Source organism: Carboxydocella thermautotrophica (genome assembly GCA_003054495.1).
Lineage (GTDB): Bacteria > Bacillota.
Window position 1 is genome coordinate 1,563,529 of sequence record CP028514.1, and the last position, 431,472, is coordinate 1,995,000.

The window sequence follows — 431,472 nt, forward strand, 5'->3', positions numbered from 1 at the left end:
GGGGAACGCTGTCATCCAGGCGGACGTAGTTGCGTCTCTGTACCCGATTTACTGATTCTGGAATGCTAATGGATAATATCGCTTGGGGAGCTGTGGCCCGGGAAATTACTTCAGATTTAAAGCTGTATATTGCCGACTGGTCAAAATACCGCACCAGAATTTGGCTTCCTACTCTTACGGGAACAGGTACTCCTTTACTAAAGGGCAAAGCGAGGATGATTCTGTCAGGTGCAATCTCTTCTACTCGGCTGCGGTAAACCCCGGAAAGATTTTCTTCCAGCAATTCTATTTCCACATTCTGGTTTACCGACAGCTGCGGTACTACCGCCACTCAAATCCCTCCCTCAACTGAAGAAACCAATAATTTTGTTAAAAAATGATTTAACTCCACCTGGCGGTTTTTGGGTATCCTGCCCCGTTAATAATTTATCGGCAATTCCTTTCATACAGGTACTGGCCAAGCAATTGGGGTATTTTAAAACAAAAGGTTCCTGATATTTTACCGCCTTGGATACATGGAGATCATCCCAGATAAAACCCAGTTGCTCCAAATTCAATTTCAAGAAACGCTGTGAAACCATGGTTAGTTTATTGGCTGTATTTTTGCCTTCCTCCATGTTTTCGACCCGGTTGACCACCAGACTAATGCGGGCATCCGGTTTCTTGCTATGCAAAGCCTTTATTAAACCATAAGCATCTGTAATACTGGTCGGCTCCGGTGTGCAGACCACAATTACTTCATCTGCCGCCTGCACAAAAGCCAGCACATTCCGGTTCAGACCGGCACCGGTATCGATAAGGAGTATGTCTGCCATACCCTCTAATTCCTGCAGGCTCTTAATAAAGGTATTGAGTTTTTTGCGGGATATATTAGCCAGTTCCTGAATTCCCGACCCTCCTGCAATGATCCCCAGTCCACCCGGGCCAGTTGTAATTATATCTCTAATATTCATCTCATCTTTAATGAGATTATAAAGGGTATATTTAGGAGTTACACCCAGGACTACATCCACATTGGCCAACCCCAAATCAGCATCGAAAACCAGTACCTTTTTACCTAATTTTGTTAAAGTAAGGGCCAGGTTAATGGTAAAATTGGTTTTACCGACCCCGCCTTTCCCTGACGTTACAGCAATAACCCTGGTTCGGTTAAAGCGCGGATCTTTTTCTCTCAGCTCAGCCTCAGCCTGTTTCTTTAAATTCAAAGCCAGTTGCCGTAGTTTTTCTGCCTGATCAGCCATGGCTTATCTCTCCTTTATCAGTTTACCAGCTAACCAGGTCGGGTCAGCTTCACTGATATCATCTGGTACTTCTTGTCCCGTTGTAACATAGACTAAAGGCTTCCTGGTTTTTTGCAGAACTGAGAGAATACCGCCAAAAGAAGAAGTTTCATCAATTTTGGTAAGAATAATTTTGTCAAACTCTATATCCCGGTAATTTTCAACAATCTCCAGCATATCTTTTCGTTTTGTCGGTGCACTCAGAACCAAATAGGTTTCATCGGGCTGGGCCGCAGCAATAAAGCTTTTGAGTTCCACCATTTTATCTTTGTTGCGGTGACTGCGCCCGGCCGTATCGATTAGCAGTAAATCTTTATCCTGATGTTTTTCGATGGCCTCTTTCATGTCCTTAGGCGAATAAACTACTTCCACAGGCAGCCCCATAATATCTCCATAGGTTTTTAGTTGCTCAACTGCTGCAACCCGATAAGTATCTGAAGTCAGTAACGCTACTGCAAAATTTTGCTTGATAGCAAAGTTAGCAGCAATTTTAGCAATCGTGGTAGTTTTACCAACCCCTGTTGGCCCAATGAAAGAGACAACCAGCGGTCTTTCTTTGTTTTTATTCTTTTTTACAGTAATAGGTTTACCTTTTTTAAAATATTTCTCCAGGACATGCAGTATCTTCTCCTCTTCTGTTTGACTCTCTTCCTCACTTGCTCTAAGCTGTTTAAAAATCTTTCTTAATATGTTTTCTTCAACTTCCTTGTCCTGAAGCAGGGCCCAGTATTTTTTCCCTTCTTCTGACAACTCGGCTGGGATTTTCTTTTCATCCACTATTTCTGCCATACGGTCAATTTTCTCTTTCAGTTCATGAATTTCCTGCTTCAATTCGACATTTATTTGTTTGTCCTGGATCTCAACAGGCTGTGACGGTACTGGAGGAGAGGAAATTTTTTCTTCAACCGCAGCGGTAACCTCTACCATCTGGCGGCCAAAGAGCCCGAAAAATCCACCCTCACGAAATTTGCGGGTATGGATGATCACAGCATCTCGCCCCATATCATTTCTGACTTTCAGCATCGCCTCATTAACTGTAGGTGCCACAAAGCGTTTTACTTTCATTTCAGATGGTCACCGTCCCAACCGCTTGAATTTGTACATTCCCTTCCAGTTCATTGTAGGAAAGGATGGGTAAATCCGGTAATACCCGTTCCACGATTCTGCGGATATAAATTCGCAATAAGGGCGGACAAAACAACACAGGCTGAATCCCCCGCTGCCATTGCTGATTAACAGCATTCTGTAAACTGGTGTAGAATTTCTGAGCCGACATCGGATCTAAAGCGATATAGGAACCATGTTCTGTCTGCTGTAGATTTTCTCTCAATTGCTGTTCCAGCTCCGGGGCCAGGGTCAGGACAGCTATTTGTCCGTCTCGTGCGAACTGTCTGGTAATCTGTCTTGATAAAGCTTGACGAACATATTCAGTCAGCACATCAATGTCTTTGGTGGCCCGGGCCTGGTCTGCCAGGGTTTCCAGAATGGTAACCAGATCGCGAATGGAGATTTTCTCCCTTAACAGGTTAGCCAGAACCTTCTGGATTTCACCCAGATTCAACAGGTCAGGCACCAGTTCCTCAACCACCGCCGGATTGGTTTCTTTCACATTATCCAGCAGTTTTTTCACATCCTGCCGGCCCAGAATCTCATGGGCATGAGACTTGATGATTTCCGTCAAATGAGTTGCCAGTACCGAGGATGGGTCTACAACAGTATAACCTTTTAGTTCCGCTTCTTCTTTCAGATGAGCAGGAATCCACTTGGCCGGTAAGCCAAAAGCCGGTTCAACCGTGTCTATTCCTGCTATATCATCCTCCGCCAGACCAGCATTCATTGCCAGATAGTGGTCGACCATCAATGTACCGGAAGCAACTTCTACTCCTTTGATTTTTATAACATAGCTGTTAGGTCTAAGCTGCATATTGTCCCGCATCCGAATGGGAGGCAAGACAATTCCCAGCTCCAGGGCACACTGACGGCGAATCATTACTACCCGGTCCAGCAAATCCCCACCCTGTGAGCTGTCTACCAGTGGAATCAAACTGTAGCCCAGCTCCAGTTCCATCAAATCCACCTGTAACAGGGAAAGCACATTTTCCGGCTTGCGGGCTTCTTCCGCTTCTTTAACTACTTCCTCTTCTACCGTCTCCTCACTGGTCTTTGCAGCCCGGTTTATTTGCCAGGCCAGTCCCCCCAGGATAGAGGCCAGTAATATCATCGGCAAAGGAGGCATGCCCAGCAAAGCCAGCAGCAGCAAGGCAGCCGCAGCTAAAGCCAGGGCCCGTGGACTATTAAACATTTGTCCGACCAGTTCCTGTCCCAGACTGGATTCCGAAGCAGCCCGTGTTACTGTGATACCTGTGGCCACTGAAATCAGCAATGCAGGAATTTGAGTAACCAGACCATCACCAACCGAAAGCACCGTATAAGTCCTCAGGACCTGGGTAATATCGCTGGCTCCATTTTGAACGAGCCCGATTATAAACCCACCGATGACATTGATTGCAGTAATAACCAGAGAGGCGATAGCATCTCCTTTTACGAACTTGGAAGCACCATCCATAGCCCCGTAGAAATCAGCTTCCCGCTGAATATTTTTCCTGCGCTCTTTCGCTTCCTGGTCATTGATTAAACCAGCGTTTAAATCAGCATCAATACTCATTTGCTTACCGGGCATCGCATCCAAAGTAAAGCGAGCAGCAACTTCCGATACCCGCTCTGCCCCTTTGGTAATGACCAGAAACTGAATTACCACCAGGATTAAGAAAATAATAAAACCAACTACCGCATTACCTCCAATAACAAACTCACCAAAGGTTCTGATTATCTCCCCCGCTTCCCCCCGGTTCCCCAGAATCAAGCGAGTAGAAGATACATTCAAAGAAAGCCGGTAGAGAGTCATAACCAGCAACAAAGTGGGAAAAGCGGAAAACTCCAGGGCATCTTTAATATACATTGTCACCAGCAAAATTACTAAAGACAAGCTGATATTAATGGTCAGCAATACGTCCAGAAGCCGCGGCGGCAGAGGGATAACCATCAACAAAATCATCATGATTACTGCTCCTGCTACCACTATATCGCTATTGCGAAAGCCTCTCGAAGCCGCTGTTTGTGGTGTTGCCACAACGCCACCTCCTTCGGGCTATATTTTCCCTTTTAGCTTGTAAACATAAGCCAGCACTTCAGCCACAGCTTGAAATAGTTCTGGCGGGATAAACTCACCGATTTCAACGCTTTTATATAAAGCTTGTGCCAGTGGCTTGTTTTCAACAGTAACAACCCCGTGTTCCCGGGCAATTTCTTTTATTCGTTTTGCTAACAAATCTGCACCCTTGGCTACTACCACAGGAGCAGGCATTTTGCCAGCCTGGTATTTGATAGCCACCGCAAAGTGGGTCGGGTTAGTTATAACCACATCAGCCCTGGGAACTTCTTGCATCATTCTTCTTTGAGCCAGAGCTCTCATTCTTTCTTTAATTTTAGCTTTAATTTGCGGGTTACCTTCCGTTTGTTTGTATTCCTCTTTAATTTCTTCCTTACTCATGCGCAAAGATTTGTTAAATTCCCAGCGCTGATAAGCATAATCAAATAATGCCAGCACCACCAGCATACCTGATGTGTATAACCCAATCTTAATAATCATATGGCCGATAAAAGCGAGACCAGTATTTAATTCAACGGTTTGCAGACCGGGAAAAAACATAATCTGATTTTTAATGATCCCATAGGCAACAAGAGCAACAATAGTTACCTTAAACAGAGATTTAATTAATTCCACCAGGGTTCTCTTGCTGAAAATCCGTTTAAAACCTTCAACGGGATCTATGCGCTCCCACTTCATCGTTAACCCTTCAGTAGTTAACAGAAAACCCGTTTGAATCAGATTAACCGCTACACCGGCGATGATTGCCCCCAGCAAAAGCGGTATGAGGATCTTGGCTCCAACGAGAATCCCCTGCCAGAGGAGAACTGGAATAGTGTTGGTTGTTAGTAAATGCTCTTTTAACTGCACACCGTAGATATTTCGAATAAATTCTCCCATAGTCTGGTAGGCAAAATTACTGGTCAAATACAAAATAGTAAAGGCACTTAGCAATACGAAGGCTGAACCAACTTCAGGGCTCCGGGGAACCTGACCTTTTCTGCGCGCTTCTTGCCGGCGTTTAGGGGTGGCCTCTTCGGTTTTTTCACCGGCAAAAAGCTGTAATTGCTGTAATTTTAGTTCCAGCATGTCCGTCCCCCTTATCCATGCATGAATGTGGCCAGCAAATCAAACCCCTGCCAGAAAACCTGATTTAAAATCTTTACATAGAGAGGCAGACTTAGCATCAAAAAAATCAAGCCAATAAAGATTTTCAATGGTAAGCCCACAACAAAAATATTCATTTGAGGTACAGTGCGAGCTAGAATCCCCAGCGCTATATCAACTACTAGTAGAACCCCCACTACCGGCAAAGCAATTTGTAACCCGGTAATTACTGTAAAAGGAAACCAGTTAAAAACCAGGGTACTAACCCCCATCTCCAGCCAGGGCTGGCCAGGTTTTAACAAGGTAAAACTCTTGATCAGTGTCATGACCAGTAAATGATGACTGTCAGTTAACAAAAAAATCAGTACTGCCAGCATGTTCTTAAAATTGCCAATCAATGGCATGGCCTGTCCAAAAGTTGGATCCACCAGGGTGGCCATGGATAAACCGATTTGCAGGTCTATCATCTCTCCTGCCAGACTGATGGCCGCAAAAACCAGATAGATCACAAATCCCAGCGCCAGACCAAAAGTGAATTCATTGAGAGCTAACCAGACAAACCCGTAAATATTAGTGAAGGCAGGTAGCTGCTGAGGTGGCAGGCTGATGGTAACTAAAGCAGCTAGAATAAGAGCAATAGCTATTCTCAGTTGTTGGGGAAGTACACGAGCACTGAAAACCGGTGCGATTACCATCAGTCCACCAATACGGAAAAAAGCCAGAAGAAAAACTGGCAATTTTTGCTCTATTAATAGTAATTCTTGCATAGCTCAACCCCTGTTAACCGATAAATTTATGCAAATTCCCCAGTAGATTACCGGCAAAACTCAATAAAACATTCATCATCCAGGGGCCAAAAATCAGCAGCACTGCCAGGACTGCCAGGATCTTGGGTACAAAAGCCAGGGTAGCCTCTTGAATTTGGGTGGTTGCCTGAAAGATACTAACCAGCAAACCCACCAGTAAGCTGCCCAGCAACACCGGCGCGGAAACCAAAACAATAGTAAATATTGCTTCTTTTCCCAGATAAATAATAAAGTCCTGGGTCATAGTTTTTCACCCTATCTAAAACTCAAAATTAATGACTGCACAACCAGATCCCAGCCATCTACCAGTACAAACAGCAATAACTTGAAAGGTAGTGAAATCATCATTGGAGGTAACATCATCATACCCATGGACATTAAGGCGGAAGCTACAATCATATCAATCACAATAAATGGGATAAAAAGGAGAAAACCCATTTCAAAAGCTGTTTTTAATTCACTAATAACAAAAGCAGGAATAATTACATAAGTGGGTATATCTCGATAAGTCCTGGGTTTCTCCAGTTTATGCAAGCGGATAAATAAGGCCAGGTCTTTTTCCCGGGTTTGCTTCAGCATAAATTCGCGTATAGGATCTATTGCCTTAGTTAAAGCTTCCTGCTGGGTAATTTTCCCTGCAAAATAAGGTTGTAAAGCATTTTTATTAACCTGATTAAAGGTAGGTGCCATAGTGAAAAATGTCAAAAAGAGAGCTAAACCTATGATCACCTGGTTCGGTGGCATTTGCTGAGTAGCCAGGGCCTGGCGCAAAAAACCCAAAACCACTACGATTCTGGTAAATGAGGTCATCAGGATTAGCAGCGCCGGCGCCAGAGACAGGATAGTTAATACCAGAAGAATTTGTAAACTGGAGCTCAAATCACCATTTTGACCGGTTGTCTCTACTCCTAATTTAATCCCTGGTATAATGGTCCCGGAAACAGCCAGCAGAGGGGTCATTAGCAAAGACATTTTACTGGTCGCCCCCTTTCCCGGCCAGATTGCGAATTTTTTCGATCTGCTTTTGTAACTGACTGGTAAAATCAACCAGCTGTCTGTCCAGCTGCTGGGGTGAATTTCCCTTAGCCGCCATCAGCTCCTCAATCAGTTCCTGGTCAGTTATTTCCGTCAGCAAATTCACACCACCAGAACCTGTTCCCAGCAAGTAAAAGCGACTGCCAACCTCGACGATAATTAAGGAATTGCTTACGGATAAATCGAGTTTGTCGACTACCCTTAATACCTGACTATCCAGCTGGCCAGGTAGGTTTACCCGGTAATAGCGATTTTTGACCCAGTAAACCGCTGCGCCAAGCAGGCCCAGAGTGATGACTACTTTTAAGAGATATGCACCTATACTGGGCAGCTCGGTCTGAGCCGCTGTCTTAACTGTTTCCTCACCAAGGGCGGGTGGCAAAGGTTGATCCTGGAAAGAGGTCGGGGCCGCACCAGCCAGTTGTCCCGGCAAGATTAGCAAGGCTGCAAAAATAATGCTAAATAGTTGTTTTTTCACCCCGAAACCCCCTTTGTTTTTTCTTTAAAGTAATGCTTTTTTTACAGCCTCAATTACCCGTTCAGGCTGGAAAGGTTTAACAACAAAATCCCGGGCTCCGGCCTGAATGGCATCAATTACCATCGGTTGTTGCCCCATGGCACTGCAAATAATAATTCTCGCTTTTGGATCGATTTTCCTGATCTCTTTCAAAGCTGTTAATCCATCCATATCCGGCATGGTTATATCCATGGTTACCAGATCTGGTTTCAATAGTTGATAAAGTTCTACTGCTTTGCGGCCATTTTCCGCTTCAGCCACTACATTATAGCCCGCCTTGGTCAAAATGTCCTTAATCATCATCCGCATAAAGGCAGCATCATCCACTACCAGAATTTTGGCGCTCATCATCTTCCCCCCAGCTTAATATTACGTTAACTTGCCAAATCGTTCCATCGGGCTGACAATATCTGTGATCCTGACGCCAAAGTTTTCATCAATAACTACTACCTCACCTTTGGCCACCAGTTTTCCATTAACCAGTACATCCACAGGCTCACCAGCTAGCTTATCCAGTTCCACCACTGACCCCGGTCCTAATGTTAAAATTTCTTTAATGGTTTTCCGTGATTTACCCAGTTCCACTGTTATCTGCAGGGGAACATCCATGATTAAATCCAGGTTTTGCGGCATTTCCGCTTTGGCTCCGCCTTTATCCAGGGGAGCGAATTCAACGGGTTGCACTGTGACTTTTTTCGTTTCACCTGCCATTGACTGAACCCCTCCATTTCCCCCTCTGCTTACCTGGTCCTGTATGGGTTGCTGGATAACCGGCGCCAGCTCTGGTTCCGGTATATAGGCAGGTGTTTCTGGAACAGGTGGCATCTCCCCTTTGTTGATATCACTCAGCATTTGTTCTACCAGCTTCCTTCCCAAATCGAGGGGAATCAGCTGAAGTAGATGGCTGTTAACCAAATTTCCAATTTGCATGGAGAATGTTATTAAAATCACAGGCGCTTGTTCATCCTGGCCAGTTACCAGTTTTTCACTGGCCAGATTGATGGTACGGGTTCGCGGTGGACCAATCTCAACCCGTCCGGCCAGAATCTGGGACATGGCTGTTGCTGCTGAACCCATCATCTGGTTCATCGCTTCGGCGACCGTAGATAGGTAAAATTCATCCAGCTCCTGAGGGGGATTAGAACCATCATTACCCATCATAAGATCAGCTATGATCAAGGCATCCTGATTCTGAATAACAAAAAGATTAGTTCCATGAAGTCCTGAAGTATAGTCTACTTCTACCAGAACGAAGGGCATAGGGTAGCGGTTTTCTAGCATTTGATAGGTAATTACTTCAACCTGTGGAGCTGTAATCTCGACCCTGGTATTGAGCAATGTAGAAAGAGCTGTGGCAGCCGCTCCCATCGCCATATTTCCCAGCTCACCCAGAGTGTCTTTTTCTATATCACTTAGTAAATAATCCAGGTTATCATGTCCGGCGGTCGCCTCTTGCTGAGAACTATCGTCCTGAAGAGTCGCAGAACGGAGGAGAGCATCGATTTCTTCTTGTGATAATACGCCGTTATTCATAGGCTATCTTCTCCTTCTTCAATAACTCGCACTATTCGAACCCCCAAACGGCTTCCTATAGTTCCAGGCAATCCTAAAAATTTAGGAGTCTGCCCTATATATAAACGTACTAGTTCATCGCTTTTTGTATCAAGCTTAATAATATCCCCAACTTCCACTTCAAGTAGTTCTTTTATCGAAATCGTCCCTTCTCCCAATCGCACAGAAATATTAACATTAATTTTTTGCAGTTTGTTTTTCAATTTCTGTAAATATTCTACATCTGTTTCTTTCCTGCTTGTACCATACCAAATATGCGCATTTAATCTTCCTATGATTGGTTCTAATGTTAAATAGGGAATACATATCGAAAGCATACCCGTTTGTTGCCCAATTCTTGCCTCAATCCCAATCAGTACAACCATTTCACTTGGTGAAACTATCTGAACAAACTGTGGATTACTTTCCTGACTCTCTAAAATGAAGTCAATTTTAAAGACATTACTCCATGCTTCTGAATAATAGCCAAGCAACGATGTTATTAATTTTTGTAAAACAACTTGTTCGATATCTGTTAAATTACGAGCTTTTTCTACGCTTTCTCCAGGGCCACCCAATAACCTATCCAGCATTACAAAGCCGATAGCAGGATTTATATCAAGTAAAACGTTACCATTTAACGGTTTGGAGGAAAGGACACTAACTATAGAAGGATTTTGTAATGAGTTTATTACTTCTTCATAAGTAATTTGTTCAACTGACACAACAGTTAGCTGGGTCGCTATACGTAAATACGCTGACAAATAAGTTCCAGCTAATCTACAAAAATTCTCATGAATTGCCTGGATTGTATGCAATTGTTCCTTTGAGAATTTTGAAGGGCGACGGAAATCATAAACTTTTACAGTTGATTTTTTATTCGATCCATATAATAAACTATCCTGTTCATTATGGGAAATACTTGCTAAAGGCTCTTTACCATCTTTTTTTTCTTCTTGTGTTAATGCAGCTAGCAAAGCATCAATTTCTGCTTGTGAAAGTATTTCACTCACACTACCAGCTCCCAAGCTTTATTTTTGTACAACAAAATCCGAGAAATATACATTTTTCACCATACCTGGGAGAGTTTTTTCATTAAGCGTCTTGGTAATTTCCTTGGCTAAATTAACCATGGAATCTGACTGGGTAACATCTTCCAGTGTTTTACTTCTTAAAATATTAATAATATCATTGCGAATAATCGCTTCCCTCGCTTTAGCTGTTGCCTCATTTTTTGCATTAGTTAATTCTATAGTAACTTTGGTTTTTAAATAGGGTGAAGCTTCGGGATCATTTAAATTAACTATAAATTCTCCAGCTTCAATAATCGGTCCTATTTCTGATGATTTGCTTTCAGTAGCTGCTGGTTGCTTGGTCAAACTCGGCAATAGACTTTTAATTAAAAAATAATTGGTTCCTACTACCGCTACAACGATAATAATTATTGCAATCCCAATGGTAAAATAGATTTTGTTGCTTTTGGTTTCATTGTTGGTCTCTGAAGCCAACCTTTACACCCCCATTTATCATTTAGGTTCTTTTTCTGATTCAGAAGAATGAAGAATGACTATATCAACCCTTCTATTTCTGCTGCGATTTTCTTCTGATGTATTAGGTACTATCGGCTTGTATTCACCATATCCTGCAGCAGATAATTTTTGGGGGGACAATCCATGTTTTTCAATCAAATAAATTAGTACCGTAGTAGCACGATCCGTTGATAATTGCCAGTTACTTGGATATTTACTATTTTTAATTGGTACGTTATCAGTATGTCCCTCAATTCTAATCGGATTATTTAGTTGTTTAAGTAATCCGGCCATCTGATCCAGAACCTTTATTGCCATTGGTGTTAAATTGGCTTTACCTGTGTCAAACATAACAGAATCTGCCAGGCTTATAACCAAGCCCCGTTCCTCGATATTCATAATCACTTTATTTTTAAATCCTAATTTAGCAGCATATTTCTCTATTTGTTCTTTTATTTTTTGAAACTCCTCATTTTCTTTTTTTCTGATTTCCATTTCCTGTTTTTTCTTTTTTAACAATTCCAAATCACTGCTACTTTGTTCTTCAGGTGCTGGTACCTGAACTGTCGAAGCTCCCCCTTGGTCAAGAACAACGCTACTACCGCCACTTGAACTATTAAATGCAATTGATAAAGAATGCGCCAATGCTTGATATTTTTTGGCATCAGTCTGCGACATGGAATACATAATAACAAAAAAGGCTAGTAATAAGGTAATCAAATCGGCATATGTTAGCAACCAGCGAAGCTCGCCGCTGCCACCATGCCCCCCTCCACCGCCCGAACTGGCAGTTTTTTGTTTGCGTGCCATATATTATTTCTCCCCTCCTTCAACAGGGAGCTGAGACCTAATTTTGGGAGATAAAAATGCCATTAGCTTTTCTTTTACAATCCTGGGGTTTTCACCTGCCTGAATGGAAAGTATTCCCTCTATCATTATTTCTCTGATAAGTTGTTCAGTGCTACTTTTACCTTTTAGTTTGTTTGCCAGCGGCAAAAAGATAACGTTTGCTGAAGACACCCCATAAAATGTTGCTATAAAAGCGGTGGCAATAGCCGGCCCTAGCCCGGCTACATCCGATAAGTTCCCCAAAACGTGAACCAGCCCCATAACAGTCCCAATAATCCCCATCGTCGGTGCAAAACCACCGGCAGTTTCAAAGATACTTGCGCTGCGATGATGTCTTTGTTCTAAAAAGGCCAATTCTGTTTCCAAAATATTTCTAACAAGTTCCGGGTCTGTACCGTCAACGATTAATTGTATTCCTTTACGTAAAAAATCATCGTCCATGCTACTTGTCTCATTTTCTAAAGCAAGTAAACCTTCTCTTCTGGCTCTTTCAGCAAAACTGACCAGGTTTTCAATAACACTGATCGGGTCAGTTTTTTGAGTAGTAAAAGCTATTTTTAATACCTTTCCGATTTCTTTTATATCTTCAAGGGAATAACAGATCAGGGTAGCCCCTATGGTGCCGCCAAAGACCAGTAAAGCCGCTGATTCGTTGATTAATGAATGTAGTTCCCCACCTTCTAAAATAACACTGATCAACAGCGAAGCAATCGCTAAAACCAGACCAATGATTGTCGCTAAGTCCACTATTTACACCTCACTTCTCTACCGGGAACATACCAATCTGGCGTTTATAGTGAATTACTTTTCCAATAATTTCATCTACACTTTCCTGCACAACAACTTTTTTGCCACTAACAAGGGATATCACCGTATCTGGGGTTTGTTCTATAAACTCTATTTGCTCGCAATTGACAACAAACTCTTTTCCATTTAAACGCGTGACCTTTATCATTTATGTCACCTTCTAATTAATCCAAGCAGCCGAGAGCGGCTGCTTGGATTATCAATTTAAACTACCTCTTTAGATTAACCAGTTCCTGTAACATTTCATCAGAAGTAGTTATAATCCGTGAATTGGCCTGGAACCCCCTCTGGGTCACAATCATATCAGTGAATTCCTGGCTCAAATCCACATTGGACATTTCCAGCGCCCCGGGGGTAATAGAACCCCGTCCACCTGTGCCAGCCGGGCCAATCTGGGCCAAACCGGAGTTGTTGGAACGTTTGAAAAGGTTTTCGCCCATTTTCATCAACCCGCCCGGATTATTGAAATTAGCAATAGCAATTACTGCCAGATCTTTGGTAAAACCGTTAGAGAATATACCGGTAACTGTCCCATTCTTGTCGATGGTAAAGCTCTGCAAAGTACCCGCCGGGTTCCCGTTCTGGTTAACAGCACTGGCTGTAAAAGGCGAAGTGTACTGAGTAAGGGACTTGAAATCAGGAATAATATTTACTGTCTTGGCCCCGGAAGGGGAAAAACTATAAGCTCTGGTCAAATTTATATTTTTCGGATCGATAATCAAGTTTGCCAGTCGGGTTTCATCAGCTTTTAACTGACCGCTCTGATCGAAAATAATATAGCCATATCTGGGATTAAGTTTATCGATTCCCAGGCTAGTTTGTACCTTTAACAAATCATCAACATATTCAGGACTATATGTTGTCGTGTACCATCTAGCGGTATCTACAGTACTACCGCCATATTCGATAGTTATCGTGTCTCCATCCTTAACCTTGATACTTCTGGTTGCGGCATTAGATGCGCCATTGGTAAAATTAAAATCACTTTGGAAAATACCTGTATCAGGACCTGTTTCTGTTAAAGTTATTGTAAAACCAGTAGGGTCACTATCCGAATAAATTTTTATTGTTATAGTTTCAGCTACTGAAGGATCAGTATTGGCAGCGGGATCTGTTACGGTAAGCGGATAAGGAACACCTAAATTATCAATATAATAATTATTGCCAAATACGGTGCCCGCTCCAGTATACGGTGCAGTTACATTCAAACTATAGTCTCCGGAAAATTTGGGGTTGCCAGCAGCTACCTGTTTATTTGCCTCCACTGCCGCATAAGCTGCTTCTAAAATAAATAGCTTTTGGGCTACATCCAATGAATCAAAATTAGCCGCGCCCCCCGTGAGATACGATACCTGGTCACGAATGGAAAAGGCTGGATTACCAGTATCCTGAACCAGATCAGAGAATTTTAAGTCCTTAGTAATCGGCTTGCCATCTATGGTAACATTAGGGTTTGCCAGAAAAGCTGCTCTCTGGGCCAGGTTTAATACCTGATATTGCGTTTCCAGCTTCGTGGTTGGTGTAGGAATAGGATCTCCAGGGCCTCCAGGTAATAACGAATCATAGGTGTCAAATTGACCGATAAAAGTTTGAATTATCGCATCGTTATTACCTAAGCTAACTGTATAACCCCAGGTGGTATTTCCATCAGCATCAACAGATAATTTTTCGAAGTTTGTCACTATAGTATGGGCATTGCCAACAGAATCATAAACCTCTACCTGTGTCTGATGAACAGTCCCAAGTTTGGCACTGGCATCCAGATTGTTGGCATAGGTCACTGCTTCGGTTGCCTGAGGTTTCATGGACTGACCGATGGGAATAGTGATATTAGTTAAGCTGGTATTAGTGACTATCTTGCCATAGGCATCAACTGTGGTCCAACCCATTACCTTCATCCCGTTGGAGGCAAAAATCAGATTGCCATCCTGGTCCAGGTCAAAAATCCCGGTTCTGGTATAGAGCTGATCCGCACCATCAGAAAGGATAAAGAAACCATCCCCCTGCAGGGCCAGGTCAGTGGTCTTGCCAGTAGACTGCAGGTTACCCTGGGTCTGAACATAATCGATGCTGGCCACCTGGACACCCAGACCTACCTGTTGAGCATTGACGCCACCGCGCCCCCCTTGAGGAGCAGAGGCACCTCGAATGGTTTGTACCAGCATTTCCTGAAAATTAACCCGTCCTCTTTTAAACCCAACCGTATTTATATTAGCAATATTATTACCGATCACATCCATTTTGGTTTGATGATTTCTCAAACCCGACACACCAGAGAATAATGAACGCATCATACGCAATCAAACCTCCTCTTTTTGTACCGCTTCAGTCAGTCCACGGCACCTGGGCCTCCTCACTGAGGTCCAGCCCGTTAATCCATAATTACAGCACAATCTATATTGGTAAAGACATTTTCCTTCATTGCTTCTTTGGTTACCGCTGTAATTACAGTCCTGTTTTTGATACTTACCACATAAGCCGTATTATCCAGCCAGATTAGCGCTTCCTTTGCTCCTTTTGCAGCAGCTTTGGCGACAGCATCTTCCAGTTTTTGCTGAGCCCTTTCACTGATGGTGCTGTTTCTGAGGCCCAATCGTTCTAAGGCATGGCCGGAAAACTTCAACTTTTGCTTGTTTACCGCTTGTTGCAGGATCCCCGCAAAATTAACGTTTTTGCTGATGCCATGCCCAGGCTGATTGACAGCAGGTTTTATACTCTGACCGGTAATTCCGCGTAACATCTCACTCATAGCTCTCTATCCCTCCCGGTCACAGGCTAACTTCCAAAATCTGTTCAATGCTTACAACTTGATCATTAACTGTCAGTTTTACCTGTCCATCTACCTTCTGAGCAGCAGTTACCAGCCCGGAAATAACTCTTTCCTGCCCTTTTTCATCAGTCAATTTGGCTTTAACCGTCTTGCCGAGCAGTTCAGTTCCTCGTAACAAGTTAACATTTAAGTTCAGGTTCTGCATTTGTTCCAGGCTGCTGAACTGGGCCAGTTGGGCAATAAAATCCTTATCTTCCATAGGGCGCAGCGGATCCTGATAGCGCAATTGAGTGGTCAGCAACTGTAGAAACGCATCTTTGCCCAGGTCTTTATTATTTGCTTTTGGTGCTACCCCACCCTGATTGGTAGTTTGCTGAACCTTACTGATAGTCATCTTTCTCACCTCCTTAAGCTCGATAATTAATCTGACTCAGTTTGATTTCAGCAGCAGTTTCGCTGTGCTCCAGCTCTTCCTGCAACCATGTACGAAGGGAACGTTTTGTGAACTGCTTGAACATACCCGAATTTCTCTCTCGCTGTTCCTGCTGAAACTGCTGAAATATCCCGTTCTGCAGGTCTGAAACAGTAAGTTGTCCCAGTTTCAGCCCCTGGTCAGCCAGGCTTTGTTTGAGATTAGCAAGATCTGCCTCAATAGTTTGACGCACGAAACTATCCAGAACCTTGATTTCCCCTTGCAAAACTCCGTTTTCCACTTTGAGGACAATTTCCAGCTTCCCTAGATGTTCAGGTTTTAATTGAATTTCAATGGTCGTTTTTTGCTGTTCCCGAACCACCTGGCTCTTCTGAACGATTTGTTCATTAATCTGTCTGGTCACTTGCTGTTTATCTGCCGGTGCTTGAACTGGCTCACTATCCCTGTGGAATTCCGGTAGAGAAAAATGCCTGGTTTGAGCAACTGGTTGATCTGAAGTTTCCCAATTCTCACTTGCCATTTCCTCGCCAGGTTCCCCTGGCTGAACTGAGGGCCCATTTTCCTTCACATAGATAAGCACTTTCTCTTTCAAACCTTCTTCTCCAGAATTTGCAACCAGCGTAGCCTTTAACATTTCCAGCTTTTCCTGTTGCGGAACCTGATGCTGTTCTTTTGCGATTTGCGGTAGATTTAAAACTTCATTAACCCGTACCATCCTGGGTTGTACCATTATGGGTTCCCGGGATCGCATTTCAGGTAGCTTAAATTGAAGCGATAAACCGGAATCTGCTTTCGATACGACTAATGCAGATTCTTGCTTCTGTGCTACCTGGCCAGTTAAAGCCTTAATTAGTTTCATAGATTGCATATCAGCTGGCTGCTCAAATTGTAGTGATAAACCGGAATCTTTTATTTGAGGTTTAAGGTCTGGCATATCTGCCTTGGGCATAACTGCTGGAGATTCTTGTTTTAGCACTATCAGATCAGCTAAAGGCTTAACTGGAAACTCATGAAACAATGATGTTTGTCCAGTTGAGGGCTCCTTGTCTTCGACAGGTATTGCTGTGTCTGCTAAAATCTGCCCTTGTCCTGGCAGTCTTACCCCTAAAACAGCAGGGGAGACAGTAGGCGGTTGCCTTACTGCATCTACTAATATTGGTCCCTGGCCCGGTTCTTGAACTTGAACTTGAACTTGAACCTGATCCAGTAGCTGCCCCTCTTGTTCAGTAATCATCTGGGATCGGGGCGCTAATGATGGTATGGAGAGCAGGTTAAAAAGTTCAAGAGGCAAATCCTTAGCTCTGTTAATGCCTTCACCTTCCTCTTTCTGTTTGACTGGCTCAGCCTGTTCCTGTTTGCTTTCCTGCACAGGAGCCAAAACAGAAAGCAGCAATGAGGTAAAATCCCCTGCTTTCCCATTTGCATTGCCTGCAGTCTCAATTTTCTTGAGTTCAGGAAACCCCAGCAGCAAGGCGGCTAAATTGACATTTTCCACTCGCTCACCTCCTCTCATTCAGCATTTTGGTATAACCAGCCGCCTGGTCAGGCGACATAGCCGCCAAAATTTTTGCCACCACATCGGCTTCCATAGCCGCCAGGATGTTGACAGTGAGGTTATTATCCAGCTTAACCAGTACCGCCGCTGCTTGCTGCGGTTTCATCTCAGTATAGTACGCAGCCAGCTGTTGGGCTTTTTTGTCATTATTCTCAAGCCGGCTTTGAACCAGTTCCTGTTGCATTTGTTCCATTTCAGCCTTTTGTTTATTGATTTGATCAGTTAAAAGGTTAGCTTGCTTTTCTGTTTCCGTCAATTTTTTCCTGAGCTGTTCATTCTCTTGTTTGAGTTTCTGGATTTCTTCTTCCAATAAGGCTTGCTGATTTTTAACAGTTTTAGTTGTAGCAGTTTTTTCAGTTTTCCGCCAGCTCCAAATCTGGTAATGGTCCAGGGCCCAGGCCGCTCCTGCAACAACCCCTGCTAACAGCAGGACAAATAAAATCCATTTTACTACCCTCATTCCTTTGCCCCCTTTAGCTATGTTCCTGGTACCAGTACCGGACGAGGGCCAATTCATCTAAAATAATCTGCTCTTCTTTTAATTGTTTTTGCCGATGTTCCTCCCATGCTTTGGCCCGGAGGTTTTCTAGCATTTTGCGATAGCGCATTTTCTCCTGCAGCATTGCCATTTCATCCTGATATGCTTTTTCAGCTTCTGCAACCTGAGTTTGTTGTCTTGAGATCTGTCTAGCCAATTTATCCAGATAAAACTGCATCTCAATAAGCTCCTGAACTGAGCAGCCCTTTAACATGTTTTCCTGTTGAGAATAAAGGGCAGTTTGCTTATCCTCCATGAGGGATTCCAGCGTTTCCTGTTCTTTTCTCAGCTGCCGCTCTGCCACCCTGGTTTTGTTTAACTGCTGTTCTTCCAGTTTCACAGCCAGATCTAACAGGGCTTGTAAACGAAACTTAAACTTCCTCATGGCCTACTTCCTCGCTCTGTCAGTTGCAGCAAGCGCTGCCAGGTCTCAGTAAAATCCCAGTTTTCCTCGGTATCCTGTTGCAAAAATCCTTTAATCTCCTCTAGATTGGCGATGACATAATCCAGTACCGGGTTGGTTCCATTTACATAGGCACCAATTTCAATTAAATCTCTGGCCTCCTGATAAGTGGCCAGAAAACTGCGGAATCTGGCCGCCGCCAGTCTTTGTTCTTTGCCGACTATTTCTGTCATTACCCGGCTGACACTATTGAGTACATCAATGGCAGGATAATGATTCTGCGCTGCCAGCTGACGCGATAAAACTATATGGCCATCTAGAATACCTCTTACCGCATCAGCAATAGGCTCATTATGGTCATCCCCATCAACGAGAACGGTGTAAAGACCGGTAATAGAACCCTTTTCACCGGTACCTGCTCTTTCCAGCAATTTAGGTAAGAGAGCAAAAACCGATGGTGTGTATCCTCTGGTTGCCGGCGGTTCCCCTACTGCCAATCCGATTTCCCGTTGTGCCATGGCAAAGCGGGTAATAGAGTCCATCATCAGCATTACATCATAACCCTGATCTCGAAAATATTCGGCTATAGCAGTAGCCACCATGGGAGCCTTCAGGCGAACCATAGCCGGTTGGTCAGAAGTGGCCACCACCACCACCGACCGTTTTAACCCTTCCTCCCCCAGGTCCCGTTCAATGAACTCCCTTACTTCCCTTCCCCGTTCCCCTACCAGAGCGATAACATTAATATCAGCCTTGGTGTTGCGGGCGATCATGCCCAGCAAGGTGGATTTACCCACCCCGCTACCAGCAAAGATACCGATCCGCTGCCCCTTTCCCAGAGTCAAAAGACCATCTATGGCTTTCACTCCAACAGCGATGGGTTCAGAAATGCGCCTCCTGGTCAAGGGGTTGGGGGGTGTATTATGAACAGGATAAACCATACTGCCTTTTATTTCCCCTTTGCCATCGATAGGCTGGCCCAAACCGTCCAGGATGCGGCCCTGCAACTCTGGTCCAACGGGAATTTCCAGATTGCGCCCCAGAGCCAGCACCTCGCATCCCGGTCCTATCCCGCTGGTATCAGCCAGGGGCATCAGTAATACTTTCTTTTCCTTAAACCCCACCGCTTCGGCAAGAATCCTCGGACCGCCATTTCTACTGCTAATAGCACATATCTCCCCCAGCTGCACCCCGGGCCCATTGGCTTCAATAGTAAGGCCAATTATCTGAGTAACCCTACCCTTAACCCGGATCAATTCGGTGTTTTCAATTGACTCCAGATAGCGCCATTTCTTCGCTGTCCAGCTCATCTTCCATCACACCTTTTAAGCTTTCAGCCAGCAGCTGCATTTGCTCTTCCAGAATCGCTTCCACCCGGCCATACTGAGTTTCCAGAATCACACTACCAGGCGACAAACTGGAATCCGGTTGAATCCTTAGCTTGCGAAGGGTAGGATGATTGGCGATTATCTCATCCAGCCAGCCACTGACTTGCTCTACAGCCTGAGGGGCCACATACAAAATTCCTTGCTCACTGTCCAGCACTTTTTCCACTACTGCTTCAACCTGCCCGCGGAGATAGTCTGGATTAATTTCCGGCAGCGCTTTCAAAATGCGGGCAGAAATGGCTAGTACTAGTTCTACCATCAATTCTTCAGCTTCCTTGAGAGCCCGTCTTTTGTTTTCCGTAGCCGCCCTAATAATAGCTGTTAAAGCAGAAATTTTTTCTTCCCATTGCGCTAATGCCTGTTTTTGTCCTTCCTGCAGTCCCTGTTGAAAAGCCTGGGTGCGCAGGTTTTCCCCTTCTTGACGGGCATTGGCCAGAATGGCTTCCGCTTCATCATGGGCTTCAGCGATTATTACCTGAGCCTGTTCTTTAGCCTGGTTGATTAAATCCGCCACCATTTCTTCTGTTTCTTTTAAGATGCTTTCCCGGACCTTTTCCAGCTCTTCCGCATCTGGTTTAAATATTTCAGGTCCAGTTTCTTCCCCGGTTTCATTCAGCTGCAAAATTCTGAGCCGATGAACCGGCAAAGGAGCCAGATTAGCCACATGAGCAGATTTGATGACTTTAGACAATGATCTCATCTCCTCCCCCACGTGCTATGATGATTTCGCCAGCTTCTTCTAGCTTGCGGATAATGTTAACAATTCGCTGCTGCGCATCCTCGACATCCCGCAGACGGACCGGGCCCATAAACTCGATGTCCTCTTTGAGCATCTCCGCTGCCCGCTTGGACATATTGCGACGAATTTTGTTACCAACTTCTTCGCTGGCACCTTTCAGGGCAAGAGCCAGATCCTTGCTGTCAACCTCCCGCAGAACTTGCTGGATTGCCCGGTCATCCAGTAACACAATATCCTCGAAGACAAACATGCGCATTTTGATTTCTTCTGCCAGTTCTGGATTCTGAATTTCCAGGCTTTCCATAATCACCTTTTCGGTAGAACGATCCACGCGGTTCAATATATCTACAATGCTCTGTAATCCGCCGGCAGTAGTGTAGTCCTGGGCAAAAACAGATGACATCTTGCGCTCCAGAACCTTTTCAATTTCCTTGATAACCTCCGGTGACGTACGATCCATTAACGCTATCCGTCTCGCTACATCCACCTGAATTTCCGGCGGCATAGCCGACAGGAGCTGAGCTGACTGATCCGGATTTAAGTAAGCCATCACCAGCGCAATAGTTTGAGGATGCTCACCCTGAATGAAGTTCAATAACTGGGATGGATCAGATTTGCGAATAAAGTCAAATGGTCTAACCTGAAGGTTTAAGGTCAGTTTTTGGATAATGTCAATGGCTTTTTGAGTGCCCAGGGCTCGCTCCAGGATTTCCCGGGCATAGTCGATACCACCCTGGTTAATATACTCTTTGGCTATACAAAGCTGATGAAATTCACGCAACACCTGTTCCGTATATTCCCGGCTGACCTTGCGCAAATTGGCAATTTCAAAGGTCAGTTTCTCCACTTCATCTTCCTTCATTTTTTTCAGCACCTGAGCTGAGAGCTCAGGACCAAGGGCTATTAGCAATATTGCTGCTTTCTGCTTTCCTGTTAGACCTTTGGCCAACTACATCACCTCTATTCCTCGGCCAACCAGGTGCGTAACAACCCGGCCACATTTTCCGGTTCTTTTTTGGCCAGTTGCTCAATTTCTTCCTGAATTTTTTCCAGTTCAGATTTTTCTTGGGTCTTTTCAATGCTGACGCCGGCCAGAAGCTGTTCCACCGAAACCGGCTCAGGCTGTATTCCGCCTTTAGGAGTTAACACCTTCTTAAGCATGAAAGCAAGCCAGATTAGAACTATCGCAATCCCCGCCCAGATTGCTATCTGTTTGTAAAGTTCCATTTTTTCAGCTTTTGTCAGCTCAGCTGCCAGAGCCTGTTGATCAGATGTATCGAAAGGAATGGCGGTGACTTTAATCATATCACCACGAGCAGTATCAACACCCAGGGCACTGGCAACAACATCCTGCACTGCTCCTACTTGATCCTCTTTTACCCTTTGCCCATCCACCATCACTGCTACTGACAGGCGCTTAATTGAGCCAGGCGCTACGACACGATGTTCTTGAGTACGGTCAATCTCATAGTTGCGGATTTTATTGCTCTTATTGCTTTCACTGCTGTTATTCTGCTGAGTTATTTGCTGATAACCGGGGATATTTGTGGTCGTTCCAGGAACTCCCTGCGGAATAGTACTGCTGCCCTTCTGGTTTTCTTCCTGAATCTGCTCTGACCGCGTTACTTTATCTCCCCAGTCCTCTTTGTTGATTTCAACCCGGTCAAAGTCCAGTTCAGCAGTCACTCTAACCACTGCCTTACCCTGTCCAAAAACCCGGTCCAGCATAGACTGGGCTGATTTTTCCATATCCTTTTCCAGCTGCTGTTTTAATTCCAGCTGGGATGCTGTTAGCTTCGAACTATTTTTCTCTTCACTGCCCAGATTAATATCATCACTTAAACTCTGCATATTGGAATCAACAATTGTTACATTTTCCGGCTTTAAACCTTTAACACTATTGGCTACCAGACGGATCAGGCCCACTACCTGCTCTTCTTTTAATTTCTGGTAGGGTTTCAGTTTCAGCATTACTGCCGCTCTAGCTTCCTGTTCGTTCTCCAGGGCAAACAAACTGTTCTGCGGCAATACAATATGAACCCGCGCCTGCTCAACCTCATTCATTCGCATGATAGTGCGGGTCAGTTCTCCTTCCAATGCCCGCTGGTATTTGGCCTGACGATCGGTATCTGTCTCCCCGAATTTAGGCTGGTCGAATAATTCAAAACCCACCACGCCACCAGTAGGTACACCATCACTGGCCAGTTTTAAGCGAATAGAAGCTTGCTGGTCAGCGGGTACCAGGATGGTCTTGCCATCCGCTGAAACCTGATATGGCACTTTCATCTCATCCAGTTTGGCTGTGATGGCACCAGCGTCGGCTGCTTCCAGGTTAGTAAAAAGGGGCTGATAATCAGGCTGCCGGTAAAAATACAAAATCGCCCCAATGGCTACAACAACAGTCACTGCCGCCGCCAGGGCCAGTATTTTCTGGGTTTGGTTGGCCTGTTGCCAGAATTGCATCAGTTTTTCCCTGACTTTGGCATATAACTCTTTCATATCCACCTTCCTCACTAACCTTTAACTTTTATACCTGCATGCGCATGATTTCCTGATAAGCCTCAATTACCTTATTGCGTATTTGTACCGTTAATTGCAAAGCCAGATTAGCTTTTTCCCCGATAATCATTACGGTGTGCAAATCAGGGGCCTGACCGGTCAAGAGTTGCATCCTGGCGGCATCGCTCTGTTTTTGCAACTCATCCACTTTGGCCAAATTGGCAGCCAGTATTTCACTAAAACTGGGACCCTCACTGTTAGTAACAGTTTTTGTTTTATCCAACCCCAGGGGTTGAGCCAATCCGCTGCTTTGGATTGCTTCGATTTTCATTCTTTCACCCCTTTTCCGCTAATTAACGGCCAATATCCAGAGCCTTGACCGCCATGGACTTAGCAGCATTCAAGGCGGTAACATTGGCTTCATAAGCTCTCGTAGCTGAAATCATGTCTACCATTTCCGTCACTACATTCACATTCGGCATTGTCACATACCCCTGGTTATCGGCATCCGGATGCTGGGGGTTGTAAACTCTGGGTAAAGGACTCTGGTCTTCTGCAACCTGAACTACCCTAACTCCCTTTCCCGCAGGAACAGGTTTTTGCTGCCCCAGAGCATTCTGTAAAGCCTGGGCAAAGGTAAGCTCATCGGCCCGCTCTGCAAAAACTACCATTTGCCGCCGATAAGGGCCTCCGTTCTGCGTTCTGGTAGTATTAACATTAGCCAGATTGTTGGAAATAACATCTAGCCGCAACCTCTGGGCCGTCAATCCTGAAGCACTGATTTCCAGACTGTCAAACCAGCTCATTAATTAGCGCCTCCCTTCGGAGATCACATATTTCAGCTTGGCAATTTCCGCTCCAATTTGTCTGGATAAAGCTTCATAATAAATGGTGTTTTTCGCCAGTTCAGCCATTTCCACATCAATATCTACATTGTTACCATCATTTCGGAGAGAAGTATCCTCCTGCCGGACAAGCTGAGGTTGAACAGCCACAATTGGGACAGAACCAATGGGCAAATGTTTAGCATCCGTTCTGACACCTGCAAGGGTAGTCTTTTCTCCCTGTCCTAACGCTGCAGCCAGAACCTCTTCAAAAACCACATCACTGCGTTTAAAACCAGGTGTGCTCACATTAGCAATGTTATTGCTTAAAACCTGATGCCGCAGGCTGGCTGCATCCAGACCCCGTTCTAAAAAATTGATTGTCGAAAGATTGAGAATGCGCTCGATCATCTCGCTATCCCTCCAAAAAATAAACCCGGCAGAGGCCAGGGCAAGAGAACCCTTTGGTAACCCGGCTGCCATACTCATCTGAGCTACAGGCCCGTGGCTTTGCGTCTTGGCCTTTCGACCAAGTTGCCCTGAGCAAAGGACAGGACTTTAGTCCCATATTATTGCTTTTTGTTTAACCATTTTCGTTTTTCTTCGTTTTTTGTCATCTTATGACGCATTATATATTCGCCGCAGCTGGCGAAATTCCTTTCTCTTATCAATAAAATATCAAGCTTTACCCCAAAAAATATAGTATTTGTTGCTGGAAAGACAAGAAAAAAAACCACCAATAAGGTGGTTTTTCATCATTTTCTAAAAATTAGTGTTTTAGCTTTTTTAGTTCTTCCAGCAGCCGATCATTTAATACCCGGATATAAGTGCCTTTCATTCCCAGGGATTTGGACTCAATCACACCTGCGCTTTCAAATTTTCGCAGAGCGTTTACAATTACCGAACGCGTAATTCCTACCCGGTCAGCAATTTTGCTGGCCACCAGCAATCCTTCTTCCCCGCCCAGTTCCTCAAAAATATGCTCAACTGCCTCCAGTTCCGAGAAGGACAGGGTAGCCAGAGCGATTTGAACAGCCGCTTTTTTCCTTGCTTCTTCTTCTACTCGCTCTGCTTTAGATCTGAGGATTTCCATTCCAATAACAGTCGCACCATATTCGGCCAGGATTAAATCGGCATTACTGAATTCAGTATTAAATTTAGCCAGGACCAGAGTGCCCAGGCGGTCACCGCCACCCAGTATGGGAACTACCGTTGTACGCTTCCCACTGAATATACAGGTATGCCCGCCTTCAAAAACACAGGTGTTGGCCCGCTGGTGAAAATCAGTACAAGTATCAGAAACTTTAAGCAGAGCCTCATTGTATGCCTCAGGAAACCGCTCTGCCTGTTCCACGATCTGAACCATGGTGTCACATTCGAATTTTTTCATAAACGCATGGCCCAGTACTTTTCCCCTTCTTCCCACAATGTAAACATTAGCATCTACACAATCACACAAAACTTTGGCCATTTCTTCAAAATCTACAGGGTTGCCCGCTGCCTTCTGTAAAAGTCGGTTGATCTTCCTCGTCTTCTCTAAAAGTATTTCCATCTCTTCCATTCCTGCTGTCCCTCCAAAGAATAGTGTTTATAAAATATATCGGCTCAAATCCCGATTTTGCACCACATCAGCCAGCTTTTTTCTGACATATTCGGCATCAATAGTAATATGTTTTTCCTCAGTTTCCGGAGCAGCAAAGGCAATATCTTCCAGAACTTTTTCCAAAATAGTGTGTAATCTTCGTGCCCCGATATTCTCTGTTTCTTCATTTACAGTATAAGCTATTTTCGCTATTTCAGCAAGGGCATTTTCAGAGAATTTAACTTCTATGCCTTCTGTAGCCAGCAAAGCTGTATATTGCTTGATTAATGAGTTCTGCGGCTCAATTAAAATTTGTAAAAAATCCTGTTCACTCAATGGTTCTAATTCAACCCGGATTGGAAATCTTCCTTGCAGTTCTGGAATCAAATCCGATGGTTTCGCAACATGAAAGGCACCAGCAGCAATGAAGAGCATGTGATCTGTTTTGATGGCCCCATATTTGGTCATGACGGTTGAACCTTCCACAATCGGCAATATATCCCGCTGAACCCCACCCCGCGACACATCTGGCCCACCAGTCTGTTCCCTGGCTGCAATCTTGTCAATTTCGTCCAGAAAAATTATTCCTGTTTCTTCTGCTCGCTCAATCGCTGCTGCAATCACTTCATCCATATCAATGAGTTTCTGTGCCTCTTCCTGCATCAATATTCTTCTCGCTTCCGCTACAGTTACTTTCCGTTTTCGCTTCTTCCTGGGCAGGAAGCCGCTTAGCATATCCTGAATATTCAAACCCATATCCTCAATGCTTCCCGAAAAAACTTCCACCACCGGGCGGTTAGTTTCTTCGATTTCGATTTCAATCAGCATATTATCCAGCTTGCCTGCTTTTAGTAACTGGCGCTGATGAACCCGCTGGAGTTCATCTTGTTCTGATACCTGTACCGGTTCCTGCTCTTCCTGATTGCTACCAAAAAACAATTCGAAAGGATTTTTGCGGTTCAAATTTTGCTGAGTTCGAGGGGCAATTATGTCCAGTAACCGCTCCTCAGCCAGTTCATAGGCGCGTTCTTCCACTTCCTGCATTTTTTCTTCTTTGACCATACGAATGGACGTTTCCACCAGATCCCTTACCATTGCCTCTACATCCCGGCCAACATAACCGATTTCCGTAAATTTCGTAACCTCCACTTTAACAAAAGGAGCATTCACCAGTTTGGCAATCCGACGAGCTATTTCGGTTTTACCCACTCCGGTTGGACCGATCATAATAATATTTTTAGGAAGCACTTCTTCCTGAAGTTCTCTGGGCAGCCTTTTCCGCCTGATCCGATTGCGCAGTGCTATGGCCACAGCTTTTTTAGCCTTATGCTGACCTACTATATATTTATCCAGTTCCTGTACTATCTGTTTAGGAGTCAGTTCCTGCACGGTCTTACCCCCCTATCCGCTTCACAGTAATATGCTCATTGGTATATACACAGAGAGAGGCAGCGATTTTTAAAGCCTCTTCTGCCATGCTATCTGCAGGCAGTGCGGAATGATGATACAAACCCTTCAGGGCTGCCATTGCATAGGCGCCTCCTGACCCAATAGCTATATATGGCTGATCAGGCTCAATCACTTCACCGTTCCCGGAGATTATCAGTATTTGTTGCAAATCAGCCACAATCATCATGGCTTCCAGTTTCATCAGGATTTTGTCTCGTCGCCATTCTTTGGCCAGCTCGACAGCAGCTCTGGTTAAATTTCCCCTAAATTCCTCCAGTTTGCTCTCAAACTTTTCAAAAAGGGTAAAGGCATCAGCTACCGAACCGGCGAAACCGGCCAGCACTTTACCACCATAAAGTTCCCGCACTTTGCAGGCCTGGTGTTTCATAATCATGGCATTGCCGAAAGTTACCTGCCCGTCACCGGCCATAGCAGTAATCCCTTGCTTACGGACAGCGGCTATCGTCGTTCCCTTTAACAAACCAATCACCCCCATCGGTAGCGGAACTGTTCCAAATCCGCAAGGGCCCGTTTGGCCAGTTCCAGATTTCTTTCTTTCTTGTTCTTTATCCTGGTTGCAAGGGCCGGAAAAAGGCCATAGGTTACGTTCATCGGTTGAAAATTATCCGGCCGGGCACTGGTAATATAATGAATCAATGCCCCATGGGCAGTGGTCCGGGGCCAGACCAGCGGTTCTTGTCCTATGGCCAAACGGGCCGCATTGGTACCGGCAATTAAGCCCGCTGCCGCTGATTCTACATATCCCTCGACCCCGGTAATCTGCCCGGCAAAAAACAAAGTCGTCCTTTTCCTGGTTTGCAGAGTAGGTAATAAAATTCTGGGGGAATTTATGTAAGTATTCCTATGCATTACACCATAACGGACAAATTCCGCCTTTTCCAGCCCGGGAATCAAGCGGAAAACCCTTTCCTGTTCCCCCCATTTCAAGTGAGTCTGGAAACCCACCAGGTTATAGAGGGTCCCTTCGGCATTATCCTGACGCAACTGTACCACTGCATAAGGCTGTTTACCGGTACGGGGATCAATAAGTCCTACAGGCTTCATGGGCCCAAAGAGCAATGTCTTTTCCCCCCGGGCTGCCAGCACTTCTACCGGCATACAGCCTTCAAAAAAAATCTGTTTTTCAAAATCCTTTACCGGTGCTTTCTCTGCTTCTACCAGCTCACGCCAGAATCTCAGATATTGTTGTTCGTCCAGTGGGCAGTTCAAATATTCATCCCCCTGCCCCTTGCCATAACGGGAAGCAGCAAACACCTTGCTGAAATCCAGGGATTCCCTGGTTACGATGGGGGCTGCGGCATCAAAAAAATACAAATAATCTTCCCCGGTAAACTTCAGAATAGCCTCTGCCAGGGCAGCAGAAGTCAGCGGCCCCGAAGCCAGAATCACAATCCCTTCCTCCGGAATTGCGGTTACTTCTTCCTGAATAACAGTGATCCGGGGGTGTTTATGAATGGTTTCCGTTATGTAACGGGAAAAGCCCTCCCGATCGACCGCCAGGGCCCCACCAGCCGGCACCTGATATTTTTCCGCCGCCTGCATTATGAGAGAGTTCTGCCGGCGCATCTCTTCTTTAAGCAAACCCACAGCATTTTCCAGAGCATTGCCTCTCAGAGAGTTACTACAAACCAGCTCAGCAAAATAACCGGTATGATGGGCCGGTGTCATTTTAGACGGCCGCATTTCCTTTAAAACCACATTTACACCTAGATTCGCCGCCTGCCAGGCGGCTTCACAACCAGCTAATCCCGCTCCAATAACCTGTATCGTAGCCACTTTCTTTCCTCCTAAGATACCTGGGCCTTAGTTTTGCATTTAATACACTCTGCTATTTTCTTGCTTTTTCTCACCATTAGCGCAGAGCACTGGGGACATTTCTCCGGTACCGGTTCGTTCCAAACCGTAAAATCACATTCCGGATAATTAACACAGCCAAAAAAGGTTCTTCCTTTTTTGCTCCGCCTTTTCACCAGCATACCACCACACTGAGGACACAATACCCCCGTTTCCTCCAGCAAGGGTTTGGTAAAACGGCACTCCGGAAAATTAGGACAGGCCAAAAATTTACCAAAACGCCCGGTTTTGATCACCAGATTAGCCTGACAATTAGGGCATTTTTCCTCAACCACCGGATCCGCTACCACAATTTTTTCAGCTTTTATTTCCGCCTGCTGCAATTCTTCTCGAAAAGGCTCATAAAAACTACGGACTACATCTACCCAGCGCTTTTCCCCTTCTTCAATTTTATCCAGATCCTCTTCCATTTTTGCAGTAAATTCCACATCAATAATATCCGGGAAAAACTGTTTTAATAACTCCACTACCATTTGTCCCAGTTCGGTAGGATAAAAATGTTTTTGTTCCCTGGTAACATAGCCCCGTTTCTGAATGGTTTCGATGGTCGGAGCATAGGTTGATGGACGTCCAATCCCTAGTTCCTCCAAAGTCTTAACCAGAGAAGCTTCTGTGTAACGGGGTGGTGGCTGGGTAAAATGCTGTTCCGGTTTCAGTTCTCTTAATTCCAGCCATTGCCCTTCAAATACAGGGGGAATCTGTTTTTCCTCTTCCTTCTCCTCATCCTGATAAATTTTCATAAATCCGGGGAAAATCACCACCGTACCGGTAATACGGAACAAATATGGTGATATGTCTACATCGATGCTGGTTGTTTCCAGCTGAGCTGGAGCCATCTGACTGGCCAGAAAACGATCCCAGATCAGCTTATATAGCCGGTACTGATCTCTGGTCAAAAACTGCTTGATATTTTCCGGCGATCTGCTCATCGAAGTAGGCCGAATAGCTTCATGGGCATTCTGAATTTTACCTTTGCTGGCGAATTGTCGCGGCTTTTCCGGTAGGTAAGCATTGCCAAATTCGGTTTTGATATAATCCGCCGCTTCTCGCTGTGCCTCTTCTGCAATCCTGACCGAATCGGTTCGGATATATGTGACTAAACCGACAGCTCCCTCTTTTCCCAGTTCAATCCCTTCATACAGCTGCTGAGCCAGCTGCATAGTCTTGCGGGTGGAAAAATTCAGCCTTTTGCTGGCCTCCTGCTGCAGTGTACTGGTAGTAAAGGGAGCAGGCGGTTGACGCAACCTGGCTTTCTTCTTCACTGCTGTTACCTGAACCTGCTGGATACTGGCCAGATCCGCCAGGATTTTTTCCATCTCTTCCCGATTTTTAATTTCCGCTTTCTGGTCACCGATTTGTACCAGCTTCCCTACCAGTTTATGAGTCTGCCCTGGTTCAGTAAAAATGGCTTCCAGGCTCCAGTACTCTTCCTGAACAAACTCGCGAATCTCTTCCTCGCGATCACAAATCAACCGCACCGCAACAGATTGCACCCGTCCGGCTGAAAGCCCTTTTTTGATCTTCTTCCAGAGAAATGGACTCAAGGAATAACCCACCAGACGGTCCAGTACGCGCCGGGCCTGCTGGGCATCAATGCGATGCCAGTCCAGCTGGCGTGGTTGTTTTACAGCCTTTTGAATGGCTGCTTTGGTAATTTCATTAAATTCAATTCTACACCTGGCTTCAGGAGGTAGTTCTAACAAGTTAGCCAGGTGCCAGGCAATGGCTTCCCCTTCCCGGTCCGGGTCAGTAGCCAGCAGAACTTGATCTACTTTTTTGCTCTCAGCTTTGAGGGATTTGATCAAATCCCCTTTACCCCTGATGGCGATATATTTAGGAGCAAAATCCTTTTCCACATCTATTCCCAGCTGACTTTTCGGCAAATCGCGTACATGTCCCATGGAAGCTGCTACTTTAAAACCTCTGCCCAAAAACTTGTTGATAGTTTTTGCTTTAGCTGGAGATTCAACGATCACCAGGGTTTTTGCCACAATCAACACCTCACGCCCAAAAATTGTTGCCAAAACGAATAACCTGTCCACGCAGTTCCATTCTGGTTAATTCCGCCATGACTATATCCAGATTCAGATTGAGTTCACGGGCCAAAGCTACCGCATCGGTAAAGCCCCGGTTAATTAAGGATAAAATTCTGGTCGGGAGTTCTGAATCTGCAGTATTTTCCTTTACCGGCGGTAAATCCAGATCCTCCAGGTCACAAAGCGGCATGGCTCCCTGTTTTATCAGGTTATTGGTTCCTTTAGAATATATACTGGTAATGGGTCCAGGGACCGCCCAGACTTCCCGTCCCAGTTCCAGGGCGTAATCTACAGTAATCAAGGTACCGCTGTTTTCTGCTGCCTCAACCACAATCAACTTCTGACCTAAACCAGCAATAATGCGGTTGCGCATGGGAAAATGCCAGGGTTTAGGCTCTGTTCCCGGCCAGAATTCGGACAATAAACAGCCCCTGTTTATAATTTTCTCCGCCAGGGACCGGTTTGCAGCTGGATATATGCGTCCCAGCCCATTGCCCAGGACCGCAATGGTCAGACCAGAACGCAGAGCTCCCTGGTGAGCAAAGCTGTCTATGCCATAGGCCAGCCCTGAAACCACTACATAGCCACGGGCGGCCAGCTGATTACTAACCTGCACTGCCACCTGTCGCCCGTATTCGGTACCTTTTCTGCTGCCGATCACGGAAATCATGGGTTTCTTTAAAACTTGCTTGTCCCCCTGGCCAAAAAGAAGAAGGGGCGGCTGATGCAATTCCCGCAAAGCCGCAGGATATTCCTCATCTTCATCAGTTACCCACCAGATCCCCTGCAGTTGTAGTTCTTCCATCAGGGTAGAAGGGTCACACTCCAACCGGAAGCTGATTTTTTGTCCCTGAGCATAGTAGTAATTGATGGCTTTGGCTGGTCCCAGCTGGTAGACCAGGGCCAGCTTCAATTGACGCCTATCCATCTCTTTTTGACTCCTCATTACCATAGAATTCCTGCAACTTCACTGCTTCCACTATAAATAAGATAGTTTGAAAAGTCAAGCAATCACAATAATCGCTTGCTGCTTCTGAAACCATCGCTGGTAAAAAGAACGCGTTTATTGTCGATAACTGTCTCCAGATGTACCGGTCGACCCCAGAGGAAACTGACATAATGCAAGGTTTTTTCCAGATATTTTGTATCCAGCTCAATTCCTTCATACCTGTGTAAGAGATACAGCTCATGCCGTTTGTTATAATCCCCATCTACCACTTCTATATAAGGAAATCCACAATTATTCAAGCTAAAGACCAGATTATCCCTGATTTGTTCCCATTTTTTCTCTGTTATCTGCCAGTTTTGCCCCACCTTTTGATAAAGATAAAGGTCCAGTTCCTCCACCAGCTCTTCATTTAAATAATTTCGCAAAAATGACTGATCATGATCCACTTCCCTGATCAGAAACAGCTCATCCCGGCCGTATTTTTTATCCAGATGTTCCCAGATGCGCCAGCCTACCAGGTAGGGATTGATATGATAGGGATTAGGCTGGCTGATGCCAGCATGGAGTTTAGCAAATTCAATAGCCTCATCTTCGGTTAGAGCCAATTCCCGCATAATCCGGACGTGCCAGAAAGTAGCCCAGCCTTCATTCATGATTTTAGTTTCCAACTGGGGCCAGAAATAGTACATTTCACTGCGAATCATAGCAATTATATCCCGTTGCCAGTCCGTTAAATCCAATGAGTTTTCCATAATGAATTTCAGCAAATCTTTTTCCGGCAGCTTCTTATTGTTTTCCTCCTCCTCTTCTTGGTCCTGTATTTCTCTGCTATCCAGTTGCCAGAGATCAGCATAGGACCCAGCAGGCTCTGGCTTTTTTTCTTTGACAGGCCTGCCGTCTTTCTCCTTAATCTGGTGTGGATTAATATGCTCCTGAATAGAGAGAACAGCATCAAGAAATTTCTCCACTTCCCGAAAACCATAATGAAATTCATAGTCGGCAATCCGCAGAGCATGCACAGCCATAATGTCCACCATTTGGCGATCTGTTCTGGCAAACCAGCGGTTATTTTTAAAAAAATCGCAATGGGCATAGACATGGGCTATTACCATTTTATTTTGCACTAAACTGTTTCCCTCTAACAAAAAAGCATAGCAGGGGTTAGAATTGATTACCAGTTCATAAATTCTGCTCAAGTTGTAATCGTAGGAAGTTTTCATCTTGTGAAATGCCTTGCCAAAACTCCAGTGGGAAAAGCGGGTAGGCATCCCATATGCTCCAAAAGTATAGATAATATCGGCAGGACAAATTTCAAAACGCATATCAAAAAAATCCAGACCAAAATCCAGGGCGATGGCTTCGATTTCGCTAATAGCTTTTTGCAGAGCTTTGATTTCCTGTTTATCTGCCACCGTTACCCCCCCTTTTGTGCCATATCAGCCTGGGGTCCAAAAAAAGCTTTCAGGGCTGGATAGACACCAGTTTTATCTTTTATGGTTACAGCTACAAAACGAGGATGGTTAATCCGCTTAAAAACAGAATATAGAGTGCTATGCCGGTAATAGGGCCCGACAATTTCTCCATAGCCAACCATATTACATTGTTCTGCCAGCTGATGTAACAACTTGACACACAATTCATTGTCTGAAGCCAGATTATCGCCATCCGAAAAATGAAAGGCATAAATATTATAATCCTGGGGACTATAGCGTTTTTCAATAATATCCAGGGCCAGTTTATACACCGAGGAACAGCGCGTACCCCCTGATTCGCCTTTAGTAAAAAATTCGTCTTCTGTAACCTCTTTAGCCTCAGTGTGGTGGGCTAAAAACACTATATTTACCGCTTTATATTTTGTACGCAAAAACTTCACCATCCAGAAAAAGAAACTGCGAGCAATGTATTTTTCAAAGGGCCCCATTGACCCGGAAGTATCCATCATAGCCAAGACTACTGCATTGGCGTGATACTCAAATTTTTCCACCCAGGTTTTAAATCGCAAGTCATCTTTGCTGATTTTGCCAATTCCTTTAATTCCCTTTAATGCATTGCGTTTCAAATTCTCCAGAAGTGTTCTTTTCTTATCCAGGTTGCCCGTAATACCCACTTTGCGGACATCATTGAAGTGATATTTCACATTCTCCAGCTCTGGTGCCGTTTTTTGTTCCAGATTGGGTAGTCCCAGATCTTCGAAAATCAATGCTGCCAGCTCATCTACCGTTACTTCTGCTTCATAATAATCAAACCCAGGCTGATCGCCGGCGCCCGGGCCTTTACCCGGTCCTTTGCCGGCTTTCACATCTGACCCCAAAACATCACCGACTTTACTGTCTCCTTTACCCTGGCCCACATGCTTTTGCTTGTTAAAATTATAGCGGAAACGATATTCATCCAGGGAGCGAATGGGAACTTTAATTATCTTTTTACCATCAGACATAATGATGCTTTCTTCACTAACAATATCTGCCAGATTGTTTTTTATAGCTTCCTTTACCTTCTCCTGATGTCTTTGTTGATCAAGGAACCCTTTGCGATGCAGTGACCAATCGTCCCGGGAGATAATCGATGTCATATTACCCCCTCCCGTTACCGGTTAAGTAAGCTTCCTACATATTTTAGCAATTCATTGGCACAGACCGGGCAATACCCGTGTTCATCAATGAGGCGCTTGGATACCTGGTTAATACGCTTTAGCTGTTCCGCATCGGGAGTACGGGTAGAGGTTGTAATTTTAACTACATCTTTCAAGTCGGCAAAGAGTTTTTTCTCAATAGCCTCTTTAAGGCGTTCATGACTGTTGTAATCAAAAGTTTTTCCCCGCCGGGCATAACTGGAAAGGCGAATCAGGATTTCCTCCCGAAAACTTTTCTTGGCATTTTCCGAAACCCCGATCTGTTCTTCAATGGAACGCATCAATTTCTCATCTGGATCTAGTTCTTCTTCAGTAATAGGATCTTTTAATTTTACTCCATTGCAATAGGCCTCTACATTATCAAGATAGTTCTGGAACAGGGTTCTGGCACTCTCTTCATAGGAATAGACAAAAGCCTTTTGCACTTCTTTTTTAGCGATCTCATCAAATTCCCGCCGGGCAATGGCAATGAAATTGATCAACCGCTCTTTTTCCTCCTTGGTAATGGATGGATGCTGATCCAGTCCATCTTTAAGAGCCCGCAGTACATCAAGAGCATTGATACAGGTTGTATCCTTGGTCACCAGCGCACTGGAAATTCGGTTAATTACATAACGCGGATCAACCCCGCTCATCCCTTCATCAGGATTCTCATTCAGCAGTTCAGTTACATCTTTTTGCTTGAATCCCTCTACATCTTCTCCATCATAAAGCTTCATTTTCTTGACCAGGTCCATTCCCTGTTTCTTGGATTCTTTCAGGCGGCTGAGCACAGAGAAAATAGAAGCTGCCCGTAAAGCATGGGGAGCAATGTGAATATGTTTCATATCACTGTTGCGAATTAATTTTTCGTAGATCTTGACCTCTTCTGAAACTTTCAGATTATAAGGTACCCTGATGACAATAATCCGGGACTGCAGAGCCTCATTTTTCTTATTGCTGATAAAAGCTTTATACTCAGCTTCGTTTGTGTGAGCTACTACAACTTCATCTGCCGAAATTAAAGCAAAGCGGCCGGCCTTGAAATTTCCTTCCTGTGATAGGCTCAACAGGTTCCAGAGGAATTTTTCGTCACATTTTAACATTTCCTGGAATTCCATGATCCCTCTGTTGGCAATGTTCAGCTCACCATCAAAGCGATAAGCCCGGGGATCAGACTCAGAACCATATTCAGTAATCGTAGAAAAGTCAATGGAGCCTGTTAGGTCAGCAATATCCTGGGATTTGGGGTCAGAAGGTGTGAAAGTACCTATGCCAATCCGGTTTTCCTCGGAAAAAATTACCCTTTCTACCGGCATCAATTCGATCTGTCCGTTGAATTCCGTTTGTAAACGCAAACGGCAAACAGGACAGAGGTTACCTTCGATATAAACCCCATATTCCCGCTCAAAGTCCGGGCGCAGTTCTTCCGGAATCAGGTGTAATGGCTCTTCATGCATGGGGCAACCTTTTATCCCGTATAACGCCCCTCTATCAGTGCGCGAATATTTTTCCAGGCCTTTTTTGAGCATGGTTACAATCGTTGATTTTCCCCCTGAGACAGGCCCCATTAAAAGCAAAATGCGCTTACGCACATCCAAGCGTCGCGCTGCTGAGTGAAAATATTCCTCTACCAGCTTCTCCAGGGTTTTTTCCAAACCAAAAATTTCTTCGGCAAAAAACTTGTATTTTTTTACCCCATTTTCCTCTTCAATGCCAGCATCTTTAATCATGTTATAGATTCTGGCATGGGAAAGCTGAGCAATATAAGGTCTTGCTTTGACTAGCTGCAAATAGTCTTTGAAGGTGCCTTCCCAGGCCAAAGCTTCCTGCTGCTGTCGATATAATTCCAGTTTTTGTAAAAAATCCATTGAGGTCGCCTCCTTTCCTCCCAAAACCCCCTGGGTGTTACATATATATGTAGAATTCTAAATCTACTTGACTTCTTTTTACTGATAGTTTATACTATCTTTCGCAGGCGGAAGTGGCTCAGTGGTAGAGCATCGCCTTGCCAAGGCGAGGGTCGCGGGTTCGAATCCCGTCTTCCGCTCCATTTTCTTAAATATGGCGGCGTGGCGAAGTGGTAACGCAGCGGTCTGCAAAACCGATATGCGTCGGTTCGATTCCGACCGCCGCCTCCAAATCCTGCCGAAGTGGCGGAACTGGCAGACGCACCAGACTCAAAATCTGGCGTGGTTACCCACGTGCGAGTTCGAGTCTCGCCTTCGGCACCAATAAGTCAAAAACCCCTGCAAAAGCAGGGGTTTCTCTTTTATGCAGAGATATTTTGCTGACTTAAATCAGATTGTAAATTATTATATCTATTTAATGCGATCGCCAAAAACAAGACTAAAATCAGGAAGATCCCGCTTAATTTTAGCGGCCAGTTATAGCCCAGTCCCTTCAATACTACCATGCCACCAAACGCAGCAATTGCCATGGCGCTATTGATAATTGGTTCGATCAAACCAAAAACTTTGCCCCTGAGCTCATTAGGTGTTATTTCCTGCATAAATGTTCGCATGCCCAGACCGCCAAAGGAATTGGATATTCCGACCAGAGCAGCTACAATCACTACAGTTGCCCAGTTGATCTGCCAGCCCAGCAGTATAAATGCTATCCCGCCCAGCAGGACACTAATTTGTACCAGTAATGGTCTAGGAACTCTCTGACCATATTTCCCCAGTAAAAAAGAGGTTAAAATCATCAGTCCGCCAGTGAGGGCAAGAGCGTAACTGTAGTAAACTTCAGCCAGTCCCAGTTCCTTGCGAATTATCAAGGGCTGGACAAAATTATAAAAACCACCGGCCAGGAAAAAGCCAAACACCACTGCAAACATGATTAAGTGCGGTGGTGATTTTTTTATTTCCCGCAGGCCCTGATAGGTTTGCTGAAAAGGCATAAGCAAAGAAAAATGAGCCGTTTTCTGCGAACGATAGTTAATGAAAGCCAGAAAAAGTGCTGATAAAAGAAAACTCAAAGCATCAAATAAAAAGGCCCATCGGTAGCCGATAGCAGCAACCATGACACCACCAATTAAAGTCCCCAGCAGCCAGACACTGTTTGCCGTAACACCATTAATGCTATTAGCAGCCAGCAGATTTTTTTCCTCAACCAGTTCAGGGATAATAGCATAATAGGCCGGGGTAAACAGGCACGATAAAATATTTAAGGCAAAAACTATCAATGTTAAGGCCCAGAGGGGAGGGGAAAAAAGCAACAAAAGAGTAAGGAAAAACCGGGATAAATCCGCAATGACCATCAATTTTTTCCGGTTGTGTTGATCAGCCATTGCCCCACCAAGCGGCCCAAAAAACAGAATGGCCAGGGTCTTGCTAAGGGTAATCCAGGCAAGGGCTTGTACGGAATTGGAATACCTGTCAATTACAAAAAGAGTTAAAGCGACATAGCTAATCCAGTCCCCCAGCGCTGATATCAGCTGACTTAACCATAAAAACCGAAAATTACGATTTTCAGATAAAAAAGCAGTAAAATTCATAAAATCTGCATCTCCCCGGTTATTACATTACGATTTACAAAACCATTATTTATTATATAATAGAAGGAATAAAATGTCAAAGAAAAAAATTCCTCCTTTTCACGGAGGAATTATCTCTTACTCGAGAATTTCGGAAAAATAGATGACTGTAACAGTTTCATCCTTTTCTACTGGACGTTTGTAAATCTCAGAAAGATACTTGATTACATCATCCAGAGAACGAATATCCGGACTTTCTCCTTTTAAATCATCTTCATTTAACTCTGAAAGTTTTTTGACAATTACTCTGTCCAGGACAGCAGTAAAAACTTTTTTGCGGGGTTCAAAGCGATTACCGGCAGTAATCCAAACGATATCACCTTCACTATATTTCTCTCTCTTGTCTCCCAGTCTGATGGTACAATTCTTCTTGCGACATAACAGATGACCATGGTAATTGGAAGAATAGAAATTCAACGCCCGCACCACTATCGCCTCCCTCTGCCAATCTTAACCCTTGCGGGGATAACTCAATTTTTGCAGTTGCTCCTGTACCTGCCCTAACTCCTGTACTAATTCCTGTCTCTGGTTACCATTCATTTTTTCCCATTCATCTGCCAGTTTTTCATATATATCAGTAAGTTTTTGCAATAATTCTTTTGTCTGCTCAATTGCTTTTTCCTGTTCTACCGTTAAGGCTTGATTGGTCAGAAGGCTCTGGCTCCAGGGATCAAATATATCCTGTTTAATGTGGGTTAGTACCGCTCTGGTTTGCAACAACTGGGTTAAAAGCCCGGGAGTAACCAGCTCTTTTTTTATCTCCACGCTAATATTACGGTTTTCATCCAAACGTTGATATTCCTGTTCCTCAGTATAAATAAAAGCTTCCAGTGCTCCCGTAGCTTTTCCGAGAATCCAGGCGGGCTGGTCAGAACTGCGTAACCGGTTGATATTGCCAGTTACAATGCTCAAGAGGCGATAATCCCTCTCCCAGGCAGCCCGCAATCCCTCTCTGGCATCAGCTGCTAACCAGTTCTGATCATTTCCGGAAATAGTACCACCTTTAGCGCAACCACTTAGAAGCAGGAACAACATCATTCCGGCCAAAATCCTTGAGCGAATTTGCATAATCTCAGCTCCAAATTGTTTTTTGTTTTTTATTCGACAAAAACAGCTTTTTTCCTGCTGAACCAGTCCAGTGCTTGCGCTTTTTTCCAACTCCCTAGACCCCAGGAAAGAGGTCCGGCAATCCGGGCCGATGCTCCAAGCAAAATAAATCCGGCCAGGGTTCCTTCAAGGAAAACAAGCTTCTGGTATTCTTTCCCCCTATCTTTTATAACCTCCCCCTCAGCCTCAGCTGGAGTCAAAGGTGAAAGTCCGCCGGTAATCAGCCGCAAACTGCCAAAATGAGCAGAATTGCCCGGTTGATAATCATCCCAGGCTGTTTTATGCCCGGCCATATTTCTGGCAGCAATTAAACCCTGTCTGGCTGCTACCGGCCAAAGGGCCAGGTTACGCAGTTTCCCGGTAACTTTTTCTTTGGCCAGGGTCACATCCCCGGCAGCATAGATATTTTCGTACTCTGTTTCCTGAAATTGGTTAACCGGTATGCCTTTTTCCCGGCCAAGGAAATCGCTATTGGGGTTAACTCCCTTACCGATAACCGCAAGTCCTGCTGGCAATGTTCTGCCCCTGGCCGTCTGCAGAGCGGTTAGGCCCTGTTCTGGACTGCCAGTGAAGGCAACCGGGTTGTCCCCGAAAATTAGCTCTATCCCGTGTTCAATCAAATGAGCTGCCAGGATTTCACCTGCTCTTTTATCCAGGCCCTGGGAAAAAGGATAACTGGAGGAAATAATCATGCTTACCTGTTTGTCCAGTTCCCGCAAAGCCCAGGCAGTTTTTAGGCCCACCAATCCCCCGCCAATGATAGCGCATTTCTGGGTTTGCTGTAATCTAGCTTTGATGATTTGTAGATGTTCCAATGTACGTAATGGGGTAACACCTTTGAGTTCGACGCCAGGCAAGTCAATAGCCACAGGGTCAGCCCCACTGGCAATCAATAGCTTTTGATACTGGATTTCCTTTCCTTGTTTATCAACTATCAGTCGCCGGTTAACATCAATAGCCTGTACTTTATAATCGGTAATTTGTTCAATCCCCTGTTCCTTTATGGCCGCAGCCGTTTTAATATAGATTTGTTCAGACTGGATTTTCTGAGCCAGAAAGTAGGTTAATAGCGGTTTACTATAAAATCCGCCCTCTGTCTCAGCAGTCAAGATAGTGATTTTCCGCCAGGGAACAAGCCTCCTCAATTCCTGGGCAGCAGTAATCCCGGCAATGCTGTTGCCGATAATAACGATCTCTCGCTGTAAACAGGCCATTGTCACTGCCTCCTATAAGCCCAGTCCCTTGCGTTTGGCCTGAATATGTTCATAAATAACCGTTGCAGCTTTTACAGGGTCGGATTCTACGAAAAACTTGCCTCCGAGAACCTCTTCTGCGCCACTGGTTAGGAAAGCAGTGACTTCCTGCCCCCCTAATATCGGAGGCATTACTCCTAAGTGAACCAGACATCCCATGGCTACAGCCCAGGTACCGATAGCCAGGGCCTTTTCATGCTGATGTTCCGGCGCCGAAGCGGCAACAGGCAATTGCTGAACAGTCACGCCCAGGTATTCTGCCAGAGCTGTCAGCACATCACCAATCCGGGAATTATCTACACAGGAGCCCATGTGCCAGACTGGCGGCAAGGGTTTATCCAGACCGGCTACCTGACCCAGGAGAGACAGGATCTTCTTCAAGCCCGGCCCAGCCCACTTTTCCGTAGCTTCACTATTGAGCAAACCAGCTTTGGCCAGGGCATTAGCTGAACAGCCCGTTGTCACAACCAGTACATCTTTGCTGATTAATTCTTTGACTAAATTTACGTGCAGGTAATCATGGGTAATCTTGACATTATTGCAACCAACAGTTGCCACTACCCCCTGGATATCGCCATTGCTAATCTCCTGAACCAGGGGCTTTAAGGGTTCTTGAGCATCTATTTTGCTGAGGATTGAAATAATAGTTTCTACACTGAAACCAGCCATGAGGGTAGTCTTTTCTCGGGTGGCATTGATTTTGGCAGGATCTCGCTTGCTATAAGCTGCAATAGCCAATTCTACTGCTTTTCTGGCCATTTCATCAGCTTGCTGATAGGACCATTCCAGGTGGGTTGCGCCATCCATTTTGACGATGGGGTTGGTAGTAATGAGGACTGTATGGTAGCATCTGGCCAGGGAAGCCAGAGATGGCATAATACATTGCACATCCACAATCATGGCATCAGTGAGTCCGGTGGCTATTGCCAGTTCCTGGGCCAGAAAATTAGTTGCCAGGGGAATGCCATGTCGCATCAAAATTTCATTGGCTGTACAGCAAATACCGCTGACTTGAATACTTTTGGCCCCTGCTTTCTGTGCTTCCGGTGTCAGCTTTCTGGCCCATTCTACTATTTTCTCGGAAAGCAAAGGTATATGTCCATGCATAACAATATTTACGTTTTCTTCAGTCAGGACACCAAGGTTAGCTTCACTGAAGACAGGCTGGGGTGTACCAAATAGTATATCCTGCAAATCAGTACCCAGTTTTAAACCTGCATAACCATCCACCAGACCCAGCTTGACAGTAGCCAGCAAAAGATTTGGCCAGGAAGCGTCCATACCCATGGTGGTCTGATGTAAGGCTTCGCGAATTTCCCGGTCAGCATTTCTGGGTATTACCCCCAGTTCCCGCCATTTAGCTACCCTTTCTTTGGGAGCATGGGCAACCAGCCAGTTCAATTCTCCACTGCCAAAACGTTGAAAATCTTCTCTGGCTTTGGCTACTAATTCTTTGCCAATATCTTTTATATCTTTGCCTTCAACAGCAATCCCCAGTTTGTGAGCCAGCCCTTTTAGCTTTTCAGCATCAGTGATCTTGTATGGTCCTTCTTCAGATAAGGCCTTTTCTAAAACTTCCAGGGTTTCATAGGCATGATCCACATGAGCTGCTGCCCCGGCAGTAACCTGTCTGAGCAAGTTCCTGGCAACCATAATATTGCCATCTGCTCCACAGATTCCTTTGTCTGGTTTCCCAAAAGGATTAATCCGGCAAGGGCCCTGGCCGCAGTGACGGCAGCACAAGCCTAGACTGCCGAAGCCACACTGGGGTTCCTGTTCCTGGTACCTCTGCCAGACATGTTCTACAGGACCCTGCCAGTTTTGTAATACTTGCTCCGCCCCGGTATCTATTGTAAATTTCTCCATATCTGTAGCCTCCCTCTCTAGATTAAATTTTTGGCATAATTTTTTCTTATTGCAGCAGCAAACTCTTCCCCTTCCTCATAAACAAGAGCCTGAGTAGGACATGCCTGAACACAGGCTGGCTTGCCTGTATCATGACAGAGGTCGCACTTAACTGCCTTCCCCTCAGCCTCTGTCAACATGACTCCGTAGGGACAGCTCATAATGCACATCCAGCAACTGACACAGCGTTCCCGTTTTAGTTGTACACTCCCATCCCCAGCGCGGTAGATAGCACCGGTCATACAGGCCAGTAAACAGGGCGCATCATCACAATGACGGCACTGTAAAGGCATGGCACCCTGGCTGGTTTTTTCCACCTGTACCCTGTTAACCGGTTTTTCCCCATTCAATATAGTAAGAAATAAATTTTTCTGCTGGCTATGGGCAACAGCACAGGCCAGTTCGCAGCTATGGCAGGACAGGCATTTCTCAGCTCTAACCATAACTTTTTTCATTTCTCCTTCACCTCCTTTTCTCTTTCTCTCGCCTAATTGGTAATTACTATATTTTATGTAAAATCCCTGCCGAATAAAAAAATTTTTTGGCGTTAAAATATTAGGGGTGATGGGAATGCGCAAAGCAATATTATATGTGTTAATTTTTCTTTTCTTTCCTTTTTCCCCAGCTATTGCCTCCAACCAAAATACCTGGTTATTAATCGATCTTAATAATCGTACTATTACAGCTCTGCAAGGTAACCAGCCCCTTGTTCAATTTCCGGTAGCCATAGGCAAAAAAAATTCGCCTACCCCGATCGGCAACTGGAAAGTAATACATAAATCTGCCAACTGGGGTAACGGTTTTGGCAGCAGGTTCCTGGGATTAGATGTTCCCTGGGGTAAATATGGCATTCATGGCACCAACAAGCCCTGGTCCATTGGTCAGCGGGCTTCAGCCGGTTGTATTAGAATGAAAAACCAGGATATTGAGCGTTTATATCCACTGGTAAAAACAGGTACACCAGTGGTCATTATCGGCAATCCTTTTGCTTCCTGGAGCTGGCGACCTCTTTTTCGGGACTTAAAAGGTGCTGATGTAGTCCTAGTTCAGGAACGCCTTTCTGCTCTGGGATTTTATCAAGGAAATGCTGACGGTATTTTTGGTTACAGTACCGAGCTTGCAGTGAAAAACTGGCAAAAAACAAGAAAAGTTGAAATTACCGGTCAAATCCATGCCACAGATTATCAGGCCTTAGGTTTTAGATAAGAGATTTAAATATCTTTTGCTGGCCTGATGGAAAGGCATCAATTCCAGAGCTTTTGCAAATGCTGTTTTTGCTTCCGCATTTTTTTTACCCTTATACAAAACCCGACCTAGATAATACCAGTTTATACCATTATCTTTTTCCAGCTCTACTGCTTTTCGTAACGGCTCTTCCGCTTCCTGCCAGCGTCCTGTACGCCATAGGGCCAAACCCCAGTTGCGCCAGTATATGCCCAGATTAGGGGCAAGCTCTACTGCCTGGCGATGGGCAGTTTCCGCTTGCTGTCCATACCCTAATTGCCATAACCATTTTGCCAGTTTGTCATATAAATGAGGTAAACGCGGATTAAGCCTGATTGCCTCTTTAACTTTGGCGACAGCTTCCCTGATTTCCCCTATACCCGCATAAGCTAATGCCAGCTGATACCAGCCAAATTCGATCTCCGGTTTTAAAGCAGTAACCCGAGTCAAAGGAGCAATAGCTTCCTCATATCTACCCAGGAGATTTAAACATTTTCCCAGCCAGAGCAAAGCCTTTATATGTGCTCCTTCTATAGCCAGCACCTTCTGAAAATAATTTACCGCTTCCGTCCAATTACCGGAATCGGCTTCCACTACTCCCAGGCGAAACAATGCCTGCAAATAATAAGGGTTTATTTTGATCGCCTTTTGCCAGTAGTTTTTAGCGAGATCCAGTTGCTGTTGTTGCCAGGCAATATAACCCAGACCATAATAGGCAAAATAAAGGTTGTCATCCAGTTTTAACGCAGTTTCATAAGCATGCTTGGCTTCTTCATAAATTTTCAGCCTGGTGCTAACATAACCCAGGCGCAAGAGGGTCCAGACATCCTTGGGGTTTTTGCTCAAAACAACCAGGTAGTTCTCCCTTTCCTCTTCCAGGGTCAACATATTGTCCCTCCTTTCCCTACCAAAAAATCTATGCTTGTTCACAGGTAAATATGCAAAATCGCCCTGCCAGCCGACAGGGCGATTTTTTCAAGCAAACTCGGGATAATAATGTCTGATTCGCAATTCCACACCCAGGGTTTCCGCAATTTTATGACAGGCCCCGATATCTACTGTTCCATCATCCACTACCGTCAAGATTACTCTGGGAAGATGTTTGCGGCATTCTGCTGCAAACTCCAGTAAAGCGGAATATGCCTCTTTACCATACACAGAATGGCATTTAGCCTGATACTTTTCCGCATTTTCCGCATTGAGGCTGATAGAAACCACATCTACCAACCCTACCAAATCCGGTACAATATTGCGCCGGTGAATAAGATTGGCCTGTCCATTGGTGTTAATGCGGATGGACTTCACCTGCTGTTGCCTTAGATAAGCTGCTACTTCCTTTACTACCTCCAGACGCACTAAAGGCTCACCATAGCCGCAAAATACCACCTCATCGAATTGCTTTAAATCAGCCGGCAAGTCAGCAATGATTTCCCTGGCCAAAGGTTCTCTTTCCAGCCATAAGCTTTTCTCCCCAGGTCCCTGAGTAGTATTGCGAATGCAAAAATCACAGCGATTGGTACAGGCATTGGTAATATTTAAATAAAGGCTGTTACCCAGCTGATAATTGGTAATCACCGGCATACCTCCTTCATTATTGCCAAGCAGTTATATATTCCTGTTCCATGCATAAATTTTTTAGCAGGGAGGTGAAAAGGATGGATGAAACTTTAAACTGGCGTGCAATCACTGTTGCCTCAATAATCTCTATTCTTTCCTTGTTGATATTTACAGTCGTGCTGGCTCTTGCCCTTAAGTTTACATCCCTTCCAGAAACGTATATTGACTATTTCGTAGTTCTTTTTCTAGCCGGTTCTGCCTTTTCTGGTAGCTGGTATCTCGGTAATAGGGTGGAACACCGTATATTATATCATACCTTGTTGCTAAGTGTATTTTTCATCCTGTTTTTACTGGCCATCGGTATAGTTTTTTACGGGTCCGCAATGACCATCTCTGCCTGGGTAGGCAACATAGCTGCCATTTTAGTCGGTTCTATTGCAGGCGCATTAACAGGTGCACGCTGATCAGCACTAATCCTGAAATCAAGTAAACCAGACCGAAAAGCACCCGGCTTTTTTTCTTTTGTTTTCTTTTCCCCATGCTAGCTCTGTTTTGCCTGACAAATGCTAATGCCATAATAAGCACCCCCTCACTCCATTGTATGGAGGAGGGGGTATTTTTTAAAACTCATTGGGCATTTGTTTGAGCTGAGCCAGGGTAAATACAGGTCCGTCAACACAAACAAATTTATGACCGATGTTACAACGCCCGCATTTTCCGATTCCGCATTTCATTTTTAATTCCAGGGTTGTTACTACCTGGTCCTCTGTATAGCCCATTTTTTCCAGGGCCTGTAACACGAATTTGATCATGATCGGAGGTCCGCAAGTAATTGCGATTTTGTTCTGGGGACTGGGATTAAGTTCTTCCAGATAAGCCGGCACAAAAGCCACCTTGCCGTCCCAGCCTTCTTCCGGCCGGTCGATAGTTACATAGACCTGACAATCCTTGGCTTTAGGCCAGCGATCGAAGAGATCATACTTAAAACAGAGGTCGGCTTTTGACCGTGCCCCATAAATAATTTCCACTTTACCATAGTCTTTTCTGTTTTCATCTGCCAGTACGAAATCAATCAGGGATCGCAAAGGCGCCAGCCCGATACCACCACCGATAAAAAGCAGGTCCTTCCCTTTCATCATTTCATAGGGGAAATGGTTTCCATAGGGACCCCTTACCCCGATTTTTGATCCTTCTTCTAACTGATGAATAACAGAAGTTAAGCGACCCACCTTTTTGATAGAAAATTCCAGAAATCCCTTTCTGGTAGGGGAGCTGGTAATGGAAATCGTGGCTTCCCCGGTTCCGATCACTGACAGCTGGGCTACCTGACCTGGCAAGTTACCAAAATTATCTAAAACCTGGGGATCATCAAAAACCACCTGAAAGGTTTTAACATCCGGTGTTTCATCAATAATTTTAGTTATGGTGGCTATATGGGGTTGCAAAGGATTTGCGCTCTTGCACATTCTTTATTTCACACCCTTTACATCGGAGATAATACGAGTAATGTCCATGTTAACCGGACACTTACTCAGGCATCGGCCACAGCCCACGCAACCCGGCAGATTATAACGATCATTATGGTATTTCAATTTATGCAGGAAACGGTTTCTGACCCGTTCCTTTTTCGTGGGTCGAGGGTTGTGCCCCCCAGCCATGCAGGTAAAATCAGCAAACATACAGGAATCCCAGCAGCGGAACCTTTCCCCTTCATAACCATGGGAAACATGGTCAACGATATCAAAACAATGACAGGTAGGGCAAACATAAGTACAGGCACCGCAGCCCAGACACTTAGGGGCAATCTCTTCCCAGTAGGGATGCTCAAACATCTCATCCAGCTTTTCCTTGACACCGGCAACATCTACAGGCCGTTGCTTGGCCAGAAGCTTTTCAGCTTTTTCGGCCTTTTTAGACTGGGCATCTGTACCGGCAGCTGTAAAAAGGGAAGACTGACTGTCCACCAGTTCGCGCCCCCGTTCAGTTAGAACTTCGACCAGGTAACCATCACCCAGCCAGGTCAGATGCAAATCTGCCCCTTCCCCGTTAACAGGGGAGTTGCCATAGGCAGCGCAAAAGCAATTGTGATTAACCTCTTCACAGCTGACACCGATAATAACTGTATTATCCCTTTTATCACGATAATAGACATCATTGAATTTTTCGCCGATGAAAACCGGATCCAGCAATTTCAAGCTCATAATATCACAGGGACGCATGCCGACAATTACTCTGGGCCCAATACCCGGTGCCTGCTCAATTTCCCAATCACCAGCGGCATTAAATTTAAACATGGTCTCGGTCTGGGGAAAGAAGAAATCCTTGGGAGGAACTACGGAATTGCTGCCCCGCAAAGTGATCTTCTGTTCATTTTGCCAGGGCTTAAATAATACTATCCCCTCTTCCTCCACAGGTGCAATTACCTGATACTTTTGCCCCAGCCCAGCCAGAAATTGGTCCAGTTTAGCTTCCGATAGAAACCTGTTTTCCATCAACAACCACCTCATATTAGTGGAATTCATCCGGATCAGCGGCCCGATAGGCCCCTAAAACCGGTGCAGTATCATCAATCCCGGGCGTGGGCACACTAAACAATTCTTTAATATCTTTTAAGACTTTACGGTTAAGTAAGCGCAATGGGATATCCATAGGACATACCCGGTCGCATTCACCGCAGTCCACACAACGACCTGCCACATGCATTGCCCTGGTCAGCTGGAACATGTGATTTTCCGATGCATTTACCCCTTTCCCCAGCCAGTTGGGTTCAGCCTGATCAAAACAACACTGACGACAGTTGCAAGCCGGACAAACATTACGGCAGGCATAGCAACGGATGCATTTTTCAAATTGCTTATCCCAGAAAGCAGCCTTTTCCGCCGGACTCATGGCCTCATATCGGGCAATTTCCTCATAGGCAGGAGTTTTACCTGCCGGAGGCTCGGGCCCGATAAATTTATGGCTAAGTACTGGCCTGGGAGTTTCACATTCCTTACACTTATCCATTAAGTAGTCAGTTTTTTTAAGGCTGAACTGGCCGCGATCGGTCACAAGTACTACTTCTTCCCCTTTTAGTTCAACCCGCTCCAATTTAGCCAGGGGATCGATCTGAGCCAGAACTTTTCTGCTATCCAGCTGTCCAGGACAGCTTACTCCGATTACCATCAAACGCTCAGCCGGAAACTGTTTATCCTGCAACAAGCGCACTATGGCTCTGGAGTCACAACCTTTGGCAATAATCCCGATTTTCCCTTCCCCAAGCTGATAATCCAGCAAATATTTAGCCAGATTATTGATGGCAAAGGGAGAAAAGGTAAGACGCTGAACCTGATCCGCCGACTTCACAAACAGCGGAGTGGTCCGGGTAGGATCAGAGCCATTCTCATAACCGATAACCAGTTTGACCTCGCCATCCGCAAGCAGACGAGCCACTTCTGCCCGCAGCTCTTCTACCAGTTTGATCATCTGTCATCCCTCATCTTCCTGTTGGGACCAAGAGCCCTGATCTGTTCAGACATTTCTTTAACGGTATCAGCCCACTTCTGCCCCTCTGAGCCGGAAATCCAGCGGGCTTTAAACCGCCCCGGCTCCAGTCCCACGTATTCTAACAATCTTTTCATAATCAAATAGCGTCGACGGGTAAAGTAATTGCCACTAGCATAGTGGCAGTCACCGGGATGTCAACCGGCTACCAGCACACCGTCAGCCCCGCGCTGAAAGGCTCGAATGACAAACTGGGGATTAACCCGACCAGAACAGGGTACCCGAACTACTCTAATCGTAGCAGGATACTGAAAACGGCTGACACCGGCTGAATCGGCACCGGCATAGCTACACCAGTTACAGGCAAAACCTACAATTTTGGGTTCCCAGTCCTGCTTATTTTCTAACGACATGCTGCATCCACCTCCGCCAAGAGCTGTTCATTGGAGAATCCTTTCAGGTTCAGTGCACCAGAACGACAAGCAACAGTACAAGCCCCACAGCCCTGGCATAGTCCGGAATTAACGGCAGCGATAACTCTTTCAACCATGCCATGGTGGCCTCTTTCAGTGATGGTACGCGCTTCAATGGCTTTATACGGACAAACCGGCTGGCACAACATACAACCCGAACAAAGGGCCGGATTGACTTCTGATACCCGCGGGTTGGTTGCCAGCTGGTCTTTGGCCAGCAGAGTGATAACCTTGGCCGCAGCTGCACTGGCCTGAGAAACGGTGTCAGGAACATCTTTGGGCCCCTGGCAGCAACCAGCCAGAAATACCCCGGCAGTATTGGTTTCTACTGGGCGCAGCTTGGGATGGGCTTCAGTAAAGAATCCATCTTTATCAGTGGAAAAGCCCACAATTTGTGCAATTTTATCAGAACCAGCCGAGGGAACCATCGCTGTGGCCAAAACCACCATATCTGCTTCTACTTCTACCTGTTTGCCCAGCAGGGTATCCTCCCCTCTAACTACCAGCTTGTCACCTTTTGGATAAATTTTCGATACCCGACCTCTCAGATACTGGGCTCCTGCTTGCACTGCTCGCTGATAAAACTCTTCATATGCCTTCCCCGGAGTCCTTACATCCATATAAAATACATAGGCTTCTGAATTAGGTATTTTTTCCAATACCTGCATGGCGTGTTTGGCTGTATACATACAGCAGGCTCTGGAACAATAGGACTTACCTTTGGTATCATCCCGGGAACCAACACACTTGATAAAAACCACTTTTTCCGGCACTTTGCCATCAGAGGGGCGCTTGATTTTTCCACCAGTAGGACCGGATGCATTGGCCAGGCGTTCAAAATGCAAACCGGTAATTACATCCGGATACTGGCCATAACCGTATTCCCCATAAGTCTGAGTCCAATCAAAGAGGTCAAAACCAGTAGCCATGACAATGGCACCAAATTTTTCGGTAAGGATCTGGTCCTGGTCGTCATACTTGATAGCCCCGGTAGGACATACCTTGGCACAGACGCCACACTTGTTTTCCTTCAGCTTGCGACAGCTGTTAGGATCTATCACCGGCTTATTGGGGACCGCCTGCGGGAAAGGTTTATAAATTGCCGGTCTTTTACCCAGTCCCAGGTTATATTCACTGCTAACTTTGGTAGGACATTTGGTTTCACAGAGGCCACAACCAGTACACTTTGTCATGTCAACATAACGGGCCTTCTGCCTGATTTTTACTTCAAAGTTGCCAATATAGCCGTTTACTTCTTCTACTTCAGCATAAGTCAATAATTTAATGTTAGGATGTTGCGCCGCAACAACCATCTTGGGTGTGCTTATTCAGGCAGAGCAGTCTAAGGTCGGAAAGGTCTTATCCAGCATGGCCATCTTCCCGCCAATGGTAGCTTCCCGTTCTACCAGATAAACTTCATAGCCAGCATCAGCAATATCAATTGCTGCCTGGATACCGGCAATTCCACCACCGATAACCAGGGCCCGTTTAGTAATACCTATGTAATCTTCCTTCAGGGGCTGCAGACGAACGGTCTTAGCCACTGCTTTCCTTACCAGATCAATGGCCTTAACAGTAGCTTTTTCCGGTTCCTGTGCATGTACCCAGGAACAATGTTCCCTCACATTGGCCATTTCCAGCAAATAAGGGTTTAACCCCGCTTTTTCCAGTGCCTTCTGGAAGGTTTGCTCATGCATCCGCGGGGAACAGGACGCCACTACCACTCTGTCCAGTTTATGTTCCTTAATAGCCCTGATAATCGCCTCTTGCCCCGGCTCAGAACAGCAATACTTGTTTTCTTCCACATGAGCAACAGTAGGCATTTTTTTGACTTCTTCAGCTACTCGACTGACATCAACCACAGCGGCGATGTTAGTTCCGCAATGGCATAAAAACACTCCAGTGCGTTTCATAGGCATCGCTCCTGATCATTAATTTTTAGAAAGAAACTAACAATGGCTGAGGATCAATAAAATGTTTGCGTAAAGGTATCTGGCTTTTGCTGACACCCAGTGCCAGTGCCATCAGTTCAGTTAGATAGAACACCGGTAAATTAAAACTGGTATTGTAATGTTTATTGATCTGGCTCTGTCTCATGTCCAGGTTGGGCTGGCAGAGAGGGCATGGTGTCACCAGACAGTTCGCCCCTGCTGCCTCAGCCGCCGCCAGAATGTCCTTACCCAGACGTAAAACCACTTCGGTATTGGTAAGTACCAGGGAACCGCCACAGCATTCAGTTTTGAAAGGCCAGTCCACAGTTTCTGCTCCCAGGGTGCGCAGAATATTGTCCATTAACATTGGGTTTTCCGGATCATCAACATGGGCGATCTTGGGCGGCTTGACCAAATAACAGCCATAATAACAGGCCACCTTTAAACCAACCAGAGGTTTAACAGCCGCTTTGCGAATCTGTTCCAGACCTATCTGGTTAAAAACATCAAGAATGGATAATACCTTGACCTTGCCCTGCCAGGGGCGCTGGATGAGCTTTTCTACCCTGGCCCTGGTTTCCGGTTGCTCCCGCATTTCATAATCAGCTGTCACTAACCGCTGGTAACAGGCTGCACAAGGTGCCACTACATCCTTGCCCTGTTCTTCTGCCAGAGCTAGATTGCGGGCCGGTACAGCTATACCGGCTAAATGATTGACACTATGGGCTGAGCTGGCCCCACAACAGTTCCAGTCGGGAATTTCGGTCAAGGACGCACCCAGCTTCTGGAAAACAACTCTGGTAGTCTGTTCATATTCAGCAGCTACTGAATGCAGGGAACAGCCTGGATAATATGCAAATTCCATTAGCTATGTCCCTCCGTTCTTTTAGCCTCGGCTATAATCCGGGCCACCTCTTTCGCACCTTTGATGCGGTGGGGCAACAAATTCAGCTTGCCTTTGCTGAACATCGGCCAGCCCAGATCAGCATCCTTAAATAAATTCCTGGTTTTAAGGTTCAGACCAATAACCAGGCCCAGCTCATATACTCGACCAAAGCGGCTGATGGAATCCAGGAACAAATTGTGGAATATAGCTTCTGCCTTGCTCCCTGCCAGCACTCCTTCTCGCTGAGCAATGATGCGCAGAGTATCCATGATTTTGGCCAAATCCACATCACGCGGGCAACGGGTAGTACAGGTGGAACAAGTAGCACACATCCAGATGGTCCGGGAAGACAATACCTCATCCTTCATACCTAATAGCACCATCCGAATGATACGGTTTGGACGTATGTCCATATCGGCCGCTACCGGACAGCCAGCCGAACATTTTCCACATTGATAACATTGACGCAGGTTTTCGCCACTTTCCTCCATAACCTGCCGGGCAAAATCTCGGTTGGCCGCTATTAAATCGGTGATATTTACCACATCCTCCATCGTCCACTCTCCTTTCATCAGATATGTGCGAAATTTCTGGTAATAACCAGGTCACCTCCCTACCACGGCAAGTGAAGAGTGGTGCTAATAGGCCAACACAACCATGCATGTTAAATTTATATTCAACGTTTTACCGCCAATTCCTGCCGATAAATAAAAATTTTCTGACTAATTCAGAAAAAAATAACAGCCTCCAATGAGGCTGTTATCAATTACTGAAACAGCTTGAGCAACAGATTTCGGAGAAACCCCGGCAAGGGGATGAATAACACGCGCATATTTTTCACCCCTTCGCAACAATCACTACTTTATACTATGCGCCAAGGGGGTTTTACAACACTAATATTTTGGAACTTTAATGTTACTGACCATTAAAAAAGACAAAACAACCATCACTACCGGATAAACATAGGGGTGCAAATAGTGTCCAGCCAGGATTAACAAGGCAACCAGACTGCCAGCAGCAGTAATTGGTACCCCGACAAAATATCCCGTTATATTTAAAATGTTAAACCGGGCCAGCCGGATCGCTCCACACAGAGAAAAAACAATGGCAATAATCATTCCAACACTGGACCAAACATATAAAACTTTGCTGTAAGCCAGTAAAGCCGGCGCTACCCCAAAACTCACCAGGTCACACAGAGAATCCAATTCTTTGCCGAAAGCCGAGGTAGCCTCCAGCCTGCGAGCCAACCGCCCATCCATGCCATCTAATACCATAGCACCTAAGATCATTATCGCTGCCAGCTGCCATTCCTTATTCTGGGTATAAATAAGAGATAGAACTCCCAGTAACAAATTGGCAAGGGTAAAAATACTGGGTATGGCCTTGGTTGTCTTATGCATTCTTTATCCTGGTTCAAAAAACTTGACTATTTTTATTTTCAATCAAGTCGGCCCCCAGACCAGGCTTTCGCCTCCTTTCCGAATACTTGCTTTGCCCCCGCGGGGCAGGGCGACAGGGGACCTCGGCCCGGGAGTTCCACCCGGACGGGAGTACTGCACCGGTTTATGCTGACCTCCCGGTGGGAGTATAACTCCGCCTCCCGCGTCCTGTTAGGACGCCTACCGGTTTCTCCGACACCGGCTAAACGGGGTCACCGTACGGACAGGGCCAATAACTTCAGGTCAGGCCAGACGGAGTTATACGCCTCCTGCTCACTCTGGGCAAGCCCGTTATGCACAGGAAGCCTCTCTTCCAGCCGCCTCAAGCAGGCCCTGACCCCACGGGTCATCCCTTTTCCTTCCCCAGGTCTATCAGGATTAACCTTCCGGGTCAGGTTTTGCTTGATTTGCGATACCAGTTGCCTGAGTTCTATAGTCACCCGTTCCCTGAACCCCATTGCCCGGCGTCCTGTAACCAGTGCCGCCGCGCAATGCACCGGAACGGCGTAACGTTTCATATACTTCCAGTAACCTATGGTTGAAGTATGCCGGGGTGATACTAATTTGAAAGGCACCCCTTCTTTTACCGCTCTCCGATACATTGCCCCTACCATTTTCGCAAATGGAAAATTAGAGGCCATGCGGTTAAACTTTTTATTAGTGTCCAGTCTGTCTTTGCCAAAGTTCAGGTTTTCTAAAACAATGGGTTTGCCTGAAAAGAAAGCTATATCTACCACTACTTTGGCTAAAACGCCTATCAGGTAGCTACGCCGGAAGCTGGAAGCATGGGTTAAGTCTGGTATTCTGATATAAAGAAAGCCGTTCGGGTAAGGGATAACCTGAAACTCTCCTTCATACTTGCCCAGGTTGCCGGGATAAGGAACACTGAAGCCCTCCGGCCACGGCTCCGGTTGGCCGGAAGCGCTAACGTTACACAGGGCTACCCCATCAGGGTTTGTGTCTATAGCCAGACAACCTTTAGCAAAGTCCGGTTCCTGCACCCTGACCAGTTCAAATGTCAAATGTACCAAATAGCGTCCTTCCAGGGTGCGGATCAGTTCTACCGCATAGGGTAACTTCATGGCCAGCCATATCTGCACCAGTTCCCGGTGTTTTTCCGGCAGCCACAACTTACCCTCAACCCTGGGGGCCTGGCTCATCCTGGGGCGACCAAGTTTATCTATGCCTGTCTGTTCAGAAAGGTGGGAGAGGGAAACCGCCAGGCGGAAGTCCTGTCCGTCATAAAATATCTTAATGTTGGGGTTGCCTCCCTTGCTCTCGTCTCCCCGGGAGTAGAGGCGATTCCTGCGGGCGTGCCGCCATTTTTCACGGGCGGCCCGGCCCTGGCAGACCTTTTCCCACAGCCTTCTACCCCCAAAGACTACCTCTGGTATTGTACCCTTCTCCTGGTAATCCTTCAGTTCAGCCAGCCTTTTTGCCAGTGAAACCACCCGCTTGTTCCGCCCCTTGACTGCCAGGCGGAGCTTTTCAATAACTTCTGAAGCAGCCCCCTTTTCCTCTGCCTTCGCCAGTTTCCTCATAGCCAGGCTGAGTTTCTTCCTGGCCCGGCCCAGTTTCTCTTCTGTTTCTTCATTTTCTAACTTCAGCAGTTCTGTTTGGGAGTCCAGCAGGGCCTGTGCTTTAAGTCTGGCATCATCCGCATAGCGGGAGTTCAGCCCGAAAAGTTCTTGTCCTGATTTCTTGATTTCATGGCGGGAAGCACCTTCCAGGAGCCGGTTAAAGGCCCACCGCATACAGGCACAGAAGAGACGCATCTCCGTAGTCAGCGGGTCTTCTTCGCCCCGGCTCCACTTTGAAGACCGGTGAGTCGGGTAAATCTCCGGAAAAAACTCCCCGCACACAGTTATGCTAAATTTGTTCTTCTCGTGTTTCTTTGGCATTCCTGATCAGCTCCCCGAAACCCTGCCGTACTTTGCTGCTTCTCCAATGGATAATAGTTCCATACTTTTAATGTAGCAAAACAGTTAAATACAATCAATTATAGTCTAGTTTTCTGAAGCTGCTGCATACCTCCCTACCGCTGTAATGCCCCCAACTACTTTATCCCCTGGTTTTACCAGTACTTCGCAACTGGCTGGAAAATAAATCTCTGTACAGGAGCCAAACTTGATCAGACCATAAATTTCCCCTTTTGCCACCTTATCACCGGTTTTAACCCAGCTGACAATGGTACGGGCAATTAGTCCGGAAATCTGCACTACTAGTACCCTGAAATTGTTATTTTCAATGCCGATGAAGTTCTTTTCATTGAGTTTGGCAGCTTCCGGCTTATAAGCTGGCAGCATCTGACCCTTTTCAAAAGCAGTATACGCAATAGTACCGGCAATGGGACAGCGATTGAGATGAACATTGAAAACTGAAAGAAAGATACTGACCCTGATGGCTTTTCCGTTGAGAAAACGCTTTTCATCCACTTCTTCTACAACCATAACTCGTCCATCAGCTGGTGATAAAATCAGCTCCGGATCGGTTGGAATCTGACGTTTGGGGTTGCGAAAGAAAAAAGCAGTGAAAAGAAACAGGGTCAAAGGCACCAGAGCGGCCCAGAAGGACCAGAGAGCAACTAACACTGTGATGATCCCCAAAAAAATCAGGTAGGGAAAAGCTTCCCTGGCAATCGGATACGGTTGTCGCATGTAACATATTACCCCCTGTTTGATTTTATGTTAAATATTGTAGCATTTTTCTTGCTTCCAGCCAAGTTTTTGCCTTTAAACCGATTTCCCGGGGATGGGCCCATTCAACATTTACCTCTGGCAAGCTGTTGAGAAATTCCCGGCCATAGCTTTTGTTTTTTAATCTGGGATCCAGAATTACTACCAGGCCCCAGTCCTCTGCCGTTCTAATGAGACGGCCAAACCCCTGTTTAAACTGAATGATAGCTCTGGGCAAAGATACTCTGGTAAAAGGATTTTTTCCGGCCTGGCGGCATAATTCCATTTTAGCCTGCACCGGAGGATAGGTGGGCACAGCAAAGGGCAGTTTCATAATTACCACCATTCGCAACAGGTCACCGGGGAGATCTACGCCCTCCCAGAAACTCTGGGTGCCAAAGAGAACTGCACCATCAATACTCTTAAACTCCTGAATCAAACGGCCTCGGCTGCCATCCCGGCCATGTAACAGCAATTTTCGCCCCATCTGTAACATAGGCTCTGCGATCAGATCAGCCACTGTATTCAAATGTTTATAAGAAGTGAAAAGGGCCAGTACTCTTTCCTCGGAATGGGATAACAACTGCAGTAACATGGCGGCCTGATATTCAGCCAGCCTGTCTTCTTCCCGCCCGGGATCAGGTCCTTCTGCTACACCCAGGAGCAGGGCCTGATTTCTATAATCAAAGGGACTGGATAAAACAATTTCCTTGTAATCAGAGGCTCTTAACCCGATGCTTTCGGCATAGTAGTGATTCTTTCCTGCTATGGAAAGGGTAGCGGAACAAAAAATCACTGATTTTTTTCGGCTCCAAAGCTGCTCCTGCAATATCGGCCCTACTTCCACAGGGACAGCACAGATATTGCCATCTTCAATCCAGTAAACCCAGTGGGAAAAAGGTTGTTGTAACCAAATTTCCAGAGTTTCAACCAGTTCCTGCCCCTGATTGACTCTTCCTCCCAATTCAGAAAGCAAACTCTCAGCGATAAGCCCCTCTTGATTCCAGGCCCTTGCCTGAGAGACCAGCTTGTTCAAGCTATCCACTAACATTTTCAGCTTCAATAAATAATTGTCTCCTACCACTTCCGGTAATCTTTCCCCGCTGGCAATGAATTCCCAAAACTCCTTTTCCCGGCTCTCCACTTCCTGGCTAAGGCTTTTTACTGGCAGGAGCTCCTCTTTAATTTCCCTTAATGGTAAGCTCTCCAGTACACCCAGAGGCCCCTGTCCACCAAAAGGCCGTCGCCAGAGGCCAGTCCGCCATCTCCTAAAGTCGATTTCACCCAGGCGAAGTCCTAGATGGCGCTGGGCTACTTCTTCCAGATTGTGGGCTTCATCAATGATTAAATAATCATATCCAGGCAAAACTTTGTCTTCCAGTTTCAAATCAGTACAGAGGAGTGAATGGTTTGTAACCAGCAGCTGGGCCTTCTGGGCTGCCAGCCGGTTGGTTTGCACCCAGCAGCATTTCTGCCAGGGACAGGCATTGCCCAGACAAATATCCCTTTCCGCCTTGAGTAAATCCCATTTGCTGCGGTCAGGACCATGTAACCTGAGTTCAGCCTCATCGCCGGTTTTAGTGATATGCAGCCACCAGGCCAGGCGGCCAGCCAAAGTCCAGGTTTCCTGATCCCAGCTCTCACTGCCATCTACCAGTTCCCACCAGCGTCGCCAGCATAAATAATTACTCCGGCCTTTAAGAGGCAATATTTTTAGTCCAGGAAAAATTTGTTGTAGAACTGGCCCATCCTTTTCCAGCAGCTGTTCCTGCAAAGCCAGGGTATTGGTACTGATCACTACTCTGGCTCCTTCTCTAATTGCTATCTTTGCCGCAGGTAATAGATAGGCCAGGGACTTGCCAGTACCGGTTCCTGCCTCTGCCACCAAATGTCGTTCATTGGCTAATGCCGCAAAAATAGCTTCAGCCAGTTCAATTTGCTGGGCTCTACTCTCCCACTGATTAAACACCCTGGCCAGGGGCCCACCTGTTGCAAAAATCTCTGCTATCGTCAACCCGGAATCGGTAACTGCGCTGTCAGCATACTGTAACCGCTGGCCCGCAGTTAACCATTCCATGGTGGGTGGCAGCTGAGCAAATCCGGCTTTTAGAGCTGCTTCAGCTGTCTCTCTGATCAGTTTGCCCAGGGACCAGGCTGGATTGGCCCATTTGGCTACCATGGTAAGCCAGGGTAGTGGTCGCTGTTCCACTTCCGCTTGCATTAAGAGAAAGAGTTGCCCGGCCAATTCCGCATCCCAGCGGGCCCGGTGCCTTTCTCCGGGTTTTAGCCCCAGAAAGCTGGCCACAGCAGCCAGGGAATAAGAAGACAAACCGGGATACAACAGGCGGGCCAATTGACAGGTATCAAAAAAATGGCCCGCATAAATACCGCGGGCACGCAGGAAGCCCAGATCAAACTCTACATTATGGCCAACCACAGGCAATTCCCCAATTTTATCCCGTACCAGATCCGCTATTTCCTCCCAGCACGGTGCCCGCTGCAAATCCTGCGAAGAAATACCGGTTAACCGGGTAATTTCCCTGGGAACAGGATGTTTAGCACAAACCAGAGTCTCCCAGCTCTCCACCAGTTCTCCTTCTTCAAACCGACAGATGCTGATCTCAATGATCTCATCAATCGCCGGTGAAACTCCTGTTGTTTCAATATCAATAGCAACAAAATTCTTAATCCCCAAAGCTTAAGTCCCCTTCCATTTCAAAACGGGTAATTGGCCTTCGGTACAAATATAGCAAGCCTCCGGTTCTATACCCTCAGCCCGTAAAACCGCTGTAACTGTGGCTTCATCCTCTAACCGGCATTTCAACGACAACCCGCAAGAAGCTGTGATAATACGGGGAGTGGGGATGATTAGTGCTGGTAAAGCTCGGGTATCAACAATATGCTCTGCGGCCAATGCCTGCTGGGCTGAGGAAAAAACCAAACAGCAAAAATTCTTTAGCTTTATTAACTCACGTATCATAAATAATCCCTCATTTCTGCCGTTCAGCCAGCAAAAACGGCAACTCCCCCCAAATTACTGGTCAGGAAGTAAAAAATAGCTATAATATGAATCAGGATAAGTCCTGTTATCACCTCATCTCCTCTCCCCTTTTCTCCGAACTGTATCCAGAGTGGGTACAGTTCTTTTTTGTTATATATTTATATATTATTCATCACCGAAAGAAATGCCAATGGCTTTAGCCGCCTGAACCAGGTCATGTTCAGGATTGACCCGCTTTAATACCCCGGTAGCTTCAGCCAGGGAAACAGTTACTATATCGGGAGTGCGCAAGGCTACCATTACCCCGTTCTCCCCTTCCAGCAGGGCTTCTACGGCTGCTGCCCCATAACGGGTACCAAGAATGCGGTCAAATGGAGTAGGACTGCCACCGCGCTGTAAATGGCCAAGCACTGTCACTCTGGTCTCCAGATTAATCCTGCGCTCCAGCTCATCGGCCAGCCGCTGGCCGATCCCTCCCAGGCGAATAGGATCACCGCTATCCTCAATTACTTTCTGCACTACCAGGTTTTCACCCAGTTTGGCTCCTTCTGCTACAACTATAATACTGAATTTCTTGCCCTGCTGGCAGCGTTCCTCGATTTTCTTAACCACATTTTCAATCTGGAACTCTATTTCTGGAATCAAAATTACATCAGCACCACCAGCTACCCCTGACTCCAGAGCGATCCAACCGGCATAACGGCCCATAACCTCCAGAATCATTACCCGGTGATGGGATTCAGCAGTAGTGTGGAGCTTGTCCAGCGCCTCGGTGGCCGTATGTAAAGCAGTATCAAAGCCGAAAGTAATGTCAGTAGCAGATAAATCATTATCTATAGTTTTCGGAACACCTACTACCCTTAAGCCTTTATTATGTAACTCCCTGGCAATAGACAAACTGCCGTCCCCACCAATAACCACCAGAGCATCAATTCCCGCTACCGCCAGATTGTCCAGGATAGTTTGGGACATATCCACATACTTTTTTTCGCCATTTACCAGCACAGGGTATTTAAAGGGGTTGTCCCGGTTGGTAGTGCCCAGTATCGTTCCCCCTTTGGGAAGAATACCGGACACAGCCGCCAGATTCAAAGGGCGAAACTGTTGTCTGATTAACCCCCCAAAACCATCCTCGATACCAACCACTTCCAGACCAGCCCGCAGAGCCGATTTGGTAACTGCCCTGATCACCGCATTTAAACCCGGGCAATCACCCCCACCTGTTAATACTCCGATTCGCTTTAACATAACCAGCCCTCCTTCAACCTGTTCCATTAATAATAGACAATAATTCGCCACATAATTCTTCAAACCTTCTTTTGTCCTGACGATCCAGGGCATCATCTATATAAATCCATAAAACTTCCAGATAAATTTCCGTAGCCAGGTCACGCAAAAGGAATTGGGGCACGGTCAGCACCTCCCTTTCGGGTTCTAATATATTCTATGCTGCCGTGCCTACCACTTGACTGAAAATACCCAGGGTTCCTGTCCCAAAAAATTATTCCCCAAACTAATTTCGACTTGCCGCTGGATAATATCAAGGGGCCCAAGGATAATTTGCCCTTTTACCTCCTGTTCGGGTTGTAACTCGAATTGATAATTGTTTTCGCTATGGTAAAGCTGGTAGATGATATTATTTCCTTGTCTAGCCTGAGGATTAGCCAGAGAGACCAGATGTTTTTGCAAGGAACGATTCTTGACCCTTAAGAATAAACGCGTTTCCTCCTCTGCTATTTCTATCCGCTCCAGCTCTACCTCTATCCCATGTCGCACCAGTATCTGCTTAACATCCAATTTGTATTTAGCTGGTGTCATGGCATTCCATAATTCAATTGGCTCAATTACACTGTTGACTATCAAGGGTATCTTTATTATTTCCCCATTGCGGGGATCAACAGTAGTAGTTGAGCCCAGATTGCCTACCAGTCTGACCAGAGGCAAACTCTCTTCTTTTTGCAGAAGGAGATGGGGATCCCCATTATACTGGACCAGGATTCTGGTAATAGCTCCTTTGCTATCTGAAACAGCCATTTGTAACAAGAGATAATCTTCTGTACGATTAACCAGCTTCTCCAGTCTACCTGTAATCTTAACTTTGCGTCCGGACCATTCTTCAACTTTATTATAAGCCTGATTTATATTTTCATTGGTAATTAAAGTAGTATCCAGACGGCTATCCTGTAATAATTCCCCTGTTGTACTGCTGCCGGATTGGGGGAACTTCCGGTCTATATACATTTGTAAACTGAACATCCAGCCGAAGATTAATGCCGTTAGGGCCACAATGACATAAAATTTCTTTTTATCATCCCGCCAGAAATTTAACCAGCGCTGATTGGCAAACCATTGCTGGGTCAAGCCCTGTCCACTTTCAAGGCGTTCACCCAGAGCAGTTTTTAAATCAGCCAGTAACTCCCGCCCGCTTTGATAGCGCTGCCTGGCTTCTTTGGCCAGGGCTTTGGCCAGCACTTTTTCCAGTTCTGCCGGTGCATCCTCCCGCCAGCGGGTTAACGGCGGGGGTTGCCCGTATAAAATATCCTGTCCTACTTCTCGCAAGTCTTTTCCATAAAAAGGAAAATGTCCGGTTATCAATTGATACAGGATAACTCCGACCGCAAACCAGTCAGAAGATTTATCCCCCCTTTCTCCTCTTACCTGTTCGGGTGCCATATAGAGGGGAGTGCCTATGCTTTTGCCAGGGCCCAGCTCCGCTAGGGCTGCCAGACCAAAATCAGTAACATGCACCAGTCCTTTTTCATCAATGAGAATATTATCCCCTTTGAGGTCTAGATGAATAACCCCTTCTCGATGAGCATAGTCCAGGGCATTACATATTTGTTCCAGAATATCATAGATTTCGCGCCAGCTAAATTGCCTTTGTTCCAGAGCCTCACTCAAGGTCAAACCCTGAACCAGGTCCATGACCAGGTAAAACTCGCCATCCTCTTCGTAATAATCATGGATGCGTACTATATTGGCGTGATTCAAACGGGCAGAAATCCGGGCAATCTGCTTCCACTGTTTATGTTTCTCTCCATCCTGGCCCGCATACAGCCGCTTTACTGCTACTTCCAGATCCAGCTTATTGTCAAAGGCGCGGAAAACCACCCCGGTAGCTCCCCGGCCTATCTCCTCCAGAATCTGATACCGGCTGCGAAAACTTTCTTTGGGCAAATCGTTCAGCACCGGATAAACCCCGGTTTGTTCCCGCTGATCCTGAGGCACCAGGATATCAGCTACCTCATGCATCTCCTCTAAAGTCATATATTCCTTATCAAAGCTCATAATATGGGAAACCAGGTCCTTTAACAACAAAACCCTGACCTTACCAACCCTTCCCCGGGAAGTGTAGTGAATCCCATTAATATTGGAATGTTCATGGGTAAAAACTACAATGGGTTCCATCTTAAAATTTTTTTGGACCTGGTATTGCTGATAGTAATGATGTTTTAAATAGTCCCGAACAACTTTGGTATACTGATTAACCTGAGCGGCAGGATTGCCTATCTTGATATATTCCTTCTTGCCATCATTTAATCGCTCCTGGGTCCAGTTGCCCATCAGGCCGCCGGTGATACGGCCATTCATGTTTTTACTCTCGATGACAAAGATCGCCGCCGGCGTAATCACAATATGGTCAATATCCACCACATTATCATTCATTGCCAGGCGCGGTGAGTTAATCACCAGAAAATATTCCGGAAGCTGTTCCGCCAGCTCTTTGGCTACTTTTTCTTCGCCATCAAGACCATAAAGTCCGGAGATACGGGATACTTCCTTCAATACTGTGGCCACTTTTTCACCTCCTTGTCAACAGACTTTAATAAAAAACCACAGGAAGGTAATCCTGTGGCCAAAAATCCACCAAAATTATTTGCCAATAGCCGTTAAAATATCACTCAATACCTTGTCAATGGGCTGGTCACCGTCGATTTGCCGCAGCAATCCCCTGACTTGATAAAAGTCAATTAATGGTTGAGTTTGAGCCTCGTAAACATCCAGACGATTGGCTACTGTTGCTTCATTATCATCATCCCGTTGATACAGTTCTCCACCACACTTGTCACAAATGCCTGGCCGGGCAGGAGGATTAAATACTACATGATAGCTGGCTCCACAAGCCCGGCAAATTCTACGACCGGTCAGGCGCTCCATCAGTTTCTCCCGGGGCACAGCTATATTAATGACTGCATCGATCTGCATATCCAATTCTTGTAATGTTTTTTCCAGTGCTTCTGCCTGGGCGATAGTCCGTGGAAAACCATCCAGTAAAAAGCCATGAGCACAATCTTCCTTGCTCAGTCTCTCTTTTACCATCCCGACCACTACTTCATCGGGAACCAGTTGACCGGCATCCATATATTCCTTGGCTTTTTTGCCCATTTCAGTGCCTTCCTTAATAGCAGCCCGGAACATATCACCGGTGGAAATGTGAGGTATCTCTAATTTCTTTACTAATACCTCGGCTTGAGTGCCCTTACCAGCACCCGGGGGCCCCATGATCAACAATCTCACCAAAAATCCCTCCCAACAAGCAAAATACTAAAAAAATTATAACACATAGGCCTGTTCTTGCAAAGGCCTGTTCAGGCGAAAACGCAACAACAGAGCCCGCAACATCTTTTTTCATTGCTACCTCCGTTTAACCAATTATTCCTGCGATAATAGGATAAGCATTTTGTAATACCCGCTGCGCATTAGCCAGATTTTTTTCGCGAATTTCCTGCTGCCGGGGAATAGGCTTTACCATGTCTTCCGGGTCCATCATCATTGCCGGTAAAGGTACTGGCGCTCCTCCCTGCCACTGTTCTAGCCAGCTGGCCGGTACAACTGGTAAACACAGCTGGTGACTCAAAGTTGCCCAGAGGAGTGTCCAGGCCCGGGGAACAACCCGCCAGATATCATAACCCCCTCCCCCTAAGGCCAGCCACCTTCCTCCGGAATATTGATGGGCATAGCCGTGAATTAACTCGGCATAGGCTCGTAATAGATGCATGTCCCCATGCAGATGGGTTAATGGATCCAGATAATGGGTATCACAGCCGTGCTGAGAAACAATTACATCCGGTTTAAACGCCTCTAAAAGAGGGGGTAACAGCAGCTGAAAACATTCCAGCATACTGGCAGTATCCGAAAAGGGTTCTAAAGGTAAATTGATACTATAGCCATATCCGGCTCCCTGACCCAGTTCGGTAATTTTCCCTGTACCAGGAAAGAGATATCTTCCCGTTTCATGCAATGAGATGGTTAAAACCTGGGGATTATCATAAAATGCCCATTGCACGCCATCACCATGGTGAGCATCAGTATCGATATAGACGACCCGCCAGCCTGCCTGACAAAATTTCTTGATTGCCAGCACAATATCATTAAAAACGCAAAAGCCGGAAGCCTGTTCCCGGTGGGCATGGTGTAATCCACCCGCATAGTTCAAAACATGCTCAGCGTTGCCGGCAAGAATCAATTCGGCTCCCTGTATCGATGCCCCCACCAGCAAGGCTGCTGCTTGCCCCATCCGGGGAAAAACCGGATTGTCTTCCGTACCCAGTCCCCATGCCTCGGGGCCCAGGGAACATTCCCCTTTTTCCCCCAGACTAAAAACCGCATTGACATAGGCAGGAGAATGGAAGAGTACCAGTTCTTCAAAAGTTGCACCTCGCGCTTCTAGCGCCTTCTCTGGCCATAGCCCCATGGCTTTAATCAGGGTTTCTGTTAATTCCAGCCGCAAAGGATTGAAGGGATGTTCATCACTAAGCTGATACCGCTGAAAATGCCGGCTATGGATTAAAAGACTTCTACCGCCCATAGCCGGTATCCTCCAGTCGCGGCGTTCTGACTATATATCCTGCTTGCTGTAAAGCAGCCATAATTTTGCGGGGATCGATGGTATTGACCCTGATTACCATCAAACGGTATTCCTCATGCCTGCGTTTGGGTAAAGTGACAACACTGACAATATTTACTCCCAGATTTTTGAAAATAATGGCGATGTCAGCCAGTACGCCTGGCCGATCTGGTATTTCCAAAATTAACTGGGAGCCGGGTTCGTGTACACCCAGCAATTCCGTTAATGCCCGCAAAATATCGCTTTGGGTCAAAAGCCCGACCAGGTACTTGCCATCGACCACTGGCAAGGAGCCGATCCTGAATTCATACATAATCCTGGCTGCCTCATCTATGGTATCATCAGGCGCGATAGTAATCACATTTTTGCTCATGATCTGCCCGATCCAAATTTGGCAGGTTTTTTCTTCGCTGTTTTCTTCCCAGAACGCCGGGCTGGCAGAACGCAAATCCCGATCAGAAACAATCCCTACCAGCCGCCCTTCGGAAATTACCGGCAAATGCCTGATGCGCAAATTTTTCATAATTTTCCAGGCTTCCGCCAGGGTAGTTTGAGGGTTAACAGTTACCACTGGTGAACGCATAATTCGGTAGACTTCCATCCTTCTCCCTCCCTGTCTTTATAACATCCAAAGATTCTGATAGAGGCTGCCTTCGAACTGGATGACTCTCTCCGCCGGTACTCGTTTGCCGATCCGTACCCGGAGCATATTGGCAGGATGGCTGGCTATTTCCGGCTCATCGGTATTTCGGAGCTGGAATCCCCCTTTCTCCATCACATGACTCAACATCTTCTTGTAGCCCCATAAATCCAGCCCTGTGCCTTTTAAGTCCCAGTGCCAGTGCAAATGCTGGGAAATCACGATATAATCTTCCCAGAAATCATCACAGAAAGTTTCCTGCAACAGTAAGCCAGCCAGCCCAAAACCCCGCCACTCCGGTGAAATTTCAATAGCCCCCAGTTCCAGGATAAAGCCGGCAAATTCCCCTTTACCCCAGCGCCCCTCCTCTTCAGCAGGATGAAAGGTTACATAGCCTACCAGTGTTTCGTCGGCAATACATCCATATACCCTGCCTTCCGGCATGGCCGCTATTTGCTGCAAAGCCCGGTGCTGTTCATGAGGCCGCCGAAAGGCAGTTAAGCCCGGATCAAACTGCAAACATGCCAGCACATCTTCCGTTAGCGGCCCTCCTACTGCCACTTCTCCCTTATCTGTCTGTACTCTCCGCATCCTTCTTACCTCCTCTTTTTTCTAACGAGTCAGCCAGGCAATGACCGCCACCACCAATGTCATGATCACGATTGCCAGCATGCAACCTCCCTGGCTGGCTCCTGTTTTTAACAAAATCCCCCGGGCTTCAGCTTCTCTGGTGATATAATGATTGAGTTTGAGTGGGCCCAGGACAGCCATGACCTGGCTATCCAGGAAATCCCGGTCACCGCCTTTGGCCAGTACGCTCTCGATTACAGCCTTTTCCCATTCTGCTGCTAGAGCCGTATCCTCCTTCAGGGTTTTCAAGATTAACTCTGCCACGGCTCGTCCCTGCGCTCCATAGACTTTGCGCCTTTCCTCCCGGCTCAATTGCTGTAAAGGTTTAATCCAAACAGGGTCACCGGCGTAAATCCTGTCATGTTCACAAAGCCAGTGCCAGATTTTTTCAGCCATCTTCCTTCTCCCCTATCTCTCCTAAAATCCAGGCAGATTGATAAAGGGAACAAACCAGTGCAGGGCACAGTACTCCTGGGGCTCTTTACCCTGCTCAAAAGCCAGCTCGGCAGTGCGTTCACAGGCTGGTCCTGCCTTTTGCCCTGAATCCAGACAAACTTTTTCCTTAACTATATTACCAGGAACGTTAAATTCCATCTCCCCTCGCAAGGCAGGGGAATTGACAATTTCAGCCCAGAGCGGTGCGGCCATTTTTCCTCCAGTCCCTACCCCTTTTCCTTTGAGATCATATCCCAGCCAAACTACAACGGTATATTTACTATTAAAGCCTGCAAACCAGGCATCACGGTTCTCCTGGGTGGTCCCGGTTTTGCCAGCAACCGCCTGATTCCGTATTATCTGGCTAATGCGGGCCGCTGTGCCCTGTGGTCCTGTAACCCCGCGCATCATGTCCAACAGTTGAAAAGCAAGTTCAGGTCCAAGCGCCTGCCAGCGCCTGGGCTGTCCCTGCCAGAGATTAGTACCAGTACCGGTAACTATCCTGGAAATATACCAGGGTTCTATATATTGCCCTTTACCAGGGAAAACCCGATAAGCCGCCGCCATTTCCCACGGAGTCACCTCACCACTGCCCAGGGCCAGGGATAACACCGGCGGTAGGGGTGAAGTAAAACCAAATTTTTTTGCTTCTTTAACCAGTTGCTCCGGGCCATACTGGGCCAGAATTTTAACAGGAATGATATTATCGGAGACCCAGACAGCTTCCGCCATAGTCAGCTCCCGGCCATGATAACCGGGCCTGCCATAATCCTGGGGCTGATAACCCTGGAAATTAACCGGTTCACATTTATAGAGGCTATTGGCCTGCATCCCTTGCTCCAGCGCCAGAGCATAGAGAAAAGGTTTAAAAGCTGAGCCAGGCTGCCGGCGGGCCAAGACCCGATTATATGAGCTCTGCCACCAGTCCCGGCCACCGGTCAGGGCCCGAACAGCCCCGCTATCATTCTCCAGCACTATCACCGCTACCTGCAGTCCGGGATATTTCTGCAAATATGTTTGTACCCTGTCATTAACCACCTGCTGAATCTCTGCATCCAGAGTCGTCTCGATTTTCAGTCCCCCTGCCAGCAAGGTTTCCTGGTCAACCTGCTTTTCCGCCTGTTGCTTGACCAGGTCCAGAAAGTAAGGAGCCAGGCTGGAAACAGCCCTTTGCTTTTTTCGGATTTGCAATGGTTGTTCCTCGGCCTGACGGGCCTGTTCAGGAGTGATGACTTTCATTTCCACCATTTGCTGCAGAACATAGCGCTGCCGCTTTTTGGTCGCTTCCAGGTTAGCCCAGGGATTTACGCGCGAAGGTGCTTTCAAAGTAGCGGCCAGCAAGGCGCTTTCAGCCAGGTTCAAATCTTTGGCCCTTTTGCCAAAGTAGGTTTGAGCTGCAGCTTCTATACCATAGGCTCCTTCGCCAAAATAAACGCTATTGAGATATAGCTCCAGGATCTCATCTTTGGTATATTGCTGTTCCAGCTGAATAACCCACCAGGCCTCCAGCAGCTTGCGCTTCCATGTTCTTTCCTGGCTCAAAAACAGGTTTTTTACCGTTTGCTGGGAGATGGTACTGCCCCCCTCCACTATCCGGCCAGCCCTCAAATTATGCCAGATAGCCCGGATTATACCAGCTGGATCCAGCCCCTGATGCAGATAAAAATCCCGGTCTTCAGCCGCTATTACTGCTTGCAGCACATAAGGGGATATGTCTTTCAGTTTAACCGGATAACGTTTTTGTTCATAAATTTGTCCGATCACTCTGCCCTTGTGATCAGTAATCAGAGTAGCCGCCGGCAGCTGGGGCTGTGGCAAACGGGGCAACCATTGATTTAAGGGTTTACAACCAGAGAGCAGAAAAAGAAAAAGGATAACCATGACCGCTAAACGCCATTTGCTTCTGGTCATCCGGTTATCCCTCCTTATCACTATTATTTATTCACAATTTCCGCTACAAAGGGCGGTAAGGCAAAGGCAGCCTGATGAACTTCCGGTGTATAATAACGGTTACTAAAGGGCAGGGTTTCAGGCCAGCTTGGTTTCAGTTCCGAATCACTGGCCATAGTAAAAGTCCAGAATCCTCCCACATAGCTAGGAATAGCTGTTAAATAAGGTTTAACATAGGTGAAATTCTCCCGCATAGCCTGCACCGCTCTCTGAAACGCCTGTGGATAAAAGAGGGGCGACTCCGTCTGGGCTACTACTGCTCCTCCAGGCTTTAAAGCCCGTTTGACCAGCTGATAGAACTTGCTGCCAAACAGTGGTTCAGCAGGTCCAATGGGGTCGGAAGAATCAACGATAATCAAATCAAAGGCAGCTTGCTGCTGCTCGACATATTTAATCCCATCCCCAATGGCCAGTTCAACCCGGGGATCGCTCAGGCAGGCAGCCGTTACCGGCAAATACTGCCGACAGGCATTGATTACATCTTCATCAATTTCAGCCAGTACCACCTTTTTAACCCCGGTGTGTTTCAGCACTTCGCGGACTGTACCGCCATCACCGCCACCGATGACCAGTACCGTTTCCACCTGCCGCAAACTGAACATGGGCACATGGGCAATCATTTCATGATAAATACATTCATCTTTTTCAGTGGTCTGAACAATCCCGTCCAGAACCAATGCTCTCCCTAAATCATAAAATTCAACAATTGCCAGATGTTGATAGGGAGTTTGTTTTTGATAAAATATTTCCTTTATTTTCCAACTCACGCTATAGCCCTCTGTATGTTGCTCTCTCAGCCACAGCTCCATTCCCAGTCCTCCTTAAGTAATTATTTGCCACATTTAATTATATCACAGAAGGCAAAAAGAGCAAGTTTAGAGCCCGCCGGTTAAGCGGGCTTGATCTGACCGGTTTCCCGATCCACCACCTGGCAGAATACTTCAACCAGAGCCGGATCAAAACAGGTACCAGCACAATTTTTGATTTCATCCCAGGCTGCTGCCGGTTGTAAGGGCTTTTTATAGGGACGTTCCGATACCATGGCATCATAGGAATCAGCAATAGCTATAATCCTTGCCCCCAGCGGTATTTCTTCACCCTTCAGCCCTTCCGGATAACCGGAGCCATCCCAGCGCTCATGGTGATATAAAACCAGCGGTGTTACCATCTGCAAATAGTCAATGGAAGCCAGAAAATTGGCTCCAAAGGCCGGATGATTACGGATGGAGTAAATTTCATCTTCATTCAAACTTCCCGGTTTATCCAGGATATGTTCTTCCACATTGATTTTGCCGATATCGTGGAGCAGGGCTCCATACTGCAGTCTCTCCAGTTCTTTTTCAGTAAAGCCCAGTTTTCTGGCCATAGCCACCGCATATTTGGTTACCCGCTCCGAATGGCCACAGGTGTTGACATCCTTGGCATCAATGAGAGCAACTAGGGTAGGGATATTTTCGGCCAGAGCGGTACCAGCCTTTTTGATTTTATTCTGTACCTCATCAATGGTGATAGATGAAAGGCACACCCGGTCGCGCCGTAAATGGCGGGCCCGAAACAGGGTCTGGTTGGCCCTGTATAATAAATTGTCCATATCCTCAGCGTCTTTTGGAAAAGTGGCAATCCCCAGGGAGACTGTTATCCTGAGCTTCTCGTCTTCAAAGGGGTAAGAGTGGTTTCGTACGGCAATGCGAATTTTTTCCCCCACATCCAGGGCATCGAAACTATCGGAACCGGGCAATAAAACGATAAACTCATCTTCCCCATATCGCCCTACCTTATCTTTACCTCGAATATTTTCCTGGATCAGTTCCCCCACAGTCTTTAAAATCTGCTGGGTTACCTCCTGACCATAGCCATCAACTATCGGCTGGAAACCATCAATACTAATCCGAATTATCGATAACTGCTCATGCTTTTGTCTGGCTTTTAATATCTCCTCGGCGAGAAACTGCTGAATATACCGATAACTATATACCCCGGTAATATGGTCAATTTTCATAATGGTAGTCAGTTTTTGATAGCTTTCCTGCAGTTTATGACGGCTTTCCATTATTTTACCGACAAACCAGCCAATAAGTGCCCAGATTGAGCCCTGCAAAATCCCCGTTTCCGGTTTGCTTAGTAATAAAGGCAAATCCCCTTCCTGGCTGATTCCCGTCACAATTACCGCCAGCCAGCCGGTTAAGGCGGTTAGCAACCCGAATCTGGCCCCAAACCGAATGGCATAGGTGGTAATCACCAGGTAAAACAGAGGCTGGAAATAGGCATTACCCTGTGAAGACAACATCAAGTAGCCAAACAGCACAATTTCACCAAAGATAATTAGATAACGGCTCCGTTGCAGAAGATTATGATTCCATGTAAAATAAATGAGGAAATTATAGGATATAACTAATAACATAGCCAGAATCAGGTTCCATGAAATTGAACTGGAGCCTATAAAAGCTACATAAGACAAAAAAGCGAATAAAAATACTCCGACCTTAAACTCGATTAATGTCTTGCCAAAGTTTTCATGTGCCACAATTTTTCCCTCCCGGAATGTATTTTTCGACACAATAACTAAATTTCCTCCAAAAAATACAATAAAAAGAGGCATTCTTCTTTAATTCAGGAAGAATGCCTCTTTCTTTTAAACTTCAATTAATTCATACTGCCTTGTGCCAAGGCCAATTTCTTCGCCATACCTTAGTTGTACTGACCAGTCCACTTTGGGATAGAGAGCGCGGAATTTATCCTCTACCTGTTTATCCCCCAGAACAGAAATCCGGTTGACAGGAGCCTGGTTAACCAGATCGACACAGGCTTGATCCAGAGCTACCGGGTCTTTAGAGGCCAGAATGCCCAGATCGGCTACCAGTGGAGCATCGGACCAGCCACAGCAATCACAATCAGGAGAAACGCTGGTAACAAAACTGATAAACCCGCATTTACCAACTTTATCCTTTAGTACTCCGTAGGTGTATTCCACCATTTTTTCCTGCAACATATCCGCTTCTGTCTTCCAGTTAATAGCAATAGCCTGAACCGGACAAACGGTTACACACTCACCACAGCCAATACACCTGGTTTCACTGATAAGAGCAGTCCCCTCCTCCCCGGCAAAGGCGATAGCATCAGCTGGACACCACTTGATACATCGCCCGCATTTAATGCATTTCTCCCGATTAACCCGGGGCAACAGGTCAGAATGCATATTCTGCTTGCCACTTCTGCTCCCCAGACCCATTCCGATATTTTTTATAGTGCCGCCAAAACCGGTAGCCTCATGTCCCTTAAAATGGCTGACAGCAATAAAGGCATCGGCATGTACCGCCGCAGCGCCGATTTTTACTTCCTGAAAGTGTTTGAGGTTAACTGGCACCTTAATATAGTCGTGTCCGGTCAAACCATCAGCAATAATCAGAGGTGCGCCCACTACGGCATAATCAAAGCCGTTTTCAATAGCAGTAATCAAATGGTCAACAGCATTGGCCCGGCTACCCCGGTAGAGGGTATTGGCATCTGTCAAAAACGGTTTCCCTCCGGCCAGTTTAACCTGTTCTACTACCTGCCGGATAAATTGCGGTCTTATGTACGCTGTATTGCCTTTTTCGCCGAAATGGACTTTGATGGCCACCAGATCTCCAGGACTGATGATTTCCTCAAAACCGGCTCTTTTGTACAGACGTACCAGTTTGGCTAACAAACTCTCTCCCCGTTTGGTACGCATTGACGTATAGTAAACCTTTGCTGCCATGTAACCAACCTCCTTCATGTATATTCTACATGAAAAGACCGTTAGAGCCAAGCTCTAACGGGCAAAAACATGATTGCCAATCATCGTAGATGTAGGCAAAGTTTTGATCCAGGTATCTGTGGCAATCTGAGGATTATAGAAATACAACGATCCTTCCGTAGGGTCATAACCGGCAAGCGCTTCCCGTACTGCCTCATAAGATTCCCTGTCAGCCGGCAAATTGATAGCCCCATCCTGGACCGGACTAAACTGGTAGGTTCCCCGGGTTTTTTGCAGAATAACTTCTTTCACGGTATCAGGAAACTGGTCATTTATTACCCGGTTTAAGACAACAGCAGCTACTGCCACTTTTCCCTGGAAAGACTCTCCTCTGGCCTCAGCATGCACCAGCCGGGCCAGCAGATCCATTTCACTTTCACTGATCCTGATTATCCTGCCTTTGTAGTAATAAACCCCGGCTGCCATTCTGCCAGATGCACGGGCCATCATTTTGCTACCCCTTGGTATAATTAATTTTTGTCCCGGGTAAATAATTTTGCTTTTTAAACCATTTGCTCTGATCAAATCCTGAACTGAAACATTATACTGACGCGCAATCCGCAACAGGTATTCTCCCGGACGCACCCGATGAATAGCGGGTACATTTCGGCTTAAGACAATGCTCCTGGAAACAATCGGCACCAGTCTGCCCTGACGAAAATCGACCTCCGCTGCCCGGGCCAGGGGAGCAAGCATAAGCAATCCAATCAGCACCAGGCAACATAATCGATATTTTTTTCCCTTACTCATCGACAAAAAAACCTCCTGTAAACTTTTTTAGTCTACAGGAGTTAAGTCTAACCAAAAACCAGAGTTTTTATACATTTTATTTTACTGCCGCTTCTCCAGCCGCTATTAAATCGTAGTACGCCTGTTCCGAACGGGCTTCTATATAAATCCGCAAGACCGGTTCTGTTCCGGATGGCCGGAATAAAACCCAGGAACCATCATCTAAATAGAGCTTTACCCCTTCCAGTAAAGATTGCTGCAGTACCTGTCTCTGCCCGAAAACCAGAGGCGGTTCATTCCGCAGTTTTTGCATTAACTGGTTTTTCCTATCATTTTCAATATGTAAGTCCAGGCGTCGAAAAGCATAATAACCATATTGTTCCTGCAAGAGTTGCCAGGCCTCCTCCGGCTTTTGTCCAGTGGCCCCTATTATTTGTAAGATCAGCAGATTGGCCAATATCCCATCCTTCTCCGGGATATGACCACCGATACTGAGGCCACCGCTTTCTTCCCCGGCTAATACCACAGGACGCCGTAACATCTCCTGGGCCAGATATTTAAATCCAACAGGGGTTTCAGTAGCCTTCCGTTCATACCTGCCCGCAATTTCATCCAGCAAATGGGTGGTCGCTACAGTACGGACCAGCCCCCCCTCTTTTTGCCCATTTTCCAGTAGATACTGGCTGATAATACTCAAGATCTGATTGGGGGCCAGATATTCACCATTAGATCCGATCACTCCGAAACGGTCTGCATCACCATCATTGGCCAGGCCCACTACCGCCTTTGCCTGAACTACTGTCTGAGTTAGAGTTTGCAGTCTAGAAGCTACCGGTTCCGGTAAACCTCCTCCAAAAAAGGCATCCCTGTAACCGTTGATTTCTATTACTTCTAACCCACAGCTTTGCAATTTTGCAGCCACTTTACCCGCCGCTGCCCCAAACATGGGGTCAAGGACGATCTTCCCTTTAATCCGGCAAATCTGGTTAAAATCAATGATTGTATCTATATGTTCCCAGTATTTGTCCCAGATATCAACGGAATGCACCAGTTCCGGTTTTGGCAGCTGATGATTTACACCACCGGCTATTACCTTGCCAATTTTTTCTTCCAGTTGAGCGGTAATCTCCGGACTGGCTGGCCCCGCATATTCCGGAATAAATTTAATCCCGTTATACTGGGGCGGGTTATGGCTGGCAGTCAACATAATTGCTCCGGCAGTATTCAAAGCCCGAATGGCATAAGCTGTAACCGGTGTCGGAGTGGGCCCCTGCAACCGGTAGACAGGAATGCCATTAGCCGTTAACACCGCCTGCACCTGATCAGCAAACTGTTCCGCCAGGAAACGGGTATCATGGCCTAATACTATCCCTTTCTGTGCTTTTTCCGTTTCCAGCAGATAGTCAGCAATACCCTGGGCGACAATGGCCACATTGGCAAAAGTAAAATCAGCAGCCATAATAGCCCGCCAGCCATCAGTCCCAAAACGAATGCTCATTTACATCCCTCCCAAACAATTCCTCTCCTAATTTATCTCTTTTTCCTCTCCTTTATGCGCCTGATTTGATACCTGATATCAAGATCCACCGCCAGCTTGACACCCTTACACATTTGCACTAGCCGGGAAGTAGTCCTTTCACCGATATATTTATCCAGTTCCGGCAAAGTAAAATTGGTAGTAACCACTGTCGGTAAATGATTGAGAAGGCGGTAATTAATAATAGAATATAGTTTATTCCGTACCCATTCGGAATAGTTATGGGCCCCCAGGTCATCCAAAATGAGAATCTCAGCTTGCTTGGCCTGAATCATGATTTTGCTTTCCCCGTTCTCATCATCATAGAAAGTGGCTTTAATATCATCCAGCAGCTCCGGCACAATTAGAAATACTACATTTTTGCCGTGCCTGATTAAGTCCCTGGCAATACAGGCTGCCAGCAGAGTTTTGCCACTTCCCACGGGACCATATATCACCAGGCCATCGCCAGCGCATCCCTGGACAACCTGGTTAACAAAATCGCGGGCACTACTAAGAGCCTGTTCAGCCAGCTGGCGATAGGCCAGTTTGCTACCAGGCTCAATCTTATCACTGCGATAAAAACTCAGGTCAAAATTTTCCCAGTCCGCTTCCGCTAAAAAGCGAAACAGGTGGTCCTGACGTTCTTTCTGGAAACCAGTACAATCACAGACCTTTCCAGTTGAATCATCCAGTAAAATGATGCCCCTATCCTGACAGAGTTCACATTTATACTTTATTTCTTTCGGTTGCTTGTTTTTATTAATATAGGCACCCAGTTCCCTTATCCTTTTCTGCAAAATCGAGCCCACAGGTTCCATTCCCGTCCCTCCTTAGGTCCAGACCTGTTCATATTTGCTATCTGGAGCCGGTTCAACCGGTTTTTCTTTGCGGATACGTTCTTTACCTCCCAGTTTTTGTCTGGCGATTTGTTCTTCAAACGCCTTGACTTTAGCCAGGCTATCCAGGCCGCGATTGCGCCAGTCAAGCAGGATTTTATCAATATATTTCAGGTTGCGAACCCCGCGTAAAATCCCGCGTTTTAATGCCTCTACCACCAGATCCTGTTCGTAGCCCTCGGTTATTACCCAATTGGCAATCTGATCCATTTCCATGGCCGAAAGGGGTCTACCAAATTCCTGTTCAAATAAACGTCCTAAGGCTACCAGATCCTGTTTCTGATCCTCCAGCAGTTTTTGCTTAATCGCTGCCAGTTCCTGTTTTCTTTCAATGGCCCAAATACTAACCAGGGCCTGATAAAGCGGCTCTAGAGAATATTCTTCTTCCAGTGCCTGCCTGGCAACAATAAATTTGGGTTTAATGCTCAGCAACTTTTTTTCGATCAACGTGGCCAGCGTCTGCTGAACGGTAGTCTCCGATAGCCCCGAAAGCTCAGACAGCTCCTGGGATGTCGGAAAAAAATTTTGCTGCTGTCGAAAATAAAGCAGCAAAGTAATTACCAGAAATTGCTCGGGAGTTATATCCAGTGGTCCTAAGCCTTTCAATAAAAGGGCAGGAATACTGATGTTGCCATTGCCAGTCAACTCCGCTGCAAAACTGGCGGTAATATTGATGTCCATTTACCCTCACCCTACCATAAAACTTTCGTTATAAATGTGGTTTTTTCCAGACCTAAATCAAGTTGATAGCTGGCCGCCAGCTTTTGTTTGTTTTTGTCATAACAAACCTTAATAATGGGGCGAGTGGCCACATTCTTCTCTACATTAACCACAATTCCAATTTCCCCACTGCTCAACTGCACTACCGTCCCCAGAGGATATACCGGAATAAACTGGATAAAAGCCTTTACTGCCCGGGCATCAAAATAAAGATTTCCGCCACCGTACAAAAATTCAATAGCTTCATGGGGTAAACAACGCATCTTACCCCCTAAAGGACCGGTATAGGTATCAAAAACATCGGCAACCATTATAATTCGAGAAAATAAGTCAATTTTTTCTCCTTTTAGATGCTGAGGATAACCGCTGCCATCCCAGCGTTCATGATGGTACAAAGCCACCCTGGCAATCGCTGGCGAAAACCCTTCTTCTCTAAGAATTTTATAGCCAATATTGGTATGCTCTGCACAGACTGGATTTGCATGTAAGGGATTTTCCAGATCTTGTTGTAACAGTTCCGGCTCCATCCTGGTGCGCCCAATATCATGAAGCAAGGCCGCTGTAACCATTTCTTCCATCATTTCAGGGGTCAGATGCATCCCTACCCCTACCAGGGCGGAAAAAACCGCCACATTGATGGAATGCTGTAAAGTAAAATCATCGATGGCTCTTAAATCAAGATAAAACTTACTGACTTTTTCATTCTTGATGACTTTTTCCAGGTAATAGCGCGCATTTTGATAGATCCCTTCTATATTTTCCCGCTCTTGATAAAGTCGTACCGGTATATATTTATCCAGCACCCCTTGTGCCATCTGTAAAACTTTATCAACCAGGACTTCTCCTGCTTCTGTGATCAATGTGCCCGGGGAGCAAATAGCCACCTGGGAGAGCGCCATATTCTGAAGCCGATTAATCAAACTTTCAGTTAATACCGTACCTTCAGCTACCAGAATCATACCATTGTCTCCTAGTATGCTTTCAGCCATGATCATTCCAGGCTGCAAGTCTCTGACTGCAATTTTTTCCATCGCTACGCTCCCCCTCTCCAACCTACTAAAACTAATTCGTCACCACTTGAATAAATTCCTGCCACTTTTCCCGCAAATTAAAAGACGAAGCACACAGGCTTCGTCTAACCAGCAATCTTGATGGCTGTAATCAGTTCTTTTTCAATAATTTCCACATCTAACAGGCACCGTTTGGTGATTTCCGGATCTTCTATGGTTTTTAGGATATCTTTGGTTTCATCCAGATAGTATTGTAAAATGCGCACCAGCAGATTGATCAGAGCAGCATCTTCACATTCAACCGCAAACCGTTCCCCTTCCACCGGGTTTTTCACGGCTGGATTTATAACTTCTTTGATTATTTTCTGCTCAGCCAGAATTTTTGCGATTTCTTCCTGATCATGAGTGGAATTAAGAATTTTATCGGAGTGCTGCAAGTAATGCCAGACGGCACTGGCCAGAATATACGGCAAATGTTCGCCACTCTTGCTGAAAATAATCCGCATGTTGTTTCCTCCTTATTCGCCCAAGTTAGGTACAGCAACCCCCTTTGTTTAGCTATATTATAAAAGATTACCCTGGAAAAAGCAAGGGACCCTCACCCTTTATCTTGCAGCCAGGTCAGTTAGCAACTGCCCTACAACCGCCCTGGCCTGTGCAATGCTGTCACTGATACTTTTCGGTCCCTGACAGGTGCCACAGACATAAATCCCTTTTTTCGAGCTCTGGTAATTTCCTGGCTCCAGATTGGCCAGAAAACCAAACCGGTTCTGTTCAATCCCCAGGGTTTGGGCCAGTTCAGTCAGCTCATTTTCAGGAGTAATAGCAGTAGATAATACAAGCAAATCAAATTGCTCGCTTTCTACTCTTCCGGACAGGGAATCAGTATAACGTACTGTCACCTTTTCATAAGGGAAGGAAAATACTTTAGCAGGAATGCCCCGGACCAGTTTAATCTGAGCTACTTCCTCAATTTCCTTCAAGTACTTGTCAAAACTGCGGCCAAAAGTTTGAATATCCATGTAAAAAACTGCGATCTCAGAATCTGGAAGCTCATGCTTGATCTTGCGGGCCAAACGCAGAGCATACATGCAGCAAACCTGAGAACAATATTCATTGCCTAAAGCCAGATCCCTGCTGCCTACGCATTGAACAAACCCGATTTTCTGCACTCCGGGATAGGCTTTGACAAACTTCCCTTCCCTGGCCAGAGCCTGTTCCAGCTCCAGAGCGGAAATCACACCCCGCTGCCAGCCTAAGCCCAGCTCACCCCGCTTTTCGGGAGCCAGAGGAGAGAATCCGGCTGCTACGATAATTCCGGCTACCTGGATTTCCACTTCCCCGGCCGGAGTCTTGAGTTGCACCTGGTAGTTGCCAGGTTGCCCCCCGCAGCGGCTGACACGGCTATGCAGATAGACCTTAATTCCTTCTTCAGCCTCCACTGCTGCTCTGACCTGCAAGACCAGACAGGCAGAACATTTAGCACAGTTGTTTGTCGCTTTGCAGGCATAGGTGGCCGCCTTACCGCCCAGGACCCCATCCTTTTCTACCAGATGAACGGTAAAACCATTTTTAGCTGCCGCCTGGGCAGCTGTCAGACCGGCAATACCGCTTCCTATCACCAGCAAGTTATTGTTACTCACTTTACTCCCTCCTTGCCGGCTCTAAATAGTCGGGCGCGGCAAAAGTCCTGCCCTCTCCACAATGGTCGGAATAATCTCTTCCCAGGCGACCGCCATAATGTGTACCCCGGCAATTCCCTTCATATTGCGTAAATACTTAATCTGCTCAACCACCAGATTAACAGCTTCTTCCTTTACATCCTCCGCCTTTTCCAGGCGCTGACAGATTTCCTCCGAAACCATCATCCCTGCCACATTTTTCTGCATATATCTGGCCGCCTTGGCAGACTTAATCGGCATTACGCCGGCCAGAATATAGGCCCTTTCATGTAATCCCCGTTCGCGTACCAGCTCCATCCAGCGCTCAAACCGTTCCATATCCAGAATACACTGGGTTTGGACAAAATCGGCACCGGCATTGATTTTTTTCTCCAGACGGGTTACCCGAAATTCAAAGGGGTCAGCAAAGGGGTTAGCTGCACAGCCAAGGAAGAACTTGGGAGGCTCGCTTTTCATCTGTTCCCCGCACTGGAAATAGCCTTTACGCATTCCATCCAGAGTCTGTAAAAGCTGAATGGAATCCAGATCCCAGACGTTCTTGGCCATGGGGTGATTACCAAAACGCTGATGGTCACCGGACAGACAAAGAATATTCTTTATCCCTAGAGCTGCCGCCCCCAGGGCGTCTGACTGCAATCCGATGCGGTTCCGATCCCGGCAGGTCATCTGGATAATGGGCTCAATTCCCATATCAACCAGGATTTTGCCGGCAGCTATAGAAGACATCCGTACGATCGCCGTCTGGTTATCTGTTAAATTGAAAGCATCAGCGGCATTGCGTAAGTGCTCTCCGTGTTTTTTGATTACATTGGCATCACAGCTTTTCGGTGGCCCAATCTCACCGGAAACCACAAACTCGCCCCTGCGTAACAGTTGTTCCAGTTTACTCCCCGCTTTCAAGGTACAGTTCCTCCCTTACCAGTTTTCTCGGCCCTCCGTCCCGGGCTGTAGTCCAGTCTTTCGGTGGCTGAATTTCCAGCAAGCGCTCCACCAGACCCAGGCGCTGTAAACGGTCATGGATAAGCTGCCAGCCACAATCAATATCTTTGGAGATTTCGCATTTACCGTTTTGTGAACCGCCACAGGGACCATTGAGCAGGTTTTTGGAACAACGGGCGATAGGACAAACTCCTCCGGTAATGCTGAGTACGCAATTGCCACAACCCAGACATCTTTCCGCCCATTCCCCTACTTTGAGGTTAATGCCCATAAACTTGGTATTCAGGGCCGGATGCACCCTTACCGCCGGGAATCGTTCTGCAACCCCCTGCACCCCTACACCACAGGCAGTGGAAAGGATAGCCTCAACTTCCGGTACCATTTCCCTGACCTGGTCTATAAATTCATAATCACATTGTCTTTCTACCGTAGCCTCTAAAACTTCTAAAGGTTGCCCGTTTTCCTGCCGGGCCAGGCGTAGCTGTTCTGCCAGTATACCTACTTCCTTTTCACCACCGGCCAGGCAGACAGTCACACAGCCCCGGCAACCCAGTAATAAAATCTTTTTATAATTGGAGACAGACTGTAAGATCTCTTCCAATGGTTTACGATCAGCTACTATCATTTATTTACCACCTTCCCCGGCTTATCCCCTAAGGCTGCCAAACGTTGAGCAAAAGCCAGTATTTCTTCCGCAAGTTGAGGGCCCATATTAGCTGCCAGATTGACAAAAGCCATTCTTTCCGCATTTACGCCCATAGAGGCCAGCATCTTGGCCACTCCCTGCCAGCGCTGTTCTGCCCGGTTATTACCCCGAAGGAACTTGCAGTTCTCTTTCTGGCAGGCCAGCACCATTACCCCATCAGCTGCTGCCAGGCTCTTATAGAGGTAAAGCACATCCAGCCTCCCTGAACAGGGTAGTTTGATAGCTTTGACCTTCAGTTGGGAGGACAAATTGGGTCGGGCCGACTGATAGGCCAGCCAACCGGAATTTTCACAGCAAAATGCAATTATCCTGGCCATCAGTTTACCGCCTCCTTTAACTGTCCCAGAATTTCCTGGTCCTCATAGCCTGGCATGGTAATGGCCTTACCTGGACATTCAGCCGCACAGATTCCACACCTTCTGCAGGCAATAGGATTCATATAAGCCACCGAACCATACAGGTTGTTATAGCTGGCATAATCATGTTTAATTTCAATGGCACCATGCGGGCAACAGCGATAACAGGTTAGGCAAACAACACACTTTGCCGCCTCTACTCTGGGATAGTTTGCTATTACTTCCACTTCAGCAGCAGGCAGCTTTTGCTGAATTTCCCCCGCAACCAGAGCCGCATCCATCAAAATCGCCTGGTAAGTGCTGGGAGCATGGGTATTTCCAACTACATATATACCTTCCCGGGAAGTGAACTGTGGACCAATATGAACATTATCTTCACCCCGGAAATCATAGGCATCCAGCCTAATACGGAAAATCTGTCCTAAAACCCTGGCATCCTCGTTGGGCACAATCTCTTCCGGAATAATCAGCCAGTCAGCCGCCACCTTGAAGCTATTCCCTGTAGTCTGCAGGAAGGGATCCTGATAGGCTACCTCGATCTTATCCCCCTGCTTAATAATTTGCACATCCTTTTCATAACGGTAAAAATTTACTCCCGCTGCCCTGGCCCGGCCAAATAACTCTTCCAGTCCTTCCTGGGCCACCTTCATGTTTTTGGTAAATACATGCACATCTTTGTGATAGGTCTCCCGCAAAAGAAGGGCATTTTTCAAGGTGGAAATATAGGGCATATAGAAATTTTCCGTAGTTTTGCCCAGGATGAAAACATATGTCTGCCCATTGACCTCTGTCTGTTTTATGGCCTTTTCCAGGCCCAGCAGCCCTAAAACCCGGTCATTCATTCCCAAACCACCATATTTGGCCGGGCAGAGTACCGTCTGGAGGCCAATGGCAATTACAACAGCCCCGGCATTAATGGCCTGCTGACCCTGCGGCCCGGAAATCAGTACCCGGAAGTTTCCTGCTACACCAAAACAGTCAACTACCTGGCTCTGCAGGAAAACAGTCACATCACTATCATCAAGTAATTGTTTTTTTAATTTTTCAACAATTTCAGCTGGTTTTTCCCTGGTTTCTACCAGTGAAGCCAGTTCGGCAAAAACCCCTCCCAGCTGATCGCTTTTTTCCACTAAAAATACCCGGTGGCCAAGGCGTCTAAGCGCAGCAGCAGTTTCCATGCCGGAAATGCCCCCGCCAATGATTACCACATCCTGATTAACCGCAATCTTTTCCCTCATCCCTCCGACACACCTCAATTCCTTCTAACCTCAAGTTGAACCATAGAGGTAGAGAGCTTCCCGGGGATGGGAAGCTCTCATCAACCACCCGCCTCTTAGCGCTGGCGGAATATTTTCAGGTAAGAATCACAGTAAATGGTCTGGTTCAACAGAATGCTGGCAGTAGCTGCTGCATCCACCAGGTCATTATCATTGGCATCCATGATGGCGGAATCCAGGCCGGCAGCCATGGCCATGACCAGGAAAGTACGGTTAATCAAGGGCCGGTTGGGGCTCTTCTGGGACACATTGGACAGGCCTATAGTAGTCCGCGGTGCGGGACTGGCGAGCATCTTGATTTGACGCAAGGTTTCCAGCACTTCCGGCACATGGTCCTGAGCCACATTCACCGGCAGAATGAGGGGGTCTATATAGAGGTCAGTCATAGGAATGCCATAAGCATCAGCATTGACCACCAGTTCTCCGGCAAGAGCGATTCGGGACTCAGCATCCTTGGGTACACCTTTTTCATTCATGGCCAAACAGATAATAGCTGCTTCAAACTGCTTGGCCAGCGGGAACAGGGCATCCATTTTCGCCTGTTCAGCGGTGGTTGAGTTGATCATGGCTTTGCCTTTGGCAGCCTTTAAGCCAGCCTCAATAGCCAGTACGGAAGTAGAGTCGATAGCAACCGGCAAATCAACCACACTCTGGGCAGTTTTTACCATCCAGGCCATGATTTCTGCCTGTTCTTCCTGACTGGCAATGGGTCCGGTGTTGATATCCAGCCAGTGGGCGCCCCCTTCGTACTGCTTGATGGCCCACATTTCAATGGGTTTGGGGTCCCGTTCAGCAACAGCCTGCCGAATATCCTTGAACAAACCATTAATTCTTTCACCGATAATTTCAAACATTCAGTAAACCTCCCTTTTTCTCCCGGCCCAAGGCCTTTCTTTTAGTATTGTGCACCCTTGCTGATAGCAGCAACATGGTCCTTAAACTGTTTCAGGGAATCAGGATGCCGCATGAGGAAGAGATGCCCCCCTGCCTGAAGCAGTGTGGTAGCGGTCATAACTTCCCACAGGATAGCCCGGGTATATTGTCCGCCCCAATCATAACCTTCAGGAGAACCTTCATCCTTGGCTTCCTTGGCCTTCCAGGATTCCTGACCAACAAAGCAGATGATGGGCATGGCCAGCATCTTGTCACCGGTCAGAGCACCCAAACGGGCCCGTTCCATAATGGAGTAAGCATATTCAATACCATAGCCCAGAGCACCGATCAATGGGTCTATAACAATCCGGTCAGAAGGCAGATTCATTTCTGTAATCAGAATGTTCAGCTGCTTGGCCAGGTTAATGTCCAGCGGAGATGAAGCAATTACAGAATGACCATTAACCAGGGCAGTAGCTACGATGGAATTGTAGTTTTCCTGAGTGGCGCAGCCAATCAGGCAGTTTTTGCCTTGCAGCACTTCCCCCACAGTGGGGAAAATTTCTGCGTCCTTTTCTTCAACCCCACAGCCCAGGACAATCAGGGGTACATCGATAGCATCTGCAACCGCCTTGGCAGTTCTGGCTACATCTTCAGCGCTGGCATTGCCTTTGTCAGGATGCGCGCTATCCAGGCGCAATGCCACCGCATCAGCACCAAATTCAACGGCCTTTTTCGCCCAGGCCACGGGATCAGACAGTACATCTCCCCAGGCGTTCTTCAGGATTTCCGGCCAATCTTCCGGATAGACATCAGATACTTCCAGTGCAACTACCGGAGCATTAGGAACTTGCCCTTCAAAAGTCAGATAGGGTAAGGTGGAGTCTCCACCAACTTTAACTGCTTTAGGCCCTTCGCCGATAGTGACTTCCGCGACTTTGGAAGTCCAGCGTTCTTTCAGGATGGTAACAGCCATTTCACCCGCTCCTTTCGGATTTATTTATGTTTCTGCTCAATAGAAGGGAATAAAGACAAATCAGTGTGTGGCAAAAATAGCGCCGAAACGAATTCATCCATAAAAGTATTACCCACACTTAATTCCAGATAAGTCATCTTAGCCGCAATCTCGTCGACTTTGGCTCGAGCCGCCTGGGAAGTAAGGGCCAGGCAGGCTCCTTTCAAGGAGCTATTGCCGATGAACCTGTACTTTTCTTCCGGTAAATCCGGCAGGAGGCCGATGGTAACCGCATCTTTTATGTTGAGATAGTTACCAAAGCCACCAGCGATCAGAATTCGATCTACCGCTTCTAATGGCAGATCTACCATTCCCAGCATTACCCGAATACCGGCAAAAATCGCTCCTTTAGAACGAATGAGGTTCTTTATATCTGCTTCCGAAATGGTTATATCTTGTTCTATCCCACTATCCTCTGCCCATGCTAAAACAAATTCCGGTCCTTCTTCTCCCTGTCTTACCCGCGGATGTTTTAGATTGGCAAACTTGCCAGTCCGGTCAATAATTCCGGCATCCCGCAGGCGGGCAATGCAGTCAATCAATCCTGAGCCGCAAATACCCACGGGCTTGCCATTGCCGATGGTCTTCAATTTTACCTTCCCGTCACTACCGATTTCGACCCGCTCGATTGCTCCGTACATTGCCCGCATACCAAACTTGATACCGCCTCCCTCAAAAGCCGGACCTGCGGAACAGGAACAGGCAATCAGCCAGTCCTCATTTCCCAGCACCATTTCGCCATTGGTACCGATATCAATCAGGAGGGTTAATTCCTGTTGTTCAGCCATGCCTGTGTACAGCACACCGGAAGTTATATCGCCACCGACATAACTGGCTATACTGGGCAATGCATGAACCCAGGCTTCCGGATCAACCAGTAAATCCAGCTCCTTGGCTCGGATAGGCGGTACAAAATTGATGGTGGGGATATAGGGTTCCAATCTGATATAATTGGGGTCAATGCCCAGCAATAAATGGGTCATGGTAGTGTTGCCAGCACATACGACCGCTTTGATTTCCGTAGGGCTTATGCCGTTTTTCCGGCACAATCCCTGTACCAGTTCATTAATCGTTGACCGAACTGCTTCTTTTAGCTCCTCCAGTCCGCCGTTGACTTCAACCGCATGCACAATTCGACTGATTACATCATCGCCGAACTTGGCCTGACGATTATACGTTCCTCTAACATCTAACCTCTCGCCGGTGATGAGGTTGATTAGCTGTACTACTACCGTGGTAGTACCAATGTCAACGGCAATTCCGTACAGAGGAGAATTATTCTGTCCCGGAGATATGTCAACCACTTCCGTTACCCCGGCTCCTAAAGCCAGAGTCACCGTTACCTCCCAATTCCCCTCCCGTAATGCCTGGGCTAATTGAGCCAGGGCTGACAAACGGATCTGGATGTTGCTATTTTCAGTCTGCTTGCGCAGTACTGTCAGCAGGCGGCTCCAGTCATCTGTATTGTCTGTCAAGCTTGGAGGTGAAAGCTTAACCGTTTGCCGCCAAATCAGCCCAGGTCCAGACCATCTTTTTTCATCTATTTCCTGCTCGGTCAGGGTACCAGCCCTTTTTTCATCAGATGTCAACACCTGATGTTCTGCCAGACGGCTTTCCAGAGGAATTTCAACAACTATGTTATCTTGAACTTTAGCCTGGCAGGCTAATACCCAACCCTCATTCAGTTTCTGTGGTGAGAGATTGGCTGTTGCCCCCCGTTCCACTTTACCGGACTGGACAATCACCGCACAACGACCACAGGTCCCCTGACCGCCACAGGTGCTTTTAATGGCCAGGCCTGCCTTCTGAGCGGCTTTCCAGATGGTAGTGCCCGCTTCGACTTGTACTTCAACGCCGTCAGGCAGAAAGTAGACACGATGCAGGTCCATGTTTTATTTCATCTCCTAATTCCAGCGCTGTTTCAAGAAAGAAGGTATACCGGAGGATTCCCGCGGACCGACGATAACTTCAAATCCGGACAATTCCGCCAGCTTACCGGAGAGAACGGCAACGTGCCCAGGAATGATAATCTTGTTATGGTTGATCTTGTCCTTAATGCCCAGGTTTTTCAGATCTTCGGCAATCTTTTCAGGTGAGTATTTGCCTGCCGCCCAGGCTGTCAACACGGAGATCCCATCTGTATCAATGGGTATTACATAAGCAGGTACCCGGGAAGCTTCCACATCACCGGCTACGCAGAAATAAGTAAGCGAGAAGTTAGTGGTGATGAAGACAGGAGCATCCGGACCAGGATTGCCAATTTCATAGATTTTAGCTTCTACCGCAATCGGCTTCTGCGGGTCAGTGTAAATGTTCAGCCGCAGAGTGATCAGCGGTAATACCACAGCCGGATCGGCACTGCTGATAACCACAATACCGGCATATTTTGCAATATATACTCCCGCATCGATGGCTTCCTGCAAGGGGTTCTCAGGATTGCTGGCAAAGGCAATCGCCGGATAGCCAAAAGGACGGAACTTTTCTTTCAGGGCCTTACGGCGGATCTGGGTCAGATCACCAAGAGCCTGAGCTACTTCCCTGGCGCCGGAGTCAATGACCAGTTCTTTCCATCCAAGAGCAGTTACCTTTTCTACCAGTTCAGCCAGTTCATTCAGGTTACTGCCTTTTACAGCCAACGGCACTTGATATTTCTTGGCCAGTTCAGTCATCGCTTCATAGTTTTCAGCAGTAGCAGCATAAACCAGGGGCTTGCCAGCTGCAGCTACTTCCAGGGCCTGGCCCATAGCATTAACGTCAGAAGAAATCAGAATCAGCGGATACTTGGTTGCGCCCTGAACGGCTTTAACAGCTTCTACGAATTTGCCGGCATCACCAGAGCGGTTCACTACAGCCACCAGATCCACTTCGTGAATCTGACCAACCCGGTCAAAGACCAGCTTGTTGATAGCATCCACTTTCGCTGCAATTTCTTCAGCACTCATGTCATCGTAGACTTCAATAGCAATGCCAGTGGGATGTTCGAACCGCTTATCATGACGGAACAGGACAGTTTCATTACCAATGGACAGTTCCTTTTCCCCGGTTCCGATTTTAACCAGAGCGATAGGAGGAGCAGAAGCTGCACCCAGGAATTCTTTAGCAGCATCACTTACATAGGGACATGCTTCCAGGGAAGCTTTACCAGCGGCCAGCTGCATAGCAAAGGCCAAACATGTCGGTTGCCCACATTCTTTACAATTCTTTTTAGGCAACTGTTTGTAAATCTCCAGACCGGTTAATGCCATTCTCTAAACCCCTTTCCAATCTTTATTTTAATGGAGTCAGGAGAGGTCTATCCCCCTCCCGACCCCAAACAATCTTTGACTTAGAACAGCGGATCCATGGTCAGGGCCGGATGGCCTTTTTCTTCCAGGAAGGGCAGGATTTCATCCGGGGTGGTACCCACTGTTTCGTCAGCGATCTTGTCAACAAAGTCTCGGCCCAGCCCCAGTTCTTCAGCCCTTTCAGCCAGCTGCTCTCTCATCTGTTCCTTCAATTCTTTGGGCATCCAAACAATCCGGGCCAATCCGCCATCTGCAGGAATGAATTTCTTGGAAAGCATATAGGACTTACCAATCCCCATGAAACCAGGCAACTGAGCGCCACCACCGCAGGTACCTGCCAGGGTGGAGAAGGTCATACCACAAGGAGTTTCCCCGGCATGCTCCCGGTTAACCACCATGATACCATTCAACTCAGGCACAATGGCCAGAATGGCTTCAAAGCAACCACAGGAAGTCATGGGGTATTCCATAATGGTATAGAAGTTAACATGCTCAATTGTGCGCTGGGAGTTGTTGAAAATAAACTCATCGAAAGACTTCCAGCGACCTTTAATCGGGTCTTCACACTCACCCTTGGGAATGGGCTGGTTAGCACCATGGGGGTTAATCTCATAGGCAGCCTTGGCATCCAGCCAGCTAACCGCACCACAGAGACCAACCCGTTCGGGAGCAACCACGCAAACGTGGGTAGGAGCAAAGGACTGACACAGAGTACAGCTGTAGAAGGTATCTACACCTTCGTCGGTCAGCTCCCGCAAGCGAGCATCCCGCTTGGCATATTTCTCCCGGGCCACTTCCCGCATTTCCACAACTTTTTCCTCATCAGTGATAATGGTTACCTGCACCCGGTCGACGATGGCCGGAAACTCGGACTTAAACTTGGCATAGAGGATTTCCCCGAAATGCTTCATACGGAAGCCTTTCTCATAAGCGCCCTTGCTGATCCGCAACCAGCACAGATCCCGCTGGGCCACGTGCCAGAGACCTTCACCATAGTTGATGAAGTAATGGATCCGTCTTTCCAGCACTGGCTCGAAGTCTTCCTGCATCTTGCGGCCAGCTACATCGACAATAATTCCGATAGGATAGGCCTTGCCTTCTTCCATCTGATCCACATCAGGTCCAATCAGTTCGATCTTATGGTCTTCCACATCATCCAGTGGCATCATCCGCACCAGTTCGAAGCCAGGCTTACGGCCACCGCCGAATTCCACATACATATCTTTCTTACGGATGGATTCCCCTTCGAAGGCAGGACCGATGGTGACCGGTACGGGAATATCCACGATTTTGAGCTTGATGCCCCGCAGTTCCATGGCCACCTGGACCATTTTCTTGTAATCCTTTTCAGTCACAAACCAGTCAGGCAGCTCTTCCTCCAGATCCTGGTCGGTGATGCAGGGGAAACCGAGGTCAATGGCACCAAAACCGGCAGCAATCCGCACCTGATCCAGTTCGCCCAGGAAGAGGACGAAAGCACGAACCCGGCGAGCCTGGTAGTCCAGCATTTCTTCCCGGCGGCCAGGTTTGATACCCCCGAAAGCCAGACCAGCGCGCAAGGCGAAGTTAACAGCATGAATAACCTGAGTGAAATCCCCCAGCGGGAAAGCAATATAATCGGTACCCAGTTTGATGCCGGCCTCAATACACTGTTCGATCACTTCATTGCACAGCATCAACATCATGCCTTTGGATTGCAGGTCCTTGATCATTGCAGCCAGCTCTTCTGTACTGCGGGCCTTACCGACAATAACTGCAACCCCGGGAATAGTAAAGTCAACCAGAGGTACACCGAATTTCCGCAAAATCCGGTCATTGAGGAAACCGGTGAAATAGTCACCCGCATAGGGATCATTGCCGTTAACATACTTAATAGCCTCAATTACTTCGGCAGCATAGAGGGTGGCTTCTCCGGCCAGTTTGGCATTTTCAAAAGTAAGAGCCTCTCTCAGGTACTGGTTTTCCACCCGGCTCAGAATGGGCGGCAGATCACCCAGTTTGGTCACTTCTTCCCCGCTCAGGGAGAGCATAACCGGCAATTTATAGGCCGTATCCGGATAGGCGATAGGCGCTTCCGGACCATACTCCTGCAGAGCTTTGTCCAGCAAAATTTTCGCATAGCCAAGAGCGATTATCGCTCCCTCATATGCATCTTTAAACAAAGTCTGTGACATCTTTCCTCCTCCTTACCTTCCAATATGGGCTGTTGAGATGTTACTTACCAGCCAGTTCAGCAGCCTGGGCCAAAGCCTTTTTGCGGATGCGCAGACGCCATGCCCGTTCTTCCAGTTTGTTCAGCATCTTTTCAGCAGCCTTTTCATAATCCTGTTCCAGAATCAGGTAGCCACCAAAGACATCTTCAGCGATATTGGTGACCACTCCATAGACCAGTTTGGAGCCTTCCACAGGAACCAGGGTACCGACATGAACAGGCATGCCCAGAGTTACACACCAGCTACCAATGGCAATGGCCTTCTCACTCATAGCCTCAGGCGCAGATGCCACCCAGGGAACTCTTGGTGTATCTACCCCCAGTTCATCCGCCATCAGCATCAACAAGTCGCTGGCCCGGCTATTATCAACACAGGAACCCATATGGAAAACCAAAGGAAGCTTTTCGCTGATCTTACCGGCATTGGCTTCATTCAAGCGATTCAGGAAAGCCTTCAGGCCAGGACCGGCAAATTCCTCAACCGCCTCACCGTTCAGCAGGCCATGTTTAGCAAAAGCTTGCGCTGAACAGCCTGTTGCCACTACGAACACATCATTGGCTACCATTTTCTTAATCACGCCAATGTGTTTTTCATCCTGCACACCTTTCAGGTTGTTACAACCGGCGAAAAGCGCCACACCCTTGATTTCACCATTCAAAATGGCATCAGTTAAGACACTGATCGGACGCTCGGGATTGATGGCAGCGAAAATCTCCAGTAATGCCTCCAGACTCCAGCCACCGACAACCTTGTTCTTGATTTGCGGGATATAGACCTTTTGACCATCTCTTTCTTTGTAGTTTTCAATGGCCAGACGGATAACCTTGCGGGCATTTTCCATGGCATCTTCTTCATTGAAATAAACATGATAGGCACCAGGAATCTTGGCGATATCGGAAGTAGTAATCAATTTGGTATGGAAGCATTCACAGACCGCCTGCAAGCCGGGCATAATACACTGAACATCTACTACCATGGCATCTAAGGCCCCGGTCATAATGGCCAGTTCCTGAGAGCCAAAGCTAGTAGCAATGGGCACACCCTGGCGCATCAGAACCTCGTTACCGGTACAGCAGATACCTACACAGTTGATGCCTTCAGCCCCGGCAGCTTTGGCTTCAGCTTCCATTTCCTTGGCAGCCCGGACAATCAGTTCACTCAAGAGGGGGTTGTGACCGTGAACAGCGATATTGACTTTGTTTTCCTTGATTACCCCCAGGTTAGCTTCAGTGACAGTGGGGACAGGAGTGCCGAAAATCACGTCAGACAGATCAGTACTGATATGCATGCCGGTATAGTCACCCATAGCAGCTTTCAGACCACCAAAGATAATGGATACAGGATCAGCATCCATACCCATGTGAGTCTGGCTTAACAGTTCTACGATAGCACTATTGATACCTGCAGGCATGGTCTTAGTTTCCCGCAGTTTCTTGACCCGGCCTTCGGTAACAGTTGTTTTAACCCAGGTGGCCTCACCGAAACCGCTGAGTCGCTGATAATCTTCCAGAGCTGCCAGAGCCACTTCCTTGGCCAGTTGCTCAGGGGTTTTCCCTTCGGTTTCGATACCGATTCTTGCGGCGATTTTCTTCAGTTTGTTGATATCCTTAATTTCATAGTCCTTGGTCTTGCCTTCAGCAACATGCAGTAATGCCATTGCAATATGCCGACCATGATCGGAGTGAGCAGATGCACCACCCGCTACTGCGCGTACCAGGTTACGAGCCACAATAGTATAGTCAGTAGCTCCACAAATACCCTTGTTGCCACCCTGTTTTTTGGGCATAATCCGACACGGGCCCTGGATACAAATCCGGCAACAAATACCATTACTGCCGAAACCACACTGAGGCGACTGGGCTTTGGCCCGATCAAAAGCGGTAAAAATGTTCAATTCACTAGCCCGGCTCAGCATCTGCAACACACCGGGGTCAATGGACTTTTTTTGTTCGCTCATTCCCTTCCAAACCTCCTTAATCGTTTGTTACAGGTTAAAACCATGCTAATTAAATATCCCTGTTCCCTACCTCCTCCTCCAGCCTTTTCTTAATCTCTTTTAAAGTTTTATAGATAATCCCTTGCGGGCTGATGGCAACCCCGTCTTCCATCGCAGTGTCCACAGCCTCGTCATCATAGGGAATAATACCTAACAATAAATCCTGAGGCAGTTTACTGCTTAAAAACTCTTTTTCCTTCTCAGTTCTGACTTTATTACCGATAAAATAAACCCGGTTAATTCCCAGATCTTCGGACATTTTCTTCACCTGCAGAGCAGTGCCGACACTGTTCAGGGAAGGTTCTACCACTACCAGCATGGCATCCACTCCACGGGCTGTGCCCCGGGATAAATGTTCTATACCGGCCCCCATATCCAGGATAACCACATCATTTCTGTCCAGCAACAGGGAATTAACAACAGAATTAAGAAAACTGTTTTCTTTACAATAACAGGCTTCACCGCCTTTTTTCAAGCCCCCCATCCGCAAAAAGTTAATATTGTCCTTTTTCAGGCAATACTCCTCCAGAATCTCATCCACATCTGGATTCAAGGTGAAAAAAGCGCCCCCGCCGGCGTTCTTGGCATCGATGATTTCCTTCAGTTCGATGACCGGCCGGTGTTCCTGAGCAACCTGGCGCTCAATGCCAACCCCCTGAGCCAAACAGGCATCAGGGTCAGCATCAATGGCAAAAACCCGGGGATGATCTTCAGCAAAAATCCTTACCAGCGTTGATGCAATCGTCGTTTTACCTACTCCGCCTTTTCCTGAGATGGCCAGCTTCATTCCATCACCCCCTATTTCAGAAAATTTCTAATAATATTAACTTAATTATTTCGTCGTTGTCAACAAAAATCCTGCTAGGTGTTGAAAAATAATCTTGAAATGTTGTTTCTGTTATACAAATGGTCAGGTCGGGTTATTAATAATTATATTTCGACACAAATTGTTAATTCCCTGCTAGTTCCCAAAAAATTCTGAAAATAAATACAAAAAGAAAAGATACCCGCACTTGCGGGCTAAAAAAGCAAATATCTTTTTCGGAGTATCCTGTATTCAATAATTAACAACAAAATAGAAAGAATAATCAGCGCTCCTGCTACACCGCGCCAGAACAGGATTTGCCTCAAATTTTTAGTTAATCTATTGTGCAGCTCCCGTTCCCTTTGTTGCCAATTGGCCTGCTGAGTGGCAATGTTTTTTATAGTAGTCTCGTTGTCTCTGATTACTTTTTCTTTTTCAGCCAGCATCTCATAAACCCGGGCCAGAGATTGTTGCCAGAGGGAAATTTCTTTCTGCCATAACCGCAGTTCACTGTTCTGTCCTAATGCCAGCGACGGTAACGGTGGACTTGACAGCCGTCGATTTACCCAGGCCTCCAGTACCTGATTGTAAATTTCTCCCGGTAATATTAAACTCTGGTCACGAGGCATAAGCCCAGGCCCTTTCCAGATTGACAGGTAATTGCTTGAGTCTTTAATATTTATTACTAACAGCGTTCCGGGCCAGACGCCAGCCTGGTAGATTGAGCCATAGAGATTCAGCAATTGCTTGTTTAATCTGCTCAAATATTGACTGCTGGCAACAAGTTGAACCTTCAAAAACTCCGGTTTTTCGGCTGCCCAGGAAACTTTAGCCCGGTTGAGGATTTCCTCAGACGCATCCTGAACAATCTTGTCATAAGCTTGAGTAGCCTCCTGGTTACTGTAAAGGGAATCGGCCAGATAAAGATATGCCTGCAGTTCAGCTGCGGGTTTCATATCTCGCACATTATCGGGATCAGGTATTTGCAGCCAAATACCTTCCCCGGCTAAAGCTCTAACCGCCGATAAATTGCTGATTTTTTTACTGTCACCGGTAATGTCAATGATGATTGTGTGTTGTAAACGTCTTTCTTCTGCCTGCCTTTTTTCCTCATCAGGCGGATTCGCCAGAACCGGTTGAGCCAAAGCCAGGTACAATAATAACAAAACAAATAATCCAGTTTTATTTCTGAGCATAGACTGGCCCCCTTTATCGTCCTACTTCGTTAACATATATATAAGCCAGTCCAGCTCAATATGACTACCAGTCCATTATTTAGCTCGTACCACTTCCACCATTTTCATAATGATGGGTCTGGGAACCTGATATAGTTGCCAGTTCTGGTCTTCAAAACTCTTTCTGACAAAGAGTGTTCCTGCACTCTTCCCACCTATTGCCACTACGATATGATCACCGTTGATTTTCAACTTGTTGCGGTTTTGGAGTTGCTGAACATCCATCAGAAAAGCGCCAAAAGAAGGTACAGCACTCTTGACCACATTAATATTGGGAGGCAAGCCGCCGCTGTTTTTCATAATCTCTTTGGCTTTAGCTGGATCTGTTACATCCCCTTCGGGTATGATAGCATTCTTGAACTGGCCAGCTTCCGCAAAATAGACAGCTTCTTCTAACAACTTCTTGACTTTAGGATAAAGGGGGTGGTCACTGCCCATAATGATATCATTGCCCTGATTGTAGAGTATGATTTGACCCATAGTAATTGCAGGCACTTTTTCCTCTTTAACCTGTTGCGGCTGCTTCAGCCCCAAAAAATAATAAAGGAGACCAATTCCGATTAGTATTATGACTACTACAACAGCTAATGTATATTTTCTTTTTTTCATTCCTATCACCTCCAAACAAAATTTCTACAAAAAAAATGATTTTCCTGCTTGACGAAGCAGCAAGAGTGCGTTATAATTTCAAATGTCTCACGGAGGAGTTCCCGAGTGGCCAAAGGGAGCAGACTGTAAATCTGCCGGCTGACGCCTTCGTAGGTTCGAATCCTACCTCCTCCACCATAAAATATAATTCGTGCGGACATGGCGGAATTGGCAGACGCGCTAGATTCAGGTTCTAGTGGGCTCACGCCCGTGGAGGTTCAAGTCCTCTTGTCCGCACCAAATCTGCAAACTAAATCCCCTAAGATGGGGATTTTTATTTTACCAGAGAAAAGGCCAGCGTCTACCCCCAAACGCTGGCCTCCAAATATTAAACTTCACCAATTAGAAACAAATAATCATTATAATAGGTAAGTACTTTTTGCTGCAGCTGGCTGTCACCTACCTGTTTGGCATGCCGCATCAGACGCGTCAGAATCCGTTCCAGGTCCGGATCCTGCAAGTCCAGATCAACCAGCTCACCCAGCTCCTTCTGAATTTTGCCTGCCAGTTTTTCTACCGTCATCTTTTGTTCCTCCCCTTTGATGTTTTTATCTGTGAAAAGCCAGTTTAAATACCGGCTTGATGGTCCCAACTACAGCATTATGAAAATTTTTAACTTCAACTTGCCAGTAGGAAGCCAGTTTATTTTTCTCGGTAGAAGTCAACCAGCCCAGCTGTTGTAAGGCCTCGATTAATATCGGCCCCAGGGCCCGCGGATTACCATCTGCGATTTTTAGCGCCAGGCCCTGGCCCTGGTCAACCAGGCCGACGCAATAGACCCCTTCATATCCCGATTTGGCCAGTAAACGCCCCCGGGTAACCTGCATCAAATCAGTACATATCCTGTCACTACCTGCGACATAGTAAGGAGAGGAGATCATTGCCCTTACTACTGTATCAGCCGCAGAAGTGCGATGAGACGAAACCAGTCGAGCATAAGCCATTGCCATACTTTTAAGGGGCAAATGAAAGACCGGCACCCCGCAGCCATCAACCCCAAGGCCAATATCTGTCACCGCCTGGTCCGTATAGTTACTTACCATATTAAGCATCTCTTGCTGAACGGGATGTTCAGGCAGCCAGTACCCCTGGGTATCCCAACCCTTACAACGAGCCAGGGCCAGCATGCCCAGGTGCTTGCCCGAACAGTTGGAGTGCCAGGGCTGGGGTTGTTCTCCCCGCTGCCGCATTTCTTGAGCTGTTGGCCGATGGGTTGGGTAATGTAAACCGCAATGCAGTTCTGTTACATCAGCCTGGATTTTGGCAGCCAACTGCTGAGCTACCCGGATATGCTCCGGCTCAGCATTATGACTGGCACAAAGCAAAGCTATTTCTGCCGGTTCCAGGTCAAAGGTTTGCACTGCGCCTGCTTCGATTACCGCCAGAGCCTGTATTGGCTTGGCTGCTGAACGCCAGAAAGTTTTATAGTCAGGGTTTCCGACAGCCGCAAGGATAGTTCCATTGTGGTCAGTAACTACAATATGGCCGGTATGAACACTCTCTTCAAGTCCGTTGCGCAAAACCTGAGCTAATATTTCCACTTTATTCATGACCTCCTTGCCATCTAACTTTATTATTTCGCTGTTTTCTGCTAAAATCCTACTTATAAACCTGTGAACAATTTCATTAAGTAAGCGGGAGGGATTATACTTGTATCCAACTCTAACCCTGGCCCCGGGCCGGCAAAAGCGCCTGTCTACCGGTCATCCCTGGGTCTATGCTACCGAAATTGCTTCGGTCGACCCCAGAATTGAGCCCGGCTCAATTGTCGATGTCGTAGATTTCCGTGGCCGTTTTATCGGCCGCGGTTATTACAATCCCCGTTCCCAGATTGCTGTCAGGCTGCTTACCCGCAAAGATGAAACTATCGACCGGGAATTTTTTCGACAAAAATTGCTGTATTGCCTGAAACACCGGCAAAAAGTAATGCCCGAGGCAACTTCCTACCGCCTGGTTTTTGGCGAAGCAGACTTCTTGCCCGGGCTTATCATTGACAAGTTTGAAGACTACCTGGTCATGCAGGTATTAACCCTGGGCATGGAAAAACAAAAGCAGCTCCTTACCGAATTACTGGTGGAACTGTTGCAGCCCAGGGCAATCTATGAACGCAATGACGTCAATGTTCGGGAGCTAGAAGGCCTGGCTCAAGTTAAAGGTGTCCTCTATGGAGAGTTTCAACCTGAAGTAATAATCAAAGAAAACGGTCTCTCCTTCCTGGTCGATATGGAAAATGGCCAAAAAACCGGCTATTTCCTGGATCAGAAGGAGAACCGGGCTGCCATTGCCCCTTATGTTAAAGACAGAACAGTGCTGGATTGTTTTTGTCACACTGGCTCCTTTACTGTTCATGCTGCCCACTATGGTGCCCGCTCCGTTCTGGCTCTGGATATATCGGAGCACGCCATTGAAACAGCCCGGAGAAATGCCTCCCTGAATGGATTAGAAAACAGCTGCAGTTTTCAAGTAGGCAATGCCTTTGATGTGCTGCGGGAAATGGACAGGGAAAAACGCCGCTTTGATGTTATAATTCTTGATCCCCCTGCTTTTACCAAAAGTAAGCAAACTCTGGAAGGCGCCGTTCGGGGCTACAAGGAAATTAACTTAAGGGCAATGAAATTATTACCACCTTCCGGTATTTTGATCACCTGCTCCTGTTCTTATCACATGCAGGAGGACTTATTTCTGGAAGTAATTGAAAGCGCTGCTCTTGATGTAGGACGGCAAGTGCGCCTGCTGGAGTTAAGGCGACAATCCAAAGATCACCCCATTTTGCTGGCTGCCAAAGAGACCTATTACTTGAAGTTCTTAATCCTAGAAATTCTTTAAAACAAACTCTTGACAATCCGGGGTTTTTGCGCTAATATAATCAATGTCAGTCGGGGCGTAGCTCAGTTTGGTAGAGCGCCATCTTGGGGTGGTGGAGGTCGCTGGTTCAAGTCCAGTCGCTCCGACCAGTTAAATGTGCGGACATGGCGGAATTGGCAGACGCGCTAGATTCAGGTTCTAGTGGGCTTACGCCCGTGGAGGTTCAAGTCCTCTTGTCCGCACCATTAATTGAAAGTAAAACCGGTTGGTTATACCAACCGGTTTTTATTCTTCCTTTTGCCAGTAAAGCTTGACTAGATCACCTGGCTGCAGGGCCTGGGAAAACTGGCTGATTTTATCATTTACCAGCAATATGGCTTTTGCTCCCGGCCAGGGGGGCTTGGGAACGAATCCTACCAGGTCCAGAGCGTGCACAACCAGCATCCCTTCCTGCCACTCTATTTCCCGGGCCTGTCCTTCCAGATCCACGATAATTGTTTCCCGGCGCACCTCATATTCAATCCAGTCTCCGGGCCTGATTTTTGCCTCCAGACCAGCAGGTTGCTTGTTAAGATATATTTCCCCTTTTCCGATCTCTATCTGCTGCCCTTGTAAAAATTGGGCTACAGTTAAATCCAGTCCTATTTCTACCGTAGCCAGATCAGGTATAAAGCTATCCCAGGTCACCGTCTGGCCGTTAATCTTTACTGTCCAGGGCCAGCGTACCTCCTGACCATTAAACCAGAACCGGCTATATTCTTCCCCCTCCCAAATCTCCTTGACGCGGACCCTGGCATCTGCCCCCGGTTGCCCCGGAGAATAATCGATCCTGTCCCCGGGCCTAACTCGCGCCGAATAATCCACCAGCTGGCCATTCAGCCAGATTTGACCTGGCTGACCGGCTTCCCCTTTGACCAGGCGCAATTGCCCGTTCAGGGTAAAACTCAAGGCCATTCCAGGTTTGCCTAAGATTTCCCGCAGGGGTACTCCAGCCTCCCGTAATACCTCCAGTACCTGGGGAGATTGCCAGCCAAACACATCGATATCCTGGCCATTAACAGAACAACGAAAGCGTTTGAGATTTTCCCCTGCTAAAGCTGTTAAACCGATCCCCAGAGGGGTAATCATATCGGGGCCATCAAAATCTTTCGGCCACTTGTTTACCCACTGCTGCAAAGCATCCTTGCCTTTGATGCCTACCCGGTTACTGCTGAGACCCAGCTCATCAGCCAGCAACGGCGCCAGGCCCGGAGTCAGGGCACCGCCCCCGACCAGCAGGACCGCCTGTACCCCTTTAGGGGCTATTGCTAAAATTTGTTGACCTATCTTCTGGGCCAGCTCTCGTACCCTGGGTTCCAGCAGTTTTATTATTTCACTGCTCTCAGCATGGTGTTTTTGGCCCAGGATATCAGTGTATTCCAGCTTATCTTTTTGATTCAGCCAGCGTTTAAGACGTTCTGCTTCATTAAAATCCAGTAGCAAGAGCTGGGCTAGAGCTTCGGTGATTTCATCTCCTGCCTCAGGAACCATCCCATATCCCTGGATTGCTCCTTGCTGGGTAACCGCTATGTCGGCAGTTCCGGCTCCGATATCCACTAAAGCAAGAGACAACTGCCGCATCGCAGGAGGTATTACAACCCGGGCAGCAGCTATAGGCTCCAGAGTCAGGCTATCCATACTCAATCCCGTCATATCCAGCACAGCCTGTAAGGAATCCACTACTTCCCGGGGCAAAAAGGTAGCAATCAGCTCGACTCCGATCCGGTTCCCTCTCTGACCGACAAGGTTGGCAATTGGCTGTCCAGATAAATAGTAATGTACTATGCTGTAACCAACACACTGATAATGCCAGTCCAGTCTGGTCCTGGTAACATTAGAACGAGCTTGCTGTAAGGCCTCTTCTTCCAGTTCACTGATATCTCCTGCCTGTACCGGCTTTCCCCAATCCCAGTCCTTTTCCAGCCGTACTCGCTCTGTACGCAAAGAACGTCCTGCTGCCGCTACGGCCACGCTCCTTATGGGACGCCGCGCTTTTTTGGCCAGCTGCCCGACCACATGCTTTACTGCCGCTGCTACAGCCGGTATATCATGAATCTGCCCGTCCAGCATGGCGCGATCAGGATGTTCCCAGCGCTGGCAGGTAACCACTTTCAAACCCTTTTCTTCTTGTTTCAGGATTAAACCAATTAATGTCCTGGTCCCTATATCCAGGACCACCTGATATTTCTCCTCTGCCACGCTCTCACAGCCTTTCCCATACACTCCCATTCAATATTATGCTGTTGGTAAGAAATAAAACGCCAGAGCCATCACTATGTAAGTAACCAGCAGCTGAACCCCCTCCAGCCAGTTAGATTTGCCATCCAGAGAAATTAAATTGACGATTGTAATCGATACTGCCAGTGCCGCCAGCTCAAAGGGTTGAAAAATCAGGTCCATGGGTCTGCCAAAAATCAGACTGGCAAACACCAGCACCGGGGCAACGAAGAGAGCAATCTGAATCGAGGAACCCACTGCAATCTCCAGGGCTGCATCCATTCGGTTTTTGCCAGCCATCAGCACTGCTGAAAAATGCTCAGCTGCATTGCCAACAATAGGAACCAGTATTACCCCGACAAAAAGCTCAGACCAGTGCCAGGTAGCAATAACCTCTTCCAAAGCGCTGACCAGAACCTCACTGGTGACAGCCACCAGCACAGTAGCTCCGGCCAAAATAGTAATGCTTTTTCTCAATGACCAGCAAGGTTCGTTCTCCTCTTCCACCTCACATACTGGCGCCAGGATTTCACGATGAGTAACCAGGGAGAAAAACAGAGCCGCCAAATAGACGAGAAAGAGGGCGACAGCTACACCAATGCTAAGCTGAACAGCCCTGTCGGAATGGGGTTGATGGGCTGAATACATAAACACAGCCGGAATAACCAGACCGGCAACGGCCAGAGCCAGCATGGTGGAATTCATACCAGCTGCCTGCTGGTTAAAAGATTGTTCCCGGTGTTTTATCCCACCATATAACAGGGCAAAACCCAGTACCAGCGACAGGTTGCCCAGTATAGAACCGGTGATGGATGCCTTTACCATTTCAAACAAGCCCTTTTTGATGGCAATCAGGGTGATAATCAGCTCAACGGCATTGCCAAAAGTGCCATTGAGGAAACCCCCGATCCGCGGTCCAGTGAAGTGGGCCAATTCCTCCGTAGCTTTACCCATCAGGGCGCTCAGAGGTAGGATGGCCAGGCAGGCAGTAAGCAACACCCAGCCGGCAGAAAAATGCCAGTATTCCAGTGCTATGGATACAGGTACAAATGCTAGCAGCCAGTAGAAAATATTCATTTCAACCCTCCTCGGAAAAAGGGCGGGTAGAAAGATCTATCCCGCCGCTTTCTGGTAGAAAAAGAGTGCCACTGATTTAAATCCTATTTCCTGGGCCTGAAAAATCTGTTCAGTACTGCCGATAAACAGAACTCCTCCCGGTTTGAGGGCATTATAAAACTTGCGATAGATGGTATTTTTGGCTTCCTCGGTAAAATAGATCACTACATTGCGACAAATAATCAAATCACACAAAATCTCATAGGGATCTTTCAGCAAATCATGTTTTTTAAATTTAACCCACTTCTTTAGTTCTGGTTTTACCAGGACCACTTCTCCATCCCGGTCAAAGTATTTTTTGAAGTAGGGTTCGGGAAGCCCTGCTACAGATTTTATGTTGTATCTTCCCTCCTGGGCCCGTTCCAGAATAGCACTATCGATATCAGAAGCGATAATCTGGTGCCGCCCCTGAGGTGCCAGCTCATTCAAAATCATAGCGACTGTGTAAGGTTCTTCTCCTGAAGAACAGCCGGCACTCCAAACTTTCAAATTCGGGGATCGCTGCAATAGCTCTGGTAAAATCTGTTTTTCCAGCTGCTGCCATTGAGCAGGGTTGCGGTAAAACTCCGAAACATTGATGGTCAAATGGTTCATGAATTTGTCCAGCTGGGCTTGATCCCCCCGCAAAACCTGCACATATTTCTCCAGGGAATCCACCCCAACCGTCCGCATCAAGCTCAGAATTCTACGCTCCATCTGGGGCCGCTTATACTGTAACAGGTCTACCCCGAAATAGCGGTTTATCTGTTTGGCAAACTCAATATACTGATCCACCTGCTCCTTCCCTCCACTTACTGCGCCTGTGGCCACTGAACTTTGACTCCCCGCTCCTGATGGCACCTGTCACAGAAATTCTCCTTGGTCTGCCCCAGTTTCTTGCTGTGACACTTCAGACAGTTTTTTTCCGGGTTACGGTTACGCATTACAGTTTCCCCGTGTTTGGCCAGCCAGTCTTCCCCATGGGGATTGCCTTTGGCATTGGCAAAAAAGGAAACCACCAGAACAGCCAGAATGGCCACCACAATCAGACCTGAGATCAGGTGACGGTATTTCTTCATTTTCTTACCCCCGCTTCCAGTGTTCTTTCACTATGCGGAATGATTCTGCGGCAGCGGCAATCGTCCGGTCGATGTCTTCCTCAGTATGAGCCAGAGAAACAAAAGCTGCCTCAAACTGGCTGGGTGCCAGGTAAACCCCGCGTTTTAACATCTCCTGGAAAAAGAGGGCAAAGGCTTGTGTATCTGAGGTGCTGGCCGACTGGAAGTCCACCACCGGCTGACTGGTAAAGAAGGTACATACCATGGAACCCACCCGATTCTGAGTCAATTCCAGCCCTGCTTCTTTTGCGGCTCGGGCCATTCCCTCTGCCAGTCTGGCACTCTTTCTTTCCAATTCCTCATATGCTACAGGGGTTAATTGTTCCAGAGTGGCTATCCCGGCAGCCATGGCCAGAGGGTTACCGGATAGCGTGCCTGCCTGATAGACAGGACCAGCGGGAGCAACCATGGACATAATTTCCTTTTTGCCACCATAAGCTCCTACCGGCAAGCCGCCACCAATGACTTTACCGAAACAGGTCAAATCAGGCTCAATGTTGAACAAGCCCTGGGCACAGTGATAATCCACCCTAAAACCGGTCATCACTTCATCAAAGATTAGCAGGGTTCCGTAACGCCGGGTCAGTTCCCGCACACCCTCCAGGTAACCAGGCTGAGGCGGTACCACCCCCATATTGCCAGGTACCGGTTCGATGATTACCGCCGCAATATCTTTGCCCTCCAGGGCAAAAATCTCCTCCAGCATGGCCAGGTCATTAAACCGGGCGGTAATGGTATTACTGGCAATATTGACTGGCACTCCAGGGCTGGTGGGTACTCCCAGGGTGAGAGCCCCGGAACCTGCCTTGATAAGAAGCGAATCCGCATGCCCGTGATAACAACCTTCAAATTTAACGATTTTATTGCGACCTGTGTAGGCCCGGGCCAACCGCAAAGCGCTCATAGTAGCTTCCGTACCGGAGTTAACCATCCGCACCATTTCCACAGATGGCACGCGCTCAATCACCATCCGGGCCAGACGGGTTTCCAGTTCCGTGGGAGCACCAAAGCTGGTGCCCAGATCAACCCATTTATGTAAAGCTTCAGTCACAGCCGGATGGCAATGTCCGAGAATCAACGGCCCCCAGGAACCCACATAATCAATATACTCATTGCCATCTACATCATAAATTTTTGACCCCTGTCCCCGGACAAAAAAGACAGGCTGACCTCCTACTGCTTTAAAAGCCCGGACAGGACTGTTTACTCCACCGGGAATATACTGCTGTGCCTCAGCAAACAATTCGAGCGAGCGGTTAAAACCCTTATGCACGATCCGATCCTCCCTTTCTATTGGCTGGCCTTAGATGGAGATAAGGGACAGGAGATTAACTCCCCTGTCCGCTTTTCCCACCTTCCCATTTTTTAGTAGCCTTTGCGCCCATGATAGAGACACCAGGGCTCCTCTGCCATGTAGTCCCCGTTATTGTAGAAAGCTGCCCGGGCCCGGCATCCGCCACAGATTTTCTTGTACTTGCACACACCACATCCACCGGAATAGTTGAGGGTACGCAATTCCTGCAGCACCGGATTTTCTGCCCAGATTTTGCTGAAGGGAATATCTCTTACATTCCCCATCGGAATATTCAGATAGGCACAGGGCTGCACATCTCCTTTGGGGGAAATGATACAGTAGGATGTTCCGGCCAGACAGCCTCGGCCAAAACGCAAATCCATGCCCATTTCCTTGGCAATGCGCATGAACTGTGGAGCACAGGTTGGCTTCAGTTCAATATCCACTTCCTGCTGTTTTTTCATGATCCGGGTTAGCAGAGCTTCATATTGTTCTGCCCGCAAAGATTCTTCTTCAATGTTAACAGCCCGGCCGGTAGGCACCAGGAAGAAGATATGGTGAGCCACCGCCCCCATTCCCACCGCCAGGTCAGTGATCTTTTCCACTTCATCATAGTTCCAGTCTACTACTGTGGTATGGATCTGGAACGGTAAGCCGGCATCCCGGCAATTTTTCATGCCCTTGAGAGCATCCCGCCAGGCGCCGGGATAGGCTCTGAATTTATCGTGCTTGTCTGCATCAATGCTGTCCAGAGAAATACCCACACCCATAGTGCCTACTTCTTTCAGGCGGCGGGCCACTTCCGGAGTTATCAGAGTACCGTTGGTACCAAACACCGGCCGCAGCCCCAGCTTAACGGCATGTTCCACCAGCTCGAAAATATCCGGCCGCATGAGAGGCTCGCCACCACTGAAAATCATTATCTTAAAGCCAGCTTTAGCTATTTCCTCCAGCAAAGCCTTGCCTTCTTCGGTGGACAATTCCTCTGAAGCTTTGGCTCCTGCATCCCGGTAGCAATGTTCACAATACATGTTGCATTGATTAGTAGTATTCCAGGAAATAATCATTAATAGCCCTCCTTCAACCACTTCGCTACATCCAGGGCATGATAGGTCAGGATTATATCAGCCCCGGCCCGTTTAAAGCCAAGCATCGTTTCCAGCACAATCCGTTTTTCATCTATCCAGCCCAGACGGGCCGCAGCCTTGATCATGGCATATTCACCGCTGACATTATAGGCTGCCACTGGTACCACCACTGCATCCTTGACCTGACGGATTATATCCATGTAAGCCAGAGCCGGCTTGACCATGACAATATCGGCTCCTTCTTCCAGATCAAGGGCAACCTCTTTTAATGCTTCCCGGCTATTGGCAGGATCCATCTGATAAGCCTTGCGATCTCCGAATTGCGGTGCCGATTCGGCTACCTCCCGAAAAGGGCCATAATAAGCAGAAGCATATTTAACCGCATAGGACATGATGGCAACATCCTGATAGCCATGGTGGTCCAGCATGGTGCGAATGGCTGCCACCCTGCCGTCCATCATATCCGACGGAGCCACGATGTCCGCCCCGGCCCGGGCATGGCTGAGAGCTGTGCGGGCCAGTAACTCCAGGGTAGGATCATTGGCCACTTCCTGGCCCTGAAGCAGGCCACAATGCCCATGGCTGGTATATTCACAGAGGCAAACATCGGTAATCACCAGCAGCTGCGGTACTGTCTTTTTGATTTCCCGCACAGCTCTTTGCACTGCCTCATCCTCGGCCCAGGCACTGCTGCCTGTTTCATCCTTGTAGGCGGGAATACCAAACAGGATAACTGCCGGGATCCCCAGTTCAGCTGCCTTCTGCGCTTCTTCCACTGCCAGATCCACTGAAAGCTGGGCTACCCCTGGCATGGATTCAATTTCCTTGCGAAAGCCCTGGCCCTGAGTAACAAAAAGAGGATAAACCAGGTCTTCGACCCGCAAATGATTTTCCCGCACCAGTCGCCGCATGGTTTCATTACGCCTTAGCCGCCGCGGGCGGTTAACCGGAAAACCCATATTCCTTCCCTCCGTCTCCATTATACCATACTTTCCACAATTGCTGTGACCAAACCGTCAATGGTGTATTCCCGGGCCTCCACGGTTATCGTCAGTCCCAGCTCCCTGGCGGTCTGGGAAGTAATAGGCCCTATGGAAGCCAGTTTAACAGTTTGCAACAGCTCCTGGTAATCTTCTCCTAGCAATTTAATAAAGTTCTTCACTGTTGATGAGCTGGTAAAGGTAACCCAGGAGATGGTCTTCTCCTGCAACAGACGCCGTAACAGGGCTTTATCCCCGGAACCAGCCACAGTCCGGTAGGCATCCACTTCTGTAACCTCAGCCCCCAGCTTGCGCAATTCTTCCGGTAACACCTTTCTGGCTATATCCGCCCGGGGCAATAGTACCCTTTTCCCGGCCAGGTCAGTTTGCTTCAGAACCTCAACAATGGCTTCAGCCCGGTATTCCTCCGGGATAAAGGAACAACGAATACCCCGCCTTTCAATCTCATCCCTGGTTTTAGGACCGATGGCGCAAATCTCGATACCAGCCAGTTCGCGTACATCCTTGCCCTGCTGCCAGAGACGGCGGAAAAAGCGCTCAACCCCATTCACACTGGTAAAAATGATATAGTTGTAACTCTGCAGCTCATTAATCGCCTGATCCAGGGGACCAAAATCCAGCGGGTCGGTAATTTCAATGGCAGGAAACTCCCAGACTTCGGCACCCAGTTCTTCCAGTTTGCTGGTCAGGCTGCTGGCCTGTTCTCTTGCTCGGGTCACCACAATCCGCTGACCGAAGAGGGGTTTAGCTTCATACCAGCGCAGCTTATCCCGCATTGTCACTACTTCTCCCACTACAATAGTAGCCGGATGTTTGACCCCAGCAGCCCTGGCCTTTTCCACGATATCAGCCAGGGTAGCCGTTACCGTTATTTGTTCCGGCCTGGTCCCCCAGCGAATGATGGCAACCGGGGTCTCTGGTGAACGGCCATGTTCAATGAGTTTCTCCACGATTAAGGGCAAGTTGGCCATACCCATCAATATTACCAGGGTACCTGCCCCGGTAGCTAAATGTTCCCATCTGATTTGACTGTTTCCCTTTTCCGGATCCTCATTGCCGGTAATAATAGCCAGACTGGCCGATAGTTCCCGATGAGTGACAGGTATCCCGGCGTAGGCCGGTACCGCAATAGCAGAAGTAATCCCTGGCACAATTTCAAAACCAATCCCATGCTCCACCAGGGCCTCGGCCTCCTCGCCCCCCCTTCCAAAAACGAAGGGGTCACCCCCCTTCAGGCGGGTGACAATTTTCCCTGCCAGGGCCTTTTCCACCAGTAAAGCATTGATTTCCTGCTGTCGAAAGGTATGCTTGTCCGGTTCCTTTCCGGCAAAGATCAGTTCAGCATCTTTACGGGCATAAGTCAGAAGTTTGGGACTGGCCAACCGGTCATAAACAATAACATCTGCCTTGCTGATACACTCCAGTCCCCGTAGAGTGATCAGTTTCGGATCTCCCGGGCCCGCACCGACCAGATAAACAAAACCTTTTTGCATCTAACTCAGCTCCCTTACCTCCGCCAGTATCCGATCAGCTCCTTCAGCCAGCATGAGCTCGGCCAGTCTTTCCCCCAGCTCTTCCGCCGCTTCAGGATTGCCATTTATCTGTTTTCTGATTAATTTCTGTCCATCCAGGGAAGCTACCACACCCTGTAAAATCAGCTGTTCACCCTGTAAAACGCCATAAGCTCCAATCGGAATTTGACAACCGCCTTCTAATTTGCGCAGGAAAGCCCTTTCTGCCAGGATAGCCTTAGCAGCAGCTCTGTCATTAAGCGGTCGTAACAGCTCTTTAATCTCTTCATCATTTTCCCTGATTTCAATCCCAATCGACCCCTGCCCTACCGCAGGCAGGCTGATCTCAAAAGGTATATACTGGGTGATACGTTCCTGCCAGCCCAGGCGTAAAACCCCGGCTGCTGCCAGGATCATACCATCCAGCTGCTGCTCCTCCATTTTGCGAAAGCGGGTAGCCAGATTGCCCCGCATATCCACTATTTGCAAATCAGGCCGGTAAGCCAGAAGCTGGGCCCGTCTTCTCAGGCTAGATGTAGCCACTTTTGCCCCCTGAGGAAGGGTGGCAAGGGTATAACCCTTAGGACTGATCAGCACATCGCCGGGGTTTTCCCGGACACAGATGGCTCCCAGGGCCAAACCGTCAGGCAAACGGGTCGGCAGGTCCTTCATGCTATGCACCGCCATGTCTATTTTCCCTGCCAGCATAGCAACTTCCAGTTCCTTGGTAAAAAGCCCTTTGTCACCGATTTTGGCCAGTGCCACATCCAGAATTTTATCTCCCTGGGTTTTCATGGGTACGATCTCCAGGCCCAGGTCGGGGTACAATTTTCTCAACTGGGTTACCACCCATTCCGTTTGCCACATGGCCAGGGCGCTGTCCCGGGTGCCAACCCTTACCGTTTTGCTCATACCAATTCCTCCACTTCTTCTGCTGCCATGGGTTTGCCTGGTTTTATTCTCTGTCCTTCTATCTGTAAATCAAACAGGTTTTGCAAAATTTCGGTATAGAGATGACCGTGACTGGTCTGGGCATAAGCTTTAAGATTAACAATTGGCCGATGTAAAATACTGTTAACGATGCTATGGGCCAGAGCCTGGATAATATTGCGCTCTCGTTCCGTTAAATCGCCCAGTTTATTAAACGCCTTTTCCAGCTCCCGTTGTTTGATTTCTTCCCCAAACTGTTTCAGAGCTACAATGGTTGGCACCACAAACTGGGTATTTAACCAGCTGAAAAACTCCTTGATTTCTTCATCCACTATTTTCTGGGCCTTGACGGCCTCTTTTTTCCGTTCCTGTAAATTGCGATCTACCACATTTTGCAAATCATCAATATCGAAGAGGGTTACTCCCTTAATGGTGGCCACTTCCGGATCGATGTCCCGAGGTACGGCGATATCAATCAAAAATATGGGCCGGTATTGTCTGGTTTGCATAACTTTTTGCACAATTTCCGGCAAAATAATGGCATGGCGGGCGGCGGTAGCACTGATTACAATATCAGCCTGAATCAGGCATTCCACTAATTGATCGAATTTCACTGCTTTACCGCCAAATTTCTCAGCCAGCTCCACTGCTTTATCATAAGAGCGGTTGGAAACCAGCACACTGGTAACTCCGTTGGCCACCAGGTGTTTTGCCGTCAGCTCACTCATTTTCCCGGCGCCAATGATCAGAATGGCCTTGCCTTCCAGGGTGCCAAACAGCTGGCGAGCCAGCTCTACTGCAGCATAGCTGATAGAAACAGCATTTTTGTCGATTTCCGTCTCGGTTCTTACCCGTTTGCCAACAGCAATAGCCTTATGAAACAGAGTGTTAATGATTTTATTGGTGCTTTCCGCCGCACTGGCAATTTGATAGGCCTGGCGCACCTGGCCTAGAATCTGGGTCTCACCTAGTATCATCGAATCCAGTCCGGATGCAACTCGAAACAGATGATGGACACAGTCATAGAGGGTATGAATATAGAGGAAGTTATCAATTTCACATTCTTCTTCATGCAAGCATTCCATCAGAAAAGTTTTTATGGATTTTAAACCCTGGGTCATATCTGTGCAAGCCGCATAAATCTCCGTACGGTTACAAGTGGATAGTAGTACACACCCATCAATGGCCGGATATTGTTTCAAGGTTTGCAAGGCCTCAGGCAATTGGCTTTCAGTAAAAGCCAGTTTTTCTCTGATTTCCACCGGAGCAGTCTTATGATTGAGGCCAACAGTCACCAAAAACATTTTTTATCCGCTCCTTTACCTTCTCCATTTCTCCCCGGACCAGATCCTCCCAGAATCCCTCCGCCAGTAAACCCTCCATAATCCTCTGGCGTTCCCCTGGGTCAGGAATTCTGGCAAGTAAAATTTGCCTGAGTTCACCGAGCAAATCATTGATCTCTCCATACTCAGGTCCTATAGATCGCGCCAGATGATCCCTTAATTTGCGGGCAAACACCGGACTCTGTCCTCCCGTGGAGACAGCCAGCTGCAAATGGCCCCGCCTCAGAACTGCCGGCAGATAGAAGTCCCCCCGTTCCGGGTCATCAACCACATTGACCCAGATCTTCCTTTGCTGGCACTCCCGGGCAATCCTGGCATTAACCGCAGCATCATCTGTGGCTGCATAGACCAGATGTGCCTGTTCCACATCATCGGGTTGAAAAAGGCGCCGGTACCACATTACGCGACCGGCGCCGGCCCATCCTTCAATTCTTTCTGTTACCTCAGGGCTGACTACCAGTACCCCTGCTCCTGCCTGGAGCAAGCCAGCTATTTTCCGTTCTGCCACCTGGCCTCCGCCAACTACCAGACATTTCTTGCCGTCCAGACGGAGAAAAATTGGATACAGCACCTCAGCCCCTCCTAAACTATCAGGGAATAAAAATTAATTCGTCATATTTCGTAAAAATCCTGCCTACATGCGATTTTTTACGCCCCGGAATAAGAATGCAAACCTGGCAACAGGATATTAACTCCGAAGTAGGTAAACAGCACAGTTAAAAAGCCAATAATCGCCATCCAGGCTGCCCGGCGCCCTTTCCAGCCATAGGTTAAACGGGCATGCAAATAAGCAGAGTAGACCAACCAGGTAATCAAGGACCAGGTTTCTTTAGGGTCCCAGCTCCAGTAGCGACCCCAGGCAAACTCTGCCCAGACTGCCCCGGTGATGATGACCAGGGACATCAAAGGAAAACCAAAGGCAATAAAGCGATAGGAAAGCTCATCCAGCAAAGCTGCCCTGGGCAACTCCCGGTTAAACCAGCTGGTGCTGCCCACAGCCTCCATTTTTTCTTTCCAGAGGTACATAATGGCCAAACCACAGGAAAAAGCAAAGGCACCATAGGCAATAATGGCAGTAGCCACATGGGCATGCAGCCAGTTGCTTTGCAGAGCAGGCATCAATTCTTTGCTGCCTTCAAAAGGCAAACCCAGCATCATGGTGGAAATCTCCAGCACAAAGGCTACGGGAACTACGAAAGCCCCGGCGATGCGCATATCGTACTTCCACTCAGCAAAGAGATAGATCAGCATTACACCAAAGGCAAAAGAAGAAGAATACTCATACATATTGGTAAAAGGTGGATGCCCGGTGGTTACCGTTCTCATGATCAGCCCGGCAAAATTAGAAAGTAGACCTGCAAAAGCAGTACCCGTTGCCACTTTACCAATAGTATCGTTTTTAGTCAATAAATATCCCAGGTAACACAGGGAGGAAATCAGATAAAAACCAATGGTTAGATAATATAAAGACAGCTCACTCACAGCTTATCCCCTTTCTTGCACTGCTGTCAGAATCTCATCCAGATCCTGCTCCAGCCCCAGTTTATTTTTGTCAACCTGAGCCCCGTACTCAGCAATGATAGTATTACCAGCCTGCTTTAGCACTACCCAGATTTTCCGGTGCTGCAACATAAAGGAAAGGAAAATCCCCACCACCATCAGTATACTACCTGCCCAAACAATAGGTACTCCGGGATCTCGCCGTACCGATAAGCCTGTCATATTAACGGTTTTGATTCCATTTGCTGTCACTTTATAATTTTCAACCTGAGCCGCCTGGCCGATATACTGATATGAATAGGCAATTTGCTGATTGTTTTTAAAGACTTGATACAGGACAGCCGGCTTACCATTAGGAGCTTGCGGGTTCTGGGGCTGATTGGGATCGAATTGCGGTACATACCCCTGGATATTGAGGTAAAGGTTGTTATCCAGTGGCAAGACCTCCCCTTCCAATCCCGTTACTTCCCGTTTCTGCCCCTTTTCATCCTCAATGGTAAAGTTCAGGGCGGGCAGACCAGCCTGGAAACTGCTTTGATAGAACTTAACGCCTTTCCATTTCAAAGGATCGTTAACTTCGATCCGTTTACGAAATACCTCTTTTCCGTTTTCAATCACAGAAAGATCACTATACCAGTCCTTGACCATACCCGGTGTGGATGTGCTCCCCTCTTCCCAGGCACGGTTAATGCGAATGGAGAAATTCTCCTCAGGATCAAAGTTTTTAATGTCTGGCAAGGACAACATACTGATGGTTTGGCCTTCCACACCGGCCAGATAAGTTTCAAAACCGGTAAAATTACCATAAATAGCTCCCAGGACAATCACTAAAAAGGAAAGGTGAGTAATAAAGCTACCCAGTACTCCAAAACGGCCACGGTCTGCTGCCAGTATCTTTTTACCCTCATTCTCATCGGCAAAAACCCGGTAGCCTTTCGCTGCCAGTGCTTCAACCCAGACTTTTTCCGTCTCAGCCAAACTGGCTTTATGACGTACGGTCCCTGCCAATTTTAAATTTTTAACAAAAGCTTCTGAAATTTTTGTATTGGGTTCCCCGAGAGCTTTTCTGATCAGTTTAATTCGTTCCAGGCTGCAGATCAGCAAATTCATGCTGAGTAACCCCAGTAAGCCCCGGTACCAGAAACTGTGGTAAATATCATAAACCGGCTGCCTGGTCTGTGGGTCCTGGGGAAGTAAGGTTCCTACCACTGATGCCACAGCCAGAATAAGAAGCACAAACAGAGCCAGCTTCATCGAGGAGAAAAAGCGCCAGACCTCCTCTATACCGCTGCGTTGTGCTGGTTTGGATTGTTCTTGCATGTCTCCCCATCCTTTCATTAAGTCTACTTCCGTATCAAATATTCTCCCCTCTTCCTAATAATCCTGTCGAAAAAAAATTGAAATTTTTGTGACTTGCTTCACACACGAAAAATATACCCAGCTTCAGCCGGGTATCAGGGTTTGGGTCTGTGGGGATTATGGCAGGCACAGCAATTGGAATCAAGGCCATGTCCCATTTGGGGCGCATCAAAAAAGAGCACAACACTGCCACTGCCATCATGGCAGGACTGACAGAGGCCGGCAATAGCCTGATTAATTATGAGCTTGCTTCCACCGGCTGCATGGGCAGAATGACACAAGGCACAGGGAGCAGTGGAAAAAAGGTAATTGCCGTGAGGGCTAACAAAAGGAGAGTTAATTGTAGTAAACACCCAGGAAGTGAAACCTGCTGCCAGACCAGAGGTACTCTTGATACCTGAGTTTATTACCACTTTATAGGATGTGTTAGCAGACCAGGGTTGAGCCGGGGTAAAATACATGGTGCGAGTTTTCTCATCCCAGGCATATTTGCCCGGTAATTTTACACCGGAAAAATTAACAGTTACATAGAAGTTGCTGGGTGTGATAGTTGCTGGATCCAGCCAATCATTCCAGACTACTTCTACCCGCTCATTTCTTTTTACCCCTGTCCCGGTTGGTTTTTTACTTGTGACCATTGGCGGCGAGCTGTTCGCCTGTGTAGTAACTGTTACTATTTCACCAGGGGGAGAGATTTGCCCCTGTACGACCTGCTGAACATAAAAATTATAAGTCGTAAGGGGCATTAAGTCTGTAACTGTCGTTCCAGTTGTAGTCACATTCTTGAGCCAGTTGAAGTAATTCCCCTCTTTTGCCATATAGACCTGATATAGAACATCATCCCCGGTTATTCCATTCCAGGACAACTCTACGGTATTTGGTCCGGTAGCGACAGCTGTTAGACCGGTTGGTGGCTCTGGTGTGCTACCCACCTGTACTGTATCCGGCTGGTTATCATATATATCTTCACTAACAGCCACAATCCTTTCCTCCCCAGCAGTCGTCTCCGGGAGTGGAGGCGGCGGTGGAGTCTCACCTGTACCTGCTGGATTGGTTTGCTCTGTGGCTCCTGAATCAGCCACAACCGGTTGGGACTCTGTGTTATCTTCAGCAACAGGATTACCTGCAGATGTCTCTGCTGTTTGGCTCGCTGGTTGCTCCACCTGTGGTTGTTCAGGCATTTCTGCTGGTAAACTCAATAACTCATCTGCCCAGGGTACCAGCCCGCTCCAGTTTACAGCAGTCAAAATTGTAGCCAGCATAAATATCAATAACCAGCGCCGCATTTTCCATCCCCCTGAGGATTGTGCTTTCTGTTGCAATTATACTCTTTCGGGGATGAGAAAATTGTCGCAAACAGTCAAAAATCTTTTATTTTTTTTCGACAAAAAAGAATCCGGTCTATATTCCGGATTCCAATAGCTCCAGCGCTTTTTGCATGGCAGCAGGCAAAAGCCCCTCCCTTTGCATATGGCGCCGTAAAAAGGAGTTATTGATCATAACCTGGAGAGAACGCAGCATATATTCCCGTTTAAACCTATCACGAATAGCTGGATAAGTTTCAATTCTTTCCAGATAATATTCTTTATAACATTTCAGGACAGCCTGAGCCAGCTCCTCTACTTCCATTTGCCTGGGCTTGATCACCGGCTCAACAAAATTATACTTACTGTAGTCCTGCTCAATAATAAATGGTTTCAATTCAGGATAAAGGTCAGCATAAGGCCAGGGTGCCAGCAATAAGAAGTGGGCGAAATCCGGATTGTAGTGCTTGGCTAATTCCAGAGTCTGGTCTATATGTTCCGGCGTTTCTTCCGGGGTTCCAAGCACAAAGGAACATTCGCTGATAATATTGGCCTCATTAAGTAACGCCAAAGCCTCTCTGCCCTGTTCACAGGTGATGGATTTTTTGAATTGATCCAGACTGGCCTGGTCGGTAGCCTCTACCCCTACATAGACATGGATAACCCCCGCTGCCCGGTATTTATCAAGAATATCCCGGTCCCGCAAAACATCGCTGACACAGGTCTCCAGCAGGAGATACATGCCCACCTGTCGTTCCAGCAGCAGATCCAGGATTTTTTCCCAGCGCTCCCGGTTACGGGTAGGATATTCATCAGAAAGCATCACCACATTGACCCCGTAGGTCTGTTTCAGATGCTCCAGTTCACTGACAAAGCTCTCTGCACTGCGTTCCCGGTAGCTCTGTTGCCAGAATTTTTGCTGAGAACAAAAGGCGCACTGATGGGGACAACCCCGGCTGGAATTGACCAGACCCAGACGGGAGCCGGGTAGAACATAAAAAGTATAGTCCTCCCACTCGACCAGATCCCAGGCCGGAATCAGCCGGTCCAGGTCAGGCAGAAAAGGTCTGGCTGGATTAACGATGATTTCTCCCCGCTGGTTGCGCCAGGCAATGCCTTTTACCTGAGCCAGTTTCTTTTCATCAGGCCAGCTGTCCAGCAATTCCGGCAGGGTCTCTTCTCCCTCTCCCCGCACTACTACGTCAACCCAGGGCCAGTCCTTCAACATTTCCTCGTACATAAAGTTAGCATGGATACCGCCAAACACTGTCAGAATCGATGGATCAACGGCTTTAGCCACTTGTAAAACCTGGCTGGCAGCTGGCGCTGAGGCTGTATAGGAGGTGGTCCCCACTACCCGGGGCCTTTCCTGTTCAATCCTGGCTTTAATCTGCGCCAGGTCATGCCCTTTAGTCATGGCATCATAGATAACCACTTCATGCCCGGCCGCCCTCAAATGCCCGGCCAGGTAAACTAGACCAAGGTTAGGCCAGGAACCAGCTGCTTCCACCACGCCGGCATGATAAGACGGAGTGATTAACAATACTTTCATTACCGCTCACCTCCTGCTGCTAGTGTAATAACTGCCAGTGGTAAATTAAACCTGCAGTCCATACTACCCCTAATATACCGTGTTTAATCAGCAATAAGCGTTTGCGCTCCCGCGCTACATCCCCGGTCCAGCCATAATAACGGAAACTGATACCGCGCAGGGCACCGGTGACCAGAATGAGCACTAGCGCTAGCCAAACCCAGGTGTTAAGCTCCCAGAAAAGAGCGTCCTGACCATAACTGGCCTTGATTTTCCCCAGCAGAAACAGCCCTGCCAGCCACAGCCCTGTTGCCGTATCATGGATAAAACTGTTGGTAACAATTAACCAGTCTTTCATCTTCTCACCTATTTCAAATGTTCATGAATGGATTGATAGATGTATGGGACGCCAAAATAGGCAAATATAATCAGAACAAATGCCCCTATCGCCAGCCAGGCCGCCTTTTCGCCACGCCAGCCATAAGTGAAGCGTAAATGCAGTACCAGTCCGTAAATCAACCAGCTAATCATCGCCCAGGTTTCTACAGGGTCCCAGGCCCAGTATCGGCCCCAGGACTGGTTGGCCCAGAGGGCCCCGGTAATCATCATGATAGCCAGCATTAAAAAGGCCAGGGCCAGGAAACGATAGGTTAGATCATCTACTTCAGCCACATTGTTGCCTTTCCGCTTGTGCAGCAAATAGTAGGCTCCTGTACCTGCCGCCAGCAAGGCACTGCCATAGGCCAGTTTAGCGAACAACACGTGCAGGTAGAGCCAGAAACTACGGTAGGTTAGAGGAATGCTTTCCATCTGGTCTGAATTTAAAACTGCCGCTCCCAAAGCCAGCATAGTAGCCGGCGCAACAAATAAAAGCAAAGTTCTAAAGCGGGGCTTATAATAGCAAAGCCAGAGGAAACCAGCCATGCCCGCCCAGGCATCAGCAGGAACTACTTCCGCAAAATCGACATACGGCCCATGACCGACCCGGTACCAGCGATAGAGTAAAGCCGCAGTGTGCGCAAGAAAACCGGCAGTGGCTAAGTACAAATCCAGCCTGCCCTGTTCTTTTTTCCAGATGATTTTTACAGCTGACATAAAAAGGGAGCCAGCATACAACAGTACAGCCAGCCAGTAGAAAATAACTTCGACTTTACTCACCCAGTACCTCTCCTTTTTGCATTACTTGCCGCAGTTCAGCCACTATCCCGCTCTGCCATTGTTTCCGTCTGGCTTTCAAAATCCAATTCCCTTTTTCTTCGTTCAGTACTATTTCCAGCGGCGGCCGGAATAACCAGAAGAACAAAGCGATTATACCTGCGGAACTACCAGCCACAATCCAGTACAGCCCCGGGTCTTTTACCAGCAAAAATGACGCCCAGTAACGCAAATCGATAAAAGCGACAGTTAGGCCTTGCGGTAAGGTTCTGGTTTCCCCCTGGTTTAATGGCAGACCATTGACTAACAGCTGCTGGTTTTTTTGATCATAAGCAAGGGAAAGGGCTTGTTCACCGGGCAGCTTTATTTCACCCTGCCCGCTTTCTTCCTTAATGGCAACATAGCCAGCCAGCAACACCTTGGAGCCTTCTTTCACTTCCAGGCCGGGAGCATAACCGCTCCGGGCCAGATAGAGAGTATAGCCATGCCATTGCAGATTCTCATTCACAGCTATTTTTTCCCGGGCCAGCACTTCTCCCTTGCTGGTTAGTCTGACCACATAGGCTGCCGGTTCAGTTGCATTAGCATCAAACTTATCCAGGCCCAGATATTCTGCCGGAAATTTAATGTCCGCCCAGGGGCCCTTTTTTATTTCTTCCAGCTGTTGTTGGCCGGTGAAGGCCTGTCCTTCAGTCAAGGAAACAGTAGCCTGAACGCGCAAAAGATAGGTGACTGCGCCGCCAATGATAATCAGGATGAGCGCCAGATGAAAAAGGGGAATGGCAAAAAGGCTAACAGGATGGCGCAGCCAGCCCTGGTTAACCTGTTTTAGCCCTGCTTTTTGCCACCAATTATCTGCTGGTTTTTGCTTCAACTTCACTGGCTGCCAGCGGCCACCAATGCCGCCGCGACACCATTGTTGATACGCCAGTGCAAACTGTTGCAAGAGTGAATAAAGTGCCACCAGGGCAAAAACTCCTACCCCCAGTTTAAAAGGCCAGGTAGCAGCAAAATGAGTTAATCCCAGCCGGTCAACCCAGACTGCCCAGCTTCCGTTGCTGGCCACCCATTTAGCGATACCATTGGCCCCGTAGATGTTTTCCTGAGGAACCAGAACTAGGATTAGGATAAAAACCAGCAAAATAAACCAGAGAGCAATGGTAAGTCGGCGGATGTTCATGGCACACCTCAACTCATATATTCTGAATGAACAGTATCATAAAGGTAAGGAACTGCAAACAATGTGATCAGTAAGATTAATAAAGAGAGCAAGTTCAGCAGGGCAGCCCGCCGCGGCTTGCCTCCAGTAAAGCGGTAATGCAAGTATAAACCATAAAGCAGCCAGGAAATCAGGGACCAGGTCTCAATGGGATCCCAGGCCCAGTAGTACCCCCAGGCCTGGTTGGCCCAGATAGCCCCGGCCACAATCATTACTCCCACCATTAAAAAAGCAAAGGCCGTCAGGCGATAACTATAGTAATCCAGCCAGTTTGGTTCTGGCACCCGCTGCAGCCAGCCGGACTTTGTGCTGCCTGTTTTCAACAAATAGATAGCAGCCAGGGCAGAACTGAGCAGCGCGCTACCATAGGCGAATTTGGCAAAAATGATATGAATGATTAGCCAGATAGTCTGAAAGGTAGCCGGGATCTGGCTGATTTCCCGGGACGAAAGCAGGGCCCAGCCAGAAAACACCAAGGTAAGTGGATAAACGAATAATGCTGCTGGCATTAGCCTGGGCAGGCGCCAGAGCAAGAGCATGAACAGAGCAGCTCCAACCCAGGCATCAGAGGAAACAATCTCGTAAGTTTGTAAATAGGGACCATGACCTGTGGCTAGCCAGCGCAGAATTATCGCTATCCCATGGGGAACAAGCGCCAGGACAAAGATTATATTGCAGGCCCGCTGTAAATTCTGCTTGGTCCACACGACTCCAATTGCTGCCAGCACAGTTGCAGCCGCATATAAAATAACTGCCAGCCAGAAAAGAGTGATTTCTGCTACTTCAATGTTCATTCTCTGTCCTCCTCAGGGGAAATGTGGACCAGGTATATAAATATATTACTTCCTTTTCCCCCTCATGTCCAATGCACGCAAAAGAAGCGGGCAACAGATAATGCCCTGCTAGAGCTCCTAAACCCAGCCAGAAGGCTATAAAAATCAGAACCATGCCATAATCTTTAATAATTTTCACCTGGAGATAATAGCGAAAATCACCTGTTTTAATTTTAAATTGCCCCAGGTCACCGGAACTGTGCAATGGTAAAACCAGGGACTGTCCTCCTGAACTGATTTTTACCAGCGGTTCACTGGGGTACATAAACTTGTCCGGTTTTCCCCAGTCTGCATCCTGCCCCCGGGGTAAAAATTCTATCTCTATTTCTCTCCCATCAGGCAATATCAGAGAGTCACGACTGAACTTCTGGTCTCCCCTGGTGATAGTGGCCAGGGAGACATAGCCGCTGAGCAGGAGCTGGTCTCCCTGGCTGAGTTCTAGATAGGGAGCAAAACCGAAATCCCAGACATTGAAATCATGGCCATAGTAGCTCACAGGGGGTACCTTGCTTAACTTTCCTGATTTGACTTGAACATCATTGTGCCAGAGCTTAAATTGCCCCTGGACATCCTGGGGCCAGCCCTGGGCTGGATAGTTAACATGAATTTGCTCCACTTCCAGTCGCCACTGTTCCGTATTCAGGCGACCATAGGGCCCCTGTTGCAAAAGGGAGAAGCTTTCCCTGGTCAAGGGTACCTGTTCCCCTGCCGTAACCGGAACCAGGCCTTCGATACGGCCCCAGGCACTCCAGAGATAACCAAGTCCTATTAATAAGAAGGAGAAATGAAAAAGAATGATAAAAGTCAACCCATAGAGGCGACGAGCCCAAACTACGGGACCTAAAGGCCGGAACCCCTGCCGGATCAGCCAGTCCCTGGCAGTTCCTTCTACCCATAACCGCTCCCGCCAGCGGTATTTCCTCTCGGTAATCCTTAATTTCCTGTACAAGCGCCATCGCTTACGTATCTGTGCTACCATGCAGGCTGCTGTGTTGATAAGCAGTAAAACCAGCAAAACTTGTAGAGGTGTGCTGCGAAAAAAACCGGTATCATACTGTCCGCTGGGCAGACCGCGGGCTACACCCAGGAAGATATACAGGCCCAGGGCAATGATTAAGATATAGGCCACTTTTTTGGATTTTAGTAATTGATAAATCAACATAACATCACCTTGTGAAGAGAAGGGCCCGGCTCAGAGGCTGGGCCCTTCTGTAATGAAATTAACTGCCACTGGTTCGGGAAGTTCTGGTGGTATGACTGCCACAGGTTCCCTGTAACAAGTAGCACCCGTTCTTAGAACCAATGTTAGATGGATAGTATTCGGCAATTGCCCGGCCGCGAATGAACTTGCCATACCCGTTCCAGGTAAAACCGTGCATATAGCCTTTAACACTCGGGTCACCATGGCATTCATAACAACCATTGCTGGTTTTGTGATCCCCTTTACTATGATTGGAGAACCGTGAACCAGTACTTGTAGTGTAACCATAGGATGTCGGCTTATGGCACAAGGTACAGTGCTTTACAATCAGCGGCGCACTGCTAACTGCAGTATCCGTACTGAGCTTCAGGTTATATGGATTGCTGACATCAGTACCAGTATGGGTATAGTGGCAATCAGAGCACAAAACTTTTCCCTGCCCAGCCGGAGGAGTCCGGTTCAGGATATTGAGACCATAAGTAGTAAGAGTGGTAGAGTTAACATAAGTATTGGTCCCTTTTACCCCGAACACACCGTGGTGCGAATCATGAGTGGTCTGGAAGCGACTGCGTACATCCGACCAGCCCGTGGGCAAGGTGGTCTTGCTGCCAAAAGTACTGTGACACTTGATACATACTTCATACTGGAAGTCAGCTACCTGTTTGAAGTTACCATTGACGTCAATCCCCGAAGCTTTCAGGTTGTCCCGAACGAAAGTGTCTTTTGTCTTCAGGATGTGCGTATTATGACAGTCTACACACTGTACTGTCTTGGAGTTATCATCATAGTTCATCTGAGCCGGGTCCTGGCCGGGCACATGGCGGGCAATGTAATTAGGATCTTTAACCGTATGCCCTACCGTGCCATCGAACTGACCAGCCACATTCTTGCTTGAGGGGCCTGTACCATCATGACAGGTGAAACACAGGTCTGAAGCTGGTTTCAAGGTCGAGCTCTGGTAACCTGAGCCATGGGGATCATGGCAGTTATAACAGGCACCTGCTGCATTACTGGCCTGGGTATAATTACCACCCTCTGTTCCGCCCGGCCATTTGGCATTGGCATTAGAGCCATGGGAGCTGACAGAGAACAGGCTCTGACCGGCTATCTTCACAGCCGGATCCACCAGTTCGGTATCTGGAATGGTGTTATCATTATTATTGGTACCACCTTTCCAGTAGACGGTCGGATAACCAGGAGCAGCAGCTTCGTACCAGTAAACCCCTGTTCCATAAACCTTTTTCACCAGGGCCACACTGTCATGGCAATTATAGCAGAGCTCGTTATTGTCCGGATTTTTCAACAACTGCTTCGGATAAGGATTGCCCGGATTGCTCGGGTCCTCCTTGCCATGAGGGCTGTGACAGTTCATACAGTTACCGGGAACAAACATGGCCGATTGCCCTGTGGCTGAATCATACCACTTAGCTTTGCTGGCATGTTCCGAGGCATTATAGGCTGCCTTACCCCGGAACCAGTAAGTTTGAGCAATCACTTCTGGCTTATCATGGCACCAGAAACAAACACTGTTCTTCAAACTATTACCATTGCTGTCTACAGCATCGGTATTCATGGGCAATTTCAACATGCTGCCATAATCGGTGCCATGGGGATCATGGCAGTTGGTGCATTCACTGGGTGCAGATTCGTTATCCCAGCGGACCAACAAGTTATTTTTATTGCCATGGGCAGTTTTGTTGTAAATGGTAAAACCATTCCAGGCACCAAAACTTACAGCAGCATGACATCCTTCACAGAGAGCATTGACACTGATAAAGGTATCAGCACCCACCGTAAAGCGATAGCTATCCAGGGTCGAAGCTCTGGTCACACTCACGCCATCTCCGCCATGCTCTGTCGGCACAAACTTACCGTGCGGAGTATGACAGTTAAAGCATTTACCAGCATAAGTCGCTTTATCGGCTGCACTATTGGGATCCCTGGTGCCCCCGGTTCCATAGCTATTCGGGAAAACTATGGGCGTTCCGGAAGGCGAATCTGTGGTCCGGCTGTGCGCCGACATTTCAAAGGTACGGCGACCGGAATATTTGTAATTGCTGGAGGCGTTGGTGTGACAATCAAAGCACAGTTCATTATCCTTGGCTTTCTTCAGCAAGCTGGGATACTGAGAACCATGGGGCACATGGCACTTGGTACAGTTACCATAGTAAATACTGCCATCACTAAAGGTGTCCACCGGTACATCCACGTTATGTTTGCTACTGTTATAAGATGTACCGATTACAGGCGCCCCAGGCGGTGAGCCGGTGCCGTCGTGACAGGTCATACACAGGGCTCGCTCCAGTGATGCCATGGGATCAACCAGAGTCAAAGCTGTTACCTTGGTACTGAAACTGGATTCGTTCCCCTCCAGGTCAAAGGCTGTAACGTAGTAACTATAACTGGTGGTACCTTTGAGATAGAGGTCCGTCCAGGTAGTACCGGTAGTGGAACCCACCTTCAAAGGTTGACTGAACCCGGGCACAATCCGGTAGATGTTATAGCCCACTACTCCATCAGCAGCGCTAGCCGGAGCCCAGGTTAACTCTACGGCCATACTGCCGGTGACAATATCCTTGATGGGAGTAGCATTAACCCCTGCCGGAGGAGGCGGAGCCACATTATCCACCGGCTCAGCAGCAGTTGTTGTCGTTACAGCAGCACCGGTTGAAGCATTGCCACTCAAATCAAAGGCACTGACACGATACCAGTACTGGGTATTTCCTTTTAAGCCGCTATCAGTAAAGCTCAAGTTTGCCGCATCCACCGAGCCTACCTTGATGTAGTTAGTCCCATCACTGCTGCGATAGATACTATAGCCAGCCACATCATCGGCAGGAGTGGACGCCGACCAGTTTACAACTACACTGTTGCTGCCAGGCTGCAAGCTGCTAATCGTCGGCGCTGAAGGCGGAGTAGTATCAACGGCATAATTCTTCAGCAGCTTGTATTCATTGACCAACGTGGTGCCGCCGGTGTTGCGTACCCGGATATACAAAGAATACCAGTCTCCGGCATTCAGGCCACTGGGCCAGGTCACCTGGAAGCGGATATAGTTACCGTTATAAGCTACGTTGCTGGCAGTCAAAGTGGCTGCTGTAGTTCCATCCATTCTGTATAGAGTTGCAGTAGTGGTGCCGATAGTACCATTGACATTGGCCGAAACTTCACCATAAACAACCTGCCCGGCCTGGAACTCCAGCTTTTCTGTCGTATAGCCACTATCTTCATATGTGCGATAATGTTCGGTAGTTGCTGCAATTTCCACCGCCTCATAAGCCCTAATTGTACCTGCTCCGCTTGAGACCTCAACCAGGAAATAGTAGAGACCCGGGGTCGAACGGGTAAAGGTCACCTCATAAGTGTAAGGTGCGCTAGTACTGGTCTGGCTCATAGTATAAGTTGCTAACTGCCCGCCAGTCTTACTGTAAACAATTACCCGCCGCGTAGTAGCATTATTAATGGTACTGGTAGTCACCTTAACCCGGATATTAGTGCCAGCCGGGAAAATATTGGTGCGACCGTTCTGATAGTCAAAGAATTCGACCACATTGCTACCCGACTTGTAAAGTCCATTGGTTACAGGTATAGTTGCAGTTGGTGTAGTGACCGAGGCAACATTGCTATAACCGGATTCATTACCAGTGCCGCCTAAATCCAGGGTTTTATCGATTGCCGTAACTTTATACCAGTAGGTTGTATTGGGCAAAATGCCATTATTCAAGCCCGGTGCATCCACAAAACTGGTAGTACCGCTAAAGCCAATGCGGCTAAAGTTAGTGCCATCTGTACTGCGATAGATATAATATCCTTTCACCCCGGAGGCGTCAGTACTGCGCGACCAGGTCAGACTGATCCGGGCACTATTCAGGGCTACCGCCTTCAAGTCAGCAGGCGCACTGGGAGCAGTTGTATCCGAAGTATAGGCTGGTGATACGTTCACGGTTGTATTCAGCCAGGTACTATTACCTGCTCTGTCAAAGGCCTTAATCTTATAAGTAAATGGTGGTGTGCCTCTTACTGCGCCATCATAGAAGGACACTGTACCAGTAGTGCTGGTGTTATTGATCACCCCAATAGCATTGGCATCGGTGAAATCATTACGGTAGATATAGTATCCAAAAATGTCACTGGAATCAGATGGAGTCCAGCTGACCTTCACCAGACTCTTGGCCAGCGCCTGGGCACTTAAACCGCTGGGAGCATTAGGTGGTGTTACATCACCACTGGCACCAGTGCGGTCTTTGATCAAATCCGCTTTCGGGTTATGGGAATGAGGTTTATGACAATTGGTCATACAGGTATTGGTATCAGGTGACAGCGCATCAGTTATTTTATGGTAGGACACAATCGTACTGGTTGTCGTCCTGCCACCTTGCCCGTCAGGCCAGGTGTTTTGAGTTCCATCCCACAAACCGGCTAACTGGTCTATATTGGGCGCTAAAGCGCTGGACCCGCCATGACATTTGTAACAATCCTTGTTGGACCCCACCGGCCGCGGGTCATGGGGGTTATGACAGGCCATACAGTTAGCGGTGCTTACTGCCGTATGCTCACTCAAAGTAATACCACTCTTGGGCCCTACCAGGGGCAATTCAGCAAGATCAATCTGGCCGCCAGGCAGATCGGGATCAACCCAGCGCACAAAATCCGCACTGGCATCCTGGTTATTGGGCAAATGGCAAACCGTACAAAAAGGACGGCGGCTGTCATTGCTGCCAATATTGCTGGGGAAAGTGCGTAACTGGTTGGTATCCCCATTAGTATAGATGGCTTCACTGACATCAGCATCCCGCAGGTACTTTGTATTGGAAGTTCCATGCGGGAAATGACAATCGGCACATTTCAGCTTCTTGGTTGGGTCGCTTTTTAGATAATGGCCATAAGCCTGATACAATGTCTTGATATTGCTAATCGTAGCCCCATTACCATCAGTATGCAGACCATCATGACATTGATAACACAGAGTATCGCCATTGGCCCACTTCAACAAAGGCTTATAATCAGAACCGTGAGGATTATGGCACTTGGTACAGTTATTGCCGAAACCACTGCCGTCACTGTAGGAGTGTTCCTGTTTCACGTAATCATGGGGCTTACCCGCATATTTCAGCATGTCAATCCGCGGCTGTGGTCCCGGTGCCCCGTTTGTATCATGGCAATTGAAGCACAGGGTCTTTTCATCTACCGCCTTGATATTATTGGAACGCGGATTATGCGGGTGAGCCAGGTGACATTTGGTCATACAATCATTGGTATCAGCTGTGTTGGGATCATAAATCTTATGACGGCTGATTTTCCCTGCACTCAAAGTTCCTTCTTGCCCCATCAATGCCTCGATATTATAGGCCTCACCCCGTTTGCCATGGCAGAGATAGCAATCGGCATTAGAGCCTGTAGCCGGCCAGGGCTTATGAGGATCATGACAGATATCGCATTTATCCGTTGATGTACTGCTATGAGAAGCAATGCTGGCCGGCAACGGTTTGATAGTGATTTTATAGCTGTTAGCCGGCTGGTCACTGGAAGTCACTTTGATAGTATTACCGGTATAGTAGACACGGCTGGGCTGGTCTGAAGTCGGGTGACAGACCAGGCAAAACTCCCTGACGTTAAAACTACTGCCGGTCTTATTGGTCGGCCAGGCCGTTCCGGCAAACTGCAAGGTACCGTATTTGTCCCGATCCCAGAGATACTTGGCGTTGGTCGTACCATGAGGGCTATGACATTCGGTACATAGCAGTTTTTTGGTAGAATCTACAGACTTGATAAAATGGCCGGCAGAAGTCTCAGCATAATAGAGCTTCCGAATATCCTGTTTGGCCGGATAACCATCATGGCAATCCAGACAGGCATTTACCTTACCAACATCAGTATCAGCATCAATCGCATGAGTATCGGTAGTATCAATATCCCGCCGCAGCAAACGCACGTTAGTCGAAGCATGGTGTTCATGGCAGACCAGACAGGGCTGATCCTTGCTTACCCCATCAGCAGTAGTGCCATATTTACTGTTGCTCCGGCTCAAGCTGGCATGGGGCTTGCCGGTAAAGTTGGCCTGATAATCCTCGGTAATATGCCTGGTAGTACCATGACAGGTAAAACACCAGTCGCGATACTCGGTTGTAGCAAAATTGGGCACACTGACCGGGTCCGGCGTAACCGCTGTCCCTGAGACAGGGTCGGTCCAGGCGACCGGGTTTTTCAAACCATAGGGGTTAGAACCCGTATGTTTGGTATGATCCGGTTCGTGGCAGGTATCACAGGATACCTTTTTGCCACTGGATGTACCCGCATAAATAATGGGATGGGATGAGTTTTTGTCAAATTCATTCTGGTCATGGCAGGCTGCACAGTTCAGAGCAGGACCTGCATAAGGATTACGCAAATATCCTTTTGGCGTATGGTTAGCTTTACAATTCAAATAACAGGCATAGCCGGTGGCATTGCCCTGGCTGTCGGTACCGGTAGCATAAAAGGCCAGACGGCCATTGGCCGGACTCACCGCATTGAGGAGATAAGACCAGTCAAAACTGATATTGACCGGGTTATTCAAATTCCAGTTAGAGTTATTTACTTTGGTTCCGTTCTTATAGGCATTGGTATTACTTAGATCAAAATACTGGTTACTACCTGTATGAGGATCATGACATGTCCGACAAGAGAGTTTATAACTATTCACGTGCCAGTGATAGTTGCGACCATTGCCATTGCCGAAACGGCTACCTACAATGGGGTTACTGCCATTATTCCAGTAATAACGGTAGTCATGGCATTTAAAACACAACTCATTACGGTTATGAGTTACTGCCGTCGGATAAGGTTTGTTAACAAAAGGTGCTGTAATCATAAATTGATATTTTGAGCCATGGGGTTCATGGCACATCATACAGCCATTCCAGGCCGCAAACTTCTGGTCATGGATTGAACCTGTAAAAGCATTACTGGAATTATAGATCTTGTTTTGCGAACTATATTGGTAATAATTAAAACCTTTACTAACATGACAGTTAATACAAAGATTGGCCTTATTCTCCCAGCGCAAAAGCGGGTAATTAGAGGAACCATGAGGTTTATGGCAATTCAGACAGGCGATCATGGTTCCGGTTGCAGATTCGCCAGTAATGGGCTCTCGCTCCACCATGGCGATCCCATCAGTCTGGGGGCTGCTGGTCGGTGCCACCGGATTCAGGTTAGCATCAACGCTGGCATATTGCATTAAACTATTGGGGTCATTGCCAATATTATGAACGGAATTAGCAAAAAAAGTCTGATGATCAATTCCAAAAGGCCTGGGTAGATCCGAAGGAGCTCCGTGACAGGTCCAGCAGACATCATTGCCACTATAATTAGGGCCTTTGAGCGTCCCGTTAACATTGCGCTGGGCTGCCAGCAAGCGAATGGAGCCGTTTTTCTTTCCCGTTACTGCACTGGTAGAGTCTGTGTTGCTGAAGTGGGGATTGTGACAATCCTGACAAAAGGTTTTGCCCTCCGGCACCTTATGGTGGGAGGTATTAACCTGAACATCAAACTGGCTTTTGACATCATAAATTGAAGCTGTACCGTCATGGCAGACATAACAGGTCTCAGCAACAGTGTCTTTCAAGACCAGCTGATAACCATGGGCTGAATGGGTAGAATGACACAGTTTGCAAAGGTCCTGCCGCCCCGGGTCAGTAAACTTGCCATGGGGCTGCAGAGTTGGTGTAGCGACAACCTTCACAGTAACTGCCTGTTGAGCATAAGCCAGATTGCCGGTACTATCGCGGCCTATCCCCTGCACATAAATAGTATAAACCCCTTGAGTAGCCGGGGGAATCAGTTTAACCTTAAATACTTCATCATGAAGTTTACGGTTACGGTCTCCGGGAGTTCCATTGCTACCATCATCCAATGTAACCCCCTGCTGATTAACCGGAGTAGAATTAGCAGGAAAATCAGTAACAAACATAAAAGGACTATACAAAGGCGCATTTTTGGCTGTATCCTGTTTGGCAACAGCCCAGGGGGTCAGATCAGATTGGCCATTATCACTCCAGGGAGTATCAGGATTAGCCACTTGCCACTGGTAAGTAGCAGGTACCTGGACGGCACCTGCTACAGTTCCGTTTAATCCGTAGCCCAATCCTGTGACCCGATAAGTAATCTCAAGCGCCTGACCAGCAGTAAGGCTGACTTCAGACACTGCTCCCTTACTTGTTCCGTTGACAGATACATCCAGGAGCGTCACAGTTCCCCCGCCCCTGGTATCATGACAGGAATTACAATAATTCTTCTCACTGGCGGTATCCAGTTTGCCATTCGGCCAGGCCCAGGCCCAGCTGATAAAGGCGAGCCAGCACCCGACGGTCAGGAGGAATATATTAAATTTTCCAGTAGACAAGACTGTTTTTTTCATTCCGTCCCCCTCCTTCTCCGCTCAGGTTTAGGGATTATCAGTTTTCTGATGGCAATCCTCACAGATCACCATACCAGGGGCGCGTTTTAAAGCGGTAGATAAACGCCCACTTCTGGTAATATTTTGTTCAACCACAGTAGTGCCATGAGCGCGATGACAGGTCAGGCAGACCACCAGATTGCCATTTTCATACGGATAATTTCCTCGCGGTGTCAAACCATTGTAACTGTTAGGAATATTTACGGCATGCATAACAAAATCTATGGAATTTGCATTCAAGTCATAGCCTGTTTGCTCGGTAAATTTGGCCAAACGATGTCCACTCCCGGCTTTCTGGTTAAAGTCACTGTGACAGGTACCACAGAAATATACAGTACCACTCACATATTTTGGTATTTCCTGATTGGTACCAGTATCGGTTACGGCGTAGCCAATAATAGCGTTAGTTTGTTCTCCACTACTTGACCCTACCAAGCTTTTTAACAACCGATAATTACCATTATCATGAGGGTTGTGACAACTAGTGCAATCCAGCTGCCTGGCCATGAAAAATGAGTCATAAATCATTTCCCCTGGTGCCTCCCCATGGGGGGTCCCGACATTGTGGACCGAAGTGGGTACCGCAGTGATAGCAGCACTGCCATTGTAATCGTAATATACCGCAGCATAAACCTCAGCAGTAGTATTGCTGGCAGGTGGCAGAGTACCAAAAGGCCCACTGGATGTAGGAGCAAGTACAGAACCTGGCAGGGTAACTGTGCCATTTAAGACATTATACTTACTCTGAGTGCCATCATGACAAACCAGACAGGTACGGGTTCCTGTTTTTTGTGTCAAAAGTTTGGGGCCTTCGGCTGCGTGGGTAACATGACAACTGGCACATGCCCCTAAGTTTTGATCATAGTAGTCATGGGGACTGGTATTAGGGGGAAATGCCTTCCCGATAGGAGACTCAATAGTAGTAGTACCATCCGTCGCTGTCACCTTGTAATAGTAATTGCGATAATTCTCCACTCCAGTATCCGCATATTGTGTTGCCGGACCAGTATACAAAGTAGTCCAGGTGGTCCCGTCGGCAGTCCGGCTCAAAGTGTAGCTGGTAGCCCCAGTTACACTGGTCCAGTAGACTGTTTCCTGGTTATTGCCTCCTACCATCCCGGTGAACCGGATTGTTGCTTCCGGGTCAATTGCCGCCCAGGCCTGAATAGTATGGAACAGAAGCAACAGGATTGTTATGGCCGTGATTGTACTATATTTAATTATCTTGACCATAACAACCCCTCCTTTTTCTATTTCAAGACTACAATCCGGTCATTTTCCCGGTCAGTTATATAAATTCTGCCTGTGCCATCAGTCGCTACCCCATTGGGAAAGCGAAAAGGATCTCCTTCCTTAAAGCCAGCAATCTGTCCGACCAGTTTAAAATTAGCATCCAAAACTATCACAGCCTGTTGCATCGTATCCACTACAATCCAGGCATTTCTTTCCCGGTCAAAGGTAATTCCCCGCGGTAGTACAAACCCTATTCCTTCCTTAATGGTCTTTACATGTTTACCGTTATCCGCATTGAAAACTTGCAAGCGTCCATTGTTGGAATCTGCCACTATCAGCAAGCTCTCATCTTCATTTAGGGCTATCCCGTTAGCATAGGATAAACCTCGCTCACCCGAACCTGGTTCTCCGATTCTTTTAACCACCCTGCCCTGTTCATCTAAAACCAGTACTTGCTGACTTAATAGATCTGATACATATAATAAACCTTTACTGTTTAATGCAAGGGCCACCGGACGAAGATTGTTTTTACTATCCCTGGGCCAGGACTCCAGGTATTTCCCTTCCTTATCAAGTACTACAATCCGATTATTATTCAAATCAGCAACAAAAATTTTACCAGCACCAGCAGCAACAGCTACTGGGTAATTAAATTTATCGGGGCCGTTACCAAAACTGCCAACGCTTTTTAACTTTTTTCCATTGCGATCAAACCAAACTAGCCTGTGTTTGGCAGAATCAGCAACAATAATTTTATTGCCATCAACCCCCACTCCCAGGGGTTTTAACAGTCCGGTTTGTTTATCATTGCCAAAGGCAAACAATCCCTGGGGCAATGAATGCACTGGCTGCGTAATCGATTCCAGTGGGTTTTGTTTAGTCAGGTAGAAATAAAAGAATATGCTCATGCTGATTATAATCAGCGTTAGTATGATGATCACTAGTTTATCACGGCTGATAGTTTTAGTCATAATTGCCACCTCGAGGATGTAATTTAGTTCACAATTTACCTTACTACATTATTCGACATAAACTTTACTTTTCCTGCCACAAAAACAAAAAAGCCGGATTAAACTCCGGCTTTTTTCAAGATCTGGTCCATTACTGTCGAACAGGCATGGGAGTGGGCCAGCATTCCATCTACTACCGTGGAACAACGGTGTCCTAACCCGAGAGCAAAATCCTTCACTGAGGTGACCTGTTCAGCACGCCCTATTATTTCAAATCCATTTGCAGTCAAATAGCCCAGATTATCAGTCTGTACAGCCAGTACAGTGGCCCGGTTGGTCAAATCATAGTGGCGGATTAGCCCGATCTCCCCTGGCGGTAAAGGCTGCCCGGTACGCAATCCAACCACAACTGTCCTGGTCCAGGGAGGAGTAATTTTTTGTCTTTCCACATTTGTCCGTCCCTGCAATACTTCCGCCAGGACATTGTCGATATAATTGGTACCACTTTCACTCATACCCAGGACATTCACACACATATATGCAGGCACGCTCAGGAATTCCTGACAGTTCTGATAAAACTCTTCTCTGGTCATAGCCCCAAAGGTGCCCTGATAACCACCCCCATCAAGAACCCTGGAACCAGCGGGCAGCTCCAGCCGCAGATTCAGCTGGCGCAAGTGGTTAAAGAAGAGGACAAAGCCCGATGTAGCACCCACCAGGGCTACAGGTTCTTGACCTTTTACCGCATCTTGCAAAAAGGTCAGTAACCCATCCACATCCAGCCCTTGCGTAGAAATAAAATAGCGACTGTCTTCCTTGCCATAATTTTTCACCAACTGGGCCAGACCAAAAGCCATCGCCATCCCTGGGGCCTGTTCCGGCGGTGGGATCAACATGGCCATGGTCATTTTATCCCGATCAGGAAAACAGTACTTTTTCGTCAGCAACGCATTAGCCTGGATGATATTGGCCAGACTGGACCGGTCCCGGAAAATTTTTCCCCGCAAATTGGGATCGGAAGTGCCACTGGTCAACAGGGCCAATTCACTCTTCTCTACCGGGATGCTGGCTACTACCGACTCCTTAAAAGCCTGGGTAGGAATCGCCGGAATCTGGCTCCAGTGGCTGATTTGACCAGGATATTTGCCCAATTGTTCACATAAGTTGCGGTAATAGTCGTTTGCCTCAAACTGGTAAGCGAAGATTTCCAGCGCCAGGGCATTAAACTCAGCCTCATTAGTTTCCTGCTCCCAGCTGCGGGCAATAAATGCCGCCACCTTCGCATCCAGCTCTTCAGCCCATTTTGTTAATTCCATCTTGCTCTCCCCCTTATTTTAATAGGTTAAATGCTCATGAGCAGTGGGATAAAACAGCGGAATGCCGAAAAAGGCAAAGAGGATTAAAAGTAAAGCCGCAATACTGAGCCAGGCTGCCCTGACTCCCCGCCATCCCCAGGAAAAACGAAGGTGCAAGGCTATGCCATAAACCAGCCAGGAAATGAGGGCCCAGGTTTCAATCGGATCCCAGCGCCAGTAAGCTCCCCAGGCCTTATAGGCCCAGATGGATCCGGAAAGAATCATAATTCCCAGCATAATAAAAGCAAACCCGGAAACGCTATAATTTAAACGATCCAATCTTTCCAGCTCCGCCGGATCCGCTGTTTTCCTTCGCCAGAGAAATGCCCCACCAAGTCCGGCAGCAATCAGGGCAGAACCGTATGATAGTTTAGCGAAAAAAATGTGTACTCCCAGCCAGAAAGTATAAAAAGTTCTGGGTATTTCCTCAATTTCTTTGGTCCCCATTGCGCCCAGGCCTATCATCAAAAACACCACTGGCCATAACCAGCCCACTATACTTCTCGCCGCCGGTACCAGCATCGAAAATAATTGAATTAATAGTGCAGCCCCCCAGGCATAAGAGGTATATACTTCATAAGTGCCCCAGTAAGGAAAATGCCCGGTTTGATACCAGCGCAACAACAATGCCGCCGTCTGAGGAACCAATCCCAGCCAGGCTACAACATAGCTCCATTGCCGCCAGTTTGGTTTGCTAAACCATGAGCCTGCTATTGTCAGTGAAGCTGCTACAACATAAAAGAAAACACTTACCCAGAGCAAAATCAGTTGTGTCTTGAGCACCAGCTCACCTCCTTCGATTTTTGCCAGTAAACCAGAGGCCCAATCCTGCCGTCGCTAACCAGGAACCAGCAAAGACAATTTTGGCTCCAGGATCATAAACTGTTTCTAAACCCACCCAGGCTCTGATCTCCCCTAACTCCAGCTGATAGGGACCTAAATTCCTTACCTGCCCGGGGCGAAGCTCTACTTCTTCTCCGGCTTTCACGATCAGCATGGGATTTATCAGTTTTTCCGAGTTTTTGTTTTTCTCATCTGGATAAAAGATCCCGCTCAATTTTAAATCAGGTAATATCTCTAATAGCTTAATTCTGTATCCCTGCTCATTTTCATCTGTTTTTTCTGCCGGCAATAAGAAAGCACCCACCAATTCACCATCTTTTTTTACTACCAGACCCGGGGCGTAACCCGTAGCGTAATGAAAGAAACGCCAATCTCCAATGATTAGTGGTTGCCCTTTTTCAATCCATACTGCTTCTTCTCCCCGTTCAGTCTTGACCATTACCAGGGAACTGGTGTAAGCCAGAGTTCCATCGGCTCGCCAGTGCCGCTTCTGTTCCAATAACTGTAGGTTCCATCCTGGCCACTGACGCTGCCAGCGACCGGTTTCCAGGACAGAAAAAGCAGTAGGTGTTAAAGCCTTTTCCTGGCCCTCCCCCAGTACCAGATAACCTTCTACTTTATAAGCAAAACTGAGTAGCGCCCCGCAAGTTACAAAAATTAATCCCCAGTGAAAAATCACAGACCCCCATATTGCTAACGGTGCTGACCACCGTAATTTTCGACTTTGAAACAAAGTACAGGCTAATAAATTAATCAGGAAAACCAGACCTAAAAATAAAAATACCGGATGCCGAAATAGTTGTGATTGATTAAGAACCATGGCCATTATGCTGTATCCTAACATTAAAAACATAACAACTGCTGCTAAAGAGACTGACCGCAAGAATCGCCCCAGTTTACTTATCATATTACACCTCAATGACGGAATTGAAATAAGGGCTGGTACCGGGCCTGGCTGGCCCGGTACCAGAAAGCCAATTAGTAACCCTTATGGTCTCCACACAAGGAGCTATTAGAACCACAATTGCTCTTGCTATAATTACCCGGCGCTGCATCAACAAACTTATACAATACTGCGCCACTGCTGTACGGCTTAGGATCGGTTGTCAGAACCATCAGATGCGGACGATTGACCCCATGGGGCACAGCACTGTGACACCAGGTACATTGCAAGTAGCCACCCTTCTTGTGATCTCCTAAATTATGCAGGTTCTTGGAACCGCCACCGGAACTGAAGCCGGTCTTGTAGGTACTGGAACCGCCGCCATAAGTACCATAATCATGGCACATATAGCAAAGCATGTTCTTATCATTGGAACCTGAGGTATAGGTCCAGGTCCGGGGCAGGATATTGGCATAAGCTGTAGTGCCTCCAGGAGTCGTAGGCCCGTGACAGGATTTACAGGTCAACTGACTGGTAGCAGTATAGCCGCCAATGTAGCCACCCCAACCGCTAGCTTTACTGGTTCCCAAAATGGCATGATAGGATGCCTGGGTCGTAGCAAATTCCGCCGCCTGACCGGTATGACATTTCAGACAGTCGTCGCTGGTGCTGACTGTCGGGAAGATTCCCGTCAGGTGCGGTGTCGTCAAATCAGTGTGTACCACATGGCAAGCAGTGCACTTAGTGTTCTTGCTGCTAATAGCTGTCCGCACATCGGTACGGGTACTGTTATGACAGGTAGCACAGGTGAAGCCGCGGTTCTGATGCTCCACGCTCAGTACATTGCTGTGACACTTGCTGCAATCCCACTGCGGAGAGTCAACAAAGGTACTGGTATGCACGGTGTTAACATCCGCATGGATGGTATGGCAGGCATCACAGTTAACTTTTCCCTGAGTAATAGCAGTCTGAACCTCGGTCCGGGTGCTCTGGTGACAGACCGCACAGGAGCCGGTGCCAGATGTACTGTTATCACTGGAAGGATTCCAGCTCAGATCAATCTGGGCTGAGTTGACAGCCGTAGCAGTCAGTCCGCCCGGTACGGTCGGAGGCTGGGTATCAGTGCTGCCAGTTACCGGCGCAACTGTAGTACTGGGTGTAGTGACAGAGCTTTCCGTACTTGTACCGCTGCTCAGCAAGAACCGCACTTCACTGATGGCCGCTTCTTTGTAAGTCCCATCACTGCCAGTCTTGATGCGGAACTTCATCCAGCCAAAATTCTGCATTGTGCTGGCTGCTGAAGTCACATCAATGACATAATCAGCATAGGTCCCTTTGGCGGCAGGATTGGTGATCTTGTAAGTTACGGCTGAGGTAGTGTTGATGCTCTTACCGTCACTCTTATAAGGATAGATCACGATGCTACCAGCACTATCAGTGCTCTTCCAGGAAGCCCGTACCTGTAGCTTTATAGCAGTGTAGTTCTTAGCATCTTCCAGTAACCGTACATATAGCCACTGGTCACTGTTGCTCCCTTCTTTTACCACCACATCAGAGGTGGAATAGAAGGTATCTTTATTATCGGTAATCCGGGTCAAGGCAGTGGGACTCAGTGACCTGATACCTGTATCGGATACACTGTCGCCATTATTGCCGCTAGCATATTCAGCAGCTCCCGGATTCTTGGTTATACCGGTAACCGGTGCCGGTTTAGTGGTAGCACTTACCACAGAGCTGAATCCTGAATAATTACCCGCAGCATCATAGGCCCGTACCCGGAAGTAATAGGTCGTGTTGGGACTCAGGCTGCCCACACTAAAGGTAGTACCAGTAGTAGTTCCCACCTTGACGAAGTTAACATTATCGCTACTGCGCTGCACTTCATAAGCAATACCACTGGATGTTTGCAGTGCCTTCAAGTGTTCCTCAGGCAGGTAATTCTTGTGGCAATCAGCGCAGTTCATGGGCGGATTGGCCACATAACTGGAGGTATGCAGTATCGTCCAGGACCCATGCACGGTGCCATGGCAGCTATCACAGGCGTAACCGGTCTTAGTTCCGGTATTCCTGCTCCAGTTGCTGGTAATCACCTGCTGCGCAGTGGCAAAGATCGGGCTTTGCGGATTGTCATGACAGGTATTACAGCCTTTGGACTTATGCAGCTCAGTTACCTTCAAGGTGCTATGACAGTTGGTGCAGCTGTAGCCATCCAGGCTGGTCAAGGCGCCATAACCACTGGCAGTATGACCTGGCGCCGGGCTGGTATGCCGTGCTGGTGCCTTAGTACCATCATGGCAGCTACTGCAGTAGGGTACATTGATGGCACCATCTTTGATTATCACACTGCCTTCAAAAGTCGGGTTGTGACAGGTAGCACAGGACAGGCCCCGATCCAGGTGCAGTTTTGCCAGCTCAGTAGAACCTGTAGCCTGGTCAGTTGTGTGACAGGCTTTACAGCTTACCTCTTCTTGAGCTTCGAAGCTGTTAACCGGATGCTTGTGCCCGGTACCACCGCTATGGCAAGCATCACAGCTGACATTGTTGTTAGCTATAGCCTGTTGCACTTCCGGTCTGCTGGAGCCGTGACAGGTATTGCAGGTAACTGTGCTGGTTGACTTGGCCTTATGCACTGCCAGTAAGTTATTGCCTGCAGTACCATGGCATTTCAGGCAATCTCCAGCTACGGGGTATTTGGCGGTATCTACGTTATGAGGTGTGGTATGCCGATCAACCATAGTCGCCTGGTGACAACCAGAACAATCAGTGTTCAAAGAAGTTACTATAGGTTTATAAGTTGTTCTGGTATGACAAACGTCACAGGAAACCGGTCCGACAGGAGGCTGTACATCATTGTGCAAGCTGATGAACTGCTTGTTATGACAGCTGCCACAATCCGGAGCATATTCCGGCAAGAAGGCCGGGAACTTGTTAACATGTCTGGGCACGTACTGTTCGCTCGGATGCGGTGCCTGAACGCTGGTACCATTATGGCAATCTGTACACTGTTTCAATTTCAGTTGCACCTGGCTGTTCACCGGACTGGTTGTGCCATGACAGGTATTACAGGTATAGGTACCGTTTAATGTAATAGTCGGTTTCAGGTGAGTATCCACCAGGCTGGTGGAGTGACACCAGGTACAATCAATAGGATAGGTAGAGATAGTGGTTATGTGCTTACTGCTGATATCACCATGGCACTCCGAACATTGATAGCCAGAAGTCCCTTTCAGCTGAGCTATGATGGGGGCAACTGTCGTATTGGTATGACAGGTTGCGCAATCCTTGTGAATAGTAACCGTCGATTCGGGACTGCTGTTAGCATCAAAACGCGCCTGGTGACTGGGATTTGCCGCCACAGTACCATTATGACACTCTGTACACAGGTAACCACTGGTACCCTTTAACTGGCTAATAGTGTTATTCGCATTTGTATTGCCATGACAGGTAGCACACTGACTGTGGAATGTTAGTGTAGAAAGAGCCTGACCATTGCTGTCAAACCTGGCCTGATGGTAAGGCTGAGGTGCCACAGTGCCATTGTGGCAATCCAGACAATAATAGGGATTCTTAGTCTTCAAAGCTGAAATGTTGTTGACTACCTGCTGGTTGCCATGACAGGTAGTGCAATCAGGATGGAAACTGGCTGTATTGTAAAGAGTTCCCCCTGCCTCCAGCAAGGCCTGATGGCGCGGTGCCATGCTACCAGTATGGCAGGCACTACAATTGTAACTGGTCTGACCAACCAGAACCTTAATCTGGGTTTTAACATTACTGTCAGTACTCAAGTGGCAGGTATTGCAGCTGGGGTGCATTTTCGGGGTTTCATAAGCTACCCCCGTCTGATCCAGGGTAGCTTTATGGGTAGCCGTCGGTGCCACTACCCCATCGTGACAGCTCCAGCACTGATAGCTACCAGCCTGTTTCAACCCACTGACTTTAGCCTGAGCTGCCGGGTTGGCGTGACAGGTGGCACAATCAGGGTGATACTGGGTGGTATCCAGAGTTGCTGCTCCAGCTTCAGGTTCTGCCTGATGTTTAGGAATAGAAGCTACACTGCCATTATGGCAGTCAGTGCACAGGTAGCTTCCTGCCGTAGCTTTTAGCTGCGGAATAATAGCTGTTACCTGAGCGTTACCATGACAGGTAGTGCAGCTGGGATGGAAACCAACAGTATCAAGAGACGCTCCACCGAAAGTTAAAGCAGCACTGTGCTTGGGTTGCATACTGCCACTATGGCACTCATTACAGGAATAGGCCGAAGCAGGATTGGTTGCTGCCAGGCTATTGATCTTGTCATTCACAGCGGGATTGCCATGACAGGTTGCACAAGCACTATGCATTGCCGGTAAGTCATATTCCTGGTTATTGCCGCTGAATACGGCCTTGTGCAACGGTGAACGGCTCCCGTTGTGGCAGACAAAACAACTGTAGTCCTGGTTGGATGTTGCCAGTGTTTTCACTGTGCCCGCCAAATCCGTCTGGCTATGACAGGTATTGCAATCACTATGCAACGCAGGTGTGTTGGTAACATTGTCGGCTGTATGAGCAGGTTGATGCTTCAGTGGCGGATTGACATGACAGTTAAAGCATTGTTTGGCAGCCAAATCTGCAACCGGATCAGTAGTAGCTTTAGCTGCATCTACTACTGTTTTTACATCGGTCCGTACTGAATCACCATGACAGTTGGCACAGTCATTGACTTTACCAGCGTGCTCCTGGTTGAGTTTATCCAGGTGACACTGACCACAGTTAAGGGAAATGGGTCCAGTCGAACCGTTTAGCTGATCGGGCAAGACTGTCTGATGCTTGGCATCAATATCGCCATGGCCAGTTAAACCCGTGCTGTGACAGTTATAGCATAGATCGCTGCCATCAGAACGTTTGCGAACCACATTGGGAAGATTGCCATGACAATTGGATGTCCAACAGGATAATGTCTTAAGACTGTAAGTCTTCCCATCAGCAGCATAATTATTCTGAGGCAAGTATTTGGTCAAACTATGGCTGATGTGAGTCACATTATTATGGCAGGCATCACAGGACACATTGCTGTGACAGCGCATGCAAGCACTAGTTGTTGCCTGAAGATTGTTACCAGCATGGACATTATGCAGATAGCTGGCACTGGATTGTAGAGCCAGTGTCCCGGTAAAGTAACCCACACCATCGACCAGCACCGTCGGCCAGCTGGCATGTGCCCCCGACATATGGCAGACAGCACAGTTACTGCCTTTGGTTAGCGGAGAAAGTTGAAAATTTTGTACCGTCGACTGATGGCAAAGGGCACAATCACTGCTGGACTGCGCTTCAGCCCGACCGGATAGAAAAACCATCGCAACCAGCAACATTAAACAAAGTACTATTCCTGGCAGCTTTCGTCTCAATGCTGAGACCACCATCCGTTCACCTCCTCTGCTAGTGATGTTATTCACATTCAAACCTTCTCACCTCCTTCTCAATATTTTTTATTCGACATGTGTTAATAAATTCCTGCAATTAAAAAGAAAATTCCGCCATTACTGGCGGAACAAAAATCTTATTGATAATCAAAACTGTGACAGTTACGGCAAAGTTTCTGGTTATCCGGTCTGACACGTCTAATACTGTAACCTGTATCATGACAGGCCGAATTGTTACAACTAAGAGGTACTAAGCTATAGCTAGCACCACTAGCTCTAAATTCGGCCCTGGCCCCAACCTGTCCATGCTGCTCATGATTGACAGTACTATGACAGCTTTTACAGGATGCCTGTGCATGACAGCGCATACATAGGGAAGTTGTTGCCGCCAGGTTATCACCGTTATGCCAGCGGTGGATTTCTGCCGCTGTAAGGTTTAAGGAGTTAGTAGTGGCAAAATTGCCTTCCGGAAGCATAACACTTACATTGCCATGGCCAACATAATGACAGATCTTGCAGGTTACACTTTTGTTAACCTGGCCCTCTGAAAATGCCTGGCCTGCTGGCTGATGGATTGTTGAGTGACAGGCAGAACAATCATTATTTCTTGTAGCAATAGCTGCCTGCACGGCGGGATTGCTACTTTGATGACAGCTCTCACAGGATAAATTGGTCTTGCCCAGGCTGGTCAGATTTTTAAGATGTTCTTCAGATATATCTGTTTTATGGCAAACTACACAGTCAGATCCTTGCTGATAGGTAATAACGTGGGTTCCGGAGAGGTTACCATGAACTGTATGACAGGCATCACATCTGGCATTACCAGCAAGAACTGCCTGGCGTACTGTCGCCTGGTTGGATTTATGACAGGTATCGCAGGTTTTGCCGGTATGCTGGGTTAGTAAATCATTACTGTGACATTCAGAACAATTCGAGCTGCTATAGCCCGACCAATCTGCGAGGTGATAGTTCTGGTACTGTTCAGCGTGTCCGCTATGACAGGCAGAACAGTTAACATTCCCACTGCTTACTACTTCAGCAACTGGGGCAGGAACGCTGGCTCCATGACAGAGGTTACAATCATAGGCCTGACCATTGCGGTCAGTTCGTGCCGCATGCTCACCTGTCAGAGTCGCCTGATGGCACTGGGTACAATTACTCCCGGCAACAAATACTTGATGGAGAGCATTAATATCTCCCTGTCCATTCATATCAAAGTTATGGCAGTTTAAGCATAGCTGGCTGCCATCAGCTCGAAGTCTTTTTACACTACCCAGTACGCCGTGGCAATTACTGTTGGTACAGTTTTCCTGCAGGACAAGAATAGATGTCCCATTAGCAACTCTTAGCTGTTGCCCCTGGTATTGAGTGGAACTGTGACTGCCGTGGGTCAGATCTATGTGACAGGCCTGACAGGCAACAGTGAAATGGCATTTTTGACAGCTACTGGTGGTTGCTGGTAAGTTATCGCCCCGGTGAACAGAGTGTAAAACTGCTGGTTGTGAATTTACACTGGCGGCCGACTGGAACCAGCCAGCACCCCCGGGATCAAGATAGCTGGTGTTGTGTCCCGCTTTATGACACTTATAACATACCGCCGCCTTGTTCATCGGCGCCTGCTCAAACATAACTGTCGGGTTGACATGCGGTGTATGACACCCTGTACACTGGGTATTGTTCAGGGCAATCGCCGTTTGAACTGTAGCACTGGTATTATCATGACAGGTGCTGCAGGTTATGCTATTTCCCTGCCTATCCTTTTTACCGATATGTTCACCTGTCAAATTAGCTTGGTGGCAATTGCCACAGTTTGTTGATACCCCGTCAAAATTGGTCAGATGATAACTGCTTACATCGGTGCCATGCAACGTATGACACGCATCACATCGGATATTATTTTGTTTTATTGCATCCTTTACTTCCTGTCGCTGAGAATTATGACAGGAGCTGCAAGTAAGTAAATTTCCATCTGTCCCACGGCGACGGGCGTGTTCATCCATTAAATTGTTAAGATGGCACTGACTGCAATCCTGTTGCGGAAAAGTGGCAGCAAAATTCAGTGTATGCTTGCCAGTTACATCACCATGTCCTGTACTAACGGTAATTGTGTGACAATTTAAACACAGGTCACTATTATCTCCCCTCTTCCTGACTACCGTGGGCAAATTCTGGTGACAGTTACTAGTCCAGCAACTCAGAGACACATTAGTATACGAGGTTTTGATGGCTGCAGGCTGGGTCAGCGCAGCATACCGGGTAGAGCTATGGTTGGCGTGGCCAACATTCTGGTGGCACATGGTACAGGATACGTTACCATGACATTTATTACAGGAAGAAGTAGTAGCTTGCAGGTTATCCCCCGCATGCAGCTGGTGCAGCTGTTGTGCGGAACTATAAACCGCATCCATGGTACTAAAATAGCCTGCATTAGGCACCAGCACAGTATTCCAGGTAGCATGGGCCCCGCTGTTGTGACAGCTCGCACACTCAGACGTGCGGCTCAACGGCGGTAAAGTAAAGTTGCTGATCGTTTGCCCATGACACAGACTGCAATCTTCGGCTGCATAAACAGGACTAACAATGCAGAAGAACAAAAAAAGCACAAACATTAAAGCCTTTCTGCTCATAGTACACCTCCTTTACAAAAACTCAGATAATTAATTCTATCATTTTTTATAAAATTCCTGCAAAACCTGTCAGTTTTTTACCGACAAAAATCGACACCTCCGCAAGTGGAGGTGTCGATTTTGCTGCTAGCAGCTCGATTTATGAAGGCTTGTTGTACTGAGCAGCACCATGGCAACTGTAGCAGACATCCCGCTCAGGCAGACGCAGCAGAACAGAGCTGGTGCTTTGGGCTTGACCATTATAGCTTGCATAACGCATAAACCCGTTGGAAGTAGTGGCAGAAGAACCATGAGCCCGGTGGCAGCTCAAGCAGTTCAGCTTGCCAGCAGAGTCAAGAGCAATTCCATCATCACTATCCAGACCAGGATTCCATTCGGGGTGGGTAGTTTGTGATACCAGTACACCCATGGCGTGACGATATTTGCCATTGACATCAGCAGTGTGACCAGAACCAGCTACACCTTCAGTATTAAAGACACCATGGCAGGCACCACACCAGGCGTTGATACCTGTACCATACTGGGTTACCCTGTTAGTACCGGTATTATTAGTTGTGTTGCTGATAGTCCATAGGCCCATGTAGGGGACATCCACACCCAACGGTGCCTTCTTCAGTAACCGCGGGTTTTTGCTGGTATAAGTTGTGTTATCATAGGTACCGCCAGCATGGGGGTTGTGGCAGGAGCCGCAACGGAAATTGTCAGCCAAAGTTCCGGAACCGCCGGGAATCTGGAATCCGTTGCCCACACCGGCAGGCATATTGGTGGAACCAGAGTCTTTTTCTACGTTATGCACAGAAGTAACAGCTTTATAGGTTCCAGAACCACCAAAATCGTAGGCCTGATCAAAACCTCCGGCCCAGGAAGGATTCCAGGTAGTGCCGTCCTCGGTTTGGATCTTACCATTTTTGACATCAAAACCGCTGATACCGGCATTACCATGGCAAACGAAACAAAATTCAGTCTGGTTGGTACCGCCCTTTAACAGTTTGGCTGCGGAAGCACCGTGGGTTACGTGACAGTCAGCACAGCCTTTGGAGTTCCCGGCAAAGTTACCGTGAGTTACCGGCCCTGAGTAGTTGATAGCAAATGCTACCGACGGCACCGTGAAGAGAGCGCAAAGAGCTGCCAGCACAAATAACATGCGCTTCTTCATAAGCGTTCACCTCCTATTAAATATTACTTTAGATAAGATATAATTAGCTTTCCAGCAGCCACCGTCTGCCGGAAACTTTTAAAACTACTTGAGGTCATAAACTACAACTCTGCTGTTGCCATACTCCACCACATAAAGTCTCAGATTATCATCTATAAAAACTGAATTTGGTAGCTCTAATGAATCCGGTTCTCCGGCAACCGTCTTGTCCTCTGCATAGCTAAATCGTTTTACTACAATCCCTTTTTCATCAGTTATCGCTACCATGTTACTTAAGGTTTCACAGGTATACATATAGCCCTTTTTATCAAATGCTAGCCCTCTGGGTATCGCATAGCCCCCTGTCCCATTTTCTTCTTTCCCCAGCAAAACTTTGATGGACTTGCCGTTTTCATCAATCACCTGAATGCGGTTATTGTTGGAGTCGGCAATCCAGATCTGTCCCTGGTCATCAACTTTGATACTCAGAGGATAATAAAACTCTCCCGGGTTTCCGCCCCGTTTGCCAATTTGTTTCAGGACTTTGCCTTCCGGTGACACGATATGAACAGTAGTTTTCGCACCAGTATCAAGAACATAGAATTTTCCATCATGGTAAGCAATGTTTACAGGAGATGTGGCATAATCAGATTTAAAATATCGTTTAAAATTACCATTCAGATCATAAACTACTATCTTCTTCAATGCAGGGTCAACTACATAAATTTCATTATCTACCGCAGTAATACCGATTGGGTCCTCCAGCTTGCCCTGACTGCCACTCTTTCCAAATTCCTTGATAAATTTACCATTATAATCGGTAATTATCACTCGTCCATTATCGGTATCGGTAATATAGATGCGATCATTCACAACCACCAGGTTATAGGGGTGATTTAAACGCTTGCTGTCAGGTCCGTAAATAGTGTAAAGATATTTAGGATTAGGTACAGTCGATGTTACATCTAAAACACTGGCTACCTTATCAATCGGGCTCTGTTTTTTTAAATAAAACCAGCCAAAGCCTACCACCGCTAGCAAAGACACAGCTAAAATGATATTAATTAAAGTGCTTAATTTAACTTTTTTCATGGTTACCCCTGAAACAGGGCCCACCTCCTGTTACTGCTGTTTAGCTAATTCCTGTTTCAATTGTAAGGCCTCCTGATAATCAGGGACGAATTTCAGTGCTTTTTCCACATCAGCCCTGGCCTTGGCAATTTCACCCATATCCTTGTATACGCGGGCCCGGGAAACCAGAACATCCGCCGCTCCGCTTTCCAGGCGCAAAGCAATCTCAAATGCCTTTAATGACTTCTCATATTCTTTTTTATCTGCGTACAGTAAAGCCAGATTATACTGGGCCAGAAAGTGCCACTTGTTTTTCTTAACTACCTTTTCTAGATAGCTAATAGCTTCGTCTTTTTTCCCTATTTCCTTATAAGCCAGCCCCAGATTAAAGAGTACAGCCAGATCATCTGGCTTTGCCAGCTTTTGGGCCTCTTGATATTCCCGCAAAGCCTTATCCTTTTCTCCTCGTCTCAAATACTGATACCCTAAAGCCAGATGGCCTCTGGGATCCTTGGGATCCTTTTTCACCACTTCCATAGCAGCCTTGAGCTGGATATCATCAACAGTAACCTGCTCGTACTGGTTCCAGAAGAATTTATAACCCACAAATAAGCCTGCACTAACGATAAGGACCAAGGATAACGCAAGGATCAAGAGCGCTTTCCCCAGAGATAGTTCTTTTTCCATGTCCATCGCTCCTATTTCTTTTTCGGTAAAATACGGTGAATAATGATATCCTGATTGCGTTTCTCACCATGACACTTCAAACATAACTGTGTTCGCGGCTCAAGAGTGAAATATTGATTGGGGGTACCATGGGGTCCATGACAACTGGTACAACGCATGCTGATACCGCGTATAGGATCCGTATATTTGGGCCCGACCGGATGGTTAATAGCGGCACGGGCTATTTTACCATGACAGGTTTTACACATATCCAACTGGTCTGCAAAAAGCAAGGGCCTGTATTGCGAACCATGCGGCTGATGGCAATTGATACAAAGCCCCTTACCAGCACGACCAACAGCTTTCTTGGCATGGGCCAGACTTTCAAAACCTTCGCGCAGCCAGCCATGGCAGTTATAACACAGCTCATTTCCCGGAGCTATGGTCATCCTTTTACCAGGCCCGGAGTGAGGATTGTGGCAGCTAAAACACTCAATCCTACCCGTATCAACCGGGTGATGAGAGGGCATACTAAAGTAGGATCGATACTTGCCATGACAGAGATAACACAACTGACTTCCTGGTTCTAAAACCAAACTCTTATTGTAAGACCCATGCGGTGTATGACAACCGGTACATTGTCCTTTGGCAAAGGGAGGATGCTGATAACCAACCTTTGTTTGTTCTGCCTTATCTACATGACAGCTGAAACACAGCTTTTCTTTCGGATATCTCAACATCTTCTCGCCACTGGTAGCATGAGGACCATGACAGCCTATGCAGTTTCCCTCAGCATAAGGCTTATGTTTAACTGGCATACTTCTTTCAGCCAGGCGGTCATAATGGCAGGAAAAACAGAGTTTATCTCCTGGTAACTTGGTTAGACCTTTGCCTGTCGAGGCATGAGGGGTATGGCAGTCGGTACAATACCCTTTCGCAAAAGGCGGGTGTTTACTGGGCAAACCCGCATACCTCATCGCAACAGTATGGCAGGATTGACATAATTGTTGCTCTGGTATTCTCAGTTGCCTGGGGTAGTCAGATGCATGAGGATCATGGCAATCTATACAGCGCCCTTTAGCAAAGGGAGGGTGCTTAACCGGCATTGCCATTTCGTTTTTCCGATCGAAATGACAGGTAGCGCACAGCTTATCAATCTCAACTACAAATTCTTTTTTACCACTACCTACGGTATGAGGGACATGACAGTCTGTGCACTGCCAGCGCACAAAAGGGGCATGTTGATATTTCTTGCGAAAATCAGCACTTTTATCGGAATGGCAGGTGCCACATACTTTGCGGTCACCTTCACCACTTTTTCCTGGTTCTTTTGCTCCATCAGTATTTAGCAAACCATCTATCTGAACCAATCCAGCCAGCTTTTCTATTCCATTCTGGAGAAGCTGTCGGCCGGTATCGGTAATTAACATGGTAACAACTAGAGCCACCGCTGTAATAATCGACACTATGTAACTCAGCCAGCGCCCCATGGAAATCGGCCCCTTTCCCCAACCAACCATCGGATTGTGATATTTATTACATTTTTCCTCATTTGTGGGCTGATCTCTGTTGCCAGCGGTGCCCTTCGCTTGTGTTTAATTTATCATTTCGACAAATATTGCAAAAATCCTTCCTTAGTCAGCCCTGCTTAAAAAATTTTATTAGATAAAGGGACAGCGTATTGCTGTCCCTTTTTAGGTTTTGCCACCATTGGTGTGACACCGGAAGCAGTTGGATGTATCGTGACACTCAAAACAGCGACCGGTACCAGTACCTTTTTCCTTCACATATTTAGGATGAATTTGACGCCAGTTAGACGGGTGTGAACTGGGCCCTTGCGGTTTACCGCTTTGTACCCCCCCGTTTTGATTGCTCCCACCTGTGAAAGTAGTTTGCCCTGGTAAAACCGTTGGTCCATGACATTTAGCACAATAAGTAGTGGTCGCTGTAGAATTGACTGCTGGTTTATTTTGATCATGACAGATGAAACAACCATCTTTATCCTTGCGAGCCGAATGTTTGTGGACTATCTTCCAGTCAGCAGTATGGCTTTGCGGCCATTTCCTGTGACAGGTATAACAGAAAACATTGCCCCGGACATAATCCCTGGTTGAGACTTTTGTGCCTTCCTGAGTTTGCAATGAGAATGAATGGCACTTATTACAGTAATCAATGTCCTTCATAGCCAGTCGGCCATGCTGATACCACCAGTCCTCCTGTTCATGGTTGGTAGGTATGGCAATAGTCTTATGACAGGCCTCACAACGAGTGGTAACATTCCGTTTGGTATGACATTCCAGACAGGTATTCATTTTGGGTTTGGCCAGCTTACCATCAGTCTGTTCTCTTGCTACTGTCTCATTCCAGGCCAGAAACTGAATCCTGGTAGTCACTTTCCGTTTGGCAATTTCCCCATGAGCTACACCGCTGTGGCAATCAACACAGTAAACCCCTTTGGCATCATGGCGATCATGGGGGATTATCAAGTCCCCGGAAACAGTGAACTGACGATTACCAGGCGAATGGCATTTCTTACAGGTAATATTGGGAATGGGATTTTCCATTTTAATCGGCCGTGGATAGGTACCGGTAAAGTGGAGGTAGACCTCTCTAACTGCACTGATTTTATGGATGAGCAGACTGGCCAACCCCGGCTCAATATGGCATTCGGTGCAACGAAATTGACGATGAGATGTTACTTGCCAGGTATAATACTCAGGTCTCATCTCATGACAGGATTGACAAAAATCCGGCTCCATCGTAATCTGGATAGCCCCTACTGTCGCAACCCCGATAAAAATCAGTAGTCCGCTGACCAGTATGAAAGCCTTTAACCGGTTTTCTGTCGTACTGAGGTCCAGCTTTAACCTCCACTTACCCATTATCGCCTATCCTCCTAATATTAGTGGCAACGGTCACAGGTAATGCGAGCCGGTGCCTGTGGTCCTTCTTTGCTGGTTTGACTGTGGCAGGCAAAACAATTGTTAATGCCTTTAGCTGCCACTTGAGTTTTGTGCATTTTCCTCCACGTAGCCTCTTTATGGCTGGCAGGGGCCTGGCTGTGACAATTCACACAGTATTCATTGCCCCAGGCATAGGCAACGGCCTTATTGGTGTGTACCACCTGTTTTACAGTCATCCCATAGTTATGGCAGGACTTACAAACATTAATATCTTTTTCAGCATCTTTACCATGCTGCGGCAACCATGCTGCTACCGGTGTATGATTATCCGGAGTCTTGATGGTAGCATGACAGGTTTCACACTTGATGGATTGCTTGTTCTTCACATGGCATGCAATACAGTCGTCCATGTCTGCTTTAGTGAATTCGCGAATAGTCTGCTGTTTTCCGTCGTCTAATGTCCATGCCGCCAGATCGCCTTTTTTCACAGCCGTTGGTGACCCTTCAGTAATCATACCCCTTTCGGAAATCTTGCCGTGAGCCACCCCTGCGTGACAATCCACACAGTAGACCTCTGTAATTTTGCTCTCAATATGTCTGGTATGAGGGATCTTTATATCCCCGGAAACAGTGAATTTACGAGTAGTGATAGAGTGACATTTCTCACAAACGAAATTCTCAATTTTGTGTGACATTTTAATCGGAGTAGGATAAGTATTGGTAGCGTATAAATATAATTCCTTCATCGCCCCGATCTTGTGCTTGATCAGGTTAAATACACCGGGCTCTATGTGACACTCCGTACAGCGGATATTGCTGTGGGAGGTCGCCTGCCAGGTTCGATACTCAGGCTTCATGATGTGACAGGTCTGGCAAAACTCAGGGTACATAGTCAGCTGAATTGCCGTAACTGTAGCCACACCAATGAAGATAAGCAGACCGCTGACCAGAATGAACAGTTTCAGCTTATCTTCTGTCTTGCTGAGATCGAACTGCAGCCATTTTGGCCTCAGACCCATGAAAACTCCCTCCTTGTTATGACATTCACATTCTTGCAGCAATGGACGACGAATATATTCGCCGTCCTTCTCTACAATTCCTCTTTTTTGTCAGGAAAATTTTTAGTAATTCCGCCGATTTATGAAATGAGCCAGCTTCTCCAGCAAATCACGGGTTGGATTGACCGGGAGTATGGCCAATTCGCGCAAACCTTTCTCCACAAAGCGTCGACTGATTTCCCTGGTTTTCTCAATGGCACCAGCTGCTGAGATCAGCTGGATGGCTTCCTTGATTTCCTTTTCCCCTTTTTCGCGCGCAGCCAGGATTTCAGCCAGCCGGGAATTTTCTCCGTAGTATCTAAGGGCAAAAATCATCGGCAAAGTCATAATCCCCTGACGAATATCTCCACCTATGGGTTTTCCCAGTTTTTTCTGGTCAGCAGTTAGATCAAGAATATCATCGGTAATTTGAAAGGCCATACCAATATAGTGGCCAAAACGACCCAGGGCCCGCACAATCGCTCGTTCCGCTCCTGCTGCCAGGGCCCCACAGCGGCAAGATGCCGCAATCAACAGGGCAGTCTTCCTTTCAATCCGGTAGAAATAGTCCTTGATAGTTTGCCTGATATCAAAAGCAGTGAGGATTTGCTGGATTTCGCCTTCGCACATCTTAACACTGGTGGTAGCCAAAATGCCACTTATTTCCCTGTTACCGATACTATGAATCAACTGCAAGGAACGGGCAAAAATATGATCGCCGGCATGCATGGACATCCTGTTGCCCCATTTGGCCCGCACAGTAGGTAGACCGCGTCTTGTGCTCGAGGCATCAATCACATCATCATGGACCAGAGAGGCCATATGTATAAGCTCTAAAGCCACTGCCAGCGGTATCATTTTCTTGAGATCATAATTGCTAAACTTGCCCGAAATCAGGGCAAAAGCAGGACGCAAACGTTTCCCTCCCGCTGCCAGCAAGTGGGAAGAAGCCTCCTCCAGGACAGGAATTGGCCCTTTTACTGCTTCCTGCAGCTCCTTCTCTACCAGTTGCAAATCACTACTGATTTCACCAAAAATATTCCAGGTATTCATTAAATAGTTGCATCCTTTCTTCTCGTCAACTGCTTGGACACATAGATATATATATTCAATCTCCATCAAAAAATTCCTGCTTAGAAAAAAGACTGTCAGCCTTAGCCGACAGTCTTATTGCTGTCTCCTTCCGATTTGGGCTCATCTTTTACCGCTTCGGTTATTTCCTTTTGCACTTCCCGGGAGGCCCGCTTAAACTCATTGATACTTTTCCCCAGAGCCCTACCTACATCCGGTAATTTACCCGGGCCAAAAATAATCAGTGCCAGCACCAGAATGACAATTAACTCCGGCATACCCAGACCGCCAATAAAACCAAACATGAGACTTATTCCTCCTTCTGGTTGACAAAGTTGAGGGCTATTGATTCAGCATCCAGCAACCAGGGATGGACATCCTGCTTGCCAGTGCGCAAATCCAGAACCTTTAAAGAATATCCGCACTTCCTACAGCTATCCAGTTGCCAGCCCGGCAGTTCCTCGGCCTTGCGGTAATACAAGGTCTCATGGTCGCGATTACCACAGGCCGGACAGGCAAGAGCAGGATAATCCCAGCGGGTAGTGCAACTGCCACAAACCAGCTGTCTGGCCCCACCTGGTCCGCTCAGTACTGCCAGCAAAGGGATACTGCCACAGAGAGGACAGTGGGCGATATTATTTTTAGTTTCCAATTCCTTTTTTAGCATTTCTTTTTGTTGTTTAAGGATTGGATAGAAAATCAAGGTTCGCACCCAGGCAGCCTCCGTTTGCCCGGGTTGATAGGCCCAGAGGCCATTTATATCCATGGTTAGGAATTCCTGAAATAACCGCTGCCAGTCCTCCTTTTTCTCCGGCTTCAGTTCCTGTAAAAATGCCTGCCATCCCAGTAAATACTGGCGCCAGTCATCAGCATCTGCTTGCCAGCGGCAATCGGCCAGCAAAAAAGGCTGTCCCTCCATACTTTCTGCCAGTTCTACCTGTAGACTGACCGGGGGCTGATTTTCTGCAAAAGCCAGAATTCGTTTAACTACCTGCACTAATTCCTGCATTAGACATCCCTAACCTTTCTTTATAATTATCGCATAAACAGAAGGAAAAAACAAGGGAGGGTAATACCCTCCCCGGCAGGGTTAGCCCCGCATTTTCCCCTTGATCTCCTGATACCACAGGGGGTAATGGCTTTTGGCAAATTCCGCATCCACATAACCGCTCAACATACCGTTGATAGCCTCGTTGGTCTTGGGATGAAAAAGAGCCAAATAGGCATGACCGATCATAGCTGTAAAGGTCAGGACAAAAGCCAGATCGTGAACGATCAGGGCCAGTTGCTGGGTTCCCTGGCTGAAGCCCTGGGGGAACCAGAGGATCAACCCGCTGATTGCCAGCAAAGTGCAACCTACCAGCTGCAGCAAGGAGTTAACCTTTTCACCGGCATTGAAGCGGCCCTGGGGCGGTACTTCGACATGAGCTCCAAAAAACTCTTTGACAAAGGCACCAAAGAAGGCGAAATCATTGGCACCCCAGCGAAAAACATGGCTCATCCATTCTTTGAAACCTGCCGGATTGGCAAACAGCGAGAGAATCGGCAGGACAATAAACCCTACTGCTGCAATCCGGTGCAGAAGCCGGGCCCCTTGCATGCCTCCGAATAGAGGTGCCAGGAAGTCCAGGACATCCATGTAAATCAACATGCCAGTAAAGGCAAGGAGCAGGAATGTCACTGTATGGGACCAGTGGGCAAACCGGGCCACCGCCCCGAAGCGTAAAACCTTTTCCCCGCTTTTAGGCGCCATGGCTTTTCCCTCCTTTATCTACAGAATGGCTATTCTCCCGAATCCGGGTGAGGAAGGCGCTGACCGCCACAGCTCCCAGGGCAGCCAGAGGCAGAGCTTTACCGATGGGCTGGATCACATCCTTCCAGGTGGTGAGAATGGCCGGAACCGATGGCTGTTTAGGCAAATCATAAAATTCCGGTGCTTTAGGCAGGAGATAGAAAACATTGGTCCCGCCCAGGAATTGCTCATCTAATCCATACAAGTTGGCTTCGGGATATAATTGCTTTACTTCTTCCAGCCGGGCTTTTGCCTTGCTGACCAGCTGGCTTCTTTCCCCGAACTGGACAGCTCCGGGCGAACAGGTTTTACTGCAAGCCGGGGTCAATCCTTCCGCTACCCGGTCAAAGCAAAGAGTGCACTTGCCCATTTTCTGCACTCCCTCATCCACTTTGGGAATACCGAAGGGACAATATTTAGCACAATAGCCGCAGCCAATGCATTTGTCGTAATCCCTGACCACCGCTCCGGTTTCGGTATGGCTGAGGGCATTTTCCGGGCAGGCCTTGATACAGGCCGCTTCTGTACAGTGCATACATTGCCTTTTGAAGAAAAACCATTGCACCTGGCCATTTTCTTCAACTTCCTTGAATTTAATCAAATTATAGGTATGAGGCGTGGTATCCGGCATGGATTGCAAACCTGAGTAATAGACCGTCTTCTCCCCCGGCAACTGATTCCAGCTTTTGCAGGCTGTTTGACAGCCCCGACAGCCGACACAAAGGGTCAGGTCGACAAACATGCTAAGTTTCTCTGCCATTCTACTCCGCCCTCCTTATATTGACCAAGAAGGCCTTGTATTCGGGAATCATGGTATTGCCATCCCCTACATGCGGGGTCAGCTTGTTGGCAATATCACCGGTAATCAGCCCCTGATAGCCAAAGTGCCAGGGCATCCCTACCTGATGGATTGTCTTGCCCATCACCGTCAGGGGGCGGAAACGTTTTGTGACCATAGCCCTTGCCTTGACCTGGCCGCGGCTGTTTTCCACGATTACCATATCCCCATCCTTGATCTTCAGTTCAGAGGCCAGAGCTTCCCCGATTTCCACCACCATCTCCGGTACCAGTTCCGCCTGCCATTCCAGGTTTCTGGTCATCTGACCGGCCTGCCAGTGCTCTGAGAAGCGATAGGTGGTAGCCACATAGGGATATTTGGCCGGATCGGATTGTTTATCCGGCTCCCAGACCTTGACAACCGGGTTCAGTTGTACCTTGGAGAATGGATTCTGAACCGGGCTCTCCCAGGGCTCATAGTGTTCCGGGAAAGGTCCTTCATTCATCTTATCCTTGGCGAAGAGCCAGGCCTTGCCGTCATCCTGCATGATAAAGGGATTGAGGAAGGCCGGATCATCGGGGCCAATTACCGCCTTGAAGTCAGGCACGTCATGGCCGACCCATTTCTTCTGCACAGCATCCCACCAGATGACAGCCTTGTCCGGATGCCAGGGCTTCCCGGTGGTGTCTGCTGAAGCCCGGTTGTACAGGATACGGCGGTTCAGCGGCCAGGCATAAGACCATCTGGGATAAATACCCAGACCACTGGGATCATCCTGTTCCCGGAGCTGAGCCAGGTTTTTTCCTTCTTCGGGGTAAATTCCTGAATAAATCCAGTTACCACAGAGGGTGGAGCCATCATCCATTAAGGAGAGGAAGTTTTTGACCTGCTTGCCTGTAGCAGTTTCCTGACCATTTATTTCGCGAGCAACCTTATCTACATCGCACTCATCACCATCACCAAAGTTCCAGTAGAGATACTTAATCGGTTCATCAGCAGGGTTGGTACTATCCTTGTATGTTTCCTTCAGCCGACGCGCCAATTGATGTATAATATCCAGATCAGCTCGCGACTCACCCAGAGGTTCGACCGCCTGCCAGCGCCACTGAGACCAGCGGCCGGAAGATGCAATGCTGCCCTCCTTTTCAAAGGAAGCAGCTGCCGGTAAAACAAAGACCTCAGTCTTGATCTCGGCCGGGTTAGCCCCTGCTTCTTTTGTCCAGAAGGTCATAGTTTCAGTCAGCCAGAGGTCGGCTGCGACCAGCCAATCCAGTTTCTCCAGAGCCTTTCTCTCTTTATTGGAATTTGGGCCACCTACAACCGGGTTCTGGCCCCAGCAGATAAGCCCTTTAAGTTTTCCTTTATACATGGCCTCAAAAAGTCCAATATGTGTATAGTTGGTCTTAGGATCACGCTTGGGCAAATACTGATAGGCAAACTCATTATCCGGGCGGGCAGCATCACCCCACATTGCTTTTAGGTAACTTACAAAAAACTTAGGCAGGTTCGTCAAAAATCCACCTTTAGGAGTTTCTTTTTCAATATATGCTGAAAGGGTAGCATGTTCAGGATCCGCTGTCGGCGTAGGTATATAGCCTGTGATTATGTTGTTTAATAAACCGAAATCAGTAGAGCCCTGCACGTTGGACTCACCCCGCAGAGCATTTACACCGCCACCAGGAATACCTATATTACCCAGTAAGAGCTGCAGAATAGCATAGGCCCGCACATTTTGTGAACCAACAGTATGCTGGGTACCACCCATTGCATATAGAATCGTGCCTGCTTTATCAGGTACACCGGTAGCCGCATAGGTTTTACAAATCTCTTCATAGAGCTCTTTCGGTGTACCGGTTACCTGGCATACGGTATCAATATCATAACGGGAATAATGCTTTTTCAGCAACTGGAAGACACAGCGCGGATCCTGTAAAGAGGGGTCACGCAAAGGCTTGCCTTCCGCATCAAGTTTATAGCCCCAGAGTTTTTTGTCATATTTTCTGTTTTTTTCATCATAGCCGCTGAACATACCATCATTGAAATCATAGGTGTCGGCTACAATGAAAGAAGCGTTGGTGTAATTGACTACATAGTCTTTGAAGTACAGGTTATTTTGCAGGATATAATTGATCATACCCCCGATAAAGGCAATGTCAGTACCAGAACGCATCGGTGCATAAATATCGGCTTTGGAAGAGGTACGGGTAAAACGCGGGTCAACGGAAATGATTTTGGCTCCGCGCTTCTCCTTGGCTTCCATCAGCCACTTGCTGGAGATAGGATGATTTTCAAAGGCATTGGAACCAATAATCAATGCACAATCGGTATTTTTTAAATCAATCCAGTGGTTGGTCATTGCTCCACGACCAAATGAAGGCGCCAGACCGGCGACCGTAGAGCTGTGTCAAATACGGGCCTGGTGTTCGAGATAGACTACGCCCAGCCCCCGCATCAATTTTTGAACCAGATAGCATTCTTCATTATCTAAAGCTGCACCACCTAAAGAGGCGATAGCTTCAGTCCGCATGACTTTGATGCCATCTTTTTCAACTTCAAAGGTCTTATCCCGGGTTTCTTTAATCCGCTTTGTAATTTCTGTCAACATCCAATCCCAATCTTTTTCTTCAAACTTATCGCTGCCCGGAGCCCGGTAGAGGGGTTTAGTCAAGCGCCGGGGATTGGGCTTACCTACTGCTAGATTACGGATCTGGAAAATGGATGCTCCCTTACTACAGGCACCGCCCCGGTTAACCGGATGGTCCGGGTCCCCGTCAATCAACAATAACTCCCCATTAGCAGTGTCCACGTGAGCGATCATCCCACAGCCCGCACTGCAAAACGGGCACAGGGTAGGTACTCGTTTGGCATCCTTGATTCGGAACTGTTTGGCCTGGGCCCTGGCAGGTGCAGTATCAATGCCAAGTACACCCGCTGCCGCCAGAGCACCACTAAGACCAGAGATTTTGAGAAAATCCCGTCTTGTTACGGCCATGCCTTCATCCCCTTTCTCATCTTAATTTTTTGAATTTTTGCTTTTCTATTATCCATCAGCTTCCGCGATAGGTCAATTTTTTGTAAGTAAAGTAAATTATGAAACTAATGTAATTTACAAAAATAGATCCTGTGGCCAGAAAAACCACAGGCTTATCCTTTTTCGAAAATCTGATATAACTTTACCGGTCTACCAATAGCTCCGTATTTTACTTCCACCTGAATTCTACCGTTTTTTTCCAGGTAATCCAGATAGCGTTTAACTGTTACCCTGGTCAGATTCACCCCTTCAGCTATTTCTTCCGCCGACAGGGCCTCTGTTTGCTGGGTCAAATAGGCCAGTATCTGCTTTAAGGTAGATTCGTTCAGACCCTTGGGTAAACTTTCTTCAACGCTGGCAAGACTGGCAGGGGTATCAACTTCGGCTGCCCCCTTTGAAGCCAGCTGAGGCTGCCCCTGCTGCTGACTGATCTGCTGGGTCAACTTCTGCAATTCCTCTACCATCTGGTTAAAAGCCTGAGCCAGTTGCCCGATCTCATTGGAGCTATCCACTTCCACCTTGACTGCCTGATGCCCGGAAGCTACTTCCATAGTTCCCGCTGTAATTTGCTGCAAGGGGCCGATAATAACCCGCTGGGTAAAAAACCAGCCCGCCAGTGCTACCAGCAAGGTTATACCAGCGCTGATGGAAATCACAGTAAAAATTGATTCTTTTAACAGCTGATCTGACAGTCGCTTGGAAATACCTACATAAAACATGCCAATGATGTTACCCTGACTATCCCGCAGGGGTTTATAAGCGGTCTGATAGTACTCGCCAACCACATTGGCTTCACCCAGGTACACCTGTCCATTCTTCAACACTGTGCGGGCCACCGCATCCGAAACTTTCGTTTTTAAAGCCCGCTGGCCATCCGGCCCCCGTACAGTAGTGGCCACTCTGGTATCACCCAGGAAAATGGTCACAGTATCCCCCGTTAGACTGGCAATATAATCTACCAGTTCCAGGTCGTTATTGATTTTATGCTCGCCTTTATATAACTCGCCATTTTTCACCTGCCAGGAACCCGGGTACATTAAATCGATAATAGCTTCCCCTGTGGCCAGGTCGCTTTTAGCTTTAGTTTCCGTGGCCAGAATGGCCCTTTCCTTCATATGAATGCTGATCACAACAGTTAATAAGAGCGACAGCAGGAGGATAGGTCCCAGAACTAATAGTAATAATTGTTGTTTCAGGGACTTCATCTTTTATCACTCCCTACAAACATCTACTTACAGTTATACAGGAAAAGCCCGTATTTTTCAATCAATAAATTTGACAATAAGCATTTTATTTAATATAATCTAATACGGTAAGGGAATGAATGAGGTCTGGTGGCCTCCCCGGCCTTCAAAGCCGCGTGTTTCGGGGTAGCCCCTCGAAAGGTGGGTTCGATTCCCACGCATTCCCGCCAGAACAGATTTGAAGCCTATAAATCCCAGCAGGATTTATAGGCTTTTATATTTTTACGAAAATGTGATGAAACTAACAGTTTTCTGTGACTGTTTTACTGTATGATGATAACTGGTCTTTGCTAAAATAAGCACAACAGGAAATTGAGGAGGAGTAAAAAATGGTTAAAAGAAAAATAGTAAAAATCAATGAAGACCTGTGCACTGGCTGTGGTAAATGCGTCAGCCCCTGTGCCGAAGGTGCCATAACTATCGTAAATGGCAAAGCCAAAGTCTTGCGGGAGGAACTCTGTGATGGCGCTGGCTATTGCCTGGCTGTTTGTCCCACCGGAGCTCTGACCATCGAAGAAAGGGAAACAGTGGAATTTGACCACCATGCTGTGGAAGAACACCGCAAACAAATTCTGGACCAGCTGGCAATCGTCAAGTGTGCCCGCTGCGGTGCCAGTGAAATGGAGCGCGTCCTTATCCCTTACCGGCATAAGCAGGACAGCCAGTGGGTCTGTGTCCGCTGTTTACCGGCCCTGATACATGGCTAAAAGTTTTCCCCCTATGATAGTAATTCAAATCTACCATAGGGGGAATTTTATTTCATTTTCCGTTCTCCAGGGTTCAGTTTCAGAAGCTTTTATTCGCTCCTGGTTGAAGGGGCTAGATGGGTTTCACGTAAAAAAGGAGTATAGTCTGTTTCCCGGTGGTAATTGGGAACTGGCCAGCCGAAACGGCGCCGTTGTTTGAGCCGAAAAGCAGCAGCATGTTTTTTAAGTTCAAAACCAATACCTGCAGTTACTTTTTTGGGCTCTAATAACTCAAGACTGATAGCCCCCTGTGTTCGTGCTAAACCGACTAATTCCTCTCCAGCAGAGGAACGTACCAAAATGGTCGACTTACCAGCCTCGGTTCCCGGTTTCATAGTCGGATCCCAGTAGTCACCAACAGCAACGTCCGCAAGTTCTGCAGCCCAGTCCGTGCACATTTCACACCGATCCCGCTTGTATGCAGGCATTAATATGTGGTACATGTAATGATGCCGATCAATAACTATTTCCTTACCATCAGCCAAACGAACCGTTAAATGGCCGGGCCAGTTACCGCCCCGGTAATTAAGACATTTAACATATTTTAAATCCTTAATACCACCCTGTTCAACCAGCAAATGCCTGGTCCCTTCAAAATAAAATTGAGAAGCGCAAAAAAGGCCAATCACAAGTTTAACAGCTTTTGCTATACTGTCCGGTTTACCGGAAAACTGCATCTTGCGAATTCCATGGATATGACAGGGACAGCCTACAATTGCAATTCGAGTATAACCGCGGGCTACTGCCTCATTCAGCAAACTGTTAATAGGTACCACCGCATATTTAGAACCCGCGGCAGCCAATACTTCTTCTTTTGTAGTTACCAACCTTGCTTCTGTCCGCAATGGGTTATCCTGTTGAAAGCCCGCTACAAGGGCACAGTCGATTACTCCTCTTTCCAGCGAAAATGCCAGCAGGGCACTAACCAGGCCTCCCCCGGTACCTTTTTCCCTAATTGTCGGGTCAGAGGCATAACCATAGTAACAGCCCGCATAAACGCCTAAATCATCTTTTCTTTCCGGCCTTACCCGGCCAAAAAATTTCTGTTCCAGTACCGGGATGGGAATATCGGCCCCCGGGCAGGCCTGAGTGCATATTCCACAAGCCTTACACTCACCTTTTAACTCAGGCAATAACTCCCCATCTTCTTCTGTAATTCCCAATACCCGCCAGGGACACAAACCTACACAAGTGCCGCAGGTGGTGCAAAGTCCCCGGTCAATTACATCCCTTTTGAGTTGTTCAAAAGATTTCATTATAAATTTTTCCTCCTTATTTTTCGGGCGGCAACAATTTTCTTTGATAATATTTAGAATAAACAGGCGCCAGGGGGTTATGGCAAGTAACTCGATCTTTTACAACCAAAGTGGAGACAGGGGCGGTTGAATATTTTGTAAAAATAGCATCGTGGCCAATACAAAGTCCGATTATTAAATTCAACTCCGTTCCGGCCTCACCTAATATTTTAGCTTGAGCTACCGGATTACAAGTAGCTTCATATCGTCCTTCAACAACATTAGGCATGCCAAATTCTTTTTTATTCATACCGCATACTTTGCACATAACTGAATCTACTTCAAAATAATTCTCCAAAATTTGAGAAATCATTTTAGCCTCATTGGAAAGACCGACACAAAAGGCCAATCCTATATGCTTGATACCTACTTCCTGGCAAAACAAAATAACTTCTTCCAAACGGGTCTTCTTCATGTAATGTTCGGCTTCAATTTTTGCTGCAGCAGTCCACATCTTTCTTACTAATTCGTCCTCATACTCCGGAACCGGGATTCTTTCCTTGGTACAAACCTTCCCCTGGAAATAACAATCATTTTTTGAACAATCGGCGCATTTCACTTTGCATTGCTCCTTTTCTCTATTTTACTTATCCAACCAGCGCAAAATACTGTGAAGTGTAACCTGACGGTTTACATCGGCAATAGAAGCTGTCAAAGGTATTTCTTTTGGGCAAACCCGGACACAGTTCTGGGCATTACCGCATTCAGCTATACCGCCTTCACCCATCAGGGATTCAAGGCGTTGGCCTTTACTCATTGCTCCGGTGGGATGAGCATTAAAAAGGCGAACCTGAGCAATGGGTGCAGGACCGATAAACTTCGATTTGGGGTTGACATTGGGACACGCTTCCATGCAACACCCACAAGTCATGCAACGGGACAATGGATATATCTTCTCCTGTACTTCCTGGGACACCTTGGGTCCAGGACCCAAATCATATGTCCCGTCAATATCAATCCAGGCCTTGACCTTTTTCAGGTTTTCAAACATAATGCTGCGATCTACCATCAAATCCCTGATAACGGGGAACTTGGTTAATGGTTCAAGCACAATAGGCTGTGTTAGCTGGTCAATCAACGCCGAACAGGCCTGACGGGGTTTGCCATTGATAATCATGGTACATGCTCCGCAGACTTCTTCCAGACAATTACATTCCCAAACTACAGCCGTTGTTTTCTGTCCCTGGGCATTAACCGGATTTCTTTGAATTTCCATTAATACGGAAACCACGTTGGCTCCCGTCCGGTAAGGCACTTTAAATTCTTCCCAGCGTGGACGATCCTGGGGGCTATCTTGTCGTTTAATTTTTAGATGAATTGTCTTCGACATTCATAGTAGCCTCCTTTTCCACATCATAACGCCGTGGTCTTGGTTTAATGTATTTAAGGTCAACTTCCTCATAACTAAAAACAGGGCCTTCCGGAGTATACCTGGCCATAGTTGTTTTCAGCCAATTAGCGTCATCCCGGTCCGGAAACTCCGGTTTATAATGGGCACCCCGACTTTCATTCCGGTTAAGAGCACCAATAGTAATTACCCGGGCCAGTTGTAGCATGTTCCACAGCTGTCTGGTAAATTGGACGGCCTGGTTAGCCCAGCGACTGGTATCGTTAATATTAATTTTCTGCCAGCGTTCCTGAAGCTCTACCAGTTTTTCATCAGTCTTCTTTAGTTTATCATTATATCGGACAATGGTAACATTTTCATTCATTATTTCACCCATTTCCCGGTGCAAGGCGAAGGGGTTTTCTGTTCCGTTCATCTTATAAATTCTTTCCTGGAAATCAATTTGACGTTTTAACTCGCGTTCTATAACCTTGCTGCTGACAGTTTCGGCAGATTTGCCAATATTTTTTACATATTCAACAGCTTTCGGCCCTGCAATCATTCCACCGTATATGGCAGAAATCAAAGAGTTAGCCCCTAACCGGTTGGCGCCATGATATTGATATTCACATTCCCCGCAAGCAAAGAGGCCTGGAATATTGGTCATCTGGTTATAGTCCACCCAAAGTCCGCCCATCGAATAATGAACAGAGGGGAAAATCTTCATCGGTACCTTTCTAGGATCTTCTCCCATAAACTTTTCATAAATTTCCACGACACCACCAAGTTTGCGGTCAATTTCTTTGGCTGGAAGGTGGGAAATATCCAGGTAAACCATATTCTCCCCGTTAATGCCAAGCTTTAACTCGTAACAAACTTTATGGATAGCCCTTGCGGCAATATCTCTTGGCACCAAATTCTTATAGGCGGGATACCATTCTTCAAGAAAATACCAGGGCTTGCCATCTTTGTAAACCCAGATCCGGCCGCCTTCGCCCCTAATAGATTCAGACATCAGGCGGCGCTTATCTTCTCCAGGGATACCCGTCGGGTGAATCTGAATAAATTCCCCGTTGGCATAAATTGCTCCCTGCTGGTAAACAGCACTCGCCGCCGAACCGGTATTAATGGTAGAATTGGTGGTACGGCCGAAAATCATTCCCGGGCCACCGGTGGCAAGAATCACCGCGTCTGCCTTGACTGCATGGATTTCCATAGATTTCATTTCCTGTACTACAAGACCACGGCAGATTCCCTCATCATCAATAATTGCCGATAACATTTCCCAGCCTTCATACCGTTTGATTAAACCATCGTCTTCATAACGCCGTGTCTGCTCATCAAGGGCATAAAGAAGCTGTTGACCGGTGGTTGCACCAGCAAAAACTGTTCTGGAGTACTTTGCCCCCCCGAGCCGGCGAACATCAAGGTGCCCTTCCGGGGTACGGTTGAAAGGCACTCCCATCCGGTCCATCAGGTATATTATACCGGGTGCAGCATCACACATCCCTTTCACCGGAGTTTGGTTGGCTAAAAAGTCGCCACCGTAAATAGTATCATCAAAATGTTCCCAGGTAGAATCCCCTTCACCCTTGGTATTAACAGCAGCGTTAATTCCTCCTTGGGCACAGGCAGAATGGGAGCGCTTGGCTGGAACTAGAGAGAACAAATCAACATGCATACCTGCCTCAGCTATTTTAATAGCGGCCATCAAACCGGCTAATCCACCGCCAACAACCACGATTTTTCCTTTACTCATATCTGTTTACCTCCAATCCTATCTCGTAAAGGCTACCAATACGTTGATACCAATTATGTTGAGTACCAGGAAAAGCAGCCCCGTAACATAAGTGGTCACTTGCTGCGCCCTTGGGCCAACTGTAATACCCCAGGTGATGAGGAATGTCCATAACCCGTTGGCAAAATGAAAAACAGCTGCAATTAAACCGACAATATAAAAAGCAAAAATTCCTGGATTACTGAGAGAAGCGCTTATAGCCTCAAAACTGACCTCGGTATCGTAAAGAGCTTTTGCCAAACGCAAGACATATACATGCCAAACCAAAAAAACTAAAGTTACGATAGCCGTTACACGTTGCAAGTAAAACATCCAGTTACGGAAATAGCTATAAGATAAGATATTATTCTTGGCAACATAAACTATATACAAACCATAGAATGCGTGAAAGGCAATGGGTAAGCCGATAAACAATATTTCAATAAAAGTGAGATAAGGCAAGGTTTGAAAGAATTCAACTTTTTCGTTAAAAGCTTTGGCACCTTTAAGTGCAAATGAATTGGTAAAAAGATGTTCCAGCAGAAATAATCCGATAGGTATTAAACCTGAGAGAGAATGAATCCGGCGAAGAAAAAAGCTGTTTGTGCTCATATCTAATAAACTCCCTCCTTTCAATTAGTAAAAAATAAAGCGATATTTTGTATGTTCTCCATTTTTAATGCCTTTTGTAAAAGCCTTTCTGCTTCTTCTGGTTTTAGTCTGATACCCGCCAGTTCCCGGAATTTCACAGATAATTCCTCAGCAGTTACCGGATTTTCCGGATCACCTTTCGGGAAGTTGGTCCGCTCTGTATAGACTCGATTATCTGAACAGTAAATTTCTACTATAGCAGGCCACTGTTCCGGGTATAAAGCTTCTATTTCCGGATCTTGAACCAGCTCAACCCTGGACATCAGCTCGCGGATCTCTTTGTCTTCCAGAGCTGCCTCGTTAAACTCGGCGAGTCCGGCCTTCCGCTTTTTTAATCCAAGGGCAACACAAAAGGGAAGGCTAAACTTGGCTGCATAAAGAGAATTGGGCTGATAATTTCCAGTAATATCCAAAGCAATCCCATAAGTTTTAACAACTATTTTTTCAACCTGGCCGGGAGTTAAATCAAACTGCTTGGCTAATGCGATAACCAAATCTAATCCCGGATGGGTATGCCGGCAAGAGGCATGAATCTTGAAAGAATTCTCCAGAATTTTATAACTCTGGCCCAGGCCGTCAGTAATTTTATTTAAATCGTATTCCCTGGCTGTTGCTTTACAGAAACCTTTCTCACCTTCTAAAATTTTGCTCGCACCAGTAAACCCCCGGGCTGCCAGCAAAGCTGCCAGAAGACCGTTCATGGCTGCTTTTCCCGGGTGAAGATGTTTACTCATGGCACCGTCCGCCAGGAACTCCCACAGCCCAGCAGCCTGAGTGCCTGCATTGCCAAGGGCATGAACCATCTGGTCCCGATTCAAGCCTAAAATTTTTCCCGCTGCTGCCGCAGCGCCAAAAGTTCCACAAGTACCGGTATTATGCCAATAATAGTAATGGGAGGGAGTAACCGCCTCGCCAATTCTGATACCGACTTCATAGCCAGCCACAATAGCAGTTATCAGTTCTTCACCAGATGCCCCGATTTTCTCAGCCGCTGCCAGGGCTGCCGGAATTATTGCAGCGGCAGCATGTAAAATTGATGCCTTGTGAACATCATCCAGCTCTACGATATGCGAAACCGCCCCGTTGACCAGAGCAGCGTTAAGACAAGAAGATTTCCGCAAGGACGGAATTAATGTCGCCTGGGGGTTTCCCCCAATATCCTCAGCTACAGCATAAACCATTTGTCCCGCTTCTTTTCCGGCACCGGCCAGGGCAGACCCCAGCCAGTCCAGAAAAGATAACCTGGTAATTTCAATAACTTCGTCAGGCAAATCGGTATATTTGAGGTTACAGATATAATCAGCCAGCTTTTGCGAAATCATTACAGCAAGCCTCCCTTAACCCAGCAACTTTTTTAAGGTCGGAATCATATCATCAAATTTTTCAAGCACATATGCACCGGCCTCTTTGAGTTTAGCCATTTTTGTTGAGGGTTTCCCTGTTCCGCCGGAAATCATCGCTCCAGCATGGCCAAAGACCGTCCCTTCAGGCATGGACTCGGTAAACCTGCCAGAAATATAAGAAATTAATGGTTTGGTAAAGCCTCCTGACTTAATAAATTCAGCCGCCTCTTCCTCAAAGCTGGTACCCGGTTCGGAATAAGTTACCACCGCTTTTGTTTCAGGGTCTTTCTCAAACAGGGCAAGCAGATCTTTAATAGAGCTACCGATCAAGGCGTCTCCACCGATGCTTATGGCAGTGCTAACCCCATAGCCGGCTCTTTTGACCATCCAGGACGTCTCGGCTGTCATACCTCCGCTCCGAGATATTACCCCTACCGGGCCCGGAACAAAACACCTTTCTACATTGTCCCCGCCAATGGCTCCCAGTTTTACCCTTTCCCCGGGACTGATCATACCCACGGAATTGGGCCCTACAATCCTAACACCCCGTTGCTGAGCTATATTTAAAAATTTAATGGCATCCTTTTGTGGCACGTTTTCTGTAGCAATCAAGATTAACTTAATTCCATTAGCTATTGCTTCCATCACAGCGTCAAAGACAAAGGCCGGTGGCACATAAACGAGAGAGGTGTCCAGTTCATGCTCACGACAGGCAGCTTTTAATGTATCGTAAACAGGTACACCTTCAACATCCTGCCCCCCCTTCCCAGGGGTAATGCCAGCAACAATTTTTGTTCCGTAAGCTAAGGTATGCTTAGTGACCATGGTAGCTTCCCGCCCGGTAATACCTTGAATAACTATTTTCGAATTGCGGTCAATTAAAATTGCCATTAGATTGTCCCTCCCAAATACTGATTTTGTTTCATCGGGTCGTATATTCTCTATTCACCGTAGGTTTCTTTCATGCGCTGTACCATTTTGGCAGCAGCTTCTGTAATAGTAACATCATCACCGTAATATTCAATACCGGCATTGACAAACAGTTCCTTGGCTACAGCATCGTTAACCCCTGCCTCCCGGACAACAACCGGGAACTTTGATGGATCAATGTTTAAGTCTTTAAGAGCCCTGATAATCCCTTTGGCCATTATGTCAACCTGAGTGTTGTTGGTAATGTTATGAGCAACAAAAAGCCCTTTAACACCAGGTTTCGATAAAATACCCCTGGTCAGTCCGTACACCTTTTCCTCTGTCGGGTTTCCACCAACTTCAGAATAGTTAGCCGGTTTGCCGCCAAAAGAAACCAAAGCGTCAAAACTTAACAAACTGCCGCCACCACCACCGCACATAAAACCTATATCTCCACCATCCATTTCGGTATAACGGGCAGTGCCGCGATAAGGATCTGCTTCATTAACCGCAATCATTTGCTTCTCCAATTCTGTGAGCGGTCGCCAGGCTCTTTCACTGCCAATCTGCACTATGTCTTTAAGTTCAGGATGACGGTACATAGCTGAATCATCAACACTCATAACTGAAGCAGCAGCAACAATGTCCTCATCGGTTGTTACCACCAATGGGTTAATTTCTAAAAGATAGGCATCAGTACTATCAAATAAACGGTAAAGTTTAGATAAAACTCCGGTTGCTTTAGTCAAAAGCTTGCCCTTAACACCTAATTCACTCCATATTTCCTTGGCTTCATAATCACAAAAGCCAAGAATCGGGTCTACATGATAGGTAATAATTTTTTCCGGCCACTTGCGGCTTAGTTCTTCTACATCGATACCACCACAAGTACTGGCAATAATCACAGGCGCTTTTTTGCTCTTGTCAATAGTAATTGAAACAAACCATTCCTCGGCAATAGAAATCTTTTCTTCCACCAAAACTCTTTCAACGGGGAAACTGGCCACTTTCATCCGCAACAGTTCAGCCGCTAAATGGGATGCTTCATCAGGAGTATCAGCAAATTTTATTGCACCTGCTTTTCCTCTTTTGCCGATAGGTACTAAAGCTTTTAAAACTACCGGTTTGCCAAAACGTTTAGCAATTTCCCGGGCTTCCTCAGGGCTTGCCGCTACATCGTTTTGCGGAGCCGGAATACCAAACTGCCGTATTAGTTGTTTACTGTGATTTTCCGTAATTCTTCCCATACTAAACCCTCCTTAAAATTTAAGAAATAATTACATTCCTAATGCTTCAGCTATAGCCAATAATTTTTTTGCACGCATGGCCACAGGGTAGTCAATAAATTTACCGTCCACCTGAATCGCAGCCAATCCTTGTTTTTCGGCTTCTTCAAAAGCAACAACAATTTTTCTTGCCTGGGCTATTTCATCAGGGGTGGGTGAGAAAACTTTATTTACTGGTTCTATCTGTCCTGGGTGAATGACTAATTTACTCTGGAATCCCATACTTCTAACCAACCGGCACTCTTCCACCAGTCCATCTATGTCCTTAATTTCTGGATAGACTGTATCGATAGGTGCTTCAATACCAGCAACCCTGGAAGCAATCACCAACTGTGAGCGGGCATAAAAGAAAGCATTGCCATCTTTGCTCCAGGTTGTTCCAATATCGAGACTAAAATCAATCGCCCCAAAAGCAAGCCGCGAAATCCTTGGTGAAGCAGATGCAATTTCCGCCGCCCGATAGACACCAGCTGCACTTTCAATTAGAGGGATGAGGTCTATTTGTCCCGGAGGGAGCCCTCTTTTTTTCTCACCTTCAGTTATCAGCCAATCAACCATACGAATGTCTTCAGCGGATTCAGCCTTGGGTAGCATAATACCGTCCAACCGCGAGCAGATAACTGCTTCTAAATCATCAAAGAAAAAATTAGTGGAAATGGAATTAACCCTAACATAAGCCTTACAACCCCTGGGTTTTAACAAAGTTTCCTGGACCACCTTGCGTGCTTGCTCCTTTTCACTGATTGCTACTGCATCCTCCAGATCGAGGATAACGGCATCAGCTCCTAATGTCAGTACCTTGTCTGATTTTTTGGAATCACTGCCAGGAGCAAACATAAACGTACGCAACGGTTTCATTAAATATCGCCTCCTTTCATAATCAGAATTTTATTAATTTTTTCATTTTTATTAAAAAGCAAAAACCATGCCAGCATTTTGGCATGGTTTTTTCGCCTATTTTGATATTCGCCGTTTATTTACTGAACAATAAACTTGACATTTGTTTAAATTTTAAACGACGGCAAAACCTTTAAAATTCTTTTAACTTCTTCCAAAGAGTGGTACGACTTATACCAAGTTTTTGAGCCAAAAGAGTCCTGTTTCCATTCATTTTTGCATCAAGCTTTCTAATGATTTCTAACTCCATTTCTTCCAATGTTCCCTCCCGAACTGTAATTGTGTCACCTTGCCAGCAGTTAACCTCTGACCTGTCAGGCTGTTGAAAGGTTTCCTTAAAATAGCACTCCAATTCCTTAGAGGCCTGGTTATTTTGTTCCAGAATAACATAACGCTCGATGATGTTCTCCAATTCCCTCACATTTCCCGGCCAAGAATAACTTAACATCAATTCCTTTAAATATGAAGGGATTGATGTTACTTTTTTATCAAATTTCCTATTAAATTTATTTAAAAAGTGGTTAATCAATACCGGGATGTCCTCTTTTCTTTCCCTCAGCGGCGGAATTTTCAAATTAAGGACGTTCAGACGGAAATATAAATCCGATCGGAATTCTCCATTTTGAACCGCCCGGTTTAAATCTTCGTTTGCCGCTGAGATAACCCGCACATCGACGGGGATAATCCGATCTCCGCCAACCCGCCTAACTTCCTTTTCCTGCAATACTCTTAGAAGCCTAGCCTGCAAGTTCAACGATATCTTTCCTATTTCATCAAGAAATATAGTTCCACCATGAGCCAACTCAAACAACCCCGGCTTACCGCCTTTTCTTGCCCCGGTAAAAGCCCCTTCTTCATAACCAAAAAGTTCACTTTCCAAAAGGTTTTCCGGCAAGGCTGCACAATTTATAGCAACAAAAGGCCCCTTCCGTCTGTCACTGATAGCATGCATACTATGGGCAAATAGTTCTTTACCAGTACCGCTCTCACCAATAATCAATACAGTAGAGTCAGTCCGACCGAACTGTTTGGCCCGTTCAATTGTTTTTTCCATGATACTACTGCAGTAAACAATATCGTCAAAATTAAACCTGGAGATCAGACCTTTATTGTAGAGTTCTTTCCTGATGCGTTGTTCCAGCCTCTGCACCCTGGTAACATCCTGAAAAGTAATAACCATGCCAATATTCTGCCCTTCTACCATAATTGGCACCCGGTTAAAGACAATCTGGGCATCACCAAGACGCAGCACCTTCTCCGTTTCTTCTGTACCGTCCATTAAAAGAGGGGCCGGCAAAAGTGTTGATACAAGAGTATCTGCCGACCGGCTTAACACTTTTTCCCTGGGCAATCCCAGGATTTTTTCCGCTGCTGGATTAAAGACCGTTATCTCTCTTTCCTGATTCAATGCTACTATTCCATCAAAAGCATGATCAATAATAGTCTTAAGCCACTGTGTCTGTTCGAGGTCCTTTTGGCGCAACTCGATTATTTCCAAAGCCCTTTGGAAAGCACGGACTACGGCCCGTCGACTTGTATAAACCAAGACACCATGCATGCCAGCCTTTTGTGCTAACTGTACCCCTGTGTTACCTCCGCCTACTACTACCTCTACTCCTGATTTCTTGGCAGCAATAATTTGTTCCTGTAGTTCCTTTATATTACTGTAGATAAATTGCCGGATCGGGCAGCCTATTATTTCTTCCATACCAGCCAGAAAGTCCGATTCAAGCCGCGCGTGGTCATATGTGAAAAAACCAATATGGTGACTCACCTTTCTTGCTTTCCAAAAAGCCTGTAAAATATCAAAATCGGTAGCATCTGCATTGATCACCGGGATACTAAAATTCTTTTTTAGTGTTTCGGCCGTACCCCCCCGGCTGATAATGACTTCTATCTTATGCTGGTTAAGGACTTCCTGGAGTTTTTGCACAGCTTCTTCCAAAACCGCTTCTACAACAATAGCAGGCGTAGCCATCTCTTCCGAGACTCGTCTGAAAAGGGTGGTAAGCTCCGGATAAGACGAAGTCACTGCAATCTTAGGCTTCATCAAATCCCCCCCTCGAACCATTTGTTTTACACAACAGTTTTTCCTCAATTAGAGTGTATGCTGCCGGGATAAGTAGAGGGGTAAGGATAGTAGAGGTTAGCAAGCCGCCCACCAGCACAATCCCCATCGATGAACGCATCTCCGCTCCTTCGGCTACAGCCAGGGCCGTAGGCAGCATACCGAAAATCATGGTCATAGAGGTCATAAAAATGGGACGCAAGCGGGTTGTACCCGCTTCCAGCAGAGCTTCCCGTAAAGAAAGCCCCCGGGCCCGCAGCGTATTGGTGTAGTCGATTAAAAGAGTACCGTTTTTTGCCGCCAGCCCATCCAGCATGATTAGGCCAATAAGTGAGAGGATATTCAAGGAATTGCCGGTTATAGCCAGTGCCGCCAGAGCGCCAATTAGCCCCGCCGGCAATGATAACATACGAATGAAAGGAGTAAGATAGGATTCATAAAGCACCACCAGAATCATGTATACAAACATTATGGACAACAATAACGCCTGAATCAGATCCTGGAAGGATTCTTCCATATCCTTCTGTTCTCCATAAAAACTGATGTGGTAACCTGGCGGCAGAACTAACTGGTCCAGCTGCCGCTGGATATCTCCAGTTACATCCCCCAGTTTTCTCCCCTGATAGTTGGCCGAAACGGTAATCAAGCGCTGACGGTCCTTATGGTAAATTACCGGGGGTGCCGTCCTTTCCTGCAAATCAGCTACCTGTGCCAGGGTGACCAGATCTCCTGTCAAAGTCTGAACTTTAATAGCAGCCAGCTGTTCCCTATCCTGCACCTGCTCCCGGCGGGCCTGTAAACGGACATCGGTTTCCTTGCCCTGCTGGCGCAAAACCCCGGCTATCTGGCCATCTACTGCTGTGCGCAGGGTCGTCCCGGCTTCATAGGCTGTTACCCCCAGCAGAGCCGCCCGTTCCCGCTGTAAAATCAGCTGCCATTCTGGCTTACCTTCCTTTTTCCAGCTGCTCATCACATCCACGGTTCCCGGAGTCTGGCGCACAATCCTTTCCACCTGGCTGGCCAGTTTCTCCAGGGTCTGAAAGTCCGGGCCTGTCACTTCGATTTGAATGGGCAATCCTCCCCGGCCCCCTACTATTCCCGGATCACTGACTACCAGTTTTATCCCAGGAAAATCCGGAGCCCAGGTGCGAACTTCGTCCATAATTTCCCAGACGGTGCGCTGGCGTTCTTTTTTGTCCACTAGCAGCACGTCTACACTGCCTAAGTTTACAGCAGAGCTGATACCGTATTTTTGGCCGGTATTTCGACCAATGGTAGCCAGATAGCTTTTCAGTTCCGGCAGTTGCCTGACCCTGGCCTCCAGTTTTTTGACAGCAGCATCAGTGGCTCGCAGGGAGGCCCCTTCCGGCAATTCCAGAGTGATGGTAAAACGATTCTGATCTGTCCGGGCAATAAACTCTGTTCCAATAAAGCCAAGTGGAATCAGGGCTACTGCCCCACCTACCAGCAATAACACCACCAGGATGGTAAGGCCCCGGTGGTCAAGGGTCCAGAGCAAGGCCCGGCGATAAGCAACCACAACCCAGGCTCCCAGCCGCTCCAGATAGCGCCAGAAACTGCCCTGGGCTTCTTTACCGCCACTGGCAAAGAGCCTGCTGGCCAGCGCAGGCGTCAGAGTAAAGGATACCAGCAAGGAAAAGAGAGTAGCAAAGACTACTGTTAAACCAAACTCCCGGAAAAACTGCCCTACCATGCCTTTCATAAAAGCCATGGGACCAAAGACAACCACATCTGATAAAGTGATAGCTACTGCCGCCAGGCCAATTTCCATCCTGCCATCCAGAGCTGCCTGAAACCCGGATTTTCTCTGTTTCAAATGGCGATGAATGTTTTCCAGAACTACAATTGAATCATCGACCAGAATCCCCACTGAAAGGGATAGACCCATCAGAGAGAGCAGGTTTAGACTGAATCCGGCCCATTTCATAGCCATAAAGGTGGAAATGATTGAAACAGGAATGGCCAGCAGAGCGATTAGCAGTGAACGCCATTCGCGCAGGAAAAAGAACAGCACCAACCCGGTCATCAATACTCCTTCTACCAGGTTCCGCTGGGTATCTTTTAAAGAGGCATTGGTAAAGGTGGAATCATCTTTGACAACTGAGAGTTTAACCCCTGGTGGCAAGAGGCGCTCCAAATCCTGCAGGCGGCTGGTTACCTGTTCAGCAGTAGCCACCAGATTGGCGCTGCTTTGCTTCTGGATAATCAGGGCCACAGCCTCCTGTCCGTTCAGGCGGCTATAATCCCGGTTTTCCTTGTTGGCCATTTTCACCTCAGCCACTTTATCCAGAGTCAAACCCGGCAAAAGGGGTAAATGGCGGATATCATCAAGATCGGTAAATTGCCCCACCAGGCGGACACCATACTCCCTCTCCCCCTGGGCAATCTGTCCCGAAGGTACATTCAGATTTTCTGCTGCCAGTTTGCGGGCCAGCTGGTTTAAGGTCAGGCCATATTGTTCCAGTTTGAGCAAATCCACATTGATCTGCACTTCCTGTTTTTGCCCACCGACAATATCCACTTGAGCCACGCCCTGGATGTTCTGCAGCGCATCCTTGAGTTTTTCGTCGGCAAGACGATACAACTCATTGGCAGGAAAAGGGCCGGTCAGCGCCAGAGTCATAAAGGGCTGATTGTTAAAATCAAATTTTTTCACTACCGGTTTTTGCGCATCTTTAGGCAGTTTGTTGATTATCCCGTCAATGGCTTTCTGTGCATCCTGAGCGGCAGTATCAGCATTGGTACTCATGGTAAACTCCAGTACCGTCATGGCAATGCCTTCCCCGGCGGTGGAATTGATGCGCTTCAGCCCCGCCAGGGGAGCAACCGCTTCCCCAATAGGATCAACAATGGTTTGCTCGATTTCAGCAGCTCCCGCTCCCGGATAAATAGTCAGGATAGTAACATAGGGCAGATTGGCTACCGGAAACAGGTCCACTCCCAGCCCGCGGTAACCGATAATCCCCAGCACTGCCAGCAGGGCAAATAGGACAGACAGGGCCCTGGTTTTTTCCAGTGCCCAGCGGGTAATATTCATCTCTCTCCCCTCCCGGATGTTAGGCCAGTGGTTGTGGTTGCTCCCCTAACACACTATGCAGCATGGATAACAAAAAAGTTTCCCGGGCAATAGCGGCAAAAGCCAGACGAAGGTCCTCTACCTCTTGCCAGGGGGCCGTTGCCAGTTCAGGAATATGTTCCTTCAATTCGTAAATAATCCCGATACTGGCATGCTGAATTAAATAGGCGGTTTCATATTGAGCCTGAACCTCTGCTGCCCAGTGAACAGCTTCGTACAAATGTCTTTCCAGTTCCAGCAAACTGGCCACTGCCAGGTCTTTGAAAACCAGCTCTCCCCGGTTTAACAGGCGCGCTGCCAGGAATAAGTCCACTCCCAGTCCGGCGGCCTGTTTCAGCTGATCCAGTAACAGCATATTATATTGTTCTTGCCATTCCTGAACCAGTTCATTGGTCAAAAGCAACCGGGCAAAGGCGATTTGCACTTTTTCCTGTAATACGGGAAGCATAGAGTTAAAAAATTTCTCCCGTTCCTCCCGGTAAAGGCCGGGCCCCTCCTGAACATCGTGAACAATTTCCTGCAATGCTGAACTCAGATCAAAATGATTCATCAGCTTCTCCTCCCGCCCCTATTTTAGCACAGGGAAGGACGGTAGAAAAGCAAGACCCGGTACAAAAATACCGGGTCTTTCGACTAAAACCAATCTTCACCGATTTCCTGGGCCAATTCTTCTCGCAAAGGCATTAGAATCCGCTGCCATTCTTTTCTTTGTTCAGGAGTAAGCTCAATGATTTTAGTACCCTGCGCCCGACGTATTCTTTCCAGATCCTCCAGATTTTGTTTAAACGCTTCCTGTCGTTCCCAGATAGTGACTTCCTGCAAAGTATCCAGGAGCAGCTGTCTGATTTTTTGATCCAGAGCTTCCCACTGGCTCTTGTTAACAACTACGGCATAACCCACATAACCGTGATTACTCAAGGTTATATATTTCTGCAACTGGTAAAATTTTTTGGAATAAAGATTGGAAGGGGGATTTTCACTGCCTTCCACCTGTCCCTTCTCCAGGGCCGAGTAAACGTCACTGAAAGCCATAGCAACGGGATTGGCCCCCAGACGCCGGAATTGTTTTGCCAGCATGGGGCTGTTCATGATCCGGAAATTCAAATCCCGGAAATCGCTGACTTTTACCAGCGGCCGATTGGCTGCCATTACCTTGAAACCATTATCCCAGTAAGCTAGCACCAGCAGATTTCGGGCAAAGAGAGATTGTTTCAGTTTTTCACCTACCGGCCCATCCAGCAAACGGTGAACAGCATCGATATCTTCATAATAAAAAGGCAAGTCCAGCAATTGCCAGACCGGACTGAATTCCGTCAGTTTACTGGTGGCAGGAGCAATAATCTGGACATAACCCTTCTGCACAGCCGCCAGCTCCTCCCCATCCTTATACAAAGTGGAATTGGGGAAAACCTGGATTTCCACTCTGCCCCGGCTGCGCTCCTGCACCAGCTGGGCCCAGCGCCGGGCCGCCCGACCCTTGGGGGTATTATCCCCTACGACATGAGAAAATTTAAGAATAACTTTTTCCTGACTGCTTACCTGCTCAAAATCTCTGGCCGGAGTTTGACATCCTCCGGCCAGAAAAGCAAGCACTAATATTACCAGCAATAACTTGCGCATCCGGCCTCTCTCCTTTGTTATTGTAATTCGAGGCCAGCTGCCAAAATCCTTCTTAATCTGCCATCAACACTCGTGGAATATAGAGGGAAATATCGGGCCAAACCATAAGCAATATCATTACAGCAATCATCAATACGATAAAGGGCACAACCCCTTTGACCACTTCCTCCAGCCGTTCTCTGGCCATATTGCTGACCACGAAGAGGTTAAGACCCACCGGGGGAGTAATCATAGCCAGCTCCATGTTTACAGTCATAACAATGGCGAACTGAATTAGGTCAATTCCAAGATGTTCAATCATAGGTAGCAGGATAGGCAAAGTAATGAGAGTAATGGATACCGCTTCCAGGAAGGTGCCCATGATAAAGAACATCAAGTTCGTAACCAGGAAGAAAGTGAATTTATTCAGATTGGCAGTTTTGATCCAGTCACCCACCAGATTAGGCACCTGGGCATCGGTAATATATAAGCTGAAGACCATCGCCGCAGCAATTACCAGATAAATCATGGAAATAGTATTGGTTGCGTCCCGTAATGCCGGGCGGATGTCTTTCCAGCTTAGTTCACGATAGACAAACACCGAAACGATAATGGTATAAAAGACTGATAATACCGCTGCCTCAGTAGGCGTAACAATACCGGAGTAGATGCTGCCCAGAATAAATACCGGCAAAAACGCCCCGGGCAATGCTTTGAAAGTAGCCCGCCATCTTTCCGCCATCGTAGCCTTTTCGCCACGGCCAAAACCATTCTTTTTAGCATAAAAGATAGCACTGATAATCAGGACCAGGGCCATGAACAGGCCTGGTAACAGACCGCCCATGAACAGCTTGCCGATGGACTCTTCCACAGTGATCCCGTAGATGATCAATGTCACACTGGGAGGAATGAGAATACCCAGGGTACCGGAAGCGGCAATCAGACCCATGGCATAGCGTTTGGGATAACCGCCTTCAATCATAGCCGGCAACATCAGGGAGCCGATGGCTGCCGCAGTTGCAGGGGAAGAGCCGGAAATAGCGGCGAAAATGGCACAGGCCAGAATGGTAACTACCGAGAGACCGCCGGGCAGATGGCCGATCCAGGCCCTCAATGCAGCAATTAAATATTTGGCAATACCGCCGCGGGACATTAGCACCCCTGCCATCACGAAAGCGGGAATGGCAATCAGGGGCGGTGCCAGCAAAGCGGAGAACATCCGCTGTACAATCATATACAACGAAAACTTGCCACCCAGGAAAAGGATAATACTGGCCGCTGTACCAAGACTGACGGCAATGGGCACATTCAAAAGAAAGAGGATAATAAACAGACTAAATAGCAGAATGGTAGTTGTCATTACTGTCATGGCCCCTGCCTCCTTCCTCAGCCGCTGCCCAATCCCGGCCGCCATTTTTGAAAACATCGTGAATTTTGTCCAGATAACGAATAGCCAGCATGATACCGCTGAGCGGCAGGACCAGGGAGACAATCCAGAGGGGAGTCTGACTATCCGCAGAGCCCTGGCCCAGCAGTTTATAAGTCATTACCAGTTTGGTGCCAAACACGGTTATAGCCCCGGCAAAAGCCAGCCCCACCAGATGTGCGAAAATGGTGACCACTCGCTTTACCCCTAATGGCAAAAGACGGTACAGCATATCCACCTTAATATGATGATCATCCCGCAGGGCCACAGCAAAACCGATCATTGCCCCCCAGACAATCAGATAAACCGAATATTCATCTAAAATGGATTCCGGTTTACCGGTTACATAACGCAAAACGACATTGACCATAACCAGGGTCAGACCCAAGAAGATTAATCCACCGGACAGATAATCCTCTATTGCTTCATACAAGGCAATGAATCTCTTCATAAACTTTTCCATCAGCCTCGCCTCCCTTCTCCGGAAAAAAGGGCACACCCTGCGGATGTGCCCCTGCAAGACAAATTATTGAGCATTCCGGGCGGCATCCATGATTTCCTTGCCGATTTTGCTTTCATATTCCCTGTAGACAGGTTCCATTGCTTTCACAAATTCTGCCCGGTCGGCTTCAGTCAGTTCATAAATTTCCACTTTACCGCTCTGTTTGATTTTTTCGAAACTTTCCTTATTCTGTTTATCGGAGAGCTCAGTGGCCAGTTTTGTTGCTTCATCCATGGCTTCTTTAACCTTAGAACGCAGATCTTCGGGAATGCTGTCCCAGAAGGACTTATTAACCAGCACCACATAATCTATGCGACCATGGCCAGAGACAGTCAGATACTTCTGAACTTCAATGTATTTCTGGGTATCAATATTATTGAAGGTATTTTCCTGACCATCCACAGTACCATTCTGCAGAGCCGGATAAACTTCACCGAAGGGAATGGTCTGGGAACCAGCCCCCAGGGCTTTAAACTGGGCATCCAGCACCCCGCCGGATTGGGTCCGGAACTTCAGCCCCTTGAAGTCTTCCGGTCGCTTCAGAGGACGCTTGGAGTTGGTAAAATGCTTGGCACCATTGGGCCACCAGGCCAAACCGAGAATGCCTTTGTCTTCCAGACTGGTCAGCAATTTTTGTCCTACCGGTCCATTGTAGAAGTTTAAGGCAGCCTGATCGTTCTTGAAGATAAAAGGCATATCAACAATCTGGTATGCCGGATTTAAACCCACCAGTTTGGTTGCAGAAGGAGCGATCATTTGCACATTGTTGGCCACCAGGGCTTCCAGCTCTTCCTTGTCACCATAGAGCTGGGAAGAAGGATATACTTCTACCTTGACTTTGCCGCCGGTTTTCTGTTCCACCAGCTCCTTGAATTTGAGAGCAGCCTGCCCTTTGGGAGTGGTTTCCTTTACCACATGGGAAAATTTGATAACAATGGGCTCATCCTTTTTCTGTTCCCCCTGGCTGCTCTTTTCACCCCCGGAGCCACAGCCGGCCAGACCGAAAGCCAGTAGACCTGAGAGGGCAAGCGCAGCAGCCTTACGCCAGAAATTTTTCATCCCTGTTACCTCCTTGTAAATTTTTTGATAATTTTTAATTTTACTTGTATTCTATCTAATATGTCTTTAAATGAGAACCTTTTGTTCATATTGATTATTTTGTTCATTTTGGTCAAAAAAAGGAGTTCACCGCAAAAAATAGCGGTGAACCGGTCTGCCCACTGAACCATATTGAATCTCTTTTTGTATCAATTCCTCTTTCTCCAAATATTCCAGGTAGCGTCTTGCAGTCACCCGGGCCACCCCCACCAGTTCCGCTACCTCTTCAGCCGTCAGAGGAATGGCTTTTTGTCTGAGACAGGTAAGCACTTGTTCCAGGGTAAATAAGTTCAAGCCTTTCGGCAGCTCAGTATGCTTGAGCTTTTCCTGAACAATCACCGGCACTGCCAGCTGATCGATATCCTTCTGGTCCACCTGCTCCTTGCTGATCAGCTGTTTGCGTCGCTCCAGATAGGTTTCCAGGGCCTGTTTCAGCCGCTCAAATTTAAAAGGCTTAATTAAATAATCCACTACCCCGAAGCGCAACATCTGCTGAACTGTCTCACTATCCTGGGCCGCGGTAATGGCTATGACGTCCACCGGTAAGGCTGCACTGCGGATCTGCTGAATTACCTGGATACCATTCGTATCCGGCAGATAGATATCCAGAATCACCAGGTCGGGGTGCAGGTACCGGATTTCCTCCACTGCCCTGCTCCCCTGCCGCAATGCCCCTATCACCTGAAAGCCGGGAATCATATTGATAAAGCTCTGGTTCACCTCTACCACCATGGGGTCATCTTCAATCAGCAATACGCGCAGAGGTTGCACCATCCATTACCCCCTCATAACTGAATTTAACCAGAAAAAGGGTTCCCTGCTGGGGCCGTGAGCGCAAAATAATTTTACCTCCGGCGTTTTCCGCCTGCTGTTTGATTAAATACAGGCCCAGCCCTCTCCCCTCTGGCCGTTTGGTAGAATACCCCAGCTGAAAATAGCGGTCAAAATCCACATCAACCAGACCCGGGCCCCCATCGGCCACCCAGAGTATCAATTCCTTTTGATCCTGTTTGATCCCGCATTTCACCCAGCGCTTTTCCTGCTGGCAGGGTAATACTGCTTCCATAGCGTTTTCCAGCAGGTTCCCCATAATCAGCACGATGTCACTGGCAGTCAAATTGGCTGGCAGGGTCTTTAACTCTGATTTTCGGTCCAGTTCAAACCGGATATTCAGTTCCTTGGCCCGACCCATTTTGCCCAGCAACAGCCCGGCAATAGCCGGATCTTTGACCTGTCGCGTAAGAAAAGCTGTGATTTCCTGTTGCTGTTCCGTAATGCGGAAGATATAATCCAGCGCCTCCTGATAACGATGAAGCTGGATTAACCCGGCGATGGTATGGAGCTTATTCAGGTTTTCGTGGTTCTGCACCCGCAGGGCCTCGACAAACTTTTTCACCCCGGTTAATTCTTCCGCCAGCCGCCTTACTTCCGACTTATCCCGAAACACCGCTACCGCCCCGATGATTTTCTCCCGCCAGCGGATGGGCAAGCGATTGGAAACAATGATCTTGCGGTTAAATACCAGTTCCTGATTGAATTGACTGCTGCCGGTGCTGATCACTTCCGGCAGTGCGGTATTGGGGATAACCTCATTTATTGGACGTCCCAGCAATTCTTCCTCTGCTATGCCCAGAATTTGTCGGGCCGCAGGATTAATCAAGGTAATGCGATTTTCCCGGTCGATAGCGATAATTCCTTCATTAATAGCCGCCAGGATCGCCTCCCTTTCTTCCATCAAAGCGGCGATTTCCTCCGGTTCCAGGCCAAAAATGGCCTGCTTGACATGAGCAGCCAGATAAAAAGCACCAATAGCACCAGCGAACAGGGCGAGGATCATCGTCAGATATATACTGCTTTTCCACTCCAGCAGCACTTCCCCCAGGGAAGGGGTCAAAATCCCCACCACTACTACTCCCACCTGGGCAATGCCCCGTTCATCCTTAATCGGGACAAAGGCACGCACAGCTTCCCCGTTGACTCCCACTGCCAGAGAAGTATATTCATTATCGGCAAAGGCCGGTCCCTCATCTCCACCGGCAAAAATCGTGCCGATCCGATTGGCCACCGGATGGGATAAGCGCTTTTTGTTCATATCCAGTACCACAATATAATCTACATTGGTAGCCAGCCGAATCCGTTCCACATAAGGCTGAATAATTTTTTCTGCCCCCGGACGCCCGACATTTTGCTGAATCAAAGGAGATTGGGCCACGGTGCGGCCAATGGCCAGGGCCCGCCGCCCCAGTTCAGAACGAAAATCCTGAACTGATTGCCAGCTCACTACCACCGCCACAATGGTTACCGAAAACATGACGATCAGAAAAGCCAGCAGGGTCATTTTGGTCCGCAAGCGTATAGTCATTCCGGAAAACCTCCCTCATCCCCGCTGCTGCTATACTTCGACATTTTTAACAGCTTCCCTGCCCGAACAAGCGAAAATGTGATAAAAGTCATTGCTATTTCCAAACAGATTAGTTAAAATGGTATTTGTTATAAAAAGTACAATCCGCAGAAGGGAGAGGAAGAAATTGTCACAGCAATTCTGGCGTCGCCTGAGTCAGGCCTTTTTTGTTCTTGCCAGCCTCTGGATCGGCTATCAATTCTATCAGTTTTATCTCTACCTGGAAGGGACTGGGCCTGCTGCCAGCCGTCCCCCCGGAGTAGAAGGCTATCTGCCCATTGCCGCCCTGGTGGGGCTAAAATACTGGCTAACTACTGGTAACTGGGACCCGGTTCACCCTGCCGGCCTGACTTTGCTCCTCTTTTTCCTGGCTATTTCCTGGCTGTTACATAAAGCCTTTTGCAGTTGGATTTGCCCGATCGGCAGTTTATTCGAGAGCGTGAGCTGGCTGGGTCGGAAACTGGGCCTGCCCGGCCATAAACAGCCCTGGCCCCGCCGTCACCTGGTATTGAAAATCCTGGACTGGTTGTTGCGCAGTATCAAGTATATCTTGATGATCTTTTTCCTGTATTACATTCTCCTGGGCATGAGTGGTGAAGAACTGGCCGCCTATCTGCAAACACCCTATATGGCTCTGGCTGATGTAGCCATGTTGCAGTTTTTCCTCAGCCCGGGTACCGTTTTTTTGACGGTGGTAGGTATCTTTCTGCTGGGCAGCCTGTTCGGCACCAATCTCTGGTGTCGCTATCTCTGCCCCTATGGCGCCCTCATGGGACTTATGGGCAGCCTGGGCCTGAGCCGGATCCAGCGGGATAGCAATAGCTGCATTAACTGTCAGGCCTGTAACCGGGCCTGCCCCAACTGGCTGCCAGTGGCTGAATCCCGGCGGGTACACAGCCCCGATTGCCATCTCTGTCTGCAGTGTGTCAGCGCCTGCCCGGTTCCAGGCACCTTAAAGCCCGGTTTCTGGTCCCGCTTTACCGGCAAGGAGGCAATGACTGTCGCAGTACTGGTTCTAGGACTGTTCCTGCTGGTTTACGTTGTAGCCCGGTTGACCGGCCACTGGGATAATGGCCTCTCCATCGATTTTTACCGGCAAATGCGGGCCTTTTATACCGGCCACCCCTGATCAGTTTCCAGCACCGGTATAGCGCCTGATGCCCCGATTCCAGATCAGCACCCCGATTAGGAAAACTACCAGGCCGACCAGCGGAGTTAAAATCCCGCCGGTCAGGCCTTCTTTTTTGCCCAGCAGCAAGGCTGCCGGAAAATAGCCGGTAAAGGCAAAGGGCAATATAAAGGTGAGGATGAAACGGACAATTCCCCGATATACAGTGACAGGATAACGGCCATAAACCGAGATATTATACATAGTGGGCATCAGGGCGATATTGCCTTCAAACCAGAAGGCCAGACTGGCCAGTGCTATGAAGATGCCACCATAGACCAACGTTCCTCCTGTAACCGTCAAAATCAGCACGGGAAAATGCCACCAGCTCCAGTCCAGCCCAGCGGTTTTGGCACCATAAAGCAAAACGAGAAAGCCGCTGACCAGGCTGAGGGCTGATTCCAGTTCAATCTGTTCCAGCATTACCTGAAACAGGGAAGGGGCTGGACGAACCAGGACCCGGTCCAGTTCCCCCTGAAGAATATAGCGACGGGGAACTTCAAAGAAATTGCTGAAAAAAACATTGAACAGAGCATAGGGTAAGAGAAAAAAACCATAGAGAAACAGCATTTCCCCTTCATTCCAACCATTGAGCCTGGGAATCTGGCGAAAAATGACCAGAATCAGCACCAGACTCATAATCTGACTCATAAGATCAGCGAAAAACTGGGCAAAAAAATCTCCCCGGTATGCCAGCAGTTTCTTCAGGTACTGTTTGCTGTATCCGCTAAAAAGCCGCCAGTAATGCATGTTATCCCCCCTGTATCATTAGCCCTTTCAGAGCCCGCTGCCAGAGCAGCCGGGAAATGAAAGCCAGCACCAGAAACCAGAGGACCTGTTCCGCCAGGACCTGCCAGCCTGCAGCCGGACTGATTTTCCCCAGCCAGATCAAGGTGGGCAAATAACTGATAGAACGAAAGGGCAAAAAATCGATGATTTGCTGGGCCCAGGCAGGATAAAAGCTGATCGGAACTAACAGTCCGGAGAGCAAATCCACCAGCACTCGCTTCATCCGCTGAATGCCCGTATTATTATAGGTATAAAAAGTCAGGTAACCGGTAAGCAAATTGAGCTGGGCATTGACCAGAAAACTGCCTAAAGCCGCTAACAAAAACATCCCCCAGGCTGTCAGACTGGACGGTAATTTAAAGGGATAAAAGAGATACATCACTAAGCCGCTAGGAAGAGTAAAGACCAGAAGACGAAAAAGGGCTTCTCCCAGAGCCCGGGCCAGCTTGACCGCCCCGTAATCATAAGGCCGCAACAATTCCAGCACAATCCGCCCTTCTCGCACTTCCAGGGCGATTTCCCTTTCCAGATTATTGAAATAAAAAGAGCGCACTACCCAGGCTACGATTACGTAACTTAGCATTTCCGAATGAGTAAAACCAGCCAGGGGCCGCCTGGCAGCATAGATAGCATCCCAGAGGAAAAAATAGCCACCAATCTGCACCAGGTAGTTGAGCACACCGGTCAGGTTGGAAACCCGGTAAGCCAGCTGTTTCATGAATTCCATGCGGATCAGAGTCAGATATATTCTCATAAGGCCAGGCCTCCCTGGCGATAAATATCGGCGACAATTTCCTCAATAGGTGTCTCCTCAATTTTGATATCCAGTACCGGTAACCGGTTCAGGATAGGCTGCAGGATAGCAGCTGTTGTCACCTCTTGTTCCACAAAAGAGCCATTCCAGATCCGCCCCTCATCCTGAGCCTGCCATCTCACCGGCAGGTGGCCGCAGATCTCCTGCCAGACAATTGGCGCCACCGGTTGTTCCAGTTCAATCCGCAACTGGCGCTCCCGGCCAAATTGCTGGCGCAGGTTGTCCAGATTACCATCATAAATTTTTCTGCCCTGGTCAATAATCACTACCCGCTGACAGAGAGCTTCGATATCCCCCAGGTCATGGGTAGTAAGAAAAATGGTCGTACCGTCTTCCCGGTTTACTTCCTGGAGAAAGCGCCGGATTTCATTTTTGGCTACCACATCCAGACCGATAGTAGGTTCATCCAGGAATATCAAGGGCGGACGGTGAATAAGGGCGGCTGCCAGCTCACTGCGCATGCGCTGACCCAGGCTCAATTTGCGTACCGGAGTATGCAGAAAAGATGATAGAGACAGGCGATCAGCAAAATCGGCAATCCGCTTCTCCAGCAAAGAATCAGGAACCCGGTAGAGCTGACCCAGCAAGCGCAGCGACTCAATCACCGCCAGATCCCACCAGAGCTGGCTGCGCTGGCCAAACACCACCCCGATCTGCCGTACATACCTTTCCCTCTCCTGGTAGGGCGTAAACCCATTGACCAGAAGCCGCCCCGAGCTGGGTACCAGGACCCCGGTCAGCATTTTGATGGTGGTAGATTTACCGGCTCCATTAGCGCCGATAAAACCGATAATCTCCCCCCGCTTCACTTGCAGGTTCAGGTTATCCACAGCCCTGAGGATACGGTAGTCCCGCTGGAACAAATCCAGTACTGCTCCCCATAAACCCTCCCGGCGTTTAAACAAACGAAATTCTTTGGTTAAGTTCACAGTTTCGATGATATAGTCCATCTCCTTTTCTCCTCCTTCGCCTCCCTCATTATAACATAAAATTAGAGCCCCAGGCGTTAAGCCTGCGGCTCTAAATGAAATTGACTTACTGCTTCCTCCATTTCCCTGGTCATTTCCACCAGCTGCTCACTGGCGGTAGAAATTTCCGCAGTCAAACCCTGCAGTTGTTCACTAAGGGCTGACATCTCCTGGGCACTGGCGCTGTTTTCACCAGCCATTTCCGTAATTTTAACCATTACTGTTTCAATAGTCCTGGCCGCAGCACTAATTTCTTCTGCCTGAGCAGCCGATTCCTTAATGGCCCTGGTCAGCTCTTTGACAGCAGCAACAGCACCTTTACCAGCCTGATTAATGTTTTCCGATTCGCCAGCAATCCGTTCCACCTGATTAAACGTACTGTTCATTTGCTGAACTATGGTTTCCAGCGCCTGTCCGGTGCGCTCAGCCAGGCTGATGCCAGTTTCCACTTCTGACTCCCCTTGTACCATACCGTCAACCGCACGCTGGATGCCCGCCTGAATATCGTGGACCAGCTGGCTGATTTCCCGGGCCGCTCCTGCCGACTTTTCGGCCAGCTTTCTCACCTCATCAGCCACCACGGCAAAACCTTTGCCATGTTCGCCGGCCCGGGCTGCCTCAATAGCAGCATTTAAGGCTAGCAAATTAGTCTGTTCGGCAATGTCCACAATCACCTGGATTATCCCATCAATCTGATTGGAAGCAGCCCCCAGGCGTTTAACCTGTTCCGCAGCATAACTGACGGACTGGCGCACTTTGGCCATCCCGGCAACAGTTTCAGCCACTACTTGTCTGCTGTCACTGGCCACCTGCTGCGTCTGGGTGGCCTGATTAGCCAGCTCCTGGTTTTCTTCACTGATTTTACGAATCCCGGCAGCGGTAACAGCTACCATTTTTCTTACTTCTTCTGCCTGTTCACTTTGTTCTTCCAGCAAAGCCGCAATCTGGTTCACGCTTTCAACCAGATTCTCCACTGCACTCAGGGCCTGCTGGCTTTCTCCTACCTGGACATGGGCTTTCTGGTCAACAACCGTTATGGCAGCTGCCAGCTGACCATTGGCTTCCGCCCCATTCTCAGCCCCTGCTGCCATTTGCCGGGCAAAGTGGGTCAGATCAACGGCTTTCATTTTCATGCCTTCTACCAGAGTATACAAATGTTCTACCATTTGATTAAAGCTGCGCTCCAGCTGACCAAATTCATCCTTTCGGCCCAAATTCAATCTGGTATAAAGCTGTCCACTGGCTACCAGCTGCATTCCTGATTGCAGTTCTTTAATGGGCTTTAACAAATGGCGCTGTAAGACAAAACCCAATACCAGCGCACCTACTAGAGATAGAGCTCCTAAACCGATGGTCCGCCAGCGGAAAGCTGCAGCCAGCTGGTCATAATAGGCATTGGGCACACCCACATAAAGTATGCCGATAACTTTCCCTTCCGGGTTTTTGATCGGCTCGTAGATAGTCTGGTACATGCGGCCGACTACTTCTGCCTCACCAAGAAAGGTTTTCTGTTCTACCAGCACTTCCTGGCGAACTTTTTCAGAAACTTTTGTACCCACCGCCCGGCTGCCATCAGGCCTGCGAACATTAGTAGCTACCCGAACATCGCCCTGAAAGATGGTAACGGTATCGCCTGTTTTCTGGCCGATTAAATCCACAGCAGAATAATCATCATTGATCCGGTACTCGCCTTTGTAAAGCTGACCATCGCGAACCTGCCAGGGCCCGGGATATTTGTAATTCAGGATAATTTTACTCATTTCCAGGTCGCTTCGAAGTTTTTGTCTGGCAGCTGCCAGCAACTGGTCTTTGGCAGCTGCTGCAGTATAAAAAGCTAACAATAGCACTGCAAAAAAAGTTAATCCAACTAGTGCTGCATAAAGTTTTCTGGCATAACTCACTCCGCTTCCCCTTTCTTTTTGTTTTTTAGAATTATTTCTACATTTTATGATTAAATCCTGCACAATTTTTGTTTTTTTGACAAAATTTCAACAAAAAACAAGGGATGCCTGTTACAGCATCCCTTGTTTCCTCTCTATATATTTATCCCTTTTACTTACCTTCCCCTAGCTTTCTCCTTCTTTCCAGTTCCCGCAGCTCTACCCGGCGGATTTTGCCGCTGATGGTCTTGGGCAGTGAAGTGACGAACTCGATTTCCCGCGGATATTTATATGGTGCAGTTACATTTTTGACATGTTCCTGCAGCTCCTTGACCAGGGCATCTGACGGCTGATAACCAGGAGCCAGAATGACAAAGGCCTTGACGATTTCTCCCCGCAGTTCATCGGGGCTGGCCACTACCGCTGCTTCGGCCACAGCCGGATGTTCAACCAGAGCGGACTCCACCTCAAAGGGTCCAATCCGGTAACCAGCGGAGAGAATGACATCATCCGCCCGGCCCACAAACCAGAAATAGCCATCCTCATCTTTATAGGCCCGGTCACCGGTAATATACCAGTCGCCCCGCTCGGTGGCTCTGGTGCGTTCCGGGTCTTTCCAGTATTCTTTAAACAATCCCACCGGCCGTTCCGGTTTAATCCTGACAGCAATATCCCCTTCCTGACCGGGGGGCAGTTCATTGCCATCTTCATCGATAACGGAAATATAGAAACCGGGAGCCGGTTTGCCCATGGAACCGAACCGGGGTTCAATGCAGGGCCAGGTGGCTACCATGATCACCGATTCCGTCTGGCCATAGCCATCGCGAATTATGCAACCGGTTGCTTCTTTCCAGACCTCGATGACTTCCGGGTTAAGGGGTTCACCGGCGCCGACACAATGGCGCAGGTGGGGGAATTTATAAGACTTCAGGTCTTCCAGCACCATGACCCGGTAGGCGGTCGGCGGTCCACAGAGAGTGGTAATGGGGTAAGTGGCCAGAAGTTCCAAAGTTTTCTTGGGATCGAATTTCCCGGTGGAATGATGGATGAAAATGGCAGCACCGCAGTTCCAGGGCCCGAAGATAGAGCTCCAGGCTGCTTTAGCCCAGCCGGTATCGGAGAGGTTCCAGTGCAAATCTCCAGGCTTCAGATCCAGCCAGTATTTCCCGGTGACAATATGGCCAATGGGATAGCTGGCATGGGTATGCACAGTCATCTTGGGATAACCGGTGGTACCGGAGGTAAAGAAGATAATAGCCGGGTCATCCGAACGAGTGTTGGCAGTTTCAAATACAGTGGGCTCATTGGCAATCAATTCACCATAATCCAGCCAGCCCTCGGCCTTGCCGCCCACCATAATGCAATGCTTCAAGGTCGGGCATTCATTGCGGATAGCATCCACTTTGGGGGCATTTTCAGCATCAGTTATGATGGCTACCCCTTCGGAAGCTTCAAAACGGTATTTCAGGTCTTTGGGAGTCAACTGGCTCGTCCCGGGAATATAAACAGCCCCAATGCGCATAATTGCCAGAATGCTTTCCCACCATTCCGGCAGCCGGGGTAAGAGCAGGAACACCATGTCCCCTTGCTTGATGCCCAGCTTGCTGAGAGCATTGGCCAGCTGCTGGGACCGTTCGGAAAAGTACTTGAAGGTATACTTGGCTTCATTGCCGTAGTCATCCACCCACCACATGGCCAGTTTGTCCGGATCCTGGGCCCACTTGTCCACTACATCCCGGGCGAAGTTGAAATACTCCGGCACCTGATGCTTGAACTCAGCATAGACCTTATCATAGTCCTCCATATTGGGTTTGCGCAAATCTTCCATCCCTTCTCTACCCCCTTGTCTTCTTTGTATTTTCAGCATAAACAAAAATAGACCAGCCGACAACATCGGCTGGTAAAAAGTAGATTTTCTACCCTGAATGGTGATTTGTTGTCTGTGAACAGCCATTCAGGAAGTTATTGTACATTTACACTGGATTTGTAGACTCCGGCAGTACCGCTATTCTGGCAGTAGACAATATTATGCGGGTTTGTCCCTACTTTGCTCAAGGCAAAAGCTGGCCAGGGATGACCGCAATCCACCAGCTGGGTGGGACCGGTAGGAGCGGTAACTGTTCTGATATCCGAACCATAGATTTTACCGCTACTAGCAGACCAGACTACCAGCTGGTTGGTCACCAGTTCCGCCTTGCCGATAGCAAAAGCGGTAGGAGCAGCACCACCAGGATAGCTGTTTTTAATGACTGGATATTTGGCGCCGCCGCTGATGGCATAGAGCTGCAAATCATAGCCACTGCTACTGTATAAAACATAATTGGGACTGATATCATGCAAGCGCTTGGCTCCGGATACATCCGTCTTGGTAGAATTACTGATATTATGCAATTTGATGAAATTGGTACCACCATTTAAAGTCTCATAAGCCACATGCGTAGTAGTTATACGGGCACGGGCCAAATAGGCCGCACTGGAATCTATGGTTGTTTCTGCCCCATTGGGCAAGGTTTTCATGTAAATAATCGCCCGGGAGTAACTGATTCGGCCATCAGTCCCCACCGTCTCTGTCCATTCTGACCAAACCGCCTTGCCACCAGCTACATCAGGAAAGGCTTTTTTCGTAGTGAGCCGGGAGGGGACTAAATCTGTAATGGTTTTAGTGGTTAAATCCAGGCAGAAGATTTTACTCAGTCCATTGTAAATGGTTGTGAAAACCAGATAGTTGCCATCTAGCGCCACCTCAACAATTTCTCCCACATTGGCTTTGGTAACCAGTTTTTCCACCGAAGAGTCACTGAGTTTAATCCGGGCCAGATCGCCACCACCGTCAATAAAATAGGCATAAGTCCCATCTACCTGCAGGGTCATGGCCTCCGGCACAGCCTGCATGGGGATCGGTGAAAGCAAAGCTGAACTATTGAGATTGACGGCTGCATCCCCTGGCATTAGCAAGAATATCGAGGATAGTGCAAGTGCTAACAAGGTCAAGCCGGCAGCGGCTTTAACCATTTTTTTCATTCTCTGTCCCCCTTTGTGCAATATGTTACTATTCCTTTTCGCCACAAAATTACAGATTCCTGCAAATTACATTAAAAAAATAGAAGTTTGTTCATTTTTAGCGAACAAACTTCTACTACTATAAGTAAAATTAGCGTAATCCCGACTGTATGATGATTTCAGGCACCACTTCTTCCCAGGCCACCGCCATAATATGCACTCCTCTTACTCCCGGAATCTGGCGCAGTGCCTGAATTTGTTCCACCACAACCCGCACCGCTTCCTGTTTGGGATTTTCAGCCTGTTTCAAGCGCTGGATGAGCGCATCCGGCACAATCATGCCGGAAACATTTTTTTGCATGTATTCCGCCATGCGCACCGATTTAACCGGTGTTACTCCCGCCAGGATAAAAGCCTGTTCATGTAAACCCCGTTGCCGTACCAGTTGCATAAAGCGGTCAAAGCGCTCCAGGTCAAAAATACACTGGGTCTGGATAAAACGGGCACCGGCCCGGATTTTCTTTTCCAGTCTCAGTACCCGGTACTCAAAGGGATCGGCAAAGGGATTGGCAACAGCACCGACAAAAAACTGCGGCGGTTCGCCATGTAACGGTTCACCATTGAAGAATTTGCCCTCCCGCAGGCGTTGCAAACCGCGAATGAACTGGATGGAATCAATATCATAGACATTGGCCGCAGTGGGATGATTGCCAAAAGTCTGATGGTCACCGGACAGGCAAAGAACGTTTTTCAGCCCCAGGGACCAGGCCCCCAGCAAATCGGACTGCAGGGCAATGCGGTTCCGGTCCCTCACAGTCATCTGTACAACTCCTTCTACTCCGGCAGCCTGAACGTGAAAAGCCCCGGCAATGGATGAGAGACGGCAAATGGCAGTCTGGTTGTCAGTAACATTGAGGGCATCCACATAAGGAGCCAGCAGTTCAGCATGATGGCGGATAGTGCTGGCATCCGCTCCTTTCGGGGGCCCGACTTCTGCGGTAACCACGAACCTGCCAGTTTCCAGCAACTGTTGGAGACGGCTCATAGGCTCACCTCCTCCCGGATCAGCCGCCGTGGACCTCCATCCCGGGCCAGGCGCCAGTCCTTTTCCTCCTCTATTTCCAGTAACTGCTCCAGCCGGCCCAGGGCCGTCATACGGTCGATAATGAGCTGCCAGGCACAGGGATTGTCTTTAACTTCACAGCGGCCATTCTGACTGCCACCACAGGGACCATTGAGAATGCGTTTGGCACAGCGGGCGATGGGACATATGCCACCGGTGCGGTGGAGCAGACATTGCCCGCAAAGGCCGCAGCGTTCCTCCCAGTGGCCATGGGCCACCGCACCCCCGGCAAATTTAGTATCCACCCCGGGTATAACCCAGTGGTGGGGAAATTTTTCTGCCAGAAACTGTACTCCTACCCCACAGGCCAGGGAGATGATTACCTCCACATCCTGAGCCAGGTTTTCCAGTTCCTCCAGGTACTCCCACTCACACTGGCGAATGCAGGTATGTTCTTTTATCTTCAGCGAACGTCCCTCCCCCGCTGCCAGAATTTGCAGGGAGGTGGCCAGAATCCCTGCTTCCCGGGCCCCTCCGGCCAGACAGACAGTTACACACTCGGCACAGCCCACTATCAATACCTTTTCCACTCCTGCCAGTAGCTGATAAAGCTGGCGATAGGGTTTGGGTTCAGCGACAATCATCCCCAGCTACCTCCCTTCTATTGAGCGGATTGGGTCCTAAAGCGAGAATCCGCTCTGTCATTTCCTCCACAATCTCTTTGAAGCGAGGGCCCATAGAGCCGGAGAGATTGAACATTTCTAACCGTTCCCGGCCCAGTCCCAGTTCATCCAGGATTTTTTTCGCCGCTTCCACCCTTTTACGGGCTCGCAGGTTGCCTTTCAGAAAATGGCAATCTCCCTCCAGACAGCCGGCTACAAAAACCCCATCGGCTCCCTGCAGAAATGCCTCCAGGATTACCCGCACATCTACCCGGCCGGAACAGGGCTGTTCCACCAGCCTTACTGCAGGGGGATATTGCAGACGCATGGTACCTGCCAGGTCGGCGGCAGCATAAGCACAGTAATAGCAACAAAAGGCGATGATTTTGGGCTCAAAATCCTTCATCCTACCTACCCCCTTTGCTGGTGTACGCCAGAGCCCTGACTTTGGCCGCCAGATAATCCTGATGGTAATGGGCCAGCTCCAGGGCCTGACCGGGACATTCACCCACACAGGTACCACAGCCATGGCACTGGACAGGATTGATTTCCGCCACCATATCGGCATTGATGTGCGGGACCCCGTAAGGACAGACCCGGACACAGGTAAGGCAGGCTGCACACTGCTCAGGTCTAGCCATAAAGGCCACTACTCCACCAGCTAGCAAGTGGCGGCGGGAAAGAATGGTAGCTGCCCGGGCCGCCGCCCCCGCCCCCTGGGCAATGGCTTCTGCCAGCAGTTTGGGCGCATGAGCCGCACCAGCCAGATAAAAACCAGCGGAAGGAAAATCCAGGGGGCCCAGCTTGGCATGGGTTTCCACCAGCAGACCCTGTTCATTGCGATGCACCTTGAGCAAGGAAGCAAGTTGACCCAGATCCGCCGGGGGCCGGGCCCCTGTTGCCAGCACCACCCCTTCCTGCCGGAGATTGAGCCGGGGCCAATTTTCTTCGTAGCGGAAAAAGCGGATTTTTTCCTGGCGAGCCTGGCGGTATTCTTCTTCCAGGAAACCATAGCTGCGCATCTCCCGGAAATGGATGTGAACCTGCAGCCGGGGCCAGCGGCTTTTGAGCTGGCGGGCCAACCGCAGCCCCTGCAGACAACAGGTGCGAGAACAGAAGGATACCGGACCTAAGGGCTGGGAGGCACAGAGGACAATGCTGATCCGCTCAAAAGCAGGTTGCCAGTCAGGTTCTTTTTCCAGCAGTTGGGTCACCTGCCTGAGGCTTAACCAGCCCTCGCCCAGGTTGGCCGTCAAATCCGGATCAGGTTCTGCTTCCTCCAATCCTGTTGCCACAACCACCGCTCCGTGTTCCACCACTACCGGTCCGGCAGGCGTCTCAATGCGGGAGCGGAAATGGCCCTGATGGCCTCCGATCTCGGTCAGATGCGACCGGGTATAGATACTGATCAGGGCATGAGACTGAACCCGCTGCCTCAGGTCAGCAATAACGCTTTCATCCCCGGGGTAACCAGCCAGGCCACCCAGTTCCTCCTTTTTTTCTACCAGGTGAACAGGAAAGCCCATTTCCGCCAGGTTATAGGCGGCTGCCATTCCGGCCGGTCCTCCCCCGATTATCAAAGCCTGATTCACTACTGGTACTGGATGCAGTTGCAGAGGACGATGCAGGGCCACTTTGGCAACAGCCATTTTCACCAGGTCAATGGCTTTGGCCGTGGCCGCTTCCGGTTCCAGCCGGTGCACCCAGGAACACTGATCGCGGATATTGGCCATTTCAAACAGGAACTGATTGAGACCTGCTTCCTTTAGTGCTTCCCGGAACAGCGGCTGGTGGGTGCGGATCGTACAAGAAGCCACTACTATCCGGTTCAGCTGGTGTTCATGGATGCGGTTAATAATCTGTTTCAGAGAATCCTGGGAACAGGAATATAGGAATTCCTCCGCCCAGACCACACCTGGCAAACGGGCAGCAGCCTCTACCACCCGGGGCACATTTATCACAGCAGCGATATTGATCCCACAGCGGCAGATAAACACCCCGATGCGCGCTTCCTCCTGACTAACATCCCGTTCCGGGGGATAGGTTTTGGGCTGGACCAGAGTATGACGTCCCGGGGCCAGCAGAGCGGCGATTCTGGCTGCAGCAGCACTGGCACTGGCTACTGTCTCAGGAATATCCCGCGGTCCCTGGAAAGCTCCTGCCACAAAAACCCCGGACCGGCTGGTCGCCACCGGGTCTTCCGGTGGGGTCCAGGCAAAGCCGTACTGGTTGAGCTCAATCCCGGCCGCCCGGGCCAGTTCCTTTGCCCCTGCCGGTGGCTCTACCCCTACGGCCAGCACCACCAGGTCAAATTCCTCTTCTGCTGCCTGACCCTCCCGGCTAAACTGGACCAGCAGTTTTTTTCTTACAGGGTCATATTTTACTCCTGCCACCATAGAGCGAATAAAGCGCACTCCCTGCTCCCGGGCCGACTGGACATAGCGGTCAAAATTTTTGCCATAGGCCCTCAGGTCCAGATAAAAAATGGTGGGCTCGATTTCCGGGTCATGTTCACGGGCAATGATGGCTTCCTTAACCGAATACATACAGCAGATGGATGAACACCAGGAGTTACCCCGACAGGCATCCCGGGACCCTACACACTGGATAAAAGCGATTTTACGGGGAGTCTGCCCGTCACTGGGCCTGACCACATGGCCCTGACTGGGTCCGGTGGAACTGAGAATGCGTTCAAATTCCAGGGATGTAACCACATCAGGGTAAATCCCATAGCCCAGCTCCCCGTAACGGCGAGCATCAAACAAACTGAAACCGGGAGCCAGCAAAACCGCTCCAATGGCTATTTCCCTTTCTTCTGCCTGCTGGTCATGGGCGATGGCCTGTTTCTTACAGGCGCTCTCACAGAGACGGCATTCACAACAGCCGCCACAATTCAAGCAACGGGCAGCCTCCTGGCGGGCCAGTTCCTCACTGTATTGCTGTACCACTTCCGCAAAGGTCTGCCGTCGTTCCAGCGGATGCAATTTACTGGCCGCTACCCGGCGCTGCCGCTGCACCCGGGCCAGCTCTTCCGGGGTCCAGCGGGCTTCGGGCAGGAAGCGGCGCTCCCGGCCCTGGTAGAGATCCAGGCCGTTCAGGTAACGATCAATCGATTCCGCCGCTTCCCGGCCGGCAGCACAGGCTTCCACCAGAGTTTTGGGTCCAGTCACAGCATCGCCGCCGGCAAAAACGCCAGGCAGACTGGTGGCCAGGGTGACAGGGTCCACTTCGATAAGACGGCCCCGGGTTTTAAGACCGGGATGTTCCCCCAGGAAGGATTTTTCCGGCGCCTGGCTGACAGCGATAATCACTGCATCTACCGCCAGTTCCTCCTCCGAACCGGGAATACCCCGGGGCTGCCGCCGCCCGTCCGGTCCAGGAGGCCCCAGCTGGTTTTTCTGGATTTTAATCGCCTGAACCCGCTCTTGACCCAGGAAGGCTAATGGGGAAGTCAGGAAACGGAATTCCACCCCTTCCTCCCGGGCTTCCACCACTTCTTCCGGTAAAGCAGTCATTTCCTCTTCCGTGCGCCGGTATATAACAGTCACTTCTTCTGCCCCCAGGCGCAAGGCAGTACGAGCAGCATCCATAGCGGTGTTGCCGCCGCCGATCACCGCCACTTTGCGCCCCAGGACAGGTCTTTCCCCTAATGCTACCTGGCGGAGAAAGCTGACCCCGTGATAGATACCATCCAGTTCTTCCCCGGGCAATCCCAGAGTCTGAGGCTCATGGGCACCGATGCCCAGAAACACCGCCTGGAATCCTTCTTTTTCCAGGAGACTGGTGATAGTTCTTTCCCCACCGATGGGACTATTAACCCGAATTTCTACCCCCAGCCGCTGAACTAGCTCGATTTCCTTCTGCACCAGAGCTTTGGGCAAGCGATATTCGGGGATACCAACCTGCATCATACCTCCGGCTACCGGCAAGGCCTCAAAAACCGTAACCTGATAACCCCGTCGGGCCAGGTGATAGGCACAGGAAAGACCTGCTGGTCCAGACCCCACCACCGCTACTCGTTCCTGCCGCCTGATAGCCGGACGTATATCTTCATCCCTGAGTTCTTCCAGCACCTTGACCCCAATAAAGCGTTTGATCCGACTAATGGCCACCGGTTCCTCTACCTGCCCCCGCTGGCAAACCTGTTCACAGGGATGGTGACAGACGGTACCGCAGATGATGGGAAAAGGAATAGCCTCACGAATAATATCCCAGGCCTCCCGCCAGCGCCCCTGGGCCGCCAGGGCAACATAGGCGTGAACATTGATTCCGGCTGGACAGGCCAGACGACAGGGACTGGTCCCCCGCTTGCTGATCAAATATTTATTAGGCACTGCCTGGGGAAAAGCTTTATGCACAGCTTTGCGCCGGTTCAGGCCCTGGTTAAACTCAGCGGGCAGTTCCACCGGACAGACCTGTTCACATTCCCCGCAGGCAGTGCATTCTTCCTCTTTTACATAGCGGGGCCGCACCCTCAGCCGGGCTGTGAACTGACCTGGCTCTCCCTTTAACTCCAGTAAATCGGTGCAGGTAGAGAGGCGAATATTGGGATGATTCAGAGTGTCAGTCATTTTGGGACCTAACAAACACATCGCGCAATCATTGGTGGGAAAAGTTTTATCCAGCTGGGCCATGGTTCCCCCCAGACTGGGGCCGATGGTGACCAGATGAACCAGATGCCCGCTTTCCGCCAAATCCAGGGCGGCAGTCATCCCCGCTGGTCCGCCCCCTACCACCAGAGCTGCTCCTATCACTTGTTCCGGTTTCATCTGCTCACCCCCAGTGCTGCCACAATCAATTCTGTAAAATAGCGAACCGGCAGCTTTTTGCTGCCCCCTTGCCGCCAGGCCAGATTGGCATAACAGAGGGGACAGGCAGTAACTATTTCCGCAGCTCCGGCCTGTCGCGCAGCCTCCACAATCTTTTTAACCAGTTCGGAAACAACCTGGCCATGGGGCACGGCCATGCTGCCCCCACAACAAGCGGTTTTGTAGGACCAGAGCACAGGTTCTGCTCCCAAAGCCAGCAACAGTTGATCAAGCCGCCGGGGCTGTTCAGGATCATCAAAGGCGATTTCCGCTGGTCGTACTAACAGGCAACCATAATAAGGCGCAATTTTGCGCCCGGATAGCTGTCCCCGGGCCCGTTTCTCTATTTCCTGTAAAAGCCCGGCTTCAGTCATCAGTTCCAGCAGATGCCGGATCTTCAGGTCCGGTCCGGCCTGACGGGCCAGCACGTTGTAACAGGCAGCACAAGGGACCAGCACTTCTCCCAGCCCCGCCTTGCGAGCCTGCTTTAAATTGCGCTGAGCCAGGGCCTCCCCTACCGGTGGCAACCAGGCATGGCCCGGGGTCGCTCCACAGCAATTCCAGTCCGGTACTTCCCTGACCTCAATCCCCAGCAGAGCCAGGGCCTTGCGGGCAGTATCTTCATAAAGCTGGGCTGTGGAATGCAGGGAACAACCGGGAAAATATCCGTAAACCATTCTATGCCCTCCCTTCCCGCTGCAGCAAAGCCGCTACCTCAGATCGCCCCTGAATGGGCTGGGGCAGAAGACGTAAATTGCCCTGCCTTAGCAACTGCCAGCCCAGAGCCAGGTCCGCCAGCCAGCGGCCGGTCCGCCATTTATACCCCAGTATCATACCCAGTTCATAGACCCGGCCCCAGCGGGCCACACTGGCTAGAAAACTCTGGTAAAAAGCCGGCAATGGGGATGGGGTTACCATTTTCTGCAGCCAGGCTTTCTGTTTCAAACTAGCGGTAACTTCCCCCGCATCGATTCCGTTTGGACAGCGGGCAGCACAGGTACCGCAGTGCAAACACAGCCAGAGGCGATTGGACTGTAGGGCCTCTCCTTCTCGTCCCAGCAACAACAGTTCCACCAGCCGGGCAGGTCCGATGTCCGTCCAGGGAGCTACCGGACACCCGGCGGTACACTTCTGACACTGGTAACAGCCATCAACTGGCAACATACCGGTCACCTCCTCGTGTTGCTTTAATTACATGCAAGGGACACTCCAATTCCTCCCCCTTCCCGGTAAAATGTCAATACCGCCTGCTCAAGAACAAAAAAAGACAGGTAAACGGTTAAAACCATTTACCTGTTAAATGTCTTCTTATCTGTCGCGCAACAGTCCCAGCTGTTCCAGTCTGCGATACAAAGTGCTGCGGGCAACTCCCAGTTCCCGGGCCGCCCGGGCCAGATTACCCTGACAGCGCTTGATGGTATTGAGAATGGTTTCTTCATCCAGGGAACGCCGCATGGTTTTGCTATTTACCGGCTCCAGCCGAAGGGATTTGCCCTCCATGAGAAATTCCGGTCCTAGCTCCGCCGGGGTCAACCAGGGCCCCTGCGCTACATTGACTGCCCGTTCGATTACATTTTCCAGCTCCCGCACATTCCCCGGCCAGGAATACCGCACCAGCAGCTCTTCGGCCCGGGGATGAAAGCCCCTGATCTGCTTACCCAGCCGCTCAGTCATCTGTTGCAGGAAAAATCTAGCCAGAGGCATGATATCATCCGGGCGCTGGCGCAAGGGCACCATCTGGATGGTCAGGACATTCAAACGGTAGTAGAGGTCAAGGCGAAAACGCCCTTTTTCCACTTCCTCCCGCAAATTCTTGTTGGTAGCCGCAATCACCCGTACATCCACCGGAATAACCTGCTGGCCCCCGATACGCATCACTGTCCGTTCCTGCAAGACTCTGAGCAAATGGGCCTGCATTTCCAGGGGCATTTCCCCGATTTCGTCCAGAAATACTGTCCCGCCATCAGCCAGCTCGAATTTACCGGGGTTACCACCCCGTTTGGCCCCGGTGAAGGCTCCTTCCGCATAGCCGAACAGCTCAGAACCGATCAGTTCCCGCGGCAGGGCGGCACAGTTGATAGCGATGAACGGTCCGCTGGCCCTGGGCCCGGCATTGTGAATAGCCTGAGCAAAAACCTCCTTGCCGGTACCGCTTTCCCCCAGCAAGAGCACGGTGGAATTGCTGCGGGCCGCCTGGCGAGCTAGCTCCACTGTCCGCAGAAAAGCCGGGTTAGTACCGATCAGGTCATTAAAACTGAAGCGGGCCCGGGCTCCCACCATTTTAGATACCAGCTGTCTTACTTTCTGGATTTCCCTGACCACCACTACCATCCCCACCAGCCGTTGCTGGCTGTTATAAATAGGCCGGCAGGAGACAGTACAGTGAATCTGCCCCCGCCAGCTTTCCTGTTGCCACTCCTCCTCGGAAATTTCCTCCGCCCGGGTCAGGGCCCGGCTGACAGGGTTACCTTCCCCCAGGATTTCGTCGATTCTCTGCCCAATGGCCCCCTCGCTGTTTAACCGCAAAATCCGGGCCGCCGCCTGATTCAAACGGGTTACCCGGCCTTGCTCATCCAGAGCCAGTAATCCTTCTGAGATAGCCTCCATAATGGCGCTCTGATAACGATTTAACACCGTCATTCTCTCCAGCGCCCGATTGATTTTTAACTGCCCTTCAATAGCCTGGGTAGCGGCTACTACCATCCCTAGCGTGTGGCTATGCACCTTTTCAAAGCTGCCCGTCATGCTGATAGCGCCCAGAGGTTGGCCAGCCAGGCCCATAATGGGAGCGGCAGAACAGGTCCAGGGATGCAGGCCCTCAAGATAGTGTTCGGCAGCAAAAACCTGAATAGGCCGAAGTAAGCGCAAAGCCAGCCCGGTGGCATTGGTGCCGCTCACCCCTTCCGCCAGGCAGGCACCAGGCACGAGACGACATTCACGAGCCAAACGCAGGGTTTCCGGGTCCCCAACGCTTTCCAGCAAATAGCCCTCTTCATCCACCAGGGATACGATAAACCCGGAGCCCTGGACAAAAGAGTAGAGAGATTTTAAATAGGGAGTAGCCAGATTGATTAACTCTTCCCTTTCCCGCCGCCGGCTGAACAATTCTTCCTTGCCCAGCACCAGCGGTACTTTTTTTAGCTCCGATTTGATCCCGGCCTGGCGGGAACGCCGCCAGGACTCGGCTATTTCCGGCCTCAGGTGCTCCTGGTTTATTCCAGCCCGGCCCTGACGCTGAAATTCCAGCCAGGCCTGATACAAATGGTCAGAGAGCAGATGTACCATCCCGCACTCCCCCTCTTGTTCCTGTCTGCACAAAAACAGAACCGGCCCTGTTCGGACCGGTTTGCCCATTCCACCCTATGCGCCTTTTTCTCCACCAAACCTGTTGCATAAGCGTCCGCCCCTTTTTCCCCTTTGCTTTCAATGTACCTTTTTTTCAGCAAAATTGAAACAGCCGGGCGGCCAATGGTCAAAATCAGCAGTTAAAGGTCATGATAAATCGGTTTCGCAGAGGGGACAGCGGTCATCCCACTCAGACCAGCACTGGTTGCACATAATCAAACCACAATCACACAGTTTTACATCCAGAGCTGTCTTTTTCTCCTGGCAGGCTCGGCAGAAATAGACGGCCGTAACCGAAGTTACAATCGCCCCCCGCCGCACCTCCTTTAACTCCATTTTCTGCACCAGGCGCAATTGGGGCTTTTCCGGGCCAGGCAGCACTTCCGGCATCCCTTCGGGATAGCGAATTTTATCCACCGCCATCTTCCATTCCTCCTTTCCGCCGCTCCTGCTTTCGGCTGCTTTTGACTATTATCCTAGCAAGAGCAATGCCCGCTGCGGGCCTTATCGGCGAAAAGAAGTTTTTCGTCCCTCAATGGTTATTCAGGCAGTTTAATTGTTATGCGGCCTCTTCCCAGTGTCCCAGCATCTGTTGCATACTGTCTTATCCCGCCAGCAGCAAGGCACATACTTCAGGCACCTTCTCCCAGTAGTTTACAGCCTTATTTAGTTTGGCGGCGTATTTCTCCTGATTCCAGCCTTCTTTGCGGTAAAAATAGCGATTGGCCAGGCGCCAGAATTTCTGGGGAAAAGTGAGAAAAGCAGCGATCACCGTCTTTTCCTCAGCTGACAGGGGGCGTATCTCCTCATAAGCGGCCAGAATGGCTTCTGCCTTTTCCCTCTGCCAGCCCTGGCGCTTCATAGCCCGTTGCAACAACCGGGCCACATCGGCTGCTGGTAAGTCCTGGCGACAATAATCGAAATCGATTAAATAAGCATGCCCATCCGGATGAATAATGAAATTACGGGCCGCCACATCCCGATGGATAAAAGCCTGAGCTCTTTCAGCTTCACTAGCCACCACCTGGTACTGGCTGCTGTTGAGTACTTCCAGAGCCTGCCTGGCCAGTTGCAAACCCCGGGGCAAAGCCTGCAAAAATCCCCGTTCAAAGGAATTGAGTTTTCCCTTCATGGCCAGCAGTTTTTGAAAAGCCTGCAACTCCTCAATCCTTTCCTCATATTTTTCCGGCCAGGCCCAGTACATGGTTTTGGGCCGGCTGCCCGGCGGTGGTGTCAGCCCATGAGCCACCTGATGCAAAGCCGCCAGGGTCCGGGCTGCCTGCAAGCAATCCTGCCGGCGGCGAAAATCACAGCCCCTACCCTGAACCCAGCCCGTGGCCAGCCAGCTCTCTCCCCCCTCCTGCCAGATTGCTTCGCCCTGCCCTGTCAGTACCAGGGGAGCAAACCAGGGAAACTGCTTTTGTTTTAAATACTGAAGGGCAGCTGTAATAAACGCCAGTCGTTCCGGACTGGTAGTAGGTCGTTTTAAAGCAAATTCCCCTTGCCGGGACAGCACTTTCCAGACTGTATCATTGATTCGTCGAAACCTGGCTTTTTCCCAACCGTAAGCCTCTGCTATTCTTTTCATAAAAAAATTCCCCCTTTGGCACAGTTTATGCCCGGGGGAAGAAAGGAGTTATTTTTTCTTTTTTCTTTTTGCTTTCGCCTTTTTCTTCTTTTTCGCCTGTTCAGCCAGTTTTTTCTGGGCCTCGGCCTTGAGCCGTTCCTGCTCGGCCAGGTATATCCGCCAGTCTGGCAGTTTCCCCTGCAGAATAGCTCCCGTCGGCGTGAGAGGTACCTTGAGGGCCAGGACCTGGCCCTCAAGGTCTGCCCCATAGACTACATCCCCCATTGCTGCCGGTGCCGCCAGCATAAAGGCATCCCCTGTCTTGTACTGCCAGCTGAGGCGGCCATTCTGAGCATCGATCCCAATTAAGCCACCATAGAAGGTGTTCCAGACCAGCTGACCACCCACCAGAACGGGTCGGGTATCATAGATGGTCTTGCCGCTATTAAATTGCCATAATTCCTTGCCGGTCAGAGGATGATAAGCATACAAGCGGCCACTGACAGCATTAACAAATACCGCCTGTCCCTGTACCAGCGGTGCACCATAGCCTCCTGCCAGTTTGGCCTTCCAGGCCAGTTTGCCGTCCAGCTGGTCCAGAGCAAAGAGGGAATAGCCGCCCTGGCGTTTGTCCGCAGGGGCAACGGCATAGACCAGCCCATACCCTACCGCCATCGGTGCGGTAGCCGGAGCATAATAAAATCCGCTATTGATCAGGGTCTTCCAGAGAAGCTTGCCGCTATCGGCCGCCAGGGCATATACGTAACCATCGTTACTACCTACAAAAAGACGGTTACCAGCCAGCACCGGCTGGGCCCGTAGACCCCCGCCGGTTTTATAGTTCCAGACAATCCCACCATTTTCAGGAGCCAGTGCCACTACCTGCCCGGTAGCCAGGGCACAGATCAGGTACTTGCCGCTCCATATCGGTGTAGCCAGGGAACCCGCCGGTAACTTAACCTGCCAGAGCACCTGGCCTTCGTCATTAACAGCGGCAGCCCAGCCATCCACTGCCACAGCCATGGCTCCCTCAGGGAAAAGCACTGCTCCTCCCACCAGAGCCTCCCCTTCCGGGCTCACCTGGTATGACCAGAGACGGTTACCGGTGAAGCGGTCCAGAGCCGTCAGCTGCCCATCACTGGAAGTAACCAGCAGTTGTTTGTTCCAGGGCAGTGGAGCAGACTGGACACTGCCCTTTACTTCAGCCTGCCAGAGCAGAGCCGGTTGACCGGTAACCTGGAAGGTTTGATTGAGATGGTAGACCTGGCCGCCGGAAAAAACCAGGCGAACTGTAGCCAGATGCTGACCAGGGGTAGTAATCTGCCAGTTCAGCTGCCAGCTGCCATCAGGCCGGGGAGCGAGTTTCTGCCAGTTGCCAGACCGGTCTACCCGGGCTTCAATACGCTCAGGACGTTCTTCCCCGGATAAGCGCAGGCTGATTCCCGTAGCCGCAGCCTGCACTTCCGCTCCTTGCAGGTTAACAGTTTCGCGAGCTGAAACTTCCGCCAGCTTTTTCAGCCAGGGGAAACCGATCTGCTTATGCCAGAGGGTCAATTTCCCCTCTTTGATTTGAACCAGGGCATAGCCACCATCCACAATGGCTTTCACCATAAAAAAGGGACGACCATTGCGGTTCCACTGCAGGTGGCTGTGGCCATGTCCGGCAAAATAGGCCAGAACATTATAGCCTTGCAGTATTTCCAGTACCTGATCCTCATTATCGATAAAGCGGTTACTAAAAGCCAGCGGATGATGGCTGAAAACCAGCACCGGCGTACCAGGAGCCAGCCGGGCCAGGTCAGCTTGCAACCAGCTGAGCTGGGGTCCATCGATATGGCCATGGGTAGCACCAGGGATAGCTGAATCCAGGATAATAAAATGGTAGCCCTTATAATCAAAGGAATAATAGCTTTTGCCTCCCTGCCCGAACAGCCGGGCCCAAACGGGTTTGGTTTGATCACTCCAGCGGCTGTCATGGTTGCCCAGGGCGTTGTACAAAGGCACCTTTAGAGGGCTGACCGCCTGGCGATAAGCATTGATTTCCCAGGCCAGTCCTTTTTCCGTCATATCACCCATGTGAATGACAAAATCCAGGGCCACAGGATTCTGGTTGAGTTCAGTTACTGCCAGCCTGGTTCGGGCCAGGCCTGTACTAAAACCCACATGGGAATCGGTAATTACAGCAAAGGTTAAGTCCGCAGCCGGATCCAGGTAGCCCTGGTAGACTGCCGCAGCCACAGTTTCGGAAGCCCGGGCCAGCCCAGGCCAGCACCAGGCCAGAACCAGGCTCAAGAGGAATATTAACTTACGCATAACTCCAGTCCCCTTTAAAAACAAATTTAATGTAAATAAAGTTTTATTCTATCTAGCTCTTTTTCTAAAAGAAATCGGCGAAAGGCTGTACTTTCCTGTAAAGCTGCCAGCAAACCCGCTTCCAGTTTACGGTCTCCTGGCCCTTTCCCGGGTCCTTTTTGCAGAATCAGCTCTTCCTCTTCTACTTCTAATATTTGCAGAAAATGACGGGCCTGTAATACCTGCAGACCAAGAAAAACAGTTTCCACCGTTTCCCCCAGCCTGGCTGCCGCCTCTTCCAGGTTAATCCGCCCCAGAAAGGGAGGCAAAAGGGCCAGGTTATGTTTCAAGAGTGCCAGCAAATTCTGGAGGAAATCATCAGCCCTGCCCAAATCTGCTCTGCCAAAAGCCAGTACCAGCCGCCGGGCCCCGGTCAAGGCCAGCATTTCCCGCAGCTGGCGTTCCGATGGCGGTGGTTTCAACAAAACCAGGGTTTCTGCCCTGACTGGCGGAGTATACCCTTCACCCCACTGATAATACCAGCTCTCCTGCCAGAGCGGCAGTTGCCGCCCTTCCTCCCTCCAGTTGCGCCAGTCCTCAATAACCAGATTGAGGGCTGGCTGTGGTCCCGGCAGGGTGCGAGCCAGAAAATCCAGGCAAATCAGCTGCGTACTTTCCTTCTGCCAGACTGGCTGCACCAGCAAATCCCCCCGGGTTCCCGGCACAATTTGTTCTGCCCGTTCCGCCGCCAGCCACCAGTTCAACGTTTGTCCTATTCCCTGCTGTCTGATGGTAAGCTTCAAATGGCGTTGAGCCAGGACCTGGGTCGAAACTATCTCCACCCCTTCCAGTAGAAATACAGGAGGGGGATTGCCTGGTCCAAAAGGCTTCAATTCCTGCCATTCCCGGGCCAGTTCCGGGCTTAACTCGGTCAGATTGAAAGGTAGATCATACAGCAGGGTTGTAGTGGTCGGCAGATTTTGCTGCTGTTGCATCAAAACCGATTTGAGAGTGGTGGTAAAAGCTTCCCAGTTCAGGCGAGGCAGGGAAAATCCGGCTGCTTCCGCATGACCGCCATATTTCTGCAAATGAACTTCAGCCTGTTGCAAAGCCTCCCGGCAATGGTAACCTGCCGGTGCCCGGGCAGAACCGGTCAGGGTTTCCCCATCTTCCTTCAATCCTGCCAGCAATACCGGCACCCGATATTTTTCGCAGAGGCGCCCGGCCACTATTCCCAGTACGCCATGATGCCAGTGCGGCTGCCAGAGCAGAATGGGTTCACCCGGTTGCCAGCCCCTCAGGCGCAATAATTCTTCCGCTTCCTGCCCCATTTCATCCCCGATGGCTTTGCGTTGCCGGTTCAGCAATTCCAGCCTGCGGGCAATTTCATCTAACCTGGTTTCATCACGGCCAATCAACAATTCTACCGCCAGGCGAGCATGGTCCAACCGCCCGGCGGCATTGAGCCTGGGTGCCAGTTGAAAAGCTATCAGCTCTTCATCAATCTCCTCCTGCCGGTAACGGGCCAGCAGCAGGCCCAAACCGGGATAAACCTGATCGGATTGCAACAGCTGTAAACCCCGTTTCACCAGTGTACGGTTATCCCCCAGCAAAGGTACCACATCAGCGACCAACCCCAGGGCTACCAGCTGTTCCAGTTCTCTTTCCTGACCCGCTCTCCCGGCCAGCTGATAGAGCTGACGCACCAGATAATAGGCTACACCGACACCGGAAAGCCAGGCAGCCGGATGGGCGGGTTGATCCAGCAGGTGAGGATTGATCACCGCCTCTGCCGCCGGCAGCCGTTCCGGTGGCAGGTGGTGATCAGTAATCACCACCTTGAGCCCTAGCTCTCTGGCTCGCCGTACTTCTTCTTCATTGCTCACTCCGCAGTCACAGGTGAGCACCAGCTGGATCCCGGCAGCCGCTGCCTGTTCCAGCCGCTCCTTATTTAATCCATATCCTTCCTCAAACCGGTCAGGTACGTGGTACTCCACCTTTGCCCCCAGAGCTTGCAGGGCCCGGTACAGAACAGCGGTAGCAGTGACTCCATCCACATCATAGTCCCCATAGACCAGGATAGGTTGCCCCATTTCGATGGCCTGCCAGACCAGGCGGGCGCCGGTTTCCAGCTGGGGTAAATCCAGCGGAGAACTCAACTCCGCTTCTGGCGGCAATTCAGTCCAGCCCCGCTGCCAGAGGAGCTGGGCCAGATAAGGTTTGCTGCCTGCCAGTTCCTGCAGTTCAACCGGCATCGGCCGGAGGTTACGCAACTGAAATCTGACCTCTCTCACCAGCTTTCCCCCTCAACCAGTTGCCAGCTTAAATCCTCCAGCCCCAGTTCCCTGGCTGGATCCAGCTCTTCAGTAATCTGACCCTGACAGAGAGGGCGGTATTCACAACTGCGACAAACCTCCTCCACGCCTACAGGCGGATAATCGGCAGCAGCAATTGTTGCCTGGATTTCCGCCAGCACCTGACTTAAACGTTCTTCTGCCTCGGCCAGAAACTTTTCCTTTCCCGGTATGACTACCCGCTGGGCCGGATAGCGGGGATTCCAGTAGACCAGGCTAACCTCGGCATCAGGGGGCAAACCCAGATAGTTGCGACCACAGCGAGCGGCTACCAGCAGGTAGAGGCGGGTTTGCCAGCGTTCTGTCAGCAGTTTCTCTTGCAGAGGAGCAGCCTGAGTCTTCCAGTCATAAATTAGCAGGCGGCCATCGGGAATTTGCACCAGCAAATCATATTTAACCAGCAAAGAACCCCAGGGACTTTGCCAGCGCAATTCCTGTTCGGGATAATAGCTGTACCCGTCCTGGCGGGACCAGGTTGCTGCCAGGGCAGCCAGCCACTGGTTCAGGTTGCTTTCCCCCACCGGCGGTACCTGTCCGGTCAGGTAATATTGCTGGGCCAGGCGATGGAAAGTTAACCCCCGTTCCAGCTCCCGCAGGCTTTCTTCATTTTTTCCCCATACCGTGGGCCAGTAGAGAGCATCCACATAGCGATAGCGAAAACGGCGCCGGCAGGTGAGAAAGGTTTCCAGGGCTGCCTGACTGAAGGTCAGCTGCTGAAATAACTGTTTCTTATTTCTATTCATATATTTTCCCTCCTGCCACCCGTACGAAGTTTGCCATCTCTTTCCAGAAAGTCGGAGCTTCTGAATCTCTCGGTTTTCCATTTTTATCCTGATACTCCCGCGCCCTGGTAATGATCAGACGTTTTTTGGCCCTGGTTATGGCTACGTAAAATAAGCGCAGTTTTTCTCTAATCTCCTCCAGTTTGGCCTCTTCAAGGGGATTACCGGTAATTGCCATTCCCTGCAGTTGTTTCAAATAGGCTTTTGCTTCTGCATTCAGATTGATAATTCTGCCAGGAAGTTTATATTCACTGCGACTGTAATGATGCAGTTTCCCCGTATAGGGATAGGCATTGGTAGCGATGACAAAGACAATATCCCATTCCAGCCCTTTGGCTTTATGACAGGTACAAATAGTTACACTCTTTTCATCAATGCTATCCATCATTTCTTCTACTTTGAGGGCAAATTTCTTGAGGGCAGGCTCGAGAACAGGCAAATTGCTGGCTATTTCTTTTAAACGCCACTCCGGGTAAAGCTGTAACTGGTAGCGGATGTTGCCCGCCAGGTTATGGGCGAGGGCCAGTTCCTCCTTTTTCAGCTCCAGGTCCTCGGCCAGATAGAGCACCAGCTGGTCAGGTACCAGGCGCAGGGAAGCCTCCAGCCAGTCCCGCACCTGTCTTAACCCCTGCTGCAGCACCGTATAGGCCTCCTGGCTCTGCAGGGCATCCAGCAATTCCAGGGTCTGTTGCTGCCCGGGTGGATAAAGCAATTCTTCCGGCCGGTAACCCTGTAAAAAGGTTAACAGGGTCTCCCTGTCCCCGGGTTCCAGTTCCAGGGCGAAAAAGTCCTGCCAGAGCTCGATCCAGGCTTTCAAGTCATCGGGAGAACCCAGATATTTTAGCCCCCGCACCAGGCCATACATGGCCCGTTTTAAATCACTGCCCAGATCTTCTCCCACAATCCGGGCCGCAATCCCCTCCTGGGCCAGCGTCTCGGCCATTTTGGCCCCGATTTCCCGGGTGGGCACTAGAACAGCGATACTCTCACCGGGATAAGTCTTCTGAGCCAGGGCGATATATCTGGTCACCCCCTGGTATTCTTCCTCCCCATTCCGGTAGGTACACATGACTACCGGAAAACCGCCCACTACCGGATTGGGCCTGCTGTCCCCCGCCGGAGCCGGTTGAATAAACTGGGCCTCCAGGGCATTGCGACAGGCCGCAACCGGGTATTCCTCTGTTACCCAGCGCACCAGCCAGTTGGCGGTATCAATCACCTGCTGGCAGCTGCGACTGGCATAAAGCAGATCGACTTTCTGAACCAGGGGGTCACGGCAGTAGGCCCGGTACAGTTCCGGCTCCGCTGCAGTGAAGGTGCCCATAATGGCCTGGTTGGAATCTCCTACCCGAACCAGATTGCCATGGGAAGAGGACAGTAAACGCAGGATTTCTTCCTGCAAAGGGTTGGAATCCTGGGCTTCGTCCTCGAAGATGTACGTCCATTTTTGACTGAGCCGCTGGCGAAGCTGCTGATCCAGGCGCAACAAATCCCGGGCCTTGAGGATCATATCATCAAAATCAATCCCCCCTTCCCGGCTGAGCTGGCGCTGGTAAACCAGATAGACTTCCAGCAACCAGCCCAGGGGGTTATCCGGTGGCAACGTCCCGATCCAGTCTGCTGCCTGCGGTTCCTGCACTCCTCGTCCTTTCAAGGTCGAAATGCCGGCCAGGAGAAAATCGGCGACTTGCTCACGCCATTTCTCCAGTTGCCGGAGGTCAGGCTGATTACCCAGGGGGCCTTCCCAGCGCTGCCGCTGTTTGCGCATCCAGTCATTGATAATCCCTTTAAGGATATGTTTCCTCTGCTCCTCGTCTATAATATTGAAATCTTTATTAACCAGAACTACCTCGGTTTTTTCCTGCAAGATCTGCACTGCCAGGGAATGAAGGGTCCTGACCTCGAATTTGCGCTTGCCTTCGATGCCCTTTTCGGCCAGAATCCTGCTGATTCTCTGCCGGAAGTTGCTAACAGCGGAATTCATCGCCGTCACGATCAGGATTTTGCCCTGGCCAACGGCCCCGGTGGCGATCAGATCTGCCGCCAGATGGGCCAGGACATGAGTTTTTCCCGCTCCTGGCACCGCCGGAACCGCCAGCCGTCCTCCCCGGTAGGCCATGACCAGATCCTGGCCCGGCCGCCAGTTAATTGCCATCAGCACCACCCCCTGTCTGAGCCAAACTGAGGACAAAGTCCAGGAAGGGCCCTTCCTGCTCTATCCCCTGGGAGTTGTAAATACTAATTCCCAGATAAAGATGGTGGCAGCGGCTGAACAGGGCCCAGGCCATCCGGTTGGCCTGTTCTTTGCGCCAGTTCTGGTCAGTATCGTCCTGCCAGATATCCTCTGCTTCCCGATCCCTGGCCAGCAGCCAGGAGTTGACCAGCTCCTTGGCCGGTCCCTGCCACCAGGCAGGCGCAGTCACATCCAGCAAAAAGACATGCTCAGCTGTGAACCCCCGGTCCAGAAAGGAGCTGACGGTACCCAGCAAAAGCCCCTGGCCTCTCTCCACCCAGGGCGCCAGTTCCAGAACTTCCTGGGCCAGGGTCCCTTTGAGAATCATCTGAATAAAGGCCTGGTCGGGCTGGGTTTCATCCCCATAGGCCTGGGCCAGGGCCCGGGGTAAGCGCAGGGCAGCCGCCAGCAACCGCCGCACACTCAGCAGATCCTCCTCCTGTAAAGGCAGAGGAGCCAGAATCTCACCAAAGGCCCGTTGCAGGAAATGGGCAATGGTCCCCGGCTCCTGCCGATAGGAACGCAACCACTCCTGCAATCTCTCCCATCTCTCGCTGAGAGCAAAACCGAGACGGCGCCGCAGCTGGTCCTGATCCAGATCCAGCTCTTCCACCCCGTTTCTGACCAGCTCCCGGGCCAGTAAACGGGCCCGCAGGGGGTCACATTGAAGAATCAGGGCCAGGGAGTGGGCCAGATCATCCTCGGCAACGGCCAAATGCCAGCGGGGATGGGCCAGAACCGCCAGGGTGAGCAGGGCCCGGACCAGAGGCTGGTCCAGTAACCGCCAGCCAGTGGCAAACTTGCGTACCGGTATGCCCTGGCGCTGGGCCCAGTTCTCGATGGCCGTTTCCAGAATGGCATCTGACACCGGAAGAAGCAGGGCTATCTGATCCCATTCTACCCCTCGAGCCCGCAGCTCCAGGATCCGGGCAGCAATCAATTCCAGCAGCTCAGGCCGCCAGCTGGCCTCTATTTCCTGGATTTGCGGGAGGGTTGGCCTCCCACCTATTTGCCGGCAATTCGCCCCTGCCATTTCCTGCAGGCGGGCCCAGGCCAGCTCCGGCGCCCCTCCCCGGATACGCCCCAAACCGCCTTCCGGGTTGATGGTAACCAGCCATTGCTCTGCTTTCAACAGCAATTGCAGCACCAGATCCAGAGCAGTGGGCACCAGTTCTTCGGCATCATCTATGATCAAACCCCGATAACGTCGCAATAGTTCCTGCCGATAGTTCGGCTCAGGGAGCAGATAGCGGTGATATAGTTCCACCGCCAGGGAATAGTCGATCATCCCGCCCGCCAGACACTGCTGGCGAAATTCCTGCCCTACCGCCAGGGCGGCTTTCAGTTCCTCCTGCCGGTCTACTGCTGCCGGCCAGCCTGTCAGCAAACGTTGCAAGGCCTCCTCTTCCTCCAGGCCATTAACAGCAATGAGATTCAGTAAATCCAGCACCTGTACTGCTAGCTGAGCAGTGGTAGCCACGACTTTCAGCAGTTTACCCTGGGCCTTGGCTCTGTCCACCAGTCTGGTAACCAGATAGTGGGCAGTTTCTGCGGAAAGAAAAAGGGGATCATCCCCTTTTAACGCTGGCTGCCTGGCTTTTAACTGCCACCAGTAAAGGGCAATTTCCCGCTGGATAAAACCAAAATAAGTATAGATTTCCAGATTACCCGCCTGAGGCAAAATCAATTGCTGTCGCCACCAGCTCACCCGCCGGGCGGAAGCCAGCAAAACCAGAATCCGCTCAGTGCGCATGCCTTCCTCCAGCCACTGGCGGTAAACCCGTAAGCACTCTGCTGTCTTACCGGCGCCATAAGGTCCTGATAATAGCTCTTTCAACCTGTTCTCCCCTTTAATACAAACTTATGTTCTATACTATTCGTCCTTTAAACTGGAAATCCTGCCGGTTATGGAAAAATTTTTAGTCAAGGAAACGGCGAACCGCCTTGCCATTGAGATAATCGCATTTTTTTCCCTGCCAGGTATCCAGGGCCTCCAGTCTCTCTTCGATCATCTGCTTGATTTTCCACCAGCTGGTATTCCAGTTGCAGAAATACATTTCGCCCTGGGGCCCCTTGCCTACGAGGCGCTGGATTACCGTCTCCGGCCGCAAATATTCGAGGAAAGCCACAACCCGATCCACATACTCCGGCAAAGAGATCAGGTTTATTTCCCCTCGTTCAAAGCGGCGCCCCAGCTCTGTTCCTTTCACTATATAGAGGGAATGGAGTTTGACATAGTCGATCTCCAGCGCGGAGAGAATTTTGGCATTTTCAATGACATCCACCAGGTCATCTCCAGGCAGATTGAGAATAATGTGGGTGCAAACCTCAAATCCCCGCCGTTTGAGCCTCCAGACGGCATCGATGTACTCCGCCAGGGTATGACCCCGGTTAATCTCCCGCAGAGTGTGATAATTGACGGTTTGCAAGCCCAGTTCCACATTGATATTCAGCCCCTGCTCCTGCCACTGGCTCAGGACATCCAGATAGGCTTCATTGATACAGTCCGGGCGGGTGGATATAGAAAGGCCTACTATATCCGGCTGGGTGGCTGCAGCCTCCATGTAATTGCAAAACAGTTCCAATGGTAAATAGGTATTGGTAAATGCCTGAAAATAGACGATAAACTTATGGGCATTAAAACGGCGGCGGAAAAATGCCTGGTTGGTTTTGATCTGATCTTCCACCGCCAGGGAACTGGGCAGGCATTCAAACCCCGCCCCGGCTTCATCGCAAAAAATACAGCCACCTCGCCCGACCGTACCATCCCGATTGGGACAGGTTCCTGGTAAGTTGACTGGCAGTTTGTATACTTTTTCTCCGAATTTGGCCTGTAGATGCCGGGAGTAATTGCGATAGCGTTCCATCCTGTTTACCTTCCTTGTCTCAGTTCTTGCTAATATTATAGCAGATAATCAGCCGTTCGCACGTCTATGACAGCTGTTGAGCTGTTTTTTCTACCATTTAGCCGGATTTTTTCCGACAACAGCAGGAAGAAAAACAAGAAAGGAGAAATAGATATTCTATAGATATACAGATAGGGGGTAAGAAGGTATGGAACCAAAAGATTTAAGCAAAGAACAGGCCCTGGCGTTGCTGGAGGATTTCGCCAAGCGCTGGCTGGCCCATGATGGCCTCTGGTTTCTGGCCGTGGAAAAGCGCTACGGCCTGGAAAAGGCCATTGAACTGGATGAGGAGGCCTGGGCTACTTTTACGGTACTGGAGGCCAAACGGGTCAAGGAGTTTCTGGGACTGCCGGATAATGGCGGCCTGGAGGCCCTGAAAACCGCTTTGAAATTCCGGCTCTATGGTTTCCTCAATGAACAGGAGATTATCGAGGAGGGACCTAAGCGCATTGTCTATCGCATGAAAACCTGCCGGGTGCAGGCAGCCCGCAAGCGCAAAGGCCTGCCTGATTTCCCCTGCAAGCCGGTGGGAATCACCGAGTACAGCGGTTTTGCCAGAACCATCGACCCCAGAATCAAGACCCGCTGTATCGCCTGTCCTCCCGATGAACATCCGGAAGAATTTTATTGTGCCTGGGAATTTACACTGGAGGAGTAAGACAATCCCCCTGATAACGTACGTTATCAGGGGGATTTTTCAACGCACTATACCAGCTGCCGCAAAACCGGAGAATCTCCTCTCCACTCAGCTGCATTCCAGGTTTTAATACAACGGCCACGCAAACTGTTTAACCCCAGTCCGGGTGAGGCACACCAAAAACGGCAGCTTCCAGAACCTGCGGCAGCTGGGCCAGTACATCCTCCACTTCTTTAGGTCTGTTCTGATGTATTAACACCATAAATGATTTCAATAAGCCTCATTACCGTCGGGGGATTAAACCAGTGCATGCCAATAAAGCGGTCAGAACGATGAGATGCGGCAGCCAGTGCAGTGATACTGAGCTGGGATGTGTTGGAGGCAAAGATAGTGGGTTCTGGCAGGAGGGAGTGCAGTTGCAGTATTGGCCTTTGAAAAGACGAAAAATCCCCTTCAATACCATAATAAAAACACCTCTCCGTTTCCGAAGAGGTGTCTGTCCTTACTCGGCAGCAACAACTTCCTTGTTTTTGTAGAAACCGCATTCGGGGCAAACCCGATGAGGCATTTTCAGGGATTTGCACTGAGGGCAAACGGACATGCCAGGTCCGTCAATTTTCAACCACTGTGCTCTGCGATTGCGAGTGCGAGCCTTGGATTTCTTATTCTGTTGTACACCCATTGTCTACACCTCCTTCAAAAGCTTTTGCAGCACCGCCAAGCGGGGATCAATTTCCCCCCGGGGACACTGGCATTCACCTTCATTCAGGTTTTGGCCACACTTTGGACAAAGCCCCTTGCAACTTTCCTGGCAAAGACCGGAAATGGGCAAGTCCAGCACCATGGCGGCCTTAACTTCGGTATCAAGAAAAACTGCCTTGCCGGTAAAAATCGTGAATTTATCCCGATCTTCCTGCCCGGCCGGGCCCTCGGCAACTTCATGTAAGGGCAGGTATTCCACTTCCAGCGGTACTTCCAGAGGGAAGGTGTATGGTTCCAGGCAACGCCCGCACTGGCGCCTGATTTCCGTGCGGATTTCCCCTTTAACCTGGATAAGACGCCCTACTTTGGCCGCAGTCCCGCTGACAGAAACCGGCTTTACGAACTCCAGTTTTTCTTGTCCAAACTCCAGCGGCACCCATTGTTCCTCAAAAGCGAAAGCAATGGCCTGCCCTGGAGCCTTCAAAAGTTGGCTGACATCAATTTCCATCGGTTTTCACCTCAATAAATAGCCAACGTTAATTATACAGGCCAGAGGGGCCTTTGTCAATCAATTATTTTCCTGCCAGTACGGCCACTGTATCCCGGGCGATCATCAGCTCTTCATTGGTGGGTACAACCAGTACCTTGACCCGGGCAGAAGGCGCTGAGATATCGGCTTCCTGACCTCTCACCTGGTTCTTTTCGGCATCAATAGCAATCCCCAGGGCCTCCAGGTCACGACAAACCATTTCCCGAACCACCGAGGAGTTTTCCCCCAGCCCGGCGGTAAAGACAATAGCATCGACGCCATTGAGCACCGCCAGATAGGCACCGATATATTTCTTGACATCATAGCAGAAGATTTCCAGAGCCAGCCGGGCCCGTTCATGGCCCCGGGCAGCAGCTGCCTCCAGATCGCGGAAATCACTGCTCACCCCGGAAATGCCCAGTACCCCGGATTTCTTATTGAGAATACCGGTCACCTGCTCAGCAGACAGGTTTTCCTTTTCCATGATATATGACACAATCGCCGGGTCGATATCTCCGCTGCGGGTACCCATGGTCAGGCCTTCCAGAGGAGTAAAGCCCATGGAGGTAGCCACTGATTTCCCCCCATCGATAGCAGTGATGGAAGCTCCATTGCCCAGGTGGCAGGTAATCAGTTTCAGCTGGTCTAAAGGCTTACCCAGCAACTGAGCGGCCCGCTGGGCCACATAACGGTGGGAAGTACCATGGAAGCCATAGCGGCGGATGCGATATTTTTCATAATACTCATAGGGCAAAGAGTAGATATAGGCTTTAGGTGGCATGGTCTGGTGAAAAGCCGTATCAAAGACGGCCACCTGGGGTACCCCGGGCAATAGGGCCTGACAGGCCTTAATCCCGATGATATTGGGTGGATTGTGAAGGGGAGCCAGTTCCACGCATTCCTCAATAGCTTTTAAAACCTCAGCATCTATGACAGTAGAGGCTGAAAACTTTTCCCCACCATGTACTACCCGGTGGCCTACGGCCTTGATTTCCCCCAATCCCCGTACCTGTTCCAGCACCAGACTGATAGCTGCCTGGTGGTCAGGGATATTCTGTTCAATTACAGTTTTATCCTCACCAACGCGGTGAGTCAAACAGCTGCCCTCCAGGCCGATCCGTTCTACCAGCCCTTTGGCCAGCACAGTTTCCTTTGCCATGTCAAATAACTGGTATTTCAAAGAAGAACTGCCGCAATTAATAACCAGTACATTCATTTAATGGTGCGCCTCCCTTGCTTGAGCCTGTACTGCAGTGATTGCTACAACATTGACGATATCATCCACACTGCAACCCCGGGAGAGGTCATTGACAGGAGCTGCCATACCCTGAAGTACGGGGCCAATAGCTTCTGCTCCCCCTAACCGCTGAGCCAGCTTGTACCCGATGTTGCCGGATTGCAGGTCCGGGAAAATCAGGACATTGACATGTCCGGCCACTTCACTGCCCGGGGCTTTGTATTGCCCTACTGCTGGTACCAGTGCAGCATCAGCCTGCAATTCCCCATCCACCTTTAAGTCAGGATAACGTTCCCGGGCAATATCCGTGGCCCGCTGCACCTTGGAAACCAGCTGGTGTTCCGCACTGCCTTTAGTAGAGAAGGAAAGCATGCCCACCCGGGGCTCAATACCGGCAAGATTGCGCGCAGTCTGGGCTGAAGCATAGGCGATTTCAGCCAGCTGCTCTGCCGTGGGGTCAGGATTAACAGCACAGTCGGCAAAAACCAGCACTCCGCCTTCACCATATTGTTCATTGGGTACAATCATGATAAAGGCCCCGGACACTACGGAAATACCGGGTGCAGTCTTGATAATCTGCAGGGCAGGACGCAACACATCTCCGGTGGTGCTCAGAGAGCCGGCCACCATGCCATCGGCATCTCCCATTTTTACCATCATGGCACCAAAATAAAGGGGATTGCGCAGCAAATGGTCAGCGGCATCACGGGTCAGGCCCTTCTCCTTGCGCAAATTCCAGAGGGCCTCCACATATTCCTCCCGGCGAGGGAATTTAAAGATATCCACGATTTCAGCTCCGGTCAGGTCTACCCCCAGCTCCCGACCATTGCCCAAAATCTCCTCCCTCTTCCCCAGTAAAACGGGATGGGCCAATCCTTCCCGCAAAATGATTTCCGTTGCCCGTAACACCCGTTCATCACTCGTTTCCGGTAGGACAATCTGTTGTTTCTTCTGTCGTGCCTTGTTCCAGATTTTTTCCATCAATTTTACTGCCATATGTATGCCCCCTTTGCTAGCCTACCAAAAAAATATTATACTACAAAGTAAGGAGATTTTGTAGCCGTAGCTTTTATTTTTAAGGAGGATATTATGCACGTCGTGGGGCTAATTACCGAATATAATCCCTTTCATAATGGCCATGCCTGGCATCTGCATGAAGCCAAACGTTTATCCGCCGCTGATTTCGTCCTGTGTGTCATGTCCGGTTCTTTTGTGCAGCGAGGGGAACCGGCTGTACTGGATAAATGGACCCGGGCCCAGATGGCCATCGCTGCCGGTGCCGATGTGGTACTGGAATTACCGGTAGCCTTTGTACTGCGTTCTGCCGGTACTTTTGCCAGAGGGGCTGTCCAGGTTTTAGCTGCAACCGGGGTAATCACTCATCTTTGTTTCGGCTCGGAAAGCGGCCAGCTGCAGCCCTTACAGGAAGTGGCTGATCTTCTGGATGAGGGCTGGTGGGAAAAGGATGTCGGAGAATTAATCCGTCAGGGCCACAGCTTTCCCAAAGCCCGCTATCTGGCTATGAAACAGCCGGAAGCCCTGGCTACTCCCAACAACATTCTGGGCGTGGAGTACCTGCGGGCCATCAAGAAAATGAATCTGGACTGGGAAGTATTTACCATACCCCGGCGTCAGGCCCATTACCATGATGAAGAACTGCCTGCTGCTACCGAAAGGGAAACCATTGCTTCTGCCACAGCTGTACGCAAAGCCTGGCAGGAAAAGGGAACAGCCCCCCTCGCGTATTTGCCCGTGCCTACCTGGCCTTACCTGCAAGAGGCTGTTGAGCAAGGCCGGGGTCCAGTATTCATGGACAGGCTCTGGCCTTTTCTCTGCTGGCAGCTGCGTCAGGATGGAGCAGAAAGCCGTTTGCTGGCTACCGTTGATGGAGAAAGGGCCCTGGTCAACCGGATCTTCAATGCCGTCACTGTAGCGGGCAGCTGGCAGGAACTGGTACAACTGACCAAAACCAAAGCCTATACCTGGACCCGGATTCAAAGGGTATTATGCCAGTTTTTGCTGAATTTTACCCGGGAAGAGGCAAATAACTGGGATGAAACCGGCCCAGCCTACCTCAGGCTGCTGGCCTATTCCCAGCGGGGGCGGCAATTGTTAAAGCAAATAAAAAAGGCCGGGAGCCTGCCCCTGGTTACTCGTACCACTCCCTGGCGTTACCACCGGCAAATGCGCCTGGATAGTCTGGCTACTGATTTGCACTCTCTCCTCTGGCCCCAGCCCTTGCCCCGCCCTGGTCTGGACTGGCGGCGCTGGCCCACCGGGCCAACAGGTTCCTGATGCCGGGCAGAGCCTGACGGGCTGTTTCTTCTCCCAAACGGATTAATTCTTCATAACAGTGAAAATCCCAGGAACCGATGTGTCCCAGTTGCGGTGTAATTAGCAAATCCGCTTCTTGTGGCAGGGTCTGACAAATCTGGCGCTCCAGAATCTCAATGCTCTGAATCGCCACTTCCCATAATTTCTCCGCCCGGTTATCAGCCAGGCCAAAGCGCACATCCACCCCGATAACCAGGTCTGCTCCCAGCTGACGAGCCATGCGAGCCGGCACCCGGGCGGTCAAGGCCCCATCCACCAGCCGACGCCCCTGCCAGTTTACCGGCTGGAAGACCACTGGTACAGCCGCTGAAGCCCGCAGAGCCAGGGCCAGTTCCCCCTCCTGAATAATGTACGGTTCCCCCTGATCCAAATCGGTTGCTACTACCGCCAGCGGTATCCGGGTCTGGGCAAAACTGCGCCCGCCGGTAAGCACTTTGAGAGCCTGATAAAAATTTTCCCCTTTATATAGCCCCAGCCCCCCCAATCCCAGATCCCGCCAGTTCAACTTACTGAGGGGGCCCACCAGATTAGCCAGCCAGCGGGGGCTGATGCCAGAGGCATAGAGGCCCCCGATAATCGCACCCATGGAAGTACCGACCAGTAAATCCAGAGGTAATCTTTCCTCTTCCCAGACCTTCAAAACCCCGATATGGGCCAATCCCCGGGCTGAGCCAGCCCCCAGGGCCAGAGCTAGCCGTGGCCGCCTCTCCTGCATGGCCTCACCCCCTGGTCTGATTTCTCCGCCTCTGCCATATATTTATTCATGGAAAGGCAGGGGATAGGAATTGAACAGGGAAAAACAAAAACTGCATCAGGGCTATTTCATCCTGATTTGTTCTCTCTTGCTAGTTGTTTCCCTGGCTATCAGCCCCAAAGTTGCTTTTCAAGGGGCCTTGCGTGGCACCAGAGCCTGGTTTGAAATCGTTCTTCCGGCTCTCCTGCCCTTTTTTATCGGTTCAGCCTTACTGGAACGTTATGGTCTCACCCACTGCCTGGGGGTATTGCTGGAGCCGGTAATGCGCCCCCTCTTTAATCTGCCCGGTGCCGCCGCTTTCGTCCTGGCCGTAGGCTATACTTCCGGTTATCCCATTGGTGCTGTTATCACAGCCAGTGAAATCAAAGCAGGGCGACTGACGCCGGCAGAAGGCCAGCGCTTGCTGGCCTTTACCAATAACGCCTCGCCCTTGTTCATGCTGGGAGCAGTAGCCGTTGGCATGCTGGGCCAGCCAGCCCTGGGCTGGACCCTGGCTGCCGGCCATTATGCGGCCAATCTGACCCTGGGTATCCTGTTAGCCTGGCGCAGCCGCCAGCATTCATCCCGGCCGCCACTTAAGGCCGGAAATCACAAAATCTGGGCAGCAGCTTTGCAAGAATTACGCCAAAAACTGCTGGCCAATGAGCGCCCCCTGGGCAGCCATCTGGCCGAAGCTGTAGGAGAAGCATGCAATAAACTGCTGGCTATCGGCGGGTTTATCATTGTTTTTGCTACCATCAGCCAGCTGCTGCTTCATTTTGGCCTGCTGGGAGCCCTGGCCCGTCTACTGGATTGGCCTTTTCAACTCCTGGGCCTGCCCGAGGGAATTGGTTTGGCTCTCGGCACTGGTTTGCTGGAAATCACCCTGGGCTGTCAGCAGGCCAGTATCAGCGACCTGCCCTTGCAGGCTAAAGTCCTTACCATCGCCGCTATTTTGGCCTGGAGCGGTTTTTCCGTCATTGCCCAGGTGGCCAGCTTTATCAGTTCCACTTCATTGCGCTTGCTGCCTTTTATCAAAGCACGACTGGTTCATATCTTACTGGCCATACCTTATACCTATTTTTTTTATCAGCTGGGCTGGAGTATACCAGCCGCAGCCTGGCCCCTACCTCAGGCTGCTAATGCCTCCTGGCTGGGGCTTTTGGTTTATTCCGGTCAATTATTTCTTTTCACCCTGCTGGTGCTGACTCTGCTGGCCATTATCAGCAGCTTACTGCACCGGCTAAAATCCTAACCCATCTGATTAGCCCGGTTCTTTTGCTGCAAATCCCGTAACTGCTCCTGGCCGGTCCTCAATTCATCCAGTACGTGACTCAAATTGCTTTCCAGCTTGAGCAAAATATCCAGGGCATAATCAGTAGCCCCTTCCCGAATCTGCCGGGCCATTTCTTCCGCCTGCCTGATGATATCTTCAGCATGGGCTTGGGCCTCTTTGACCACTTCACTTTCATGGGCCAGTTTGCTTTTCTCATCATGGGCCTGGTCGATAATTCTTTTCGCTTGCTGTTCCGCATCTTGCAGAATCCGCTGATATTCCCTGGTAATCATCCGGGCCTGCTTCAACTCGTCCGGTAAAAGCACCCGGATCCGGTCCAGGATTTCGATAAGATCACCGGCATCCAGCAAGACCTTATTGCTAATGGGTACACGAAAAGCTTCATTCACCATTTCTTCCAGGTTATCCAGTAAATCCAGTACTTCCACTCGCTGCTCCCCTCCAATGGGTAAATTTAGCCCTTGAGCTGGGCCAGTTTTTCCTTGATTTTAATTTCGACAACCTCGGGGACAAATCCTTTAATGCAACCACCATAATTTGCAATTTCTTTAATTAAACTGGAACTGATAAAGGAATATTCCGCCCGCGCCATCATAAAAAAGGTCTCCACGGAAGGCTTGAGCTTGCGGTTGGTTACCGCCATTTGTAATTCATTTTCAAAATCGGAAATCGCCCGCAAGCCGCGGATAATTACCCGCGCCTTCTGGGAAACAACATAGTCTACTGTCAAACCAGTAAAGCTGTCTACCCTGACATTAGGATAGGGCCGCAAAACTTCCCGTAATAATTCAACTCGTTCTTCCATTGAAAAAAGAGGTTTCTTAGCAGAATTAACCGAAACAGCGACTATCACCTGATCAAACACATCTGCCGCCCTTTCGATAATATCCAGATGGCCATTGGTGATAGGATCAAAACTACCCGGGTAAACAGCTATTTTCACTCTGCCTTCTCCTCCTCAATATAGAAATTCAAGGCCGCTTCCCCATATTTTTCCCGCCGTTTCAGCCGGTAACCTGCTATCTCTTCAATAGCCGGCTCCCGTGACCTGGTCTCTACTATAATCCAGCCCTCCTGCTGAAGCAGCCGGTATTGCGAAAGCAATGGCAACACTCGGGACAAATGTCCTTGTTCATAGGGCGGATCGAGAAAGATAAAATCAAATTTTCTCCCTTCCCGTCCCAAACGGGGAATGGCGCGATAGACATCATCCTTTAATACCTCTGCCCTTTCCTCCAGGCCGGTGCTGGACAAGTTGTCCCTGATGCAGGCCAGGGCTTTCGGGTCCTTTTCCACCAGCACTGCCCGGGTCGCTCCCCGGCTGAGGGCTTCAATCGCCAGGGCCCCGGTACCGGCAAACAGGTCAAGACAGGTACTATCCCAGATTCGGTTCCCGATAATATTGAACAGAGCTTCTCTGACCCGGTCCAGAGTCGGCCGGGTGGAAATACCCCTGGGAGCTTTCAGTTTTCGACCTCTGGCCTGTCCAGCTATTACCCGCAATTTTTTCACCTCATTTGCATTATAGCATAGAAAAAATTTTTTTCCAGATGTATAAACCTTTTCCCTGCAGGTAATAAATATAAATGAACCAGTCAACACTCTCCCTACAAGCTCTTTCTCCGGTTTCTCCTCTCCCAATGTTACCCGCAAGGGTAACAAATTGGGCCACACCGCAAGGTAGTGGCCTTCTTTTTTTATCTAGGATAGAGATGCAGTTGTCCTCTGGTATCCAGCAAGGCGAAAAAGATTTGCTGTGGCTGCTGGTACCCCTGTTTTTGCAGCTCTCCAACCAGCCAGTTTTCCGACAGACCAATCTGTCCCAGATTATGTTTTTGTACAATCCCATCTTTGATTAAGGGGATAGGTAATCCCTCATAACTCGTAGCTAAACTCAGATCAGCAGGAGTAACCGGACGATTCTGGCTTTTGGGGATTACACTTAGCTTTCCGGAAGTCTCCAGTACCGCGAATTCCACTTCCGCCGGTGAGGTAAAACCCTTTTCCCGTAACTGAGCCATTAAATCATCCAGGCTATAGCGCAAGCGTTTCATTTCCTCAATTACCGGCTGGCCATTAGCCACAACAATGGAAGGCTGTCCATCCATCAGTTTACGAAAGACCGGAAATTTTAACGCCAAATAGGAAGTGATAATTTCCAGCAAAACCACTACCAGAATAGGCACCAGGCTGGGCAACAGGGGTTTCTGGTAATACTCCATGGGAATAGCCGCCAGTTCTGCCAGCACAATAAAAACCACAATATCAAAAGTGGATAACTGTCCTACTTCTCTTTTTCCCATTAACCTTACCATGACCAGAATGAAAATATAAACAAAAATTGCCCGCAACACCACGTTTGCCATATATTTCCCTCCAAAAAATTATGTATAATTGCGAAAATTGCCGGGTACATTAAAGGCAGAAATTTGGAGAGGAAGATAATTCATGGCGCGACCGGAATTGCTTAAGCATTTTTCCATCAATCTCGATCTGGCTCTCGAAGCCCATGAAGCGATTCGGGGCCAGGTACAACGGGAAATTCCCGGTGTCGCAATGGAAAAACTGCAAAAACCTCATGCCACCGTAACCATCGTTACAGTCCTGGATGCCCAGGGAGAGCAATTAATGGGTAAACCGCCAGGTAAATATATTACCATCGAAGCACCAGATATCCGGGAAGGTAACCGGTTAGTACAGGCCGAAATCGCCCGGGTTTTTGCCGACCAGCTTAAATCCCTGCTATCCCTGGGGCCAGATGCCACCGTTCTTCTGGTCGGACTGGGCAACTGGAAGGCTACCCCGGATGCGCTGGGGCCCAGAGTAATCAATTCCGTCCTGGTAACCCGCCACCTTTTTCATTATGCCCCCCAGGAACTGGCCGGAGGGATGCGCCCGGTTTGCGCTCTGGCCCCGGGCGTCCTTGGTATAACCGGCATTGAAACCGCTGAAATCATCCGTGGGGTAGTGGACAGAGTCAAGCCCAATGCTGTTATCTGCATTGATGCCCTGGCCGCTGGCAGTGCCATGCGCATCGGCACTACTATCCAGCTAGCTGACACCGGTATAAGTCCCGGTTCCGGCCTGGGTCATAAACGACAGGGTTTAAATCAAGAGACTCTGGGGGTTCCTGTGATTGCCATTGGCATCCCCACCGTTTGTCATGCTGCTGTTATTGCCGGCGAGGCTATCGATAAATTACTGGAGCAGTTCCAGACCAGCCCAACCCTATATCAAATATACAAGAATCTCAATCCGGCTATGATTCAACAAATTATTAATGAAGTGCTGCACCCTTTCGCCGGCAATCTGGTTATGACTCCCAAGGATATTGATGATTTAATTTCCGAATGTGCCAGGATAGTCGCAGGTGGTCTGAATTTGGCCCTCCACCCCGGTATTCCCGAACAGGAAGCCTTCAGCTACCTGCACTAGCCATAGATGGAGAAAGGCGGGACCAAACCCGCCTTCTCCGCCACCCTTATTGCTGGGGAGTAGTGGTGCCAGCTTGCCCGGCCAGAGCTTGTTCAGCCAGCTGCACCATTTTCTTGGTCATCCATCCACCGATGCTGCCACACTCCCGTGAGGTCATATTTTCATAGCCAACAGTCTGGATTTTTTCCGCTAAACCGATTTCATTAGCGATTTCATATTTGAACTGTTCCAAAGCCCTTTTGGCACCGGGAACCGCAGTTTTGTTCCGATTTCTGGCCATGATGCCTCAACCTCCTTCGTTACTGTTGTACACGACCAGCCAAAGCCTGTTCAGCCAGTTGTACCATTTTCTTGGTCATCCATCCACCGATGCTGCCACATTCACGGGAGGTCATGTTTTCATAACCAACAGTCTGAATCTTGCCGGCTAAGCCGATTTCATTGGCCACTTCCATTTTGAACTGCTCCAGGGCCCGTTTGGCGCCGGGAACAGCCGGTTGATTGGTATTGCGTCCGCCTGGCATCTTTATCACCTCCTTTGCTGTTGGTGTTCATAGTATCCATCAAATTCAGTCACCCTATACGCAACAGTTATTGGCGCGGCTGTTTACCTGTTTCCTCTTTTGTAAAAGGAATGTTGCCAATGCCAGTGATGCCCAGTTCAGAAGCTACTTCATACTGAAATTTTTTCAGCTCCGGAGTCAGAGGAAATTCCTTTTTATTTTTTTTCGCCATCATCCTCACCTCCTCTCGAGGGTGTAAAAAGCCAGGAGAAAAATCTCCTGGCTGGTGCGACTGGACTTACTGTTTTGGTTGGGCCAGACTCCGTTCCGCCATTTCAATGGCTTTGTGCACCATCATGCCACATTGCCGCGAGGTAACGCCACCGAAACCTTCCCGCTGGACGATGTCCGCCACCCCTAATTCTCTGGCAATTTCCCACTTCAACTGCTCGGACATGATACTGCGCCGTCTGCCCATGGCCACTACCTCCTTCACCATCGCACCATTTATAGTTTGCGTGATTTGCTTAAAACTAACCAGGCAATTTTTGCCAAAAACAAAAGCGGGCTAACCCGCTTTTAATACTCCTCATTGGAAAAATAGCCGACCCAACCGGCCAGCAAAGTTTGGCCTCAAACATCGCATTTATTTTCAGGATTGCGAAAGACACTGTTGCCACACTGGGGACATTTGACTGCTGCTTCGGCATTATCCGGTTGTACAGGTTTTACCATCTTCATTTCACCTCCTGCCATAGTTTGCGGCAGGAAGGCGAAAAAAATACTCTTATCTCAGCAGCCACTTAATAATTAGCATATGCTACCACAATTGCACGAAGAAGGAAGCATGGAAATCAACCGGAACAGCAGTCTACAACATCAATTACAACGTGGTCATGGCTGATCACGTACAAGTTTTTCTCTCCGCTCCTCCCAAAATAGCCCCGGCGGTAATCGCCAAAGAGGTGACTCCTGTGGCACCTGCGGAGAGAGTACGATAGTTATAGCTTCCTACCACCCCCTATAAAAACATACCTGCTTTATCACTTTTTGTCACACTGTAAACAAAAACACAGCGATTATTCATCGCTGTAACGAACCAAAAACCGGGAGTATTTTTCCTTACACTCCTGAAGACATTTAACCTCTAGTTTTTGATAGGCCCGGCGGACTATAGTTTTCACTGTGTTTTTGCTAATTCTCAGCTTCCTAGCCACTGCTTCATAACTATATCCAGCAACCAGGTACTCCAAAACAACCTTTTCCCGCCCGGACAGTTCCAAATACTTCAGCCTCTCCTTGTCTGCCGCAACATGAGTCTCCCGGTCAACTTCCCTGGAAATTATTTTTGCCAACATTTCAACTAAAGGAATCATCTTTATTAAATCGGTTTCAATATGCGCAGAAATGTCCAAAAAACCCATTATTCCATGATAACTGCTATAAATCGGAACAGCAACACAGTACCAGGATTTTAAGAAATCACAATAATGCTGTTCTCCTCTAACTACTACCGTTTTTAGTTCTTGCATGGCCAAGCAGATGGCATTGGTTCCGGCACTTTCACAACTAAAAGATGTACCTCTCCTTATTCCAAGTTCAGCACACATTTTTAACACTTCCGGACTACAGGTAAGCTCCAGGACATACCCTTCCTTATCACAGAGCAGGAATAATACATTTTTATCCAGCAAACTGGCATAACTTTCCTGCAGCAGCGGAGCCGCGATCTCTAATAAAATCTTGTTCTGCTTTATTCTAACTAATGTTTTTTGTTTACTCAAACAAATCCTGGGTCTGTCCTGGTCCGGTTTAATGCCAAGTTGTTTGGATTTTTGCCATGATTCATTGATCCGCACTGAATCAAAAAATAAGACACTGGTATCCTGGTGGAGAAAATCAAGTTGTTTCCATTTATCAAACAAAAAGATTCCCCCCTCTTAATCTCCCCCATTCCTATGTCTATATTTTATCATGTGAAACTTTTCCTGAGAAGAAAAAACGGGCCAGCCCCCTGCTTGTCTACGACCGGTGAGCCTGGGAAGGGGCAGGCGGTTAAAACTGTTGACAGTGCTGCCCTATTTAAAACTCGGGAGTAATCGTTACCGAATGAGGCAACTCTTATACGCCATTACCACAAAATCTCCCAACAGATACTTGTGGAAAAATCCTTACAAAAATAACGAATTTCCTCTTGCAAAAAACAATTCTAATTTTGTGATACAGGAGGAATAGTAGTTGATGAATTTATTTTCTTCCAGATTGATTTGATTACAACTTTATACAATAGGTTACCGAAGATTACATAGAATATTATAGTTGCAGTTAAACAGAAATAACATAAATTCCCAGCCCAAAAAAATTGAGCGAACTGTAGAAAAGATGCAAAGCTAGCACATAACATCGTAGTTAAAAGTGTCAGATATTTTAGGCTTGAAAAACGCATTGAAAAATGATTCAAAACCGCAAGGGTGACAGAAGCAACAACTCCTATCAACGCTATAATTACACCATCTATTGGCAGAAAGAATATTTGGTTACATGAAGAACAGCCTTTAACAGTATATTTGACCCAAGCCGTATAACTAAGTAAAACTGCGTTAATTAACGATAAACAAGTTGTTGTATTTATCTTCCACACCTTTTCCCTTCCCCATTTCTTAATATAGCATTTTTATTAATCTATTAACGTTTTCTATGCGGAAATGCGCTTCGGGGGTCTCCTATCCAATCTCCTATAACCTTCCATATACCTTTATATTTACTAGCTTTTTTTTCTTTTAAGTAAAAAGGATACCATAAAAAAGTTGTTGAAAAAATCAAATAATATACTATCATTGAAATAAATCCAAAGGCTCCATTATTTGTATAGCTTTTAATAATAAAGTTAATTGTAAGTCCCAAAGTAATATTTAAAACTATAAGAGCACCATACCTGTTCCTAAAAAGAGTTCCAATTTCTAGCCAAATTCCCTTATAGCGCTGCGGTTGTTTGTCACGTAAATAAAATGGATATAAAAGAAAAAATGCATAAACTAAAAGAACTATAATATTTATAAGTAGCCACCAAGAATTCATAGATTTTAACCTCTTTCAACTAATTTAAGAATATGGTTGAAGCCACTCGGCTTCAACCATATTAACCCTCTATTTACAATAACCTATATCTTGGCACAAAGATGGACAAGTAATGTAACTTCCTACTCCACCACAAATAATACTATAGACAACTCCACAAATTATCGGACAGGTGAAGTTTCCAAATGGTGAACAGGCAATCATACATGCGAAATAACTAGTTAACCCACAACCACCGTTCCAGAGGGTATTACATATTCCAAGACAGATGTCACAACTAGTCCATGCCGCGTTTATTTCTTTTTGAGAACCAGTTTTATCTTTTTTATCATACGGAATAAAAGGCCCTTCTTTCCAATTAATTTTAGGTTGATTATTAATAATTTCTATTTTAGAGGTATTATAGATTTTTCCATTTTTAATGTCGTAAACATCTATTGTTTTTGTACCATTTACGTTTTGAAGAACACCTGCACCTACTTTCACTTTACCATTAAAATCTGCGTAAACAAGTTGAATATCTTTAGATCCTTTAATTGTTAATATTAATACATTCCCTTGTTTTTTGGAGTATACATAGTTCGCTGCTCTTTTCTCTGATACCTCATAGCTGCCGCCTGTTAACTTATCCAGTAAAATACGTACATCCTGTTTTTTTAACGCCTCTTCAGCCAAGCTTTCTAGCTCTTTCCCTGTAATTTCCGTGTAGTCTAAAGAACTATTCTTTTTTAAAAAGTCAGCAGTTACATACCCAGCCATTGCCGGCGTTGCTAGCAAAATTAAGGATAGAATAACCGCAATAAACATACTTATCCTTTTATCAACCTTTAATAACATAAATTTTACCTCCTAACTTAGTATACTTTAGTTGTCATCAGGTAGACTTTTATAAATCTATTAAAGTTTTTTAAACGAAATAGTCAGCACCATCGGATGACAATGCGATAAAAGTAAGAGCTTCCTACCACCCCCATAAACACATACCTGTTACCCTCACTCTTCTGTATATGAATATATCCCATTTTGATTAATTATGGTATCACCCCGTTTGTCACCTTTTTGTCACCTTTTTTGTCACCCCATAAACATTACGCAGTGACCCTCAAAAGAAAAAACGGGCCAGTAGCCCGTCGTTAAAAATACTACCCGATTTGTGCCAAATCCAGACCATCGGCAAAAGTAGCTTTCAATTCCTCCTTCAGCAGCCGGTGTTCCGGTCGGGCCAGTTTCGGATCTTCTTCCACAATCCGGAATGCCAGCTGGCGCGCTCCTTCCAGCAGGGGCAAATCCTTGACCAGGTCGGCCACCTTCAGTTCCGGCAGCCCTGACTGACGGGTACCGAAGAATTCCCCTGGGCCCCGCAGTTTCAAATCCTCCTCCGCCAGCACAAAACCGTCATTGGTCTGTTCCATGATGCGCAGGCGGGCCCGCCCTTCAGCCGATTGGGTATCGGAAATCAGGAAACAATAGGACTGATATTCTCCCCGCCCCACCCGGCCCCGCAGCTGGTGGAGCTGGGCCAGGCCAAAGCGTTCGGCATCAATCACCACCATGATAGTAGCATTGGGCACATTCACCCCCACCTCAATCACGGTAGTGGAAACCAGGATTTGCAGGCGGTTCTGGCGGAATTCCTCCATTACCCCTTCCTTTTCCTCCTGTTTCATGCGGCCATGCAGCAGCCCGACCCGGAACTGGGGAAAAATCTGTTCCTGCCACTCCTGGGCCAGTTTGGTAGCCGCCTCCAGATCCATTTTTTCCGATTCCTCTACCAGCGGACAGACTACATAGGCCTGGCGCCCTTGCTCTAACTGTTCTCGGATAAAAGCATAAAGCTTGTCCAGCCGGCTGCGATTGAGCCAGTGGGTTTTCACCGGCTTGCGCCCCGGCGGCAGTTCATCGATGACGGAGACATCCAGGTCCCCGTACAGAGTCAGGGCCAGGGTGCGGGGAATGGGGGTGGCTGTCATCACCAGCAAGTCAGGATGGTTGCCTTTTTCCCGCAAGAGGGCTCGCTGACGCACTCCGAAGCGGTGCTGTTCATCCACTACCGCCAGGCCCAGGCGGGCAAAAACCACATCCTCCTGTAACAGGGCATGGGTGCCGATGACAATGGCCAGATGGCCGGAAGCCAGGTCAGCCAGCAGTTGCCGCCGTTCCTTTTTGCTTTTGCTGCTGGTCAAAAGGCCAACCGGCAAGCCCAGGGGTCGGAACAGCTCCTGCAAATTCCAGTAGTGCTGTTCGGCCAGAATCTCGGTGGGAGCCATCAATGCCCCCTGATAGCCAGAGGCCACTGTTTTCAACAGGGCCAGGGCAGCCACGATGGTTTTCCCGGAGCCCACATCCCCCTGCACCAGCCGGGTCATGGGCCGGGGTGCGGCCATATCCCGGTAGATTTCCCCCAGTACCCTTTCCTGGGCTCTGGTTAACTGAAAGGGCAGGCGCTGGCGAAATTCAATTTCCAGCGGCAAGGGTACCGGACTATGAGCTATACCTTTGGGAGCGGTTTTTTCCGTGCCTTTCAACAGAGCCAGAGCCAGCTGCAGGAGAAAAAGCTCATCAAAAGCCAGACGCCGCCGGGCCAGCTCCCTGCTGGTCCAGGACTGGGGAAAATGGATTTCCTGTAAAGCCTGGGGCCGGGGCAGGAGGCTGTGTTGCTGACAGTACTGCCCTGGCAAAAATTCGGGGGCGATCTCATCCACCTGGTCCAGCAAGCGGTAAATTACGGTGCGGAAAAAGCGGGAATTGAGCTGGCCACTGCCAGGATAGACCGGCACAATCCGGCCGGTGTGAATCAAGTCCTGGCGGTCCACAATCTCGAATTCCTCCACATTGATCTGGGGAATGCCATAGGCCCGATCGGTTTTGCCCGCCACCACCAGTTCTGTGCCCGCCTTCAGCTGTTCTTTCAGATAACGCTGATTGAACCAGACAGCATAGACCTGGCTCTCTTCCACCCTGAGCAGAGCTTTTAAGATCACCAGCCCCCGGCGCGGACGCAGCTCCTGGACATTGACCACCGTCCCCAGCACCGTTTCCTTTTCCCCGTGTACCAGCTGGGAGGGGTGTTTGAACTGACTGCGGTCCTGGTAATCCCGGGGCAGGTGAAAGAGCAGATCCCGCAGGGTATTGATACCCATGGCCTGCAAGGCAGTAGCTCTCTTAGGGCCGATATTTTTCACATATTGCAACTGGGCCGGCAGGCCCTGGCTTTTTTCGGCAGTGCGGGCCGGTGGTGCTTCTGTCTTTTCCTTCGCCTCCAGCTGTGTTTCCAGCTGGGGTTGGGACTGGGCCCTCCGGGGCGCCGGCCTGCTTACCGGCAAATTGACCAGCCAGTGCCAGAGCTTTTCCAGCTTCTCCTCCCGCTTGCTGCGACTCACCTGGCCATAATCGGCAAAAAGCCGGATGAAGTCGGCAGTTTCTGCCCTGCCTCCACCACCCGGCTTACCCGCCAGTTTTTCCAGCTGCTGTATGACAAAACGGTCAAAGCCGCCAAACACAGCCCCATTATTGCAACCCAGGCGCTTTTCCGCCTGGATGGCTTTTAACAAGAGGGTTTTGCTGTCCATTGCCTTTCACCTCAAACCGACTCCTCCACCGGGAAAAAGGCGATGCCCACTGCGCCTGGACCGGCATAGGTGCCGATAACTGTTCCGACCTCATTGATCATAATCACATCAAAACACTGAAATTCCTGGACAATGCGCTGATGCAGTTTCATCACACTTTCAAAATCATTGGCATGGAGGAGGGCACAGCGCATAGGCCGTCCCTGCAGACGCTCCCGGACCAGTTCCACAATCCGGTCAATGGCCTTATTCCAGCCCCGTACTTTGTCAATGGGGGTAACCACTCCATCCTGCATGGTAAGGATGGGCTTGATATTGAGCAGGCTGCCGACAAAGGCCTCGGCCTTGCCAATGCGCCCGCCCTTGAAGATATAATCCAGGGTATTGAGTACAAAATAAAGACGGCTTTCCTGTTTCAGCCTCTCCACCAGGGCGATAATTTCCTCTTTACTGCGCCCTTCCCGGGCTGCCCGGGCCGCCTCAACCACTATGATGCCAAGGCCAATGCTGAGGCTTTCCGAATCGATTACCGTAATATCTGCCCCTTCCGTCATTTCCGCTCCCAGGCGGGCACTTTGCACCGTGCCGCTGGTCTTCTGGCTGAGATGGATGGAAATGACCTGGGTGCCCTCAGCCGCCAGTTCCCTGTATACTTCAGCAAACTCCAGTGGTGAAGGCTGGGAAGTGGTAGGCAGGTTTTGCAAATGGGGCAAACGCTGATAAAACTCTTTGGAATTCAGGGTTACGCCATCCAGATAGGTTTCCCCATCCAGAAAAACTTTTAAAGGCACTATCTTGATGCCATATTCCTGCACCACCTCGGCCGGAATATCGGCAGTGCTATCAGTCACAATCCTGACTTTTCCCATCTATTCCACCCCAAACACATAAGCATAAACGGGTTGGTCTCCCTGGTGCAGCTCAATTTCCAGCTGCGGATAGGCCGCCTGCAGGCGAGTCAGCATTTCTTGCTGTTCCTCAGGCCCAACCCCTTCCCCGGCAAAAAAGGTCAATAAAGAATGATCTTCCGTTACTATGTGGGCCAGCATGTTCAAAAACACTTCTTCCCGGGTCTTGCCCACCACCTGTACTTTGTCATCAATTAACCCCAGTATGTCGCCGGCCTTGATGGCCAGACCATCGATCTGACTATCCCGGACGGCATAGGTAATTTCCCCGGAAACCACCTGACCCAGGGCTGCCGTCATTGCCTCCACATTGGCCGCCAGGTCTGCACCCGGATCAAACTGCATTAAAGCTGCCAGCCCCTGCGGAATAGTACGGCTGGGGATAACTACTACCTGCTTGCTGGTCAGCTGCCCTACCTGTTCAGCCGCCATGATCACATTCCCGTTATTGGGCAGGATCAGGACAGTGCGGGCCGGAACCGCTTCTACTGCAGCCAGCAGATCTGCGGTACTGGGATTATTAGTCTGTCCGCCGGCCACCACCTGGTCAACCCCCAGGCTGGTGAAAACCCGGGTTAAGCCGGCTCCCGTTGCCACGGCCACCAGTCCCAGCTCCTTTTCTTCTTTAACAGGAGCGGCAGCTGGCTTGCTGGCTTCCTGCTGTTGCTTCTCCAGATACTGGTCTAACATGTTGGAGATTTTAATATTATGTAAGCTGCCGTATTGTACCGCAATTTCCAGGGCCTGACCAGGATGGTTGGTGTGGACATGGATTTTGGCTAGATCAGCCTCGCCCACCACCAGCAGGGAATCTCCCAGGGGGTCCAGTTTCCCCCGTAACAGGGCCAGAGGCAAATCCTGGCCTTTCAGAATAAATTCCGTACAATAGTGGTATTTGATATCCCCCAGGTCAGCTGGTAACTCATCTACTACTTCCACCATTTGAGGAGTGGCCTGGGCTTGCGCCGGTTTGGTCAGTACCCATTGTACATCCTGGTCCTGGAAGGATGCCAGCATGGCCCGCAAAAGGATAACCAGCCCCTGGCCACCGGCATCCACTACCCCTACCTGCCGCAAAATGGGCAGCAATTCCGGTGTCCGCTGTAATCCTTCTTCAGCAGCTACCACTGCTGCTTGCCATACTTCAATAGCGGAGCTAGCCTTGCGGACAGCCTTTTCCGCCCCCTGAGCCGCTTCGCGAATCACAGTCAGTATCGTGCCTTCAACCGGCTTTAGTACCCCTTTGTAAGCCGTATCGGCAGCGCCGCGGAAAGCAGCAGCCACCTCTTTCGGCCCCATTTCCTGTACCTGGTTCAGCTTCAAGGCAAATCCCCGCAAAATCTGGGAGAGGATCACGCCCGAGTTGCCGCGGGCTCCCATCAAAGAGCCCCGGGCCATAGCCTGGGCCACGGCGGGAATGGTATCCTCCCGAACCCGGGCCAGTTCCGCTACCGCTCCCTGCCAGGTCAGAGCCATATTGGTCCCGGTATCACCATCAGGAACGGGAAAAACATTTAATGCATCCACTTGCTCCCGCTGAGCCTGTAATACTTCACCTGCGGTTACAAAAGCCTTTCTCAGCTGACTGCCATCGATAGTCCTAGACACACCTGTTCCTCCTGCTCTAAATTAACTTTCCTGCAAACGTACTCCCTGGACTGTAACATTTACCTGGGCTACCCGCAGCCCGGTGGTGTTTTCCACCAGATACTTGACCCTTTCCTGAATATTATGGGCAACCTCGGAAATCTTTACCCCATACTGGACGATAATGTAGAGGTCAATGGATACTTCCTGTTCATCAGTGCGGGTGACATACACGCCCTTGTGAGCCTGGTCGCCGCGAAAAAGTTCGGCCAGGCCGTCAGTTATCTTGCGAGAAGCCATCCCAACCAGTCCATAACATTCCATGGCTGCATTGCCAGCTATAACAGCAATCACATCTTCACTGATCTGAATTTTTCCCAGCATATAAAAACCTCCTCCAGCACATCTTTTAATATTATAACCGCTAATTAATCACAAAAAAAGGGCCCACCTGCATGCGGGTCACCTGCTGCTTAATTACTGCTAACAATCTGGTTCAGTTCAGCCAGCAGTTTTTCTAAATCAACACCATGCATCTTCGCCCCGGCCGCAATGGATTCTGCAGTAGCACCCATACATTCAAGACAGTGCATTCCATACTTTTTAAAAATCTCTCTGGTTTGCGGATAGCGGGCTATCGTCTCAAAAATGGACATATCTCTGGTAATCACGGGACATCCCCCCTTAAAATTATATATTCAACGCAGCTTGCACATTTTCCTGCTTGCCAACTAAGAATGTTTCTGTTAGAATATAGAAGTGATTTTTGCGAGCGGTTGGCTGTAAAGGAGGTGGGTTGTAAAATGGCAAAGTGTGCAGTTTGCGGTAAAGGTCAAGTGGTAGGCATCCAGCTCAGCCACTCTCACATCCGGACCAAGCGGACCTGGTCTCCCAACCTGCAGCGGGTAAAAGCTCTGGTCAATGGCACTCCCAGGCGGATCATGGTTTGCACCCGGTGCCTGCGTTCCGGCAAGGTCCAGCGGGCCATCTAATTTAGCAAAAAAACCAGCAATAGCGCTGGTTTTTTTATTTTTCCTCCCTTTTATTCAATTCAAACATCAGCTGCTCCAGCTCTGCCTTGCTGAAATGATACTTTTCATTGCAAAAATGGCAGCGCAATTCTGCCCCACCCTCGGCAGCCATTTCTGCTAGCTCTTTCCAGCCCAGCGCAAGCAAAATGCCACTCATTCTTTCTCTGGAACAGCGGCAGGCAAAGCGCACTTCCTTGCGTTCCAGGATCTGAAAATCAAAGCCCTGTAAAGCCTGTTGCAACAAGTCCTCCGCCCTTGCTCCTTCGGCTACCTGGGAGGAAACCGGTGGGAGCTGGGCCAAATTGGCCTCCAGAGCGTTGATAACCTCCTCGGTCGCACCAGGCATCAGCTGCAGGAGAAAACCACCAGCAGCCTGCACATGGCCCTCTGGAGCCACCAGTACCCCCAGCGCCACGACAGAGGGGATCTGTTCCGATTTGGCAAAATAATGGGTCAGATCCTCGGCAATCTCCCCTGATACCAGAGGGGAAGTCCCGGTATAGGGCTCTTTCAGGCCCAGGTCACGGGTAATGTAGAGCTGGCCCTGTCCCACCGCCCGGCCTACATCCAGTTTTCCGGGACCTTTGGGCGGTAAATCCACATGAGGCTCCTGGACATAGCCCCGCAAATTGCCTTCAGCATCTGCCTGAGTAATAATCCCACCAATGGGGCCATCACCAAAAATACGCAAGGTGACGGTTTCCTCATTTTTCAAAGTCGCTCCCAGCAACGCCACTGCCATCAGACAGCGGCCCAGAGCCGCAGTAGCAGTAGGCCAGGTATCATGCCTTTGTCGTGCTTCTTCCACAGCCCGGGTTGCCGTCAGGGCCAGGGCCCGGATTTGCCCCCCGGCAGCTATCCCCCGGATCAACTCATTTTGCATCTTTTTTCCGCCTTTCTACCAGTTAATTTCCTTTATCACTGCACCATTCTGAAGATTAAGCAGCTGAATGCCCCGTTCAGTCACTACCGCCAGGGTCGGAGGCCAATCCTCTTTAGGCAAAGTAGGACTGCCCGGATTTAACAAAAAGGTCCCTTCCTGTTCCAGCAGTACAGGCACATGGGTATGGCCGCTGATCACCACCCGGGCTTTCTGCTGTTTAGCCAGCTTAATCAGACCAGCGGGGCCATCATATTGATGCCCATGGGTTATAACCAGTAAACCAAAGGAAGTATGTACCTGGGTCAAAGGAGGGAGCTGGCGAGCCAGCATCATTTCATCCACTTCGGCATCACAATTGCCCCGTACTGCCAGCCAGGGCCGGGTTAAGCTGTTAAGGGCCTCCGCCAGCGCCGGCGGATTGTATCCGGCTGTAATCGGGTTACGGGGGCCAGGAGCCAGGATATCCCCGGCATGTAAAATCAAATCACAATCGGCCAGTACCTGCTGCCAGGCCTGTTGCCAGACCTGAGAATTGCCATGAGTATCAGAAATCACTCCTATCCGCATGCCAATCACCTCACCGCCTATTTTACTGCCCCTTCGCTATCAGGTCAAGTAAAAGGAAAACGGGCCATGCGGCCCGCTCAATCCAGTTCTTTATTTGCGCAATTCCATACCAGCTCCGGCTTTGGTAGCCTGGGAAGCGATCATGTCACTATTGCCGCTATTGACCAGTTTATGCCAGGTACCTGCCGGTACATAGATAATGGAACCAGCGGCAACAGCGATTTTCTCTTCCCCATTGCCATTATCCAGATAAAACTCCCCTTCGCCCTGGAAGACAAAGAAAACCTGGTCGCCTTCCGGATGGCGATGGTAATCCAGCACCTGGCCGGGTTTGAAGTAGTAAGTGTCAACCCCCAGCATGCCGCCGCTGAAGTTGGCGATTTTATTCATAGCTTCTGCTTTAAAAGCGGGATTTTGAATGACATTTACGTGTTGACTCATAATTTATACCTCCTCATCGATTTCAGTATTAGTTTTGCCTTGCTACTGTTAACAATATACCATGTTAATTTTTGTTTGTCAATAATAATTATTATTATCCTTTAATAAAATCAGCCATCTCTTTACAAAATAGCTTCTGAGGAGGGTCGCTTATGCGCAGTTTATGGAAAGGGGCCGTTAGCTTCGGCCTGGTTAATATCCCGGTCAAAATGTATGTAGCCACCGAAAAAAAGGATATCCGCTTCAATTATCTGCATCAACCCTGTCATACACCGGTACAGTACCGGAAATATTGCCCCACCTGTCAACGGGAAGTGGAGGCAGAGGAAATAGTGCGCGGTTACGAATACAATAAAGGCCAGTATGTCATCATCTCAGAAGAGGATCTGGAAAATATACCGGCCCCAACGGCCAGAGCCATTGAAATCCTGGATTTCGTTGAGCTCAGACAGATTGATCCTATCTATTATGACAAGACCTATTATCTGGCTCCAGCCGAAGGAGGGCAAAAGCCCTATGCCCTGCTGAAAGCAGCCATGGAAAAGACCGGCAAAATCGCCATCGCCAAAGTCACCATCCGCAGCAAGGAGGCCCTGGCAGCAGTGCGCTGTCATCAGGAATGTCTGGTGCTGGAAACCATGTTCTATCCCGATGAAATTCGCTCTCCCCGCTATATACCGGAACTGGAATTTCAGGCCCAGTTGCAGGAAAAAGAACTGGAAATGGCGGTTACCCTGATCAATAACCTGGCCGCCCCCTTTGACCCGGAAAAATACACCGACCGCTACCGGGAAGCTCTGCGCCAGGCAATCGCAGCCAAAATCGCCGGCCAGGACGTAGTCGCTGTCCCGGCTGCTCAGCCGGCAAAAGTAGTAGATTTGCTGGAGGCCTTAAAAGCCAGTCTGGAACTGACCAAACCCCAGGCCAAAGCAGCCGGGGGTGAAGGCTGATGCCCCTCTTTTACCCACCCATGCTGGGAACCCTCTGGCGGGAAGAATGGCCGACAAACTGGTATTATGAAGTCAAATGGGATGGCATCCGGGCCCTGCTCTATCTGGAAGAAGGAGGCTGGCGACTTTTAAGCCGCCGTGGCCAGTTGCTCAACCACGCTTTCCCGGCCCTGGAAGACCTGCGTTCAGCTTTTTCCTTTCTGCCAGTGGTTTTAGATGGTGAACTGGTAGCCTTTGACCAGCAGGGCCGTCTCTCCTTTTCCGCCATCTTAAAGCAAATGCAGGGAAAACAAACCCTGCCCTGGTACTACTGGGTATTTGATTGCCTGCACCTGGGGGAGCCGTTGCTGCATCTTCCCCTGCGGGAGCGCAAGGAAAAACTGGCCCGTTCTTTCCCTCATCATCCTCTGGCTGGACCGGTGCAGTGGTATCAAGGAGAACAGGCCCGCCTGCTGTGGCAAAAAGTAAAGGAGCTGGAACTGGAAGGAATGATGGCAAAAGACCCTGAAAGTCCCTACCTGCCAGGAAAACGCAGTCAGCACTGGCTCAAAATCAAGCGGGAACAGCGGCTTGAACTCTCGATCCTCGGTTTTACCCGGGAAAACCGTCCGGTCAGCTCTCTGCTGGTAGGAGAAATCAGCCCTGCAGGAGAGAAAAAAGTCAGGGGTAAAGTTAATTGCTCCCTACCCGCTCCCCGTTATCAGGCGCTGGTACAGCTGCTAAGAGCGCTAACCCTGGAGCAGGAAGGCAATATTTTCTGGGTACAGCCCCTGTTAATTGCTGAAGTCGCCTATTTGGAGTTAACGGCAGAAAACCAGCTGCGCCATCCCCGTTTGCTGGGAATTAGAAAACAGGAGGAGAAAAAATGAACCTCCAGCTTACTAATCTGGATAAACCCTTTTGGCCGGAAGGCATTACCAAGGGAGATTTGCTGGCCTATTATCAGGCTATGGCCTCTGCCCTGCTTCCCCTGCTGTGCCAGCGTCCCCTGGTCCTGAAACGTTACCCTGATGGCATTGAGGGTGAATATTTTTATCAAAAACAGGCTCCACCTCACACTCCGCCAGATTTTCCCCGGGTCCACTGGCATGGCATCGATTATCTCTATGTAAAAACTGTTGAACACCTGCTATGGATCATCAATACCGGTGCCATTGAGATCCATGCCTGGCCTTCCCGGGTACCCCGGCTGGACCAGCCCGATATCCTCCTCTTTGACCTGGATCCCGCCCCAGGAGTCCCCTTTTCCCAGGTCTGTCAGGCTGCCCTGCTGGTCAAGGCTGCGCTGGAAAAGCTGGGTCTGGTGGGATTTGTTAAAACTTCCGGTTCCCGGGGCTTGCACATTTTTGTGCCCATTCAACCGGGACCAGCGAGTGGTCAATTGCGGCGGGCCCTGGCCCTGCTCTGCCAGACCCTGGTTCAGGTCTGGCCGACCGGTCTTACTACCGAATTCAGTAAAAGCAAGCGCCAGGGCAAAGTCTATCTGGATTACCTGCAAAATACCACCGGCAAATCCACTGCCTGGGTCTACAGTGTGCGCCCATTGCCGGGCGCACCCCTCTCCTGGCCGGTCAGCTGGGATGAAGTCGAGGCAGGCAATTTAAACCCGCAGCAATTTACCTTGCATAATTACCTTCAGTACATTCCTCAGGCCCGGCAGCTCTGGGGGGATTTTTTTCAACAGGCCCGGTCGGCCGCAGGTTTACTGGCTTTACTATCTTGACACGAAGGCCTGGTTTCCCGTAAGATATATTTAGACAGTTATCTAAATATCTAAATGGAGGTGGGGCTATGTCCTTATCCCTCACATTTAAGGCCCTTTCCGATCCCACCCGGCGCAAAATCCTGGAATTGCTGCGGCAGGGTGATCTGACCGCCGGCGCCATCGCAGAACACTTCCAGATCAGCAAGCCCAGCATCTCCCACCATTTAAACCTGTTAAAACAGGCGGGACTGGTGGTGGATGAACGCCAGGGGCAAAATATCCTCTATTCCCTCAATACCTCAGTGCTGGAAGATGTCCTGAGCTGGTTTCTGGAAATGAAAGGAGTGCATGAAGATGAGAAGAAAATGGATTGAAATCGCCATCTGGAGTCTCCTGCTGGGGCAGCTGGCCCTGAGTGTTTACCTCTATCCCCGTTTGCCTGATCCCCTGCCTACCCACTGGAATATGCAGGGAGAAGTAGATGGCTACATGAGTAAACCTCTGGGAGTCAGTTTCCCGCTGGCCCTCAACCTGGGCATCTATCTGCTGCTGGTCTCCCTGCCCGCCCTGGACCCCAAGGCCAAAATCGAGAAGTTCCGGCAGGTGCTGGACCTGTTCAGACTTTTTACCCACGGATTGTTAACGGTTATTTTTATCATCGCCTTGCTCAACAGTCTGGGCTATGCCATCCCGGTGGATAAAACGGTACCGGCCCTTATCTCCCTGCTGTTCGTTCTGCTCGGCAATTATCTGGGTAAATTACGCCCCAATTATTTTATCGGCATCCGCACCCCCTGGACCCTGGAAAATGAACAAGTCTGGCAAAAAACCCACCGCGTCAGCGGTCCCGTCTGGATGGGGGCCGGACTGGTGGGTCTGATCGGTTCCTTCCGGGGAGGAGCCATTGCCTTTGGTTTTTTCTTTGGCGCGTTAATGGCTGCTACAGCCTTTTCCCTCTGGTATAGCTGGAAGGTCTATCAGGACCTTAAAGGGTCTGACAAACATTAGCTTTATCTTCCCACTCCAGGGAAGTTAATAAGCGCAGTTCAAACATTTTCAGCAAAAAGCGCACCCTTAATGCCGGGCCCATAATAGCATGCCAGCGATTGCCGGCGAAAGGCAGGAAGGTGACATCCAGGGGATCATCATCATTTTCAAAATAGGCCTCCACCTGTTGCCAGGCAGGAAGCAAGTTTTCATCCAGGATTTCCACCTGGAAAATGATTTCACCGGGATTTTTCTCTTCAGTCAATTTGATCTTGTTCTGGTCAAAGCAATACTTCAGCATTCTCTTTCCTCCCGCTGTTTTTTATCTTTTATTATAACACAAAACCCGTCTTCAGTAGCAGGAATTCCCTTCTGCTCTGTCGAAAATTTTAGCTACCCAGCGGTGAGGAGGATTTTCTGTGTGGCTAAAATTTTTTCAGGTAGTGCGGGAACTGCAAATCCATCGCCATATCAATAAACTCAAACCAGAGGAAATCAAGGAAATGCAGCTGATTCATCTGGGTTATCTCTCCGGCCGTCCCCAGCTGATTACCAGAAAAAACTGGCTGAGCCGGGTGACCTTTGTGGAATTTCCGCTGGCCCTTGAGTGTCAGGCCCAGCCAGGACTCTTCTTTGGTTTTTATCGCCTTTTCAGCAGTCAGGCCAGAGATATCTTGCAGGCCAAACTGGGGGACCAGTTTTATGTGCGCAGCATTGCCGTCAATGACCCGGAATTGCGCTGGTATTATGTGCTGGAGTTAGTGCCAGCCGATAAGCTGACCGATTTCCCCTTGCGCTACAAAGAATACCTTCTACCTCATAAGTTAAACTGTCTGAGATAGAGGTGGTAATTTATACGATGAGCCATTACCCTTCCTCAGGATGTACAAAATGCTAGTTTACTCGTTATAACTCTTTCTTTTATGGTAGACAAACAATCAAATGTTCAGACTATTGGCTGGAATCTGGAATACGGACTTACACCTATTGAGCCTTTTGCAAAAATCTAAAACTAAGTGTTCCACGAAATAATCATCATTCAACACCAGTACTTCATCGGCTATCTTGATAGTTGAAAGACGATGTGCGATCACAATAACAGTAGATGTTTGCTTTAAATCAAGGATGGCTTGGTGAATATCCTTTTCTGTTTTTTGATCAATAAATGAAGTAGGTTCGTCAAGAATCACTACACGGTGTTTCATTAAAAAAGAACGAGCTAAAGCAATACGTTGGGCTTCACCAGCAGAGAGATAGAATCCTCCTTCCCCTACCTTAGTCTGAAAATTATTGGGTAGACTCATGATGAAATCATATATACAAGCTTTTCGACAAGCCTCTATTACTTCCTCTTCCGTGGCAGAATCTGATCCGTAAAGTATGTTATCCCAAATTGTCCCGCTAAATAAGAACTCTCCTTGAATTAAATAACCAATATTATTACGCAAAGATTTTAAAGTCACTTCACGAATATCTGTATTATCAATGATTATACTACCCTCAAGCGGATCGAACATTCGAATAAGTAATCTAGCCAATGTGCTTTTCCCAACCCCGTTCCGTCCGACTATAGCTGTTATACTTCTAGGCTTAAAAACTGCAGTTACTCCCTTTAATATCAAATTATTTGAACTATAACCAAATGTTACATTATTAAAAATTACTTCTCCATTGTTAACAACTAATGTTTTTGCGTTTGGTAGTTCAGAAACTATGGGCTTCAAATTGTAGTATTCCAAAAATCTATGTAAGCTAGCTCGAACATCTTGAAACGAAAAAACTATTGTTGTTAAAGCCTCGAGGTTAGGAAACAACATGCCAGCAATCATCATAAAAGCCGTCAGCGTTCCAAGAGTAATCTGCCCTTCTAAAACAAGCCCTCCTCCGTACCAAAGAATTCCAAAAGACCATAAGTTGTTTAGTACACTAATAAGGAGTTGGGAAACACGAGTACGCATATTAAGAGCATTATTAAAAAATGATTCAATAGTCTCACTATCCCCGAAGATCCGATAATTCATCTCGCCGCTTGTACTATCCATAATATAATGGGCAGGGCTTGTTATCAGCTTCGAAAAAAGGTCATTACGCATATTAATCTTGGCTTGTTCAAATGAGTTAGCCAAGAAGTAATCAGATATTACACGTGTTAAAGACATGACTAGTACTATAACACTACACAAAATTATAAAGTTAAACAGTAAATCTTGTCTCTTTTGCACGAACACTACATCAATCAGGTATCAGATAAGGTAGGGTGTAGCGAGTGATACCAGCGAAAACATCGTCGCAGTCACAAATCCCAAGACTATGGTATACCATTGACCGACCAGGTAAGTCTTCACTATGTGGCATAATATTCTTAAATCTCTCCACATCATTCTATCCCTCGTAGACCTAAAATTATTTCCTTTTAGCGTGAATTAGCAGATTATACAGGTCTTCAACACCTGGATGTTGTATAACATATATACAATCTTTAGTTGTCACAACAACCATTTTCAAAGATCCAATATGCCGGAAGACAACCGCATCTTTACCATTACGTAACCTGTACCAGCCAGTAGCCAGGCCGGATACTGCGAATCCGTTTTTTCGATAAACTGGTTGCCAGGAACTATTACTATCTTCTAAAGAGATGGTGGCCGTAGCTAAATCTATAGTCGATAACACTGGAGGCGATTTAATTATTAAGTAATTATTCTTTAAAACCCATCCGCTACCAGCATACTGACGAGTCGGAATCAGTATCAGCAGCGTCAATAATATAATAAAGACGGTGATAACCTGTAGGTACTGATTACGTCCGAATTTTTTTCGACCTAAAAATAAAAATATGGCAATTCCTCCTACCGGAAGCCCAATAAATAAGAACAAGAAACGTATATCTAAAGGTAATATTATTGATTTTAAGACTGAATAATAATCAACCTGGTACTGCATGAATGATCTCCTTTTCCTCTTAATTAATATTAATTAATCTTAAATAATGCTTTGCAGCTTCTACAAAACCGTTTGGGTCTTGGGGTGATAAGTAATATGTTTGTTGTTTTGTCTTTATACGAACCATCTGATCAAAGCGGGTTGAATAAACCTTTACTTTCTCCCCATTCATTTCGCAAAAAGTTCCATAATAGCTAAAAATCCCTCCATTCCCGATAACCCTTGACAGTTGAGCCTTGGGAATAATTTTAATCTCTTCTATTTCTTTGCTCGGAATCAAAATTGACCCACTAGTTTTTTTTATTTCAATCCCATCCGGAGAAATCGTGTATCCTCTCGGTCCAAGAACATAGATAATTACGTAAATAACGACTGCTCCAAAATAGACAAGATTGAATACCATATCTTCAGCTTCCCCGGTTGACCAAATTATTAGATAGATGAAAGGTAAGGGGATAACTGAAAGCAAAGTTGAGATGAGTAATTCTTTGCTCCAGGGCGCCATATTAAAATACAATCCTCAATCCCTTCCTTTCCTTTGTTCCCGTTATAAAATATTACTAAAATAATGCGCATGCAAAAGTAGCACCCATACCAAGTATATTATGGTTTTAAACTCCTTTAAGACTTTAAATTGTATTTTTTGTAACGTTACTGACCAGATTATATTTAATTACTTAAAAAGATTCCTCAAAAATTATCTGCACGATATATATATATGTCTCAAATATACTTTCTTTCCGTTCAGCCAACGATAACAATCGGCTCTTGTATTGATTGCCTAATAAATAACAAATTTCACAATCACGACACTCCAACTCACCAATCCCTAGTTCTTTAATAATTACTTTCGGACCATGTACATGTAACCACCAGTAAAGGACATTCCGTTGCATCCCATCAATCATTTCAGATAAAGTCATATCTTCATTTAACTTACCTAATGTGATCAACGATTGAGCCTCAGTATTTAGTATATGTCCGCAACAAAAAGTAATTTCTCCGGTTGGTAAAATAACAATAACCCTGCCCGCATCTCGACAGCCCTTGCCTTTTTTTTCCTCAGTATCCAGGTAAAATGCACCTTTAGGCAGTCTTCTCCTTGCCCGTCCCAAGGGGAAAAGAAAGTCCTCCAAGTATTTTACTTCTCCTGAAATACCGGCTTTTTTTATTACTTGTCGCAAATAGCTAGTCCTTATCTTTGCTGTTGGGTGAATCACAGCACCAATCAACACTTCTATCCCTAATTCTTTAGCAGCTCGAACAATATTTATTATATTCTTTCAAAGTTATTTTTTCATCGGTTTTAAATGCTATATTAGATTTTTATTCCATCCCTGTGTGCCCCCTACTATTTTATTACTTACTAATTTGCTAATTCTACTTTTTGCTTTTCTTTCCTTCTATAAAAACAAAAAATTTTCCAATTATTTCTGCGTTTTTCGACAAAAATTGATAAATTATCTGCCGTATATATACCGGAAACACAACCGATCGAATAGAAGGAGTGTTTAACCTCCGACCTATCACACCACCTAGCATGGGTACGCATTAAGCGGTTCCAAAAAGGTTAACGAAGTTCCAAATAACGAACAAGCAAACTTTTCAGCCCTCACGCTTCCTCAATAGGAAGTGTTAAAGCCTCACGCTGGAAACCCTTGCCTTTGGCTAACGGTAAACGCTCACCAGCCCTCGTTGCAGACTTTCACCTGAAGATGAAGCCCATGCCGGGCGCACCAAAAAAGACCAGCGCCAGAAGCGCCGGTCCCTTTTTATTTTACTGGAACAGCTCAGTACTGAGATAACGTTCACCGGTATCGGGAGCCACCACAACCACTCTTTTGCCTGCCCCCAGTTCTTTCGCTACCTTCAGGGCAGCCCAGACGGCAGCACCAGAGGAAATACCTACCAGAATCCCCTCTTTGCGGGCCAGGTTACGGGCAGTTTCCATCGCATCTTCATTGGTCACCTGAATGACCTGGTCATAAATCTTTGTATTCAGCACGTCAGGCACGAATCCAGCGCCAATGCCCTGGATTTTGTGAGGTCCGGGATTGCCGCCACTCAACACCGGGCTGGCAGCAGGTTCCACAGCTACTATTTTGACACCGGGGATTTTTTCTTTCAAAACCTCACCAACCCCGGTTATGGTACCGCCGGTGCCGACCCCGCCGACAAAGGCATCCAGCTGACCGCCGGTCTGCTCCAGAATTTCCAGCGCGGTAGTCTTGCGATGGATTTCCGGGTTGGCCGGGTTTTTAAATTGCTGGGGCAGGAAATAATCGGGATTCTGGGCCAGCAGTTCTTCCGCCCGGCGCACGGCCCCTTTCATTCCCTCACTGCCAGGGGTGAGAATCAGCTCGGCACCATAGGCTTTCAACAAATTGCGCCGCTCTATGCTCATGGTTTCCGGCATCACCAGGATCAGCTTATAACCCTTGGAAGCTGCCACCATGGCCAGACCAATACCGGTATTGCCACTGGTGGGCTCTACGATGGTAGCTCCCGGCTTCAGAATACCGGCTTGTTCAGCAGCTTCGATCATGGACAGAGCAATCCGGTCTTTAACACTGCTGCCCGGGTTGAATGACTCCAGTTTTACATAAACCTCAGCCATATTCTCATCTACCAGTTTGTTCAACCGCACCAGGGGGGTTTGGCCGATCAATTCAGCAATATTGTTGGCTACACGCATGCAAATTACCTCCTCTTTATTCCGAGTATTTCGCTCTGTTTTTATGCTTATCTAAAGCATAACAGACATTATTATTTTTGTCAATAAAAATCGAAAAAACCCATTGGGCATTTTTTGCTCAATGGGTTCTGCTCAGTTTAGGCAAGTACAGGGTTGCGACAGCACCCCCGGTAGGCCGATTGCCCAGCTCGATCCGGCCCCCGTGGGTTTCAGCTATTTGTTTGGAAACCACCAGTCCCAGGCCCATTCCTTCTTCCTTGGTAGTAAAAAAGGGCTCAAAGACTTTGTTTAAAACCTCAGGAGGCAACCCCGGGCCATCATCCATCACCAGTACAGCCCATTCCTGCTCCCGGCTCTCCACTTCGACTACCACTTTGCCACGGCTACCACAGGCATCCACCGCGTTTTTGATAAAATTGACCAGCACCTGCTTGATTTGTTCCCGGTCAGCCCGCACATAGGCCTGACCATATGTAACCCCTTCTAAGGCAACCCCTTTCAGGTTGGCTTCACTGACCATTACCGCCAGAGTTTCCCGCACCAGGTTGATCAGATCCACATCCCGAAAATTGGGGGCACTGGGTTTGGTGAGCAAGAGAATTTCGCTCACCAAACCCTTGATGCGCCGTAATTCTTCATTGACCAGGGCTGCATACTCCCGGGCCTTCCCTTCCGGCAGCAGCGGATTTAGCAGCTGCATGAAACCCATCACCGTCGTCAGGGGGTTACGGATTTCATGGGCCAGCCCGGCAGCCAGCTGCCCGACAACCGCCAGTTTTTCCTGGCGGATGAGTTTATCCTGCATCTCCCGTTCCCTGGTCACATCCCTGACCATCATGATTAGTCCCAGGAAACGGTTTTTGCTGTCCCGGAGCGGGGTCATAAAAACATCCAGCAAGCGTTGATTGACTTTGATATTCCTCTTTTCATAAGCTTCTTTATTTCCGGAACGGAATTCCTCCATTAATTCTAAAACCTGAGCCTGGAACAGCGGTGAATGACATTCCACCACATTCTGCCCGATGAAGTGTTCAGGATTAACAGCAAAAATATCCGCTGCTGCTTGATTAATCTGTACACAACAGGCATCAGGATCGAGAATCATAATCCCATCAACCAGACTGTTAAACAAAGGGCTTTTGCCGATCTTGATTAGCTCTTTCCCTTTCCCCGCACTCATACAAACCTCCCAAACTCCACTCTTTATAATTGTTTTATAACTGCGGCACAGCGGGGACAAAGGTCTGGATGTTCTGCATCCTGGCCTGTTTCGGTGCTATAAATCCAGCATCTTTCGCACTTGCTTCCAGCTGCGGCAGTGACTTCTACCTCCAGTTCCCCGGTACCGCTGGCCAGTTCCACCTGGGAGACGATGAAAATGGGGGCCAGCTGCTCCAGGTATTGTTGTAACAGTTCCAGCTCTGCGCCACTGGCAGTCAGCTTCACCCGGGCATCCAGAGAATGCCCGATCACCTTCTGCTGTCGGGCCACTTCCAGGGCCTTGGTTACTTTTTCCCGTACTTCCAGCAGTTTCTCCCAGCGTTCTGCCAGTGCCTCATCCAGGTAGCGCTGCTCCACCCCGGGCATGTCGGTCAGCTGAACACTCCGGGGTCTTTCCCCCGGCAGGTAGCGCCAGATTTCCTCAGTGGTAAAGGCCAGTACCGGTGCCAGCAGGCGCACCAGGGCATCAATGATGTAGTACATCACCGTCTGAGCCGCCCGCCGTTCCCGGGATGCAGGCAGGGAAACATACAGCCGGTCCTTGGAAATATCGAAATAGATGGCACTTAAGTCCACAGCACAGAAGTTGTGAATAGCATGGTAGACAATATGGAATTCATAGTTTTCATAGCCGGCCCGTACCCGTTCGATTAACCGCTGCAATCGGTAGAGGGCCCATTTGTCCAGCTCCGGCATCTCGTAATAATCCACCAGATCGGTAGCCGGATTGAAATCATAAAGGTTGCCCAGTAAATAGCGGCAGGTATTGCGGATCTTTTTGTAAGCCTCGGCAATCTGCTTCAGAATATTGGGGCTGGCCGCTACATCGGAACGATAATCAGCAGAAGCCACCCAGAGCCGCAGGATATCCGCCCCCATCTGGTTGATGACCTCCAGGGGATCAACCCCGTTACCCAGGGACTTGGACATCTTTCTGCCTTTTTCATCCACCAGGAAGCCGTGGGTCAGCACTGCCCTGTAAGGTGCCTGCCCGCGGGTGGCCACTGCAGTCAGCAGGGAGGAGTTGAACCAGCCCCGGTGCTGGTCACTACCCTCCAGATAGAGGTCAGCGGGCCAGCTCAGTTCCGGCCAGTATTCGGGCTGATCGCAAACCGCCGCATGGCTGGAGCCACTGTCAAACCAGACATCCATGATATCAGTTTCCTTGCGGAAGCGGTCATGGCCACACCTGGGGCAGGTTAGACCGGGAGGCACCAGCTCGGCAGTTTCCCGGGCAAACCAGATGTCGGAACCATGTTCTTTGAACAGGTTTTTAATATGCTTGATGGTCTGGTCATTGATGATTTCCTGACCGCATTGTTCACAGTAGAAAATGGGAATAGGCACGCCCCAGAGGCGTTGCCGGGAAATACACCAGTCTCCCCGCTCTGCCACCATGTTGTAGATACGGTCACGGCCCCAGGCCGGGATCCATTGCACCTCGTCAATGGCCTTTAAGGCCTGCTGACGAAAACCATCGATGGAAGCAAACCATTGCTCGGTAGCCCGGAAGACAATGGGATTTTTACAGCGCCAGCAATGGGGGTACTGGTGAGAAATCCTGCCGCTTTTCAGCAAATAGCCATGTTCATCCAGCCACTGGATTACCTTCAGGTTCCCGTCATTGATATGCAGCCCGGCAAAAGGTCCAGCTTCCTGGGTGAAATAGCCGCTGTCATCCACCGGGTTAACAACTGGCAAGCCATATTTCTGACCCACTTCAAAGTCCTCCGCCCCGTGGCCTGGTGCAGTATGGACCGCACCGGTACCGGCTTCCAGAGTGACATGGTCACCGAGGATGAGGGGACTCTCCCGATCCATGAAAGGATGGCGGCAAACTACTCCTTCCAGTTCCTGGCCTTTGAACCGGGCCGCAATCCCCTGTTCCGTCAGGCCGGTAGCTTCCAGGAACTGTTTTAGCAATTCCCGGGCCACCAGCAACTGCCCTTTTTCCGTTTGCACCAGCACATAATCGAAATCCGGATGCAGACAAATGGCCAGGTTGGCGGGCAGGGTCCAGGGGGTTGTGGTCCAGATTACCACCCCGGCCTCCTGCGGCAGTTTCCCTTTGCCATCCTGGACCGGAAAGCGGACATAAATGGAATGGGAGGTCTTGTCTTTGTATTCCACCTCCGCTTCCGCCAGGGCGGTTTCGCAGCTGGCACACCAGTACACCGGCTTCAGACCTTTGTAAATATAGCCCCGTTTGGCCATTTCCCCGAAAATCTCAATCTGTTTGGCCTCAAAATGCGGCATCAGGGTAAGATAGGGGTTTTCCCAGTCTCCCCTCACCCCCAGGCGTTTAAACTGTTCTTTTTGTATACCGGCATATTTTCTGGCATATTCCGCACAGCGCTGGCGGAATTCCACCGGGCTTACCGCCTTGCGGTTAAGACCCAGGTCCTTGATCGCCCGCTGTTCAATGGGCAGGCCATGGGTATCCCAGCCCGGTACATAGGGGGCATCATAGCCGGTCATGGATTTATACTTGACGATAATATCCTTTAATACTTTGTTCAGGGTATGGCCCAGATGAATATCCCCATTGGCATAAGGCGGGCCATCATGCAGGATAAACTTGGGCCGGCCCTGGTTTTTCTGTTGTACCTGCCGGTAGATATCCATTTCTTCCCAGAACCTGAGAATTTCCGGCTCCCGTTGCGGCAAATTGCCCCGCATGGGAAAATCGGTTTTGATCATATTGAGAGTTTTGCTGTAATCCATTGCCTTTCCTCCTAAACTGAAAATGTTTACCGCAAAAAATATACTCCCGCCCCCTATGGGACGGGAGTTATACCCGTGGTACCACCCAACTTGCCGGCATAAACCGGCCACTCCTTGTGCAGGTAACGGTTGCACCGGGCCAGCCTACTCCGCCTGTAAGCCTTTCAGCCGCCAGCTCCCGGGGGATCCGCCGTACTGCCCGGGCTCCGGCTTCCACCCTCCCGGAGTCGCTGTTCCCTGCCTCCCTACGGCCTGTCCCGTTCATCGCCATTAGACAAATAGCTCATTTTGTCAATTATTGTATACTTTTCGTACGGTTTTTGTCAAGGGCTATCTTTTCATGCCAGAAAATACTATAATATTGAATAAGCGTTCATTCAGTTATGGGAGGTAGAGAGCATGGCCGAAAAAACCTTAATTCTGGAGTATCTGGACAATCTGGCCCTGATTACCCTCAATCGTCCTGCTGCCCTCAATACCATTAATCTGGATCTGCTGCAGGAAATGGAAGAAATCCAGCAGAAACTGGCTCAGGACCCCAACCTGCGGGCCGTAGTGGTGCAGGCGGCCGGTCCCCATTTTTCTGCCGGTATCGATCTCAGCCTGCTGGCTCAGGTGGATGCCAGCTTTGTGCTGCAGCAGGTCCAGAGATTACAGCAGATTTTTCAGCGCTGGCAGCAATTAACCGTTCCTGTCATTGCCGCCATTCAGGGAGTCTGTTTTGGTTCCGGCCTGGAGCTGGTTCTGGCCTGTGACCTCCGGATCGCAGCCGCTAATGCCCGTTTTGCCTTGCCGGAAGTGCGTTTTGGTCTTGCCCCTGACCTGGGGGGCACCAGTCGCCTGACCAAACTGGTCGGGGCCGGTCAGGCCAAACGCCTGCTGCTCACCTGTGAGGAAATCGATGCCCAGGAAGCTAAAACCATCGGTTTGGTGGAAAAGGTGGTACCCGAAGCAGAGCTGGAAAAGGCTGCTCTGGGCTGGGCGCAAGCTATCGCTTCCTTCCCGCCGGCCGGGCTACGCTTTGCCAAACAGGGCGTGCAGGTGGCCCAGGAAGCCAGTCTCGCTGCGGCCCTTCTGTTCGAGCAGGCCCAATCCGTATATTGTTGTGGTACCCAGGAACAAAAAGAAGCCATCGCCGCCTTTTTCCGCAAACAGAAGTAACCCGGTCCGCGCCGGGTTTTCCTTTTCTTAGCGGACAAAACCGGTAATCCTTTCCCGGTGTTCCGTTTCCGAATCAGGTACCAGCTCCTTGAGCTCCAGCACCGGACTGAGGCAACAATCCTTATCCCCCAGTTCGGCCAGAATCTCTTCCCTCCGGCGCCGGGCAAAATACTGGCTCACTTCCTCATAGACCGGTTGTCCCGGCAAGGCCGGGGCAAATTGCTGGGACAGCCAGTGTTCTTTGCCGGTGGCCCGGCAAAAATTGGCCCAGAATTTTTCTTCCAGGGCAGCCAGCACCACATATCCGTCCAGACAGCGGTAGAGGTTATAACAGACTATGCCTCCGGCTACCACACCCTGGCCGGGTAAGGGGTAACGGCCTTTGTCCTGGCCATAAAAGGCACCGGTAACATTGGCCCAGCTCTGGACCACCTCGGCAATACCAATAGTATGGCGTCCCCCCTGTCCGCTCACTGCCTGCTTGTAAAGGGCTGCGGCAGCCACTGCAAACAATGCCATGCCCCCGGCCAGATCGCCCAGCAATAACCCGGGAATGGCCCGTTCCTGTTTGCCGGTACTGCCGATGCTTCCTCCTACCGCCTGGTAGTTGAGGTCATGGCCTGCATCTTTAGCCCAGGGGGAATCCGGCTGATAGCCCCCTATAGTGATGTAAGCCAGGCGCGGATTTAACGTTTGCAGAAAATCATAACCCAGGCCCAGTCGTTCCATTACCCCGGGCCGAAAACTTTCAATCAACAAATCAGCCTCTTTCACCAGCTGCAGGAACTCCTCCCGGTCCACTGCATGTTTCAAATCCAGATAACGGATTTCCTTGCAGCTGTTGAGCAGGCGGTAAATATAGGCATCCTCCCCTTCCCGTTCAGGAAAGAGGCTTTTCAGATAATCTCCCTTGCCTTTGTCTTCAATTTTCACCACCCGGGCCCCAAACTGGGCCAGCAAGAAAGTGCCATATGGTCCCGGCAGCAGCCGGGTCAGGTCTACAATCAGCGGTTGATTCACAAAAAACATTGGCTGCATACCTGGTTCAAAAAACTTGACTGTTTTTATTTTTAGCCAAGTTGGCCCCCAGACCAGGATTTCGCCTCCTTCCGAATACTTGATTTGCCCCCGCGGGGCAGGGCGACAGGGGACCTCGGCCCGGGAGTTCCACCCGGACGGGAGTACTGCACCGGTTTATGCTGACCTCCCGGTGGGAGTATAACTCCGCCTCCCGCGTCCTGTTAGGACGCCTACCGGTTTCTCCGATACCGGCTAAACGGGGTCACCGTACGGACAGGGCCAATAACTTCAGGTCAGGCCAGACGGAGTTATACGCCTCCTGTTCACACGGAGCAAGCCCGTTATGCACAGAAAGCCTCTCCTCCAGCCGCCTCAAGCAGGCCCTGACCCCACGGGTCATCCCTTTTCCTTCCTCAGGTCTATCAGGATTAACCTTCCGGGTCAGGTTTTGCTTGATTTGCGATACCAGTTGCCTGAGTTCTTCAGTCACCCGTTCCCTGAGGCCCATTGCCCGGCGTCCTGTAACCAGGGCCGCCGCGCAATGCACCGGAACGGCGTAACGTTTCATATACTTCCAGTAACCTATGGTGGACGTGTGCCGGGGTGATACTAACTTGAAAGGCACCCCTTCTTTTACCGCTCTCCGATACATTGCTCCTACCATTTTCGCAAATGGAAAATTGGAAGCCATTCGGTTAAACTTTTTATTAGTGTCCAGCCTGTCTTTGCTAAAGTTCAGATTTTCTAAAACAATTGGTTTACCTAATAAGAAAGCTATATCTACCACTACTCTGGCTAAAACGCCTATCAGGTAGCTGCGTCGGAAGCTGGAAGCATGGGCTAAGTCTGGTATTCTGATATAAAGAAAACCATTCGGGTAAGGGATAACCTGAAACTCTCCTTCGTACTTGCCCAGGTTGCCGGGATAAGGAATATTAAAACCCTCCGGCCACGGCTCCGGCTGGCCGGAAGCGCTAATGTTACACAGGGCTACCCCATCAGGGTTTGTGTCTATAGCCAGACAACCTTTAGCAAAGTCCGGTTCCTGCACCCTGACCACTTCAAATGTCAAATGTACCAAGTAGCGTCCTTCCAGGGTGCGGATCAGTTCTACCGCATAGGGTAACTTCATGGTCAGCCATATCTGCACCAGTTCCCGGTGTTTTTCCGGCAGCCACAACTTACCCTCAACCCTCGGAGCGCAGCTCATCCTGGGGCGACCAAGTTTATCCGTGCCTGTCTGTTGGGAAAGGTGAGAGAGGGAAACCGCCAGGCGGAAGTCCTGTCCGTCATAAAATATCTTAATGTTGGGGTTGCCTCCCTTGCTCTCATCTCCCCGGGAGTAGAGGCGGTTTTTGCGGGCTGCCCGCCACTCTTCCCGCGTGGCCCGGCCCTGGCAGACCTTTTCCCACAGTTTCTTGCCGCCAAAGACTACCTTCGGTATCGTGCCCTTCTCCCGGTGGGCTTCAAGCTCAGCCAGCTTCTTTTTCAGAGAAGTAACCCTGTTGTTCCGCCCCTTGACCGCCAGGCGGAGCTTTTCAATAACTTCTGAAGCAGCCCCCTTTTCCTCTGCCTTCGCCAGCTTTCTCATAGCCAGGCTGAGCTTCTTTCTGGCCCGGCCCAGTTTCTTTTCTGTTTCTTCATTTTCTAACTTCAGCAGTTCTGTTTGGGAGTCCAGCAGGGCCTGTGCTTTAAGTCTGGCATCATCCGCATAGCGGGAGTTCAGCCCGAAAAGTTCTTGTCCTGACTTCTTGATTTCATGGCGGGAAACACCTTCCAGGAGCCGGTTAAAGGCCCACCGCATACAGGCACAGAAGAGACGCATCTCCGTAGTCAGCGGGTCTTCTTCGCCCCGGCTCCATTTCGAAGACCGGTGAGCCGGGTAAATCTCCGGAAAAAACTCCCCGCACACAGTTATGCTAAATTTGTTCTTCTCGTGTTTCTCTGGCATTCCTGATCAGCTCCCCGAAACCCTGCCGGACTTTGCTGCTTTACCAATGGATAATAGTTCCATACCTTTAATGTAGCAAAACAGTTAAATACAATCAATTATAGTCTAGTTTTCTGAAGCTGCTGCATACCTCCCCAAAATAAGTAACGGCAGAAATGCCCGATTCCTGCCGCTTCTCTTTCTATGGATTATTCTTGTTTAGTCTCTGTTGCAAAGTAGGTTCCCTTTTCCAGCAAGTCCAGATAAGCCTGTAACATGGCTTTCAGTTCCGTACGCAGCTTATGATTGAGTTTCAGCAGTTCTTCCTGCTCCTGCAAGATATATTTTACCCGCTCTTTGGCCTGACTGATCAGCTGGCTGGCATCCTTTTCTGCCGCCGCCCGGATAGCTGTAGCTTCTGTTTCCGCTGCCCGGCGCAGGTCATCGGCAGTGCGGCGAGCCAGCACCAGGGCCTCCTTGATATCATCCTCCAGGCGCTTGTAATGGCTGAGGGATAATTCTCTGGAGGCCAGCTGTTCTTTCAGCTCCAGGTTTTCCTTATAGATCTTCTCATAGTCAGCCAGCAACTCGGCTACATATTTGTCCACCGCTTCCGGACTATAACCCCGAAAACCCCGTTCAAAATCGGGGTTTTTGTAATCCAGGGGCGTTTTGACCTGTGCCATCGCTCATCCTCCTCTGCCGGTTTTGCTCCAGATTTCCACTTTGAACAATAATCTTCCTTTTTTGCTGCTGCCTTTCTGTTCTTTAACCAGAACCCGGCCAAACCCCTGTACAGATAACCAGTCACCCGGACGAATTTCCGCATCCGGCTTGAGACATTCTCTCCAGTTTAAGCGTACCAGTCCGCTTTCTATCCATTGTACAGCCTGCTGGCGGCCAACTCCCACACTCTGGGCCAGCAGGGCATCCATACGCGGGGAAGCCAGACTGACCAGCCTTTCCTCTCCCTGTGGCCGCTGGATCAGGGGCGGTTCTGCTTCTGGCAGCAGTTCGATGGGTACAGGTCCTACCCTTGTCCACTGACTCTGGATGGCAGAGACAATTTCTTGAGCCACAGCCACCCAGATTCCCGTTTCGGTACAGAGAATGTCACCCACCAGTTCGCGCTTAATGCCACTGGCCAGTAAGGAGCCGAGAATATCCCGGTGACCGGGCTGAAAGAACTGGAAGCGGCCCTGCACCCGCAAAACTGTAACACCCGGCTGGTCGAAGTCAAATTCGGCCCAGGCCGCCGGGAACAAAAGCAAGCGACAGCGTTCCGGCTCCCCGGCAAAACCGCCCTGACAGCGATAGGCAACCGTCTGCCGCCATGATTCCAGCATACTCCGGGCTAACGCCTGCTGGCCAGGGTCGAGAAAAAAAGTGAAACCGGGCATTTCTCTGGTCTCCACCTGGACCAGCAGGTCCCAGAGCCTCTCCACCAGAGCCTTGTCCTCCGCTTTCCCTGCCTGGCGTAGCCAGTAATCTCGCATCAATATCCCCCCAGCAAGCGGTAGAGTAAAGATACCACTCCGCGCCGGATCAGATCGAGGACAAAGATAGCGACGATGGGTGAAACATCAACCATTCCAATAGGTGGAATCAACCGTCGAAAGAGCTCCAGATAGGGTTCTGTCATATCCCGCAAGAAACGAACTGCAGGATTATAACGGTTAACCGGAAACCAGGACAAGAGGATATGGATGATCAACATCCAGTAATAAACCATAAAAAGGGTATTAATCAGGTTGATCAGCAAGCTACTACCTCCCTATTTTTGCCCGGCACTCATTTCCTGGGCCCGCCGGGTGGCCGCCATCACCGCATTCATCAAGGTTACCCTGAGACCACCTTCTTCCAGGGCGTAAATACCGGCGGTGGTGGTGCCCCCGGGAGTAGTAACCATGTCCTTCAGGCGACCGGGATGCTCTCCTGTTTCCAGCACCATTTTGGCCGCCCCCAGCATGGTCTGGGCCGCCAGGGTCATGGCGATATCCCGCTGGATGCCCACCCGCACCCCGGCATCGGCCAGAGCCTCCAGCATAATGTAGACATAAGCGGGCCCGGAACCGGATAAACCGGTAACGGCATCCATCAGATTTTCCTTGACGGTAACAGCTGTGCCAACAGCACCAAAAATAGCGGCTGCCATAGTTTCATGGGCTGTAGTAGCATATTTGCCCAGACACATAGCCGTAGCCCCGGCCCCTACCAGACAGGGAGTGTTGGGCATGGCCCTGATTACCGGCACGCCGGGCAGAAAAGTTTCAATCAGAGTAGTGGTAATTCCAGCAGCAATAGAGATTATCAGTTTATCTCCATTGACCCTTTCCCGAATCTCCTCCAGCACTTCTTCCATGGCCTGCGGTTTTACCGCCAGCACCAGGATATCGGCGGCAGCAGCGGCTTCGCCATTATCAGCACAGGCATGGATGCCCATTTTTTCCTGCCAGGCCAGCAGTCGCTCCCGGTGGATGTCGGCGGCATAAATCTGGTCAGGGGTAACCAGTCCGGCTTTCAGCAAACCATTGATCAAGGCCGAACCCATGGCCCCGGCACCAATAAAACCGATACGCTTATCCGTTAAAGCCATCTTACTTCACCCAGGTAAAAATGCCTCGATCCCGCTGCTCATCCCGGCTGTCCAGCATGGAGGAAATGTCCACTCCATTGGGAACGAAAAGATAAATACCGGTGCCAACCTTTTGCAGACTGCCACCCAGAGCATAAACTGTGCCGGAAACAAAATCTACAATGCGCTGGGCCACACTGGGATCGGTTTTTTCCAGGTTTACCACTACACTGCGACGGTTTTTCAGATTATCGGCAATGGACTGGACTTCATCAAAGGCGCGCGGTTCAATTACTACCACTTTCATGCCTTTTTGCTGCGGCAGGGCTACCACAGGCGCCTTTTTGCCCCGACGAAACTGCTCTTCCCGTTCTTCCATGAACTCATCCTGTTCTTCCAGCAGTTCTTCTTCCTCATCGGCCAGACCGATCATACCCATTACCTTATCCATAATTTTTGCCATTTTAGTTTACCTCCTTGCACCAAATATATCACTACCAATGCGTACCAGGGTAGCCCCTTCTTCAATGGCCACCTGATAATCATTGGACATACCCATGGATAAATGTTTTAGTCCCAGCTCCCGGGCCAATTCCCGCAACTGACGAAAATAAGGGCGGGCCTGTTCAGCGTCAGCCACAAAAGGCGCCATAGTCATCAGCCCTTCAATCTGTAAACCCGGCAGTTCCTGGACTTCCCGGTAAAAAACCGGGACATCGCCAGGAGCCAGGCCATGTTTGGTTTCTTCTCCCGATACATTCACCTGAATCAGGGCTTTTAGGATCAGCCCCCGAGCACTAGCCCGCTTGCTGATCTCCCGGGCCAGTTCCCAGCGGTCCAGAGAGTGCAACAGATGAATGCGGTCGATAATATATTTTACTTTATTGGTTTGGAGCGTGCCAATCAAATGCCAGCGCAGTCCAGGAGGCAATTCCGGCTGCTTGGCCAGCAGTTCCTGTACCCGGTTTTCCCCCAGGTCAGTCACCCCGGCAGCCAGAGCTGCCTGAATCCCCTCCGGTGGCACAGTCTTGGACACCGCCACCAGGGTGATCTCCTCCGGCCGCCGGCCAGCCCGCAAGGCTGCTGTCCTGATTTCCTCCCTGACTCTGGCCAGATTCACTGCAATCTCAGCCCAGCTATCAGCCATACTTCTCACCTCATCACCCTTTGCCCATCGGTGACCAGGGCCGGTGTGACCACCACCCGCGCACCTGGGCCCAGCAAGGGCGCTTTGTTTTCCGGTGCTATTTCCTCCACAGCCGCCATTTCCCCTACCTGGCCGTTGACTTTCACCGGCCTGAAATAGGCGATTTCTTTGTAGACCACATACAGACCCTTTTTCCCCCCTGTCTCGGTCAGGGCAGAGGCAGGGACCAGATAGCCGCGGTAGGTCCTTTCCACCAGTTCCAAATTGTTCCGGCGCTCATGGGCCAGATCCCCCACCTCATTGAGAGCGGTCAGGATTACCCAGGTCTCACCACCGCGTTGTTTCAGCTTTTTCACCAGCAGGCTGGTATCCTTACCTCTCAGTTTAAGCACTGTTTTTCCCGCCTGCCAGTGTACTGTTGAGTTGAGATGGAGCAAAAAAGCCGGGTTCTGCAGATTGTCGAGGAGCTTTACCCCCTGGACCGGGGGTTTTTCTTTGCCCAGTTCCTGTTGTAAAGCCTGCCAGAGCTGGTCCGGTTCAACGGTATCGATCAGCTCAGGCAGGAGAACGCTTTCCAGCCCATCCACATGATAGCAAACCTGGCCGGGCTCAGGAGCAACTACCCGTTCGTCCCAGCGACCAGCAGCACCATCCAGTTGCCCCTGTTGCAAGCGAGCGATCACTTCTCCCCGGCGTACCCGCTGCCCCTCGGGAACCACTGGCTCCAGTTTAGCCCCGGCTGGAACGGGTAAAATCTTCTCCCGGCGGATGGTCCAGGCCTCAGCCTGTTCCACCTCTTCTAGTTTCCCCCATTGTACCGGCTGAATATCTATAACCCTGGCCACAATCCGGTTGGCCATAAAGCGAATTCCCCACCAGAGGACAGACGCCCCGATCAGCAGCAAGACAATACTGGCTAACACGAACAACCTGTACTCTTTCTTTCTCCGCTTTTGCTTGTTCATTCTTTCACCTCGTTCGTGTCTTAACTAAGTTATATTCTACAAAAACCAGCCACTTCCTGCTTGCTTCAGGAATAAACCGGGAGTGTAAAGGAAAAAACCGAGCCTTTGCCCAGTTCTGACTTGACTTCAATAGTCTGGCCATACCGTTCCAGAATGTGTTTGACAATGGACAGGCCCAGGCCTGTCCCGCCCAGATCCCGGGAACGGGCCTTGTCCACCCGGTAAAAGCGCTCGAACAGCCGCGGTAAAGACTCAGGGGGAATGCCGATACCGGTATCGGCTACCTCCACCCGGATCTGATTGGCTTCCGCCCAGACTCTGACGGAAACAGATCCCGCCGGTGTATATTTAATGGCATTATCAATCAGGTTCAACAGCACCTGTTCCAGCAAATCCCCGGACATAGCCGCCGGCGGCAAAGGCTGCTGAATCTCCTGGAGCAAACCCAGACCCTTGTTTTCTGCCAGGGGTTGTAAAATTTCCACCACTTTCTGCACCTTTTCCGCCACATCCACCGGCTGGCGTACCACTTCCGCCCTCGGTGCCTCAATCCGGCTCAGGCTGAGCAAGTCATCGATCAGACGCTGTAGCCGTTCTGCTTCTGACTGGATGATGGTAAGGAAACGTTCTGTCAGCACCCGGTCTTCCATGGCCCCATCCAGCAAAGTCTCTACAAAACCTCGAATGGAGGTCAGTGGGGTACGCAATTCGTGGGAAACATTGGCCACAAACTCGGTGCGCAATTGTTCCAGTTTGCGCAATTCGGTGATATCCTGCATCAGCACTACCGCCCCCTGATGGTGGGCATCCTGGCCCAGGGGCGCAGCGGTAAGGCGCAGAAAGATTTCCTTCTCGCCAGCCAGGCGAATTTCGGATTTTTGCACCTCTTTCAGTCGAACGGTTTTGCGGATCAGCTCTTCCACTTCCGGATGGCGCACCAGGCTCAGCACCGTTCGGCCGGAGACATCCTTGGCCTCTACTCCGAACATCTTGCAGGCCGCCCGGTTGATCAGCATGATCCGCCCCAGGCGATCAACCGCGATCAGCCCTTCCGCCATGGAAGCCAGAATGGTTTGCAGGCGCTGTTTTTCCCATTCCGCCAGCTCGATCTGCTGCTGTAACCGTTCACTCATACGGTTAAAAGCCACCGCCAGATAGGCCAGTTCATCATCGCCCCGCACCGGCAAACGGTAATTTAAATCCCCTTTGGCCAGCGCCATTGCCCCTTCCGCCAGCTCCTGAACCGGCTTGGTAAAGCGCACGGCCAGCAGGTAACTGCCTCCAGCTGCCAGCACCAGGGTACCCAGCAGAGCTTCAAACAAAAGGCGACGCAGGTAGGTCACTTCTGCCTGCAAATCCGCTTTTTCCTGCCAGTGGGCCTGGCGGGCCAGCCGGGCCTCCCAGCGACTGACCAGCACCTGATCTACCAGAATAAAAGCACCGGTTAAGACTACCAGGGATAAAATAATAATCTTCCAGTGAAATTTTCTCTTCACTGCTCCAACTCCCTCATGCGGTAGCCAGCCCCACGTACTGTTTCCAGATAGCGGGGATTGGCCGGGTCAGCTTCTATTTTCATGCGCAAATGGCGGATATGCACATCCACAGTGCGAGTATCACCGGCATAGTCATAGCCCCAGATTTTCTCCAGCAGATAATCCCTGGAAAACACCCGGCCCGGATGGGTCATCAGGAGCTGTAACAGCTCACACTCCTTGGGGGTCAGGCTCTGCTTCCTGCCCCGTACTTCCACCTGGTATTTTTCGGGAAACAACATGATTTCCCCTTCCCCATAGCTGATCCCTTTTTCTCCCGTTTCCTTGCCTTCTTCGGCCGGACTTAGCCGCCGCAAGCGAGCCTTGATACGGGCCAGCAGTTCCCGGGGACTGAAGGGCTTGGTCATATAGTCATCAGCCCCCAGCTCCAAACCCAGCACTTTGTCGGTTTCCTCACCCCGGGCCGTCAGCATGATAATCGGTATATTGCGGGTAGCCGGGTCATCATGCAGACGGCGGCAAACTTCTAGGCCGTCAATTACCGGTAACATCAGGTCCAGAATCACCAGATCCGGTTTTTCATTACGGGCCAGTTTCAGGGCCTCCTGCCCATCTCTGGCCACCAGCACCTGGTAACCCCATTTTTCCAGATTGAACTGTACCAGTTCTACGATCAGCGGGTCATCATCAACCAGCAAAATGGTGGCCATAATCTACCTCCCCATTTTATTTCAGCATTATCAAGGCTCCCATCCTGCCCGTTTTGCCCCCGGACTTGCGATGGGAGAAAAACAAATCCGAATGGCAGGCAGTACAATAGCGGCTTTGCCAGACATTTTCCGGCTTGATCCCGGCCTGCAGCAAAAGCTGGCGGTTGGTCTCTCCCAGATCCAGCTGCCAGTGGCCTTCCCGTCCCGGGGTAAGCCCTCCGACCCCCAGAGCCTCGATCTTGAGGGCCACCCGTTCATCCACTTCATAACAGCAGGGTCCGATATGAGGACCGATCGCAACCCAGATTTGCTCCGGAGCAAGTTCCAGTTGCTGACATAACTCCCGCACTACCAGGGGGCCAATCTGCTGCACCGTTCCCTGCCAGCCGGCATGGGCCATAGCGACTACTCCGCCTTCCGGAGCCAGAAAATACAAAGGCACACAATCAGCATAAAAAGTGATCAGGGGCAAGCCCCGTTCCGTTGTGGCCAGGGCATCCGCTGCCTGCAGACTTTCATCCCAGCTAAATGCCCCCTGGCCACGGCGGGCAGCTCCAGCCCAAACCAGATGGCAGCCGTGAACCTGCCGTACACTGACCAGGGCATCGGCTTCCAGTCCCAAACTCTGGGCAAAGCGTTTACGGTTGACAATCACCCGCCCGCTTTCATCTCCTACATGCAGCCCCAGATTCAAGGTATTGTACGGTGGCTTGCTTGTCCCCCCGATGCGCGTTGAAAAAGCCACCAGTGCCCACGGTTCCCAGTCCGGTAAGGCCAGATGGACAACTCCCCCTTTATCGCGTAGCTGAAAAGGTTCCAAAGGCTGTCCCCTCCTCTCGTGCAAAAAACCGCCCTAAGGGCTGGTTATTCGTAATTATAGGCGATTTGCTCCAATTCTACCAGTATAACATCAATGCCGATCTTGTTGATATTTTCCCAGGGGATCACTATATCCTCCTGGCGCCCGAACATGCGAAACATGCGCCCACCTTCCGGGTTCAGTACCAGGGCCCGAATGGTGCCATTTTCCACATCAATATCGATATCCTTGATGGGGCCCAAACGCCGCCCGTCCACCACATTGATGACTTCCCGCAGCCGTAAGTCCGACACCTTGAGCACGGCTTTCACCTCCTGTCTACCTACATTATATGTAGACGAGGCTGAAAGTGTGTCAGCTTACTGCCAGTTCCTGTCCCTCATTTTCTTCTTCCACAGTATAGCGGGAGACATTGAGGATAATCCCGGCAGCAATCAGTTTAAACAATAGAGAAGACCCGCCATAGCTGATAAAAGGCAGGGTTACCCCTACTACCGGGAAAACATCCAGCACCATGGCCAGATTGACCAGAGCCTCTACCAGCAATACCGCCCCCATGCCCGTAACCAGCAAGCGGCCGAAGGTATCTGGAGCTTTCTTGCTGATTTCATAGACCCGGTAAAGGACAATGGCAAACAGAGTAAAGACGATTATACCCCCGATAAAGCCCATCTCCTCGGCCAGTACGGCGAAAATAAAGTCATTGTGCTGTTCGGGTAACCAGAGATACTTGGACTTGCCGTCCCCTAATCCCACGCCCAGCAGCCCACCGGAGCCGATGGCCAGCAAAGCCTGGGCCTGCTGAAAACCGTAACCAAGAGGATCCTGAAAGGGGTCGAGAAAAACAGTAAACCGTTTCAGCCGGTAGCCAACCGTGGTTACAGCCAGTACCGCTACCGGTACCAGCACTGCCGCCAGAGCTCCAATCCAGGCCCAGGGGATACCAGCAGCAAACAATACCACCGCTGCAATCAGACAAATAACCCCTGCGGAACCGGCATCTCCTTCCAGCCCCACCAGGACAAGGATAAGTACTACTTGTATAATTGCGGGCACATAGCTGATTTTGCGTTTTTTACCCCGTTTCACCAAACGTTCTTCCCGCTCAAAATAGGCAGCCAGCATAATTACCAGAGAGAGCTTGGCCATCTCCGATGGCTGGAGGGAAAAACCACCCGCTCCCAGCCAGGCCTTGTTACCATTGCGAGATTCTCCCGCAATCAGAACCAGCACCAGTAAAATGATGGTGGCAGAAAAAATGATTTTTTTCCAGCCGATCAACTTGCGATAATCCTGCCGCAGTATGGCAAACATTAAGACCAGTCCAATACCAGCCGCTACACTCTGGCGATAAAAAAAGGCCAGGGGATTGCCAAACTCGCCGGGATTCCCGTTTTTGGGCAACATCGCTTCAATGGAACTGGCACTGAAGACCATCAATAGACCGATAGTCAGCAGCACCAGGATAGCCCCAAGCAGCATCAAGTCCGCTCCATGTCGCTTCCTTTTACCCATAATAGTACGACCTCCGTTTCCCTAAAAGGTATTCAACACCGGCGGCCGTTTTTCCTGCTAAAAAAACCGCCTGTCCGGAACATCTCTGTTCCGCAGGCGGTTTGTGTTCAAGTTCCGACGTGTTTGCGCATATGGTTTAAGGCAGCTTTTTCCAGCCGGGAGACCTGGGCCTGGGAAATCCCGATTTCCTCTGCCACCTCCATCTGGGTTTTACCGTGAAAAAAGCGCAAGGTGAGAATCTGTTTTTCCCTTTCTCCCAGGCGGGCCAGGGCCTCTTTGACGGAGATGTTTTCCAGCCAGCCAACATCCTGGTTTTTCTCATCCTTAATCTGGTCCATGACGAAAATGGGATCTCCCCCATCATGGTAGATTGGTTCAAAGAGAGAAATGGGTTCCTGGATGGCATCCAGAGCAAATACCACTTCTTCCCGGGGTAATTTCAACTCCTCGGCGATTTCATTAACCGAGGGCTCCCGGTTCAGTTTGTTGACCAGGTTGTCCCGCACCTGCAGGGCCCGATAGGCGATATCCCGCAGGGAGCGGCTGACGCGAATGGGGTTGTTGTCCCGCAGGTAGCGGCGAATCTCCCCGATAATCATAGGGACGGCATAGGTGGAAAACTTGACATTCTGACTTAAGTCGAAGTTGTCGATGGCTTTCATCAAGCCAATACAGCCGACCTGGAAAAGGTCGTCCACATATTCGCCGCGGTTAACAAAACGCTGAATTACACTGAGGACCAGCCGCAAGTTGCCTTCAATCAGTTTTTCCCTGGCAGCCTGATCGCCTTGCTGCATGGCGGCAAACAGCTGCCGCATCTGTTCATTGGTCAGCACCGGCAGCTTGGCGGTATTGACACCGCAGATTTCCACCTTATTGATCAGCATTGGCTCCACCCCGTCCTTGTAGTTTCAGTTACATTATTGACGGAATGGAGCCTGCTTATACTGAATTTTGTTGGCCTGCTCAGGCTTCTTGAGTGATTTCGATTATTTCTAATGCCAGACCATCTTTATTAGCGTTTTGTAAATACATACCAAGTTAAGGCAGATAAGAATGCGAGCAGAGCAGATAACTTAAACAATGTAAATAGCCCAAAAGCTGTGTAGATAATTCCCCCGCTATAACTGCCGGCAGCAGCACCTAATGACCAGGCAATCGCAGTAAAAATAGTTTGAGCTGAGGCTTTTACTTCTTGAGAGGTAGTTTCATTTAATAGTTGAATAGCAGATAAGTAGAAAAGCCCGAAACTAAGACCCTGGCTCAGCTGTAGTAATAGTATCAGCCAGAGGTATGGAAAATAGGCATAGACAAACCAGCGCACTGCGTAGATGATACCGGCGATGGTGAGGATTTGATATAAATTTAAAGATTTGCGCAGGACATTAAACAAATAAAAGACAGGGATCTCGCTGCTGGCAGCCAAGGCCCAGGCTAATCCGACCATTGTTGTAGTAGCCCCAAGGCTGGAAAAATAGATACTGAAAAAGGTATTATAGGCACTAAAAGGCATTTGGATTATGAAAGCATAAACGACTAGCAAGATAAAAAATGGATTTTTTATAAGCTGAAAAATTTCTGAAATGTTTTGTTTTATAGGCACAACTGGAGTTTTAGGTAAAGAAAAACTAAGAATCCAGACAATAAAAAAAAGAATACTGCTGAGAGGGAAAATAAACTTAATATTGGATTTAGTTAGAAATGCTGATGTAATCAGTACTATCACAGCAAAGCCCAGCGAACCCCATAAGCGATATTTACCGAATTCCCGGGAACGTTGATTATCACTTAGCATTAGAGTATCAGTAAGTGGCATAGACGCTGTTTGTACCATTGTGTATAATAGCATTGTCAGCATCCACCAAATTTTATTGTTATATAAAGGGACTAATAAAATAAAAACACCTGAAGAAAACAATAATACTTGGATTATGAATTTAAGCCGCTGGGTTTTATCAGCAATGATTCCCCAAAATGGTTGCATAAATAAGCCAACAAAAGGCCCTAAAGCAGAAATTAGACCGATAAAATTTCCGTTGGCACCTGCTTCCTTAAAATATAAAGGTAAGTAGGGAATTTGCAGCGCAATAATCGCATAAAGCAAAAAGTAATATAATTTGTTAAGAGATGACTGGTACTGCATAGTAACCTCCGGTTGCTAGTATGTACTCAGGTTATTATAACAAGAATTTTGCGGGAAATAAATAAGGGTTGCTGAACAGATTTTTAAGACAATAAAATAAAGGAAGGGCTTGCTCCCTTCCTTTCAATTTATTTTTTATCCGGCACCTTAAAGAAGAACCTGATAAGCGGCCCTTCTTTAATCGGCTCATGCATCATAATATATCCGTGTTTCACAGCCTCTTCCGGAACTGAACGGAAAGATTGAGGACAGTCGGCCAGCACTTCCAGGGTCTGCCCTGGCTGGAGCTTACTGAGGGTTTCCAGGCTGTAGATCAACGGATAAGGACAAGGTTCACCCCGTAAATCAAGTACAAAATCAACCTCTAAGGAACGATCTCCCACAGTCTTCTCCTCCCCTATTTGCTCTCTGCCACAGCTGTATTGATTTCAACTGGCAAATGAATTTCCGATTTATATTTGCGGCGCTTCTCCATCCAGGTAGCCCAAACGTAGATCAGCGCTAAGAAAAGATAGGTTGCGGCTAAAGCCCCTGCCGGACCGAGAATTTTCACCAGGTCCACCTTCGGATAGGGTGCTACCAGAGAGGTGAAAATACCTTTATCCCAGCCTATCGCCAGCAAAGTAGCACCGATGATGTTCCCTATACCTACTACCCAAAAATTTAATTGCCCCTCCATAGCCCGATACATCCAGCCGGTCTCACACCCACCGGCAATGACAATGCCAAAGCCAAATAGCAGTCCACCGAGAACTGCCCCAGCTCCCGCCCACATCACCTTGGCCGGAGTTCCGTGAACAATAAAATAAATAGTACCCAAAGACTGGATAGCCATCCCTACAATAATCGCCCTGGTTATCGTCGTTCTTCCCACCAGCCACAAGTCACGAAAAGCAGAGGTGAAGCAGATTTGGCCCCGTTCGATCACAGCTCCAAAGGCCAGACCAAATAATCCTGCCAGGGCCAGCTTCCCGTTACCATTCTGCCAGGCCAGTACAGCCAAAACAATGGCCACTGCCGCTAACAAAAAACCCAATACCGGCTGATGACTGTTATATTTTTTTGCCATTTGTACTGTTCCACCTGGCAAAATCACCGGTTTACCCAAAAAGAAAGGCATCAAAGTTATTTTAAGACCAAGATAGGTACCGGCTATGGTCGCCAGAGTAAAGAGCCAGGTATGTAAAGAAAACTGCGGTATTCCCGTAAACATGGCTGCCAGATTGCAACCCATAGCTAATCTAGTGCCGAAGCCAGCAATTATACCGCCTAACAATCCCTGCACCAGCCGGCGTCTTTGCACCGGCACCCGTATCTTGAAATTACCTCCCAGGAGGGCAGCAATCAGGGCGCCGGCAAACATGCCGAAGACCACCCAGCCATCAACCCGGTCCCATGGCATTCCTTTGAGCTTAATAATTTTAAAATAACTCATTTCCCCGGTGTCATAACCGAATAACTGAAGCAGATGACCGCCCCAGCGGGTGAATTCCCCTGTTACCGCCCAAACTGTTTGCAGTGTACCAAAATAGAGCGCACTTAAGATACCCAGCACTCCAACTGCTATCATTGGACTCCAGTGTTCCTGCACTGCCTTCCGGTAAACCCTGGACCAAAAAGTACCCATAATCCTCCCCCTTTCTCTCAATTTCGGTCTAATTGTAACATAACCATATTTTATCTGTCTAATAAATTATATTTATTATAAATGGGGATCGATAAGAAATTTTTATCACTCAATAATTTAATAGAAAAAGCAGGCCCGTTGGTGCCACGGAAACCTGCAGACTCAACTTAGTCTAATATAACTCCGATTACAGCAGCACTGAGGATGGAAATAAACACCGAAGAAACAGCACCTAAAATAACAGCACGGGTACCAATTTTAGCCATTGCTTTGAAGGAGAGATCGAGACCTAACCCCGCCATAGCCGCAGTCATAATCCAGTTATCAAAAGTTATAAGCCCGGCGACAACATTTTGTGGCAGTCCGGCGAATGAGTTAATCAGCACCATAACAAAAAAGAGGATAGCAAACCACGGGATAGTAATTTTGCTCTTCTGTGGAGGGATAACAGGATTTTTGTCCTCTTCTGTTACATTGTCGTTCCACGGGATAAAAGTCAGGATAAGGGTAAGTGGAATAATAAAGAGCACCCTGATCATTTTTACGGTAGAGGCCATGGCTTTGAATTGACCGCTGGCCACAACGCTTGCTGCCGCTACCTGTGCAACCTCATGTATCGAGCTTCCTGCCCACAATGCGTAAAACAGATCAGGTATGTTTAAAAGACCATGCAGGGCCGGATAAAGAAACATGAATATAGTGCCGAACAGTGTCACTGCACCAATAGCAAATGCAGTGTCTTCCTCCTCGGATTTAATTACGGCATCAACTGCTGCTACCGCCGCTGCGCCGCAGATAGATACACCGCTACCGAGCAACAGGGCACGCTTAAGCGGAACATCCATGATGCGGCCAAGCCATAAAGTGAAAAGGATAGCTGAAGTAGTAGCAATCAGGATAGATATAAGGGCGGAGGGGCCTACCTCTAAGACCTGTGATATACTGAGTCTGAAACCAAGAAAAATAATAGCAAGTCTTAAGATTTTTTTAGCACTGAAACTTATACCCTTTTGTGTGCTTGTTGGCAAAGAAATGACGTTCTTTATAGTCATACCTATAATTATTGCGATAATGAGCGAGCTTAATGGTAGGACCTCTGAAAAAAGCCTTGTCGACTGAAGCTTTATTGCTATGAAAGTAACTGCAGTTACAAGTAAAAAGCCTGGTAGATGTTCGGCAATCCAGACTGTTGCATCTTTGATTCGCTCATTAATCCCGGTCTTTACCTGATCTTTAGTATTTTCCATTTAATATCTCCTCCTATCCTTCAGTTTGTTTCCATAAGCTATTATACTCTTGACTTATATAAACGTAAAATATTAAAATAAAATGAAAAAGATATGTAAATACATATAGATTGAGGTGTGAACATGACTCTGCGACATTTACGAATATTCCTCGCAGTGTGCGAAACAGGCAGTATGACGGCCGCAGCAAAACAGCTACATATGACCCAACCACCAGTTAGCCAGGCCATTGTAGAACTGGAACGGTACTATGGTATAAAGCTTTTTGAACGGATTGGCCGTAAGATTTATCTTACGAAGGCTGGAGAGGAGCTCTACTCTTACGCCTCGCACATATTAAGCCTATCAAATGAAGCTGAAAAACGGTTATCAGATCTGTCAAAAGGCGGCATTTTGCGCGTAGGTGCCAGCAAAACCATAGGCTCAGCAATCCTGCCCTTTCTCATCAGGGAATTTTCCGCTGCTCATCCAACTGTTCAGATAAATGCTGTAATTGATAATACGGCCACCATTATAAACATGCTGTATGTGGCCAAGCTTGACATCGGACTGGTAGAGGGCATAGGCAACTGGCCAGACATAGTTAAGATACCAGTTTATGAAGATGAGCTTGTGCTTGTCTGCCCACCAATGCATGAATGGGCGAAAGCAGGGAGCATTGACACTGCACAGCTTGAAGATCAGAGCTTTATTGTACGAGAGGAGGGCAGCGGCACTCGTGAAGTATTCGAAGCCGCCATGAAATCCCACGGAATAAAATGGAAAGCAGTTGGAGTGTTTAACAGTGTCGAAGCTATAATCAATGCTGTTCATTGTGGTTTTGGACTATCCTTCATGTCCCGGCTTGCGGTACAGAATGCGGTAGCAACCGGTAAAGTTTCAGTTGTAAAGGTTGTCGGATTAAATATTAAGCGTAAATTCAACCTTGTTTATCATAAAAACAAATTTTTTAACACAGCAATTAATGAGTTTAAAACTTACTGTTTCAGGTTTTGCAAACAGACATAAAAATTGAGCCCCTGAATGCTTCAGGGGCTAGACTTTTATAAGGCTTTGACTATTTCCACTCTAGTATCCAATTGACTGGCTCCGCCGCCTATAGGATCGGACAGACAAGCGTTTTTCAATGTGACATCCACCAGTTGAACTGCATTGGCAGCAAAACCAGTACCTCTTCCTAAGGCAAAACCGGTATCATTATCTCCTGCCACCCATTGGGTATGGCCATAGGGCTGCACAACTTTGGTCTTTTTACCGTCTATTTGTACCGAGGATGCGCCATAGGCGAAATGGCCGTAATTATAACTGCATCCTACAACGCCGGGTTTAATGCCATTAGTTACCAGCACCTTGCCTTTCGCTTCAAAATCTGGAGATTTAATTATAATGGAATCTCCGGTATTAAGCCCGCGTTTCCTGGCATCAACCGGATTCATCCATACATAATTTTCTGCCTCGATCTCCCGCAGCCAGGCATCGCTGATATTGCGATGAGTACCGATATGTCTTGCTTTCCAGTTAATGAAAATTAGGGGATAATCCTTAATATCTACCTTTTTGCAATTGTAGTAAGTGATTTCTTCAATTCTGGGCAAGCCGTCAAAGGGTTTACCGGTATATGGGTGTTTCCCTTTGGCTACTTTTTCGGAGTAAAAATTAACCTCAGAAGCTAATTTATACTTAAGGTACGGACCATCATATTCATTGCCCTGTTTTTCAAATCTTCCCCCTCTATTTAGAACATAGACAACCCTGCGCCACTCTTCCGGCTTAACCGCTCTTTTCCATGCCTGAAGATCGAAGAACTTTCCTAAAGCTTTTTGTCTTGACTTTTCAAAGATTAACAGTTCTTTGTCATCAGCTTCCGGTACAGGTTCTTTTCCATCATAAGCAATGTTGGCCACCAGTTTCAGATAAAAGTCCTCGGCCCGATCCAGTGAACTGCCATCCGGGAAAGCTCCGGGACCAACTCCCGGCAACTTCAGTTCCTTGGCCAGATCAATGAAGAAGTCTTCCATCTGCCGGGCTTCAGGATAAACCCGGGTTACCGGCTGCTGAATATGGGTTTCTTTCAACGGGAAATTGGGATAGATTGTTTCAAAACCCCAGCGTTCCAGGTAAGTTAAATCAGGTAAAATATAATCAGCATAAGTTCCTGTTTCACTGATGACCACATCGGATACCACCAGAAGGGGTATAGCTTTCTGATCTTTTAAAATCTCCTTGTGGGCCATGCCAACCGGTACTGATAACAAGGGGGAAATCCGGTGAATAAACAGGGCCTTGATGGGATAAGGATAACCTTCAGCAGCGCTGGGTAAAGCCTCTTGAATATTATTGCCGGAATACTGGAACCAGGGACGTTTAGCCGGATAGCCATCCCGCTCAAAGAGAGTAGTCTTTTCATAGACAACCTTATTGCGTACCAGCGGAATACCCCAGGCTTTATTGGCTTTGGGCACTTTCATTAGATCATACCTGCCCTCTAAAGGCTTAAACTTGGCCCCGGTGCTCATGCTGCCCCCTTTCCAGTCATAATTGCCGATCAAGTGGTTAAGGCAGTTAATTGCCCGCAAATTATAGAAACCATTAACATGCATTGCCGGGCCCCGATAAGAGGTAATGGCAGCTTTTTTACCATGGGAAGTGAACTCCCGGGCCAGTTCGATAATCTGCTGCGGTTCGATTTCACAGATCCTGGCATATTCCTCAATGGTATGTTCCATAACCCGTTCCTTAAACAGGGTAAATACCGACTTGACCTGGATACCGTTAATAACCGTATCCACTTCTAATTGTCCTTCTGTAGCCTGATCATGGGGTACGGGTTTCCCATTCTGAATTACCACAAACTGTTCTTCCGTTCCGATCCCGAGGTCACTGGCCCGGAGTTTGGGCTTGCCTTTGGCGCTGAGATTGACCAAATAGGTTGCATCTGACCAGGTCGGTTCCCCGTCAGCATTTGCTGCTGCCTGGTTGGGATTGGTCAAATACCTGAGATCATAACGCCCGTTTTCAATAATCCAGCGGGCCATTCCCAGCGCTAAAGCCGCGTCGGTTCCTGGTTTTATGGGCACCCAGATATGTGCCTTCTCAGCAATCCGGCTCAATCTCGGGTCCACCACTGCCAGCTTCATCCCTCTTTTGAGAGCATTCATGAATTTGGGCGCCAGCCAGGTCGGTCCCTTGTTGGCTACCAGCGGGTCAGTTCCCCAGACAATGACAAACTCAGCATTGTCCACATCAGCATACATACGCTTTTTCGGTTTATCAGTATTAAAGGACTGTACATTCCCGATTACACCATTGACACCACAAATACCGCCATGGTCAAGGCTGTTAATGCTGCCAATAGTCTGGCTCCAGTATCTGTCCTTGAAGAACTCCCGCCGGTCCCCGAAAAAGCCTACAATCTGGTTAGCCCTGGGTCCCAAATCCGGATGTTTGGTATCGATCAGTACATCCTTGTATTTCGCATCAAATTCCTCCTGGGACAGCTCCCCTTTCTTCACCTTTTCCCAATCAGACATAACCTCTTCTTGGGGGACAAAGGCCCAGATGCTTTTCAACCCCGGAGTTCCCAAATCGGGGCTGCCATAAACAATTTCCTTCAGCGCCTGTTCCCAGCTAATACTCTGCCATTGCCCGCTTCCCCTGGGCCCAACCCTTTTCAGCGGCTTTTGCACTCTTAACGCATCATATGCAGTCTGGATACCAGCCTGGCCCTTGAGACAGGTCCGTCCACCCCGAAAGCCTCGTCCCTCCCTGGCCAAATCACCATTGCCTTTGGCCGCTTTATCCACAGGAGTCTTGTAAGGTATCTGACCAAAAGGTTGCATATTGAGTGGACTATATGGGTTGCCGGCTAACTTTCTGATGTAAGAAGTAGGACCGTTGCCTTGAGCAGGAGTTATCACAGCTTTCAGAGTACAATGGGTATTACACTGTTCACAGGTTGTATAGATGACATCCTCAGCGCCATAATTCAGGGTCTCTTTTCCCGTTCCATGGGGATCATCCAGGAACCAGTTTTCAACCATTGACTGCTCAGACCCCAGGGCAGCAGGAGCCACCATTCCTACTCCCGCCAGGACTGCACCAGTTTTAATAAAACTTCTTCTGCTAATTTTAATAGACTTCTTTAGTTGCGCCATATAGTTTTCCCTCCTTAATATCTTCGATGTCTTCTATTGCATCAATCGGTAAAGCCTTGATTGCTACCGAGTATAAAAAGAGACCGAAAGCTATAATTCCAATACTGCTGACCCATTCGATTAAAGTCGGATAGTAATAGCCCCAGGGCAATCCGTGTAAAACAGGTACAATTAAAGCAGGGACTACAATGTTAAACCGCACACCCAGAATACCTATCACTACCAGAACAGCTCCCACGGTAATGGCCTTAACTGATTCTTTTAGCTTGCTGTTAAAGAAAATGAATAACGGAACAACTACTCCCAAAAACATTTGTATCCACCAGAATGACCAGGAAAAAGGACTCTCGAAGATAGTTTCAATAGTAGCCAGTTCCGCATGTTCCAGCCCATAGGCGCCAACAAAGAATTCATAGAATTCCAGACCTACATCCACAAGCAGGAACAGGCTTAAAAGTCCGGCCAGAGATTTGACCATATCCTTATCGACTTCACGACCCATTACCTTGGTCCGGATTACATAAAAGGCCAGCAACAGAGCGGTACCGGAAACCAGAGCAGAGACAACAAAGATTACCGGGAAAAGGCCGCTATTCCAGAAAGCCCGGGCTTTGGCCACTGCAAACAGCGTTCCTGTACCACCGTGAACTCCGAATATAGCGATGGGAATCCCGATTGAGCCTAAAATTTTCAACCATCTATGATCCCGTTGTTTCGATTCTTCGCTCAGGTCAGTACTGCCAAAGGTAAGGAAGCGAGCCAGAGACGCTTGCCACCCTGTGCCTTGAGCAACCCGAATCAGATCCTGGCGCATGGAGAAGTAAAGTTCAGCAGTTAATAAGCCAACATAGATTACATAAAAACGAACTTCCCAGGCCAGCACACTGGTAAAATTCCAGTAACGGAGAGTATGCCAGAACCGTTCCATCCTCCCCAAATCCAGTAAGATAAAGCACATGGCCAAAACCATACTGAGAATGGCCACCAGCAAGGCATCCCGACCAATTTTTTCATACTGTTCCATCTTGAAAACGAAGATCATGGTAGACAGGAGAAAAGAACCGGCACTTAAACCCACAAAAAAGATATAGAAAGCTACCCAGGCTCCCCAGGGTGTAGCACTGGTCAAATTGGTAACGGCCAATCCGGCGTTAATTCTTTCGATAATCGCCCAGCCGCCGAGCGCCATTAACAAAACAAGTACCCCATACCAGGCTTTAGTCAACTGTTCGCTGCTTTTCACCGTACTCACATCCTCCTCTTATTATTGAACATTATTTCAAGTAGATGACCCTGGGCTTAGTTCCCATTTCTTCCTGCAGAACAAAAGCCCTTGGACTTGCTGCCAATTTTGAGACCACACTTTCCGGATCATTGAGATCGCCAAAATAACGGGCATCTCCCAGGCAAACCTCAACACAGGCCGGTTCTTCTCCGCGCTGTAAACGGTGATAACAGAACATGCATTTACGAACATTCCCTATCGGAGACTTGCCTTTTTCCCGCTTACCTCTGTCAATACCGTATTCGGGGGCCTGTACCTCGTTACATCCAACCATCTCCTGGCTATAATCCAGCCCGAAGTCAAAATACCTGGCTCCATAAGGACAGTTTATAATACAGTAGCGGCAGCCGATACAGCGATCATAGTCAATGGCGGTGATCCCGTTTTCCAGTTTATAGGTTGCTTTGACCGGGCAAACCTGGACACAGGCGGGCCGGTCACACTGCATACAGGGCCTGGGCACATGAACCTTGCTGACATTGGGATAAGTTCCCCGTTCCTCCTCAATAACTACATTGTAGGTTACTCCAGGCGGAGTGCGGTTTTCTGCTTTACAGGCCACTGTGCAAGTATCACAACCAATACATTTCTGCAAATCGATTACCATCGCCCATTTTTTTTCAGTGCTCACTGCTTATTCTCCTTTCTATTCACTAAGTAAAATGTTGCCATTATAACCCCTGGTCCCTGTCTTGCTGATGAGCTCTCTGAAAACCCTGGGCGTAACAGTAGGAACGTGGATCATTTTACCGCAATGCTTGCATATAAAACTGATTCTGCCTGTAATACTGTTACGCCTTTTGTTCAGAGTCTTTGTCGTAATGTGTGTGTAACCGCATTTGCAAACTAGATTCATTCTACTCCTCCCCTTTTTAGAATTTAAGTAAAAGCTTTTTAGCTTTTGACCGGTGTAAAAATTCAGGTTCACATTCCTGCCAAAACCTTTTTTGATGTATTTTCCTGAGCGGAAAACTGGTTGCAGCAACCACCTTGCCCAGGTCCACCTTATCCCCCTGGCTTACCGCCTGCTGCGGGCAATAGTCTGCACAAGCCCCGCAATTTAGACATAAGGCTGGAGTATGCCGCAACTCCTTTTCTTCATCATCATCATTTATCTGCAAGGCACCAGTAGGACAAATTTGTGTACAAACCTGACAGCCTGTACAGCGCTCATCCACTTCTATCTGGGCAAAAGGCCAATTACCGCCTGATAGCATAAGCTGTGATCCAGGCTTTAAACTTTGACCTGTGCTGTTCAGGAGAAACTCCCTGGCAGCAGGCAGCAACTTTTTGCCTTTGCGGGCTCTTTTATCTTCCCAGCCAGAATAGGTTAAAGTTACTATCCGGTCTTTGAGAAAAGAGAAGAATTCCCGTTTCGTCAAAACTTCTTCTTCCTCTCCATTATCAACAAGCAAGACTCCCTCTTTTCCCAGCCTGGAAGCCATCGCTTGCACCCGAATCAGTCTCTCTTCAATCAATGCCCCTGCTTGCCTGTTACAAGAAGCACATTTTTCGGCAGCAAAAACCAATCGGATCCGGTTACAGTTTAAAACCAGGCCTATCAGTAAAGTTTCAGACAAATAACCTAAACAGGGAAGATTAATAACCCCTAGCAATGGATTCTGTTCACAGGTAAAGGCAATCTTCCGCTTTTCCCTGGCCCGACCAATCAATTGATGATAAGAATGCTGGTCCAGCATAAGGGCTTCTGTCGGACAGGTTCCGGCACAAAGGCCACAAGTATCACATTTTTCCTTATCAATTCTGAACCCATTACTAATCTCTATCGCCTGTGACGGACAGACTTTAACACAGTTATCACAAATATTAGCAGCAGTCCGTACCCTGAGGCATTTATCGGGTTCAAGCTGCAGCTCCATTTTTTTCACCTCCCCCGAGTGCTCCAGTTTTGTCTGCCTTCATTTACGCGCCGCTAACATAAGAGCAAAAACCATACCAGCCTAAAAAGGCCTGAAAATAGGCCTTTCATAAAAAAATCCATGACATTTTGTCATTCCGGTGTGACAAAATGTCATGGATGAAATTATTTCTTTAATTGATATTCTTCAATTTTGCGATAAAGATTACGGACACTGATTCCCAGTAGTTCTGCCGCTTTGGTTTTATTCCATTGAACTGCCTCTAAAACCTGTTTAATATATCTCTTTTCCATTTCCTCAAGGGTACATAGCTTCGGTTCATCTTCCCTGGCAAAACAGCCAAAAAGGTCCTCCTTCTGAATTTTAGCACCGGTGCTGAGCAGTATGCCGCGTTCCAGAATATTAAACAGCTCCCGGACATTCCCCGGATAGTCATAACTCATGAGTGCCTCCAGGGCATCGGAAGCAAGTTGTTTAGGTGCTCCATTACCAGCTTTTTGCAAAAAATACTCTGCCAGCAAGGGAATATCTTCTTTTCGCTCCCGCAGAGGCGGAACCCGAATCTTAATGACATTCAGCCGGTAATATAAGTCTTCCCGGAAATTACCTTTAACCACTTCTTCTTCCAAATTCCGGTTGGTAGCCGCTATCACCCGAACATCCACTTTACGCAAACGCACGTCACCAACTCTCCGGAACTCACCAGTTTCCAAAAACCGCAACAGTTTTACCTGTAATCCTAATTCCATTTCCCCAATTTCATCTAAAAAAAGGGTTCCGCGGTGAGCACTTTCAATTAAACCTTTTTTTGTAGTTAATGCTCCTGTAAAAGCCCCTTTTTCATGACCGAAGAGCTCGCTTTCCAACAGTTGGGCCGGCAGAGCTCCGGAATTGACAGCTACTAATGGTTGTTGGGCTCTGCTGCTCCAGTGGTGGATAGCATTAACAATCAGTTCCTTGCCGGTACCGCTTTCTCCCTCAATCAGTACCGGTGAATCGGAAGCAGCCACCTTTTTAGCCAACTCCAGCACTCTGGTAATGGCCTGGCTTTTACCTACAATTACTTTGGAACTCCTGTCCCTCCGCAAGACTTCTTTCATCCCCAAATTTTCTTCCAGTAACTGTTTTTTCTCATAAGCTTTTTGGAGAGTGATTTCCAGTTCCGCCAGGTTGCAGGGCTTGGTTAAATAATCATAAGCACCCATCTTCATCGCCTCAATAGCAGACTCTATGGTCCCGTGCCCCGTAAGGATAATCACCTGGAGATTCTCTTCTATTTGTCTGGCCTGTTGCAGCAGTTCTATTCCATCCATCCCCGGCAGTTTGATATCAAAAATTGCTACCTGAAAGGTTTCCTCTTTTAAAAAATGCAGAGCCTCTTCGCCCGTCGCTGCCCCCTTGACCCAATAACCTTTTCTGCTCAAACGTTGAATCAACAAATCCCGGAAATTTTCTTCATCATCAACTATTAAAACTTTAATCTGTTCCCTCATGTTCATCACCTTCTTTCCAGCCAGTCATATTATCAATTGGTAATATCACAGTAACCGTTGTTCCTCTGCCCAATTCACTGCTAATTTGAATGTCTCCCTTCATTTCTTTGACAATACCGTAACAAATGGACAGTCCCAGGCCAGTACCTTTACCCAGTGGTTTTGTTGTATAAAAAGGATCAAAAACTTTCTTCAGCTCCTCCCTGGCAATACCGGTTCCGGTGTCAATAATTTTAACTACTATGCTTTTTTGTCCTTTTTCCGTAATCAGTTTAAGCCGTCCTCCCGTTGTTTCCATAGCATCCAGAGCATTGCAGATAAGATTGAGTAAAACCTGTTGCAGCTGGGAAAGGTCCCCTTTAACTACAGGCAAATTTACAGCCAATTTTTTATCTATTTGGATACCAAGTTGCTTAATCCGGTGATTAACCAGGGCCAAAGTATCTTCCAGCAATTCGTTAAGATTTATATCCATCATATGACCGGCAGGTTGTCTGGCAAAATTCAATAAGCTTCCTGTAATTTTTTTGCCCCTTTCGGTCTGTTTACATATTACCTGTAAGTATTTTGCCAATTCACCAGAACGGTAAAGTTCCTCAATATCTTCTTGATCGATCCGCTCTAACAGGTCCTCAGCATAAGCGGAAACCGTAGCTAAGGGATTATTGACTTCATGGGCTACCCCCGCAGCCAATAAACCCAAAGCCGCCATTTTTTCCGTCTGAATAAGTTCAGCAGATTTGCTCTTGATCTGTTGAGTCATAAAGTTAAAAGCATCTACCAACTGACCGATTTCATCATCTGTAGTTTTGGGCAAGACCAGGTTCAATTCGCCTGCAGCCACCCGTTTAGCTCCTTGTTCCAGGGTCTCAATGGGTTTAGTAAAACGCAAAGCAAAAAGAATACTGATGATAACAACCAGCACTACCACCAGAATTGTCCCGATCAGAAACTTGACACTCAAGGCAGCAACAGGGCGATAAGCCTCACGGACCGGTATTTCCACCACTGCCGCCCAGCCTAACTGTTTAATGGGAGCATAAACCCCTAATACTTCCTCCCCGGTAAATGAGACATATCTTAACGGTATCCTGCCTGCATTCTCTTTCCCCTCCATAAACTGGCGAACAGCAAGGCTGGAGCTTACCGGAGTTTGTCTTAAAACTTGACTGAAATCTTCATGGGCAATCAATTTTCCATCTCGGTTAACTACAAAAATAGCACCTTTCTGGTTACCATATCTGGTAATAATTCTGTTCATAATTGACCTTAAATTAACCTGAACATAAAAACCACCTTTAATTTCCCAGGTTAACCTATTTTTAATGGGGATAATCAAGCTTACCATAGTTCGCTGGTCAGCAGTAAGATAATGTTTAACCATGCCTTTTTGGGTCAACAGTTTCGGGTCCACTTGTGACAACTTTTGAGGAGTAATTACTTCCCGCTTGGAAACCCGCATGACCTCAATTCCCCGGGAATTCAACAGACTTAGATCCTCGACAGCCGGTATATCCCGTAAAAAAATATACAGGAATTTTTCCTGGCTTTCCCGGTCCTGTTGCAAAAGGGTTTCCCCGTAAATATTACCAGCTGTAGATATCTTATCTTCGATTCCAGTAATTAACTGACCTAGATCTGTGGCTATTCCTTTTACGAGGTCAGTATTCCGTTGCTGGATGGACATCAACAAATCCTGTTCGGCAGTCCGAACATTGAGATAACCCAATGATGCCAGCGGTAGAATAGACATTGTAATGCCAAAGGCTAAAACCTTTACTTTTATGCGATTCCAGATTTTCATTCCTGATCGCCTCAGTTTCTTATTTTATAATTATTCTGGCAAAATTTAATCCAGTTTCATTTAGTTTAAGTCCCAGTCTCTCCACTGTGCGCAGATTTACCACCAATTCCAGATTATCCGGTGTTTCCACAGGTATCTGTTTCGGCTGCTGTCCCTGTAAAACTTTAGCTACTATTCTGGCTCCCTGGTATCCCTGATTATACATAGAAACGCCGTAAGCGGCGAAATAACCCCGGTCCGCTTCCTGTTCAATGATGCCCATAACCGGAATCTTGTTTTGCCAGGAAAAGGCAAGCAAGTCCTGGGTTAAAGTTTCAATCAAAAAACTTGACAAAGGAAGAATAGCATCATAGTTCTGCACCGATTGCCGATTTAGTTTTGTTTTAAAGTCTGTTCTGGAACTTACCGCTATGGTTTTTATTACTATCCCTAAATCTTTAGCCGTATTTTGAACTATTTTCAAACTGGTATAACCGGGAGGAACGTTAGGATCGTAGATAACAATAACTTTCTGCACATAAGGTAACAGTTTCTTTAATAATTCCAATCTTTTCCCGGCCAGCTCAGCATGATAATTATCCACACCGGTAATTTGTGCTCCCGGGTCAATAAAGCTTTTTACTATACCTCGTTGTACCGTAGAAGCAGCTCCAATAAAAACAATGGGAATGTTCTGATTCTCAGCTGCTATTTTCAGGGCATCAGCTTCCACACCCCCGGTTGCTACCAGCACATCCGGCTTCTCATGTACTAACTTCCGGGCCAAAGGCAAGAGCTGTTCCCGCTCACCCTGAGCATTTAAAATTATATAGGTAACGTCTTTTCCCTCGGTAATTCCCAGGTCAGCTAAACCTTGCTTAAAGCCAACGATTTTTTCCGCTTTAGCATTGCTGGCAGCCAGGATACCGACAGACCATTTGGTCGGCTCAGTTTTTGAAGCAATTTGACAGCCCAAAATAACAATAATTCCTGTTAGCAACATCAAAATATAAATAGCCTTTTTTCCCATTTTATACACCTCAATCTAAGAAATTCCATTTTTTAAATAGCGCTGACTGCCCTTATTGTTTCCAGAAAAAGATTTTCTACATTATTATTAAAAATCCTTTAAAATCAGTGATTCAATATAACTTTGACTAATATCAGCTAAAAGATTACAATATAACTTAAGAATTCCGGAAAGGAGTGATCGTAATGTCCGCAGAAACAGTTAAGCTGACCAAACTGGCTGCCTGCGCCGGCTGAGCGGCCAAGCTCAGTCCTCAGGACCTGGCGCAGGTACTGCGCCATTTACCGCAAATAAATGACCCCAATGTCCTGGTTGGCACCAATACCGCCGATGATGCCGCTGTTTATCGTATCAATGAGGAGCTGGCGATAGTCCAGACTGTCGACTTTTTCACACCCGTAGTGGATGACCCCTATACTTTCGGTCTGATTGCCGCAGCCAATTCCCTCAGTGACATCTATGCCATGGGCGGTCAGCCTCTCTTTGCCCTGAATGTGGTAGGCTTCCCGGAAAAAAGGTTGCCTATGGAAGTCCTGGGCGATATCCTGCGCGGCGGTGCAGATAAAGCCGCTGAAGCAGGTATTAGCATTGTAGGCGGCCACACTGTTTCGGACCAGGAGCCCAAATACGGTCTGGTTGTCACCGGGATAATTCATCCCGACCGGACTGTTACCAATGCCGGCGCCCGACCAGGAGATGTTCTCTATCTCACCAAACCCCTCGGCCTTGGTATTATCACCACTGCCCACAAGCGGGATCTGGTTCCTCCCCCCATCCTCGCTGAAGCCGTAGAAGTGATGGGGACTTTGAATAAGGCTGCCGCAGACGCAATGGTGAAAGTAGGAGTCCACGCCTGTACTGACATCACCGGCTTCGGTTTCCTCGGCCACCTCTTTGAAATGATGGCAGGCAGTGGCACAGGAGCCGAAATCGAAGTCAGCCAGGTTCCAGTTTTGGAAGCTGCCTGGGCTTTTGCCAGCCAGGGAGTAGTACCGGGTGGCACCCGTAAAAATCTGGCCTACTTGCAGGATAATTTACAGCTGGATGGAGATTTCAGCGAAGATACCCTGCTGGTGCTGGCCGATGCTCAGACTTCGGGCGGACTGCTCATCGCTGTAGCCCCGGAAAAAGCTGAACAGCTGGAGCAGGAACTGGCTGCCGCCGGAGTAGCCACAATCGCTCGTATTGGCGAGGTAATAGAAGCAGAAGCGGGAACCATCATTTTGCGGTAAAAAAAGGAGGGGCTTTCGCCCTTCCTTTTACATTAACTCCAGTAGCAGCTGGTTTTCCCGTAACCATTGCTTTTGTTCCTTATAATCAGGCATTATTTCCCCCACGCGTGCCCAGAACTGACGGGAATGATTCATAAATTCTATATGTACCAGCTCATGCACCACCACATAGTCAATTACCCGTAAAGGTGCCATAATGAGGCGCCAGGTAAAATTCAGGTTACCTCCGGAACTGCAGGAACCCCAGCGTTTCCTGGCCCCGGTTATTTTAATAGAATTAAATTTTATTCCTGTCAGCTGTGAATAATACTCAGCCCTTGCTGGCAGAAGCTTTTTGGACTGTTCTTTATACCACTGTTTTAGCAACTCAGCGGCTCGTTCCTGCTGGTCTTGCGGAAAATAGAGCTTATAATCGTGCAAAAAGATATTCTCACAGCTATCTGTGATCGAGAAAATGTATTTTTCCCCCAGATACCAGAGCTCATCCCCTGTTTTAAATTGCAATGGTTGATAAAGTTTTTGCTTCAGTTCAATTTCCTGCAGTTTTTCTCTTATCCATTTTTCTTTGTTCTGTACCAGATCTTTAATAATCTTTAATGGCAGCCTTTTAGGTGCCCTAATGATAAGGCTACTATCTGGCGCTATTTCAACAGCGATAGTTTTCCGATTAGAGCGTATAATTTTCTTGATTTCTATCTGCATTGTCTACTCTCCCCCATTAAGTTGAATCCATTATAACAAAAAAGGAGTAAACCGCCAATTATCGGGGCTACTCCTTAACAAGTTTTTCCATCAATCAGTTTTCCATCTTCTGAAAAGCCTTCATCACCGGAATCAGACGCCTTAAAAACAGTATGTTTATGCTGAGAAAAATTGCAGGGGGTGAATTTCACCCCCCTGAGCTTTTATACACGAACAGGCCGATACAAATACCATACATAACCCACAACCAGTATAGTGGTCAGGGCTAGTGCCGCCAGGCGCATTCCCGGCACAGCAATAGTTTGCCAGATACCAAGATAACCGAAGAGAATAAATATTCCAGCTGAAACCAGCTTGATCAATCGCTCCGGTAATTGCTTGCCCAGTACTACCCCGACCAGAATCCCGATAATATTGGAAATCATCATGCCGGTAGTGGTGCCCAACCAAACTCCTAACAAGTTCTGGTATTTCGCAGCCAGGGCCACTGTGGCCAGCTGGGTTTTATCCCCCATTTCGGCAATAAAAAAAGCAATGGTCACCGTCCAGAAAGGGCTGAAATATTCCTTTTCCGCCTCCCCTTCCAGCGTATCACCACGAATGGTCCAGAGGCCAAAGATGACGAAAGAAATAGCTGCGGCCAGCTGGATATAGTGCATGGGAATAAAACGGGTCAGATATTCACCGGCTGCTACCGCCAGTAAATGATTGAGCAAAGTGGCTACCAGCACTCCAGCCAGAACGATACGGGCTCTATATTTAGTGGCAAAGGCCATGCCCAGCAACTGGGTTTTATCCCCCATTTCTGCCAGCACAACAAAGATAGTAGCTGCAATAAATGCCGTCATATTTCATCCTCCTGACTTATGATTCGGCTCCAGCGCCGGTAATCCTTCAATTTCCAGGCTCCCCCTCCGGCCAGTTCCGGCAGCCCGCAAACAGGTTGCTGGCAGGTTAAGCAAGCTCCATCACAGGCTACCGGTTCAAAGTGCTGCCCACGGCGGATATAGATTGGAATATCGATGCCTTCGCAATTACGGGTAGTGGCAAACTCCCGATTTAACCCCTGGCCATCAGGCCGATATTCCATACAGAGAGCGAAACTGAGGCCATGCTTCAAGGCCGCTTTTTTTACCCTGTTGAAAAGTTCCCGACGATAGCCCAGATCAGCGTGCCAGCTGGCACCAATTCGCTCATTATAGAGGCGAGCCCAGTATTGGGCCAAATCGGGCCAGGACAGCTCTATCCATTGCCAAATCCGGTTTTTCAAGGCCAAAGGAATGTCCAGGCAGGAAGCTACCAGGTGACTGGCACCAGCAGCTCTGGCTACCTGACAGAGCTCCTCTATCATTTCCTGGTCATCAGTAAGGCCCGGTAAAATTGGGTCCAGCCGTACTACCGCAAATAGCCCTGCTTCCCGAATTCGTCGCAGATTGTCCAGTAAAACTGGCACCGGTGCTCCACCGGGTACCAGTTTGCGCCGTAAATCCTCATCCGGGGTGAGGAGAGAAACCTGGCCAAAACAATGCTGTTGCTTACTCATCCAGGCCAGGGATTCATCGGTAACCTGGTTTTTGGTAATGAATTCAATCGGTAGATTGCGCTCTACAAAAACCCGGATGATTTTCTCCGATAGTTTATACACCCGATTCAGGGGCTGAAAAGGATCAGTTACCGGGGAAAGGTAACCACAGGCAGCCACCTGCAAGGAGTCCAGCTGCCTGGCCACTATCCGGTCGAAATCCTGGCAAACCGTGACCACCCGTTGTGTAGCATAAAGGTGGAAGTAGCCCCAGAAACTATGGGCATAACAATAAGGACAATCATGAGTACAGCCATTATAGGGATTAATCAACATTCGCTCGGCTGTACATTCCCTTTTCCCCGGCCACCATCCATGTAAGTCTTTTTTGCTGTCTACCAGGATATGGGGTACAGGAGCAGGGATGACAGGATATTCATATTCAGCCTTGCCTTTTTTCATTCTGATGTATGCCATTGTCTTTCACCATAAAAAATTCCGGGTACCCTTATTGTACCCGGGGTCAGTATTTTTAGCAAGTTTTATGGTCAGCTGCCTGTTCTAATACTTTCCGCAGCTTAGCGCTTGTAACTATCGTAACATAAAGACAAAAAAGACAACCCAGCCAGGTTGCCTCTTAAACAAACTCCACACCCTTTTCCGTAAACGCCCCAATCCTGGCCAGCGCCTCCACCCGGATGCCAGCCTCGCGCAGCTCCTTGCCCCCGGGCTGGAAGGCCTTCTCCACCACAACTCCCACTCCCACCAGGGATGCCCCGGCCTGCTCCACCAGGGACACCAGCGCTTTCGCTGCCGCCCCTTGAGCCAGAAAATCATCGATAATCAGCACCCTGTCCTCAGCGGTCAGATAGCGCCGGGAAACGCAGACCGACACCTGCTCCTGTTTGGTGAAGGAAAAGGCCTCCGCCGCATAAACCTCCTCCACCAGGGTACTGGGCTGCTTCTTCTTGGCAAACAGCACCGGCACCCCTAGCTCCAGGCCGACCATCACGGCCACGGCAATGCCGGAAGCCTCCACCGTCAGGATCTTGGTCACCCCATCCGGGCGAAAGCGCCGGGCAAACTCCCGCCCCAGCTCCAGCAGCAACTGCGGATCCAGCTGATGATTGAGAAAGGAATCCACCTTCAGGATATTGTTGCCGATCAGTAAACCATCCTCCCGAATCCTCTGTTTCAATAGCTCCACGTCCACGTCATCCTTCCATCAGCGTTCTTCCCGGTGATAGGGCAATCCCAGGGCCCCCGGTGTAGCCACCCGCCTGGTTTTCGTCTCCCGGGTGACCAGAATCAACACCAGGATAGTTAATAAATAGGGCAACATCTTGAGAAAAAAGGGCGACACTGCAATATTCAGGGTCTGCAGCCGGAATCCCAGCGCATCCACACCGCCGAAAAGATAAGCTCCCAGCATAGCCTTGAAGGGGTCCCACATAGCGAAGATCACCAGCGCCACTGCAATCCAGCCCCGGCCGGCGGTCATGTTTTCCAGCCAGCTGGGAGCATAGGCCAGGGAAATATAGGCCCCGCCTGCTCCCGCCAGCATTCCGCCCCCGATAACCGCCAGATAGCGGGTAAGGGAAACACTGATCCCGGCCGCATCAGCCGCAGCGGGATTTTCCCCTACTGCCCGCAGCTGTAGTCCCCAGCGAGTCCGGTACAGGAGCCAGGCCATTAAGGGTACCAGGCCAAAACTGAGATAAATCAGGGGATCGTGGTTGAAGAAGATTGGTCCCAGCCAGGGCAGCTGACTCAGGCCAGGCACAGGCACGGGTTGAAAAGTCTGCCTGAGAGGAATCCCCACCAGAGTTTTGCCCAGATAGCTGCTTAGACCAGTGCCGAAGATGGTAAGGGCCAGGCCGCTGACTACCTGGTTCGCCTTCAGAGTAACCGTGAGGAAAGCATGGACCAGGGCCCCTGCTCCTCCGGCCAGCAGGGCTGCGCCAAAGCCCAGCCAGAGGTTGTCGGTATGCAGGGCTACAGTAAAACCGCTCACAGCCCCCAGCAACATCATCCCTTCTACCCCCAGATTCAGGACCCCGGCCCGTTCCGCCAGAATCTCCCCCAGGGCAGCCAGGAGAATAGGGGTGCCGGCGGTAATAGCTGTGGCCAGGATAGCGATCACTACACTCTGGTCGGTCATGCTTTTTTGCCTCCTATCCGCAGGCGGTAGTTAATAAAAATTTCCCCGCCCAGCACAAAGAAAAGAATCAAGCCCTGCAGCATATAGACACTGGCAGCAGGTAGGCCCAGGGTTTGCAGGGCATAGCCCCCTGAGAGCAAACCCCCGAACAGAAAGGCCACCAGCAGAATGGCAAAGGGATGCAAGCGGGCCAGCCAGGCGATAATTATGGCCGAATAGCCATAGCCCGGCGATAGGCCCTGTTGCAAGCGCTGGGTTATGCCAGCCACTTCCGCCATGCCGGCAATACCGGCCAGGGCCCCGCTGAAAAACATTGTCAACAGAATAGTTTTTGTTATACTCATTCCGGCATAACGGGCTGCTGCCCGGCTTTCCCCTACTACCTTCAACTGGAAACCCCAGGTAGTATAGCGGAAAATCAGGTAGATAAACACTGCGGCCAGCAAAGCCAGCAGAAAACCGGCATGAATCCTGGTATTCCCCAAAGTGGGCAGAGTCGCCCCCGGGCCAAAGGTGGCAGTCAGGGGGAAGTTAAAGCCTTTAGGGTCTTTCCAGGGCCCAAAGACCAGATAATCCACCCAGAGGATGGCCACATAATTGAGCATCAGAGTGGTGATGGTTTCATTCACCTGCCAGAGAGCTTTCGGAATAGCGGGCAAGAGGGCCCAGAGGCCTCCGGCCAGCCAGGCTAAAACCAGCATGGCCGGCAGCAGTTGCCAGCGGGAACCATCAGGAAAATTGAGCGCCACCCAGGTAGCCGCCATGGCTCCCATGTAAAACTGCCCTTCCGCACCGATATTCCACAATTGCATCCGAAAGGCCAGGGAAACCCCCAGGGCGCACAGAGCCAGCGGGATGGCCTTGACTGTAGTCTCCGCCAGACCGAAGGCTGAACCAAAAGCCCCGCCCAGCATGGCCTGGTAAACCTCCAGGGGAGATTTCCCCGCCAGAGCGATAAAGCAGGCCCCTGCCAGTAGAGCGAGCAGAATCGCCACCGCTGGTACTAAAAAAAAGGCTCCAGGCATTGGTGTCAGTCGTTTCTCCAGAGTAATCAGGCGCACCCGCTCTTCACCATCTTTCCTGCCATCATTAAGCCGATTTCTTCAATCCGGGCCTCCCGCACCGGTACCAGACCGGTGATTTCCCCTTCATGCAATACCGCCAGGCGGTCAGCCAGCTGGAACAATTCTTCCAGTTCCTCACTGATCAGAACCACCCCACACCCCTGGCGCCGGGCCTGTAAAAGCAAAGTCCGCACTGCCATGGTGGCAGCAATATCCAGCCCGCGGACAGGATAAACAGCCACAATCAGCCGGGGCTGGGAGGAAATCTCCCGGGCCAGCAGCAGTTTCTGCAAATTTCCTCCGGACATAGTTTTGACCGGAGTAGTCAGGTCGGAGATTTTTACTTCAAATTCCTGAACCAGTCGACGGGCATATTCTGACAGGCGCTGCCAGTTGATCAGGGGTCCACGGGTAAATTCCTGGTCACGGTAATGTTTGAGCAATATGTTTTCCCGCACATCCAGATTGGGTACCAGACCGGTGCCCAGCCGGTCTTCGGGAATATAGGCCACCCCGGCGGCAATGCGCTCCCGGGGCCCACTTGTCCCCATCTCCTGCCCGGCCAGATAGAGTTGACCGGATTTGAGTGGCCTTAATCCAGCAATTACCTCTGCCAGTTCCCGCTGGCCATTGCCGGCCACACCGGCGATCCCCAGGATCTCCCCGGCCCGTACCGTTAAACTCACTTGCTTCAAGGCCGGTTGCCCCCGGTCACCCAGGGCAGTGACCGCCTTTAGTTCCAGCAATACCGGACCCGGTACCGCTCCTGCGGGCATTTCCGGTATGTCCGGTTCCTTGCCCACCATCAATCGGGCCAGGCCTTGCTCTGTGGCCTCTGCTCCCGGCAGTGTAGCAATAGACCTGCCTCCCCGCATTACCGTAATGGTATCAGCGTGTTCCAGCACCTCTTGCATCTTGTGGGTAATGACAATAATCCCTTTCCCGGCCGCAGCCATCCGCCGCAAAATACGATAAAGCTCCTGGGCCTCCTGGGGTGTCAGCACCGCTGTCGGCTCGTCCAGAATCAGAATATCCGCCCCCCGGAACAACAGCTTGACAATTTCCACCCGCTGTTGTTCCCCTATGGACAATTGCCAGACTTTGGCCTGTGGGTGAATGAGCAGGCCGTATTCAGCTGCAAACTGGCTCAACTTCGCCTCAATTTCCTTCAGATTCAGGCCAAAACCCCGGCCAGGCAAACCAAGGGCTACATTTTCCGTTACTGTAAAAGGAGCCACCAGCTTGAAATGCTGATGGACCATACCTATACCCGCCCGGATGGCATCCCGGGGAGAGCGGAAGTTGACTTTCTGGCCGCGAATCCAGATCTCCCCCTGGTCGGCCCGGTACAGGCCGGTGAGAATGCTCATCAGGGTACTCTTTCCCGCTCCGTTTTCTCCCAGCAGGGCGTGGATTTCCCCTGCTTTCAAAGTGAAGTTCACATGGTCATTGGCCTTTACCCCTGGAAAAGCCTTGCAGATTCCTTTCATCTCCACCAGAGTTTCCATAAAAAAAGCCCCTCCCAGGCGACAGGAGGGGTAAAGACCCGCAGGCCTTCACCCCTTAACTTGCTTATTGTTTGGGAATGGTACCTTCTACCCCTTCTACAAACCAGTCAAAAGAAAGCATTTGCTCATCAGTCATCTTGCTGCCAGCCGGTACTCGTACCTGGCCATTCTGATCCTTGATGGGGCCAGTGAAAACATCCCAGCTACCAGAAAGAATTTCCTGCTTTTTCTTCTCCACCAGATCCTTTACCTCGGCAGGAACCATAGGACCGTAAGGAGCCAGATTGACAATCCCATCACTCATGGGACCCCAGTATTGTTCACTCTTCCATTTGCCTTCCATTACAGCCTTAACAGTATTGACATAATAGGGGCCCCAGTTCCAGACGGCACTGGTCAGCACCGCCTTGGGTGCATAGGCAGACATATCACTATTGTAACCAATACTGTATACGCCTTTTTCCTGAGCAGCCTGTTGCGGTCCGGGAGTATCCTGATGCTGGGCAATCACATCGGCACCTGCATCCAGCAAGCTCTTGGCCGCATCCTTTTCCTTGGCAGGATCATACCAGGTATTGGTCCAGACCACTTTCACCTTAGCATTGGGGTTAACGCTTCTTACCCCCAGGGTAAAGGCATTGATGCCGCGAATTACTTCCGGAATGGGGAAGGCTGCCACATAACCGATAGTATTGCTTTTGGTCATTTTACCGGCCACTATGCCGGTCAGGTAGCGAGCCTGATACATCCGGCCAAAATAGGTACCCATATTGGGTGCGGTCTTGTAACCGGAACAATGCAGGAATACCACATCAGGATATTTTTGCGCCACCTTCAGCATGGCATCCATGTAGCCAAAGCTGGTAGCAAAAATGATTTTATTGCCTTTCTCAGCCAGCTCAGTGATGACCCGTTCAGCATCGGCCCCTTCCGGCACCGATTCAATATAGGTAGTTTCGACATTAGGCAATTGCTGTTCCAAATACTTGCGTCCCTGGTCATGGGCATAAGTCCAGCCGGCATCCCCTACCGGTCCAACATAGATAAAGGCCACTTTCAGCTTGTCCCCTGCCGGTTTGTTTTCCCCGGCTTTTTGCTCCTGTTTACTGCTGCTACCACAGCCCGTGAGGTTAAATAAGAGCATACTGGCCAGCATCAGGAGAGCGATCATTTTGCGCCACATTCCTCGTTTCCCCTTTCCCTCAGTATTATCCAGGAAATGGCTCATCTCCCCACCGTCAAAAAACAAATCACCCGGTGCCCGAGGTTCCCAAAAAGGTGAGTGAAACCCAGCGCACCGGGTGGTTTCCCGCCGCCTAGCGCTCACTACCAGCAGGAAAAAGATAGACTTTCCCCTCTGGTAATGTGTTCCACTCGTAGTCGGGCAATTTACGGTTGCCCGGTAGAGACTTTTGAGCCATATCCTCAAAATTATACGAGTGACTATTCAGTTAAAGCTTTACTAAAAAATTACCATATTTTTTCCTAATATTCAAGGGTTTTTTTAAAAAAATGTTCACCTTTTTCCCCGATATAGATTCCGGCAAGCATCAATATAGTACCCAGCCATTGCCGGAGCCCAACCGGTTCCCCGAGAAAAAACCGGGATACCAGCAGCACCACCGGCAACTCCACTGCCCCCAGTATTCCCGCCAGTCCCCCGCCAATCACCGGCACTCCATAGGCAAAGCAAACAGTAGGCAGCAAAGCCCCAAACAGGCCCATTAACCCGCCATACAACAACAGGTCCCCCACTTTTCCCCCTCCATCCCCTGTCAGAAACAAACTAAAAAAAATCGATGTAGTTATGGTTGCACCTGTACTAATCCAGGCGCTGCGGGCCCAGGGGGAAACCGAGGTTGCTACCCGTCCGGCGGCAGACAGATAACCAGTATAAGTTAGAGCTGATAAAAAACCCAGCATTACTCCCAGCCAGTGGAATTGCGGGCTGCTCCCGCCCTCAAGCCCGGCCGCCAGCACAGTACCAGGTACTAATAAAAACAGGGCCAACCAGCGACTGGGGCCCGGTTTTTCTCGAGTTAACAACCACTCCAATCCAACCCCTATCCAGGTAAACTGAAAAAGCAGGATGATACCCAGCGAGGCTGGCAACATAGCCAGGGCCCAGTAATAAAAAGCACCGGTTAGACCCGGCAGGGCCCCGGTTAGCAACAATTGTAGGATTTGCCTGCGGTCAGGTTTGCTTTGCCCTCTAGCTGCAATAAAAGCGATCGACCAGAGCAGGATCGCTCCAATCAAATTTTGAGTCAAAGTCAGGGGGCCAGTGCCAACACCGCTGGCATAGGCCTGTTTGGCAAAACCCGGCAAAAGGCCATAGCTGGCCCCTCCCAGTAGTGCCAGCATACTGGCTTGTAGCTTGGTCATGGCGATTCCTCCATAATTTTATTTACGTCATTATAACATACCTCAGATTACTGAACCAAACTGACCCAATTTGCGAATATACTTTTCTAATCTGTATATAATAACATTTGAACATAGGCAAAGGAGGCTAAATTATGAGTTGTTCCAGCATTAAACATCGCTTCGAGCAATTAAAAAACCACGGCACCTGTTCATTAAGTAACAGGTAACCGTGGTTTTATGTTTTTAAATACGTTTTAAGTGGCCTAGTAAAATGGAACCTAATAAGACCAGCAAAACTGCTCCCGAAATAATGTAGGCAACTATTGATGAAGAAGTAAAACTATTTTTGCCAGTAACCTTACTGATTTCATATGCTCTGGTTTTGTTACCAGTGCCTGTAGATGCAGGGGAAACCTTTTGCGGGTTGCTGGTTGATGTAATCGTATCAACTGTCTGTGTACGAGAGGCAGATACATCTGTCCGACTTGTATCCGGGCCAAAGGAGCTAACTGAAACTACCTGAGCAATCGGCATAGAAACTTTTTCTACTGGTATACGCAGGGTATTTGAATCAGAAGCGGGTTGTACTGGTGTTAACTCTTGCTCATCTGATTTATCCAGACTCTGACTCTGAACCTGAGGTAGAGGGAACAACCGTTCAATCTCCTCCTGGGTTAAAAGTGCCTGATGAGTCGCATTACTGATAATTTGATTAAGCTCCCGTAACAGGGATGAATCAACATATTGCGTAACCCATCTTAACATATCCCGGTTTCCACAACTGTTTTCTGAACAGCTAACACCGTGCTGAATAATTGCTCGGGCCCAGGTATTGGCCACTTGCTTTAGTGTTGTTTCATCAGCATGCCAAAATCCTTTCTGGGCAGCAGTCAGCAAAGTGCCGGTGAGATCAATCAAACCATAGCCTCGATTACCAGTGGCAAGCCAGTCATCTACCCCTATACCATATTTATCATTAAGATAAATATCAACTACTTCCTGCCAGTTCCAATCCTTTACAATATTCGGATTGGTTACCTGCCATCCCCACAAATGAGCAAGAAATTTCTCAGAGATAGTCCTTACCCCGCTGTAACCTTCATTCATCATGCTCTTAATCCATTCCGGATTATAATATCTTGTTCTCAGTTCTTGTAACATAAATGCCTGTAAAGTTAGGGTCTGCGGTTTACTGGGATTGGCATAATAAAGCACATTTAAATCCGGGATTACACCATTCACTCTCTCAATCGCCATCGACAGGCCACCGAAATAGTCAAAGTAATCATCATTATCCAGTACACCGTATAAATTGGTGCTTCTGCTGTGATAGGCTAAATTCACTCCCGCCAGAAGTTCCTTTAACAAATCCACATTGGTATTTCCCCAACCGCGTTCGGAATAGGAATGGCCCATGCGGTTGAGGTATAAATCTGCCAATTGACTTCTATCATCCCATGTCCACGACTGTTCGATAGCATGATTGACACCAGCACCATAATCGCCTACAGGGGGGCCAAAGATCCTGGTTATAGCTAATTCAGCGGCATCGTTTTGTTCAATACCTTGGTCGATCATTTTTTTTGTTATTTCAAGCCAGTGTTTAGCAATATAATTCTGATTAAGTGGGTCGTTTCCTTTAAAATCTTTATATTTGGCATCAACCAAGGGTTGCAATACATAGTCAAGACTTCCCTTTAAATCAGGATAACTCTCAACGATTGTATTATAGGATGCAGCTAAGGCAACCCTGTAAGCTCGATCCATGTTAATCTCAACTCTGGAGAACAGATCTCTAAACAAACCGCTGGTGGTCACCACCACATCAATCCTGGGTCGGTTCAGCACCGTTAAAGGAGTAGCTTTCACACTGGCTACCGTGCCGCCGGACCAGACCGGTTCCACCCCTAACATTCTCAAAACAAATGACACCATTGCCCCGTCGTCCCTGGCAGTTTCCACACACCACACTACCGCAGCAATTTTTTCAGGATAGGGATTTACCCTTGCTAGTTCCGTGTCAGCAAGTTTTTTCCCCAGTGCCCAGGCAATTGGGGTTGGAATTTGGTTTTCAGAAATCCCATAAAAGTTTCTGCCAGTCGGCAGTGAACCTGGATTTCTGATGGGGTCATTTCCAGATGATGGAGTAATATATCTGCCAGATAGTCCTTCTATAAGGGAGTTTAATTCCCAGGTAAAACTCAACTTGATCTTGTCAGCATAATCCTTGGCCAAATTTAAGCTGTTTTGCAATTGAGCCTGTAACTGGGGATCAGCAGTCAACTCCCCTACCAGTTCTGCCACAGGTTTTTCTTCTGTAATTGTTTGCAAAACCAGGTTATAGGCTTTATTATCCAGTTCTTCTGCCTGGACTAAAGTCAGGTTTTCATAATCCCAACCCATAACCTGGGCCAAAAGTTTGATTAAAGAAGGGTTTCCTGAATTGCCGTCCACTGTAACCATGGAAAGAGCCAGTAATGCAATTTTATCATTTTCCCAGGGCTTGCCAAAAGTATGCAATCCATAAGGCATTAAAGTTTGCTGTAAATTATACAGGTAATCGCTAACCACTTCTACTAGTTCATCATCTGGCAATGTATCAGAATCAATATTAAGGTCCTGGTCTAACCTGGTTTCCTTCACTTTCGACCTGATAGATAAAATATATTGTTCCTTCATGGGGTTTCCTTCAGCTGTTTTTTCATAATCACTGATCAGGTTTTTTAACTCAAGTAAACCTCCATAAAGGTTAGTCGCCATCATTGGCGGTGTTATGTGGGTGAGAATTACCGATAAACCTCTTCTCTTAGCCTGTAGCCCTTCTCCAACCCCATCAACAATATAAATATACAGACTGGGAGTTTCTGCTATCATGATATCTGAATAATCAAATTCGGATAGAGCCACCTGCTTTCTGGGTAACCACTCAAATGTAGCATGTCTACCCAGATGCACCTGAGCATCAGCTTTAAACTCCCGATTTACCCAGGCATACCAGGCCAAATAATTATGCGGTGGAGGAACTACAGTGCTATGATAAAACTTGCTCGCATCTGCTTCCCATCCCCGTTGTGGCTCAGGGCCAACAAAAATATTACCAAACCGCATACCGGGAATTACCAAATACTTTTTGCCTTGGCGTTCAACTGTCATAATATTTCCAGGCGGTTCTCCCCAACCTGTAAGGCCAGGCAAAGCCAAATTGAGGAATTCATTTTTTGCCGCTGCAAATGTTGACCAGGCCGTTTCATCTCCGCTAACAACCGCTCTAAGAGCTTCTGCCATTTGCCTGACCAACTCAGATGCCTGCTGGTCCTTTTCAGGATAAGTGTTGAGAAGACTGACCATCTCCGTTTCCCATTTGTTTATGCTTTTAAGGGTTAATTCTTTATTCGCATTCTTTGTAACCGCGAGTTTAACGAATTCCTCAATATATCCGCTCGGTCCTTCAACCACTTCCTTTTTCACCATGTCAGGCAAATTGTTAAACCAAGCTAAGTATTCATCCGCATCCCATAAAATTGCGTTATCAGCCAGTTTTTCCAATTCCCCTGGTGCCCAGTTGGCAACATTTAAACCCTGCTTTATCATCATTTCAATTAGTTGATCGGCATTGTCCGGTATCTGTCCCACCTGGTAACCTTCCTGTTGAAGTTTCTGTAAAATTTGAATGATACTTTCAGGAGCATTAAGATAACTTGCCCCTATGTTGTTTTTCCCTGGTGGATAGTTATAATAAACTAAAGCCACTTTTTTCTCGGCATTATCCAAATGTTTTAGCTTAATCCAATTGCTCACCCGGTTAACAAGCTTTTCGATACGTTCATTGATCGGGCAATACCTTGTCAACATCGCACCCGTAACCAGGTCTTTTTCCTTTTCTGTGGTTGCAATTAAAATAGGTTCGATTATCCCTTGAATTTCCGGCATGCCAATCTGGTAATAAGTATCACTCCAGGATAGCCCTTCACTGGACACTAACCAATCAGCTTCCGTACTTTTCGTAGTAGTAATAGCCCGAAAGACTGGAACATCGAGATTATCCAGAAATTGATTGGTCTGACTAAGAAAACCGGCTCCCAGGGAAAAACTAAAACAACTTATCAAGGCATCTATTTTCGCTGGATAGGCCTGAGGATTTTTTTCATAATCAGTGGTCGAAGGTGCATCAGTGAAAAATTTGACCATAGCTGAATAGATGTTTTGCGGCTGTCCCTGTACTGACCCGGAATATGCCCCGACTACCGGTATTACATTATATCCCTTGGCTACAAACCTTTGAATTAATTCCTCAAAATGATCCATATTCCCAGCCAATGCCGGACTGGTCATTTCTACAATTCCAATAGTGGGTTGCTCAGGATTAAAGGGATAGGTATTCAAGTACGTCGCCATATCTGTATATATTTTCTTGTCCCGATAGAGAAATTCATTAGGAATAACTTGATATGGTCCGGGATCCCATTCGGTTTTCCAAAGATTAGGCCAGATTTCGTTATTAGCCTCTATATATTTTTTTAACACGCTTTTATACATATTAAGATAGTTATTTGTACCTTTAGCAGCTTGATATAAACTAAGATCAATCCAATCACCAATTGCTGGATATTGCGTTTTCCAATTTATTAATTTGGTTAGATCAGCATTTTTTAAATCAGTGATTATTTTGTCAATATCTGTATCGGGAACTTCAGAGAATAAAGGTTGTCCATTAATTTGGCTTGCTTTTACAAGTGTAGAACCTGCCTCAAGCATGATAAAATACTTATTAGGTTTGTTTTTGACAATTTCAGGATAAGCTTCAATTACATTGATAATTTTCTGATCAGAACTTACAGTACCAATCCAATGACAAATCACAATATCAGCATTTTCGATTAGATTTTTTAGTTCCTCATTGTTCATCTCATTTATCTGATCTGTATTACGCACATCAAAGTTTACCATTCCTGGATATACAGGATTGATTTGTTGCATCAACAAATGAGCTGCATCATTGGTCATTTTGGTACTGTTGGAAGAATGAATTACTAATACCCTTATTGGTTTAACCTGTACTGCAGGTGACTGTTCAGTTTCCTCTGCCATAGCAGTTTTTAGGGCTAGCTGGAAATTGCCAAAGAAATAAATAAAAATCAAAATATAGGCCAAAAAACGATTAAATTTTTTTTGTTTCATAATAACTCTATCACCCTTTCATTTGAGTTTTCAATAAAAAAGGCCATGAAGACCTCCCCGAATTTTCGGGCAAGACCTTCATGGCCTTACATCCTCACAATGAGAAAAAACCACGGAATCCACTCTTTTCCCAAGAGCCAGACCTCCGTGGTCTAATCCTTCAACCTGGATCTTCAAAATGATACCTTCATGATATCTGAATTTATTATACAATAAAATTATAGAAAATGCAATAATTTTTTTTTTTACATTATCGAGCTAAATATCCCTTAATAAAGATACCAACCAGTACCAGGGTTCCTATAATAGCAAAAACCGTTACTCCTGTTGGAATACTAACTGATGAGGCTTTCTTTTGTTGCGGCACCTTAAGTTCATAAGCCCGACCTTTAGGTTGATTGGACTTTGCTGTTTTTCCTGCTTCATTGTTTGCTTCAATATTGTCTTGCTCCTTGCTTACCTCCATGTTTCCAGCCTGACTTTTGGTTGCTACCATGATTTGCCTGGAATCACTTGCAGGGCTAACCTGAGTTATCCTGCCATAATCTGGCCTAATATCTTGATTAACTTTAACTTGGGTAACAGGAAAAAATGGTTCAGAGGCGTTTTCAGCCAGCTGGATTGTTACAGGTGTAGTGATGCTTTCAGCTACAGGATTCTGATCGTCCTGATTCTCAGCTTTTACAATACTTCTGTCTGGTATTTTGACTAAACGGTCTGTAGCCTGCTCAAAAACAGTCTGGAATTTTTGGAGTATATCTTCAGGCAAAGTAGAATAGTTAGCCAGCCATTCATTGAATACTAAATTGGCACAGGTATGGTGGCAACATACCACCCCATATTTAACGGCTTGTTGAATGTAAATATCAGCTAACTGACTCAATACCCGGGAATCAGCTTGCCACATCTGACGCCGGGCCGCTTCAAGGCTCCAGCCGATAATTGACTGTAACGCATATGGATCCAGCTGATTGCGAATATTTTCATCCAGTACAAAGTTTTGGGCTACCGCCTGCCAGGCCCAGTCACTGGCTCCATCCAAAGTTGCATCCACACCGAAAAGATTTGCCAGTTGATCACTGATTTCCTGAGAACCAGCATAGCCTTCTTTCAGCATACCTTCAATCCATTTCGGGTTTAAGAGCCTGGTACGCAGTTCCGTACCGACAAACTCAATCAGGCTTTCAATTCTAGGCCCAACAGCGCTGCGGGTATTGGCAATATAGGTTTCTACCCCTTTACCGGAAGCGGCTTCTGCCGCCAGCTTCAGCCCACCCAGATACTGGTAAACATCATCATTATCCAGGACTCCCCAGAGGGAATCCCGTACCTGGGTGACTACATCCACTCCAGTCAGCAATTGGGTAAAAGCCGAGCTTGCACCTTGACCATACAGATTCCTGCCATAGGCAAAGGCCATCCTGTTCATATATACATCGACCAGATCCTGCTTGTTATCCCAGGCACTGGTGCTTTTCACCATTTCTGACACACCTGTGCCATAAGTTCCCGGTGCATCCCCAAAGATACGCGCCGCAGCCAGACCATCAGCATCTGCAGCAGACAAACCTTCAGCCTGCAATTGTTCCTTCATACTTACATAATGTTTACGAACATGATTATCCTCAGCGCTCTCATCCAACAAGGCTATTTGCCGGAAGGCATCATCCAGCACTCCCACCGTATGAGCAAAAGTATCCCGGAAAAGGCCAGAAATAGTTACTACCACATCAATCCGCGGACGCCCTAGTTGCTCCAATGGTGTAACCTTAACCGAAGTAACTCGACCCGCCTTGTCCCATACCGGTTCAACCCCAATCAGGCGGAAAATCATGGCAACAGTTTCACCCTGAGTCCGCATGGTTTCGATGGCCCAAAGCACCACCCCAACCGAATCAGGGTAACGCCCTTTCTCAGCCAGGTATTTGGCTAATAATTGATCAGCAGCTTTTTTGCCAACTTCCCAGGCAGCCTTATCGGGAATCATGCGGGGATCAAGGGTAACTAGATTGCGACCGGTCGGCATCACATCCGGTACTCTTACCGGGTCTCTGGCCAACCCGGGCTCAATATACTCTCCGTTCAATGCCCGCAGCAAGTTCACTATCTCGTTTTCGGTCTGTTGTAAATCAACCCTATACTCATCAGCAAATTCCTGGCGATTGGCTTCATCATAGCTGACAATCGAGTCAACCATCAAATCCAGCATTTCCCCTTCTGGGGCTTGTCCAAATGTATGCAACCCATAGGGCATCAGTTCAAGGGTAAGTTGTTCCAAATAGGCTTGTAATTTTTCTACTACTTGAGCAAAATTTTCATTATTATTTAAATCCAATCCCAGATCCTGATCAAGATTATTGGTTTTGCTCAATTCAATTATTTGTTGCTGTAAAGCGGCCATCCTCCCGCTGTCCCCTTTACTGGCCGCCTCCTGGTAGTCGGCAATCAACTGTTGCAGCTCAGCCAGGTCGCCGTACAATTGCGGTTTAATCATGGGAGGTGTTAAATGCCCAATAGTAACGGCATACCCCCGCCGTTTGGCCTGGGTAGCTTCCCCGGGGTTATTAACGATATAAGGGTAGATATTCGGGATATTTCCCAGCAAGATATCGGGCCAATCATCCTGGCCCAGACCCACACTGCGGCCAGGCAACCACTCCAGAGTTCCATGGGTACCTAAATGGATGATTGCATCAGCTTGATATTCTTTTTGCAACCAGAAATAGTAGGCCAAATATTGATGGGTAGGAGGCAAGGAAGGTGAATGAGCAATCTTTTCCGGTTCATCCCCCCAACCACGCATCGGTTGAGGCCCGATAAAAATGTTGCCCAGCATGGCACCGGGAATAACCAGTTGATCATCCAGTGTCATGATTTTTCCTGGCGGGGGCCCCCATTCCTTCTCTACTTGCTCCCTCAGTTCCGCCGGAAGTTCCTGATACCATTCCAGATATTTGTCTAACGGAATAGTCAGTGCCCCATTATTAACCATGGTTTTCAATTCTCCAGGGGCCCAACTGCCGATATTTCTTCCCTGCCGAAAAATCAAATCCTGCAGAGCATCAGTGTCCAGGTTTCCATCAACAGTATAATCATGTCCCTGTAATGCTTTCAGAATAGTTGAAAGGCTGGAGAAAACGTTAAGATAAGCGGCTCCAATCCCGTCCTTCCCTCCATCATGATTATAATAAATGATAGCTATTTTTTTCTCACTGTTTGGCTTTTTTCTCAAATTAATCCAGCTCATTACCCTGCCTGTAACCCGTTCGATTCCCGAAACCAAAGGCATGTTTTTAACGATTTTAGCTCCTGTATCTTCATCGATATTTACTAATGTTTTTCCACCCATCAAAATAGGTTCAATTCTCCCATCCAGTTCCGGATAAGCAATCTGCCACCACACAGCATCGCTGATTCCCGCTGGATTTTGCTCCCAGTTGGTTAAATCATCAGCAGCAACTGGTGCCATTACAGGTACATTCATGCGCTTGAATAAATCAATCCCTGCCTGGGAATTGCCATAAACAAAATTAAAACCCATAGCTGCGATAAAGAAATCAATACGTGCTTGCTCGTTTTCCATCAAGAAATCCCGAACAGCTTGTTGCTTGTTACTGTCTGTAAACACTAGGATAACGTTAACTCCTTTGGCTTCCAGGGAACGTAGCAAAGCTTCATAAAGGCTGATATCATTTCCTTTAAAATAACTGTTAAAAGTCATGATCCCTACCCAGGGAGCATTCTCTTTATATTTGCCCTGTTTTTTATACCAAAAGGCGTAATCAGCAAAAGTAGTAAATGTGCCCTGAGGAGAGGGGCCCTGATAGACATCTTCGTATACATCTTCATAAACATTTTCATAGACTGCTCTTTCTACACTTCCCAGGGCATCAGGATGATAAATAAACCTGGCTTCCGCCGGCAAGGGATCTATAGCTTCATTGACAGGAACATTACAGTAATTTTTAAGTAAATTTAATAAATAACGACGCATGTTTTCCGGTCCGCCATTATCAAAATAAGGTTTTAAAACCGTATCCTGTGAACTATCTATCCTATCTACGCTGGAAAAAACATTGCTGCGGATAGAGACAATTTTCGTGGTTTGAGGAACGTCAGGCAGGAAATTGATAACCGTTTGATAACTGCTGGAACCGATCATATCCATCAACAATAGATTGGCTGCCTGCACTTCCTGTTTTAGTTTATCTACCGTTTCCGAATTAACCAGATCAGAACCGCTAAAGATCTTTAACTCAAAATTATATCCTTGATCATGTAATTTTTTATAAGCATCTACAATGCCTGGTATGGAGTTATCAACATTAGAAAGAATCACGATTTTGCCGTGAGAAATGGCTTCACCACGATCAATAAACAAATTCCACGGCAATAATCCTGTTAACATTACCATTAACAGAAAAATAGCTACTAAGCGCAATCTCATTATTTTTATTCCCCCCCATCTGATTCACTCTCAATCATAATCAATTTACCGGTTTTCGGATCCCGATAGACAGTACCCATTTCCTGGTAGCCAGAACCTCCCCCGTTCTGAATTTGCGGTAAATCTTTTAACTCCTGACCCTGTTTTACGTTCACTATTCGTTGGATGGCCTGAAGCATTTTCTGTCTCTCTTGCGGGGATGCCTTGCTAAAAAGCACATTTTGTAAATTCCAGGAAAGGACCAGGGCCACCATTAAACCGCAGGCAAAAACCAACATTACATCCAGAAGATTGGCTACTCCGCCCATAGGATCAATGTCTTCTTCCGAAAGCCGTGAAATTCTTGTTCTCTTCCTTCTCATCTTCCTCACCTCCCAAACAATAATCCAAAAACAGTTCTAAATCGTTCAAATCCTTTTCATACCACCTTCTCCTGATTTTAGAAATCATAAAAGCTATTCCCCCTGCGGCAATACCTACAACAGTGGTATCAAAGGCTACAATTACCGCTTGAGCTAAATCATTAAGATTCCCTTCACCTAAAGCAGCCAGCCCTGGTCCTAAAGGTATCAAGGTGCCCATTAATCCTAAAATAGGTCCTAATTTAGCAATTAAATCTGTTTTTTCTAGAGTTTTCAGAAATTTATTTTCCTGAGTGTCCAGCAATTCTCTGGCTAACAGTTGTTTTGATTCATAAACAAGCTGATTGCTGATTAACTTTTCAAAAACTTGTTGTAGATGAGGTGGAAACTGACTATCTTTAATGAATTGTTGTATAGATTGTTTCATCCAATAATTGATATTTACTTTGTTCTGTAATACTTCCAAAAAATTAACTTTTCGACTGTTTTTGCGCTCCCTTACCTCAGCGGTGAAACTGCCCAACTCCATAAAAGCCATAACTAAAATAACAATTAGGGCGATGATGCAGGGTATTAAAAAACTCTGGGAAAGAACATGTAAAATCCTACTTAAATATTCCGAACCGGGAATAGCCATAACCTAAAACACCTTCCTTATCATTATTTTCTAGAATTCTGATATTGCCAGTATCCAACCCAGCTAAAACCGACAAAAATCAATACGGCAATCAATAACAATTGTGGTGAAGGAACTTTAATTGGACTCATCGCCATGGTCATTGCCTGAACAAAATTAGGAATAACAAAGGCAAATGCCAGGGTAATTAAGCCTGAAAAGAATAATAACTGGTTAAAAACAACCAGAAGACGATATTGAGCTCGACTGACAATTTTTCTGACTCCAAGGGCAGATAAAAAAGTGAGGACACTAAACGACAAGGCAACTTTTTGACCCAAAACTACAGCACTAATACCCAAAACCGGAACTATAGCTATAACCGTAAAAGCAAGAGCGGCCATGCAGGCCGGACAGGGCAGAAAAGCCCACAAGTACCTGAACCGCCTTCTTTGAGTTTCCAGCTCACTATCCAAACCAAGATAAATTAAGAGGATTCCGGCCATAAGCGCTCCTACAAAGGTATATTGGTCCAAAAAATGAGCTAACACTAGCTGATGAGCAGCAAAAATATGCACTAATAAGAAAAGACCGCCACCAAAACAGGCTGCAAGCAAAGCCAGATATCCATAACTCAGCCAGGATGTTCCCAAAATAATGCCTGTTTTAACACTGAGAAACAAAAGAGCTAGCCACAGCCCTTTAGCAAGCAGCATCTTCCAATCACCTCCTGTCGATAGATTTGCATATAACAAAAGCCCTGACCTACAAGACAAGTCAGGGCAAAGCAATAACATCCAGGCATAATAGTCCCGGATATTTATTTCTTCCCTATCTCTCGTAGGTAAGAATATATTAGGAGAACAGGCAGGTCTCCTGGCTTCGGTTCCTCAAAGTTCCACGCCTTCCCGGTTTCCTACCAGTGGCATTTTGTGAAACTTCTCCCCGTTACAGTGGCGGGACCGCACCGGATTTACACCGGTTTCCCTTTTAAGCTTTGCCTTCCTGGCAAAGCACCTGTTCCCTGTACAATATTTAATTTTGATTATTTTCCTTTAACCAGGTAATCACATCAGCGATTAAATGAGGTAACGGTTCATGTTTGATTCCTACCAGTTGAATATTGCTTCTCAGTAAAGGCAAAACCAGTTTGCGTGCTCTAGCAGAAGCCACAGCCTCTGCTATCTTTGGAGTCACTTCTCCCATTAAAGCACTGGGTATTAGCAAACTAAGGGAAGTAATTATCAAATCAACTTTATCCATATTCATTACAATAGCATTCTCACCAGTTGCTCCATCATCGGCACCAGCTTTTAACATCTGAGCTGTTGCTTCCGCATTTGTGCCAAAAACCCAGATCTCTAAAGAATCCTTAAATTCCTTTCTGATTTTCTCTGTTATAACCTTGCCAATTCCTCCCCCTTGCCCATCCAGAACCGCAATTCGCTTAATCCGGGTTATAGAACAACACCCCCCTTGAAAAATAAAAAAGGCCACAGGAAGACTACCTTAAATAAAGCAGGTAGACCTCCGTGGTCCTAATTCCTTATCCGTATGAAAAACCGGTAAAAACTTTGATACCTTCATGGTATCATCCTTCCATTTAGAATTATAGAATATTAGTTAAAAATTTGCAAGACTATTCTATAATTATTTAATAAAAAAAGGAGGCGGATTGCTCCGCCATAATTTATATTATATCGCCTGGGTAGACGATAATGGGATAGCAAAATTAAAAGCCCTCTGCCGGAACAGCAGAGGACTTATGGCCAGAAAAAATGCCTTACTCCCCCTCTACCTGTCCGCGCAGGTGCAGGTCACCAACGGAATGAGCAGGTCTCCTGGCTTAAGATCATCGCTCCCTCTGCCTTCCCGGGCTTTGTACCCAGTGGCTAGGTTGAGGTCGCTCCCTTTCACAGTGGCGGGACCGCGTCAGATTCGCACTGACTTCCCTTTTCAGTTCCGTTAAAAACGGAACCACTCATTCCTGCTATTCATTTAATATTAGCATAACACCAATTTTTCTGAATTGCAAGCCTAATTGTAACCATCCGGGGTCATTTCAGCCATTGGCGGACTTTTTGCTTTCATTGTCGGTGCTATCCCGGGAATAATCAGTGTTATACTGGGTTTGAAACTGCGGGAGGCCAAAAAATACGCTGATCATTTGGTCATGATTGGTCTCGCTTTTTTATTCGGAATCTTTGCCGGTGCTGCTTCAATGAATATGATGAAGCCAAACACCTTCTAATATTAACAGGGAGGGCAAATTTTTGCTCTCTCCCTGTCATGTATTGCAAATTTACCAGCCACGATTATACTCCCCGGCACAGGGAATGCAGACAAACTGACCATCTTTTACCCTGAGTCGGGCTTCCATCACTGATTCCCCGCACTCCGCACAGGTCCAGGACTTATAGATTCGGGCCCGCTCCGGAAATTCCAGTGGAATTTTTTGCACAGTACAAAAATCATCTTCCTGTAGCTCCAGTATAAACCGGATTCTTCCCTCCCGGTTAAGCCCCAGCTTTTCCAGTTCCTGACGCCAGCCGACGCTCTTTACCACTATTCTGATTGCTTCCCTGTTTTTCCTATTCCCTATTGTATACACCTGTTTGCCATAATCCCGGTAAAGCAAATTTCCTTTACCCAGAGTACAGCCCGTTAATACCTGAATAGCATCCACCCCACAGGCATCATTTTCCACAATCGCTACCAGCTCCTCATCCTGAGCTCGCTCTACCCCCAGCTCTTTAAGGGCGATTTGCGCTACCCGGTAGCCCACTGCCAGGCCAGGACATTCATGGCCGTGAAACTCTACACATCTTTCCCAGGGCGTTCTCGTTCTGTCCATAACAGCTTCCCTCCATTCTGTAGAAAAATTATATACCTGTAGCTAAAATTTAGCAATAAGATGGATAGGTGGGCAGGTTTTGTCGGCATTATGTCCATTATTTTCGGCACCATTTCGGCCATCGGCGGTCTCTTTGCCTTTGCTGTGAGTGCGATTAAAAAAATACGCCGACCAGATTATAGCTTCCGGTGGCGATCAGACTCAGATGAACCTGTTGTTTATGAGCCTTACAATTTCCTTATCTTCACCGCACTGATTTTCAACTCCGGAATCTTGCAGACCGGATCAAAAGCTGCATTGGTCAGGACATTGGTTGGCGTCTCCTGATAGTGGAAAGTGAGAAATACCATGCCCGGTGGCACCAGATCGGTTACCTGCACCCGGGTTTCCACCCTACCGCGCCGGGAAGTCACTTCCACCCGGTCTCCATCCTTGATGCCAAAACGGTCTGCATCCTGTGGATGAATCTGCATCAGCTCCTCAGGCCGGATCAGATCCAGCCGGGTGCGCCGGGTCATGGAACCGGTATGGAACTGGTAGAGATTGCGGCCGGTATTGAGCAGAAGCGGATACTCAGCATCGGGTTCCTCTGCGGCCGGAATATGCTCAACGGCATGGAAGCGGCCTTTGCCGCGGGCGAATTTTTCCGCATGCAAGTAAGGAGTGCCGGGATGGCCGGGAGTAGGACAGGGCCACTGGATGCCACCTTTCTCCAGACGGGCATAGGTGATACCGCCATAGAGGGGATTGACCAGGGCGATTTCCTCCATAATCTGCTCCGGGCCCCTGGGATAATGCCAGTCATGGCCCAGCCGCCGGGCCAGCTCCAGGATAATCTGCCAGTCCGGCCGGGCTTCCCCGGGAGGAGTGATGGCCTGGCGCACCCGCTGAATGCGCCGTTCGGTATTGGTGAAGGTGCCATCTTTTTCAGCAAAAGTTACGGCAGGCAAAACCACATGGGCCAGCCGGGCCGTTTCCGTCAGGAAAATATCCTGCACCAGCAAAAACTCCAGGTTTTCCATGGCCTTGCGTACATGGTTGACATCTGGGTCAGCCAGCATGGGGTTCTCACCCATGATATACATGGCTGCAATCTCGCCCCTTGCAGCGGCATTCATCATCTCTGTCAGGGTCAGGCCCGGAGTAGACGGCAGCTCAGTGCGCCAGATGGTTTCAAACTTCTGCCGGTTTCCCTCCGCTTCCACCAGCTGGTAACCGGGATAGTAGTTGGGCAGGGCCCCCATGTCGCAGGCACCCTGAACATTGTTTTGCCCCCGCAAGGGATAAACCCCGGTGCCGGGCCGGCCCACATTGCCGGTGAGGATGGCCAGGTTGGCGACAGCCAGTACATTCTGGGTACCGGAAGTATGCTGGGTGATGCCCATGGCATAGATGATGCAGGCCCGTTCCGCCTGGCCATAAAGGCGGGCAGCAGCCCGGATTTGTTCCGCCGGCACGCCGGTGATTTTCTCTACCCGTTCCAGCGGATATTCCTCCACTTTGCGCCGGAATTCCTCAAAGCCTTCACTGCGCTCAGCTACAAAGGCCTGATCCCAGAGGTTTTCCTGCAATATTACATGCGCCAGGCCGTTAAGCAGGGCGATATCCGTACCGGGCCGGTGTCTGAGCCAGAGGTCAGCATAGCGGACCAGCTCGATGCGCCGCGGGTCGGCCACAATCAATTTGGCCCCTCGCTTCACTGCTTGCTTGATGCGGTAACCGGTAACGGGATGGGCCTCAGTGGTGTTGGCCCCGATCAAAAGCATAACCTGGGTTTCCAGTAAGTCATGTATGGAGTTGGTCATAGCGCCACTGCCAAATGCTGTTGCCAGACCGGCAACGGTAGAGCTGTGTCAAAGGCGGGCGCAATGGTCGATGTGATTGGTATTCAGCGCCGTGCGCATCAGTTTCTGGAAAAGGTAATTTTCCTCATTGGTACATTTAGCTGAAGCCAGCCCGGCGATAGCCTGGCCGCCCCGCCGCTGCAAAATGTCCCGCAGGCGACTGGCAGCAAAGTCCAGGGCTTCCTCCCAGCTTACCGGTACCAGTTCCCCGTTTTTGCGCAGCAAAGGCCGCGTCAGGCGGTCTGGTGAGTGGACATAATCCCAGCCAAACTGGCCTTTAGCGCAGAGATGGCCCTGGTTGGGCCCGGCTTTGTCCCCTGTTACTCCCACAATCCGGTTATCCCTGACTTTCAAAAATAACTGGCAACCGACTCCACAATAGGAACAGGTAGTCTGAACTTTGCGGATTTCCCAGTGACGACCCTGCCAGAGGGAGGATTTTTCCACCAGAGCCGCTACGGGGCAAACGTTGACACACATGCCACAGGCAGTGCAGGTGGTTTCCTGTAATGGGTCATCATAGGCAGATGTAACCTTGGTCTGAATGCCCCGGCCCATGAAATCATAGACATGGGCACCATTGACCTCAGCGCAGATGGCAACGCATTTGCCGCATTTAATACAGCGACCATAATCTCGGATGAAAAAGGGATTGGTGTCATCAATAGGAAAGACCTGTTTTTCCCCGTCCTTATAGGGAGTATCCTCCACCTGATAGCGATAACAGTAATCCTGCAAACGGCAGTCACCATTGCGGGGACAGGTCAGACAGCGCAAATCATGGTTGGCAATGAGCAGGCGCAGAATTTCCCGGCGCGCCTCTACTACCCGCTCCGATTCGGTTTGAATTTCCATCCCTTCTTCTACCGGAGTGGCGCAGGCGGCCAGCAGTTTGCGGGCCCCTTTTACTTCCACCACACAAAGGCGGCAACCGCCGAAAATAGGCAACCCCTCTTCATAGCAGAGAGTGGGGATAAAAATGCCATTGTTCTGGGCTGCCTTGAGTATGGTCCATTCTTTCGGTACCGTATATTCCTGGCCATTGATTTTCAGACGTATCTGATTCATGGCTTCACCTCCTTAAGCCTGGGCCTGTAATTTGGCGGCCCGTTGCCGCATGCGCACCAGGGGCTTACAGACTCCGGCCGGACAATCCTGCCGGCGCACATGCAGTTCATATTCCTCCCGGAAATAGCGGAGAGTGCTGAGAACGGGATTGGGCGCCGATTGTCCCAAACCGCAAAGGGAAGAATCGATAATGTTGCGGCTTAAGCTTTCGATCCGCTCCAGATCCCCTTCCTGTCCTTTGCCTTCCACCAGTCGCTGCAGGATTTCCAGCAAACGGGTGGTCCCTTCCCGGCAGGGAGTGCATTTTCCACATGATTCCATGCGGGTAAAAGACAGGAAGAAACGGGCCAGTTCCACCATGCAGGTGGTTTCATCCATCACTACCAGACCGCCGGAGCCCATCATCGCCCCGGCCGCCAGTAAAGAATCATAATCAATAGGCAGGTTCAGATGTTCTTCGGTCAGACATCCGCCGGAAGGCCCTCCGATTTGTACGGCTTTGAATTTCTTGCCACCGCGGATGCCACCACCAATATCGAAGATGATTTCCCGCAGGGTAATGCCCATGGGCACCTCCACCAGACCAGTATTGTTAACCTTGCCGGTGAGGGCAAAAACTTTGGTGCCCTTGCTTTTTTCTGTGCCAATGGCAGCATAGCGGGCCGCTCCCTGGTTGATAATCAAGGGGACATTGGCAAATGTCTCCACATTATTGACATTGGTGGGTTTGCCCCAGAGACCGCTCACGGCGGGAAAGGGCGGACGGGGCCGGGGCATGCCCCGATTGCCCTGGATGGATTCAATCAGGGCTGTTTCTTCCCCGCAAACAAAGGCACCGGCACCCTGTTTGATTTTAATGCGGAAATTGAAACCTTTGCCCAGGATATTTTCCCCCAGATAACCTTTAGCTTCAGCCTGTTGCAGGGCAATCCCCAAACGTTTGACAGCCAGGGGATATTCGGCCCGGATATATATGTACCCCTCGTCAGCCCCAATGGCATAACCGGCAATCAACATGCCTTCAATAACAGCATGAGGGTCCCCTTCACAGATGCTGCGGTCCATAAAGGCCCCTGGGTCTCCTTCATCAGCATTGCAAACCACATATTTTTTGGTGCCAGGAGCATTCCGGGTAATCTCCCACTTGGTTCCGGTAGGAAAACCGCCCCCACCCCGGCCTCTGAGGCCAGAAGCTTTGATTTCGGCAATTACCTCTTCGGGGGCCATAGTAAGAGCTTTAGCCAGAGCCTGGTAACCCCCACTGGCCAGATAATCTTCGATATTTTCCGGATCGATCAGCCCACAGCGGGCCAATACCAATCGTTGCTGTTTCTGGTAAAAAGGTACCTCATGGCGGGTTTTAACCTTCTCTCCCGTTTCCGGTACGGTATAAAGCAACTCTTCAGCCACCCGCCCTGCCTGCAGGGCAGCTGCTAAGTCTGGCGCCTGCTGGGGCTTGACCTGGCAATAGAAAATATCATCGGGTTCGATTAAAACCAGGGGGCCCTGTTCGCAAAAGCCGTGACAGCCCGTGAATTTCAACTGAAACTTATCCGCCAGCCCCCGGGCGATGAGTTCCCGTTTCAGAGCCGCAAACAGCAGCCGGGAACGGGAGGAAACGCATCCCGTTCCGCCACAGATCAAAATGGTTTTCTTCACTGCTCCATTCCCTCCTGTTGCCGGTATTGGGCCAGCACTTCCGTTACTTTTTCCGGAGTCATCTTACCGTGGGTATCATCATTGACAGTGATAACCGGGGCCAGGCCACAGGCCCCAATACAGGCCACTGACTCCAGGGTGAATTGCAAATCCGGCGTGGTTTCTCCCGGTTTAATGCCCAGCTCCTTTTCCAGGGCCGCCAGCACCGCCGGCGCCCCCCGCACATGGCAGGCCGTGCCCATACAAATGCGAATGATATTTTTGCCCCGGGGTTCCAGATGAAACTGAGAGTAAAAGGTCGCTACCCCCAGCACCTTGGCCAGGGACAGGCCCAGCCCGGTTGCGATTTGTTCCAGCACCTCCCGGGGCAAATACCCCACCTGATCCTGAGCTTCCTGCAAAAGGGGGATTAGCCCCCCATCACTGCCCCGGTACTTTTCGATCAGCCTGGAGATGTCTTCCTGTGGGATCGGTATTGCCAAACTCGCTCCCTCCTCGACTATACTCGCTTGTACAGATAAACAAACCAGTAGGCCAGTCCGACAAAAACGGCTCCGCCAATAATATTCCCAATGGTAACAGGAATAATGTTCTTCCAGAACATCGTTGCCCAGGTCAAGCTGGCCAGGTCCCCCGGGGCCCCGGCCACCTGCCAGGCAGATTGTACCGCCGGTACATGTTTGACCAGCCAGGCAAAAGGCAGGAAATACATATTGGCGATACTGTGTTCAAAGCCGGAGGCGACAAAGGCGGTAATGGGAAAGATGATGGCCAGCAGTTTGTCGGACAGGGTGCGGCCCGCATAGGTCAACCAGACGGCCAGAACCACCAGCATATTGGCCAGGGTACCCCGGATCACCTGGGTGAGAAAATCATATTTCAGCTTGCCAAAGGCGATTTTCAGGGACTCCACCGCAAAGAAATGGTCCTTCACCGCATATTGCTGGGAATAATATACCAGCAGAGCTACCCCAAAGGCACCGATGAAATTGCCGATATAGACCAGCACCCAGTTGCGCAACAGGTCCCTGAGGGTGATTTTGCGGGTCATATAGGCGATGACCAGGAGGGTATTACCGGTGAACAGCTCCGCTCCCGTGATCACCACCAGAATCAGGCCCAGGGAAAAGGCCAGACCGCCCAGTAACCGGGAAATACTATATCCTGTTTCCGCCTGAAACACCGCCATGGTATAAAATTCCCCGGCCAGAGCGATAAAGGCTCCGGCCAGAATCCCCAGCATCACCGTACTGCGCAGGCTGTTTTTGGCTTTTTTCACCCCGATACTCTCCGCCTTCTCGGTAACCGCATCAGGGGTGAGGATATCCACACTCAATTTGGGATGGTCAGCCATGAACTCCCTCCTCTCGTTCTTTGTTCTCGCTTAGTTTGTCTGATTTTGGTCTGTTGTATTAGTGAAGTAAAGTGTCAGAATATCGGGAAACTAAGCGAAATTTGGCGGAAAGTATTGGTTGATTTTTTTTCCTGGTAATCTATAATTTGCTTAGGGCGCCCTGAAAAACAGTGAAAGGGGGATAAATATGTGAAAAAAATATTTATCCTTTGTTTATTAGCAATTTTAACGTTTGGATTTAGTATACCTGTTCTTGCTGAATCACAAATCGTTGATGAAACTATGATTAACAATCAGGCAGATTCGTTAACACCTGCCCAAATCGAACAGCTAAATAAAGAAGAAGCCAAAAAGTATCAACAGGTACTTAAATATATTGAACAGCAAGCCAAAAATTTAAAAGCCCAAACCAGCATTACTCCTCAATGGACATATCCAGTTTCAAAAATTTTAAATGTCCCTTATCATAAACAACTTTACAGTACCTGGTGTGGCCCTGCTTCAGCCTTACAGATTATTGATTATAATGGTAAATATAGCAGTGTATCAGGTAGTACTGAATATCAAAAACAGCAAACACTAGCAGATCAAATAGGTACAAATGATAACGGCTCAAACACTGTAAATATAAGAAATGTTCTTAATAACTATCTGAGTTCCATCCACAGCTGGACAGTAAAAAGAATTGACAGCAGTAGCGGTGCTTACGATACCCTTTGGAATATAATAGACTACAACATCTTTAACGCAAAGCAACCCGTACTGTTATTGGTACAAACAAAATATCTGCCATATTATAACGGCCATGTTTCACAACATTATGTTGTTGTAGATGCTCTGACCAAATATATCGATGATGGCACCGGACAGCCGGTAAAAAGCATTTCAACTGTAAGAATCGTTGATCCCAATCCTAACTCCAGTTATACCGGCTATCATACAGTAACTTTCAATGACCTATATAATGCGGCAATAGGATATTTTGACAGTGGAAGCCAGTATTATAATGTTTGTTATTAATTGAAGATAGACAAGTTCGTACACACGGCAATTAGCAAAATCTATTGCCGTGTGTAATTCATTTTTTTATATATGGATGAGGAGAGGATAGAACAATGAAAAGATTATTCCTTTTTCTCCTGTTATTAACCATGATTTCCGGTTGCCAGCAAAACCCTCAGTCCACAAAACCTGACAGGGAAATTAACCAGCTCAAATCAGATATAACCTATCTCGAAGAACAGGTCCGGATTTTACAGGATGAATTGAAAAAAGCCAAAGAAGATATTATCACCCTGGCAACTGTTGATATTGATGGCAAAACCCCTCGAGATGTAGTCCTGCAGTATTTGCAAGCCGCTAAACGTAGAGACTGGAAAGCTATGTACAAAGTTTATCAGGTGCCGGATGATATGTCGTATACTGAATTTAAACAGTCCATGGATAGAGTTAACTATGTAAAATTGCTTGAATTTCAAGTGGGAAATTTTGAAGTTCTTTCAGGTAATCATGCCATTGTTTATGTTACTTATACTGATAAGTTTAGCGATGGACGGATTGTCAAAGAAGTGAATGAACCCTGGAGCTGCGTTAGAGTTAACGGCAGATGGATGGTCAGATGGCTACCCCGGCAATAAAAAACCCTCCCGCCTGAGCAGGAAGGTCATCTCTCATAGATAAATTTCTCTGTCACTCCATCCGGCAAATTTCCCGTTTCATCTTCTTGATAATCTTCTTTTCCAGCCGGGAAATGTAGGACTGGGATATCCCCAGCAGATCAGCCACTTCCTTCTGGGTCATTTCCCGCCCGTTTTCCAGACCAAAACGCAGTTCCATGATTTTGCGCTCCCGTCCGCTGAGCTTCTCCAGAGCCAGCTGCAAGAGGCGGCGGTCCACCTCATCTTCCAGCTGCTTATAAATACTGTCATTTTCCGTACCCAGCACATCGGAAAGCAATAATTCATTGCCATCCCAGTCCACATTCAGGGGTTCATCAAAGGAAACCTCAATCCGGGTTTTATTGTTGCGGCGCAGATACATCAGGATTTCGTTTTCAATGCAGCGGGAAGCATAGGTAGCCAGCTTGATTTTCTTTTCCGGCACAAAGGTATTGACCGCCTTGATCAAGCCGATATTGCCAATGGACACCAGATCCTCAATTCCGATACCGGTATTTTCAAACTTGCGGGCAATATAGACTACCAGGCGCAAATTGCGTTCAATCAAAATCTCCTTGACGGATTGGTCTCCTGCCTCCAGGCGTTCAATCAAATAGGCTTCTTCTTCAGGGGCTAAAGGCGGCGGCAGAGTTTCGCTGCTGCCAATATAATGGACGGGCCGCAACAAGCCCAGGCGTTTTAACCAGGGTAAAATCCATAAATACAATCTCCATTTCAGTTTGCGCCACCAGCTCACGCTAAATCCCCTCCTCTATTCTCTCTGGTAATAAAGCTTGATAGTGCTCGCCCAGACTCCCTTCATAAATCGCTACCAGCAAACGCTGACTGCGCACCGTCCTGTCTGCGCTTTCTATTTCCACCCAGTCGGGTTTAAAAGCCGGCAAAAGGCCCTGCTGGTGCCCCAGGCCCTGAAAAGGCACCCAGCGCCAGCGGGTTTCCCAGCCGGGCTGGTCCAGGCGCTCAGGCAAAAGCTGCTTGACTGCCTCTTTTTCCACCACCAGCACCGGCCAGCCGCTTAAGGGCTCCACCAGGTGATTGCCGCTGTCCAGCCAGCCCTGACAGGCCACCACCTGCTCTCCCACCGCCACTCGTACCAGCCGCTGATAGGCCCGCCGGGCAGCCTGACGCAAGGTGAGCAAAGGCTGGCAAAGGCCCCAGAGCCAGCCCAGCACCGCCATCAGGGGTAAGGCCCAGGCCAGGGCGCTGAATATCGGCCACAAACGGTCTGTAAAGGCCGTCCCCTGCCTTTCTGCCCAGAAAAGCAGGCCCAGTACCCCGCCCCCCAGGGCAAAGGAGACCAGATAAAAATGGATCAACTGTCCCAGCAACTGCCGCCAGGAAGACCAGGGATACCAGACCACCGTTACCATGAGCAGGGAGAGCCCGAACTTCTCCAGGACTACCAGCCAGGGCGACTGACTGAAGAAGGCATAAGCTAAACTGGCCAGGGCCCCCAGCCCCGCCCCCAGCCAGGCCCGCCAGCGAGCCGGATAGGGGCGGTAAAGCCGTCCACACAGCCAGATAATCAACCAGTTAAGACTGAGGTTAAGCAGGAAAATATCCTCAGCGTAGAGGGTGCCCATCGGCTGCACCTCCCGTTCCATCCTGATTATACAACAGAAGCTGGTCAGAAATTTGTCTAAATCGGGCAGGCAAAAAAGAAAACTCCTGTCTAATACAGACAGGAGTTTGTCGAAATCCTGGTAAGTTTAGCGGCGGTTACGCAGGAAAGGCGGGATGACAATATTGTCATCACTGGGTGCCACGGTACGGCCATAAAGCTTGTCCTGCTGACCAGGCCGCTGGAAGGGATTGCTGCCCTGGCTGACCCGCTCTGTAACCTGATCAAAGCCAGTGGCGATAACGGTTACCCGTACTTCATCCTTGAGGTTATCATCGATAACGGCACCGAAGATGATATTGGCATCAGGATCAGCGGCATTGGTGATGGTTTCTGCCGCTTCATAGACTTCCAGAATGCCCAGCTTGCTGTCCCCGGTGATATTGATCAGCACCCCTTTAGCGCCATCAATGGAGGTTTCCAGCAAGGGGCTGGAAATAGCCATCCGGGCCGCTTCCGCTGCCCGCTTCTCCCCGGTGGCGGTGCCGATACCCATCAGGGCAGACCCGGTTTCGAACATGATGGTTTTCACATCCGCAAAATCCAGGTTGATTAAACCGGGCACAGCAATAACGTCGGTGATGCCCTGAACCCCCTGGCGCAGCACATCATCGGCCAGACGGAAGGCATCAATGAAGGAAGTGTTCTTGTCAGCGATTTGCAGCAAACGGTCATTGGGGATGGTGATCAGGGTATCCACCCGGGCCTTGAGATTGGCCACCCCCCGTTCCGCCTGGGTCATGCGCTTGCGGCCCTCAAAGCTGAAAGGCTTGGTCACTACACCCACAGTCAGAGCGCCCAGCTCCTTGGCCACCTCAGCCACTACCGGCGCAGCTCCGGTACCGGTACCGCCGCCCATGCCGGCAGTAACAAATACCATATCTGCTCCCTTAAGGGCTTCCACCAGGGCATCCCGGCTTTCTTCCGCCGCTCTCTCCCCGATATCGGGATTGGCCCCGGCACCCAGACCTTTGGTCAGCTTGGCGCCAATCTGGATTTTGTGACTGGCCTGGGAAAGATATAAGGCCTGTGCATCCGTATTCACAGCTATAAACTCCACACCTTTGAGGCCGGAGGCTATCATGCGGTTAACAGCGTTATTTCCACCGCCACCCACGCCGATTACTTTTATGTTGCAGAACTGATTCAGGTCCAGATCGAATTCCAGCATTTACCTAACCTCCCTTAAAAAGTCCCTGTAATAAGATTCAACGCGGAAGGCGGTTTTCCTTTTTTTTTAATAGGGATTTTTTCTAATTTTTTATGAGATAACGGCGGATTATGGCCAGGTTCTGGAACAGGCGTACCCCGAAGGCAAAAATTGCCGCCATGTAGAGGTCAACCCCCAGCCTTTCCCCCAGGTAGGCCAGCAAACCGGCCATCAGGGTATTGGTAAAAAATCCACTGATAAAGATTTTAGTATCAAATTTCCCTTCCATGCCTGCGCGGATACCGCCAAAAACGGAATCAAGGGCAGCCAGCACCGCCACTGACAGATAACGGGCATAGGTTACCGGCAAAGCCAGGGGAGAACTTAAACCGATCACTAATCCTATAATCAGACCCAGGATGGGCAACCACATTTTCCTGTCCTCCTTTATTCCACCGTCTTATAGGTGGGATAGCCCTGATGGCTAACATCCACATACAATAGTTTTTTATCTTTGACCTCTTTCCATACCTGCAAAAAGAGATTTATCTTCTGTTGCCCTCTCTCTCCGTCGCCCAGCCGTACTTCAATGCCATCCACCGTATACAGTTTCAGATTGTTTTCATCCCGCACATCGATTTCCGATGTTGAGAGGTACAATTCCCGGGGCAAAATCTTGAGCAGCGCCAGGCCACTGCTGATTCCCGGCTGGTTTAGCTTCAGTCCCGGGTGAGGCTGTTTTAGCTGGATACCGGTCAAAAGAGGCAAATTTTTTTCCTGGAGGGAGTCCACTGCCTGCAGTAATACCCCCTCTTCATCGATCAGCCAGAAGCGCCCCTGGTAAGGCACCAGCCCCAGACCCTGGCGTTCCTGGACGGCAATGATAATCCGGGAGGGTAAGTCCCGTTTTACCTCCACTCCCTTTAACAGGGGGTGCATGGCCAGTTTACGCGCCGCTTCCCCGGTATTGACCTTGAAGATATTTTCGCCGGGGTTGATCCCACTCATCTTGCGCAGGGAATCCTGCTCCAGGACATTATTCCCCTGCACAACAATACTGTTAATATTAAACAAAGATGATTGCAAAAAAACATAAAAAGCTGTCACCAGCAAAGCCAGAAAAAACAAACTCTGCCACAGTCGCCAGCGCCGCCTGGGCCGACCATAACGAGCCACCTTCCGCTGCAAGCCTCTCACCTCCCCGGTTCTTTTTTTATTATACTGCATTTTAATGTCTGCGGCGAGAGGGCCTGTCCAGGAAAAAACCAAAAAAAGCAGCCTTAGCTGCCTGTAATCCGGCGCATCTGCGCCCCTACCTGACAATACTTCTCTACGAAGGCCTCATAACCCCGCTCCAGGTGCTGAATATTTTCCACAATGGTCTTTCCTTCTGCTGCCAGCCCGGCCAGAGCCAGGGCGGCAGCTGCTCTCAGGTCGGTAGCACTCACTTCTGCCCCGGTCAGTTTGGCTACTCCTTTAATAAAGGCCGTGCCATTTTCCGTTTTGATATTGGCGCCCAGCCGGTTGAGCTCCGGTACTTGATTAAAGCGGGCTTCAAAAATATTTTCTGTAATCAAACTGATGCCAGGGACCAGGGTCAAGAGAGCCATAAACTGGGCCTGCATATCAGTGGGAAAGCCGGGATAGGGCTGGGTGCGAATATCCACCGCCTTCAACTGCCAGTCGTGCGGGAAAACGGTAATATAATCATCCCCGATTTCCAGCTTAACCCCCATTTCCATCAGTTTGGCGGTCACCGCTTCCACGTGCTCGGGTATAATGTTTTTCACCGTTAACTGGCCGTTGGTAATCACTCCCGCCACCAGATGGGTTCCCGCTTCAATGCGATCAGGAATAATACTGTGACTGGTTCCCTTCAGTTTTTTTACTCCCTCAATCTTGATTACATCTGTCCCGGCACCGCGGATGCGAGCTCCCATTTTGTTGAGCAAATTCTGCAAATCCACGATTTCCGGTTCCTTGGCAGCATTGCGGATTACCGTTGTACCGGCCGCCAGGGTAGCCGCCATCATAATGTTTTCCGTCGCACCCACACTGGCCACATCCAGGTGAATAACCGTTCCCTGCAAGGGCAGAGGGCCATGGGCCTTGATATACCCTCCCGAAATGGCAATATCCTGGCAACCCAGGGCCCGAAATCCCTTGATATGCTGATCCATCTGCCGTGACCCGATACTGCAACCGCCGGGCATGGATAGATGAGCCATGCCGCAACGCGCTAGCAATGGACCCAGTAGAAGGTTGGAGGCCCGGATTTTGCGCACCAGTTCATTGGGCACTTCCCGGCTGGCATCCAGATTCCGGCCACTGATTGCCCACCGTCCGTCCTCCAGCTCCCTGATCGTCCCTCCCACCTGCTGGATTACTTCCAGCATTGCCTCCACATCTTTGATGCGGGGCAGATTGTCAAACACCACTTCTTCTTCGGTAAGCAATGCTGCTGCTAGCAGCGGCAAAGCCGCATTCTTGGCAGCACTGACAGTGATGGTACCTTGCAATGGGCGCCCACCCACAATTTCCAGTTTAGCCTGATTAGCCATGCTGTCACCCCACAATCTGCACTTCCGGTTCCAGCTTGATGCCGTGGACCTGGGCCACCCTCGCCTGAACCCGCTCCATCAGGCGCAAGGCCTCGCTTGCCGTACCTCCTCCTAAATTGACAAAAAAATTGGCATGCACCGGGGAGACCTGGATTTGGCCTTCCTGCCAGCCTTTGCAACCGGCGCTTTCAATCAACCGACCGGCACTCCCCCCGGGGGGATTTTTGAACACACTGCCACAGCTGGGTAAGTTCAGGGGCTGATGCTGTTGCCGCCAGGCCAGCAGTTCCTGGGCCCGCTGCTGTAACTGAACCGGGTCAGCAGGTGTCAAACGGAAACTGGCTTCGATTACCACTCCTGGCCGCGCTGCCTTGAGCCGGGAGCTGCGGTAGCCATAATCCAGTTCCTGGCTGGACCAGACTTCCTCTTCTCCCTGCCAGTTCAGGATGGTGACCTTCTCCACCACCTCGGCCATCTGGCCGCCATGGGCGCCGGCATTCATCAGTACAGCCCCGCCCACAGTGGCCGGTATGCCCCCGGCCCATTCCAGTCCGGCCAGACCGGCCGCCATGGTTTTCCGGGCCAGTACCGGCAACAATACCCCTGCCTGGGCCCTGATTTTTTCCCCGCTCAGTTCCAGCTGCTGCAGTTTGCTCAGTTTGAGGGCAACTCCCGGCCAGCCGCTATCCCTGACCAGCAGATTGGAGCCATTGCCCAGCACCAGCAGAGGAATTTGCTTCTCCTGGCAATAACGGAGCAAAGCCGCCACCTGATCCGGCCTTTCCGGCAGGACCAGGGCCCGGGCTGGTCCTCCCAGCTTCCAGGTGGTATGGCGGCTGAGCGGCTCCTGCCAGCGGATTTCCCCGAAATCTCCTTCTAGCCGGAAGCTACTTCTGTCCACAGCTGCCGCCCCTCTTTCTCTGCTTCCAGTAAAATTTGTGCCAGCTCTTCTCCCACCTGCCGGATATTACCCGCTCCCATGGTCAAGACCAGATCACCGGGCTTAAGAATTTGCAACAGCTTCTCCTTTAATTGAGGCAAAGTGGGACAATACAGGGTCCGGGCCCGCACCTCGGCAGGCATAGCGGCAATTATCCCTTCTGTGCTTACCCCCGGGATGGGGTCTTCCCCCGCACTATAAATGTCTGTCAGTAACACCAGGTCAGCCTCAGCGAAAGAATGGGCAAATTCCTCACCCAAAAATTTGGTCCGGGTGTAGCGGTGGGGCTGGAAACAGGCCACCAGCCGCCGGGGTCCAGCCTGACGTGCCGCTTTCAGGGTAGCCTGCACTTCGGTGGGATGATGGGCATAATCATCCACCACCCAGATACCCAGATGCCGGCCCAGGGTTTCAAACCGACGCATTACACCCTGGAACTGAGCCAACCCATCAGCGATCGCCGGAAAAGCCAGGCCAAAATGCCGGCCCAGGGCTACTGCCGCCAGGGCATTGACTGCATTATGGCGCCCGGGAACAGCCAGGCGCAGCTGCCCCAGTTTTTGCCCACCCTCGTAGACGGTCGCCACCTGCCAGGCTCCTTCCCGCACCGGCTCCTCTACCCGGTAATCAGCAGTAGCAGCAAAACCGTAAGTTAGTTTAGGCCCCTTATGTTCAGCCGCCAGGCTGGCGGTGAGGGGATTGTCGATGCCCAGGACTGCCAGGCCATCGCCAGGCAAACGGTTCAGATAGGTGCGAAAAGCGGTGATGATTTTGCTCAAATCCCCGTAATAGTCCAGGTGGTCTGCCTCGATATTGGTTACCACGCCGTACTTGATGGGCAGTTTGAGGAAGGAACCATCGCTTTCATCCGCCTCGGCCACCAGATAACGGCCCTGACCCAGACGGGCATTGCCGCCGATGGTGCGGAAGGTACCACCTACCACCACCGTGGGATCCAGCCCGGCCTGTAACAACATGTTGGCTACCATGCCGGTGGTAGTGGTCTTGCCATGAGCCCCGGCAATGCCAATTCCTTCCTGTTGCTGCATAAACCAGGCCAGCAAATCGGAGCGATGCCAGATAGGCAGGCCTATTTGCTGAGCCCGCACCAGCTCGGGGTTTTCCGGCCTGATAGCGGTAGAAACCACCACCAGTTCTGCCCCCTCCACCAGTTCCGCCCGATGACCGATACTGACCCGGGCACCCATTCGCTCCAATTTGGCTGTTACCTGGCTGGCCTTCACATCCGAACCGCTCACCTGATGGCCACGGCCCAGCAGCAGTTCCGCCAGGCCGCTCATACCTGAACCACCTATACCGATAAAATGGACCCGGCCCTTGATTTCTTTCACTGTGCTTCAACCCCTTTCCGGAAGCGCATAGCATTCTATGAATTTTGCCTATAATGTGTGACCGGGCTTGTCCGGTCCACTGCCAAAAAATTAACGGGCTTTTTCCAGTAAAAACTCCATCAGATCCGCTAAAGCCTGCGGTCTCCCCAGCTGGCGGGCAGCTGCCGCCATTTCCTGCAAACGCCGGGGCTGTTGCAATAATTCCGTCAGCAAACTTACCAGCCGCTGGCCATTCAGTTCCCGGTCCAGCAGCATGCGGGCCGCTCCCGCCTGGACCAGGGCCCTGGCGTTGTATTCCTGATGGTTTTCCGCTGCATAGGGATAGGGCACCAGAATAGCAGGCAGGCCACGCACAGTAATTTCCGCCAGTGTAGTAGCCCCGGCCCGGCAGAGAATCAGGTCGGCAGCCGCCAGGGCATGGGCCATCTGGTGTTCGTAGGGTTTAATGTAAATATTGCCCTTTTTATAGTTTTCTATACCTAAAACGGAAATTGATTCCATGGTTTCAGCAAAAGTAAGCTCACCGGTTATATGGACTATATCCAGAGGAGGCAACTGGTTGAGCGCGCGGTAGACCCCCAGCATGGCCCGGTTGATACTGCGCGCTCCCCGGCTACCCCCGGTAACCAGCAGGACCGGGCGTTTGCCCTCCAGCCCCAGATAGGCCAGCCCTTCCTCCCGGCTTACCCGGCTGATTTCCGGCCGCACCGGCAAACCGGTTACCCGGTACTCCACCCCGGCCGGAAAACGGGCAGCTGCCTCCGGGAAAGTCAGGGCTACTCCCGCCACCCGCCGGGCCAGCAAACGATTGGCCAGACCGGGAAAGGCATTTTGTTCATGTAAAAGAGCAGGAATTCCGGCCAGGGTAGCCAGGGCCACCACAGGAAAGGAGACATAACCCCCGGTGCCGAGCACCACCTGGGGCCGAAATTCCCTCAGAATTCGCCGCCCCTGTTTTAATCCCCGCAGCAGGCGGGGAGTAAAAGTCAGCAATTCCCGGTTGATAGTGCGCGGCAGTCCCTGTACCTCCACCGTCAGGAATGGAATACCCGTGGGCGGCACCAGTCGGGCTTCCAGGCCCCTGCTGGTGCCCACATAAAGCACCGAGCCGCTGCCAAACCGCTCCTGCCAGGCCCGGGCCACCGCCAGGGCTGGATATATGTGCCCCCCGGTTCCACCACCGGTCACCAGTAGACGCATAGTTTCACCTTCTTTATGTCAATGGTCAAGGGTATAGCGGGAAATATTGAGCAAAAGTCCAATCCCGGCCATTGAGAACACCAGGGAGGTGCCACCAAAACTGATAAACGGCAAAGTAATACCCGTTACCGGCAGAGAACCGGTTACCACCCCGATATTGACCACTGCCTGCAAGCCTACCATTGAAGTCAGACCGGCAGCCAGCAAACTGGCATAGGCATCCGGGGCGGTAATAGCCACCCTTAGCCCTCGCCAGACCAGGATCATAAACAGAAAGATGACCAGGGCCCCGCCCAGAAAACCCAGCTCTTCCCCGATAATAGCAAAAATGAAGTCAGTATGCTGTTCCGGCAAATAGAAATATTTTTGCAAACTCTGCCCCAGCCCCTTGCCAAAAAAGCCACCGGAACCAATGGCATAAAGGGACTGGATAATATGATAACCACTGCCCATGGGATCAGCTTCCGGATCCAGAAAGGCCAGAAAACGCCGCATGCGGTAGGGCTCCAGGACAATGGCCAGCGCCACCGCCGCCAGCCCGCTTAACGCCAGCCCGACTAGCTGTTTATAGGGCACTCCGGCCGCATACAGCATAATATAGACTGTACCCGCCAGCGCCACAGCTGTCCCCAGGTCAGGCTGCAGCAAAATCAGGCCACAGACCAGCCCCAGTACCCCCAGCAAAGGTAATGTGCCCCTGGTAAAGGAATGAAGCTGTTGCCGGGCTGCAGCCAGATAATGGGCAGAAAACAGCACCATACATAACTTGATGGTTTCCGAAGGCTGGAAACTCATAAACCCCAGATTGATCCAGCGCTGTGCTCCATTGACCGTCTTACCCACTCCCGGCAAGAGGACCAGAAGCAGCAGGACAATGGCCAGAAACAGGGCCGGCATAGTAAAACGTCGCCAGCGCCAGTAATCCACATTTTGCATGACCAGGAGGGTAATGGTGCCCAGACAGGCCCAGAGGAGCTGTTTTTTAAAGAAGAAAAAGACATCCCCTTCATAACGGTAATAACTGGTTACGGAGCTGGAACTGAAAACCATAACCAGACCAAACACCAGCAGGGACATTACGGCCAGAAAAAGCAGAAAATCGGGCGCCCTTCTCCTGGTATACACGGGTCATTACCTCCTTAAACTGTGAACCAGCTGTTTAAAGAGTTCCCCCCGTTCTTCATAATTGTTGAACATATCCCAACTAGCACAAGCCGGGGATAAAAGGACTACATCGCCAGGCCGGGCGGCGGCGGCAGCCAGATGCACCGCTTCAGCAAAGGTGCTGGCCCGGTAAATGGGACTGACCCCTGCCTCAATGGCTGCTGCTTCAATGGCAGGAGCAGCCTGCCCTACCAGCACCAGCGCCCGGCATTTTTCCTTGATTTTGCGGGCAAACAGACCGAAGTCACTGCCCTTGTTTTTGCCACCAGCAATGAGGACAATCGGCTGCTCATAAGCCTCCAGGGCCTTAATGGCCGCATCAGGATTGGTGCCTTTGGAATCATTAATATACCTTACTCCCTGGATTTCCGCCACAAATTCCAGGCGATGAGGAACTCCAGGGAAAGTTTTCAGGGTCCGGGCCAGATCCGCAGCCTCTATTCCCAGGGCCCAGCCTGCACCCACAGCTGCCAGGGCGTTTTCCAGGTTATGGGCTCCCGGAATGGCAATTTCACTGGCCGGACAGATCACAGTAGTCTGTCCGCCGCTTTTCACCACTACCTGCCCCTCCTCACAGCAGACCCCTTCTTCCAGTCTATGCGTGCGGCTGAAAAATATAACCCGGGCCCGGGTTTGAGCCGCCATTGCCCGTACCCATTCATCATCATAATTAAGGACTGCGAAATCTTCCGGCTGCTGATTGGCCAGGATTTTGGCCTTGGCAGCCGCATAATTTTCCATCGTCCCATGGCGGTCCAGATGGTCAGGGGTGACATTGAGGATCACCGCTACTCTGGGCCGGAATTCCACTGTAGTTTCAGCCTGAAAACTGCTGACTTCCACTACATAGACCCCATAATCGCCTCTGGTTTCCGCAATCAGGGGCTGCCCGATATTCCCCGCCACACAGGGCTTTAACCCGGCCTGGCGGGTCATGGCACCAATCAGGGATGTGGTGGTGGTTTTGCCATTGGTGCCGGTAATAGCTACCAGCGGCTGGTTAATGTAGCGGGAAGCCAGCTCAATCTCACTGAAAACCGGTATGCCTTCTGCCATCGCCTCTGCCACAGGTGGAACGGTCAGGGGCACTCCCGGGCTGGGTACCACCAGGTCATACTCCTGTCGGCTTACCCGGGGATAGCTACCAGCCACTACCCTGACGCCTGCCTGTTCCAGTTCAGCAGCCTTCTCCCCCAGTTCCTCCCGGCTCTTGGCATCACAGACGGTCACTCGCGCCCCTGCTTCCCGGGCAAAGCGGGCAACTGCTACCCCACTTTTGGCCATCCCTACTACCAGTATATTTTTATCCAGTAAATCCATGTCTAATCCTCCTTATCCTACCATGCCGGCCAGCCAGAGCAACAGGCCAATAGCACAGGCAATGGCGGCAGCGCTCCAGAAGGTCCGTACTACCCGGCTTTCCGGCCAGCCTCCCAGCTCAAAGTGATGGTGCAAAGGACTCATACGGAAAACCCGTTTACCCGTAGTTTTAAAAGATATTACCTGGATGATGACGGACAGGGTTTCAGCAGCATAAACCGCTCCCAGTACCGGTAACAATAGTTCCGTCCTGGTCACCACTGCCAGTGCGGTTAGCGCTCCCCCCAGAGCCAGGGAACCAGTATCCCCCATAAACACCTGTGCTGGATGCCGGTTATAGCGCAAAAAGCCCAAACAGGCTCCCGCCAGGGCTGCCGCAAACAGGGCTGCCGCTGGCTGGCCCTGACCCGCTCCAATTACCGCATAGGTAAGGGCAACGATAGTAGTAACCCCGGCTGCCAGTCCATCCAGTCCGTCAGTCAGGTTGACAGCATTGGTGGTGCCCACCGCCACCAGCCAGATAAAAAGGGCAAAGAGAGGAAAGGATAGGTCCAGCGGTTGGCCCAGCACCGGCAGCATGATGCGGGGTCCGTGGTCAAGACCATAAGCTGCCATCCAGGCCAGAGCCAGGGCCAGCAGAGTCTGCGCCAGCATCTTCTGTTTGGCCTTGAGGCCCAGGTTGCGTTTCATCACAACTTTTATGTAATCATCAACAAAACCGATCAAGCCATAGCCGATAGTAAACAAGAGCAACACCAGCGTCTCCAACTGCCAGGGCAAGAGCAAGGGGGTTACCACCAGCAGGCTGACCAGCATCATCAACCCACCCATGGTGGGAGTGCCAGCCTTGGCCTGGTGGGCTTTGGGCCCATCCTCCCGGATATACTGACCGAATTTGAGCCGGCGCAACCAGGGCAAAAAAACAGGCCCCAGAACCAGGGTAAAAAGTGCCGACAAAGCAAAAACCAGTGCAATTTTAACCATTGGCCATAGTCTCCTCCTGCTCCAGTTCTCCGATAATCTTCTCCAATCCCATGCCACGGGAGGCTTTAAACAATATAGTCACTCCCGGCCGGAGCCAGGGCTTTAACAGCCCGGCTGCTCCTTCCCGTCCCGGCAAGGCCCTGATTCGGTCTGCGGCCAGCCCTGCCCTGGCCGCTTCCTCGGCAATCCAGCGGGCCCGGGGGCCAATGGTGAGGAGAAAAGCCAGTCCCATCCTGCCGGCTTCCCGCCCCAGCTGGCGATGAGCCTCTTCCTCGATCGGCCCCAGTTCCAGCATGTCTCCCAGGACAGCCACCTTTTCCCCCGGCTGCCGGGCCAGGATGGCCAGCGCCACCGCCATGGACTGGGGATTGGCATTATAAGCATCATTTCTAATCACCGCACCCTTGATTTCTTTCTTTTCCAGGCGCATACCGGAGAGACGAGCCTGAGCCAGAGCTGCCCCGCTGCGGGTCACATCGCCCCCCAGAGCCCAGACTGCGGCCAGGGCGGCCAGGGCGTTATTGACCATTGCCTCCCCGGGCAGGGGCAAAGTCAGGTCCAGCGGCCCCACTGGTGTTAACACCTGAAAGCGGCTGCTTTCCGCCTCCAGCTGCAGGGAGGTCAACCGAAAATGACAATCTTCCCCCCGTCCATACCAGATCACGTCCCCCTGCCATTCCTGGCCCAGCCGGCGCAAGTAAGGGTCATCCCCCCAGAGAATGGCCCGACCGCCGGCCTTGAGCCCGTAGAGCAATTCCCCTTTGGCCCGGGCGATAGCCTCCCGGCTGCCCAGCAGTTCGATATGGGCATCCCCGATATTGGTGATTATGCCCAGATCGGGCCGGGCGATGTCAGCCAGGGTTGCGATCTGACCCGGCCCCCGCATGCCCATTTCTGTAACCAGAATCTCTTCCTGGCCCGTAAGACTCAAAATAGTCAGGGGAAGTCCGATTTCGTTATTGAGATTGCCCTGAGTCCCCCGAACCGACCAGCTGGATCCCAGAGCCTGTACCAGCAGATCTTTGGTAGAAGTTTTGCCCACACTGCCGGTGACAGCCACCACTTTCCCGCCCCAGCGCTGGCGAACATAAGCTGCCAGCTGCTGCAGTGCCACCAGGGTATCCTTCACCAGAATCAAGGGCAAGTCCAGGGCCTCTGCCGGCAGGCGGCTGACAATAGCCGCCTCCGCTCCTGCTGACGCTACCTGGGGTAAAAAGCTATGGGCATCATGCTTTTCCCCTACCAGAGCGATGAAGAGCTGTCCCGGCTGGACTCGCCGGCTGTCAGTAACCACCTCGCTGATGACCGTTTCCGGCTGACCGCCCTTTAGTTCTCCCTGGACAGCATTGGCGATTTCCGCCAGAGTCAATGGCAACATGCTCCTCACCCTTTCCGCTGCCATTCTTCCCGCACAACCTGGCGGTCATCAAAAGGCAGCACCTGCTGACCGATAATCTGGTAAGTCTCATGGCCTTTACCGGCTATCAGCACCAGATCGCCAGGCTGGGCCAGTTCCAGGGCCCGGCGAATTCCTGCCCGCCGATCCACAATCTTTTCATAAGGCACATTCCCTCCGGCTTCCCGCACTCCCGGCTCAATCTCATCCAGAATGGCCGCCGGATCCTCGGTGCGGGGGTTATCTGAGGTTATGATCACATAATCACTGTAACGGGCGGCAATGGCACCCATTTTCGGCCGCTTGCCCCGGTCGCGGTCCCCGCCACAGCCAAACACGGTAATCAGCCTCCCCTGTCCGGCCGGTACCAGCTGGCGGGCAGTCCGGCAAACATTATCCAGTCCATCAGGCGTATGGGCATAATCCACGATCACGGTAAAGGGCTGACCGGCCTCCACCTTTTCAAAACGACCGGCCACCCCGGGGACAGCGGCCAGAGCCTGCTTGATTAAGTCCAGTTCATAACCCAGAGCCAGTCCAGCACCAAGAGCAGCCAGGGCATTATAAACATTGAAATCCCCTGTCAGCTGCAACTGGATTTCCGCCTCCCCTCTGGGGGTAACAACCTGGAAACTGACGCCACTGGCAGTAATGCGAGGATGCAGGGCCCTGACCATAGCCCCTTTCTGTCGGCCATAGGTCCAGACCTCCAGACCCTCCCTTTCCGCCAGCTGGCGGAAATAGTCCCCCTGGGCATCATCCAGGTTAATGACCGCAATGCGGCAACGCTCCTTTTTAAACAATAACGCCTTGGCCGCCCGGTAATTTTCCAGAGTGCCGTGGTAATCCAGATGGTCCTGGGTTAGGTTGGTAAAAATCCCCACAGCAAAGTAACATTCATCCACCCGGCCCAGGTCCAGACCATGGGAGGATACTTCCATCACCACATGGCTGGCCCCCCGCTCCACCATGTGTTTCAGGTTCGCCTGCAATTCCAGGGGCAGGGGAGTGGTATTTTCAGCAGGCAAAATCTCCTCCCCCAGACGGTTGTAAATGGTACCCATCAGGCCCACTTTGTGCCCGGCCTTGCGCAGAATTGCTTCCACCAGATGGGTAGTGGTAGTCTTGCCATTGGTACCGGTTACCCCGATCAAGGTCAGCTTGCTGGCTGGATAGCCGTAAAAGCGGGCAGCCAGCGGAGCCAGGGCCCGACGGCTGTCTGGCACTTCAATCCAGGTAACATTTTCCGGCCAGTCTGCCGGTTTCTTCTCCCCTACCACTGCCACCGCTCCGGCAGCCAGAGCCTGAGGAATAAAAGCATGGCCATCCACCCGAAAACCCGGGATTGCCACAAAGAGAAAGCCCGGTTCCACCCGGCGGGAGTCGTGGGCAATCCCCTTTATTTCTACTGCCAGCGATCCTATCACCTGGCTGGTCTTCAGTCCTTGAAGCAGTTCACTTAGAATCACGCTGAATGCCTCCTTATCCGGTCTTGGCAAAGCTTTCCTTAATATATTATGTATTATTCACTATAAAATAAAATTATAAACTAAAGAGCCGGCGGCAGCAACTCTGTCCACCGGCTCGCTTTTTAATCCTTGAGTTCAGAATCAGGCAAGGTTCCGGCCGTTGGCTGGGTCGGATTGTTCCCTCCACTTCCTCCTTCTGCCGGAGGGCGGAATTTCACCCTGACCACCGTTCCAGCCACCACCTTTTCCCCGGGAGCTATGCTTTGCTCATAGGCCACCCCGCTGCCTTCCGCCTCCAGCCTCAATCCGGTCAAAGCCAGCAAGGTAGCGGCATCCCGCAGGGTTTTGCCACTAACATCCGGTACTGTCACCCTGGTACCCGCAGGCACTTCACCCCGCCGGGTGGAGAGAAGGATTTCCGTGCCCTGGGTGACCACAGCTCCTGCCAGAGGGAACTGGCGCTGTACCACGCCCTGTTCCCCTTCCACCAGCACCTTGAGTCCGGCCTTTTCCGCCAGCTGCCTGGCCTCCGCTACCGGCAGGTTGACCAGGGAAGGCACTTCCACTGCCTTGAGCTTTTCGCCTGGCTGTTCCGGCCGGGATTGCCGGGGTATCAGTTTGGGATCAGGTTTAACCCCGGCATCCAGCTGGGGCATTACCCCCAGATACTTCAGAGTGTCACCCATCACCGCCCCGAATACAGGAGCAGCGATGACCCCACCATAATATTCTCCGCCCTGGGGTTCATCGATCACCACCAGAGCTGCTACCCGGGGATTATCCGCCGGGGCAAAACCGACAAAGGAAGCCACATACTTGCCAGCCACATATCCCCCTCCAGGCCCGGCTTTCTGGGCTGTACCCGTTTTTCCGGCCGCCCGGTAGCCTTCCAGATAGGCTTTTTGCCCGGTACCACGGGCCACCACATGTTCCAGGATCCCTCGCAGTTCCCGGGCCGTAGTGGTGGAAATCACCTGCCGCACCGGCTGGGGTGCAAAGGTCCTGACCACATTGCCTTTTATATCCCGGATTTCCTTAACAACCTGGGGTTTCATCAGCATCCCATCATTGGCCACCGCAGCCACTGCGGTAATCAGCTGAATGGGTGTAACAGCATTGGACTGGCCGATGGCCATGGTAGCCAGATCAAGCTGGGTCGCTTTTTTCGGATTGACCAGAATCCCTTCCCCTTCCCCCGGCAGGGAAATGCCGGTGGGCATGCCAAAACCGAAAGCCCGCACGTAGCGACTGAATTTTTCCACTCCCAGCCGCAAAGCCACCTCAATAAAACCCGGGTTACAGGAATTCTGGGCCACTTCCACAAAGCTCTGGCTGCCGTGGCCTCCGGCTTTCCAGCATTTAATCTTTTTTCCCAGCACTTCTTTAAAACCGGGATCATAAAAACGGTCCTGGGGCCGCACTACCCCTTCCTCCAGAGCAGCTGCGGCAGTGATGACCTTGAAAGTAGAACCAGGCTCGTAGGCATCTGCTACGGCAAAATTCTTGGACCACAGTTCATGGGGGAACTTGAAATACTGGTTAGGGTCATAGGTTGGCCGCACCCCCATGGCCAGGATTTCCCCGGTTTTGACATCCATTACTATTATGGCAGCATGAGCGGGTTTGTGCTTTTCCATCACCTTATCCAGTTCCCGTTCCACGAAATGCTGGATAGTCTCATCAATGGTCAGCACCACACTGTTGCCTTCTACCGAGGGATAATAACGGTGGGTAGCCTGGGGAATGGGCCGACCTGCTGCATCATATTCCACCACAATTTTTCCCGGTATTCCCCGTAACTCTTTCTCCAGGGCCGCCTCTATCCCGCCACCGCCGATATTGCCGCGAAACTGAACAAACCCCAGCAAATGAGCAGCAAAACTGCCATTGGGGTAATAACGCAACGGTTCCTCATACAGGGAAATCCCGGGCAGGTTTTTTTCCCGGATTTTCCTGGCTTTCTGGCTGTCGATCTTGTTGGCTATCCAGACAAAACTGGCCTTCTTGCTTAATAATTTAATCAGTTTTTCTTTGTCCATTTCCAGAATGGGAGCTAGTTCCTCTGCCACCGCCACCGGATCTTTAATCTGGCTTGGAGTCGCTCCAACCGAATCGGCACTGACACTGATGGCCAGCTCTTTACCATTACGGTCATAGATTACACCGCGCTTGGGTTCCAGCTGCACTTCCCGCAACCTGTTTTCCAGCGCCTTATTAGTCAGTTCATCGCCGCGGATGAACTGCAACCAGGCCAGCCGCAACAGCAGCAAAATCAAAATAAGGCCGATACCGGCCATTAAGATGGAAATCCGCCTCCGCATGATAATACCGGTGGCATACACCACGCCCCACTCCTTCGCCGATTAATTGATTCTGGCTTCAGCGGTTCCTTTCTTGATCTGGGCAAAAAATTCCGTTAAAGACTGCTGAATGGTCTGGGCAGCAGAAACCACCGGGGACTTTTTCTCTTTTACAGGTGCGGTATGTACCGATTCCGCCTGGACTGGTGCTGTTACCGCTACCATCTGCGTCCCATCAGGTCTGACCATCCCCAGTTTGGTGGTAGCAATTGCCTCAATCCGCTGCAAAGACTTGAGCTGGTCTACCTGCATCTGCAGTTGCTGATTTTCCGCTTCTGCCAGCGCCAGCTGTTTCTGCAACTGGTCCAGCCGGTAGCCGGCCTGAGCCAGCATGGCATAACGATAAGCGGCCACTAATCCTAAAATAAACCCCACCATGACCACCGTCAAGAGCAAAGCGACATTTTCTTTCTTTCTTTTTCTGGCAACCGGTCTTTTTGCGGGCCGTTGTCTGGTCGCCTGCTCGGCATAATGGAAATCCACCCTCTCCTTCGCTACCAACAATTTATTCAACCTCCTGTCCCTCTATGACTTAAATTTTTTCCGCCACCCTTAATCTGGCACTGCGGGCCCGCGGGTTCTCTGCCACTTCCTCCGCCGAAGGCTCAATTGCTTTTCCGATCAGCTTGACTTCCGGCTGTTTTCCACAAACACATACCGGCAACTCCGGCGGACAAACACAGGTCCGGGCCAATTCGGCCAGGGTTTGTTTGGCTATTCTATCCTCCAGGGAGTGAAAGGTGATCACCGCCACCCTGCCCCCGGATTTCAACATCCGCACCGCCTGCAACAGGGCAGAGCGGAAATTTTCCAGTTCATTATTGACAGCTATCCGCAAAGCCTGAAAAGTCCGTTTGGCGGGATGGGGCCCCCCGGTCCTGGCTTTGACCGGAATGGCTCTTTTGATCAGTTCCACTAGCTGTCCGGTAGTTTCTAACGGCCGGTTCGTGCGTTCCCGCACAATCAGGGCGGCAATTTTATTGGCCCAGCGTTCCTCTCCATATTCTCTGATGATCCGGGCGATTTCCACCTCCGGCCACTCGTTCAGTAAATCACGAGCGCTGATTGGCTGCGTCGGGTCCATGCGCATATCCAGCACGGCATCATGCTGGTAGGAAAACCCTCTTTCCGGCGTATCCAGCTGATAGGATGACACTCCCAGGTCAAAGAGGATGCCATCCACACCTGTATAGCCCAGCTCCTGCAGTTTCTCCTCCAATTTCACGAAATTGGACTGAACCAGGGTTACCCTTTCACCGAATTCTTTCAGCCTTTCCCCTGCTGCCCGGATGGCCGCCGGATCCTGGTCAAAGGCCACCAGTTTGCCATCGGGCCCGGTTCTGAGCAGTATCTCCTGGCTGTGGCCGCCTCCTCCCAGGGTACAGTCCACATAGACACCCCCTGGTCGCAGGTTCAGGGCCGCCATGCATTCTTCCAGTAACACTGACTTGTGTCGAAACTCCACTGCTGTCAGCTCCTTTGTCCCTAAATTCCCAAATCCAGGTCTACGATTTTTTCAGCAATTTCACTGTAGGAAGCCTCGGCTTCCTGACTGTATTTTTCCCACAGTTCCTTGCTCCATATCTCCACCCGGCTGGAAACCCCCAGGAATACCACATCCTTATCCAGTTTGGCATATTCCCTCAGGTTAGCCGGCAACAGGATCCTCCCCTGCTTGTCCACTTCACATTCAGTAGCCCCGGAAAAGAAAAAACGGACAAAGGCCCTGGCATCAGCCCGGGTGAAAGGTAAGGCTTTCAGCTTTTGTTCTAAGACCTGCCATTCGTTCATGGGGTAAAGAAAAAGGCAATTGTCCATGCCTTTGGTGGCGACAAAGCGATCTCCCAGGCCAGTCCTGAGTTTGGCGGGAATAATCAACCGGCCTTTGGGATCGATGGTATGATGATATTCCCCCATGAACATCCACTTTCACCCCACTTCGCCACCACAACTAACCACTTCTCACCACTTTACTCCACTATATTCTCTATTTATCGCTTTTTTCCTGCTGCTGGCTGAAAAAAAAGTCCCAAAAACTTTTAATCACTGCTACATAAAACAGCGGGTTCCATGCTTTTAGACCGCATAGAACCCGCTGTCCTCAATTAATGTTTTTCTTCTTTACTTCCCTTTTTGCAAAAATTCGCCGATGGCTTTATCCCGTTGACTGATGTGTTCCCGCAACCAGTCCACCACCCGGCGCTGTACCGCAAGAACCACCATGGTAGAAGGACCTTCCCGGTTAAACTGCTCTTTCAGTTTGGCAAAATCCTGAATAAAGGCCTGATGCTGGGCCAGGTGTTCATTAAAAGCGGGATAGTTGTGGCTCTGCATCAGTTTTTCTTCAGCGGTAAAGTGCACCACCACATAGTCTTCGAGAAACTTCAGGATATTGCCCACTTCTTCCTTACCCTTCCCCTGGGACATGGCGGTTAACAGGTTATCAATGCGGCGAAACAGTTCCTGATGTTGCCGGTCAATTTCCGCTACTCCTACCGCCAGGGCTGGCGTCCAGTTTACTGCCATTGTCTTCACTCCCCCCGGTTTTATTAATAATGATTACCATTCGACAGAATTCGTGAATTTCCTCTTTATCTATAGAGGCTGCAAAAAAATTTTTCTTGACTTGAAGAAGGCGATTTCCCGATATCCTACCGCTTTCAACAGGTCTATCGCCTTATCCCAGTTATATCCTACCTGCTCCGGCTTGTGGGCATCGGAACCAAAGGTGACCGGCACGCCAGCCCGGGCGCAGCGGGCCAGAAAATCGGCATCCGGAAACTGTTCCCTGGCCGGTACCCGCCAGCCGGCTGTATTGATTTCCACTGCCACCTGGCATTGGGCCAGGATTGCCACAGTCTCATCATAGAGGCGATACAACTGGCTGGGCCGGGGTGGATCAAACTTCTTAATCAAATCAGCATGGCCGATGATATCGAAAACCCCGGCCAGGGCCGATTCCTGGATCAGGCGATAATATTCTTCCCAGTATTGTTCCGGATCCCGCCGGTTATATTCCTCCAGTTGCCGGGGATCATCAAAGCCCCAGTCATCCAGGAAGTGTACCGAGCCGATGATATAGTCCCAGTCATAACCGGCCAGAGCTTGCAGGAGCCGGGGTTTACAGCCCGGCAGGTAGTCAGCTTCTATGCCAAGGCGGATGGAGATACCTGGATATTTTTGTTGCAATTGCTTAACCTCTGCCACATAGCCGGGTAACTGGGCAAAGGTCATGGCGATTTCCGGGTCCCGTTTGGCTTCCGGCAACCAGTACATGGGCAGATGATCAGCAAAGCCTATTTCCGCAAAACCACGGGCCAGGGCTGCCTCTACATATTCTTCCATCCTGCCGCTGGCATGGCCGCAGCGGGCGGTGTGAATGTGATAATCAACCTTCATGTTCTTCTCCCTCCAGACGGGCCAGCAAAGTGGGCAAAGCCCGCAAGGTATTGACCGGCATGATGTGGATACCCGGCACCAGGGTTCTGAGCTCGCGGATGAGCTCAACGGTTATGGCCAGCCCCTCCGCCAGAGGATCTGTTGCTTTTTCCAGGGCGCGGATCATAGCCGGGGGCACCTGAATGCCGGGAATGTTGGCATTCATAAAATGCGCCATCCGGGCGGAACGCAGTGGTATCACCCCGGCCAGGATGGGGACGCCCAATTCCCCCGCCTCTTGCAGGAAATCCGCCAGGATGCCGGGGTCATAGATGGCCTGGGTCTGGACAAAGGCTGCCCCGGCCCGGATTTTTTTCTGCAGTTTCCAGATCTGCATTTCCCTGAGTTCCGGTGCCGGGTTGACCACCGCCCCCAGAAACAAATCCGGTACTCCCTGCAAGGGTTCACCGTTTAAGGCAAAACCCCGGCGCAAATTGTCAGCAGCAGCCAGCAATTGGACCGAATCCAGGTCAAAAACCGGTTTGGCGCCAGGACAGTCCCCCACCAGCGTATGGTCCCCGGTTAGCAGCAAAAAATTGCGCACACCCAGAGCTGCTGCCCCCAGGATTTCCGACTGCAGAGCCAAACGGTTGCGATCCCGGCAGGTAAACTGGCAAATAGGTTCCAGGCCAGCCTGAAGCAAAAGAGCGGCCATTGCTACCGGGCTCATGCGCATGACCGCTCGCTGGTTATCGGTGATATTATAAGCTGTAACTTTCTCTTTGATAGCAAGGGCCAGCTCCAGCACTTCCTGAAAAGCAATCCCCCGGGGCGGGGGCAACTCAACCGTTAATACCTGACGCCCCTGAGCCAGTTTTTGCTGCAACAAGGCTACCTCTCCTTATCCGTAGAATTTCAAATTGATGCCCGCATTCGCTGGCAGAGCAACTGCAGCGGTTTTGGCTTTTTGAAAGATCAGGGCCCAGCCGCAGCGGCGGCTGCCCACCTCGCACTGGCCGCCCGGCCTGGTGCCCCCACAGGGCCCGCTGTTCAAGCCTTTGGCACAGGCTCGCACCGGACAAATGTCAAAGGTCTGCTGCTTGAGACAGGTCTGGCAAAGCTGACAGGATTTAGCGGGCTGCGGCATTGCTCTGGCCCCCCCTTTTCTTTTCCTTGCCCCAGGTAGCCAGGCTGATCAACACCGGAGTATCATCCCGACCACAGGCACAGGGGGAAGTGGACCAGATACCTTTGAGCTGGCTGACATATCGGACCAGGGGCCAGGCCTGCAGGCGCAGGCTGGTCAGCAGCAGTCGGTTGCCAGGAGACTGCTGGGCCAGAACATGTTCATGCAACCAGTGGATACTGCCCTTTTCACAGGTAATGGCTGCCGGGAAGGGCAACCAGGCTGGCTGCACCAGAGCCGTTACCTCCCCGTTGCTGATTTGCCGCGCCTCCTGGATGGCCTCCGCCAGGCCCCCTTCTTCCCCTTCCAGCCAGACCAGCAACAGCCGTTTCAGGGGCAGCCCATAGAGGTAAGGCAGTTGCTCCTTTCCCATGATCAGCACGGTGGGTTCCTTGCCCACCAGGGTGGAGGCCAGAGCCCGGGCTTCAATCAACACCGGTAAGGCTCCCAGCCGTTCCAGGGCCGGAACGGCCCAGTCCAGCAGGCCCGGCAGGGGCGGGCAGATTACCACCTTATCCCCTTTGCCGATACCGGCAAATTGAAAGAGAGTCTGGTAGGCCTCAATCCCCTGTTCCTTGTCCTTGCTGGTATAGGGCACCAGCCGGCGGCCACCCCGGCCATCGGTAACGGTGATCAACCCATTCCAGTATTCTTCTTCAGTCAGCTGAATTCCTTCCGGCCAATCATCTATTTCCACCTGGGGCCAGCGGCCAAATACCTGCCAGTCGGTCAGGTCCTTGGGATGGAGTTGCCAGCGATCCCAGAGCTGCCGGTACCAGGCACTGCGGCTGTAAGCATACCAGCAGGTTTCTCTGGCCAGCAACTGTTGCAGCCCCTGAATTTTTTGCCATTGGTTCTGTTTTCTCATCGTCTGCACCCCTTTCCCGAAAACAAAAAATCCTCTCCTGCAGATAAGCAGAAGAGGACATAAATAGCCTTCTTCCTCTTATCTGTCAGGTAAACACCTGCAGGAATTGGCACATTTCCCATCCGTCGTCCCCAACGCATGGGCTGTTGCCGGGTTTCATCGGGCCAGTCCCTCCACCTCTCTGGATAAGAGTACGAATTCCTATGAAATTGTTTACAAAGCTATTTTATGCAGATCAGGGGAAAATGTCAACTGTTTTAGAAAATTTTTTCCGCCAGCTCAGCTGTTATATGGTAAACCTTTTCCGCTGCTGCCACAGACAGGGTTCCTGTGCCACAGCTGGGAGTCAGCCAGCTCCGGGGCAGCACCAGTTCCCGGTCCAGTCCTCGCTGTTCCAGGGCTGCCAGCACTTCCTGCCAGCGGGCCAGCAGGGACTCTGCGGTCTCAGTCTCAATCCGGGGAGAAGTGGGTACCAGTCCCCAGGCCACTTCCCCACCTCGCTGGAAATAGGCCTGCAAAGCCGGTATATGTACCAGCAAGGAGGTAAGATATTCATAGGCATCAAAGAAGAGAATATCCAGCGGGCATTCCATCACCATGGACCAGTCCGTACCGGCACAGCAATGCAGACCGGTTCTTCCGCCCTCGGCCTTGATGGCAGTCATAACCGTGGTCAAATCCTCCTTGATGCCTTCCCGGGTCAGGGTAATGTGGGTGGATAGCCCTAGAGCATAGATACCTGGATCATCCACCGAGACTATTACCGGCAACCCCGTTTCTTCCCGCAAAAAACGGGTCTGCCAGCGGGCTCCCATTTCACAGGCCTTCAGGATCACGTCCCGCAACTGCTCATCATAGTAAGCCGCCCGGCCATCGGGTTGCAAGAGCTGAAAGCCGATGGTAATGGGGCCACTCAGTTGGCCTTTTACTCCCTGGGCCTGCCAGTTGCCAGCCTGAATGGAACGGACCAGGGCGTAAAGGCCGCTGGCACTTGCTTCCGGCAGGGCAAAAGCGGCCAGAGCCCTGCTCTCCCCATCCTGAGCTGCCAGGTAAAGTTCGTAGAAATCCGCCAGACGCAGGGCAAAATCTTCCCCGTCGGTAGCAAAAACCAGTTTTGTACCTCTTTTTTCTACCAGACCCAGCTGGATGAGCGGGGAAACATACTGGGGTACAAACTCCTCCTGCCAGCCCCGGGCGGGAAATTGCGGCCAGTGCGGCCAGTCTCCCATATATTTTTGGATTAATGCCAGTCCTGCTTCAATCTCCTGATGGGGCAAACTGCCGATTCCTGTTACTTTTACTGCCATAACTACCGTCCCTCCTTAAAAAGTCCCACTTGCAGAAAAAAACCCAGGGCCATACTAACTGAAATCACCCAGGCCGGGTGGATTTTAAGCCAGAGCAGGGCCAGCAGGGAAGCAGCCGCAATTATCCAGGTGAACTGGTCGGGAAAGGCATTGGCTCCCATTTCCCAGGCTGTCTGAATCAGCAGCACAACCACCACGGGCCGTACCGCCTTCAACATCCCTGCAATCCCCGGGTGATGGCGATAACGCCAGAAAAAAGCCCCCAGGGCCACCACCGCTACGGCAGTGGGCACCACTACGCCAGCCAGAGCAACAACCGCCCCCCACCAGCCGGCCATTTTATAACCTACATAAGCTGCCATCTTGGTGGCAATAGGTCCGGGCAGGGCATTGGCCATGGCCAGCATATCAGTGAATTCCTCTTTGCTCATCCAGTGGTAATTTTCCACCACTTCCTGCTGGGCCAGCGGAATGGCTGCCGGGCCACCACCATAGCCGAAAATGCCTACTTTAAAAAAAGCCAGAAACAATTGCCAGATTGTCAGCATAATTTGCCCTCCCCCAGGCACTTGCCTGCAAAGCTGTGATATTTTTGCCAGAATCCGATGCCATCCATGCTCAGTGCAGAAGCGATGGCTTCCCAGAGATTGGCCCCCGGACTGAGGCCAGGTGCCAGACAGGGGTAAAGATAGTATAAACGCCCGGCAAAAGGCGTTAAATCCCGGGGCCTGACAGTGCTGGCCAGGATCCGGGCCTGCGGCCAGTGTCCGGCTCCCTTTTGCAGCAAATGGCTATCCCCGGCCAGCCAGTCAAAAGTCCGCGGGCCCAGGGGCCGCCAGCGTCGCTGCCCTTCCTGCTGTTGCCGCTGGGGATAAAGATAACGCAAGGGCAGCCGCCTTAAACCAGGCATGGTCAGCCGGGCCAGCACCTGAAAACCCTTGAGACCGGGAAAAAGCAGAGGCAAACCCAGGGCCAGCCAGGCATCCCCCAGCCAGAGGTCTGCCCCGCTGGTCAGCAGAGCCTGAGCCAGCCAGGGGCGGTCCAGGGCAGAAGCCAGCAGCACTCTGCTCCCCCGCCATTTTTCAGCCTGGCTCAGAATCAACTGCTGGTCCCAGCTCGCTTTAAAATCACTGCCATCATAAAGCGGCGTCTGTCTGACCTGACGGGCCAGAAATTGTCCTTCCGGCAGGGGCCAGCTCCGGCCTGGCAACTGGTAGGCCAGGTTCACTCCCCCCAGGGCCAGGGCAGTTACCTGTCCATCCAGCTCCCTGAGCCAGGCAGCGGCCCGCTGAATATCTCCCCCTGCTCCCCGGCGTTCCACCTGTAAGAACTCATCACCAATCCGGCCCTGCCAGCAAAAATCCCCGGCAGGACTACCCAGACTGATGCTGACCACTTTTTTCATGCTAATCTCACCGGCAGCCATTGCCGAAAAGCGATCCCGTCTTCGTCCACCGGGCAGAGAGCAGCTGCGATATGCACACCAGCTCCAGCCGCGCTACTTAATGCTGCGGCAAAAGCCGGGTCGGTGGCGTGATTGGGGACAAAAGTGAGAGCATCATCCCTCTGGATGATAAACAGCACCCCGGTCCAGTACCCCTGTCGACTCAGTTCAGCCAGATGCTGGAGATGCCGGGTTCCCCGGGTCGTCGGAGCATCGGGAAAGCGTCCCTCTCCCTCTACTACCAGAGTAACTGACTTGACCTCCAGAAACCCCTGCCCCTCTTTTCCCTGCCAGCCCAGGTCAAAACGGCTTTCACCAGCCGTTACCTCCCGGCGCAGTTTCTGGATGGAGGGCAAGGGGCCTGGCCAGAGTCCCTGCCCCAGGAGTGCTTCTGCCAGCTGATTGGGTACCCTGGCATCCACGCAGACCCAGCGCCCCTGGTACGCCACCAGCAGCAGGTCTCCGACGGTTACTCCCTGCCGCTCAGGCCGGGGTAGCCAGCGCACCTCCGCACCTGGTACCAGCAGTTCCCGCAACCGGCCGGAATTGGGCAAATGCAGTCGCAAACTGGCTGCTGTTGCAGTAGCTATTTCCACAGCAAAGCGGTTTAAGCGGCGGATAAACCGGCCTGTAGCCAGTTTTTCCGACCAGAATACAGTTACAGCCATTTTTTCCACTCCGTTTTGTTATAAAAGAAAAGAGGCCTTTCGCCTCTTTCCCGCCGCTTGCTTTTAATTAAGCCTTTTCAACGGCTTCATTGAGATCCCGCATCAGTTTTTCCACGTCTATGCCATGAGCAAGAGCACCCTGTTCGATATTTTCGAAACGCGCCGCAGCGCAGCCAAAACAACCCATGCCATGAGCTTGAAATACGGGGATAGTTTGCGGATATTTGGCAACTACTTCACCAATGCCCATTTCTTTAGTGATTTTCATTTGAACCATGCCTCCTTTCAAGAAAAATTCTACCATAGGCAGACTCAGAATGCAATGCCATAACGGAAGAGATAGCCACCTTTATAGGCAGGGAGCAACAATCTTTCCTGGCGGGTCAGAGTCAGACGCACTCCCGCTGCCTCCAGGTCTTTCCACAGCCCGTAGGTAGTTTTAATATAGCTTTCCAGCCGGTCAGGGGGACCAATAGCCATAATCTCATAGGGCACCCCCTCCCGCCGGTTCACCGGTACCTTGTTGATCAGCAGGTTTTGTCCGGCCTCATGAACAGCGGTAGTGCCCACAATTCGCTGGCCATTGACGGCAATAGCCTCTGCTCCGGCAAAACGGAGTATATTGATAAAATCCTGCAAATCCCCGGAATAGATAATGGTAGTTGCCCCCTGCCGATCATCAATCTGAATCACTATCCCCGGGCCTTCCACTGCCTTTTCCCCTGCCAGCATCCGCGCTTTTTCGGTTGCATCCATCATTTCCCGGGTCCGGGCACTCACCACCGCTCCCCGTTCAAAATCGCTGATGCGTTTTTTCAGTTTCTTTACTTCCTTAACCAATTCCCGGTGTCTGGTCTGAGCTTTTTCCAGCAGCTGCAGCATCGAACGATAGCGCACCTGGGATTTGGCCTCCATTTCCCTCACTTCCCGGGCGGTGCGGATTTCCACTCCCAGCAAAATCCCCAGACAGAGGGCCACCAGTGCCACCCGGGCCCAGATTTCCGTTCTCATCCTTATTCCCCCTCTCTCACCGGCCGGGCGTACTTGAAATCCACCTTCTTCTGATAGGGCGGCAGCCGGATTTCCTTTTCCTCCCGCACATCCAGGCCGATGCCATAATCCCGCTGCAAGTTGGTCAGCAATGGCAGGGCATCAATATCCAGGGAAGTGCGCAAGGCCCGGGGATCACCGATAGCCTGAATCACATAGGGCGGAGCAACATTTTCACCATTGATAAAAATAGTGGTACCACCGCAGAAGATTTCACTGGTGCTGATCAGTCTCTGGCCATTAATGGCCACCCCCTCTGCCCCGCCTGTCCAGAAGGCATTGACCACTGAACGCAAAAAGGATTCATGGATATAATAATTATTGGGATCAATCCCCGCTTCCCTGGGCAGCTGGCTGTCTGACAGCACCACCGTCATACCGGGCCCCTTCAGTCCGGTCAGGCCAGCTCGTAGCTCCGCTTCCTGTTTTTCCCGCATCAGGGCTTCATTGATGTTTTTCGCTTGCTCAAATTGTCGAATCCGTTGCTGTAAATCAGCACTCTCCCTCTGCAGGGCATAGTTGTCCTGTTCCACCTGAACCAGGGTTGTTAGAATGGATTCACTGCGCAGTTTGGAGGGTTCTACTCCTGTGGCTTTTTGTACAGTGCGAAACTGGGTCATAGCCAGATAACCGACAATCACCAGGGCCACAGTAATCCAGCGCTGATAATCCGTTACTTGTTTGCGCATGTTTCCAACCACCTCAGCTGTTATTATGACCGGGAAGGGCAAGAAAAAAACAGGCCTGCGCCTGTTTTTAACTGGATAATCCATTTTGCAGGGCCAGCAAAACCAGCTGGGTCCGGTTTTTGGCCCGTAATTTTTGTTTGATATTGCGGATATGATTGCGCACTGTTTTTTCGGAAATGATGAGAAAACCAGCGATTTCCTTATCGGTATAGCCTTTAGCCAGCAGGGACAGGACTTCAATCTCGCGGCGACTGAGACTGCTCAGGCCAGTGCCCAGCAGGGTAGTTGGCAATAACAGGGAAAGCTGTTCAAATTCCTGCAATAGCTTGCAGGTGAATTCGGGATAACGGACCCCCTCTCCTGCCAGCGCTTTCTGCAAAGCCTTTTCGCCCAGGTTCTCGCCTTCAATATAGATAACCTGCTGCTCTCCCCCAAAAAAGATGACAATATAGGTAATCTGTGGTTGCATTTCCCGCAGTAACCTTACTGATTTGAGCATATTTAAACCAGGCAAATCCACATTGAGCAAGAGCAGGTCGGGCTTTTTCTCGCGGATAACCACAGCCAGTTGAGGCAAGTCCCGCACCACCGCCAGCAAGGTCCAGCCGGTCTCTGGATGCCGCTGTTTTCCATCCCAGTGGCTGCTCAAGGGTTCAGCACAGATCAGGGTGCGTACAGCCAATTTTTTCTCCCTCCTCCCGGGGGTGGGTCTAACTCATTTTATGACTGTCCCCGGGAAAGGGTGTTGCGCAAAATGCCCAGATAGTAGTTTTCATAACAAGTTACAATCTCTTTTTCCCTGAAACGGTTCAGAGCCTGCTGGCGGGCTGCTTCAGCCATCCGACGATGTTCTTCCTCATTCTGCAGGAGGGCTATGGCCCGCCGGGCCATGGCTTCCACCGCCCCCACCGGTTCGATGATGCCAGTCACTCCATCTGTAACCACTTCCGGCAGCCCACCGGTGTTTGTGGTCACCACCGGCACTTCACAGGCCATGGCCTCCAGCGCCGCCAGGCCAAAACTCTCCTTGGCAGAAGGCAGTAAAAAGAGGTCACTGATGGATAATAGCGGTACAACAAATTCCTGCTTGCCCAGAAAATGCACCCGCTCCAGAACGCCCAGCTCCTGGGCCAGGTACTGGGCGGCACTCCGTTCCGGCCCATCCCCGATCAGCAACAACCGGGAGGGTACCTGCCGGTTGACCAGGGCAAAAATCCGCAGCACATCAGGAATGCGCTTGACTTCACGGAAATTGGAGATATGGCAAAGGATCTTCTCGTCAGGCCGGGCATAAAAAGCCCGCCGGGCCGGACAGAACTGACGCCGGTAGATTTCCGGGTCAACGAAGTTGTATATCACCTCAATGGGCTGCTGATAGCCAAAAACTCCCGCAGCCTCCTCGGCCAGGGCCCTGGATACAGCGGTTACCCCATCACTGGCCTGCAGGGAAAAGCGCACCACTTCATAAAGCTGCGGTTCCTGTCCCACCACTGTAATATCTGTCCCATGCAAGGTAGTGACCAAAGGCAAATTCCGCTCCTGAGCCAGCATGGCTTTGGCCAAATAGGCACTAACAGCATGAGGAATGGCATAATGGGCATGTACCAGATCCAGACCCTTCGTTCTGGCCACTTCATAAATGGTGCCGGCCAGGGCCAGATCATACGGGGGGAATTTGAACACCGGATAATCTACCGCTGTAACTTCATGCAAGAAAAGATTTTGATGAAAACTGCGCAAACGAAAGGGTCGCTCATAACTGATAATATGCACCTCATGCCCCCGTTCAGCCAGGGCTTCTGCCAGTTCGGTAGCTACTACACCACTTCCACCATATGACGGATAACAAACAATGCCAATCTTCATTCCTTACCTCCATATTTCCAGCGGATCTGTCAGGACCAGGGGATTTTTAACCAGAAATCCTTCCCCGAATTCAGCACCAATTTTTGCCCCCCAGAAGCGACAGCGGGTCTCGATCAAATAGGGAAAATGTCCATTTAATCTGGTCGGCAGCCAGCGATTTTCCCGAAAAAACTGGGAACGATGAGCCAGTACCGCTTCCCGTTTGGTTTCATACTCCTCACTGATATCTATGATAAATGATGGATCCGTTTCCCGGTTGATGAAATAGTAAACTATTTCCCGGGGCCGGTAAGGCTCCAGTTCCGGCAGCACCTTGCGCAATCCAGCCTCGAAATGGGCCCGTTCGGCCAGCTGGCTGGCTGCCCGGTGATCAGGATGGCGATCTTCCCAGTAAGGCACCAGCAACAGGCGGGGCCTGACTTGCCGTATGAGGCGCACCAGGGCCGCTACCTGTTCCGGGTCCAGCGCCAGCCCTCCGTCCGGTAACTGCAAATTGATCCGCCAGGTGGCTCCCAGGATTTCTGCTGCCCTCCGGCTTTCTTCCCGTCTTTCCTCCACTGTTCCATTAGTTCCCTGCTCCCCACGGGTCAAATCGGCAATGCCGAATTTTATCCCTTCTTTGCCCCAGCGGGCCATTAGCCCACCAGAGCCGATTTCCGCATCATCCGGATGAGGTCCTACTACCAGAGCCTCTACCTCTACTAAAGCTGCTTCCCTATCCCTGGTATAGATGATATCCATCTTCACTGCCTCCCAGTTCCAGATAGTAGTGTTGCCCCCAATCAAGAGGTGCATGCAGTAAATGATGCAGCCAGCCTTTACCCCAGCGGCTCAAAAACCAGGTCAGATTCAACACCCGTTCCTGCCTTTTTCCTCCCGGCCAGAGGGTCTGGCGGGCCGCTAGCAAAGCATCTATCTGCTGACGGTATTGCCGCCGCAACTTCTGCTCCACTTTGCCTTTTAAATAATCCAGCTGATAAGAAATATAATTCCAGTTCCTGGCCTGCAGTAGTTCCAGTTCTGGCTCCAATTGAGCCAGATGGGTGAAAAGCTCAGCATGTTCTTTCTGCCAGCGCTCCCGCAAATCTGCCAGTAACTGTTCATGATTCCACCCTGCCCGACTGGCCAGGCGAAGGTCAATTTCCTGCTGCTCCAGTTCAGCCAGCTCTGGCAGGGACAGCTGCCACTGGTTCAGTACCTTCTTCTGCTCGGGTTCCACCAGTGTCACACTCCAGCGGGGCAATAAAATGGGCATGGTCTGGCCAAACAGGTGATAGACCTCCCGCAACTGAGCGTAGTAGGCCAGCTCTCCCGGTCCTGCTACATAGGCTACTGTTGGCAGCAGCCGGTCCTGGGCCAGCGGTCGGGTAGCCACACTGCAGCTGAGGCGCACCGGTTCCTGGACAGCCAGCTCCAGGCCGAAGGTCAATTCCTGTAGCGTCAGGGCAATCCTCTCGTCATTCTGCAGATAGAACAAGCCGGTCCGGTCTGGAGCCATTGCTAGAGCCGGTTGCCAGCCGGCAGCAGCCAGCTGCTCTCCCGCCTGACAGATTAAGGCGGGAATCTCTGCCCCTTTGGCCAGGGTCTCCTGCCAGAAGGGTTGTAAAGCCTGGCGCAGTTCCGGCAACATGGGGTCTACGATCACCAGACCCTGCTCTCCCAGCAAGCGAGCCAGCAGGCGCGCAACCCAGCCAGCAGGTGACCCCGCCCCCTTGAGAGCCGCTGCCAGCCATTCCCCCGTTTCCGTCCGTCCTGTTCCTTCCGGCAAACAGCGAATCATCTCCCAGATGGTCTGTTCCATCGCCATCGTCATAGCCAGCAGCCCCGCCGGCTTGCGTCCAGCTCCGGGCGGATCGGGCCAGCGCCACTGCCGCCCGGGCCAGTAACAGTGATTGATTTCCAGCCAGTCATGGTCCTCACTGGCCAGCCAGAAAACAGGGATTACCTTACTCTGTTCCCGCTCAGCCAGCTCCCGGGCTGCTTTGAGTACAGCCAGTGCCTTGTAAATGGTATAAAGGGGACCGGTAGCCAGTCCAGCCTGCTGGCCGGTAACTATGGCCACCGTACCCCGTTCCGCCAGGGAGCGAGCATTTTCTACCGCTTTTTCTCCGGCTCCCAGTTCCCGTTGAAAGCGGGCCAGAGGCTCACTAACCACCGTCCCCAGCCGATAACTGTCAATCACCCGTTTCAACTGCTGCCGCCAGTGCTGGGGCTGGCGCCAGTCCAGGTCAAACCTCCAGGCCAGGCTAGCAAAATCATGTATGTAATGCTCAGCAATGGTTCTTTTCTTCATCCAAAGCCCTCTTTTCCAACTGATGTTATAATCAAATTTTAGCACCGGGGCCAGAAAAAAACAAACCGAAAGCTTTAGCTTCCGGTTTTCATCTGTTTTTCCCAGTCCATATCCAGGCCCACTGCTTCTCCAATGATCTTCTGAATATCAAACATCAGCCGGCTAAAAGCATATTCTGCCTGAAAAAATTCCGCAATATCCCGGTTAGCCGCCAGCAGGTTAAAGAGATTCTGGAGCTGGCTCAATTCCTCCTCAATTTTTTGCCCCTGTAACTGCCTGGCCTGGATTTCCAGCTGTTTCTGGCGAAAATCTACAATCCGCTGCCAGGTTTCCTTATCTTTTTCCAGTTTTTCTTTAATTTTAGTATAGCTCAAAAATTCAGGAGATGCTTTTAATGCCCGGGCCAGCTCATAGGCCTTGTCATAGACATTGACCATGGCAATAACCTCCTTCCGCATATATCTTAGCATATGCTCAGAGGTAGCGTAAAGCCTCTGCCGGGTCCAATTTTGCCCCTTGCCGGGCTGGCCAGTAACCAGCCGCCAGGCCCAGGAAGATAGCACCTGCCAGCATCATTAAAGCTAGCTGTGGGTACCAGGCAGTAAGTTCCAGTCCTGCCACCAACCTGGGCAAGACCAATCTGGCTGCCAGGATGCCCAGCCAGTAGCCTGCCACAGCGCCCAGGGAACACAAAAGCGCCGCTTCCAGCAAGAAGATGCGGATAATATGCTGTTGACGGTACCCGATGGCCCGCAATATACCGATTTCCCTGGTCCGCTCTTTAACTGAGGCCAACTGGTTGGCTATTACCATCATTCCAGCCACCAATACTACCAGCAGGGTTATCAGCAGGCCAAATTTTTTCACCCGCTCCAGCAGTTCCAGCCGGGCTGTCTCCACCTGCCGCAGCAAGCGCACTTCTGTATCCGGCAATAGGGACGCCAGCCTCGAACGCAGCTCCTCCTGTTCTGCCATACTGGTCTCTTGATTGCGAAAAGCCAGTACCTCTACAAAACTCAAGGCTCCAGTCTGTCCGGCGACTGCCTGCAGGTCAGAAATGTTCATGAAGAGCAGCCCGTCCTCCTCCTGACCAGTAGCAGCCAGAATCCCGGTAAGTGTCACCCACCGGTCTTTCACCTTAAGGCGCTGACCTATTTGCCAGTTTCTGGCCCTGGCCAATTCTGCACCGGCTGCAGCTTCACCGGCAGCCCGGGGCCACTGACCCTGGATCTGCCAGTAATTGCGGATCTGGCGTTCTTCCTGCCATTTTAACCCTACTACCAGATTGTTCTCTCCCTCCACCGGCAATGAGGCTAAGAACTTGGGAGCAATAACTTCCAGCTCTTTTTGTTTACCTAAAACCGACAACAACGAGAGGGGTAAGTGCTTTACCTCATAGGTTACTTCTGCCCCCACCGGCATCCCGCCATAGGTATAGTTCCACTCCTCCTGTCTGGGAACAATCACCAGCCGGGTCCCATTGCCCCGCAGTTGGCGGCTGAGGTCCGTTTCCATCATCCAGGTTATGGCCAGCAGGGCTACAACTGTAGCTACTCCAAGAGCCAGCCCCAGCAGGATGAGCAGGGTTTTACGAAATCGGCGGCGCAAATTATTGAGCGCAATATCCCAGAGATTCATGCTTTATCACCTTTTCCACCAGGCCATCACGGATCAGCAGCGCCCGGTGCATATATTTCAATGTCTCTAAGTTGTGGGTGACCATAATAATGGTCTGCCCTTCCCGATTCAATGCCTGAAACAGTTCCATTATTTCCTGTCCGGTTTTGCTATCCAGGGCCCCGGTAGGTTCATCAGCAAAAATAATCGGCGGCTGGTTGACTATAGCCCTGGCGATGGCCACCCGTTCCTGTTCACCACCGGACAGCTGATTGGGCAAACGATTCAGTTTATTTCCCAGTCCTACTTTTTCCAGCACCAGTGCGGCCATATCCCGTTGCTCCCCTTTGGGCCGGCCGCTGATGGCCAGAGGCAACATAACATTTTCCAGGGCGGTCAGATAAGGCAACAGCTGAAACTGCTGGAACACAAAACCAACATATTCGCTGCGAAAATCGGCCAGCTGCTCCTGGTCCAGGCTGTAAACATCGATACCATCTATTTCTAGCTTCCCCGATGTAGGTGGGTTCAATCCCCCTAAAATGCTGAGCAAAGTACTTTTCCCTGAGCCGGAAGGCCCAATGATGCCCAGGAATTCTCCGGCTTCCACATTGAAACTGGCCTCCGCCATGGCTATAACCTTATCCTCACCGCTACTATACTCTTTACGCAATTTTTCCGCCTTGATTAAAGCCATCTCTTTCACCCCTTATAAATACCGCAAAGCTGTGACCGGATCCAGTCGAGAACCCTGCCAGGCCGGCCAAAAAGCTGCTAGCAGCCCTAACAGCAGGGCACCGCCCATACTGATTACAGCCACCAGCGGGTCCCAGGGAACCGGAACTTCCATCCCGGCCACCAGAGGGGCACCCAGACTAGCCAGCAAAGTGCCACTGCCAAAGCCAGCCACGCCAGCCGCCAGCCCCAGTACCGCTGCTTCGGTGCAAATAATTGTTATGATATGGCTGCGCCGGTACCCGATGGCCCGTAAAATCCCGATTTCTCTGGTTCTCTCCTTCACTGCTCCAGACATAGTCAACAAGACCATAACTGCTCCCAGGAACAGAATCAACCCGGCCAGAGCCAACGCAAAAAGGGCAAACCGTTCCACAATGGCCTTGCGGGCCTCCACTGCGGCTTTTACCGCCATTACTCTGGTGCCTGGCAATTTTTCCGTCAATTGTCGTACGATATCGTCAATGGGACAGGTATTACAAAGAGCTGCCAGTTCCAGGAAAGTAACCTTTTTTTCTTTGCCGGTCAGCTTCTGCATGGTAGTCAGATCCAGCCAGAGGGCCCGGTCTTCTTCCCCACCAGTAGGCTCAATTACCCCTTTGATGCGGAGAGTCTGTCCTTTTACCTGCAGGGTTTGGCCCACATCCAGTTGCCAGCGTTCAGCGACCGCTGCTCCCAGCAAAACCTCATCAGCTTGCAGCTCAATCACCGGAAATTTAGGGGCATATTGTACGGGCTGACCTGCAGGGCTAATTCGGATTTGCCACCATTTCTTTAGCCGCAGCTCCGCCGGAAAGCGCACTCCTATGCCCAGCACCCGTCCGCGTTCACTGTTCAACACGCCCAGCAGCTTGGGGGCCACCACAGCAATGCTTTCCCGGTTTTTAATAGTACGCACCTGTTCAGCCATCGTTTCCGGCACTAAATTTTCCTTCACTACCGCCCCCGGCAAGCTCACCCCACCATAGCTGAAACTTTGCCTGTTTTCCGCTGGCAATATCAGGATATTGGCCCCAATCTGGTCAAACTTGTCCCCGATCTCCGTCCGCATGGAAGTAGTGAGCAAATATAGCCCTACAACGGTGCTTACACTTAGGACCAGGCTTAAAAGCAAAAAGAAAGTGCGCCCCTTCTGGCGACGCAGATTATTGAGCGCAATGGTTAACAGTCCCATAAGCTGAGCCTCCTGTAGCTCTACTGAATTTCGCTGACCTGTCCGCCACGCCAGGCATAACTCTTTATTTTAGCCCCGTTCTTGAAAATATCCACCTGAATATGACAGCCAAAATCCTGCACCCGGGCATCTACCTGGCTGTTATCCCCGGTCTGCTGGCGATAAAAACTTAAAGCCTGCTGCTTGATCTTCTCCAGGTCCGCAGCGCCCAGCCGGGTTCCGCCACCACCGCAGCCCCCACTGCCACAGCCACCACCGCTAACAACAGCACTGCCGCTGCCACCACAACAGCCGCCGCCTCCCGCCGCAGGATAGGCCAGTTGCTGGTAACCATAGTTGTCGGATTGGAATTGGGCAGGGTAGAAGTTGTTAATTGCATTATCTTTCAGGTTATACCAGATTTTGACCCCTAACAAAATCGCTCCTGTACTGACCAGAAAGATGATCCAGTAAAAAATCCGCCAGCGTTTTTCGGCATCCTGGTCTACATCTTCCACCAAAATGATCCTGTCTTCCATGAACAAACCCCTCCTTTATACCCGCGGTTGCCAGGCCCGCAGTTCTTTTTCATCAAAGACCATCTTGCCATCCTTAACTTCATACTTTACCTCATCGGGAGGATAGGTCAGGCAGCCACCACTAACCCCTTTCAGATCTTCCAGGGTCCAGCGGGTACCACAGACATTGCAGACCAATTCATTTCCTTCAATATGGAAGCTGGTTCCAGAACAGGGTTCGCAGAAAGATACTGCTCCTACAACCCGGCCAGACGGAGCCACATAGGCAGTAATAGGCAAGGAATTGAAAGTGGTGCCATTGGGCAAAGTCACTTTCTGGTTAGGGATTTCAAACTTTACGATCTTGTTGTTTTTTACCAGCTCCAGATCAAGATAGATTTTCCCGTCCTTGAATTCCGGTTGAACCACAGTTTGTTCTATTTTCTGCGCAGCGTCATAAGTCACCTGGGTACCAACATTATAGGTTCCCACATTAGCCTTATCTGTAGCTGCCGTCTGACTGGACGTCTTTAGCGCCACCGCTCCCCCTACAATAGCCAGGGACAGAACAACCGCTGCCGGCAGCAGCCAGCTATTCTTTTTCTTACCCTGTAATACCATGGACTTTTTGTCTACTCTTTTTGCCATTTTGGTCTCCTCCTTTTACATCGCGTAGTATATTGTCTTGTTAAAAAGGTGGCCTCTTAGCAAAAAAAGATCAGAAGGCCACCTGCCATCATCCAGATAGTGCCAAGGGCCAGTAACCCCCAGCCCGCATGTCCAGGTAGTTGTTCCTCTTCCAGCAAAGCCTCTATTCTTTGCTGCAGTTTGCCTTTGCCTCCCAAACGCGCAAGGGGCAAAAAGTTATCCAGGGCGAGACGCCAGCCACTTAAAGGCGTGTTCAATCTTCTGGTTTTTAACAGGGCCTGGGCCAGGGCCAGGGGATTAGCCCCCAGGTTGCCCGCTTTCCCATCAGCCAGTTGCTCTTTAAGCTGTTCCCAGTGACGAAAAACCAAGGGGGATAGGCCGGTAAACAACAACAAATCCCGCAATAACACCAGCAGCCAGGTACGGCGGTTATCACCCCTCTGACAGTGGGCGATTTCATGGGCCAGCACCGCTGTCAGCTCTTCCTCATCCAGTTCGACCACCAGCGGGCGGGAGAGGATAAGCACCGGCTGCCAGAATCCGCTGATAAACGCCTGTCCCAGGGGCAAATCGGTCAGTATCACAGCTGGAGGTTTAATGCCAGCTGTGTTTGCCAGATAATTGACTTTACTGAGAATCCCCCGGTAGTCTTCCTGCAAATAACCATAGCGGTTAATCAGGCGACGGGTTAGGATCAAAGCAGCTCCTGCTTTTACAACCCCGACCACCAGCGCTACCAGAAATAGCGGCGTCAATATCACCGCCAGGGCCGTCCCGGCCTGACAAAGCCAGCTCTGTAGCCGCCCAGGCCAACCAGCTATTCCCTCCGGGCCCGCTACCAGGACACAGCTGCGATTGAGCTGAAAAAACATGCTGATGCCGTAAATCACAAACGGTAGCAAGAGAGGGGTTAACCACAGCCTTTCCAGCCAGACTCTGCCCAGTTTTTTATCACTAAGCCGGTGCCAGAAAAGCACCACCGGCACTGTGATCGGCAAGCCAAAGGCAGCATAGATGAGCAAAGGATGCAGCTTAGACAAACTATTTGCCTCCTTTAGCTCGTCGCTCCCGAATCAGCTGTTCCAGCTGGGCCAGCTTTTCTTCATCCTCGTCCTGGATTTTCTCCACCAGGTGGGAGAGAACGGGCTGGGCAAAATCGGCCAGCAAACCATCTAGCACCAGGGAAACTACTTTTGTTGTAAATTCCTCGCGGGAATATACGGGAGAGTAGAGATAATAATTGGACTCCTGGGTCTTTTGCAGCAGTTCCTTCTCAGCCAGCCGACTCATAATGGTCATGACGGTGGTGTAGGCGATAGAACGGCGCTCCCGCAGTTCTTCATATACTTCCCGTACTGTAACCGGACGGTCATGCTGCCAGACAATCTCCATGATTTCTGCTTCTAATTCCCCCAGTACTTTGCTCAAGCCAGTTTTATGAGGTTTGAACTCTATTCCCAGTTTGCGCCAGAACATTTTCTCACCTACCTCCTTGGCTTTCTATAGAAATTATACTTCCTCGCATTACTACAAGCAATAGTATAAATGTGAACATTTTGTGGCGGTTTTCACCGCCACATATCGCAGGGTCTATTTGACTTGAAAGCGACTGGTAATGCTTTGCAAGCGATCAGCCAGTGATGACAGCATACCTGCTGATGCAGCCACTTCCTGGGAAGAGGCGGTCTGTTCCTCGGCAGCAACCGCCACCTGCTGGGCACTGGCCGCTGTCTGTTCGGATATGCTGGCAATGTTTTCGATAGCCTGCACAGCCACATCGCCGCCTTCCGCCATCTGGTCAGTAGCCTGAGTCACAGAGGCAATCTGGTTATTGACCTTATTGATAGCCTCGATAATATTTCGGAAAGCCAGGACTGCGTTCTGGGCGATGGCCGTGCCCTGCTCTACTTCCTGCCGGCGCTCTTCCATGCCCTGCACTGCCTTTACCGTTTCACCCTGAATTTCTTTAATCAGGCCCGAAATCTGGGTGGTGGCTTCAGCGGATTGTTCTGCCAGCTTGCGCACCTCATCTGCCACTACAGCAAAACCGCGGCCATGTTCACCGGCCCGGGCTGCCTCAATGGCAGCATTTAAAGCCAGTAAATTGGTCTGCTTGGCAATACCGGTAATCACATCTACGATCTTGCCGATCTCCTGACTTCTGTTGCCCAGAGAGCTAATCTGGTTAGCAAATTCAGCAACTGACTGATTGATATGGGCCATTTTTTCCATTACCTGCTCAATGGCTTTTTCCCCGGCCTGGGCACTTTCATCCATCTCCCGGGCCGCAGACAAAACGCCATGGGCATTGGCCGCAATTTGCTGGGCCAGTTTGGACATTTCACTGATAATATTGGCTGTATCCTCCACGCTCTTGGCCTGACTTTCTGTCCCCTGGGCCACCTGATTGATGGTAGAGGCAATCTGCTCGGTAGTACGACTGGATTCTTCCGCCGCTGAAGATAATTGCTGGGCTGAGCCCGCCAGCTGGTGGGCAGTTTCATTCACTTCCTGGAAGGCCTGGCTCAGGCGCAACAGCATGCTGTTGAAATTATCCGCCAGATCCCCCAGTTCATCCTTGGTGGTAACAGGGACCCGCACTGTCAAATCCCCCTGCTCCGCCCGGGACATAGCCTGCTGTATGGCCTGCACCGGTCGGCTGAAATGACGGGCGACATACCAGGCCAGGACATTGGCCATCAGCTGGCCAAACAGGAGGGCCCAAATGAAATTCCAGATTAAACCATTCAATTTGGCATCATAGTCCCGGTGGTCACTGCCGATAAAAAACATACCGATAGTGCGACCATTTTCATCTTGCAAAGGAAAGTAGGCTGTCTGCAGTTTTTTGCCCAGTACGTCAGCTTCCCCTTGAAATTCCTTGCCAGCCAGCACCTGTCGGGCTATCTCCGGTGCGGCCTGGGTGGAAATTATGCGCCGACCGAACTCATCCCGGATTGTAGTGGCAACTCTGGTATCCCCCAGGAAGAAGGTAACCAGACACTCGGTTTTATCCCGCAAATCATCAACTAGCCGGTCATTGTAGGAGATCTGAATATTCCCCTTGTACAGGAGGCCATTTTCCACCCGCCAGGGCCCTGGATATAACACATCTAGGTAAGCCAGTGCCATCCTGCCATTATGTCGCAATCGCTCCTGAACAACAGCTGCCAGCTCCTGTTTTTCCTGATAAACCGCATAGATACCCATGGAAACCGCTGTGATGAAAACGGCAAACATCAAGACAACAGCCAGTTTCCAGCGAAAATTCAAGCGCAAACGCCAGAGCTTCATCTCCCACACTTCCCTTCGCTTGTTCAGGTTTTAACAGTTGACACATTCGACATTTATCCCTGAAATCCTGCTTTTTGTTGACAGAAAAAAACAACAGCCCACTACCTCTCACTGTAGTGGGCTGCCTTTCTCTTAGGGCTCTACGATGGTCTTCAGTTTCTGCTTGCCATCCACAAACTCGATGATAAAGGCACTCTTGATGGGATTGTGCTTATCATCAAAGGTGATAGTACCGGAAATGCCCTTGAAATCCTTGGTGGCTTCCAGAGCATCGCGAATAGCTTTGGGATCAGCGCTGCCAGCCCGCTTGATAGCATCTGCTACCAGGTAAGCGGCGTCATAGGCCATCGCACCGATGGCATCAGGCAACTCGCCATACTTCTTCTGATAGGCTTCTACATACTTTTTAGACAATTCGTTCTGGCTTTCGATAGAATAGTGGTTAGTGAAGAAAGTATTGTTCAGCGCCTTGGCCCCAGCTACTTCAACCAGAGTCGGGGAATCCCAGGCATCCCCACCGACGATGGGCAGGTTCAGGCCCAGCTCCCGGGCTTGTTTGATGAAGAGAGCGGATTCGTTATAGTAACCAGGGAGATAGATAATATCAGGATTCATTTGCTTGATTTTGGTCAGGATAGCCCGGAAGTCAGTATCCTTGGCCAGATAGGCTTCTTTGCCCAGAATCTTACCGCCTTTTTCGATAAAGTTCTTCTCAAATTCAGCAGCCAGATCCTTACTGTAGTCGGTACTGTTATCCACCACAATTACCGCAGTCTTGGCCTTCAGAGTGTCAATGGCAAAAGCAGCACCAACTTTACCCTGGAAGGGGTTAATCATACAGGTCCGGAAAACATAGGGATGGGTCTTGCCATCTTTGTCCACTGTTACGCCAGAAGCGGTAGCACTGGAAGGTACCAGGGGAATGCCAAACTGATCACAGATCGGCGCAGCAGCAATCGCATTGGAGCTGGCTGCCGGCCCGATAATGGCCACCACTTTGTCCTGAGTGATAAGCTTGGTGGTAACATTGGCGGATTCGGAAGGTTCACTCTTGTTATCCCCTTCCACCAGGCGAATCTTTTTGCCCAGTACGCCGCCGGCAGCATTGATTTCTTCAATAGCCAGCCGGATGTTTTTAACTGAACCCTGACCGTAGGAGGCAGCATTACCGGTCATCTCAAAGTTGGTACCGATTAAAATCTCGCCGCCACCGGCCTGGTTATCTCCACTCTGCTTTTGCTCCCCTTCCTTGCCAGCCTGGGTGCCGCAACCGGACAGCCCGCTAGCCAGCAAAGCTCCCGCTAACACCAGACTCCACAACTTTTTTCCCTTCATACCCTGAAAATACCTCCTTTGTCTTGTAACAATTGTTTTGTTAGAGCATCTTTTATACAACACTATATTCTACATGTCTTCTAATTTCCCTGCTAAATAGACAGAAAAAACAAAAAAATTCTGAAGGCCGATTCATTTGCCTTCAGAATTATCAACAGGCTTCTTTTCAACAACTACAAAAAAACTTCTGACGCTGGTAAAGGTTGATCAATTTGTCCAGCTTACAGCTCTGGTGGTAAACCAGGGGGTGCTGGGTGCTACCCCATTCCAGCCAGAGCTCCTCCAGTTTGCTTCGCTCCCGATCAATCATTTCCAGCAACAGCTCTAAGAATTGTTTTCTCATACCGCTCGCCTCCTTCTAATTCAATTATAGCAGGAAGGCACAACAACAACTGTCGATTTGTGTCAGCAATGGAAAGTTCTAATATTCCGAATCATCGTAATAATAGCGGGAAAATCTGCGTTGCTGACGTCTCTTTTTTCTGGCCAGGGCCAGCAAATAACCTCCGACCAGCACCATCCCTCCTGAACCAAAAAACCACCACTTATATTCACTCCAGACCTGGCCCGTGCTGGTAACAAAACTGGCCCATTTCTTTTTGGCTACTCCTGATTCCGCCACCACTTCCGCCCTGGCCTGCGGTTTATCCCCCAGGAGCAGCACCATTTCCCCCAGCTTCTGGCCTTTTTCTACCGGTGCCTGCACATTATCCAGCAGGTGGGCTGCTCGGCTCCAGCTGGGTAAAGGCTGGTCTTTGGGAACCGTCACATAAAGGTCCTCTTTCAGTACGGCAACCGCTTTCTTCGCTCCTTCACTAACTGGCACTTCTCCCACTTTTTCACCGGCTTTAGCTGCCAGTACAGTTTTGAAATTGTTAAAACCATAATCCAGAAGTGTGGTACAATCGGTCCAGATATTTCTGCCTTCACTGCCCAGGACAACTGCGATAAATTCCTCCCCATCCCTTTGGGCAGAGGCGACCAGGCACTGACGAGCGGCTACAGTATATCCGGTTTTAATGCCATTAGCTCCTGGATAGCGCCAGAGCAGTTTATTGTGATTAATTAACTGCGTCAAAGCCGCCGGATCCTGTCTTTTAATATTAAAAGTCTTGCTGGCCACAATTTCCCGAAAATGGGGATTCTGCATGGCAGCATAGGCGATTAATCCCAGGTCCTTAGGGGTAGTATAATGATCCGGATTGGGCAAACCATTGGGATTGGCAAAATGGGAATTGACAGCCCCTGCCTGACGGGCCCGTTCATTCATCATTTGGGCAAAATTCTCTATCGAGCCACCAATATGTTCAGCCACCGCCGCTGCAGCATCATTGGCGGAATTCAGCATTACAGCATAGAGCAGATCCCGTAAACTAATCTGCTCTCCTTCCTGCAGCCAAATGGCACTGCCTTCCTGTTGCATCGCCCTGCGGCTGACTGTAACAATATCATCTAGATTGCCCTTTTCCAGGGCCAACAGAGTAGTCAGGATTTTGGTGGTACTGGCTGGATAGAGCTTCTGATCCGGGTTTTTACTCCAGATTATTTCTCCCGTTCTGCCATTAATCAGCACCGCGCCTTTACCGACAATCAAAGGTTCCCTGGCAGCCCAGGCTTTGGCGGGCAAAACTGCCTGTCCCACCAGTACAGTTAGAATAAGCCAGACAAACCATTTTCTCAGCAATGATTTCACTCCCCTGCACTCACATCATCCCCTGTAAGTATACCAAAAAAAATAGCCCTTGTTAACCAAGGGCCAGGAGAAAAGTTAGAGGTTGTGTTGGGAGGTTGTGAAGTTGTTCGTATATATTATACCACTTTTTCAGAGCCTGTCTGTCAAATTGTTTACATCAAGGTATATCCTCCAGTACAACCTCGCTCTCTACCCCCAGCGTTACTTTTTCTCGCCAGAAACCCATAAAAACTGGCCTGTATTCCCCTTCCAGGCGACAGCTCAGCCGGGGCGGGCCTTCCGGTTCTATCTCCAGCCTGGTCAGTTTAACATCAGTAAAAACCCAGCCCTCGCGCTCGGCATTGGCAGTCAAAAGCCGCTGAAAATTTGCTTCTGCCTGAACAGGGTCTACCTTGATGGTTCCTTCTTCCTGGATTGCATTCATTATTATGGAAGTGGTCAATGCTCCTTCCCCTGCTTTATCAGCGATATGCTGGAGCTGGTTACTGGCAATATACAACATAGAAATATCCGTAACCCAGCCCAGTAACAGCAGTAAAACTGGCAGTAATAGCACCAGCCAGCCTGTATTGGTCCCTTTTTCCTCAACGAAAAACATGTTCACTGATTCCCACCGTTTCCGCCTTGAGCGGGATAGTTATTTCCAGTACATCCTCGATAGCAAACAAGCGCAAGGGATAATCATAGTGCAGGCGCAGAAAAATCTCCTCCTGAAACTGAACCGGCTGCCAGCTGGCTTCTATTCTCACCTGGTCGGGATCGATCCCTCTCAAGTTGAGCTGTTGTCTGACCTTTTCCTCAATCTCCTCTGTCATTCCCCCTTCTACCGCCATTGCTCTGATGCCATAATCCACAACCGAAACCAGGGAATTGTCCACCCCCATGAGGATTCCGCCTTCAAGGATGGCAAACAATAAAAACAGCAGTACTGGCAAGACCAGGACTAGCTCCACATAAGCACTACCCCTCTGCCCTAACGGGGACGGGTGGCGGCAAATTTGTCGATGATGGCCTGAAATTGCTGCACAATTTCCTGGCCAAAAGCGGATAGCACTCCTATCCCAAAAATCACCACCAGGGCCAGATATAAAGCATTTTGCACGAAATCCCCGCGTTCGCAAAGCAGTTTTTGCCACTTCCTGTTCACTCCCTACGCCTCCTTTATCTCAGTTAAGCTGTCGTATTCGTAAAATCAGTTGTACTGTCGGCACTCCAATTAAGATAAACAAATTAGCAAAGAGGATAGCTCCCAGCAAGGCCAGGTACACCGGTTTTTTCTTCAGCTCTCCCCGCAGTTGTTGCCAGCGTATTTTGCGCTGATAACCGGATAACTGGCCAACAGCTGCCCTTATATCTATTCCTCCGCGCATTTCCTGCAGCAACAGGGAAACCAGTACCTGTGCCGGGGCGGTATTTACCCTGGTACCAAATCTGGTTAAGGCCGTTTCCAGCCCTTCCAAATCAGCCTCCTGTTCCAGCTGTTGCAGGTAAGGTAAGAGGGCAGGGCCAGCAAAGCGCTTCCAGTAGGATAAAGTCTGGGCACAGCTAAACCCCGCTCCCAGCAAAACCCTGACCCCATCAATTAAATTGGGCATTTCCCGTTGTAGTTGTTGCCGCTGGCGCAAATAAACACGGCGCTTTTTTATAAGAGGCCAGTGAATGAGCAATATCCCCATCCCCGTCCAGTAAATCAGTATGGAAACTTTATGTTTAAATATGGCCAGTAAGATACCGGTAAAAACCACTAACAACCCCAGTCCGGCAGTTCTTTTTATTTCCCGCAGCAAGGCAGGTTGCAGTTCTCCGCCCAGCCAGTTTAATCTCTGCTTATACCAGTACAGCAAATATTTTTCCATCAATCTGGTAGTCAAATCCTTTTCCTCTGAGGGCAGAAACCCTATGCGCTGGATCAGCTCCAGGCGTTTTTGCTCCCTGGAGTTATAGCTTGTCAGGATTTTTTTTAATATGGTTTTAACCAGCCAGCCGCTGGCCAAAGCCAGCAAAGCAATTAGCAGCTTTATCACCGTGCCATATCCTCCCATTCCTGCGGGGAAACCACCCTGTCTACCAGATAAGCCGCCAGCGCAGTTATAAAAAGCACCAGGGAAAGAGCTCCCTTGCCCAGGGCAGTATCCATTAATAAATAGATGAATTCAGGCTGCAATAGATAAAAGGTCAACAAAAAGCCAGGTACCAGTAAGATTAAAAGCCAGGCCTGGGCGATATAACCTTTTAGTTCCGCCATACCCTCTTCCCTTAAAAGCTGTCGTTCCTGTAAGGACTCTGGCACCTGTAACATGATGTCTTTGATGTTTCCCCCTGTCTGTTCTGCCAGGCTAATAATGCGGCAGAAGAAACGAACATCATCATGGGGAATGCGTTCCTCCAATCGGGCCATAGCTTCATTTGTGGACAAGCCGGCCAGTTCCCAGTCAGCCAGCAATTCTTGCAAGACTGACTTCAGCGGTTCAGGAGCTGTTTGGGCAGTCTGCACAAAAGCATGATAGACATTATTACAAACTCCATATAAAGAAGCCAGCTGGTAAAGGCAAGCTACCATCTGTTCTACCAGCCGTTGTTGCTGGCGAATCAACTGTTTACGATAAAAGAAATAGGGCAATGCTCCACCACAAAAAATCAGAAGAATAACAATGAAATTGCTTCCACTCAAAAAACCAACGCCAGCTCCCAGCAGTACCCCACCCAGCACCAGAACTACCTGTTTGGGAAGCTTCCTGTAAAGGGTGGCAATTAACTCAAGTTCATTTTCACGAAAAGCCCACCAGACCAGCAAACAAGCCGAAACGGCCAAAAACAGCTCAGCTGCTAGCAGCATAAAATCTGTCCTCCTCGAAGTAAAAGACATCCTCCAGCCAGGGTTCCCCCTGCTGGTAGCCCCTGACAGCAGTTATTGCCAGCATCACCCTTTTACCATTACTCAATCTCTTCATGGTAACGATATAATCAAGGGTTTGACAGACCAAACGCATCACCAGTTCTGGATTCAAATCCATACTGTTACGCAATATCATCAATACCAGCCGCTGAATTGCCTGCAAGGCATTATTGGCATGCAAAGTGCCCATACTGCCTTCATGGCCGGTATTCATCGCTTCCAGCAGTTCCAGGGCCTCTTTGCCTCGCACTTCCCCGACAATCAAGCGGTCAGGCCGCATGCGCAATGCATTGAGTAAGAGATCATAAAGAGTAATCGGGAACTCCTTGCTTTTTCTGGCTTCCAGGCTGACTACATGGGGATGAAGCTGCTTCAGCTTCAGCTCATCCACATCTTCAATGGTAACCAGCCGTTCATGGGATGGAATATAGGCACAGATGGAACGCAGAGTGCTGGTCTTGCCCGAGCTGGTACCGCCGACCAACAGGATATTGGCCCGGTTATTTACTGCTTCTCGTAGAAAATCCAGCATTTCCCGACTGCAAGTCCCCAGCTCCAGCAAATTCTCCGGGGTATAAAAGCGCACCGGAAACTTTCTGATGGTAACACAGGTTCCGTGCACAGCAATGGGGCTCAAAACCGCATTTAAGCGACTGCCATCAGCCAAACGAGCATCTACATAGGGATTGGCCAGGTCCAGGCTTCTTCCCACCGGAGCCAGAATTTTACGCACTACATTGATTAGCTGTTCTTCTGAAGCAAACTGCCGACTGGTTTTCTGAATCTGACCATTTATTTCAATATAGATTTCCTGATAGTTATTAACCATGATTTCATTGATATCGGGATTGGCCAGCAAGTCATCCAGCGGTCCATAACCGCAAATTTCCTGGATACAATACTGTTTGATTTTTTCCAGATCGGGGAGTAAATAGCCTGTCTCTCCAGTCAAATAGTCCTGGATGATCTGGGCAACAGCCTGTTTTTTCTCCCGGTCAGTCAGTGAAAGTCCTACCAGCTGGCTGTGATTTTTTAGCAAATAATCCTTTACCTCATTCAGTAAACGGTTATATCCCGTTAATTCTCCTTCGGTATCAGCTTTTTCCAGCCTGGCCTTGGCCAGCTCGGTAAGGAGATCAACGATGGCCATAATCTACCACCTCTTCCTGCTGGCTGAGGCTGATAGGCTGGAAAGAGAGTCCTGAGATTTTCCTCCCAGCTCGCCTCCTTTTCCTTCAGTTTAAACCAGGGATGCTCACCGGCCAGCAAGTGCTCAAATATTTCACTGCCCAGGTCAGGAAAGAGCTTGCCCCAGCGACCGGGCAATATTTCCATCATGGTTGAAAGTGCCGGTTTAACAGCGGCATTGATTCCGTTAGGCCAGTAGTAGATTTTCCCACTATCCATATTCAACCTCTGCCATAATTGCAAGTAGCGTTTGATGGCCAGCAACTGACAATAGTCCTGATTCACCGGAATAATAACTTCACTGGCTTCCTGTAATGCGATATATGTACTTACCAGTTTTAAGTCACTGGCAGTGTCAATTATGATGACATCAAAACAGCTTTTCATTCTGTTGATAAAAGAGCGAAACTGTTCCGGTTCAAACTGGCTGTAACTTTCAGGTCGGCAATAGATCGTCCCGCTGTAGATAATAAGGTTAGGCCAGAGGGGATGGGGCTGCCCCAGAGCCTGAATCCGGCTTTCTTCTCCCGAGCGAATAGCTTTGTGCAAGGGAAACTGTTTGTTTTCCACCCCCAGCCAGTAGGGAGCACACAGATTATTTAAATCCCCATCCAGAAACCCCACATTCAGTCCTTTTTGCGCCAGTGCCAATGCTACCCCGCTGGCCAGAAAGGTTTTCCCTGTACCGGGTTTGGGATTCCAGAAAACCAGAATTTTTTGCTTGTAGACCAGTTTTGGTGCTGGCATCATTTCAGTAACTTTTGGGGCTTCTTCCCCGGGTTCTTCCACCAGTTGCTCCAGCAGCTGCTCCGCCGAGACGGTATCCTGCCAGCTCCTGGGATTAGCAATCAAATCCAGTAAATCCTTCTTTTTAAAGACACCAGGCAGAATATCGTAAATGCCCATTTTTAGCAGGTCATCAGAAGTAACAGGGTTATTTTCATCGGTAATGATATAGATCAGGCGCAGATCCGGATATTCCAGCCGGATCCTCTTACTGGTACGCAGATGAGGATCCAGCTCATCTGCTATAATCACCAGATCTGGCCCGGTTAGCTTGATTTGCTCCAGCACATCTTCGGCAAATAAGGCCAACCCAACCAGTTCCCAGTCTTTTCTTTCCGTAATCACCGGAGCCAGAATATCATCACCGGTAGCCAGCATGATGCGCAAACTTCATCCCTCCCTCACTCCAGGCGGGTACTGCCAGCCAGCACCAGTTCACCCAGGACCTCATAACGCAAAACCTCAGCTACCCGTTTCTGTTCTATTGCCAAAAGCACTGCACCAGGCATGAGGCGCCCACCCTTATCCAGCACGTCTTTTTGTCTCTGCTCAAAGTCCCGCCCCTGATCATCCAGCACCCCCAGTACGGTAATGCCACTGAGCAACGGCTGACTGTACACCAGCCCACTGTTTTTATCCTGCCAGCGCACAAAAATATCCACCTTATCCCCTTTATGTAATCTCCCGCCCAGAGAATTGGTGAGAGTGGCCTTGATCGCAACCACCCTTTGATCCGGTCCGACCTGAAGCTCGCCCTGCCCTGACTTGACGGCGGTTTCACTGATCTGCTGACCGGCCAGAAGAGGGTAAGCAGCTCTCTTTCCTACCAGTGCGCCAGGATTGCGGATCACACCGGGGATGACCCCTTTTCGGGGTATTTCTTCCACTTTCACCGAATCAGCACTAAAGAGCTCACCGGATTTTATATTCCTGGTAGCTACCACGGCAGTTTCCGGCTGAATCATACTATTAACGTATTTTTGCAATAACAAAAAGCTCACAAGAGCAAATAATATAGCCAGCACCAAACTCAGATTCTTTTTTAGAAAACTTTTCTCCACCACCATGTCACCTGTTTCCTTCCCACATTTTCAAATATGGATAGGGGTTGGTAGCCTGTCCATCAATATAAATGCCAAAGTGAAGATGGGGCGGAAACCGCCCGGTCGTTCCCACCGGTCCATAACCGGAGTTGCCTGCATACCCCAGAATTTCTCCTTTGCTTACCCTTTTCCCCGGATAAATCCCTGCAGCATAGGAAGAAAGATGGGCATAGTAATAATAGATTCCATCTTCTCCGCGTAAGCCGATACGCCAGCCACCATAAGTATTCCAGCCCAGCTTTTCGATTAGACCATCGGTAACGGCAATTAATGGAGTGCCCCAGAGAGCAAAAATATCAGTGCCCTCATGCTGGCGCTCACCACCAAAACTGCGAGGTGCCCCCCAGGAATCGCTGTAGTTATAGCTACCCAGCACAGGAAAAACATATTTGCCCAGTAGCTGCCCCTTACCCACCTCCTCCCACTGTATCTGTTCCCTGACAGTAGGAAATTCCAGTTTCACTGTTACCCCATTGGCCTCAAGCAGTATCCAGAAAATACAGATATAAACCCCTAAAAACATAAGCAACCCCAGGATCAGAACCAGCAGGAAAAAGCCCAGCCAGCGTTGCTGGCTACCGAGAACAGTAAATTTCATGTTCATATTCACTGGCCACCACATTAATTCCATACTTTTGCATACCATCAGTCATAGCTACCCGCACCAGGGCCTCCCCCCGCCCTGCTTGCTGGATGAATTCCCGCTCAAAATCGGTCAGGCAAAACTGTTGACTGACCTGGTCAAGGGCAGCTTCATGCTGGCGCAGGAGAATTTGCACGGCAGAATTAAGGGCAACCGCTCTGCCCTCCTCGCTAAGCAAAAACTCATCCACATTCTGACTGATGGTAAGTAAACCGGCATTATACTTGCGGCACTGCCTGGCAAAGCGGGCCATAATGCTGGCGGTATCCCGATATTTCAAAAGTAAATGGGCCTCATCCAGTACCAGCCTGATCTTTCTCTGGTCCCGCTGGCGTTTCATTTTACCCCAGCAATAGCCAGCGATTACATAAGCAGCCACTGCCTTCACTTCCTCCTGGTCCAGACCCTTCAGGACAAAACAGACCAGAGGGTTTTTGAGATTAAGGTCAGTATGGCAGTTAAAGAGATTTACAGCTCCATAAACCCAGCGATAGAGTCCCTGACACAGGATGCGGGCTTCCGGATCTTCCATTTCAGCCAGCTGCTGATAAACATCAGTCAACAGGGGTTGGCGTCTTTTCTTGCCAACGATAACTATCTCTTCTTGTCCAATAGCTGCCCCCCGGTTCAGGGGCATAGTGCTGCGGGCCTGATAGGCTCTGATGAGGGCTTGCTCCAGTAATCCTCTTTGAACCGGACCAAGTTCCCCCAGCATTAAGCTGAACAGGCCCAGCAACCACTCAATCTTTTCGGCCAGCCCATTGCCTTCACTATCTCCCCAGAGCTCCAGGGGATTGATCCCCGCTCCCTGTTGCAGATCCAGTCTGACCAGTTCTCCCCCCAGTTCAGAGATCAAGGTGCCGTATTCATCTTCCGGGTCGATAACAATCAGGTCATTGCCATACCAGAAATGTTCCCGGGTGATCAGGGTTTTGGTCAAATAAGTTTTGCCGGCACCGCTCATGGCCATAATGGTTATATTGGCATTGGTCAGGGCAAAAGTGTCTATGGCCACCAGCTTACCGGTTTTGGCTTCAATGCCCAGCACCACTCCGGTATAACCGGTACCTACGGGAACATGCAGGGGATTGATGGCTGCCAGTGCCTCTGATGTGAAAGTATGCTGATATTGCAATAGATCCAGGCCAAGGGGCAGGACGGATAGCCAGGCTTCCGGTGCCTGCCAGATAGCCCGCCGGCTGATGATACCGGCACTGCCCAGTTCGGCTTCCACATCCCGCAGGCTGCTTTTTACTTCTTCTTCCGTCTCCCCCTGAACAGCCACATACCAGGAGAGCTGATACATCTTCTGTTCCCCGCGCACCAGACTATGACGCAACTCCTCAGCATCCTGGAAAACCACGGCCTCTTCTGGATCCAGTAAATAGTTCTTGCGGCGGGCATTTTCCAGGGTTGAACCCGCATTCACCTGCTGACGGGCCAGTTTTTTCATGGTGGTCAGCCGATCCAGCGGGACAAGGTGCAGACTGTGCCAGCAAGGTCCAGACCAGCGGAAAAGCCGTTGTAACCAGCCGATGGGCACTTCGTAAGGAAAAGCTAGACAATAAAGGTGCGCCTGATAATAACCATTAATCACCATGGTGCCAGCCAGCTGGTTGTGGCGCGCTGCTGCCGAAGGTAACAGCAGGCGCAACGGAAGAGGATCCTGCTGGGTTTCAGGTCTGGATTTCCGGGTTAAGTCAATGGTTTCTTCAGTTTTATCCATGGTTTTTCCTTTTTGCCATCTGCTAAAAATTTTTGCCACTCTATTTCCTGCCTTTCTGCCAGACCCGGATTAAGGCAACGGTAAAGAAAATCAAAAATTTCGATAGTATTCAGCCGTCTTATCCCGATCCCTTCTTTCCGGGCCAGTTGCTGAACCAGCCGACAGCGTTCATCCAATTCCTCCCGGGCCTGCTGCAAGGCCCCTTCCCTTACCTGGACCGCATCCCAGCCCAGAATCAGATAGATTTTTTTCTCTGCTACCTGTTTTTGCTGAACAGCCTGATAGAGCCAGCGCGCATAGGCTTTTAGCAATTTGATCCTCGATTCCATGAACTCCCGGGCCAGGAGCTGGTTCAATTTCTCCTCCAGGCTGGAAAGATCCACCGGCACGGGACGAACCAGAATTTGTAACGGAAAGTTCAAGCCGTCCATCAAACGGGCAAAAGCCAGGTCAAATTGATGGCACTTTTCCCAATCATAAAGACCCAGGCTGGGAGGTTGAACTTCCAGAATAGCCCGATATCTATCCCTGGATAAAATTACAAGCTCATCCTCTACCCTGGTTATACCCAGCAATTGTTTAATACTTGCCGGCATATTTTTCCCCTTCCCCCCAAACTGCTGGACGCATTTTATCAATCAGAAATAGCAAGGCTATTTTATATAGCGGCCAGCCCCGGGGCTTCCAGAAAACCAGTACCCCGCAGACAAGCATAATCAGAAAAATACTCAATACAAGAACCAGAATGTTTTTGACCAGATAGGTCAGGGCGATAATCAGCAAAATCCCGGCAAAACTCAGGATAACATCAAACCAGGAAATATAGTGGGTACCGTTGGACCAGACTTTGTCCGGATGATTCATGTTGCGCGGAATTTTATAGGTGTAATGCCTGTTCATGCTCAACCTCATCCTTATCCTTGATAGTGCTGGCTACCAGCTTGCGCAGCCAGAAGGGTGTTGCTGCCAGGAAGAGAAACAGGGTTATCCCCAGCAGTGTCTGGGAAATAGCCTGAGGCGAGCGAAATATAACTGTACCAAAGGCCGTTAAAATTAACAGCTGCAGAGGCTGACTGAAAACCCAGGTTAACAGTTCTTTTAACCAATTCCAGAAAAAGTGCTGGGTTTGCGGCCAAATCCAGAGCAAAGCCGCCACCGGTGCCAGCAAAGTGAGCAAATTGATCATGGCCAGGCGCAAAATAATCACAACTGCAGCGAATGTACTGCCAATAGCATAAAGAACCAGCAAAACCAGGTTGATGTTAACCCCTTCCTGTACCTTCAGCCCGGGCAGGAGCTGCTGCAGGGCCCCACCGACAGCATTCAGATTAAATAATCCCTGACACAGGGCACCATTTAGCCGTAAAACCATTTCCACCAGAGCCACAATACCATTGGCCAGCAGCAGGCCAAATAAAAGGCGCGGAATCAATTCTTTCAAAGACCTTTTCGCTGCCATAACCTGTAATCCCGCCTGCCAGAGCAGGCCCGCCCCGTAAAGAGTTAGGACAAATACAGCCAGTAAATTGACGATTAGCAAATAGCTTGTCCACCATTGCTGTAACCAGCCATTGTCCGAGAAGACATACTGCTGATAGCTTAAATAGCTCTGGATAAAAGCTACGATCTGATGGTTAGCTTCGAGCAGGATAGCTGAAAGGATGTAGGAGGTAAGTAAGGTAGCTTCTTGCGGTGTGAGGCCCTGATCTGATGAGATTTTGCTGATGATTTGGTCGATCACTGCACCGGTCACTGCCTCCCCAACAACAGGGGCAGCTGCGCTAATAACTTTTGCTAACCCACCGGCTGCAGGATTTGCCTGCGATTTACTGGCTATGCTCAATAGTATAAAGATGAAACAGAGACCAGTAAACAACAATTTCCATTTTCGCCTCATCTGGCCCATGCCGGTCACCTATTTCACAGCATTATATACAATTCCGACCATGACCCGGCTGGACACAACCAGCAATAACCCCAGCATTACGACAATCACGCTGGTCTTGCATTTTCGCAAATTCTCCGGACTCCAGCCACCCATGGTCAGTTTGATTCCGGTTACCCCCAGTCCCAGAATGGCTCCGAAAGCCCCGAGATACATCAGGATATCGGATAGACTGCTGACTTTTTCCCAGATATCCTGGATTTCCCCTGTCAGCATTTCAGCTTTTTTACTTTTAGCTGCCCAGGCGATACCATTTAGCGACAAAAGCTGCAGGAATGCGACATATTTCACTATTTCCCGCCAGAAAAAAGAGCGCCTTTTCGACATATTTAACCATCCTTTGTTGAAATTTCTTTTTCCTCCTCTTTTTGCCTGCCAGGCAATAACTATAATAACATGTCAGAATCTTTTTGACAATACTCTGGTTTGTTCAATTTTCAAACAAAAATACCGGGGTTTACCCGGTATGCTAGCCAAACAACTCCTGTAATGCCTGTTTTTTGCGCACAATCACCTCATCAATGCGTTCTAGATAAGCAATGGGGTCTTTCGGATTATAGGTATTGACTAAAGTGTAATCAGGTCTTACCCACTTTGAACCTGCCCCTGCGCCCAGGCCCAGGATTGTTTGTCTTTCCTCAATCATCTGGATGTTATAAAGACAGGCTTTACCCGGTACTGCAAAACCCACATTTTCCAGGGCACCTACCATTTGTTTTTGCCGGTAGAGATAATAGGGTTCTAACCCCTCTTCTTCAGCATAGCGGTAAACCCGGGCCAGCAACGCTTCCGCCTCTTCGGCCGAAGCCAGTTCCAGGCTCTGCCCCTGCCGTTTTGCCTCTGCCAGCAAGCTGGCTCTTTTTAAGGCCAGGGTATGGACTGTCAGATTTTCAGGGGCCAGCTCCCTGATGCTGGCCAGGGTAGCTTCCAGCTCCTCCCGCCCCTCGCCCGGTAGGCCGATAATCAGATCCATGTTCAAAACCGGAAAGCCCATTTGCCGGGCCAGCCGGACACATTCCACCACCTGTTCAGGAGTATGGGCCCGGCCGATTTTCTGCAGGGTTGCCTCATTCATGGTCTGCGGATTGATACTGATGCGGTTAACCCCGGCTGCCCGCAACAACTGCAATTTTTCTCTATTGATAGTATCAGGCCGACCTGCTTCCACAGTGAATTCCTCTGTCCCCGGTTGCAAAAGAGCTTGCTCGATGCCGGTCATCAACTGCCTGAGCTCCCGGGCATCCAGCGAAGTGGGCGTACCCCCGCCGACATAAATGGATTCCACCGTAAGCCCCAGCTCTCTGACCTGTTCTCCTAGTGCCGCCATCTCTTTCAATAAGGCCGCTAATACTGGTTCCGTCCACTTCTGCCAGCGCGCCAGGGGATAAGAAGGAAAGGAGCAATAAAGGCATTTTGTAGGACAAAAAGGAATACCTATGTAAATCCCGATCCGCTTCTGTTCCCGCTCCTGTCTTGCCAGTAGGGGACGCTGGCTCAGTGCAACTTGCAACAACAGCCCTGCCTTTTCTGCTGTCAGGCCATAACCGGTTTGCAACAAATCCCGAATTTCCCCGGGTTGATAACCGGCTGCCAGCATCCGATGTACGATTTTGGTGGGCCTGATTCCAGTCAGTACCCCCCAGGGCAGCTTGCCCGCTTCAGCGAAAGGCAACAGGGCCTCAAGGAGTGCCAGACGGCAAATCCGCCGCAGGCCGTTATAATCTTCTTCTGCCCGGTGCAGCTCGCGCTCCAGCCAGACCAGTTCTGATTGTCCCTCCTGGCAGATTTCCGTTTGTACCCTTATCTGTTGCCCTTCCCGCTCAAAGCTGAGATAGAGACACAGATCTGCCCCGGCAGGCCCAGGCAATAGTTCCACTTCCCCATAAATTGCTCTTAACAGATCTAGCACTACTTCTGCGTTGATGGGTTCCTGTCCTTGCCAGTAAATTTTCATCCCCATTGTTCCTCCTTGAATAAAGGCCGTAAAACAGCCAGAGCAGTTTCAGCCATTAAGCGGTAACCCTCCCGTCCGGGATGAACCCCATCGGGCAAGAGAGCGATACCGCCCTGTCTTTGAAAGGCAGCAAAGAAGTCAATCAGGATAATACCTTCCTCCGTGCAAAAATCCCGCTGCCAGGCCAGCAATTCCTGCAAGCGGGCACTGATTTCTGCCTCTTCTACCGGTAAGGGCAAACCTACCAGGGGTATAATATTATGCCGGCGCAAACCATCAATTATCTGCATAAAGGCCTGACAGCTTCTCTGGAAACGGTAGTGCAGCTGGTAAACATCATTGGTTCCTCCCAGTACCAGACAATGACTGGGCTGATATCCCAGCACATCCTTTTCCAGACGTCTGGCCATATCAGTAAGCGTATCTCCACAAATCCCTCTGTTTTCAATCTGTATCCCCAGTTCCTCCGCCACCCGGGCCACCCAGGACTCCCGGGGGCTATAGGGAAAGCCATAGGTCAGGGAATCGCCCAGTGCTACCCACATCCTTAAATCACCTCATGTTTTATCATACCATCCTGCATAGAAAAAAACCACGGGTAAAAACTATTGTAGAGCAATCCAGGAAAGGAGTGGGTTTATGACAGATACCAGAATCAGCTACCACGACTCGGTAGAGGAAATGGTGCAAAAAATCCGTGAAGACAACCTCACCACTGTTTTCGACCGCTATCAGGCCATGGAAAAAATCCGCTGCAAATTCTGTCTGCAAGGCCTGAGCTGCACCCTCTGCACTCAGGGACCCTGCCGTATTAGTGAGCAAGCCGGGATTACCCGGGGTGTCTGTGGTATCGATGGTGATGGTATGGCCATGCGCAATATGCTTCTGCGCAATATCATGGGTGCCGCTACCTACGGACACCATGCCTACTGGGCTTTCAAAACCCTGAAAGCCACAGCTGAAGGCAAGACCCCCTTTACCATCACCGACCAGAACAAACTGCGCTGGTTCTGTGAAACTGTTGGCATCAATACCAACCAGGACATAAACGCCATGGCTGCCCAGCTGGCTGATTTCCTCCTGGCTGAACAGCACAAAGACCATGATAGCCCCAGCATCATGGTAGAAAAATTCGCACCCAGCAAACGCAAAGAGGTCTGGAAAAAAATGGCCATCTATCCCGCTGGTGTAGTTTACGAAATTCAGGATGCCGTAGCCAGCTGTTTAACCAATGTCGACGGGGATTATGTTTCTCTGGCCAAAAAAGCACTGCGGCTGGGAATAGCCACCATCTACACCGCTCAGATCGGTCTGGAAATGGTCCAGGATATCCTGTATGGCACTCCTATGCCCCATGAAGTCAATGTGGACCTGGGCATTATGGATGGCGACTATGTCAATATCGTTTTCAATGGCCATCAGCCCTGGATCGGTGCCGCTACCCTGCAGTTGGCCCGCAGTGCCGATATCCAGAACAAGGCCAAAGCCGCCGGCGCCAGGGGTTTACGGATTGTCGGTTCTATCGAAACCGGCCAGGAATTGATTCAGCGTTTCCCGGTCGATGATGTATTTGTGGGCTTGATGGGCAACTGGCTGGCCATTGAACCATTACTGGCCACCGGTACTGTTGATGCCTTCGTCATGGAAGAAAACTGTTCACCTCCGCACCTGGGTGAATATGCAGAAAAATATCAGTTCACTCTGATCAGTGTCAATACCATCGTGCGTTTGCCCGGTCTCCACCATGCCCTGGATTATAAACCCATCGAAGCGACCAATATCGCCAACCGCGTCATAGATCTGGCCATCGAAAACTTCAAGGCTCGAAAAAACAGGGGGATTACTGCCAGGGTACCGCTAAAAACTCAGAAAGCCATTGCCGGTTTCTCCACTGAGGCCGTGCTGCAGGCCCTGGGCAACTCCCTGGATCCCCTGGTGGATGTAATCAAGGCCAACAAACTCAAAGGTGTTGTCGCTCTGGTCAACTGTACCACCTTGCGCAATGGACCCCATGATACCACTACCGTAGGTCTTACTAAAGAACTGATCAAGCGGGACATCCTGGTAGTAGCAGGCGGTTGCGGTGTACACGGTCTGGAAGTAGCAGGCCTCTGCAATCTAGATGCCATCAGCCAGGCAGGTCAGGGGCTGCAGGAAGTATGTAACCTGCTGAAGATTCCTCCGGTTTTACCCTTTGGCACCTGTACCGATACCGGCCGTATCTCCATGCTGGTAACAGCCCTGGCCGAACATCTGCAGGTGGATGTACCGCAACTTCCCATCGCCGTTACCGCACCAGAATGGATGGAGCAAAAGGCCACCATCGACGGCTTCTTTGCCGTAGCCTATGGTACCATCACGCACCTGTCACCCACGCCCTTTATTACCGGCGCACCCCGTTTGGTCCAGCTGCTGACCCAGGATGTGGAACAGCTGACCGGTGGCAAGGTTATACTAGGCGATGACCCGGTTCAGGTAGCCAGTGAGATCGAGCAGCATATCAATAACAAACGACAGGGCTTAGGACTGCCGGTATAACAGGCAACCGCCCCGCGGCCCAGAAGCCGGGGGCGGTTTTATTATTCGGCCAGCATTTTTAGCAGTTCTTCAAGATTATTAACCGGCGGCCGGCAGGCCTGCTTGTGACACACCATGTAAGTCAAAGGCTTGTCCTCGGGTTTAATAGTAATCACCAGTTCCGGCCGAAAACGCCGGGAAAGCTGGTAAATCAAGGTCTTAATTTCCGCTTCTTCCGGTCGCCCACTTATGGTAACTTCCAGGGGAGTTTGTTCTTCCAGCCAGCAAACCTGCAGGAAAAAGGTAGCAGCCATCGGCACCCTGTTAACAGCTGGAGCAAAAGCCTGCAGCTGTTTATCCAGCAGATCGCGCCATCTTTCCTGACCGGTTATGGCCCAGAGACGCCAGAAGTTATAAGCCATTACGGAGTTGCCCGCCGGCAGGGCATGATCATACACTTCTTTGGGTCTCAGAAATAACTCTTCACTATCGTGGCCGTAAAAGAAACAGCCGCCACTGGTATTATCCCAGAACAAATCCACTGTTTCCTCAGCCAGCTTTTCCGCCTTTTGCAAGTATTCGGACTTGAGAGTGGTAAGATAAAGTTCCAGTAGCCCCCAGGTCAGAAAGGCATAATCATCAAGATAAGCAGGATACTGCGCCTCTCCTTCCCGGTAGCGGGCTAATAGCCGACCATCTTCCCGGAAAAGATGGCGATAGATAAATTGGACTGCCTTAGCCGCAGCTCCAGTCCATTCCTCTTTTTGCCATACCCTGCCGGCAAAAGCTAAGGCAGCTATCATCAACCCATTCCAGGCCGTCAGGATTTTATCGTCTTTATAAGGAGGGATGCGCTGTAGCCGATGTCGGTACAATCTTTCTTTCTCCTGTTCAAACCCATCGACCCATCCGCTTTTGATTAAATTAGGGATGTTTTTACCTTCAAAATTGCCTTTAACCGTAATGTCATAGGCCTGACAAAAGGCTTGTCCCCGCCCTTCCCCCAGGATTTTTATGACCTCTCCCGGTTGCCAGACATAGTATTTGCCTTCTTCCCCCTCCGAATCAGCATCCTGAGCGGAATAAAATCCCCCTTCAGGATGGGTCATCTCCCGCAAGATATAAGTAATTATTTCGGTAACAATCCGGGCATAACGGGGATTATTGGTACACTGGTAGGCTTCTGAATAAAGATAAATCAGAAGGGCATTATCATAAAGCATTTTTTCAAAATGGGGTACTAACCAGTAACGGTCTGTGGAATAACGGCTAAACCCATATCCGATATGGTCATAAATTCCCCCTAAATACATGGCTTCCAGGGTCTTTTCTACCATCGCCAGGGCTTTCTCCTCACCCATTAGCCGCCAGTAACGCAACAAAAAACCGGCTATATGAGGAGTGGGAAATTTGGGCGGAGGCCCGAATCCCCCATACTCCGGGTCAAAGGAGCGAGCAAAATGTTGAAAGGCGGTCTCAAAGACATCCGGCTCGATAGTTTCCGGAGAAAGAAGGGGCTGCTCCTCTTGTAAAGACTGTACTATTCTCTCCCCTGCCGCCAGTAACTGCTCCCGTTCCTTTTGCCACAGCTGTGCGATGCGCTGCAGAATCTCCACCAGCCCCGGCATCCCATAACGACGCTGTTTGGGAAAATAGGTGCCAGCAAAAAAAGGTTTCTTATCAGGAGTCATTATGATCGTTAAAGGCCAGCCGCCCTGACCGGTCATCACCTGACAGACAGTCATATACACCTGATCTATATCCGGTCGTTCCTCTCTGTCCACCTTAACTGAGACAAAATATCGGTTAAGGATAGCCGCCACTTCTTCATCTTCAAAACTTTCCCGCTCCATGACATGACACCAGTGGCAGGTCGAATATCCAATGGATAGGAAAATGGGTTTATCTTCCTGTTTGGCTTTAGCAAAGGCTTCTTCACCCCAGGGATACCAGTCAACTGGATTATGGGCATGCTGGAGAAGATAGGGGGATTTGGCGCTAATTAACCTGTTTGCCAAAGGTATTACCTCCCATTTATTGCTTGCATTATTAAAACAGAATATAATTTAATTAAAGTAGAGATTAGATTTAGAGCTTAATTGTTAGTATAGTTGAAGTTCTGAGACAATATGCATTATTAGTGCTTATCCAGCTTATAAAACCAGGAGAGCGGAGGGATGTTGAAAATGAAAATGTTGATTAAAAAGCGGTATGTCTTCTTGCTGCTATTGCTTTTATTACCTCTCACTTTTGCTTTCAGCGGACAGCAAAATTATCTTCCCGCCAGAGTTCTTTCTGTTTCCGATGGCGACACTATCCATGTTTCATTGAATGGCAAAAATGAACGCGTAAGAATGATAGGAGTCAATACTCCGGAAATTGCCCATCCCGAACTGGGAATTAAGGAACAGCCCTACGGCCAGGCTGCCAAAAACTATACCAGCAAGGCCCTGCAGGGGCGCAAAGTTTTCCTGGAATTTGACGTGGAAAAGCGGGACAAATACGGTCGCCTGCTGGCCTATGTCTGGCTGGAAAAACCCTTTTCCAACCAGGAAACAGAAGCTAGAAAAAAGATGTTTAATGCTATTCTGCTTCAGAATGGCTATGCCCAGGTCATGACTATTCCACCCAATGTTAAGTATGCTGATTTTTTTGTGAAACTGCAACGGGAAGCTAGAAACCAGGGTAAAGGGCTCTGGGGTATCCCCGTAGTCAATAAGGTATCCTCTGCGGCTGTAAACACTAAAACCTATCTGGGCAATTCCAATACCAGAAAGTTTCATTTCCCCAGCTGTCAATGGGCGCAAAAAATCAGCCCTGCCCACCGCGTTTGGTTTAATAGCAGGGAACAAGCAGTAAAGGCAGGATATGCTCCCTGTAAAGTTTGTAAGCCGTAAAAAATAACTCGCCCGCTAATGATATGGAGGGTAGAAAAATATGATTAAACCCCCAAAATTACAAGCTGGAGATAAGGTAGCAGCAATAACCCTTTCATGGGGTGGTCCTGGAGTGTATAGACATAGATATGAAGCTGGTAAAAAGCAGTTTGAGGAAACTTTTAAGGTGAAAGAAAAAATTAACAAACCCTGCACATTTGCCCAGGAAAATCATATATATCTAATAGGCCAAAGCCTAAAATACTCCAAGGAGGTTCGAGAGTGAACAAAGGAATTCTACGGCGTCTTTTCCCGGGTGGGAACACTTGTCAGGGCTTCTATTCTCTCTATCATCACATGATTGAACCCGATGCTACCCGCATTTTCGTTATCAAGGGTGGCCCCGGGGTCGATAAGTCCACCTTCATGCGCCGTATCGGTGAAACCATGTTAGAACAGGGGTATGAAGTGGAATTTCACTGTTGTTCTTCCGATAATAATTCCCTGGATGGCGTAGTCATTCCCGCCCTGCGCATCGCTCTCCTCGATGGCACCGCTCCCCACAGGGTCGTGTTTACCCAAGAAACAGCGGACAAGCCTTCGAAGTAGTGGTTTTTAAATAAGGTTTACGGCGCATTCTCATTACCGGATCTTTCAGCCGTCGGCTAAAAGATGTCGCTTTTCCCCCGCCGGACGGTCGCTGCGTAGGCGCGACGGTCCGGCGGCCTTTTCTCACGCCGCCCAAATAGCTTTCCAATTCCTCTTGTCTCTATAATCTCTATTGTCTTTTTCAAGGAAGGAGAAAGGTAATAGGTATTTTCACCAACAACATATATGCTGCCTTCACCTCTCTGCACTCCTATGCTCACCTTTTTTCCTTCCCATTCAAAATTAATAAAATGCGAAGGAGTAGTCATCCCTTCTTGATTAGGCGAAACAATAACCTGCTGTAGATTTTCTACTATCTGTTGCACAAACTCTTTGTGACTGCTGTTATCAAGAACGTAAGTAGAGTTTGTTTCAATGCTTTCAATTGTGACTTTCGTAGTGTTTTGTAAACCTAATTTATCTGAGAGATTAACCGTGGCTGCTTGAAGTTGTTGGTTGGATGGAATTTGAGGAAGTTCAATGTAGGAGTCGGGAATAGCTGGGACGTGAGCAACAAAAGGTTTCTGTATGCCGTCCGAACTAGCTACTCCTTCAAAAACATAAATGGGTTGCAGATATTTTTGTTCAGCAGGTAGGCCATATTGGTAGTATGCCAAGTAAACCTCCCTTACAATTCCCTTAGAAGCGTCACCTTCAATTGAGATTGAAGCTTTCCCAGCCTGAAGTTCTTCAAAAGCTTGTTGTATGGACTTGAGGGGGAATACGCGGTACGGTTTCCAATGCCTTAATGAATTATGGATTCCGAGAACCTCACCCTTATCTCCAATAAATACAGACAGCCGGTTTACCCCAAGTATATCCATGTCGTTAATTTTTCGGGTAAAGTTCACCATCATAGTTTTCGGAACCTCGGGACCAGGAATACCATCCTTCCCTATTCTAGCTACCTTTTCATAAGTGACCGATTCAAGATACAAGTCTTGGGAGTAAATGCCTAGCTGTTTCAGATAATTAATAGCGATTTCAACTCCCTCATCTTTAGTCGGTAAATCTGGATTATTGCCATTATCAATAAATAGCTTGTTATACTTGCCGAATGCAAATGTTCCACTTTTGGGGTATACAACCAGCAACCGCTTATTGTTGTCCTCCACGCCGAAATTGCCTTCCTTTGTAGTTTTAACGGGACCTACTAAGCCGAACTTTGAGGCCAACTTTTTGACCTCCTCTTGGGTCGTCCATTTTGATTCGGCTTTATAAACCATTAATTGCTTAGGCAGACCCGAGGGGACAACTCCCATCTCGAAGGTCATATTTGGAACAGGAGCACCCATGATAGCCAATTGAATGGGTGGCAGCTTCTCTTCTTTAAGCGTAGTTAGGTTCAGAAAGCTAAAGGCAAGTAGCAAACCTACCAAAGGCAGACTGAGAAATATCAACTTATAAAATCTCATTGTTTTGCCTCCTTGGATAAGAATAAGACTTATTTTTAAACAATTGAACAACTAGGGGGTATATACAGTCTGGTCCCCACTTTTCTGCTATAGCGACTTTGTCGGCTAGCGAGTGATTACTCTAACCCTCAGATCTCTAAGAATAGCTAGCTCTAGCTCCTTTTCTGCCAAGAGCCTTTTTAGCCGGTCATTTTCGGTGCTGACTGCTTTAAGCCTTTTTTCGAGTTCTTCTAGGCGTTGTTTCTCAGCTTTTAGGGAGAGGTTTTAGAGAGCCGTTCTTGCGCTTCTTTTTAATCCACGTATAGATAGTGTTCTCGGAGATTTGGTGACGCCTGGCGACCAGGGCTACGTTGCCGACCTCCCGGCATTCAGCCAAGATTTGCTCTTTGAATTCCTCGGTGTACTGTCTCATTGACCCTACCCCCCTAAGGCGATTATAGCTTCTACACGGAGATTTTCCAAATTGCTTAGGGGGCTAAATAATATGTCAACATGGTGGTAAGCCATATTACCAACTTGCAGGTAAGGCACCATCCTTACATAACAGCAAAGAATTATCCCAGCAAGGCAATATCTCGCGAGGCAGTAAGGAAGCATCCCAGCATATCAGCAAATAGTTTCTTCGCCAAACACCATCCCCACATATCAACACGGGCTCTCCTGCTCTGCGGGATAACGGCATGAGCGATGGGCCTGTTTCTCTCACACCGCCCGACCACCAGAAGCGGCGCGAGAATTTGCCGGCATGCCCGGTACTATTTGCCTAAAAAAGTTGAGCGAGCAGCCTCCGCCATAGGCTGCTCGCTCCGTAGGATAAACCCGTAAAAACGCTTGCTGCTTTTATTTTATGCCAATAAAGGGCCTTTTTGCAACCTTTTTAACGCCGCCCGGCGGCGCGAGATTAGTATCAAGATGGTTTCTAGATTTATCTATCTTTTTCTAGAACGTTTCTAGAAACGGAGTTGCTATGTTAACCATAATGATAACCCCTACGCCCGAATTCCCGCTGATAGAACTCATAGAGTTCTTCAGTGGAACTAAATTCAGGAATAGGCCCTACCAAATGAGAGCGCACTTTTTTGTTATATTCTTCAAGTGTAAGAGCCTTAAACTCTATGAGCCCGAAGTCTTTGAGCCCTTCCTCAAAAGTGTCTTCCACGCTATGCCAGATAAAACCGTCCTTAGTCTCCTTCACAAGTTTCCCAAAGAATTGGTGCCCGCGGTTGGTGTCGTGAAAGCCAACCCAGTCATCATGAACTTCAACCCCAATGGCCAGCATTAAGGGAGGCCGTAATCCAAATGAACTGTCTTTTACGAGATATAACACCTTATCGCTAATCATTCATATCAACTCCTGCGCTCGCTTGGCGGTCTCACTATGCCAAAAACATCTGTTTCTTGTCACGCCGCTCTTTTTGGGCGGCGCGAGATTTTCTTCGCGCCGCTGCATCGCTCACGCCGCTGGACTTAATTTTACGAGCGGCGTGAACTCATTTTGTTTTAATGCGTCACTTGCCCGGTTTAAGGTCAATCGGGTTACCTTTCTCATCAACAGGTTGCCCTTCGACTTTTAGGAGTTTGCCATTTTCATCTCGCAACTGCATCTATTCCCACTAGTGCTACCCGTTTCTATCCAGGACGAGGTAAGTTTTGTAAACCTTCTTAGGTCCAACTACTACTCCAGACCCACCGAGGTTGTGACCACTCTTTTGACAGGATAGTCACCATGTTTTTGATATACTGGTTCTTTATGTAAATGTCATTTGTCTGGGTTGTCATCCACCAGTTCTAGCACAGCTTCTACCTCGGCAGTAACCTTGATTTTATCTGGAGGAATAACGTTTTCTGGCCTTTCAGCTTGATAAGGGGAGCTTTCACGTAGAATATAGTACCTGCTATCATCCGAACGGCAATTACCAGAAACGCGAATAACTGGGCCTACCTTTACTCCAAGTCCTGCAGCAATAGCCTTGGCTCTTTCTACCGCGTTTTGGGCTGCATTCGTTAGTGCTTCTTGTTCCAAAGCCGATTTGTCCTCGTATGTAAAATTAAAGTAGTCAATGTTTTTTACTCCGGCTTTAACGGCCGCATCAATAATTCGCGTAACCAGGGACAGGTCGCTGGTCTTAACCAGAAGAGCATTGGAAGCCTGGTAACCTTTGAAAACACGCGAGTTTTTTTCCCACTGATAATGAGGGAATAATGAGTAATTTCTAGTCTCGATGTCTTTGTTCGGTATTCCGAGGGACAGCAATTCTCCCAACAGTTTCTGGGTTACACCAGCCACCAGTTCCTGAGCTTGATTGGCTTCCGGTTGGATAAAGGTGATATTGAGCCCGACTTCAGCAATATTGGGCTTGGCAGAAGCTTCTCCGTAACCGGATACAACTATTTTCCTAAGCATAAGCACACCTCCCCAGCATGCGAAGTACTTTCAGCAGTCACCCCTGGGAACACCAGGGGTTCTTTACCATATATATCCAATGGACTATATAATAAGCTTCAACGACGGGTGAGACTATCACCCGTTACTGCTGCCCACAGCAATAATATCTTGCAACATACCCCGGTGTATCTCATCATCCCGTTTGATAATGTAGTGGATGGAATTCAGTTTTTCAAAGAGTTCGCGGGCGGCTTGCTCTTTAGCTACCACATTGGAGTGCGCGGTTTGTTCTGCCTTTTTACCTCAACCACTGCCCAACCATTATTTTTGAGTTTAAGTATAAAGTCTGGGTAATAACGTCTCCAGCGTCCTTCCTGCTCATCGTAATACTCTAGTAAAACTCAAAAGCGTCCACCTGCGGTGGGCGCAAAAAGCCAACCTCCCGGATGTGGCGCAAGATGTTCTGGGTCTCGGAGGATACCTTTTTAAAAAAGTCCCTCTCGTAAAATCGCTCGTTCTCTTCCTGCCGCAAGCGTTTCCCAACAAATTCAGCACTGGAGTAGCCCCGGCATTGCTCAAAAGCCTGCCACAGTTGGTCAAGAAAAGAAATTGCGCTCATCATACCACCTCAACCTTCGCTTGCCGGGTAAGCAGCATAAAATCGTGTTTAGTGACACGTCCTGTGCCTTGCACAAACCAGGCCCAGCGTTTTGAAGGGTCACGCCCTTGGAAAGCATCCAGTTTCGCCCTTAGCTCGGCGCTTAAAACAACGGGATTTTCGGTATAGATGCTGACGGAATCCACCTCGAAGACGTAAGAATACTTCTCGGGATGCTTTACCAACGGGTGATGTTTTTGCATGGGGGGTAATTTTACCCTGGCGTGGGCTACCACGCCCGTCGCGGTGGCATAAAAACAAATCCAGTCGCCCGGCTTAACTTTCCGCCCCAGGGATTTTTCGCTGACGGCGTAAATTCCTGCGCCAAGGAGTTTTTTTATACGTTCTTCTGCGGTTTGAGTGTCATCGGACGCTACCGGAGAGCGAGGTAATACTGAACGTCAACACCTTCGGGCTCCGATTAAGGTTCATTAGGAGTTTCTTCCTGCGGCTGTTGTATGCCTTCGCCGGCAGTGCGGATTTCTTTCGCTACCAGGCCGGCCATCAGTTCAATCAGGGAATCCACTATAGGCCCCGTTGGCCGGAGAACAGTTAAAACAGCCTCGTGTTCCATTTCGTAATCGGCTAAGAGTTCAGCCAGGGTAAGCAGTTTATCAACGGTAATAACCCGTAACTGGTGGGTGCGCTTCTCAGCAATGATGGAGTTTTCCAGTTGCTTCAGTTCAGCATCACTGCGCCCTACTACATAAAGGCCCAAAGCGTGGTCCCAGTCGGGTATCTTTTGTTCGGATATAAGCCGGTCTATGTAACCGAGGAGAGTAGCCGTTTTTATGGCATAAACATCGGTTGTTTTCACTTCTACGACGATATAAAGGCCGGAAGGGGACTTCCACACGCCGTCAAACCCGATTTCCGCCTGGACGCCCTTATATCTGCCAAAGGTTACGTCAAAGCCCAGCAGGCGGCCCAAGTGGTTCACCAGGTCTTGTAAGGCCCGGTTGTATTGCTCCCCGGAACTACGCAGGCACTCTTCCACGTAATCGCGTACAGCGCCAACGCTGGTCAAATTTTGGGACAAGAAACGGCGGAAGCGTTCTCTTGGCGTTTTCTCGCCTGGAGCGTCATCAAGGTCGCCAACCAGTTCTAACACCTGTTCCAGTGGCATCATCTTGCTCCCACCTCCAAGACCTCAAAATACTCCTCCGACAGCACGTCCACAATCTTAACTGCAATTTTCTACCCGAGTGCGGAGGGGACCTGTATCCATATTTTGCAGTAACCCAGACTAAAGGACTAAATTTGGACTCAAACTATAGAATTAGTCAAACTCGCCGGTTTTTCGGGTAATATCACATAACCACCTTCAAACACACGCCTCATCTCTTTTTCGGTCAAAGCCCGTGGCCAGCCGTGAAAAATAACAACGCCGTTTATTTGATTGGCTCCATTTCGGTCTGAGCCTATCCAAAGCCTGCTTTCTGCAGGCACTTTCTGCCAGCGTCGTCGGATCGTCTGTAATTTTCCATCCAGCATAAAAGTAAATCCCTGGACTATGTCCCAGGTTACAATGCATAGGAAGGCATCGCTGTCATCTATGTATCGACGAAACGTAAGCACTATAGGACTCTCGTATACCTCTATACGCATCTTCAACTGGAAGCGTGCTGGTTCATACCAAATACTGAATACCCCGGGGAAATCGAGAACGACGAAGGGGCAGCCAGCATGCTGGATAGTCTTGCTGGTCCATTGTGGATCCACTCCTATAGCGAATGTTCCTACAGTTATACTAATTGCAATTCTCGGAAGTTGTTCTTCGCGAAAGGGGCTGGTCAATATCCCTGGGAAGACCCGCGGACTGCGATAGCCCGCTAACCGTTTTTTTGCCGACGAGGATAGGAAATGCTTCCAATCCAAAGTTACCAAGTAATCTGCACAACCGGCTTCAGCTCCAGCTAAAACGTGACGATCATTCGGGTCGGCTATTGTAGTATACTTTTCTATATCCTTGTCTGAAACTTCGACCACTTCTAGATGGCGCGCTAACTCATCGAATTTCCTTTGGAGTCCTGGATGATGTTCTAGTTTCCGGTTGCATTCGCAAAGAACTCTTTGTGAAACGACGCCCAACATCTTACCTTCTTTGCATCGCCGCAATAGTATGGCTGAATCAGAATGCTCATGACAAACAGCGGTTAACAAAACGCTTGAATCCAGAAAAACCCTCTCTCTTGTACGTTCAGCAACATTACTCCTGGGTTTTTCTCTTTCTTCTATCATCTTACCGCCACCTCGATTGTTTCACGGACAAATCAGCCATTTTTCAAAGGGTCGTTTGCTGAGCGGATCCCATCTACAGAACTACCAAAAGCAATGCTGGCGAGATGGATCGGCTATGTTCCTGGGGCCGAAGTCAGCCACCACCAGCGCGAGGGCCTTGCGGACAGCTTCGGGGGCATAGGCGTAAACTTCTTCCTCGCCGACGGGGGTTTTGGTGTCAGGGTGAGTTCCTTCGCAGATTAAGGCCAGCGGTTCCAGCCTGGCCACATCCTCCATAAACGCCTTCGTATAGGCGGCGCGACCGCCGTGGAGGCGCAGGTCGCCGGTATAGATAATCCATCCTTCGGAGGTTTTGATGCCGAAGGCCCCGGCCCCCGGAATGGGGTGGTCTACGGCCAGTGCTTTACTATAAGGTTGCCAATTCGTACTTCCTGGGACTGGTAGGGTTCTAACGCACGGCAGTTCAGGACCCTGTAGGAGCCGGGCTGGGACCAAAAAGTATTGACCGTCGGGCTGACACCGCAGACGTCCGTGACGATGTAGCGCCGCTGTTCATAAGGCACTTTCTTGTTCGGTATTCCGAGGGACAGCAATTCTGCCAACAGTTTCTGGGTTACACCAGCCACCAGTTCCTGAGCTTGATTAGCTTCCGGATATGCCACTCTTCAGCCAGTCGTTCGAAGTGTCATTATCGGAAACAACGATGAACTATTATCTCCCTCTGTTTTGCCCTCAAGCAGGCACTTGAGAAATCCCTCAGGGCCTCCTGAGCCCAGTTTGTAAGCACCCGATATTCGCATGGAGGCATGGTAAGAAGGAGTGAATCCGGCGCCAAGTACGCGCTTCTCGCCCAGTATTGTCCAGCATAGTGCAAGCTTCTCGCGTGCAAGAAACTCCGTCAGCCTGTCAAGTCGCATCAGGAGGGCGCTCGGACCGTCCTCGTGCGCTGTTGGGTCGAAAGCTGTTAGCCGCCCCGATGCGTCAACGAAGTCAGCGCCCTTCCCTGTCCACCGCAGTCCGAGACCAGCCACCAGGTCGATAGCTGGAAGTCGAAGCGTATAGCTCTCGTCAACCGAGCAGTCGAAGTCGCCGATTTCCCGTAGATACTCGAATGACGCTACCTTTACCTTCACAGGACAATCCTCACGCGGCTGAGTCCACCCTTCGTCGCCATAGTATGGTTGCTGAAAATAGCGGAACGCTGGCGACCACCCGTACTCCCCAAGAAACATCCGATAGACCTCAGGTGGCTCCGGCATCCAGCGCCCCCAGAAGTCTACGTCCTCAGCCCACTCCATGAAGGCCTCAACGTCTTCTCTCCGGATAAGATAGCCAGTGCATATATACCAGAGTTCCCTCCGTTCAATGTCGGTAGGTTCGCGATCTGCAGGAGGTTTCTGTTGCCAACTGAAGTACCCCTGCAAGTTCACCCACCGTGAGCCGTCTTCCGGGCTCTCAACAATCAAAAGTTCCTGTACCGGCGGAAGGTCGTCGTAGAATTTGACCCATTCGAGAGGATTTTCAGGAGTGTCCCAGTTGTCGTATGTGACTGGTCCCCACCAGGCTGGCGAATGCCCGACCCAGGATGTCCCGCCAGGAGTCGATCGGAGCGTGCACGACGGATCGATATCACGCAAATGTTCCTGCCATGGGCCTTCGTAGGTTTTGTCGCCTCCATTTTCGTGGTACTGTTCGCGGTACTGAAAGTGATCAGCCACAAATGCCATGATCTCGTGATAAGCAATCCACTGGTACTTTTTCCCAATCCGTTCTGCCTTACGGGCTTCACGGCCTCGGTAGCCGATAACGAACCGATCAAAGTAACCAAAGCGTTCTGTGGTCCAACCGAGATCAAACACGCGCCAAAGGACATATCGCTGGATCAGGCGTAAATCGAAGCGTGGCGGATCAGTCGCGCGTTCCTTTGCTTCGAGAATCTCTATAAGTCGTTGGACATGTTCTTTAGTAAGTGCTGCCTTTAAATTATCGAACGCAGTCTCTCGTTTATGCTGGAGCGTCTGAATCTGTGGGGGGAGGCTTGCCTCGCATTCCTCACTACCGAATCGTTCCGTGAATGTTTTTAAAGTTGACCACAGCATGGCCTCTTCAAGCACCTTGTCTACGGAGTCAAACGCCTTCCAAGCTTTCTTCTCCTCTTCGGAAAACTCAGCGATAAGTACAGCCAAACGCTCGTCCGGAGGTTGCCAGGCAGGCTCATCGAGCCTGAGAGAAAGCCAGTTAGTTGAAACTGTGTTTGTACCGATAACATACCATGCGAAGTCGTCGTCCATCACCGAGCTGCCGATTCGGTTACGCGCCCACTCGAGGTCACCACTATCATGTGATCCGCGAGACCAATCCGGCAGGAGGGGCTTGATTTCCTCCTCCGTAGGAATGGCTGGCCATATGCTTCTATACGGCGGACGAATACGCCCAACTTCGACATCAATCTTTGCTCCCAGGTTAAGCGCGCGTTCGACTACTCCACGTGCATAGTCACGAAGGAGGACGTGGGGCGGCGGGGCACCGTTCGCGAACACCCGGTTGTACACGCACACCGCTAGAGCGCCGACTTGTTCCGGGTCGTGACTCTTCATCGCCGTCCCGTACGCGACAGCATAGACCCGTTCAGCTACATAGGGGTCATCGACGTCTGCAAACCGTTCAACGAGCCTGATTACTGCATCCAGACGACCGGTCAAAAGACTCACGAGCGCCTTTGTTGCCCGGTCGCGGAGAAAGCGGTTTGAAGTCGTCAGCATCCAGGCCAGCGTAGTCGCACACAGGTCAATCACTTCATCGTCAAGAGTGTCATTAGAGGTGACAGTTGATGCCCAGTCAACAAGCCGGTCCACTGCTCCCTGAGATCCCCAGCTGTAATGTAGGTAGATACTCCACCATTCGTCTCGGTCTGGCATCGAGTCCCGGCGCAGCTGCTGATCGAGAAAATTGGCGTTGAAAGGGTGCTCTGCCAGAATGGCAACGGTAAGGAGAACGTCGAGGGTTTCGTGTAGATCGTGTTCTGTCCTAATTAGGTCGTTCAAGATTTTGCCCGTAGTATCGGAAAATGCTTTAGGATCACGCCAGATAAGGCTCTGTCGAAAAGCCTCACCGATATTCCACCGATCCTTGAGTACCGGAGCAAGCTCTAAGAGTTCTTGCCCCGTGCGTTCGGCAATTTGGACGCAAAGCGCCTCAAGTAACCCAGGGGAGACGTAATGCTTTGAGTCGTACAAGAATCCTAACGGAGCATGTTGTGCAAAGGCGGCCTCAGGGGCTTGTACGTCCAAATGCTTGTCGAGCAAAAATTTGGCGATCAAATGATCTGCGAGACGCTCGTAGGCAATAAAGACAATTTCTTCCTGCCCTACATCCTTGTGCGTTAGGACATCCTCAACCAGGACTCCCTCAGCAACTAACCCACGGTAGAGTGAACGCTCAAAACTGCGTCCTGGCAGAAACGCGTTCACCAATTCCTCAGCTTGTGTTAACGGGAGCCAGTGCTCTCCTGTCTTTACAAGCGCTTCTGCAAATTTATTGAGGGCTTGGCGCACAAGTGGACGTTTGGGGTGGAAGCCAAGCTCACGCGCCAGTTGACTGTTAATTGCGTCGAGAAATAGCTTAAACGTGGCCGTAATGCCACGAAATCCCCGCGGAAGACGTCGTTCGCCTCTTGCCTGGAGACCCCGACAGAGTGTTTTGAGGAAGAGTGGGTTGCGAAATTCAGGGCTAAGAAGAGGCGTGGAGGGCAGTTCGAGACCGTAGTAAGTAAAGAAAATTTTCGCCGCATCGTACTCGTGCTCTACAAATCCTTGGTGTCTTACGGGCACCGCGCGGTTGCGAACTTCTTCGGGAATGATAACCTCCTCGAAAGAGGAGCGCACGGCTAGGACTACCCCGATCCAAGGCGAGCGCTCAAAGTAAGCCAAAAATGCCGACAGATGGGTTGGCCAGATGCGCCGCCCTGCGGCTTCATTAAGGGCATCAATCATCACGAGCGCTCGGCAACCTGCCGCTTGTGCTGCTGCCTCTAGAGCACCAACAAACTCCTCTGCAGATAGGTTCCGTAGATCAAGCTGTTGGAGCGCCTGGGTCCACGGCTCTTCATCGTTAACAAAACGCTGCCCCATCAGGAGAACAGTAGGTCGACTTTCTTCGATGCGTTTCTTCGCAATGTCGCAAAGAAGGTGTGTCTTGCCGGTGCCTGCGTCTCCGGTAAGCAGCAAAAGAGTGCTGGACGCAACATGCTCGGCATGCCTAAGAGATTCACGTAGCTCCCGCAGCTCTCTTTGTAAAGTCCAGAGCCGGTATTGCAGGGTCCGGAACGGATTCTCTCGGTAAGCCGACCTCGTTTTGCTCTTGTCGGAATTGCCTTCCTGGGAATCGAAAACTTGCTCATGCCTAACCAAAATTTGTTCGAAGTCCTCAGCAACTTTGACGATCTGATCGGCCTGAGAGGTAATCTCACGGAGAGGCAATTTGCCCACAGGCTCCGGCTCGATTTCGCCCAACTTGACGAGGAGTTGCTCAGTGAGCGTTGTGATTTGGGAAACTGAAGCTATGATATCAGACGCTTCTTCTGCGGCTGACGCGTCTGGGGAGTTCATGTATCTAAAAGAACGAAGCTCCTTACGGAGCCCCCGTGCACGTGCCTTGAGATGATCAAAAAAACGCTCAGTGCGTCCAAAGGCATCGAACTCGAATGCAATCGGTAAATCGACATGAATTTCTGGTGTGTAGCGGGGCCCCGCTGTTTTTAATGCCTCGTCTAAACGAGCTTCAAACCATGGCCTGTCAAATCGTTTGACATCAAAGAAGTAACGCACCCGCCCTGAATGCTCGGGACATGTCAAGCGGGTGAGCAGTTCATGGCTCCCCCACCAAACAAAGTCCACGGACATGCCCCTTTCGGCTGCCCACCGCTTCCACTTTACCACATGTTCTTCCCACTTTTGCCGCGCTGATTTTTGGTCAGGGCGTCTGGCATCTGGAAGATCGAGAGGCATGCACACATAGTAACGGACGAGTCGAGGATGCTTCTTGAGGGCAGTCTTGACCGAGTCATCGAGTTGAGCCCATTGTGAACTATCCATGGTATTAAAATACTTTGCTTGCCAGCCCCACTCACTACCGTCCGGGAAGGTGGCGTAGCATTCGACCCCGGCATCCGGAGGGGCGTTGCGTACGAAACGTGCGTTATCAGGTATCTCCGATCTGGCAAGCTGGGCACAGAGTTCCTCGAACCCTTCGTGTTGCAAACCGTTGAGCGGGCGGATTGCCCACCAGTTGATGTCATTCATTGGCCTATCACCCTAAGCTTTGCAGTTACCAATTATGACAACCCAGTAGATTTAAACACGCGCTGATATCTCTGCCCCCTTGTGCGGTCCAAGGGTATCAGGCGCAGCCGCCGGGTGAAGCAGGTAGTAGCAGAACATACACAAACTAGCTTTCGTCACCACGGTTTCGATAGTCGTTCCACAATGTCCTTCCGTGCCAGCACACGGCTGCATAGTTCCCAGCGATGCTGATCAGGCTCGATGGTCGATTGATAGCGCATCTCAAACACGTTCTTTGTCTGTTGCCGTAGATGGATATACTTATCCATCATTTCTTCGAGTCGCATAACATCCTCAATCCAATCATCCTCGATTGTATCCGGTAATCCTCCGAAGATGTCGAATTTATCCTTGAAACGGCGCGAAAGTGTCTGGTATATTTTCTCATCTTGAGTGCCATGGTAGACAAGGTTGAGCATATCAACCGTCTTTCTGAGTTGACCGATCCGCTTGATGCGGCCCAGCCGCTGTTCAAGGCGGGAAGGATTCCAGGGTAAATCGACGTTGATCAGCGTTCCCAGGGTTTGCAGGTTTAACCCCTCGCAAGCGGCATCAGTGGCAACCACAAGGCGAATCTCCCTCTTCTTCACCGCCGCTTTTATCTCTTCCCGCTGCACGGAACTAAACTCGTTATATCGGAAAAGGCCGCTCTTGCCCAGCCCAGCATAGATGGCAACAACCTCTCCAGCCAGCGCCTTCGCTAATTCTGCAGCGATCCAGAAAACGGTATCGTAATATTGACTAAAAATAATGCAACCATGCTCCAGCCAGGTCTTGCCTTCCACTCTATGTTCGGTCAAGAAGTACTTCACGGCAGATAGCTTTGGATCTCTCGCCTCCGGGCGCGAGAGTTCTGTTATGATGGTTTCCAGATACGAGGCTTCCTGTGGAGTGAGATTGCTTAGCACCTCTTGCAAACGATCCGCATCGTCCTCTTCTTCGAGAATTTCCCGCTTGAGCATTTTTTCAGCGGTGGCTTTGCCTGAAGCAAAGCTCGAACAAATGCGCTGCAAAAGTAGCGACTTCAGGAAGCCCGCTGCTTTTGTCCGTTGACTAAGTACCTCGGTAAACTCCTCCGCCGCTTGATACGCCAGATCGAATGGGTGATTTGTCATTAAGCCAAGACCGACGAAGCTCTGCCCGGGGTAAGCAGATGGTCCCATTTGCGGGTCGGGGTGAATCTGGACTCCGATTTTCTCCAACAACCCTTGCTCCTCCAGGGTCTCGCGGCGGCGCAGGACGGTATGGCGAACAATAGGGTTGTTTGCCTTAAAGAACTCTGTATCGAGCGTTTGCCGGATATTTTCCTGCGCGAAGTAGTCAAGATCGGTGAAGGGCCGATTGCAAAAGAAGCTTCGATCCTCGATACCAAGCTGCAAACGCAGCGCAGCGAAGTGCGGGTCTTCTTTGCCGGGCGGCAGGGGATTGCGTAACAGCTCCCATGCCTCCTTTTCGTCGGCAGGAGCCTTTTCGCCTTTTACAAAGGGCAATGCTCGCTCCCAATCAGCCCAGTAGCTGACATTTTCACGCCCAAGAACAAACTCTACGCCAGAATTGAGGATCCTCATCAAGTCCCATAGTTCGTAAACCTCAGTCTGGATAGGCGTGGCGGTTCCCAGCAACAGGTTCTTGGTTCGAGGACCGATCCGCAGCATAAAATCCAATAAGTTATTCGGCTGGTCTTTTTTCTCACCAAGCCCGCCCCGCCGTCTCGCCCTGTGGGCCTCATCTAGCACAACCGTCCCATAGCGTCGCTCTAACAGGGCCGACCGTTCTGTAGAGTCGTGAAAAATCAAACCCGTTGATACAATGGCTATTTGATACGGACAGCGTATAATGTCTTCAGGACCTCGTGTTTTAATGAGATGCCCATCAGGATCGACCCACATTTTGCGCGATGAGAGCCAAACCGCACTAGGAACACCCAGCCGGTCTTTGAGTTCTACCTGCCATTGCAGGGTTAGGGTGGAGGGGCAAAGGATGAGTACTGGACCGTCGTCCAACAGGGCAGACAGCATGGCGCTGGCCGCCAGCGATAACGTTTTTCCCAAACCGACTTCGTCGGCCAACAACAACCTGGCTTGGCCGTAGGTTTCCCGGTGTTCGAGGAACATCGCCACGAAGGCCCGCTGCCAGGGCTGAAGCTGCTCACCATGCCGGTAAATGGGCGATTCGGCGAAGGTAGCAGCAGGCAGTTCTTTGGCATCGACCTGCTCAAAGCGCACTTCTACCCGCTCGGCGACCCGCTTGATTTCTTCGATGATGGCATCTGGTAGCGGGTAAGCTTCCTGCCAAAGGGCTTCAAACTCCTCTTCAACCCATGCCACACCCTCCGGTGACGGGTCTTCCCAGAGGATTTCGTAGTTCTGGGAGAATGCGCTCTTGCTCTCGTTGACCGACCCGAGAAAGCATGTCTTGCCCTCATCGGTTTCGATCACGCCGGCCTTACCATGAATGAACACCTTATCCTTGGGTACAACGCGCACCTTGAGGTTACCCCGGGACAGCAGTTCGTACAGCTTGCGGTAGCGGTCGCGATGGAGCAGTGATTCCACCTCGACAGGCACCTGGTTCCATCGTTCCTTAAGAGCCATTTCACGGGCGGCCTTGGAGACAGCTATATCGGCAACATCCAGCTCGCTGTTGCAAACAATGCGGACATCCGGGATATGGGCGATCTCCTCCCCAATGAGTTCGAAGATCGAACTGCGGAAGTAGCCGGCGATGCGCTTGTAGGACTTCGCCCGGCGCAGCTTCTCGGCCAGGAAGGCATGATCCAACCGCTGCCGGCGAGAAGAGAACCGGTTGATGCCACTCATCATTTTCACCTCATAACCGCTGGTTTCTTACCAGTTCCCGGAGTACGCGGGCAGCTCTGGCCTCTTCTGGCCGAATGACTTCGAGCTTCTTGGTAAGGTAAGTAGACAGCTCTACTATCAATTCCCTCTGAGTCTGGTCGTAGTAGTTCGGCACGTTGAAGGCGAGGTGGGCGAGCACCTCGTCACCATCCTTGTCTTCCACGATCTCCATAATGGCGTAAAGCACGCCGCGCAGTACGGTACTGGCAAACTCTGATTCACCAGACATCTCGGAACGCCCGAATTCCATGGCGCCCTTCAGCCGGGCGGAGTTGGCCCGCACGCTCGCCATGAAGGGCCTATAATCCTTGACCTTAAAGGCCTTCGCGAAATTCTGGTAGTTATCGAGGGTCTTCAGCCCTTTGGCCTCGAGATCGATCATCTTGAGATAGAAACGTTCGGCGGGCTTGAGCTTATCCCAATGGGTTTTCTCGATGCCCTGGGGCACAAGGCACTGGTTAGCCACGTCCACCGCAAACTCGATCAGCTCATCTACGAAGGTCTTTTGCCCTTCGGCCCGCGGCCGGATCGCCTCGACCGTCATGTCCTTGCCGTCGATGATAGCATAGCGAGTCAGTACCCTCAGGGCCGCCGCGTATCCCGCCATCTGTAGATCGGCATCCTCGAAGAGATTTTCGTCCCGGTAGAGGTCCTTGGCTTCTTGGTTGAGACCGATCAGTGTTTTCACCTGCTCTTCGACCTCTTCCTGGATTTCCCATGCCAGGTCGTCGCGGGTGGCCCTGTAGTTGCCCTTCCGTTTGCGGAGCACGAGGAGTACTGTGCCTTTGACGTAACTTCCGTCCCGCAGAGCGCTGTCGGTCTCGGTAACCACATACCAGGCGGCCGTCACCTGCAGGCCGGCGGCCCAGACGATATTAGCCATATCTGCCCAGATGGCACCAGATTGGTGCGTGAACATGATAATTTGGATGCCGTTGTCCGGCATCTTCTCGGCCATCCGCTTGTAGGCGGCGACCATACCCCGCCGGAACTCCTCACCCTCGCCTTTAATAGCCAGGGATCGCCGGCTATCCCAGACCCAGTTGGCGAATTCCTCGGGCGGGTTCTTCCGCAGCCAGGCGATAAAGAACTCAAGGATCTCCTCATACTTTACCGCGTCGCCATAGGGTGGATCAGTAATGTATATATCATTATCTGTGGAAAGTTGGTCTGCTGGATGGCATCCGACTTGAGTTGCCAAATCTTTAAAGAACGGAAAGCTCTTATAGTCCTGATTCAGGAAACTAGACGCGTATCCGATACCACGGCAACCGTAGTTAAAAAGTGTATTTAGTGCTTGGTTGTCGAAAACACCTTTTACTATGCCACCACCGCCTCCGCTATTGTCCCAACGACTCAAACGTGAGTTGCAGTTCATCACCTGTGTCATCCCAAATTTCACGTGCGCTCCTGTATATTTGTTTATCAACCCCGCCACCAGCAACTGCCTCGGATTGAACAGGTGGTGCCAATAGGTCCAGCCGCGCTCCCAAATCGGTTGCCTTGTGTTGTAACCCGGCTCGATCCGCATATCGGGAATCCAGCCTTTATCCTGCCACTCGGCAAGATTTTTGGCGATGTACTCTTCGACAATACGTTCACGCTCTAAGTCGGCTTCCATGACAGAACGAAACTCATATTCGTAGCCTTTGCCTTTTTTCTTGGGACGCATCCACTGGATCGCGTAGAGCCTCTCCTGAAAAATATCATCCGGTCTCGGCTTAAAATCGTCCTTCTCCCAGAGACGCAGCTTGTTGCCAGTAGAGCCGTCATCCTTCCGGTAATCACCACGCAAGGTGGAGATCTTGGTATGGTATTCGATCCCATCGACCGTGTGGACCATATACGGATCCTGGCCACGCCCGTCAGTACGCACCGTACCTTTCTCGGCCTCGGCCAATTCCTTCTCTGTCACGCCCGAACGGATTATAATATCGTAACGCTTATTTGCCGGATCGGGAACCAGCTCAGCGATTACCTTGTAGCCTTTACTTATAACACGGGTAGGGAGCAGCGGAACCTTCCAGCCGGTCTGCGGGCATCTCACTTCGACGCAGTAAAGAAAAACTTTGGCCCGCCAGCCCTGCCCGTCCGTCTCCACGCCCAGCCGGTCAATCTCGGCCTGCACCTTCTCGACCAGTTCCTTCTGAGCTTTAGCAAGGGCTTCCCGTCCCTCGGTGGAGCCTCCCACGATATGGAAGGCACCCCAGGTGAGCATGCAGGCGATAGGATTGAGGTCTGAGGCATAGACGTTGCAGCCCAGCCGCGCCGCCTCGAAGGGGATCTGGCCCGACCCGCAGAAGGTGTCGGCCACCCGTGGGCGGTGCCCAAAGCGCATAATGCCTAGCTGCTCGACCAGCTCCGGGAAGGAACGGGCATCCGTGCCCAGATGGGCGTTCACGTCTTCCCAGATATGATCGTGAACATCCGGGCAGTTTTCAGGACGCTCTGCCTGCTGAACCAGTTCACGGTAGCTACACCGGGGTAAAGCAAGCGCCTCAAGACGGCGGCGCTCGGCCTCAGGCACATCGTCGCGCCAGGTAATCTTCGGCAGCTTGCCGTTTTCCAGACGGTATTCCTCCAATTCGAACGGGGCGCTCTCAGGCAAAACGCCAGCAGGCTCCACATCGAAGTAGCAGTATATATCAGGCAATGTTACACGCTGGACGATCTGGGCCGGCTTGATACGTCCAAGGCGGACAACGAAAGACTCCTCATCCATTGCCATCAATTTCTCAAAGATCTCCAGGTCGCGCTTGAGGTTCTCTGTCGCCGGAAGCAGGCAACCCAAAACACATGCTTTATTGAGGATGAGGGGCTTTCGTCCTTTCCAATAGCTTCCTAGAGCTGTGAGTGTCTTACCATGCACTGCCATCTGTTCTTTGTACGACTCAATTGAGAGCTTCTGTACCGGTAAAATTTTTTCTATTAACGCGGGAGCATCTTTGAGGGAGTAAGGGACTATAGTTTTCATGCTTATAATGTCTTCCTTTCAAACGGGAAAAGCGTCATTTGAATCGCATCCTCGTCGTAATGCCGTCGCTTCCGGTGTTTAGCTTGCTGTTCCGTGTTTCCATCCGAAAGGGCAAAGTAGAGAGCCTTGCGCCAGCCGCGCTCCCTGTCCGCAGCGAGTCCTGCTTCCGCTGCCGTCATCGAGAAGAGCCACCAGCGCTCCTCAGGGCGCAGTGCTGCCCACTTGCTGCAGATGACTGGCAGTTCGTCAGGCTTGGCCCTTTCTGCAGCCCAGGCGAGCACACACAGCTCCTTTCCCAGTAACCGGTCGAGTAGGTTTTTGCCGGTTTTCCAGCGACCGGTAGTGACCTTTTGAGCTTTCAAGCGGGCATTGAAGTCTTTGCGGGCGGTCTCTGCAATAGCCGACCAGATGGGGCGAGGTAAAACCACCCGCTCCTCTTCGTAAGGAAGGCCATTTTCGCCGCCTTTATAGCCGTAGTCCTCGATAATGCGAACTTCTCCTGTTTTCGAGGCTGGAATTTCTACCCGGAAAACATGGGCGCCGAACTCCTCTGGCGCACCAAAATCAATGGTCTTGAGCTTGCCGTTCATTGTATAACCTCACCTTGTTGTATTTCAATACCCAGGGCTTCAGCAAAGCGCTTCAGGTCGTGACCGGAGGCGAAGTGGGCCTTACGGAAGCTCATAGTCACCGGGGTCGCGGAATCAAATTGGTTGAGCACTGTCGTTAAAATGGACTCGATATAGTCTGCCGTTACTTTGATCTCGCCCACCATTACCTGCACGGCCCGGGCACCCTGGCCGACCGTAAGCGTCACGTTCTCAAAGCATATGCCCTTCTCTTTCGCTTCCTTTAGACCGCTGAAGGTTTTATTACGAGAATCCAGTTTCTTGAGATTTACGATCTGCGCCGGCTTCACATCGTCGACCAGGACACCTTTCTGTCCCCTGGCAGGAAAACGGAATTCAGACTTGGCCTCTAGACCATCACATTCCGCGAAAGCGCGCACCAGCGTATCACCGTCACCAATTTCGAAAGGTCCCGTGTAGGTAGTGCCTTCCCTTGGTTCGCTGCCATCAAGAGTATAGCGCAGTTTGCCCTTCGGGGCCACCAGCAACTCGACCTTCCGTTTACCGCCCTCCTCAAAAAGCCGGTTGCGAATTACCAGCTTATTTTCCCAGATTACTGGTTCTCCAGTTTCATACTGATTGGACGGGTCGACGACGAGGAACCTGACGCGAAGGGCATTCGTTTTAAGGAATTGATCCGAGAGCACAGGACTTTGCGTAGAAACTTCCGCGTCTTCAGCGTAGTGAATCCGGGGTGCAGGCCCGGCATTCTGGGGGTTCACCCTTAGGCGGACGAATCCCTCGTCATCTGGCTCTGTTTCGGGAATAACCTGGACGGACGTTTTCTTTTTCTGGGGCTTCTTGGTAATGTACCCGTTCCCCAAATCCTCCCAGAGCCCGCGGTTGCAAGCCAGGCCCTTAAGCTGCTCGAGGCCCTTAGGCGGGAGCCAAGGCATGCCGGCTTGCTCGGCCATCCGGTCGAGAATGTCGCTCCAACGTGCCTCGTCCTGGTTTTCCGGCCAGAGAAGAGTTTCGGCTTTGTCACGGATGGCGTCGAAATTTGCTTCGACATCAAGATATAATTTCAACGGGTCTTTAGTCAGGGTCTTCTCGATCTGCTCCTCGCCATTAAACGGTTTGGTGGCATCCCGCGTCATATCGAGGGGCTTGTTGACCAGTTGGGGCGGCTTACCGGGTCGCTGAATGGGAAAGAACACTTTATCAAAAAGGCCGAGAATAGTGGCAGTGAAGTCCTGCTCATACTGCTGCTGCTTGCGTTCCAATTCTTCGCGCTGCGGGTGACCTGGGGGAATGCGACTATCCGCTTGCTTTGCTGCAAAAACTTGCCGGGCTGCCTTTTCAACACTGCCCATATGTGTCTTATCGCCAGTCAACACGCAAATATTGTTCTTCTGCATGAGGCTTTCAAAGAAACGCCGCACTTCTTCAGGCGGAAGCTTGGAGTCCGGGCTTACTATTAGCAAGACGCGGGCTTTACGCACTTTGTCCGCTACCTCGTCGAGCTTGGGCAACGGCAGTACCTCATCGTAGACAGTCTTCCTTATCGGCTTGAACATTTCGTTAAGCCGAAAACGGATTAATTCCTCCACTTTGGGCTCTGGTGCGTCGTTGGCAAGGCTCTGCAGCAGCTTGGTTAGGTTCTCCTGGCGATCAAAATAGTAACGGCCCTCCGGCGTGTGGTGCAAATACCAGGCGGATGTTTCCAGTGCCTCGAAGGCTGAAAGAAACTCAGAGGGACTGCGGAGTGGCGTGGTCAGGCACTCCACCATCTCCTCCTTGGTCAGCCCTTTTACGGCATTGACCGCTGTTGAGAGACTGGCGGTTAACAATAAAGCCCCTACTTGAGCAGCTGCATCGCTGCCTGAACTCAAGTCGATGAGCTGAGCGTGGGCCGCCGCGTTTACGTCCCAAAGGTCTTTGGCGATGACATCCCGCATTTCGGATATTTCGGCCAGCTTTTCGCGCACCTCGGGGATCGACAGGTCGAAGTGCTGCGGACCAATCAGGAATACATCGTTGCTCTTCCGCTCCCAAACTGACTTAAGGAGTCTGGAAACTAACTCCAATAGCCCTCGCGTCTGTTTGAACTTTTCATTTTCCTTAAACAATGCTACAAGGTTCTTAAGACGCGGATGGAAAGGATAAGTGTTAACAATCTCGTCGGCAATCGCCTCTGCGCCGCGATTGGCGACTTTAGCCTTGGTCGCTTCTTCCAAGACGCGCCCATAAAGGGAGGCGATCTCTTCTATGGTACTCCGATCAGGGAGTTTCTTGAATAATCGTTTGCGAAGGATATCATATACTTCATTTCCTGCCAGATCGACAGGAGTAATATTACGTTCCTGGCGCCCCAGCTCTTGACGGGCATCCTCCAGTGCCCTGCTGATGAGTCGTGTACCGGAATCGTAGGAAGCCGCAAGATCGGATACTACTACGCAAACGTTACTTTTCTTTCCGGCGGCAGTCAGCATATTGGCAAATGCCCGCGTTGCAATGTCAGCGACGGTACCATTGCCGACTTTCTGGGTATCGAGGTAATGGAAGTAAGGTGGCATTTCGTCTAGTAATATCAGAATGGGTTCCCCACCATCAAAGAGTTTGAGCCAGTCTTTTTCGTCAGGTGCCTTGGGGCCAGCGACCCAGAAATCGCGGAAGAGTTCAGCCTTGCCAAGTTGTTGAGCGATCTCCCCCCAGAAGAACTCCTGGGGAGTGTTTCGCCCGTTAAATGCCGCAACTTTAGCGACACCAAAACTACCGGCATAAAGAACATCGGAGCATACTTCCTTGCGCAACTCCGGGTGCATTGCCAGCAGTCCCAACCCAATCAAGAGGTGAGTTTTGCCACCACCCATTGCCTGCTTAAGGTGAAAAATAGCCTGGTTTGATTTCCCGGCTAGACGGGCAATCCCCTCGACAATGAGAGTTCGCATCCCCTGGGTAATGTGCGTTCTCTCAAAGAAGGCCCGCCCGTCTCCCTCAGCCTTGACCAGCTCGTCAAGATTTTCGATTTGATCACTGACACGGATTTCGAGAGCATTTTCCTGAAGAGTGCAGGCGTCTTTGACTGTCTGCAACATTTTAATCCTCTCTCCCTCTCTCGTTTGTTTGGAGTGAGACTCAATTACATCAGAACGACCCACTTGAGTTATCTATCCCAACTGATACTGCCCACAGCCTTTCTTAAGTCATGTTCACTCGGTGTAACGTAGCGCCTGGTAGTTTCGAGCGACTCATGTCCCGCCAGTTGGGCCACTATCTGCAAAGGTTAGCCGGCATCAATCAAGTTTTTAGCAAAGGAATGGCGTAGCAAGTGAACCGTTACATCGATTAGACCGAGGTTGTCCAAGTAGTTGCGCATCTGGTACTGTATACCCCGCTCAGTTAGGCGTCATCCCCGTTCAGACAAGAATAAAGCTTTTTCTCTTGTATTCCCCCTAATACTTAACCAGTTGCTTATAGCACTAGACAAGTCCCGGTTCATAGGCACAATCCTGTACTTACCACCTTTTCCGTTTACAACAACCAATGTCCGATGCTTCAAATCTACATCCTCTACATTTAACGCCGAGACTTCAGAAACGCGTAGCCCACCCTGGAGCATTGTCTGTGCAATAGCCAAATCCCTTTTCTTCTTCCAATCACGCCTTTCTTTTTCTATCTCATGCAGGAGTTTAGCCTGCTCCTGACGTGAAAGCCACCGGGGGGCGAGATTAACCACGGACGACCGCTTCATCTTTAATTTCCTTGTCGGATTCACCTCAGTAAGCTCTTGGTCGGTAAGAAATGCCCAATAGGTTTTTATCGCCGCAATCTGCTTGTTGATGGTTGCTGGAGAATACCCTTTGACTGTCTCCAAATAACTTCTCCAATCCTGCAGGTCAAGTGCCGTAACTTCTTCCGGATTGAAGTCATCCCCCGTCCGTTCTTCGTACCATTGAGCCAAAGAACGAACGGCATAAAGGTAGGCAATAATTGTTTTTTCTCCTTTGCCTTCCGCTTTTAACCACTGTTCATATTCCATCAAGTAGTCCATATGTAATCCCCTAGCGGTTCGCAGTGTTCTAGGACATTCATTTCCTTCTCATATTATATGTCTTCTAGGACATATTGGCAAGATTTTCTTATAACTTCAGTCCTAGAATACATATTCTAAGTAGTCATAGAAATGGACATTTGGAACCCCAAATACGATTTCAAACTTGCGGCACATCCGAAGCAGGTGTGGTGCCATAATATGGAGAATGTGAAATAATAAAACCGCTGAATTTGATGCGAGACCTACGGTAATATGTCAAGACCATAAGGTCAATATTTTCTAGTTTAGTTTTTTAAAAAAGGCAACAAAAAACCACCCTGTTTCCTAATATATTTGGAAACAAGTTACAAAAATGTAAAACAGATTTTGGGTTGTCCTTAGTTTGAATCCCTCCTTTGTCCCTGGGGCATGTAAAGTTGGTTGCTGCGCAGCAGAGCATCAACCATACGCACTAACTTGCGTGCTGTGAGAACCAAGGCGCGGCGATGATGATGGGTTTTGCTTTCCCGGTACTTTCGGGCATAGAAATCCAGATATTCAGGCTCATGTTGCCGAACCAGATTGGCCGCTTGTACAAAGTAATAGCGCAAATAAGCATTACCCGTCCTGGTTAGCGGCGTTTCATCTGCTTCAAATTCACCTGATTGATGGCTACGCCAGGTTAAACCGGCGAATTTCGCCAATGCTGAATCGTTATTAAAACGGTGAATATTACCGATTTCAGCAATTAAACCTGCACACATTACAGGACCAAGACCTGGGACAGAATCAAGCGTGTGCTTAAAGTTAGCCAATTCCCTGGCAATGGCTTTATCAATGGTTTTAACCTGCTTTTCCAGGCATCTAATGGTTTCAAGGCTTGTAGCCAGGATCAAGTTAACTGGTTCCAGAAGATCTCCCCTTAACCTGTGAGCATTACGAGCAGCCTTTTTAAGCGCTTCAGCAGTAGCTTTGGGATCTGAAAAGTGCTTGTTACCTTTCTCCATCAGAAAATCAATTAAATCCTCAAGCGGTCGAGCCGCAATTTCTTCAGGAGAAAGGAACTCGGTTAAAATTGCCTCTGAAGTTGCGCCAAACAGGTTACTGAAGACCTCATTTTGTTGCAGGGTATTAAACTTGAGAAAAAGATTAGTGAGAAAATAGTTTTTCTCCCTGCTAATAGTCTGCATCAGATGATAACGGAACCTGGTTAACCGCTGTAAAGGGAGATAACGAAAATCGACCTGGCTATTTTCCGGGAGACGGCCAAAACGAAGCCGGTCAGCAATTACCCAGGCATCTGTCCAGTCATTCTTGGGAAGGTCAGGATAAGCCTTTTTAAAATTAGCTACTACTTTAGGATTAAAGGAATATACCTGACAGTTATAAGGAGTTAGCCGTGTGTCAGAGGTTAACCCCATTTGTAGATGCCAGCTATACACTGAAGTTGCTTCCAACCCGACCATAACACAGCCTATATCATTAGCCTGGCAAATTTCGAGGATAAGTTGAACCAGAGATTCCATGCCCGGATTATCATTTGAGAAACGCTGGCGTTTAGTGATTGTTTCTCCCAGGTGGTCCATAAATTGAACCTTAAAATCTTTCATACTGACATCAATGCCGACAAAAAGGTTTCTCACAGTATCACCTCGCTTTCATAAAGAAAGTATAATGAAAATTGCTGCTGGGACCCAGGCATCATGGCCGGTCAGCAACCTCGCCGGGAATGAGCACTAAACCTAAAGAACCTGCTTCCGTCCGTTCTGCTGCACACGGGCGGGGAAACAATAGGTCTGTGCAACCTACGCGTAAAAAGTGCAGACCATGAGCTGGGGGTCACTCTTTTCAAAAGGTCAAGCCTCAAGGAGGACGAATACCTACCCAGAAAGCAATCTCACGATTACATTGTGCCTGGAACAGCAGCAAAATGGAAGTCTAATTTCCAGTTTTTAAAGAACAAATTTGGTACAAAAAATGAACGGTTAATATTACCGTTCAGGTTAAATCTCTAAATATATGATACGAGGAGGGCAAGGATTCAACCGAGCCATCCGGTGTCTCTTACATGGCCAAAGGACTCCTGCACTTGGTAGCCAAGCGGAACTGGAAGCAGCATTTGCGGGGCATATGGCCCGACAACCCGGCTAGCATTCCTGGAATTCGAGCCGGTAGAGCCCTAGCAGCATTACCTGTGGCGATCCGAGTACGGTACCAACGTGAGTGAATATCCACCGCTAACCAAACATTGGGAGGATCTTCGGAAAGAAGCATTTGACTGTCAGTACAATAGCCTGCCTACAATCCTGAAGCAGCATCCGGTTTTGATGCTTCTGTTCATTATGACGTATCCCCACCGTGCCACGCCGGAGGCTGTGAAATGGTTAGATAAGATGTTACGGAAGTTCTAAGCCTTCGGACTTATCCTATGAGTTTTCCCACCATTACCAGCATGGCACCGTATGGCCAATCCACAAGGGTGATATAGATCCATAACATAATGCTAACAGGGCAACGTCGAAATACGGTGTCCCCAAGGTGATATGTCAGCAAATAAACATGGCGATATGGAAACAAAGCAAGCTTTTGAAATTGCCAGGTAGCGGCGTGATAGAAGCAACCACGGCCTTACGAAACCTTCCCCCCTGCGTCATCGACGCTCTTTTGAGCGGCGCGATTACAAGGATAATCCGAGAACAACTTCACGCCGCTCGAGAATGGTTGCAGCGGGGGCGAGGGGTAACCTCAAAATAAAAGAATATCTTGGAACAAAATTACGCCGCCCCAAGCTAATAGCGGCACGAAAAGGTGTTAATCAACTAATTCCATTATGCTTTCAGCAGCAACACTCCAGCGTTTACCAGTCGCCTTTTTCTCAACAACGACGTGAGTTGAAGGAAAAAGGCAGCAAATATCAACGACCTCTATAATGCCGCCATCCCTGTCAAAATAAGTTTTACCTATTAGCTGGCGATGGTTAGGTAAAAGTTTACCGGTCCGGACATCGACTTCAACCCAATTCGTGAATTTGTGTTGAGTCATTTTTGTTTTCCTCCACAAGGTAAGTATCAGGCTAATGACAGAAAAGCCGGCTAGTCACACTAGCGGCGCGAGTGCCGACGCCGCCCAAACCGTGTAAACAATAGAAACATCTCAATATGCTGATAAGAAACCTAGTCAAAGTCATCATGCCACTAACTCAGCATGAGGTTACCCCTGCCTTTGGAAAACCATCTGTCGCTTCCAAGATACAACAACCCCACTGCCTATATTTCAAAGCCAAAATTCCCGACACTATACCCGAAAACGTAGCCATTCTCGAAACTGCCACTGCGGGCAATGGTTTCTACGGTAGACACGATACTGCATGGGGTTGATCCCAAAAACCCCGGAGCAGTAGACGAAATCATCCATCTCGGTGACCACTGGCAGGAAGATATGCTGCGGGCCAATAAGACTGCCATCATGGAAAGCAATGCCCGGGTGGGCCGCCTCTTTGTCATCGCCTATCAGGCTCTGGCGGAAGCCAAGATTGTTCTGGATGAATGGGAATCCTATCTGCAGGAAAGCCAGAATTTTCCTCAGGTTAACCGCCTTACCCTCAAACTAGAAGAGGAAATCTTTGCTGATATTAAACCCCAGTTTATCCGTCCCGCCAAAATCCGTCGCCTTTTTGCCTCAGCCATCACACCCCTCGGCCCGGTAAACAGCTGGGATACCTTGTTGATTGGTGTTGATAAAATCTTTGTCCTGCAAGGAGATCCAGGCACCGGCAAATCCACCCTGATCGAACGGCTCCTGACCAGGGCCCAGTTGCTAGGACTGGACTGCCAGGCCTATCATTGCTCCTTTGACCCGACCAAACTGGATGGGATCATCATCCCCGCCTTGAAAGTGGCAGTTATCAATGGCAATATCCCCTCAGACCTGCAGCTGCCGGCAACAGCTACAATTTATAATCTAAATGATTATCTCAATCGTCAGCGTTTATCTCTCTATACTACTGAAATCGACAGTGTTAAAGGCCGTTTCTGGACCTCTTTCTACCGGGCGGTTAAATATATTAAAGAAGCCAAAGCCGAACACGACCGCATGGAAACCTACTACATTCCCGCCATGGATTTCACCGCCATCAATCAGCGCCGGGAAGAAATCCTCAACCGGATTTTGCAATATGCTGAAGAAACAAAAAACTAGGGCCGCGCTATTGCGGTCCTAGTTTTTGTTTTTGTAAATACGCCTGTTTGCTGCTTATCAGCTGGTCCAGCAAGGGATCTCGACTCCCTTTGATTTTCAACAGCAGCTCCTGGGTATACAACAAATCCTTCAGGGTTACCAGCGGATAATCCTGCATGCCCAAACTGCCATCGGGCAAGTAGGCATAATGCAAATCTCCATCTGGTTTAATCCAGGCTGTACCAATATCCCTGATGCCCTGTAGCATTTTCTCTGCCTGAGTCAACCAGGCCTCCTCACCAGTTAACAAATACAGTTCCAAGAAAAAGTTGATCTCGGCTAGCTGATGATTGAGACTGGTATGGGTAATTACTTTGCTAGCCGTTAGATTCTGGTAATCATAAACCAGATAGCCTTTGTTTTGAGTGGTAAAATGGTTATTTTCCACATAGAGCCAGAGATATTTACCGTACTGCTCCGCCTTCTGGCGGGCAGCCTGAATCTGGTATTGACGATACACCTTTAATAAAAACATACCGGTATCGGTATTAAAGCGCGTATCAAAGAAAGGCTGGTCCAGACCATATTTTTCTTTCAAATTTTTAACAAGATGTTCTGTCGGCCAGATCCCGGCCTGATTCTGGCGCTCAACGGCATTAAACAGGCTGAGGGCAACCAGGTTTCGGAAAAATACCTCATCATGGTCTAATGCCATCATGCCCACATGCTGGGCGGGGATACGCCAGAAGACCCGCTCCCCCCCGGGCTCATATCCACCCGGGGTTTGGTTATAGATCCCATCGCGTAAAACTTTACGATAACGGTCACCATCAGCCCGACGCACATCGGCAATGCTAATCTGATTCTCCCAGTTAAGCAACTGCTCACTGGCAACGGCACCCCACTGGCTGTAAGCCTGGCCGGGTTTTAGCCCGGTAACGGAATACCAGAGAGCAGTACCATACTGGTTGCTATGCAATTGTACTTTGGCCCCTGGGTCCAGTTCCCTGCGGGTATCTTCCTGCAGAACCTCCCAGCTGTCACCGCGACTGAGATAGACTTCCCCTTTCTGCCCCGGCCAGAAATAGCCGCGGTTGGGTTGGACCAGCCATTTGTCGTCTGGAGCAGGCCAGGAGCTGGTAGTAACCATTGAAGCCAGTTGACTGTAAGGGCCATACTGAGAGGGCCGATAGGATATGGTCCGCACCTGCCAGGGCCCCTTTTCCCCTACCCGTTGCCAGTGGTAGACTAACTTACTATCCTGATTAGCAGGGGTCCACTCCAGCAGGTACATGCCCCCGCCTGGAACAGAGTAAAGGTCGATGGCCAGTTTTTCCCCATTCTCTTTTTCCCAGCTCAACTGCCAGCGTCGAAATGGTCCCAGCTGGTCCCTGGTTATTTTTTGGAATTTCCAGCCCGGCCCGGTAATTTGCAGGGCTTCCCGTACCTGGCCTTCCTCCAGCCAGAAAATCCTGGGCTGGAAGTTATCAATGCCAGCCAGTTGCCAGCCACTGAAGGCTTCCCTCTTGCCAAACTCCACTTCCAGCATGGCCAGCAGCCGTTCCGGGGTAAAGGACGGCATGCCTACCTCAAAACGGGGCAAGTACCAGGGATCGCTCTTGCGAGTGACCAGGCCAGGCTTGGTACCAAAGGCAAATTTGATTCCATGTTCCTTCAATAACTGAATTACATCACTGTTGCTTACCCCATAGGGATAGGCGAAAAATTCCGGCCGTTTATTAACTGGTAGTAAAGTAGCCAGACTTGTTTCCAGGTCGGTTCTCAGGCGCAATTTATACTCATCCCTGTTCTCCTGGCGACCTTCAGTAGCCAGCCAGAGACGGGAGGTCAGGGCTGGTCCTGTTTTCCCCGGTCTGATCTCCCCTTGATAGTGCAGATTATGGGTATGACTTTCCGGCCGTAGAACGTCAGCAAACTCCTGCAGCTGAGCGTCAGTCAATTTCGGTTTGCCTGTACGGGAAGTAACCAGAAAGACCAGGGCCCGCGCTTTGAATTCCCGCAGAATGGGAACAATCTCGGCAACACTGGCATAACCATCATCAATAGTGAGGAGAATGCTCTTATCCTTTATCTCCTTTTTTCCCTGTAACCAGTCCCGAAATTCTTCAGGGGTGACCAGAGTATAGCCTGCCTGGCGCAGTGCCTGGAGCTGACGGCGAAATTGCTCGCCGGAGATACTAAACCCTCCGGGCGAATTAAAATCATGATATTCCAGCACTGCAACCCGGCCTTCTTCGCCCAGTCTTGTTACCGGTTGTTGCTGAAACTGAGGCTGTACCCCCGGTCGCGGCCAAAAATAATAGAATGCGCCAGCTAACAGGATAATAATTCCAATAAAGTACAGGCCTTTTTTCTTCATGAGTTTTACCGCCTCAAGTCATTCTTTTTCAGTACCAGGTCGCCCAGTTCAACCCCTAGATGAGCTGCTACCAGTGGGCATTTGGCCTTGAGCAAAAAATACGTTTTTTCACCAGCCAGTTCCGTACCCTCCAGAGACTCATAATTGGCCTGGCCTTTGGAAATAACCACATCAGCTTCAGCCATGGCCTGTAAAAACTCCTGTCCTGAACGTTCGGGAACTACGCCGAGAAAATTATTTCCGGTATCGATCACCCGGCACAACCGGGGCAAGCCAGCAGCTTCCGCATCCTCACGGGTAGCATCATTGAGAATGGGCCCGGCTTTGACACTGTAAGTTACCTCCAGGTCCAAAGCAAGCAATTGTTCCACCAGCAGAGAATCAAAAATGATTTCCCCGCTGTTATCCCCGATAATCAGCACCTTCCGGGCTGTGCGCAGATCCTGGGCCAGTGCCGGGAGATGGTAAATGGTAAAAGGTTCATGTAAAACTTGTCGAATGCTGGCCTCCAGGTCATAATCCTGCAATATCCCCAGATCCACTATATTACCGGCTACAGCCAGCTTAACTGCCAGTTCCAGCGGCCAATCCGCCTCACTGACCATTTCCCGCAGCAGGGGTAATAAGGCCAGGGCCTGCTCATTGGATTTTTCCTTGGCCTCCTGGAAAAGATCCCCGACCCCGGCCATTTCCTGCAAACGGTGCAATAACAGGGAAGAGTTTAAAGCCGGAGTGGCAGTCTTGTCCAGCTGCGGAATCTCAAGGAGAATCTGGTCCAGTATTTTACCCTGTTCTTCAGCGGGTATCTCACCGTGTTGCATGGCATTCAATACCTGGCGCAAATAACAGGGTACACACTCCAAGCTAACTTGCATCGATTAACCCCTCTCCATTAAACGTGCATGTTCTATTTTCAGGCAACGATCTGCTACGGTCTTAAGTCCTGCTGCAGCAGCCAGTTTTTCCGCTTCCTCATTTTGAATCCCCAGTTGTAACCAGAGAACTTTCGCCCCGATTTCCACTGCTTCCCGGGCTACTGGCACCACTTCTTCCGGTTTGCGGAAAACATCCACCACATCTACAGGTTCAGGAATGCTCTTCAGGTCAGGATAGGCTTTTTCCCCTAGCACCTCCTGCAAACGGGGATTGACGGGAATGATCCTGTACCCCTGGTCCTGCAGGTACTTTGCCACCCGGTAACTGGGCCGGTCTTCTTTGTCGGAAATGCCCACGATGGCAATTGTCCGCATCTCATCCAGAATTGCCTTAAGTTCCTGGTCAGTATACATACACCCGCCTCCTCTGAATATACTTAAATCTATTATACCCCTTTGCTTCCCCGGGTGGCAAATGATATACTTTATGCCAGGGGAAAGGAGGCAAAAGATGGCAAGAAACGGTATTATTCATTATCAGTATCTGTTTTCCCGGGACGAAGCAGAGATCGTCAACCTCTGGCAACAATTGAGTAACCGCCAGCTAGGTACAGAATCTCCTCCTGCCTGGGCCGATCTGGTCAATGAAAATGAACTTAATCTGTTAAAAGAAATAGTCATTCCCGCCGGCAGGGCACTTCTGTTCGAATTTGAAACCATAACGATTGTCGTACAATGGCTGGAAGGCTCACCAGCCCAGCTTCTGCCCGAAGTGGTGACTTCACCCGAAGATGCTGATTATCTTCTGGGCCAGACTACCCTGGTCGTCGCTCCGGCAGAGGAACTGGATTTGCCCCGGCCGCTTTTGCAGGAGACTGCCACTACAGTCACCAAATATGGCCTCTTGCGGCATAACTATGCAAATAGGCAGCACCATTATTATCACCTGCTCCCTGTAGCAGATCGCTCCCTGGAGCCTTTGGCCCTGAGGGACTTACCCCTGCTGGATCTGGGCTTTTTTTGCCTGAACCAGGAGCTGCGCTTGTTTAAAGACCAGAGAAAAATGATCACTCAAGACAAGCGGGAAATCGACCGCCGCCTGGCCAGCATTCTGCATAAACAGAAACAGCTGGAACAGCAATCGGAAAAAGAAAAAAGCCTCTTCTGGGAAGAAACCCTGCAGGAACTGGCCCAGCTCTATGGCACCCTGGGCAGTAATGCCCTGGTACTCAAGAATATTGAAGCCACTTTACAGCTGGATATCAACCGGCAGAGCAAAATTCTCCTGCGTTTAACCAAAGAAAGCGCCGGTCCTAAAGCACTGTTAACAGATGTATTGCCTGAGTTCAGTAACCAGCTCAAAGATTTCCATAATACTTCCCAGCAATTACAGCTTTCACTCCAGAACGCCAAAGCCGCCATTGATGTAGTCCAAACCCAGGTAGAACTGATTCATGCCAATGAAACAGTGCTGCTCCAGAAGGAAGGCCTCTCCCTGCAAGTAGCGGCCGCATTCATTGAGTTTATAGTGGTTATCTATTATAGCCTGTCCATCTGGAAAACCCTGACTCCAGAAACCACCTTTCATCACATTCCGGCCCTGCTCAAGCTAGCGGTAGTTGTGGGTTTTGCCAGTGCTGCTGTAGCAGTTACCCATTTTTCCGCGGAAAAATTCCAGGGCCACTCAGCAGCCAGAAGTAAGCTCAGAATTTCCCTGGCTCTCCTGGTTGCCCTATTTGGCCTTATGCTCTTTTTATCTGCCATTTATTAATAGCCTAAAAGCTTGACCGCTTTTATTCTTTCACGAATGCGTTTTTCGTGCTGTTCCTCCTCACGAACCAATTGTTCAAAGAGCAAGCGGGTTTCGGGATCGGCTGCCTGGGCAGCTGCTTCCCGGTATTTTTTTTGGGCTTCTATTTCCTCCTGTAATGCTTCTTCTAATGCTGTGAGCAAATCCATGGTTCTTTCCTCCCCCATTCATAGTCTTTCTTTATTATATATTGAATGGCAGCTCAATTAAAGGTAAATGGCTGGTAATTTTTTTACCCCGCGCCAGCGACTGTTCCCCTCCCTTTTTTGCTGATTTAATGCATATTTATTCACTTTTTTATATTTTTAGTCAAAAATAGTGGTAAGAAAGATTTTTATCACTGGAGGTGGACAGTTTGGAAGATCTTAAGCTGGATAACCTGTTGCAGGTAGAAACAAAATATGAGCCCCCGGCCAGAATTAAAGAAAATGCTGCCCTGCCCAATTACGAAGAAATCTATCCTTATTCCGTCAGCCAGCCGGAGGAATTCTGGGGCAAAGTAGCAGCTGAGCTGGAATGGTTTTCGCCCTGGGAAAAAGTCCTGGAATGGGAATATCCCAAACATCGCTGGTTTAGCGAGGGGAAATGCAATATTACCTATAATGCCCTGGACCGGCACCTCAATACCTGGCGGAAAAACAAGGCCGCCTTTATTTTCCTGGGTGAAGATGGCAGTGAACAGACTCTAACCTATGCCCAGCTCTATGACCGGGTCTGCCGTTTTGCCAATGGCCTGAAAGCCCTGGGCTTGCAAAAAGGCGACCGGGTCATTATCTACATGCCCCTGACCTTAGAAGGGGTAATCTCCATGCTGGCCTGTGCCAGGCTGGGAGCTATCCACAGTGTGGTTTATGCCGGTCTCGGCTTCGGTGCCCTGCGGGAACGGATTAACGACTCGCAGGCCAAACTGGTGATCACTGCCGATATCGGTTATCGCCGCGGCAAGGAAGTGGATCTCAAAAGCATAGTCGATCAAGCTCTGGAAGGGGTTAGCTGTGTTGAAAAAGTGATATTCTGGCAGCGTAAAACCGAAAAAGTGCCCCTGAAAGACAATGAAGTGGATTTCCTCACCCTCTTCAACCACAAACCCGATTGTCCCGCCGAAGTTATGGAAGCAGAAGATCCCCTCTTCATTCTCTACACCTCAGGCACTACCGGTAAACCCAAAGGAGTATTGCATGTCCACGGCGGCTACATGGTGGGCACTTACTATCATGCCCGGACTTTCATGGACCTCAAGGATGATGATATTTTCTGGTGTACTTCCGATATTGGCTGGATTGTAGGCCATTCCTATATTGTCTATGCGCCCCTGGTAGCGGGCATTACCACCGTTTTCCGGGAAGGGGCCCTGGATTATCCCAGTCCCGCCACTCCCTGGGAAATAGTAGAAAAATATAGGGTCTCCGTTATCTTTACCGCCCCCACTGCCATACGCCTGTTGATGAAATACGGGGATACCTATCCCAAAGAATACAACATGACTTCCCTGCGCCTGATTACCTGTGCTGGCGAGCCTCTGAACCCCGAGGCCTGGCGCTGGGCCTATGAAGTATTGCTTTCCAGCCAGGGCGGGTACATCGTGGATAACTGGTGGCAAACAGAGCTGGGCGGACCCACTCTGGGCACTCTGCCAGCCATGGCTGCCAAACCAGGGAAAGTGGGAGTCCCCCTGCCGGGAGTGGTGGCCGATGTAGTGGATTCAGCCGGTAATCCCCAGCCTCCTAACAAAGGCGGCTTGCTGGTCCTGAAAAACCCCTTCCCCCACATGCTGCGCACTGTTTTCGGTGATGATGAACGTTACAGCAAAACCTGGACCACTATTCCCGGCTATTATCTGACCGGGGATGTGGCAGTGAAAGATGAAGAAGGGTATTTCACCGTACTGGGCCGGGCTGATGATGTGCTGAACATTGCCGGCCATCGCATCGGTACTGCGGAAGTGGAAAGCGCTCTGGTCAGCCATCCCGCAGTAGCCGAAGCAGCCGCTATCGGCAAGCCCGATCCGGTTAAAGGAGAAGTACTGAAAGCTTTCGTCATCCTGAAACTGGGTTATGAGGGGACAGAGGAACTGAAAAAAGAGCTGGTCAACCACGTCCGCAATGAACTGGGCCCCATAGTAATTATCTCTGAACTGGATTTTGTCCCCAAATTGCCCAAAACCCGTTCTGGCAAAATCATGCGCCGTTTACTGAAAGCTCAGGAGCTAGGTCAGGATCCCGGTGACCTGACTACCCTGGAAGAATAAAGCATGGAAATTATCCCCTGGCTCTTCCGTAGAGAAGACCAGGGGATTAATTTATAATTGAAATGAAATGAATTTTTCAGTAAAATAAGGGTTAAGTCTTACCAGGAGGTGGAATGGATGTTGCAGAAATGGTTGAAGATCCTGAGCCAGTGGCTGTTGTTATATGGCATTTATCAACTGGGAAACTATCTGGCCTCCTTAACCCATGTGCCCATCCCGGGAAACGTGCTGGGCATGTTGCTGCTGTTTTTCGCTCTGGTCAGTGGCCTTATCCCCCTGGCCTGGATTGAAGCAGGAGCAAACCTTTTACTTAAACACCTGGCTTTTTTCTTTATTCCCATCTCCGTTGGCCTGATGGCCTGGGGGCATCTGTTCCGGCAGGCAGGCCTGCAGCTTTTTCTGGCCCTGCTAATTAGTGCCGCTGTTACCATCCTGGTAACAGGTTATACTGCCCAGCGTCTGGGCCGGAAGGAGGTTGAAGGCCAGTGATTACTTTTTTTTCCATCATTCTCACCATTTTATGTTACTGGTTCAGCCGCAAGCTGTTTTTGCGCACCGGGATTTCTCTGCTTAATCCAGTGATTGTTTCCACCACCATCATAATTCTCGTTTTAAGCAGTTTTAATCTCACTTTTGATGATTATAAACAGGCCAGGGACATCATGACCTTTCTGCTTGGTCCCGCAACAGTAGCCCTGGCCGTCCCTCTTTATCGCAATAGCCGTCTACTTAAAACCAATCTGGTCGGCTACCTGACAGCCATAGCCGCTGGAGCTGTCAGTTCCATGTTTACAGTGCTGGGAGTGGGCCTTTTCTTTCAGCTGCAGCGCACCATTTTGCTCTCCCTGGCCCCCAAATCAGTAACAGCACCTATCGCACTGGAAATTGCCAGGATTATCGGAGGTGATCCAGCTCTGGCCGTAGCCTTTGTGGTGGCTACCGGCATGATCGGCGCTGCCATTGGCCCCTGGTTGATGAATAAAACTGGAATAAATGATGCCGCTGCCCGGGGTCTGGCTCTGGGTACCACTTCCCATGGTCAGGGCACAGCCATTGCCCTGCAGGAAGGCGAAACCCAGGGTGCCCTGGCCGGAGTAGCCATGGCAGTGGCAGCCATCCTAACCTCCTTCCTGGCTCCCTGGATTGTGGCCTGGTTTTAGACATAGATGCGGGGCACCCTGCTGCTAACTGCACAAACCAGCTCGTAATTGATAGTATCCAGCATGCTGGCCAGTTCATCCACCGGCAATTCAGCCTGGCCCTGCCGGCCAAAAAGGACCACTTCCTCCCCGGCTGTTACCTGCTCCAGATGGGAGACCCGCACCATAAACTGATCCATACAAACCCGCCCTACCACCGGGCAGCGCTGGCCTTTGATCAGCACTTCGGCCCGGTTGGAAAGCCGGCGGTTATAGCCGTCAGCATAACCCAGCGGGATGGTAGCAATCCTTTCCCAGCCACTGGTGACATAGGTTGAGCCATAACTGATCCCGCTGCCAGGCCCCACTTCCTTAACATAGGCGATGCGCGCCTTCAAGGTCATCGCCGGACGCAGGGCCACTTTTTCCTTTTTCACTTCATCGGAAGGGTACAGGCCATAGAGGGCAATCCCGGCCCGTACCAGATCCAGATGGGCAGAGGGCATATCCAGAATAGCCCCGCTATTAGCAGTGTGTTTAAGAGGAATTTCCAGTCCCAGCTTTTCCAGCTGGTCCACAAAGTTGCGGAAGAGCTCCAGCTGCCTTAGAGCCGAAGTTTTATCCTTGCTATCACTGGAGGCGAAATGGGTATATATCCCCTCGATTTCCAGCCCTGGTAAGCGGGCTATCCGCAAAATTTCTTCCAGGGAACGGGGGTTGGTAGTGACAAACCCCAGCCTGCCCATGCCGGTATCCAGTTTAAGATGAATTTTGGCGGTTTTGCGCAGCTGTACTGCTGCCCAGGAGAGGGCTTCTGCTCCCTGGTAATCAAAAACAGTCTGAGTCAGGTTATATTTAACCACATCCAGAGCCCCATCAGGAGGCGTATAGCCCAGAATCAGGATGGGCACCCCGAAGGCGGCCCGTCTCAATTCAATGGCTTCCTGTAAAAGGGCCACCCCCAGGCGTTCTGCTCCGTTAGCCAGGGCTACCCGTGCCACTTCCACCGCCCCATGCCCGTAGGCATTGGCCTTGACAATTGCCATCAACCTGGCCCGGGGCTGGGTTACCCGCCTGAGTTCCCGCACATTATGTCCTATCGCTCCCAAATCTATTTCCGCCCAAACCGGCCGGCAATGCATTATTCTCCCTGCCTCTCTTCCCCATGGTGGTGGGGTTTTTTCATTCCCACCATCGCTTTTACCAGATCCGAGCGGGAAACAATTCCCACTACCTTGTGATTGCGCACCACCGGCAGGCGGTTGATTTTTTTCTCCACCATAATAGTGGCAATTTCCTCAATGGGTGTTTCTTCTACAATGCTGATTACATCCTCGGTCATAATATCCTTGACCCTGGTAGCAGTCATTTTCCGCAATTCTTCCTCCAGCCGGTGCGGGCTTTCAAAATAGATGACCCCGCCCAGCAGCTGAAAATAGGTAGGTACCCGCAATTTCTTGCTGCGGACGATAAAATCCCCTTCAGTCACTATCCCCACCAGTTTATTTTCATCATTTACCACCGGAACTCCGCTGATGCCTTTTTCCGCCAGCAAGCGGGCCACCTTTTCCACTGAATCTTCCAGATGCACAGTAATAACATCCCTGGTCATTATTTCCCTGGCCATCATAGCTTACTACCTCCCAACTGCCAAATTTCCCGGGATACTTTCCGTAAATAATTTACCACATCCAGTGCTGTCAACGCCAGCTCTCCCATTTCTTCGCGGGCCAGATCTCCGGCCCGGCCATGCAGCCAGGCCCCTGCTGCTGCTGCCTGTTCCGGCGACAGCCCCTGAGCCAGCAAAGCCCCAATCAAACCGGCCAGAACATCCCCGCTGCCCCCTGTAGCCATACCGGGGTTGCCGGTGGGATTGAAATAATAGCAGTTTTCCCCGGCCGCAATCAAGGTACGGGCGCCTTTCAGCACTATTACCGCCTGCCAGTTGCGCCAGGCCCGTTCCACCGCTGCCAGCCGGTCCTTTTGTACTTCAGCAGTGGTTAGGCCAGTGAGACGAGCCATTTCGCCAGGATGGGGAGTAAGAATAGTGCCTGGAGGCAATTGCAGTTTTTCCCCTGCTGCCGCCAGGTAGTTCAACCCATCCGCATCGATCACAGTCGGACAACCAATCCGCTCCAGTACCTGGCGAAACAAGCGGCCGGTCTCTTCCTCCTGTCCCAGTCCTGGCCCGATTACCACCGCCTGGGCTCCCGCCAGGCCAGCGGTGATTTCCTCCAGCGCCGCTTCCGCCAGGGTCCCGCTCGGGGTTTCCTCTGCCCCGCGGGTCAGGGCTGCCGGTACAGCCACTGCCACCCGGTCCTGCAGGGAACGGGGGACAATTACCTCTACCAGGCCTGCTCCTCCGTGCAAGGCGCCCAGAGTGGCCAGCACCGCAGCTCCCGACATGTTGCGGCTCCCCGCCACTACTACCACCTTACCATAGGTACCCTTATGGCCTTCCGCAGCCCGCCGGGGTAGCCAGCTGGCTACCAGTTCACCCTGCAGCAACTGCCGCCGGGCGATCACTTCCTTTTCCAGTACCGTTGGTATGGAGATATCCGCCACCAGCAGCTGACCGCAGAAACTGGCTCCCGGTTCTACCACCAGCCCTACTTTCGGATAGGCCATGGTGACGGTAGCAGTAGCCTTGATCGCCGGACCGTGAACATGCCCACTGGCTCCTTCTACCCCGGAAGGAATATCCACCGCCACAATCGGCTTCCCGCTGTCATTGACCAGATTAATAACCTGACCTACATATTCCGGCACCGAGCCCTGAAAACCGGTACCGTAAATGGCATCAATAATGATATCGGTATAGAGCAGGGCAACCTTGACGGTATTGAGACTGGACGGCTGCCCGGCATAATGGACTTTGTAACCCAGGTTATGTAATATCTCCAGGTTGAGGCGGGCATCGCCCCGGATTTCCTCAGGAGCTGCCAGAAGCAATGTTTTGACCTCCATACCCCGGTTGAGCAGATGGCGGGCCACTACCAGTCCATCCCCACCATTATTGCCTTTGCCCACCAGAATGGTAGCCCTTTTGCCCCGTAATTCCCCCAGCAATTTTTCCACAGCCTGTACCACCTGGACTCCGGCATTTTCCATCAACACTGCTCCAGGAATGCCCAGCTTCTTTATCGCCAGCTGATCCAGCTGTCTCATCTCCTCCGGTTTCAAAACCAGCATTTCAAACACCTGGTTCAAAAAACTTGACTGTTTTTATCTCCAGTCAAACCGGCCCCCAGACCAGGTCTTCGCCTCCTTTCCGGACATTTGATTTGCCCTCCGAGGGGCAGGGCGACAGGGGACCTCGGCCCGGGAGTCCCACCCGGAGCCCGAACGAAGAGGTTATCCTCTCCTGTACCCCAGGCTCGCCTTCGGAATGTCTTTCGGCACCCGCAGGTCGAAGTGAACTGGAGTAGAGGCGGCAAACTCACCGCCGTCCGGACCGTCCTGTTAGAACGCCTACCGGTTTTCCCGCTACCGGCTAAACGGGGTTACCGTAAGGACAGGGCAAGTTTTTTGAGGTCGTGCCAGACGGAGTAATATGCCTCCTGCTGCTGTCGGGCAAACCCGTTGTGCAATAGGAGCTTACCATCCAGCCACCTCAAGCAGGCCCTGACCCTGCGGGTCATCCCTTTTCCTTCCCTCGGTATATTAGGATTGACTTTACAGGTTAGGTCTTGCTTGATTTGGGTTACCAGTTGCTGAAGCTCTTTCGTTACCCGTTCCCTAAAGCCCATCGCCCGGCGGCCAATAACCAGTGCTGCAGCACAGTGTACCGGGACGGCATAACGCTCCATGTACTTCCAGTAACCTATGGTGGACGTGTGCCGGGCAGGTACAAGCTCGAAGGGTATCCTTTCCTTGACAGCCCTTCTGCACACCGCTTCCACCATCTTCGCAAAGGGAAAGTTTGCAGCCATGCGGTTAAACTTTTTACTGGTATCCAGTCTGTCCTTGCCGAAGTCCAGGTTTTCTAAAACAATGGGTTTGCCTAAAAAGAAAGCTATATCTACCACTACTTTGGCTAAAACGCCTATCAGGTAATCCCGCCGGAAGCCGGAAGCATAAGCCAGGTCGGGTATCCTGATGTGGAGAAAGCCGTTCGGGTGAGTAATAACCTGAAATTCTCCTTTATACTTTCCCAGGTTACCGGGGTGTGGTATAGTAAAGTTTTCCGGCCATGGTTCCGGCTGCCCTGAATGTCCAACATTGCATAAGGCCACTCCGTCGGGGTTGGTGTCCAGTGCCAAACAACCTTTGGTAAAGCTGGGCTTCTGCCCCCCGCCAAGTTCAAAGGTCAGATGCACTATATAGCGCCCCTCCGAAGTGCGGATTAGCTCTACTGTGTAAGGCAGCTTCATAGCAAGCCATATTCGTACAAGGTCCCGGTGCTTCTCCGGAAGCCACAAATTTCCTTCTACTCTGGGAGCACGGCTCATCTTCGGGCGGCCAAGGGCGTCCTCGCCTACCTTCTCCGAGAGGTGGGAGATGGTCACCGCCAGGTAGAACTCCCCCTCCCGATAAGTTACCTTTATATTCGGGTTACCACCTTTGGTTTCATCCCCACGGGAATAAAGTCGGTTCCTGCGGGCGTTCCGCCACTCCTCCCGCTTGGCCCGCCCCTTGCAGATCCTTTCCCAGAGTTTTCTGCCGCCAAAGACTACCTTTGGTATCGTGCCGTTCTGCCGGTGGGCATCAAGCTCAGCCAGCTTTTTCTCCAAAGACGCTACCCGGTTGTTCCGCCCTTTGACTACCAGGCGGAGTTTTCCAACAATTTCCGTGGCATCGCCTTTTCCCTCTGCCTTCGCCAGCTTCTTCATGACTGTGCCGAGCTTCTTCCTCGCCCGGTGCAGCTTGTTTTTGGTCTCTTCAATCTCCAGCTCCAGCAGCTTTTTTTGGGAGTCTAGCACGGCCTGCGCCTTTAGCCTGGCATCATCTGCATACCGGGAGTTAAGCCCGAAGAGTTCCTGCCCCAGCTTCTTGGTCTTATCTCGGGATGCACCCTCTTGTAGACGGTTGAAGGCCCAACGCTGACAGGCACAGAAAAGACGCATCTCCGTTTTAAGGGGATCTTCTTCGCCTCGGCTGAACTTTCCCGACCGGAAGGCCGGATAGACCTCCGGAAAGAACTCCCCGCATATCGTCATGCTAAATTTGTCCTTTTTCTGTTTCTTCGGCATCTCTTATCAGCTCCCGAAAGCCTTGCCGGATTTTTCTGCCGCCCCTTGCACCATACAGCCTGGCTGAAAAAGTACAGTTAAGTACAGTCAATTACAGTATAGTTTTTAGAAACTGTTGCAATCCTCCTGGTTTCCTTAGAGCCAGAGCAAAAGCCACCGCATACTCCTGACAGTGGGATAGGGAAAGCTGAATCTCCCCTATGCCCAGGCGGCGGGCCTGCTGCTCCGCCTCCCCGGTCAGTCTCACCACCGGACGGCCTGTTTCGCTACGCCCTATCTCGATATCCTGCCAGGAGACCACTCCCAGGCCTGTCCCCAGCGCCTTGGCCACCGCCTCTTTGGCAGCAAAACGAGCTGCCAGTACAGCCATCCTATCCCGCCGTCCTTCATAAATCCTTTTTTCAGCGGCCGTCAGCACCCGCTGGCTAAAGCGGCCACCGCTTTTTTCTTCTGCCCGCCTGATGCGCTCTATGGCAATGATATCGGTACCGATGCCGACAATCACTTTCCCACCTCCGCAAAAGCCGACCCCCAGCGCATCTGCTGGGGGTAAGCTGTTCAAACCTACATGCCGAGAATTTTCTTCAGTTTTTTGGCATTGGCCCGGCTGACGGGAACCTCGCTTTTTTCCTGGTCTTCTACGATCAAGGTATAGGTGCCATTGAAGAATGGCACAATTTCCCTGACTTTATGCAAATTGACAATATAACAACGATGAGTGCGGAAAAAGACCTGGGGATTGAGGCGTTTTTCCAGTTCCTTCAGGGTGTATCTGGTAAAAAGTCTGTCCGAAAAGGTTTTAATATAAACATAGTCCTGTTCTGTAAAAGCATAAATGATATCCGCTTCATTGACCAGCACCGTTTTACCCTGTTTTTCCGCCGGAATGCGGTCAATTTTGATATTGCCGGGCACCGGACCTAAAGCTGGTCCATCATCAGCACCCCTTTCTTCCGCTCCGGCTTCATCTGCTTTTTGCTGTTGTTGCAAGATGGCTTTTTCCACTTTGGCAATAGCCCGGGCCAGCCGCTTTTCATCAATGGGTTTGAGCAGATAATCAATGGCCTCGACATCAAAAGCCTTAACTGCGTATTCATCATAGGCAGTAACAAAAATGATTTTGGGGGGTTTGGGCAATTCCCGAATCCGGGCCCCCAGCTCCAGGCCGTTCATGCCAGGCATTTCAATATCCAGGAACAAAATGGAGTAATCCAGGGCCTTAATCAGAGTCATAGCCTCCTGAGCATTGGTTGCCTCCCCTACCACCTCGACATTATCAAACTGCTGCAAGAGAAAACGCAGCTCTTTCCGGGCCGGATATTCATCATCTACGATTAAAGCCTTCAACTTCATGCCTTTCCCCTCCCACATGTTTCTCTTTCAGTAAGGGTACCCGTACCGTAACAGTAGTGCCTTTGCCCTCTTCGCTGACTATCTTCAGGCCGTGGTCTTCCCCAAACAGGCCTTTCAGGCGTTCATGGACATTGGACAAACCTACCCCGTTGCCAGAGCCATAACCAGGGGTCAGAACCAGGGGCAGTTTTTCCCTGGGTATGCCCACTCCATCATCCCGGATCACGATTTCCAGCTCACCATCCACCTTGCGGGCAGAAATCTGCACTGCTCCTTTGCCCATTTTGGGTGTAATGCCATGCTTGATGGCATTTTCCACCAGCGGCTGGATGGTCAACACCGGCACCTGATACTGCAATAACTCGGGGTCAATATCCCGCAGGATTTTTAACTTTTCCCTGAAACGCGCTTTCTCCAGAACCAGATAGGTATTGACATATTCCAGCTCTTCTTCTAAAGTATTGAACATTTGATGTTTTTTCAAGGCATGGCGGAAAAAAGCGGCCAGGCGGATTAATAGGCGCCGGGCTGTTTCGGGATTGGTACGGCTGAACATAATGATAGTATTAAGAGTATTAAAAAGAAAATGGGGGTTAATCTGGGCATGCAGTGCCTGAAGCTCGGCACTGGTCACCAGCTGGGCCTGCCTGTCCAGCTCCGCCAGTTCCATCTGTACCGCCAGAAGCTGGGCAATCCCCACTGCCAGTTTGATGACATGGGGCGGAATTTTGCCCTGTTTGGTCTGGTAGAGCTTGACACATCCCACCACTTTCCCCTGGCATTTCAAAGGGGCGATAACCGCTGCTTCCAGGGGACAGTCACAATCCTTGACCGGGCAGCGCAAATTCTCCTTGTTCTCTACGATTTTTAGTTCACCTGTAGCAATCACCTGTTTGGTGGCATGGGTCAAAATCAAACGTCCCGGCTGATGTCGTTCACACCCGGCTCCCACATAGGCCAGCACCTTTTCCCGGTCGGTAATGGCCACAGCGGCTACATCAGAGATCTTCTGAATAATTTCCGCCGTCTTGCGGGCCGTTTCCTCATTCAGCCCCCGGCGCAAGACCGGCAGGGTTTCATTGGCGATTTGCAGGGTAGGGTCCACCGGCTGGTCATCCAGACGTACTGTCACAACCCTGCGCCTGGCGGCATAATCCAGAGCGATGTAGGCTCCGACTCCGTTTATTATCGCCAGAAAACCACCGGTTAACCAGAGGTTGCTGTTAAATCCAGCCAGGAGGAAGAGGGTTTCCAGCAGGGTAATTCCTAATCCAATGGCAATTGCCTGTCCAACTCGCATGCCCTCACCTCAATATGCTTCAGGATATTAAACTGTATATTCTACTTACAAGGTTTTTTTCCTTTTAATTTTTATTATACTACAGTTTTTTTCTTTTTCCCACAAAAAAAAGGGGGATTACCCCCCCGATTACCGGAATCAACTTCTTTCCACCTTGCATTATTTTCTCATCCGCTGCCCCCGGGACGAAAAAAATCACTAAACACCTCTGCCAGCTGGGATTGAGGCAAATCAAAAACTGTACCCGTTTCCGGCAAAACTTCTTCCCGGAAGAAGGCGGGCAGGTCATCATCCTCCGGTCCGAAGCCGGCCTGGCGGTTGAATTCCAGTTCCATGGCCAGTACCTCTTTGCCCAGCTCCAGCAAATCCCGCTCATGCCAGGTGTTGCCATTGAAGTAGGTGAGTTGCTGGGCCAGGGGACCCACGTTATCCGGCGTGGGACCAACAAAAATACATACTCCCAGGGCATCACAGGCAGCACTGATTATCTGCAGCTGCCGGCTTAAGTCCACCTGGCCAGCAGCTTGCTTTGTATCCAGACCACCCCGGCCTGGCAAACAGTTCCCGGCAGTATGATCCGCTCCCATGGGCGAGGTAGCATAGGTTACACCTGTTCCCTTGAGGGCCCGCGGATCATAGGCAGAGAGGCTCTGGCCCTTGACTGCAGGTACCCTTTTTACCCCCAGCACCTTGCCAACGGTAGCCGCTCCCTGTCCCAGCAGACGGCCCCGCACCGTCCCGGCCCCCACTTCTTTCAGCAATTCCTCCACCCCGGCAGTATCACCGAAGGCAAGCAGACCGCCTTCCATGGCTACCCCCAGAGCAGCGCCTGTTTCCATGGTATCCATGCCCAGGTCATCACAGAGCCGGTCAAAACGGGCAACGGCATCAATATCTCCAATCCCCAGGTTGGACCCCAGGAGACAGAGGGTTTCATATTCCAGTGCGGAAGTGAGATACTGGCCCTGTTCATCATGATAGATGTTGGAACAGCGGATAACACAGCCCCGGTGACAGGCATGAGCTGTGCGGCCACCCCGGGCGGTAGCCCTGGCCTCCAGTTCCTCTCCGGACAGTTTTTCCGCCAGTTCAAACCGTCCCTGTCGGTAATTGCGGGTGGGTAACCCGCCGATCCCATTGATGACATTAACCAGCATGGCAGTACCAAACCGGGTCAGGGCTTTTTTGCCCTTGATCAGCCCTTCCGACCAGGCCCGCATGGCAGCAGTAAATTGCTCCGGCTGAGCGGCGGGCCGGGAAACGCCATCCTTGCCCACCAGCACAATGGCCTTCAGCCCCTTGCTGCCCATCACTGCCCCCATGCCCCCGCGGCCGGCATGACGGGAAGGCAATCCTTCCCGGTTGGTCACCGCCACAGAAGCCACCGGCAAAGCCAGTTCCCCCACCGGTCCAATGCTGATTACCGCCGCTTCAGGCCCATATTCAGCCAGCAACCGGGCCGCCGTCTGGTAATTCCCCAGCCCAGCCAGCTGGGGCCGCAGTTCCAGAACTGCTCCATCGCCTTTTACCAACAGCACTGCTGGCCCATTCTCAGCCTTTCCTTCAATGATTATCCCGCGATAACCCAGCCGGGCCAGGCGCTGGGCCGCTGTTCCGCCTACATTGCTCTCTTTTATGGTGCCAGTTAAAGGGCTTTTGGCCCCGATGGACAAGCGCCCGGAACAGGGTACCCCGCTGCCTGCCAGCAAGCCCGCTGCCAGCACCAGTTTATTGCCTGGAGACAAGGGATCCACCTTTGGATTTACTTCTGCGCGCAACACAGCAGCGGTCAACGCCCTGCCCCCGTATTTTTGCCAGGCTTCCGGCAGATTTTCTTCCTTGATCATCTGACGTCCCAGGTCAATGCGTAACAGTTTATCCACTCCTATTACCCCCTTTTGTGCTGCCACAGCCCTGGCCGCCGGTTCCACTTCCTCAAAACTCTCTAGACATATCTGTCCTCCCGGCACTTTAGTTTTAGAAGGGCCGGTTCACTCCGTTTTCCAGCAGCCACCTGGAGATAATTTCTCTCTGAATCTGGCTGGTTCCTTCTACAATTTGCAATTGTTTAGCATCCCGGATATAGCGCTCCAGGGGATAATCCTTCATATATCCGTAGCCTCCCAGCAGCTGGGCACAATCAATCGCCACCCGCATGGCCATATCGGTGGGATAAATCTTGGACATGGAGAGCAAACCGGCATATTCTCTGGTAATCTTACCTTGATCGATCAGGAAAGCTGCCTGATAAACCAGCAGGCGGGCCGCTTCGATTTGGGTAATCATGTCAGCCATCATCCAGCGCAGCCCTTGTTTATCCGCCAGGGGCCCGCCAAAGGCATGGCGTTGTTTGGTATATTCCAGGGCATAGGCCAGTGCCCCCTGAGCCAACCCCAGTCCCCGGGCTCCTACCACCGGCCGCATGGAATTGAGGGTTTGCATGGCAAGCTTGAAGCCTTCATTTTCCTGACCCAGCAGATTTTCTGCCGGTACCCGCACATTTTCAAAGATCACTTCACACAGAGGCACACCCCTTACTCCCATTTTGTTTTCATGCCGTCCGATGGAAAAACCAGGGGTACTGGTATCGACAATAAAAGTCGACATACCGCGGTGTTTGGCTTCCGGTTTGGTTTTGGCGAAGACAGTAACATAGTCAGCCATGGAGGCCCCGGAAATAAACTGCTTACGGCCATTCAGGATATAATAGTCCCCGTCCCGGACAGCGGTCATCTTGATGTTAGCTGCATCAGAGCCAGCAGTAGGCTCGGTCAGACAGAAGGAAGCCCGTTTTTCACCTGTTGCCACCGGTGTAAGGTATTTTTTCTTCTGTTCCGGTGTCCCGGCAATGCGAATCGGCAATGTGGGTAAGTAGGTGAGTAACAGGATCAGGCCGGAGCTGCAACAGTATTTGGCCACTTCTTCAATGGCAATACAGAGCCCGGTAGCTCCCATCCCTGAGCCGCCGTATTCCTCCGGGAAGCTGACCCCCAGCAAACCCGTTTCCTTGAATACCTCCCAGATGTCATAGGGGTACTGACCGGTTTCATCGATTTCTGCCGCCCGCGGAGCCACTTTCTCCTCGGCGATGCGCCGTACCGTCTGGCGCAGCATTTGTTGTTCCTCGGTGAAATAGAAATTCATCCTTGTTACCTCCATGTTCTGATTATCGGAACAATGTTCCTTTTTGTAATAGTTCTATTCTTCCCCTGGAGCCATTGCCCATAACAAGTTTCCCGAAAGGCACGTACTGAGACAAATAGGCTAACAAAAAGGAGACAACCGCCGTTAATCCAAAACTTATCAGCGTCATTTCCAGATAATTGGACGGAGTAGCCCAGGTTAGCTGTTTGACAATATAGTCCAGGGCCAGGGCATGAACCAGATAGGCTCCAAAGGAATAGCGACCTATCCCGTTCAGAATTTGTTGAAGCAGTGGATTATATTTCGTCACTAATAAGGCTAACCCATAAATCAGCAGAATCGAGGAGACGGTATAAAAAAACATGGAGGGCTTTAAGCTAGTAGATATAGCCAGATTAACGACTCCGTTTCTTGCTCCCTGGAGAAGCTCTAAACTAATCCACAAGAATAGCCCGGCAAAAGCCACACTATTACCGGCCAGGGTGCGCAGCACAAGGTCACGCCATTTCACCAATGCAAAGGCCGCCAAGCTACCAAGAACAAAGTAAAAACTATAGTAAAGAAAATTTATAGACCTGTATTTGATAAAAATTAGCTGCAGCAAACTCGATTCAAATTTAAAATATCCACCCGGAACTATGTAAGCGGAAAACCCCATCAAAGCAGTATACAATAAAGCAGCCATTCCCAGTATTATGTACAGGCTTTTATAGCTCTGGACTCTTGGTCTCAGCCAGCGATAAATGGGCAATATCAAGGGATAGAAGAGATATACCTGAAAAATCATTACTACAAACCAGAGATGGTAAGCGGCACTACCCGTTGCCAGTTGTTGCATGAATCGTATCAACCCGGGAGAATCCAGAGGTAATTTCTCATAGTAATGGTAATAATACAACAACGACCAGAAGAGATAGGGAAACAAAATTTCCCGGCTCCGTTTTTTAATAAAACCTGCATAGTCAAGTTGCTCATAGTAATTGTAAAGCAATCCAACTCCGGAAATAAAGACAAACATCGGGACTGCAAATTTCACCAGATTAAACAGCAATCCCAGAATCAGAGCCGCTTCCTGGTATATATCCAGTTTGCGGATAAAAATCCCAATCGCATGTTGCAAAACCACACCCAGAAAAGCGACTCCCCGTAATATATCTAACTCCGCAATTCTTTCCCTGTCAGTTGTCATCCGTTCCCCGCCTTCTTGATTGTTAAAATCCTGGCCACTTGTTCAGCCGTCTCTACCAGTAGCTCCCGGCCGCGTTCCATGGCTTCTGCCAGAGCCATCGGCCCCCTGACAATAGAAAAGTAGGCGGTAATACCAGCAGTAAGGGTTTTTTCCGCCCCCGGCCCGATGGACCCGGCCAGCACAATTACGGGCTTACCTTTAGCCATAGCCGCCACTCCTACCGGAACTTTGCCATAAACCGACTGACCATCCAGCTGACCTTCCCCGGTGATAACCAGCTCTGCCCAATCTATCCACTCCTGCAACCGGCATTGCCGGGCAATCAAGGGAAAGCCCGGTTGCAAACGAGCTCCCAGGAAAGCCACCAGACCGCCACCCAGTCCCCCTGCCGCCCCGGCACCGGGTAAATCAGCAATTGCTACTCCCAGTTCTCCTTCCACTACTTTTGCCAGGCGAGTTAAACCTGCTTCCAGGATTTCCACCTGCTCAGCAGTTGCTCCTTTCTGCGGCCCATAGATCCGGCTGGCCCCCTGGGGACCAATTAACGGATTGGTCACATCACAGGCCACCAGGATTTCCACCTCTTTGATTCGAGGGTCAAGGCCCGAGAGGTCCACCTGCCACAGATTGACCAGGGCCCCTCCTCCGGGAGGCAATTCCCGGCCCTCCTGGTCCAGGAAGCGGGCCCCCAGGGCGGTAGCCATGCCCGTTCCGCCATCATTGGTGGCACTGCCACCGATACCAATAATCAGCCGCCGGCAACCGCGATCCAGGGCTGCCTTAATCAACTGGCCTGTACCAGAGGTAGTGGTCAGCAGGGGATTGCGTTCCGCTACCGGTACCAGATGTAGCCCGGAAGCAGCTGCCATTTCGATAACCGCTGTTCGGCCCTCATTCAGCAAGCCGTAAAAAGCCTGTACCGGCCGGTCCAGGGGGCCCCGCACAACGCAATCTACCTTTTCCCCGCCCACCGCGGTCAGCAGCGCCTCTACTGTCCCTTCACCCCCATCAGCAATGGGTATCAGTTTTATCTCATCCTGCGGCCGCACCCTTTGCCAGCCGCTCCGAATGGCTTCTGCCACCGCCGTGGCCGACAAACTTCCTTTAAAAGAATCAGGCACGATCAGTACTCTCATGATGACTATCACCCTTGCAAAAAATTTTTGTTTCGCTGTATATTATCTTATCCGCTGGAGACAATAATGAACGGAAAGGGTTCGTAATGGCCGAGCCAAGACTGTTACCGGGTCGCAAGGCTCAGTAATAGTCGGCCAAAGGTCAATACAGGGTCGGATAAGGCTCTGTATTGGCCGGCGGGCAGACTGTCCAGTGTCCTGTCAGGCTCTATCATGGTCCGAAGGATCATGGTAGGGTCAAAAGGGATGCCGGGTGGTCGAGCTAAGATCATTACTGGTTCCGCAGGCTCCTTTTCGGTGCTGGAGGTCGTATCCGGCCGAGAGGTCGGCTACGGCTTCTAAGGAACTGGTAATGGTCGAGCAAAGGTTATTGCAGGTTCCGTAATGGTTGTTTGCAGTCGAAAGATTGCAGGCAGCTATGCAGGGATTTGCAGTAGCTGTAGCGTAGGTCATTACGGGCTCTTTCTTTTTTTAGTTTCTTGATCTCAAATTAAGATTATGCTAATTTTCTTGTAAATTAATGCGTTTTTTTACCCATTTCTTGTCAAAATCAGGTGGTGTTGGTTTAAACGCCTCATCGTTCTCATCTTTTTGTAATTCATATTCCTTTAATTGGAAATTTCTTAAAGATTCTATATCTATCTTTCCAACAAGTATACTTATGTTATTTCCGCCTTTTAATTGTAAAATGTTACGCTCTTCAGTTTTGGACGGTTTAATGATTCGCGAATCACCGAAATCCGAACTATTCACTTGCACAAAATAACAATGAACATCTCTTGTGATCGATTCCGCAATATTTGAAAAATAATTAACATCACGGTTATATTCAGAGGCAATTAATAAATCTACTTTCGATTTGAACATTGCCCTAAGATGTATATCTGCAATTTCAAAACAGTTATAACAAGAAAAATATATACCTTTCCAAACAAATATAGGAAAATTAATATGATCAGTTGATGGCAATTTATACCCATAACCTTTTAAGATTTTTTGTTCCTCTGGTGAATAATGTTTCTTTAAACGAAGATGAACAACAACGGATTTATATCCATTATCTTTTTTATAAGGTAATAATGTGACTAAATAGTTGTGCGCTTCATCCTTAGGGGATAAATAATGTTCTAAACCAAATATGACTACTTTTTGATGCTTTCTTGCGTATTCTACCATCAAAGGTAGCCAAGCAAGTGGTACAGAAACCTCTGGCATTATAAAGAAATCACTTTTCTCTTTAGCTACAATATTTAGTAATTTGAATAATTGTTGTATGCGTTCAAAGCTAAGATTAGGATTTTTTATTGAAATATTCTTTTCTAAATCCATTTTGGAAACTGCTATATTTGCAATCGCAATTCTTGGCTTGCTTATATTTTCTATTGTTGGACATTTTATCAACATATAATCAATATCATTTTTTTCTATTATAACATTTTCTAAATTCAGTTTATTAAATTTATAATATTGATTTTCTATCTTTTTCAAAAAGTTCTCATTAAATTCAAATGGTTGTCTTTGTATAGTTTCATAAATATAGAAAATCATTATTTCATGCATATGTACAATTCTAGGTGAAAATTGAATTTTCTTTTCATCAAAATCAAAATTTATATTTTTCTTATTCACTAATAATTTATCTAAAAGATTGATATTTTCTGTATAATTCAGTAATGGGTAAAAAACATGTTCATGTCGCAACAGATTTGATGTTCTTATATTTAGGGCATACTTTGCTACTTCTTCGGGGAACTGTTTAAAAATTTCGCAATTAAGATTCAAAGATAATGCCATACTAATAGAAATCTGCAGAAAATCAATTAAATCTTCCTTTATTTTTTTAGTTAATTTTTCTACATTTGTTTTGTTTTTATTTTCGACTATTATTTTTTCAATATAATCTTTTACCCTGTAAAAAAAGCGTATTGTTTCATCTATCAAATTATTAATAAAAAAGTATGTAAATATTCTTTCCCAAAGTGTATAAAATTCTAAACAAAATCTTCCTTGAAAAAAAGATAATATTTGCTGTTTTGTTAAATTAATGTCTTTTCCATCACCATCCCAGAATTTACATGAAAAAATTTTTTTTGCTAAATATGTTGTTGCTCCATACTTATCATGTTTAAAACTTTCTACACTTCTTAATTTATAAATTGAATCAGCATATAATATTTTATAAGCCTCATCTTGAAATTCTATATTTACTTTAAAATCTTCAGGTAATAATCTAAATTCACTACTATTTTTTCTTATATTTTTTCAATATTTTCCAGAATGGCCTTAGAATAATTAGTATCTAATAAATATAGTTTTATTTTTTCTTTTTGAATTAATAGTTTATTGTTTACTATTTCATAATCATTATCTGAAATTTTTTTTATTATGTTTTTAAAATAAATATTCATATAATAATCCAACGATTCATCATTATCAACTTTTAAAATTTTTTTATCAGGATTTGATAAAACAATTAATATATCATCTACATACCGCCCATAATATAATGGATTTAACTCTTTTAAGATTAATTGATCAAAATCATTTAAATACCAATTAGCTAAAATACCAGAAGACAATAAGCCTATTGGTAGTAAATATTCTTTATTGTTCTTTTTATTAATTTCAATATGCTCGTCGTTACATAAAAGATTAGTATAAATCGAATGCACCTCTTCCAATTTTTCGTGTAATATTTTATTTTCTTTGTACTCTTTCTTGTCTTTTAACTTTTCTTCAATTTTTTCAAAGGAAATACAAACTGAGTTAAAGTAATCCTTTATGTCCAATTGCATAATTAAAACATCAGTTTTATCGTTTAATGCACTTTTAGCTTTTTTGATGCCATTGTCTCTCCATTTTTGATATTGAATAAAATATGGTTTATAGAGCTTTATTCCATTTTTTACCTTTCCTGTTTTTTCGTCTATTTGCAATTTATATGCATAAGTGTTTTTATTTTCTTTTTCCTCTAATAAATAACCTATTTTTTGAATCCAAAGAACTGAAATGATATGTAATTCTATTGGGGCATCAATAAACAAAGTATATCTTAAAACAGTATAATTATTATTTTCATATCTATTAGTAATAATTAAACTATCATTTTCAAAAGCTTCTAATTTAATTTTTTTTGGTAAAATTTTATAATTGATCTTATTATAAAGTTTTGTAAAGTAGCATTTATCGTTATTATTTATTGCTTTACATAAATCATCAAATTTATTTTTAAAATCGGCACTAGATTCAAACTCAGCTATTTGATTTCTTAAAAATAATGAATTTTTATCATAATAAACATATGATTTTAATTTTCTATATGCTTCATGAATTTCGGTAAGTCTAATAGCATTCACTAAATCTCCCCTCCATAAATATTATCTCCAATATAATAATTTATTATGACTAATTCACAATTACCTCCACCGATTCCTGCTCCAGCCGGATTCTTTCCCGCAGCATCACCTCTATCACCTCGCGAAACGCCTCAAATCCTGGCTTATCCAGCAACCCCGCCAGGCGCCGGGCATAAGCATCACTGATGGCAAGGGCCAAATGGCGATGCCGCAGCAAGGTCTCGGAATCCATCAGATAGGGATTGAGCGGCAGTAAACTGTGTTCAGCCAGGTGGCGGAAAATATCAAAGCCGCCGTAATCGATATCCCCCCAGTGATAACAGGGAATCTCCCGGCCCTGCTCCAGCAGGCAACGCTGGATTTTCTGCAAAAACTCCCTCCGTAACCGGTTGTGGTAACCGCCCAGGTAGACTGCCACATATTGGCCCGGATGTTTGCGAATGAATTGATAAAAAGAAGTCAAATTCTCGATGGTGATGAGGAAGTCTGCCTGGACGTCCAGCACCTGCATATTTTGAATCAGCTGGGCAGAAAGACCCAGATCAGGCTGGAAAAGGCGGGTTTCCACTATCCCACCGGCTACTTGCAGGGTGAGGTTACCATGAACAAAAATATGCTGGGGATTGGCCACCAGACCAAATTCCGCCCAGACCTCCCGGGCCTCCTCCAGGCCCCAACCCCCGTGAAAATCCCGCACTATCCGCAGGACCCTCTGAGCAATAGCCGCCCAGGCTTTACTATGTCCCAGCACCCGCAGGCTGAATACCCGCTCGGGCGTTTCTTCCTGTAGCTCTGTCAGGGCCTGCAGGGCAGTCAGAACCCGGTCGGCTGTTTCCATGTCATGCAAGTCCAGATATGGACTAATGCCTTCCCGAAGCAGCAGCCGCTCCTCCAGCCAGGCCAGAAAGTTTTCCAGCCAGGCGGGACCCTGGCCCCGGTAATTGCGGACCAGGGCCAGCATACTCTCTTCCCGGCTCTGGCGCGGCGTACGCCTGAGCAGATGAAAGGCAGTGGGTAAGCCTTCTATTCTCAGGGCCACTTTCTGGATGAGATTGCCTTCCTCATGTTTCACCCAGAAAATCTCGATTACCCCTGCTTCAGCCAAATGGATCATATCGCTGTTAATTTCCTCTTTCTGCCGGGCTGAAGTATCATCAAAATAGGCTGGCAAGGTCCGGGGAGTAAATCGGTAAAATAGCCGGCGGGGCCTGGTGCTGGTGCCCCGGTAACTGCCGCTGTTTTCATATTTGTCTAAAAGAGTATGCAGAATCTGACGGCTATACTGATTCATCGCTGACCTCCTAACGGCGGAGCATCTCTTCCTTCAGCACTTTATAATTCTCGATCCAGCTGCTATGGCCATCCCGCATCACTAATAAGGTGGTGCCGACATAGGGGGCAATATATTCACATTTATCGGTAGGAGCAGCGATCAGGGCCTGTAAGCCCAGGTCCCGCAAAAAGCGCAGGAAATTTTCCACCCGGTCGCTGTCCATGCGGTTAAAGGCTTCATCAAACATAACCAGGCGCACCGCCGCCCGATTGTGCTTCAGCCGGTATAATTGCAGGAAGGAAGCTACAATCGCTACATAATAGGGAGTTTGGGTCTCACCACCGGATTTCTCCCGACAAACCTTAGAAAAGGTAGAAACCTCGCCATTGGCATGGTAAATCTTAATATCATAATCCAGAAAAGTGCGATAGTCAGTAAACAACTCCACGTTTTCTTTTACCGCTTCCAGGTGCTGATTTTCCATGCGCTCAAACAGCTCGTCCATGGCTTCCCGGTGCCGTTCCCTGAAATGAGAAGCAAAAAGGGATTCGCCACCGCCCAGCAAATCAGTGTCCATAATCATATCATAAAACCGCTTGTACTTCTGGCTGGGAGTAACCAGAAAGCGGTATTTGTCAGAACCAAAAGCAATATCTTTCAGGGCATCATTGAGGGTGTTGAACTGGGATTGAGCCAGTTCAATATTTTCCTTTAGTTTGTAGATGAAATGTTCCTTAAATTCCTCCTCAGCCTCTTTTTGAGCCTGCAGGATTTTTTCCTCGTATTCCGGTAACTCGCTGTCCGCCAGCTTTTGATATTCCGCCCGGTATTCCGCGATATCGTTCCCGTCAATCCGGCCACCGAAATGCCATCGGTTGTTGTACTGGCTCTGCAAGCTCATTAACTGCTGCTGTTTGGTATTGATCTGGGTTAGCAGGCCCTGGTAGTTGATGCGAAAACTTTCCGCCACTTCCCGCGGCTTTTTGCGGGCCAGCTCTTTCTGCAAACGTTCCTCACCCCGGACCGCCAGTTCGGGATAACGCCTTTTGAACTCTTCCCATTCCGCTTCTGCTGCCTCGGCTTGCAGCTTTAACTCCAGCTGCAGATTACGGGCCCGCTTCAATGCTTCTTCTGCCGCCCCTGCTTCCCGGTTGCGTAAATTAATCTGTTCCCGCACCTGTTTCAGTTCCGCCTGCCGTAAAGCCAGTTGACCCTGCAGAGCCTCCAGATCCGAGCGATCCACCCGGTCCAGCTCTGCCCGTTTAGCAGCCAGTTCATCTCGTATCGCCGCCAGGCGGGTAATAGCAGATAAGCGGTCTGTTAATTTGGCGTAGCTGCCTTCTTTATCCGCCGTTTCCCGCCGCCAGCTTTCCCGCTCCGCCAGCATAGCAGCCAGCTGTTCCCGTTCCCGTACCAGTTCAGCCAGTTCCCCTTCCTTTTTGGCGATTTGTTTGGGAATAGCTTTTTCACCGATATAGGGGGTTTCATAGACTTTAAAGTTTATCTGACGAGCAGTATTGTTCTGGTAAGTCATACAGGTGGGAGTGATGGCCCGGCGGTGATATTTCAACTCCTGTTCTGTTTCACATTTGATCACATTGCCCAGTAACTGGTTGACATAACCACGAGCATAAGGATTATCCGTCAGTACTTCTTCAGCCAGGGCATTGGCTTCCACGCGGTCGATAAATTTTTCCACCGCCCGGGTATTAACCAGGCCCACACCGGAAATCCCTTTCTGCCTTTTATAGCGTTCATACAGGGTCAGGGCATAGTCAAAATACCGGGGTTCCACCAGCAGATCGAAGCGCTGGGTATTTAAAAAGCCTTCGACGGCATCCCGCCATTTTTCATCCCTGATTTCCAGCAATTCGCAGAGAATCGATACTTCCACTTCCAGCCCCTTATCCTGGCGGAAGCCCTGGCGAATCACGGCCTGTAAATCGGTAATCCGCCGGTCATAGGCAAACCGTCCCTGGCGCAACTGGGCCAGTTCTGACCGTAACTTTTCTTCCCTTTCTGTCAGTTCCTGCAACCGGCCTTTCAGGGTCCAGATCTCCTGGTCCAGCCGGGCCTGGACCTCTTTGAGGGCAGCCAAACCGGCCGCCAGAACCGCTGCCGCTTCCTCCCCGCCCTGGCCCTGACTCAAGGCCGTCAGGAGAGGCGGCAAAGGAGCCAGGGTCAGTTTTTCTGATTCAGTTAGACAATTGGCTGCCAGCAAGCGCCGCAGAGAAGCCAGCTCAGCAGCGGCAAGTTCCTGCAGCATTTGCCTGTCCTGCTCCAGCCGTTTTTCCTCCACCTCCAGCCAGTTGATCTCCCTTTCCAGGTCTTTAATCAACTGGTAAGTGCTACTGGCAGCCAGTGCTTCCCGGTAGCCGTTACATTCCCCTTCCAGAACCTCTTCCCGGTTGGCCAGCCCGGCCAGCTCGCTTTTGATCCGGTTTAAATCTTCTTCTTTCCGGGCGCTGTCGCGCAGATTGGCTTCCAGCTCAGCCCTGAGACCGACGGCAGTAGCCCCTTTGATGATATACTCCTGCATCCGGGCCGTCTCCTGCTGGTTCCGGATTTCCTGATACCGGTCCAGAATCGCAGTCAGGTCCTCAATCTTTTCTCTGGTCTGCCGGGCCAGATTGCGGTATTCGCTGTAACGGCGGAAGTTTTCCACCATGGCCTCGATCTGAATGGGTTTGGCATCCAGGACATAATTGTAGACAAACTCCCGGATATCGGTAATGGGCTTAAAGGAAATGGCTTTGACCAGCAGCTCAAAAAAACGTTCATTTAAAGAACCCAATTTTTGCAGCAAATCCCGCCGATACTGGTCAGCGGAAGGATAAAGGGTAGCACCGGGCAATTTTTTTAAATGGTCCCGAAAGGCCTTGATATTCCTCGGTCGTCTGGTGCCGGGCAGGAAAAACAACTCATCCGCAAGGGCCTGGTTTTCAATTTTAAAAAAGCGGCTGTCCCAGTTGATGTCATCGGCATAGGAATCAGCCACCACCCCCAGCAGAAAGGGCTTTTGTTTGTCAGTATCAAAAAATTCCAGGACCACAAAAGAAGTAATATCCCCCTGGCGCAAAAACTTCCTGCCATCACTGCGGTCATTGCCGGTTTTACAGCGCAAATAGCCCAAAAGATCCCGTTTGGTCTCATCATGGGCAGAAACATTGAATTTGATTTTGCGCAAATCAGCCACCAGCACATATTGCATGGCATCCAGAATGGTAGACTTTCCCGAGCCATTGTCCCCGGTCAAAAGTACACTGTTCTTGATACGAATGGTTTCATTGGTAAAATAATGCCAGTTGATCAGTTTAATCCCCGTCAAATCTTTCATTCTGCTTCTCCTTCTTCCCCATCTTCCCCATAGGCGCTCAGTCGCTCATAAACCTGGCGCACATCCTCTACCCTGACTGCCAGCAAAATAGCCGGATAGATTAAGAGGCGGCATTCCGGGTCGGTCACATCCCCATCCAGAACCTCAAGTAGATGAAAACGCTTAAACAGGGCCAACCCTTCCCGCAAAGACTTTTTATTGATAGGCCGTTTGCTGATTTTCAGGGCAGCATATTTTTCCTGCAACTCCCTCACCCGGAAACTAATGTGTTCAGATAGATGCAGCTCCTTGCGTTTTTCCTCATAGATCAACCGGATGAGCAGAAGAATAATGCTCTCCTCCAGCTTCAGCCGCAAGCGATTGAAGTCCTGACTGTTGACAGCCTGGTAAACGCCGTGGACAGCATCATGTCGCAGCTCCCAGCCGGCCAGGGCCAAATACTGGCGAAACAGTTCCTCATGCCGTTCGATGAAATAATAATCCCGGCGCTGGTCTGGATGCTTTTTATTGACAAAAGTCACCGCAAGTAATAAATTTACCACCCGGGTAAATTCCCCTTTGTCACTGTTATTCAATCCCTCATAACGGGTATACCAGTTCATCCTGTTATCTTCCCTTCCGCCGCCGGATGACGATATTTTTGAATTCAAAAGCTCCTTCTGCCGCTGTTACCCGCGGTCCACTATACTCCACCCGGTAGTCCACCCGCTGTGAACGGCCATAGACTGCCGTGTAAATCAATTTGAGGTAATCCTCCATGGCCTCGATACCCAGCTCCTCGGCCCGGATCATCTCCCGTTCGCCCAGTTTCTCCAGCACATAGCGGTTGATTTTGTCCCGGGTCAGCTTTTCCGCCAGGCGCGCCTGCAGTTCCGCCACCCGTTGGGCCCGAACCCGCTCGTCCACTGTAACCGCTTCCACCACTTCTGCCGGCTGGTGCTGTCGCGCTGCCCGGCGGGGAGTATAAAGGGATTTTTCATCCAGATAAGACTGGCTGTACAGGCTGAACAATCCAGCCATGGCCGCTGGCAAATCATCATCTCCCCGGGCTGCCTGTTCGGTTAACAACTGGGCCAGGTACTGCAAAAGGGAAAGAATTTGCCCCTCCAGGTTCTGGCTGCTGTTCAGCCGGTACTGAATCTGCAACAGAGAGGCACTGGCATACTGGGAATTGCGCCGATCGATTTCCTCCAGCAGTTGATCCAGGTTGAGGTAGGTTTGTCGGATAAAATCCATGCGCCCATAAATCAGCTCTCGCGCCTCCTCTATGGTCAGCTCCCCCTGGCGCCGGCGCTGCACCTCATGGACTGCCGCTTCCTGTACCCAGTTTTCATCATTGTACCACTGGTTGATCCTGTCCACGATTTTAGGCCGATAGCGGGAAACGTTATCCGATGTTTTCAACCGGTGATAACTGCGGTCCAGAATCTCCGCCTTATAATCTTCAAAATGCAGGCGCAAGATGGCCTTCGGATCCAGTTCATCCTGAACCCGTTCAATATAGCGCTTGATATTATGACTTAACGCCTTCAGCCCGTTGAGCAGGGCTTCCGTCTGCTCATAGGCCTTTTCCAGGGCCAGGGCCCCCTGCCGGCTGGCCTCCTCGGTGTAAAGTAAAGTATAGGTAGCAAATACATAACCCTGGTATTCCGCCCGGTGGTTTTTGCGGATTTTGTCCAGCAAGTCCAGGATTTGAATGGCATAATCGGTGAGATTGATATATTCTTCATAATTGACCAGGGTTTCTCTGGTAATCCAGCCCGTTTCCTCCAGTTTGCGCAAAACAAAGCTGGCCCGGTCCCGAGGCGAGCTGCCCAGGTCCAGGCTTTCTTCCCAGACGCTTTCATCGAGCAGACGGGTAAATTGTTCATCTTCCGCCTTTTCCTCCAGGTAATCGATGATGATATCCAGCAAAACTTCCCTGGATAAACCGAAATTGGTCAACCGGTACTGGTGGAAAATGCGGAAGAGGATATTAGCATAGTCCTCTTTAAGGGGACTGGCCAGGACGCTGAAAAATTTTTCAGGAATAACAGCGAAGAGGTTTAGCTCTGGCTTCATTAGAACCTTCCTTTTTGGCGATTTGTCAGTATTTTTAGTTCGCCCTGATGAAAGTGGATTCCTTCTTAAATTATCGATTTAAGCAACAATTATCAATATGTTCCAATCAAAACCACCCCTCTCCTAAACCCCCCTCGTTCCTCTGCCTTCTTTCTTGCCAGCTCCAATAACTCATCCCTGCTTATCCCTTTCCTCTCGGCTATAGCAAACAACACCTCCAGCAGGTCGGCAATCTCCTCTACACTCCCGCTCTCCTTATACTCCTGCCATTCCTCCAGCAACTTCTCCTCCAGCAGCCTGATCACTTTCCCGTTATCTTCCACTATCTGATACTCCACCTTTTTGCCGGTCTGTTCAATGATTTCTGGTATACGATCTCTCACCAGTTTATTATAAACCTTCATCTCTACAGTTCCTCCGCATAAGGTACTAAATTGGGCTTCAAGTTTCTTATCCCACCGCGGGGCTTATCCACATCCCCCTGATAACGGGGAATGACATGGACATGCAGATGCATGATAGTCTGTCCAGCTACTTGCCCTATGTTTATTCCAACATTATAGCCATCGGGCTTGAATTGCGTTTCAAGTATTCTTTTTACTTCCTGTAACAAATCATAAATAGCCATTATTTCTTCTCCAGTCGCCTCAAAAAAATTTGCAAAATGACGCTTGGGAATTACCAGCGTATGCCCAGGATTAACAGGAAACTTGTCAAAAATAGCAACTGCAAGCTCATTTTCAGCAATAAAGGTTTCTTTCGGCAGCTGACAAAAAATACAATCCATCATTACTCACCCCTTCTATATCGTGTCGCAAAATACTCAGTGCTGCGCCAGGTCAAAATATCCCTGACATGTTCCGCCAATAACGGACTAATATGTTCCACAATGGAACTGTCTAAGGTAAATACCTGGTTAATTTCATCGAAGTGGAAAAACCGGCCTTGCGATAAGTAAAAAACCGGATTACGGATTGCCAGTCGGGCCAGTTTTTCATCATCCCAGTTTCTCCAGGTTCTGGTGGTTTTGTCCCTGACCATATCCTGCTCATGTACTGGATCAGAATAATATTCACGCCATACATGTATCAACCTTGATTTATTTACACTGTGTAATAACCTATCGTCTTCAATAAAGCTGAGCAAAGTAGGAATTTTATACGACTTAGTCATACTGGTTTTCTCCAGTTCTCTTAAAAATGCAGCAACATTATTGTTAAGCCAGTTTTGCTCTTCTGCTGTCAGTTGGTCGATACTGGCCAAAAAACCCAGCCAACCGTCCATATTAAGGAAGTGGCGAAGGGGTATATCGCTGCCAAGGTAAATATCCAGTCTTGTGGGCCGGCGCCCCAACTCATCCTGAAGCCGCCAGAACTCGTCTTTAAGCCTTTGTGTCAGCGGATCCCGTTTCCGCAGTTCCTGGAAAAGGTCAATGAGTTTGAAATCAAAATTTACTATACAGCCTTCTGGAAAATCAATTTCATGAGGTAATCTAAATTTCTTCCCCTCAACAGCCATGGGGTTTTTCCCAGCTAATAAATAAGGAATATGATGGGCTCGCTTATAGTTACCGATGAAATCCAACACCGTCAGATATTCTTTATTTTCTGCCTTACGCAAACCTCGACCCAGCTGCTGTAAAAAGACAACATATGACTCAGTCGGTCGTAAGAACATAACCATATCTACTGTTGGAATATCTACGCCTTCATTAAACATGTCGACGGTAAAAATTACCTTAAGTTTGCCTTCCACCAGCTGGCTAATTGCTTCCTGTCGGGGCAGATAGCATCTGGACTCAGAAGGCCCACTGTGTACCACCGCAGCCGGAACCTTATGCTGATTAAAATATTCCGCCATATACTCTGCATGACGAATACCCGCACAGAAACCTATTGCCTTCTCTTTCTGAAACATTTTATACTTTTCTAGAACCAGACCTGCTCTGCGGTTTTGTGAAAGGGCTGCTTCCAGTTGTTTAATATCATAATGACCATTTCTGAAAGCGATTCGGTCATAATCAGTATCATCATAAAAAGCATAATAGCGGAAAGGTACCAGCAGTCCACGATTAATGGCATCAGCCAGGTAAATTTCATAAACAACATTATTGTCGCAGAAAGCAAAAATATCCCTATTATCCATCCGGTACGGGGTTGCCGTAAGTCCTAATAAAAACTTGGGCCTGAAGTAATTTAGCACACGTAAATAGCTATCAGCCGCTGCATGATGAAATTCATCCACAACAATGTAGTCAAAATAGTCGGGAGAAAACACTTCCGGCTTTAAATAACGTTCTTGGCCCAGGGTTTGCACAGTTGCAAAAAGCAGCTCAGCATCAAGCGTTTTCTCCTGCCCAGAGAAAAAGCCAGTCTTTGCTCCAGGACGAACTTTAGCGAAGCTAGCCTCTGCCTGTCGTAAAATCTCTTCTTTGTGGGCTAGAAACAGCACTCTGGCATATTTTTTACTATCAAAAGCCGCAAGATATGTTTTGCCTATACCTGTTGCAGCAACCACTAACCCTTTTTTATAGCCATTTCTTCTGCACTCAGCCAAATTATATAAAGCTTCAATCTGTGCCCCTCTTGGCCTTACTATTTCTTCCGTCTGTGGACGGTCTTCGCTAAAAATAGTCCTGCGCCAGTTTGCAGCATATTCCATCAAAACTTCATCCGTAACCTTCTCCGACTGCCTTTCAAATAACCGGTCAAAGGCGGCAACAAACTGAGCATAATCTTCAGGAGCCACCTGCTCCTCCAACCGGAAATTCCATTCTACCCCATTAGTTAACGCGGAGCGGGAAAGATTAGACGAACCTATATAGATTACCCCAGCCTTTTTCTTTTCAATAATGTAAGCCTTAGGGTGAAAAGAGACATTTTGTCGGTTAAAAAAACGGATATCCAGGCTGTCTCCTAGTTCTTTTTTCAGCAAGTAAACTGCCGACGGTTCAGTTATATTAAGATATCGTCCGGTTAAAATGCGAATTGGGACTCCCTTTGCAGCCAGGGTTTTTAAGTCATTTACCAGCAATTCAGCTCCTTGCTCCATTAGAAAAGAAACAATTAGTTTTACCATTTTAGCTTCCTGTAAATCTTTAGATAGATAATATATTAGGCCATGCTCTTCTCCGGTAATTGCATTTCCCGGCATCGGCTTGCCCCCTTCGGCTCTCAAAATTAGATTTGAATATCAATTCGACAAATTCCAAGCAATTCCTTTTATTTTCCTTACCTGAAACTGCGATGAAATACAAAACCCCTCTAATCTTCTGATCAGAGGGGTTCTTTGTCCGGCAACGACCTACTCTCCCAGGACCCTGCGGTCCAAGTACCATCGGCGCTGGTGGGCTTAACTGCCGTGTTCGGTATGGGTACGGGTGTTGCCCCACCGCCATTGCCACCGGACTGGCTCCCCGAGCAGGACTCGAACCTGCAACCTACCGGTTAACAGCCGGGCGCTCTACCATTGAGCTATCGGGGAACATTATTCAATTCAAGGGATTGCTCCCTCAAAACCGCACAGAGTTCTTTTGAGGTTAAGACCTCGACCTATTAGTACCGGTCCGCTCAAAGCCTTGCGGCTCTTACACTCCCGGCCTATCTACCTGGTCTTCTTCCAGGGGTCTTACCTGGTTTTCCCAGTGGGAAATCTTATCTTGAGGTGGACTTCGCGCTTAGATGCTTTCAGCGCTTATCCCGTCCAGACTTGGCTACCCAGCGATTGCTCCTGGCGGAACAACTGGTACACCAGCGGTCTGTCCATCCCGGTCCTCTCGTACTAGGGACAGCTCCTCTCAAATTTCCTCCGCCTGCGACGGATAGGGACCGAACTGTCTCACGACGTTCTGAACCCAGCTCGCGTACCGCTTTAATGGGCGAACAGCCCAACCCTTGGGACCTACTTCAGCCCCAGGATGCGATGAGCCGACATCGAGGTGCCAAACCTCCCCGTCGATGTGGACTCTTGGGGGAGATAAGCCTGTTATCCCCGGGGTAGCTTTTATCCGTTGAGCGATGGCCCTTCCACTCGGTACCACCGGATCACTAAGCCCGACTTTCGTCCCTGCTCGACCCGTCGGTCTCACAGTCAAGCTCCCTTCTGCCTTTGCACTCTCCGCGCGTTTTCCATTCGCGCTGAGGGAACCTTTGGGCGCCTCCGTTACTCTTTAGGAGGCGACCGCCCCAGTCAAACTGCCCACCTGACACTGTCCCCTACCCGGCTCACGAGTTCGGGTTAGAACTTCAATATCACAAGGGTGGTATCCCACCACCGACTCCACTTAGGCTGGCGCCTAAGCTTCCCAGTCTCCCACCTATCCTGTACATGCAATACCAAAATCCAATGTCAGGCTACAGTAAAGCTCCACGGGGTCTTTCTGTCCTGTCGCAGGTAACACGCATCTTCACGTGTACTACAATTTCGCCGAGCCCCTCGTTGAGACAGCGCCCAAGTCGTTACGCCTTTCGTGCGGGTCGGAACTTACCCGACAAGGAATTTCGCTACCTTAGGACCGTTATAGTTACGGCCGCCGTTTACCGGGGCTTCGGTTCAAAGCTTCGCCTCTCAGCTAACCTTTCCCCTTAACCTTCCGGCACCGGGCAGACGTCAGCCCCTATACGTCAGCTTTCGCTTTGGCAGGGACCTGTGTTTTTGGTAAACAGTCGCTTGGGCCTCTTCTCTGCGACCGCTCTATGCTCCAGGCGCGCAGCCCTTCACATCTAGCGGCACTCCTTCTCCCGAAGTTACGGAGTCATTTTGCCGAGTTCCTTAACGAGGGTTCTCTCGCTCGCCTTAGGATTCTCTCCTCACCTACCTGTGTCGGTTTCCGGTACGGGCACCATACCCCCTCCTTAGAGGCTTTTCTCGGCAGTTTGGCGTCAGAAGCTTCGCCCTTACGGGCTCCCCTTCACCTCTCAGGATTTCCGTGAGGCGGATTTGCCTGCCTCACTCCCTACGGGCTTGGACCGGTCCTTCCATTCACCGGCTCTCCCTAGCCTCCTGCGTCACCCCTTCGTAATATCGGTTGTATGGTGGTATCGGATTTTCAACCGATTGTCCATCACCTACGCCTCTTCGGCCTCGGCTTAGGTCCCGACTTACCCTGGGCGGACGAGCCTTCCCCAGGAAACCTCAGGTTTTCGGCGGGCAGGATTCTCACCTGCCTTTTCGCATACTTATACCGGCATTCTCACTTCCATG

At 49.3% G+C, this 431,472-nt stretch carries 385 protein-coding genes, 9 tRNA genes, 2 rRNA genes, 3 pseudogenes, 5 riboswitches and 1 other annotated feature (2 of these 405 cut by a window edge); of the genes and pseudogenes, 40 read left to right on the forward strand and 359 right to left on the reverse strand.

Translation table 11 applies throughout. The features are described 5' to 3' along the window. The 38 genes from CTH_RS07930 to CTH_RS08115 form a co-directional block, all read right to left on the reverse strand. On the reverse strand, positions 1–331 hold the 5' portion of the coding sequence (locus CTH_RS07930) for a flagellar brake protein (RefSeq protein ID WP_078665273.1). 314 nt of this gene lie to the left of the window's left edge; the window shows 331 of its 645 coding nt (coding positions 1–331); its start codon is at positions 329–331; its stop codon lies off the left edge, out of view. 13 nt (positions 332–344) lie between these two features. Then, a complete protein-coding gene (locus CTH_RS07935) occupies positions 345–1,241 on the reverse strand; it encodes a MinD/ParA family protein (RefSeq protein WP_078665274.1) in 897 nt (298 codons plus the stop codon). A 3-nt stretch (positions 1,242–1,244) separates the two neighbouring features. Further along, on the reverse strand, positions 1,245–2,345 hold the full coding sequence (gene flhF / locus CTH_RS07940; protein WP_079933049.1) for a flagellar biosynthesis GTPase FlhF: 1,101 nt from the start codon (positions 2,343–2,345) through the stop codon (positions 1,245–1,247). A gap of 1 nt (position 2,346) precedes the next feature. Then, the gene (gene flhA / locus CTH_RS07945; RefSeq protein WP_107753486.1) at positions 2,347–4,410 is read right to left on the reverse strand and encodes a flagellar biosynthesis protein FlhA; all 2,064 of its coding nucleotides are present in this window, start codon (positions 4,408–4,410) and stop codon (positions 2,347–2,349) included. A gap of 18 nt (positions 4,411–4,428) precedes the next feature. After that, complete coding sequence (gene flhB, locus CTH_RS07950) at positions 4,429–5,517, reverse strand: flagellar biosynthesis protein FlhB (protein ID WP_107753488.1); 1,089 nt, start codon at positions 5,515–5,517, stop codon at positions 4,429–4,431. Positions 5,518–5,528: 11 nt separating this feature from the next. After that, the gene (fliR, locus tag CTH_RS07955; RefSeq protein ID WP_079907441.1) at positions 5,529–6,302 is read right to left on the reverse strand and encodes a flagellar biosynthetic protein FliR; all 774 of its coding nucleotides are present in this window, start codon (positions 6,300–6,302) and stop codon (positions 5,529–5,531) included. Between the two features lie 13 nt (positions 6,303–6,315). Then, positions 6,316–6,585, reverse strand: a complete 270-nt coding sequence (gene fliQ / locus CTH_RS07960; protein WP_078665279.1) for a flagellar biosynthesis protein FliQ — start codon at positions 6,583–6,585, stop codon at positions 6,316–6,318. 11 nt (positions 6,586–6,596) lie between these two features. Next, complete coding sequence (fliP, locus tag CTH_RS07965; RefSeq protein WP_079933052.1) at positions 6,597–7,313, reverse strand: flagellar type III secretion system pore protein FliP; 717 nt, start codon at positions 7,311–7,313, stop codon at positions 6,597–6,599. 1 nt (position 7,314) lies between these two features. Then, positions 7,315–7,854 carry a FliO/MopB family protein gene (locus CTH_RS07970; RefSeq protein ID WP_078665281.1) on the reverse strand — a complete coding sequence of 180 codons (540 nt, stop codon included), beginning with the start codon at positions 7,852–7,854 and terminating at the stop codon, positions 7,315–7,317. A gap of 24 nt (positions 7,855–7,878) precedes the next feature. Beyond that, positions 7,879–8,241, reverse strand: a complete 363-nt coding sequence (locus CTH_RS07975; protein WP_078665282.1) for a response regulator — start codon at positions 8,239–8,241, stop codon at positions 7,879–7,881. Positions 8,242–8,262: 21 nt separating this feature from the next. After that, the gene (gene fliY / locus CTH_RS07980) at positions 8,263–9,426 is read right to left on the reverse strand and encodes a flagellar motor switch phosphatase FliY (protein ID WP_107753491.1); all 1,164 of its coding nucleotides are present in this window, start codon (positions 9,424–9,426) and stop codon (positions 8,263–8,265) included. After that, the gene (fliM, locus tag CTH_RS07985; protein WP_107753493.1) at positions 9,423–10,457 is read right to left on the reverse strand and encodes a flagellar motor switch protein FliM; all 1,035 of its coding nucleotides are present in this window, start codon (positions 10,455–10,457) and stop codon (positions 9,423–9,425) included. The genes fliY and fliM overlap by 4 nt, the downstream gene beginning before the upstream one ends. 18 nt (positions 10,458–10,475) lie before the next feature. Then, a complete protein-coding gene (locus CTH_RS07990) occupies positions 10,476–10,952 on the reverse strand; it encodes a flagellar basal body-associated FliL family protein (protein WP_107753494.1) in 477 nt (158 codons plus the stop codon). A gap of 18 nt (positions 10,953–10,970) precedes the next feature. Then, positions 10,971–11,783, reverse strand: a complete 813-nt coding sequence (locus CTH_RS07995; RefSeq protein ID WP_107753497.1) for an OmpA family protein — start codon at positions 11,781–11,783, stop codon at positions 10,971–10,973. A 3-nt stretch (positions 11,784–11,786) separates the two neighbouring features. Next, on the reverse strand, positions 11,787–12,569 hold the full coding sequence (locus tag CTH_RS08000; RefSeq protein WP_078665287.1) for a flagellar motor protein: 783 nt from the start codon (positions 12,567–12,569) through the stop codon (positions 11,787–11,789). Between the two features lie 10 nt (positions 12,570–12,579). Next, a complete protein-coding gene (locus CTH_RS08005; RefSeq protein ID WP_078665288.1) occupies positions 12,580–12,777 on the reverse strand; it encodes a flagellar FlbD family protein in 198 nt (65 codons plus the stop codon). Positions 12,778–12,838: 61 nt separating this feature from the next. Further along, positions 12,839–14,923, reverse strand: coding sequence for a flagellar hook protein FlgE (locus tag CTH_RS08010; protein WP_078665289.1), 2,085 nt, complete (start codon positions 14,921–14,923; stop codon positions 12,839–12,841). Positions 14,924–15,000: 77 nt separating this feature from the next. Beyond that, positions 15,001–15,378 carry a TIGR02530 family flagellar biosynthesis protein gene (locus tag CTH_RS08015; RefSeq protein WP_078665290.1) on the reverse strand — a complete coding sequence of 126 codons (378 nt, stop codon included), beginning with the start codon at positions 15,376–15,378 and terminating at the stop codon, positions 15,001–15,003. A 19-nt stretch (positions 15,379–15,397) separates the two neighbouring features. Next, positions 15,398–15,793, reverse strand: a complete 396-nt coding sequence (locus CTH_RS08020; protein WP_078665291.1) for a flagellar hook capping FlgD N-terminal domain-containing protein — start codon at positions 15,791–15,793, stop codon at positions 15,398–15,400. Positions 15,794–15,806: 13 nt separating this feature from the next. Continuing rightward, complete coding sequence (locus tag CTH_RS08025) at positions 15,807–17,327, reverse strand: flagellar hook-length control protein FliK (protein ID WP_159073841.1); 1,521 nt, start codon at positions 17,325–17,327, stop codon at positions 15,807–15,809. 4 nt (positions 17,328–17,331) lie between these two features. Then, complete coding sequence (locus tag CTH_RS08030) at positions 17,332–17,847, reverse strand: MotE family protein (protein ID WP_159071884.1); 516 nt, start codon at positions 17,845–17,847, stop codon at positions 17,332–17,334. Positions 17,848–17,860: 13 nt separating this feature from the next. Continuing rightward, a complete protein-coding gene (gene fliJ / locus CTH_RS08035) occupies positions 17,861–18,310 on the reverse strand; it encodes a flagellar export protein FliJ (RefSeq protein WP_078665294.1) in 450 nt (149 codons plus the stop codon). After that, positions 18,307–19,638 (reverse strand): flagellar protein export ATPase FliI, encoded by a 1,332-nt coding sequence (gene fliI, locus CTH_RS08040; protein ID WP_078665295.1) that lies wholly within the window; start codon positions 19,636–19,638, stop codon positions 18,307–18,309. Before fliI ends, fliJ begins: the two co-directional genes overlap by 4 nt. Then, positions 19,595–20,407 carry a FliH/SctL family protein gene (locus tag CTH_RS08045; RefSeq protein ID WP_159071885.1) on the reverse strand — a complete coding sequence of 271 codons (813 nt, stop codon included), beginning with the start codon at positions 20,405–20,407 and terminating at the stop codon, positions 19,595–19,597. Before CTH_RS08045 ends, fliI begins: the two co-directional genes overlap by 44 nt. Next, complete coding sequence (gene fliG / locus CTH_RS08050) at positions 20,400–21,404, reverse strand: flagellar motor switch protein FliG (RefSeq protein ID WP_078665297.1); 1,005 nt, start codon at positions 21,402–21,404, stop codon at positions 20,400–20,402. The genes CTH_RS08045 and fliG overlap by 8 nt, the downstream gene beginning before the upstream one ends. An 11-nt stretch (positions 21,405–21,415) precedes the next feature. Further along, positions 21,416–22,954 (reverse strand): flagellar basal-body MS-ring/collar protein FliF, encoded by a 1,539-nt coding sequence (gene fliF / locus CTH_RS08055; protein ID WP_107753501.1) that lies wholly within the window; start codon positions 22,952–22,954, stop codon positions 21,416–21,418. Positions 22,955–22,982: 28 nt separating this feature from the next. Beyond that, on the reverse strand, positions 22,983–23,285 hold the full coding sequence (fliE, locus tag CTH_RS08060; protein WP_078665299.1) for a flagellar hook-basal body complex protein FliE: 303 nt from the start codon (positions 23,283–23,285) through the stop codon (positions 22,983–22,985). A 22-nt stretch (positions 23,286–23,307) separates the two neighbouring features. Next, positions 23,308–23,760 (reverse strand): flagellar basal body rod protein FlgC, encoded by a 453-nt coding sequence (flgC, locus tag CTH_RS08065; protein WP_078665300.1) that lies wholly within the window; start codon positions 23,758–23,760, stop codon positions 23,308–23,310. Positions 23,761–23,763: 3 nt separating this feature from the next. After that, positions 23,764–24,189: a flagellar basal body rod protein FlgB gene (gene flgB / locus CTH_RS08070; RefSeq protein ID WP_107753502.1), complete on the reverse strand. Its 426-nt coding sequence runs from the start codon at positions 24,187–24,189 to the stop codon at positions 23,764–23,766. Between the two features lie 52 nt (positions 24,190–24,241). Then, a riboswitch (cyclic di-GMP riboswitch) is annotated at positions 24,242–24,327 on the reverse strand. Positions 24,328–24,547: 220 nt separating this feature from the next. Beyond that, positions 24,548–25,330 carry a GTP-sensing pleiotropic transcriptional regulator CodY gene (codY, locus tag CTH_RS08075; protein ID WP_079907458.1) on the reverse strand — a complete coding sequence of 261 codons (783 nt, stop codon included), beginning with the start codon at positions 25,328–25,330 and terminating at the stop codon, positions 24,548–24,550. A gap of 36 nt (positions 25,331–25,366) precedes the next feature. Continuing rightward, complete coding sequence (gene hslU, locus CTH_RS08080) at positions 25,367–26,749, reverse strand: ATP-dependent protease ATPase subunit HslU (RefSeq protein ID WP_078666172.1); 1,383 nt, start codon at positions 26,747–26,749, stop codon at positions 25,367–25,369. 4 nt (positions 26,750–26,753) lie between these two features. After that, the gene (hslV, locus tag CTH_RS08085) at positions 26,754–27,290 is read right to left on the reverse strand and encodes an ATP-dependent protease subunit HslV (protein WP_278308210.1); all 537 of its coding nucleotides are present in this window, start codon (positions 27,288–27,290) and stop codon (positions 26,754–26,756) included. 5 nt (positions 27,291–27,295) lie between these two features. Beyond that, positions 27,296–28,606, reverse strand: coding sequence for an FADH(2)-oxidizing methylenetetrahydrofolate--tRNA-(uracil(54)-C(5))-methyltransferase TrmFO (gene trmFO, locus CTH_RS08090; RefSeq protein ID WP_078666170.1), 1,311 nt, complete (start codon positions 28,604–28,606; stop codon positions 27,296–27,298). A gap of 11 nt (positions 28,607–28,617) precedes the next feature. Then, positions 28,618–30,675, reverse strand: coding sequence for a type I DNA topoisomerase (topA, locus tag CTH_RS08095; RefSeq protein ID WP_078666169.1), 2,058 nt, complete (start codon positions 30,673–30,675; stop codon positions 28,618–28,620). Positions 30,676–30,685: 10 nt separating this feature from the next. Then, on the reverse strand, positions 30,686–31,648 hold the full coding sequence (dprA, locus tag CTH_RS08100; protein WP_159071886.1) for a DNA-processing protein DprA: 963 nt from the start codon (positions 31,646–31,648) through the stop codon (positions 30,686–30,688). A gap of 83 nt (positions 31,649–31,731) precedes the next feature. Continuing rightward, on the reverse strand, positions 31,732–33,081 hold the full coding sequence (locus CTH_RS08105) for a SpoVR family protein (RefSeq protein WP_078666167.1): 1,350 nt from the start codon (positions 33,079–33,081) through the stop codon (positions 31,732–31,734). A 2-nt stretch (positions 33,082–33,083) separates the two neighbouring features. Continuing rightward, positions 33,084–34,241 carry a sporulation protein YhbH gene (gene yhbH, locus CTH_RS08110; RefSeq protein WP_107753504.1) on the reverse strand — a complete coding sequence of 386 codons (1,158 nt, stop codon included), beginning with the start codon at positions 34,239–34,241 and terminating at the stop codon, positions 33,084–33,086. A 14-nt stretch (positions 34,242–34,255) separates the two neighbouring features. Then, complete coding sequence (locus CTH_RS08115) at positions 34,256–36,151, reverse strand: PrkA family serine protein kinase (protein ID WP_078666165.1); 1,896 nt, start codon at positions 36,149–36,151, stop codon at positions 34,256–34,258. 107 nt (positions 36,152–36,258) lie between these two features. Between CTH_RS08115 and CTH_RS08120 the strand changes: the two genes are divergently transcribed. The 3 genes from CTH_RS08120 (at position 36,259) to CTH_RS08130 (ending at position 36,514) form a co-directional block, all read left to right on the forward strand. Then, positions 36,259–36,333, forward strand: a tRNA-Gly gene (locus CTH_RS08120). Between the two features lie 13 nt (positions 36,334–36,346). Further along, a tRNA-Cys gene (locus tag CTH_RS08125) sits at positions 36,347–36,421 on the forward strand. Between the two features lie 6 nt (positions 36,422–36,427). Next, a tRNA-Leu gene (locus CTH_RS08130) sits at positions 36,428–36,514 on the forward strand. Between the two features lie 38 nt (positions 36,515–36,552). On the opposite strand, the gene CTH_RS08135 is transcribed toward CTH_RS08130, so the two are convergent. From CTH_RS08135 to CTH_RS08160, 6 genes are all read right to left on the reverse strand, one after another. Then, a complete protein-coding gene (locus CTH_RS08135; RefSeq protein ID WP_107753506.1) occupies positions 36,553–37,779 on the reverse strand; it encodes an MFS transporter in 1,227 nt (408 codons plus the stop codon). A gap of 117 nt (positions 37,780–37,896) precedes the next feature. Beyond that, on the reverse strand, positions 37,897–38,244 hold the full coding sequence (locus tag CTH_RS08140) for an ASCH domain-containing protein (protein WP_078666163.1): 348 nt from the start codon (positions 38,242–38,244) through the stop codon (positions 37,897–37,899). A gap of 24 nt (positions 38,245–38,268) precedes the next feature. Further along, on the reverse strand, positions 38,269–38,886 hold the full coding sequence (locus tag CTH_RS08145) for a hypothetical protein (RefSeq protein ID WP_079907418.1): 618 nt from the start codon (positions 38,884–38,886) through the stop codon (positions 38,269–38,271). 29 nt (positions 38,887–38,915) lie between these two features. Continuing rightward, positions 38,916–40,139 carry an NAD(P)/FAD-dependent oxidoreductase gene (locus tag CTH_RS08150; RefSeq protein WP_107753508.1) on the reverse strand — a complete coding sequence of 408 codons (1,224 nt, stop codon included), beginning with the start codon at positions 40,137–40,139 and terminating at the stop codon, positions 38,916–38,918. 12 nt (positions 40,140–40,151) lie between these two features. Further along, positions 40,152–42,044 (reverse strand): anaerobic carbon-monoxide dehydrogenase catalytic subunit, encoded by a 1,893-nt coding sequence (gene cooS / locus CTH_RS08155; RefSeq protein WP_107753510.1) that lies wholly within the window; start codon positions 42,042–42,044, stop codon positions 40,152–40,154. A 17-nt stretch (positions 42,045–42,061) separates the two neighbouring features. After that, positions 42,062–42,538: a 4Fe-4S dicluster domain-containing protein gene (locus tag CTH_RS08160; protein WP_078666159.1), complete on the reverse strand. Its 477-nt coding sequence runs from the start codon at positions 42,536–42,538 to the stop codon at positions 42,062–42,064. Between the two features lie 115 nt (positions 42,539–42,653). Between CTH_RS08160 and CTH_RS08165 the strand changes: the two genes are divergently transcribed. After that, complete coding sequence (locus tag CTH_RS08165) at positions 42,654–43,289, forward strand: L,D-transpeptidase family protein (protein ID WP_159071887.1); 636 nt, start codon at positions 42,654–42,656, stop codon at positions 43,287–43,289. Here the strand turns inward: CTH_RS08165 and CTH_RS08170 are convergent. Together CTH_RS08170 and CTH_RS08175 are read right to left on the reverse strand one after the other, a co-directional pair. Further along, the gene (locus CTH_RS08170) at positions 43,275–44,195 is read right to left on the reverse strand and encodes a tetratricopeptide repeat protein (RefSeq protein ID WP_078666157.1); all 921 of its coding nucleotides are present in this window, start codon (positions 44,193–44,195) and stop codon (positions 43,275–43,277) included. The two genes, CTH_RS08165 and CTH_RS08170, sit on opposite strands and share 15 nt — an antisense overlap. 87 nt (positions 44,196–44,282) lie before the next feature. After that, positions 44,283–44,882 carry a TatD family nuclease-associated radical SAM protein gene (locus CTH_RS08175; protein WP_242946650.1) on the reverse strand — a complete coding sequence of 200 codons (600 nt, stop codon included), beginning with the start codon at positions 44,880–44,882 and terminating at the stop codon, positions 44,283–44,285. An 80-nt stretch (positions 44,883–44,962) separates the two neighbouring features. Between CTH_RS08175 and CTH_RS08180 the strand changes: the two genes are divergently transcribed. Beyond that, positions 44,963–45,328 (forward strand): TIGR04086 family membrane protein, encoded by a 366-nt coding sequence (locus CTH_RS08180; protein WP_159071888.1) that lies wholly within the window; start codon positions 44,963–44,965, stop codon positions 45,326–45,328. Here the strand turns inward: CTH_RS08180 and CTH_RS14135 are convergent. The 13 genes from CTH_RS14135 to CTH_RS14530 form a co-directional block, all read right to left on the reverse strand. After that, positions 45,297–45,440, reverse strand: a complete 144-nt coding sequence (locus tag CTH_RS14135) for a hypothetical protein (protein WP_159071889.1) — start codon at positions 45,438–45,440, stop codon at positions 45,297–45,299. The genes CTH_RS08180 and CTH_RS14135 overlap by 32 nt on opposite strands. 44 nt (positions 45,441–45,484) lie before the next feature. Further along, complete coding sequence (locus tag CTH_RS08185) at positions 45,485–46,330, reverse strand: FAD/NAD(P)-binding protein (RefSeq protein ID WP_107753512.1); 846 nt, start codon at positions 46,328–46,330, stop codon at positions 45,485–45,487. A 3-nt stretch (positions 46,331–46,333) separates the two neighbouring features. Next, a complete protein-coding gene (locus tag CTH_RS08190) occupies positions 46,334–47,356 on the reverse strand; it encodes a 4Fe-4S dicluster domain-containing protein (RefSeq protein WP_078666153.1) in 1,023 nt (340 codons plus the stop codon). A gap of 16 nt (positions 47,357–47,372) precedes the next feature. After that, positions 47,373–48,329 (reverse strand): 4Fe-4S dicluster domain-containing protein, encoded by a 957-nt coding sequence (locus CTH_RS08195; RefSeq protein WP_078666152.1) that lies wholly within the window; start codon positions 48,327–48,329, stop codon positions 47,373–47,375. Further along, entirely contained in the window at positions 48,326–48,760 is a 435-nt protein-coding gene (locus CTH_RS08200; RefSeq protein WP_159073842.1) for a hydrogenase iron-sulfur subunit, read from the reverse strand. The genes CTH_RS08195 and CTH_RS08200 overlap by 4 nt, the downstream gene beginning before the upstream one ends. Continuing rightward, positions 48,751–50,733, reverse strand: a complete 1,983-nt coding sequence (locus CTH_RS08205; RefSeq protein WP_078666151.1) for a CoB--CoM heterodisulfide reductase iron-sulfur subunit A family protein — start codon at positions 50,731–50,733, stop codon at positions 48,751–48,753. Before CTH_RS08205 ends, CTH_RS08200 begins: the two co-directional genes overlap by 10 nt. 25 nt (positions 50,734–50,758) lie before the next feature. Beyond that, positions 50,759–51,616: a CoB--CoM heterodisulfide reductase iron-sulfur subunit B family protein gene (locus CTH_RS08210; RefSeq protein ID WP_107753514.1), complete on the reverse strand. Its 858-nt coding sequence runs from the start codon at positions 51,614–51,616 to the stop codon at positions 50,759–50,761. Continuing rightward, positions 51,616–52,191: a 4Fe-4S dicluster domain-containing protein gene (locus tag CTH_RS08215; protein WP_107753516.1), complete on the reverse strand. Its 576-nt coding sequence runs from the start codon at positions 52,189–52,191 to the stop codon at positions 51,616–51,618. The genes CTH_RS08210 and CTH_RS08215 overlap by 1 nt, the downstream gene beginning before the upstream one ends. A gap of 339 nt (positions 52,192–52,530) precedes the next feature. Next, positions 52,531–53,040, reverse strand: a complete 510-nt coding sequence (pssA, locus tag CTH_RS08220; protein ID WP_078666148.1) for a CDP-diacylglycerol--serine O-phosphatidyltransferase — start codon at positions 53,038–53,040, stop codon at positions 52,531–52,533. 251 nt (positions 53,041–53,291) lie between these two features. Continuing rightward, positions 53,292–54,980 carry an IS200/IS605 family accessory protein TnpB-related protein gene (locus CTH_RS08225; RefSeq protein WP_107753518.1) on the reverse strand — a complete coding sequence of 563 codons (1,689 nt, stop codon included), beginning with the start codon at positions 54,978–54,980 and terminating at the stop codon, positions 53,292–53,294. 105 nt (positions 54,981–55,085) lie between these two features. Next, positions 55,086–55,736 carry a phosphatidylserine decarboxylase family protein gene (locus tag CTH_RS08230; RefSeq protein WP_078665836.1) on the reverse strand — a complete coding sequence of 217 codons (651 nt, stop codon included), beginning with the start codon at positions 55,734–55,736 and terminating at the stop codon, positions 55,086–55,088. A 25-nt stretch (positions 55,737–55,761) separates the two neighbouring features. Further along, positions 55,762–58,449: a helicase C-terminal domain-containing protein gene (locus CTH_RS08235; RefSeq protein ID WP_078665835.1), complete on the reverse strand. Its 2,688-nt coding sequence runs from the start codon at positions 58,447–58,449 to the stop codon at positions 55,762–55,764. Positions 58,450–58,452: 3 nt separating this feature from the next. Continuing rightward, complete coding sequence (locus tag CTH_RS14530; RefSeq protein WP_432612292.1) at positions 58,453–58,695, reverse strand: putative Se/S carrier protein; 243 nt, start codon at positions 58,693–58,695, stop codon at positions 58,453–58,455. Here CTH_RS14530 and CTH_RS14370 point away from each other — a divergent pair. Continuing rightward, on the forward strand, positions 58,619–58,813 hold the full coding sequence (locus CTH_RS14370) for a hypothetical protein (protein WP_242946649.1): 195 nt from the start codon (positions 58,619–58,621) through the stop codon (positions 58,811–58,813). The two genes, CTH_RS14530 and CTH_RS14370, sit on opposite strands and share 77 nt — an antisense overlap. Before the next feature lie 107 nt (positions 58,814–58,920). Here CTH_RS14370 and CTH_RS08245 read toward each other — a convergent pair whose 3' ends face one another. The 32 genes from CTH_RS08245 to CTH_RS08400 all read right to left on the reverse strand — a co-directional run bounded on the left by CTH_RS08245 (position 58,921) and on the right by CTH_RS08400 (position 93,900). Continuing rightward, the gene (locus tag CTH_RS08245; protein WP_078665833.1) at positions 58,921–60,030 is read right to left on the reverse strand and encodes a 6-phosphofructokinase; all 1,110 of its coding nucleotides are present in this window, start codon (positions 60,028–60,030) and stop codon (positions 58,921–58,923) included. Further along, a complete protein-coding gene (locus CTH_RS08250; RefSeq protein WP_159071891.1) occupies positions 60,017–60,166 on the reverse strand; it encodes an IDEAL domain-containing protein in 150 nt (49 codons plus the stop codon). The genes CTH_RS08245 and CTH_RS08250 overlap by 14 nt, the downstream gene beginning before the upstream one ends. Before the next feature lie 47 nt (positions 60,167–60,213). Continuing rightward, on the reverse strand, positions 60,214–62,553 hold the full coding sequence (locus CTH_RS08255) for a protein kinase domain-containing protein (RefSeq protein WP_107753520.1): 2,340 nt from the start codon (positions 62,551–62,553) through the stop codon (positions 60,214–60,216). A gap of 75 nt (positions 62,554–62,628) precedes the next feature. Then, entirely contained in the window at positions 62,629–63,273 is a 645-nt protein-coding gene (locus CTH_RS08260) for an adenylate kinase (RefSeq protein ID WP_078665830.1), read from the reverse strand. A 127-nt stretch (positions 63,274–63,400) separates the two neighbouring features. Then, positions 63,401–64,564: an acetoin utilization protein AcuC gene (locus CTH_RS08265; RefSeq protein ID WP_078665829.1), complete on the reverse strand. Its 1,164-nt coding sequence runs from the start codon at positions 64,562–64,564 to the stop codon at positions 63,401–63,403. Continuing rightward, a complete protein-coding gene (locus CTH_RS08270; RefSeq protein WP_078665828.1) occupies positions 64,554–65,204 on the reverse strand; it encodes a CBS and ACT domain-containing protein in 651 nt (216 codons plus the stop codon). Before CTH_RS08270 ends, CTH_RS08265 begins: the two co-directional genes overlap by 11 nt. An 18-nt stretch (positions 65,205–65,222) precedes the next feature. Continuing rightward, positions 65,223–65,834, reverse strand: coding sequence for a GNAT family N-acetyltransferase (locus CTH_RS08275; protein WP_078665827.1), 612 nt, complete (start codon positions 65,832–65,834; stop codon positions 65,223–65,225). A gap of 21 nt (positions 65,835–65,855) precedes the next feature. Beyond that, positions 65,856–66,269, reverse strand: a complete 414-nt coding sequence (locus CTH_RS08280) for a hypothetical protein (RefSeq protein WP_079907393.1) — start codon at positions 66,267–66,269, stop codon at positions 65,856–65,858. Positions 66,270–66,290: 21 nt separating this feature from the next. Next, positions 66,291–68,219: a transglycosylase domain-containing protein gene (locus CTH_RS08285; RefSeq protein WP_079907392.1), complete on the reverse strand. Its 1,929-nt coding sequence runs from the start codon at positions 68,217–68,219 to the stop codon at positions 66,291–66,293. A 23-nt stretch (positions 68,220–68,242) separates the two neighbouring features. Beyond that, positions 68,243–69,067, reverse strand: coding sequence for a polyamine aminopropyltransferase (gene speE / locus CTH_RS08290; RefSeq protein ID WP_107753522.1), 825 nt, complete (start codon positions 69,065–69,067; stop codon positions 68,243–68,245). A gap of 80 nt (positions 69,068–69,147) precedes the next feature. Then, positions 69,148–70,782 (reverse strand): bifunctional diguanylate cyclase/phosphohydrolase, encoded by a 1,635-nt coding sequence (locus CTH_RS08295; protein WP_159071892.1) that lies wholly within the window; start codon positions 70,780–70,782, stop codon positions 69,148–69,150. A gap of 108 nt (positions 70,783–70,890) precedes the next feature. After that, on the reverse strand, positions 70,891–71,997 hold the full coding sequence (locus tag CTH_RS08300) for a DUF362 domain-containing protein (RefSeq protein ID WP_078665822.1): 1,107 nt from the start codon (positions 71,995–71,997) through the stop codon (positions 70,891–70,893). A 54-nt stretch (positions 71,998–72,051) separates the two neighbouring features. After that, positions 72,052–72,786 (reverse strand): cell wall hydrolase, encoded by a 735-nt coding sequence (locus CTH_RS08305; protein WP_107753524.1) that lies wholly within the window; start codon positions 72,784–72,786, stop codon positions 72,052–72,054. 76 nt (positions 72,787–72,862) lie between these two features. Next, the gene (locus tag CTH_RS08310; protein WP_242952060.1) at positions 72,863–74,263 is read right to left on the reverse strand and encodes a phosphoglucomutase/phosphomannomutase family protein; all 1,401 of its coding nucleotides are present in this window, start codon (positions 74,261–74,263) and stop codon (positions 72,863–72,865) included. A 32-nt stretch (positions 74,264–74,295) separates the two neighbouring features. Further along, positions 74,296–75,102 carry an ATP-binding protein gene (locus CTH_RS08315; protein WP_078665821.1) on the reverse strand — a complete coding sequence of 269 codons (807 nt, stop codon included), beginning with the start codon at positions 75,100–75,102 and terminating at the stop codon, positions 74,296–74,298. Positions 75,103–75,114: 12 nt separating this feature from the next. Continuing rightward, complete coding sequence (locus tag CTH_RS08320) at positions 75,115–75,861, reverse strand: DnaD domain protein (protein WP_078665820.1); 747 nt, start codon at positions 75,859–75,861, stop codon at positions 75,115–75,117. Positions 75,862–75,872: 11 nt separating this feature from the next. Continuing rightward, positions 75,873–76,931, reverse strand: coding sequence for an HD-GYP domain-containing protein (locus tag CTH_RS08325; RefSeq protein WP_107753526.1), 1,059 nt, complete (start codon positions 76,929–76,931; stop codon positions 75,873–75,875). A 104-nt stretch (positions 76,932–77,035) separates the two neighbouring features. Then, entirely contained in the window at positions 77,036–77,416 is a 381-nt protein-coding gene (locus tag CTH_RS08330; RefSeq protein ID WP_078665818.1) for a hypothetical protein, read from the reverse strand. A gap of 99 nt (positions 77,417–77,515) precedes the next feature. After that, positions 77,516–78,553 carry an FAD-dependent oxidoreductase gene (locus CTH_RS08335; protein WP_107753528.1) on the reverse strand — a complete coding sequence of 346 codons (1,038 nt, stop codon included), beginning with the start codon at positions 78,551–78,553 and terminating at the stop codon, positions 77,516–77,518. Positions 78,554–78,574: 21 nt separating this feature from the next. Beyond that, on the reverse strand, positions 78,575–79,492 hold the full coding sequence (locus tag CTH_RS08340) for a methylenetetrahydrofolate reductase (RefSeq protein WP_078665816.1): 918 nt from the start codon (positions 79,490–79,492) through the stop codon (positions 78,575–78,577). After that, entirely contained in the window at positions 79,476–80,156 is a 681-nt protein-coding gene (locus CTH_RS08345; RefSeq protein ID WP_078665815.1) for a methylenetetrahydrofolate reductase C-terminal domain-containing protein, read from the reverse strand. The genes CTH_RS08340 and CTH_RS08345 overlap by 17 nt, the downstream gene beginning before the upstream one ends. Next, positions 80,153–80,554, reverse strand: a complete 402-nt coding sequence (locus tag CTH_RS08350; RefSeq protein ID WP_078665814.1) for a hydrogenase iron-sulfur subunit — start codon at positions 80,552–80,554, stop codon at positions 80,153–80,155. The genes CTH_RS08345 and CTH_RS08350 overlap by 4 nt, the downstream gene beginning before the upstream one ends. After that, complete coding sequence (locus CTH_RS08355) at positions 80,554–81,831, reverse strand: FAD-dependent oxidoreductase (RefSeq protein WP_078665813.1); 1,278 nt, start codon at positions 81,829–81,831, stop codon at positions 80,554–80,556. Before CTH_RS08355 ends, CTH_RS08350 begins: the two co-directional genes overlap by 1 nt. Positions 81,832–81,926: 95 nt before the next feature. After that, the gene (locus CTH_RS08360) at positions 81,927–82,724 is read right to left on the reverse strand and encodes a methyltetrahydrofolate cobalamin methyltransferase (RefSeq protein ID WP_078665812.1); all 798 of its coding nucleotides are present in this window, start codon (positions 82,722–82,724) and stop codon (positions 81,927–81,929) included. Between the two features lie 41 nt (positions 82,725–82,765). Continuing rightward, positions 82,766–83,719, reverse strand: coding sequence for an acetyl-CoA decarbonylase/synthase complex subunit delta (locus CTH_RS08365; protein WP_078665811.1), 954 nt, complete (start codon positions 83,717–83,719; stop codon positions 82,766–82,768). Between the two features lie 20 nt (positions 83,720–83,739). Next, the gene (locus CTH_RS08370) at positions 83,740–85,647 is read right to left on the reverse strand and encodes an ASKHA domain-containing protein (protein WP_078665810.1); all 1,908 of its coding nucleotides are present in this window, start codon (positions 85,645–85,647) and stop codon (positions 83,740–83,742) included. 15 nt (positions 85,648–85,662) lie between these two features. Continuing rightward, positions 85,663–87,003 (reverse strand): acetyl-CoA decarbonylase/synthase complex subunit gamma, encoded by a 1,341-nt coding sequence (acsC, locus tag CTH_RS08375; protein ID WP_078665809.1) that lies wholly within the window; start codon positions 87,001–87,003, stop codon positions 85,663–85,665. Positions 87,004–87,083: 80 nt separating this feature from the next. Continuing rightward, a complete protein-coding gene (acsB, locus tag CTH_RS08380; RefSeq protein WP_078665808.1) occupies positions 87,084–89,216 on the reverse strand; it encodes an acetyl-CoA decarbonylase/synthase complex subunit alpha/beta in 2,133 nt (710 codons plus the stop codon). A gap of 40 nt (positions 89,217–89,256) precedes the next feature. Continuing rightward, on the reverse strand, positions 89,257–91,212 hold the full coding sequence (gene cooS, locus CTH_RS08385; RefSeq protein ID WP_079906174.1) for an anaerobic carbon-monoxide dehydrogenase catalytic subunit: 1,956 nt from the start codon (positions 91,210–91,212) through the stop codon (positions 89,257–89,259). A gap of 49 nt (positions 91,213–91,261) precedes the next feature. Then, the gene (locus tag CTH_RS08390; RefSeq protein ID WP_078665806.1) at positions 91,262–92,038 is read right to left on the reverse strand and encodes an ATP-binding protein; all 777 of its coding nucleotides are present in this window, start codon (positions 92,036–92,038) and stop codon (positions 91,262–91,264) included. A gap of 233 nt (positions 92,039–92,271) precedes the next feature. Continuing rightward, positions 92,272–93,252 carry a hypothetical protein gene (locus CTH_RS08395; RefSeq protein WP_107753530.1) on the reverse strand — a complete coding sequence of 327 codons (981 nt, stop codon included), beginning with the start codon at positions 93,250–93,252 and terminating at the stop codon, positions 92,272–92,274. A 75-nt stretch (positions 93,253–93,327) separates the two neighbouring features. Continuing rightward, positions 93,328–93,900 (reverse strand): hypothetical protein, encoded by a 573-nt coding sequence (locus CTH_RS08400; RefSeq protein WP_107753532.1) that lies wholly within the window; start codon positions 93,898–93,900, stop codon positions 93,328–93,330. 91 nt (positions 93,901–93,991) lie between these two features. Between CTH_RS08400 and CTH_RS08405 the strand changes: the two genes are divergently transcribed. Together CTH_RS08405 and CTH_RS08410 are read left to right on the forward strand one after the other, a co-directional pair. Beyond that, a tRNA-Tyr gene (locus tag CTH_RS08405) sits at positions 93,992–94,077 on the forward strand. Positions 94,078–94,092: 15 nt separating this feature from the next. Then, positions 94,093–94,179: transfer RNA gene (locus CTH_RS08410), tRNA-Leu, on the forward strand. Between the two features lie 88 nt (positions 94,180–94,267). Here the strand turns inward: CTH_RS08410 and CTH_RS08415 are convergent. Both CTH_RS08415 and CTH_RS08420 read right to left on the reverse strand, forming a co-directional pair. Continuing rightward, a complete protein-coding gene (locus tag CTH_RS08415) occupies positions 94,268–94,462 on the reverse strand; it encodes a hypothetical protein (RefSeq protein ID WP_107753534.1) in 195 nt (64 codons plus the stop codon). Positions 94,463–94,487: 25 nt separating this feature from the next. Beyond that, positions 94,488–95,489 (reverse strand): asparaginase, encoded by a 1,002-nt coding sequence (locus tag CTH_RS08420; protein WP_107753536.1) that lies wholly within the window; start codon positions 95,487–95,489, stop codon positions 94,488–94,490. A gap of 100 nt (positions 95,490–95,589) precedes the next feature. Here CTH_RS08420 and CTH_RS08425 point away from each other — a divergent pair, with 100 nt between their 5' ends. The 3 genes from CTH_RS08425 to CTH_RS08435 all read left to right on the forward strand — a co-directional run bounded on the left by CTH_RS08425 (position 95,590) and on the right by CTH_RS08435 (position 96,989). Further along, positions 95,590–96,765, forward strand: a complete 1,176-nt coding sequence (locus tag CTH_RS08425) for a class I SAM-dependent rRNA methyltransferase (protein WP_078666685.1) — start codon at positions 95,590–95,592, stop codon at positions 96,763–96,765. A gap of 51 nt (positions 96,766–96,816) precedes the next feature. Then, positions 96,817–96,893, forward strand: a tRNA-Pro gene (locus CTH_RS08430). Positions 96,894–96,902: 9 nt separating this feature from the next. After that, positions 96,903–96,989, forward strand: a tRNA-Leu gene (locus CTH_RS08435). Between the two features lie 40 nt (positions 96,990–97,029). On the opposite strand, the gene CTH_RS08440 is transcribed toward CTH_RS08435, so the two are convergent. From CTH_RS08440 to CTH_RS08640, 41 genes are all read right to left on the reverse strand, one after another. Next, positions 97,030–98,961 carry a cell division FtsA domain-containing protein gene (locus tag CTH_RS08440; RefSeq protein WP_159073843.1) on the reverse strand — a complete coding sequence of 644 codons (1,932 nt, stop codon included), beginning with the start codon at positions 98,959–98,961 and terminating at the stop codon, positions 97,030–97,032. A gap of 57 nt (positions 98,962–99,018) precedes the next feature. Next, entirely contained in the window at positions 99,019–100,077 is a 1,059-nt protein-coding gene (gene cax / locus CTH_RS08445; protein ID WP_107753540.1) for a calcium/proton exchanger, read from the reverse strand. A 36-nt stretch (positions 100,078–100,113) separates the two neighbouring features. Continuing rightward, complete coding sequence (locus tag CTH_RS08450) at positions 100,114–100,890, reverse strand: CheR family methyltransferase (RefSeq protein WP_242946576.1); 777 nt, start codon at positions 100,888–100,890, stop codon at positions 100,114–100,116. Positions 100,891–100,907: 17 nt separating this feature from the next. Then, positions 100,908–101,174 (reverse strand): hypothetical protein, encoded by a 267-nt coding sequence (locus CTH_RS08455; RefSeq protein ID WP_078666077.1) that lies wholly within the window; start codon positions 101,172–101,174, stop codon positions 100,908–100,910. A 4-nt stretch (positions 101,175–101,178) separates the two neighbouring features. Further along, a complete protein-coding gene (gene hemL, locus CTH_RS08460) occupies positions 101,179–102,486 on the reverse strand; it encodes a glutamate-1-semialdehyde 2,1-aminomutase (protein WP_078666076.1) in 1,308 nt (435 codons plus the stop codon). A 92-nt stretch (positions 102,487–102,578) separates the two neighbouring features. Beyond that, positions 102,579–103,574 carry a putative heme d1 biosynthesis radical SAM protein NirJ2 gene (gene nirJ2 / locus CTH_RS08465; RefSeq protein ID WP_107753542.1) on the reverse strand — a complete coding sequence of 332 codons (996 nt, stop codon included), beginning with the start codon at positions 103,572–103,574 and terminating at the stop codon, positions 102,579–102,581. Beyond that, positions 103,574–104,554 (reverse strand): porphobilinogen synthase, encoded by a 981-nt coding sequence (gene hemB, locus CTH_RS08470; protein ID WP_107753544.1) that lies wholly within the window; start codon positions 104,552–104,554, stop codon positions 103,574–103,576. Before hemB ends, nirJ2 begins: the two co-directional genes overlap by 1 nt. Positions 104,555–104,574: 20 nt before the next feature. Beyond that, positions 104,575–106,089: a uroporphyrinogen-III C-methyltransferase gene (gene cobA, locus CTH_RS08475; protein ID WP_107753546.1), complete on the reverse strand. Its 1,515-nt coding sequence runs from the start codon at positions 106,087–106,089 to the stop codon at positions 104,575–104,577. Next, entirely contained in the window at positions 106,090–107,019 is a 930-nt protein-coding gene (gene hemC / locus CTH_RS08480) for a hydroxymethylbilane synthase (protein WP_078666072.1), read from the reverse strand. It abuts the gene before it with no gap. Next, positions 107,016–108,341: a glutamyl-tRNA reductase gene (hemA, locus tag CTH_RS08485; protein WP_078666071.1), complete on the reverse strand. Its 1,326-nt coding sequence runs from the start codon at positions 108,339–108,341 to the stop codon at positions 107,016–107,018. Before hemA ends, hemC begins: the two co-directional genes overlap by 4 nt. Continuing rightward, positions 108,310–108,951: a precorrin-2 dehydrogenase/sirohydrochlorin ferrochelatase family protein gene (locus tag CTH_RS08490; protein WP_078666070.1), complete on the reverse strand. Its 642-nt coding sequence runs from the start codon at positions 108,949–108,951 to the stop codon at positions 108,310–108,312. Before CTH_RS08490 ends, hemA begins: the two co-directional genes overlap by 32 nt. Positions 108,952–109,028: 77 nt before the next feature. Continuing rightward, complete coding sequence (gene ccsB, locus CTH_RS08495) at positions 109,029–109,862, reverse strand: c-type cytochrome biogenesis protein CcsB (protein WP_107753548.1); 834 nt, start codon at positions 109,860–109,862, stop codon at positions 109,029–109,031. A 3-nt stretch (positions 109,863–109,865) separates the two neighbouring features. After that, positions 109,866–111,200 (reverse strand): cytochrome c biogenesis protein ResB, encoded by a 1,335-nt coding sequence (gene resB, locus CTH_RS08500; RefSeq protein WP_159071894.1) that lies wholly within the window; start codon positions 111,198–111,200, stop codon positions 109,866–109,868. 134 nt (positions 111,201–111,334) lie between these two features. Continuing rightward, on the reverse strand, positions 111,335–112,525 hold the full coding sequence (locus CTH_RS08505) for an Ig-like domain-containing protein (RefSeq protein ID WP_078666069.1): 1,191 nt from the start codon (positions 112,523–112,525) through the stop codon (positions 111,335–111,337). A 115-nt stretch (positions 112,526–112,640) separates the two neighbouring features. Continuing rightward, entirely contained in the window at positions 112,641–114,095 is a 1,455-nt protein-coding gene (locus tag CTH_RS08510) for a B12-binding domain-containing radical SAM protein (protein WP_107753552.1), read from the reverse strand. Positions 114,096–114,114: 19 nt separating this feature from the next. After that, positions 114,115–114,432, reverse strand: a complete 318-nt coding sequence (locus CTH_RS08515; protein ID WP_078666067.1) for a hypothetical protein — start codon at positions 114,430–114,432, stop codon at positions 114,115–114,117. Positions 114,433–114,440: 8 nt separating this feature from the next. Beyond that, positions 114,441–115,232 carry a cytochrome c biogenesis protein CcsA gene (gene ccsA, locus CTH_RS08520; protein ID WP_078666066.1) on the reverse strand — a complete coding sequence of 264 codons (792 nt, stop codon included), beginning with the start codon at positions 115,230–115,232 and terminating at the stop codon, positions 114,441–114,443. Next, positions 115,225–116,409 carry a cytochrome c biogenesis ResB family protein gene (locus CTH_RS08525; RefSeq protein ID WP_078666065.1) on the reverse strand — a complete coding sequence of 395 codons (1,185 nt, stop codon included), beginning with the start codon at positions 116,407–116,409 and terminating at the stop codon, positions 115,225–115,227. The genes ccsA (CTH_RS08520) and CTH_RS08525 overlap by 8 nt, the downstream gene beginning before the upstream one ends. Before the next feature lie 8 nt (positions 116,410–116,417). Beyond that, complete coding sequence (ccsA, locus tag CTH_RS08530; protein ID WP_107753554.1) at positions 116,418–117,242, reverse strand: cytochrome c biogenesis protein CcsA; 825 nt, start codon at positions 117,240–117,242, stop codon at positions 116,418–116,420. After that, complete coding sequence (locus CTH_RS08535) at positions 117,232–118,443, reverse strand: cytochrome c biogenesis ResB family protein (RefSeq protein WP_107753555.1); 1,212 nt, start codon at positions 118,441–118,443, stop codon at positions 117,232–117,234. Before CTH_RS08535 ends, ccsA (CTH_RS08530) begins: the two co-directional genes overlap by 11 nt. 58 nt (positions 118,444–118,501) lie before the next feature. Continuing rightward, positions 118,502–126,880, reverse strand: a complete 8,379-nt coding sequence (locus CTH_RS08540) for a cytochrome c3 family protein (protein ID WP_107753557.1) — start codon at positions 126,878–126,880, stop codon at positions 118,502–118,504. A gap of 27 nt (positions 126,881–126,907) precedes the next feature. After that, the gene (locus CTH_RS08545) at positions 126,908–128,152 is read right to left on the reverse strand and encodes a cytochrome c3 family protein (RefSeq protein WP_079906189.1); all 1,245 of its coding nucleotides are present in this window, start codon (positions 128,150–128,152) and stop codon (positions 126,908–126,910) included. A gap of 17 nt (positions 128,153–128,169) precedes the next feature. Further along, positions 128,170–129,123 (reverse strand): NHL repeat-containing protein, encoded by a 954-nt coding sequence (locus CTH_RS08550; protein WP_079906236.1) that lies wholly within the window; start codon positions 129,121–129,123, stop codon positions 128,170–128,172. A 98-nt stretch (positions 129,124–129,221) separates the two neighbouring features. After that, a complete protein-coding gene (locus CTH_RS08555; RefSeq protein WP_078666563.1) occupies positions 129,222–130,418 on the reverse strand; it encodes a LuxE/PaaK family acyltransferase in 1,197 nt (398 codons plus the stop codon). Positions 130,419–130,436: 18 nt separating this feature from the next. Then, positions 130,437–131,240, reverse strand: a complete 804-nt coding sequence (gene ccsA / locus CTH_RS08560; protein ID WP_242952078.1) for a cytochrome c biogenesis protein CcsA — start codon at positions 131,238–131,240, stop codon at positions 130,437–130,439. Positions 131,241–131,244: 4 nt separating this feature from the next. Further along, positions 131,245–131,979 (reverse strand): cytochrome c biogenesis ResB family protein, encoded by a 735-nt coding sequence (locus CTH_RS08565; RefSeq protein ID WP_078666565.1) that lies wholly within the window; start codon positions 131,977–131,979, stop codon positions 131,245–131,247. Between the two features lie 299 nt (positions 131,980–132,278). Further along, a complete protein-coding gene (locus CTH_RS08570) occupies positions 132,279–137,582 on the reverse strand; it encodes a cytochrome c3 family protein (RefSeq protein WP_107753561.1) in 5,304 nt (1,767 codons plus the stop codon). A gap of 137 nt (positions 137,583–137,719) precedes the next feature. Next, the gene (locus tag CTH_RS08575; RefSeq protein WP_078666567.1) at positions 137,720–140,209 is read right to left on the reverse strand and encodes a hypothetical protein; all 2,490 of its coding nucleotides are present in this window, start codon (positions 140,207–140,209) and stop codon (positions 137,720–137,722) included. 139 nt (positions 140,210–140,348) lie between these two features. Continuing rightward, positions 140,349–141,365, reverse strand: a complete 1,017-nt coding sequence (locus CTH_RS08580) for a cytochrome c3 family protein (RefSeq protein ID WP_078666568.1) — start codon at positions 141,363–141,365, stop codon at positions 140,349–140,351. A gap of 84 nt (positions 141,366–141,449) precedes the next feature. Then, positions 141,450–142,436, reverse strand: coding sequence for a 6-bladed beta-propeller (locus CTH_RS08585; RefSeq protein WP_079906195.1), 987 nt, complete (start codon positions 142,434–142,436; stop codon positions 141,450–141,452). A gap of 30 nt (positions 142,437–142,466) precedes the next feature. Beyond that, complete coding sequence (locus CTH_RS08590) at positions 142,467–143,102, reverse strand: tetratricopeptide repeat protein (protein ID WP_159071895.1); 636 nt, start codon at positions 143,100–143,102, stop codon at positions 142,467–142,469. A gap of 11 nt (positions 143,103–143,113) precedes the next feature. Beyond that, positions 143,114–144,571, reverse strand: a complete 1,458-nt coding sequence (locus CTH_RS08595) for a cytochrome c3 family protein (protein WP_159073844.1) — start codon at positions 144,569–144,571, stop codon at positions 143,114–143,116. A gap of 204 nt (positions 144,572–144,775) precedes the next feature. Beyond that, complete coding sequence (locus tag CTH_RS08600; RefSeq protein WP_107753564.1) at positions 144,776–145,963, reverse strand: cytochrome c3 family protein; 1,188 nt, start codon at positions 145,961–145,963, stop codon at positions 144,776–144,778. A 20-nt stretch (positions 145,964–145,983) separates the two neighbouring features. Next, positions 145,984–147,003 carry a cytochrome c3 family protein gene (locus CTH_RS08605; protein ID WP_078664881.1) on the reverse strand — a complete coding sequence of 340 codons (1,020 nt, stop codon included), beginning with the start codon at positions 147,001–147,003 and terminating at the stop codon, positions 145,984–145,986. A gap of 102 nt (positions 147,004–147,105) precedes the next feature. Continuing rightward, positions 147,106–148,074, reverse strand: coding sequence for a polyprenyl synthetase family protein (locus CTH_RS08610; RefSeq protein ID WP_079906200.1), 969 nt, complete (start codon positions 148,072–148,074; stop codon positions 147,106–147,108). 101 nt (positions 148,075–148,175) lie between these two features. Continuing rightward, positions 148,176–148,397: a twin-arginine translocase TatA/TatE family subunit gene (tatA, locus tag CTH_RS08615; RefSeq protein ID WP_078664883.1), complete on the reverse strand. Its 222-nt coding sequence runs from the start codon at positions 148,395–148,397 to the stop codon at positions 148,176–148,178. 5 nt (positions 148,398–148,402) lie between these two features. Beyond that, on the reverse strand, positions 148,403–149,101 hold the full coding sequence (locus tag CTH_RS08620; RefSeq protein ID WP_078664884.1) for a formate dehydrogenase accessory protein FdhE: 699 nt from the start codon (positions 149,099–149,101) through the stop codon (positions 148,403–148,405). Positions 149,102–149,182: 81 nt separating this feature from the next. Then, positions 149,183–149,845, reverse strand: coding sequence for a formate dehydrogenase subunit gamma (locus CTH_RS08625; protein WP_078664885.1), 663 nt, complete (start codon positions 149,843–149,845; stop codon positions 149,183–149,185). Beyond that, positions 149,835–150,644, reverse strand: coding sequence for a 4Fe-4S dicluster domain-containing protein (locus CTH_RS08630; RefSeq protein ID WP_078664886.1), 810 nt, complete (start codon positions 150,642–150,644; stop codon positions 149,835–149,837). Before CTH_RS08630 ends, CTH_RS08625 begins: the two co-directional genes overlap by 11 nt. 1 nt (position 150,645) lies before the next feature. Then, positions 150,646–153,654: a formate dehydrogenase-N subunit alpha gene (fdnG, locus tag CTH_RS08635; protein WP_078664887.1), complete on the reverse strand. Its 3,009-nt coding sequence runs from the start codon at positions 153,652–153,654 to the stop codon at positions 150,646–150,648. A gap of 152 nt (positions 153,655–153,806) precedes the next feature. After that, on the reverse strand, positions 153,807–154,898 hold the full coding sequence (locus CTH_RS08640) for a cache domain-containing protein (RefSeq protein ID WP_078664888.1): 1,092 nt from the start codon (positions 154,896–154,898) through the stop codon (positions 153,807–153,809). A 111-nt stretch (positions 154,899–155,009) separates the two neighbouring features. On the opposite strand from CTH_RS08640, the gene CTH_RS14140 reads away from it, so the two are divergent. Continuing rightward, positions 155,010–155,107 (forward strand) — tRNA-Sec (locus CTH_RS14140). 159 nt (positions 155,108–155,266) lie between these two features. Then, on the forward strand, positions 155,267–155,644 hold the full coding sequence (locus tag CTH_RS08645; protein WP_078664889.1) for an ATP-binding protein: 378 nt from the start codon (positions 155,267–155,269) through the stop codon (positions 155,642–155,644). 89 nt (positions 155,645–155,733) lie between these two features. Here the strand turns inward: CTH_RS08645 and CTH_RS08650 are convergent, their stop codons facing one another. The 18 genes from CTH_RS08650 to CTH_RS08735 all read right to left on the reverse strand — a co-directional run bounded on the left by CTH_RS08650 (position 155,734) and on the right by CTH_RS08735 (position 177,320). Next, the gene (locus CTH_RS08650) at positions 155,734–156,939 is read right to left on the reverse strand and encodes a Coenzyme F420 hydrogenase/dehydrogenase, beta subunit C-terminal domain (protein WP_107753568.1); all 1,206 of its coding nucleotides are present in this window, start codon (positions 156,937–156,939) and stop codon (positions 155,734–155,736) included. A gap of 16 nt (positions 156,940–156,955) precedes the next feature. Then, the gene (locus CTH_RS08655) at positions 156,956–157,537 is read right to left on the reverse strand and encodes a DUF1847 domain-containing protein (RefSeq protein WP_107753570.1); all 582 of its coding nucleotides are present in this window, start codon (positions 157,535–157,537) and stop codon (positions 156,956–156,958) included. A gap of 24 nt (positions 157,538–157,561) precedes the next feature. Continuing rightward, the gene (sdhB, locus tag CTH_RS08660; RefSeq protein WP_078664892.1) at positions 157,562–158,308 is read right to left on the reverse strand and encodes a succinate dehydrogenase iron-sulfur subunit; all 747 of its coding nucleotides are present in this window, start codon (positions 158,306–158,308) and stop codon (positions 157,562–157,564) included. Next, positions 158,280–160,064 (reverse strand): succinate dehydrogenase flavoprotein subunit, encoded by a 1,785-nt coding sequence (gene sdhA, locus CTH_RS08665; RefSeq protein WP_078664893.1) that lies wholly within the window; start codon positions 160,062–160,064, stop codon positions 158,280–158,282. Before sdhA ends, sdhB begins: the two co-directional genes overlap by 29 nt. 18 nt (positions 160,065–160,082) lie before the next feature. Next, positions 160,083–160,694, reverse strand: coding sequence for a succinate dehydrogenase cytochrome b558 subunit (locus tag CTH_RS08670; RefSeq protein ID WP_078664894.1), 612 nt, complete (start codon positions 160,692–160,694; stop codon positions 160,083–160,085). Positions 160,695–160,714: 20 nt separating this feature from the next. After that, positions 160,715–162,055, reverse strand: a complete 1,341-nt coding sequence (locus CTH_RS08675; RefSeq protein WP_078664895.1) for an MmgE/PrpD family protein — start codon at positions 162,053–162,055, stop codon at positions 160,715–160,717. A 15-nt stretch (positions 162,056–162,070) separates the two neighbouring features. Beyond that, a complete protein-coding gene (locus CTH_RS08680) occupies positions 162,071–162,967 on the reverse strand; it encodes a succinate--CoA ligase subunit alpha (RefSeq protein ID WP_079906207.1) in 897 nt (298 codons plus the stop codon). Between the two features lie 50 nt (positions 162,968–163,017). Continuing rightward, on the reverse strand, positions 163,018–164,232 hold the full coding sequence (locus CTH_RS08685) for a succinate--CoA ligase subunit beta (RefSeq protein ID WP_078664897.1): 1,215 nt from the start codon (positions 164,230–164,232) through the stop codon (positions 163,018–163,020). Between the two features lie 30 nt (positions 164,233–164,262). After that, complete coding sequence (locus CTH_RS08690; RefSeq protein ID WP_078664898.1) at positions 164,263–165,129, reverse strand: HpcH/HpaI aldolase/citrate lyase family protein; 867 nt, start codon at positions 165,127–165,129, stop codon at positions 164,263–164,265. A 172-nt stretch (positions 165,130–165,301) separates the two neighbouring features. Then, positions 165,302–167,218: a sigma 54-interacting transcriptional regulator gene (locus CTH_RS08695; RefSeq protein WP_159073845.1), complete on the reverse strand. Its 1,917-nt coding sequence runs from the start codon at positions 167,216–167,218 to the stop codon at positions 165,302–165,304. Further along, the gene (locus CTH_RS08700; RefSeq protein WP_107753572.1) at positions 167,208–170,294 is read right to left on the reverse strand and encodes an efflux RND transporter permease subunit; all 3,087 of its coding nucleotides are present in this window, start codon (positions 170,292–170,294) and stop codon (positions 167,208–167,210) included. Before CTH_RS08700 ends, CTH_RS08695 begins: the two co-directional genes overlap by 11 nt. A 19-nt stretch (positions 170,295–170,313) precedes the next feature. Next, on the reverse strand, positions 170,314–170,883 hold the full coding sequence (locus tag CTH_RS08705) for a hypothetical protein (RefSeq protein ID WP_078664901.1): 570 nt from the start codon (positions 170,881–170,883) through the stop codon (positions 170,314–170,316). Between the two features lie 83 nt (positions 170,884–170,966). Next, positions 170,967–171,953: a DctP family TRAP transporter solute-binding subunit gene (locus CTH_RS08710; protein ID WP_078664902.1), complete on the reverse strand. Its 987-nt coding sequence runs from the start codon at positions 171,951–171,953 to the stop codon at positions 170,967–170,969. A 52-nt stretch (positions 171,954–172,005) separates the two neighbouring features. Then, positions 172,006–173,301 (reverse strand): TRAP transporter large permease, encoded by a 1,296-nt coding sequence (locus CTH_RS08715; protein ID WP_107753574.1) that lies wholly within the window; start codon positions 173,299–173,301, stop codon positions 172,006–172,008. Continuing rightward, entirely contained in the window at positions 173,267–173,821 is a 555-nt protein-coding gene (locus CTH_RS08720; protein ID WP_242952035.1) for a TRAP transporter small permease, read from the reverse strand. Before CTH_RS08720 ends, CTH_RS08715 begins: the two co-directional genes overlap by 35 nt. 63 nt (positions 173,822–173,884) lie before the next feature. After that, complete coding sequence (locus tag CTH_RS08725; RefSeq protein WP_078664904.1) at positions 173,885–174,919, reverse strand: TRAP transporter substrate-binding protein; 1,035 nt, start codon at positions 174,917–174,919, stop codon at positions 173,885–173,887. 126 nt (positions 174,920–175,045) lie between these two features. Continuing rightward, the gene (locus CTH_RS08730) at positions 175,046–175,732 is read right to left on the reverse strand and encodes a response regulator (RefSeq protein ID WP_318262664.1); all 687 of its coding nucleotides are present in this window, start codon (positions 175,730–175,732) and stop codon (positions 175,046–175,048) included. Continuing rightward, a complete protein-coding gene (locus tag CTH_RS08735) occupies positions 175,701–177,320 on the reverse strand; it encodes a PAS domain-containing protein (protein WP_079906214.1) in 1,620 nt (539 codons plus the stop codon). Before CTH_RS08735 ends, CTH_RS08730 begins: the two co-directional genes overlap by 32 nt. Positions 177,321–177,486: 166 nt before the next feature. Between CTH_RS08735 and CTH_RS08740 the strand changes: the two genes are divergently transcribed. After that, the gene (locus tag CTH_RS08740) at positions 177,487–178,488 is read left to right on the forward strand and encodes a 4Fe-4S binding protein (RefSeq protein WP_159071898.1); all 1,002 of its coding nucleotides are present in this window, start codon (positions 177,487–177,489) and stop codon (positions 178,486–178,488) included. Here CTH_RS08740 and CTH_RS08745 read toward each other — a convergent pair whose 3' ends face one another. The 21 genes from CTH_RS08745 to mnmL all read right to left on the reverse strand — a co-directional run bounded on the left by CTH_RS08745 (position 178,489) and on the right by mnmL (position 207,951). Beyond that, positions 178,489–179,277 carry an ABC transporter permease gene (locus CTH_RS08745; RefSeq protein WP_078664908.1) on the reverse strand — a complete coding sequence of 263 codons (789 nt, stop codon included), beginning with the start codon at positions 179,275–179,277 and terminating at the stop codon, positions 178,489–178,491. A gap of 1 nt (position 179,278) precedes the next feature. Continuing rightward, positions 179,279–180,070 (reverse strand): ABC transporter permease, encoded by a 792-nt coding sequence (locus tag CTH_RS08750; protein ID WP_078664909.1) that lies wholly within the window; start codon positions 180,068–180,070, stop codon positions 179,279–179,281. After that, complete coding sequence (locus CTH_RS08755) at positions 180,067–181,080, reverse strand: ABC transporter ATP-binding protein (RefSeq protein ID WP_078664910.1); 1,014 nt, start codon at positions 181,078–181,080, stop codon at positions 180,067–180,069. Before CTH_RS08755 ends, CTH_RS08750 begins: the two co-directional genes overlap by 4 nt. Positions 181,081–181,136: 56 nt before the next feature. Further along, positions 181,137–182,999 carry a methyl-accepting chemotaxis protein gene (locus tag CTH_RS08760; RefSeq protein WP_078664911.1) on the reverse strand — a complete coding sequence of 621 codons (1,863 nt, stop codon included), beginning with the start codon at positions 182,997–182,999 and terminating at the stop codon, positions 181,137–181,139. Positions 183,000–183,150: 151 nt separating this feature from the next. Next, positions 183,151–184,806 carry an AMP-binding protein gene (locus CTH_RS08765; protein WP_078664912.1) on the reverse strand — a complete coding sequence of 552 codons (1,656 nt, stop codon included), beginning with the start codon at positions 184,804–184,806 and terminating at the stop codon, positions 183,151–183,153. Between the two features lie 134 nt (positions 184,807–184,940). Next, positions 184,941–185,999, reverse strand: coding sequence for a TolB-like translocation protein (locus tag CTH_RS08770; protein ID WP_078664913.1), 1,059 nt, complete (start codon positions 185,997–185,999; stop codon positions 184,941–184,943). A 130-nt stretch (positions 186,000–186,129) separates the two neighbouring features. Next, positions 186,130–187,023 (reverse strand): methylenetetrahydrofolate reductase, encoded by an 894-nt coding sequence (locus tag CTH_RS08775; RefSeq protein WP_107753576.1) that lies wholly within the window; start codon positions 187,021–187,023, stop codon positions 186,130–186,132. After that, positions 187,020–187,685: a methylenetetrahydrofolate reductase C-terminal domain-containing protein gene (locus CTH_RS08780; protein WP_078664915.1), complete on the reverse strand. Its 666-nt coding sequence runs from the start codon at positions 187,683–187,685 to the stop codon at positions 187,020–187,022. The genes CTH_RS08775 and CTH_RS08780 overlap by 4 nt, the downstream gene beginning before the upstream one ends. Beyond that, a complete protein-coding gene (locus CTH_RS08785; protein ID WP_078664916.1) occupies positions 187,672–188,109 on the reverse strand; it encodes a hydrogenase iron-sulfur subunit in 438 nt (145 codons plus the stop codon). The genes CTH_RS08780 and CTH_RS08785 overlap by 14 nt, the downstream gene beginning before the upstream one ends. Before the next feature lies 1 nt (position 188,110). Beyond that, positions 188,111–192,472 carry an FAD-dependent oxidoreductase gene (locus tag CTH_RS08790; RefSeq protein WP_107753578.1) on the reverse strand — a complete coding sequence of 1,454 codons (4,362 nt, stop codon included), beginning with the start codon at positions 192,470–192,472 and terminating at the stop codon, positions 188,111–188,113. After that, positions 192,469–193,188: a CoB--CoM heterodisulfide reductase iron-sulfur subunit B family protein gene (locus tag CTH_RS08795; RefSeq protein ID WP_078664918.1), complete on the reverse strand. Its 720-nt coding sequence runs from the start codon at positions 193,186–193,188 to the stop codon at positions 192,469–192,471. The genes CTH_RS08790 and CTH_RS08795 overlap by 4 nt, the downstream gene beginning before the upstream one ends. A 1-nt stretch (position 193,189) precedes the next feature. Continuing rightward, positions 193,190–193,675 (reverse strand): 4Fe-4S dicluster domain-containing protein, encoded by a 486-nt coding sequence (locus tag CTH_RS08800; RefSeq protein WP_078664919.1) that lies wholly within the window; start codon positions 193,673–193,675, stop codon positions 193,190–193,192. 144 nt (positions 193,676–193,819) lie between these two features. Next, positions 193,820–195,796 carry a sigma-54-dependent Fis family transcriptional regulator gene (locus CTH_RS08805; protein ID WP_159073846.1) on the reverse strand — a complete coding sequence of 659 codons (1,977 nt, stop codon included), beginning with the start codon at positions 195,794–195,796 and terminating at the stop codon, positions 193,820–193,822. A 207-nt stretch (positions 195,797–196,003) separates the two neighbouring features. Beyond that, positions 196,004–196,279 (reverse strand): hypothetical protein, encoded by a 276-nt coding sequence (locus CTH_RS08810; protein ID WP_078664921.1) that lies wholly within the window; start codon positions 196,277–196,279, stop codon positions 196,004–196,006. Between the two features lie 181 nt (positions 196,280–196,460). After that, positions 196,461–197,444, reverse strand: a complete 984-nt coding sequence (locus CTH_RS08815) for a CotS family spore coat protein (protein WP_107753580.1) — start codon at positions 197,442–197,444, stop codon at positions 196,461–196,463. Positions 197,445–197,492: 48 nt separating this feature from the next. Continuing rightward, a complete protein-coding gene (locus tag CTH_RS08820; protein ID WP_107753582.1) occupies positions 197,493–199,736 on the reverse strand; it encodes an outer membrane protein assembly factor BamB family protein in 2,244 nt (747 codons plus the stop codon). 26 nt (positions 199,737–199,762) lie between these two features. Continuing rightward, a complete protein-coding gene (gene recJ / locus CTH_RS08825) occupies positions 199,763–202,009 on the reverse strand; it encodes a single-stranded-DNA-specific exonuclease RecJ (protein WP_107753584.1) in 2,247 nt (748 codons plus the stop codon). Beyond that, positions 202,006–202,812 (reverse strand): PD-(D/E)XK nuclease family protein, encoded by an 807-nt coding sequence (locus tag CTH_RS08830; protein ID WP_159071900.1) that lies wholly within the window; start codon positions 202,810–202,812, stop codon positions 202,006–202,008. The genes recJ and CTH_RS08830 overlap by 4 nt, the downstream gene beginning before the upstream one ends. After that, positions 202,805–205,006 (reverse strand): ATP-dependent helicase, encoded by a 2,202-nt coding sequence (locus CTH_RS08835; protein WP_107753587.1) that lies wholly within the window; start codon positions 205,004–205,006, stop codon positions 202,805–202,807. The genes CTH_RS08830 and CTH_RS08835 overlap by 8 nt, the downstream gene beginning before the upstream one ends. Further along, complete coding sequence (locus CTH_RS08840; protein ID WP_107753589.1) at positions 204,996–206,921, reverse strand: hypothetical protein; 1,926 nt, start codon at positions 206,919–206,921, stop codon at positions 204,996–204,998. Before CTH_RS08840 ends, CTH_RS08835 begins: the two co-directional genes overlap by 11 nt. A gap of 82 nt (positions 206,922–207,003) precedes the next feature. Continuing rightward, positions 207,004–207,951: a tRNA modification radical SAM protein MnmL/YtqA gene (gene mnmL / locus CTH_RS08845; protein ID WP_107753591.1), complete on the reverse strand. Its 948-nt coding sequence runs from the start codon at positions 207,949–207,951 to the stop codon at positions 207,004–207,006. Between the two features lie 187 nt (positions 207,952–208,138). Here mnmL and CTH_RS08850 point away from each other — a divergent pair, with 187 nt between their 5' ends. Further along, on the forward strand, positions 208,139–208,648 hold the full coding sequence (locus CTH_RS08850; protein ID WP_078664929.1) for a DUF6125 family protein: 510 nt from the start codon (positions 208,139–208,141) through the stop codon (positions 208,646–208,648). 130 nt (positions 208,649–208,778) lie between these two features. Here CTH_RS08850 and CTH_RS08855 read toward each other — a convergent pair whose 3' ends face one another. The 6 genes and pseudogenes from CTH_RS08855 to pta form a co-directional block, all read right to left on the reverse strand. Beyond that, the gene (locus CTH_RS08855) at positions 208,779–208,889 is read right to left on the reverse strand and encodes an AMP-binding enzyme (protein ID WP_107753593.1); all 111 of its coding nucleotides are present in this window, start codon (positions 208,887–208,889) and stop codon (positions 208,779–208,781) included. Beyond that, positions 208,864–209,025: pseudogene (locus CTH_RS14535) on the reverse strand (3-hydroxyacyl-CoA dehydrogenase NAD-binding domain-containing protein); the annotation flags it as partial. The gene CTH_RS08855 and the pseudogene CTH_RS14535, both read right to left, overlap by 26 nt. Before the next feature lie 104 nt (positions 209,026–209,129). After that, positions 209,130–209,309, reverse strand: coding sequence for a 50S ribosomal protein L32 (gene rpmF, locus CTH_RS08865; RefSeq protein WP_078664932.1), 180 nt, complete (start codon positions 209,307–209,309; stop codon positions 209,130–209,132). 3 nt (positions 209,310–209,312) lie between these two features. Next, positions 209,313–209,837, reverse strand: coding sequence for a YceD family protein (locus CTH_RS08870; RefSeq protein WP_107753595.1), 525 nt, complete (start codon positions 209,835–209,837; stop codon positions 209,313–209,315). Between the two features lie 64 nt (positions 209,838–209,901). Continuing rightward, entirely contained in the window at positions 209,902–211,074 is a 1,173-nt protein-coding gene (locus CTH_RS08875) for an acetate/propionate family kinase (protein WP_107753597.1), read from the reverse strand. Beyond that, complete coding sequence (gene pta, locus CTH_RS08880; protein ID WP_078664935.1) at positions 211,075–212,091, reverse strand: phosphate acetyltransferase; 1,017 nt, start codon at positions 212,089–212,091, stop codon at positions 211,075–211,077. A 102-nt stretch (positions 212,092–212,193) separates the two neighbouring features. Between pta and CTH_RS08885 the strand changes: the two genes are divergently transcribed. After that, positions 212,194–213,390, forward strand: coding sequence for a nucleotidyltransferase (locus CTH_RS08885; protein WP_159073847.1), 1,197 nt, complete (start codon positions 212,194–212,196; stop codon positions 213,388–213,390). On the opposite strand, the gene CTH_RS08890 is transcribed toward CTH_RS08885, so the two are convergent. Then, a complete protein-coding gene (locus CTH_RS08890; protein ID WP_078664937.1) occupies positions 213,299–214,144 on the reverse strand; it encodes a patatin-like phospholipase family protein in 846 nt (281 codons plus the stop codon). The two genes, CTH_RS08885 and CTH_RS08890, sit on opposite strands and share 92 nt — an antisense overlap. Positions 214,145–214,214: 70 nt before the next feature. On the opposite strand from CTH_RS08890, the gene ylbJ reads away from it, so the two are divergent. Then, entirely contained in the window at positions 214,215–215,417 is a 1,203-nt protein-coding gene (ylbJ, locus tag CTH_RS08895; RefSeq protein WP_107753601.1) for a sporulation integral membrane protein YlbJ, read from the forward strand. On the opposite strand, the gene CTH_RS08900 is transcribed toward ylbJ, so the two are convergent. From CTH_RS08900 to CTH_RS08915, 4 genes are all read right to left on the reverse strand, one after another. After that, positions 215,414–215,887, reverse strand: a complete 474-nt coding sequence (locus CTH_RS08900; protein ID WP_107753604.1) for an ATP synthase subunit B family protein — start codon at positions 215,885–215,887, stop codon at positions 215,414–215,416. The two genes, ylbJ and CTH_RS08900, sit on opposite strands and share 4 nt — an antisense overlap. 26 nt (positions 215,888–215,913) lie before the next feature. Then, on the reverse strand, positions 215,914–216,402 hold the full coding sequence (gene coaD / locus CTH_RS08905) for a pantetheine-phosphate adenylyltransferase (protein ID WP_078664940.1): 489 nt from the start codon (positions 216,400–216,402) through the stop codon (positions 215,914–215,916). Continuing rightward, complete coding sequence (rsmD, locus tag CTH_RS08910; protein WP_242952036.1) at positions 216,399–216,962, reverse strand: 16S rRNA (guanine(966)-N(2))-methyltransferase RsmD; 564 nt, start codon at positions 216,960–216,962, stop codon at positions 216,399–216,401. Before rsmD ends, coaD begins: the two co-directional genes overlap by 4 nt. A gap of 194 nt (positions 216,963–217,156) precedes the next feature. Further along, a complete protein-coding gene (locus CTH_RS08915; RefSeq protein ID WP_078664941.1) occupies positions 217,157–217,825 on the reverse strand; it encodes a DUF421 domain-containing protein in 669 nt (222 codons plus the stop codon). A gap of 82 nt (positions 217,826–217,907) precedes the next feature. On the opposite strand from CTH_RS08915, the gene gpr reads away from it, so the two are divergent. Continuing rightward, positions 217,908–218,894 carry a GPR endopeptidase gene (gene gpr, locus CTH_RS08920; protein ID WP_078664942.1) on the forward strand — a complete coding sequence of 329 codons (987 nt, stop codon included), beginning with the start codon at positions 217,908–217,910 and terminating at the stop codon, positions 218,892–218,894. Between the two features lie 46 nt (positions 218,895–218,940). On the opposite strand, the gene CTH_RS08925 is transcribed toward gpr, so the two are convergent. The 4 genes from CTH_RS08925 to CTH_RS08935 form a co-directional block, all read right to left on the reverse strand. Further along, the gene (locus CTH_RS08925) at positions 218,941–219,174 is read right to left on the reverse strand and encodes an alpha/beta-type small acid-soluble spore protein (protein ID WP_078664943.1); all 234 of its coding nucleotides are present in this window, start codon (positions 219,172–219,174) and stop codon (positions 218,941–218,943) included. Positions 219,175–219,193: 19 nt separating this feature from the next. Then, the gene (locus tag CTH_RS08930; RefSeq protein ID WP_078664944.1) at positions 219,194–219,418 is read right to left on the reverse strand and encodes an alpha/beta-type small acid-soluble spore protein; all 225 of its coding nucleotides are present in this window, start codon (positions 219,416–219,418) and stop codon (positions 219,194–219,196) included. 67 nt (positions 219,419–219,485) lie between these two features. Next, on the reverse strand, positions 219,486–219,629 hold the full coding sequence (locus tag CTH_RS14145; RefSeq protein WP_159071902.1) for an alpha/beta-type small acid-soluble spore protein: 144 nt from the start codon (positions 219,627–219,629) through the stop codon (positions 219,486–219,488). Between the two features lie 66 nt (positions 219,630–219,695). Continuing rightward, positions 219,696–219,875, reverse strand: coding sequence for a small, acid-soluble spore protein, alpha/beta type (locus CTH_RS08935; RefSeq protein WP_079933701.1), 180 nt, complete (start codon positions 219,873–219,875; stop codon positions 219,696–219,698). A 415-nt stretch (positions 219,876–220,290) separates the two neighbouring features. On the opposite strand from CTH_RS08935, the pseudogene CTH_RS14540 reads away from it, so the two are divergent. Further along, positions 220,291–220,359, forward strand: a pseudogene (locus tag CTH_RS14540) (IS200/IS605 family transposase); the annotation flags it as partial. Positions 220,360–220,476: 117 nt separating this feature from the next. Here the strand turns inward: CTH_RS14540 and CTH_RS08940 are convergent. The 8 genes from CTH_RS08940 to CTH_RS08975 all read right to left on the reverse strand — a co-directional run bounded on the left by CTH_RS08940 (position 220,477) and on the right by CTH_RS08975 (position 229,210). Further along, positions 220,477–221,322 (reverse strand): LuxR C-terminal-related transcriptional regulator, encoded by an 846-nt coding sequence (locus CTH_RS08940; RefSeq protein WP_078664946.1) that lies wholly within the window; start codon positions 221,320–221,322, stop codon positions 220,477–220,479. Between the two features lie 760 nt (positions 221,323–222,082). Further along, complete coding sequence (locus tag CTH_RS08945; protein ID WP_078664947.1) at positions 222,083–222,475, reverse strand: hypothetical protein; 393 nt, start codon at positions 222,473–222,475, stop codon at positions 222,083–222,085. 69 nt (positions 222,476–222,544) lie between these two features. After that, complete coding sequence (locus tag CTH_RS08950) at positions 222,545–223,312, reverse strand: hypothetical protein (RefSeq protein WP_107753606.1); 768 nt, start codon at positions 223,310–223,312, stop codon at positions 222,545–222,547. 305 nt (positions 223,313–223,617) lie between these two features. Further along, complete coding sequence (recG, locus tag CTH_RS08955; RefSeq protein WP_078664949.1) at positions 223,618–226,044, reverse strand: ATP-dependent DNA helicase RecG; 2,427 nt, start codon at positions 226,042–226,044, stop codon at positions 223,618–223,620. Positions 226,045–226,055: 11 nt separating this feature from the next. After that, a complete protein-coding gene (locus tag CTH_RS08960) occupies positions 226,056–226,913 on the reverse strand; it encodes a DegV family protein (protein WP_107753608.1) in 858 nt (285 codons plus the stop codon). Continuing rightward, on the reverse strand, positions 226,914–228,560 hold the full coding sequence (locus CTH_RS08965; protein WP_107753610.1) for a DAK2 domain-containing protein: 1,647 nt from the start codon (positions 228,558–228,560) through the stop codon (positions 226,914–226,916). It lies immediately after the preceding gene. Positions 228,561–228,581: 21 nt separating this feature from the next. Next, entirely contained in the window at positions 228,582–228,923 is a 342-nt protein-coding gene (locus CTH_RS08970) for an Asp23/Gls24 family envelope stress response protein (protein ID WP_078664952.1), read from the reverse strand. A gap of 89 nt (positions 228,924–229,012) precedes the next feature. Continuing rightward, positions 229,013–229,210 (reverse strand): DUF1858 domain-containing protein, encoded by a 198-nt coding sequence (locus CTH_RS08975; protein ID WP_107753612.1) that lies wholly within the window; start codon positions 229,208–229,210, stop codon positions 229,013–229,015. Positions 229,211–229,342: 132 nt separating this feature from the next. On the opposite strand from CTH_RS08975, the gene rpmB reads away from it, so the two are divergent. Next, entirely contained in the window at positions 229,343–229,531 is a 189-nt protein-coding gene (gene rpmB, locus CTH_RS08980) for a 50S ribosomal protein L28 (RefSeq protein WP_078664953.1), read from the forward strand. A 34-nt stretch (positions 229,532–229,565) separates the two neighbouring features. Here rpmB and hslO read toward each other — a convergent pair whose 3' ends face one another. The 3 genes from hslO to CTH_RS08995 all read right to left on the reverse strand — a co-directional run bounded on the left by hslO (position 229,566) and on the right by CTH_RS08995 (position 231,461). Continuing rightward, entirely contained in the window at positions 229,566–230,453 is an 888-nt protein-coding gene (gene hslO, locus CTH_RS08985; protein ID WP_079906506.1) for an Hsp33 family molecular chaperone HslO, read from the reverse strand. Positions 230,454–230,468: 15 nt separating this feature from the next. Beyond that, the gene (gene yfcE, locus CTH_RS08990; RefSeq protein WP_079932992.1) at positions 230,469–231,020 is read right to left on the reverse strand and encodes a phosphodiesterase; all 552 of its coding nucleotides are present in this window, start codon (positions 231,018–231,020) and stop codon (positions 230,469–230,471) included. A 90-nt stretch (positions 231,021–231,110) separates the two neighbouring features. After that, complete coding sequence (locus tag CTH_RS08995; RefSeq protein ID WP_078664956.1) at positions 231,111–231,461, reverse strand: cupin domain-containing protein; 351 nt, start codon at positions 231,459–231,461, stop codon at positions 231,111–231,113. A 152-nt stretch (positions 231,462–231,613) separates the two neighbouring features. Here CTH_RS08995 and ku point away from each other — a divergent pair, with 152 nt between their 5' ends. The 5 genes from ku to CTH_RS09020 all read left to right on the forward strand — a co-directional run bounded on the left by ku (position 231,614) and on the right by CTH_RS09020 (position 235,124). Further along, positions 231,614–232,411: a non-homologous end joining protein Ku gene (ku, locus tag CTH_RS09000; protein WP_107753613.1), complete on the forward strand. Its 798-nt coding sequence runs from the start codon at positions 231,614–231,616 to the stop codon at positions 232,409–232,411. Next, positions 232,411–233,280 carry an ATP-dependent DNA ligase gene (locus CTH_RS09005; RefSeq protein WP_079932993.1) on the forward strand — a complete coding sequence of 290 codons (870 nt, stop codon included), beginning with the start codon at positions 232,411–232,413 and terminating at the stop codon, positions 233,278–233,280. Before ku ends, CTH_RS09005 begins: the two co-directional genes overlap by 1 nt. Then, complete coding sequence (gene ligD / locus CTH_RS09010; protein WP_078664959.1) at positions 233,277–234,134, forward strand: non-homologous end-joining DNA ligase; 858 nt, start codon at positions 233,277–233,279, stop codon at positions 234,132–234,134. The genes CTH_RS09005 and ligD overlap by 4 nt, the downstream gene beginning before the upstream one ends. 68 nt (positions 234,135–234,202) lie before the next feature. Further along, positions 234,203–234,490 (forward strand): autorepressor SdpR family transcription factor, encoded by a 288-nt coding sequence (locus tag CTH_RS09015; RefSeq protein WP_078664960.1) that lies wholly within the window; start codon positions 234,203–234,205, stop codon positions 234,488–234,490. Continuing rightward, positions 234,471–235,124 (forward strand): SdpI family protein, encoded by a 654-nt coding sequence (locus CTH_RS09020; protein ID WP_159073848.1) that lies wholly within the window; start codon positions 234,471–234,473, stop codon positions 235,122–235,124. The genes CTH_RS09015 and CTH_RS09020 overlap by 20 nt, the downstream gene beginning before the upstream one ends. On the opposite strand, the gene CTH_RS09025 is transcribed toward CTH_RS09020, so the two are convergent. After that, the gene (locus CTH_RS09025) at positions 235,102–235,404 is read right to left on the reverse strand and encodes a hypothetical protein (RefSeq protein WP_078664962.1); all 303 of its coding nucleotides are present in this window, start codon (positions 235,402–235,404) and stop codon (positions 235,102–235,104) included. The genes CTH_RS09020 and CTH_RS09025 overlap by 23 nt on opposite strands. A gap of 118 nt (positions 235,405–235,522) precedes the next feature. Between CTH_RS09025 and CTH_RS09030 the strand changes: the two genes are divergently transcribed. After that, a complete protein-coding gene (locus CTH_RS09030; RefSeq protein WP_079906510.1) occupies positions 235,523–235,945 on the forward strand; it encodes a hypothetical protein in 423 nt (140 codons plus the stop codon). Between the two features lie 96 nt (positions 235,946–236,041). On the opposite strand, the gene CTH_RS09035 is transcribed toward CTH_RS09030, so the two are convergent. From CTH_RS09035 to ileS, 7 genes are all read right to left on the reverse strand, one after another. Then, entirely contained in the window at positions 236,042–237,325 is a 1,284-nt protein-coding gene (locus CTH_RS09035; RefSeq protein ID WP_159073849.1) for an ABC transporter ATP-binding protein, read from the reverse strand. A gap of 181 nt (positions 237,326–237,506) precedes the next feature. Beyond that, a complete protein-coding gene (locus CTH_RS09040; RefSeq protein ID WP_107753619.1) occupies positions 237,507–238,046 on the reverse strand; it encodes a hypothetical protein in 540 nt (179 codons plus the stop codon). A gap of 19 nt (positions 238,047–238,065) precedes the next feature. Continuing rightward, positions 238,066–238,563, reverse strand: a complete 498-nt coding sequence (locus tag CTH_RS09045; protein ID WP_107753621.1) for a PH domain-containing protein — start codon at positions 238,561–238,563, stop codon at positions 238,066–238,068. Positions 238,564–238,723: 160 nt separating this feature from the next. Next, entirely contained in the window at positions 238,724–239,278 is a 555-nt protein-coding gene (locus CTH_RS09050; RefSeq protein WP_159073850.1) for a hypothetical protein, read from the reverse strand. Positions 239,279–239,823: 545 nt separating this feature from the next. Further along, on the reverse strand, positions 239,824–240,741 hold the full coding sequence (gene cysK / locus CTH_RS09055; RefSeq protein WP_107753625.1) for a cysteine synthase A: 918 nt from the start codon (positions 240,739–240,741) through the stop codon (positions 239,824–239,826). 118 nt (positions 240,742–240,859) lie between these two features. After that, the gene (locus CTH_RS09060) at positions 240,860–241,921 is read right to left on the reverse strand and encodes a two-component system sensor histidine kinase NtrB (protein ID WP_079906511.1); all 1,062 of its coding nucleotides are present in this window, start codon (positions 241,919–241,921) and stop codon (positions 240,860–240,862) included. A gap of 23 nt (positions 241,922–241,944) precedes the next feature. Then, complete coding sequence (ileS, locus tag CTH_RS09065) at positions 241,945–244,686, reverse strand: isoleucine--tRNA ligase (RefSeq protein ID WP_107753627.1); 2,742 nt, start codon at positions 244,684–244,686, stop codon at positions 241,945–241,947. A gap of 53 nt (positions 244,687–244,739) precedes the next feature. Beyond that, positions 244,740–244,960: a binding site (T-box leader), on the reverse strand. Positions 244,961–245,085: 125 nt separating this feature from the next. On the opposite strand from ileS, the gene CTH_RS09070 reads away from it, so the two are divergent. Then, positions 245,086–245,847, forward strand: a complete 762-nt coding sequence (locus CTH_RS09070; RefSeq protein WP_078664967.1) for an enoyl-CoA hydratase/isomerase family protein — start codon at positions 245,086–245,088, stop codon at positions 245,845–245,847. A 27-nt stretch (positions 245,848–245,874) separates the two neighbouring features. Here CTH_RS09070 and CTH_RS09075 read toward each other — a convergent pair whose 3' ends face one another. The 19 genes from CTH_RS09075 to CTH_RS09165 all read right to left on the reverse strand — a co-directional run bounded on the left by CTH_RS09075 (position 245,875) and on the right by CTH_RS09165 (position 263,042). Continuing rightward, complete coding sequence (locus CTH_RS09075) at positions 245,875–246,876, reverse strand: CoA transferase (RefSeq protein ID WP_159073851.1); 1,002 nt, start codon at positions 246,874–246,876, stop codon at positions 245,875–245,877. Between the two features lie 253 nt (positions 246,877–247,129). Beyond that, positions 247,130–248,818, reverse strand: coding sequence for an IS200/IS605 family accessory protein TnpB-related protein (locus tag CTH_RS09080; RefSeq protein WP_107753631.1), 1,689 nt, complete (start codon positions 248,816–248,818; stop codon positions 247,130–247,132). 188 nt (positions 248,819–249,006) lie between these two features. Continuing rightward, positions 249,007–249,483 carry a DivIVA domain-containing protein gene (locus CTH_RS09085; RefSeq protein WP_107753634.1) on the reverse strand — a complete coding sequence of 159 codons (477 nt, stop codon included), beginning with the start codon at positions 249,481–249,483 and terminating at the stop codon, positions 249,007–249,009. A gap of 3 nt (positions 249,484–249,486) precedes the next feature. Continuing rightward, the gene (locus CTH_RS09090) at positions 249,487–250,293 is read right to left on the reverse strand and encodes a YlmH family RNA-binding protein (RefSeq protein ID WP_078664633.1); all 807 of its coding nucleotides are present in this window, start codon (positions 250,291–250,293) and stop codon (positions 249,487–249,489) included. Then, positions 250,293–250,559: a YggT family protein gene (locus CTH_RS09095; protein ID WP_242946605.1), complete on the reverse strand. Its 267-nt coding sequence runs from the start codon at positions 250,557–250,559 to the stop codon at positions 250,293–250,295. The genes CTH_RS09090 and CTH_RS09095 overlap by 1 nt, the downstream gene beginning before the upstream one ends. Positions 250,560–250,571: 12 nt before the next feature. Next, positions 250,572–251,393 (reverse strand): pyrroline-5-carboxylate reductase, encoded by an 822-nt coding sequence (gene proC, locus CTH_RS09100; RefSeq protein WP_078664632.1) that lies wholly within the window; start codon positions 251,391–251,393, stop codon positions 250,572–250,574. Between the two features lies 1 nt (position 251,394). Beyond that, positions 251,395–251,835, reverse strand: a complete 441-nt coding sequence (locus CTH_RS09105; RefSeq protein ID WP_078664631.1) for a cell division protein SepF — start codon at positions 251,833–251,835, stop codon at positions 251,395–251,397. A gap of 6 nt (positions 251,836–251,841) precedes the next feature. After that, complete coding sequence (locus tag CTH_RS09110) at positions 251,842–252,519, reverse strand: YggS family pyridoxal phosphate-dependent enzyme (protein ID WP_079933000.1); 678 nt, start codon at positions 252,517–252,519, stop codon at positions 251,842–251,844. 5 nt (positions 252,520–252,524) lie between these two features. Beyond that, positions 252,525–253,484 (reverse strand): biotin/lipoyl attachment domain-containing protein, encoded by a 960-nt coding sequence (locus CTH_RS09115; protein WP_107753636.1) that lies wholly within the window; start codon positions 253,482–253,484, stop codon positions 252,525–252,527. A gap of 65 nt (positions 253,485–253,549) precedes the next feature. Further along, positions 253,550–254,980 carry a two-component system histidine kinase PnpS gene (gene pnpS / locus CTH_RS09120; RefSeq protein WP_079906518.1) on the reverse strand — a complete coding sequence of 477 codons (1,431 nt, stop codon included), beginning with the start codon at positions 254,978–254,980 and terminating at the stop codon, positions 253,550–253,552. Further along, on the reverse strand, positions 254,977–255,690 hold the full coding sequence (locus tag CTH_RS09125; protein WP_078664627.1) for a response regulator: 714 nt from the start codon (positions 255,688–255,690) through the stop codon (positions 254,977–254,979). Before CTH_RS09125 ends, pnpS begins: the two co-directional genes overlap by 4 nt. Before the next feature lie 16 nt (positions 255,691–255,706). Beyond that, positions 255,707–256,510, reverse strand: a complete 804-nt coding sequence (gene pgeF, locus CTH_RS09130) for a peptidoglycan editing factor PgeF (protein WP_078664626.1) — start codon at positions 256,508–256,510, stop codon at positions 255,707–255,709. 44 nt (positions 256,511–256,554) lie between these two features. Beyond that, a complete protein-coding gene (locus tag CTH_RS09135) occupies positions 256,555–256,812 on the reverse strand; it encodes a YlmC/YmxH family sporulation protein (protein ID WP_107753638.1) in 258 nt (85 codons plus the stop codon). 52 nt (positions 256,813–256,864) lie between these two features. Continuing rightward, positions 256,865–258,025: a putative lipid II flippase FtsW gene (ftsW, locus tag CTH_RS09140; protein ID WP_078664624.1), complete on the reverse strand. Its 1,161-nt coding sequence runs from the start codon at positions 258,023–258,025 to the stop codon at positions 256,865–256,867. A gap of 107 nt (positions 258,026–258,132) precedes the next feature. After that, complete coding sequence (gene sigG, locus CTH_RS09145) at positions 258,133–258,912, reverse strand: RNA polymerase sporulation sigma factor SigG (protein WP_078664623.1); 780 nt, start codon at positions 258,910–258,912, stop codon at positions 258,133–258,135. 128 nt (positions 258,913–259,040) lie between these two features. Continuing rightward, positions 259,041–260,168 (reverse strand): MFS transporter, encoded by a 1,128-nt coding sequence (locus CTH_RS09150; protein ID WP_107753640.1) that lies wholly within the window; start codon positions 260,166–260,168, stop codon positions 259,041–259,043. 128 nt (positions 260,169–260,296) lie between these two features. Continuing rightward, positions 260,297–260,551, reverse strand: a complete 255-nt coding sequence (gene yedF, locus CTH_RS09155; protein WP_079933006.1) for a sulfurtransferase-like selenium metabolism protein YedF — start codon at positions 260,549–260,551, stop codon at positions 260,297–260,299. A gap of 14 nt (positions 260,552–260,565) precedes the next feature. Next, on the reverse strand, positions 260,566–261,795 hold the full coding sequence (gene yedE, locus CTH_RS09160; RefSeq protein ID WP_078664620.1) for a selenium metabolism membrane protein YedE/FdhT: 1,230 nt from the start codon (positions 261,793–261,795) through the stop codon (positions 260,566–260,568). A gap of 167 nt (positions 261,796–261,962) precedes the next feature. After that, positions 261,963–263,042 carry a YeiH family protein gene (locus CTH_RS09165; protein ID WP_079933008.1) on the reverse strand — a complete coding sequence of 360 codons (1,080 nt, stop codon included), beginning with the start codon at positions 263,040–263,042 and terminating at the stop codon, positions 261,963–261,965. A gap of 123 nt (positions 263,043–263,165) precedes the next feature. On the opposite strand from CTH_RS09165, the gene CTH_RS09170 reads away from it, so the two are divergent. Next, on the forward strand, positions 263,166–264,050 hold the full coding sequence (locus CTH_RS09170) for a LysR family transcriptional regulator (protein ID WP_107753642.1): 885 nt from the start codon (positions 263,166–263,168) through the stop codon (positions 264,048–264,050). A 35-nt stretch (positions 264,051–264,085) separates the two neighbouring features. On the opposite strand, the gene CTH_RS09175 is transcribed toward CTH_RS09170, so the two are convergent. The 7 genes from CTH_RS09175 to CTH_RS09205 all read right to left on the reverse strand — a co-directional run bounded on the left by CTH_RS09175 (position 264,086) and on the right by CTH_RS09205 (position 274,667). Then, complete coding sequence (locus CTH_RS09175; protein WP_079933009.1) at positions 264,086–267,196, reverse strand: molybdopterin-dependent oxidoreductase; 3,111 nt, start codon at positions 267,194–267,196, stop codon at positions 264,086–264,088. Then, the gene (nrfD, locus tag CTH_RS09180; protein ID WP_107753644.1) at positions 267,171–268,439 is read right to left on the reverse strand and encodes an NrfD/PsrC family molybdoenzyme membrane anchor subunit; all 1,269 of its coding nucleotides are present in this window, start codon (positions 268,437–268,439) and stop codon (positions 267,171–267,173) included. Before nrfD ends, CTH_RS09175 begins: the two co-directional genes overlap by 26 nt. Positions 268,440–268,470: 31 nt before the next feature. Then, a complete protein-coding gene (locus tag CTH_RS09185; protein WP_078664615.1) occupies positions 268,471–269,112 on the reverse strand; it encodes a 4Fe-4S dicluster domain-containing protein in 642 nt (213 codons plus the stop codon). A 241-nt stretch (positions 269,113–269,353) separates the two neighbouring features. After that, complete coding sequence (locus CTH_RS09190; RefSeq protein WP_078664614.1) at positions 269,354–270,361, reverse strand: 4Fe-4S binding protein; 1,008 nt, start codon at positions 270,359–270,361, stop codon at positions 269,354–269,356. Between the two features lie 164 nt (positions 270,362–270,525). Continuing rightward, positions 270,526–271,854: a sigma-54-dependent transcriptional regulator gene (locus CTH_RS09195; protein ID WP_078664613.1), complete on the reverse strand. Its 1,329-nt coding sequence runs from the start codon at positions 271,852–271,854 to the stop codon at positions 270,526–270,528. Further along, positions 271,838–273,658: an ATP-binding protein gene (locus tag CTH_RS09200; protein ID WP_107753646.1), complete on the reverse strand. Its 1,821-nt coding sequence runs from the start codon at positions 273,656–273,658 to the stop codon at positions 271,838–271,840. Before CTH_RS09200 ends, CTH_RS09195 begins: the two co-directional genes overlap by 17 nt. 19 nt (positions 273,659–273,677) lie before the next feature. Next, positions 273,678–274,667, reverse strand: a complete 990-nt coding sequence (locus CTH_RS09205; RefSeq protein WP_078664611.1) for an ABC transporter substrate-binding protein — start codon at positions 274,665–274,667, stop codon at positions 273,678–273,680. A 185-nt stretch (positions 274,668–274,852) separates the two neighbouring features. On the opposite strand from CTH_RS09205, the gene selD reads away from it, so the two are divergent. Further along, on the forward strand, positions 274,853–275,899 hold the full coding sequence (gene selD, locus CTH_RS09210) for a selenide, water dikinase SelD (protein WP_107753648.1): 1,047 nt from the start codon (positions 274,853–274,855) through the stop codon (positions 275,897–275,899). Positions 275,900–275,926: 27 nt separating this feature from the next. Here the strand turns inward: selD and CTH_RS09215 are convergent, their stop codons facing one another. The 20 genes from CTH_RS09215 to CTH_RS09310 all read right to left on the reverse strand — a co-directional run bounded on the left by CTH_RS09215 (position 275,927) and on the right by CTH_RS09310 (position 304,605). Then, the gene (locus CTH_RS09215) at positions 275,927–276,601 is read right to left on the reverse strand and encodes a M48 family metallopeptidase (RefSeq protein ID WP_107753650.1); all 675 of its coding nucleotides are present in this window, start codon (positions 276,599–276,601) and stop codon (positions 275,927–275,929) included. 203 nt (positions 276,602–276,804) lie between these two features. Continuing rightward, entirely contained in the window at positions 276,805–277,449 is a 645-nt protein-coding gene (locus CTH_RS09220) for a TMEM165/GDT1 family protein (protein WP_107753652.1), read from the reverse strand. Continuing rightward, positions 277,446–278,600 carry an SPL family radical SAM protein gene (locus CTH_RS09225; RefSeq protein WP_078664607.1) on the reverse strand — a complete coding sequence of 385 codons (1,155 nt, stop codon included), beginning with the start codon at positions 278,598–278,600 and terminating at the stop codon, positions 277,446–277,448. The genes CTH_RS09220 and CTH_RS09225 overlap by 4 nt, the downstream gene beginning before the upstream one ends. Positions 278,601–278,760: 160 nt before the next feature. Next, the gene (locus tag CTH_RS09230; protein WP_078664606.1) at positions 278,761–279,330 is read right to left on the reverse strand and encodes a xanthine phosphoribosyltransferase; all 570 of its coding nucleotides are present in this window, start codon (positions 279,328–279,330) and stop codon (positions 278,761–278,763) included. Between the two features lie 18 nt (positions 279,331–279,348). Then, a complete protein-coding gene (locus tag CTH_RS09235; protein WP_078664605.1) occupies positions 279,349–280,284 on the reverse strand; it encodes an ABC transporter permease in 936 nt (311 codons plus the stop codon). After that, positions 280,281–281,339: an ABC transporter permease gene (locus CTH_RS09240; RefSeq protein ID WP_477021185.1), complete on the reverse strand. Its 1,059-nt coding sequence runs from the start codon at positions 281,337–281,339 to the stop codon at positions 280,281–280,283. Before CTH_RS09240 ends, CTH_RS09235 begins: the two co-directional genes overlap by 4 nt. Further along, positions 281,336–282,856, reverse strand: a complete 1,521-nt coding sequence (locus CTH_RS09245; RefSeq protein WP_078664604.1) for an ABC transporter ATP-binding protein — start codon at positions 282,854–282,856, stop codon at positions 281,336–281,338. The genes CTH_RS09240 and CTH_RS09245 overlap by 4 nt, the downstream gene beginning before the upstream one ends. A 64-nt stretch (positions 282,857–282,920) precedes the next feature. Continuing rightward, positions 282,921–284,039: a BMP family ABC transporter substrate-binding protein gene (locus tag CTH_RS09250; RefSeq protein WP_079932703.1), complete on the reverse strand. Its 1,119-nt coding sequence runs from the start codon at positions 284,037–284,039 to the stop codon at positions 282,921–282,923. A 174-nt stretch (positions 284,040–284,213) separates the two neighbouring features. Next, positions 284,214–284,315, reverse strand: a riboswitch (purine riboswitch). A 26-nt stretch (positions 284,316–284,341) separates the two neighbouring features. Then, positions 284,342–285,241, reverse strand: coding sequence for a DMT family transporter (locus CTH_RS09255; protein ID WP_107753655.1), 900 nt, complete (start codon positions 285,239–285,241; stop codon positions 284,342–284,344). A gap of 225 nt (positions 285,242–285,466) precedes the next feature. Further along, on the reverse strand, positions 285,467–290,401 hold the full coding sequence (locus tag CTH_RS09260) for a cobaltochelatase subunit CobN (RefSeq protein WP_107753657.1): 4,935 nt from the start codon (positions 290,399–290,401) through the stop codon (positions 285,467–285,469). Positions 290,402–290,651: 250 nt separating this feature from the next. Further along, a complete protein-coding gene (locus tag CTH_RS09265) occupies positions 290,652–294,848 on the reverse strand; it encodes a cobaltochelatase subunit CobN (RefSeq protein WP_107753659.1) in 4,197 nt (1,398 codons plus the stop codon). A gap of 5 nt (positions 294,849–294,853) precedes the next feature. Then, complete coding sequence (locus CTH_RS09270; RefSeq protein ID WP_107753661.1) at positions 294,854–295,210, reverse strand: DUF2149 domain-containing protein; 357 nt, start codon at positions 295,208–295,210, stop codon at positions 294,854–294,856. Further along, a complete protein-coding gene (locus CTH_RS09275) occupies positions 295,161–295,847 on the reverse strand; it encodes a MotA/TolQ/ExbB proton channel family protein (protein WP_107753663.1) in 687 nt (228 codons plus the stop codon). The genes CTH_RS09270 and CTH_RS09275 overlap by 50 nt, the downstream gene beginning before the upstream one ends. Before the next feature lie 23 nt (positions 295,848–295,870). Then, entirely contained in the window at positions 295,871–296,542 is a 672-nt protein-coding gene (locus CTH_RS09280; protein WP_159073852.1) for a DUF2162 domain-containing protein, read from the reverse strand. Between the two features lie 133 nt (positions 296,543–296,675). Continuing rightward, a riboswitch (cobalamin riboswitch) is annotated at positions 296,676–296,862 on the reverse strand. Next, positions 296,862–297,323 carry a DUF3842 family protein gene (locus CTH_RS09285; protein WP_318262667.1) on the reverse strand — a complete coding sequence of 154 codons (462 nt, stop codon included), beginning with the start codon at positions 297,321–297,323 and terminating at the stop codon, positions 296,862–296,864. Its footprint overlaps the riboswitch before it by 1 nt. 317 nt (positions 297,324–297,640) lie before the next feature. After that, positions 297,641–297,826: riboswitch (cobalamin riboswitch) on the reverse strand. A 302-nt stretch (positions 297,827–298,128) separates the two neighbouring features. Further along, on the reverse strand, positions 298,129–298,680 hold the full coding sequence (locus CTH_RS09290) for an FmdE family protein (RefSeq protein ID WP_107753665.1): 552 nt from the start codon (positions 298,678–298,680) through the stop codon (positions 298,129–298,131). Between the two features lie 227 nt (positions 298,681–298,907). Continuing rightward, positions 298,908–301,592 carry a formate dehydrogenase subunit alpha gene (gene fdhF, locus CTH_RS09295; RefSeq protein WP_107753667.1) on the reverse strand — a complete coding sequence of 895 codons (2,685 nt, stop codon included), beginning with the start codon at positions 301,590–301,592 and terminating at the stop codon, positions 298,908–298,910. 12 nt (positions 301,593–301,604) lie between these two features. Next, on the reverse strand, positions 301,605–303,251 hold the full coding sequence (gene nuoF, locus CTH_RS09300) for an NADH-quinone oxidoreductase subunit NuoF (RefSeq protein ID WP_107753669.1): 1,647 nt from the start codon (positions 303,249–303,251) through the stop codon (positions 301,605–301,607). Next, the gene (gene nuoE / locus CTH_RS09305; RefSeq protein ID WP_242952033.1) at positions 303,248–303,733 is read right to left on the reverse strand and encodes an NADH-quinone oxidoreductase subunit NuoE; all 486 of its coding nucleotides are present in this window, start codon (positions 303,731–303,733) and stop codon (positions 303,248–303,250) included. Before nuoE ends, nuoF begins: the two co-directional genes overlap by 4 nt. A 17-nt stretch (positions 303,734–303,750) precedes the next feature. After that, positions 303,751–304,605: a formate/nitrite transporter family protein gene (locus CTH_RS09310; protein ID WP_078664596.1), complete on the reverse strand. Its 855-nt coding sequence runs from the start codon at positions 304,603–304,605 to the stop codon at positions 303,751–303,753. Between the two features lie 189 nt (positions 304,606–304,794). On the opposite strand from CTH_RS09310, the gene CTH_RS09315 reads away from it, so the two are divergent. Further along, positions 304,795–305,625 carry a C39 family peptidase gene (locus CTH_RS09315; protein ID WP_078664595.1) on the forward strand — a complete coding sequence of 277 codons (831 nt, stop codon included), beginning with the start codon at positions 304,795–304,797 and terminating at the stop codon, positions 305,623–305,625. Between the two features lie 95 nt (positions 305,626–305,720). Continuing rightward, a complete protein-coding gene (locus CTH_RS09320; RefSeq protein ID WP_078664594.1) occupies positions 305,721–306,242 on the forward strand; it encodes a hypothetical protein in 522 nt (173 codons plus the stop codon). Positions 306,243–306,294: 52 nt separating this feature from the next. Here the strand turns inward: CTH_RS09320 and sigE are convergent, their stop codons facing one another. The 62 genes from sigE to CTH_RS09625 form a co-directional block, all read right to left on the reverse strand. Continuing rightward, positions 306,295–307,020 carry an RNA polymerase sporulation sigma factor SigE gene (gene sigE / locus CTH_RS09325; RefSeq protein ID WP_078664593.1) on the reverse strand — a complete coding sequence of 242 codons (726 nt, stop codon included), beginning with the start codon at positions 307,018–307,020 and terminating at the stop codon, positions 306,295–306,297. A 1-nt stretch (position 307,021) separates the two neighbouring features. Then, positions 307,022–307,867, reverse strand: coding sequence for a sigma-E processing peptidase SpoIIGA (locus CTH_RS09330; RefSeq protein WP_159071906.1), 846 nt, complete (start codon positions 307,865–307,867; stop codon positions 307,022–307,024). A 126-nt stretch (positions 307,868–307,993) separates the two neighbouring features. After that, complete coding sequence (ftsZ, locus tag CTH_RS09335; RefSeq protein ID WP_078664591.1) at positions 307,994–309,076, reverse strand: cell division protein FtsZ; 1,083 nt, start codon at positions 309,074–309,076, stop codon at positions 307,994–307,996. An 82-nt stretch (positions 309,077–309,158) separates the two neighbouring features. Next, positions 309,159–309,488 carry a small basic family protein gene (locus CTH_RS09340; RefSeq protein ID WP_078664590.1) on the reverse strand — a complete coding sequence of 110 codons (330 nt, stop codon included), beginning with the start codon at positions 309,486–309,488 and terminating at the stop codon, positions 309,159–309,161. Between the two features lie 14 nt (positions 309,489–309,502). Beyond that, positions 309,503–310,243, reverse strand: coding sequence for a cell division protein FtsQ/DivIB (locus tag CTH_RS09345; protein WP_159071907.1), 741 nt, complete (start codon positions 310,241–310,243; stop codon positions 309,503–309,505). Positions 310,244–310,335: 92 nt separating this feature from the next. Next, positions 310,336–311,616: a UDP-N-acetylglucosamine 1-carboxyvinyltransferase gene (gene murA / locus CTH_RS09350; protein ID WP_078664588.1), complete on the reverse strand. Its 1,281-nt coding sequence runs from the start codon at positions 311,614–311,616 to the stop codon at positions 310,336–310,338. A 4-nt stretch (positions 311,617–311,620) separates the two neighbouring features. After that, the gene (murB, locus tag CTH_RS09355) at positions 311,621–312,517 is read right to left on the reverse strand and encodes a UDP-N-acetylmuramate dehydrogenase (RefSeq protein ID WP_078664587.1); all 897 of its coding nucleotides are present in this window, start codon (positions 312,515–312,517) and stop codon (positions 311,621–311,623) included. Next, positions 312,493–313,908 (reverse strand): UDP-N-acetylmuramate--L-alanine ligase, encoded by a 1,416-nt coding sequence (murC, locus tag CTH_RS09360; protein WP_278308347.1) that lies wholly within the window; start codon positions 313,906–313,908, stop codon positions 312,493–312,495. The genes murB and murC overlap by 25 nt, the downstream gene beginning before the upstream one ends. Positions 313,909–313,998: 90 nt before the next feature. After that, entirely contained in the window at positions 313,999–315,108 is a 1,110-nt protein-coding gene (murG, locus tag CTH_RS09365; RefSeq protein ID WP_078664586.1) for an undecaprenyldiphospho-muramoylpentapeptide beta-N-acetylglucosaminyltransferase, read from the reverse strand. Positions 315,109–315,126: 18 nt separating this feature from the next. Next, positions 315,127–316,233 carry a putative lipid II flippase FtsW gene (gene ftsW, locus CTH_RS09370; RefSeq protein ID WP_107753671.1) on the reverse strand — a complete coding sequence of 369 codons (1,107 nt, stop codon included), beginning with the start codon at positions 316,231–316,233 and terminating at the stop codon, positions 315,127–315,129. A gap of 6 nt (positions 316,234–316,239) precedes the next feature. After that, positions 316,240–317,592: a UDP-N-acetylmuramoyl-L-alanine--D-glutamate ligase gene (murD, locus tag CTH_RS09375; protein ID WP_078664585.1), complete on the reverse strand. Its 1,353-nt coding sequence runs from the start codon at positions 317,590–317,592 to the stop codon at positions 316,240–316,242. A gap of 12 nt (positions 317,593–317,604) precedes the next feature. Next, positions 317,605–318,576 carry a phospho-N-acetylmuramoyl-pentapeptide-transferase gene (gene mraY / locus CTH_RS09380; RefSeq protein WP_078664584.1) on the reverse strand — a complete coding sequence of 324 codons (972 nt, stop codon included), beginning with the start codon at positions 318,574–318,576 and terminating at the stop codon, positions 317,605–317,607. Next, entirely contained in the window at positions 318,569–319,954 is a 1,386-nt protein-coding gene (locus CTH_RS09385) for a UDP-N-acetylmuramoyl-tripeptide--D-alanyl-D-alanine ligase (RefSeq protein ID WP_159071908.1), read from the reverse strand. Before CTH_RS09385 ends, mraY begins: the two co-directional genes overlap by 8 nt. 5 nt (positions 319,955–319,959) lie before the next feature. Then, the gene (locus CTH_RS09390; RefSeq protein WP_107753674.1) at positions 319,960–321,441 is read right to left on the reverse strand and encodes a UDP-N-acetylmuramoyl-L-alanyl-D-glutamate--2,6-diaminopimelate ligase; all 1,482 of its coding nucleotides are present in this window, start codon (positions 321,439–321,441) and stop codon (positions 319,960–319,962) included. Positions 321,442–321,563: 122 nt separating this feature from the next. Beyond that, the gene (locus CTH_RS09395) at positions 321,564–323,783 is read right to left on the reverse strand and encodes a stage V sporulation protein D (protein WP_107753676.1); all 2,220 of its coding nucleotides are present in this window, start codon (positions 323,781–323,783) and stop codon (positions 321,564–321,566) included. Positions 323,784–323,804: 21 nt separating this feature from the next. Then, positions 323,805–324,305, reverse strand: a complete 501-nt coding sequence (locus CTH_RS09400) for a cell division protein FtsL (RefSeq protein WP_078664581.1) — start codon at positions 324,303–324,305, stop codon at positions 323,805–323,807. A 28-nt stretch (positions 324,306–324,333) separates the two neighbouring features. Then, entirely contained in the window at positions 324,334–325,266 is a 933-nt protein-coding gene (gene rsmH / locus CTH_RS09405; RefSeq protein WP_078664580.1) for a 16S rRNA (cytosine(1402)-N(4))-methyltransferase RsmH, read from the reverse strand. A 20-nt stretch (positions 325,267–325,286) separates the two neighbouring features. Beyond that, positions 325,287–325,724 carry a division/cell wall cluster transcriptional repressor MraZ gene (gene mraZ, locus CTH_RS09410; RefSeq protein WP_078664579.1) on the reverse strand — a complete coding sequence of 146 codons (438 nt, stop codon included), beginning with the start codon at positions 325,722–325,724 and terminating at the stop codon, positions 325,287–325,289. A 198-nt stretch (positions 325,725–325,922) separates the two neighbouring features. Continuing rightward, positions 325,923–326,327 carry a bacteriohemerythrin gene (locus CTH_RS09415; protein ID WP_078664578.1) on the reverse strand — a complete coding sequence of 135 codons (405 nt, stop codon included), beginning with the start codon at positions 326,325–326,327 and terminating at the stop codon, positions 325,923–325,925. A 69-nt stretch (positions 326,328–326,396) separates the two neighbouring features. Then, positions 326,397–327,200 carry a histidinol-phosphatase HisJ family protein gene (locus CTH_RS09420; RefSeq protein WP_078664577.1) on the reverse strand — a complete coding sequence of 268 codons (804 nt, stop codon included), beginning with the start codon at positions 327,198–327,200 and terminating at the stop codon, positions 326,397–326,399. Then, complete coding sequence (locus tag CTH_RS09425; RefSeq protein WP_078664576.1) at positions 327,190–328,068, reverse strand: methylenetetrahydrofolate reductase; 879 nt, start codon at positions 328,066–328,068, stop codon at positions 327,190–327,192. The genes CTH_RS09420 and CTH_RS09425 overlap by 11 nt, the downstream gene beginning before the upstream one ends. A 12-nt stretch (positions 328,069–328,080) precedes the next feature. Beyond that, positions 328,081–328,326, reverse strand: coding sequence for a methylenetetrahydrofolate reductase C-terminal domain-containing protein (locus tag CTH_RS09430; RefSeq protein ID WP_078664575.1), 246 nt, complete (start codon positions 328,324–328,326; stop codon positions 328,081–328,083). Continuing rightward, positions 328,310–329,233 carry a phenylacetate--CoA ligase family protein gene (locus tag CTH_RS09435; protein ID WP_078664574.1) on the reverse strand — a complete coding sequence of 308 codons (924 nt, stop codon included), beginning with the start codon at positions 329,231–329,233 and terminating at the stop codon, positions 328,310–328,312. The genes CTH_RS09430 and CTH_RS09435 overlap by 17 nt, the downstream gene beginning before the upstream one ends. Positions 329,234–329,308: 75 nt before the next feature. After that, a riboswitch (SAM riboswitch) is annotated at positions 329,309–329,425 on the reverse strand. 65 nt (positions 329,426–329,490) lie between these two features. Beyond that, a complete protein-coding gene (locus CTH_RS09440; protein ID WP_107753679.1) occupies positions 329,491–330,540 on the reverse strand; it encodes a uroporphyrinogen decarboxylase/cobalamine-independent methonine synthase family protein in 1,050 nt (349 codons plus the stop codon). Positions 330,541–330,542: 2 nt separating this feature from the next. Next, positions 330,543–331,088 (reverse strand): chromate transporter, encoded by a 546-nt coding sequence (locus tag CTH_RS09445; RefSeq protein WP_078664572.1) that lies wholly within the window; start codon positions 331,086–331,088, stop codon positions 330,543–330,545. Continuing rightward, positions 331,082–331,945 (reverse strand): hypothetical protein, encoded by an 864-nt coding sequence (locus CTH_RS09450; RefSeq protein WP_078664571.1) that lies wholly within the window; start codon positions 331,943–331,945, stop codon positions 331,082–331,084. The genes CTH_RS09445 and CTH_RS09450 overlap by 7 nt, the downstream gene beginning before the upstream one ends. Continuing rightward, on the reverse strand, positions 331,942–332,652 hold the full coding sequence (gene sfsA, locus CTH_RS09455; RefSeq protein WP_078664570.1) for a DNA/RNA nuclease SfsA: 711 nt from the start codon (positions 332,650–332,652) through the stop codon (positions 331,942–331,944). The genes CTH_RS09450 and sfsA overlap by 4 nt, the downstream gene beginning before the upstream one ends. 67 nt (positions 332,653–332,719) lie before the next feature. After that, positions 332,720–332,920, reverse strand: coding sequence for a DUF1858 domain-containing protein (locus CTH_RS09460; RefSeq protein WP_078664569.1), 201 nt, complete (start codon positions 332,918–332,920; stop codon positions 332,720–332,722). A 44-nt stretch (positions 332,921–332,964) separates the two neighbouring features. Continuing rightward, entirely contained in the window at positions 332,965–333,663 is a 699-nt protein-coding gene (locus CTH_RS09465) for a DUF881 domain-containing protein (protein ID WP_079907579.1), read from the reverse strand. Positions 333,664–333,665: 2 nt separating this feature from the next. Next, on the reverse strand, positions 333,666–334,391 hold the full coding sequence (locus CTH_RS09470; RefSeq protein ID WP_159073853.1) for a DUF881 domain-containing protein: 726 nt from the start codon (positions 334,389–334,391) through the stop codon (positions 333,666–333,668). A gap of 67 nt (positions 334,392–334,458) precedes the next feature. Continuing rightward, positions 334,459–335,073, reverse strand: coding sequence for a response regulator transcription factor (locus tag CTH_RS09475; protein WP_078664566.1), 615 nt, complete (start codon positions 335,071–335,073; stop codon positions 334,459–334,461). A gap of 38 nt (positions 335,074–335,111) precedes the next feature. Then, positions 335,112–336,257, reverse strand: a complete 1,146-nt coding sequence (bshA, locus tag CTH_RS09480; RefSeq protein WP_078664565.1) for an N-acetyl-alpha-D-glucosaminyl L-malate synthase BshA — start codon at positions 336,255–336,257, stop codon at positions 335,112–335,114. Positions 336,258–336,260: 3 nt separating this feature from the next. After that, complete coding sequence (gene bshB1, locus CTH_RS09485; protein ID WP_078664564.1) at positions 336,261–336,998, reverse strand: bacillithiol biosynthesis deacetylase BshB1; 738 nt, start codon at positions 336,996–336,998, stop codon at positions 336,261–336,263. Beyond that, positions 336,973–338,550, reverse strand: coding sequence for a bacillithiol biosynthesis cysteine-adding enzyme BshC (gene bshC, locus CTH_RS09490; protein WP_078664563.1), 1,578 nt, complete (start codon positions 338,548–338,550; stop codon positions 336,973–336,975). Before bshC ends, bshB1 begins: the two co-directional genes overlap by 26 nt. A gap of 74 nt (positions 338,551–338,624) precedes the next feature. Further along, the gene (locus CTH_RS09495; RefSeq protein WP_159071910.1) at positions 338,625–338,987 is read right to left on the reverse strand and encodes a YlbF/YmcA family competence regulator; all 363 of its coding nucleotides are present in this window, start codon (positions 338,985–338,987) and stop codon (positions 338,625–338,627) included. 37 nt (positions 338,988–339,024) lie between these two features. Beyond that, on the reverse strand, positions 339,025–340,188 hold the full coding sequence (locus CTH_RS09500; protein ID WP_078664561.1) for an ABC transporter permease: 1,164 nt from the start codon (positions 340,186–340,188) through the stop codon (positions 339,025–339,027). Further along, complete coding sequence (locus tag CTH_RS09505; protein WP_107753683.1) at positions 340,160–340,864, reverse strand: ABC transporter ATP-binding protein; 705 nt, start codon at positions 340,862–340,864, stop codon at positions 340,160–340,162. The genes CTH_RS09500 and CTH_RS09505 overlap by 29 nt, the downstream gene beginning before the upstream one ends. Before the next feature lie 12 nt (positions 340,865–340,876). Then, positions 340,877–342,076, reverse strand: coding sequence for an ABC transporter permease (locus CTH_RS09510; RefSeq protein ID WP_078664559.1), 1,200 nt, complete (start codon positions 342,074–342,076; stop codon positions 340,877–340,879). 20 nt (positions 342,077–342,096) lie between these two features. Then, a complete protein-coding gene (locus CTH_RS14255; RefSeq protein WP_078664558.1) occupies positions 342,097–342,594 on the reverse strand; it encodes a hypothetical protein in 498 nt (165 codons plus the stop codon). 15 nt (positions 342,595–342,609) lie between these two features. Then, positions 342,610–343,221 (reverse strand): Fe-S-containing protein, encoded by a 612-nt coding sequence (locus CTH_RS09520; RefSeq protein WP_078664557.1) that lies wholly within the window; start codon positions 343,219–343,221, stop codon positions 342,610–342,612. Positions 343,222–343,277: 56 nt separating this feature from the next. Then, entirely contained in the window at positions 343,278–344,261 is a 984-nt protein-coding gene (locus tag CTH_RS09525; RefSeq protein WP_078664556.1) for a M56 family metallopeptidase, read from the reverse strand. Position 344,262: 1 nt separating this feature from the next. Continuing rightward, positions 344,263–344,697, reverse strand: coding sequence for a BlaI/MecI/CopY family transcriptional regulator (locus tag CTH_RS09530; RefSeq protein WP_078664555.1), 435 nt, complete (start codon positions 344,695–344,697; stop codon positions 344,263–344,265). 114 nt (positions 344,698–344,811) lie between these two features. Further along, complete coding sequence (locus CTH_RS09535; RefSeq protein WP_078664554.1) at positions 344,812–346,515, reverse strand: methyl-accepting chemotaxis protein; 1,704 nt, start codon at positions 346,513–346,515, stop codon at positions 344,812–344,814. A 132-nt stretch (positions 346,516–346,647) separates the two neighbouring features. Further along, positions 346,648–347,850, reverse strand: a complete 1,203-nt coding sequence (locus CTH_RS09540) for an ABC transporter substrate-binding protein (RefSeq protein ID WP_078664553.1) — start codon at positions 347,848–347,850, stop codon at positions 346,648–346,650. A gap of 166 nt (positions 347,851–348,016) precedes the next feature. Beyond that, on the reverse strand, positions 348,017–348,193 hold the full coding sequence (locus CTH_RS09545; RefSeq protein ID WP_078664552.1) for an aspartyl-phosphate phosphatase Spo0E family protein: 177 nt from the start codon (positions 348,191–348,193) through the stop codon (positions 348,017–348,019). Between the two features lie 78 nt (positions 348,194–348,271). Then, positions 348,272–349,534, reverse strand: a complete 1,263-nt coding sequence (locus CTH_RS09550; protein WP_107753685.1) for a D-alanyl-D-alanine carboxypeptidase family protein — start codon at positions 349,532–349,534, stop codon at positions 348,272–348,274. Positions 349,535–349,700: 166 nt separating this feature from the next. Further along, complete coding sequence (locus CTH_RS09555; RefSeq protein WP_107753688.1) at positions 349,701–350,141, reverse strand: pilus assembly protein TadG-related protein; 441 nt, start codon at positions 350,139–350,141, stop codon at positions 349,701–349,703. Beyond that, complete coding sequence (locus CTH_RS09560) at positions 350,128–350,496, reverse strand: TadE/TadG family type IV pilus assembly protein (RefSeq protein ID WP_159071911.1); 369 nt, start codon at positions 350,494–350,496, stop codon at positions 350,128–350,130. Before CTH_RS09560 ends, CTH_RS09555 begins: the two co-directional genes overlap by 14 nt. 20 nt (positions 350,497–350,516) lie before the next feature. Next, positions 350,517–350,690: a hypothetical protein gene (locus tag CTH_RS14150; protein WP_159071912.1), complete on the reverse strand. Its 174-nt coding sequence runs from the start codon at positions 350,688–350,690 to the stop codon at positions 350,517–350,519. Positions 350,691–350,709: 19 nt separating this feature from the next. Continuing rightward, positions 350,710–351,567 carry a hypothetical protein gene (locus tag CTH_RS09565; protein WP_078664548.1) on the reverse strand — a complete coding sequence of 286 codons (858 nt, stop codon included), beginning with the start codon at positions 351,565–351,567 and terminating at the stop codon, positions 350,710–350,712. Beyond that, entirely contained in the window at positions 351,564–352,379 is an 816-nt protein-coding gene (locus tag CTH_RS09570) for a type II secretion system F family protein (RefSeq protein WP_159071913.1), read from the reverse strand. The genes CTH_RS09565 and CTH_RS09570 overlap by 4 nt, the downstream gene beginning before the upstream one ends. Next, the gene (locus tag CTH_RS09575; RefSeq protein ID WP_078664546.1) at positions 352,363–353,589 is read right to left on the reverse strand and encodes a TadA family conjugal transfer-associated ATPase; all 1,227 of its coding nucleotides are present in this window, start codon (positions 353,587–353,589) and stop codon (positions 352,363–352,365) included. Before CTH_RS09575 ends, CTH_RS09570 begins: the two co-directional genes overlap by 17 nt. Continuing rightward, entirely contained in the window at positions 353,517–354,791 is a 1,275-nt protein-coding gene (locus CTH_RS09580; RefSeq protein WP_242946682.1) for a CpaE/TadZ family protein, read from the reverse strand. Before CTH_RS09580 ends, CTH_RS09575 begins: the two co-directional genes overlap by 73 nt. Before the next feature lie 23 nt (positions 354,792–354,814). Beyond that, positions 354,815–355,474 carry a Flp pilus assembly protein CpaB gene (gene cpaB, locus CTH_RS09585; protein ID WP_159071914.1) on the reverse strand — a complete coding sequence of 220 codons (660 nt, stop codon included), beginning with the start codon at positions 355,472–355,474 and terminating at the stop codon, positions 354,815–354,817. Positions 355,475–355,481: 7 nt separating this feature from the next. Beyond that, on the reverse strand, positions 355,482–356,120 hold the full coding sequence (locus CTH_RS09590) for a M23 family metallopeptidase (protein ID WP_159073855.1): 639 nt from the start codon (positions 356,118–356,120) through the stop codon (positions 355,482–355,484). Further along, entirely contained in the window at positions 356,092–357,924 is a 1,833-nt protein-coding gene (locus tag CTH_RS09595) for a VirB4 family type IV secretion system protein (RefSeq protein WP_143311771.1), read from the reverse strand. The genes CTH_RS09590 and CTH_RS09595 overlap by 29 nt, the downstream gene beginning before the upstream one ends. Beyond that, complete coding sequence (locus CTH_RS09600) at positions 357,855–358,481, reverse strand: hypothetical protein (RefSeq protein ID WP_078664541.1); 627 nt, start codon at positions 358,479–358,481, stop codon at positions 357,855–357,857. The genes CTH_RS09595 and CTH_RS09600 overlap by 70 nt, the downstream gene beginning before the upstream one ends. Continuing rightward, positions 358,465–358,785 carry a hypothetical protein gene (locus CTH_RS09605; RefSeq protein ID WP_078664540.1) on the reverse strand — a complete coding sequence of 107 codons (321 nt, stop codon included), beginning with the start codon at positions 358,783–358,785 and terminating at the stop codon, positions 358,465–358,467. Before CTH_RS09605 ends, CTH_RS09600 begins: the two co-directional genes overlap by 17 nt. After that, a complete protein-coding gene (locus CTH_RS09610; protein WP_159071916.1) occupies positions 358,763–359,782 on the reverse strand; it encodes a type IV secretion system protein in 1,020 nt (339 codons plus the stop codon). The genes CTH_RS09605 and CTH_RS09610 overlap by 23 nt, the downstream gene beginning before the upstream one ends. 18 nt (positions 359,783–359,800) lie before the next feature. Next, on the reverse strand, positions 359,801–360,157 hold the full coding sequence (locus CTH_RS09615) for a hypothetical protein (RefSeq protein ID WP_078664538.1): 357 nt from the start codon (positions 360,155–360,157) through the stop codon (positions 359,801–359,803). Positions 360,158–360,299: 142 nt separating this feature from the next. Beyond that, positions 360,300–361,784 carry a coproporphyrinogen dehydrogenase HemZ gene (gene hemZ / locus CTH_RS09620; RefSeq protein WP_159073856.1) on the reverse strand — a complete coding sequence of 495 codons (1,485 nt, stop codon included), beginning with the start codon at positions 361,782–361,784 and terminating at the stop codon, positions 360,300–360,302. Then, entirely contained in the window at positions 361,781–362,329 is a 549-nt protein-coding gene (locus CTH_RS09625; RefSeq protein ID WP_107753694.1) for a GDSL-type esterase/lipase family protein, read from the reverse strand. Before CTH_RS09625 ends, hemZ begins: the two co-directional genes overlap by 4 nt. Positions 362,330–362,423: 94 nt before the next feature. Here CTH_RS09625 and cooS (CTH_RS09630) point away from each other — a divergent pair, with 94 nt between their 5' ends. Continuing rightward, positions 362,424–364,322 (forward strand): anaerobic carbon-monoxide dehydrogenase catalytic subunit, encoded by a 1,899-nt coding sequence (gene cooS / locus CTH_RS09630; protein WP_078664535.1) that lies wholly within the window; start codon positions 362,424–362,426, stop codon positions 364,320–364,322. A 41-nt stretch (positions 364,323–364,363) separates the two neighbouring features. Here the strand turns inward: cooS (CTH_RS09630) and CTH_RS09635 are convergent, their stop codons facing one another. Further along, positions 364,364–366,319, reverse strand: a complete 1,956-nt coding sequence (locus CTH_RS09635; RefSeq protein WP_318262668.1) for a thioredoxin domain-containing protein — start codon at positions 366,317–366,319, stop codon at positions 364,364–364,366. A gap of 159 nt (positions 366,320–366,478) precedes the next feature. Here CTH_RS09635 and CTH_RS14375 point away from each other — a divergent pair, with 159 nt between their 5' ends. The 3 genes and pseudogenes from CTH_RS14375 to CTH_RS09650 form a co-directional block, all read left to right on the forward strand. Further along, positions 366,479–367,198, forward strand: a complete 720-nt coding sequence (locus tag CTH_RS14375) for a thermonuclease family protein (protein WP_159073857.1) — start codon at positions 366,479–366,481, stop codon at positions 367,196–367,198. 40 nt (positions 367,199–367,238) lie between these two features. After that, the gene (locus CTH_RS09645) at positions 367,239–367,463 is read left to right on the forward strand and encodes a hypothetical protein (RefSeq protein WP_107753697.1); all 225 of its coding nucleotides are present in this window, start codon (positions 367,239–367,241) and stop codon (positions 367,461–367,463) included. Beyond that, a pseudogene (locus CTH_RS09650) lies at positions 367,460–367,747 on the forward strand (ATPase); the annotation flags it as partial. The gene CTH_RS09645 and the pseudogene CTH_RS09650, both read left to right, overlap by 4 nt. 95 nt (positions 367,748–367,842) lie before the next feature. Here CTH_RS09650 and CTH_RS09655 read toward each other — a convergent pair. The 16 genes from CTH_RS09655 to CTH_RS09740 form a co-directional block, all read right to left on the reverse strand. Further along, positions 367,843–369,240 (reverse strand): hypothetical protein, encoded by a 1,398-nt coding sequence (locus CTH_RS09655; RefSeq protein ID WP_107753701.1) that lies wholly within the window; start codon positions 369,238–369,240, stop codon positions 367,843–367,845. Between the two features lie 244 nt (positions 369,241–369,484). Further along, on the reverse strand, positions 369,485–369,652 hold the full coding sequence (locus CTH_RS14545) for a transposase (RefSeq protein WP_107753703.1): 168 nt from the start codon (positions 369,650–369,652) through the stop codon (positions 369,485–369,487). Between the two features lie 558 nt (positions 369,653–370,210). Continuing rightward, positions 370,211–370,582 (reverse strand): hypothetical protein, encoded by a 372-nt coding sequence (locus CTH_RS09665; RefSeq protein ID WP_107753705.1) that lies wholly within the window; start codon positions 370,580–370,582, stop codon positions 370,211–370,213. Positions 370,583–370,999: 417 nt separating this feature from the next. Continuing rightward, on the reverse strand, positions 371,000–371,644 hold the full coding sequence (locus tag CTH_RS09670; protein WP_107753707.1) for an SIMPL domain-containing protein: 645 nt from the start codon (positions 371,642–371,644) through the stop codon (positions 371,000–371,002). A 373-nt stretch (positions 371,645–372,017) separates the two neighbouring features. Then, positions 372,018–372,245, reverse strand: a complete 228-nt coding sequence (locus tag CTH_RS09675; protein ID WP_318262669.1) for a hypothetical protein — start codon at positions 372,243–372,245, stop codon at positions 372,018–372,020. Positions 372,246–372,705: 460 nt separating this feature from the next. Continuing rightward, on the reverse strand, positions 372,706–373,413 hold the full coding sequence (locus CTH_RS14380; RefSeq protein ID WP_318262670.1) for a hypothetical protein: 708 nt from the start codon (positions 373,411–373,413) through the stop codon (positions 372,706–372,708). A gap of 137 nt (positions 373,414–373,550) precedes the next feature. After that, on the reverse strand, positions 373,551–374,525 hold the full coding sequence (locus CTH_RS09685; protein ID WP_107753710.1) for a PIN domain-containing protein: 975 nt from the start codon (positions 374,523–374,525) through the stop codon (positions 373,551–373,553). A gap of 389 nt (positions 374,526–374,914) precedes the next feature. Continuing rightward, positions 374,915–375,187 carry a hypothetical protein gene (locus CTH_RS09695; RefSeq protein ID WP_107753714.1) on the reverse strand — a complete coding sequence of 91 codons (273 nt, stop codon included), beginning with the start codon at positions 375,185–375,187 and terminating at the stop codon, positions 374,915–374,917. A 3-nt stretch (positions 375,188–375,190) separates the two neighbouring features. Continuing rightward, positions 375,191–379,825 carry an AVAST type 2 anti-phage system protein Avs2 gene (gene avs2, locus CTH_RS09700; RefSeq protein ID WP_175577335.1) on the reverse strand — a complete coding sequence of 1,545 codons (4,635 nt, stop codon included), beginning with the start codon at positions 379,823–379,825 and terminating at the stop codon, positions 375,191–375,193. Positions 379,826–379,980: 155 nt separating this feature from the next. Next, complete coding sequence (locus CTH_RS09705; protein ID WP_107753716.1) at positions 379,981–382,683, reverse strand: phospholipase D-like domain-containing anti-phage protein; 2,703 nt, start codon at positions 382,681–382,683, stop codon at positions 379,981–379,983. Positions 382,684–382,693: 10 nt separating this feature from the next. Beyond that, positions 382,694–385,696, reverse strand: coding sequence for an anti-phage-associated DUF1156 domain-containing protein (locus tag CTH_RS09710; RefSeq protein ID WP_107753718.1), 3,003 nt, complete (start codon positions 385,694–385,696; stop codon positions 382,694–382,696). Positions 385,697–385,698: 2 nt separating this feature from the next. Beyond that, positions 385,699–386,286, reverse strand: a complete 588-nt coding sequence (locus CTH_RS09715) for an anti-phage-associated DUF3780 domain-containing protein (protein WP_107753720.1) — start codon at positions 386,284–386,286, stop codon at positions 385,699–385,701. Further along, positions 386,283–389,363 carry an anti-phage-associated DUF499 domain-containing protein gene (locus CTH_RS09720; RefSeq protein ID WP_207656813.1) on the reverse strand — a complete coding sequence of 1,027 codons (3,081 nt, stop codon included), beginning with the start codon at positions 389,361–389,363 and terminating at the stop codon, positions 386,283–386,285. The genes CTH_RS09715 and CTH_RS09720 overlap by 4 nt, the downstream gene beginning before the upstream one ends. A gap of 311 nt (positions 389,364–389,674) precedes the next feature. Further along, positions 389,675–390,319 carry a tyrosine-type recombinase/integrase gene (locus CTH_RS09730; protein WP_107753722.1) on the reverse strand — a complete coding sequence of 215 codons (645 nt, stop codon included), beginning with the start codon at positions 390,317–390,319 and terminating at the stop codon, positions 389,675–389,677. 380 nt (positions 390,320–390,699) lie between these two features. Then, positions 390,700–391,944 carry an IS110 family RNA-guided transposase gene (locus CTH_RS09735; RefSeq protein ID WP_107753724.1) on the reverse strand — a complete coding sequence of 415 codons (1,245 nt, stop codon included), beginning with the start codon at positions 391,942–391,944 and terminating at the stop codon, positions 390,700–390,702. 1,168 nt (positions 391,945–393,112) lie between these two features. After that, positions 393,113–393,343 carry a hypothetical protein gene (locus CTH_RS09740; protein ID WP_107753726.1) on the reverse strand — a complete coding sequence of 77 codons (231 nt, stop codon included), beginning with the start codon at positions 393,341–393,343 and terminating at the stop codon, positions 393,113–393,115. 297 nt (positions 393,344–393,640) lie between these two features. On the opposite strand from CTH_RS09740, the gene CTH_RS09750 reads away from it, so the two are divergent. After that, positions 393,641–394,498 carry a hypothetical protein gene (locus tag CTH_RS09750; RefSeq protein WP_159073858.1) on the forward strand — a complete coding sequence of 286 codons (858 nt, stop codon included), beginning with the start codon at positions 393,641–393,643 and terminating at the stop codon, positions 394,496–394,498. Positions 394,499–394,505: 7 nt separating this feature from the next. Here the strand turns inward: CTH_RS09750 and CTH_RS09755 are convergent, their stop codons facing one another. From CTH_RS09755 to CTH_RS09765, 3 genes are read right to left on the reverse strand one after another with little or no spacing between them, the layout of a single operon-like run. Then, positions 394,506–396,857, reverse strand: coding sequence for a polysaccharide deacetylase family protein (locus CTH_RS09755; protein ID WP_107753732.1), 2,352 nt, complete (start codon positions 396,855–396,857; stop codon positions 394,506–394,508). A 5-nt stretch (positions 396,858–396,862) separates the two neighbouring features. After that, positions 396,863–397,732 carry a damage-control phosphatase ARMT1 family protein gene (locus CTH_RS09760; protein WP_078664528.1) on the reverse strand — a complete coding sequence of 290 codons (870 nt, stop codon included), beginning with the start codon at positions 397,730–397,732 and terminating at the stop codon, positions 396,863–396,865. A gap of 3 nt (positions 397,733–397,735) precedes the next feature. Further along, a complete protein-coding gene (locus CTH_RS09765) occupies positions 397,736–398,146 on the reverse strand; it encodes a CoA-binding protein (protein ID WP_078664527.1) in 411 nt (136 codons plus the stop codon). A 97-nt stretch (positions 398,147–398,243) separates the two neighbouring features. Here CTH_RS09765 and CTH_RS09770 point away from each other — a divergent pair, with 97 nt between their 5' ends. Then, on the forward strand, positions 398,244–399,503 hold the full coding sequence (locus CTH_RS09770) for a hypothetical protein (RefSeq protein ID WP_107753734.1): 1,260 nt from the start codon (positions 398,244–398,246) through the stop codon (positions 399,501–399,503). Here CTH_RS09770 and CTH_RS09775 read toward each other — a convergent pair. Next, a complete protein-coding gene (locus tag CTH_RS09775) occupies positions 399,500–399,691 on the reverse strand; it encodes a ferritin family protein (protein ID WP_159071917.1) in 192 nt (63 codons plus the stop codon). The two genes, CTH_RS09770 and CTH_RS09775, sit on opposite strands and share 4 nt — an antisense overlap. A 197-nt stretch (positions 399,692–399,888) precedes the next feature. Between CTH_RS09775 and acs the strand changes: the two genes are divergently transcribed. The 3 genes from acs (at position 399,889) to CTH_RS09790 (ending at position 402,950) form a co-directional block, all read left to right on the forward strand. Then, complete coding sequence (gene acs / locus CTH_RS09780; protein WP_318262671.1) at positions 399,889–401,790, forward strand: acetate--CoA ligase; 1,902 nt, start codon at positions 399,889–399,891, stop codon at positions 401,788–401,790. Between the two features lie 117 nt (positions 401,791–401,907). After that, a complete protein-coding gene (locus tag CTH_RS09785) occupies positions 401,908–402,279 on the forward strand; it encodes a CidA/LrgA family protein (protein WP_318262672.1) in 372 nt (123 codons plus the stop codon). Then, positions 402,276–402,950 carry an LrgB family protein gene (locus CTH_RS09790; protein ID WP_078664524.1) on the forward strand — a complete coding sequence of 225 codons (675 nt, stop codon included), beginning with the start codon at positions 402,276–402,278 and terminating at the stop codon, positions 402,948–402,950. The genes CTH_RS09785 and CTH_RS09790 overlap by 4 nt, the downstream gene beginning before the upstream one ends. Here CTH_RS09790 and alr read toward each other — a convergent pair. The 23 genes from alr to CTH_RS09910 form a co-directional block, all read right to left on the reverse strand. After that, positions 402,947–404,071: an alanine racemase gene (gene alr, locus CTH_RS09795; protein WP_078664523.1), complete on the reverse strand. Its 1,125-nt coding sequence runs from the start codon at positions 404,069–404,071 to the stop codon at positions 402,947–402,949. The two genes, CTH_RS09790 and alr, sit on opposite strands and share 4 nt — an antisense overlap. Next, entirely contained in the window at positions 404,071–404,559 is a 489-nt protein-coding gene (locus CTH_RS09800; RefSeq protein WP_078664522.1) for a CBS domain-containing protein, read from the reverse strand. The genes alr and CTH_RS09800 overlap by 1 nt, the downstream gene beginning before the upstream one ends. After that, the gene (locus CTH_RS09805; protein WP_078664521.1) at positions 404,556–406,121 is read right to left on the reverse strand and encodes an NAD(P)H-hydrate dehydratase; all 1,566 of its coding nucleotides are present in this window, start codon (positions 406,119–406,121) and stop codon (positions 404,556–404,558) included. The genes CTH_RS09800 and CTH_RS09805 overlap by 4 nt, the downstream gene beginning before the upstream one ends. A 311-nt stretch (positions 406,122–406,432) precedes the next feature. Beyond that, positions 406,433–408,121 (reverse strand): transposase, encoded by a 1,689-nt coding sequence (locus CTH_RS09810; RefSeq protein ID WP_107753736.1) that lies wholly within the window; start codon positions 408,119–408,121, stop codon positions 406,433–406,435. Between the two features lie 91 nt (positions 408,122–408,212). After that, on the reverse strand, positions 408,213–408,626 hold the full coding sequence (gene acpS, locus CTH_RS09815; RefSeq protein WP_174183024.1) for a holo-ACP synthase: 414 nt from the start codon (positions 408,624–408,626) through the stop codon (positions 408,213–408,215). A gap of 59 nt (positions 408,627–408,685) precedes the next feature. Further along, positions 408,686–409,474: a LytR/AlgR family response regulator transcription factor gene (locus tag CTH_RS09820; protein WP_078664519.1), complete on the reverse strand. Its 789-nt coding sequence runs from the start codon at positions 409,472–409,474 to the stop codon at positions 408,686–408,688. Further along, positions 409,446–410,774: a histidine kinase gene (locus CTH_RS09825; RefSeq protein ID WP_078664518.1), complete on the reverse strand. Its 1,329-nt coding sequence runs from the start codon at positions 410,772–410,774 to the stop codon at positions 409,446–409,448. Before CTH_RS09825 ends, CTH_RS09820 begins: the two co-directional genes overlap by 29 nt. A 167-nt stretch (positions 410,775–410,941) precedes the next feature. Then, entirely contained in the window at positions 410,942–412,657 is a 1,716-nt protein-coding gene (locus CTH_RS09830; RefSeq protein WP_107754315.1) for an aldehyde ferredoxin oxidoreductase C-terminal domain-containing protein, read from the reverse strand. 94 nt (positions 412,658–412,751) lie between these two features. After that, positions 412,752–413,918 carry an acyl-CoA dehydrogenase family protein gene (locus tag CTH_RS09835; RefSeq protein ID WP_107753738.1) on the reverse strand — a complete coding sequence of 389 codons (1,167 nt, stop codon included), beginning with the start codon at positions 413,916–413,918 and terminating at the stop codon, positions 412,752–412,754. Positions 413,919–413,940: 22 nt separating this feature from the next. Next, positions 413,941–415,107 (reverse strand): acyltransferase, encoded by a 1,167-nt coding sequence (locus tag CTH_RS09840; RefSeq protein WP_107753740.1) that lies wholly within the window; start codon positions 415,105–415,107, stop codon positions 413,941–413,943. Next, a complete protein-coding gene (locus CTH_RS09845; protein WP_107753743.1) occupies positions 415,104–416,243 on the reverse strand; it encodes a glycerate kinase in 1,140 nt (379 codons plus the stop codon). Before CTH_RS09845 ends, CTH_RS09840 begins: the two co-directional genes overlap by 4 nt. Before the next feature lie 501 nt (positions 416,244–416,744). After that, positions 416,745–418,184, reverse strand: coding sequence for a carbon-nitrogen hydrolase family protein (locus CTH_RS09855; RefSeq protein ID WP_107753745.1), 1,440 nt, complete (start codon positions 418,182–418,184; stop codon positions 416,745–416,747). A gap of 311 nt (positions 418,185–418,495) precedes the next feature. Next, entirely contained in the window at positions 418,496–419,599 is a 1,104-nt protein-coding gene (locus CTH_RS09860) for an RNA-directed DNA polymerase (RefSeq protein ID WP_107753747.1), read from the reverse strand. Positions 419,600–419,648: 49 nt separating this feature from the next. Beyond that, a complete protein-coding gene (locus CTH_RS09865; protein WP_107753749.1) occupies positions 419,649–420,890 on the reverse strand; it encodes a Wadjet anti-phage system protein JetD domain-containing protein in 1,242 nt (413 codons plus the stop codon). A 10-nt stretch (positions 420,891–420,900) separates the two neighbouring features. Next, on the reverse strand, positions 420,901–424,209 hold the full coding sequence (locus CTH_RS09870; RefSeq protein WP_107753751.1) for an ATP-binding protein: 3,309 nt from the start codon (positions 424,207–424,209) through the stop codon (positions 420,901–420,903). Then, entirely contained in the window at positions 424,206–424,811 is a 606-nt protein-coding gene (locus CTH_RS09875; protein WP_107753753.1) for a DUF4194 domain-containing protein, read from the reverse strand. Before CTH_RS09875 ends, CTH_RS09870 begins: the two co-directional genes overlap by 4 nt. A 4-nt stretch (positions 424,812–424,815) precedes the next feature. Next, positions 424,816–426,270, reverse strand: coding sequence for a Wadjet anti-phage system protein JetA family protein (locus tag CTH_RS09880; protein ID WP_107753755.1), 1,455 nt, complete (start codon positions 426,268–426,270; stop codon positions 424,816–424,818). 92 nt (positions 426,271–426,362) lie between these two features. After that, positions 426,363–426,674 (reverse strand): nucleoside triphosphate pyrophosphohydrolase, encoded by a 312-nt coding sequence (locus tag CTH_RS09885; RefSeq protein WP_107753757.1) that lies wholly within the window; start codon positions 426,672–426,674, stop codon positions 426,363–426,365. A 2-nt stretch (positions 426,675–426,676) separates the two neighbouring features. Next, a complete protein-coding gene (locus tag CTH_RS09890) occupies positions 426,677–427,060 on the reverse strand; it encodes an HIT family protein (RefSeq protein WP_107753759.1) in 384 nt (127 codons plus the stop codon). After that, complete coding sequence (locus CTH_RS09895; RefSeq protein WP_107753761.1) at positions 427,060–429,423, reverse strand: DEAD/DEAH box helicase family protein; 2,364 nt, start codon at positions 429,421–429,423, stop codon at positions 427,060–427,062. Before CTH_RS09895 ends, CTH_RS09890 begins: the two co-directional genes overlap by 1 nt. A 137-nt stretch (positions 429,424–429,560) precedes the next feature. Next, positions 429,561–429,677, reverse strand: a 5S ribosomal RNA gene (rrf, locus tag CTH_RS09900). 1 nt (position 429,678) lies between these two features. Further along, positions 429,679–429,753, reverse strand: a tRNA-Asn gene (locus tag CTH_RS09905). A gap of 51 nt (positions 429,754–429,804) precedes the next feature. Then, positions 429,805–431,472, reverse strand: a 23S ribosomal RNA gene (locus CTH_RS09910); it runs 1,877 nt beyond the window's last position.

Bases quoted from the DNA above. Each gene is read 5' to 3' on its own strand.
- CTH_RS07935 (WP_078665274.1), bottom strand. From the start codon at position 1,241: ATGGCTGATCAGGCAGAAAAACTACGGCAACTGGCTTTGAATTTAAAG.
- flhF (WP_079933049.1), bottom strand. From the start codon at position 2,345: ATGAAAGTAAAACGCTTTGTGGCACCTACAGTTAATGAGGCGATGCTG.
- flhB (WP_107753488.1), bottom strand. From the start codon at position 5,517: ATGCTGGAACTAAAATTACAGCAATTACAGCTTTTTGCCGGTGAAAAA.
- fliR (WP_079907441.1), bottom strand. From the start codon at position 6,302: ATGCAAGAATTACTATTAATAGAGCAAAAATTGCCAGTTTTTCTTCTG.
- fliQ (WP_078665279.1), bottom strand. From the start codon at position 6,585: ATGACCCAGGACTTTATTATTTATCTGGGAAAAGAAGCAATATTTACT.
- fliP (WP_079933052.1), bottom strand. From the start codon at position 7,313: ATGTCTTTGCTAATGACCCCTCTGCTGGCTGTTTCCGGGACCATTATA.
- CTH_RS07975 (WP_078665282.1), bottom strand. From the start codon at position 8,241: ATGAGCGCCAAAATTCTGGTAGTGGATGATGCTGCCTTTATGCGGATG.
- fliY (WP_107753491.1), bottom strand. From the start codon at position 9,426: ATGAATAACGGCGTATTATCACAAGAAGAAATCGATGCTCTCCTCCGT.
- CTH_RS07995 (WP_107753497.1), bottom strand. From the start codon at position 11,783: ATGGCACGCAAACAAAAAACTGCCAGTTCGGGCGGTGGAGGGGGGCAT.
- CTH_RS08005 (WP_078665288.1), bottom strand. From the start codon at position 12,777: ATGATAAAGGTCACGCGTTTAAATGGAAAAGAGTTTGTTGTCAATTGC.
- CTH_RS08010 (WP_078665289.1), bottom strand. From the start codon at position 14,923: ATGATGCGTTCATTATTCTCTGGTGTGTCGGGTTTGAGAAATCATCAA.
- CTH_RS08015 (WP_078665290.1), bottom strand. From the start codon at position 15,378: ATGAGTGAGATGTTACGCGGAATTACCGGTCAGAGTATAAAACCTGCT.
- CTH_RS08020 (WP_078665291.1), bottom strand. From the start codon at position 15,793: ATGACTATCAGTAAGGTTCAGCAAACTACCAATCAGGGTGGGGTAGCA.
- CTH_RS08030 (WP_159071884.1), bottom strand. From the start codon at position 17,847: ATGAGGGTAGTAAAATGGATTTTATTTGTCCTGCTGTTAGCAGGGGTT.
- fliJ (WP_078665294.1), bottom strand. From the start codon at position 18,310: ATGAGGAAGTTTAAGTTTCGTTTACAAGCCCTGTTAGATCTGGCTGTG.
- fliI (WP_078665295.1), bottom strand. From the start codon at position 19,638: ATGAGCTGGACAGCGAAGAAATGGCGCTATCTGGAGTCAATTGAAAAC.
- fliF (WP_107753501.1), bottom strand. From the start codon at position 22,954: ATGAAAGAGTTATATGCCAAAGTCAGGGAAAAACTGATGCAATTCTGG.
- fliE (WP_078665299.1), bottom strand. From the start codon at position 23,285: ATGAAAATCGAAGCAATCCAAAGCAGCGGATTGGCTCAACCCCTGGGG.
- flgC (WP_078665300.1), bottom strand. From the start codon at position 23,760: ATGAGCTGGTTTGACAGTCTGGAAATCAGTGCTTCAGGATTGACGGCC.
- flgB (WP_107753502.1), bottom strand. From the start codon at position 24,189: ATGATCGAGCGCATTCTCAATCTTTCGACAATCAATTTTTTAGAACGG.
- codY (WP_079907458.1), bottom strand. From the start codon at position 25,330: ATGGAAATACTTTTAGAGAAGACGAGGAAGATCAACCGACTTTTACAG.
- dprA (WP_159071886.1), bottom strand. From the start codon at position 31,648: ATGGATAGGCGTCAATTGAAGCTGGCCCTGGTCTACCAGCTGGGACCA.
- yhbH (WP_107753504.1), bottom strand. From the start codon at position 34,241: ATGACATCGATTATCTCCCGGGACGATTGGTCACTGCATCGCAAAGGG.
- CTH_RS08115 (WP_078666165.1), bottom strand. From the start codon at position 36,151: ATGGATTTTTTACAAAAACTGGAATTATATCGACAGCAGCAGGAAGCT.
- CTH_RS08135 (WP_107753506.1), bottom strand. From the start codon at position 37,779: ATGAATTTTACTGCTTTTTTATCTGAAAATCGTAATTTTCGGTTTTTA.
- CTH_RS08145 (WP_079907418.1), bottom strand. From the start codon at position 38,886: ATGCAAATTCGCTCAAGGATTTTGGCCGGAATGATGTTGTTCCTGCTT.
- CTH_RS08150 (WP_107753508.1), bottom strand. From the start codon at position 40,139: ATGGCCTGTTTACAGCGAGAGATCGTTATTATCGGCAACAGCATTGCC.
- cooS (WP_107753510.1), bottom strand. From the start codon at position 42,044: ATGGAGAAATTTACAATAGATACCGGGGCGGAGCAAGTATTACAAAAC.
- CTH_RS08160 (WP_078666159.1), bottom strand. From the start codon at position 42,538: ATGAAAAAAGTTATGGTTAGAGCTGAGAAATGCCTGTCCTGCCATAGC.
- CTH_RS08165 (WP_159071887.1), top strand. From the start codon at position 42,654: ATGCGCAAAGCAATATTATATGTGTTAATTTTTCTTTTCTTTCCTTTT.
- CTH_RS08170 (WP_078666157.1), bottom strand. From the start codon at position 44,195: ATGTTGACCCTGGAAGAGGAAAGGGAGAACTACCTGGTTGTTTTGAGC.
- CTH_RS08180 (WP_159071888.1), top strand. From the start codon at position 44,963: ATGGATGAAACTTTAAACTGGCGTGCAATCACTGTTGCCTCAATAATC.
- CTH_RS14135 (WP_159071889.1), bottom strand. From the start codon at position 45,440: ATGGCATTAGCATTTGTCAGGCAAAACAGAGCTAGCATGGGGAAAAGA.
- CTH_RS08185 (WP_107753512.1), bottom strand. From the start codon at position 46,330: ATGTGCAAGAGCGCAAATCCTTTGCAACCCCATATAGCCACCATAACT.
- CTH_RS08190 (WP_078666153.1), bottom strand. From the start codon at position 47,356: ATGGAAAACAGGTTTCTATCGGAAGCTAAACTGGACCAATTTCTGGCT.
- CTH_RS08195 (WP_078666152.1), bottom strand. From the start codon at position 48,329: ATGATCAAACTGGTAGAAGAGCTGCGGGCAGAAGTGGCTCGTCTGCTT.
- CTH_RS08210 (WP_107753514.1), bottom strand. From the start codon at position 51,616: ATGGAATTTGCATATTATCCAGGCTGTTCCCTGCATTCAGTAGCTGCT.
- CTH_RS08215 (WP_107753516.1), bottom strand. From the start codon at position 52,191: ATGGAGGATGTGGTAAATATCACCGATTTAATAGCGGCCAACCGAGAT.
- pssA (WP_078666148.1), bottom strand. From the start codon at position 53,040: ATGCATAAGACAACCAAGGCCATACCCAGTATTTTTACCCTTGCCAAT.
- CTH_RS08225 (WP_107753518.1), bottom strand. From the start codon at position 54,980: ATGCCAAAGAAACACGAGAAGAACAAATTTAGCATAACTGTGTGCGGG.
- CTH_RS08230 (WP_078665836.1), bottom strand. From the start codon at position 55,736: ATGCGACAACCGTATCCGATTGCCAGGGAAGCTTTTCCCTACCTGATT.
- CTH_RS14370 (WP_242946649.1), top strand. From the start codon at position 58,619: ATGATTAGTGCTGGTAAAGCTCGGGTATCAACAATATGCTCTGCGGCC.
- CTH_RS08245 (WP_078665833.1), bottom strand. From the start codon at position 60,030: ATGGAACAGGTTGAAGGAGGGCTGGTTATGTTAAAGCGAATCGGAGTA.
- CTH_RS08265 (WP_078665829.1), bottom strand. From the start codon at position 64,564: ATGGGCGGTAGAAGTCTTTTAATCCATAGCCGGCATTTTCAGCGGTAT.
- CTH_RS08270 (WP_078665828.1), bottom strand. From the start codon at position 65,204: ATGGAAGTCTACCGAATTATGCGTTCACCAGTGGTAACTGTTAACCCT.
- CTH_RS08275 (WP_078665827.1), bottom strand. From the start codon at position 65,834: ATGCGGAGAGTACAGACAGATAAGGGAGAAGTGGCAGTAGGAGGGCCG.
- CTH_RS08280 (WP_079907393.1), bottom strand. From the start codon at position 66,269: ATGGCTGAAAAAATCTGGCACTGGCTTTGTGAACATGACAGGATTTAC.
- CTH_RS08285 (WP_079907392.1), bottom strand. From the start codon at position 68,219: ATGACCAGAAGCAAATGGCGTTTAGCGGTCATGGTTATCCTTTTTCTT.
- speE (WP_107753522.1), bottom strand. From the start codon at position 69,067: ATGGAGCTGTGGCTGAGAGAGCAACATACAGAGGGCTATAGCGTGAGT.
- CTH_RS08300 (WP_078665822.1), bottom strand. From the start codon at position 71,997: ATGGCAGCAAAGGTTTACTATACGTCAATGCGTACCAAACGGGGAGAG.
- CTH_RS08305 (WP_107753524.1), bottom strand. From the start codon at position 72,786: ATGAGTAAGGGAAAAAAATATCGATTATGTTGCCTGGTGCTGATTGGA.
- CTH_RS08310 (WP_242952060.1), bottom strand. From the start codon at position 74,263: ATGAGCATTCGTTTTGGGACTGATGGCTGGCGGGCTATTATGGCTGCT.
- CTH_RS08315 (WP_078665821.1), bottom strand. From the start codon at position 75,102: ATGGAACCTGTGGGCTCGATTTTGCAGAAAAGGATAAGGGAACTGGGT.
- CTH_RS08320 (WP_078665820.1), bottom strand. From the start codon at position 75,861: ATGGACATCAATATTACCGCCAGTTTTGCAGCGGAGTTGACTGGCAAT.
- CTH_RS08325 (WP_107753526.1), bottom strand. From the start codon at position 76,931: ATGGAAAAAATTGCAGTCAGAGACTTGCAGCCTGGAATGATCATGGCT.
- CTH_RS08330 (WP_078665818.1), bottom strand. From the start codon at position 77,416: ATGCGGATTATTTTCAGCAAGAGTGGCGAACATTTGCCGTATATTCTG.
- CTH_RS08345 (WP_078665815.1), bottom strand. From the start codon at position 80,156: ATGATAGTAGCTGATCGTAAACCATTGGAAGAGATCTTACAGTCTGTC.
- CTH_RS08350 (WP_078665814.1), bottom strand. From the start codon at position 80,554: ATGGCCAGGATAATTGCATTTTGCTGTGAAAATTCCGGTTGGCTGGCC.
- CTH_RS08355 (WP_078665813.1), bottom strand. From the start codon at position 81,831: ATGAGGGAAAAGATTGCGGTTAATCAGGATGTGGTAATCATTGGCGGG.
- CTH_RS08360 (WP_078665812.1), bottom strand. From the start codon at position 82,724: ATGTTTGAAATTATCGGTGAAAGAATTAATGGTTTGTTCAAGGATATT.
- CTH_RS08365 (WP_078665811.1), bottom strand. From the start codon at position 83,719: ATGGCTGTTACCATCCTGAAAGAACGCTGGACTTCCAAAGTCGCGGAA.
- CTH_RS08370 (WP_078665810.1), bottom strand. From the start codon at position 85,647: ATGGACCTGCATCGTGTCTACTTTCTGCCTGACGGCGTTGAAGTACAA.
- acsC (WP_078665809.1), bottom strand. From the start codon at position 87,003: ATGGCATTAACCGGTCTGGAGATTTACAAACAGTTGCCTAAAAAGAAT.
- acsB (WP_078665808.1), bottom strand. From the start codon at position 89,216: ATGTCACAGACTTTGTTTAAAGATGCATATGAGGGAGCGATAATCGCT.
- cooS (WP_079906174.1), bottom strand. From the start codon at position 91,212: ATGAGCGAACAAAAAAAGTCCATTGACCCCGGTGTGTTGCAGATGCTG.
- CTH_RS08390 (WP_078665806.1), bottom strand. From the start codon at position 92,038: ATGAAGCTGGCCATCTCAGGAAAAGGCGGAGTAGGTAAAACGACGATT.
- CTH_RS08395 (WP_107753530.1), bottom strand. From the start codon at position 93,252: ATGCTCAGAAATAAAACTGGATTATTTGTTTTGTTATTATTGTACCTG.
- CTH_RS08400 (WP_107753532.1), bottom strand. From the start codon at position 93,900: ATGAAAAAAAGAAAATATACATTAGCTGTTGTAGTAGTCATAATACTA.
- CTH_RS08415 (WP_107753534.1), bottom strand. From the start codon at position 94,462: ATGACGGTAGAAAAACTGGCAGGCAAAATTCAGAAGGAGCTGGGTGAG.
- CTH_RS08420 (WP_107753536.1), bottom strand. From the start codon at position 95,489: ATGAATAAAGTGGAAATATTAGCTCAGGTTTTGCGCAACGGACTTGAA.
- cax (WP_107753540.1), bottom strand. From the start codon at position 100,077: ATGAATATTTTCTACTGGCTGCTAGCATTTGTACCTGTATCCATAGCA.
- CTH_RS08455 (WP_078666077.1), bottom strand. From the start codon at position 101,174: ATGAAGAAATACCGTCACCTGATCTCAGGTCTGATTGTGGTGGCCATT.
- nirJ2 (WP_107753542.1), bottom strand. From the start codon at position 103,574: ATGATTATTTCCTGGAATACTACTAATCAATGCAACATGTATTGTGAA.
- hemB (WP_107753544.1), bottom strand. From the start codon at position 104,554: ATGGGTTTTCCGGTTAACCGCCCGCGGCGGCTAAGGCGTAATGAAACC.
- cobA (WP_107753546.1), bottom strand. From the start codon at position 106,089: ATGCAAAAAGGTTTTGTTTATCTGGTCGGTGCGGGCCCGGGAGATCCG.
- hemC (WP_078666072.1), bottom strand. From the start codon at position 107,019: ATGAGCAAAACGGTAAGGGTTGGCACCCGGGACAGCGCCCTGGCCATG.
- hemA (WP_078666071.1), bottom strand. From the start codon at position 108,341: ATGTTTTTGGTGACTGTTGGCCTCAATCATAAGACTGCTCCGGTGGAA.
- resB (WP_159071894.1), bottom strand. From the start codon at position 111,200: ATGCAAGAACAATCCAAACCAGCACAACGCAGCGGTATAGAGGAGGTC.
- CTH_RS08505 (WP_078666069.1), bottom strand. From the start codon at position 112,525: ATGCGGCGCTGGTTATTGATATTTATGCTGGCTACAATTTTGACTGCT.
- CTH_RS08510 (WP_107753552.1), bottom strand. From the start codon at position 114,095: ATGAAAGTATTGTTAATCACTCCGTCTTATCATGCCGGCGTGGTGGAA.
- CTH_RS08515 (WP_078666067.1), bottom strand. From the start codon at position 114,432: ATGAAAGACTGGTTAATTGTTACCAACAGTTTTATCCATGATACGGCA.
- CTH_RS08525 (WP_078666065.1), bottom strand. From the start codon at position 116,409: ATGAACATCCGCCGACTTACCATTGCTCTCTGGTTTATTTTGCTGGTT.
- ccsA (WP_107753554.1), bottom strand. From the start codon at position 117,242: ATGAACATTGAAGTAGCAGAAATCACTCTTTTCTGGCTGGCAGTTATT.
- CTH_RS08535 (WP_107753555.1), bottom strand. From the start codon at position 118,443: ATGTTGATTTATCAATTACTAAAATCCAAAAAAGTGGCCTATATCTTA.
- CTH_RS08540 (WP_107753557.1), bottom strand. From the start codon at position 126,880: ATGAAAAAAACAGTCTTGTCTACTGGAAAATTTAATATATTCCTCCTG.
- CTH_RS08545 (WP_079906189.1), bottom strand. From the start codon at position 128,152: ATGGTCAAGATAATTAAATATAGTACAATCACGGCCATAACAATCCTG.
- CTH_RS08550 (WP_079906236.1), bottom strand. From the start codon at position 129,123: ATGACTAAAACTATCAGCCGTGATAAACTAGTGATCATCATACTAACG.
- CTH_RS08555 (WP_078666563.1), bottom strand. From the start codon at position 130,418: ATGGAATTAACAAAATGGGCTGAAGAGCTGGATGCGAAGGTGGCGGCA.
- CTH_RS08570 (WP_107753561.1), bottom strand. From the start codon at position 137,582: ATGGTGGTCTCAGCATTGAGACGAAAGCTGCCAGGAATAGTACTTTGT.
- CTH_RS08575 (WP_078666567.1), bottom strand. From the start codon at position 140,209: ATGAGCAGAAAGGCTTTAATGTTTGTGCTTTTTTTGTTCTTCTGCATT.
- CTH_RS08580 (WP_078666568.1), bottom strand. From the start codon at position 141,365: ATGAAGAAGCGCATGTTATTTGTGCTGGCAGCTCTTTGCGCTCTCTTC.
- CTH_RS08585 (WP_079906195.1), bottom strand. From the start codon at position 142,436: ATGAAAAAAGTTAAATTAAGCACTTTAATTAATATCATTTTAGCTGTG.
- CTH_RS08590 (WP_159071895.1), bottom strand. From the start codon at position 143,102: ATGGAAAAAGAACTATCTCTGGGGAAAGCGCTCTTGATCCTTGCGTTA.
- CTH_RS08595 (WP_159073844.1), bottom strand. From the start codon at position 144,571: ATGGGGCGCTGGCTGAGTTACATAGTGTCGATTATTACAGCGGTGGCT.
- CTH_RS08600 (WP_107753564.1), bottom strand. From the start codon at position 145,963: ATGGGTAAGTGGAGGTTAAAGCTGGACCTCAGTACGACAGAAAACCGG.
- CTH_RS08605 (WP_078664881.1), bottom strand. From the start codon at position 147,003: ATGGGTCTGAGGCCAAAATGGCTGCAGTTCGATCTCAGCAAGACAGAA.
- CTH_RS08610 (WP_079906200.1), bottom strand. From the start codon at position 148,074: ATGAATACCTGGAATATTTTTGGTGAAATCAGTAGTGATTTGCAACTG.
- tatA (WP_078664883.1), bottom strand. From the start codon at position 148,397: ATGTTTGGTTTTATTGGCGGTCTGGGTATGCCGGAGTTAATTGTCATT.
- CTH_RS08620 (WP_078664884.1), bottom strand. From the start codon at position 149,101: ATGCAGGAATTAGTGCAGGTAGTTAAACGAATTCTGGCTTTTGCAGAA.
- CTH_RS08625 (WP_078664885.1), bottom strand. From the start codon at position 149,845: ATGGCGCCTAAAAGCGGGGAAAAGGTTTTACGCTTCGGGGCGGTGGCC.
- CTH_RS08630 (WP_078664886.1), bottom strand. From the start codon at position 150,644: ATGGCAGAGAAACTTAGCATGTTTGTCGACCTGACCCTTTGTGTCGGC.
- CTH_RS08640 (WP_078664888.1), bottom strand. From the start codon at position 154,898: ATGAAGTCCCTGAAACAACAATTATTACTATTAGTTCTGGGACCTATC.
- CTH_RS08645 (WP_078664889.1), top strand. From the start codon at position 155,267: ATGGTTAAAAGAAAAATAGTAAAAATCAATGAAGACCTGTGCACTGGC.
- CTH_RS08650 (WP_107753568.1), bottom strand. From the start codon at position 156,939: ATGAAATCTTTTGAACAACTCAAAAGGGATGTAATTGACCGGGGACTT.
- sdhB (WP_078664892.1), bottom strand. From the start codon at position 158,308: ATGTCGAAGACAATTCATCTAAAAATTAAACGACAAGATAGCCCCCAG.
- sdhA (WP_078664893.1), bottom strand. From the start codon at position 160,064: ATGAGTAAAGGAAAAATCGTGGTTGTTGGCGGTGGATTAGCCGGTTTG.
- CTH_RS08670 (WP_078664894.1), bottom strand. From the start codon at position 160,694: ATGAGCACAAACAGCTTTTTTCTTCGCCGGATTCATTCTCTCTCAGGT.
- CTH_RS08675 (WP_078664895.1), bottom strand. From the start codon at position 162,055: ATGATTTCGCAAAAGCTGGCTGATTATATCTGTAACCTCAAATATACC.
- CTH_RS08680 (WP_079906207.1), bottom strand. From the start codon at position 162,967: ATGGCAATTTTAATTGACCGCAATTCGAAAATAGTTATTCAAGGTATT.
- CTH_RS08685 (WP_078664897.1), bottom strand. From the start codon at position 164,232: ATGGGAAGAATTACGGAAAATCACAGTAAACAACTAATACGGCAGTTT.
- CTH_RS08690 (WP_078664898.1), bottom strand. From the start codon at position 165,129: ATGAAACCGTTGCGTACGTTTATGTTTGCTCCTGGCAGTGATTCCAAA.
- CTH_RS08695 (WP_159073845.1), bottom strand. From the start codon at position 167,218: ATGAAGCCTAAGATTGCAGTGACTTCGTCTTATCCGGAGCTTACCACC.
- CTH_RS08700 (WP_107753572.1), bottom strand. From the start codon at position 170,294: ATGAATATTACCCGCTGGGCACTGGAAAAAACCAGGGCCCTGTCTGTC.
- CTH_RS08705 (WP_078664901.1), bottom strand. From the start codon at position 170,883: ATGAATCATTTTGATCTGAGTTCAGCATTGCAGGAAATTGTTCACGAT.
- CTH_RS08710 (WP_078664902.1), bottom strand. From the start codon at position 171,953: ATGCGCAAGTTATTGCTGGTAATATTAGTGCTTGCTTTTCTGGCCGGA.
- CTH_RS08715 (WP_107753574.1), bottom strand. From the start codon at position 173,301: ATGACAGTAATGACAACTACCATTCTGCTATTTAGTCTGTTTATTATC.
- CTH_RS08720 (WP_242952035.1), bottom strand. From the start codon at position 173,821: ATGGAAAAGTTTATGAAGAGATTCATTGCCTTGTATGAAGCAATAGAG.
- CTH_RS08725 (WP_078664904.1), bottom strand. From the start codon at position 174,919: ATGAAAAATTTCTGGCGTAAGGCTGCTGCGCTTGCCCTCTCAGGTCTA.
- CTH_RS08730 (WP_318262664.1), bottom strand. From the start codon at position 175,732: ATGGTGCAACCTCTGCGCGTATTGCTGATTGAAGATGACCCCATGGTG.
- CTH_RS08735 (WP_079906214.1), bottom strand. From the start codon at position 177,320: ATGACTATACGCTTGCGGACCAAAATGACCCTGCTGGCTTTTCTGATC.
- CTH_RS08745 (WP_078664908.1), bottom strand. From the start codon at position 179,277: ATGCATTACTGGCGGCTTTTTAGCGGATACAGCAAACAGTACCTGAAG.
- CTH_RS08750 (WP_078664909.1), bottom strand. From the start codon at position 180,070: ATGAGAATATATCTGACTCTGATCCGCATGGAATTCATGAAACAGCTG.
- CTH_RS08755 (WP_078664910.1), bottom strand. From the start codon at position 181,080: ATGGACTATATCATCGAAACTGTGAACTTAACCAAAGAATTTCGTTTG.
- CTH_RS08765 (WP_078664912.1), bottom strand. From the start codon at position 184,806: ATGGAAGATTTGCGCAAACCCAATATGGAGGACTATGATAAGGTCTAT.
- CTH_RS08770 (WP_078664913.1), bottom strand. From the start codon at position 185,999: ATGAAAAAAATGGTTAAAGCCGCTGCCGGCTTGACCTTGTTAGCACTT.
- CTH_RS08775 (WP_107753576.1), bottom strand. From the start codon at position 187,023: ATGAGCCGTCTCCAACAGTTGCTGGAAACTGGCAGGTTCGTGGTTACC.
- CTH_RS08780 (WP_078664915.1), bottom strand. From the start codon at position 187,685: ATGATTGTCGCTGAACCCAAACCCTATCGCCAGCTTTATCAGCTACTG.
- CTH_RS08785 (WP_078664916.1), bottom strand. From the start codon at position 188,109: ATGAAGGATTTTGAGCCCAAAATCATCGCCTTTTGTTGCTATTACTGT.
- CTH_RS08790 (WP_107753578.1), bottom strand. From the start codon at position 192,472: ATGAAACCGGAACAAGTGATAGGAGCAGCTCTGGTGGTAGGGGGCGGA.
- CTH_RS08795 (WP_078664918.1), bottom strand. From the start codon at position 193,188: ATGGTTTACGGATATTTTCCCGGTTGTTCCCTGCATTCCACAGCCCAG.
- CTH_RS08800 (WP_078664919.1), bottom strand. From the start codon at position 193,675: ATGTTGCCAGTTGATGGCTGTTACCAGTGTCAGAAGTGTACCGCCGGG.
- CTH_RS08805 (WP_159073846.1), bottom strand. From the start codon at position 195,796: ATGGTACATCTGCTCTCTGACCATTTGTATCAGGCCTGGCTGGAATTT.
- CTH_RS08810 (WP_078664921.1), bottom strand. From the start codon at position 196,279: ATGGCGGTGGATAAAATTCGCTATCCCGAAGGGATGCCGGAAGTGCTG.
- CTH_RS08815 (WP_107753580.1), bottom strand. From the start codon at position 197,444: ATGAAAAGAATAGCAGAGGCTTACGGTTGGGAAAAAGCCAGGTTTCGA.
- CTH_RS08820 (WP_107753582.1), bottom strand. From the start codon at position 199,736: ATGCGTAAGTTAATATTCCTCTTGAGCCTGGTTCTGGCCTGGTGCTGG.
- CTH_RS08830 (WP_159071900.1), bottom strand. From the start codon at position 202,812: ATGAATAGAAATAAGAAACAGTTATTTCAGCAGCTGACCTTCAGTCAG.
- CTH_RS08835 (WP_107753587.1), bottom strand. From the start codon at position 205,006: ATGGCAATTAACTGGCGGCCGGGCCAGGATCTGGTCATGGCCTACCGG.
- mnmL (WP_107753591.1), bottom strand. From the start codon at position 207,951: ATGGAACGCTATCGCAATTACTCCCGGCATCTACAGGCCAAATTCGGA.
- CTH_RS08850 (WP_078664929.1), top strand. From the start codon at position 208,139: ATGGAACCAAAAGATTTAAGCAAAGAACAGGCCCTGGCGTTGCTGGAG.
- CTH_RS08855 (WP_107753593.1), bottom strand. From the start codon at position 208,889: ATGGTGTTAATACATCAGAACAGACCTAAAGAAGTGGAGGATGTACTG.
- rpmF (WP_078664932.1), bottom strand. From the start codon at position 209,309: ATGGGTGTACAACAGAATAAGAAATCCAAGGCTCGCACTCGCAATCGC.
- CTH_RS08870 (WP_107753595.1), bottom strand. From the start codon at position 209,837: ATGGAAATTGATGTCAGCCAACTTTTGAAGGCTCCAGGGCAGGCCATT.
- CTH_RS08875 (WP_107753597.1), bottom strand. From the start codon at position 211,074: ATGAATGTACTGGTTATTAATTGCGGCAGTTCTTCTTTGAAATACCAG.
- pta (WP_078664935.1), bottom strand. From the start codon at position 212,091: ATGGCAGTAAAATTGATGGAAAAAATCTGGAACAAGGCACGACAGAAG.
- CTH_RS08890 (WP_078664937.1), bottom strand. From the start codon at position 214,144: ATGCAGGAGAGGCGGCCACGGCTAGCTCTGGCCCTGGGGGCTGGCTCA.
- CTH_RS08915 (WP_078664941.1), bottom strand. From the start codon at position 217,825: ATGGCAAACGTGGTGTTGCGGGCAATTTTTGTTTATATTTTCATTCTG.
- gpr (WP_078664942.1), top strand. From the start codon at position 217,908: ATGGCGCGACCGGAATTGCTTAAGCATTTTTCCATCAATCTCGATCTG.
- CTH_RS08925 (WP_078664943.1), bottom strand. From the start codon at position 219,174: ATGGCCAGAAATCGGAACAAAACTGCGGTTCCCGGTGCCAAAAGGGCT.
- CTH_RS08930 (WP_078664944.1), bottom strand. From the start codon at position 219,418: ATGCCAGGCGGACGCAATACCAATCAACCGGCTGTTCCCGGCGCCAAA.
- CTH_RS14145 (WP_159071902.1), bottom strand. From the start codon at position 219,629: ATGGCGAAAAAAAATAAAAAGGAATTTCCTCTGACTCCGGAGCTGAAA.
- CTH_RS08935 (WP_079933701.1), bottom strand. From the start codon at position 219,875: ATGGGCAGACGGCGCAGTATCATGTCCGAGCAGTTGAAGTGGGAAATT.
- CTH_RS08945 (WP_078664947.1), bottom strand. From the start codon at position 222,475: ATGAATTCTTGGTGGCTACTTATAAATATTATAGTTCTTTTAGTTTAT.
- CTH_RS08950 (WP_107753606.1), bottom strand. From the start codon at position 223,312: ATGTTATTAAAGGTTGATAAAAGGATAAGTATGTTTATTGCGGTTATT.
- recG (WP_078664949.1), bottom strand. From the start codon at position 226,044: ATGGACAGCAAAACCCTCTTGTTAAAAGCCATCCAGGCGGAAAAGCGC.
- CTH_RS08960 (WP_107753608.1), bottom strand. From the start codon at position 226,913: ATGGGAAAAGTCAGGATTGTGACTGATAGCACTGCCGATATTCCGGCC.
- CTH_RS08970 (WP_078664952.1), bottom strand. From the start codon at position 228,923: ATGCTGGGAAAAATTCAGATCAGTGAAGATGTGATTGCTGTTATAGCT.
- rpmB (WP_078664953.1), top strand. From the start codon at position 229,343: ATGGCAAAGTGTGCAGTTTGCGGTAAAGGTCAAGTGGTAGGCATCCAG.
- hslO (WP_079906506.1), bottom strand. From the start codon at position 230,453: ATGCAAAATGAGTTGATCCGGGGGATAGCTGCCGGGGGGCAAATCCGG.
- yfcE (WP_079932992.1), bottom strand. From the start codon at position 231,020: ATGCGGATAGGAGTGATTTCTGATACTCATGGCAATTCTCAGGTCTGG.
- CTH_RS08995 (WP_078664956.1), bottom strand. From the start codon at position 231,461: ATGAGTCAACACGTAAATGTCATTCAAAATCCCGCTTTTAAAGCAGAA.
- ku (WP_107753613.1), top strand. From the start codon at position 231,614: ATGCGCAGTTTATGGAAAGGGGCCGTTAGCTTCGGCCTGGTTAATATC.
- CTH_RS09005 (WP_079932993.1), top strand. From the start codon at position 232,411: ATGCCCCTCTTTTACCCACCCATGCTGGGAACCCTCTGGCGGGAAGAA.
- ligD (WP_078664959.1), top strand. From the start codon at position 233,277: ATGAACCTCCAGCTTACTAATCTGGATAAACCCTTTTGGCCGGAAGGC.
- CTH_RS09015 (WP_078664960.1), top strand. From the start codon at position 234,203: ATGTCCTTATCCCTCACATTTAAGGCCCTTTCCGATCCCACCCGGCGC.
- CTH_RS09020 (WP_159073848.1), top strand. From the start codon at position 234,471: ATGAGAAGAAAATGGATTGAAATCGCCATCTGGAGTCTCCTGCTGGGG.
- CTH_RS09025 (WP_078664962.1), bottom strand. From the start codon at position 235,404: ATGCTGAAGTATTGCTTTGACCAGAACAAGATCAAATTGACTGAAGAG.
- CTH_RS09040 (WP_107753619.1), bottom strand. From the start codon at position 238,046: ATGCAGTACCAGGTTGATTATTATTCAGTCTTAAAATCAATAATATTA.
- cysK (WP_107753625.1), bottom strand. From the start codon at position 240,741: ATGCGTGTAGCCAACAATATTGCTGAATTGATCGGCCAAACCCCCCTG.
- CTH_RS09060 (WP_079906511.1), bottom strand. From the start codon at position 241,921: ATGAGTGCGGGGAAAGGGAAAGAGCTAATCAAGATCGGCAAAAGCCCT.
- ileS (WP_107753627.1), bottom strand. From the start codon at position 244,686: ATGGATTACAGCAAAACTCTCAATATGATCAAAACCGATTTTCCCATG.
- CTH_RS09070 (WP_078664967.1), top strand. From the start codon at position 245,086: ATGGCCGAAAAAACCTTAATTCTGGAGTATCTGGACAATCTGGCCCTG.
- CTH_RS09075 (WP_159073851.1), bottom strand. From the start codon at position 246,876: ATGTTTTTTGTGAATCAACCGCTGATTGTAGACCTGACCCGGCTGCTG.
- CTH_RS09080 (WP_107753631.1), bottom strand. From the start codon at position 248,818: ATGCCAGAGAAACACGAGAAGAACAAATTTAGCATAACTGTGTGCGGG.
- CTH_RS09085 (WP_107753634.1), bottom strand. From the start codon at position 249,483: ATGGCACAGGTCAAAACGCCCCTGGATTACAAAAACCCCGATTTTGAA.
- CTH_RS09090 (WP_078664633.1), bottom strand. From the start codon at position 250,293: ATGCGAGATTACTGGCTACGCCAGGCAGGGAAAGCGGAGGACAAGGCT.
- proC (WP_078664632.1), bottom strand. From the start codon at position 251,393: ATGGCTTTAACGGATAAGCGTATCGGTTTTATTGGTGCCGGGGCCATG.
- CTH_RS09105 (WP_078664631.1), bottom strand. From the start codon at position 251,835: ATGGCAAAAATTATGGATAAGGTAATGGGTATGATCGGTCTGGCCGAT.
- CTH_RS09110 (WP_079933000.1), bottom strand. From the start codon at position 252,519: ATGGCTGATAGCTGGGCTGAGATTGCAGTGAATCTGGCCAGAGTCAGG.
- CTH_RS09115 (WP_107753636.1), bottom strand. From the start codon at position 253,484: ATGAACAAGCAAAAGCGGAGAAAGAAAGAGTACAGGTTGTTCGTGTTA.
- CTH_RS09125 (WP_078664627.1), bottom strand. From the start codon at position 255,690: ATGGCCACCATTTTGCTGGTTGATGATGACCCGCTGATCGTAGAACTG.
- ftsW (WP_078664624.1), bottom strand. From the start codon at position 258,025: ATGGGTAAAAGGAAGCGACATGGAGCGGACTTGATGCTGCTTGGGGCT.
- sigG (WP_078664623.1), bottom strand. From the start codon at position 258,912: ATGCTGATCAATAAGGTGGAAATCTGCGGTGTCAATACCGCCAAGCTG.
- CTH_RS09150 (WP_107753640.1), bottom strand. From the start codon at position 260,168: ATGCAGTACCAGTCATCTCTTAACAAATTATATTACTTTTTGCTTTAT.
- yedE (WP_078664620.1), bottom strand. From the start codon at position 261,795: ATGGGTACTTTTTGGTCCAGGGTTTACCGGAAGGCAGTGCAGGAACAC.
- CTH_RS09165 (WP_079933008.1), bottom strand. From the start codon at position 263,042: ATGGAAAATACTAAAGATCAGGTAAAGACCGGGATTAATGAGCGAATC.
- CTH_RS09170 (WP_107753642.1), top strand. From the start codon at position 263,166: ATGACTCTGCGACATTTACGAATATTCCTCGCAGTGTGCGAAACAGGC.
- CTH_RS09175 (WP_079933009.1), bottom strand. From the start codon at position 267,196: ATGGCGCAACTAAAGAAGTCTATTAAAATTAGCAGAAGAAGTTTTATT.
- CTH_RS09190 (WP_078664614.1), bottom strand. From the start codon at position 270,361: ATGGAGCTGCAGCTTGAACCCGATAAATGCCTCAGGGTACGGACTGCT.
- CTH_RS09195 (WP_078664613.1), bottom strand. From the start codon at position 271,854: ATGAGGGAACAGATTAAAGTTTTAATAGTTGATGATGAAGAAAATTTC.
- CTH_RS09200 (WP_107753646.1), bottom strand. From the start codon at position 273,658: ATGAAAATCTGGAATCGCATAAAAGTAAAGGTTTTAGCCTTTGGCATT.
- CTH_RS09205 (WP_078664611.1), bottom strand. From the start codon at position 274,667: ATGGGAAAAAAGGCTATTTATATTTTGATGTTGCTAACAGGAATTATT.
- CTH_RS09215 (WP_107753650.1), bottom strand. From the start codon at position 276,601: ATGCAGATAGAAATCAAGAAAATTATACGCTCTAATCGGAAAACTATC.
- CTH_RS09220 (WP_107753652.1), bottom strand. From the start codon at position 277,449: ATGACGGCATTTATTGCAGCTACTATCTTTGTTGTGCTGGCAGAAATG.
- CTH_RS09225 (WP_078664607.1), bottom strand. From the start codon at position 278,600: ATGGCATACATCAGAATGAAAAAAGGCAAGGCTGAATATGAATATCCT.
- CTH_RS09235 (WP_078664605.1), bottom strand. From the start codon at position 280,284: ATGACCGACCAGAGTGTAGTGATCGCTATCCTGGCCACAGCTATTACC.
- CTH_RS09245 (WP_078664604.1), bottom strand. From the start codon at position 282,856: ATGGAAACTCTGGTGGAGATGAAAGGAATCTGCAAGGCTTTTCCAGGG.
- CTH_RS09250 (WP_079932703.1), bottom strand. From the start codon at position 284,039: ATGTGGCGCAAAATGATCGCTCTCCTGATGCTGGCCAGTATGCTCTTA.
- CTH_RS09255 (WP_107753655.1), bottom strand. From the start codon at position 285,241: ATGACCAAGCTACAAGCCAGTATGCTGGCACTACTGGGAGGGGCCAGC.
- CTH_RS09260 (WP_107753657.1), bottom strand. From the start codon at position 290,401: ATGAAACAAAAAAAATTTAATCGTTTTTTGGCCTATATTTTGATTTTT.
- CTH_RS09265 (WP_107753659.1), bottom strand. From the start codon at position 294,848: ATGAGATTGCGCTTAGTAGCTATTTTTCTGTTAATGGTAATGTTAACA.
- CTH_RS09270 (WP_107753661.1), bottom strand. From the start codon at position 295,210: ATGAGAAGGAAGAGAACAAGAATTTCACGGCTTTCGGAAGAAGACATT.
- CTH_RS09275 (WP_107753663.1), bottom strand. From the start codon at position 295,847: ATGGCTATTCCCGGTTCGGAATATTTAAGTAGGATTTTACATGTTCTT.
- CTH_RS09280 (WP_159073852.1), bottom strand. From the start codon at position 296,542: ATGCTGCTTGCTAAAGGGCTGTGGCTAGCTCTTTTGTTTCTCAGTGTT.
- CTH_RS09290 (WP_107753665.1), bottom strand. From the start codon at position 298,680: ATGGACAGAACGAGAACGCCCTGGGAAAGATGTGTAGAGTTTCACGGC.
- CTH_RS09310 (WP_078664596.1), bottom strand. From the start codon at position 304,605: ATGGCTGACCATCCCAAATTGAGTGTGGATATCCTCACCCCTGATGCG.
- CTH_RS09320 (WP_078664594.1), top strand. From the start codon at position 305,721: ATGAAAAGATTATTCCTTTTTCTCCTGTTATTAACCATGATTTCCGGT.
- CTH_RS09330 (WP_159071906.1), bottom strand. From the start codon at position 307,867: ATGGGCACCCTCTACGCTGAGGATATTTTCCTGCTTAACCTCAGTCTT.
- ftsZ (WP_078664591.1), bottom strand. From the start codon at position 309,076: ATGCTGGAATTCGATCTGGACCTGAATCAGTTCTGCAACATAAAAGTA.
- CTH_RS09340 (WP_078664590.1), bottom strand. From the start codon at position 309,488: ATGTGGTTGCCCATCCTGGGTCTGATTATAGGATTAGTGATCGGTTTA.
- murA (WP_078664588.1), bottom strand. From the start codon at position 311,616: ATGGCTAATCAGGCTAAACTGGAAATTGTGGGTGGGCGCCCATTGCAA.
- murG (WP_078664586.1), bottom strand. From the start codon at position 315,108: ATGCGTCTACTGGTGACCGGTGGTGGAACCGGGGGGCACATATATCCA.
- murD (WP_078664585.1), bottom strand. From the start codon at position 317,592: ATGGATTTACTGGATAAAAATATACTGGTAGTAGGGATGGCCAAAAGT.
- mraY (WP_078664584.1), bottom strand. From the start codon at position 318,576: ATGGTTAAAATTGCACTGGTTTTTGCTTTGTCGGCACTTTTTACCCTG.
- CTH_RS09385 (WP_159071908.1), bottom strand. From the start codon at position 319,954: ATGTTGCCATTGACTCTGGCGGAAATCGCCAATGCTGTCCAGGGAGAA.
- mraZ (WP_078664579.1), bottom strand. From the start codon at position 325,724: ATGTTCATGGGGGAATATCATCATACCATCGATCCCAAAGGCCGGTTG.
- CTH_RS09415 (WP_078664578.1), bottom strand. From the start codon at position 326,327: ATGGCAGTAAACTGGACGCCAGCCCTGGCGGTAGGAGTAGCGGAAATT.
- CTH_RS09420 (WP_078664577.1), bottom strand. From the start codon at position 327,200: ATGAAGGTTGATTATCACATTCACACCGCCCGCTGCGGCCATGCCAGC.
- CTH_RS09430 (WP_078664575.1), bottom strand. From the start codon at position 328,326: ATGCCGCAGCCCGCTAAATCCTGTCAGCTTTGCCAGACCTGTCTCAAG.
- CTH_RS09435 (WP_078664574.1), bottom strand. From the start codon at position 329,233: ATGAGAAAACAGAACCAATGGCAAAAAATTCAGGGGCTGCAACAGTTG.
- CTH_RS09440 (WP_107753679.1), bottom strand. From the start codon at position 330,540: ATGGCAGTAAAAGTAACAGGAATCGGCAGTTTGCCCCATCAGGAGATT.
- CTH_RS09445 (WP_078664572.1), bottom strand. From the start codon at position 331,088: ATGCTGACAATCTGGCAATTGTTTCTGGCTTTTTTTAAAGTAGGCATT.
- CTH_RS09450 (WP_078664571.1), bottom strand. From the start codon at position 331,945: ATGAAAAAAGTGGTCAGCATCAGTCTGGGTAGTCCTGCCGGGGATTTT.
- sfsA (WP_078664570.1), bottom strand. From the start codon at position 332,652: ATGGCTGTAACTGTATTCTGGTCGGAAAAACTGGCTACAGGCCGGTTT.
- CTH_RS09460 (WP_078664569.1), bottom strand. From the start codon at position 332,920: ATGAAAATCACTAAAGAAATGGGCATTGGTGAAGTAGTTGCCAAATAT.
- CTH_RS09465 (WP_079907579.1), bottom strand. From the start codon at position 333,663: ATGAGAACGGAAATCTGGGCCCGGGTGGCACTGGTGGCCCTCTGTCTG.
- CTH_RS09470 (WP_159073853.1), bottom strand. From the start codon at position 334,391: ATGCGCAAACAAGTAACGGATTATCAGCGCTGGATTACTGTGGCCCTG.
- bshA (WP_078664565.1), bottom strand. From the start codon at position 336,257: ATGAAGATTGGCATTGTTTGTTATCCGTCATATGGTGGAAGTGGTGTA.
- bshB1 (WP_078664564.1), bottom strand. From the start codon at position 336,998: ATGGATATCATCTATACCAGGGATAGGGAAGCAGCTTTAGTAGAGGTA.
- bshC (WP_078664563.1), bottom strand. From the start codon at position 338,550: ATGAAGAAAAGAACCATTGCTGAGCATTACATACATGATTTTGCTAGC.
- CTH_RS09495 (WP_159071910.1), bottom strand. From the start codon at position 338,987: ATGGTCAATGTCTATGACAAGGCCTATGAGCTGGCCCGGGCATTAAAA.
- CTH_RS09500 (WP_078664561.1), bottom strand. From the start codon at position 340,188: ATGAATCTCTGGGATATTGCGCTCAATAATTTGCGCCGCCGATTTCGT.
- CTH_RS09505 (WP_107753683.1), bottom strand. From the start codon at position 340,864: ATGGCTTTAATCAAGGCGGAAAAATTGCGTAAAGAGTATAGTAGCGGT.
- CTH_RS09510 (WP_078664559.1), bottom strand. From the start codon at position 342,076: ATGGGACTGTTAACCATTGCGCTCAATAATCTGCGTCGCCAGAAGGGG.
- CTH_RS14255 (WP_078664558.1), bottom strand. From the start codon at position 342,594: ATGGAAGACAGGATCATTTTGGTGGAAGATGTAGACCAGGATGCCGAA.
- CTH_RS09520 (WP_078664557.1), bottom strand. From the start codon at position 343,221: ATGGCAAAAAGAGTAGACAAAAAGTCCATGGTATTACAGGGTAAGAAA.
- CTH_RS09530 (WP_078664555.1), bottom strand. From the start codon at position 344,697: ATGTTCTGGCGCAAACTGGGAATAGAGTTCAAACCTCATAAAACTGGC.
- CTH_RS09535 (WP_078664554.1), bottom strand. From the start codon at position 346,515: ATGAAGCTCTGGCGTTTGCGCTTGAATTTTCGCTGGAAACTGGCTGTT.
- CTH_RS09540 (WP_078664553.1), bottom strand. From the start codon at position 347,850: ATGAAGGGAAAAAAGTTGTGGAGTCTGGTGTTAGCGGGAGCTTTGCTG.
- CTH_RS09545 (WP_078664552.1), bottom strand. From the start codon at position 348,193: ATGAGAAAACAATTCTTAGAGCTGTTGCTGGAAATGATTGATCGGGAG.
- CTH_RS09555 (WP_107753688.1), bottom strand. From the start codon at position 350,141: ATGTTTTTCGTTGAGGAAAAAGGGACCAATACAGGCTGGCTGGTGCTA.
- CTH_RS09570 (WP_159071913.1), bottom strand. From the start codon at position 352,379: ATGCTGCTAGCAGCTGAGCTGTTTTTGGCCGTTTCGGCTTGTTTGCTG.
- CTH_RS09575 (WP_078664546.1), bottom strand. From the start codon at position 353,589: ATGGCCATCGTTGATCTCCTTACCGAGCTGGCCAAGGCCAGGCTGGAA.
- CTH_RS09580 (WP_242946682.1), bottom strand. From the start codon at position 354,791: ATGCTGGCTACCGGTGATGATATTCTGGCTCCGGTGATTACGGAAAGA.
- CTH_RS09590 (WP_159073855.1), bottom strand. From the start codon at position 356,120: ATGAACATGAAATTTACTGTTCTCGGTAGCCAGCAACGCTGGCTGGGC.
- CTH_RS09600 (WP_078664541.1), bottom strand. From the start codon at position 358,481: ATGCCGGCAAGTATTAAACAATTGCTGGGTATAACCAGGGTAGAGGAT.
- CTH_RS09605 (WP_078664540.1), bottom strand. From the start codon at position 358,785: ATGAACAGGCATTACACCTATAAAATTCCGCGCAACATGAATCATCCG.
- CTH_RS09610 (WP_159071916.1), bottom strand. From the start codon at position 359,782: ATGAGGCGAAAATGGAAATTGTTGTTTACTGGTCTCTGTTTCATCTTT.
- CTH_RS09615 (WP_078664538.1), bottom strand. From the start codon at position 360,157: ATGTCGAAAAGGCGCTCTTTTTTCTGGCGGGAAATAGTGAAATATGTC.
- hemZ (WP_159073856.1), bottom strand. From the start codon at position 361,784: ATGAAAATTTACTGGCAAGGACAGGAACCCATCAACGCAGAAGTAGTG.
- CTH_RS09625 (WP_107753694.1), bottom strand. From the start codon at position 362,329: ATGTGGGTAGCACTGGGCGATTCCCTGACCTATGGCTTTCCCTATAGC.
- cooS (WP_078664535.1), top strand. From the start codon at position 362,424: ATGACAGATACCAGAATCAGCTACCACGACTCGGTAGAGGAAATGGTG.
- CTH_RS14375 (WP_159073857.1), top strand. From the start codon at position 366,479: ATGTTGAAAATGAAAATGTTGATTAAAAAGCGGTATGTCTTCTTGCTG.
- CTH_RS09645 (WP_107753697.1), top strand. From the start codon at position 367,239: ATGATTAAACCCCCAAAATTACAAGCTGGAGATAAGGTAGCAGCAATA.
- CTH_RS09655 (WP_107753701.1), bottom strand. From the start codon at position 369,240: ATGAGATTTTATAAGTTGATATTTCTCAGTCTGCCTTTGGTAGGTTTG.
- CTH_RS14545 (WP_107753703.1), bottom strand. From the start codon at position 369,652: ATGAGACAGTACACCGAGGAATTCAAAGAGCAAATCTTGGCTGAATGC.
- CTH_RS09665 (WP_107753705.1), bottom strand. From the start codon at position 370,582: ATGATTAGCGATAAGGTGTTATATCTCGTAAAAGACAGTTCATTTGGA.
- CTH_RS09670 (WP_107753707.1), bottom strand. From the start codon at position 371,644: ATGCTTAGGAAAATAGTTGTATCCGGTTACGGAGAAGCTTCTGCCAAG.
- CTH_RS09675 (WP_318262669.1), bottom strand. From the start codon at position 372,245: ATGAGCGCAATTTCTTTTCTTGACCAACTGTGGCAGGCTTTTGAGCAA.
- CTH_RS14380 (WP_318262670.1), bottom strand. From the start codon at position 373,413: ATGATGCCACTGGAACAGGTGTTAGAACTGGTTGGCGACCTTGATGAC.
- CTH_RS09685 (WP_107753710.1), bottom strand. From the start codon at position 374,525: ATGATAGAAGAAAGAGAAAAACCCAGGAGTAATGTTGCTGAACGTACA.
- avs2 (WP_175577335.1), bottom strand. From the start codon at position 379,825: ATGAATGACATCAACTGGTGGGCAATCCGCCCGCTCAACGGTTTGCAA.
- CTH_RS09705 (WP_107753716.1), bottom strand. From the start codon at position 382,683: ATGAGTGGCATCAACCGGTTCTCTTCTCGCCGGCAGCGGTTGGATCAT.
- CTH_RS09710 (WP_107753718.1), bottom strand. From the start codon at position 385,696: ATGAAAACTATAGTCCCTTACTCCCTCAAAGATGCTCCCGCGTTAATA.
- CTH_RS09715 (WP_107753720.1), bottom strand. From the start codon at position 386,286: ATGAACGGCAAGCTCAAGACCATTGATTTTGGTGCGCCAGAGGAGTTC.
- CTH_RS09720 (WP_207656813.1), bottom strand. From the start codon at position 389,363: ATGTTGCAGACAGTCAAAGACGCCTGCACTCTTCAGGAAAATGCTCTC.
- CTH_RS09730 (WP_107753722.1), bottom strand. From the start codon at position 390,319: ATGGACTACTTGATGGAATATGAACAGTGGTTAAAAGCGGAAGGCAAA.
- CTH_RS09740 (WP_107753726.1), bottom strand. From the start codon at position 393,343: ATGACTCAACACAAATTCACGAATTGGGTTGAAGTCGATGTCCGGACC.
- CTH_RS09750 (WP_159073858.1), top strand. From the start codon at position 393,641: ATGGTTTCTACGGTAGACACGATACTGCATGGGGTTGATCCCAAAAAC.
- CTH_RS09755 (WP_107753732.1), bottom strand. From the start codon at position 396,857: ATGAAGAAAAAAGGCCTGTACTTTATTGGAATTATTATCCTGTTAGCT.
- CTH_RS09760 (WP_078664528.1), bottom strand. From the start codon at position 397,732: ATGCAAGTTAGCTTGGAGTGTGTACCCTGTTATTTGCGCCAGGTATTG.
- CTH_RS09765 (WP_078664527.1), bottom strand. From the start codon at position 398,146: ATGTATACTGACCAGGAACTTAAGGCAATTCTGGATGAGATGCGGACA.
- CTH_RS09770 (WP_107753734.1), top strand. From the start codon at position 398,244: ATGGCAAGAAACGGTATTATTCATTATCAGTATCTGTTTTCCCGGGAC.
- CTH_RS09775 (WP_159071917.1), bottom strand. From the start codon at position 399,691: ATGGATTTGCTCACAGCATTAGAAGAAGCATTACAGGAGGAAATAGAA.
- CTH_RS09785 (WP_318262672.1), top strand. From the start codon at position 401,908: ATGTTGCAGAAATGGTTGAAGATCCTGAGCCAGTGGCTGTTGTTATAT.
- alr (WP_078664523.1), bottom strand. From the start codon at position 404,071: ATGCATTGCCGGCCGGTTTGGGCGGAAATAGATTTGGGAGCGATAGGA.
- CTH_RS09800 (WP_078664522.1), bottom strand. From the start codon at position 404,559: ATGATGGCCAGGGAAATAATGACCAGGGATGTTATTACTGTGCATCTG.
- CTH_RS09805 (WP_078664521.1), bottom strand. From the start codon at position 406,121: ATGCTGGTTTTGAAACCGGAGGAGATGAGACAGCTGGATCAGCTGGCG.
- CTH_RS09810 (WP_107753736.1), bottom strand. From the start codon at position 408,121: ATGCCGAAGAAACAGAAAAAGGACAAATTTAGCATGACGATATGCGGG.
- CTH_RS09820 (WP_078664519.1), bottom strand. From the start codon at position 409,474: ATGAAGTTGAAGGCTTTAATCGTAGATGATGAATATCCGGCCCGGAAA.
- CTH_RS09825 (WP_078664518.1), bottom strand. From the start codon at position 410,774: ATGCGAGTTGGACAGGCAATTGCCATTGGATTAGGAATTACCCTGCTG.
- CTH_RS09835 (WP_107753738.1), bottom strand. From the start codon at position 413,918: ATGAATTTCTATTTCACCGAGGAACAACAAATGCTGCGCCAGACGGTA.
- CTH_RS09840 (WP_107753740.1), bottom strand. From the start codon at position 415,107: ATGACAACTGACAGGGAAAGAATTGCGGAGTTAGATATATTACGGGGA.
- CTH_RS09845 (WP_107753743.1), bottom strand. From the start codon at position 416,243: ATGAGAGTACTGATCGTGCCTGATTCTTTTAAAGGAAGTTTGTCGGCC.
- CTH_RS09865 (WP_107753749.1), bottom strand. From the start codon at position 420,890: ATGAATCAGTATAGCCGTCAGATTCTGCATACTCTTTTAGACAAATAT.
- CTH_RS09870 (WP_107753751.1), bottom strand. From the start codon at position 424,209: ATGAAAGATTTGACGGGGATTAAACTGATCAACTGGCATTATTTTACC.
- CTH_RS09875 (WP_107753753.1), bottom strand. From the start codon at position 424,811: ATGAACTGGTATACCCGTTATGAGGGATTGAATAACAGTGACAAAGGG.
- CTH_RS09880 (WP_107753755.1), bottom strand. From the start codon at position 426,270: ATGAAGCCAGAGCTAAACCTCTTCGCTGTTATTCCTGAAAAATTTTTC.
- CTH_RS09885 (WP_107753757.1), bottom strand. From the start codon at position 426,674: ATGAAGGTTTATAATAAACTGGTGAGAGATCGTATACCAGAAATCATT.
- CTH_RS09890 (WP_107753759.1), bottom strand. From the start codon at position 427,060: ATGATGGATTGTATTTTTTGTCAGCTGCCGAAAGAAACCTTTATTGCT.
- CTH_RS09895 (WP_107753761.1), bottom strand. From the start codon at position 429,423: ATGCCGGGAAATGCAATTACCGGAGAAGAGCATGGCCTAATATATTAT.